Source organism: Halomonas sp. PA16-9, from assembly GCF_009728585.1.
Lineage (GTDB): Bacteria > Pseudomonadota > Gammaproteobacteria > Pseudomonadales > Halomonadaceae > Vreelandella > Vreelandella titanicae.
Window position 1 is genome coordinate 2,756,792 of record NZ_CP040451.1, and the last position, 461,373, is coordinate 3,218,164.

359 protein-coding genes, 4 tRNA genes, 3 rRNA genes, 105 pseudogenes and 2 riboswitches (2 of these 473 only partly in view) are annotated in these 461,373 nt (G+C 54.2%); of the genes and pseudogenes, 169 read left to right on the top strand and 302 right to left on the bottom strand.

Annotation, left to right across the window (positions count from 1 at the left end):
* Positions 1-571, top strand: a pseudogene (locus tag FDY98_RS12775) (ABC transporter ATP-binding protein) (it extends 1,013 nt beyond the left edge of the window).
* Positions 572-694: 123 nt separating this feature from the next.
* Here FDY98_RS12775 and FDY98_RS12780 read toward each other — a convergent pair.
* Together FDY98_RS12780 and FDY98_RS12785 are read right to left on the bottom strand one after the other, a co-directional pair.
* Entirely contained in the window at positions 695-1,399 is a 705-nt protein-coding gene (locus FDY98_RS12780) for a pseudouridine synthase (RefSeq protein ID WP_027959554.1), read from the bottom strand.
* Between the two features lie 2 nt (positions 1,400-1,401).
* On the bottom strand, positions 1,402-2,214 hold the full coding sequence (locus FDY98_RS12785; protein WP_027959555.1) for an amidohydrolase: 813 nt from the start codon (positions 2,212-2,214) through the stop codon (positions 1,402-1,404).
* Positions 2,215-2,286: 72 nt separating this feature from the next.
* Between FDY98_RS12785 and rarD the strand changes: the two genes are divergently transcribed.
* Positions 2,287-3,195 carry an EamA family transporter RarD gene (rarD, locus tag FDY98_RS12790; RefSeq protein WP_027959556.1) on the top strand — a complete coding sequence of 303 codons (909 nt, stop codon included), beginning with the start codon at positions 2,287-2,289 and terminating at the stop codon, positions 3,193-3,195.
* Here rarD and FDY98_RS12795 read toward each other — a convergent pair.
* A pseudogene (locus FDY98_RS12795) lies at positions 3,166-4,826 on the bottom strand (methyl-accepting chemotaxis protein). The gene rarD and the pseudogene FDY98_RS12795 overlap by 30 nt on opposite strands.
* Positions 4,827-5,188: 362 nt before the next feature.
* Here FDY98_RS12795 and FDY98_RS28065 point away from each other — a divergent pair.
* The 10 genes and pseudogenes from FDY98_RS28065 to FDY98_RS12830 form a co-directional block, all read left to right on the top strand.
* Positions 5,189-6,240: pseudogene (locus FDY98_RS28065) on the top strand (SulP family inorganic anion transporter); the annotation flags it as partial.
* A gap of 48 nt (positions 6,241-6,288) precedes the next feature.
* Positions 6,289-6,792, top strand: coding sequence for a sodium-independent anion transporter (locus tag FDY98_RS28070; RefSeq protein WP_340146891.1), 504 nt, complete (start codon positions 6,289-6,291; stop codon positions 6,790-6,792).
* Between the two features lie 238 nt (positions 6,793-7,030).
* Positions 7,031-8,191, top strand: a complete 1,161-nt coding sequence (locus tag FDY98_RS12805; protein WP_027959559.1) for a TAXI family TRAP transporter solute-binding subunit — start codon at positions 7,031-7,033, stop codon at positions 8,189-8,191.
* A 171-nt stretch (positions 8,192-8,362) separates the two neighbouring features.
* Positions 8,363-9,935: pseudogene (locus FDY98_RS12810) on the top strand (TRAP transporter permease).
* Between the two features lie 20 nt (positions 9,936-9,955).
* Complete coding sequence (locus FDY98_RS28075; protein WP_340146546.1) at positions 9,956-10,249, top strand: hypothetical protein; 294 nt, start codon at positions 9,956-9,958, stop codon at positions 10,247-10,249.
* 61 nt (positions 10,250-10,310) lie between these two features.
* Positions 10,311-11,723, top strand: a complete 1,413-nt coding sequence (locus FDY98_RS12815) for an enoyl-CoA hydratase/isomerase family protein (RefSeq protein WP_027959561.1) — start codon at positions 10,311-10,313, stop codon at positions 11,721-11,723.
* Positions 11,724-11,726: 3 nt separating this feature from the next.
* Positions 11,727-12,920, top strand: a complete 1,194-nt coding sequence (locus FDY98_RS12820; protein ID WP_027959562.1) for an acyl-CoA dehydrogenase family protein — start codon at positions 11,727-11,729, stop codon at positions 12,918-12,920.
* A 7-nt stretch (positions 12,921-12,927) separates the two neighbouring features.
* The gene (locus FDY98_RS28080; protein WP_340146547.1) at positions 12,928-13,386 is read left to right on the top strand and encodes an acyl-CoA dehydrogenase family protein; all 459 of its coding nucleotides are present in this window, start codon (positions 12,928-12,930) and stop codon (positions 13,384-13,386) included.
* Between the two features lie 95 nt (positions 13,387-13,481).
* Entirely contained in the window at positions 13,482-14,045 is a 564-nt protein-coding gene (locus FDY98_RS28085; RefSeq protein WP_340146548.1) for an acyl-CoA dehydrogenase, read from the top strand.
* Between the two features lie 35 nt (positions 14,046-14,080).
* On the top strand, positions 14,081-14,860 hold the full coding sequence (locus FDY98_RS12830; RefSeq protein ID WP_027959564.1) for an enoyl-CoA hydratase/isomerase family protein: 780 nt from the start codon (positions 14,081-14,083) through the stop codon (positions 14,858-14,860).
* Here FDY98_RS12830 and FDY98_RS12835 read toward each other — a convergent pair.
* The 7 genes and pseudogenes from FDY98_RS12835 to FDY98_RS12865 form a co-directional block, all read right to left on the bottom strand.
* Complete coding sequence (locus FDY98_RS12835; protein ID WP_027959565.1) at positions 14,842-15,801, bottom strand: NAD(P)H-dependent flavin oxidoreductase; 960 nt, start codon at positions 15,799-15,801, stop codon at positions 14,842-14,844. The two genes, FDY98_RS12830 and FDY98_RS12835, sit on opposite strands and share 19 nt — an antisense overlap.
* Before the next feature lie 204 nt (positions 15,802-16,005).
* Positions 16,006-16,930 (bottom strand): annotated as a pseudogene (locus FDY98_RS12840) (electron transfer flavoprotein subunit alpha/FixB family protein).
* A gap of 42 nt (positions 16,931-16,972) precedes the next feature.
* Positions 16,973-17,717 (bottom strand): annotated as a pseudogene (locus FDY98_RS12845) (electron transfer flavoprotein subunit beta/FixA family protein).
* A 340-nt stretch (positions 17,718-18,057) separates the two neighbouring features.
* A complete protein-coding gene (locus tag FDY98_RS12850; RefSeq protein WP_027959568.1) occupies positions 18,058-19,446 on the bottom strand; it encodes a hypothetical protein in 1,389 nt (462 codons plus the stop codon).
* A complete protein-coding gene (locus FDY98_RS12855; protein ID WP_027959569.1) occupies positions 19,443-19,892 on the bottom strand; it encodes a PaaI family thioesterase in 450 nt (149 codons plus the stop codon). The genes FDY98_RS12850 and FDY98_RS12855 overlap by 4 nt, the downstream gene beginning before the upstream one ends.
* Positions 19,889-21,490, bottom strand: a complete 1,602-nt coding sequence (locus FDY98_RS12860) for a class I adenylate-forming enzyme family protein (protein WP_027959570.1) — start codon at positions 21,488-21,490, stop codon at positions 19,889-19,891. Before FDY98_RS12860 ends, FDY98_RS12855 begins: the two co-directional genes overlap by 4 nt.
* The gene (locus FDY98_RS12865) at positions 21,490-22,641 is read right to left on the bottom strand and encodes an acyl-CoA dehydrogenase family protein (protein WP_022523327.1); all 1,152 of its coding nucleotides are present in this window, start codon (positions 22,639-22,641) and stop codon (positions 21,490-21,492) included. Before FDY98_RS12865 ends, FDY98_RS12860 begins: the two co-directional genes overlap by 1 nt.
* Before the next feature lie 218 nt (positions 22,642-22,859).
* On the opposite strand from FDY98_RS12865, the pseudogene FDY98_RS12870 reads away from it, so the two are divergent.
* The 7 genes and pseudogenes from FDY98_RS12870 to FDY98_RS12900 all read left to right on the top strand — a co-directional run bounded on the left by FDY98_RS12870 (position 22,860) and on the right by FDY98_RS12900 (position 30,148).
* Positions 22,860-24,382 (top strand): annotated as a pseudogene (locus FDY98_RS12870) (3-hydroxyacyl-CoA dehydrogenase).
* A gap of 25 nt (positions 24,383-24,407) precedes the next feature.
* Positions 24,408-25,615 (top strand): annotated as a pseudogene (locus FDY98_RS12875) (3-oxoadipyl-CoA thiolase).
* Between the two features lie 102 nt (positions 25,616-25,717).
* A pseudogene (locus FDY98_RS12880) lies at positions 25,718-26,535 on the top strand (IclR family transcriptional regulator).
* A 93-nt stretch (positions 26,536-26,628) separates the two neighbouring features.
* Positions 26,629-27,759: an MlaE family ABC transporter permease gene (locus tag FDY98_RS12885; RefSeq protein WP_022523323.1), complete on the top strand. Its 1,131-nt coding sequence runs from the start codon at positions 26,629-26,631 to the stop codon at positions 27,757-27,759.
* The gene (locus tag FDY98_RS12890) at positions 27,759-28,583 is read left to right on the top strand and encodes an ABC transporter ATP-binding protein (RefSeq protein WP_027959573.1); all 825 of its coding nucleotides are present in this window, start codon (positions 27,759-27,761) and stop codon (positions 28,581-28,583) included. The genes FDY98_RS12885 and FDY98_RS12890 overlap by 1 nt, the downstream gene beginning before the upstream one ends.
* Positions 28,584-28,589: 6 nt before the next feature.
* Positions 28,590-29,531, top strand: coding sequence for an MlaD family protein (locus FDY98_RS12895; protein WP_027959574.1), 942 nt, complete (start codon positions 28,590-28,592; stop codon positions 29,529-29,531).
* Entirely contained in the window at positions 29,528-30,148 is a 621-nt protein-coding gene (locus FDY98_RS12900) for an ABC-type transport auxiliary lipoprotein family protein (protein ID WP_027959575.1), read from the top strand. Before FDY98_RS12895 ends, FDY98_RS12900 begins: the two co-directional genes overlap by 4 nt.
* Before the next feature lie 25 nt (positions 30,149-30,173).
* Here FDY98_RS12900 and FDY98_RS12905 read toward each other — a convergent pair whose 3' ends face one another.
* The 10 genes and pseudogenes from FDY98_RS12905 to FDY98_RS12955 form a co-directional block, all read right to left on the bottom strand.
* Entirely contained in the window at positions 30,174-32,036 is a 1,863-nt protein-coding gene (locus tag FDY98_RS12905) for a protein kinase domain-containing protein (RefSeq protein ID WP_027959576.1), read from the bottom strand.
* Between the two features lie 15 nt (positions 32,037-32,051).
* A pseudogene (locus FDY98_RS12910) lies at positions 32,052-33,304 on the bottom strand (2-oxo acid dehydrogenase subunit E2).
* A gap of 38 nt (positions 33,305-33,342) precedes the next feature.
* On the bottom strand, positions 33,343-34,320 hold the full coding sequence (locus FDY98_RS12920) for an alpha-ketoacid dehydrogenase subunit beta (protein WP_009287805.1): 978 nt from the start codon (positions 34,318-34,320) through the stop codon (positions 33,343-33,345).
* 1 nt (position 34,321) lies between these two features.
* Positions 34,322-35,524: a thiamine pyrophosphate-dependent dehydrogenase E1 component subunit alpha gene (locus tag FDY98_RS12925; protein ID WP_027959577.1), complete on the bottom strand. Its 1,203-nt coding sequence runs from the start codon at positions 35,522-35,524 to the stop codon at positions 34,322-34,324.
* A gap of 182 nt (positions 35,525-35,706) precedes the next feature.
* Positions 35,707-36,492: an ABC transporter permease gene (locus FDY98_RS12930; protein WP_027959578.1), complete on the bottom strand. Its 786-nt coding sequence runs from the start codon at positions 36,490-36,492 to the stop codon at positions 35,707-35,709.
* Positions 36,473-37,435 (bottom strand): ABC transporter ATP-binding protein, encoded by a 963-nt coding sequence (locus tag FDY98_RS12935; protein WP_022523315.1) that lies wholly within the window; start codon positions 37,433-37,435, stop codon positions 36,473-36,475. The genes FDY98_RS12930 and FDY98_RS12935 overlap by 20 nt, the downstream gene beginning before the upstream one ends.
* Positions 37,432-38,631 (bottom strand): ABC transporter permease, encoded by a 1,200-nt coding sequence (locus FDY98_RS12940; protein WP_027959579.1) that lies wholly within the window; start codon positions 38,629-38,631, stop codon positions 37,432-37,434. The genes FDY98_RS12935 and FDY98_RS12940 overlap by 4 nt, the downstream gene beginning before the upstream one ends.
* 48 nt (positions 38,632-38,679) lie before the next feature.
* Complete coding sequence (osmF, locus tag FDY98_RS12945; protein ID WP_027959580.1) at positions 38,680-39,606, bottom strand: glycine betaine ABC transporter substrate-binding protein OsmF; 927 nt, start codon at positions 39,604-39,606, stop codon at positions 38,680-38,682.
* A 115-nt stretch (positions 39,607-39,721) separates the two neighbouring features.
* The gene (gene cysS / locus FDY98_RS12950; RefSeq protein WP_027959581.1) at positions 39,722-41,116 is read right to left on the bottom strand and encodes a cysteine--tRNA ligase; all 1,395 of its coding nucleotides are present in this window, start codon (positions 41,114-41,116) and stop codon (positions 39,722-39,724) included.
* A 19-nt stretch (positions 41,117-41,135) separates the two neighbouring features.
* Positions 41,136-42,814 (bottom strand): annotated as a pseudogene (locus FDY98_RS12955) (glutamine--tRNA ligase/YqeY domain fusion protein).
* A gap of 155 nt (positions 42,815-42,969) precedes the next feature.
* Between FDY98_RS12955 and FDY98_RS12960 the strand changes: the two are divergent.
* A complete protein-coding gene (locus FDY98_RS12960) occupies positions 42,970-43,470 on the top strand; it encodes a peptidylprolyl isomerase (protein WP_022523310.1) in 501 nt (166 codons plus the stop codon).
* 13 nt (positions 43,471-43,483) lie between these two features.
* Positions 43,484-44,257, top strand: a complete 774-nt coding sequence (locus FDY98_RS12965) for a UDP-2,3-diacylglucosamine diphosphatase (RefSeq protein WP_022523309.1) — start codon at positions 43,484-43,486, stop codon at positions 44,255-44,257.
* Between the two features lie 81 nt (positions 44,258-44,338).
* Here the strand turns inward: FDY98_RS12965 and FDY98_RS12970 are convergent, their stop codons facing one another.
* The 8 genes and pseudogenes from FDY98_RS12970 to FDY98_RS13005 form a co-directional block, all read right to left on the bottom strand.
* On the bottom strand, positions 44,339-46,159 hold the full coding sequence (locus FDY98_RS12970) for a SurA N-terminal domain-containing protein (RefSeq protein WP_027959582.1): 1,821 nt from the start codon (positions 46,157-46,159) through the stop codon (positions 44,339-44,341).
* 126 nt (positions 46,160-46,285) lie between these two features.
* On the bottom strand, positions 46,286-46,558 hold the full coding sequence (locus FDY98_RS12975; protein ID WP_007114333.1) for an HU family DNA-binding protein: 273 nt from the start codon (positions 46,556-46,558) through the stop codon (positions 46,286-46,288).
* 194 nt (positions 46,559-46,752) lie between these two features.
* Positions 46,753-49,163: pseudogene (lon, locus tag FDY98_RS12980) on the bottom strand (endopeptidase La).
* 289 nt (positions 49,164-49,452) lie between these two features.
* Positions 49,453-50,733, bottom strand: a complete 1,281-nt coding sequence (gene clpX, locus FDY98_RS12985; RefSeq protein WP_022523306.1) for an ATP-dependent Clp protease ATP-binding subunit ClpX — start codon at positions 50,731-50,733, stop codon at positions 49,453-49,455.
* A 74-nt stretch (positions 50,734-50,807) separates the two neighbouring features.
* On the bottom strand, positions 50,808-51,425 hold the full coding sequence (gene clpP, locus FDY98_RS12990; protein WP_009287800.1) for an ATP-dependent Clp endopeptidase proteolytic subunit ClpP: 618 nt from the start codon (positions 51,423-51,425) through the stop codon (positions 50,808-50,810).
* Positions 51,426-51,494: 69 nt separating this feature from the next.
* Positions 51,495-52,847, bottom strand: a complete 1,353-nt coding sequence (tig, locus tag FDY98_RS12995; RefSeq protein WP_022523305.1) for a trigger factor — start codon at positions 52,845-52,847, stop codon at positions 51,495-51,497.
* Positions 52,848-53,142: 295 nt separating this feature from the next.
* Positions 53,143-53,484: a hypothetical protein gene (locus FDY98_RS13000; RefSeq protein WP_442907924.1), complete on the bottom strand. Its 342-nt coding sequence runs from the start codon at positions 53,482-53,484 to the stop codon at positions 53,143-53,145.
* 3 nt (positions 53,485-53,487) lie between these two features.
* The gene (locus tag FDY98_RS13005) at positions 53,488-53,952 is read right to left on the bottom strand and encodes a flavodoxin (RefSeq protein WP_022523303.1); all 465 of its coding nucleotides are present in this window, start codon (positions 53,950-53,952) and stop codon (positions 53,488-53,490) included.
* 141 nt (positions 53,953-54,093) lie between these two features.
* Between FDY98_RS13005 and FDY98_RS13010 the strand changes: the two genes are divergently transcribed.
* Positions 54,094-54,306 carry a DUF2788 domain-containing protein gene (locus FDY98_RS13010; RefSeq protein WP_022523302.1) on the top strand — a complete coding sequence of 71 codons (213 nt, stop codon included), beginning with the start codon at positions 54,094-54,096 and terminating at the stop codon, positions 54,304-54,306.
* Between the two features lie 169 nt (positions 54,307-54,475).
* Here the strand turns inward: FDY98_RS13010 and FDY98_RS13015 are convergent, their stop codons facing one another.
* The 13 genes and pseudogenes from FDY98_RS13015 to FDY98_RS13075 form a co-directional block, all read right to left on the bottom strand.
* Complete coding sequence (locus tag FDY98_RS13015) at positions 54,476-54,775, bottom strand: integration host factor subunit alpha (RefSeq protein ID WP_022523301.1); 300 nt, start codon at positions 54,773-54,775, stop codon at positions 54,476-54,478.
* A 128-nt stretch (positions 54,776-54,903) separates the two neighbouring features.
* Positions 54,904-57,285: a phenylalanine--tRNA ligase subunit beta gene (gene pheT, locus FDY98_RS13020; protein ID WP_027959584.1), complete on the bottom strand. Its 2,382-nt coding sequence runs from the start codon at positions 57,283-57,285 to the stop codon at positions 54,904-54,906.
* Positions 57,286-57,311: 26 nt separating this feature from the next.
* Positions 57,312-58,331 carry a phenylalanine--tRNA ligase subunit alpha gene (gene pheS, locus FDY98_RS13025; RefSeq protein ID WP_027959585.1) on the bottom strand — a complete coding sequence of 340 codons (1,020 nt, stop codon included), beginning with the start codon at positions 58,329-58,331 and terminating at the stop codon, positions 57,312-57,314.
* Positions 58,332-58,490: 159 nt separating this feature from the next.
* Complete coding sequence (rplT, locus tag FDY98_RS13030) at positions 58,491-58,844, bottom strand: 50S ribosomal protein L20 (protein ID WP_007114344.1); 354 nt, start codon at positions 58,842-58,844, stop codon at positions 58,491-58,493.
* 64 nt (positions 58,845-58,908) lie between these two features.
* Positions 58,909-59,103 carry a 50S ribosomal protein L35 gene (gene rpmI, locus FDY98_RS13035; protein WP_027959586.1) on the bottom strand — a complete coding sequence of 65 codons (195 nt, stop codon included), beginning with the start codon at positions 59,101-59,103 and terminating at the stop codon, positions 58,909-58,911.
* A gap of 82 nt (positions 59,104-59,185) precedes the next feature.
* Positions 59,186-59,677, bottom strand: a complete 492-nt coding sequence (infC, locus tag FDY98_RS13040; protein WP_009287797.1) for a translation initiation factor IF-3 — start codon at positions 59,675-59,677, stop codon at positions 59,186-59,188.
* 60 nt (positions 59,678-59,737) lie between these two features.
* Positions 59,738-61,660 (bottom strand): threonine--tRNA ligase, encoded by a 1,923-nt coding sequence (gene thrS / locus FDY98_RS13045; RefSeq protein WP_009287796.1) that lies wholly within the window; start codon positions 61,658-61,660, stop codon positions 59,738-59,740.
* 221 nt (positions 61,661-61,881) lie between these two features.
* Positions 61,882-62,751 carry an OmpA family protein gene (locus FDY98_RS13050; RefSeq protein ID WP_022523297.1) on the bottom strand — a complete coding sequence of 290 codons (870 nt, stop codon included), beginning with the start codon at positions 62,749-62,751 and terminating at the stop codon, positions 61,882-61,884.
* Between the two features lie 334 nt (positions 62,752-63,085).
* The gene (locus FDY98_RS13055) at positions 63,086-63,553 is read right to left on the bottom strand and encodes a DUF2489 domain-containing protein (protein ID WP_022523296.1); all 468 of its coding nucleotides are present in this window, start codon (positions 63,551-63,553) and stop codon (positions 63,086-63,088) included.
* Positions 63,554-63,676: 123 nt separating this feature from the next.
* Positions 63,677-64,594 carry a heme o synthase gene (gene cyoE / locus FDY98_RS13060; protein ID WP_022523295.1) on the bottom strand — a complete coding sequence of 306 codons (918 nt, stop codon included), beginning with the start codon at positions 64,592-64,594 and terminating at the stop codon, positions 63,677-63,679.
* Between the two features lie 14 nt (positions 64,595-64,608).
* Positions 64,609-65,660: pseudogene (locus tag FDY98_RS13065) on the bottom strand (COX15/CtaA family protein).
* Between the two features lie 32 nt (positions 65,661-65,692).
* Complete coding sequence (locus FDY98_RS13070; protein ID WP_027959588.1) at positions 65,693-66,202, bottom strand: hypothetical protein; 510 nt, start codon at positions 66,200-66,202, stop codon at positions 65,693-65,695.
* A 5-nt stretch (positions 66,203-66,207) separates the two neighbouring features.
* The gene (locus FDY98_RS13075) at positions 66,208-66,867 is read right to left on the bottom strand and encodes an SURF1 family protein (RefSeq protein ID WP_340146549.1); all 660 of its coding nucleotides are present in this window, start codon (positions 66,865-66,867) and stop codon (positions 66,208-66,210) included.
* A gap of 58 nt (positions 66,868-66,925) precedes the next feature.
* Between FDY98_RS13075 and FDY98_RS13080 the strand changes: the two genes are divergently transcribed.
* Positions 66,926-67,060: a hypothetical protein gene (locus FDY98_RS13080; protein WP_340146550.1), complete on the top strand. Its 135-nt coding sequence runs from the start codon at positions 66,926-66,928 to the stop codon at positions 67,058-67,060.
* Positions 67,061-67,121: 61 nt separating this feature from the next.
* Here the strand turns inward: FDY98_RS13080 and FDY98_RS13085 are convergent.
* The 5 genes and pseudogenes from FDY98_RS13085 to FDY98_RS13105 all read right to left on the bottom strand — a co-directional run bounded on the left by FDY98_RS13085 (position 67,122) and on the right by FDY98_RS13105 (position 71,768).
* A pseudogene (locus tag FDY98_RS13085) lies at positions 67,122-67,980 on the bottom strand (cytochrome c oxidase subunit 3).
* Positions 67,977-68,636: a cytochrome c oxidase assembly protein gene (locus FDY98_RS13090; RefSeq protein WP_022523290.1), complete on the bottom strand. Its 660-nt coding sequence runs from the start codon at positions 68,634-68,636 to the stop codon at positions 67,977-67,979. The pseudogene FDY98_RS13085 and the gene FDY98_RS13090 overlap by 4 nt, the downstream one beginning before the upstream one ends.
* Positions 68,637-68,677: 41 nt before the next feature.
* Positions 68,678-70,309 carry a cytochrome c oxidase subunit I gene (ctaD, locus tag FDY98_RS13095; RefSeq protein ID WP_155705895.1) on the bottom strand — a complete coding sequence of 544 codons (1,632 nt, stop codon included), beginning with the start codon at positions 70,307-70,309 and terminating at the stop codon, positions 68,678-68,680.
* Between the two features lie 45 nt (positions 70,310-70,354).
* A complete protein-coding gene (coxB, locus tag FDY98_RS13100) occupies positions 70,355-71,467 on the bottom strand; it encodes a cytochrome c oxidase subunit II (RefSeq protein WP_009287787.1) in 1,113 nt (370 codons plus the stop codon).
* Positions 71,468-71,594: 127 nt separating this feature from the next.
* Positions 71,595-71,768 (bottom strand): DUF2970 domain-containing protein, encoded by a 174-nt coding sequence (locus tag FDY98_RS13105; RefSeq protein ID WP_081742603.1) that lies wholly within the window; start codon positions 71,766-71,768, stop codon positions 71,595-71,597.
* A 169-nt stretch (positions 71,769-71,937) separates the two neighbouring features.
* Here FDY98_RS13105 and FDY98_RS13110 point away from each other — a divergent pair, with 169 nt between their 5' ends.
* The gene (locus FDY98_RS13110) at positions 71,938-72,150 is read left to right on the top strand and encodes a hypothetical protein (protein ID WP_022523287.1); all 213 of its coding nucleotides are present in this window, start codon (positions 71,938-71,940) and stop codon (positions 72,148-72,150) included.
* Positions 72,151-72,177: 27 nt separating this feature from the next.
* Here the strand turns inward: FDY98_RS13110 and hrpB are convergent, their stop codons facing one another.
* Positions 72,178-74,508 (bottom strand): ATP-dependent helicase HrpB, encoded by a 2,331-nt coding sequence (gene hrpB, locus FDY98_RS13115; RefSeq protein ID WP_340146551.1) that lies wholly within the window; start codon positions 74,506-74,508, stop codon positions 72,178-72,180.
* Positions 74,509-74,622: 114 nt separating this feature from the next.
* Positions 74,623-75,312, bottom strand: a complete 690-nt coding sequence (locus tag FDY98_RS13120) for a TetR family transcriptional regulator C-terminal domain-containing protein (protein WP_022523285.1) — start codon at positions 75,310-75,312, stop codon at positions 74,623-74,625.
* A gap of 239 nt (positions 75,313-75,551) precedes the next feature.
* On the opposite strand from FDY98_RS13120, the pseudogene xdhA reads away from it, so the two are divergent.
* The 4 genes and pseudogenes from xdhA to guaD all read left to right on the top strand — a co-directional run bounded on the left by xdhA (position 75,552) and on the right by guaD (position 81,617).
* Positions 75,552-77,020: pseudogene (gene xdhA / locus FDY98_RS13125) on the top strand (xanthine dehydrogenase small subunit).
* A pseudogene (xdhB, locus tag FDY98_RS13130) lies at positions 77,004-79,426 on the top strand (xanthine dehydrogenase molybdopterin binding subunit). Before xdhA ends, xdhB begins: the two co-directional pseudogenes overlap by 17 nt.
* On the top strand, positions 79,423-80,301 hold the full coding sequence (xdhC, locus tag FDY98_RS13135) for a xanthine dehydrogenase accessory protein XdhC (protein WP_027959592.1): 879 nt from the start codon (positions 79,423-79,425) through the stop codon (positions 80,299-80,301). Before xdhB ends, xdhC begins: the two are co-directional and overlap by 4 nt.
* 1 nt (position 80,302) lies before the next feature.
* Positions 80,303-81,617 (top strand): annotated as a pseudogene (guaD, locus tag FDY98_RS13140) (guanine deaminase).
* Positions 81,618-81,874: 257 nt separating this feature from the next.
* On the opposite strand, the gene rrf reads toward guaD, so the two are convergent.
* The 11 genes and pseudogenes from rrf to FDY98_RS13195 form a co-directional block, all read right to left on the bottom strand.
* Positions 81,875-81,990 (bottom strand): 5S ribosomal RNA (gene rrf, locus FDY98_RS13145).
* A 152-nt stretch (positions 81,991-82,142) separates the two neighbouring features.
* Positions 82,143-85,032 (bottom strand): 23S ribosomal RNA (locus FDY98_RS13150).
* 265 nt (positions 85,033-85,297) lie between these two features.
* Positions 85,298-85,373 (bottom strand) — tRNA-Ala (locus FDY98_RS13155).
* Between the two features lie 116 nt (positions 85,374-85,489).
* A tRNA-Ile gene (locus FDY98_RS13160) sits at positions 85,490-85,566 on the bottom strand.
* An 84-nt stretch (positions 85,567-85,650) separates the two neighbouring features.
* A 16S ribosomal RNA gene (locus tag FDY98_RS13165) occupies positions 85,651-87,181 on the bottom strand.
* The 16S, 23S and 5S rRNA genes sit together here with 2 tRNA genes alongside, the layout of an rRNA operon.
* A 356-nt stretch (positions 87,182-87,537) precedes the next feature.
* A pseudogene (locus tag FDY98_RS13170) lies at positions 87,538-88,529 on the bottom strand (adenosine deaminase).
* Between the two features lie 27 nt (positions 88,530-88,556).
* Positions 88,557-90,287 (bottom strand): thiol reductant ABC exporter subunit CydC, encoded by a 1,731-nt coding sequence (cydC, locus tag FDY98_RS13175; protein ID WP_009286905.1) that lies wholly within the window; start codon positions 90,285-90,287, stop codon positions 88,557-88,559.
* Positions 90,284-91,955 (bottom strand): annotated as a pseudogene (cydD, locus tag FDY98_RS13180) (thiol reductant ABC exporter subunit CydD). Before cydD ends, cydC begins: the two are co-directional and overlap by 4 nt.
* A gap of 3 nt (positions 91,956-91,958) precedes the next feature.
* Positions 91,959-92,958 (bottom strand): annotated as a pseudogene (gene cydB, locus FDY98_RS13185) (cytochrome d ubiquinol oxidase subunit II).
* Between the two features lie 2 nt (positions 92,959-92,960).
* Positions 92,961-94,375, bottom strand: a pseudogene (locus tag FDY98_RS13190) (cytochrome ubiquinol oxidase subunit I).
* 276 nt (positions 94,376-94,651) lie between these two features.
* A pseudogene (locus FDY98_RS13195) lies at positions 94,652-95,628 on the bottom strand (calcium/sodium antiporter).
* Positions 95,629-95,988: 360 nt separating this feature from the next.
* On the opposite strand from FDY98_RS13195, the pseudogene FDY98_RS13200 reads away from it, so the two are divergent.
* From FDY98_RS13200 to FDY98_RS13240, 9 genes and pseudogenes are all read left to right on the top strand, one after another.
* Positions 95,989-97,345 (top strand): annotated as a pseudogene (locus tag FDY98_RS13200) (PqiA/YebS family transporter subunit).
* Positions 97,338-99,021, top strand: a pseudogene (pqiB, locus tag FDY98_RS13205) (intermembrane transport protein PqiB). The pseudogenes FDY98_RS13200 and pqiB overlap by 8 nt, the downstream one beginning before the upstream one ends.
* Positions 99,022-99,031: 10 nt before the next feature.
* Positions 99,032-99,616 (top strand): PqiC family protein, encoded by a 585-nt coding sequence (locus FDY98_RS13210; RefSeq protein WP_022523273.1) that lies wholly within the window; start codon positions 99,032-99,034, stop codon positions 99,614-99,616.
* A gap of 133 nt (positions 99,617-99,749) precedes the next feature.
* On the top strand, positions 99,750-100,187 hold the full coding sequence (locus tag FDY98_RS13215; RefSeq protein ID WP_340146552.1) for a helix-hairpin-helix domain-containing protein: 438 nt from the start codon (positions 99,750-99,752) through the stop codon (positions 100,185-100,187).
* A 272-nt stretch (positions 100,188-100,459) separates the two neighbouring features.
* Positions 100,460-101,716 carry a DEAD/DEAH box helicase gene (locus FDY98_RS13220; protein WP_009286911.1) on the top strand — a complete coding sequence of 419 codons (1,257 nt, stop codon included), beginning with the start codon at positions 100,460-100,462 and terminating at the stop codon, positions 101,714-101,716.
* Positions 101,717-101,811: 95 nt separating this feature from the next.
* Positions 101,812-102,315, top strand: a complete 504-nt coding sequence (locus FDY98_RS13225) for a hypothetical protein (protein WP_027957443.1) — start codon at positions 101,812-101,814, stop codon at positions 102,313-102,315.
* 8 nt (positions 102,316-102,323) lie between these two features.
* Complete coding sequence (locus FDY98_RS13230) at positions 102,324-103,532, top strand: MFS transporter (protein ID WP_155705899.1); 1,209 nt, start codon at positions 102,324-102,326, stop codon at positions 103,530-103,532.
* A gap of 25 nt (positions 103,533-103,557) precedes the next feature.
* On the top strand, positions 103,558-104,631 hold the full coding sequence (locus FDY98_RS13235) for an asparaginase (RefSeq protein ID WP_155705901.1): 1,074 nt from the start codon (positions 103,558-103,560) through the stop codon (positions 104,629-104,631).
* Between the two features lie 88 nt (positions 104,632-104,719).
* Positions 104,720-104,959: a DUF2789 domain-containing protein gene (locus FDY98_RS13240; RefSeq protein WP_027957446.1), complete on the top strand. Its 240-nt coding sequence runs from the start codon at positions 104,720-104,722 to the stop codon at positions 104,957-104,959.
* Positions 104,960-104,996: 37 nt separating this feature from the next.
* On the opposite strand, the gene FDY98_RS13245 is transcribed toward FDY98_RS13240, so the two are convergent.
* Positions 104,997-105,413 (bottom strand): SRPBCC family protein, encoded by a 417-nt coding sequence (locus FDY98_RS13245; protein ID WP_022523267.1) that lies wholly within the window; start codon positions 105,411-105,413, stop codon positions 104,997-104,999.
* Positions 105,414-105,634: 221 nt separating this feature from the next.
* On the opposite strand from FDY98_RS13245, the pseudogene queC reads away from it, so the two are divergent.
* The 4 genes and pseudogenes from queC to FDY98_RS13265 all read left to right on the top strand — a co-directional run bounded on the left by queC (position 105,635) and on the right by FDY98_RS13265 (position 108,108).
* Positions 105,635-106,347, top strand: a pseudogene (gene queC, locus FDY98_RS13250) (7-cyano-7-deazaguanine synthase QueC).
* Positions 106,347-107,003, top strand: a complete 657-nt coding sequence (queE, locus tag FDY98_RS13255) for a 7-carboxy-7-deazaguanine synthase (protein ID WP_027957448.1) — start codon at positions 106,347-106,349, stop codon at positions 107,001-107,003. The pseudogene queC and the gene queE overlap by 1 nt, the downstream one beginning before the upstream one ends.
* Entirely contained in the window at positions 107,003-107,854 is an 852-nt protein-coding gene (locus FDY98_RS13260) for a 6-carboxytetrahydropterin synthase (RefSeq protein ID WP_027957449.1), read from the top strand. Before queE ends, FDY98_RS13260 begins: the two co-directional genes overlap by 1 nt.
* The gene (locus FDY98_RS13265; RefSeq protein ID WP_022523263.1) at positions 107,851-108,108 is read left to right on the top strand and encodes a YkgJ family cysteine cluster protein; all 258 of its coding nucleotides are present in this window, start codon (positions 107,851-107,853) and stop codon (positions 108,106-108,108) included. The genes FDY98_RS13260 and FDY98_RS13265 overlap by 4 nt, the downstream gene beginning before the upstream one ends.
* A 21-nt stretch (positions 108,109-108,129) precedes the next feature.
* Here FDY98_RS13265 and FDY98_RS13270 read toward each other — a convergent pair.
* Together FDY98_RS13270 and FDY98_RS13275 are read right to left on the bottom strand one after the other, a co-directional pair.
* Positions 108,130-112,028, bottom strand: a pseudogene (locus FDY98_RS13270) (AAA family ATPase).
* Between the two features lie 27 nt (positions 112,029-112,055).
* Positions 112,056-112,739: a tRNA-(ms[2]io[6]A)-hydroxylase gene (locus FDY98_RS13275; protein WP_035537677.1), complete on the bottom strand. Its 684-nt coding sequence runs from the start codon at positions 112,737-112,739 to the stop codon at positions 112,056-112,058.
* 547 nt (positions 112,740-113,286) lie between these two features.
* On the opposite strand from FDY98_RS13275, the gene acnB reads away from it, so the two are divergent.
* The 3 genes from acnB to FDY98_RS13290 all read left to right on the top strand — a co-directional run bounded on the left by acnB (position 113,287) and on the right by FDY98_RS13290 (position 118,562).
* Positions 113,287-115,890, top strand: coding sequence for a bifunctional aconitate hydratase 2/2-methylisocitrate dehydratase (acnB, locus tag FDY98_RS13280; RefSeq protein ID WP_009286917.1), 2,604 nt, complete (start codon positions 113,287-113,289; stop codon positions 115,888-115,890).
* A gap of 191 nt (positions 115,891-116,081) precedes the next feature.
* A complete protein-coding gene (gene rraA / locus FDY98_RS13285; RefSeq protein WP_022523259.1) occupies positions 116,082-116,576 on the top strand; it encodes a ribonuclease E activity regulator RraA in 495 nt (164 codons plus the stop codon).
* Positions 116,577-116,618: 42 nt separating this feature from the next.
* Complete coding sequence (locus FDY98_RS13290; RefSeq protein WP_009286919.1) at positions 116,619-118,562, top strand: glycerophosphodiester phosphodiesterase family protein; 1,944 nt, start codon at positions 116,619-116,621, stop codon at positions 118,560-118,562.
* Positions 118,563-118,570: 8 nt separating this feature from the next.
* Here FDY98_RS13290 and ggt read toward each other — a convergent pair.
* Both ggt and ppsA read right to left on the bottom strand, forming a co-directional pair.
* Positions 118,571-120,360: pseudogene (ggt, locus tag FDY98_RS13295) on the bottom strand (gamma-glutamyltransferase).
* 110 nt (positions 120,361-120,470) lie between these two features.
* Positions 120,471-122,845, bottom strand: a pseudogene (gene ppsA, locus FDY98_RS13300) (phosphoenolpyruvate synthase).
* Between the two features lie 256 nt (positions 122,846-123,101).
* On the opposite strand from ppsA, the pseudogene ppsR reads away from it, so the two are divergent.
* A pseudogene (gene ppsR, locus FDY98_RS13305) lies at positions 123,102-123,940 on the top strand (posphoenolpyruvate synthetase regulatory kinase/phosphorylase PpsR).
* Positions 123,941-123,975: 35 nt separating this feature from the next.
* Here the strand turns inward: ppsR and FDY98_RS13310 are convergent.
* The 4 genes from FDY98_RS13310 to FDY98_RS13325 form a co-directional block, all read right to left on the bottom strand.
* Positions 123,976-124,554 carry a hypoxanthine-guanine phosphoribosyltransferase gene (locus FDY98_RS13310; RefSeq protein ID WP_009286922.1) on the bottom strand — a complete coding sequence of 193 codons (579 nt, stop codon included), beginning with the start codon at positions 124,552-124,554 and terminating at the stop codon, positions 123,976-123,978.
* A 64-nt stretch (positions 124,555-124,618) separates the two neighbouring features.
* Positions 124,619-125,656, bottom strand: a complete 1,038-nt coding sequence (gene nagZ / locus FDY98_RS13315) for a beta-N-acetylhexosaminidase (protein WP_027957456.1) — start codon at positions 125,654-125,656, stop codon at positions 124,619-124,621.
* Positions 125,657-125,719: 63 nt separating this feature from the next.
* Positions 125,720-126,256, bottom strand: coding sequence for a L,D-transpeptidase (locus FDY98_RS13320; protein ID WP_027957457.1), 537 nt, complete (start codon positions 126,254-126,256; stop codon positions 125,720-125,722).
* A complete protein-coding gene (locus FDY98_RS13325; protein WP_022523252.1) occupies positions 126,234-126,926 on the bottom strand; it encodes a TetR/AcrR family transcriptional regulator in 693 nt (230 codons plus the stop codon). The genes FDY98_RS13320 and FDY98_RS13325 overlap by 23 nt, the downstream gene beginning before the upstream one ends.
* Positions 126,927-127,193: 267 nt before the next feature.
* Between FDY98_RS13325 and lexA the strand changes: the two genes are divergently transcribed.
* Positions 127,194-127,874 carry a transcriptional repressor LexA gene (gene lexA, locus FDY98_RS13330; protein WP_027957458.1) on the top strand — a complete coding sequence of 227 codons (681 nt, stop codon included), beginning with the start codon at positions 127,194-127,196 and terminating at the stop codon, positions 127,872-127,874.
* A gap of 8 nt (positions 127,875-127,882) precedes the next feature.
* On the opposite strand, the gene FDY98_RS13335 is transcribed toward lexA, so the two are convergent.
* The gene (locus tag FDY98_RS13335) at positions 127,883-128,479 is read right to left on the bottom strand and encodes an energy-coupling factor ABC transporter permease (protein ID WP_340146553.1); all 597 of its coding nucleotides are present in this window, start codon (positions 128,477-128,479) and stop codon (positions 127,883-127,885) included.
* Positions 128,480-128,592: 113 nt separating this feature from the next.
* Positions 128,593-129,446, bottom strand: a pseudogene (purU, locus tag FDY98_RS13340) (formyltetrahydrofolate deformylase).
* A gap of 229 nt (positions 129,447-129,675) precedes the next feature.
* Here purU and FDY98_RS13345 point away from each other — a divergent pair.
* Positions 129,676-131,284, top strand: a pseudogene (locus tag FDY98_RS13345) (ribonuclease J).
* A 43-nt stretch (positions 131,285-131,327) separates the two neighbouring features.
* Here the strand turns inward: FDY98_RS13345 and moaE are convergent.
* From moaE to FDY98_RS13395, 10 genes and pseudogenes are all read right to left on the bottom strand, one after another.
* Positions 131,328-131,744 (bottom strand): molybdopterin synthase catalytic subunit MoaE, encoded by a 417-nt coding sequence (gene moaE, locus FDY98_RS13350; RefSeq protein WP_230804827.1) that lies wholly within the window; start codon positions 131,742-131,744, stop codon positions 131,328-131,330.
* Positions 131,745-131,797: 53 nt separating this feature from the next.
* A pseudogene (moaC, locus tag FDY98_RS13355) lies at positions 131,798-132,594 on the bottom strand (cyclic pyranopterin monophosphate synthase MoaC).
* 4 nt (positions 132,595-132,598) lie between these two features.
* The gene (mobB, locus tag FDY98_RS13360) at positions 132,599-133,177 is read right to left on the bottom strand and encodes a molybdopterin-guanine dinucleotide biosynthesis protein B (protein WP_035537673.1); all 579 of its coding nucleotides are present in this window, start codon (positions 133,175-133,177) and stop codon (positions 132,599-132,601) included.
* Between the two features lie 70 nt (positions 133,178-133,247).
* Complete coding sequence (locus tag FDY98_RS13365; protein WP_027957463.1) at positions 133,248-134,480, bottom strand: uracil-xanthine permease family protein; 1,233 nt, start codon at positions 134,478-134,480, stop codon at positions 133,248-133,250.
* Between the two features lie 90 nt (positions 134,481-134,570).
* Positions 134,571-135,200, bottom strand: a complete 630-nt coding sequence (gene upp, locus FDY98_RS13370) for a uracil phosphoribosyltransferase (RefSeq protein ID WP_009286930.1) — start codon at positions 135,198-135,200, stop codon at positions 134,571-134,573.
* A gap of 95 nt (positions 135,201-135,295) precedes the next feature.
* Entirely contained in the window at positions 135,296-135,979 is a 684-nt protein-coding gene (gene ung / locus FDY98_RS13375; protein WP_009286931.1) for a uracil-DNA glycosylase, read from the bottom strand.
* Between the two features lie 2 nt (positions 135,980-135,981).
* The gene (gpt, locus tag FDY98_RS13380) at positions 135,982-136,461 is read right to left on the bottom strand and encodes a xanthine phosphoribosyltransferase (protein ID WP_009286932.1); all 480 of its coding nucleotides are present in this window, start codon (positions 136,459-136,461) and stop codon (positions 135,982-135,984) included.
* Between the two features lie 6 nt (positions 136,462-136,467).
* Positions 136,468-137,013 (bottom strand): adenine phosphoribosyltransferase, encoded by a 546-nt coding sequence (locus FDY98_RS13385; protein WP_022523244.1) that lies wholly within the window; start codon positions 137,011-137,013, stop codon positions 136,468-136,470.
* A gap of 39 nt (positions 137,014-137,052) precedes the next feature.
* Positions 137,053-138,352, bottom strand: a pseudogene (locus FDY98_RS13390) (NCS2 family permease).
* A 228-nt stretch (positions 138,353-138,580) separates the two neighbouring features.
* A complete protein-coding gene (locus FDY98_RS13395) occupies positions 138,581-139,210 on the bottom strand; it encodes a riboflavin synthase (RefSeq protein WP_027957464.1) in 630 nt (209 codons plus the stop codon).
* Between the two features lie 562 nt (positions 139,211-139,772).
* On the opposite strand from FDY98_RS13395, the gene FDY98_RS13400 reads away from it, so the two are divergent.
* The 4 genes from FDY98_RS13400 to FDY98_RS13415 all read left to right on the top strand — a co-directional run bounded on the left by FDY98_RS13400 (position 139,773) and on the right by FDY98_RS13415 (position 142,939).
* Positions 139,773-140,831, top strand: coding sequence for a methionine ABC transporter ATP-binding protein (locus tag FDY98_RS13400; protein WP_027957465.1), 1,059 nt, complete (start codon positions 139,773-139,775; stop codon positions 140,829-140,831).
* Complete coding sequence (locus tag FDY98_RS13405; protein WP_022523240.1) at positions 140,812-141,465, top strand: methionine ABC transporter permease; 654 nt, start codon at positions 140,812-140,814, stop codon at positions 141,463-141,465. The genes FDY98_RS13400 and FDY98_RS13405 overlap by 20 nt, the downstream gene beginning before the upstream one ends.
* Positions 141,466-141,567: 102 nt before the next feature.
* Positions 141,568-142,359 (top strand): MetQ/NlpA family ABC transporter substrate-binding protein, encoded by a 792-nt coding sequence (locus FDY98_RS13410; protein ID WP_007114419.1) that lies wholly within the window; start codon positions 141,568-141,570, stop codon positions 142,357-142,359.
* Between the two features lie 97 nt (positions 142,360-142,456).
* Positions 142,457-142,939, top strand: a complete 483-nt coding sequence (locus tag FDY98_RS13415) for a GAF domain-containing protein (protein WP_027957467.1) — start codon at positions 142,457-142,459, stop codon at positions 142,937-142,939.
* Positions 142,940-143,032: 93 nt separating this feature from the next.
* Here FDY98_RS13415 and FDY98_RS13420 read toward each other — a convergent pair.
* Both FDY98_RS13420 and FDY98_RS13425 read right to left on the bottom strand, forming a co-directional pair.
* A tRNA-Val gene (locus FDY98_RS13420) sits at positions 143,033-143,109 on the bottom strand.
* A 22-nt stretch (positions 143,110-143,131) separates the two neighbouring features.
* Positions 143,132-143,208: transfer RNA gene (locus tag FDY98_RS13425), tRNA-Val, on the bottom strand.
* A gap of 233 nt (positions 143,209-143,441) precedes the next feature.
* Here FDY98_RS13425 and FDY98_RS13430 point away from each other — a divergent pair.
* Positions 143,442-144,512 (top strand): endonuclease/exonuclease/phosphatase family protein, encoded by a 1,071-nt coding sequence (locus FDY98_RS13430; protein ID WP_009286938.1) that lies wholly within the window; start codon positions 143,442-143,444, stop codon positions 144,510-144,512.
* Positions 144,513-144,548: 36 nt separating this feature from the next.
* On the opposite strand, the pseudogene FDY98_RS13435 reads toward FDY98_RS13430, so the two are convergent.
* A pseudogene (locus tag FDY98_RS13435) lies at positions 144,549-145,923 on the bottom strand (class II fumarate hydratase).
* A 297-nt stretch (positions 145,924-146,220) separates the two neighbouring features.
* On the opposite strand from FDY98_RS13435, the gene FDY98_RS13440 reads away from it, so the two are divergent.
* Positions 146,221-146,595 (top strand): phasin family protein, encoded by a 375-nt coding sequence (locus FDY98_RS13440; protein WP_027957469.1) that lies wholly within the window; start codon positions 146,221-146,223, stop codon positions 146,593-146,595.
* A gap of 111 nt (positions 146,596-146,706) precedes the next feature.
* Here the strand turns inward: FDY98_RS13440 and hda are convergent, their stop codons facing one another.
* The 3 genes from hda to FDY98_RS28090 all read right to left on the bottom strand — a co-directional run bounded on the left by hda (position 146,707) and on the right by FDY98_RS28090 (position 148,827).
* Positions 146,707-147,414 carry a DnaA regulatory inactivator Hda gene (gene hda, locus FDY98_RS13445; protein ID WP_027957470.1) on the bottom strand — a complete coding sequence of 236 codons (708 nt, stop codon included), beginning with the start codon at positions 147,412-147,414 and terminating at the stop codon, positions 146,707-146,709.
* On the bottom strand, positions 147,411-148,541 hold the full coding sequence (locus FDY98_RS13450) for an AI-2E family transporter (protein WP_009286941.1): 1,131 nt from the start codon (positions 148,539-148,541) through the stop codon (positions 147,411-147,413). The genes hda and FDY98_RS13450 overlap by 4 nt, the downstream gene beginning before the upstream one ends.
* A 163-nt stretch (positions 148,542-148,704) precedes the next feature.
* Positions 148,705-148,827: a hypothetical protein gene (locus FDY98_RS28090; protein WP_255200381.1), complete on the bottom strand. Its 123-nt coding sequence runs from the start codon at positions 148,825-148,827 to the stop codon at positions 148,705-148,707.
* Here FDY98_RS28090 and purM point away from each other — a divergent pair.
* Together purM and purN are read left to right on the top strand one after the other, a co-directional pair.
* Positions 148,826-149,891: pseudogene (gene purM / locus FDY98_RS13455) on the top strand (phosphoribosylformylglycinamidine cyclo-ligase). The gene FDY98_RS28090 and the pseudogene purM sit on opposite strands and share 2 nt — an antisense overlap.
* The gene (gene purN / locus FDY98_RS13460) at positions 149,888-150,643 is read left to right on the top strand and encodes a phosphoribosylglycinamide formyltransferase (RefSeq protein WP_009286943.1); all 756 of its coding nucleotides are present in this window, start codon (positions 149,888-149,890) and stop codon (positions 150,641-150,643) included. The pseudogene purM and the gene purN overlap by 4 nt, the downstream one beginning before the upstream one ends.
* An 83-nt stretch (positions 150,644-150,726) precedes the next feature.
* On the opposite strand, the gene dcd is transcribed toward purN, so the two are convergent.
* The 4 genes from dcd to cobA form a co-directional block, all read right to left on the bottom strand.
* Complete coding sequence (gene dcd / locus FDY98_RS13465) at positions 150,727-151,293, bottom strand: dCTP deaminase (protein ID WP_009286944.1); 567 nt, start codon at positions 151,291-151,293, stop codon at positions 150,727-150,729.
* Positions 151,294-151,304: 11 nt separating this feature from the next.
* Entirely contained in the window at positions 151,305-152,105 is an 801-nt protein-coding gene (apbC, locus tag FDY98_RS13470) for an iron-sulfur cluster carrier protein ApbC (protein WP_009286945.1), read from the bottom strand.
* A 174-nt stretch (positions 152,106-152,279) separates the two neighbouring features.
* The gene (locus tag FDY98_RS13475) at positions 152,280-153,449 is read right to left on the bottom strand and encodes a kinesin (RefSeq protein ID WP_155705905.1); all 1,170 of its coding nucleotides are present in this window, start codon (positions 153,447-153,449) and stop codon (positions 152,280-152,282) included.
* A gap of 204 nt (positions 153,450-153,653) precedes the next feature.
* Positions 153,654-154,475 (bottom strand): uroporphyrinogen-III C-methyltransferase, encoded by an 822-nt coding sequence (gene cobA / locus FDY98_RS13480; RefSeq protein ID WP_051430467.1) that lies wholly within the window; start codon positions 154,473-154,475, stop codon positions 153,654-153,656.
* 243 nt (positions 154,476-154,718) lie between these two features.
* Here cobA and FDY98_RS13485 point away from each other — a divergent pair, with 243 nt between their 5' ends.
* The 4 genes from FDY98_RS13485 (at position 154,719) to FDY98_RS13500 (ending at position 158,803) form a co-directional block, all read left to right on the top strand.
* Positions 154,719-155,621: a GGDEF domain-containing protein gene (locus FDY98_RS13485; RefSeq protein WP_155705906.1), complete on the top strand. Its 903-nt coding sequence runs from the start codon at positions 154,719-154,721 to the stop codon at positions 155,619-155,621.
* Between the two features lie 30 nt (positions 155,622-155,651).
* Complete coding sequence (locus FDY98_RS13490) at positions 155,652-155,990, top strand: 4a-hydroxytetrahydrobiopterin dehydratase (RefSeq protein ID WP_022523230.1); 339 nt, start codon at positions 155,652-155,654, stop codon at positions 155,988-155,990.
* A complete protein-coding gene (locus FDY98_RS13495) occupies positions 155,991-157,181 on the top strand; it encodes an amino acid aminotransferase (protein WP_155705907.1) in 1,191 nt (396 codons plus the stop codon).
* Positions 157,182-157,318: 137 nt separating this feature from the next.
* A complete protein-coding gene (locus FDY98_RS13500; RefSeq protein WP_027957474.1) occupies positions 157,319-158,803 on the top strand; it encodes a uracil permease in 1,485 nt (494 codons plus the stop codon).
* On the opposite strand, the gene FDY98_RS13505 is transcribed toward FDY98_RS13500, so the two are convergent.
* The 3 genes from FDY98_RS13505 to FDY98_RS13515 all read right to left on the bottom strand — a co-directional run bounded on the left by FDY98_RS13505 (position 158,800) and on the right by FDY98_RS13515 (position 161,478).
* Complete coding sequence (locus tag FDY98_RS13505) at positions 158,800-160,134, bottom strand: MATE family efflux transporter (RefSeq protein ID WP_039859217.1); 1,335 nt, start codon at positions 160,132-160,134, stop codon at positions 158,800-158,802. The genes FDY98_RS13500 and FDY98_RS13505 overlap by 4 nt on opposite strands.
* Before the next feature lie 93 nt (positions 160,135-160,227).
* Positions 160,228-160,812, bottom strand: coding sequence for a YceI family protein (locus FDY98_RS13510; protein WP_022523227.1), 585 nt, complete (start codon positions 160,810-160,812; stop codon positions 160,228-160,230).
* A 108-nt stretch (positions 160,813-160,920) separates the two neighbouring features.
* Complete coding sequence (locus FDY98_RS13515; protein ID WP_022523226.1) at positions 160,921-161,478, bottom strand: cytochrome b; 558 nt, start codon at positions 161,476-161,478, stop codon at positions 160,921-160,923.
* Between the two features lie 353 nt (positions 161,479-161,831).
* Here FDY98_RS13515 and FDY98_RS13520 point away from each other — a divergent pair, with 353 nt between their 5' ends.
* Positions 161,832-162,110 (top strand): hypothetical protein, encoded by a 279-nt coding sequence (locus FDY98_RS13520; RefSeq protein WP_022523225.1) that lies wholly within the window; start codon positions 161,832-161,834, stop codon positions 162,108-162,110.
* A 114-nt stretch (positions 162,111-162,224) separates the two neighbouring features.
* Here FDY98_RS13520 and FDY98_RS13525 read toward each other — a convergent pair whose 3' ends face one another.
* From FDY98_RS13525 to leuC, 15 genes and pseudogenes are all read right to left on the bottom strand, one after another.
* The gene (locus FDY98_RS13525) at positions 162,225-163,436 is read right to left on the bottom strand and encodes an O-succinylhomoserine sulfhydrylase (RefSeq protein WP_022523224.1); all 1,212 of its coding nucleotides are present in this window, start codon (positions 163,434-163,436) and stop codon (positions 162,225-162,227) included.
* A gap of 12 nt (positions 163,437-163,448) precedes the next feature.
* Entirely contained in the window at positions 163,449-164,969 is a 1,521-nt protein-coding gene (gene purF / locus FDY98_RS13530; RefSeq protein ID WP_009286952.1) for an amidophosphoribosyltransferase, read from the bottom strand.
* Between the two features lie 87 nt (positions 164,970-165,056).
* Positions 165,057-165,632, bottom strand: coding sequence for a CvpA family protein (locus FDY98_RS13535; protein ID WP_155705908.1), 576 nt, complete (start codon positions 165,630-165,632; stop codon positions 165,057-165,059).
* Between the two features lie 3 nt (positions 165,633-165,635).
* Positions 165,636-166,358, bottom strand: coding sequence for an SPOR domain-containing protein (locus FDY98_RS13540; protein WP_155705909.1), 723 nt, complete (start codon positions 166,356-166,358; stop codon positions 165,636-165,638).
* Positions 166,345-167,687: pseudogene (gene folC / locus FDY98_RS13545) on the bottom strand (bifunctional tetrahydrofolate synthase/dihydrofolate synthase). The gene FDY98_RS13540 and the pseudogene folC overlap by 14 nt, the downstream one beginning before the upstream one ends.
* A pseudogene (gene accD / locus FDY98_RS13550) lies at positions 167,680-168,698 on the bottom strand (acetyl-CoA carboxylase, carboxyltransferase subunit beta). The pseudogenes folC and accD overlap by 8 nt, the downstream one beginning before the upstream one ends.
* 94 nt (positions 168,699-168,792) lie before the next feature.
* Positions 168,793-169,596 (bottom strand): tryptophan synthase subunit alpha, encoded by an 804-nt coding sequence (gene trpA, locus FDY98_RS13555; RefSeq protein WP_155705910.1) that lies wholly within the window; start codon positions 169,594-169,596, stop codon positions 168,793-168,795.
* Positions 169,597-169,620: 24 nt separating this feature from the next.
* Positions 169,621-170,808 (bottom strand): tryptophan synthase subunit beta, encoded by a 1,188-nt coding sequence (trpB, locus tag FDY98_RS13560; RefSeq protein WP_196518257.1) that lies wholly within the window; start codon positions 170,806-170,808, stop codon positions 169,621-169,623.
* Positions 170,809-170,998: 190 nt separating this feature from the next.
* Positions 170,999-171,636 (bottom strand): annotated as a pseudogene (locus FDY98_RS13565) (phosphoribosylanthranilate isomerase).
* Positions 171,633-172,571, bottom strand: coding sequence for a tRNA pseudouridine(38-40) synthase TruA (truA, locus tag FDY98_RS13570; RefSeq protein ID WP_022523217.1), 939 nt, complete (start codon positions 172,569-172,571; stop codon positions 171,633-171,635). The pseudogene FDY98_RS13565 and the gene truA overlap by 4 nt, the downstream one beginning before the upstream one ends.
* Before the next feature lie 212 nt (positions 172,572-172,783).
* The gene (locus FDY98_RS13575; RefSeq protein WP_340146554.1) at positions 172,784-174,400 is read right to left on the bottom strand and encodes a type IV pilus assembly protein FimV; all 1,617 of its coding nucleotides are present in this window, start codon (positions 174,398-174,400) and stop codon (positions 172,784-172,786) included.
* A gap of 180 nt (positions 174,401-174,580) precedes the next feature.
* Positions 174,581-175,693: an aspartate-semialdehyde dehydrogenase gene (gene asd, locus FDY98_RS13580; RefSeq protein WP_022523215.1), complete on the bottom strand. Its 1,113-nt coding sequence runs from the start codon at positions 175,691-175,693 to the stop codon at positions 174,581-174,583.
* A 272-nt stretch (positions 175,694-175,965) separates the two neighbouring features.
* Complete coding sequence (gene leuB / locus FDY98_RS13585) at positions 175,966-177,045, bottom strand: 3-isopropylmalate dehydrogenase (protein WP_027957485.1); 1,080 nt, start codon at positions 177,043-177,045, stop codon at positions 175,966-175,968.
* Positions 177,046-177,146: 101 nt separating this feature from the next.
* On the bottom strand, positions 177,147-177,794 hold the full coding sequence (gene leuD / locus FDY98_RS13590; RefSeq protein WP_027957486.1) for a 3-isopropylmalate dehydratase small subunit: 648 nt from the start codon (positions 177,792-177,794) through the stop codon (positions 177,147-177,149).
* Positions 177,795-177,797: 3 nt separating this feature from the next.
* Positions 177,798-179,249, bottom strand: a complete 1,452-nt coding sequence (leuC, locus tag FDY98_RS13595; RefSeq protein WP_009286959.1) for a 3-isopropylmalate dehydratase large subunit — start codon at positions 179,247-179,249, stop codon at positions 177,798-177,800.
* A gap of 158 nt (positions 179,250-179,407) precedes the next feature.
* Between leuC and FDY98_RS13600 the strand changes: the two genes are divergently transcribed.
* Positions 179,408-180,310: a LysR family transcriptional regulator gene (locus FDY98_RS13600; protein ID WP_027957487.1), complete on the top strand. Its 903-nt coding sequence runs from the start codon at positions 179,408-179,410 to the stop codon at positions 180,308-180,310.
* Positions 180,311-180,423: 113 nt separating this feature from the next.
* Here FDY98_RS13600 and FDY98_RS13605 read toward each other — a convergent pair whose 3' ends face one another.
* From FDY98_RS13605 to FDY98_RS13710, 22 genes and pseudogenes are all read right to left on the bottom strand, one after another.
* Complete coding sequence (locus tag FDY98_RS13605; RefSeq protein ID WP_022523211.1) at positions 180,424-180,969, bottom strand: macro domain-containing protein; 546 nt, start codon at positions 180,967-180,969, stop codon at positions 180,424-180,426.
* A gap of 223 nt (positions 180,970-181,192) precedes the next feature.
* Complete coding sequence (locus tag FDY98_RS13610) at positions 181,193-181,555, bottom strand: GFA family protein (RefSeq protein WP_340146555.1); 363 nt, start codon at positions 181,553-181,555, stop codon at positions 181,193-181,195.
* A gap of 144 nt (positions 181,556-181,699) precedes the next feature.
* A complete protein-coding gene (locus FDY98_RS28095; RefSeq protein WP_269318443.1) occupies positions 181,700-181,831 on the bottom strand; it encodes a hypothetical protein in 132 nt (43 codons plus the stop codon).
* A 111-nt stretch (positions 181,832-181,942) separates the two neighbouring features.
* A pseudogene (locus tag FDY98_RS29520) lies at positions 181,943-182,529 on the bottom strand (peptidase E).
* Between the two features lie 149 nt (positions 182,530-182,678).
* Positions 182,679-183,056: a hypothetical protein gene (locus FDY98_RS13625; protein ID WP_027957489.1), complete on the bottom strand. Its 378-nt coding sequence runs from the start codon at positions 183,054-183,056 to the stop codon at positions 182,679-182,681.
* Positions 183,057-183,151: 95 nt separating this feature from the next.
* Positions 183,152-183,748, bottom strand: coding sequence for a GNAT family N-acetyltransferase (locus FDY98_RS13630; RefSeq protein WP_027957490.1), 597 nt, complete (start codon positions 183,746-183,748; stop codon positions 183,152-183,154).
* Between the two features lie 156 nt (positions 183,749-183,904).
* Entirely contained in the window at positions 183,905-184,378 is a 474-nt protein-coding gene (locus tag FDY98_RS13635) for a GNAT family N-acetyltransferase (RefSeq protein WP_027957491.1), read from the bottom strand.
* Positions 184,379-184,518: 140 nt separating this feature from the next.
* On the bottom strand, positions 184,519-184,920 hold the full coding sequence (locus tag FDY98_RS13640; RefSeq protein WP_027957492.1) for a PaaI family thioesterase: 402 nt from the start codon (positions 184,918-184,920) through the stop codon (positions 184,519-184,521).
* 72 nt (positions 184,921-184,992) lie between these two features.
* Entirely contained in the window at positions 184,993-185,478 is a 486-nt protein-coding gene (locus FDY98_RS13645) for a hypothetical protein (RefSeq protein WP_027957493.1), read from the bottom strand.
* 75 nt (positions 185,479-185,553) lie between these two features.
* On the bottom strand, positions 185,554-186,168 hold the full coding sequence (locus FDY98_RS13650) for a LysE family translocator (protein WP_027957494.1): 615 nt from the start codon (positions 186,166-186,168) through the stop codon (positions 185,554-185,556).
* 17 nt (positions 186,169-186,185) lie between these two features.
* Positions 186,186-186,806, bottom strand: coding sequence for a SagB/ThcOx family dehydrogenase (locus FDY98_RS13655; protein ID WP_051430463.1), 621 nt, complete (start codon positions 186,804-186,806; stop codon positions 186,186-186,188).
* Between the two features lie 37 nt (positions 186,807-186,843).
* Positions 186,844-187,173 (bottom strand): DHCW motif cupin fold protein, encoded by a 330-nt coding sequence (locus tag FDY98_RS13660; RefSeq protein WP_027957495.1) that lies wholly within the window; start codon positions 187,171-187,173, stop codon positions 186,844-186,846.
* Between the two features lie 72 nt (positions 187,174-187,245).
* On the bottom strand, positions 187,246-187,491 hold the full coding sequence (locus tag FDY98_RS13665) for a DUF1993 family protein (RefSeq protein ID WP_051430462.1): 246 nt from the start codon (positions 187,489-187,491) through the stop codon (positions 187,246-187,248).
* 163 nt (positions 187,492-187,654) lie between these two features.
* Positions 187,655-187,954 (bottom strand): CcdB family protein, encoded by a 300-nt coding sequence (locus tag FDY98_RS13670; RefSeq protein WP_027957496.1) that lies wholly within the window; start codon positions 187,952-187,954, stop codon positions 187,655-187,657.
* Positions 187,954-188,199, bottom strand: coding sequence for a type II toxin-antitoxin system CcdA family antitoxin (locus tag FDY98_RS13675; protein WP_027957497.1), 246 nt, complete (start codon positions 188,197-188,199; stop codon positions 187,954-187,956). The genes FDY98_RS13670 and FDY98_RS13675 overlap by 1 nt, the downstream gene beginning before the upstream one ends.
* 232 nt (positions 188,200-188,431) lie before the next feature.
* Positions 188,432-189,046 (bottom strand): DNA-3-methyladenine glycosylase I, encoded by a 615-nt coding sequence (locus FDY98_RS13680; protein WP_027957498.1) that lies wholly within the window; start codon positions 189,044-189,046, stop codon positions 188,432-188,434.
* Positions 189,047-189,057: 11 nt separating this feature from the next.
* A complete protein-coding gene (locus FDY98_RS13685; RefSeq protein WP_027957499.1) occupies positions 189,058-189,348 on the bottom strand; it encodes a YciI family protein in 291 nt (96 codons plus the stop codon).
* Positions 189,348-189,941: a TetR/AcrR family transcriptional regulator gene (locus tag FDY98_RS13690; protein WP_027957500.1), complete on the bottom strand. Its 594-nt coding sequence runs from the start codon at positions 189,939-189,941 to the stop codon at positions 189,348-189,350. The genes FDY98_RS13685 and FDY98_RS13690 overlap by 1 nt, the downstream gene beginning before the upstream one ends.
* Before the next feature lie 697 nt (positions 189,942-190,638).
* A complete protein-coding gene (locus tag FDY98_RS29525; protein ID WP_196518032.1) occupies positions 190,639-190,842 on the bottom strand; it encodes a GNAT family N-acetyltransferase in 204 nt (67 codons plus the stop codon).
* 16 nt (positions 190,843-190,858) lie between these two features.
* Positions 190,859-191,167 (bottom strand): hypothetical protein, encoded by a 309-nt coding sequence (locus FDY98_RS13700; protein ID WP_155705915.1) that lies wholly within the window; start codon positions 191,165-191,167, stop codon positions 190,859-190,861.
* A 47-nt stretch (positions 191,168-191,214) separates the two neighbouring features.
* Positions 191,215-191,823, bottom strand: coding sequence for a transglutaminase-like domain-containing protein (locus FDY98_RS13705; RefSeq protein WP_027957502.1), 609 nt, complete (start codon positions 191,821-191,823; stop codon positions 191,215-191,217).
* A 62-nt stretch (positions 191,824-191,885) separates the two neighbouring features.
* Positions 191,886-192,317, bottom strand: coding sequence for an acetyltransferase (locus FDY98_RS13710; protein ID WP_027957503.1), 432 nt, complete (start codon positions 192,315-192,317; stop codon positions 191,886-191,888).
* 455 nt (positions 192,318-192,772) lie between these two features.
* Between FDY98_RS13710 and rlmF the strand changes: the two genes are divergently transcribed.
* Complete coding sequence (rlmF, locus tag FDY98_RS13715; protein WP_027957504.1) at positions 192,773-193,717, top strand: 23S rRNA (adenine(1618)-N(6))-methyltransferase RlmF; 945 nt, start codon at positions 192,773-192,775, stop codon at positions 193,715-193,717.
* Positions 193,718-194,090: 373 nt separating this feature from the next.
* Here the strand turns inward: rlmF and FDY98_RS13720 are convergent.
* The 13 genes and pseudogenes from FDY98_RS13720 to FDY98_RS13770 all read right to left on the bottom strand — a co-directional run bounded on the left by FDY98_RS13720 (position 194,091) and on the right by FDY98_RS13770 (position 202,961).
* Positions 194,091-195,295 (bottom strand): IS3 family transposase gene (locus FDY98_RS13720; protein ID WP_155705990.1). Its coding sequence is split into 2 segments (ribosomal slippage): positions 194,091-194,947 and positions 194,947-195,295, totalling 1,206 coding nucleotides; the frame shifts between segments, so codons are not numbered across the junction.
* Between the two features lie 60 nt (positions 195,296-195,355).
* On the bottom strand, positions 195,356-195,955 hold the full coding sequence (locus tag FDY98_RS13725) for a pentapeptide repeat-containing protein (RefSeq protein WP_027957507.1): 600 nt from the start codon (positions 195,953-195,955) through the stop codon (positions 195,356-195,358).
* A 212-nt stretch (positions 195,956-196,167) separates the two neighbouring features.
* The gene (locus tag FDY98_RS13730) at positions 196,168-196,317 is read right to left on the bottom strand and encodes a hypothetical protein (protein WP_196518034.1); all 150 of its coding nucleotides are present in this window, start codon (positions 196,315-196,317) and stop codon (positions 196,168-196,170) included.
* 16 nt (positions 196,318-196,333) lie between these two features.
* Positions 196,334-196,516 (bottom strand): annotated as a pseudogene (locus FDY98_RS13735) (transposase); the annotation flags it as partial.
* Positions 196,517-196,654: 138 nt separating this feature from the next.
* A complete protein-coding gene (locus tag FDY98_RS13740) occupies positions 196,655-197,122 on the bottom strand; it encodes a hypothetical protein (RefSeq protein ID WP_155705917.1) in 468 nt (155 codons plus the stop codon).
* 31 nt (positions 197,123-197,153) lie between these two features.
* Complete coding sequence (locus FDY98_RS13745; RefSeq protein ID WP_157831341.1) at positions 197,154-197,882, bottom strand: GNAT family N-acetyltransferase; 729 nt, start codon at positions 197,880-197,882, stop codon at positions 197,154-197,156.
* Between the two features lie 152 nt (positions 197,883-198,034).
* Entirely contained in the window at positions 198,035-198,799 is a 765-nt protein-coding gene (locus FDY98_RS13750; protein WP_027957511.1) for a CPBP family intramembrane glutamic endopeptidase, read from the bottom strand.
* A gap of 359 nt (positions 198,800-199,158) precedes the next feature.
* Positions 199,159-199,775: pseudogene (locus FDY98_RS28105) on the bottom strand (transposase).
* 7 nt (positions 199,776-199,782) lie between these two features.
* Positions 199,783-200,034: a hypothetical protein gene (locus FDY98_RS28110; RefSeq protein WP_231500620.1), complete on the bottom strand. Its 252-nt coding sequence runs from the start codon at positions 200,032-200,034 to the stop codon at positions 199,783-199,785.
* Positions 200,012-200,719, bottom strand: a complete 708-nt coding sequence (locus tag FDY98_RS28115; protein WP_231500613.1) for a transposase — start codon at positions 200,717-200,719, stop codon at positions 200,012-200,014. Before FDY98_RS28115 ends, FDY98_RS28110 begins: the two co-directional genes overlap by 23 nt.
* A 144-nt stretch (positions 200,720-200,863) precedes the next feature.
* Positions 200,864-201,196, bottom strand: a complete 333-nt coding sequence (locus FDY98_RS13760) for a hypothetical protein (protein WP_027957512.1) — start codon at positions 201,194-201,196, stop codon at positions 200,864-200,866.
* 406 nt (positions 201,197-201,602) lie between these two features.
* Positions 201,603-201,983, bottom strand: a complete 381-nt coding sequence (locus tag FDY98_RS13765; protein WP_081742544.1) for a GFA family protein — start codon at positions 201,981-201,983, stop codon at positions 201,603-201,605.
* A 234-nt stretch (positions 201,984-202,217) separates the two neighbouring features.
* A complete protein-coding gene (locus FDY98_RS13770; RefSeq protein ID WP_155705919.1) occupies positions 202,218-202,961 on the bottom strand; it encodes a hypothetical protein in 744 nt (247 codons plus the stop codon).
* A gap of 145 nt (positions 202,962-203,106) precedes the next feature.
* On the opposite strand from FDY98_RS13770, the pseudogene FDY98_RS13775 reads away from it, so the two are divergent.
* Positions 203,107-204,148: pseudogene (locus FDY98_RS13775) on the top strand (IS110 family transposase).
* A 484-nt stretch (positions 204,149-204,632) separates the two neighbouring features.
* Here FDY98_RS13775 and FDY98_RS26255 read toward each other — a convergent pair.
* Both FDY98_RS26255 and FDY98_RS13785 read right to left on the bottom strand, forming a co-directional pair.
* On the bottom strand, positions 204,633-205,175 hold the full coding sequence (locus tag FDY98_RS26255) for a hypothetical protein (RefSeq protein WP_027957516.1): 543 nt from the start codon (positions 205,173-205,175) through the stop codon (positions 204,633-204,635).
* A gap of 119 nt (positions 205,176-205,294) precedes the next feature.
* Complete coding sequence (locus FDY98_RS13785; RefSeq protein ID WP_027957517.1) at positions 205,295-206,413, bottom strand: FAD-dependent monooxygenase; 1,119 nt, start codon at positions 206,411-206,413, stop codon at positions 205,295-205,297.
* 104 nt (positions 206,414-206,517) lie between these two features.
* On the opposite strand from FDY98_RS13785, the gene FDY98_RS13790 reads away from it, so the two are divergent.
* A complete protein-coding gene (locus FDY98_RS13790; protein WP_027957518.1) occupies positions 206,518-207,417 on the top strand; it encodes a LysR family transcriptional regulator in 900 nt (299 codons plus the stop codon).
* A gap of 180 nt (positions 207,418-207,597) precedes the next feature.
* On the opposite strand, the gene FDY98_RS13795 is transcribed toward FDY98_RS13790, so the two are convergent.
* From FDY98_RS13795 to FDY98_RS13805, 4 genes are all read right to left on the bottom strand, one after another.
* Positions 207,598-208,311: a deiodinase-like protein gene (locus FDY98_RS13795; RefSeq protein ID WP_081742543.1), complete on the bottom strand. Its 714-nt coding sequence runs from the start codon at positions 208,309-208,311 to the stop codon at positions 207,598-207,600.
* A gap of 220 nt (positions 208,312-208,531) precedes the next feature.
* Positions 208,532-209,173, bottom strand: a complete 642-nt coding sequence (locus FDY98_RS28120; protein WP_231500615.1) for a transposase — start codon at positions 209,171-209,173, stop codon at positions 208,532-208,534.
* On the bottom strand, positions 209,166-210,179 hold the full coding sequence (locus FDY98_RS28125) for a transposase (protein WP_231500616.1): 1,014 nt from the start codon (positions 210,177-210,179) through the stop codon (positions 209,166-209,168). Before FDY98_RS28125 ends, FDY98_RS28120 begins: the two co-directional genes overlap by 8 nt.
* Before the next feature lie 178 nt (positions 210,180-210,357).
* A complete protein-coding gene (locus FDY98_RS13805; RefSeq protein ID WP_027957519.1) occupies positions 210,358-211,401 on the bottom strand; it encodes a hypothetical protein in 1,044 nt (347 codons plus the stop codon).
* Positions 211,402-211,881: 480 nt separating this feature from the next.
* Here FDY98_RS13805 and FDY98_RS29530 point away from each other — a divergent pair, with 480 nt between their 5' ends.
* The 3 genes from FDY98_RS29530 to FDY98_RS13820 all read left to right on the top strand — a co-directional run bounded on the left by FDY98_RS29530 (position 211,882) and on the right by FDY98_RS13820 (position 214,291).
* A complete protein-coding gene (locus FDY98_RS29530) occupies positions 211,882-212,235 on the top strand; it encodes a tyrosine-type recombinase/integrase (protein WP_027957520.1) in 354 nt (117 codons plus the stop codon).
* Complete coding sequence (locus FDY98_RS29535) at positions 212,216-212,527, top strand: tyrosine-type recombinase/integrase (protein WP_155705920.1); 312 nt, start codon at positions 212,216-212,218, stop codon at positions 212,525-212,527. Before FDY98_RS29530 ends, FDY98_RS29535 begins: the two co-directional genes overlap by 20 nt.
* Before the next feature lie 450 nt (positions 212,528-212,977).
* A complete protein-coding gene (locus tag FDY98_RS13820) occupies positions 212,978-214,291 on the top strand; it encodes a hypothetical protein (protein WP_027957521.1) in 1,314 nt (437 codons plus the stop codon).
* 4 nt (positions 214,292-214,295) lie between these two features.
* Here FDY98_RS13820 and FDY98_RS13825 read toward each other — a convergent pair whose 3' ends face one another.
* Entirely contained in the window at positions 214,296-214,817 is a 522-nt protein-coding gene (locus FDY98_RS13825; RefSeq protein WP_009286975.1) for a zinc ribbon-containing protein, read from the bottom strand.
* A gap of 161 nt (positions 214,818-214,978) precedes the next feature.
* Here FDY98_RS13825 and leuS point away from each other — a divergent pair, with 161 nt between their 5' ends.
* From leuS to FDY98_RS28135, 6 genes and pseudogenes are all read left to right on the top strand, one after another.
* Positions 214,979-217,564 (top strand): leucine--tRNA ligase, encoded by a 2,586-nt coding sequence (leuS, locus tag FDY98_RS13830; protein ID WP_027957522.1) that lies wholly within the window; start codon positions 214,979-214,981, stop codon positions 217,562-217,564.
* The gene (locus FDY98_RS13835) at positions 217,561-218,055 is read left to right on the top strand and encodes an LPS-assembly lipoprotein LptE (RefSeq protein ID WP_027957523.1); all 495 of its coding nucleotides are present in this window, start codon (positions 217,561-217,563) and stop codon (positions 218,053-218,055) included. Before leuS ends, FDY98_RS13835 begins: the two co-directional genes overlap by 4 nt.
* The gene (gene holA / locus FDY98_RS13840; protein WP_027957524.1) at positions 218,052-219,119 is read left to right on the top strand and encodes a DNA polymerase III subunit delta; all 1,068 of its coding nucleotides are present in this window, start codon (positions 218,052-218,054) and stop codon (positions 219,117-219,119) included. Before FDY98_RS13835 ends, holA begins: the two co-directional genes overlap by 4 nt.
* Positions 219,120-219,205: 86 nt before the next feature.
* On the top strand, positions 219,206-219,604 hold the full coding sequence (locus FDY98_RS13845) for a PA2779 family protein (protein ID WP_009286979.1): 399 nt from the start codon (positions 219,206-219,208) through the stop codon (positions 219,602-219,604).
* A 13-nt stretch (positions 219,605-219,617) separates the two neighbouring features.
* A pseudogene (locus tag FDY98_RS13850) lies at positions 219,618-220,555 on the top strand (PA2778 family cysteine peptidase).
* A 927-nt stretch (positions 220,556-221,482) separates the two neighbouring features.
* A pseudogene (locus FDY98_RS28135) lies at positions 221,483-221,979 on the top strand (GGDEF domain-containing protein).
* Positions 221,980-222,109: 130 nt separating this feature from the next.
* Here FDY98_RS28135 and sthA read toward each other — a convergent pair.
* From sthA to FDY98_RS13900, 11 genes and pseudogenes are all read right to left on the bottom strand, one after another.
* A pseudogene (gene sthA, locus FDY98_RS13860) lies at positions 222,110-223,500 on the bottom strand (Si-specific NAD(P)(+) transhydrogenase).
* 60 nt (positions 223,501-223,560) lie between these two features.
* Positions 223,561-223,815 (bottom strand): (Na+)-NQR maturation NqrM, encoded by a 255-nt coding sequence (gene nqrM, locus FDY98_RS13865; RefSeq protein WP_022523176.1) that lies wholly within the window; start codon positions 223,813-223,815, stop codon positions 223,561-223,563.
* Between the two features lie 232 nt (positions 223,816-224,047).
* Positions 224,048-225,279: pseudogene (gene nqrF, locus FDY98_RS13870) on the bottom strand (NADH:ubiquinone reductase (Na(+)-transporting) subunit F).
* Positions 225,280-225,351: 72 nt separating this feature from the next.
* A pseudogene (gene nqrE, locus FDY98_RS13875) lies at positions 225,352-225,968 on the bottom strand (NADH:ubiquinone reductase (Na(+)-transporting) subunit E).
* A 1-nt stretch (position 225,969) separates the two neighbouring features.
* A pseudogene (locus tag FDY98_RS13880) lies at positions 225,970-226,636 on the bottom strand (NADH:ubiquinone reductase (Na(+)-transporting) subunit D).
* A gap of 7 nt (positions 226,637-226,643) precedes the next feature.
* Positions 226,644-227,457 (bottom strand): annotated as a pseudogene (locus FDY98_RS13885) (Na(+)-translocating NADH-quinone reductase subunit C); the annotation flags it as partial.
* Positions 227,457-228,680: pseudogene (locus tag FDY98_RS13890) on the bottom strand (NADH:ubiquinone reductase (Na(+)-transporting) subunit B). The pseudogenes FDY98_RS13890 and FDY98_RS13885, both read right to left, overlap by 1 nt.
* Before the next feature lie 19 nt (positions 228,681-228,699).
* The gene (locus tag FDY98_RS29540) at positions 228,700-228,903 is read right to left on the bottom strand and encodes a hypothetical protein (protein WP_442907926.1); all 204 of its coding nucleotides are present in this window, start codon (positions 228,901-228,903) and stop codon (positions 228,700-228,702) included.
* A gap of 148 nt (positions 228,904-229,051) precedes the next feature.
* Positions 229,052-229,165, bottom strand: a complete 114-nt coding sequence (locus FDY98_RS29545) for a hypothetical protein (RefSeq protein ID WP_442907963.1) — start codon at positions 229,163-229,165, stop codon at positions 229,052-229,054.
* Positions 229,166-229,276: 111 nt separating this feature from the next.
* A pseudogene (locus tag FDY98_RS29550) lies at positions 229,277-230,021 on the bottom strand (hypothetical protein).
* 306 nt (positions 230,022-230,327) lie between these two features.
* On the bottom strand, positions 230,328-231,782 hold the full coding sequence (locus FDY98_RS13900) for a glyceraldehyde-3-phosphate dehydrogenase (RefSeq protein WP_027957531.1): 1,455 nt from the start codon (positions 231,780-231,782) through the stop codon (positions 230,328-230,330).
* A gap of 231 nt (positions 231,783-232,013) precedes the next feature.
* Here FDY98_RS13900 and mfd point away from each other — a divergent pair.
* A pseudogene (gene mfd, locus FDY98_RS13905) lies at positions 232,014-235,446 on the top strand (transcription-repair coupling factor).
* A 122-nt stretch (positions 235,447-235,568) separates the two neighbouring features.
* Positions 235,569-236,738, top strand: coding sequence for a L,D-transpeptidase family protein (locus tag FDY98_RS13910; RefSeq protein ID WP_027957533.1), 1,170 nt, complete (start codon positions 235,569-235,571; stop codon positions 236,736-236,738).
* A 173-nt stretch (positions 236,739-236,911) separates the two neighbouring features.
* Here the strand turns inward: FDY98_RS13910 and FDY98_RS13915 are convergent, their stop codons facing one another.
* The 6 genes and pseudogenes from FDY98_RS13915 to FDY98_RS13940 form a co-directional block, all read right to left on the bottom strand.
* On the bottom strand, positions 236,912-237,175 hold the full coding sequence (locus FDY98_RS13915; protein ID WP_022523170.1) for an Lpp/OprI family alanine-zipper lipoprotein: 264 nt from the start codon (positions 237,173-237,175) through the stop codon (positions 236,912-236,914).
* A gap of 230 nt (positions 237,176-237,405) precedes the next feature.
* Positions 237,406-238,032: pseudogene (locus tag FDY98_RS13920) on the bottom strand (L,D-transpeptidase family protein).
* A gap of 205 nt (positions 238,033-238,237) precedes the next feature.
* Positions 238,238-238,651 carry a 2-hydroxyacyl-CoA dehydratase gene (locus tag FDY98_RS13925; protein WP_340146556.1) on the bottom strand — a complete coding sequence of 138 codons (414 nt, stop codon included), beginning with the start codon at positions 238,649-238,651 and terminating at the stop codon, positions 238,238-238,240.
* Positions 238,652-238,697: 46 nt separating this feature from the next.
* Positions 238,698-239,159, bottom strand: coding sequence for a DUF6586 family protein (locus tag FDY98_RS13930; protein ID WP_027957535.1), 462 nt, complete (start codon positions 239,157-239,159; stop codon positions 238,698-238,700).
* Positions 239,156-241,782: pseudogene (gene topA / locus FDY98_RS13935) on the bottom strand (type I DNA topoisomerase). The gene FDY98_RS13930 and the pseudogene topA overlap by 4 nt, the downstream one beginning before the upstream one ends.
* Positions 241,783-242,096: 314 nt before the next feature.
* Positions 242,097-244,640, bottom strand: coding sequence for a DUF3141 domain-containing protein (locus FDY98_RS13940; RefSeq protein WP_009286992.1), 2,544 nt, complete (start codon positions 244,638-244,640; stop codon positions 242,097-242,099).
* A gap of 235 nt (positions 244,641-244,875) precedes the next feature.
* Between FDY98_RS13940 and FDY98_RS13945 the strand changes: the two genes are divergently transcribed.
* Positions 244,876-245,862, top strand: a complete 987-nt coding sequence (locus FDY98_RS13945) for a LysR family transcriptional regulator (RefSeq protein WP_027957536.1) — start codon at positions 244,876-244,878, stop codon at positions 245,860-245,862.
* A 178-nt stretch (positions 245,863-246,040) separates the two neighbouring features.
* The gene (gene lipA, locus FDY98_RS13950) at positions 246,041-247,105 is read left to right on the top strand and encodes a lipoyl synthase (protein WP_022523163.1); all 1,065 of its coding nucleotides are present in this window, start codon (positions 246,041-246,043) and stop codon (positions 247,103-247,105) included.
* 112 nt (positions 247,106-247,217) lie between these two features.
* Here the strand turns inward: lipA and lipB are convergent.
* The 11 genes and pseudogenes from lipB to FDY98_RS14005 all read right to left on the bottom strand — a co-directional run bounded on the left by lipB (position 247,218) and on the right by FDY98_RS14005 (position 257,813).
* Positions 247,218-247,810 (bottom strand): annotated as a pseudogene (gene lipB, locus FDY98_RS13955) (lipoyl(octanoyl) transferase LipB).
* 71 nt (positions 247,811-247,881) lie between these two features.
* On the bottom strand, positions 247,882-248,190 hold the full coding sequence (locus tag FDY98_RS13960) for an HP0495 family protein (RefSeq protein WP_027957538.1): 309 nt from the start codon (positions 248,188-248,190) through the stop codon (positions 247,882-247,884).
* A 95-nt stretch (positions 248,191-248,285) separates the two neighbouring features.
* Positions 248,286-249,500 carry a D-alanyl-D-alanine carboxypeptidase family protein gene (locus FDY98_RS13965; protein WP_027957539.1) on the bottom strand — a complete coding sequence of 405 codons (1,215 nt, stop codon included), beginning with the start codon at positions 249,498-249,500 and terminating at the stop codon, positions 248,286-248,288.
* A gap of 96 nt (positions 249,501-249,596) precedes the next feature.
* Positions 249,597-250,612 (bottom strand): annotated as a pseudogene (locus FDY98_RS13970) (septal ring lytic transglycosylase RlpA family protein).
* Positions 250,609-251,670 (bottom strand): lytic murein transglycosylase B, encoded by a 1,062-nt coding sequence (gene mltB / locus FDY98_RS13975; RefSeq protein WP_027957541.1) that lies wholly within the window; start codon positions 251,668-251,670, stop codon positions 250,609-250,611. The pseudogene FDY98_RS13970 and the gene mltB overlap by 4 nt, the downstream one beginning before the upstream one ends.
* A 78-nt stretch (positions 251,671-251,748) precedes the next feature.
* Entirely contained in the window at positions 251,749-252,909 is a 1,161-nt protein-coding gene (rodA, locus tag FDY98_RS13980) for a rod shape-determining protein RodA (protein WP_027957542.1), read from the bottom strand.
* A 3-nt stretch (positions 252,910-252,912) separates the two neighbouring features.
* A complete protein-coding gene (mrdA, locus tag FDY98_RS13985; RefSeq protein ID WP_022523157.1) occupies positions 252,913-254,820 on the bottom strand; it encodes a penicillin-binding protein 2 in 1,908 nt (635 codons plus the stop codon).
* Between the two features lie 88 nt (positions 254,821-254,908).
* The gene (rlmH, locus tag FDY98_RS13990) at positions 254,909-255,376 is read right to left on the bottom strand and encodes a 23S rRNA (pseudouridine(1915)-N(3))-methyltransferase RlmH (protein ID WP_009286999.1); all 468 of its coding nucleotides are present in this window, start codon (positions 255,374-255,376) and stop codon (positions 254,909-254,911) included.
* A complete protein-coding gene (gene rsfS, locus FDY98_RS13995) occupies positions 255,373-255,759 on the bottom strand; it encodes a ribosome silencing factor (protein WP_022523156.1) in 387 nt (128 codons plus the stop codon). The genes rlmH and rsfS overlap by 4 nt, the downstream gene beginning before the upstream one ends.
* A gap of 78 nt (positions 255,760-255,837) precedes the next feature.
* Positions 255,838-256,497 (bottom strand): nicotinate-nucleotide adenylyltransferase, encoded by a 660-nt coding sequence (gene nadD, locus FDY98_RS14000; protein WP_022523155.1) that lies wholly within the window; start codon positions 256,495-256,497, stop codon positions 255,838-255,840.
* A gap of 9 nt (positions 256,498-256,506) precedes the next feature.
* Positions 256,507-257,813 (bottom strand): annotated as a pseudogene (locus FDY98_RS14005) (glutamate-5-semialdehyde dehydrogenase).
* A gap of 198 nt (positions 257,814-258,011) precedes the next feature.
* Here FDY98_RS14005 and FDY98_RS14010 point away from each other — a divergent pair.
* Genes FDY98_RS14010 through FDY98_RS14020 form a run of 3 tightly spaced genes read left to right on the top strand, consistent with a single transcriptional unit; the run spans position 258,012 to position 261,233 of the window.
* On the top strand, positions 258,012-258,866 hold the full coding sequence (locus FDY98_RS14010) for a hypothetical protein (RefSeq protein WP_027957544.1): 855 nt from the start codon (positions 258,012-258,014) through the stop codon (positions 258,864-258,866).
* The gene (locus FDY98_RS14015) at positions 258,863-259,792 is read left to right on the top strand and encodes a diguanylate cyclase domain-containing protein (RefSeq protein ID WP_027957545.1); all 930 of its coding nucleotides are present in this window, start codon (positions 258,863-258,865) and stop codon (positions 259,790-259,792) included. Before FDY98_RS14010 ends, FDY98_RS14015 begins: the two co-directional genes overlap by 4 nt.
* 43 nt (positions 259,793-259,835) lie before the next feature.
* Positions 259,836-261,233, top strand: a complete 1,398-nt coding sequence (locus FDY98_RS14020) for a bifunctional DedA family/phosphatase PAP2 family protein (protein WP_027957546.1) — start codon at positions 259,836-259,838, stop codon at positions 261,231-261,233.
* An 18-nt stretch (positions 261,234-261,251) separates the two neighbouring features.
* Here FDY98_RS14020 and FDY98_RS14025 read toward each other — a convergent pair whose 3' ends face one another.
* The 3 genes from FDY98_RS14025 to mpl are packed head-to-tail and all read right to left on the bottom strand — an operon-like array spanning position 261,252 to position 263,914.
* On the bottom strand, positions 261,252-261,875 hold the full coding sequence (locus tag FDY98_RS14025) for a LysE family translocator (protein WP_027957547.1): 624 nt from the start codon (positions 261,873-261,875) through the stop codon (positions 261,252-261,254).
* Positions 261,876-261,878: 3 nt separating this feature from the next.
* On the bottom strand, positions 261,879-262,523 hold the full coding sequence (locus tag FDY98_RS14030; RefSeq protein WP_027957548.1) for a flavin prenyltransferase UbiX: 645 nt from the start codon (positions 262,521-262,523) through the stop codon (positions 261,879-261,881).
* Positions 262,520-263,914, bottom strand: a complete 1,395-nt coding sequence (mpl, locus tag FDY98_RS14035) for a UDP-N-acetylmuramate:L-alanyl-gamma-D-glutamyl-meso-diaminopimelate ligase (RefSeq protein ID WP_027957549.1) — start codon at positions 263,912-263,914, stop codon at positions 262,520-262,522. The genes FDY98_RS14030 and mpl overlap by 4 nt, the downstream gene beginning before the upstream one ends.
* A gap of 254 nt (positions 263,915-264,168) precedes the next feature.
* Between mpl and FDY98_RS14040 the strand changes: the two genes are divergently transcribed.
* Positions 264,169-264,555, top strand: a complete 387-nt coding sequence (locus FDY98_RS14040) for a glutaredoxin family protein (protein WP_027957550.1) — start codon at positions 264,169-264,171, stop codon at positions 264,553-264,555.
* A 67-nt stretch (positions 264,556-264,622) separates the two neighbouring features.
* On the opposite strand, the gene FDY98_RS28140 is transcribed toward FDY98_RS14040, so the two are convergent.
* Positions 264,623-264,919 carry a hypothetical protein gene (locus tag FDY98_RS28140; RefSeq protein WP_340146557.1) on the bottom strand — a complete coding sequence of 99 codons (297 nt, stop codon included), beginning with the start codon at positions 264,917-264,919 and terminating at the stop codon, positions 264,623-264,625.
* A complete protein-coding gene (locus tag FDY98_RS28145; protein ID WP_340146558.1) occupies positions 264,886-265,038 on the bottom strand; it encodes a hypothetical protein in 153 nt (50 codons plus the stop codon). The genes FDY98_RS28140 and FDY98_RS28145 overlap by 34 nt, the downstream gene beginning before the upstream one ends.
* A 428-nt stretch (positions 265,039-265,466) precedes the next feature.
* Between FDY98_RS28145 and FDY98_RS14050 the strand changes: the two are divergent.
* From FDY98_RS14050 to pepQ, 7 genes and pseudogenes are all read left to right on the top strand, one after another.
* Positions 265,467-267,043: pseudogene (locus tag FDY98_RS14050) on the top strand (ABC transporter substrate-binding protein).
* Positions 267,044-267,241: 198 nt separating this feature from the next.
* A pseudogene (locus FDY98_RS14055) lies at positions 267,242-268,290 on the top strand (ABC transporter permease).
* Positions 268,287-269,238: pseudogene (locus FDY98_RS14060) on the top strand (ABC transporter permease). Before FDY98_RS14055 ends, FDY98_RS14060 begins: the two co-directional pseudogenes overlap by 4 nt.
* 6 nt (positions 269,239-269,244) lie before the next feature.
* Positions 269,245-270,269, top strand: a pseudogene (locus tag FDY98_RS14065) (ABC transporter ATP-binding protein).
* Positions 270,253-271,323 (top strand): annotated as a pseudogene (locus FDY98_RS14070) (ABC transporter ATP-binding protein). Before FDY98_RS14065 ends, FDY98_RS14070 begins: the two co-directional pseudogenes overlap by 17 nt.
* Positions 271,324-271,372: 49 nt before the next feature.
* The gene (locus FDY98_RS14075) at positions 271,373-272,284 is read left to right on the top strand and encodes a LysR family transcriptional regulator (protein ID WP_009287010.1); all 912 of its coding nucleotides are present in this window, start codon (positions 271,373-271,375) and stop codon (positions 272,282-272,284) included.
* 43 nt (positions 272,285-272,327) lie between these two features.
* A pseudogene (pepQ, locus tag FDY98_RS14080) lies at positions 272,328-273,625 on the top strand (Xaa-Pro dipeptidase).
* Between the two features lie 142 nt (positions 273,626-273,767).
* Here the strand turns inward: pepQ and FDY98_RS14085 are convergent.
* The 3 genes and pseudogenes from FDY98_RS14085 to FDY98_RS14095 form a co-directional block, all read right to left on the bottom strand.
* Entirely contained in the window at positions 273,768-274,364 is a 597-nt protein-coding gene (locus tag FDY98_RS14085; RefSeq protein WP_027957556.1) for an OmpW/AlkL family protein, read from the bottom strand.
* Positions 274,365-274,889: 525 nt separating this feature from the next.
* Positions 274,890-275,960, bottom strand: coding sequence for a 2,3-butanediol dehydrogenase (locus tag FDY98_RS14090; RefSeq protein WP_009287013.1), 1,071 nt, complete (start codon positions 275,958-275,960; stop codon positions 274,890-274,892).
* Between the two features lie 15 nt (positions 275,961-275,975).
* A pseudogene (locus FDY98_RS14095) lies at positions 275,976-277,789 on the bottom strand (NAD(P)-binding domain-containing protein).
* A gap of 287 nt (positions 277,790-278,076) precedes the next feature.
* On the opposite strand from FDY98_RS14095, the pseudogene FDY98_RS14100 reads away from it, so the two are divergent.
* The 3 genes and pseudogenes from FDY98_RS14100 (at position 278,077) to FDY98_RS14110 (ending at position 282,372) form a co-directional block, all read left to right on the top strand.
* Positions 278,077-280,058, top strand: a pseudogene (locus FDY98_RS14100) (sigma-54-dependent Fis family transcriptional regulator).
* 278 nt (positions 280,059-280,336) lie between these two features.
* Positions 280,337-281,188: an AAA family ATPase gene (locus FDY98_RS14105; protein WP_155705926.1), complete on the top strand. Its 852-nt coding sequence runs from the start codon at positions 280,337-280,339 to the stop codon at positions 281,186-281,188.
* 3 nt (positions 281,189-281,191) lie between these two features.
* Positions 281,192-282,372, top strand: a pseudogene (locus FDY98_RS14110) (vWA domain-containing protein).
* Positions 282,373-282,377: 5 nt separating this feature from the next.
* Here FDY98_RS14110 and FDY98_RS14115 read toward each other — a convergent pair.
* Together FDY98_RS14115 and FDY98_RS14120 are read right to left on the bottom strand one after the other, a co-directional pair.
* Complete coding sequence (locus FDY98_RS14115) at positions 282,378-282,911, bottom strand: cytochrome b (protein WP_027957561.1); 534 nt, start codon at positions 282,909-282,911, stop codon at positions 282,378-282,380.
* Positions 282,912-283,036: 125 nt separating this feature from the next.
* Complete coding sequence (locus FDY98_RS14120) at positions 283,037-283,600, bottom strand: hypothetical protein (RefSeq protein WP_027957562.1); 564 nt, start codon at positions 283,598-283,600, stop codon at positions 283,037-283,039.
* Between the two features lie 171 nt (positions 283,601-283,771).
* Here FDY98_RS14120 and FDY98_RS14125 point away from each other — a divergent pair, with 171 nt between their 5' ends.
* Complete coding sequence (locus FDY98_RS14125) at positions 283,772-284,170, top strand: RidA family protein (RefSeq protein WP_022523133.1); 399 nt, start codon at positions 283,772-283,774, stop codon at positions 284,168-284,170.
* On the opposite strand, the pseudogene FDY98_RS14130 reads toward FDY98_RS14125, so the two are convergent.
* A pseudogene (locus tag FDY98_RS14130) lies at positions 284,130-285,593 on the bottom strand (cobyric acid synthase). The gene FDY98_RS14125 and the pseudogene FDY98_RS14130 overlap by 41 nt on opposite strands.
* Before the next feature lie 205 nt (positions 285,594-285,798).
* On the opposite strand from FDY98_RS14130, the gene FDY98_RS14135 reads away from it, so the two are divergent.
* The 8 genes from FDY98_RS14135 to FDY98_RS14160 all read left to right on the top strand — a co-directional run bounded on the left by FDY98_RS14135 (position 285,799) and on the right by FDY98_RS14160 (position 291,509).
* On the top strand, positions 285,799-286,821 hold the full coding sequence (locus FDY98_RS14135) for a LacI family DNA-binding transcriptional regulator (RefSeq protein WP_027965457.1): 1,023 nt from the start codon (positions 285,799-285,801) through the stop codon (positions 286,819-286,821).
* An 11-nt stretch (positions 286,822-286,832) separates the two neighbouring features.
* Positions 286,833-287,864, top strand: coding sequence for an ABC transporter substrate-binding protein (locus FDY98_RS14140; RefSeq protein ID WP_027957564.1), 1,032 nt, complete (start codon positions 286,833-286,835; stop codon positions 287,862-287,864).
* 97 nt (positions 287,865-287,961) lie between these two features.
* Complete coding sequence (locus FDY98_RS28150; RefSeq protein ID WP_340146559.1) at positions 287,962-288,420, top strand: hypothetical protein; 459 nt, start codon at positions 287,962-287,964, stop codon at positions 288,418-288,420.
* Positions 288,345-288,761: an ABC transporter permease subunit gene (locus FDY98_RS28155; RefSeq protein ID WP_340146560.1), complete on the top strand. Its 417-nt coding sequence runs from the start codon at positions 288,345-288,347 to the stop codon at positions 288,759-288,761. Before FDY98_RS28150 ends, FDY98_RS28155 begins: the two co-directional genes overlap by 76 nt.
* Entirely contained in the window at positions 288,758-289,546 is a 789-nt protein-coding gene (locus FDY98_RS14150; RefSeq protein ID WP_022523128.1) for an ABC transporter permease, read from the top strand. Before FDY98_RS28155 ends, FDY98_RS14150 begins: the two co-directional genes overlap by 4 nt.
* 23 nt (positions 289,547-289,569) lie before the next feature.
* On the top strand, positions 289,570-290,055 hold the full coding sequence (locus FDY98_RS28160) for an ABC transporter ATP-binding protein (protein WP_340146561.1): 486 nt from the start codon (positions 289,570-289,572) through the stop codon (positions 290,053-290,055).
* Positions 290,030-290,650, top strand: a complete 621-nt coding sequence (locus FDY98_RS28165) for an ABC transporter ATP-binding protein (RefSeq protein WP_340146562.1) — start codon at positions 290,030-290,032, stop codon at positions 290,648-290,650. The genes FDY98_RS28160 and FDY98_RS28165 overlap by 26 nt, the downstream gene beginning before the upstream one ends.
* Positions 290,643-291,509 carry a phosphodiesterase gene (locus FDY98_RS14160; RefSeq protein WP_051430461.1) on the top strand — a complete coding sequence of 289 codons (867 nt, stop codon included), beginning with the start codon at positions 290,643-290,645 and terminating at the stop codon, positions 291,507-291,509. Before FDY98_RS28165 ends, FDY98_RS14160 begins: the two co-directional genes overlap by 8 nt.
* On the opposite strand, the gene FDY98_RS14165 is transcribed toward FDY98_RS14160, so the two are convergent.
* A complete protein-coding gene (locus FDY98_RS14165; protein WP_027957567.1) occupies positions 291,506-292,369 on the bottom strand; it encodes a bifunctional transcriptional activator/DNA repair enzyme AdaA in 864 nt (287 codons plus the stop codon). The genes FDY98_RS14160 and FDY98_RS14165 overlap by 4 nt on opposite strands.
* A 204-nt stretch (positions 292,370-292,573) precedes the next feature.
* Between FDY98_RS14165 and FDY98_RS14170 the strand changes: the two are divergent.
* A pseudogene (locus tag FDY98_RS14170) lies at positions 292,574-293,493 on the top strand (glutaminase).
* A 92-nt stretch (positions 293,494-293,585) separates the two neighbouring features.
* Entirely contained in the window at positions 293,586-294,191 is a 606-nt protein-coding gene (locus tag FDY98_RS14175) for a LysE family translocator (protein ID WP_027957569.1), read from the top strand.
* On the opposite strand, the gene FDY98_RS14180 is transcribed toward FDY98_RS14175, so the two are convergent.
* Positions 294,177-294,812 carry an AraC family transcriptional regulator gene (locus FDY98_RS14180; protein WP_340146563.1) on the bottom strand — a complete coding sequence of 212 codons (636 nt, stop codon included), beginning with the start codon at positions 294,810-294,812 and terminating at the stop codon, positions 294,177-294,179. The genes FDY98_RS14175 and FDY98_RS14180 overlap by 15 nt on opposite strands.
* 7 nt (positions 294,813-294,819) lie before the next feature.
* Entirely contained in the window at positions 294,820-295,008 is a 189-nt protein-coding gene (locus FDY98_RS28170) for a hypothetical protein (protein ID WP_340146564.1), read from the bottom strand.
* A gap of 142 nt (positions 295,009-295,150) precedes the next feature.
* Here FDY98_RS28170 and FDY98_RS14185 point away from each other — a divergent pair, with 142 nt between their 5' ends.
* Positions 295,151-295,969, top strand: a complete 819-nt coding sequence (locus FDY98_RS14185; RefSeq protein WP_027957570.1) for a DUF1206 domain-containing protein — start codon at positions 295,151-295,153, stop codon at positions 295,967-295,969.
* Between the two features lie 185 nt (positions 295,970-296,154).
* Here the strand turns inward: FDY98_RS14185 and FDY98_RS14190 are convergent, their stop codons facing one another.
* The 4 genes and pseudogenes from FDY98_RS14190 to FDY98_RS14205 all read right to left on the bottom strand — a co-directional run bounded on the left by FDY98_RS14190 (position 296,155) and on the right by FDY98_RS14205 (position 299,400).
* Positions 296,155-296,472: an antibiotic biosynthesis monooxygenase family protein gene (locus FDY98_RS14190; protein ID WP_027957571.1), complete on the bottom strand. Its 318-nt coding sequence runs from the start codon at positions 296,470-296,472 to the stop codon at positions 296,155-296,157.
* Positions 296,473-296,596: 124 nt separating this feature from the next.
* Positions 296,597-297,384: pseudogene (locus FDY98_RS14195) on the bottom strand (slipin family protein).
* A 46-nt stretch (positions 297,385-297,430) separates the two neighbouring features.
* A pseudogene (locus FDY98_RS14200) lies at positions 297,431-298,787 on the bottom strand (NfeD family protein).
* Positions 298,788-298,992: 205 nt separating this feature from the next.
* Positions 298,993-299,400, bottom strand: a complete 408-nt coding sequence (locus FDY98_RS14205) for a DUF4019 domain-containing protein (RefSeq protein ID WP_022523117.1) — start codon at positions 299,398-299,400, stop codon at positions 298,993-298,995.
* 201 nt (positions 299,401-299,601) lie between these two features.
* On the opposite strand from FDY98_RS14205, the pseudogene FDY98_RS14210 reads away from it, so the two are divergent.
* Positions 299,602-300,342: pseudogene (locus FDY98_RS14210) on the top strand (class I SAM-dependent DNA methyltransferase).
* A 10-nt stretch (positions 300,343-300,352) separates the two neighbouring features.
* Here FDY98_RS14210 and FDY98_RS14215 read toward each other — a convergent pair.
* A complete protein-coding gene (locus tag FDY98_RS14215; RefSeq protein WP_009287029.1) occupies positions 300,353-300,988 on the bottom strand; it encodes a LysE family translocator in 636 nt (211 codons plus the stop codon).
* Positions 300,985-301,332, bottom strand: a complete 348-nt coding sequence (locus tag FDY98_RS29555; protein ID WP_051430460.1) for a GNAT family N-acetyltransferase — start codon at positions 301,330-301,332, stop codon at positions 300,985-300,987. Before FDY98_RS29555 ends, FDY98_RS14215 begins: the two co-directional genes overlap by 4 nt.
* Positions 301,333-301,501: 169 nt before the next feature.
* Here FDY98_RS29555 and FDY98_RS14225 point away from each other — a divergent pair, with 169 nt between their 5' ends.
* The 6 genes from FDY98_RS14225 to FDY98_RS14250 all read left to right on the top strand — a co-directional run bounded on the left by FDY98_RS14225 (position 301,502) and on the right by FDY98_RS14250 (position 305,473).
* Positions 301,502-302,098, top strand: a complete 597-nt coding sequence (locus tag FDY98_RS14225) for a GNAT family N-acetyltransferase (RefSeq protein ID WP_027957574.1) — start codon at positions 301,502-301,504, stop codon at positions 302,096-302,098.
* 203 nt (positions 302,099-302,301) lie between these two features.
* Entirely contained in the window at positions 302,302-302,868 is a 567-nt protein-coding gene (locus FDY98_RS14230) for an isochorismatase family protein (protein WP_022523112.1), read from the top strand.
* Positions 302,861-303,865, top strand: a complete 1,005-nt coding sequence (locus tag FDY98_RS14235) for a GlxA family transcriptional regulator (RefSeq protein ID WP_155705927.1) — start codon at positions 302,861-302,863, stop codon at positions 303,863-303,865. Before FDY98_RS14230 ends, FDY98_RS14235 begins: the two co-directional genes overlap by 8 nt.
* A 44-nt stretch (positions 303,866-303,909) precedes the next feature.
* On the top strand, positions 303,910-304,713 hold the full coding sequence (locus FDY98_RS14240; RefSeq protein ID WP_022523109.1) for a helix-turn-helix transcriptional regulator: 804 nt from the start codon (positions 303,910-303,912) through the stop codon (positions 304,711-304,713).
* Between the two features lie 52 nt (positions 304,714-304,765).
* On the top strand, positions 304,766-305,221 hold the full coding sequence (locus FDY98_RS14245) for a carboxymuconolactone decarboxylase family protein (RefSeq protein ID WP_009287032.1): 456 nt from the start codon (positions 304,766-304,768) through the stop codon (positions 305,219-305,221).
* 45 nt (positions 305,222-305,266) lie between these two features.
* Positions 305,267-305,473 carry a YrhK family protein gene (locus FDY98_RS14250; RefSeq protein ID WP_022523108.1) on the top strand — a complete coding sequence of 69 codons (207 nt, stop codon included), beginning with the start codon at positions 305,267-305,269 and terminating at the stop codon, positions 305,471-305,473.
* A gap of 50 nt (positions 305,474-305,523) precedes the next feature.
* Here the strand turns inward: FDY98_RS14250 and FDY98_RS14255 are convergent, their stop codons facing one another.
* Positions 305,524-305,805: a putative quinol monooxygenase gene (locus FDY98_RS14255; protein ID WP_027957577.1), complete on the bottom strand. Its 282-nt coding sequence runs from the start codon at positions 305,803-305,805 to the stop codon at positions 305,524-305,526.
* 141 nt (positions 305,806-305,946) lie between these two features.
* Between FDY98_RS14255 and FDY98_RS14260 the strand changes: the two genes are divergently transcribed.
* Together FDY98_RS14260 and FDY98_RS14265 are read left to right on the top strand one after the other, a co-directional pair.
* Positions 305,947-306,183: an addiction module protein gene (locus FDY98_RS14260; RefSeq protein ID WP_027957578.1), complete on the top strand. Its 237-nt coding sequence runs from the start codon at positions 305,947-305,949 to the stop codon at positions 306,181-306,183.
* Positions 306,184-306,185: 2 nt separating this feature from the next.
* Positions 306,186-306,497, top strand: a complete 312-nt coding sequence (locus FDY98_RS14265) for a type II toxin-antitoxin system RelE/ParE family toxin (protein ID WP_051430459.1) — start codon at positions 306,186-306,188, stop codon at positions 306,495-306,497.
* Positions 306,498-306,577: 80 nt separating this feature from the next.
* Here the strand turns inward: FDY98_RS14265 and FDY98_RS14270 are convergent, their stop codons facing one another.
* From FDY98_RS14270 to FDY98_RS14345, 16 genes are all read right to left on the bottom strand, one after another.
* Positions 306,578-307,057 (bottom strand): GNAT family N-acetyltransferase, encoded by a 480-nt coding sequence (locus tag FDY98_RS14270; RefSeq protein WP_340146565.1) that lies wholly within the window; start codon positions 307,055-307,057, stop codon positions 306,578-306,580.
* Positions 307,058-307,197: 140 nt separating this feature from the next.
* Entirely contained in the window at positions 307,198-307,704 is a 507-nt protein-coding gene (locus tag FDY98_RS14275; protein ID WP_196518264.1) for an Atu1372/SO_1960 family protein, read from the bottom strand.
* A gap of 43 nt (positions 307,705-307,747) precedes the next feature.
* A complete protein-coding gene (locus FDY98_RS14280; RefSeq protein WP_027957582.1) occupies positions 307,748-308,194 on the bottom strand; it encodes a hypothetical protein in 447 nt (148 codons plus the stop codon).
* Between the two features lie 93 nt (positions 308,195-308,287).
* Entirely contained in the window at positions 308,288-308,710 is a 423-nt protein-coding gene (locus tag FDY98_RS14285) for a nucleotidyltransferase family protein (RefSeq protein WP_340146566.1), read from the bottom strand.
* A gap of 218 nt (positions 308,711-308,928) precedes the next feature.
* Positions 308,929-309,261: a GFA family protein gene (locus FDY98_RS14290; protein ID WP_196518036.1), complete on the bottom strand. Its 333-nt coding sequence runs from the start codon at positions 309,259-309,261 to the stop codon at positions 308,929-308,931.
* Positions 309,262-309,360: 99 nt separating this feature from the next.
* Positions 309,361-309,987 (bottom strand): LysE family translocator, encoded by a 627-nt coding sequence (locus FDY98_RS14295; protein ID WP_009287036.1) that lies wholly within the window; start codon positions 309,985-309,987, stop codon positions 309,361-309,363.
* A gap of 51 nt (positions 309,988-310,038) precedes the next feature.
* On the bottom strand, positions 310,039-310,416 hold the full coding sequence (locus FDY98_RS14300; protein ID WP_027957585.1) for a nuclear transport factor 2 family protein: 378 nt from the start codon (positions 310,414-310,416) through the stop codon (positions 310,039-310,041).
* A gap of 70 nt (positions 310,417-310,486) precedes the next feature.
* A complete protein-coding gene (locus FDY98_RS14305; protein ID WP_027957586.1) occupies positions 310,487-311,005 on the bottom strand; it encodes a class IV adenylate cyclase in 519 nt (172 codons plus the stop codon).
* Positions 311,006-311,095: 90 nt separating this feature from the next.
* Positions 311,096-311,515, bottom strand: a complete 420-nt coding sequence (locus FDY98_RS14310) for a MarR family winged helix-turn-helix transcriptional regulator (protein WP_231500618.1) — start codon at positions 311,513-311,515, stop codon at positions 311,096-311,098.
* A 476-nt stretch (positions 311,516-311,991) separates the two neighbouring features.
* Positions 311,992-312,204, bottom strand: coding sequence for a hypothetical protein (locus FDY98_RS14315; RefSeq protein ID WP_027957588.1), 213 nt, complete (start codon positions 312,202-312,204; stop codon positions 311,992-311,994).
* 412 nt (positions 312,205-312,616) lie between these two features.
* Positions 312,617-313,060 (bottom strand): hypothetical protein, encoded by a 444-nt coding sequence (locus tag FDY98_RS14320; RefSeq protein ID WP_027957589.1) that lies wholly within the window; start codon positions 313,058-313,060, stop codon positions 312,617-312,619.
* A 131-nt stretch (positions 313,061-313,191) separates the two neighbouring features.
* Entirely contained in the window at positions 313,192-313,677 is a 486-nt protein-coding gene (locus tag FDY98_RS14325) for a DUF1456 family protein (RefSeq protein ID WP_027957590.1), read from the bottom strand.
* 270 nt (positions 313,678-313,947) lie between these two features.
* Complete coding sequence (locus FDY98_RS14330; protein WP_027957591.1) at positions 313,948-314,370, bottom strand: hypothetical protein; 423 nt, start codon at positions 314,368-314,370, stop codon at positions 313,948-313,950.
* A 265-nt stretch (positions 314,371-314,635) separates the two neighbouring features.
* Positions 314,636-315,070, bottom strand: coding sequence for a GFA family protein (locus FDY98_RS14335; RefSeq protein WP_081742541.1), 435 nt, complete (start codon positions 315,068-315,070; stop codon positions 314,636-314,638).
* A gap of 60 nt (positions 315,071-315,130) precedes the next feature.
* Positions 315,131-315,556 carry an N-acetyltransferase gene (locus FDY98_RS14340; protein WP_027957592.1) on the bottom strand — a complete coding sequence of 142 codons (426 nt, stop codon included), beginning with the start codon at positions 315,554-315,556 and terminating at the stop codon, positions 315,131-315,133.
* Positions 315,557-315,865: 309 nt separating this feature from the next.
* Positions 315,866-316,291: a VOC family protein gene (locus FDY98_RS14345; protein ID WP_027957593.1), complete on the bottom strand. Its 426-nt coding sequence runs from the start codon at positions 316,289-316,291 to the stop codon at positions 315,866-315,868.
* 104 nt (positions 316,292-316,395) lie between these two features.
* Between FDY98_RS14345 and soxR the strand changes: the two genes are divergently transcribed.
* Positions 316,396-316,878, top strand: coding sequence for a redox-sensitive transcriptional activator SoxR (soxR, locus tag FDY98_RS14350; RefSeq protein WP_155705929.1), 483 nt, complete (start codon positions 316,396-316,398; stop codon positions 316,876-316,878).
* Between the two features lie 36 nt (positions 316,879-316,914).
* Here the strand turns inward: soxR and FDY98_RS14355 are convergent, their stop codons facing one another.
* Positions 316,915-317,322 (bottom strand): hypothetical protein, encoded by a 408-nt coding sequence (locus tag FDY98_RS14355; RefSeq protein ID WP_027957595.1) that lies wholly within the window; start codon positions 317,320-317,322, stop codon positions 316,915-316,917.
* A gap of 106 nt (positions 317,323-317,428) precedes the next feature.
* A complete protein-coding gene (locus FDY98_RS26260; protein WP_196518040.1) occupies positions 317,429-317,566 on the bottom strand; it encodes a hypothetical protein in 138 nt (45 codons plus the stop codon).
* Positions 317,567-317,785: 219 nt separating this feature from the next.
* Here FDY98_RS26260 and FDY98_RS14360 point away from each other — a divergent pair.
* Positions 317,786-318,971 (top strand): annotated as a pseudogene (locus FDY98_RS14360) (DEAD/DEAH box helicase).
* 62 nt (positions 318,972-319,033) lie between these two features.
* Here FDY98_RS14360 and rho read toward each other — a convergent pair.
* The 13 genes and pseudogenes from rho to FDY98_RS14420 all read right to left on the bottom strand — a co-directional run bounded on the left by rho (position 319,034) and on the right by FDY98_RS14420 (position 329,851).
* Positions 319,034-319,986, bottom strand: a pseudogene (gene rho / locus FDY98_RS14365) (transcription termination factor Rho).
* Positions 319,987-320,302: 316 nt separating this feature from the next.
* Complete coding sequence (locus tag FDY98_RS14370) at positions 320,303-320,806, bottom strand: hypothetical protein (RefSeq protein WP_155705931.1); 504 nt, start codon at positions 320,804-320,806, stop codon at positions 320,303-320,305.
* A 14-nt stretch (positions 320,807-320,820) separates the two neighbouring features.
* Positions 320,821-321,240 carry a hypothetical protein gene (locus FDY98_RS14375; RefSeq protein WP_155705933.1) on the bottom strand — a complete coding sequence of 140 codons (420 nt, stop codon included), beginning with the start codon at positions 321,238-321,240 and terminating at the stop codon, positions 320,821-320,823.
* A 117-nt stretch (positions 321,241-321,357) separates the two neighbouring features.
* A complete protein-coding gene (locus FDY98_RS14380) occupies positions 321,358-321,837 on the bottom strand; it encodes a hypothetical protein (protein WP_027957598.1) in 480 nt (159 codons plus the stop codon).
* 97 nt (positions 321,838-321,934) lie between these two features.
* Positions 321,935-322,972: a hypothetical protein gene (locus tag FDY98_RS14385; RefSeq protein WP_155705934.1), complete on the bottom strand. Its 1,038-nt coding sequence runs from the start codon at positions 322,970-322,972 to the stop codon at positions 321,935-321,937.
* 56 nt (positions 322,973-323,028) lie between these two features.
* Positions 323,029-324,150, bottom strand: coding sequence for a hypothetical protein (locus tag FDY98_RS14390; RefSeq protein ID WP_196518042.1), 1,122 nt, complete (start codon positions 324,148-324,150; stop codon positions 323,029-323,031).
* A 70-nt stretch (positions 324,151-324,220) separates the two neighbouring features.
* Entirely contained in the window at positions 324,221-324,634 is a 414-nt protein-coding gene (locus tag FDY98_RS26265) for a hypothetical protein (protein WP_196518044.1), read from the bottom strand.
* Positions 324,635-324,910: 276 nt separating this feature from the next.
* Positions 324,911-325,645, bottom strand: coding sequence for a hypothetical protein (locus FDY98_RS14395; protein ID WP_196518046.1), 735 nt, complete (start codon positions 325,643-325,645; stop codon positions 324,911-324,913).
* A gap of 533 nt (positions 325,646-326,178) precedes the next feature.
* A pseudogene (locus FDY98_RS14400) lies at positions 326,179-326,617 on the bottom strand (YtoQ family protein).
* A gap of 72 nt (positions 326,618-326,689) precedes the next feature.
* On the bottom strand, positions 326,690-327,454 hold the full coding sequence (cobF, locus tag FDY98_RS14405; protein WP_027957603.1) for a precorrin-6A synthase (deacetylating): 765 nt from the start codon (positions 327,452-327,454) through the stop codon (positions 326,690-326,692).
* On the bottom strand, positions 327,451-328,254 hold the full coding sequence (gene cobM, locus FDY98_RS14410; protein ID WP_027957604.1) for a precorrin-4 C(11)-methyltransferase: 804 nt from the start codon (positions 328,252-328,254) through the stop codon (positions 327,451-327,453). The genes cobF and cobM overlap by 4 nt, the downstream gene beginning before the upstream one ends.
* Entirely contained in the window at positions 328,251-328,631 is a 381-nt protein-coding gene (locus FDY98_RS14415; protein WP_027965455.1) for a cobalamin biosynthesis protein, read from the bottom strand. The genes cobM and FDY98_RS14415 overlap by 4 nt, the downstream gene beginning before the upstream one ends.
* On the bottom strand, positions 328,628-329,851 hold the full coding sequence (locus FDY98_RS14420) for a bifunctional cobalt-precorrin-7 (C(5))-methyltransferase/cobalt-precorrin-6B (C(15))-methyltransferase (protein WP_027957606.1): 1,224 nt from the start codon (positions 329,849-329,851) through the stop codon (positions 328,628-328,630). The genes FDY98_RS14415 and FDY98_RS14420 overlap by 4 nt, the downstream gene beginning before the upstream one ends.
* Here FDY98_RS14420 and FDY98_RS14425 point away from each other — a divergent pair.
* Positions 329,850-330,586, top strand: a pseudogene (locus FDY98_RS14425) (cobalt-precorrin-6A reductase). The gene FDY98_RS14420 and the pseudogene FDY98_RS14425 overlap by 2 nt on opposite strands.
* Here the strand turns inward: FDY98_RS14425 and cobJ are convergent.
* The 9 genes and pseudogenes from cobJ to FDY98_RS14470 all read right to left on the bottom strand — a co-directional run bounded on the left by cobJ (position 330,583) and on the right by FDY98_RS14470 (position 342,636).
* Positions 330,583-331,345, bottom strand: a pseudogene (cobJ, locus tag FDY98_RS14430) (precorrin-3B C(17)-methyltransferase). The pseudogenes FDY98_RS14425 and cobJ sit on opposite strands and share 4 nt — an antisense overlap.
* 7 nt (positions 331,346-331,352) lie before the next feature.
* Positions 331,353-332,065, bottom strand: a pseudogene (gene cobI / locus FDY98_RS14435) (precorrin-2 C(20)-methyltransferase); the annotation flags it as partial.
* Positions 332,062-332,774: pseudogene (locus tag FDY98_RS29560) on the bottom strand (precorrin-8X methylmutase). The pseudogenes cobI and FDY98_RS29560, both read right to left, overlap by 4 nt.
* 381 nt (positions 332,775-333,155) lie before the next feature.
* Positions 333,156-333,998: a hypothetical protein gene (locus FDY98_RS14445; protein WP_340146567.1), complete on the bottom strand. Its 843-nt coding sequence runs from the start codon at positions 333,996-333,998 to the stop codon at positions 333,156-333,158.
* Positions 333,976-337,811: pseudogene (gene cobN / locus FDY98_RS14450) on the bottom strand (cobaltochelatase subunit CobN). The gene FDY98_RS14445 and the pseudogene cobN overlap by 23 nt, the downstream one beginning before the upstream one ends.
* Positions 337,811-338,932: a cobalamin biosynthesis protein CobW gene (gene cobW / locus FDY98_RS14455; protein ID WP_027957613.1), complete on the bottom strand. Its 1,122-nt coding sequence runs from the start codon at positions 338,930-338,932 to the stop codon at positions 337,811-337,813. Before cobW ends, cobN begins: the two are co-directional and overlap by 1 nt.
* A complete protein-coding gene (locus tag FDY98_RS14460; RefSeq protein WP_027957614.1) occupies positions 338,919-340,289 on the bottom strand; it encodes a cobyrinate a,c-diamide synthase in 1,371 nt (456 codons plus the stop codon). Before FDY98_RS14460 ends, cobW begins: the two co-directional genes overlap by 14 nt.
* On the bottom strand, positions 340,289-340,882 hold the full coding sequence (cobO, locus tag FDY98_RS14465; RefSeq protein WP_027957615.1) for a cob(I)yrinic acid a,c-diamide adenosyltransferase: 594 nt from the start codon (positions 340,880-340,882) through the stop codon (positions 340,289-340,291). The genes FDY98_RS14460 and cobO overlap by 1 nt, the downstream gene beginning before the upstream one ends.
* Entirely contained in the window at positions 340,879-342,636 is a 1,758-nt protein-coding gene (locus FDY98_RS14470) for an AAA family ATPase (protein WP_027957616.1), read from the bottom strand. The genes cobO and FDY98_RS14470 overlap by 4 nt, the downstream gene beginning before the upstream one ends.
* Positions 342,637-342,970: 334 nt before the next feature.
* A riboswitch (cobalamin riboswitch) is annotated at positions 342,971-343,161 on the top strand.
* 64 nt (positions 343,162-343,225) lie between these two features.
* Here FDY98_RS14470 and FDY98_RS14475 point away from each other — a divergent pair.
* Genes FDY98_RS14475 through FDY98_RS14485 form a run of 3 tightly spaced genes read left to right on the top strand, consistent with a single transcriptional unit; the run spans position 343,226 to position 346,067 of the window.
* Entirely contained in the window at positions 343,226-344,242 is a 1,017-nt protein-coding gene (locus tag FDY98_RS14475) for an ABC transporter substrate-binding protein (RefSeq protein WP_027957617.1), read from the top strand.
* On the top strand, positions 344,239-345,303 hold the full coding sequence (locus tag FDY98_RS14480) for a FecCD family ABC transporter permease (protein ID WP_027957618.1): 1,065 nt from the start codon (positions 344,239-344,241) through the stop codon (positions 345,301-345,303). Before FDY98_RS14475 ends, FDY98_RS14480 begins: the two co-directional genes overlap by 4 nt.
* Entirely contained in the window at positions 345,303-346,067 is a 765-nt protein-coding gene (locus FDY98_RS14485) for an ABC transporter ATP-binding protein (protein WP_027957619.1), read from the top strand. Before FDY98_RS14480 ends, FDY98_RS14485 begins: the two co-directional genes overlap by 1 nt.
* A 78-nt stretch (positions 346,068-346,145) precedes the next feature.
* Here the strand turns inward: FDY98_RS14485 and FDY98_RS14490 are convergent, their stop codons facing one another.
* Positions 346,146-346,757: a Yip1 family protein gene (locus FDY98_RS14490; RefSeq protein WP_022523063.1), complete on the bottom strand. Its 612-nt coding sequence runs from the start codon at positions 346,755-346,757 to the stop codon at positions 346,146-346,148.
* 168 nt (positions 346,758-346,925) lie between these two features.
* Between FDY98_RS14490 and FDY98_RS14495 the strand changes: the two genes are divergently transcribed.
* Complete coding sequence (locus FDY98_RS14495; protein WP_027957620.1) at positions 346,926-347,816, top strand: NAD-dependent epimerase/dehydratase family protein; 891 nt, start codon at positions 346,926-346,928, stop codon at positions 347,814-347,816.
* A 158-nt stretch (positions 347,817-347,974) separates the two neighbouring features.
* On the top strand, positions 347,975-348,799 hold the full coding sequence (locus FDY98_RS14500; protein ID WP_081742539.1) for an AraC family transcriptional regulator: 825 nt from the start codon (positions 347,975-347,977) through the stop codon (positions 348,797-348,799).
* Between the two features lie 93 nt (positions 348,800-348,892).
* Here the strand turns inward: FDY98_RS14500 and hemB are convergent, their stop codons facing one another.
* The 6 genes and pseudogenes from hemB to FDY98_RS14530 form a co-directional block, all read right to left on the bottom strand.
* Positions 348,893-349,888, bottom strand: a complete 996-nt coding sequence (gene hemB / locus FDY98_RS14505; protein ID WP_196518047.1) for a porphobilinogen synthase — start codon at positions 349,886-349,888, stop codon at positions 348,893-348,895.
* Entirely contained in the window at positions 349,885-350,046 is a 162-nt protein-coding gene (locus FDY98_RS26270; protein ID WP_196518048.1) for a hypothetical protein, read from the bottom strand. Before FDY98_RS26270 ends, hemB begins: the two co-directional genes overlap by 4 nt.
* A gap of 319 nt (positions 350,047-350,365) precedes the next feature.
* A complete protein-coding gene (locus tag FDY98_RS14515; RefSeq protein ID WP_027957622.1) occupies positions 350,366-351,136 on the bottom strand; it encodes an ABC transporter ATP-binding protein in 771 nt (256 codons plus the stop codon).
* Positions 351,136-352,122, bottom strand: a complete 987-nt coding sequence (locus FDY98_RS14520; RefSeq protein ID WP_027957623.1) for a FecCD family ABC transporter permease — start codon at positions 352,120-352,122, stop codon at positions 351,136-351,138. The genes FDY98_RS14515 and FDY98_RS14520 overlap by 1 nt, the downstream gene beginning before the upstream one ends.
* Positions 352,122-353,046: pseudogene (locus FDY98_RS14525) on the bottom strand (cobalamin-binding protein). Before FDY98_RS14525 ends, FDY98_RS14520 begins: the two are co-directional and overlap by 1 nt.
* Positions 353,027-354,847 carry a TonB-dependent receptor domain-containing protein gene (locus FDY98_RS14530; protein ID WP_027957625.1) on the bottom strand — a complete coding sequence of 607 codons (1,821 nt, stop codon included), beginning with the start codon at positions 354,845-354,847 and terminating at the stop codon, positions 353,027-353,029. The pseudogene FDY98_RS14525 and the gene FDY98_RS14530 overlap by 20 nt, the downstream one beginning before the upstream one ends.
* A 156-nt stretch (positions 354,848-355,003) precedes the next feature.
* Positions 355,004-355,225: riboswitch (cobalamin riboswitch) on the bottom strand.
* 74 nt (positions 355,226-355,299) lie between these two features.
* Here FDY98_RS14530 and FDY98_RS14535 point away from each other — a divergent pair.
* On the top strand, positions 355,300-355,917 hold the full coding sequence (locus tag FDY98_RS14535; RefSeq protein WP_027957626.1) for a hypothetical protein: 618 nt from the start codon (positions 355,300-355,302) through the stop codon (positions 355,915-355,917).
* A gap of 4 nt (positions 355,918-355,921) precedes the next feature.
* Here the strand turns inward: FDY98_RS14535 and FDY98_RS14540 are convergent, their stop codons facing one another.
* From FDY98_RS14540 to cobT, 7 genes are read right to left on the bottom strand one after another with little or no spacing between them, the layout of a single operon-like run.
* The gene (locus tag FDY98_RS14540; RefSeq protein WP_027957627.1) at positions 355,922-356,347 is read right to left on the bottom strand and encodes a bifunctional adenosylcobinamide kinase/adenosylcobinamide-phosphate guanylyltransferase; all 426 of its coding nucleotides are present in this window, start codon (positions 356,345-356,347) and stop codon (positions 355,922-355,924) included.
* The gene (locus FDY98_RS14545) at positions 356,299-356,952 is read right to left on the bottom strand and encodes a histidine phosphatase family protein (RefSeq protein WP_027957628.1); all 654 of its coding nucleotides are present in this window, start codon (positions 356,950-356,952) and stop codon (positions 356,299-356,301) included. The genes FDY98_RS14540 and FDY98_RS14545 overlap by 49 nt, the downstream gene beginning before the upstream one ends.
* Positions 356,889-357,659, bottom strand: coding sequence for an adenosylcobinamide-GDP ribazoletransferase (gene cobS, locus FDY98_RS14550; RefSeq protein ID WP_027957629.1), 771 nt, complete (start codon positions 357,657-357,659; stop codon positions 356,889-356,891). The genes FDY98_RS14545 and cobS overlap by 64 nt, the downstream gene beginning before the upstream one ends.
* Positions 357,656-358,225, bottom strand: coding sequence for a bifunctional adenosylcobinamide kinase/adenosylcobinamide-phosphate guanylyltransferase (locus tag FDY98_RS14555; protein ID WP_027957630.1), 570 nt, complete (start codon positions 358,223-358,225; stop codon positions 357,656-357,658). Before FDY98_RS14555 ends, cobS begins: the two co-directional genes overlap by 4 nt.
* Positions 358,222-359,382: a threonine-phosphate decarboxylase CobD gene (gene cobD, locus FDY98_RS14560; RefSeq protein ID WP_027965453.1), complete on the bottom strand. Its 1,161-nt coding sequence runs from the start codon at positions 359,380-359,382 to the stop codon at positions 358,222-358,224. The genes FDY98_RS14555 and cobD overlap by 4 nt, the downstream gene beginning before the upstream one ends.
* Positions 359,379-360,383 (bottom strand): adenosylcobinamide-phosphate synthase CbiB, encoded by a 1,005-nt coding sequence (gene cbiB, locus FDY98_RS14565; RefSeq protein ID WP_035537639.1) that lies wholly within the window; start codon positions 360,381-360,383, stop codon positions 359,379-359,381. Before cbiB ends, cobD begins: the two co-directional genes overlap by 4 nt.
* Complete coding sequence (cobT, locus tag FDY98_RS14570) at positions 360,380-361,429, bottom strand: nicotinate-nucleotide--dimethylbenzimidazole phosphoribosyltransferase (RefSeq protein WP_027957633.1); 1,050 nt, start codon at positions 361,427-361,429, stop codon at positions 360,380-360,382. The genes cbiB and cobT overlap by 4 nt, the downstream gene beginning before the upstream one ends.
* Before the next feature lie 281 nt (positions 361,430-361,710).
* Between cobT and edd the strand changes: the two are divergent.
* The 9 genes and pseudogenes from edd (at position 361,711) to FDY98_RS14615 (ending at position 371,077) form a co-directional block, all read left to right on the top strand.
* Positions 361,711-363,599: pseudogene (gene edd, locus FDY98_RS14575) on the top strand (phosphogluconate dehydratase).
* The gene (gene glk / locus FDY98_RS14580; RefSeq protein ID WP_035537635.1) at positions 363,599-364,564 is read left to right on the top strand and encodes a glucokinase; all 966 of its coding nucleotides are present in this window, start codon (positions 363,599-363,601) and stop codon (positions 364,562-364,564) included. Before edd ends, glk begins: the two are co-directional and overlap by 1 nt.
* 35 nt (positions 364,565-364,599) lie before the next feature.
* A complete protein-coding gene (locus FDY98_RS14585; protein ID WP_027957636.1) occupies positions 364,600-365,469 on the top strand; it encodes an aldo/keto reductase in 870 nt (289 codons plus the stop codon).
* A gap of 37 nt (positions 365,470-365,506) precedes the next feature.
* On the top strand, positions 365,507-366,457 hold the full coding sequence (locus FDY98_RS14590; protein ID WP_027957637.1) for a carbohydrate kinase family protein: 951 nt from the start codon (positions 365,507-365,509) through the stop codon (positions 366,455-366,457).
* 172 nt (positions 366,458-366,629) lie between these two features.
* On the top strand, positions 366,630-367,349 hold the full coding sequence (locus FDY98_RS14595; protein WP_027957638.1) for a FadR/GntR family transcriptional regulator: 720 nt from the start codon (positions 366,630-366,632) through the stop codon (positions 367,347-367,349).
* Between the two features lie 43 nt (positions 367,350-367,392).
* Entirely contained in the window at positions 367,393-368,541 is a 1,149-nt protein-coding gene (gene dgoD, locus FDY98_RS14600; RefSeq protein WP_027957639.1) for a galactonate dehydratase, read from the top strand.
* Positions 368,542-368,544: 3 nt separating this feature from the next.
* Positions 368,545-369,540 carry a 2-dehydro-3-deoxygalactonokinase gene (locus tag FDY98_RS14605; protein WP_155705936.1) on the top strand — a complete coding sequence of 332 codons (996 nt, stop codon included), beginning with the start codon at positions 368,545-368,547 and terminating at the stop codon, positions 369,538-369,540.
* A gap of 22 nt (positions 369,541-369,562) precedes the next feature.
* Positions 369,563-370,165, top strand: a pseudogene (locus FDY98_RS14610) (2-dehydro-3-deoxy-6-phosphogalactonate aldolase).
* Between the two features lie 15 nt (positions 370,166-370,180).
* Entirely contained in the window at positions 370,181-371,077 is an 897-nt protein-coding gene (locus tag FDY98_RS14615) for an SMP-30/gluconolactonase/LRE family protein (protein WP_027957642.1), read from the top strand.
* A 95-nt stretch (positions 371,078-371,172) separates the two neighbouring features.
* On the opposite strand, the gene FDY98_RS14620 is transcribed toward FDY98_RS14615, so the two are convergent.
* From FDY98_RS14620 to FDY98_RS14640, 5 genes and pseudogenes are all read right to left on the bottom strand, one after another.
* On the bottom strand, positions 371,173-372,768 hold the full coding sequence (locus tag FDY98_RS14620; RefSeq protein WP_027957643.1) for a solute:sodium symporter family transporter: 1,596 nt from the start codon (positions 372,766-372,768) through the stop codon (positions 371,173-371,175).
* A gap of 247 nt (positions 372,769-373,015) precedes the next feature.
* Positions 373,016-373,677: pseudogene (locus FDY98_RS14625) on the bottom strand (bifunctional 4-hydroxy-2-oxoglutarate aldolase/2-dehydro-3-deoxy-phosphogluconate aldolase).
* A 45-nt stretch (positions 373,678-373,722) separates the two neighbouring features.
* Positions 373,723-374,387, bottom strand: a pseudogene (pgl, locus tag FDY98_RS14630) (6-phosphogluconolactonase).
* 1 nt (position 374,388) lies between these two features.
* Positions 374,389-375,893: pseudogene (zwf, locus tag FDY98_RS14635) on the bottom strand (glucose-6-phosphate dehydrogenase).
* A 304-nt stretch (positions 375,894-376,197) separates the two neighbouring features.
* Positions 376,198-376,539, bottom strand: a complete 342-nt coding sequence (locus FDY98_RS14640) for a hypothetical protein (RefSeq protein ID WP_155705938.1) — start codon at positions 376,537-376,539, stop codon at positions 376,198-376,200.
* A gap of 184 nt (positions 376,540-376,723) precedes the next feature.
* Between FDY98_RS14640 and FDY98_RS14645 the strand changes: the two genes are divergently transcribed.
* The 7 genes and pseudogenes from FDY98_RS14645 (at position 376,724) to FDY98_RS14670 (ending at position 384,378) form a co-directional block, all read left to right on the top strand.
* Entirely contained in the window at positions 376,724-377,377 is a 654-nt protein-coding gene (locus tag FDY98_RS14645; protein WP_027957646.1) for a potassium channel family protein, read from the top strand.
* The gene (locus FDY98_RS14650; RefSeq protein WP_340146568.1) at positions 377,374-378,525 is read left to right on the top strand and encodes a TrkH family potassium uptake protein; all 1,152 of its coding nucleotides are present in this window, start codon (positions 377,374-377,376) and stop codon (positions 378,523-378,525) included. The genes FDY98_RS14645 and FDY98_RS14650 overlap by 4 nt, the downstream gene beginning before the upstream one ends.
* 17 nt (positions 378,526-378,542) lie before the next feature.
* Entirely contained in the window at positions 378,543-378,743 is a 201-nt protein-coding gene (locus FDY98_RS28185; protein ID WP_340146893.1) for a potassium transporter TrkG, read from the top strand.
* A 246-nt stretch (positions 378,744-378,989) separates the two neighbouring features.
* Complete coding sequence (gene malE / locus FDY98_RS14655; protein WP_027957648.1) at positions 378,990-380,177, top strand: maltose/maltodextrin ABC transporter substrate-binding protein MalE; 1,188 nt, start codon at positions 378,990-378,992, stop codon at positions 380,175-380,177.
* A gap of 74 nt (positions 380,178-380,251) precedes the next feature.
* Positions 380,252-381,820 (top strand): annotated as a pseudogene (gene malF / locus FDY98_RS14660) (maltose ABC transporter permease MalF).
* A gap of 10 nt (positions 381,821-381,830) precedes the next feature.
* Positions 381,831-382,721 carry a maltose ABC transporter permease MalG gene (gene malG, locus FDY98_RS14665; RefSeq protein WP_027957650.1) on the top strand — a complete coding sequence of 297 codons (891 nt, stop codon included), beginning with the start codon at positions 381,831-381,833 and terminating at the stop codon, positions 382,719-382,721.
* 243 nt (positions 382,722-382,964) lie between these two features.
* Positions 382,965-384,378, top strand: a pseudogene (locus tag FDY98_RS14670) (TrkH family potassium uptake protein).
* 33 nt (positions 384,379-384,411) lie between these two features.
* Here FDY98_RS14670 and FDY98_RS29565 read toward each other — a convergent pair.
* The 6 genes and pseudogenes from FDY98_RS29565 to kdpA all read right to left on the bottom strand — a co-directional run bounded on the left by FDY98_RS29565 (position 384,412) and on the right by kdpA (position 392,223).
* Positions 384,412-384,747 (bottom strand): winged helix-turn-helix domain-containing protein, encoded by a 336-nt coding sequence (locus tag FDY98_RS29565; protein WP_442907928.1) that lies wholly within the window; start codon positions 384,745-384,747, stop codon positions 384,412-384,414.
* A complete protein-coding gene (locus FDY98_RS29570; protein WP_442907929.1) occupies positions 384,711-385,136 on the bottom strand; it encodes a response regulator in 426 nt (141 codons plus the stop codon). The genes FDY98_RS29565 and FDY98_RS29570 overlap by 37 nt, the downstream gene beginning before the upstream one ends.
* The gene (locus FDY98_RS14680; protein WP_027957653.1) at positions 385,126-387,810 is read right to left on the bottom strand and encodes a sensor histidine kinase; all 2,685 of its coding nucleotides are present in this window, start codon (positions 387,808-387,810) and stop codon (positions 385,126-385,128) included. The genes FDY98_RS29570 and FDY98_RS14680 overlap by 11 nt, the downstream gene beginning before the upstream one ends.
* A gap of 4 nt (positions 387,811-387,814) precedes the next feature.
* Complete coding sequence (gene kdpC, locus FDY98_RS14685) at positions 387,815-388,477, bottom strand: potassium-transporting ATPase subunit KdpC (RefSeq protein ID WP_081742538.1); 663 nt, start codon at positions 388,475-388,477, stop codon at positions 387,815-387,817.
* A gap of 10 nt (positions 388,478-388,487) precedes the next feature.
* Positions 388,488-390,524 (bottom strand): potassium-transporting ATPase subunit KdpB, encoded by a 2,037-nt coding sequence (gene kdpB, locus FDY98_RS14690; RefSeq protein ID WP_027957654.1) that lies wholly within the window; start codon positions 390,522-390,524, stop codon positions 388,488-388,490.
* A gap of 10 nt (positions 390,525-390,534) precedes the next feature.
* Positions 390,535-392,223, bottom strand: a pseudogene (gene kdpA, locus FDY98_RS29575) (potassium-transporting ATPase subunit KdpA).
* Positions 392,224-392,518: 295 nt separating this feature from the next.
* Between kdpA and trkA the strand changes: the two are divergent.
* Positions 392,519-393,884: pseudogene (trkA, locus tag FDY98_RS14700) on the top strand (Trk system potassium transporter TrkA).
* Between the two features lie 17 nt (positions 393,885-393,901).
* Here trkA and FDY98_RS14705 read toward each other — a convergent pair.
* The 9 genes and pseudogenes from FDY98_RS14705 to FDY98_RS14735 form a co-directional block, all read right to left on the bottom strand.
* Positions 393,902-394,639: an anti-sigma factor gene (locus FDY98_RS14705; protein ID WP_027958700.1), complete on the bottom strand. Its 738-nt coding sequence runs from the start codon at positions 394,637-394,639 to the stop codon at positions 393,902-393,904.
* Positions 394,636-395,190: a sigma-70 family RNA polymerase sigma factor gene (locus FDY98_RS14710; RefSeq protein WP_231500656.1), complete on the bottom strand. Its 555-nt coding sequence runs from the start codon at positions 395,188-395,190 to the stop codon at positions 394,636-394,638. The genes FDY98_RS14705 and FDY98_RS14710 overlap by 4 nt, the downstream gene beginning before the upstream one ends.
* 118 nt (positions 395,191-395,308) lie before the next feature.
* A complete protein-coding gene (locus tag FDY98_RS14715) occupies positions 395,309-395,833 on the bottom strand; it encodes a DUF3455 domain-containing protein (protein WP_009287082.1) in 525 nt (174 codons plus the stop codon).
* A 112-nt stretch (positions 395,834-395,945) separates the two neighbouring features.
* Positions 395,946-397,058 (bottom strand): annotated as a pseudogene (gene ugpC, locus FDY98_RS14720) (sn-glycerol-3-phosphate ABC transporter ATP-binding protein UgpC).
* Between the two features lie 227 nt (positions 397,059-397,285).
* Complete coding sequence (locus FDY98_RS29580; RefSeq protein WP_442907930.1) at positions 397,286-397,900, bottom strand: alpha-amylase family glycosyl hydrolase; 615 nt, start codon at positions 397,898-397,900, stop codon at positions 397,286-397,288.
* Complete coding sequence (locus FDY98_RS29585) at positions 397,864-398,733, bottom strand: alpha-amylase family glycosyl hydrolase (protein WP_442907931.1); 870 nt, start codon at positions 398,731-398,733, stop codon at positions 397,864-397,866. The genes FDY98_RS29580 and FDY98_RS29585 overlap by 37 nt, the downstream gene beginning before the upstream one ends.
* A gap of 145 nt (positions 398,734-398,878) precedes the next feature.
* Positions 398,879-399,061 carry a LuxR C-terminal-related transcriptional regulator gene (locus tag FDY98_RS28210; protein ID WP_340146572.1) on the bottom strand — a complete coding sequence of 61 codons (183 nt, stop codon included), beginning with the start codon at positions 399,059-399,061 and terminating at the stop codon, positions 398,879-398,881.
* Positions 399,043-401,582: pseudogene (gene malT / locus FDY98_RS14730) on the bottom strand (HTH-type transcriptional regulator MalT). Before malT ends, FDY98_RS28210 begins: the two are co-directional and overlap by 19 nt.
* 139 nt (positions 401,583-401,721) lie before the next feature.
* Positions 401,722-403,229: pseudogene (locus tag FDY98_RS14735) on the bottom strand (carbohydrate porin).
* 454 nt (positions 403,230-403,683) lie between these two features.
* Between FDY98_RS14735 and FDY98_RS14740 the strand changes: the two are divergent.
* The 7 genes and pseudogenes from FDY98_RS14740 (at position 403,684) to FDY98_RS28225 (ending at position 410,828) form a co-directional block, all read left to right on the top strand.
* Positions 403,684-404,954 (top strand): annotated as a pseudogene (locus tag FDY98_RS14740) (ABC transporter substrate-binding protein).
* 15 nt (positions 404,955-404,969) lie between these two features.
* Complete coding sequence (locus FDY98_RS14745; RefSeq protein WP_027958694.1) at positions 404,970-405,953, top strand: carbohydrate ABC transporter permease; 984 nt, start codon at positions 404,970-404,972, stop codon at positions 405,951-405,953.
* The gene (locus FDY98_RS14750; protein WP_009287086.1) at positions 405,953-406,795 is read left to right on the top strand and encodes a carbohydrate ABC transporter permease; all 843 of its coding nucleotides are present in this window, start codon (positions 405,953-405,955) and stop codon (positions 406,793-406,795) included. Before FDY98_RS14745 ends, FDY98_RS14750 begins: the two co-directional genes overlap by 1 nt.
* 30 nt (positions 406,796-406,825) lie before the next feature.
* Complete coding sequence (locus tag FDY98_RS14755) at positions 406,826-408,445, top strand: alpha-glucosidase family protein (RefSeq protein WP_027958693.1); 1,620 nt, start codon at positions 406,826-406,828, stop codon at positions 408,443-408,445.
* 62 nt (positions 408,446-408,507) lie between these two features.
* Positions 408,508-409,614 (top strand): ABC transporter ATP-binding protein, encoded by a 1,107-nt coding sequence (locus FDY98_RS14760; protein WP_027958692.1) that lies wholly within the window; start codon positions 408,508-408,510, stop codon positions 409,612-409,614.
* 165 nt (positions 409,615-409,779) lie between these two features.
* The gene (locus tag FDY98_RS28220) at positions 409,780-410,169 is read left to right on the top strand and encodes a LacI family DNA-binding transcriptional regulator (RefSeq protein WP_340146574.1); all 390 of its coding nucleotides are present in this window, start codon (positions 409,780-409,782) and stop codon (positions 410,167-410,169) included.
* Positions 410,169-410,828 carry a substrate-binding domain-containing protein gene (locus FDY98_RS28225; protein ID WP_340146575.1) on the top strand — a complete coding sequence of 220 codons (660 nt, stop codon included), beginning with the start codon at positions 410,169-410,171 and terminating at the stop codon, positions 410,826-410,828. The genes FDY98_RS28220 and FDY98_RS28225 overlap by 1 nt, the downstream gene beginning before the upstream one ends.
* Positions 410,829-410,842: 14 nt before the next feature.
* Here the strand turns inward: FDY98_RS28225 and gap are convergent, their stop codons facing one another.
* Positions 410,843-411,847 (bottom strand): type I glyceraldehyde-3-phosphate dehydrogenase, encoded by a 1,005-nt coding sequence (gene gap, locus FDY98_RS14770; RefSeq protein WP_009287089.1) that lies wholly within the window; start codon positions 411,845-411,847, stop codon positions 410,843-410,845.
* A gap of 211 nt (positions 411,848-412,058) precedes the next feature.
* Here gap and pyk point away from each other — a divergent pair.
* Together pyk and FDY98_RS14780 are read left to right on the top strand one after the other, a co-directional pair.
* A pseudogene (gene pyk, locus FDY98_RS14775) lies at positions 412,059-413,559 on the top strand (pyruvate kinase).
* Positions 413,560-413,661: 102 nt separating this feature from the next.
* Entirely contained in the window at positions 413,662-414,138 is a 477-nt protein-coding gene (locus FDY98_RS14780; RefSeq protein ID WP_022523012.1) for a methylglyoxal synthase, read from the top strand.
* On the opposite strand, the pseudogene cra reads toward FDY98_RS14780, so the two are convergent.
* A pseudogene (gene cra / locus FDY98_RS14785) lies at positions 414,135-415,111 on the bottom strand (catabolite repressor/activator). The gene FDY98_RS14780 and the pseudogene cra overlap by 4 nt on opposite strands.
* A 310-nt stretch (positions 415,112-415,421) precedes the next feature.
* On the opposite strand from cra, the gene ptsP reads away from it, so the two are divergent.
* The 4 genes and pseudogenes from ptsP (at position 415,422) to pgi (ending at position 422,844) form a co-directional block, all read left to right on the top strand.
* Positions 415,422-418,292, top strand: a complete 2,871-nt coding sequence (ptsP, locus tag FDY98_RS14790; protein WP_027958689.1) for a phosphoenolpyruvate--protein phosphotransferase — start codon at positions 415,422-415,424, stop codon at positions 418,290-418,292.
* Positions 418,292-419,263, top strand: coding sequence for a 1-phosphofructokinase (gene pfkB / locus FDY98_RS14795; protein WP_027958688.1), 972 nt, complete (start codon positions 418,292-418,294; stop codon positions 419,261-419,263). Before ptsP ends, pfkB begins: the two co-directional genes overlap by 1 nt.
* Positions 419,260-420,998 (top strand): annotated as a pseudogene (locus FDY98_RS14800) (PTS fructose-like transporter subunit IIB). Before pfkB ends, FDY98_RS14800 begins: the two are co-directional and overlap by 4 nt.
* A gap of 178 nt (positions 420,999-421,176) precedes the next feature.
* Positions 421,177-422,844 (top strand): glucose-6-phosphate isomerase, encoded by a 1,668-nt coding sequence (pgi, locus tag FDY98_RS14805; protein WP_027958687.1) that lies wholly within the window; start codon positions 421,177-421,179, stop codon positions 422,842-422,844.
* 148 nt (positions 422,845-422,992) lie between these two features.
* Here the strand turns inward: pgi and FDY98_RS14810 are convergent, their stop codons facing one another.
* The 4 genes from FDY98_RS14810 to FDY98_RS14825 all read right to left on the bottom strand — a co-directional run bounded on the left by FDY98_RS14810 (position 422,993) and on the right by FDY98_RS14825 (position 425,349).
* The gene (locus FDY98_RS14810; protein WP_027958686.1) at positions 422,993-423,463 is read right to left on the bottom strand and encodes a GNAT family N-acetyltransferase; all 471 of its coding nucleotides are present in this window, start codon (positions 423,461-423,463) and stop codon (positions 422,993-422,995) included.
* Entirely contained in the window at positions 423,460-423,780 is a 321-nt protein-coding gene (locus FDY98_RS28230) for a hypothetical protein (RefSeq protein WP_231500655.1), read from the bottom strand. The genes FDY98_RS14810 and FDY98_RS28230 overlap by 4 nt, the downstream gene beginning before the upstream one ends.
* Before the next feature lie 231 nt (positions 423,781-424,011).
* Positions 424,012-424,557 (bottom strand): DinB family protein, encoded by a 546-nt coding sequence (locus FDY98_RS14820; RefSeq protein WP_027958685.1) that lies wholly within the window; start codon positions 424,555-424,557, stop codon positions 424,012-424,014.
* A gap of 60 nt (positions 424,558-424,617) precedes the next feature.
* Complete coding sequence (locus tag FDY98_RS14825; RefSeq protein ID WP_027958684.1) at positions 424,618-425,349, bottom strand: SDR family oxidoreductase; 732 nt, start codon at positions 425,347-425,349, stop codon at positions 424,618-424,620.
* 169 nt (positions 425,350-425,518) lie between these two features.
* Here FDY98_RS14825 and FDY98_RS14830 point away from each other — a divergent pair.
* Both FDY98_RS14830 and FDY98_RS14835 read left to right on the top strand, forming a co-directional pair.
* Positions 425,519-426,591: pseudogene (locus FDY98_RS14830) on the top strand (PA0069 family radical SAM protein).
* A 41-nt stretch (positions 426,592-426,632) separates the two neighbouring features.
* Positions 426,633-426,931 (top strand): annotated as a pseudogene (locus FDY98_RS14835) (winged helix-turn-helix domain-containing protein).
* Here FDY98_RS14835 and FDY98_RS28235 read toward each other — a convergent pair.
* From FDY98_RS28235 to FDY98_RS28270, 10 genes and pseudogenes are all read right to left on the bottom strand, one after another.
* Complete coding sequence (locus FDY98_RS28235) at positions 426,928-427,242, bottom strand: hypothetical protein (protein WP_340146576.1); 315 nt, start codon at positions 427,240-427,242, stop codon at positions 426,928-426,930. The pseudogene FDY98_RS14835 and the gene FDY98_RS28235 overlap by 4 nt on opposite strands.
* A 121-nt stretch (positions 427,243-427,363) precedes the next feature.
* Positions 427,364-428,386, bottom strand: a pseudogene (locus FDY98_RS28240) (HAD-IC family P-type ATPase).
* 82 nt (positions 428,387-428,468) lie between these two features.
* Entirely contained in the window at positions 428,469-428,630 is a 162-nt protein-coding gene (locus FDY98_RS28245) for a hypothetical protein (protein ID WP_340146577.1), read from the bottom strand.
* A complete protein-coding gene (locus tag FDY98_RS28250; RefSeq protein ID WP_340146578.1) occupies positions 428,618-429,121 on the bottom strand; it encodes a cation transporter in 504 nt (167 codons plus the stop codon). The genes FDY98_RS28245 and FDY98_RS28250 overlap by 13 nt, the downstream gene beginning before the upstream one ends.
* Positions 429,122-429,228: 107 nt before the next feature.
* Positions 429,229-429,468, bottom strand: a complete 240-nt coding sequence (locus FDY98_RS28255; protein WP_340146579.1) for a hypothetical protein — start codon at positions 429,466-429,468, stop codon at positions 429,229-429,231.
* Positions 429,469-429,603: 135 nt separating this feature from the next.
* On the bottom strand, positions 429,604-430,287 hold the full coding sequence (locus FDY98_RS29590; protein WP_442907932.1) for a hypothetical protein: 684 nt from the start codon (positions 430,285-430,287) through the stop codon (positions 429,604-429,606).
* Positions 430,288-430,470: 183 nt separating this feature from the next.
* Positions 430,471-432,010, bottom strand: a pseudogene (locus FDY98_RS29595) (cbb3-type cytochrome c oxidase subunit I).
* Positions 432,007-432,144, bottom strand: coding sequence for a hypothetical protein (locus FDY98_RS28260; protein ID WP_340146580.1), 138 nt, complete (start codon positions 432,142-432,144; stop codon positions 432,007-432,009). The pseudogene FDY98_RS29595 and the gene FDY98_RS28260 overlap by 4 nt, the downstream one beginning before the upstream one ends.
* A gap of 80 nt (positions 432,145-432,224) precedes the next feature.
* Positions 432,225-432,590: a cytochrome c oxidase subunit II gene (locus FDY98_RS28265; protein ID WP_340146581.1), complete on the bottom strand. Its 366-nt coding sequence runs from the start codon at positions 432,588-432,590 to the stop codon at positions 432,225-432,227.
* The gene (locus FDY98_RS28270; protein WP_340146582.1) at positions 432,587-433,048 is read right to left on the bottom strand and encodes a hypothetical protein; all 462 of its coding nucleotides are present in this window, start codon (positions 433,046-433,048) and stop codon (positions 432,587-432,589) included. The genes FDY98_RS28265 and FDY98_RS28270 overlap by 4 nt, the downstream gene beginning before the upstream one ends.
* 36 nt (positions 433,049-433,084) lie before the next feature.
* On the opposite strand from FDY98_RS28270, the gene FDY98_RS14860 reads away from it, so the two are divergent.
* Positions 433,085-433,546, top strand: coding sequence for a DUF2231 domain-containing protein (locus FDY98_RS14860; RefSeq protein WP_022522999.1), 462 nt, complete (start codon positions 433,085-433,087; stop codon positions 433,544-433,546).
* Between the two features lie 25 nt (positions 433,547-433,571).
* Here FDY98_RS14860 and FDY98_RS14865 read toward each other — a convergent pair whose 3' ends face one another.
* The 8 genes and pseudogenes from FDY98_RS14865 to FDY98_RS14900 form a co-directional block, all read right to left on the bottom strand.
* Positions 433,572-433,997: a CopD family protein gene (locus FDY98_RS14865; protein ID WP_022522998.1), complete on the bottom strand. Its 426-nt coding sequence runs from the start codon at positions 433,995-433,997 to the stop codon at positions 433,572-433,574.
* A gap of 77 nt (positions 433,998-434,074) precedes the next feature.
* Positions 434,075-434,873 (bottom strand): annotated as a pseudogene (locus tag FDY98_RS14870) (DUF2797 domain-containing protein).
* Positions 434,874-434,916: 43 nt separating this feature from the next.
* Complete coding sequence (locus FDY98_RS14875; protein ID WP_022522996.1) at positions 434,917-435,201, bottom strand: YeaC family protein; 285 nt, start codon at positions 435,199-435,201, stop codon at positions 434,917-434,919.
* Positions 435,202-435,211: 10 nt separating this feature from the next.
* Positions 435,212-436,063: a rhomboid family intramembrane serine protease gene (locus FDY98_RS14880; RefSeq protein WP_009287098.1), complete on the bottom strand. Its 852-nt coding sequence runs from the start codon at positions 436,061-436,063 to the stop codon at positions 435,212-435,214.
* Positions 436,064-436,303: 240 nt separating this feature from the next.
* Complete coding sequence (locus tag FDY98_RS14885) at positions 436,304-437,290, bottom strand: metallophosphoesterase (protein ID WP_027958679.1); 987 nt, start codon at positions 437,288-437,290, stop codon at positions 436,304-436,306.
* A gap of 2 nt (positions 437,291-437,292) precedes the next feature.
* Positions 437,293-438,227: pseudogene (locus FDY98_RS14890) on the bottom strand (NAD(+) kinase).
* A 63-nt stretch (positions 438,228-438,290) separates the two neighbouring features.
* Positions 438,291-439,159 (bottom strand): annotated as a pseudogene (locus FDY98_RS14895) (carboxylate/amino acid/amine transporter).
* Between the two features lie 88 nt (positions 439,160-439,247).
* Positions 439,248-439,808, bottom strand: a complete 561-nt coding sequence (locus tag FDY98_RS14900; RefSeq protein WP_009287102.1) for a YqaE/Pmp3 family membrane protein — start codon at positions 439,806-439,808, stop codon at positions 439,248-439,250.
* A gap of 241 nt (positions 439,809-440,049) precedes the next feature.
* Between FDY98_RS14900 and FDY98_RS14905 the strand changes: the two genes are divergently transcribed.
* The 6 genes and pseudogenes from FDY98_RS14905 to FDY98_RS14930 all read left to right on the top strand — a co-directional run bounded on the left by FDY98_RS14905 (position 440,050) and on the right by FDY98_RS14930 (position 448,363).
* Positions 440,050-440,457: a CBS domain-containing protein gene (locus tag FDY98_RS14905; protein WP_022522993.1), complete on the top strand. Its 408-nt coding sequence runs from the start codon at positions 440,050-440,052 to the stop codon at positions 440,455-440,457.
* Positions 440,458-440,726: 269 nt separating this feature from the next.
* Complete coding sequence (locus FDY98_RS14910; RefSeq protein ID WP_022522992.1) at positions 440,727-441,086, top strand: hypothetical protein; 360 nt, start codon at positions 440,727-440,729, stop codon at positions 441,084-441,086.
* Positions 441,087-441,146: 60 nt separating this feature from the next.
* A complete protein-coding gene (locus FDY98_RS14915) occupies positions 441,147-441,968 on the top strand; it encodes an AraC family transcriptional regulator (protein WP_027958677.1) in 822 nt (273 codons plus the stop codon).
* Positions 441,969-442,130: 162 nt separating this feature from the next.
* Complete coding sequence (gene putA, locus FDY98_RS14920; RefSeq protein ID WP_035538310.1) at positions 442,131-445,322, top strand: bifunctional proline dehydrogenase/L-glutamate gamma-semialdehyde dehydrogenase PutA; 3,192 nt, start codon at positions 442,131-442,133, stop codon at positions 445,320-445,322.
* A 251-nt stretch (positions 445,323-445,573) separates the two neighbouring features.
* A pseudogene (locus tag FDY98_RS14925) lies at positions 445,574-446,512 on the top strand (sodium:solute symporter family transporter); the annotation flags it as partial.
* A gap of 81 nt (positions 446,513-446,593) precedes the next feature.
* A complete protein-coding gene (locus FDY98_RS14930; protein ID WP_027957951.1) occupies positions 446,594-448,363 on the top strand; it encodes a hypothetical protein in 1,770 nt (589 codons plus the stop codon).
* Between the two features lie 110 nt (positions 448,364-448,473).
* On the opposite strand, the gene FDY98_RS14935 is transcribed toward FDY98_RS14930, so the two are convergent.
* The gene (locus FDY98_RS14935; RefSeq protein ID WP_027957952.1) at positions 448,474-449,394 is read right to left on the bottom strand and encodes a bile acid:sodium symporter family protein; all 921 of its coding nucleotides are present in this window, start codon (positions 449,392-449,394) and stop codon (positions 448,474-448,476) included.
* Positions 449,395-449,598: 204 nt separating this feature from the next.
* On the opposite strand from FDY98_RS14935, the gene FDY98_RS14940 reads away from it, so the two are divergent.
* The 5 genes from FDY98_RS14940 (at position 449,599) to FDY98_RS14955 (ending at position 453,186) form a co-directional block, all read left to right on the top strand.
* Positions 449,599-450,366 (top strand): cation diffusion facilitator family transporter, encoded by a 768-nt coding sequence (locus FDY98_RS14940; protein WP_442907933.1) that lies wholly within the window; start codon positions 449,599-449,601, stop codon positions 450,364-450,366.
* The gene (locus tag FDY98_RS29600; protein WP_442907934.1) at positions 450,309-450,512 is read left to right on the top strand and encodes a hypothetical protein; all 204 of its coding nucleotides are present in this window, start codon (positions 450,309-450,311) and stop codon (positions 450,510-450,512) included. The genes FDY98_RS14940 and FDY98_RS29600 overlap by 58 nt, the downstream gene beginning before the upstream one ends.
* Before the next feature lie 112 nt (positions 450,513-450,624).
* Positions 450,625-451,302, top strand: a complete 678-nt coding sequence (locus FDY98_RS14945) for a DsbA family protein (RefSeq protein ID WP_027957953.1) — start codon at positions 450,625-450,627, stop codon at positions 451,300-451,302.
* Complete coding sequence (locus FDY98_RS14950) at positions 451,302-452,291, top strand: M23 family metallopeptidase (RefSeq protein WP_016916430.1); 990 nt, start codon at positions 451,302-451,304, stop codon at positions 452,289-452,291. Before FDY98_RS14945 ends, FDY98_RS14950 begins: the two co-directional genes overlap by 1 nt.
* 112 nt (positions 452,292-452,403) lie before the next feature.
* Positions 452,404-453,186 (top strand): ZIP family metal transporter, encoded by a 783-nt coding sequence (locus FDY98_RS14955; RefSeq protein WP_016916429.1) that lies wholly within the window; start codon positions 452,404-452,406, stop codon positions 453,184-453,186.
* 28 nt (positions 453,187-453,214) lie between these two features.
* On the opposite strand, the gene FDY98_RS14960 is transcribed toward FDY98_RS14955, so the two are convergent.
* Positions 453,215-453,673 (bottom strand): MerR family transcriptional regulator, encoded by a 459-nt coding sequence (locus tag FDY98_RS14960; protein WP_027957954.1) that lies wholly within the window; start codon positions 453,671-453,673, stop codon positions 453,215-453,217.
* A gap of 85 nt (positions 453,674-453,758) precedes the next feature.
* On the opposite strand from FDY98_RS14960, the gene FDY98_RS14965 reads away from it, so the two are divergent.
* The 4 genes and pseudogenes from FDY98_RS14965 (at position 453,759) to FDY98_RS14980 (ending at position 459,078) form a co-directional block, all read left to right on the top strand.
* Positions 453,759-455,945, top strand: a complete 2,187-nt coding sequence (locus FDY98_RS14965) for a heavy metal translocating P-type ATPase (protein WP_027957955.1) — start codon at positions 453,759-453,761, stop codon at positions 455,943-455,945.
* Positions 455,942-456,445 carry a signal peptidase II gene (gene lspA / locus FDY98_RS14970; protein WP_027957956.1) on the top strand — a complete coding sequence of 168 codons (504 nt, stop codon included), beginning with the start codon at positions 455,942-455,944 and terminating at the stop codon, positions 456,443-456,445. The genes FDY98_RS14965 and lspA overlap by 4 nt, the downstream gene beginning before the upstream one ends.
* 4 nt (positions 456,446-456,449) lie before the next feature.
* The gene (lnt, locus tag FDY98_RS14975; protein WP_027957957.1) at positions 456,450-457,982 is read left to right on the top strand and encodes an apolipoprotein N-acyltransferase; all 1,533 of its coding nucleotides are present in this window, start codon (positions 456,450-456,452) and stop codon (positions 457,980-457,982) included.
* 53 nt (positions 457,983-458,035) lie between these two features.
* A pseudogene (locus FDY98_RS14980) lies at positions 458,036-459,078 on the top strand (L,D-transpeptidase family protein).
* 126 nt (positions 459,079-459,204) lie between these two features.
* Here FDY98_RS14980 and FDY98_RS28275 read toward each other — a convergent pair.
* The 3 genes from FDY98_RS28275 to FDY98_RS29605 all read right to left on the bottom strand — a co-directional run.
* Positions 459,205-459,603: a hypothetical protein gene (locus FDY98_RS28275; RefSeq protein ID WP_340146583.1), complete on the bottom strand. Its 399-nt coding sequence runs from the start codon at positions 459,601-459,603 to the stop codon at positions 459,205-459,207.
* Between the two features lie 14 nt (positions 459,604-459,617).
* A complete protein-coding gene (locus FDY98_RS28280) occupies positions 459,618-460,109 on the bottom strand; it encodes a hypothetical protein (protein ID WP_340146584.1) in 492 nt (163 codons plus the stop codon).
* 518 nt (positions 460,110-460,627) lie between these two features.
* On the bottom strand, positions 460,628-461,373 hold the 3' portion of the coding sequence (locus FDY98_RS29605; RefSeq protein WP_081742677.1) for a TniQ family protein. 343 nt of this gene lie beyond the right edge of the window; 746 of the gene's 1,089 nt are visible here — the last part of the coding sequence; its start codon lies beyond the right edge, outside the window — the gene reads right to left on this strand; it ends in the stop codon at positions 460,628-460,630.

Below are 461,373 nucleotides of genomic sequence, written 5' to 3' on the forward strand. Positions count from 1 at the left end.
GGCAAGGATAAACTAAGCGCCCTAACCGGCGATGCGTTACGCCGCCACCGCCATCGCCTGCAAATGGTGTTTCAAGACCCCTATGGCGCGCTTTCACCGCGTATGCCAGTGTTTGATATCGTCAGCGAGGGGCTGCGCTTTCACTACCCCCATCTCACCACTGAAGAAGTCACCCAGCGGGTTAATCAAACGCTGCACGAGGTAGGTTTGCCCGAGAGCTGTGCCGCGCGCTACCCCCACGAGTTCTCCGGCGGTCAGCGCCAGCGCATTGCCGTGGCAAGAGCGATTATCTTAGAACCGGAACTATTGGTGCTGGATGAGCCAACCTCGGCGTTAGACCGTACCGTGCAGAAGCAGCTAGTCGCCCTGTTGCGCGATTTGCAGGCACGCCGTCAGCTAAGTTATTTATTCATAAGCCATGACTTAGCCGTTGTGCGTGCCATGGCACACCGTATTATGGTGCTCAAGGATGGCGAAGTGGTCGAACAAGGCCCCTGCCTAGAGGTGCTTTCAGCGCCACAGCACGCTTATACTCAAGCGTTTGATTGCCGCTGCGCATCTGACTAACTAACTTTAACCAGCCACGGTACTTGCTATTGTTGGTGTCAGAACAAGGATAACGGTATAAATATTCAGATAAAATAAAGCCGCTTACCCTTTTGGGAAGCGGCTAATAGAGACCTTAAGCAAGGACTCAGAAAAGCGCGATTTCGTCGGCGGTTAATTCTCGCCACTCGCCGGGCGCCAGGTTGGCATCCAAAGCCAAATCACCGATAGAGCTGCGGTGCAGTGAGTTCACGTGATTGCCCAAGGCGGCAAACATACGCTTCACCTGGTGATAGCGCCCTTCGGTAATGGTGAGTTCTGCCTGGGTGGGCGAAAGCAGCCTAAGTGTTGCGGGCTGCGTCGGGGTCTCCTCTCCATCCAGCATCAGGCCATCGGCGACTTGACCAATCGCCCACTCCGCCGTCGCGCCTTCCATCGGTTCCGCTAGCTCGGCGATATACACCTTGGCGCAGCGATGGCGCGGTGACGTGACACGGTGCGACCACTGGCCATCATCGGTTAATAGCAGCAGTCCCGTGGTATCCACATCCAACCGCCCTACCGGCTGTAATCGATCAGCTTTGGGTAGATCAATCAGGTCGATTGCTCTTTGATAGAGCCCGCGACGGGCGTTACACTCAACGTCAACGGGCTTATGCAGCATAATGTAGCGCAACCCTACCAGCGCCAACCGCTCGCCGTTGAGCACCACCACATCGTTATCGGTATCGATCTGGGTCGCCGACTGCTTGATCGGCTCGCCGTTGAGGGTTACCTCACCATTTTTGAGTGCCCGCTTAGCCAGGCTACGGGTTAATGGCGTGGTTTCACTCAAAAAGCGATCAAGGCGCATCATTAACCCACTCCTGGCAGCAGTTGAAAGTGGTCGGCATCTTGCCAGGCAGGAAATTTTTCACGAAAAGCATCAAGGGCAGTTTTATCCAGCGTGCCCGTTTCTATAAACGGGGTATGGGCAGGTTGATCAATGAGCGGTTCGCCTTTGAAGTCCACCAACAGGGAATCGCCACTATAGGCAAGCCCTTTGGCATCTTCTCCAACGCGGTTTACGCCAATGACATAGCTTAGGTTCTCGACCGCACGGGCCTGCAGCAGCGTGCGCCAAGGGTGACGACGGGGTGCTGGCCAGTTGGCGATACACAGCAGCGCATCATACTCGAAATGCTCCCCTTCTGCTGGCTGCTGGCGCATCCAGACCGGAAAACGCAGGTCGTAGCAAACGCTCAGCAGCAGCTTAAAGCCATTGAGCTCTACCACTTTACGCTCACTGCCCATACCGTAGCGCTCATGCTCACCGGCCATACGGAATAGGTGACGCTTATCGTAGTGGGTTAACACCCCCTCCGGCGTTGCCCAAATCAAGCGGTTATAAAACTCACCGTCCTCTTCGATCGCCACGCTGCCGGTCATCACACAGTTGCGTGCCTTCGCTTGGGCCTGTAGCCAGGCAACGCTTTGACTTTCCGCCATCGGCTGGGCCATTTCGCGGGAATTCATGGTAAAGCCAGTGGCAAACATCTCAGGCAATACAATAAGATCCGTGTCGCGGCTATCCAGCTCGCCCAGCAACTTCTCAAGATGAGCGTGGTTGGCCTGGGGATCTTCCCAGCGCAGATCACACTGCACTAGCGTGTTCCTAAGTTGACTCACTTAACACCTCCAATTCGTCAGTCTCAAGACAACGTTTATGCTAGATTAGCATCTTTAAATAATGAGGCTGCTATGCTTCCTACTCCAACACGCGATCCCGCTGCCGTCAAAGGCGTTATGTTTGGGCTAACCGCCTACACCATGTGGGGCTGCTTTCCGCTCTTTTTTGCCCTGTTTGACGGCGTTCCCGCCTTTGAAATATTGATTCACCGTATCATTTGGGCGTGTCTTTTCTTGGTCGGCTTGATTACCTTACTGCGCCGCTGGCCGCCGGTGGTCACTGCACTGGGTGAACCCAAGCGGCTTGGCCGCGTGTTGGCCTGCGCGCTATTGATTGCGTTTAACTGGGGTATCTATATTTATGCAGTGGAGTCTAAGCAGGTACTGCAGGCAAGTTTGGGCTACTTCTTAACGCCGCTAGTGAATGTCGCCCTGGGCATGCTGGTGCTGCGGGAAGTGATGGCAAAGTTGCAGTTGGTCGCCTTGGGGCTGGCCAGCGTGGCCATTGCCATCCAGTTTGTGATGCTGGGTGAACTGCCTTGGATTAGCCTGATGCTGGCGTTAAGCTTCGGCAGTTATGGCCTGTTTCGTAAGCAGGTGCCGCTGGACGGCTTATCAGGACTGTTTGTAGAAACCCTGTTGCTATTTCCCCTCGCCCTGATCGCCTTGACTTGGCTAAGCTGGAACGGCAGTTCGCATTTTCTTCAAGATACGTCATCGACTGGCCTGCTGATCGCCAGTGGGGCTTTGACCGCGCTGCCGTTAATGGCCTTTGCCGGCGCGGCACGCCGGTTGCGTTTGGCAACCCTGGGCTTTTTGATGTACATCAACCCCAGCATTCAGTTTCTGATTGCCTTAACCGTGTTCGGCGAGCCCCTGGGCATTATCCAGTTGGCCACTTTTGTGCTTATTTGGATCGGGCTCGCGCTTTACTCCTGGTCGGCGTGGCAGTCACGCCCGCGCTACGCTGCGGCTAGTTAGTGCAAGCGGTGGCGCTGGAGCGGTCTCTGACTGCAACGCAGGGGGAGCCGCTATATCACGCTCAGGCTGGTAGCCAACCCGGAAACCGCCCCAGTGCTTACCCTGGACATACACCGGTACCGAGAGGTCGTGCATGATCTCGCCGGTGTCGCGCTTGTAGGTTTGCAGCAGTAACGGCTTTTCATGAGCGCCACAGCGGCTGCCGGTTGGGTCATCGAAAATGCGTTTGTTGCGGCAGAATTTTAGATCGTGGGCGTAATCACCGGTTGGCGCGAGGCTAACTGCCTTGTTATGGGTAGGCACATAGCCTTTACGGTCACAGGCAATTGCGTAGCTCAAACCTAGCTGAGTGAGCAAAGGCTCCTGCAGATCAGGTAGATACCTATCGGTGAAACTATCAAAGCCGGTTGTATACTGTGGCGGCTGCGTACCCGGAATCTGTTCATACTGGGGCTGGAACAGGTGGGTATCTGAAAGCTCCCCGCTGGCTATCGCTTTTTCCAGCAACTTGCCCAATTTATTGGCCGTTGAGCGTGCCGCGCGGAAACCTGCTGGTGGCGCCCTTCTAAATGCTGTTGAGCCAGTTCCCCATCGACGCCTTCTGCGGCTTCCATCAGCGCCCGCGCCTGCTCGGCCAAATCATGCATATTGCGGTTGCCTTCATCCACATCATCTTCTAGCTGGCTAAGGCCATCCGCCACGGTTTGGCTATGCTGGCGTGTGTTTTCCATGGCATCGGCAACACGGGTAATTTCCCTCTGCACTTGGTCGAATTCTTGAGTCATCGTACCCAGACTGTTGCCGACCACTTGTAGCCCCTTGGAGCGCTTGCTGATACGGGTTATTAACTGGCCCATAGTGGCGACGACCGACTGGCCGCTCTGATGCATATCCTTAACCAGCTCATCGACACTTTGCGTTGCGGTAGAGGTCTTGAGTGCCAGGTTGCGCACTTCGCCGGCGACGACTGCAAACCCTCGCCCGTGTTCACCCGCTCGGGCCGCTTCAATTGACGCATTGAGCGACAGCAGATGGGTTTGTTCGGCGATATCCTCAATCATGGAAGTAACGTTACGTACACGCTCAATTTTATCGTTCAGCGCGGTCAGCATTTCCAGCGCTTGGTTTGAGCGGTCGGCAACATCGCTCATGTCCTGAATAATATCGTCCAGTTCAGCATGGTTGTGATGACTGGCCTCCCGGGCGCTCTCTGCCAGCGCTGCCACTTGGCTGGCGCTGGCACTCACCTGCATAATGGCTGCATTAATGGCCGTCATGCTCGATGAAGCTTCACGAGCCATGGTTTCTTGCTTTGAGAGGCGCTGATCCATCAGATCGGCATAGTGCGACACTTCTGCCGAGGCAATCGCTGTGCTGCTAGCGCGGTTCATTAACCTGTAGGCCATGGCGCGAAGCGAACGGTAATCACGCAGCGGCTTAAAGCCAAGCCGATGCTGTTCCAGGCGACGTTGGTCGGCTCGGTAGACGCCTTCCAGTACGCTGAGTAGCATAGCGCCACCGCCTAGCGCGGCGAATAGAAGTGCCAGATAACGCCAGAGCCCTCCTTGTATGGCAAGCCCTATCGACAGCACTACAAACAGCACCGGAACACACAATCGCAGTAAGCGCATGAGCTGTACTCTTTTATTGATGTTATTGAGTATCGAAAATACTACTTCTGAGGGGTTCACCCCCCTTTGCGACTAAGCTTAGCGTGTAACGCTTATGAAAGAAGTAGCACTTTGGGGGAAGGAAGTAGCACTTTTGGAGAAGACACAAATCCTATAAGCGCTTGGTCATCATTGGGTTACCGCAGTAAAAATGAATATAAGCACTGCAATGAAATGGAATATCCCTTACTCTCTTGGTTCTGCCACTTCTACAACACCAGGACCCCATGCTAAAGCGCTACTTGCCGATCCTGACATGGCTCCCCCACTACCATAAACGCCTATTGGGGGCAGACCTTTTGGCGGGCTTGATCGTCACCGTGATGGTCATTCCCCAATCGCTGGCCTATGCGCTGCTAGCCGGGCTACCCGCGTAGTGGGGCTCTACGCCAGCATCCTGCCTCAACTGATCTATACCCTGTTTGGCACCAGTAAAACCCTCGCGGTCGGGCCGGTGGCAATCATCGCGCTGATGACCGGTGCCGCACTCTCCTCAGTAGCAGCCGCGGGTACGGAGACCTACTTACAGGCAGCGCTGATCCTGTCACTGCTTTCCGGTGGCATGCTGGTCGTGATGGGGCTGCTGAAAATGGGCTTTTTCAGCAACTTTTTAAGCCATCCGGTTATCTCCGGCTTCTTAACGGCGTCGGGTATTTTGATTGCGGCCAGCCAGCTTGGCAGCCTACTGGGGGTTGAGAGCAGTGGCTTTACCCTGGTGGAACGTCTTATCACCCTGGTACCAAACTTAACCACCTTTAACTTACCCACCCTACTGATTGGCAGTGGAACCCTGCTGTTTTTGATTGCCATGCGGCGCCACGGTAAAGCCGCCCTGCTCACGCTGGGCCTGCCACGCACTCTGGCGGACTTGATCGCCAAAGCGGGGCCAGTCTTTGCGGTCGTGATTACCACCCTGGTGACCTGGCATTGGCAGTTGGCCGATAAAGGCGTCTCCGTAGTAGGGCAAATTCCCGGTGGTTTACCCTCGTTAAGCTTTCCTTGGGCGGACTACTCGCTATGGCGGGCACTGCTAATCCCAGCGCTGCTGATTAGCCTGGTCGGCTTTGTGGAGTCGGTCTCCATGGGCCAGATGTTGGCCGCTAAACGGCGCCAGCGCATCTCTCCCAATCAGGAACTAGTGGGCCTGGGCGCCAGCAATTTAGCCGCCGGGTTTTCCAGTGGTATGCCGGTAACCGGTGGTCTGTCCCGCACCGTTATTAACTACGATGCGGGTGCGCAAACACCTGCCGCCGGTGCCTTTGCGGCGCTAGGTATTGCGCTGGTCACCATGTCGTTTACCGGTTGGCTCTACTATCTGCCCATCGCGACCCTGGCCGCAACAATCACCGTCTCGATTTTGACACTGGTAGACATCCCCATGCTGCGCCAAACCTGGCGCTACTCCCGCAGCGACTTTGCCGCCATGGCGGTGACGATTCTACTCACGCTGTGCGAAGGCGTTGAAGCCGGCATCATTAGCGGTGTGACACTTTCTATTGCGCTATTTTTGTACCGCACCAGCCGCCCCCATAGCGCCTTGGTAGGTCGTGTGCCCGGTACCGAACATTTTAGAAACACTACCCGCCACGATGTCGAAACGGTCAATACCGTTGCCCTCTTGCGCATCGATGAGAGCCTCTACTTTGCCAATGCACGCTATTTGGAAGACACCGTTTATAACCTGGTGGCGAGCCAACCCGAGCTTGAGCACGTTGTGCTGATCTGTTCGGCGGTCAACCTGATCGATGCCTCGGCGCTAGAGAGCCTGGATGCGATCAACGCCCGTTTAAAAGACTCCGATGTAAAACTGCATTTATCCGAGGTCAAAGGCCCAGTAATGGATCAGCTTAAGAAGAGTGACTTTCTGGATGCACTGACCGGACGGGTATTTCTAAGCACCTACGCCGCTTGGCGTGAGTTTTCTTAACAGTATTGCTCTCGCTACCGCTCTGAAAAACCAGGCTTTTGCCTGGTTTTTTTATGCCTGTTGTTTACTAACGGACACCTCTGATGACAACGGCATTGACAGCCACCCAGCGGCTTCTCTACTATCACCCGACCATTAAGCAAAATACAATACCGCATAGCAAAACACATTCAATCAAATAACCAGCAACTAAACGTCACCATCAACGTCACTACAACCACAATAAAGGAGCATCCCAATGCGTCCCTTCGCTCAACGCCTACTTATTGCCGCCTTACCTCTATCGCTACTCGGCGCAGCCGTCAGCCACGCCAACGAAATTGAACTGCCCGGCACCATGGCCTGGACAGCCTATGGCACCAACTCAAGTGGCTATGCTCAGGCCGTCGCCATCGGCAATATGCTGCAGAACAAATACGATTCGTCTGTACGTATTCTGCCGGGTGATAACGATGTATCACGCATGACGCCGCTCAAGCAGGGCCGCGTTGACCTTTGTGCCTGCGGGATCGCCAGCTACTACGGCGCGGAAGGTGTAATGATGTTTGCCGACCGTGACTGGGGCCCTCAGCCGCTACGCGTGATTACCACTTCCACCGCCTCTTTTGGCCTCTCTCTTGCGGTCGCGGGCGACCTGGACGTTGAAACGCCCGCTGACTTGGCGGGCAAACGCATCGCCTATATCCGTGGCGACGATGCGCTCAATAAAGGCACAGAGGCGTACCTCGCCTTTGGCGGTTTAACCTGGGATGACGTAGAGCGGGTTGATTACCCCGGCTACGGCCGCTCGTTCGACGGCATTATCGCTGGCGATGTGGATGCCTCCTTTACCACAACGGTCACCCCGCCCGCCCAGCAGTTGGCCAGTAGCCCTCGCGGCATTAGCTGGCCAGTGCTAGACCCCAACGACGAAGCCGGCTGGGAGCGTATGGCTGCGGTGGCGCCCTACTTCCGCCCTCACGAAGTCACTTCCGGGGCAGGCGGCATCAGCGCCGAAAATCCGGTGCCTAGCGCTAGCTACCCTTACCCTATCGTGGTCGCCAACCAAGACCTGGATGACAACGTGGCTTATGGTCTGATCAAGGCCATGCAGGAAAATTTCGACGACTATAAAGATAACGCCCCAGGGGCTCTTGGCTACGCCTTGGAGCAGCAAGACCTTCAGTGGGTAGTGCCGTTCCACGATGCGGTCGTGGAGTACTACAAAGAAATCGATGTATGGACTGATGAAATGCAGGCTCATCAGGACAAGCTCGTTGAGCGTCAGAACGTGCTTTTAACCGCCTGGGAAAGCTTTATGCAGGACGCACCCAGTGAGGACGAGGCATTTACTACCGGCTGGATGGAAGCCCGTGCCACCGCGCTGAGCGATGCCGGTTTCGAACCGATCTTCGAGTGATACACCACGGGGCGGCACTTGCCGCCCCCTGCTGATTGACGGATGTCCCCCATGACCACAGATACCTCGCCTGCCAATAATCAGCAGGTTAAAGAAAAGATCAGCCAAATTCGTCAGCTTCCTCCTGCGCTACGCTGGATTCCCGCCACGGTCACCGTCATTTTGATGGCGATGACCCTGGATTATCTGTTTAACGTTGGCTTACTGACTTTCGTTACGGGTCTGGAGACGCAGTTCTACTACGCCGTTGTGGCGCTGCTGCTACCGCTGGTGTTTTTGCTTTGGCCCATGCGAAGTCGCCAACAAGAGCAGCCCATTCCCTGGTATGACTACACGCTGAGCGCCATCACGCTTATCGTTGGCGGCTATTTTGTTTACAACGCAGTGCCCATTTTGGAGCGCGGCTGGGCCTTTTCTGCACCCGAAATCGCCATTTATGCCAGCTACGCCTACTGGCTGCTGATTATCGAAGCAGCACGCCGGGCGGGTGGTTTACCCATTGCGATTATTGCCGGGGTATTCTCGCTCTATCCGCTGGTGGCCGATATCGTCCCCGGCCCTATCCAGGCGTTTCCTTCCACCCTTGAACAAACCGCCATGTACCACACCATGAGTACCGAAAGCATCATGGGGGTGCCGCTGCAGGCATTCGCGGGCCTGGTGATTGGCTTTTTGGTGTTTGGTGTCGTGCTGCAGAAAAGCGGCGGCGGTAAGTTTTTTATTAATCTGGCCTTTGCGCTGCTGGGCCATGTACGGGGCGGCCCTGCTAAGGTGTCGATTTTCTCCAGTGGCCTGATGGGCTCCATGAGCGGCAGCGTGATCAGTAACGTACTCACCACCGGCGTGCTGTCGATTCCCGCCATGCGTCGTATCGGTATGAGCCGCTCCTTTGCGGGCGGTGTAGAAGCCTGCGCCTCAACCGGCGGCGTATTGATGCCCCCTGTTATGGGCGCCACCGCCTTTGTCATGGCGATGTTTCTGGACATCCCCTACTCCGCTGTGGCGCTGGCCGCCGTGATTCCATCAATTCTGTATTTCCTGGGTCTGTTTATTCAGATTGATGCCTACGCTGCCCGCCACGACATTAAAGGCTTACCCGCCGTTGAACTGCCTTCGCTATGGCAAACCCTCAAAGAGGGTTGGTACTTTATTTTTGTCTTTGCTTTATTAGTTTGGATGCTGCTGATTATGCAGCGCGAAGCCGTGGCACCTTTCTACGCCACCGCGCTGCTGTTGGTGCTGAACCAGCTTTCCAAACATAACCGCTGGGGCTGGAAGGATGTAGCCGATACGCTGTCGTCTGCGGCCAAGCTGTTTGCCGAGTTAATCGCTATTTTGGCTGGCGTGGGCATGCTGGTGGGTGCACTTTCGATGACCGGCCTTTCCGGCACCATCGCTAACGACTTTATCAATATTGCCGGTGGCAGCGTGCCGCTGCTGCTGATTATGGGCGCAGTTACCAGTTTTGTGCTGGGTATTGGCATGACCGTGACGGCTGCCTATATCTTCCTCGCCGTTGCTCTAGCCCCTGCACTGATTCAAGGCGGCGGACTGGATCCCATGGCCGTACATATGTTCATTCTCTATTGGGGCATGCTGAGCTTTATTACCCCCCGTGGCACTGGGTGCCTTTGCCGCGGCTACCGTGGCCGGAGCCCGACCCATGGAAACGGGCCTGCAGGCGATGCGTCTGGGTAGCGTGATCTACTTTATTCCCTTCCTATTCGTACTCAACCCGCGCTGATTATGCAGGGCGCGCCGCTGATGATCGTGGCTGTCTTTATCCAGGCGGTCATCGGCATCATCCTGTTTGCCTCTGCCATGCAGGGTTACCTGATGGGGGTTGGTCGACTGGGCTATGGCGCACTGCAAGAGATCGTGATTCGTGCCTTGATACTGATCGCTGGCCTACTACTGGCGCTACCGGGTGGTGGGATGGTGCCGCTTAGCCAGTGGGAATTGATCGGTCTGGCCGCAGCCGCGCTGGTACCCGGTGTTTTGATGGCACGCTTAAGCCAGCGCCACCATCGGCGTTCGCAAAGCGCCTCTGTTGCGTAACAGATGGGCGCCAAGCGTACTCTTTTCAATTCACTATCATGCGAAATACGAGAGCCTAACTATGTCCGTTCATTATCAGCGTCACGGCGATGTAGGCGTTATTCAAATAGCCAATCCGCCGGTCAATGCCTTAAGTCACGCGGTACGCAGTGGCTTAGTCGATGCGCTTAAAGAGGGTGTTGCTGACACAGATGCTAAAGCGCTGGTCGTGCTCGCCGATGGCCGCACCTTTATTGCCGGGGCAGATATTCGTGAGTTTGGTAAGCCGCCTCAAGCCCCTCTGCTGCCCGATGTGATTAACCAACTGGAAGCCTGCCCAAAACCGCTGATTGCCGCCCTGCACGGCACAGCCCTGGGCGGTGGATTGGAAGTGGCTTTGGGCTGCCACTATCGAGTGGCACTAGCGGGAACCCGGGTGGGTCTTCCGGAGGTTAAGCTGGGTCTACTGCCCGGCGCTGGTGGCACCCAGCGTTTGCCGCGTTTAGTAGGCGTTGAGCGCGCCTTAGAGATGATCACCAGCGGGCGTTTTGTGGAAGCAGAAGAGGCGCTTGAGGCAGGTATTATCGATGCTATCAGCAACGCTCAAACGCCCCTTGAAGCGGGTTTAGCCGCCGCCCAGGAAGTGCTGGCAGACGCCCAAACGCCCCGCATCACCGGCCAGCTTCCTGCCCCGGCGGCGAATCCCCAGACCGTCACTGCGATGTTGGATTGGCTTAACCAACAATCTCCCGAGCTGTTCTCGCCGTTTCGCATTGTCGAAGCGATTCAGGCCTGCGTGGAAGCCGAATCACTTGAGGCTGGATTACGCCGCGAGCGAGAACTGTTTCTAGCCTGTATGGACTCCCCCCAGCGCGCCGGGCTTATTCATCTGTTTTTTGCCGCACGCAGCCCGCACCTAGTGCCCGACGTTGAGAAAGCCAGTGCTTTTAAACACGTTGCGCTGATTGGTGAGCATCCGCTCTTTGAACGCCTGCAAAAGGCCGCGCAAAAGGCAGGCATTAGCTTAACCAGCGCGTCCAACGAGGCCACCGAACTTTGCCTACTGGCGCCAAATGCTACTCAGGATTCCCTCGCGAATTACCCTGTTGTCGCACTGGAAGAAATTGGCAGCGACAGCGATACGGCACTAAGCCTGATCATTGCTGAAAATGGCCAAATAGGTGAGTTAGTCAATGTAAGCGCAGAGCCACTTACTCAGCAGCGAGCCGCACTGACCCTTAAAGCGTTGCGGCTAAACATCGTGGTCAGCCAACAAAAAAGCATACTTCGCGCGATGCATGCTGCCATTCAGCAAGCTTCAGCCAGTGAAAAGCAGTCAGCGCTTGAACAGGCAAGTATCAATATAGCGGAACAGAGCTTCTGCTACCGGGAAAGTGACATCGATTTACTCGCGGTGGAAGCGTTTGGCTACCCGCGTCACCTAGGAGGGCCACACCGCCAGGCCACGCTCTCAACTGCTGCTAAGGATGTATAGCCCATGAACCTCACCTTTAGCCCCGAAGAGCAGGCATTTCGCGAACAGGTACGCCGCTTTCTAGCCGATGCACTGCCCAGCGATATTAGCCAGCGCGTGCGCTTGGGCCGCCATCTGCGCGCTGATGACTACCTGCGCTGGCAGAATATTCTTAGCGAACAGGGTTGGTTGGCGTCTAACTGGCCAAAAGAGTTCGGTGGCCCAGGCTGGGGGCCGGTACAGCGGCATATTTTCGACGAAGAGTGTGCTGCTGCCCATGCGCCTACAGTCGTACCCTTCGGCGTTAACATGGTGGCTCCCGTCATCATGAAGTTCGGCAGTGTCGAGCAGCAACAGCACTATCTGCCGCGCATTTTGAGCAACCAGGATTGGTGGTGCCAAGGCTACTCAGAGCCCGGCGCCGGCTCCGATTTGGCGGGTTTAAATACCCGCGCGGTTCGCGATGGCGACCACTATGTCGTTAATGGCCAGAAGACCTGGACTACCCTGGGCCAGCACGCCAACATGCTGTTCTGCCTGGTACGTACTGACCCAGACGCCAAGAAGCAGGCGGGCATCAGCTTTCTGCTGATTGATATGCAAACCCCCGGTATCACCGTGCGGCCAATTATTACCCTTGATGGTGCCCACGAAGTTAACGAAATTTTTTTAGACAACGTACGCGTACCCGTAGACAACCGTGTCGGTGAAGAGGGCCAAGGCTGGACCTGCGCTAAGTTCCTGCTCACCCACGAACGTACCGGGATTGCAGGCCTTGGTCACGCCAAGCAGGCGCTGCGCCACTTGAAGTCCCTGGCGAGCCGGATTCAACATCGTGGCAAACCGCTGCTGGAGCTAGCCAGCTTCCGTCAGCGGGTGGTGAAAGCGGAACTCGAACTAATGGCGCTGGAAGTGACCAACCTGCGCGTGATTGCCGCTGCCCGAGATGGCGGTGTGCCCGGCGCAGAGAGCTCGCTGCTTAAAGTGCGCGGCTCGGAGCTTCGCCAGGAGCTAAGCGAGCTTACCCGGCGCGCCCTGGGCCCTGCTGCGCTGCCGTTCTTCCCCGACTTCCTGTATGGCGACGACAGCCTGGATGACGAACGCGCCCAAAACGCTTACGCCAGCGCTCAGTACTTCAATCGTCGCAAGCTGTCGATTTATGGCGGCGCCAACGAAATACAAAAAAGTATCGTCGCCAAAACCATTCTAAATATGTGAGGTCACCATGGATTTTGCTTTAACCGACGAGCAGCGCATGCTCGAAGAGACGCTCACCCGCTTGGTGGCCGACCAGGTTTCCCCCGAGCAGCGCCGCGCTATGCTTGCCGCTGCTCCAAACGGCGCTTCTGCACTATGGCGCACCTTTGCCGAGCTGGGTTTGCTGCATATGCCCTTCAGCGAAGACGTGGGCGGGCTAGGGGGCGATGGCACCGACCTGATGATTATTATGCAGGCATTGGGACGAGGCTTAGTGCCCGAGCCCTATCTGGCTGGCCTAGTGCTGCCCGGCCAACTGCTGGCCGTTACCGCCAACAGCGAACAGCAAACCCGATGGCTAGCACCACTACTTGAAGGTGAGCATCAGTTGGCGCTTGCCTGGCAGGAGGTTGGCGCCCGCTACGACGCGCTTTACGGTAGCTACCCAAGCTACCCAGCAAGACGGCCAATGGCAGTTAAATGGTAGAAAACACGTGGTACTGAACCTTGAAGCCGCTGCGGCTACGCTGGTCACCGCTCAATTAGCCAGCGGCAAGCTAGGGTTATTTATTGTGCCAGCGGATGCACCGGACATCTACGCACCTATATCGCACTATCGACGACCAGCCCGCCGGCGATCTGACCCTGGACAGCGTCACGCTGCCGTTAACCAACTGCCTGAGTAAAGATGTTAGCGATGTGCTAGCGGAGGTACTGGCTGTTGGTCGCGCAGCGCTCTGCGCCCAAGCCATCGGCGCAATGGAGGAGGCCTGCGACCAAACGCTCGCTTATTTAAAAGAGCGCAAGCAGTTTGGCGTACCGCTTTCGACCTTTCAGGCCCTGCAGTACCGCATGGTGGATATGCACTTGCACCTGGAGCAGTCCCGCTCCATGGCGATTTTAGCCGCCACTAGCCTCGCGCTCCCTGCAAGCGAACGGGATTACAAAATTGCCGCGGCCAAAGCCTACTGTGGTGAATCAGCTCGCTTTATTGCCGAACAGGCGATCCAGCTGCATGGGGCGATGGGTATGACCGAAGAGTGCTATGTCGCTAGCTACGCCAAGCATCTGGTGATGTTCGATCACTACCTGGGCGACAGCGACTACCATCTCGAAACGGTCAGCGAGCTGTTAAAGGTTGCCTGAGAACGTTGCCAGAAAAGTTAATTAGGGAGCGATACATGTCAGATTACGTCGGCAAGTTAGTGACTGTCAGCGCTATTGAAAACGGTATCGTCGAAGTCGCCATTGCACGTCCAGAAGTACGCAACGCTCTGAATGAAGCCACCGCTCTGGCACTCAATGAAGCGCTGGCGGCGGTGGCGGACAATGAGCAAGTTCGCTGTGTGATTCTACGCGGTGAAGGTAGTGCATTTTGCGCCGGCGCTGACCTGGCAGAGTTTGAGAAGGCAACGTCTCAGCCTGCGAGCGAACGGCTGGAAACGCTCTTTCTGCCTGCCCTGCGTAGCCTAATGGCAATGAATAAGCCGGTGATTGCAGCGGTTAGCGGTGCGGCTGCGGGCATCGGTGTTTCCTATGTGCTCGCCAGCGATATGGTGGTGATGGGCCACTCCGCCTACCTGAAGCTTGCCTTTATCAATATTGGGCTCATCCCTGACGGCGGTGCCTGCTGGCATCTGGTGCGCCAGCTTGGCCATGCTCAGGCGTTTGAAATGGCCGCCTTGGCAACCCCCATTTCGGGTGAGCGCTGCGTCGAACTCGGATTGGCTAACCGCGTCGTCGAAGATAACCAAGTGCTAGACGAAGCTTGGTCGTTGGCGCAAGCACTGGTGAGTCAATCGTCCCAGGCGTTAAGCGCTACCAAACGCGCCTTACGGGAAGCTGCCCAGCGCCAGCTAAATGACACGATGCAATTAGAGGGCGAGCTTCAAGATCAGTGCAAGGCGTCGGAAGATTTTCACACCCGGGTGGCGGCGTTTCGTCAAAGCCGCCGTAAATGATCTAACGCTTTCTGGTAATCCTGGCGCAGCGTGGCCACTTCTTCGGCCACGCTGTGCATAGAGGCAATAGCGCCTACGCCCTGCCCCGCGCCCCAGATATCCCGCCACGCTTTTGCCTTACTGCTCCCCCCTGAGCCATAACGCATAGCGGTTTTATCACCTTCAGGCAGCGCATCAGGATCCAATCCCGCCTGCTCGATACTTTGCCGCAGATAGTTACCGTGCACGCCGGTAAACAGGTTGGTATAGACAATGTCGCCTGCCGCTGCGTCCAGCACCATCAGTTTATAGGCCGCTTGAGCGTTTGCCTCTTGGGTGGCGATAAAGCGCGTGCCCATATACACCAAGTCCACGCCTAGCGCCTGGGCGGCAACGATCTGTTCACCTTTGCTAATCGCCCCCGCCAGCACTAACGGGCCATCGTAAAAGCGGCGCACCTCCGCCACAAACGCAAAGGGGTTTAACCGCCCGGCATGGCCGCCCGCGCCGTGGCAGACCAGTATCAGCCCATCAACTCCCGCATCGATCGCTTTCTTGGCGTGCCTCAACGTGGTCACATCGTGAAACACCAGCCCGCCATAGGCATGCACCTTTTCCACCACTTGATTAGGCGCGTGCAGACTAGTGATGACCAGCGGCACCTTGAACTCGGCGCATAACGCGACATCGTGCTCTAGACGATCATTGGTGGGGTGCACAATTTGGTTCACCGCAAAGGGCGCTGAGGGTTGTTCGGGGTGCTGCGCGTCATAGTCGGCCAGGGTTTGAGTGATCTGCTGTAACCACTCACGTAATACGTCAGCAGGTCGGGCGTTGAGCGCGGGGAAAGCACCCAGAATGCCCGCTTGGCACTGGGCAATCACCAGTTCTGGCCCGGAGACGATAAACATGGGTGAACCGATCACCGGCAGGTTTAATGAAGCGGTTAGACGCGTTAGCATGGGAAACTCGCTGGTTGTTATTGTGAGGCAATACTGCAAAAGGCTCCACTGAGCCTTTCAAGAAGATGTCACACTACAATGGCATGGTCGGAACAACCCTACGCGGGGGCGCTGTGAACCCATCCATGGGCGCTACTTTCGCCATCCCTGGCGAAAGACCCCCGCTACGGGTTGTTCCGACCAATACGTGGATGCCAGAAGCATTTACAGCTTGCTCTCAAGCTCGGGCAGGATCTCAAACAGATCCCCCACCAGGCCGTAATCCGCCACCTGGAAAATCGGTGCTTCGTCGTCTTTATTGATCGCGACGATCACCTTGGAGTCTTTCATGCCCGCCAGGTGCTGAATGGCACCGGAAATACCCACGGCGATATACAGATCTGGGGCAACGATCTTGCCGGTCTGGCCAACCTGCATATCGTTGGGCACAAAGCCTGCGTCTACCGCGGCCCGGGAAGCACCAATGGCAGCCCCCAGCTTGTCGGCAATGCCGTCGAGCAGCTTGAAGTTTTCGCCGTTGCCCATGCCGCGGCCACCGGAGATCACCACCTTGGCTCCGCCCAATTCGGGACGATCTGACTGCGCAAGTTCTTCTTTCACAAAGCTGGACTGGTTGTGTCCACCATTACGTCGACGGCTTCCACCGTTGCGCTGCCGCTGGTGCCGACCGCATCAAAGCCGGTGGAACGCACGGTGATGACCTTGAGCACATCGTCGCTTTTCACCGTCGCAATGGCGTTACCGGCGTAGATAGGACGCTTGAAGGTATCGGCACTGTCCACGGCGATAACGTCCGACAGCTGGCTGACGTCTTTTAGCGCGGCTAAACGCGGCAGGACGTTTTGCCGGTGGTGGAGGCGCTGGCCAGCACGTGGGTGTAGCCATCGGCCAGTTCGACCAGCAGCGCGCCATGGGCTCGGCGAGCTGGTGGGCGTAAACGGCGTTATCCGCGACGCGGACTTTGCTTACGCCGTCGAGCTTGGCGGCGGCCTCGGCGGCGGCTTGAACGCCTTCACCGGCCACCAGAACGTCAATATCGCCACCGATGGCTTGGGCGGGCCGCACGGACGTGGGCGGTGGCGCCGGCCAGCTGGCCTTCGTGTAGATCCGCAAGTACCAGAATGCTCATGGCATCAACTCCTTTCAAAGCGCTTGTAGCAAAGTACTTGTCTCAAAGAACTTTGGCTTCGTTTTTCAGTTTGTCGATCAGCTCGTCTACCGAGGCGACTTTGACGCCGCCTTTGCGCTCGGCGGGCGACTCGACTTTGAGCAGACTGACCTTGGAGGCAACCTCGACGCCGTAGTCGGCGGGGGTTTTCACTTCCAGCGGCTTCTTCTTGGCCTTCATGATATCGGGAGCTTGGCGTAGCGCGGCTCGTTGAGGCGCAGGTCGGTGGTGACGATCGCCGGTAGCGTCAGTGCGATGGTTTGCAGGCCGCCGTCGATTTCACGCGTCACGTTCACCTTGTCACCGTCCACTGCAACTTCCGAGCAAAAGTGCCTTGGGCAGCCGGTCAGCGCGGCGAGCATTTGGCCGGTCTGGTTGTTGTCGGTGTCGATGGCCTGCTTGCCCAGCACCACCAACCCCGGCTGCTCTCTTCGACCACTTTGGCCAGCAGCTTGGCCACGGCCAGGGATTCGGCGCGCTCGTCGGTTTCGATATGAATGGCGCGGTCAGCGCCCAGCGCCAGCGCGGTACGCAGCTGCTCTTGGGCGGCTTTGGGCCCTACCGTGACGGCGACGACTTCTGTCGCCACGCCCTTCTCTTTCAGGCGTACCGCCTCTTCCACGGCAATTTCGCAGAAGGGGTTCATGGCCATTTTGACGTTGGTAAGATCGACGTCCGAATGATCCGCCTTAACGCGGATTTTGACGTTATAGTCGATGACGCGTTTCACCGCGACGAGTACTTTCATAAGGCGTGCTCCTGGCGATTAAAAATATTTAACCTAGATAATTTCGCATAGCAGAATTATGTTTCACTTTATAAAAAGAACAATAAAAAAACACTGCACAAAGGTCAAGCACTTCCTCATTCTTGCCAGATCTAGAGCAGTTGGTCACTACCTTTACGAATATCCGATAACGCGTGGGAGGGTAGGTAGAAGCGAGGGTCTTTTGCCACGGCCGGAAAATAGTTCCAGACGTTTCCGGCATTTCCGCCATCCATGGCGGTCAGATGGCAAAAGTAGCTCCCAAGGACGGGTTTACAGCGCCCTCGCGTAGACCTAGCCTCACCACTAAGGCGTGCAATATTTAAAAGGGTGCCCATACAAACCACGCTGCCAATAGCGGAATCGAGGCGACCAGAAATTTGCCGTTCCAGCGGTAGCCGATACGCGTGGCGGGCACACCGGTAAATCGGGATAAAATCAGCATTGATGCCGTCATCGGCGACGACATTAGCGCCAGCGCCCAACCCACCATCAGCGATGCACCTATCAGTGCGGGTGTTAGTCCCTCGATAGCTAACTGCGGTAGCAGCCCCACCAGCAGCGTTACCGTCACGATAGGATTAACGCCGACCTGGGCCAGCCCTACCACCATCAGCATCGCCAGTACAGCATTGAAGGCGCCCCACTGGTTCAACACGGTTAGTAGCGGCGCCAACTGCTGAGTGTCAACCAGTCCAACGCATAAGTGCCCCAAATAGCCCGCCGCCCCTAGCACCACGATCTCATTGGCACTGGGCGAAAGTAGCCACGGTAACTGGCGATGCACCGCGCTAACCGCGGCAGGCAGCCCACAGAAACCAAGCCTGCGCCGCTGCCAGGCAAGCCAAATCAGCGCCCCCGTGGGCGCACCTAACAGCGCGGCAATGGGTAAGCGCAGCTCTAATAGCCAGGCAAGGCTAAACACTAGCGCCACAATTCCCAGCAGCAACACGCTGAACTGAGCCAGCGGGCGTAACGAAGGAGCAGCTACCGGGGCTTTATTGGCAGGTGGATGCGGGCCGGTGAGAAAATCTACCGCCCATCCGGCCAGAAAAATTAGCACAGCGGCACCCAAAATATACGGCGCAAGCTCAAGCCAAGTGACCTGGGGAAGGCTCGACAGTACGACGGCAACGCCGATACCCATGGGCGAAATAAGCGGCGCCAGTGAAAACCCGCGCAGCAGCGCCAACATCATGCGCCGCTGACGAGCCTCTCGCACCCAGGCACGCCCCTGGGCCGCGCCTAGGGTGTTACTCTTCTCAATCATGGCAGCAAACAAGTTAAGCACGCCGATATTGAGAATAATGCCAAACAGTGCTGAACCGAGCGATAAAATTGGGTAGCGGCGGCTAGGCGGTTGAAGCAGCATGCTTTGCCCACAGCGGCGCACCAGGCGTGAACGGTAGGCAGGCAAACGTAGCATGCTCAACGCCACCACAAAGGTAGCAAAAAACGCAAAACGCCCACTGGCTTCAAACAGCAGTTGGCCTGGGTTCGACGAGTGCCAGAGCGCTAGCAGCGACACTATCCCCGCGGCTAGCAGTAACCCTTTGGCCATCCGCGTTAGCTTGCCAACAAGCGTTAATAGATAGAGCGCCAGCGCGGCAATGCCGACGGCTTGCCAAAACAGGCTGCCAACCACCAGATGAAACAGCGTTGCCAAGGTGACCAGCAGTAACAGAGAAACCCGCAGGCGGGCTGGGCTCACTCAGTTGGCTCCCGGGGTTTGTTTTCTGGAAATCCCTCTGTGGATTCACTGCCACTGCGACGCCGAAAGGAGCCTTCTCCCATGGCCACTAAGCTGCCCTGCTCATCGACTATCTCACCGCTGCTCATATAGGTTTTCTGTCCGCCGCCGCGAACCGTGCCGATTGCCTTCAACACACCTTGCCGGGCAGGGCCCACAAAGGTCGTGGTTAATGAGAGTGTCATTCCTCGGCGAATATTGCCCGGTACATCGCAGTGCAGACCGGCAAGGCTTAAAGCGCTATCCAACATGGAAGCTAATACACCGCCATGTACATTGCCGCTGCGGTTAAGATGTTTTGGCTCAATGGTCAGTTCAACGACTACTCGACCCTCTTCCCACTCAACGACGTGCATGCCCAGCAGTTCGTGGTAGCCCATTAACGCTTGCTGAGGTGAATGACTCATGAGCCGCTCTCCTGCTGGGCTAAATCGCGCAATCGTCCTTTAAGAATTTTGCCGCTGGCGGTGGAAGGTAGCGTATCCATCAATACAATTTGAGTAGGCCGTTTGTAAGGCGCCAACCGCTCGGCAATAAACGCCTTGAGCTCCGCCATATCAACGTCAACACCCGGCTCGCACTGCACAAACGCCACGACTTCTTCATTACCGGCGATTTGACGCCCCACTACGGCGGTAAGCGTTACCGCAGGGTGCTCGTTAATCACCGCTTCCACATCCGGCGGGTAGATATTGAAGCCAGAGCGGATAATCAGCTCTTTGCTACGCCCTACAATATAGAGTTGGTCATGGTGATCGAGTTTGGCGATATCACCGGTATTGAGCCAACCATCTTCGGTTAGGGTGGCGCGGGTAGCTTCCGGCTGGCGGAAGTAACCCTTCATAATATTAGGCCCGCGCACCCATAGTTCACCCACTTCATCTCCAGGCTGCTCGGCAGTTCCGCTGTCGCTAAGCGGTTCCAGGCGGTACTCAAGTAAAGGCAATACCCGGCCAACGGTGCTAGTTGCATGGTGGTCATCGATGCGGGTCTGGCTGATGGTAGGGCTGGCCTCGGTTAAACCGTAGCCGTTATGCAGCGTCAGCCCAAAGGCTGCCTCTACCCGCACTTTGGTGTCGCTATCTAACGGTGAACCTCCTGCTGACATATAAATTAGATCAGGCGCTTCTAACGGGCGCTGTTCACGTTTTAAAAACTCTAACGCCCGGGCATACATCGCCGGCACTCCCTGGAGAACGGTAATGTGCTCCTGCTTTAGCGTCGCCAACATATGGGCGGCATCGAAGCGCGGCACGGTATACAGGCAGGCGCCGTTATAGAGCGACCCCATACATACCGAAGAGAGGCCAAACACATGAGACATGGGCAGCACGCCGTAGACCCGCTGCCCTTCGCTTAAATGACGCATGCCCCCAGAGATTGAGGCAATATACAGAATGCCACGATGGGTTAGCATGACGCCTTTAGGTGTGCCAGTGGTGCCTGAGGTGTAGATCATCGCCGCCACCTGCTCGGCCCCGCTCGCGCAGACCGGTTCGGGCTCACTGTCATACAGCGGCGAAATGGCCAGCCCACCCAACTGAGGGTGTTGGTAGCGGTCAGCCGCGTGGCGCTCGGCGTGCTGGCACGCCTCTGGGGATGCTTCACAGGTATAGAAGACTCGCCGGGGCAGGCAGTTGCCCTGAATCAGGTCAACTTCCTGTGCTGACAGGCGCGAGTTCACAATCGCTACCCAGACATCCAATTCACTGGCGGCCAGCAGCAGCACGACCAGAGCGCGACAGTTTTCACTCACCGTCATAATCCGGTCGCCAGGGCGAATGCCCAATGCGCTTAACCAGCCATAAGCGGCGTGTATTTCTTGACCAAGCTCCGCATAACTCCAGCGCACAGTGCCATCCACTATAGCCGGGTGCTCGCCAAGCAGCTTGGCATTTTCAAGCACGCGGGTACTGAGGCGCTCGGGAAGCTCGGCCACCAGCTCGCTGGCAAGGCGCCCAAAAATAGCCTCGTCCGGCGCTTGGTAGGAAACCGATAAAGCCATTAGGACGCCTCCCGCACCATGTTGCGAGCAATGACGATTTGTTGAATCTGGGTGGTGCCTTCGTAAATACGGAATAGCCGCACATCGCGGTAGAAACGCTCAACCGCGTATTCCGACATGTAACCCGCCCCACCGTGAACCTGCACCGCGCGGTCTGCGACACGGCCCACCATTTCGGCGCAGAACAGTTTGCAGCAGGAGGCCAGTGTCGAAACATTTTCGCCATTGTCTTTACGCCGTGCAGCGTCCATCACCATGGTTTTGCCTGCATAGGCTTCGGTTTTGCTATCCGCCAACATGGCTTGGATCAGCTGATGCTCGGCAAGCGCCGCGCCAAACTGCTTACGCTCCATGGTGTAGCGCAGCGACTCTTCCACTAAGCGCTCGGCCACGCCTACACAGACCGCCGAAATATGCAGCCGCCCACGATCCAGCACCTTCATCGCCGTTTTAAACCCTTGTCCCTCTTTCCCGCCAATAATATTTTCAGCGGGCACCCGGCAGTTGTCGAAAATAATATCGCAGGTATGGGCGCCCTTCTGGCCCATCTTGTTATCCGCAGGGCCGCGTACCAGCCCTGGCGTGTTACCTTCGACGATAAAGGCTGAGATCCCACCCGCACCTTTATTCTCTGGGTCAGTACGCGCCATCACGGTAAACAGATCGGCTTCTGGGCCGTTGGTGATATAGCGCTTGGTGCCGTTCAAGATATAGTCATCGCCATCCCGCACCGCCGTCGTGCGCAGGCTGGCGGCGTCGGAGCCGGAATCGGGCTCGGTGAGACAAAACGAGCTAAGAATCTCGCCCGTGGCCAAGCGTGGCACATACTTGGCTTTCTGCTCATCAGTACCATCAATCAAAATACCCTGGGCGCCAATGCCATTATTAGTGCCAAACACCGAGCGAAAGGCAGGCGAGGTTTTACCAATCTCCATCGCCACCAGCGCTTCTTCCTCCATGGTCAGGCCTAGGCCGCCGTACTCTTCTGGAATCGATAGCCCGAAAAGCCCCATCTCTTTCATTTCCGCAAGAATTTCCGGGGGCACCGCATCCTCTTCGGCTAGGCGTGCCTCATTAGGAATTAAGCGCTCACGGACAAAGCGGGCGATGGTATCGACAAGCTGGTTAATCAATTCGGGATCGCGAATCATGACGGCTCCTGGTGGCAACGGGTTTTATGGTTAGAGTTATCATTCGAAGTAGCGCTGGGCGTGGACAGTACATGCATTTTGCATAGCAAAACTATTGTCCACTATTCTTGTCAGGCACTTTTGCATAGCCTAGGATGGCAGTCAATAATTGAAACACCATTTTGCAATGCAGAATCACAATGCTAAATATACACCCATTTGCAGAGAGGACTTAGCGTATGGCTAGCGAATCAACACCTTCCCCCTTTACCACGCTTGGCATCGTCGGCACCGGCGCCATGGGGCGTGGCATCGCACAGTTGGCTGCCCAGGCCGGTCTAGACGTCATGCTTTTTGACGTTAAAGAGGGTGCCGCACAAGAAGCGAAAGCCTTTATTAATGGCTTATGGCAGAGAAGTGTCGAAAAGCAGCGCATTAACGCAGAACAGGCGCAGCACTATAGTGAACGGTTGATTGAAGCCAGCGAGCTTGCCGCGCTCGCTCCCTGCGATATTGTGGTGGAAGCCATTGTCGAGAAGCTGGAGGCCAAGCAGGGGCTGTTTAGCGATTTAGAAGCAATCCTCAGCCAGCAGGCTGTGTTGGCGACCAATACCTCTTCACTCTCCGTCACGGCCATTGCCGCCGCCTGCCAGCACCCTGAGCGGGTTATTGGCTTTCACTTCTTTAATCCCGTGCCGCTGATGAAGATTGCCGAGGTCATCCCTGGCTTGCGTACCACCGATGAGGTGACTCAGCGGGTCAATGCTCTAGGACAAGCCATGGGCCACTTTACGGCCCAAACCACCGATACACCTGGGTTTCTGGTTAACCATGCGGTCGTGCCTTCGGCACTGAAGCGCTGCGACTGCTAGGCGAAAGCGTCGCTGACCCGGCCACTATTGACCGTATTATGGTTGATCAGGGCGGATTCCGGATGGGGCCCTTTACCCTGCTTGATCTTACCGGGCTGGACGTTTCCCACGCCGTGATGGAGTCGGTGTATCACCAGTATTATGAAGAAGCGCGTTTTCGCCCTTCACCGTTAACCCGACAGCGCTTGGCCGCGGGCTTGCTGGGGCGTAAAACCGGCGAAGGCTTTTACCGCTATGTGGAAGGCAAACAGCAGATGCCGGATGAGCCGGTCATCAAGCCTGCCTCACCTTGCCCGGTATGGATTAGCCAGGAAGACCCCGAGAGTGCCAAGGCACTCACCGCGCTGGTGCATGCGGCGGGCTGGCCATTAGAAACTGACCCACTACCCACTGCCCAAGCGCTATGCCTGCTGACTCCCTTTGGAGAAGATGCCACTAGCTGCGCCCTGCGCCAGGGGCTAGACGCTGAGCAGTGTGTAGCGGTGGATATGCTCGCAGGGCTCGATAAACGCCGCAGCCTCATGGCCACGCCAATCACCCACTCCGCTTTCATTCAAGCAGCGCAAAGCCTGCTCAATCATGACGGCACGCCGGTAAGTACTCTGCAGGACAGCAACGGCTTCGTTCTTCAGCGCATTATTGCCTGCATCGTCAACGTCGGTGCCGACATTGCCCAGCAAGGCGTGGCAGAACCCACGACTATCGACCGAGCGGTTGAGCTGGGTTTGGGCTACCCTTTCGGCCCGCTACGCATGGGCGACCATTACGGCGCCACGCGCATCATGACGATATTGACCAACCTGCTTGAGGCCACCGGCGACCCACGCTATCGGCCTAGCCCCTGGCTGCGCCGCCGCGCCGCGCTGCAAATGTCGTTAACCGCCGCTTAACCTACCAATAACAAGGAGCATCACCATGCAAGACGCCTATATTTACGACGGTTTACGTACCCCTTTTGGTCGCCACGGTGGCAGCTTAGCGGCTATTCGCCCAGATGAGCTGTTGGGGCTGACGCTTAAAACACTGGTAGCCCGCAACCCATTCGCGCCAGCAAGCTATGAAGAGGTGCTGGCAGGCTGCACCAACCAAGCGGGGGAAGACTCCCGAAACGTAGCCCGTCACGGCGCACTGTTGGCAGGTCTGCCCATCGAAGTGGCAGGGCAAACCGTTAACCGGCTTTGCGGCAGTGGCTTGGCAGCGATGATGGATGCGGCCCGGGCGGCACGGCTAGGTGAAGGCGAGCTGTTTTTAGCAGGCGGCGTTGAGTCCATGTCCCGTGCACCTTATGTGTGGGTAAAGCGGACTCTCCCTATGCCCGCAACCAGCCGCTGTACGACACGGTGATTGGCTCACGCTTTCCCAACCCCTGGATTGCTAAGGAGTACGGCAGCCATAGCATGCCGGAAACTGCTGATAACATTGCCCACGACCTGAATATTAGCCGCGATGAAAGCGACACCTTTGCCGCCCGCTCTCAGGCCCGCTACGCCCAAGCGCTGGCCTCAGGTTTCTACGACGGCGAGATGTTTGGCGTAGAGGTGCCCCAAGGGCGTAAACAGCCGCCACTGTTGGTGGAAAAAGACGAACACCCCCGCCCACAAAGCACCGAAGACAAACTGGCCCGACTGGGCTCGCTATTCGAGGGTGGCGTGGTCACCGCCGGAAATGCCTCGGGCCTGAATGACGGCGCCGCTGCCATGATTGTCGGCACCAAGGCCGCCGGTGAACGTGTGGGCCTAGCGCGCGCGCGCGCGCATTGTCGCCAGCGCCGTTGCCGGTGTGGCTCCGCGGGTTATGGGGTTAGGGCCAGTACCCGCTTCACAAAAGGCGTTGGCGCGTGCAGGGCTTACCCTTGAGCAGATGGATGTGATTGAAATCAACGAAGCGTTTGCCGTTCAGGTGCTTGGCTGCGTGCAGCAGTTGGGTCTCTCCGTTGATGATCCACGCTTGAACGCCAACGGCGGCGCTATCGCCATTGGTCATCCTCTGGGGCATCAGGAGCACGCTTGGCGCTTACGGCTCTCCGACAGCTTGAAGCGACCGGTGGGCGCTATGCGTTGGTTACCATGTGCATCGGCGTCGGTCAGGGCATTGCCACGATTATCGAGCGTCTGGACAGCTGATTTAGTGTCAAACAGCCGCTATTTCGTTGAGAGGCATGAACGCTGCGTCTAAGTAGATATGCGATACTGGGCGCCATAAGCCACCTATTGTTGGGATATTGAATGCACCCCACCGACACTGATGCTGACGACCCGCAGTTGCCAGGAAAAGATCGTAACTTTGTGACTGCCCTCGCGCGCGGTTTAGAGTTACTGCGCGCCTTTGGCGCAGGTGAAGAGTATTTAGGCAATGCTGAGCTCTCCAACCGTACGAGTATCCCTCGACGGTGTCACGTTTAACCTATACCCTGACGCAGTTGGGCTATCTCCAACACAATACCCACCTGGAAAAGTACCGCCTTGGGCCAGGTGTCTTAGCCTTGGGATATCGCTTTCTCGCCAATATGGGCATTCGCGAAATTGCTCGCCCGCATCTGCAGAAATTTGCTGATGCCACCGACTGTAACGTTAGCCTGGGCGGGGCCGACCGCAGTGACATGGTTTATTTGGAAACCTGCCACGGCCATGGCCCGCTAATCATTCGCCTGGACACGGGCTCCCGCCTGCCCATTGCCACTTCCGCCATTGGTCGTGCCTGGCTATGCGGTTTGTCTGACGAACGGCGCCAGCAGGTGCTCCAAGAGTTGGCCAGCGAGTATGGTAGCGACTGGCCGCGTTATGAAGCGGGTATACAACAGAGTTTCAAAGACTATGCACAGTACGGTTTTTGTCTCTCTGAGCAGGATTGGCAGCGCGATATTAGCGCGGTGGCGATGCCGCTAATTTTAGAAGATGGCGCCGAGGTCATGGCGATTAACTGCGGCGGCTCCAGCCTGCGCTTGGATCACGACCGCTTGGTTAATAACTTAGGCCCACGTCTCAAAGAAGTCGCTAATCAGATTAAGCAGGAACTAGCGCCAAGAAACCGCTCGGCAAGGTAGATTCAAGCTAGGGAGACTTTAACTAACGCCCGTTTGAATGCATCATAGACTTCTAAACAAGCGCAGCGATACCAAGAGCGCCGAGGAGTGGGGATGCCAAGCGAGTGGATAGCGCGTCATGATCAAACAGTCACCCTTAAAGGCGAGTGGACACTTGCCAATTACCGCTATATCAAAGCGGCGCTTAATCACAGTGAAACTCGAACCGAACTTGGCAAGCCAACGGGTGCGACGGTTTCGTTAGACGCAATAACTCGCCTTGATACCGCCGGTGCCATACTCATTGTAGAGCTGATTGGCGTTGAGAAAGCACAGGCGGTAGCGGATTGGGCAGCAGAACTGCCGAAAGAGCAGCAGGCGCTGCTGGTGCGTATTGCCGAAGCCATGGAAGCGCCGCTTGACGTTGATCCCCCCTCCTATTCGCGTATTAGCCAAGCGCTTGCCAGCGTGGGCCAACACATGGCGGGGCTTTGGTCTCAGCAGCGCCAGCTGCTGGCCTTTATTGGTCTCGTCGTGGCTACCCTATTCCATCTGGCATTGCGGCCACGCCACTGGCGCCTAACGGCCACCGTTGCCCATATTCAGCAGAGCGGTCTTAATGCCGTACCCATCGTCGCGCTACTCACCTTTATGGTGGGTGCCGTTGTGGCTTTCCTTGGCGCTACCGTTTTGCAGGATTTTGGCGCCACGATTTATACCATCGATCTTGTTGCGTTCTCATTCTTACGAGAGTTCGGCGTTCTGCTTGCTGCAATTTTATTAGCGGGACGAACCGCCAGCGCCTTTACTGCCCAGATCGGCGCCATGAAATCCAATGAAGAGATTGATGCCCTGCAGGCCCAAGGGCTAGATCCTATCGAGCTTTTGGTGCTGCCACGGGTAATGGCGATGTTAATTAGCCTGCCCATGCTAGCGTTTGTGGGCATGCTCAGCGGCTTAGCGGGTGGTGCCATGGTCACCTCTTTGTCACTGGATATTTCACTTACCCAGTTCATGGCCACGCTGCAAAAAGACGTATCGGTGACACACTTTTTGGTAGGGCTTAGCAAAGCACCGGTGTTTGCCTTTGTGATCGCCGTTATCGGCTGCCTTGAAGGCTTTAAGGTCAGCGGCAGTGCGCAGTCGGTGGGAGAACACACTACGTCAAGCGTCGTTCAGTCGATTTTTATGGTGATTCTGATTGATGCCGTCGCCGCGCTATTCTTTATGGAGATGGGCTGGTGATCAATTCAGATAAACCGACAGAGCAAAACGACCTACCGGTCATTAAGGTTCGAGGCTTGGTGAACCGCTTTGGCGCTCATGTGGTTCACGAAAATTTAGATCTGACCCTTGAACGCGGGGAAATCCTCGGCGTTGTAGGCGGTTCTGGTACCGGCAAATCAGTGCTGTTACGCAGCATCGTTGGTTTGAAGCGCCCCAATGACGGCACGGTTGAAGTCCTAGGCACAACCCTTAACGAGCTTAGCGAGGCACAGCGCAGTCAAATAGAGCGGCGCTTTGGTGTACTGTTTCAACGCGGTGCGCTGTTCAGCTCGTTGAACCTGCAAGAAAATATTGCCCTACCGCTAATTGAACACGCCAGGCTACCCCGTGAAGACGCCGAGCATCTTGCCAGGGTAAAGCTAGCGTTGGTCGGGCTGCCGCCACAGGCCGCGCTGCAGTTTCCTGAGTCGCTGTCTGGCGGCATGGTCAAGCGCGCCGCCCTTGCCCGTGCCTTAGCGCTTGATCCTGACATCCTGTTTCTTGATGAGCCCACGGCGGGGCTTGACCCTATTGGCGCTGCGGCCTTCGATCAGTTGCTGGTCACCCTTCGCGATGCGCTGGGTTTCAGCGTTTTCCTGGTCACCCATGACCTGGATACGCTCTACGCTGCCTGCGATCGGGTCGCGGTACTTTCACAGAAACGTGTGCTGGTGGTGGATACCATCGATAAAGTGGCGGATACCGACGATGAATGGGTTCAAGACTACTTTCACGGCCCGCGAGGTCGAGCCGCTCAGCGTGCTCATACCGGCTCTTCAAATAACGCTAACGTCCAGGAGTGACTGCACATGGAAACACGGGCGCATCACGTTTTAATCGGTCTCTTCACGCTGGCCACTGCCGCTGGCGCGCTGCTGTTTGCACTTTGGATGAGCCATGCAGCGGGCGAACGTAGCTACCAGCCTTATCGTATTCTATTTGAGCGCAGCGTTAGCGGCTTATCGGTCGGCAGCCGAGTGCAGTATAACGGTATTGAGGTGGGGGACGTCACCGAGCTTAACCTTAATCCTGATGACCCTCGGCAAGTGATTGCCAATATCCGCGTCTACGATGACGCACCGATCAAGACAGACACCCGGGCAAAACTTGCCTTTGCTAGCATCACCGGCAGCATGTCTGTGCAACTCCACGGCGGCACCCCTGAAGCCCCACTGCTGATTGACCAAACCGATATCGAAGCACCATTTATAACCGCAGACCCTTCGCCCATCGCTACGCTGTTTGATGAGGGCGAAGATATGATCGAAAACATCAATTCAATCCTGCAAAACGTCAACGAACTGTTTGACGATAATAACCGTGAGCAGGCAGGCAGTATTTTAACCAACATTGCTCAGATTACCGAAATGATTGCCGCCCAGCAGGACGCCCTAGATCAAAATATGGCGCTTTTCGGCGAAGCCACTCGCCAGGCAACTAACACGCTTAGCAGCATCGACGAACTTAGCCAGGAAGCGACACAGCTACTGCGTCAAGATGGCCAGCTGGTAATGGAGAGTGCCGCTGATGCGAGCCACGATGTGGCCCGGGCGGCTCAACGCATTGAGCAATTAGTGGAGACTAACGCTGGTGCCATCGAAGGCAGCCTGCAGGGGGCGCAAGATATTGCTCCGGCGCTCTCTTCGCTACGCTCCACGCTTGATACACTGGATCGTATTACCCGCCAGCTAGAGGAGAGCCCAACGGACTTTTTCCTGGGCCGTGATCAGGTAGAGGAGTTCCGCCCATGACATTACGCTCCACCGCCATCGCTTTAGTTAGCGCTGCGCTGCTACCCAGCAGTGGCTGCTCAATATTGCCCGAAAGTGAGCCAGCGACCCTGTATCGTCTGCCCAGTAGCGATATACAGCCCGTCACATCAGATTCTATGACCACCCGACAACGCCTTGCTGTGGCTGCTCCACAGGCGGGGCATTTACTGAGTAGCAACCGCATTGTGGTTTACCCAGAAGGTAATGTGGTTAATGTGTACGAAGCTGCCCGCTGGCAAGAGAATGCCCCTGCTTTACTCCAATCGCGCTTGATCACTGGGTTACAGCAGAGCCGCCTATTCGCCAGCGTGGGTAGCGATAGCCTGCCTTCCGAGCGATTGCTGCTGAGTGAGCTACGTCACTTTCAGAGCGACTACGCCACCCATCCGCCCACGGTAAAAGTACAGCTCGATGTACAGCTCGTCAGCACTCAAAACCGTGCTTCAATCGCCACTCAGAGTTTTACCACCAGCGCGCAAGCTATCAGCACTGATATTCCAGAGGTGGTTAATGCGTTTGGCGCTGCTAGTGACGACCTTACTGAACAGCTGGTCAACTGGCTGGCCAATCAGCAGGAAGCTAATACCCTTGATTAAGCTAGCATTGACTAAGCCAGCGTGATTAGGACGTTGTTGCCCGGCGGGCATACTCCCGCGGGTCGCGGGGGTAGTAGCGTTCCGGCTGGCTTTCAAGATGAGTGAAGTAGCGCGTGTCCTTGTAGGGCATTTTCATGTAGCCCGAAACGCCTAGGCCCTCGATTTGGTCTACCGAGGCGAGAATGCGCGCCAGCAGCGTGCGGAACTCGCCCTCTCGAGCCGGATCCAGCAGACGATAGTAGCTATGTATTTTGAGGTGTTGTGGCAGCGCTTCAAAAATGATCATGCCGGTATGGTGAATGTCATTGAGCTGCTGCAGCACATGCATAATCGCCTCGGGCAGCACCAATAGTTCTTCTGGGTCGGGGCCATCTTCGAAGTAGCTGTGCTGACGGGTGCGATCTTCAAGCTCCGGTACTGCGCTCAACTCGTAGCCTATCGCCATGCTGGGTTCGCTTACGAAGGCTTCATCCACGGAAGTACGTTCTAAGTGCAGTGTTTGCCGGGCATTAAACAAGCAGCTTTTAAACACGCCCTGACGATGAATCGCCCGCGCCAAGTGCACCATATTATTGACCGCTTCAATAAAGGCGGGCTTCAGCGTCGGGTCGTGTAAATTTAACGACGAGTCGATATACACACCCTCACGCTCCCAGCGAACCGCCAAGCCCCCCACTACCGGATATTTGCCCAGGCGGCTCACCGACGCCAAAAAGGCCTTTTCGGTTTCACCCATACCCTGCATAAACTGCTTGTAGTAGCGGTCTAACTGCACATCATTGACATCATTCAGGGTTTCTTGGGCATGCTCTTCCTGTGAAAAGACTTCGCGTAGAAAGGCTTTGCGCGAGCTATATACCACGGTATCGATCTCCTGATGCGCAGGACGCGCCCATACCGGTACCAGCGGTACACTGAGCGATGTAGGCAGATCGATCATTACTACCTTGGCCATTCGCGGCATGTTTTTTAAAAAGTAGTCGCCCGCTTTGCGCCGCACCTGAGGGTCGGGGTCGAGCATGCCATCCAGGGTGCGGGCAAACTCCATCGGCAACCCCAGCGAACTGGCGGGAATCGCCCGATGGCCAAATCGACACGACTGCGCCGACGCCAGCGCATACAGGGTTCCCGCCGCTCCCTGCTCATCGAATCGCGGCGATGACAGTGCGCCGTTCAACTGCTCTTCGCCGATAAAGTAAACATCGCCCAGGCGGGCATTGGTTTGCTGCAGATTATCCGACATCAGCTCCATGACGTTGGCGCCCACAAACTGCAGTTGCGCGTCTAGTTGGGCAAATACCGATGAGCCCCAGTCGATTAGCGCAATAGACTCCTGCTCGGCGTCATACACCAAGTTAGAAGGCTTAATATCGCCATGCACCACCGGACGTGCCTGGGACCCTGACTCCCGCCGCAGGGCAAGCAGGATGTCGGCCAACTGCGCCGCAATGCGCACAATCAAGCGTGGAGAGAGGCGCCCCTGCTTAAGCGATACCTGCTCTAAATTCCAGCCGGGGGCACGCTCCATTACCAGAATGGACTGCCCCCGGGAGCGCTGGTAAGCAATAAGACCTGGAATGCGTGGATGGGACACCTGTTCCAGCATAAACGCCTCTTCTTCGAGGCGCTCCTGCAAGTGCACAGGTAGGGTAATGCGGGAGAATTTAAAGACATAATGCGCTTTAGCGCCTTGGTGGACGGTGCTGCCGGCAAATACAAAACCGTAGGCACCCTTGCCAATGAGCTCGATGCCCTGATAGCCCAACTGGGAGAGCTGCGCCTGGCATAGCGCTACCCAGTCTTTAAGCTTACGGGCATCGTGATGGCTCAGCAGATAGACCGACTGCTCTTCAGGTATATAAAACTGCTGAAGCGGTGCCTGGGACATAAGTCACCTTGCTTGCTAGCCTAAGTGAAGCAGCATGGTCTCTGGGGCTTCGAGAAAGCCCTTCCAGGCATTACAGAAACGCGCAATGGTACCGCCGTCGATAAAACGGTGATCGCCCGCCCAGGTGATGGTCATGATCGCCCGGCGCTGTACCGCACCCTGCTCATCAAAGCGTGGTAGCCACTGGGTTTTACCAATCGCCACAATAGCGGCCTCGGGGGCGTTAATGATCGGCGCGGCGTAGGTACCTCCCAACGCCCCAATATTGGAAATACTAATGGTGCCGCCTTTTAGATCCGCCTGATCAACCCGCCCCTCCCGCGCCGAGGTGGTTAGCCGGCCGACTTCCCGGGCAATTTCCAACAGGGTTAAGCGCTCAACGTTTTTGACATTGGGCACCATCAAACCCGCTTTGCTATCCACCGCCATACCGATATTACAATGGGGGTAGTAGTGCAGCTCATCCCCAGCCGCATTTAACTGGGCATTAACGATAGGCTCTTCGGCGACGGCTAGCGCCATGGCTTTCATAAAAAACGGCATTAGCGTCAGCCGTTCGCCCTGAGCCTCGGCTAGCGGCTTTAAGCGCTCCCGCAGCGCCAACAGTGCAGTAACGTCGATCTCTTCACCGTAGTGAAAATGGGGAATGGTGCTGGCTGCCTCGACCATGCGCTTGGCCATGACCGCCCGCACACCGCGGAGGGGCTCCACTCTGGGTGCCTGAGTTTCAGCTTGGTTGTTAACAACGGTTTGGCTAGATGAAGCTGAAGCTTGGAGTGCTTGATCCAGATGCGCCAACACGTCCTCTTTTAGCACCCGACCGTCTTTGCCGCTGCCAGCGATCTCCGTGAGCTGTAGAGAGTGTTCACGCACTAGGCGTCTAACGGCGGGGCTGGCTGGCACCTTGTCATATAAGCGGCCAGCAGCCGGAATACCTGTAGGGTTGGACGATTCTGTCGTCTGTGCCATTGGCTTTTCACTGGCGGCCGATTGCGCACCGTCTGGTTCGGCCTCACTATTATTGTTACTAGCCCCATCACTTGATAGGCATACAGCGGCGCATGCACTTTGGCAATTTGGCCCTGGGCCACATACAGTTTGGTCACCACACCGGCTTCGGGGGCGGTAATCTCCACCAGCGCCTTGTCGGTCATGACTTCAACGATAGGCTGATCTTCTTCAATTTGATCGCCTTCAGCGACGCGCCATTCGACGACTTCACACTCGACGATGCCTTCGCCAATATCAGGCAATAAAAAATCGCTCATTGTTTTTCTCCCCATGCGTACTTAGGCATTAATAGCCACTAAAAGTTGACGCTTTCGCGAATCGCTTCAAAAATCTTCAGGTGATCAGGCAGATACTCTTTTTCCAGCACCAGTGGAAAAGGCGTATCCAGACCCGTCACCCGGGCAATGGGCGATTCCAGGTAGAGAAAACAACGCTCTTGAATAGTGGCAGCGATTTCACCGGCAAAGCCACCGGTTAACGGGGCTTCATGGCTCACCACCAGTCGGCCGGTTTTTAACACCGATTCAGCCACCGTATCCGCATCCCAGGGCAGCAGTGAGCGCAGGTCGATCACTTCACAGGCGATGCCCTGCTCTTCGGCTAGCTCGACCGCTTTGCCGATCACCTCCATCTGCGCGCCCCAGCCTACCACGGTAATATCCGTGCCCTCCTTGGTGATTTCGGCTTCGCCAATGGGAAGCTGGTAATCCTCTTCGGGCACTTCACCGACTGAAGCACGATAAAGACGCTTAGGCTCCAGAAAAAGCACCGGATCCGGGTCGCGAATAGCGGCAAGCAGTAGCCCTTTAGCCTGGTATGGGTTGCGCGGCACCACCACCTTTAATCCAGGTGTATGGGTGAAATAAGCTTCCGGTGATTGAGAGTGATAAAGGCCACCAGCGATACCGCCACCGTAAGGAGTGCGAATCGTCAAACCACCAACGTTAAACAGATCGCCTGAGCGGTACCGGAACTTGGCGGTTTCGTTAACGATCTGGTCAAACGCCGGAAAGATATAGTCGGCAAACTGTATTTCTGCCACAGGCACCGAGCCCTGGGCCGCCAAGCCATTGGCAAAGCCGATAATGCCCTGTTCGACAAGTGGCGTATTGAAACAGCGCGCTTTGCCGTACTTCTCCTGCAGGTGACTGGTGGCCCGAAATACGCCGCCAAAAATACCCACATCTTCACCAAAGCAGATGACTTTTTCATCCTCTGCCATGGCGATATCCAGTGCATTATTAATTGCCTGGAGCATGTTCATGGTAGCCATGTTACGCCTCTCCCTGAGTATCAGTCTCGGTGCCCACGTCTAAATCCAACGACTGCGCCCCGCGGGGATAAGCCTCTGGGTAGCGACGGATATGGCGTTTTAACTGATCGAATTGGCGCTGCAGCGATGGGGTTATATCGGCATACACATCGCTGATCAGGCTCTCTAGCGGCGGCGATGAGCGCTTCTCAGCCCGCTTCATGGTTTCCAGTACTTCACGGCGCAGGGTTTCCTGCTGGGTAGCCTCCTCCTCTTCGCTCCACCACTGTTTCTTCAAGAGCCATTTTTGCAGCCGCAGCAGTGGGTCTTTGGCGCGCCACACCTCCTCCTCATCTTTCGAGCGATAGCCAGAGGGGTCGTCGGAAGAGGAGTGCGCGGCAAGGCGATAGCTCATGGCCTCGATCAATACCGGCTGATTTTTCTCAACGGCGATCTTGCGTGCCTGCCGCGTCGCTTCGTAGACCGCCAGCACATCGTTACCATCTACCCGGATCACGTGCATGTGGTAGCCAAAGGCTCGGGGGGCGATACCGTCGGCGGCAAACTGCTCGACGGCAGGCGTGGAAATGGCATAGCCATTGTTACGGCAGAAGAATATCACCGGCACCTGATGCACTGAGGCCATATTCAGCGCGGCGTGGAAGTCTCCCTCGGAGGCGGCGCCTTCACCAAAAAACGTTAACGTGCAGTGACCGTTACCAGCCAATTTTTGGCCGTAGGCGTAGCCCGTGGCCTGAGGAATCTGAGTCGCTAAGGGGGACGAGATGGTCATGTAGTGCAGCTTGCGCGACCCATAGTGAATCGGCATTTGGCGGCCTTTGCCGTAGTCCAGCTCGTTGCCGAACAGCTGATTCATGAATTCGTCGATCGAGAAGCCGCGATACATTAAAGCGCCCTGCTCGCGGTACTGCGCCATAATCATATCGGCGTCATTTAGCGCAGCAGTGGCGCCCACTACAGCGGCCTCTTCCCCGGTACACTGCATATAAAAGCTCAACCGCCCCTGGCGCTGAGCAGCCATCATACGTTCATCGAGAATACGCGTGGCCAGCATCGCCTGATAGATACGCCGGGCGTGATCACGCTCAAGCGCGGGCTCATCAGCGTCGCTATGCAGCTCACCTTCTGGGTTAAGCAGGCTGAAAGTAGGAATTGAAAATTCGTCGCCGGTCATGAAGTCCGGCTGGTGTACGTACTGTGTCATCATTATTGTCCTTGTTTTGCCCCTTTTGAGGGCAGTGTTGTTGGTATTGACCGTTTATGCCAGTGGATTTATCTGTCATAGGTCAACGCAACATCTATCTACCACAACATTTAGGACAATAACGCAGCGCAAGGACTTTAGGGATGCTACTTAAGATGCAGAGAGGTTAAAACGCAGAAAAATCAGTCATCAGAGATACGCGCACGTAGTTGACGCTGCAACACTTCGAACAAGCTATCAATCGTCAGGGCCAACAATGCAATGGTCAGCGCCCCTTGAACCACATAGGCCATATTGCCGTTCACGATGCCGGAGATAATCGGGTCACCAAGGTTACTTGCTCCCACGGTAGCCCCTAACGCGGCAGTGGCAATATTGATGGTCACCGAGGTTCGGATGCCCGCCAGAATGACCGGTGCTGCCAGAGGGAGCTCAACTTGACACAGGATTTGCGTTGGCTTCATGCCCATAGCGTGAGCAGCCGTTTTAATATCGCCTTCGACGCCCTGCAAACCAGCAAGAGTATTGCGCACGATAGGCAATAGCCCGTAGAGCATTAAAGCGACAATAATGGGCAAGGTGCCAAACCCCAGAACGGGTACCGCCAGCGCCAGAACCGCCACTGGAGGAAACGTTTGCCCTAGTGATGCCAACTGGGCCACCAGTGGTAGAAAATCACTCCCCCACCTGCGGGTAACGGCGATACCCGCCGCGACTCCCACGATAATGGTCACCACCGCTGCAATGCCGACGACAAAGAGGTGGCGGCCTAGCAAAGTGACAAAACCGGCGCGATCGTAGATGACTTGCCGGGCATCGGGCTCAATCCAGCGAAATAGGGGCTCGGCAGCCGACATGGCAAAGACGCTCATCATTAGCAGCGCCCCCCAAAGCAGTGGCCATAGCCATTGCAGGGCTTTTTTGTGGGGCTGGGCGACGCTTAGCGAGTTACTCACGCGGGTTTCCATTGTCCAGTTGAGCCTCCTTGATAATTCTCCGCAACGATAGCTCACCGACCGGCACATCATGTTGGTCAACAACGGTCAACCGGTCGCTATGATCGCGCAGCATCATGGAAAGCGCCTGACGTAGCGAGAAAGTCCCAGGGATGCGCGACTGCGCGGGCAAGGTAGGCCCCATAGAGGTCATATGATCTTTCACACGGGTTAACGCGGCTTGTTTCAGGCCTCTTTCCAGCCCACCTAAAAGCGACTCGACAAAAGGGTCGGCAGGGCTTTGTAATAGCGCCAGCGGTGAACCTTGTTGCACGATTCGACCTTCGCGCATCACCACTAAGTGATCCGCCAGCTTAAGCGCTTCATCCATATCATGGGTCACAAACACTACGGTTTTATGCAGCCGTGCTTGTAGCTTGGCCAGCTCATCCTGTAGCTTTTCACGGGTAATAGGATCAAGCGCGCCGAAGGGTTCATCCATCAACAAAATATCCGGGTCTGCCGCCAGGGCACGCGCAACACCCACTCGCTGCGCCTGCCCCCCTGAAAGCTGATGCGGATATTTATGCCCAAACTCATCCACTGGCAAACCGAGCAAATGCATTAGCTCGGCCACCCGTGACTGGACGTCCGTTGCTGACCACTTCAATAACCGTGGCACCAGACCGATGTTGCGCGCAACGTTCCAGTGGGGAAACAGCCCGGTGTGCTGTATCACATAGCCAATCCGGCGACGTAGTTTTACAGGGTCATACGCGTCTATCGCCTGCCCATCGAGGATGATGTCGCCTTCGCTGTGCTCAATTAAGCGATTGATCATGCGCAAGGTGGTCGATTTACCACAGCCCGAGGTACCCACTAACGCACAGAATTTACCCTTCGCCACCCGTAGAGAAATATCGTCCACCGCGGTTTCATCCCCAAACCGCTTGGATACGTGGGATAGTTCGATCATCTTGTTCCTCCGGGGCGCAGCGCTTCTGCCAAGGCACCTAAGCCCGCATCCACCACCAGAGCCAGCATTAAAATAGGCAGTGCGCCAAGCAGCACCATATCCATGGCGGCCTGACCTAAGCCTTGAAAAATAAAAGTACCTAACCCGCCCGCACCAATCAGAGCGGCAACGGCGGTAAGCCCAATGGCCTGAACAGTGGTAATTCTCACCCCTTCCAACAGCACCGGCAGCGCCAGCGGTAACCGTACCTGCCAAAAACGCTGCCCGGCACGCATGCCCATACCTTTGGCGGCTTCTAATGTATCGGGACTGACTTGTTCAAGCGCGGTATAGGTGTTGCGCACAATGGGCAGCAGGCTGTAGCCAATCAGTGCAATTAAGGCGGGCGTAGTGCCAATACCGCTAACGCCAAGCTGGGCTAAAAAAGGCACGTTGGTGGCAAGCCAGGCTAGCGGCGCCAGCAGTAGACCGAATAGCGCCAAACTGGGAATGGTTTGAAGAAAATTGAGCACAGCAAACGCGCCCTTCTGCAGCCGGGCATAGCGGCGCATCAGCATGGCAAGTGCCAGCCCAAGCACAATGCTGACACTGACGGCGATACTGACCAGCTTAATGTGCTGCGCGACGGCGCTGAGAAACTGTTGATCACGGGCTTTAAATTCTTGAACGAGGGCAAGCGTCTCCAGCCCAAAAGCTGCACAGAGCCACCACATCAGCGCGACACCACATAGCAATAGCGTGGGCCATGCCCGCGTGAGGTTTAAGCGCAAGCGTAGTTCTACTAAACACAGCAGCAGTACAAATAGAACAACCCAATACGCCGCTCCCATGCCTAAACGCGCTTGAGGCATCTCAGGGTCAATCAGTAAATAGCTGCTCGCCATCAACCCCACTGGCATTAGCGCCATGATCACTATCACCGCCGCTAACAGCGCTCGGTAGTGACGATGGGTTGGCTGGCACGCGAGAATACCGATAAAGGAGAGCAATAGCGTTGCCAATAGCGCACCTGGCCAGCCAAAAGCCTCCAGTGCGCCATGCCCCGTCCCTAACACAATCCGGTTGGGGGCCATGCTGACCACATCAAGTAACCAGAATGCAGCCAACATAATAAGGCTCAGGCTAACGAGCACAACGTTAGGGTGCCACCCTTCCCAACGAAGCCGCGGGGTGGGCAGTGCATCCATCAACGACATTAATTAGTTATCCCGAGCGTTAGCATTAAATTATAAGATTACCAGGCATTAATTATTAAGCGTATCGAGGTAGTCGCTGGCCACTTGGGATGGAGACAGCCCGTTAACGGCGACATCGGCATTGAGCGTTTGCAGAGTGACCAGATCAAGGCTAGTGAAAACCTCATTGAGCAGCGCTTCTATTTCTGGATAGGCTTCAAGTACGCTTTCACGCACCACGGGGGCAGGCTGATACACCGGTTGCACGCCCTTGGTATCTTCCAGCACGACCAGCCCCAGCGCACTTAAGCCACCGTCCGTGCCATAGGTCATGGCGCCATTAACGCCGCTGGTCTGTTGGGCGGCAGCACGCATGGTAGCAGCGGTATTACCACCAGAGAGCACCAACAGTTGATCATCACTCAACTCAAAACCGTAGGCTTCCTGAAATGCGGGCAGTGCTTGTGAAGACTCAACAAACTCAGCGCTTGCAGCAAATTTGAACTCGCCGCCGTCAGCCAAATAGGCGGCTAGATCTTCTAGACTCACCAGCTCATTTTCCTCGGCAACATCCTCGCGGACGCTCATTGCCCAAGTGTTATTAGCGCTGGCAGGCTGCAGCCATATCAAGCCTTGCTGCGCATCACGCTCGCGCACTGTTTCATAAGCCTGATCTGCATTATTCCATACTGAACTGTCGGTCATATCGAAAAAGAACGCGCCATTACCCGTGTATTCTGGATAAAGGTCAATCTCGCCCGCTTCAAGCGCAGTGCGGACAACGCTAGTGCCGCCCAGCTGTAAGCGGTTTTCGGTCGCAATGTCATTGCGCTCCAGGGTCTGAATAATCAGCTCGCCCAGAACAGATCCTTCTGTATCGATTTTGGATGACACCACCACAGGCTCGTTAGCGCTGACTTGGGAGAATGCCGCGAGGGATACGGCACAAGCAGCGATTAAGGGCTTAGCAATGAAAGAATTGGCTGAAAAGCGCATCTTTGAATTCCTTTTGAAGTGGGCTTTAAACGACCGAGGCTCTTATAGTCATTATAAGAGCCATCAGCGTTTAAGTTAGCGCATAAGCCACCAACGAGAGATGAAGGTTTTTGGGTTAAGGTGCTTCTAATACCCAAGACGTGCCTTCTCGGGAGTCCTTGAGAATAATCCCTAAAGCGGCAAGCTCATCGCGGATCGCATCCGCTTGGGCGAAGTCTTTATTCGCCTTAGCCTCAATGCGCTGAGCAATTTTCGCTTCGATCTCGCTCTCGCTGAGCGGCATACCCTGCTGCTGCGTGCCTTTTAAGAACGTTTGTGGCTCTTGCTGAAGAAGCCCCAAAACTGACCCAAGCTGCTTTAACTCGCCCGCCAGCTTGGCAGCTTCATTAGGCTGTTCTTGCTTGGCGCGATTGACCTCGCGAGCCAGCTCAAACATCACCGCCAAAGCTTCGGGGGTATTGAAGTCATCATCCATTACCTGAGTAAAGCGCTCACGGTAAGCCGAAGCGTCATCACTATTTGCCGCGCCTAGCTCAAGACCTTCCAGCGCGGTGTACAAGCGCGTTAGCGATTTACGCGCCTCGGTCAGTGAATCAACCGAGTAGTTGATCGGGCTACGGTAGTGACTCGCCACCAGCAGAAAACGCACCACTTCTGGGTCGTGCTCGGCCAGCACGTCGCGAATGGTGAAAAAGTTGCCCAGGGATTTGGACATCTTTTCCTGATTCACCCGCACAGCGCCTGCGTGCATCCAGGTATTGACGTAGGTTTTGCCAGTGGCCGCCTCGGATTGAGCGATCTCATTTTCATGGTGTGGAAAGGTTAAATCCGGCCCGCCGCCATGAATATCGAAAGTGTCACCCAGGCAGCAGGTCGACATCGCCGAGCACTCGATGTGCCAGCCAGGCCGGCCGTTACCCCAGGGCGACGCCCAGTGCGCCTCCCCCGGTTTGGCTGCCTTCCAGAGCACGAAATCGAGCGGGTCTTCTTTATGAACATCCACATCAACCCGGCTGCCTGCACGCATATCGTCTAACTGGCGGTTATTGAGCTTGCCGTAATCAGCGAATTTGCGCACCCGATAGTAGACATCACCGTTATCGGCCGCGTAGGCAAAGTCTTTTTCAATCAGCGTTTCAATCATTGCCACGATATCGTCGATATGGCCGGTGGCGCGGGGCTCATGGCTGGGCGGCAATACAAATAGGCGCGCCTCGTCTTCGTGCATGGCATCAATCATGCGCTCTGTCAGCGCAGTGATACTTTCGCCATTTTCGTCGGCGCGCTTGAGGATCTTGTCGTCGATATCGGTAATGTTGCGCACGTAGTTAACGTCATAGCCGCGTTCTCGAAGATAGCGGGTGATGACATCAAAGGCGACCATGACGCGAGCGTGCCCTAGGTGGCAGTAGTCATACACCGTCATGCCGCAGACATACATGCTCACTTTACCCGCTTCCAGTGGGGTGAAAGGTTCTTTGCGGCGCGTCAGCGTATTGTAAATATGCATATGGCTATCCATGTTTGTTTTAGCCCTTCTGCTTGATTTTAGCCCAGCTATCTTTCAACCCCACGGTCCGGTTAAACACCAAATGCTCTGGCGTAGAGTCGTGACGGTCAGCGCAGAAGTAGCCGACGCGCTCGAACTGGAAGCGTGACTCGGGCGTTGCGAAGGCTAAGCTTGGCTCTCCGATGGCTTGGCAAACGACCAGCGACTCCGGATTAAGATGCTCTAGAAAATCGACATCTTTATCGCGATCCGGCTGTTCAACGGTGAACAGATTGTCGTAAAGACGCACTTCCATCGGCACGCCGTGTGCAGCGCTAACCCAGTGAATAACACCTTTGACCTTACGTCCTTCGGGATTTTTACCCAGCGTATCGAAATCCACCGAACAGTGCAGTTCGCTGATCTCACCGGCGGCGTCTTTGATCACTTCGTCACAACGAATCACGTAGCTATTGCGCAGGCGTACTTCTTTACCTGGTGCCAAGCGGAAGAACTTTTTAGGCGCGTCTTCCATAAAGTCGTCTTGGTCGATATACAGCTCGCGGCTGAACGGCACCTGACGCACCGTCATATCTTCACGGCGGGGTGACCAGGGACTTCGTACACCTCCTGGTGATCTTCCGGCACGTTGGTGAGCACGACTTTCAGCGGCTTTAACACACACATGGCGCGCGGGGCATTGTCTTCAAGATCCGAGCGAATGGCGTGGGTCAACATGGCGATATCCACCAAGCCACCGTCGGCACGAGTAACGCCAATCATCTCGCAGAATTTACGAATTGACGCTGGCGTATAGCCACGGCGACGCATGCCGGAGATCGTCGGCATACGCGGATCGTCCCAGCCATCGACAATTTTTTCGTCAACCAGCAGTTTCAGTTTGCGCTTGGAGGTCAGGGTGTAGTCGAGATTCAGCCGTGCAAACTCGATCTGGCGCGGTTTCGCGGGAACCGGCAGATTATTTAAAAACCACTCGTACAGCGGGCGGTGATCTTCGAATTCCAGGGTGCAGATCGAGTGGGTAATACCTTCAATAGCATCCGACTGACCATGGGTGAAGTCGTAAGAGGGATAGATTTTCCACTTGTCGCCAGTCTGGTGATGGCTGGCATGACGAATACGGTAAATAATCGGGTCGCGTAGATTGATATTGGGTGAGGCCATGTCAATCTTGGCGCGCACGACCTTTTCACTTTCGCCAAACTCACCTTCACGCATACGCGCGAGTAGATCCAGGTTCTCTTCGGCGCTGCGTTCGCGGTAAGGGCTAGGCTTACCCGGCGCTGTCAGGGTGCCGCGATACTCGCGGATTTCATCCGGCGACAGGTCGTCAACGTAGGCTTTGCCTTCTCGCATTAAGTGCTGCGCCCAGGCATAGAGCTGATCGAAGTAGTCAGACGCAAAACGCACCGGGCCTGCCCATTCAAAGCCTAGCCAGCTGACGTCCTCTTTGATCGCATCGATGTAAGCCTGCTCTTCTTTGGCAGGGTTGGTGTCGTCAAAACGTAGATGACACTCGCCACCCAGTTGCTCCGCCAACCCGAAATTTAGACAGATCGACTTCGCATGGCCGATATGCAGGAAGCCATTGGGCTCCGGGGGGAAGCGCGTCACGATTTTAGTGACCTGGCCGCCCTCGATTTCGTCGCGTACTTGGTTGCGAATGAAGTTCGGCGCTGGGGTGGTCTCGTTGGTCATGATGGTGTTGATAACCTCGTGGTGGATGGCGTGCTGCGCCGTGAGGACATAGGATACTCCTATGGCCCTTCGCGGTGCAGGGCAAAACCGCTATTATAACGTGACGCCGATGCACAGCGCCAAGGCGAACGCCTTTATTGAACAGGAATTTATCTATGATCGTATTACAAACGAACCACGGTGACATCACCATCGCTCTTAACCACGAAAAAGCGCCAATTAGTGCGGCGAATTTTGAACAGTATGTGCGCGACGGGTTTTATGATGGCACCCTGTTCCATCGCGTCATTGACGGCTTCATGGTGCAAGGGGGTGGTTTCGATAAGGAGTTCAACCAAAAGCCGACCCGCGACCCTATCGACAACGAAGCCGACAACGGCTTGAAAAATACCGTTGGCACCCTGGCCATGGCACGCACCCAGGATCCCCACTCTGCCACTGCGCAGTTTTTTATCAATGTGGGCGATAATAGTTTTCTTGATCACAGCGGTAAAAGCCTTCAAGGCTGGGGCTATGCGGTATTTGGCGAAGTCGTTGACGGGATGGATGTGGTCAATGAGATTAAAAACGTAGCCACGTCTCGCCGCGGCATGCACGCCGACGTCCCCTCCGAAGATGTCATTATCGAGCGCGCGTACGTCAAAGACGCGGAATAACGCCGGGAGCCTTATGCGCACACTGCTTGTTGCCGACCTTCATCTAAGTAGCGATACCCCCGAGATCAATCAGGGGTTTTACCGCTACCTAGAGCACACTGCTCCAGGAGCCGACGCGCTTTATATTCTTGGGGATCTTTTCGATGCCTGGATTGGCGATGATCTACTGGACGCCAATACACATCCGCTTAGCGTTGTTGCACATGAAGTAATTCGCCATTTGCGCAGACTTAGCAGCGACGGTACTGCGGTGTACCTAATGCACGGCAACCGAGACTTTCTGCTGGGCGAACGCTTTATAAATGCGTGCCAGGCATTTCTGCTACCGGATATTGAGGAAGTGGAAATCCAAGGCATTCCCGTTTTACTGCTACATGGCGATAGTTTGTGTACTCAGGATGAAGCGTATATGGCTTTCCGCAAGCAGTCGCGCAATCCAGAGTGGCAGGCGCAGATGCTTGCGCTACCTTTGGAACAACGTGTAGCACTTGCGCAAAGCTTGCGTACTCAATCTGGCGAAGCCAATGCTAATAAAGCTGAAGCGATTATGGATGTGACGCCACAAGAAGTCATTGCGCTGATGGAGCACCATGGCTTGACTACCATGATCCACGGTCACACCCACCGCCCCAGAGTACATGACTTGACGGTTGAAGACGTGCCTGCCAAGCGCTATGTACTAGGCGACTGGGATGCCCAGCACGGCTGGGATATTATCATTGAGCGCGCCGACCATACTGCGCCCCGACTACGTCAGTTCTCTTTAACGGAATTACCTGATTCCTGACCGCAATTTACGAGTATAAAAAAGCCGATCATGTGATCGGCTTTTTTGCTCTTGCTGTTTTTAACTTGGGCTTAAGCGACTCTAGCGCTCTATATCGGCATCGCTGCGCAGGTCATCAATCAATCCCTGCAATACCGATTGGGCACGCAACTGCTCGGCCATTTGCGCAACAAATGTCTCCATCTGCTCATCGACCTCACCTACACTGACGCTATCAAGCGCTACCACAGCCACTCCTTGCGGCAGTTCAACCGTGCGATAGACGCTCTCACCCTCTTCAGGGCGCTCCATGCGGAAGGCTTCCTGAACAATCAGCTGAGGCACAGTGCTATCGGCTTGGCGGCTTACGCTGTTGGCTTCTAGCCAATCAACATCTGCCGACTGACTGTCTCGCAAACTTGCAACCAGTGTCTGTGCCTCTTCACGCAGCGCCGCTTGCTGCTGTTCTGCGGCCACTGACATTTCAACGTCCTCGCGCACTTCATCAAGCGGCAGCAGAGTCGCATCACGCTGCTCAGCAACCCGCAGTACCAGGCGACGATCCTGATCCAGCTCAATCACTTCGCTGTTGTAGCCCTCTTCAAATACGTCGTTGCTAAAGGCCGCCGACATTACCCCAGGCTCAGATAGCACTCCGTCAGCCTCATCATCACGAGCAAGCCAATCGCTCTCCTGCAGCGTTAGACCGAGCTCATCGGCAACGCTCTGCAAGTCGTCGGCAGCGAAGCTCTCATCGATCAGTTGTTGAACCCGCTGGTTAAACTCATCATCAATGTCACGTAGTGCCACTTCCCGCGCTAGCTCATCGCGCTGCTCTTCAAAAGTAGGGCCCTGAATATCCGTCACCTGGATAATGTGGAAAGCGTTATCCAACTCAACAGGCTGGGATACATCACCCTCTTCGAGACCAAAGGCCGCTTCATCAAAGGCCTCACCAAAGAAGCCACGGCTGATCACACCAAGATCACCGCCCTCTTCTGCGCTGGCCGTGTCGTCAGAATAGCGCAAGGCGGTATCTGTAAACGAATCACCGCTGTCCAGTGCTTCCCGAGCGGTCTCGGCTAATTGCTGCGCTTCATCGCGGGTGCGCTCATTACCAAAGGTGATCATGATATGCGACACACGGCGGTCAGCATTGCGATTTTTCTCACGCCAGGCGTCACGCAGGGCCTCTTCATCCACGTCACGGCCCTCTGCCATGGCCTGACGGTCAATCAGCACATACTCAAGACGCACCTGTTCCGGGCGTTCATAGCGCTCCTGGTGGGCATCGTAATATGCTTGGAGATCGTCATCGCTAACGCTGATATCAGCGTCCACATCGTCGCCATCCAAAACTATATAGCGGAAACTACGCTGCTGGCGCTGTAATTCGGCCAGGCGCTCTTGCTCGTTCGGCAGGCTAAAATCACTGAAGGCTAAGCCTTGCTGTAAATGCTGGCGCTGGATATCGACGCGCAACTCTTCACGAAAGGAGATCGGCGTATAGCCAGCACCGGCGAGACGATTTCGGAACACCTCTGCAGAGAAACGGCCATCCTGATCATGAAATTCCGGCAGGCTGACAATTAACTGATCCAACTGCTGTTCAGAAACGGCAAAACCACCCTCTTCTGCATACTGGGACAGCAGTTGCTGCGTGATAAGCTGGTCAAGTATATCGTTGCGCAAGGCACGCTCTTGCTCAGGCGGCACTTGTCCTGAACGCAGCGCGCGCTGAACCTCTAGCTCAACTTGCTGACGCATAATCGGCTGTCCGTTGACGCTCGCCACTTCGTCCGGATCGCTGCCAAAAAGCCCAAACAGTGACTCAATCCCGAAAAGTGCCATGGCCGCGACCATGACACCGATAATAATTTTGGCACCCCAGCTCCTGGAGCCATCTCGAATACTTTGCAGCATGCTAGCCTCAGATAGTCACAGCCAAACAGATCGGCCCGCTCAACCCAAATAAAAAGTGGGCCAGAAAATAACATGGGCGCATCGCCAATGCGATGCGCCCATTAGGTTACAGCAAACGCGGTCAAATTAGTTGACGGCGTCTTTCAGCGCTTTACCTGCTTTGAAGCTGGGTACTTTGGCGGCACTGATCTGGATTGGCTGACCCGTTTGTGGGTTACGGCCAGTACGAGCAGCACGCTCTTTGATCGCGAAGGTACCAAAACCTACCAGAGATACGCTTTCGCCTTTCTTAAGGCTATCGGTGACAGACTCCACCATGGCATCCAATGCGCGGGTTGCCGCTGCTTTCGGAATATCTGCAGACGCGGCAATGGCTTCAATCAGCTCGGACTTATTCACTCTTCACCCCTTGACTGTTTCAAAAAATGGCTCTGAACGGCATGGTCACCGATGGATACGACGATCAAAGCATAGCTGCGTTTTATAGCAATGCCTTGAAACATCTGTCAAGCAACCATGCCGCGAGATACCCGCTACCCAAAGCAGCGGGCACATATTAAGTAAAATTAAAGACCAGCGAGGACTTTAACAGCTTAATGGGTACTAGCAACAACGGTATTACTAAACGATGCTTCGGTACTTTTCAATGGCGCACCGTCTTCTACCTTATCAGCTAGCGCTACGGCTAAGACATCATCTATCCAACGTACCGGACGAATATCCAATGCACCTTTGATATTGTCAGGTACTTCCTTGAGATCACGGCGGTTTTCCTCAGGAATTAGCACTGTCTTTATACCACCGCGGCGGGCTGCCAGCAATTTCTCCTTCAATCCGCCTATCGGTAATACCTCACCGCGCAGATTGACTTCACCGGTCATTGCCACGTCGCAGCGTACCGCACGCTGGGTGTATGCGGAAACAATCGCCGTCACCATGGCAATACCTGCACTGGGCCCATCTTTAGGTGTTGCCCCTTCAGGAACGTGGATATGCAGGTCCTCTTTTTCGAACCGTTCGGGGTCAATGCCATACGCTTCTGCCCTGGCGCGCACTACCGTATGAGCGGCACTCACCGACTCTTTCATTACATCGCCAAGTGAACCGGTCTTGTTAATTCGCCCTTTACCCGGCGTCACGACAGACTCGATGTTGAGTAACTCGCCGCCCACCGATGTCCAGGCAAGGCCTGTCACTCGGCCGATCTGGTCGTCTTGCTCTGCCAAACCGTAACTATAGCGACGTACGCCCGCGTAGTGCTCAATTTGCTCAGCCGTTAAGCTCTGCCCTGTTTGGGCGGCTTGCGGGTCACGCTCTTTCTCAAGCCGCTCACGCAGTACCTTCCGCGACACTTTGGCAATCTGCCGCTCCAGCTCACGCACACCCGCTTCGCGGGTATAGTAGCGAATAAGCTCTAAAAGCGCGCTGTCTTCGAGCGTTAACTCATCGCCTTTTAAACCGTTCGCGGCTAGTTGCTTAGGCAATAAGTAGCGCTTAGCGATCGCCAGCTTCTCATCCTCGGTGTAACCCGGCAGACGAATAATCTCCATACGGTCAAGCAAGGCGCTAGGGATATTCATCGAGTTAGCGGTACAGATGAACAGCGTCTCGGAGAGATCGTAGTCAAGCTCCAGATAGTGATCGCTAAAGCTGTTGTTCTGCTCAGGATCAAGCACTTCGAGCAGCGCAGAGGCAGGGTCACCGCGATGATCCATGCCCAGTTTGTCGACCTCATCCAAAAGAAATAACGGGTTTTTAACCCCTGCTCTGCTCATCCGCTGCATCAACTTGCCTGGCAATGAACCAATATAGGTGCGCCGATGGCCGCGAATTTCCGACTCATCGCGTACCCCACCCAGGGCCAAACGCACATATTTGCGATTGGTGGCACGGGCAATGGACTGGCCAAGCGAGGTCTTGCCCACCCGGGCGGCCCAACGAGACATAGCACTGGGCCTTTCATCTTGCGCACGCGCTTCTGTACGGCAAGATATTCCAGGATGCGCGCCTTAACCTCCTCCAGGCCGTAATGATCTTCATCGAGCACCTGCTGCGCTTTGACGAGATCATGCTTTACCCGGGTACGCTTTTTCCATGGAACAGCGACTAACCAATCCAGGTAGGAGCGCACTACGGTCGCTTCAGCGGAGTTTGAGGCCATCATTTTAAGCTTATTGAGCTCTTGAGTCGCTTTCTCGGACGCCTCTTTCGGCATACCGGACTCTTTAATCGCCAGCTCATACTTCTCAGCCTCGTTGGGCACATTATCCAGCTCACCCATCTCTTTCTGGATAGCTTTCATCTGCTCATTGAGGTAGTACTCGCGCTGAGTCTTCTCCATCTGCTCTTTGACCCGCGAGCGGATGCGCTTCTCTACTTGCAGTAGGTCGATTTCAGATTCGATCAGCGCCATCAGGTGCTCAATACGATCGCGCACCCGATCCATCTCAAGCAGCTCTTGCTTGTCGCCAATTTTAAGCGACAGGTGGGCACAAATGGTGTCCACCAAGCGGCTTGGATCTTCAATCCCCGACAGCGAATTAAGCACTTCGTTGGGGACTTTTTTGGAGAGTTTGACGTACTGCTCGAACTGATTGAGCAACACGCGTACCAGTGCTTCCTGCTCACGACTGGTCAGCGGTTCACTCTCTCGGGGCGTTAAATACGCCTGGGTGTAGCCTGCGGCATTCTCTTCGACATTGAGAACATCCGCTCGGAAATTCCCCTCAATGAGTACCTTGACCGTGCCATCAGGCAACTTAAGCAGTTGCATGATATCGGCCACGGTGCCCATAGCGTAAAGATCCGCATTGTCAGGCTCATCTTGAGACGCTTCACGCTGAGCCACCAGTAGCACACGTTTATCAGCCTCCATCGCCGCTTCGAGCGCCTGGATAGACTTTTCACGACCTACAAAAAGGGGGATGACCATTTGCGGATAAACAACCACATCGCGCAATGGCAAAAGGGGTAGACATTGTGTCTGTTCGGCGTTCTGCTGCATCGCAGACGTTCCTCGACAAATCGGATGAGTACTTAAAAGAGTACTTAGAAAAGTACTGCACACTTTTCAAAATGCTGGCGTTTAGACGTTAGCATTGAATAGGCTAGGCAGTAACACTTCACGAATTAGGCTTTATAACTCTCTCGCTAGATAACCAGGCTTCACAACACGCTTTATAAGGGCTCTCTACAGCAGAGCCCTAGAACATCTACAACAACAAGGGGTCGCCTTGGCGACCCCTTGATTTAGCGCAAGCGGTTGAAGCTGGGCCGCGATACTCGACTAGCCACTAACCATCAGTGCCGTCGACACGTGCATCTTCCTGCTGAGAGTAGATCAACAGAGGTTCGCTTTCTCCGGCTATCACAGATCCGTCGATGACGACCTTGCTAACACCTTCAAGCGAAGGAATTTCGTACATGGTATCCAACAGTACCGACTCTAGAATAGAGCGCAGTCCGCGAGCACCTGTCTTACGCTCCATGGCTTTTTCAGCCACTGCACGTAACGCTTCATCTCTGAACTCTAGCGTTACATCTTCCATTTCAAACAGCTTGGCGTACTGCTTAACTAGCGAATTCTTCGGTTCTGTAAGAATCTGCACCAGGGCGTCTTCAGTGAGCTCCATCAGTGTTGCGATGATGGGCAAACGACCCACAAACTCTGGAATCAAGCCAAATTTAACCAGATCATCAGGCTCTACGTCGGCCAGCAGTTCACCCACCCCACGGGAAGACTCTTTGCTTTTCACCGCCGCATTGAAGCCGATGCCGCCTTTCTCAGCACGGTCACGGATAACTTTATCCAGCCCTGCAAAAGCACCGCCTACGATAAACAGAATGTTGCCCGTATTGACTTGGACAAACTCCTGCTGGGGGTGTTTGCGTCCGCCTTGAGGCGGCACGGAAGCCGTCGTACCTTCAATAAGCTTCAGCAGTGCTTGCTGAACGCCTTCACCCGAGACATCACGGGTAATAGAAGGGTTATCCGACTTGCGTGAAATCTTGTCGATTTCATCGATGTAAACAATGCCACGCTCGGCTTTCTCGACGTCGTAGTCGCACTTCTGCAACAGCTTCTGGATGATGTTTTCGACATCTTCACCGACATAGCCGGCTTCCGTCAGCGTGGTTGCATCCGCAATGGTAAAAGGTACATTCAGTAACCGTGCCATGGTTTCCGCAAGCAGCGTTTTACCGCTACCGGTGGGGCCAATCAGCAGAATGTTTGATTTACCTAGCTCTACATCGCCGTCGCGTACATCTGTTTTCAAACGCTTGTAGTGGTTATATACCGCTACGGAAAGCACCATCTTGGCGCGATCCTGTCCGATAACGTAGTCATCAAGCGTATGACGTATTTCGCGTGGCGTAGGTAAACGCTCCTCATCGCTCTCGGCATCGGCTTCGAGAACTTCCTCGCGAATGATGTCATTACACAAGTCGACACACTCATCGCAGATATAGACGGATGGGCCCGCAATCAGCTTACGTACTTCGTTTTGGTTTTTGCCGCAAAACGAGCAGTAGAGCAGTTTGCCACCTTCGTCTTTGCCTTTGCCGTCGGCCATTCGCATACCTCTATCACTGCGGCGGCTTTCGCCGCCGGAAAAGCTCGTTAGAAAAGCAGAATCCTATCACGCTATCAGGATGTAGGCCGCTTATCCAGCACTGCATCAATCAGGCCATACTCTTTGGCTTGATTGGCGCTCATGAAATTATCCCGATCAGTATCACGTGAGACAGCTTCAATTTCCTGACCCGTGTGGTGGGCAAGAATTTGGTTCAGTTTCTCGCGAATACCCAGAATCTCACGGGTATGAATTTCAATGTCAGACGCTTGGCCTTGGTAACCACCCAGCGGCTGGTGAATCATGACGCGTGAGTTGGGAAGGCAATAACGCTTGCCAGCAGCACCCGCTGTCAATAACAGCGCACCCATGCTGGCCGCCTGACCAATACACACCGTAGAGACATCTGGTTTCACAAACTGCATAGTGTCATAAATCGACATACCCGCAGTGACCGATCCACCTGGCGAGTTAATATACAGGTGAATATCTTTATCGGGGTTTTCCGATTCCAGGAACAGCAGTTGGGCAACAACCAAATTAGCCATGTAGTCTTCTACAGGGCCTACCAAAAAGATCACACGCTCTTTTAACAGGCGTGAGTAAATGTCGTAGGCTCTTTCCCCTTTGGCGCTCTGCTCAACCACCATGGGCACTAAACCGCCGGCGTTTTGAATATCAAACTCACTCATTCAGGTGATTCCTTGCGTCCGGGAAGGGAAAGGCGCACCGACATATTAGGTGCGCCGCGTTCCAGGGTGTTAGGCGCTCGCTTGCTCGCCCTCTTCAGCACCCTCATCTTGCTCTGCCTGCTGTTGCGCAGCGGCAAGGGCTTGCTGATAAGACATTTCAACGTCTTTAATGTTCGTTTGTTCGAGCAGCTTAGCTACCGCTTTCTCTTCGAGAATGGCAGATTTTACTTGGGTTTTCATCTGCTCGTTACCCATGTAGTAGCTAACCACCTCATCAGGATCTTGGTACTGCTCAGCAAGCTCGGTCACTTTTGCTTTGATAGCATCATCGTCAGCATCGAGTTCGTTAGCTTTGATTACTTCAGCCAGCAACAAGCCGACCTGAACGCGGCCTTTGGCCTGCTCTTCAAAGAGTTCGTTGGGCAACTGGCTGACATCAAAATCTTCGCCTAGACCAAACTGCTGCGCCGCTTGGCGCTTCATGCCGTCAGTCTCTTGCTGAACGAGCGCGCTAGGCACAGGAATTTCGTTAACCTTTTTCAGCGCATCGAGCACTTGCTGCTTAACCCGGTTATCAACGGCTTGCGACGCTTCACGGGTCATGTTCTTCTTGATTTCAGCGCGGAATTTTTCCTGATCGCCGCCTTCAACGCCAAAACGCTCGATAAACTCAGCGTCTACTTCGGGCAACTTCTGGCTGCTGACCTTATGTACGGTTACCTTGAAGGTGGCTTCTTTACCGGCTAAATGTTCGGCCTGGTAATCCTCAGGGAAGGTGACGTTAAGGGTCTTCTCTTCGCCCGCTTTAGCGCCAATTAACTGCTCTTCAAAACCAGGAATAAAGCTATTGGAACCAATGACCAGCGTGTGGCCTTCGGCACTACCGCCTTCAAAAGGCTCGTCACCGATGTAACCCTGGAAATCGATAGTGACTTGATCGCCGTCAGCTGCAGCAGCGTCCACTTCTTCCCAGGCTGCATTTTGCTTACGCAGCGTATCGATCATCTCATCGACATCCGCATCACTCACCGAAACCACCGGGCGCTCAATCTCTGTACCTTCGATAGAGTTAAGCTCAACCTGCGGGTAGATCTCCATAACCGCAACGAACTCTAGGTCTTTACCAGACTCATTGACCGATGGCTCAATTTGCGGGAAGCCAGCAGGGTTCAACCCTTCTTCGGTAATAGCGCGCACATAACGCTCACGCATTACTTCGCTGACAACCTCGTTACGTACGTCTTGGCCGTAGCGCTGCTGGACTACTGCCATTGGCACCCGGCCCTGGCGAAAACCATTCAAGCGAACGTTCTTCGCAGTGTCTTTCAAGCGAGCGCTAACGGCCCCGTCAATTTCGGCCGCCGGCACTTGAATGGTAATGCGGCGTTCGATCTGGGAGGTCGTCTCGACAGAAACTTGCATGAATTGTCCTCTAACGGCTGGGCGTTGTGTTGATTGCATATAATAAGTTCAAGGGGGCAATTTTAAGAACCCCAACGCATAGTGGCAAGCGCCATGCTCGCAACATGGGGGCAGTGATTTTAAAAACAAGGCAATAAGCGAGCAATTAACCACTTTAAGGCGTGTTTAGCTTCATTATTCGCCCCACGTTGCGTAATTTTTACCATTCTACTGCTTTGTGCGTCTTGCAGCGACTTTTTCAATCACTACCGCAAAAAAAGCTAACCTGCATGACGCTCACCCGACCACCATAAGCTCAGCGCATGAAGAAGCACCCAAGCGTAGCACCATGAGAAATGAATACCTGCCAACTGATCCAGTCCGTAAACAGCGCATGCCAGCCACCCATCACCACCATTCCCAGCAGCAGCATAACGACTAACCGTTTACATAGTTGTGGCAGACGACGACGCGCCTCCACGGCCAGTAAGCGCCACTGAACAATAGCCGCAAAAGCCACCAGCGCTAAGGCGAAGATAATCAGCGTCTGGCGGGTTTCATGCCCTCCCGCCATGTAGCGCGGCAAAGTTGCCAGCATAACGACACATAAGCCCAGCGCAACGCTGATGCGCTCAGGCGAGGTGGGGGCTCGCTGCATCGCTCAAGCCACCTCTAATTGCTGGGCAACGATCCACTCTTCCACCCAGGGCACAGCAGCATCGTCGGCCATAAAGGTCTCCATGGCATCGATCTCTAGGCGCTCCCCTAAACGCGTCGCGCCATGATCCGCCAGCAGCTCATCAAGCGCGCGGCCAGCGCCACAAAATGTATCACCATACGAGCTATCACCGAGTGCAATGAGTCCGTAGCGAAGTGTGGTAAGCGCAGGACTTTGGTCACGCAACTGCCGGACAAAGGGCACAAAGCTGCCGGGAAAATCACCACTACCAGTGGTCGATACACAAAAAAGCGCCAAATCGGCGTCACCGCTGACAATATCATCAACAGATGGCTGTTCAATAATCTCCACAGCGTAACCGGCCTGTTCAAATAGGGGTTTCACCTGCTCTGCCACATCAAGGGCACCGCCATACATGGTACCCACCAAAATATTTAGCTTCGGCATCGTCACTCCCTGTCAAAGTGTCACAGTGCCAACCGTCAAGTCGACAAATACCTGATGAATTTGCTCAAATATTAACATGGCTGGTTAGAATGAGACACATCGCCCAAACGGGTGACCCACACGCAGCGCACAGGAGTGGCTATGCAGCAAACCTTCGAGGCTTGGATCACCCCGCTAATGATTAGCGGCCTGATCATATTTATGTGTTTTATTATCTGGGATTTGGCCAAAAAATCGAACGCAGGCAAATTTGGTACCATCATGCTGTTTGTGGTGCTCGGCGCAGGCATGCTGGGTTACGTCATTAAGGTGGTGATTACCTGGCTAATCGAAGGTGGCGGCATGCAGGGGTAGCAAAAGCCATCACTCCACAGGCGCGCTTATCACTATACTCATCACAACAACGCCCATCATAAAAGAGAAAAGGAGCGCCCGAAGGCACTCCTTTTTTATGAAGGGGAGTCTTGCATGACACGAGAGCAGCTACTGAACTGAGAGTACCAGCATTTCTCAAACCAAAAGACTATTCACCGCCTTCATAGTGTTCAACCTGCTGCTTAAGCTTTTGCCCTGGGCGAAACGTCACGACTCTTCGAGCAGAAATGGGAATTTCTTCACCGGTTTTGGGGTTACGCCCTGGTCGCTCGCGCTTATCTCGCAGATCAAAGTTACCAAAACCCGATAGTTTTACCTGTTCGTTCTCACGAAGGCAGGCTCTAATCTCTTCAAAAAAAGCTTCGACCATAGCCTTCGCTTCTCGTTTGGACAGGGCTAGCTCTGCATGCAAATGTTCGGCTAGCTCTGCTTTGGTCAACGCACCCATAAGGCTTCTCCTTATCCTTGAAGCAAACACAGCAACAAACGCTCTGTACCAAACGTACAGTAGCAAACGCATTGCCAAGAACGTGATAAGCATCGTGGCGTAGCCCAGGCACTCACATAGCTACTTAATTAGCCGCGCAGCTCAGCATCTAACTTGACACGCACTTGTGTCACAATTGAATCAACCAACTGATTGATTTCCTCGTCGTTTAGCGTGCGCGATGGATGCTGCCAGGTCAAGCCCAAAGCAATACTCTTGTGCTCTTCGGCCACACCTTTACCTGAATAGACGTCAAATAGCTTGATATCTTGCAGATACTCACCTGCTTGCTGCTTGGCGCAATCCAACAGCGCCTGCACAGGAGTCGCCTCTTTGAGTATAAACGCCAAATCACGGCGCACCTCAGGAAAGCGTGATAACGGTTCAAAGGCAGGAATACGGCCTTGGCTAAGCGCATCCAGACGCACTTCGAAGAGCACCGCATCCATCTTCAAGCCAAGCGTTGCGCGCACCTGAGGGTGCAGGGTACCGATCCAACCCGCAGGCTCTCCACGATGCAGCAGCTGCGCACACTGCCCCGGATGAAGGGCCGGGTGCTCTGCAGGCTCAAAGCGCCATGCGTCAGCGTCACCGCCCAAGGCCAGGACACTCTCCAAATCGCCCTTTAGATCGTAGAAATCCACCCGCCCTTTCGCATCACTCCAGCCCTCTGCTTCCCGCGCACCACAGACCAGAGCACCAAGCATCGGGACTTGTGACAACTCATCCAGTTCGCCGTTGAAAACCAGCCCGGTTTCAAACAGCCGCACGCGGGTTTGCTGACGGTTAAGATTATACTCCATGGCGCGCACCAAGCCGGGAAACAAACTAGCACGCATCACAGACAAATCAGCCGAGATAGGGTTAGCTAGCGCGGGGCTTACAGCATCGGGCAGCATGGTCGCTTGCAGCTCAGGAGCCACAAAGCTGTAGGTAATCGCCTCTTGGAAGCCGCGGGCAACCATCTGGCGGCGCAGCTGTGCCTGGGTAAGCGTTGCCTCGTCTGCTGAACGGAGCGCCAAGCGTGCCGCCGGCCGGCGCACCGGCAAATTATTGTAGCCATGGATACGCGCTACTTCTTCGATGAGATCCTCTTCGATGGCCAGATCAAAACGCCAACTCGGCGCAGTGACTGCCCAGCCGGCATCCTGCACGCTGACTTCAAGCCCTAGGCGTTGCAAGATATCAGTTACATCATCACTATCGAGAGCCTTGGAAAGCGCTTTTTCTAACCGTTCACTGCGCAAGAAAATAGCGCGCTCAGCAGGCATACGCTCAGCACTTTGCGCTTCAACAAGAGGCCCTGCTTGGCCGCCGCAGATATCAATCAAAAGCTGTGTGGCGCGCTCAACGGCAACTGGTGTCAATTGCGGATCGACGCCGCGCTCAAAACGGTGCGATGCATCTGTGTGTAGCCCGTAGGAGCGCGCCTGCCCCGCAATGGCAAGCGGAGTGAAGAACGCTGATTCAAGGAAAATAGTCTGGGTATTTTCATTAACGCCGGAGTTTTCCCCACCCATCACACCTGCCATGGCTAGCGGGCCTGAGCTGTCGGCAATGATCAACGTTTCGGGGCGCAGCGCCATATCACTACCATCAAGCAGTGTTAGCCGTTCGCCCGGCTTGGCCATGCGAACCACTATGCCCTCTTGCAGGTTGTGGCGGTCAAAGGCGTGCATCGGCTGGCCCAATTCCAGCATGACGTAGTTGGTAATATCCACCACTGGGTCAATCGAGCGCACGCCACTGCGGCGAAGACGTTCTACCATCCACAGCGGTGTTTCAGCCTTAACATTAACGCCCTTGATTACGCGACCAATATAGCGCGGGCACTGCTCTGGTGCCTCTACGCTCACCGCGAAGCTATCCTCAACCTCCGCGGCCACCGGTGCGATTACGGGCCCGTTAACCGGCAAACGGTTAAGCACGCCGACCTCTCGCGCCATCCCCTTAATACTCAGGCAGTCTCCCCGGTTGGGCGTCAGATCGACCTCAATCGTCATGTCATTAAGATGCATGAACTCTCTGAAATCGCCCCCCACCGGCGCAGATGACGACAGCACCAGGATGCCGGGCGAGGTCTCTTCTTCAAGCCCCAGCTCCGATGCAGAACAAATCATCCCGCGCGATTCAACGCCGCGTAGCTTGGCTTTTTTGATTTTAAAATCACCTGGCAGCACGCCACCCACCTGGGCAAAGGGGATCTTCTGACCAACATCAACATTGGGTGCACCGCAGACAACCTGCACAGGCTCGCCACTACCGTCATCAACGGTGCACACATTGAGCTTATCCGCGTCAGGGTGCTTCTCTTTACTCAGCACCTCAGCCACCACTACACCGCTGAATGCGGCGGCTACCGGCTCAATAGCGTCGACTTCCAAGCCCGCCATGGTGATTTGGTCGGCCATTGCCTGCGTTTCAAGCTGCGGCGAAACCCACTCACGCAGCCACTGTTCTGAAAATTTCATCGTTGATCCTGTATTCGGCGGCGGTCTTAAGCGAATTGACGTAAAAAACGCAGATCGTTTTCAAAGAACAGGCGTAAATCATTCACGCCGTAGCGCAGCATTGCCAAACGCTCAGCCCCCATTCCGAAGGCAAAACCGGTATAGCGCTCGGTATCAATACCCGAGTGACGAAAGACTTCAGGATGCACCATGCCGCATCCCATCACTTCCAGCCAGCCGCTGTGGGAACAGACACGACAACCTGATCCACTACACATCACACACTGAATATCCACTTCGGCGGAGGGCTCAGTGAATGGAAAGTAGGATGGACGGAAACGCACCGAAAGGTCGTCGCGCTCAAAAAATGCCTGCAGAAAGTCTTCGACCGTTCCTTTAAGGTCGGCAAAGCTAACCCCCTCATCGACCAGCAAGCCCTCCACTTGGTGGAACATGGGGGTGTGAGTCAAATCTGAATCGCTGCGATAGACCCGCCCCGGGCAAACGATACGGATAGGTGGCTCACTACTTTTCATAGTACGCACTTGCACCGGCGAGGTGTGAGTACGCAGCAAGCGCGTGGCGTCAAAATAGAAGGTATCAGCCATACCGCGAGCGGGATGGTGCGCGGGAATGTTGAGGGCTTCGAAGTTGTGATAATCGTCTTCAATTTCAGGCCCTACCGCCACGTCATAACCAATACGTGTGAACAGCCCCTCTATGCGCTCAAGCGTACGCGTGACGGGATGCAACCCACCGCTGGCCTGACCACGCCCTGGCAATGTGACATCGATACTTTCAGCGGCCAAACGGGCATTCAGCGCCTCACTTTCAAGCTGTTCGCGCTTAGCATCAATTTCGTCGGCCAGCGTTTGCTTGGCTTGATTAATACGCTCGCCTGCTGCCGGGCGTTCTTCGGCTGACAGCTTCCCCAGGCCCTTCAGCAAGGCAGTTACCTCACCTTTCTTACCTAAGTAGCGTACTCGTAACTCGTCTAGTGCGGCGACACTCTGCGCAGCCTGAATGGCGTCGCGAGCCTCAGATACCAGAGTAGGAAGGTGATCCATCCGTTTCACTCCGAATTAAGCGGTGTCCATCCGTGAAGATGGCGTGGCACGTTGAAGGTGACAAAAAAACAGGGGAAGAGCGGCTGCTCTTCCCCTGGATGGGTCACTCTGAAATGACCTCAGGCACGTAACACGGGCACAAGCCCTATGCATATTACCTTATTGGGCAGCCTTGGCTTTTTCCACGATGGCAGCAAATGCAGCCTTCTCGTGTACTGCCAAATCGGCCAATACTTTACGGTCGATTTCGATACCGGCTTTCTTAAGACCGCCAACAAAGCGGCTGTAAGACATACCGTTAACACGCGCACCAGCGTTAATACGCTGGATCCATAGCGCGCGGAACTGGCGCTTACGATTGCGACGGTCACGGTAAGCGTACTGACCAGCTTTGATAACAGCTTGCTTGGCAACACGGAAAACGCGTGAACGGGCACCGTAGTAACCTTTGGCAAGCTTCAATACTTTTTTATGGCGACGACGCGCTACTACGCCACGTTTAACTCGAGTCATAACACACTCCTGACTTTAAGGCTGAGGCAAAAAAATTGTGCACTCAGAAAAACGAAAACCCGACTTATAGATTCGGCAGCATACGCTGGATGAGCGCTTTATCAGACGCGTGGATCTGCTTCATTCCACGCAATTGACGCTTACGCTTGGTCGATTTCTTGGTCAAGATGTGGCTACGGTGAGACTGCTTGTGCTTAAAGCCATTAGCAGTCTTCTTGAAGCGCTTGGCAGCGCCGCTGTTGCTTTTGATTTTCGGCATGAGGAAAACTCCGCTCGATATTTTTTAGAAAACCCAGGGCCGACCACCGGTTTAACGGTGGCCCGTTGACATCGCCGTTGGATCACTTCTTTTTCGGGGCAATAATCATGATCATCTGGCGGCCTTCCATTTTAGGAAAGGCCTCTACCACTCCGATCTCTTCCAGGTCTGCCGCGATCCTTTCCATCAGCTTACGGCCGATATCCTGGTGCGCCATTTCACGACCACGGAAGCGCAGTGTGACTTTGCCCTTGTCACCACCTTCCAAAAAGCGCGTCAGGTTTTTAAGCTTGACCTGATAATCGCCTTCATCGGTGCCAGGACGGAATTTGACTTCCTTAACCTGGATTTGCTTCTGCTTCTTCTTTTGAGCCGCTTTCTGCTTCTTGGTCTCAAAAACGAATTTGCCGTAATCCATAATCTTACAGACGATGGGATCGGCATTCGAAATTTGCACGAGATCTAAGCTTTCAGATTCAGCACGCTCTAGCGCTTCGGTGGTGGGCACAACGCCCAACTGCTCACCGTCGCTACCAATAAGGCGTACTTCTTCTTCGACAATTCGCTCGTTCATTGGTGGGCGTTTGTCTGCTGGACGCCCGCGCTGGTTGCTTCTCTTGATCGTTCCGTCTCCTTAGGCCATTGACGATGTCGCCAGGGCTGCTCTCTCGGCAGTATGGCGTTCAATAAATTCATCGACCGTCATTGTACCGAGGTTTTCGCCGCTGCGTGTTCGCACGGCCACTGAGTCAGCTTCGACTTCCTTATCTCCCACCACAAGGAGATAGGGAACTTTCTGTAATGTATGCTCACGGATTTTAAAGCCGATCTTCTCGTTCCTCAAGTCCGCTTTAACACGCAAGCCACTTTTTTGCAGACGTTTCTCCAATTCGAGCGCATATTCACGCTGCGAATCGGTGATAGTCATGACAACCGCCTGCTGAGGCGCAAGCCATAATGGCATAGCGCCCGCATAATGTTCAATCAAGATGCCAATGAAGCGCTCCATGGAGCCTACAATAGCACGATGCAGCATTACCGGCGACTTACGCTGACCTTCTTCAGTCACATACTGAGCCCCAAGCCGCTCTGGCATCATAAAATCGACCTGCATAGTGCCGACCTGCCATTCACGCCCCAGACAGTCTTTCATATGATATTCAATCTTGGGGCCGTAGAACGCGCCTTCGCCAGGAAGTTCCTGCCACTCGACGCCACAAGTTTTCAATGCGCTACGCAGCGCATCTTCTGCCCGATCCCAAACCTCATCACTTCCAATGCGCTTTTCCGGGCGAAGAGCAATTTTAATAGCTATATCTTCAAAGCCGAAATCACTATACACCTTTAGCGCTTGGCGATGGAAATCAGTCACTTCAGGCTCAACCTGAGCTTCAGTACAGAAAACATGGCCATCATCTTGCGTAAATGCCCGCACACGCATAATGCCGTGTAAAGCACCTGAAGGCTCGTTACGGTGGCATCCACCAAACTCACCAAAACGAACGGGCAATTCGCGATAGCTACGCAAACCAGAATTAAACACCTGAACATGTCCAGGGCAGTTCATCGGCTTAAGAGCATACTCACGCTTTTCGGATTCAGTAAAGAACATGCCGTCCGCGTAGTTATCCCAGTGCCCTGATTTTTTCCAAAGCGATACGTCCATAATCTGAGGACAGCGTATTTCTTGATAACCACCCTCTTTATAGACGCCCCGCATATATTGTTCGATCTGCTGCCATAGCGCCCAGCCGTTTGGATGCCAGAATATCATCCCCGGCGCCTCTTCCTGCATGTGGAAGAGATCCAACCGACGCGCCAACTTACGGTGATCGCGTTTCTCCGCCTCTTCGAGACGTTTGACGTAAGCCTTCAGCTGTTTTTTATCACCCCACGCGGTGCCGTAGATACGCGTCAACATAGTATTTGCAGCGTCACCGCGCCAATAAGCACCGGCCAACTTGGTCAACTTAAAGGCTTTTAAGTGGCGGGTATTTGGCACATGAGGCCCGCGGCACATATCGGTGTATTCTTCGTGATGATAAAGCCGGATGGTCGCGTCATCGGGAATATCGCGAACAATTTCCTGCTTATAAGGTTCATCGCGGTGTAAAAAAGTCAGCATTGCCTGGTCACGATCAACATACTCGCGTACCACATCGTACTCACGCTCTATCAGTGACTGCATACGCGCTTCGATGGCTTCCAGGTCTTCCGGTGTGACAGATTGACCAAACTCAATATCGTAGTAGAAACCATCTTCAATAACTGGCCCGATGGCCATTTTGGCCTCGGGGTACATCTGCTTAACCGCATGACCAATGAGGTGAGCGCAGGAGTGGCGAATAATTTCCAGCCCTTCAGCGTCACGGGCAGTAATTATCGCCACCGTTGCGTCTTGCTCGATCAGGTCAGCGGCATCTACCAGCACACCATCGATCTTTCCAGCGATACAGGCCTTAGCCAAACCAGGGCCAATGGATTCTGCGAGCTGCATAATGGTTAGCGGTGCTTCAAACGTCTTTTGACTGCCGTCAGGCAGAGTAACAATAGGCATTCAGATTCCTTGAGCGCAGTGGTGATCCATACCAAGGATCACATATCGCTATCAATGGTCTTGGGAGAGGTGTAAATGTACCAACATAAAACAGCAGCAAGACTAGCAGACTTGCCGACCGCTTAAAATAAAAACGGGAGGCATAAGCCTCCCGTTTCTTTACCTGTGGATTGCCGCTAGCACTTTATAACCAAACCGCAAACCTCAGATGATAAGTGAACTTAGTTCCACTCATCCAGTTCAACGCGACGGTTCTGGAAGCGACCTTCTTCAGTCTCGTTAGAGGCGACCGGACGCTCTTCACCGTAACCTACCGCACGCATGCGGTTAGCTTCTACGCCACGGCTCGCCAAGTAGTTAGCAACAGATTGAGCACGCTCTTGTGACAAGTTTTTGTTGTACTCGTCAGAACCGCGTGAATCAGTGTGGCCTTCGATGCTTACGCGAACATCAGGGTTGCTGACCAAGCGCTCTGCAACACCGTTAAGCACGCTCTGAGCGTTAGAGGTTAACTGAGCAGAATCAAACTCGAAGTTAACATCTTCCAGAACTACGCTATCCGGGCAACCCAGGGCGTTCACTTCTACACCAGCAGGAGTGTTCGGGCACTGATCACGGTAATCGGGCACACCGTCGTTATCGGAGTCAAGCGGGCAACCGTTGGCATTAACTTCAACGCCAGCGGGAGTGCCTGGGCACTGATCGCGGTAGTCCGGCACGCCATCACCGTCAGAATCTAACGGGCATCCCTCGGCGTCAACTGCGACACCAGCAGGCACTTCGCCATAGCTCGGGCACTGAGGTGCAACCGGCTCAGGCGTACGATCAGCACATAGCAGACCGCCGATAGCAGCACCAGCTGCGGCACCAGTAGCAGCACCGCTCTCTTCATCAGAACTACTGCTGGTGGCGTAGCCAATGCTGCCACCGATAACGCCGCCTGCCAGACCACATACCGCAGGGTGCTGGTACCAGCTGCGGTCGCTGCTAGCGCTTGCTTGGCCGGAAGACTGTGAGGCCGAGCTGGCACAGCCAGATAGACCTACTACCAGTGCGGAACCGATGAGCAAGCCAGTCGTTGATTTTTTCATGCAAGACTCCTTCTTGATCCAATGCTGAAATGGCCATAAGTGACCAAATCTATCCAATGCTTCTTATTGCGAGAGCATCCATTTTTCGCCTGCTCCATATCGCTGTTGATAGTATCAAGCTCCCAGTACCAATAATCACGTACTAATTACTCAACACCCAGTCGATATAGAGCGATGTGCCTATCATTCACGCTTAAGCGCAGGAAGGCAACAATGCCAAGATATCAACTTCTTGCCAATACCGACATCCTTCAGCATAGCAAAATTGCCGCAATGGGCACTAAAAATTAGCTTGCTATGCTTTTGGGCGGTTTAAACCGCTCAAAACCTGTCATTAATGCAGCGCTTTTCTGCCTTGGGCACGCCATTTCAGCACTGCCCGAGCTGCCTCCAATACGGCATCGCGCATATCATTTTCTACCATCAGCCGCTCTTTGTCTTCCTGCATACGCTCTCGGGGGGACAACTGTTGACGAGCGGTATGGGTATTCAGGTGTTGAGTGCGGCTGTAGTGCTCGGCAAATGCCTTAAATTCAGTTCGTTCCGTTAAACTAGGATCAATGATTTCCAGTAACACCTTGCACCGCCAGGCGCCTTCGGTAATATCGACCTGCTCCTGAACCAGTGCGCTTGCTACATAATCGAGGTTTTCTAAGCTATTTTGTTGGGCGCGAGCGTCTTCATCGCGACGATAAGCTTCTCGACGACTCACCTCTTTGCGTAACGACCATGCGTAGAAACACAACCCTACAATGACTGCAATCGCCACGGCGAGTAATACCAGCGCTACCGTTGAGCTCATGAAACTCCTCATTCAGCGGATAAATTGCTTGACGAAAATTGTACACCCTTATACCACTATTCTGCCAATAGCATCTAGGCTTGCTTCTCTTCTGACTGCATAGCGGTCCAACTCTTGTTTGGATCACCAAGCAAGCGCCGCAGCGTAGTGATCAAGTAATAGCGCCCCAAAAACACCTAATAAATAGCGAATTGAGAACCAGAATGCGCCGATAGGAGCAGCAGGATCCTGACCACGCCACACTCGCCAATTCCACACCATGAAGCGCGCATTCAGGCACAGCACGACCACTAGGTAGAGCGCGCCGCTCATGCCTATCATCACCGGCAGTAAGGTGGCTAACACCGTTAACCACCCATACAGCCAAATTTGCAGCCGCGTAAAAGGAATGCCGTGGGTAACGGGCAGCATAGGGATACCAGCCCGGGCATAATCATCGCGCTTGTGAATGGCCAGCGCCCAAAAATGGGGCGGCGTCCAGGCAAAAATAATCAGCATTAAAAGCAAAGGCTCGGGGGTAATTTGCCCAGTAATAGCGACCCACCCCAGCAGTGGCGGCGCAGCGCCAGCAACGCCTCCAATGACGATATTTTGCGGTGTCGCCCGCTTTAAAAAAGCGGTATAAATCAGCGCATAACCAATTAGGGAGGCAAAGGTTAGCGCAGCCGTTAAATGGTTAACCTGCCACACCAATAGCGCAACACCTGCGACTGAAAGCAAGCACGCCCAACCTAGAGCGATTGCCACGGGTAGACGTTTACTTGCCAAAGGACGACGAGACGTTCGTGTCATTACCGCGTCCAAGTGGCGGTCGATGACATGGTTAAAAGCCGCCGCACCGCAAGAGGCCAAGCCGATACCGGCTAGCCCAAGGACTACGTTCGTCAATGGTGGTAGGCCCGGGGTGGCTAATGCCATTCCTACGGCAGCACACACCAACATAACGGCAACAACTTTCATCTTGCACAGACCAAGGAGCTCTTTCCAGCCCCACACCATAGAAGGCACTGCCGTGGGTAGCGTCATTGTTATATTTCGCATGGCATGCTTCCCTTTTATTGAACGATAACGTTGTTATAAGGTGAATGAGTCGTCGTTGAGTAAACGCCAGCCTCATGATAGCGCCAACGCCACCAGGCCCAAACGAGCCCAACGGCCAACGCAATGGCGCCCGCTGTGTGCAGTAGCGCCAGCCAAAGCGGCAACCAAAGCACCACATTGGCCACCCCAATGCAGCCTGCAGCACATACAAACCGACGACAATCGCTAGCGGCCTTACCACATTCTGCCACTGTCGATAACGCCACCAGAGCACTATTAGCCCGACACCAAGCAACAATGCCCCCAGGCGATGTACCACTTGAATCGCGGTACGTGCATCGGCATGTAAATGCCCATGTAGGTAATTGGGCCCCACGGTCTGGGTAAGATGGAAGCCCTCGCTGATATCCATCGCGGGCATCCACTGGCCATTACAAGTAGGAAAACCTTGGCAGGCAATACCGGCATAATTGCTGGACACCCACCCACCTAGAGCCAATTGCACTACCAGCAAACATGCCGCAATACCCCACCACGCATTCACTCGCCGCGGCTCACTTGTTGGCTTTGGCGCCACAGCGAGGCGTAAGCGAAGATGCAGCCAAAAGAGCAGCAGCAGCACACTCAACCCGCCCAGGAGGTGAAGGGTAACGACTTGAGGCCATAACTTGAGCGTAACGGTGAAGGCACCAAAGGCGCCCTGGAGCAAAATAACCACCAGCAGCATCAAGCTTAGGTGCCATGGGTAATCGCGACGATGACGCAACGGCCAGCCCAAGGCTACAACGCTAACGATCACCAATCCCAGCAGCGTCGCGATATAGCGATGTACCATTTCTACCCACGCTTTAAAGGGCTCCAACGGGACATCGGGATGATGAAGCGTGGCAAGATCATTATCAGGAACTAATAGCTTGCCGTAGCAACCCGGCCAGTCAGGGCAGCCTAAACCAGCATCGACTAAACGCGTCCAGGCGCCTACCAGCATCACTACGGCAGTAAATAGAGTACCTACCAGCGTTAATCGCACTAACCAGCGCAAGCGGCGCTCAAATGAATCGTGCATGGCGTTTCCTTAACAGCAGAGGCTAGCGCGCTTTATTGAGGATTCACTTTAAGTAGATGCTGGATATCCTCGAGCACATCCTCAGTGGCTACGTTGGCCTCAAAGGCCAGTGCTGGTCGCCCCATTGGATCAAGCAGCCAAGCCGAGTTGGCTTGACGCCACGGAGGTAAGTGCTGCCATTCGCTGGTCATTTCTCCTGGCAGCGATTCGGGATCCCCACCAATCCGTAAGCGAGTTAACCTCGGCGCTTCGCGCCCTAAAGCACGGTGTAAACGCCAAAACTCATCTTTACGCTGCTCACACTGCTGAGAGCAGTCAAAGGCCAAGACCCACTCCTCTTGGCTATTGACCGCAGCTATTGTTAAAGGCCACTCGTCAAGCATGGGCAATTCCAGCTCCACATTTCCGTGAGCAGTATGGCGATCGGGAATACCGATGCGTAACTCGACCATTCCCCAAGCAGCGACCATGGGCGCCGCAAAAACGACAAAAATAAGGATTAACTTGAGCCGCTGACGGCGAATATGTCTGGCGTCCTGCATACTTTTCACCTCTGTTTATTTTTATTAACTAAAGCTTTTTTATCAGCGCCATCGCGACGCAGTTTATATCCGCCAATAAACATCACCATCAAGGCCGCCAGTGCCAGCCCCCACCATTGAAAGGCATAGCCCATATGCCGACTGGGCGGCATCACATTGGCTTCCCACCATGGGATTAAGACCCCATCGCCTTCGCTGGCGTGCAACCAGCCTGGGTAACTAAACGTGCCTAGCGAAGCGTGCCAGGGTTCAAGGCTAAGCTGCTGCAGCCTTGCCCCTTCTCTATTTTCCCCATATAGCGGCCCGCCAGACTGTACCTCCTGCCACTCGCCAATCACTTCGACCGTACCGCTGGGTGTGGTTGTCTGCGGCGTTTCGCGACGCGGCCCGGTGGCTAAAAAGCCACGCTGTACCAGCCAAAGCTGCCCGAAACTATCACGCAGCGGGGTTAGTACGGCCACCCCCACTCTTCCGTCTACAACGCGATTATCCAAATAGAGCGTTTGCTCCGCCAAATACTGCCCACGCAACGTTACCTGGGCGCCTTGCGCTGGCTGCTCGGTAGGCTGCACTAAGGTAGGGGCTGCATCGCGAACGGCGATGGCCAACCGCTTGTCATCTGCCCGTTCCCACTGCCATAGTCCTAAACTAATACCTAACGCCACCAGCAAACTCCAAAACAGATACCAACTATAAAAACGCCATTGCCGAGAGGGATTCATCATGTGGTTACAACTACTCATTGCCGCCGTGTTTATTGCGATGGTTATCAGCTTGGCCGTAGGCGCCATTTTCCTGATTAGAGATAACGTCTCTTCCGCCGCCTACTACTCTCTCTCAAATGGAGAATTGGATTAGCCTGTCTGCTCATGGCCCTCATTATTTTCGGCTATTGGTCGGGCCAGTTAGGCTAATGCGGTTATAAGACGTAGACAAAAATAAACAGCCCAACCCACACCACATCAACAAAGTGCCAGTACCAGCAAGAGGCTTCAAAACCAAAATGGTTTTCGTCGCCAAAGTGGCCCTTGATAATGCGTACCAACATGGTGGCTAAAATCAGCGTGCCGATAATCACGTGCACACCATGAAAGCCGGTCAAAATAAAGAATGTTGCCCCGAAAATTCCGGCTTCCAAGGTAATGCCATAATGGGCGTAGGCCTCGTAGTATTCGACACCCTGGATCATGATAAAGCAGCAACCCAATAGCACCGTTCCCGTTAGCCAGTTGCGGCAAGTCTTCCGGTCACCCACTTTTAAAGCTTCGTGTGCAACGGTGAGCGTGATGCTGGAAGTTATCAAAATCAGCGTGTTGACGAGAGGCAGTTGCCACGGGCTAAAGACTTGTTCAGGGCCGGCAATGGATGAGTCCGGTGGATTCAACAACGGCCAAGTGGCGACAAAGTCAGGCCATAGTAATGCGGAAACACCTTTTGCCCCCTCTCCCCCTAACCATGGAATAGCAAACATGCGTACGTAAAACAGCGCGCCAAAAAAGGCGGCAAAAAAATTACTTCCGAAAAAATGAACCAGCCCATCCCCAACGAAATGAGCGATCCATCTGCTCATCATAAAGCCCTCCCCGAGACTCACTAATGACGTCACGGAACCAGAGCCCCATCACCGCAAGAATGCCTACCACACCGATTAACACCAGCGGTAACCCGGTGTCATAAACGAGTTTAATGCCCGTGCCGACCATCATGGCGCCTAGGGCAACCGAGCCGAGAACAGGCCATCGGCTACTCGCCGGAACATAATAGCTACCACTGCTCATATCGCTTCTCCCGCCGCTTTATTGTTTTTAGGCGTGTTACTGAGATTGTTTATAGGGTCGTTTACAAGCTCGTTGTTAGCGCTGCTCTTAAGCGTATTATCCAATGCAGCATTTTGAATCACATGCTCTATCGGGTAGAGGGTATACACCAGTGTAATAGTATTAATATCGTCGGGCAGATCACGCGCTAGCTGGAATACCAACGGTATGGTTAACCGCTCATTACCCTGCAACTGCTGCTCCTGAAAGCAGAAACAGCTGATTTTACGTAGATGCGTCGTGGCAGTAGAGGGAGACACACTGGGCACTGCTCTCCCCCAGCTTTCGCTACTGCTATTATTGGTGAAGGTAAAATCGACTTCCGCCATTTGCCCGGGGTGCACACTCATCTGGCGCATTTCAACGCTCATTTGCCACGGCAGGCCCGGGCTACCACGCGTGATAAATTGCACATTTATATAGCGCGACTCATCGACTTCTTCGTGCACGACGCTCTTCGCAGTGGCGTCCACCTTGCCGTTAATACCAGTAATGCTACAAAAAACGTCATAAAGCGGCACTAGTGCAAAGGCAAAGCCAAACATGCCTATCAATACGGCGATTGTTCTAATAACCGTGCGGCGCACACCTACCTTTGCCTGCTCTTGGCTATCCATAACACCTCTTAGGCCAGTGACCCATGTGCTTTATGTCATTGCTAGTGGGACGTACGATGAAACACTGGCGGCGTTTCAAACGTATGCAGTGGTGCTGGACTAGGCACCGTCCATTCTAAATCCTCGGCCCCCTCCCAGGCTTTTGCTGGCGCTTTTTTGCCACCGCGCACGCACAGTATGACGCCCAATACAAAGAGCAGTTGAGATGCGCCAAAGAAGAAGGCACCGATGCTTGAGAGTAAATTAAAGTCCGCAAACTGAAGGGCGTAGTCAGGGATCCGCCGCGGCATTCCCGCCAAGCCTGCGAAGTGCATGGGGAAGAAGGTTAGATTGACACCAATAATCGAGAACCAGAAGTGCCACTGGGCCAGCTTCTCATTGGGGTAATGCCCGGTCCATTTAGGCAGCCAGTAATAGACCCCCGCCATAATCGCAAAGATTGCCCCCGGGACTAGCACATAGTGAAAGTGGGCAACGACGAAGTAGGTATCGTGATACTGAAAATCCGCCGGTGCAATCGCCAACATAAGCCCTGAAAAACCACCAATGGTAAACAGCACCACGAAAGCCAGAGCAAACAGCATCGGCGATTCAAAACTAATCGAGCCGCGAAACAGTGTGGTTACCCAGTTAAATACCTTCACGCCGGTTGGCACGGCGATCAGCATGGTGGAATACATAAAGAACAACTCTGCCACCAAAGGTAGACCCACTATAAACATATGGTGGGCCCAGACTAAAAATGACAGCAGTGCAATGGCCGCAGTGGCGTACACCATGGAAGCGTAACCAAACAAAGGCTTACGCGCGAAGGTGGGGATAATCGCTGAGACAATACCAAAAGCTGGCAGAATCATAATGTATACTTCGGGATGCCCAAAGAACCAGAATAGATGCTGGAACAACACCGGATCCCCACCACCTGCCGCATCAAAGAAGCTGGTGCCAAAGTTGATATCCATCAACATCATCGTGATGACACCCGCTAGCACCGGCATTACCGCAATTAATAGGAAAGCGGTAATCAGCCATGTCCATACGAATAGCGGCATATCCATTAAACGCATACCCGGCGCACGCATATTTAAAATGGTCGCGATGATGTTGATGGCACCGAGAATAGAACTAATACCGGCAATATGTAGCGCAAGAATAAAGAAAGTTGTCGAAGGTGGAGCAAAATTCGTCGACAGCGGTGCATAAAACGTCCAACCAAAATTAGGGCCGCCGGGCATGAGTAGCGTTGAAAGTAGCAGTGTGAATGACACAGGAAGAAGCCAAAAACTGAAGTTATTCAACCGAGGTAACGCCATATCTGGCGCGCCAATCTGTAGCGGTATCATCCAGTTGGCTAAGCCGGTAAAAGCAGGCATTACCGCACCAAACACCATGATCAAGCCATGCATGGTGGTCATCTGATTGAAAAATTCAGGCTCGACCAGCTGCAGGCCGGGCTGGAAAAGCTCGGCCCTGACCACCAGGGCAAATATCCCTCCGATGAAAAACATCGTCAGCGAAAAAATCAAATAAAGGGAGCCAATCTCTTTATGATTGGTGGTCAGTAGCCAGCGAAAAATGCCTTTCGGCGGCGCAGCATGACCATGGGACTGCCCATCGGCGACGGCCGTGGTGCTATGTTGCAGCGGTGGCTGAGGAGGTAGTTTGGGCGCCATGTGTCTCTCCGAAATATTGTTGTCTAATTGAGTGGCAAACCAACATCACTGGGCAATTAACTCAGCTACTGCAGAGGGCTGCACGACATCACCCGTATCATTACCCCAGGCGTTACGCGTATAGGTGACCACAGCCGCTATCTCAACAGGGTTTAAGGTGCTACGGAAAGCAGGCATAGCAGCACCCGATACACCGTTGACGACCCTATCTAGATGCCAATCCACATCATTGATGAGCTGTTCGTTATTTGCCAACGCGGGAAAGGCGGGTGGAGAACCTTGGCCTTCGGCCTGATGACAAGAGGAGCAGATCGATTGATACACTGATTCGCCGCGCTCAACTAGCTCATCCATTGCCCATTCACGGTCAACCCCCATGGCTTCCTGCTCAGCAGCCTCTTTGCGCTCAGCTAGCCAGCCATCAAACTCCTCCTCCTCCACAGCGTGCACCACCACAGGCATAAAGCCGTGGTCGATACCGCACAGCTCAGCGCACTGCCCGCGGTAAATCCCCGGCTCGTTGATCTTCACCCAATTCTCATTGATAAAGCCGGGAATCGTATCCTGCTTAACCGCTAAATCCGGCACCCACCAAGAGTGAATAACGTCATCTGAGGTCATTAGAAAGCGCACTTTACGATTTATCGGCAGCACCAGCGGCTCATCAACCTCTAATAGGTAGTGCTCTCCGCGAGTTTCTTCTCCGCTGATTTGCGTTCTCGGCGTACTCATATTAGAGGTGAATGCCACATCTTCCCCCAGGTATTCATAGCGCCAACGCCACTGCTGGCCGGTAATCATTACATCCAACTCGGCGTCTGATGAGTCATACATGTTTTTTAAAGTTGCGGTGGCGGGCACCGCCATACCTACCAGGATCAAGATAGGGATAGCTGTCCATAACACTTCCACACTAGTGTGCTCATGAAAGTGGGCGGCCTTTGCACCTTTGGAATGGCGATAGCGAAACAGGGAGTAGAACATTGCCCCAAATACCACCAATCCAATCACGACACATATCCAGAATATGGTCATGTGCAGGCCGTAAATATCGCTACTCACATCGGTAACGCCGACAGGCATGTTCCAACCGTTCGTTTGAGCCTGCGATCCACTTGCAGCAAGGGATACGGCCATTAGCCACCACCGTGAACGCATAGAGACCTCCAGTTTTATTGTTGTTATTTCTTATCGTTAGATTAGGGTAGGATGAAATTAGATATTAGCAGTATAGAAAATATGTGCGATTCGTCACGCTTTGCTTATTTAACGCTATCAACGCTTTTCAGCGGGCCGCAAACATGGCCAAAAAAACAAGCATCAAAACGAACAGTAGCGTGATCACCACCCCCGTAACGAGGTAGGCTGCGGGCCTGCCACTGCTAAAGTCCTCTTCCCGCTTTTGATTACTTTGAACGCCTAGTAGGGCTGCTAACACTGACTTGACTACAGACCACATACCACCTCCGGTTTTCTTTGGCTCTCGTATCAGTCTAAGGCTGAAGGGTTAGCCACTATTATCATAGACCTACATAAGCATTTACAGCCACGTAAATGACCACCTATAGTTTCTCAATGTGAGATACTCAGCCAATTCTCAGGATCAGCGCCACCCAATGGAGTGCCTTATGCTCAAGCGCCACCTCGCCTTACCCATCACACTGTTTTTGATCATTCCACTGCTGCTGGCAGGCTGCACGACTTACACTTGGCCGGATGGGTCTAAGGAAACCGTCATCGGCGTAGTGCCTGAAGAAGAGAATCAACGCTATGAGGAAGAACGCGTAGATGGCGTGCGCTATCGCATTCCCGATGAAATCCCGGAAAAGCGCAGCGAGTAATTATCGGAGTCGAAGCAGCGAAACCGGTCACGCCTTTCGCTTGGTATGCGCAGTGGCGGGTGCTGTCAGTGGGTCTTCAGGCCAGGGATGCTTTGGATAGCGACCGCGCATCTCTTTGCGTACTTCAGGATAACCCTTCTGCCAAAAGCTAACCAAGTCCTGGGTGACTTGCAACGGCCGACGCGCGGGAGAAAGCAGGTGAATCATTACGGCAACGGCACCATCGACAACGGTGGGCGTTACCCGCCAGCCAAAGGCCTCTTGCAGTTTCAACGCTAACACAGGTGGCCGCTGGGAAAGGCACGGCAGGTAGTCTAAGCCAACCTGTTTGCCGCTAGGAACCTCAAGCGCTAATGGGGTTAACTGCTCGAATTCACGTTGTGCTTCCCAGCTCAGTGAATTGAGCAAATAGCGCTCTAGCGGCAATTTCTCAATTTGACTCAACCGTTTAATACCGATTAGGTAAGGGGTTAGCCAGTTCTCTAATGAGGCTAATAGCGCTGGCTCGGACCAGTCGGGCCACTCGTCCCCCTGGTACTCGCGAAGTAGCGCCATTCGCCCGCGCAACTGCTGTAAATTATCGCCAAATAACTGCTCGGGCCGCTGGCGTAGTGCATTCAATAGCGCCTCTTTCACCGCCTCCTCGGGTAAGTGTGCTAGAGGTCGTTTGGCAATGACGAGGCTGCCGTGAGCTTGCACCTCTTCACCAATTAAACGGCCCTGTTCTTGCGACCACGCCACTCGTGGCTGCCATTGGCGAATACCAGGATATAGCGAAAGCAGCGACTCAAGTGATAGCGGTTCGCCTGAGATGATCCGCGCCTGGTCGCCAGCCGCACTATTTAATGCGACAGCGACAACGTAGTCTTGATGCGCCAACGTATCGTTTAACGGCAGCGTAGCGGTTTTGCCATTGGCAAGCCGAAACTTACCCGGCTCAATTGACTGGCCAAGGCGCTCAGGGTACGCCAGCGCTAAGAGCGGCCCAAGCGGTACTAGCACGGCGTCATTAAGTGCCACTCCTGCTCGCTTAGCCAGCCTAAGCGCTTCGCGATGCCAACTGGGGAAGCGTTTAGGCTGACGAAGACGCAGTGCTAACGCATCATGCAGGGATCGCTCGTTGCTGTCGCGCTCTTCAAGGAGTGCCGCTATTCCACAGGCTAGTGGTACAGTATTAAACTCTGAAGCCCGCTCCAGCATCACGGCAACTCTCGGTTCAACTGGCCATTTGGCACAGCGGCTACCTAGAGGAGTAAGCTTATGCTCATGATCTAACACGCCTAGTTGCTGGAGCAGCGATTGGCCACTGCGCCAGGCTCCCTCCGGCGGCGGCGTTACCCAGCTTAGCGATTGGGGTGATGCGATGCCCCAGCACGCCAGTTCGAGCACTAGCGATGAGAGATCCGCTTGCTGAATTTCAGGCTCACCATAAGGCGCCAACGTCTGCTCCTGGGCCCAGAGCCGAAAACAACTGCCTTCCCGCTGACGCCCTGCACGCCCCCGACGCTGATCGGCACTGGCGCGATTGATCCGCCGGGTCGTTAAACGGGTTAGCCCGGTACGCGGCTGAAAAAGTGGCACCCGCTCCAGGCCACCGTCAATCACCACATTCACACCATCCACGGTAATGCTCGATTCGGTGATGGCGGTGGAGACGATAATGCGCTGTTTCGATGTATTCGCCGCCAAGGCTGCCTGCTGTTCAGCAATACTCATTCTGCCGTGCAGCGGCCGAATCGCCAGATGGGGCAGCTTTTTTTCCAGCGCCTGAACCAAGCGATTAATTTCGGCGACACCGGGCAAGATTACCAGTATGCCTTGAGTACCAGGCAGTGATAGCGCTTCCTCAACCACCCGAAGTGCGTGGCTAATGCTCTCCTCACCACTCAGGGAAGGACGATAAGCCGTCGCCACAGGATACTGACGCCCATGGCACTCAATAACAGGTACTTGCTCGCCCAACACCCGCTTGAGCGCTTCGACATCCAAGGTTGCAGACATCACCAGTAGGCGCAAATCATCGCGAATACTGGTCTGCACATCCAGCGTTAGCGCCAATCCCACATCAGCTTCTAAACTGCGTTCATGGAACTCATCAAAAATGATCCCGGCAACGCCTTCTAACAGCGGGTCATCTTGCAGCATGCGAGTGAGTACGCCCTGGGTGACTACTTCCAAGCGGGTTTGCGCGCTCACACAGCTATCACCGCGCATGCGATACCCCACCGTTTGGCCAACGTCTTCACCCAATTGCCGGGCCATAAAGCTGGCTGCCAAACGCGCAGCTACACGACGAGGCTCAAGTAACAGTAGTTTTTGCCCTTTGACCCACTCTTCTTCAAGTAAACAGAGCGGCACGCGGGTGGTTTTACCCGCCCCGGCTGGGCAATCAGCATCAGCCGATTATGGGTAGTCAAGATGGTTTTAAGCGGATCAAGATACTGATCAATAGGCAAAGCGCTCATGTGAAGGTCACTTTTCCACACTGTGAGCGTCTGCACTGCTTTTAGGTGCAGAATTATTGGGCGCGGGTGAAGTAACGCCGCAGCCTTTTAGAATAACGTGCTCAAGAAAGCTGGAGATGGATTCAAGGTCATCCTCGGTTAACGCATCGCGGCCTAGAATACCGCTGACCTGGGCACTATATTCAGTGTAGTGCTGGGTGGCAGACCAAATCAGGAAAATAAGCCAGCGCGGATCGACAGCATCCATTTTTCCCTGGGCTGACCACTGGCGAATGATCGCGGCACGAGAGGAGACCCAATCGCGTAACTCGCCGCCCAGATAATCACTTAAGAAGGGAGCACCGGCTAAAATTTCCGCCGCAAAAAGTTTTGAGCCTTCGGGATAGCGCTGCCCCAGCACCATTTTAGTGCGAATAAAGTCACTGAGTACCGTCGCGGGATCACTATCAGGAGTAATGTCTTCAAGCACTTCGTTCCAGCGGCGCATCATGCGGTTAAGCAGTCGCACATAAAGCGCTTGCTTACTGCCCATGTAGTACAAAATATTGGCTTTGGGGAGACCGACTCGATCAGCGATCATTTGCAAGCTCGCCCCGCGGTAGCCGTGCTGAGAGAACACCTCCTCAGCGGCCACCAGAATACTTGTTTCTATTCTTTCCCGGCTAGGGCTTTCATGAGTGGCAGAGACGGCGGTCATTAACAGTATTCCCCAATAGCGTGAGTGATTGTTAGCTTGAATGTTTAATTACACATGAATGCTTAGCTGGGTGAGAAGATAGACTGGACTGCCCCAAAAGTTAGCATTTCACACCAGCTTGCCCCACTCCTGTGCAGTGAGCAAATACTTGCAAGGTAGGGCGTTTTGTCCCAAGCTCAACCTATATTGACCGATCGGTCAAAAAAATTCCGGTCTATACAATAACAGTGGAGTTCGGCATGGCAACGATGACGTTCCTGCTCAATGGTACCCCTCAGCGGTGTAACGTTTCACCCGACGCCAGTATTTTAACGCTACTGCGCGAGCATTTGGCCCTAACGGGCACCAAAGAGGGCTGCGCTTCCGGTGACTGTGGCGCCTGCACCGTGGCGATTGGCGAGTCAACGGCTGGTAGCCAAAAGTTTACCAGCGCTAACGCCTGTATTACGCCCGCTCACCAGCTACAGGGCAGGCACTTGGTCACCGTTGAAGGGTTATCGGAAAAAGGTCGCCTACACCCAGCCCAGGAAGCGATGATCGAATGCCATGGCAGTCAGTGTGGTTTTTGTACGCCAGGTATAGTTATGTCACTTTTCACCTTGCATAGCGATCTTACTCAACGCCCTACTCCCCTTTTACAAGAACTATCACCTGAACGCCTAGAAGCCGCTCTGGGCGGTAATTTGTGCCGCTGCACCGGCTATCGTCCTATCCGCGATGCGGCGCTGCGTATGAATGATACGCCCTATGAGCGCCCTCAGTGGTTCGACGCGACGTTGCCAGCGTCAGAAAGCGACACTCAGACCGCTGATTCGGCAGGAACTGCGCCATTTTTTGCTCAGCCAGCGTCTTTGGAAGAGCTAACGCAATTGCGTCGCGCAACTCCCCAGGCGCGCTTGGTGGCAGGCGGTACTGATCTTTGGTTGGAGATCACTCAGCGCTTGGCGCCGCTTGATCAGTTGATTGACGTTTCCCGGGTTGCCGAGCTATTGACGGTTGAAGAGGCTACCCATGGACATCAAACCGGCTGGTGGATAGGCGCCGGGTTACCTATACCCAGCTCGAACCGCTATTTGAAAAGCACTTTCCTGCGTTTGCTCACCTGCTGCACCGGCTTGGCTCCCAGCAAATTCGTAATCGGGGAACGCTGGGTGGCAATATCGCCAATGCCTCACCTATTGGTGATACGCCACCCGTGCTACTTGCCTTGGGAGCTCAGGTGGAACTTGCCAGCACAAACGGCAAGCGTTGCTTAGCGCTGGAGGATTTCTTCCTCGATTACAAAAAGACCGCTTTAGCGGCTGATGAAGTCGTTTCGCGGATTTTCATTCCGCAGCCGGTTGAGGACAGTCAATTACGCGTTTGGAAGTTATCCAAGCGTCGCGAAGATGATATCTCCGCGCTACTCGGTGCCTTTAGCTACCGCATTGAACAAGGCACCTTGCACGATGTACGCATCGCTTTTGGGGGAATGGCCGCTATTCCCAAGCGCGCACAAGCTGCCGAAGCTGCGCTGGAAGGGTGCACCATCAGCGTGGAAGCTTTTCGCGCCGCTCAGCAGGCACTTGATGACGACTTCCAGCCCATGAGTGATGTGCGGGGCAGTCAGCATTATCGCCGGCAAGCTGCCAAGAACCTGCTTGAACGTCTCTATCTTTCTCTCTTAGCGCCCGACCACGAGGTGATGCTCCATGCGTACGCTCACTAAACTGGACGGCGATAGCAGCCGTGCTCGCCGTGAACTACACGACCACATCCAAGGCTCAGGGCCCCTGGCACGTCATACGGTGGACAGTAATGACCAGCGACAGGCGGGAAGCGCAAGTTTTCACGAAAGTGCTGAAAAGCACGTCACCGGCAAGGCCGCTTATATTGACGACTTGGTACTCCCCGCAGATGCCCTGCATGTGGCGCTTGGCCTATCGCCCGTCGCCCACGGCACCTTAACGCAGCTTGATCTCAGCAAGGTGAAAGAGGCACCAGGGGTAGTCGATGTGATTACCTTTCATGAAGTGCCAGGGCATACCGATATCGGGCCGGTCTTTCCGGGCGATCCCATTTTTGTCGATCAAGCGATCAGCTACGCAGGCCAATGCCTCTTCGCCGTTGCCGCAACGTCGCTGCAGGCCGCACGTCGTGCCGTCAAGCTAGCCGCCATTAGCATAGACGAGCAACCTGCCAGTTTAGATCCGGTGGCCGCAACGGAGCGTGAGGAGTTTGTGCGCCCGACTCATGTGCAGACCCGTGGTGATTGGCAGCAGGCGCTTGATCAAGCGGAACAACTGATTGAGGGTGAGCTATTCGTCGGTGGCCAAGAGCACTTCTATCTGGAAGGCCAGGCCTGCGTGGTTCACCCCACCGAGGATGAGGGCGTTGTCGTCCATACCTCCAACCAGCACCCCAGCGAAACCCAGAAGCTGGTGGCGGAGGTGCTCGATATTCCTTTTCATGCCGTGACCGTAGAAGTGCGCCGTATGGGTGGTGGCTTTGGTGGCAAAGAGACTCAGGCCTCCCCCTGGGCGTGTATAGCCGCGATTATTGCCCACCGCACAGGCAAGACGGTGCGACTCCGCTTACCGCGCAGTGAAGATATGCGCGCCACGGGTAAACGCCACCCTTTCCATAACCGCTATCGACTCGCCATTGATGCTGAGGGCGTTATTCAGGGTGGTGAGATTACGGTGATCGGTGACTGCGGCTACTCGCCGGATCTTTCCGACGCTATCGTTGATCGCGCTATGTTCCACGCCGACAACACCTACTCGCTGGGGGACGCTCAGGTAGTCGGTCATCGAGCAAAAACCCATACCGCCTCTAATACCGCATTCCGGGCTTCGGTGGCCCCCAAGGGATGATGATTATCGAAGCGGCCATGGATGATATTGCCCGCCAGATTGGCGAAGATCCACTGACCGTACGTAAGCGCAACTTCTACCGCGATGGCCGCGAGGTGACCCATTACGGCCAGCAGGTCGACCAGCGACAACTCCTACATACGCTCGTTGAAACCCTCGAAAGCGACAGCGATTACTGGACACGGCGCAAAGCGGTCAGTGACTTCAACGCCACCAGCCCTATCATTAAAAAAGGACTGGCACTTACCCCGGTTAAATTTGGCATTTCGTTTACCGCCCAGCACCTTAATCAGGCGGGTGCTCTTCTGCATGTTTACACTGACGGCAGCGTGATGATCAATCACGGCGGTACCGAGATGGGCCAAGGGCTACATACTAAAATTTGTCAGGTAGTGGCTCGGGAGCTGGGCCTGGATCTGGAGAAGGTACGCATTACCGCTACGCGAACCGATAAAGTCCCCAATACCTCCCCTACCGCTGCCTCTAGCGGTGCTGACTTAAACGGTATGGCCGCGCGGGATGCCGCCAGCAAACTGCGAGAACGTCTGTTTGATTTTGCCGCCGAGCACTATTCAGAGGGCTTGGATCGCGAAGGGATGCGCCTGGAAGATGGCATGCTAGTGGCCGGGTTCAGCGAAAGCGAGCGCCGCATACCTTGGGGTGAGTTGGTGCAAACAGCCTACCTCAATCGCATATCGCTATCTGAAAAAGGCTTCTACGCCACACCGCTTATTCACTATGATCGTTCAGTTGGTCAAGGTCGGCCCTTCTACTACTACGCATTTGGCGCGGCAGTGGCAGAAGTAAGCGTGGATACCTTGAGTGGGGAGTATCAGGTCGATCGTGTCGATATCTTGCACGACGTGGGAGACTCACTAAACCCAGCCATTGATATTGGTCAGGTGGAGGGCGGTTTTATTCAAGGAATGGGCTGGTTGACCAGTGAAGAGCTTAAGTGGAACGACAAAGGCGTGCTTGTCAGCGATGGCCCGGCGACCTATAAAATCCCTACCTTTGGCGACCTACCGCCCGTCTTCAATGTCGCGCTAATGGAAGGCCATCCCAATTCGATGGCCAGTCTCTACCGTTCAAAAGCAGTCGGTGAGCCCCCTTTAATGCTCGGCATCAGTGTGTGGTCAGCGCTGCGTGATGCGCTATCCAGCCTTACTGGTTACGCCATCTCTCCTCACTTAGATACACCGGCCACACCAGAGCGGGTCATGCTGGCAGCCAACGCTATCAGGAAGAAAGTGCTGTGAGTTCTAGTCAAAACCCAGAAAGCTGGCATGCGGCGTTACACCGCCTACAGCGCGACGGCATACCGCATGTATTAGCCACTCAGGTAACCAGCGCAGGCTCCACTCCCCGGGAGCCTGGCGCACGCATGGTGATCACCAACGATGCGATCTTCGATACACTAGGTGGCGGTACCTTTGAGTGGCAAACCATTACCGCTGCACGTGCTTGTTTGACAGAAAAACGCTATGGCCTCAGTTTGGAAGCCTTCTCTTTGGGCGGACGAAGCGGCCAGTGCTGTGGTGGGTTCGTTAATATCCTATTGGAAGCCTTTCCAGGCACTACAACGCACATAGCGATCTTTGGTGCAGGGCACGTAGGGCAGCAACTGGTAAAGCTAAGTGCGCCGCTTCCCTGGCAATTACACTGGTACGATAGCCGAAGCGATGCGTTTGCCGAGCAGTACCATCAGCAGCAGCCGCGACTTAGCTGTTATTCACTCCAAGATGCACAGCAAAGTGTTGCCGCCTTACCTGCTGATAGCCACGCACTGGTATTGACGCACAACCATGACGAAGACTATGCGCTGATCAAAGCGCTGATCGCGCGCGATGACATCGCGTCGATTGGGCTAATTGGTTCTGACAGCAAATGGGCAAGCTTTGAAGGACGCCTTAAGCGCGATGGTTACTCCGCCGATCAAATTGCGCAGGTGCGATGCCCTATCGGCCACATCCACGCCACTAAGCTGAGTAATAAAACGCCCTATGCGATTGCTTTAACGGTGGTGGCTGAACTGCTTTGGCTAACGGACACGCCCTCTTCGCAAGAAAACCGTGGCCTTGACCCCCAGGCAGTGCGAACGCTAATGACCGATTCTCCGACGACCCCGAGTTGATATGACTTCTTCTACCGATACGTTCATTCGTGCTGAATTGATTAGTTTTGCCCGTGACCCTGGCGATGGCAATACACCTGAACCGGGCAGCTTAGAGCATTACGGCGACGGACTGCTCTGGTTGAAAGGCCAGCATATTCATGCCGTCGGCCATTTCACCGAACTCTCACCTTTGCTACCCAAAGGGGCTGACGTTCTTGATTATCGTGACAAGCTGATTATGCCGGGGTTTATCGATACCCATGTGCACTATGTGCAGCTGGATATCATGGCTTCTTATGGCCGCCAACTGCTTGACTGGCTAAACGACTACACCTTTCCTGAAGAGTGTCGCTTTGCTAATCATGTCCATGCTGAAGCGCTGTCTAATGCTTTTTTGGATGAAATGCTACGTGCGGGCACTACCACTGCCCAGGTATTCGGCTCTAGCCACCCCGGCTCCGTAGATGCATTTTTCACCGCCTGCCAAAAACGCCAGCTGCGCATGCTGGTGGGTAAGGTATTGATGGATCGTAATGCGCCAGAGGCGCTGATGGACGGTGCATCTGGCATTGCTGACAGCGAGCGACTGATTGAAGACTGGCACGGCAATGACCGCCTGGGCTATAGCGTCACCGCGTTTTGCGCCGACTTCAACTAAGACGCAAATGGACGCTGCCGGCGCTCTCTTACGTAATGATCCTAGCCTTTGGTTACAGACCCACTTAGCTGAAAACAGTGGCGAGTTAGACTGGGTAGCCGAACTTTTTCCTGGTAGCCGCGACTACTTGGCTGTGTATGAGGAGGCAGGCTTAGTCGGGCCCCGCAGCACCTTCGCTCATGGTATTCACCTCGATAACGGCATGCGCAAACGCTTGGCGGATCGAGGAGCCAATATTGCCTTTTGCCCCAGCTCCAATCTTTTTCTGGGTAGCGGGTTATTCGACCGCGAAGCAGCCAAACAGACGGGCATGGCATATACGTTTGCCAGCGATATCGGCGCAGGCACTGATTTATCAGGATTTGGAACGCTTAAAGCGGCCTATCAAGTGGGTCAACTAGGCGGACAGCCCCTTACCGCATGGCAGGGCTTTTATGGCTTAACCATGGGTAATGCAAAAGCTCTCTCGTTGGATAGCCACATCGGTCAGTTGGCGCCTACCCTTGAGGCTGACTTTGTGGTGATTGACACCCAGGCAACATCGCTACTCTCTCGACGAATCAATCACTGCACCACGCTTGGTGAGCGGCTGTTTGCACTCATGATGCTGGCGGACGACCGCGCTATTTATGAAACCTGGGCAGGCGGGCAGTGCCAGCATCGAAGGGATGTATAAAAGTGAGGCGTGAGGCGTGAGGCGTGAGGCGTGAGGCGTGAGGCGTGAGGCGTGAGGCGTGAGGCGTGAGGCGTGAGGCGGAACAGGATATTCTGGGCGATAGCCATTCACCAACGTTTCCTGCTCACGATTCACGACTTACCCTTTACTGCTCACCATATACTCCTCACACCTCACCGTTTACCCCTCACAACCTCCCCCTCACGCAAAAAAAAATCCCCCAAGGCATCAGCCCTGGGGGATTTTTCATAATAAGTGCCTGACGATGACCTACTCTCGCATGGGGAGACCCCACACTACCATCGGCGCTAAGCGGTTTCACTTCTGAGTTCGGCAAGGGATCAGGTGGTTCACGCGTGCTATGGTCGTCAGGCGTAACTGTTAATGTACATCATGCTGACTAGCGTTTTGCTATCTTGTGATCGTCTCATCGCCTGCGCCCTGGCGTTATGTCGCTTGGGCCACACGCTGCGTATCCGGCGTTTAATGTTCGTCATCATTACGACCAGACCCCTTGGGTGTTATAGGGTCAAGCCTCACGGGCCATTAGTACACGTTAGCTCAACGCCTTGCAGCGCTTCCACACCGTGCCTATCAACCAGCTGGTCTCGCTGGGCCCTTCAGGAGGCTCTAGGCCTCAGGGATGTCTCATCTTGAAGGGGGCTTCCCGCTTAGATGCTTTCAGCGGTTATCCCGTCCGACCATAGCTACCCGGCAATGCCACTGGCGTGACAACCGGAACACCAGAGGGTCGTCCACTCCGGTCCTCTCGTACTAGGAGCAGCCCTTCTCAAACATCCAACGCCCACGGCAGATAGGGACCGAACTGTCTCACGACGTTCTAAACCCAGCTCGCGTACCACTTTAAATGGCGAACAGCCATACCCTTGGGACCGACTTCAGCCCCAGGATGTGATGAGCCGACATCGAGGTGCCAAACACCGCCGTCGATGTGAACTCTTGGGCGGTATCAGCCTGTTATCCCCGGAGTACCTTTTATCCGTTGAGCGATGGCCCTTCCATACAGAACCACCGGATCACTAGAACCTGCTTTCGCACCTGCTCGACGTGTCTGTCTCGCAGTCAAGCACCCTTATGCTCTTGCACTCAATGCACGATGTCCGACCGTGCTGAGGGTACCTTCGTGCTCCTCCGTTACTCTTTAGGAGGAGACCGCCCCAGTCAAACTACCCACCACACACTGTCCTCGATCCGGATAACGGACCTGAGTGAGAACGCCAATGATGCCAGGCTGGTATTTCAAGGTTGGCTCCCTCCGAACTGGCGTCCAGAGTTCAAAGCCTCCCAGCTATCCTACACAGGCAACATCAGCGTCCAGTGTGAAGCTATAGTAAAGGTTCACGGGGTCTTTCCGTCTAGCCGCGGGTACACCGCATCTTCACGGCGATTTCAATTTCACTGAGTCTCGGGTGGAGACAGCGTGGCCATCATTACGCCATTCGTGCAGGTCGGAACTTACCCGACAAGGAATTTCGCTACCTTAGGACCGTTATAGTTACGGCCGCCGTTTACCGGGGCTTCAATCAAGAGCTTCGCCTTGCGGCTAACACCATCATTTAACCTTCCGGCACCGGGCAGGCGTCACACCCTATACGTCCGCTTGCGCGTTAGCAGAGTGCTGTGTTTTTAATAAACAGTTGCAGCCACCTGGTATCTTCGACCGGTTCGGGCTAGGAGAGCAAGTCTCTTCACCCTATGCCGGCGTGCCTTCTCCCGAAGTTACGGCACCATTTTGCCTAGTTCCTTCACCCGAGTTCTCTCAAGCGCCTTGGGATTCTCACCCTGACCACCTGTGTCGGTTTGGGGTACGGTCGCACATGATCTGAAGCTTAGAGGCTTTTCCTGGAAGCGTGGCATCAGTGACTTCCTGACCGTGGTCAGTTCGTCTCGTGTCTCGGCTTTAAGACCCCGGATTTACCTAAGGTCTCGGCCTACTCACTTTCACCAGGACTACCAACGCCTGGCTCACCTAGCCTTCTTCGTCCCCCCATCGCAACCATGTCCGGTACGGGAATATTGACCCGTTTCCCATCGACTACGCCTTTCGGCCTCGCCTTAGGGGCCGACTCACTCTGCTCCGATTAGCGTCGAACAGAAACCCTTGGTCTTCCGGCGAGGGAGTTTTTCACTCCCTTTATCGTTACTCATGTCAGCATTCGCACTCGTGATACCTCCAGCGAACTTCTCAATTCACCTTCATTGGCTTACACGACGCTCCTCTACCGCTCATTCCTAAGAATGAACCCGTAGCTTCGGTACCTGGTTTAGCCCCGTTACATCTTCCGCGCAGGCCGACTCGACTAGTGAGCTATTACGCTTTCTTTAAAGGATGGCTGCTTCTAAGCCAACCTCCTAGCTGTCTGAGCCTTCCCACATCGTTTCCCACTTAACCAGGATTTCGGGACCTTAGCTGACGGTCTGGGTTGTTTCCCTTTTCACGACGGACGTTAGCACCCGCCGTGTGTCTCCCACGCTCTACTCACCGGTATTCGGAGTTTGCCTCGGGTTGGTAAGTCGGGATGACCCCCTAGCCGAAACAGTGCTCTACCCCCGGCGGTACTACGTGAGGCGCTACCTAAATAGCTTTCGAGGAGAACCAGCTATCTCCGAGCTTGATTAGCCTTTCACTCCGATCCACAAGTCATCCAAATCTTTTTCAACAGATCCTGGTTCGGGCCTCCAATTGATGTTACTCAATCTTCACCCTGCTCATGGATAGATCGCTCGGTTTCGGGTCTATATCCAGCGACTGTGTCGCCCAGTTAAGACTCGGTTTCCCTACGGCTCCCCTATACGGTTAACCTCGCCACTGAATATAAGTCGCTGACCCATTATACAAAAGGTACGCAGTCACAGAACAAGTCTGCTCCTACTGCTTGTACGCACACGGTTTCAGGATCTATTTCACTCCCCTCTCCGGGGTTCTTTTCGCCTTTCCCTCACGGTACTGGTTCACTATCGGTCAGCCAGGAGTATTTAGCCTTGGAGGATGGTCCCCCCGTCTTCAGTCAAGGTTTCTCGTGCCCCGACCTACTCGATTTCACATGATCAGATTTTCGACTACGGGGCTATCACCCGCTACGGCCACGCTTCCCAGCGTGTTCGCCTAATCAGTCTCATGCTTAAGGGCTGGTCCCCGTTCGCTCGCCGCTACTAGGGGAATCTCGGTTGATTTCTTTTCCTCAGGGTACTTAGATGTTTCAGTTCCCCTGGTTCGCCTCGTACACCTATGTATTCAGTGCACGATACTCATCTTATGATGAGTGGGTTTCCCCATTCAGAAATGCCCGGGTCACAGGTTGTTGCCACCTCACCGAGCCTTATCGCAGGCTACCACGTCTTTCATCGCCTCTGGCTGCCTAGGCATCCACCGTGTGCGCTTCATTGCTTGACCCTATAACCCGAAGGAGTCTGGATCTCGCAATGATCACGTTTCATTTTGCCGGATACGCTTGAGACGTATCACAATTTAAGACCACTTCTTGCGAAGTGTTCTTGTCAGCATGATATACATTGTTAAAGAGCAGCTGTTCAATGAACAGTGATAAGCGGCATTCTGTAGCTATAACAACACTTATAGCGACTACAGCGCAGCGACTTATCAATGGTCACGAAACATTCACAAACGGTATTGAAGATTAAACAGGGTAGTAACGTAATGGTGGAGCCAAGCGGGATCGAACCGCTGACCTCCTGCGTGCAAGGCAGGCGCTCTCCCAGCTGAGCTATGGCCCCATCTAGTCACTCTTAGTCACACTCACCTCTGGCCAACTTTATTTAGCGCAAGGCATTTTATGACGACGCATAGCCTGCTATGCGAGTTATAAAATAACGCAGCGATAGATAAAATTTGGTGGGTCTGGGCAGACTTGAACTGCCGACCTCACCCTTATCAGGGGTGCGCTCTAACCAACTGAGCTACAGACCCAAGAGGGGATCGTGCTTTTACCGTTTGCTCTATATCTGATCAGGTAATTCATTGTGGACGCTTACTAACGCGTGACGCATCGTTTAAGGAGGTGATCCAGCCGCAGGTTCCCCTACGGCTACCTTGTTACGACTTCACCCCAGTCATGAACCACACCGTGGTGATCGCCCTCTTGCGTTAGGCTAACCACTTCTGGTGCAGTCCACTCCCATGGTGTGACGGGCGGTGTGTACAAGGCCCGGGAACGTATTCACCGTGACATTCTGATTCACGATTACTAGCGATTCCGACTTCACGGAGTCGAGTTGCAGACTCCGATCCGGACTGAGACCGGCTTTAAGGGATTCGCTGACTCTCGCGAGCTCGCAGCCCTTTGTACCGGCCATTGTAGCACGTGTGTAGCCCTACCCGTAAGGGCCATGATGACTTGACGTCGTCCCCACCTTCCTCCGGTTTGTCACCGGCAGTCTCCTTAGAGTTCCCCATTACGTGCTGGCAAATAAGGACAAGGGTTGCGCTCGTTACGGGACTTAACCCAACATTTCACAACACGAGCTGACGACAGCCATGCAGCACCTGTCTTACAGTTCCCGAAGGCACACCAGAATCTCTTCCGGCTTCTGTAGATGTCAAGGGTAGGTAAGGTTCTTCGCGTTGCATCGAATTAAACCACATGCTCCACCGCTTGTGCGGGCCCCCGTCAATTCATTTGAGTTTTAACCTTGCGGCCGTACTCCCCAGGCGGTCGACTTATCGCGTTAACTTCGCCACAAAGTGCTCTAGGCACCCAACGGCTGGTCGACATCGTTTACGGCGTGGACTACCAGGGTATCTAATCCTGTTTGCTACCCACGCTTTCGCACCTCAGTGTCAGTGTCAGTCCAGAAGGCCGCCTTCGCCACTGGTATTCCTCCCGATCTCTACGCATTTCACCGCTACACCGGGAATTCTACCTTCCTCTCCTGCACTCTAGCCTGACAGTTCCGGATGCCGTTCCCAGGTTGAGCCCGGGGCTTTCACAACCGGCTTATCAAGCCACCTACGCGCGCTTTACGCCCAGTAATTCCGATTAACGCTTGCACCCTCCGTATTACCGCGGCTGCTGGCACGGAGTTAGCCGGTGCTTCTTCTGCGAGTGATGTCTTTCCTACCGGGTATTAACCGATAGGCGTTCTTCCTCGCTGAAAGTGCTTTACAACCCGAGGGCCTTCTTCACACACGCGGCATGGCTGGATCAGGGTTGCCCCCATTGTCCAATATTCCCCACTGCTGCCTCCCGTAGGAGTTCGGGCCGTGTCTCAGTCCCGATGTGGCTGATCATCCTCTCAGACCAGCTACGGATCGTTGCCTTGGTAAGCCATTACCTTACCAACTAGCTAATCCGACATAGGCTCATCCAATAGCGGGAGCCGGAGCCCCCTTTCTCCCGTAGGACGTATGCGGTATTAGCCTGGGTTTCCCCAGGTTATCCCCCACTATCGGGCAGATTCCTATGCATTACTCACCCGTCCGCCGCTCGTCAGCGGGTAGCAAGCTACCCCTGTTACCGCTCGACTTGCATGTGTTAGGCCTGCCGCCAGCGTTCAATCTGAGCCATGATCAAACTCTTCAGTTTAAGATCTATGCGGTTCTTACCTGCCACCCGAAAGCGACAGAAGCGAACCAAACTTGGCTCAAGGTTCAAACGAATTCATTCAAAACAGATCCCAAAGGACGAATCCTTTAAAACCTTATTGCTTGAGTCGCTTGCCTTGATATTTGGTGATTTGTCACCAACATCAGCAAGCGCCCACATGAATTACCTGATCAAATTGTTAAAGAGCTAGTCGATGAGGCCGTGCCCCGTTGACGTGTGCGTATACTACCCGATTCACCGCCAGGGTCAACAGCGATTTGAATATTTATGAGTAAAAACCTAGCACTGCATCTGATTAAAACAGCGCCTAGTCTGTGTGACTAGGCGCTGTAATGCTATACCCCAGCTAAACGAGCGAGAAGTTCTTCGCGTCGGCCTGGGCTAGTAAAGGCTTCCTCAATGGCGTTGCGGGTTATCTGACGAAAACCGCCTCATCCCAGTCAAACGCATCGGCGCAAGCAATGTGATTGGTCAACATACCGCCACCAAAATAGGCGGGGTCATCCGAACTAATGGTTACTTTGAGCCCTTCAGCCAAAAGCTTGGGCAGCGGATGATCACGCAAATCCTCTACTACCTTTAAGCTGACGTTTGAAAGTGGGCAAACCGTTAGAACAATCTGTTCACTGCGCAAACGCTCAACTAGCACATCACTTTCTAAACAGCGCACCCCGTGATCAATGCGCTGAACATCAAGGATATCCAGGGCTTCTTTAATATAGTCTGCGGGGCCTTCCTCCCCGGCATGGGCCACGCGCACAAGCCCAAGCTGCTTAGCGCGCTTAAACACCTCAACAAATTTTACCGGTGGGTTGTTTTGTTCAGCGCTATCCAGACCGATGGCATCTAGCATTTTCCAATAGGGAGCGGCTTGCTCAAGTACATGCAACGCCTCCTCTGCGGGACGGTCGCGGAGAAAAGCCATAATCATGCCGATAGAGAGGTCGAGGTTATCCTCTGCCTCCTGCTTAGCTTTTAATAGCCCAGCCATTACCACTTCAAGCGGCACACCACGCTGTAGGTGCGCCTGGGGGTCAAAGTGCATGTCGATATGCACAACACCCTCCTCCCGCGCGCGCTTGAAATAATCCATCGCCAGGTCGTAAAAATCTTCCTCGTTACGCAGCACGCTCATGCCCTGAAAATAGAGATTCAGGAACCCCTGCAGATCATTGAAGTGGTAAGCATCTTTGGCTTCTTGAACTGTCGTATAGGGCAGCTCAATCCCATTACGCTGTGCTAGTGCAAACATTAGCTCTGGTTCCAGCGAGCCTTCGATATGCAAATGGAGCTCTACTTTAGGAAGATTGCGTAAAAATTCGTGCATGGAGGGCTCCTGGCTATCTCTTATCAATTAATCAATATCGCTCATTACCGATTCTTTAAGTGCGAACTGGCTAAGTCTACCGGCATCTAAATGCCAGTGGTACTCGACCCCAGGCAATGGGTTCAGTGAACCAACTTGATGGACAAAGAATATAACCGTTCGATTAAGCAGCCATTGATCCAGGGAAGCCGCAAGGTGGTTTGCCGTCACCGCATCAACGCCTGCAAATGGCTCGTCAAGAATCACCACTTGAGGACTGCAAAGCATTAGCCGTGCTAATGCCAAACGCCGACCTTGACCACCCGATAGCTGCTGGCCTTTTTCGCCCACCGACGTGGCTAAGCCTTTCGGCAGTTGCTCAACCCAACCATCCAAGGCAACGGCCTTCAATACCTCCCAGAGGTTTTCATCGCTTGCGGTGGGGTTGGCAATACGCAGGTTCTCAGCAATAGAGGCATCAAACAGATCCACCTGCTGAGTGAGCATAGCAAAGTGATTAGCACGGCTTTCGACCGAGAGCTGCCACACTGGCACGCCACCCACCATCGCCTCACCCTGAGTTGCTTGTAAGCGTCCCATCAACACACTGGCTAAAGACGATTTTCCGGCACCAGAATTGCCGGTAATCACCGCTCGCTTTCCAGCGGGTAGTTGAAAATTAATACACCTTAGCGCGGGCTCTAATGTTTGCGCATAGCGCAGAGAGAGCTGATTAACCTGAACGCTGAGATCAACATCTTCAGGTAGCGTAACAACAGGGGCAGCCGACGATGAATCGCTGGTTAGCGCATTTAACCGACGCACCGCTGCATAGCTAGCGCCCAGCTTGATAAAGCTAGCAGGTAGTGCGATAAACGCCTCATTCACCCCCAGCACTATCAATGCAACCATCACCAAAACAGGGCCCGTGACCAGCTGCTGGCTAAATACCAGGCTAGCGAACCACATAACTGCCACTACCATTAATCCGCTTATGACACTCACCAGGCAGTTTATTAGCGCCGCTTTACGCCCCAAGCGGCGCTGATTGCCGAACGCTTGCTGCTCTTGAGTCGCGATCATCGTCCGGTGCCACTGGGTCGTTTGATAGCTCATCAACTCGGCCGAGGCCTGTACTTGGTCGACCACTAGGCGGCGCAACGACTGCTGGTCAACCACCTGCTGATAGCTTTGCGAAAATCCCCAGGCAGCCGCTAACAAGGTCGCTACCAGCCAGAGCAAGCCCAGCGTCACCGCCATCAGCACGGCAATGCTGGGTAACCAAATAGCCACAAAAAGCGACACAGCCAATACACCAAGCAGCGCCACCAATGGTGGCACCAAGAGTCGCAGATAAAAATTATCCAGGGTGTCGATATCAGCCGTTAAACGGCTCAGCCAGTCGCTGGCACGCTCACCCTGCAAGCGAGCGTCGTCGAAGCGTGTTAAATGGCCGAATACCCGATAACGCAAGTCGGCAAGCAGCGTTAACACCGTATTATGGTTATACAGACGCTCAACATAGCGCGCGATAGTGCGCGCCAAGGCGAAGAAACGAATGCCACCACCGGGAACATAAACATCGAGCCGCGCAGGAATACCCAGCGCTAAAGCGATACCGGTCAAAGCACTAGCGGTAATAAACCAACCCGACAACCCCAGCAGCGCAAGCCCGGCCATCAGGGTGACCCAAACCAGCAAGGCGCCCACCAAAAAGCGCCTGCGGCGGCGCACTAAGAGCAGCAGCCAAGGGCGGAAGTCACGGTAAATAGCCATCATGAGTCCACCTCTACCAGTTCACCCTGTTCAAAAGCCAGATGGCGTTGAGCGGCGGCGATCACGGCCGGATGGTGGGTCGCTATGACCAGGGTGCGCCCCTCTTGGGCAAGCTCAAGCAAAGCAGCCATCACGAACTGCTCTGTCTCTTGATCTAAACTCGCCGTCGGCTCATCTAACAGCACCAACGGCGCATTGCTAAGATACACTCGCGCGAGGGCAAGGCGTTGAGCTTGGCCACCCGATAACCCTACCCCACGCTCGCCGATTAACGTATCCAGACCCTCGGGTAGCTGAGTTAACAGAGGCCCAAAACCAGCGCGATGGAGTGCGGCAAGCATTTCTCCACGGGAAGCTTCGGGCGCCGCCAACCGTAGGTTATCGATCAAACTGCCGTGCAAGAGACAGGGCTGCTGATCCAGCCAGGCATAGCGGCTACTTTCTTGTCGAAGGTACTTGCCAGCGCTTGGGGCGATAAAGCCCGCGAGCAGCGCTAACAGCGTTGACTTGCCGCTACCGGAGACACCGCTAAGCACCACTACCTCACCCTGCTGAATGGTGAGATCGATAGGGCCTATCACTTGCCCACGGCTAGGATAAGCAACGCAAGCAGCCTTTAACTCAATGGCCGACCTATCTGACCGCGGAGCCATATAGTGATGCCCACTCACCAAACTTGGCTGATTGAGGATATTCACCACGCTCTCGGCGGCACCGAGTGCCGCCGCGCGATCATGGTAATGCTGAGAAAGCGTACGCAGCGGTTGGAAAAATTCAGGCGCGAGCAGTAACACCGCTAAGCCCGAAAAAAGCGTCAACGATGCTGCCGGCCCGTACTCGATGTAGCCCAGCAGGCCGAAACCGACATACATAGCCACAACCGCAATCGCGACCGAGGAAAAAACTCCAGCACCGCTGATGAGAGAAAAGCTAACCGAAGGGTACGCATGCTAAGACGCCGATAACCATCCGTGGCATACCAAACATCCTGCTGTGCGGCTGACGTACGGCCAAAAAGCTGCAGTGTGGTCATACCGCGCACACGGTCAATAAAATGCGCTGACAATCGCGATACCGCAACGAACTGGTCGCGATTAAGGCGCTCAGCTCCCATGCCAACCAATGCCATAAAAAGTGGAATAAGCGGTGCAGAAAGCAGCAGGAACAGCGCCACCAGATAATCCAGCCAACCCGCCACCGCCAGAATCAATAGCGGCAAACAGAACGTAATGCGCAGTTGAGGGTAAAAACGCGCAAAATAACCTTCCAGCGCATCTATATGCTCAACCGCCTGATTTGCCAGCGAGCCGCTATGCTGATTGGTAAGCCACACCGGGCCCAAGGCAGACAGTTTATCCAACAGCTGAGCTCTGGCACGCTGTCGAATTCGCAGGCTCGCCTCCAGGCTTAATGTTTCATGCCCCACTGAAAGGCAGCGCGTAACAGCACACTGCCCACCAGAAGGGAAAATATCGGTAATAGAGAAATGGGTGATCGATGATGCACCACTAGCTGATCAATAAGCCACGCAAGCCCAACCACCACGACTATCGTTTGACTACCTGCCAACACGCCACAAAGCGCTGAACCAAGCAGGCGTTTACGCTCTCCCTTAGCCAACGCTTGCAGCCAACTGCGCGGCGTAAGAGAAAGCGTGTCTTCAGTTACCATGAATCAGTGGTATCCCTCGCCTACACGTACCTTGCCGCGGAACACCCAATAGGTCCAGGCGGTATAGGTCAATATAATCGGGATAACGAATACCATACCTACCAGCAGGAACAGCTGTGACTCCGGCGAAGAAGCCGCATCCCACAGCGTATAATCCGGCGGCACGATCACCGGCCATTTACTGACGATCAGGCCTAAATAGGTGAAGACATAAATGCCGATAGTGGCCAGGAAAGGCACCCCTTCACGCCGTTTTTGCACCGAACGGAAAACCACAAAAGCGCAAGCCAAGGCAGCAAATGGGAAAACCCAAATCAGTTGAATATTGCCGAACCAGCGCTCCCAGACCAAAGGATTCACAAACGGCGTCCAGAGGCTAATCACCGCAAAAACAAACAGCACCAGTGCCAGCAGCAGTGGAGTGATTTTATAGGCCCAATCCTGCACATGCCCCTCTGATTTCAGTATTAGCCAAGTTGCTCCTAACAGCGCGTAGCCTGCCATCAAGCCAAGCCCCGTTAGTACCGAGAAAGGCGTTAGCCAGTCAAAGGCACCGCCCACATAGGCAAAATCTTCAACCGGAAAGCCCTGGATATAGGCTCCTACCACGGCACCTTGCGCAAAGGCGGCAACCGCCGACCCCCAGCAAAAAGCGCGGTTCCACCAGCGGCGGTTACGGCGAGATTTAAAGCGAAACTCAAAGGCCACGCCACGGAAGATCAAGCCTGCTAACATTAAGAAAACGCCGATGTAAAGCGCAGGCAAGAACACCGAGTAGACCAGTGGGAAAGCGCCTAATAGCCCAGCCCGCCGAGCACTAGCCATGTTTCATTGCCGTCCCAAATTGGCGCCACCGAATTCATCATCACATCCCGGGCATCTTCATCGGGAGCAAAGGGGTAGAGAATACCCAACCCCAAATCAAACCCATCCATAAGCACATACATCATGATGCCGAAACGATGATGAAGGCCCAAACTAACGTTAGATCAAACATTTCCATGTCTAGCTCCTCACCGGGTCAACGTCATCGTCAAAAGGTGTATGCGCCGCCGACATAGGCCGCATGGGGCGCTTGAAGTTCTCGTCGGTGGTTTCGCGTTCCTCTTCCGGCAGCATGCCGTTACGCACCACACGGGTGAGGTAATAAATGCCCGCGTAAAACACCACGCCGTAGACCAAGGCATAGCCAATCAGCGTAAACAGCGCCATAGGGCCGGTGAGCGACGGGGTTAAGCCCTCGGCATGGGTCATCATGCCGTACACCAACCAAGGAGAACGGCCTGACTCTGTGACGATCCAGCCCGCCAAAACAGCCACAAACGGCATGGGAATCATTGCCGTCAGGCCTTTTAAGAATAGACGTTTGTCATAGATACGCCCTTTGCGGCGCAACACCAGCCCCGTCAGCGCCACCGCAATCATTAGCAGACCAATCCCTACCATAACTCGGAAGCCCCAGAAGACGATCAGCACTGGCGGCTGCTCTTCAGGCGCCGCTTCATTAATCCCCGGCACCTCCCCATCAACAGAGTGAGTCAAGATAATGCTGGCCAAGTTCGGAATAGCCAGCTCAAAGTGGTTGGTTTGTGCTTCCTGGTCAGGAATGGCAAACAGCAGCAGCGGCACATTGCCAGAGGTTTCCCAGTGCCCTTCCATGGCAGCCACTTTAGTCGGCTGGTGCTCCAGGGTGTTTATGCCATGAAAATCGCCGATGACGGCCTGAGTCGGTGCCAAAAAAAGCAGCAGCCAGAGGCACATAGAGAGAGCTCGGCGATTCGCTTCCGGGTCTCGATCGCGCAACAGAAACCAAGCACTCACCCCAGCGACAACGAAGCCACCGGTCAAGAATGAGGCAACGGCCATATGCATAAAGCGGTAAGGAAACGACGGATTAAAGATCGCCTCGCTCCAGGAGGTCACGTGGAAGCGGAAGTCAACTAACTCTACGCCCGCAGGGGTATGCAACCAGCTGTTAGCGGATAGAATCCAGAAAGAAGAAATAAAGGTGCCCACCGCCACCATAATGGCAGCAAATAAATGAACCCCTTGAGGCACCTTACGCGGCCGAATAGCAGGACGCCCAGGAAGGCTGCCTCTAAGAAGAACGCGGTGACAACTTCATAGCTGAGCATGGGGCCGAGGAAATTCGAAGAGGCCTGGGAAAAGTTGCTCCAGTTAGTGCCAAACTGGAATGACATAACGATGCCTGACACCACCCCCATCCCAAAGACAACGGCAAACACCTTTGTCCAGAATAGCGAGAGACGATCCCATGCAGGGTTCTTCGTTGTGAAGAACAGACCATGGAGCAGCGCAATATAAGACGCTAGACCAATCGTAAATACGGGGAAGATAGCGTGAAACGACACAACGAATGCAAATTGCAATCGCGATAAAACCAGCGGATCAAGTTCCATTTCACTCTCCTAAGACCTGAATCGATATCCCATCAATGGGCTAACACAAGCTTAGTTGAGCCTTTATGGCAGTGCACTTTTAGTTATAAGCACTAAGCTTATTTCTTTACGCTAGTTTTTTACACTACTTATTCCTGCGTTACTTTGCTTCACGCAACTTAGCTTCCGTCACTAGCGCCCCTCTTGGACAGCCATTGTATTACAGTAGCCGGATGTCTAAGATGGGTCGCATTGACGCACCAATTACCCTTGCGGTGCGGTATGGCAAAGTAGGCACTATCGCGACATAATAACGACGCTGACCATATAGCTGGTGTACGCGACAAACAGCGCCAGCAGAATCCCCCCCTCCAAGCGATTAATGCGCCGCGGACGACCACGCCAAGAAACGCAAACAGGATCATCAGCAGCGTCATACCGGTCATCACGCTCCAGTCGCGCACGAGCACCTCTCGCCCCGCCTCAATCGGCGCAATGACACCGGCGAGGCCGACCACCGCCAAGCTATTAAACAGGTTAGACCCAACCACGTTGCCTAGCACCATATCGTGCTCTTTTCGACGCAGGGCAGTAATCGAGGAAGCAAGCTCAGGGAGCGACGTCCCGATGGCGACTACGGTCAAACCAATAATCAAATCGCTCACACCAAAGCGCAGTGCAATTTCAACGGCTCCCCACACCAGAAGCCGCGAACTAGCGATAAGCAGCACCAACCCCACCAGCGTCCACATGATGGCTTTACCGCGAGACATCGGCTTGCTATCCAGGGTTTCAGCGACCTCAGACACCAGCGCATCGTCGGACTGATTGCGAGAACGCAGAATGCTCACAACGATAAAGACAACCAATGCCAGCAACAGGCCAACGGCCTCCCAACGCGCGACGAATCCATCCAGCAGCATTAGGCCCGTTGCTAACATGACCAGCATCAATATCGGCATCTCTTTACGGATAACGCTAGAGTGCACCGACAGTGGTGCAACAAGGGCTACCAAGCCGAGAATTAAACCGATATTGGCAATATTTGAGCCATAAGCATTCCCCACCGCCAAACCTGGGTTTCCATCCAGCGCCGCCAGCACGGATACCATCATTTCCGGCGCCGAAGTACCAAACCCAATCACCAGCATACCGATCAATAGGGGTGACAAACCAAGCCAACGAGAGGTTGCCGCCGCGCCGTCGATAAATTTCTCAGCGCTCCAAACCAGTAAGATCAATCCAACTACAACTGCTAATGTGGGAAGCAACATTTCATTTCCTTCATGACATAATGATCGGTACTGTTTTATAGGTTGTGCTTCTGAGCAACACTTCATTGCAACGGCAGTAAGATGCTATTACTAGCAATGCCTGCCACTATATGGCGACACTAGCACGTAAACCTGACGCGGAAGTACGCGGCCAATCAGGTCGAATCTAACTGTTCGCCATTGCGCCGCAGCATCGTTGTCTAAACTAACCCATTGGTCAAGCGGCCAGACTATGTTTTTAAACATTATTTCAGTGACATAGACTTGCTAAAATGCGTGTTTGACATGCTTAATCCGCCACATCCTAGTAGTTTTGCTAGGGGTTCGCACTGAGAGTTTTGGTTTTTGCGCCCACAAAAATTGATTAAGCGCCGTCCACTGCCCGTCAACGCCCCCCTTGTTGACAGCTTGCCGCCTGAGGTTAGAACTCAGCGACGGCGTTTGCGTGCCTGCCACGAATGCGACTGGGTATCCGCGCTACCGCCGTTAAATTCTGGCGAGAAAGCAAGCTGCCCACGCTGCTCACACGTGTTGGTTAAGCGCCATCGCTACCCCGCTCAGCGCAGTATGGCCCTGGCCATCGCCTCGCTTGTCGCACTAATGCTGGCAGTGTCGTTTCCGTTTATTAGCTTTACGGTCAGCGGAGTAAGCAACCGCATCGAGCTGACCCAGACCGCCACCACACTGATTGGCTTTCACCAACCCGTGGTGGCTATCGCCGTTATTATGACCATAGTGGTGCTGCCAGCCGTGTATTTGCTTGGCGTTCTTTGGCTTCAATTTGGACTACTTCGCGATCGCCCCCTGCCCTTTAGTCGCGATATTGCACGCTCACTGGCGCATTTAACGCCGTGGATGATGGCCGATGTCTTTATTATTGGCGCCTTGGTGAGCCTGATAAAAATAGCGGGCCTGGCCGATGTGGAAATAGGTATCTCCTTCTGGGCGTTTTGTGCATTTGCGCTGCTGTTGCTGATGACAAGCCAGTCCCTGGATGCCGATTGGATGTGGTTCTCGCTTGAGGGAGAACCACTGGCTCCCGAAGGTACCCGGACAGGCCTACCCGCTGGTGAACAAGGGCTGACCGGCTGCCCAACCTGCGGACTGATTAACCGCCTATCGCCCAGGGCCGTGGGCATTGCATTCGCTGCCATGAAAAGCTTCATCAGCGTCTTCCTAACAGCTTGCAACGTACTTGGGCACTGCTGGGCGCCTCTGCCATTATGTATATTCCAGCCATATCTACCCCATTATGACCACTACTAGCCTAGGCAACTCCTCGCCTTCTACGATTATTGGTGGCGTTGTTCAACTGATCCAGATGGGCTCCTGGCCGATCGCAGCGGTTATCTTTATCGCCAGTGTTATCGTACCTGTAGGTAAACTCGTTGCGCTAACTTGGCTTTGTTTGGTGGTTAAACGTAGCAGTGCGCTCAATGCTCAAAGTCGCACGCGGCTGTATCGTCTAACAGAGTTTATTGGTCGCTGGTCAATGGTCGATGTCTTCGTGGTGGCTATCTTAGTGGCACTGATTCGCGCAGGCTCCCTGATGTCGATTACGCCAGGCCCTGCGTCGCTCGCCTTCGGCGCCGTGGTTGTGTTAACCATGCTTGCAGCAATGACCTTTGACCCGCGCTTAATTTGGGATACCCCTCTTCCACATCGTCACCCTCTTCTTCGCCGTAAAGCGGCCACCAAGGAACCTGTTGATGGCTAACGAAACAGAATCGTCAAACACTGACCCGATTAACGATCAGGAGCTAAATAAGGCTAAAACATCGCGCCAGACCAGGTTATCGCCCATTTGGGTGGTACCGATCGTCGCGATTGCTATTGGGTTATGGCTGGTTTACGACAATTACGCTAGTCGTGGAACTCAGGTGACGCTGACCATGGAGAGTGCTGAAGGCATTGAGGCGGGCAATACGCTGATTCGCAGCCGTAATGTTGAAGTAGGCCGCGTACAAAGCGTGCGCCTGTCTGACGACCTTTCCCATGCAGTGCTGACCGCTCGTATTCAGCCGGAAGTGGAGGATCTTCTGCGCGAAGATACCCGCTTTTGGGTGGTTAAACCGCGCATTGGCCGTGAAGGTATTAGTGGGTTGGGTACCGTGCTCTCTGGCGCTTATATACAGCTTGAGCCAGGCACAGAGGAAGCACCACGGCGAGAATTCCCCGTTAGCGATATCCCCCTGTTGCACCCGCTGGCCAAGCGGGACTGCGTCTTAGCTTGACGAGCCAGTTAGGTAACTCACTACGCGTCGGTGACCCGGTCTCCTATCAGGGCTACACAGTGGGACGCATCGAAGAAAATAGTTTCGAGCCTGAGTCACGCACCATGCAACATCAGCTATTTATTGAGGAGCCATATACAGACTTAGTCACCGACAGCACTCGCTTCTGGACCTCTAGTGGTGTCGATTTCCGCTTAGACGCCGACGGCGTTCGGGTTAACGTTGAGTCATTGGAAGCGCTGCTGGGTGGCGGCGTTACTTTCGGCGTGCCCGAAGATCTGCCCATGGGTCAGCCGGTTGAAGCCAACACACGGTTCACTCTCTACGCTGATGAGGATGCCGCTCGGGAAGGAACCTTTAATCGTTATTTGGAGTATGTACTGCTGGTCGATGAAACGGTACGCGGACTCTCCAAAGGCGCACCGGTAGAGTTTCGCGGGGTACGCATGGGCACCGTTGCCGCCGTACCCTGGAACTTTACCGCTCCGCAGCCCGACTCACGGGCACGCTTTGCCATCCCCGTACTGATCAGAGTCGAACCTCAGCGCCTAGGGATCGAAAATAGCGATATTAACCTGGAAGAGTGGAAGGCGAGATTCCAACGCATGTTCGGCCTCGGACTACGCGCCTCGCTAAAAAGTGGCAGCCTGTTAACGGGCGCTCTGTTTGTAGACTTGAACTTCCACCGCGACCTTGCCGATGAGTATGTCGCCGAGCGCTTCTCAGATCGAGATGTCTTCCCCACCGTAGCAGGCGGCTTTGCTCAGATACAGGCCCAGGTAACCGATCTACTTGAGAAACTAAACGCCCTTGAGGTTGAACCGCTGTTAACCGGTTTGGATAGTAACCTTCAAGCTTCTGAGAGCATGCTGAATGAGGTTCGCGACGTGAGCGCCTCTCTTAATCAATTGCTCAATGATCCTGAAACCCAGGCTGTGGGCGGCAACCTCAACGCAACCCTGGAGGAATTGCGCAGCACGCTACAGGGCTATCGCCGTCATCGCCGGCCTATCAAGAGCTGACAACCGCCATTGAGCGACTGGATCGCTTGATGCGTGACCTGCAGCCTTTGACTCGCACGCTCAACGACAATCCCAGAGCACTGTTGTTTGATAATCTGGATGCTCAAGACCCCATACCGCGTGCGCCACGTGATTAAGGAGCGAACGATGTTTACATGGATGAGATATTCACTGCTGCTGATCTGCTTGTTGCTATCCGCCTGCGCCAGCAGTGTCACGCCCCCCGCTCGCTATATGCTGCCAAGCGACCCATTGGCTAGCACACCCCGCCAGCCCGAGGGTACGCTTATAGTGAGCGCACCACGGCTAGCCCACTACCTGGATGTCGACGGCATTGTGATGCAGCTAGACGACATTACACTGAATGCCGCTCGGGAACACCAGTGGGCAGAAGGCTTAGGCAGGCAATTAGAGCGGAGAGTGCGCGCCAATCTATCCAAAGCGTTGCCAACACTTAGGGTTATGCGTGGTGAAGGTGATCAATCCAACGCCCTCACCCTGCGCCTGAACGTAGATCAATTCCAGGGCCGCTTTGATGGTATCGCCGTGGCTAGCGGCCAATGGCAATTGCTAAACGATGCCGGCGAGCTGTTAGAGATGGAAACTTTCTATGCCGAAACGCCTCTTGCAGAAGATGGCTATCCCGCCCTGGTGCGTGCATTAAGTGATAGCTGGGATCAAGCTGCCGAACTTATCGCCACTAAAATACGTCAGGGCGATTATTTTGATTAATCAGTGCTTTTCTAAACTGAGTTTGCTGCACTACGCTTAATGCTAACCCTCTCAGGGATGTCAATATGCCAGCTGAACCAAGCCAGACACGGGTCTGCCCGCTGAACAACTACGCGATGCCATTAACGCCCTAATGCATACCGTAACGGCACTGCTTGAGGGCGAACCGACTCAAGGAGTCCTCGAAACGGCTTTAAATAGCCACGATGCTCTGCGCGATCAGTTAGCAGCCCAGGCTCACGATGCCACAACGCTAGCTGCGCTTCAGCGCATTGAGCAGTTTATTACTATTCAAGCTGGGCACTATTATCAAATGGCTAGCGTCGATTTTGATGAACAGCAAAACAGTCGTTTTCTCACCCTCTTTGCGCGACAACTACTGGGGCTCGACGGCATAGGACCAGCCACGGCCCGCCAACTGTTTCAACTTGGTGTTTTCACCCCTGAGCACTTTTTTACATTAGCCCCCAAGGAAGTGGCCCAGCTTGATTTGCCTGCGGCTACTTTAGCGCGGTTAATCCCACTGCATGCCCAGGCCCCATCGCTGGAACGATTCAGCGAAACAAGCTGAGGCCCTATAACCGTGTTACACTACTCGGCTTATTACTGACACGTAGTTTTCTGGTGTGTCCGTGCACACCAGAATGATAGTGCTGCTTGGCGCTATAACCTTCACGTCTCCTGTCACGGTCATCCACGGCTACCCAACGACCATCGCGGCACACTGAATTATCTGGCACACTTCGCTGCCGCGAAGGTGAATCAACCTCGCTTTTTGAACATTACATCTAGTGATAACAGCCACTTACCGGTATTAACTCACTAGGTGACTGCGGAGAACGCATGAGCTTTTCTGAACTTGGCCTGCACGCCGATTTATTACGCGCTGTTACAGCGCAAGGTTACACCGAGCCTACCCCGATACAACGACAGGCTATCCCCGTCGTACTAGAAGGTCGTGACATGCTGGCCAGCGCCCAAACCGGCACGGGTAAAACCGCTGGTTTTACGCTGCCAATGCTGCAACGTCTAAATACCGGCAAACGACCTACAAAGCGTCAGGTACGTGCACTGGTGCTAACCCCTACCCGTGAGCTTGCCGCTCAAGTAGGCGAAAGCGTGTCGACCTACGGTCAACATCTGGCACTGCGCTCCCACATTATTTTTGGTGGCGTTGGCCAGCAGCCTCAAATCGATGCCCTAAAAGCCGGTTTGGATGTACTTGTAGCTACCCCTGGCCGCCTGCTGGATCTTCACCAGCAGGGGCATGTGGATCTCTCCTGCGTTGAGATTTTAGTGCTTGATGAAGCTGACCGTATGCTGGATATGGGCTTCATTCACGACATTAAGCGCCTGCTGCGCCTGGTGCCTAAAAAGCGCCAAAACCTGCTGTTCTCGGCGACATTCTCTAACGAGATCCAAACCCTGGCACAACAGTTGCTGGATAACCCGGCGATGATTGAGGTAGCGCCACGGAATGCCACAGCCGACAAAATTGAGCAGGCCATTTACCGTGTCGACCGCGAGAAGAAGCGCGAACTGCTGGCTCACTTAATTCAACAGAACGGCTGGTTCCAGGTTCTGGTATTTACGCGCACCAAACATGGCGCTAACCGCCTTGCAGAGCAGCTCTCCAAGCAGGACATTCCTTCCATGGCGATCCATGGAAATAAAAGCCAGGGAGCTCGCACTCGCGCGCTAACGGCATTCAAGAGCGGCGACCTGCAGGTACTCGTGGCCACCGATATCGCTGCTCGCGGCCTGGATATCAATGAGTTGCCCCACGTCGTCAATTTTGACCTGCCCAACGTAGCGGAAGATTATGTCCACCGCATTGGCCGCACCGGCCGTGCGGGCAGCAATGGCGAAGCCGTTTCGTTGGTGTGTGTCGATGAAGATGCCCTGCTGGGCAATATTGAGCGGCTAATCAAGCAGAAGCTAACAAAGCACATTGAACCTGGCTTTGAGCCCGACCCCAGTATCAAACCTGAGCCCATCGAGAATGGTCGACGCAACCAACGTCAGCCTCGCGCCAAACGCAAGCCCGAAGGCCAGAGTGCCAATACCGGCGGCGAGCGTAAACGCCGCGCGCGGCGCTAGCTCAGAGCGCAGGAATATGCGAAGGTGTCGCCTTTGCATATTCCAAGCCGCTGTTTCCAGCAGCTATTTTAGCCAATACTTTTCACGGAGTGATTATGGCGTCTTCTCAACTGATGGCCGAGTATCGCCAATGGCTGACGTTCCAACGTCAAGAGCAGCTCAGCCGCGAACATCAAGGGATCGTGCAGCGTTTAGAGGACGCCCGTGCGTCAGCTAATCAGGTGCTTCAAGCCTACCGCAGTATGGCTGAAAAGGCCTCGATCGAAGGGGCCTGCTACCGCACGATTTTCTTGCGCCAACGGGATGACAACCACGCCCTCCCCTGCGAAGGCTGGCTTTTTGTACGCCGAGTACTGAGCGAAGGCAATAGCACCCGCGTACGTGTCACCCTGCTTGAAACTTTTACCCTTGAAGATGGCATCATGGCGCCAGGCGATAAACCTGCTCGCAAGCTTACTTTAGAAATATTTGACCAGTTGAATATGGATAAAGGCATGCGCACAAACGTCAGGGTCGACTGTCTGGACACTCCCCAGGATTACCACTTTATTACGCTACTCGATGCCGTTCGCGGAGACTTGCGTCCCCACCTTAAGTAAGTACTCGTATGGCAACGCGTCGCTCGATTACGTTTATTTTGCTGATGGTCGTGGTGGGGCTTAATTTACGCCCCGCCATGTCTTCGGTTGCCCCACTGCTTACTCGCCTGCAAGAAAGCGCGGGGCTTTCCGCTACCGCTGCGGGGTTACTCACCACGCTACCCGTGCTGTTTTTAGGCCTCTCCGCCCCGCTTGCCCCTGCCCTGGCTAGACGTATAGGCAGTGAACGGGCGCTAAGTTCGGCATTGGCACTACTGGCTGCGGGGTTGGTTTTACGTGGTTTACCTTTCCCCGGTGGGCTCTTTATTGGCTCGGCGATGGCAGGCTGTGCGATCGGCATTGGCGGCACCCTGCTACCGGCCCTGGTTAAGCGTGAACTTCCCGATAGTGCCGACCTGCTTACCGGTTTATACACCATGGCGCTCTGCTTAGGTGGCGCCTTAGGGGCTGGGTTTAGCGTCCCATTAACGCAACTGCTCGGCAGTTGGCAGGCGAGTTTGATGAGCTGGTCACTGCTGGCGCTGTTCGCACTGGTGCTTTGGCACTTCCAAATGCCCCGAACCACAATGACCAACACGCCGACAGCGCCCAAAAGCGGTATTTTACGGCTTCTTAAGCAACCGCTTACCTGGCACGTCATGCTGTTCATGGGCATTCAATCGTCCATGGCGTACATCGTATTTGGCTGGCTGCCTACTCTGCTGGTTGATCGCGGTTATAACGAGGCCGATGCGGGCTGGACAATGGCGGTGTCGATTATGTGCCAGCTAGCCTCCGCGCTAGGCGCGCCCTGGCTTGCACGAATGGGGCGTGACCAGCGTCCCGCGCTATTGGCTGTGCTGCTTAGCACCGCCATTGGCCTATGGATGCTACTTATTGCGCCATTAGTGTGGCAATGGCCAGGCGCCGCTTTACTGAGTATCGGTCAAGGCGGCAGCTTTAGCCTGGCGCTGAGCCTACTCGTCTTACGCACGGCCAACTCCCGCCTTGCCGGTCAGCTTTCTGGGCTGGTTCAGGGCGGTGGTTATACACTGGCAGCACTTGGGCCTTTTGGTGTGGGAGTTATGCTGCAAACAGGCGCCAACACATCACAAATCGCTTGGTTATTGATTATTCTGATCACGGTTTGTTGTGGCTTTGCGCTACTGGCGGGCCGTAATCAGCGTCTAGATGACCAGAGCGGCGAACTTTTGATACAGCGCGTAAGACCCACTTAGCAGGTTTCGCACAAAGCCCCAGGAGATGGCGATGATCCCTCACTCCCCTCTTGCCAGCAGCGTTCCCGCCCAAGAGCGAATATTAGTCATTTACACCGGCGGCACTATCGGTATGCAACAGCATGCTGAAGGGCTTGCGCCTAGCGGTGACTTTGCCACTCGCATGGCAAAGGCCCTGAGCCAGCTACCGCTTGCCCAACAGCAATCCCTTCCACCTTATAAGGTCGTCAGCTACACCACGTTGATTGACTCAAGTGCGGCCACCCCGCTCACTTGGCAACAGCTCGCCCAGGATATCGACGACCGGCTAACGGCCTTCGCCGGTTTCGTGATTATTCACGGCACTGACACACTCAGCTGGACCGCTTCCAGCCTCGCCTATCAACTCCAGGGGCTAGATCGGCCAGTGGTCGTCACGGGCTCGATGTTGCCACTAGAATCGCCCGACAGCGATTCCTTGCACAATTTGCACGGCGCGCTGCAGTTCGCTGACAAGCCTGAGCTCCAAGAAGTGGCGATTTACTTTGCAGGACAATTGCTGCGGGGCCCGCGCATTAAGCAGCACAGCGAAGCAGCCAACGCCTTCGCAAGCCCCAACTACCCACTGCTCGGTGAGCGGGTAGGCGATGATTTCGTTTATTACCCCAGCCGTGGGCTTGGCCTGCAGCAGCGTGGCGCGCCACGTTTCGAGCTCCCCGACTACCGCCAGGTCAATCAGGGAGAGATCGTGCGCATCGCTCTTTGGCCGGGCGTAGCAGCCTGGCAGCTGGATGCTTGGTTGAGTGATTCACGGGTAAAAGGGGCGTTACTTCAGCTCTGGGGCGCGGGTAACCTCCCCGACGATCCCCACTTGCTTAACGTACTTGCCAGAGCCACCGGCGAAGGCAAACTGCTTGCCGCCATTAGCCAGTGCCCGCAGGGCAGTGTCCACCTGGGTGCTTATGCGGCAGGTCACGGCCTGAGCGATGCAGGCGTTGTGGCAGGCGATGATATGACGCCGGAGGCGGCGTTCACCAAGCTAGCCCATTTACTGGCCCAGCCACTCGCGTTAGAAGATCAACGACAGCGCTTTTTAACACCACTGGTTGGCGAACGTTGATCAAACAAAGGCTTTTGTGTGCTGGCGCAGACTGAGAATCAAGCTATGTTATAGGGAGCATTCTAACCGTTTGAAGGAGCAACAGATTATGGAAAAGCCGGTACACCATTTCAGTGAACTATTCGAGCAGTTGGGATTGGCATCTGATGCAGCTTCAATCGAGCGCTTTATCCAGCGCAACGCCCCACTTCCGGAAACGATGCCATTGTCTGAAGCTCCCTGCTGGAACGAGGGCCAGGCAGAATTTCTGAAAGAAGCCGTAGATGACGATGCCGACTGGGCAGAGGTCGTTGACCACCTTGACGCCTCAATGCATAAACCACAATAAGTCGGTGGCCTGATCACCAATGCGCTGCTAAGCGGCGCTACTGATTTAAACGTGCCTCAACGCGCTCAAGAATTTGTCGGCTGACTTTGCCGACTAGTGGCTTGGCCGCTTTGTTGACGGCTTTCTCCATTAAGCGGTTGCGAATTTCATAGCTCAACGTTAATGCCACTTCGGTACCTTCTGGCACCTCGCGAAGGCGATAACGTCCCTGGTTCTTCACACCATCCAAGGACTCCCAGGCAAGCACATAAGGCGGCTGAACCTCGGTAACCATGACATCAAACGCCCAGTCCATGCCCACGGCACGTACGTGCCAGCGGTAACGGTTTTCGCCCAGCGTTTCTATTGAGCGAATCAGATCCGAGTAATCGGCAAAATCCTCGACACGACGCAATAGTTCAAACACTCGTTCGGGCGGAGCGTTAATGATTTCACTATGTTCAATAGTTGCCATTGGTTCGCCTCTAACGACATGGATGGATAGCGTAGCATGTTGATATTCATGCTGCCCGCCTACGCACTTTTTTACTTCAATCAGGTACATGGTCAGCGCTAGAACTGGTCAGACTAACGGCTATTGCGTAAACTGCCGCCCTTCCGGACCGGACCCCGGAACGCCGCGTCAGCTAAACGCTGCTCGCGATTAATAAATTCTCCGACAAAGAGTGTTTTCTCATGTCATCAATACCCCCAGTGGCGGCTGATACAGCCACCACAACCGTCGTTATCTATTCCGGTGGAATGGACTCTTTTACCGTGCTTCATCGCGCGCTGCGAGAAGGGCTTAGCGTACACGCGCTTTCGTTTGACTATGGTCAGCGGCATGCCCGCGAACTCGACACTGCACGCCAAGTGTGCGCCTCGCTGGGGCTACCCATCAAGTAGTCGATATTCGCGCCATACACGGCCTGATTGATAATTCGGCGCTCACCAATCCAGACCAAGCAATGCCCCAGGGCGACTATGATGCGGACAACCTGCGCGCTACCGTCGTACCCAATCGCAATATGATTTTGCTCTCCCTGGCGATTGCCAAGGCTGTGAACATTGGCGCAGAACGAGTCGACTACGGTGCCCATGGCGGCGACCACATTCTCTACCCCGACTGCCGCCCCGAGTTCGTCGAGGCAATGAACCATGTCGCGGGCATCGCCAACTTCGAGCCAGTGAAGCTACACGCCCCTTATCTCAAAGTAAGCAAGGCCGACATACTGCGTGAAGGCCTGGCAATGGGATTGGATTACCGCCATACCTGGACCTGCTACGAAGGCCGTGAACTTGCCTGCGGCGTATGCGGCAGCTGCCGCGAGCGGCTGGACGCCTTTGCCGCCAACGGTGTTACCGATCCATTGGCTTACAGCGTAGACAGCGCAGTAGGTCAGCGCTGATGTATCAGGTCAAAGAAGCCTTTTACACCCTCCAGGGGGAAGGTGCCCAAGCGGGCAGAGCGAGCGTTTTCTGTCGTTTCAGTGGCTGCAATCTGTGGTCGGGCCGTGAAATTGATCGGGCGACGGCTAAATGCACCTTTTGCGATACTGACTTTATTGGCACTAACGGCATCAATGGCGGCAAGTTTGCCACTGCCACCGCCCTCGCTGAACACATTGCCGGACTCTGGCCCAGCCAACTCGGTGACGCCAAGTCGCATGCGACGCCCTATGTGGTGTTTACCGGCGGCGAGCCACTGCTGCAGCTTGACGCAGCGCTGATTGCCACACTGCATAGCCATGGGTTTGAGGTGGCCGTCGAGACCAACGGTACGCTGGCTCCGCCACCAGGTATTGACTGGCTATGTGTCAGCCCTAAGGGTAGCAATCCGCTAGCCATTACCCAAGGCGACGAGTTAAAGCTTGTCTACCCTCAGGTGGACGCTCCCCCGGAGCAGTTTTCAGGCCTAGGGTTTCGCCACTTCTTTCTACAGCCGATGGATCTTACCCCTCTCAATCAGGATAAGACCACCGTGGCTGAAGCGACCGCCTACTGCATGGCTAACCCCCAGTGGCGCCTATCGCTACAAATGCACAAATTAGCAGGTTTTGATTAATGTCCCTATTCGTAAACCAACTGACCCATATTGACGTTTCCCTTTGGTGTTCCGAGCGCGGCTTAGTGGGCTGTAGCTGGCAGGTGGACGCAGTGCTGGATGGCGAGCTGGGCGAAGATGGCATGCTGTTCGATTTTGGGGAAGTCAAGCCGTGGATCAAGCGCACGCTAGACAGCGGCCTCGATCATACTCTGCTGGTACCTACTCAGGCGCCTGGGGTCACGGTGACGGGATGCCCCGAAGGTGTGTGCGTGCGAACCACCACGCCCTATCCGATGGAAGTGCGCGGCCCCAAGGAGGCGTTTAGCCTGCTGCCGTGGCAAACCATTGAGCTTGACACGGTCGCGGAGCACTTAAGTCAGCAGCTGACTGAAGAACGGCCTGAGAATGTCCATCAGGTTACCCTTACGCTTAGCGACGAGGCCATAGATGGCGCTGCCTATGGCTACTCGCACGGCCTGAAGCGCCATTTAGGCAACTGCCAGCGTATCGCTCACGGCCACCGTTCACGGCTACACATCTTTCAGCAAGAGCTGCGTCAACCTACGCTCGAACAACAGTGGGCCGCATGGCTGGAAAATCGCTACCTGCTTGAAGAGGCGGATATCACCTCACGGGATAACGATTTCCTTACCTGCGGCTATCGCGCCGCCCAAGGTGATTTCTCCATTACGCTGCCACAGTCGCTATGCGCAGTCCTCCCCGGCCCCACTACGGTAGAAAATATCGCCGCCTGGCTGGCAAAAGAGGTTGCCACGCAAAGCGGCGTAACCACGCGTATCCAGGCCTTTGAGGGCATCAACAAGGGCGCGATTGCCGTATGTTCACCTAGTCCAAGTGCTAGGCTATGAGTGAAGGGTGTCGTGCGGGGTGTGGCGCCTGCTGCATCGCGCCTTCAATTAGCTCAGCTATCCCCGGCATGCCTGAGGGCAAGCCGGCGGGCGTTCGCTGCGTGCAGTTAGACGAGGATAACCTGTGCCGTTTGTTCGGGGATCCGAGCCGCCCCAGGGTCTGCGAGCGGTTTAACTTTGACGCTAGTGTGTGCGGCGAGAACCGGGAAGAGGCGCTCGCCACGTTGACGTGGCTGGAGCAGGACACCCGTTAAAGAGCACTCTGCTTTAGCTTATCAACCTTCAGCGCCTACCGGCCGAGGCAAACGGCGATCCAACAAGCTGATCCAACGGGTTAGCACCGGCGCATCGCTGTGGCTAACTTCGCTCAATAGCTGCCTAAAACTCTCTTTCGCCTGCTGGTCGTTGGGCTCAATACGCGTCAGCCATAGTTCAAGGGCCGCTAGCTCCTGGTGGCGATTGCCGTGCTCGCGGGACTGGTTTATCGCCATCTCAGCCAATGCCTTGACTTCATTGGCGGGGTGTCCAAGCAGATCACGCACTTTAGCCAGTTGGGTGGCTAATTCGGGCAAAAATAGCGTGGTACGCTCACGGGCAATCACCAAGCACTGATCGAGGTACTCCTCTGCGGCATTTAACTCGCCTAGTTCAATGCAGGCATCCGAGTACCACAGCACCGGCCTCTGGTAGCGGTCACGGCCGTTCAGCTCCGCCATCTGATCCAGGCTCTCGCGTAACTGAGTCAACCCGGTAGTATCACCTGCCAAAGCTCGTTGCCAACCAAGAATACACTGGCTGGATATTTGCCACAGCTGTAAATCGGGCGTTCCGGTCATTGCCGCCGCCCGCTCCGCATGCCGCGCGGCCAAATGGACGTGGCCTAGCTGACGATAGAGCGCAGCGGCAAATAGCAGCGCCAGCGCCAAGGTACCGGGGTGAGCAATCTTCTCCGCCAGCCGAATCGCCGCCGAAACTTGCCGCTCGGCACGCTGATAATCACCACGCAGGCAGAGCGCCCAGCCCTGAAAGCAGGCGGCTGAAACTTGTGGATGATCAGAGAACGGTAGCCACTCGATCATCATTTGCGCATTGAGCGGATCGATTTCATCTAAATGGTCGTGAGCCTGCTGAATGCGACCCGCCCAGTACTCACAGTTGGCCCGGGCATAATCGGCCAACCGACGATAGCGAGGGTCTTCAAGGCGTGAAGCAAGATCAGCGAGCGTCGACGCCAGTGCAAAGGCATCGGCATGAGCATAGCGCTGGCTACGCCCCACCCAAAGCCCCCATTTGACTAGGAATATCTGCTCAAGATCTTCTGGATCCTCCAATCTATCGGTACCCGATTCGCGCAGCAGTTCCCTCGCACGCACAAAGCTTTCGTGAGCGGTAGGCGAGCCGTGGCCCTCAAGTGAGAACGCCGCCTGACCACGCACGGTGAGCAGACTTACTTCACGCTCAATCTCATGCTCAACGTGGCGCAAGCTCGCCAAACCGAAATCGGCCATGCGTAGCGCGGTTCGGTTGGCGCTCACCTTGAGCGCTTCACGGGCGGCCAATTCGAAATAGCGTGCACCACGGGCATAATGACCGCTCCGGCGCAGGTGAGTGGCAAAATCGCCGGGGTGGCGACTAATCCAGACAGGGAAGCGCTCCTCTATTAGGGTCACTACCTGTTGGTGCAGCTTGACCCGCACATCCCGCGGGCAAGAAAGGTAGGCAGCTTCTTGCAGCAACTGGTGGCTAAACTGATATTCGTGCTCGCCGCTCTCTTTATCGACCGGCTCGACAATCTCCAGCGCCCGCATATGTTCGAGCGCCTGGTTAAGTCGCCCTTTTTCCCAGCCGCTACACTCCAGTAGGAAATCCAACCGGAAACGCTTACCCAGCACTGCCGCTACGTGGGCAATTTCGCGGTCACCCTCAAGCTGATCAATACGGCTTGCCAGCAACCCTAACAATCCTTTGGGCAGTTCATCGAACTGGACACTACGCCCTTCGCGACGATCCATATCCAGACGCCGACAAATTTCCTGCATATAGAGCGGCACGCCATCGCAGCGCTCAATAATCTGGTTACGTAACCGTGGGCTCAAATGAATGCGGTAGCGCCGTGACAGCTGTGACAATAGCCGTGAAGACTGCTGCGGATCCAGATTCCCCAAACTAATCTGCTGATCCCAATGCAGCTTCACCGGCAGCAGTTCTCGGCCGTGGTGGCTAGCCACCAACATAAAGGCGGTATTGATAGGTAAACGTGCCTGCAGCCCCGCGAGCACTTTAAACGACGGCTCATCAAGCCACTGTAAATCATCGACCATCAGCACCAGGGTATGAGTGGTCGCCTGGCGCTCGATTAAGCGGTGCAGCAACATCACCACCAATTCAACGGCTTCACCGCTTTGGGCAAGCTGGGTGATCTCCTGAACTTCGTGCACCCCAAGCGCCTCTTCCAACAGGTGCTGACGCTCGGGCGTAAGCTGGTCAAACTCAAGCGTTGCCTGTAGCTCGTGAATCGCCTCGATAGTCAGCGGTTGCTTGAGATACCAGCCCACCAGAGTCCGGGCAACGCCGTAGGGATCTAGCACCGACAGCCTCGTGGTGGGCTGCCAGCAAATTGCCGCATCGCGACTAAGTTCTAACTGGCGGAAACCGACCATCAGCGCCGATTTTCCCATGCCAGATGCCCCGCGAACTAACACGCTTTGACGCAAACCTATACCTGCCCGCGCCAACGCGTCGCGCAGCGTACGCAGCGAGGTTTCACGCCCGACCAGGCTAGGCGGCAGTGCATCGCGACCGCCTTCGTTTAGGCCCAGCACTAAAGCGCGCAGTCGAACGCGACCGTCGCTAGCCACCAAACGCGATACCAAGCGTGGCTGTAGATCAAGCGCGGGCGGCATGTGCTGACTGGCTTCTTGTGAGATAACCAGCTCACTGCCTTCAGCTGCGCTCATTAGCTCCAGCGAGGTTTGGGTGACTTGCCCCAGCGGATCCGCCAATTGCCGCTCGGGCAAGTAGACGACTTGCCCACTGTGCAAACCAGCAGCTAACTCAAATTGCGGCACTTCGCCTTCGCCAGACCAATGGCGAGCACTCTCCTGGGGAAGCGCCTGACGGCAGTGCTCATAGAGCGCCACTAACTCAGCCAGTTGGTGAGCAGGCCCATGGGTACCGAAACACGCCAGCCCCAAGCCGCCAGTGGCGCCAGGCAGCCAGAAGCCGCCCAAGTGATGGCACTGCTGCTCTAGCCATCGCAACAGCTCTAACTGCAGAGTGAGGCAATGTCGGGTCGCGGCTCGGTCTTGCCACTCCCCTTTCAGGCGCAGCCGGATAGCCATCACGGAAAGTTGGCGCAGCTCAATCTCATCTTCACGCAGCGGTTTACTGTCTGCCGCCAGCGCGCGGGAAAACGCGCCCTGGGGACTCATCATGCGCGGGTCATGGTGGCCGTCAGACCAGTAGCTTGCCAACTGTAAGAAGCTAGGTTCAGGCTGCTGGCCTGACAACGCCAATAGCTGCAAGTAGCTATTATACTGCTCGTGCGCGGCGGCCATTTGATTCTGTTCAGCCAGTTGGCGAACCAAGCGCTCATGAAACGGGCCATAGCCGGAAAAGCGACTCACCAGTGTTTCCAGGATCAGATCAGGCACATCGGTATGTGCTTCGAGTACTTGTTCAGCAAAACGAATGACGCGCTGGCGCCACTCATTGCGCACCTGGACTAACCAGCGCTGAAACTCACTACAGGTGGCCAATTGAAGTTCTTCGATCAGGTCACCTTGGTAACAGGTCATCAGTGCTTCCAGGGTATCCAAGTCGCGCGGCCCTTCAAGCAGCTGTTGCAGTGTATGCAGGTCGACTTTCCAATTGGCCGGAAGCTGGAAGGCAATCGTTTGCCGGGAGACGCTTAATACTTGGTCGGCGCTCTCCCCAACGACTGGCGTAAACAGTGCAGCGCGTGACGCAGGTTAGTTCTGCCTGAGGATAACCCTTGGTCAGGCCACAGCAGTTCCGCCAGCGCGGCGCGATTAACCGGCTGACGATGCAGCAGCAGATAAACGAGCAGCGCCTTCACTTTGTCGTAGCTAAAGTGGGTTAATACGTCTTCGCCCTGGGTAAGCGAAAAGTGACCAAAGAGAGTTAACTGGTCTGTCTCACGAGCATCGCGCATGATAAACATCCTGCCGGGCTAAGCGGGTTAAGCTGGCACACCGCTATGGAAACGAAAAGCCGTATCGGGCGTAGTAATCAGCTCCGCTTCACGCGCTACAAAAAAAGCGATCCGCTCATCAATAGAGCCCGATGTCTGCTGGCGAGCCAGTAATAGGTAGTCCTCAAAGTGACGGCCTTCTGACTTCACCAGGGTGCGATAAAACTTGGCGAGCTCTTCATCTAAATACGGAATCAAGCAAGCGAATCGTTCGCAGCTACGCGCTTCGATAAGGGCGCCAATGATGAGCACATCGATTAACCGTTCGGGATCATTGCTGCGCAGGTGTCGCCTAAGGCCTTCCGCGTAGCGTGAAGCGGTCAAGTGTTGGTAGGTCACCCCACGCGTCTCCATGAGCGCAACCACTTGCTCGAAATGGAGCAACTCTTCGCGCGCCAATTGCGACATTTTGCTTATCAGAAGTGGCTGATCAACGTAGCGATAGAGCAAACTCATGGCGGTGGAAGCGGCTTTTTTTTCACACTGAGCGTGGTCGACCAGCAGCGTTTCAGGATTCTCTAACGCCCATTGCAGCCACGCCTCAGGTGTTGCACAGGCCAAAAACTGGTGCAAACTTTCCGGCAGCAGATCATCCGCTTTCACCGCATGATCTGCCGTTTGTAAGGCATTCTTTTGTTTAGAGGGCGGAAGTGTACCGGGTTGTATCAACATAACACCATTACCGAGCTTATATCTCACTATTGTACAACATATAAGCGCGCAAGGCGCTTACAGTTCCCTGTTGAATTGCGTTCTTCATACCCTGAATCGCTTATTACTAATGTAGTTGCGCGCTTAAAAATGCTCCACACACTTTTAATCAGCTCGCTTACGTAAGTACCACAGCAGTTAGATAGCACTAAGGTCATAAAGTGAGGACTATGGTAACGCGCTGTAAAGACAATCACACCTGCACAACCTGTGGTTAGCCCGTAAATGGGGAAAAAACTTTCCTGTTTTTACGCCAATAGGCTAATAAAAAGCGTTTTTTGATCCGTTTAAATCAAGGTATCAACATAAAGTACAAGAGTCGTCTTTGCTTGCCAGCTTAACATTGTCGACAGTTTGCCGTAGAATCGCAGCCATCCAACCACACGCTGTTTGTCAAGCGTATGTCATATGTGATCGGCTCCACTCTACACCCACTGCGCGGCCACCACCGTGCACCGTGCAGGCCATCACCATAAAGTAAATGAAACGTGAATGAGAGGGCCCCAACGTGCTTGAAGCTTACCGCCAACATGTCGAGGAACGTGCAGCTGAGGGCGTCCCGCCCAAACCCCTAAACGCCGAACAAGTAGCCTTACTGGTTGAGCTGCTGAAGACGCCACCGGCCGGTGAAGAGGAGTTTATCCTCGACTTAATCACCAACCGCGTTCCGCCGGGCGTTGACGAGGCAGCTTATGTAAAAGCAGGCTTTCTTACCGCCATTGCGAAAGGTGAAGCGAGCTCTCCGCTGATCGACAAGATTCACGCCGTCAAGCTACTGGGTACCATGCAGGGTGGCTACAACATCGTTTCAATGGTAGAGCTACTCGATAACGAGGAGCTTGCCCGAGAAGCAGGCGAGCAGCTCAAGCACACACTGCTGATGTTTGACGCCTTCCATGATGTGGAAAGCCGCGCCAAGAACGGCAACAGCGTCGCTAAAGAGGTTATTCAGTCCTGGGCAGACGCCGAGTGGTTCCTGTCTAAGCCGGCACTGGCTGAAAAAATCACCTTGAGCGTGTTTAAAGTCCCGGGCGAAACCAATACCGATGACCTGTCTCCCGCGCCGGATGCCTGGTCACGTCCGGATATTCCGCTCCATGCCAACGCCATGCTCAAAAACGAGCGCGACGGCATTGAGCCAGTGGTTCCAGGTACCACTGGCCCGCTCAAGCAGATCGAAGACGTTAAAGCCAAAGGCTTTCCCGTCGTTTATGTAGGCGACGTGGTCGGCACCGGCTCATCGCGTAAGTCAGCCACTAACTCGGTACTGTGGTTCTTCGGCGACGATATCCCCTACGCTCCTAACAAGCGCGCTGGCGGTTTCTGCTTTGGTAGTAAAATTGCGCCTATTTTCTTTAACACCATGGAAGATTCGGGCGCCTTGCCGATTGAGATGGACGTCACCAACCTGAATATGGGCGATGTCATCGATGTTTACCCCTACGCAGGTAAAGTGTGCAAGCACGATAGCGACGAGGTAATCACCACCTTCGAGCTTAAAACGCAGCTGATTCTGGATGAAGTACGCGCTGGCGGCCGTATTCCCCTGATCATTGGCCGTGGTTTGACTGGCAAGGCGCGTGAGTCACTGGGCCTGCCCACCTCTGACGTTTTCCGCCTACCTGACCAGCCTAAAGATACCAGCAAAGGCTTCACCTTAGCGCAGAAAATGGTCGGTAAAGCGTGCGGTTTAGAGGGCGTTCGTCCCGGCATGTACTGCGAGCCCAAGATGACTACCGTTGGCTCGCAAGACACCACCGGCCCGATGACCCGTGATGAGCTGAAAGACCTTGCCTGCCTGGGCTTCCAAGCCGACCTAGTCATGCAGTCGTTCTGCCACACCGCGGCTTATCCGAAGCCCGTAGATGTGGATACTCACCACACCCTGCCCGACTTCATCATGAACCGTGGCGGCGTTTCGCTGCGCCCCGGTGACGGTATCATCCACAGCTGGCTCAACCGCATGCTGCTGCCTGATACGGTGGGCACCGGCGGTGACTCGCACACCCGTTTCCCGCTCGGCATCTCATTCCCGGCGGGTTCAGGCCTGGTAGCGTTTGCCGCGGCCACCGGCGTTATGCCGCTGGATATGCCGGAGTCGGTACTGGTTCGCTTCAAGGGCAAGCGCCAGCCTGGTGTTACGCTACGCGATTTGGTTCACGCTATTCCGCTCTACGCCATCAAGCAAGGCTTGCTGACCGTTGATAAATCCAACAAGAAAAATGCCTTCTCCGGGCGTGTGTTGGAAATCGAAGGACTTGAAGATTTAACCGTTGAGCAAGCCTTCGAGCTTTCTGATGCATCCGCCGAGCGCTCCGCCGCTGGCTGTACCATTACGCTGTCTGAAGAGAGCGTTGCCGAGTACTTGAAGTCCAACATCACCCTGTTGAAGTGGATGATGGGCAACGGTTATGGCGATGAACGCACCATTAGCCGTCGTATTGAAGGCATGGAAGCGTGGCTGGCCAACCCCAGCTTGATGCGTGCCGACCAGGATGCCGAGTACACCGAAGTTATCGAAATTGATCTGGCTGAAATTAAAGAGCCGGTTCTTTGTGCACCGAATGACCCGGACGATGCGCGCCTGCTGTCTGAAGTCGCTGGCCAGAAAATCGACGAAGTCTTTATCGGTTCATGCATGACCAACATCGGCCACTTCCGGGCTGCTGGCAAACTGCTTGAGAAGCAGCCTGCCGGTAGCTTAAAAACCCGGCTGTGGCTGGCACCACCGACGAAAATGGATCAGCATCAGCTGACCGAAGAGGGCTACTACGGTATTTATGGCCGTGCCGGTGCCCGTATGGAGATGCCGGGTTGTTCATTGTGTATGGGTAACCAGGCCCGCGTTGCCGCTAAGAGCACCGTGGTGTCTACGTCTACACGTAACTTCCCGAACCGTTTGGGTGACGGTGCCAATGTGTACCTCGCCTCTGCGGAACTGGCGGCCGTTGCCGCAGTAGAAGGACGCCTACCCAGCGTTGAAGAGTATCAACGCTATATGGGTGAGTTTGACGCTATGGCGGGCGAGATTTATCGTTATATGAACTTTCACGAGATTGAGGAGTATCAAAAGATAGCCTCAAACGTGATTCCGGTCGCTCAAGAAGCCTAACGCTTGTTAAGCACTTGAGATAGACCGCCCCATCGCCGATGCTCGCACCATCGCAGAAGATGTGACACGTTGCATTTTCTGAGTCGATGACCGAACGCCCCGCCACTGTTTTACAGGGCGGGGCGTTTTTTTATGCTCTACCTTTCTAAACTGTCCGGTAATCCAACAGTGTTTACCCTTAGGAGCTTGTGATGACGAAGTCGATTGATATAGTGACGCCCGATCTCTGCGATGCGCATCCAGAGGTTGCGGTGCTTGACCCGTTATTTGCCAATTTTGGCGGGCTTGAAGCTTTCTATGGCCCTATTCGTACAATCAAATGCTTTGAAGATAACTCCATGGTGAAACAGGCCGTTGCCGAGCCGGGTAACGGCGCGGTGCTGGTGGTGGATGCGGGTGGTTCGCACCGCTGCGCCATGCTGGGGGATATGCTCGCCGAGCAGGCCGTCGCCAACGGCTGGGCAGGGATCGTTATGTACGGCTGCGTGCGCGATGTGGATATACTCGCCGCCCTGCCGATTGGCGTTCAGGCGCTAGGCAGCCATCCGCGCAAAAGCGAAAAACGCGGCGAAGGACAACGCGATATTGACGTCACCTTTGCTGGTGTTACTCTTCAGCCTGGACAGTGGCTGTATGCAGATAACAACGGCATTATTGTTGCCGAGCAAGAGCTGCCACTTTCCTAACAAAGACCTCCGTAGTCATTAAATTTGTCTTAAAAGAGCCTCTTGCCAGGTGTGGCGGTTACTGCCACCCTGGTGGCTCATTCTTACCGTTTAATGACGATGCAGCCTTTGACCTACCTTGGCTCTGCCTTACTACGCACGCTGCGCGATCATCTTCGCCCACTGATCGCCTACCACCTGTTTTTTACCCTGCTTGCCTCAGCCTTGCTGCTGCCAGCGATCACCTGGATGACACGCTGGCTGCTTGCCCAACTCAACCGTACAGTGGTCACCAACGATGAATTGATCGCACTACTGTTTAGCCCGCTGGGTTTGGTAGGCATGCTGGTAGGGCTTGGGTTCGCTTTTTTGATTATTTACTGGCAGCAGGCAGGCATGCTGCAGGTCGCCGTCAGGCCCCGTGACAATCACTATCGGCTGGCCCTTGAAGCACTCTGGCTAAGCACCCGTCGGCTACCTGCCCTCGCGGGTCTTGTCATACTCCAGGTAGGCACCCACTTACTACTGCTCGTGCCCTTTATGGCTGGGCTCGCGTGGCTTTACGATTTCTGGCTGAGTGGTATAGACCCCTACTATCTTCAGCGCGTGCGTCCCCCTGCACTGTGGTATTTCATGGCGTGCGCGCTGCCACTGATTATTGCCTGGGTATGGGTAGCGTCATGGCTCTACCTGCGCTGGCTATTGGCGCTCCCCCTCGTTGCGTTGGAAAGCTGTAACCCCTGGCAGGCACTTAAACGAAGCGTTAGCTTAACCCGCGGCTGGCGCCGCTCCATTGGCGCTGCGGTACTTCTGCTATTGGTCGTGATCGTTAGCCTGCCGCTACTGGTGACACTGCTCTTTGACCGCCTATTCACGCCACTTCTGTGGTGGCTGCCTGAGCATAATGCCGTGCTCATCCCAGCCATGCTGGCCTACTTACTCGGCTATGTGCTGATCACCCTGGCCATTACCTTCATCGGTATTGCCACCAATGCGCTGCTTTCCGCCTGCCTCTATATGCAGCTGGCCCACAGAGAAGCTCGACCCGCACCGCCACCTGAGGATTTTAATGCAGGCAAACTGGCCTGGGCGGTAGAGCTTAGCGTACTCATTTTTGCCGGCCTTCAAGCATGGTGGATACTCAATAGCTTTGAGATACATGACAACGTCGCGGTGATTGCCCACCGTGGAAGCTCCATGGTGGCCCCCGAAAATACCCTTGCCGCGCTGGAGCAGTCACTACTTGATGGCGCCGACTATATCGAAATAGACGTACGCTTGAGCCGTGACCAACAGGTTATGCTTTACCACGATCGCAGCATGGCGCGGCTAACCGGCGATCCTCGTGAGTTTGGCGAGCTAACCAGAGAAGAACTCAGCCAATTCGATGTAGGAAGCTGGTTTGGTGATGCTTATCAAGGTGAGAACATTCCAGGCTTGGATGAAGCGCTGCAAAGAGTGCGCGGAAAAGCCGGACTAATGATCGACATCAAGCCTCTGCCGGGGCAAGAACAGGCGCTAGCCGATGCCGTTATCGAGACTTTGAATGCAGAGAGTGACGTGCGCTATCGCTGCTGGGCAACCCAACAAAGCGCTTTTGACGGCTATACAGCGTGCGGTTTTCCCAATGCGCTAATGGATATGCGCATGGCTACCATGTCCCCATCATTACTTAAACATATCAAAGCCCAAGCACCTGAATTGCGCGTTACCTTACTGGCCCAGCTTATACTGCCCGGCACGCTAAACCGGCGTGACTTTGATGCCCTTGGGCTACGCCATAACCGCATCACGGAAGGGGAAGTTCGCTTAGCGCGACTATATGGTTACGAAATACACGCCTGGACCGTCAATGACCGAGCTCGTATGTCAACGCTGATTGATCTGGGGGTCGATGCGATTATCACCGACTACCCAGATCGTTTAAACGAACTTATTCAAGTCCGCCGCGAATTAAGCGACGGTGCACTAATGCTAGTGAAGCTGCGCAACTGGCTTCGCCAATAGAGGTTGGACTAATCGCCCATTACCACCCCTTCGCGCCGAGGGTCAGCACCACCAAACAGAGTGCCATCTTCAAGGCGCATAATGGCCTGAAGGCCGCTGGTTAGCTCCCGCTCGCTGACCGTATGACCACGCTCACGCAGTGATTCTATGGTTGCCTCAGGAAAACGCCCCTCTTCCACATAGACATCCCCACCCAAAGTAATAGCATGGGGAAGGTTGAGCGCCTCTTGAGCGCTTAACCCCAGTCGCGCAGTGCGACTAATGTACGGGCGGTGTAATGAATAATGGCGGCGCCACCTGGGGAGCCCAAGCTGGCTACCAGCTCGCCGGTTTCTTGATCAAATACCAGGGTCGGGCTCATGCTGGAGCGGGGACGCTTGCCGGGCTCTACCCGGTTCGCTACGGGCTCGCCATCCACTTCAGGGGTAAATGAAAAATCGGTGAGCTCGTTATTGAGCAGGAAACCACCCGCTAGCCCCGTGCCACCGTCGGACATAATTCGCGAGCCAAACGCCTGCTCGATGGTGGTGGTCATAGCCACCGCGGTGCCCTCCTCATCGACAATACTGATATGGCTAGTACCGTACTCGGGCTGTTCGGGCTGGCTAGCCCAGCTCACGTCAAGCTCCCCAGGGTTACCCGGTTCAGCGCTGTCGCCCATGCTCATCTCTTCGATAAGTGCACTGCGCTGCTCCAAGTATTCCGGGGCTAGCATCAATGACCAATCGCCTCCCGGCGCCTCGACAAAGTCAGGATCGGCGATGTAACGGCCACGATCCGCAAAGGCCAGGCGTGAGGCTTCCAAGAATTGATGCAGCCACCCACTGCTTGCAGCACCACTGTCTAACGGGGCTTCAAGCAGTGGCTGCTGATCAAGCATGCCTAAAATCTGCATCACGGTCAGATGACCCGATGAGGGTGGCGGGAAACCACATACTTCCCACTGTTGCCAAGGCGTACACAGCGGTTCTCGGTTAAGCGCCTGGTAGCCACTCATATCCTCAAGCGTCAAACTGCCTGGACGCTCAGGGTGGTTCTGAACGCGCTCAACGATGTCTTGTGCCACGGCTCCTTCGTACAAGGCGACGCTGCCTTGCTCAGCGACGCGGCGAAGAACGGCTGCCAACGCTGGGTTTTTGAGCGTTTCACCAACGGCGATAGGCTCACCGTCTGAATCATAATAAAACTGGCTCGCTACTGGGTCTTGGCGCAGAAACTCATCACCAGCCAAGCTGGTATGCAACCGATTGCTAACCTCAAAGCCCTCCTCGGCCAGGGTGATTGCCGGGATAAACAGCTCTTCCCAGGCCAGCTCACCGTGCTCAGCGTGGGCTTTCTCAAGCATACGCAGCGTGCCTGGCACTCCCACTGAGAGGCCGCTAACCACTGCTTCATTAAACGCCAGCGGCTCGCCATCCTGCATAAACAGCTCACCGTTAACGCCTTGGGGCGCGGTTTCACGACCATCGTAGGCACGCACTTCATCGCCATCGAAGTACATCAAAAAAGCACCACCACCAATACCACTGGACTGAGGCTCAACCAGGTTCAACACCATCTGCACCGCAATGGCCGCATCAATGGCGTTACCACCGGCTTTAAGTACTTGGTAACCGGCATCGGTGGCGAGCGGGTTAGCTGCTGCCACCGCAAATGACTCGGCTTCCCAGCCGGGCTTCTCTTCATAGCCCGATTCGCTTTCAGGGGAAATGGAGGGTGTCTCATAGCTAAACCCCCAACTATACAATGGCGCTACCAGCAGAACAGGTAGCGCATACTTAACCGATTTTGGTGACATCTCAGCGCTCTCCATGACAAGTTAAAAAACCACTCCAAAAGAGTAGCCTATTAAAACATCAACGCCCGGCACAATGGCCGGGCGTAAAGTAAAAACTAGGGTAGGCTCGATTAGTCGATTTTTTGCCCTGCCAGCATAAACCAGGTTTCCAGCACCGCATCGGGGTTGAGTGATACAGAATCGATACCCTGCTCCATCAACCATTTAGCCAAGTCAGGATGGTCTGACGGCCCCTGTCCGCAGATACCAACATATTTGCCCTTCGCCTTACAGGCTTGAATGGCCATGGCCAGGAGCTTTTTAACCGCCCCATTACGCTCGTCAAACAGATGCGCCACGATGCCGGAATCACGATCCAAACCTAACGTTAGCTGGGTCAGGTCGTTTGAACCAATGGAGAAACCATCAAAATACTCAAGGAACTCATCGGCCAGCAGTGCGTTGGCGGGCAGCTCGCACATCATAATCACTTTAAGCCCTGTGGGGCCGCCACGTTCGAGGCCATTAGCCGCCAACAGCTCTACCACCTCACGTGCTTCGTCGGTGGTACGCACAAAGGGCACCATGATTTCGATATTCTCGAAGCCCATCTCTTCACGCACCCGCTTGAGCGCTCGGCACTCGAGTTCAAAGCAGGGCCTGAACGCCTCTGAAATGTAGCGCGATGCCCCCCGGAAACCGAGCATGGGGTTCTCTTCCCCCGGCTCATAGAGTTTGCCGCCAATCAGGTTTTCGTATTCGTTGGATTTAAAGTCGGACAGCCGCACGATGACGCGCTGGGGATGAAACGCTGCCGCTAGCGTGGAGATACCTTCAACCAGTTTATCGACATAGAAGCTGACCGGGTCGGTGTAACCCGCAGTACGTAAATCGATCACCTGCTGTAAATCAACCGGCAGCGTGTCGTACTCCAACAGCGCTTTAGGGTGGACGCCGATCATGCGGTTAATGATAAATTCCAAACGCGCTAAACCCACGCCTGCGTGAGGCAGACTGGCAAACCCAAAGGCGCGGTCAGGGTTGCCCACATTCATCATAATTTTAAAGGGGATTTCCGGCATCGCATCGACGCTGGAGACTTTGCAATCAAACTCCAACAGCCCTTCATACACATTGCCGGTGTCGCCTTCCGCACAAGAAACCGTGACATCGATACCCTCTTTTAACTGGGTAGTCGCATCACCACAGCCAACGACAGCGGGAATACCCAACTCACGGGCGATAATCGCCGCATGACAGGTACGCCCACCGCGATTGGTGACGATCGCGGAAGCACGTTTCATGATCGGCTCCCAATCCGGGTCGGTCATATCGGTGACCAGGATATCGCCATCATGGATCTTATCCATGTCATCAGGGCTGAGCACGACTTTGACGGTACCCCGGCCAATACGTTGACCAATCGCTCGGCCGGTTATTAACGTACGACCCTTTTCACGCAGCTGGAAGCGCTCGAGTTTACCGCCCTCCTGCTGAGAGACCACCGTTTCAGGACGCGCCTGGACGATGTAAAGCCGACCATCATCGCCATCTAACGCCCACTCAATATCCATGGGCCGCTGGTAGTGCTGCTCGATAGTCATCGCCTGACGGGCCAGATCCATCACTTGCTGATCGTTGATACAGAAGCGGCCGCGGTCGGCATGGGGCACATCGACGGTCTCAACCGATTTACCGGCGCTGGCATCCTGCCCATAAACCATCTTGATCAGCTTGGAACCTAAATTACGGCGCAGCACCGCCGGGCGGCCCGCCGCCAGGGTCGGCTTGTGCACGTAGAACTCGTCGGGATTGACTGCACCCTGCACCACGGTTTCGCCCAAGCCCCAGGAGCCAGTGACAAAAACGGCGTCTTTAAAGCCGGATTCGGTGTCCAGGGTAAACATAACGCCTGCCGCACCGGTCTCTGAACGCACCATTTTCTGAACGCCCGCCGACAAGGCGACATTTCGTGGGCGTAGCCACGGTGCACTCGGTAGGAGATCGCACGATCGTTAAACAGCGAGGCAAAAACCTCGTGCACTGCACGCTTGATATTGTCGAAGCCTTCGATATTCAGGAAGGTTTCCTGTTGGCCTGCAAAGGAAGCGTCGGGTAGATCTTCCGCGGTGGCTGAGCTGCGCACGGCTACTTTCAGTTGCGGGTGCTGTTGCTGCAGCTGGCCGTAGGCATCGCGCAGGGCCGATTCAAAGGTAGGAGGTAGCGGCGTATCGATGATCCATTGGCGTATATTGCGGCCCGCCTCAGCCAGCGCTTTAACGTCATCGACGTCCAGACGGGCCAGGGTGGCATTAATGCGCTCGTTTAATCCTTCGTGGGAGAGAAATTCACGATAAGCGTGGGCGGTGGTGGCAAAACCGCCAGGAACCGTCACGCCAGCACCGGACAGGTTAGAAATCATTTCACCCAGCGAGGCGTTTTTACCACCTACGCGTTCGACGTCCGCCATGCCCAGCTGATCGAACCACAGAATGTACTCTTCCACGTAACCCCCTCGCTCATAGATATCTGCATGACCTTGACGATCATGGATAATTGATTGAGACACCCTAGCACCACGCCAATATATTCGCCATTGGTCTAATAGCGAAGAGAGTGGAGGATTTTTACAACAGCAGGGCTTTTTGGGCTATTTATGTAGTCAGATACATTTGAGCCCGCCAAAACGCCCAATGATGACACGTTGTGCTGACAAACAGCTCGGCTCACAATAGCCGTATCACTCACCCGTGGACTTAGTTATGAAACGTACGGCTTTTTTTATTTCAGATGGTACCGGCATCACGGCGGAAAGTTTAGGACGTAGCTTGCTGGCCCAGTTCAGCGATGTTGAGATCGATATGCAGACCAAGCCCTATATCGATACGTTGGAAAAAGCGCAGGCGTTAGCAGCGATTATTGAGTCGACAGCCAACCGGGATGGTCATCGCCCCATTATCATTGACACCATTGTGGATCAACAAATACGCGACGTTATTCGTAAGGCGTCCGGCTTTAAGGTCGATATTTTTTCCACCTTTCTGGAGCCCTTAGAGCAAGAACTAGAGACCCACTCCTCCTACAGCGTTGGGCGCACTCACTCGATAGGCAGCGATGATGTCTACATGGATCGTATCCACTCCGTCCACTTCGCGCTGGATAATGATGACGGTGCACGCACCCACCAATACGATAAAGCGGATATCATCCTGGTTGGCGTCTCGCGCTGCGGCAAAACACCTACCTCGCTTTATCTGGCGCTGCAGTTTGGCATTCGGGCGGCTAACTACCCGCTGACGGAAGACGATTTAGACGAAGATGGCATGCTGAAGCTACCCAAGGCGCTCGTGCCCCATCGCAAAAGCTGTTTGGGTTAACCATCGATGCGCGACGCTTGTCGGCAATTCGCAACGAGAGACGCCCCAATAGCCGCTATAGCTCGATGGATCAGTGCCTACAAGAAGTGGAACAGGCCGAGTCGCTCTACCGCACCATGCACATTCCCTTCATCGATGCGACACGCTTCTCGGTGGAGGAGATTTCAACGCGGATGATTGCTGAAACCGGCTTAGCGAGGCGTTTCTCGCCCCCGCTAATGTAAAAACTACTACAAAAACTACGCAAGCCCCCAGTGGATTACATGCCTTTGGGGGCAAAAATTCCCGGCGCGTTGCGCCAGTAGCCTTTGTAATCCATACCAAAGCCAAACACATAACGGTCGGCAACTTCCAGGCTGCAGTAGTCGGCTTTCAACCCAGGCACTGCTTTGCGGTTGTGCTGTTTATCGACCAACACCGCTGTGGTAACGCTGGCGGCCTGGGCCTCTTCGCAGTAAGCCAAAATGGCCGCCAGGGTCGCCCCCTCATCCAGGATATCGTCAACAATCACTACGTGACGGCCCGCCATGGGCACTTCAGGGGAAACGCGCCAAAAAAGCTCGCCGCCGCGCAGCTCGTTGCGGTAGCGAGTGGCATGCAAATAATCTACTTCCAACGGAAAGCCCAAGCGGGTAAGCAGATGACCGGTGGTAATCAAGCCACCATTCATTACGCAGTAAAAAACCGGCAGTTTATCGCCTAAATCCCGAGTAATCTCTTCCGCCATACGATCCAGCGCCCGCTCTACCTCTTGCTGAGAAATTAGGCAGTCGGCGTTATCCATCAGCTCACGCATCGAGTCCAGCGACTCTAATGCTTCTTTATCCAACTTTGACATCTACCAACTCCACGGCGGGTTAAAACTTCATTTATTTAAGTAAGAGATTTATTCAGCGCTGGGCTTACTCTGCTTCCGCACTGGACTTGGGCTTATCCGCTAGCGCTTCCAGCTTAGCGTGAGTACGACGCCAACGGCCCAATGCACTCAGCGCATCTAGGTCTGGGCGCGCACGGCTATAGCGCAACTTAGCGGGGCGCTTAGAATTGATTCCGTGGCATGCCTCCATCACTTCAAGCGCGGAGGCTCGGTCATTACATACCAGCAGCATATCGCAGCCTGCTGCCAGCGCTGCCTGGGCACGCGCTTTGGGGTCTCCCGCTTCGTGGGCGCCTGCCATACTCAGATCATCAGAAAAAACGCAGCCTTTGAAGCCGAGCGATTCCCGCAACATGCCCAACCAACTGGGTGAAAATCCTGCTGGGCGTGTATCGAAAGCACTATAAATAACGTGCGCCGGCATGACCCCATCTAACTGCGAGGCTAATTGGGTAAAGGGCACAAGATCGTGCTGTTTAATCACGTCCAGCGGGCGATCGTCTACTGGCAAGGCAACGTGGGAGTCCGCCGCAACCCCGCCGTGGCCGGGAAAGTGCTTGCCCACAGCAGCCATACCGGCATCATGAAGCCCTTGAATAAACGCGCTACCTAGTTGAGCCACGTGCTGGGGGTCATTACTAAAACTACGATCGCCGATAACGCTGGACAGACCGCTCTCAACATCTAATACCGGGGCGAAGCTCAGATCCAGACCGCAGGCAGCCATCTCCATCCCTAACAACCAGCCGGCATCTTTGGCTAACGCCAGCCCCTCTTCCGGGGTGGTGCGGTAGCTCTCACCGATACGCGCCATGGCAGGCAGGCGTGTTAACCCCTCTTTTATGCGTTGAACGCGACCGCCCTCTTGATCCACGGCGAGCAGTAAATCAGCACGCACGCGGCGAATATCGCTGCAGAGCTGGCGAACCTGATAGCCATTTTCGACATTGCGGGCAAACAGAATAACGCCTCCGACCGTCGGTTCTAGCAGCAAGCGCTTTTCTGCAGCCGTCAATTTGGTGCCTTCAAGGTCAAGCATGACCGGGCCTAACGGTTGAGTCATCGTGATAGGTCCATGAAAAGGGGCGATGATTCTAGACGATCGTCTAGCGGTGTCAAAATCTGATCAATCAAAGGACTGGCGGCCACCGTGCAACCAAACAGGGGTACCCGGCAACGCTAACGAAAAGATATAGAGCAGATCAGGATTGCGTAAACGAATACAGCCGTGGGACGCAGCAACGCCCATGGGCTCGTCAGGCGGCGTCCCGTGCAGGTAAATATAGCGCCGTTGCGAGTCCACCTGACCACCGCGGTTCACGCCCTTTTCCAAGCCACACAGCCACAGTATGCGGGTCAGAATCCAGTCACGCTCTGGATGCTCTTCGGCGAGTTCGGGCGAAAATGTCTCGCCCGTCCAGCGGCGACCTCGAAACACCGCATTTTCGGGCATATCTCCGCCAATGGCCGCGCGCACATAGTGCCACCCGCGGGGGGTTTTACCACTGCCATTGCGCTCCCCGCTTCCGGCAGCACCGGATGAAATAGAACACTCATGGAGCACTTTTGGCCCTCGCCAACAGCGCAGCAACTGTTCGGTAGTATCAATCTCCAGCCAGATATGTTCCGTTGGAGGTAGCTCAGCTAGCGTAGGAGTTCGCATGTTTTCCTTCTTCTGGCTTGGCACCGTCAAGGGCTATGGGTAACGGCGCATTCATAGCAGCCACCACTACCGGGAGCAATCGCCTGACCAAATCACGCACAGAGACCTGCTCGTGGTAATCCTTCTCCGCGATATCGCGTAGCGCATCAAGGCCAGACAGGGTAAAGATTACCGTGCCGAGCACAAAGTGTAGCCGCCAAAAACGCTCGGCGTCAGGCAGATCCGGCGTTGCTTTGCGCACAAGCTCGGTGAAGCGTGTAAACACATCGCCATACTCTTCCTGGATATAACGTCTTAGATGTCCCTGTGCTTGACTGTAGGCAAGACCCAGCAGGCGCATAAACACTTTCAAACTATTGCGCTCGGCGGGCACCGCGAGAACGGTAGTTGCCATGGTCTCGAGCAGTGTTTCCAGCGGGATAACGCGCCCGGCGTGTTGGCCCTCGAGCTCATCTAGCGCAGTATGAAAGCGCTGACTAAACGGATCCAGGTAGCGGGCAAAAACGGCCTGAATCAAGGCTTTTTTGGAACCAAAATGGTAATTAACAGCGGCTAAGTTAACCCGCGCTTTGCTAGTGATGTTGCGCAGCGAAGTTTCAGCAAAACCCCGCTCTGCAAACAGCACCTCGGCGGTGTCGAGTATACGGGTCACCGTATCAGATTGAGCCATGTCGCTCTCCAGGGAAACAGGTGTTTAAAACATAGCAAAATACTATGCCATAACGTAGGCGGGCTCAACGCTTGATTTATTGACAAAATGTGACGTATTAAATAAGCAGAAACTTAGTTTCAAACGATTAGAAAAATTGCATAGACATCGGCAATAGGCACTGACAAGCCATATACTGGACAGAGGAACATACTGTATACTTAAACACTTATTGATTAAGTCGACATTTAACTTGTTACTGTCTATTCACTATTTATGGAGTCTGGTATGTCGCGTCCGCTAACCGCTCGCCAACAGCACGTGTTTGATTTTATCGTTAAGACCATGGGCGAATTTGGCTACCCTCCTACCCGCGCCGAGATTGCCAAAGCACTTGGCTTCCGCTCACCCAATGCGGCTGAAGAGCACCTGCGCGCGCTGGAACGCAAAGGCGTTATTCGCATTATCCGCAACACCTCTCGCGGCATCCGCCTGCCCAACCAGGAACCTCAAGAAGTCCTGGATAGCGCAGTCCCCGCCTTACCCACAACCAACGTGGAAGCCCCACCCACTGGCCTGCCTGTGATCGGGGAAGTAGCTGCCGGCAGCCCCATTTTGGCCGCCGAACATATTGATCGCTACTGCCCGCTACCGGCCGAGTACTTCACTCCCAAAGCTGACTATCTGCTGCGCGTACGCGGCCTTTCCATGAAGGATATTGGCATTTTGGAAGGTGATTTACTGGCGGTTCATCGCACTGACCGGGTTCGCGATGGCCAGATCGTGGTTGCCCGCCTGGACGATGAAGTAACGGTTAAACGCTTCAAACGCCAGGGGCATCAAGTGACGCTGTTTGCAGAGAACCCTGATTTTGCGCCCATTGAAATCGACCTGCGCTCTCAAGCGCTCGATATTGAAGGCGTTGGAGTCGGCGTAATTCGTGGTGGCAACGGCCAGGCACTCGGCTAATAAATCCGCTACTGCAGGTCGATATAGCGGTGGTCATTGAAGGTGGCCACCCAGTTTGGGTGATAGACCAGCAGGATGCTCAGCAGCATGCCAGTAATAAATGCCTCTGAAGGCATTAGCAGTGGTAAAAAACGCGCATACTCCTGGGCGAGATAGATCGCCTCAGGGTCTGTACCCGCGACGATAATCAGCACTACCGCCGCCAAGCCTCCTCCCAGCGTTGCCAGCGCCGCGCCAAAAAAGCCGCAGGCAAACAGAAATACCATCAAGTTATCCGGCAGGCGGCGATCTACCAGCCGCCATACCGTGCCAATAACGGCCGCCGGGACGATCCCGGTAACCAGCACATTTGCCCCCAGCAACATCCACTCATTGCGGCCAATCACCACCATGGCAATGTTGATCAGCACGTTGCTAATCAGCGCTAATGGCGCTTTAAAAACGAGTGTCATCAATACTGTAAAAACAAGGTGTAGCGTTAGCCAATCAACAGCCTGGGCACGAAGCTGCCACATCAGCATCACCGCCAGCGTAGCACCCAGCCAGCGGTGCTGAAGCGCTGAATCCGCTATCAACACCTGCCAGGGCCGCCCCAAAGCGCCCATGCGATCACTGCTAACGAGAGTAGCCAGGTGAGCAGCAGCGCCCAGGGCGCTAATACACTTTGCGCAAATGACATGGCGGCCTCTCAGGTTGATGGGCGGGCATTATAGAGTACTTAGCTAAATACCACTGTCTTGTTGCCATGCACCAACACACGATCCTCTAAGTGCCAACGCAAACCGCGAGCGAGCACGGCTTTCTCCACATCACGACCAAAGCGGACTAGATCAGTAGGCGTATGACAGTGGCTAACGCGATGGATATCCTGTTCGATGATGGGGCCTGCGTCGAGTTCCTCGGTCACATAGTGGCAGGTAGCGCCAATCAGCTTAACCCCCCGCTGGTAGGCCTGGTGGTAGGGCTTAGCCCCGGCAAAAGAGGGCAAAAAGCTGTGGTGAATATTGATCACTCGCCCCGCATAGCGCGCGCACAGCTCAGGGGGCAGTATTTGCATATAGCGCGCCAGCACCACGCAGTCGGCGCGGGCACTGTCGATTTCGGCCTGAACCTTGGCAAACGATGCTTGCTTATCGTCGGGGTCGACCGGTACATGGTGATAAGGAATACCGTACCACTCCGTCAGCGAACGCATATCATCATGGTTGGAGATAACCCCGACAATGTCGCAATCCAGTTCCCCCGCCTGCCAGCGGTAAAGTAGATCTACCAAGCAATGTGACTCCCGCGACACCATCAGCACGACGCGCCTACGCTGCTGGGTATCCACCAGCGACCACTGCATATTGAATTCGCTGGCTATCGGTTCAAATGCCGCGCTCAGCGCTTCCGCCGACATACCTACCGAATCCGCCAGAATTTCGTAGCGCATAAAAAGCAGCCGGTTTCTAAATCGGAGTGCTGGCTAGCTTCGGTAATGGAGCCGCCCTGCTGGGCAATAAAGCTCGATACCCGTGCAACAATACCCACCCGGTCAGGACAGGAAACTACTAAACGATAATAATGAGACATGTGAGCTACTCTTGACCTATTGCTAAGTTAATTATGACAAACCAGCGGCTTAGGTCGCATAGTGTATCGGAAGGCCGTGGATGATTGTTAGCTGCCCCTGCCTTCCCGTATAGTTAAGACACTACTTTTTAGGTTTTTCATAACAGATGCATTCACCACGCGTTCAAATTCGCCCCCGTCGTCGTCCACCGCTGCGCATTTTGCCGCTGGGGGATGCGGTGAGATTGGAATGAATCTAACGCTATACGGCTATGACGATCACTGGATAGCCGTGGACTGCGGCATGATGATCCGCCAGGATCTTCCCAACTCGCCGCTGCAGGTACCCAATCTTGATACGCCGAAAGCACTAGGGATCGTGCCCAAAGCGCTATTTATCACCCATGGTCACGAAGACCACATTGGTGCCGCAGCCTGGCTATGGCCGATGTGGAACTGCCCCATTTACGCCACCCGCTGGCGGCAGGCCTGTTGCGGCTAAAATTTGCCGAGCATCAGCTTAGCGGTGCGGCTATCCATGTCATTGAACCTGGCGAGGCCCTAGAGAGCGGGCCATTCACGCTGCGCTATTTACTTTTAACCCACTCCATTCCCGAAAGCTGTGCGCTAATAATGATGGCCGGTGGCTATCGCGTTTTACATACCGGCGACTGGAAACTCGACCCTGAACCGATTATCGGCACGCCGATCAGTGCAGCCCTCTTCAAGGCGCTTGCCCCGGTTGACTTGGTAGTGGGCGATTCCACTAACGCCCCCATGCCCGGGCACTCCGGCAGCGAGGGGGACGTCGCCCGCGCCCTGACAAAAACCCTCAGCAACTGCCAGGGCCGGGTGGTGGTCTCCTGCTTTGCCAGTAACCTTGCCCGGGTGTTAGCGATAGGGCGCGCCGCTCAGAAGTGTGGCCGACGCATTAGCTTGATGGGCCGTTCAATGGAGCGCATGGTCAGCGTTGCCCGGGGGCTCGGCTATATGGATGATTTACCGCCTTTGGTGCCCAATCATGACTTAGGCTATCTTCCCCGGATGAAGTGGTGATTATCGCCACCGGTAGCCAGGGTGAGCCCCGAGCTGCGCTACAGCGCCTCGCCCAGGGTCGCCACCCTTTTGTGGATCTTCAGCCGGGCGATAACGTTATTTTTTCGGCTAAAGCCATTCCTGGCAATGAACGCCCCATTGAACAGCTTAAAAAGCGTTTGGCGCACTTAGGTGTCAACCTCTACGACGAGTTCAACCACCCTGAACTGCACGCTACCGGGCACCCCGCTCAGGATGAACTGATCAAGCTGTATCAGTGGGTCAGGCCAAAACATCTCATACCGGTGCATGGCGAAGCCCGCCACCAACAGGCTCATCAGACTATTGCCAAACAGCTAGGCATTAGCGCTCCATTGACGCCGGTGAACGGCGATCTAATTTGCTTTGACAGTCACGGGCTGCGCTGTGAGTCGCGCTATCCGCAGCCGCCCTGCATAGTCAGTCAAAACAGCGTGGTGCCCCACCCTGGCCTTGAGGTGCACGACGCCAACAAGGCCCGTCGCGGCAGCTTATACTTAGCGCTGCCGGTGACGGCTACTGACACTGGATGGGCGCGTATTGGCCGTTTGATGCTGGATGCCTCGGGGGCCAGCCCGCTGGATGAAGATAGCTTTAATGATTGGCTGGATGATCAGCTTGAGGAGATTGCAGCAGAGACGCTTGCCGACTTGCGCCAAGCATTACAGCCTCGCATGGTGCAGTGGCTGGCGGAGCATATGCAGCACCTGCCCGATGTACATCTACAGATTATGGCCGCCGAAATGCCAGAGACTATCCCCCTGGACAACGCCGCCAATCGTTAGAGCTGCGCATTATTGTGAAAAAAAGCGCAGCAACGCGGCCGTCTCACTCCCAGCGCGCTGCATCTTGTTGATCAGAGTGACGCTCTTTGACCCAATACTCGCCCTGGGCAGAGTGCTCTTTCTTCCAGAAAGGCGCCTGGGTTTTCAGATAATCCATAATAAAATCGCAGGCTTCGAACGCCTCACGCCGGTGTGCGCTGGCCACGAGTACGCGCACAATCGGATCGCCTGGCCCCAGGTAACCGACACGATGAATAATCCGCACCGCTTGGAGCGACCAGCGCTGCCAAGCCTGTTCACCAATCTCCGTCAGCGTACGCTCGGTCATTCCCGGATAGTGTTCCAGCGTTAACCCTGTGACGTCCGGCGTTTCATTAAAATCACGCACTAAGCCGGTAAAACACACCACCGCGCCAATATCACTACGCCCCGCCAAGGCATCGTCATAGCCGTAGTCCATTGGAAACGGGGCTGCTTGAATCGTTACTTTAATATCCAGCTTATTATCCACCCTCACCCCCCTGTTACTGCGGGAAAAACGCCACTTCGTCATCATCGGTCACTAACGCCTCGTCATTGGCCATGACCTGATTAATCGCACACAGCGTACGCTGGTCGGTGAGTTGTTTAAAGCGACTATCCTGCTCGGCCAGCGCGGCTTTTAATCCACTAATGTCGCGGCTAGCCAGTTGATCGAGACTCACGACGGTCTCACTTTCGCCTACCCGCTCGCGCAGTTCGGCTAAAAACTTAACCCGCACGCAGGGTGAAGGGCAGCGCTCGCCCAAGCTGACTTCTCCGGCTACGCCGTCACCGGTAACAATCGGCGCCTGGGTGCTCATACGCTGGTAGTCGCCACGCTGACCACCTTGCTTGCTGTCGAGTTGTATAGCCTCGATACGCATACCTTTATCGACCGCTTTGCACATATCGTAAAGCGTCAAACAGGCTACCGAAACAGCGGTAAGAGCTTCCATTTCGACCCCAGTGCGTCCATTCAAGCGACACAGCGAGGTCACATGAACGCAGGATTCGGCCACATCAATATCGAACTCAACAGAAACCTTGGAGAGCGCCAGTGAGTGACAGAGAGGAATCAGCTCATGAGTACGTTTGGCCGCCTGAATACCAGCGATACGCGCGGTGGCCAGCACATCACCCTTGGGCAGTTCACCATCGCTAAGCAATTTCAGCGTTTCAGGCTGCATTATAATGCGCCCGGAGGCGACTGCTTCGCGGCGGGTTTCCAGCTTATCGCCGACGTCCACCATATTGGCTTCGCCACGGGTGTTAAGGTGGGTCAGATGCATGTTGTCACCATTGCTGTTTTGAAGACATATTTTTTGAAGACATCGTATCGTTTTTAGCGCTTAACCAGGTCACTACCCATTGTGCAACCGCTTCGCTATCGTCTAGATCTAACTGAGCCACCGAAGCCGCCAGGTCGATAGGCGGTGGCGCACTGAGCGCGACTGCCTCAACCCATCGGCCGGTTAAAATAGCCGCATCGCCAATCCCATCGCGGTATAGCACCAGCTTGGGAATCGGCCAAGCCTTGAAGCCTTCGACAATCACCAAATCGGGATCGTGCGGCGCCATCATGGCAATTAGCTGGGCTAAATCAGGCTCTTCCTGGTCAGGGGTTTCCTGCATCAGCGCAAAGCGCTGACGGGAAGCCACCAGTATCGGTGCGGCACCTGCGCTACGCAGCTTATAGCTATCCTTGCCGGGCTGGTCGACATCAAACGAGTGGTGCGCATGCTTGATGACAGCGACGCTCAAGCCATACTCCCCTAATCGTGGCAACAGCTTCTCTAGCAGCGTCGTTTTTCCGGTACCGCTCCAGGCAGCAATCCCCAGTATGGGAAAAGGTGCGGTTAGTTCGTTTTCCATGCTGCCGAAACTCCTGATGATCACTCACGCTACCATTCTAACGATTCACACAGCGTTATAGAGGATGACTCTACTCGCCCTCTTGCTCACGGGGTAATAGCCAGTTCAACGCAATACCCACCAAAGCGGCCAGGCTAACGCCCTGCAGCGTAAACTGGCCTCCACCAAACTGCATGCCGCCAATCCCGAACACCAGTATCAGCGAAACCACGACCAAGTTGCGCGGCGCCGTCAGCGACTGTCCTGCACGTACCAGTGTGTTCATACCGACCACCGCAATGGAGCCAAACAACAGCGTCATTATACCGCCCATTACCGGGCCAGGAATGGTCTGCAGCAACGCGCCAAGCTTGGACACAAACGCCAGCACAATGGCAATAATCGCGGCAACAATCATGTACTTGGGATTAAATGCCCGAGTAAGCGTTACCGCCCCGGTGACTTCCGAGTAAGTAGTATTCGGCGGCCCGCCGACCAGCGCTGCTACGCTGGTCGCCAGCCCATCGCCTAACAGAGTTCGATGCAGGCCAGGCTTTTCCAGGTAGTTTTTGCGGGTCACCGAACCAATGGCCACCATATCACCAATGTGTTCTACCGCTGGGGCAATCGCGACCGGAATCATAAACAGAATGGCAGCCCAGTGAAAACTGGGTGCGGTAAAGCTGGGTATCGATAACCACGCCGCCTCATGCACTGGCGTAAAGTCGACTACCCCCATCAGCAACGCTAAAAAATAGCCGGTGATAATGCCCCCCATAATCGGCACTAGGCGAAGTAGCCCGCGACCAAAAACGGCCAGCACAAGCGTGACTAGCAAGCTGGTCATTGATAAGAAAATCGCCGCGCCATAGCCGATATTGTCGCTGGTTTCACCGGTCGCCATACTTACGGCCACCGGCGCCAGCGCCAGGCCAATCACCATAATCACCGGCCCCACCACCACAGCGGGCAGCAAGCGATGCAGCCAAGCGGTGCCTTTTAAGCGCACAACCTGAGAGATCGCCACATAGACCAGCCCCGCTGCCATTAGCCCGCCCATGGTTGCCGAAACGCCAAAGCTCGCCACAGAGCCTTGAATAGGCGCTATAAAGGCAAACGATGAGGCTAAAAACACCGGCACGCTCTGCTTGGTGACCCCATGAAATACCAAGGTTCCCACCCCAGCCGTGAACAGCGCAACGCTTGGGTCGAGTCCTGTCAAAAGCGGCACTAACACCAAGGCGCCAAACGCCACAAATAGCATTTGTGCGCCGGTTAAAATGACTTTTGGCCACGACTCAGCCTGACTGGCAGCTTCACGCATAAGTGAATTCCTAGTGATTATTGATTTGATAGCAGGTATACAAAAAAATGCCCCTGACGCTGGGCGTAAGGGCAATGTCAATAACGATGCTTAGCGCGTTCCGAAAATCTTATCGCCAGCGTCACCTAGTCCGGGGACGATGTAGCCATTTTCGTCGAGGCGGTCATCGATCGAGGCGGTGTAAATTTCGATATCGGGGTAAGCGTCCTGCACCCGTTTGATACCCTCAGGGGCGGCGACGAGAACGATCACCTTCATATGCTCACAGCCACGCTCACGGAGCATATCCAGTGTTGCGACCATCGAACCACCGGTGGCCAGCATGGGATCTATCACGATCGCCATGCGCTCTTCGATATCGTTGGCAAACTTGGCAAAGTAAGGCACCGGTTGCAGCGTCTCTTCATCACGATACAGACCTACGACGCTCACCCGTGCACTCGGGATTAGATCCGTTACGCCTTCCAGCATGCCGAGCCCGGCACGCAGAATCGGTACGACGGTGACTTTTTTACCTTTTAATCGGCGCGTTGCAATTGGCTCACCGTTCCATCCCTGGATTTCATGATCTTCCAGTTCAAGACCTTTGGTTGCTTCATAGGTCAGCAGCTTGGCGACTTCACCTGCCAGTTCACGAAAGCTCTTAGTGCTCAGGTCAACTTCGCGCATCAGACCCAGCTTATGTTGTACAAGCGGATGGTTAATGGCGTAAACACTCATGGGACTTCCTCACTGCAGGGGATTCAGAATGGCAACCAAGGTTGCATCAGCTAGGCACAAAATTGCGCGTATTCTACCCGCAACCACTTACGAGGTTAAGGGGTTTCAGGCAATTGCCATTCGATAGGTGCTCGCCCTTGCGCCTGAAGAAATTGATTGGCTTGGGAAAAATGCCGGGTACCAAAAAAGCCCCGATGCGCAGAGAGCGGTGATGGGTGCGGGGCTTCCAGTATTAAATGGCGCCTTTGGTCGATTAACGCCTTCTTCTGGCGCGCATGACTGCCCCACAGCAGAAACACACACGGCGGCGCGTGCTGGCTGACGGTTTCAATCGCGCGGTCAGTGAAGGGCTCCCATCCCTTACCGCGATGAGATGCCGCATTGCCCTGCTCCACAGTCAGCGAAGTGTTTAACAACAACACGCCCTGCTTGGCCCATGCTTCCAGATGGCCGTGGCGCACGGGGGTAAAACCAACATCAGTGGCCAACTCCTTGTAGATATTGACCAGCGACGGTGGCACGGGTACGCCGGGCTGCACGGAAAAGCATAAACCGTGAGCCTGATTGGGCCCGTGATAGGGATCCTGGCCTAAAATAACCACCTTCACTTCGTTCAATGGGGTCAGTTCAAAGGCACGAAACCACTGCGTTGAGTGGGGATATATGATCTTCTTCGCAGCTTTTTGCTGCGCCAAAAAATCTTTTAGCGCCAGCATATAGTCAGCCTGAAACTCATTACCCAGCCACTGACTCCAATCGTCGGGAAGTGGATTGGCCATTATTACCTCTTCATTTGATCAACAAGCGGCTCAACGTATGCAACACCCATATCCCAGGGGAACTGAATCCAGCACTGCTGGGCAACTTCGGTCAGGTATTGATCCACCAAGGGACGACCATCCGGCTTGGCATAGATAGTCACAAAGTGAGCTTTAGGCAGCATTTTACGTACTGCCCGCGCTGTTTTGCCAGTATCCACCAAGTCATCGACCAGCAACCAACCTTCACCGTCATGATCGACGCCCTTCATGATATCCAGACCGCCCTGATCCATATGGTCGTAGCTTTTAATACACACGGTATCGATCAGCCGGATATTAAGCTCCCGAGCAATCAGCGCGGCGGGAATTAAACCGCCGCGGGTAATCGCTACGATGCCTTTAAAATCACGCTCGATCATTTGATGGCATAGGGTGCGCACATCACGGTGCAACTGATCCCAGGAGACAGTGAAGTGTTGGTGGTAGCGATCGCTGCTCATGGGGCATTACTCGTCTTCGTTGAAAGAACAAACTGCGAATACACTGAAACCAGCATCGCGAATTTTCTGCGATCCGCCCAGCTCAGGCAGATCAATAATGGTGGCGGTCTCAACCACCTGACCACCGCTGCGCTGAATGAGGTTGGCCGCGGCCAGCATGGTGCCGCCGGTGGCGATGAGGTCATCCATCAGCAGGATACGGTCATCTTTCTGGAACGCATCGGAGTGCAGCTCCACTTCTGAATGTCCGTACTCCAGCTTATAAGTCTCGCTGATGGTCTTGAAAGGCAGCTTGCCCTTCTTACGCACCGGTACAAAGCTGCAACCCAACTCATAAGCGAGCGGCGCACCAATAATAAAGCCACGCGCATCAATGGCCGCGATGGCATCCAGGTTCATTTCCTGATAGCGGTGAACGAAGCTATCGATCAGCTTGCGAAAGGCCGCGCTATTTTGCAGCAACGGGGTGATGTCGCGAAAGTTCACGCCCTGTTCAGGCCAATCGGGAACCGTGCGAATGACGGACTTAATGTAGTCGCCGTAGATGCTCATCGCGTCTCTCATTGAGTAATAAAAAGTGGTAATGATCAATCAAACCAAGAAAAGGTATCTTGTCGCAAACAGCAACGCCAAAATAATCATCCGCCGGATTCAGGTCGGCAAAACGGCCCGACAACGCCTTGATCGCTACATAGCTAATAAAGCCAAGCGCAATACCTTCGGCAATCGAGAACGTCAGCGGCATCGCCAGGGCGGCAATCAGTACCGGCGCGGCGTCGGTGGGGTCTTCCCAGTTCGCGTGAGCCAAACTTCCTGCCATCAATACCGCCACATACAGCAGCGCACCTGCGGTAGCGTAGGCCGGAATAGAACCCGCCAGCGGAGCGAAGAACAGGCTGATCAGGAACAGAACACCAACCACTACCGCCGTTAACCCAGTACGGCCACCCGAAGCGATACCCGCCGTCGATTCAATGTAGCTTGTGGTGGTGGAAGTACCCAAGGCGGCACCCGCCATTGACGCGGTGCTGTCGGCCATCATGGCGCGACCAATGCGCGGTAACTTGCCATCCTTGTCCAACAGCTTGCCGCGGTGAGCAACGCCTACCAGGGTGCCGGAGGTATCAAATAGATCCACAAACAGGAAGGCAAAGATCACGCTAAGCATCGCCACATCCAGCGCGCCCATCAAATCCATCGCCATAAAGGTAGGTGCAATAGAGGGTGGCATCGACATCAGGCCCCCATACTCATTATGGCCGAGCACCATTGCAACAATAGTAATCCCCAAAATCCCGATCATGACGGCACCAGTCACTCGCAAGTAAGAGAGCGCGGTAATCACAAAGAAGCCCAGCAGCGCATAAATAGCCGCGGGTTGGGAAAGATCACCTAAGGAAACAAAGGTCGCGGGGTTGGCAACCACGATACCGGCGTTCTTAAGCGCTATCATTGCCAGGAAAAGGCCAATACCAGCGGCGATCCCCAACCGTAACGTCATAGGAATGGAGTTAATGATCCACTCGCGAATTTTAAAAATACTCAACAAGAAGAACGTTAGACCTGAGAAGAACACCGCCCCCAGCGCAGCTTCCCAGGTATAGCCCATCCCCAGCACCACGCCGTAGGTGAAAAAGGCATTCAAACCCATGCCTGGCGCCTGAGCTATCGGGTAGTTAGCCCACATCCCCATGACGAAACAGCCAATCGCTGCCGCTAGGCAAGTGGCGACGAACACTGCGCCGTAGTCCATCCCCGCTTCAGACAAAATGCTCGGGTTGACAAAGATGATATAGGCCATCGTCAGGAAGGTGGTGATCCCGGCGATAACTTCTGTCTTCACGTTGGTTTTGTGCTCGGAGAGCTTGAAATAGTTATCCAGAAGTTTCATGAATCTTTTTATCCTTAGCGCTAACGCCGCATGAGTATGCGTTCTGGTGCTGAGAAAAGCCGCACATACTACCGAAACGCTCGCTGTGATGCGAGCGCCTCAGCGTAGCGACCAATGTTGGCGGAAATCGCCCGCCGCCTAATGTCTAGCAATCTTTAGGCCATGAACTAACCGATCGGTCAACCCATTAACCAAAAAAGCTGATTATTGCCATTGCCGCGTCACTTACTAAACGCCGCTTTTTTGAGAAAGCACTCGCTCAACGGTTTCAACGATCACCTGGGTTTGCGGGTCAATTTCAATATTGACCTGATCCCCGGGGGCTCGATCTTGAAGCGTGGTACGCGAAAGTGTCTCAGGAATTAAATTGACGCTGAACTCCACATCCCCACTTTCAGTGGAGCGTACATCCCCAATGGTCAAGCTGATACCGTCTACCCCGATGTAGCCCTTTTCAAACACAAATCGGCCCAGCCTTTCCGGCAGCGAGAACCACAACCGACGGTTGTTGGGTGCCTCTTCGATGGCCACCACTTCTGCCATGGATATAATATGGCCCGACATGGAGTGCCCACCAATTTCATCACCAAAACGCGCAGCGCGCTCTATATTGACGCATTGCCCAGGGGTAATTGCACCAAGATTAGTCAATCGCAACGTTTCACGCATCAAATCAAAACTAACGTTGCTGCCCTCAATCGCCGTTACTGTTAAGCAAACGCCGTTATGAGCAACGGACGCTCCGATCTCAAGCCCCTCACGCATCGAGGGCGGCAACTCCACCACATGCACACGAAAATCATCCAGCTCGCGTACTGCCACAACCCTGGCTACCCCTTGCACAATGCCAGTAAACATAAGGCGCTTTCTCCTCATCTAAAAAAAAGCCGTGTAATTCAAATAAGTCGTAAAGAGCAAGTAGCAAAAGCGCTCAATGAATGGCGCAAGCTTCCTATGCTCCCTCACCGCCGTGCATTCTGCCTTGAGGGTTTCTTGATCCCGCCATTCTACGCCATTGACTTTTCTATGGCTGCTTTCAACTCAAGGTAACTTCATCCAGCTGCACATCTTTAAAAACGCACGCACAGAACTAAAAACTTAAATATTTATAAAAATCAGAAAATAATGCTGACTCGGCGACTTACAACATAAAATCAGATGGATAAAATTGACAAGGCAGCGACCTATCTCTAAAATTTTGCCGCAAATGTAATGACGCCGATTTGTACCCAGATTGCGGGCGTCCACCTAGTCTATGGCTTAGTATTTAGCCTACTGATTGAGTGAAGTGCAGCTAAACGGGTGTGTCCAGCGTTGATGGCCACCCATTGGGGTGGCTTTTTTATTTTCTATTCGATACTGGCCCTCCCCCAGCTCGCATCCCGCACTCCGTCTTCGGCCTACCGTTAAGGCAGACGCTATGATTGAACTTAGCAACGTCAGTAAAACCTATTTCAGTAACAACAAGGGCAGCGGCGCAAATGCCGTCCATGCACTCAAAAATGCCACTCTCAGTGTGCCCAAAGGCACTATTCACGGCGTCATCGGCCTCTCCGGCGCAGGTAAATCAACGCTAATTCGCTGCGTTAATCTCTTAGAGCGCCCCACGAGCGGCAGCGTCACGGTCGATGGTCAGGAAATGACCCAGCTGAGTAACGCCGCGCTTAATCATGCGCGTCACCGTATTGGCATGATTTTTCAACACTTTAATCTATTGACCACACGCACGGTGTTCGACAACGTTGCCCTGCCTCTAGAACTAATGGGGCAAAAACGCCACACCGTCCGCGATCGCGTTATTCCACTCCTGGAGATGGTAGGCCTGGCAGATAAGGCCAACCAGTACCCTGCTCAGCTTTCCGGCGGTCAAAAACAGCGTGTGGCGATCGCCCGGGCGCTAGCCAGCAAGCCGCAGGTGTTGCTCTGTGATGAGGCAACCTCTGCGCTAGACCCACAAACCACCAGTTCAATACTGGAACTGCTGCGCGATATTAACCACCAACTGGGCATTACCATCCTGCTGATCACCCACGAGATGGAAGTGGTCAAATCGATTTGCCACCGGGTGAGTTTGATCTCGGACGGCGAACTGGTGGAAGACGCGGAAGTCGGCGACTTCTTTACCGCTCCGCGTACCCAGCTTGGTCGTGAGTTTCTTAACGACTTCCTCCAGCTAACACCGCCCAAAGAGCTGATTGAGAGGCTCCTTGATGCCCCAGGCGAAAACACCCACCCTGTGGTACGCCTAACCTTCTCTGGCGATGCAGTCTCGACGCCGCTGATTTCCCGCCTTGCTCGAGAATGCGGGGTCGATGTCAGCATTTTACAAGCAAAAGTAGAGTCGATTCAGGAGCGCACCCTGGGCCTGATGATTGCGGAACTACTCGGTTCTCCGACGCAAACCCAGCAAGCCATGCACTATCTCGAATCTCATCAACTGCAAGTGGAGGTACTCGGCCATGTCCAGCGCAATGATTGATCTCATTTTACAGGCCACGCTGGATACCCTTTATATGGTGGCCGTTTCAGGACTTATTTCTACCCTCGTCGGCTTGCCCCTTGGGGTAATGCTGTACGTTACACGCCCACGGCAAATATTGGCGAAGCCCGTACTTAATCAAGTACTGAGCATTATTACCAACGTTGGTCGCTCCATCCCGTTTATTATTTTGATGGTAGCGATCATTCCTTTTACGCGCATGTTGGTGGGCACCTCGATTGGCATTAATGCCGCGTCGGTACCGCTCACAATTGCCGCTATTCCGTTTGTCGCTCGGCTTGTCGAGGCTGCACTTAATGAAATCTCGCCAGGGTTAATTGAAGCCGCCCAAGCCATGGGCGCAACGCCTTGGCAAATTATTCGCAAGGTGCTGATTCCGGAAGCTCGCGGCGGGATCATGACGGGTTTAACCATTACCGTTGTCACGCTGGTAAGTTACTCCGCCATGGCCGGCGCAGTGGGCGGCGGTGGTCTCGGCGACTTAGGTATCCGCTACGGCTACAACCGCTTCAACCCAACCATCATGCTGATTACCGTGGTTATTTTGGTCGTCATGGTGCAGGGTTTTCAGAGCTTGGGCGACTACTTGGTACGCAAAAGCGATCGCAAGTAGCCACTCGTTTATTTGTCATCCATTATAACTAAAATGCATTAGACAACAGTTTTTTATTGCCGCATCATTGCACCATCTATCAAAATGCCACTGGAGAGATTCATGCAAAAACTGATTATTGGCAGCCTTACCGCCCTGGCGCTTGCCGTTAACGTCGCCAATGCTGAAACGCGCAGCATCAAAATGGGCACCGTTGCGGGCCCTGAAACAGAAGTGATGGAAGTTGCAGCGCGCATTGCCAAAGAAGAGTACGACCTTGATGTAGAAATCATCGAGTTCACTGACTACGTTACCCCGAACGCAGCCCTTGCAGACGGCAGCCTAGATGCCAATGCCTACCAGCATGAGCCCTATTTGCAGTCGATGGTCGACGATCGTGGCTATGACCTGGCAATCGCTGGTTACACCTTCGTGTACCCGATTGGTGCTTACTCAGAAAAATACGACAGTATCGACGACCTGCCTGACGGCGCACAAATCGCACTGCCCAATGACCCTTCAAATGAAGGTCGCGCGCTGATCCTGATGCACAACGAAGGCCTGATCACCCTTAACGATCCAGAATTTCTCGAATCAACACCGATCGATATCGCTGAAAACCCCCGCGACTTCCGTTTCCGCGAAATAGAAGCCGCCCAACTCCCCCGCGTGCTGCCCGATGTCGACATGGCGTTCATCAACAACACCTTCGCTCAGCCTGCTGGCCTAAGCCTGGATGACGCCTTGATCAAAGAGGGCCCCGAGTCTCCTTACGTCAACCTGATCGCGGTTCGCGGCGGTGACGAAGAGCGTGAAGAGATTCGTCAACTGGTCGACGCCTATCAGCGTGATGAAGTGATCGAGAAAGCCGAAGAACTATTCAAAGGCGCAGCAGTTCCTGGCTGGATCGAGTAATACCGCAAGCCATCAATAGATGACATCAGGCCGACACGCATAGGTAACCCCAAATGCAAAAGTGTCGGCCTGTTGCGTTTGTAGCAAAGGATCCCTCATGCAAAACAGTGTTGACTACCCTCTTCTCAATCGACAGCTTGAAGCGCTGCTCGATACACGTGATTGGCTCACCAACAGCGCGCAAACCTGTGCGTTTATTCACCAACAGCTTAGCGACTTAAACTGGGTAGGCTTTTACCTTCAACGCCAGCCTGATGTGTTAGGTCTAGGCCCTTTTCAGGGGCAGCCCGCCTGCCACCCGATTCCCTTTAGCAAAGGCGTATGCGGCGCGGCTGCTCGCCAACAAACTACCCAGCGAGTGGACGACGTACACGCGGTTGCCGACCATATTGCCTGCGACGCCAACTCTCGCTCTGAACTGGTGATTCCCATCGTAGTCGATGGCAACCTATGGGGCGTACTGGATTTGGATAGCCCGCTGGAGGCGCGCTTCACACAACAAGACCAAGCAGGCATTGAGGCCCTGGTAGCAACGTTTATGCGCCAAACTGACCTACCCGACCTAATTCAAAAGAGCTAGTTAAAAGCTATAGTCTACAAAATAAAAAACGCCATATAACACCCACACAAAAACGCCCCAAGCATCACTGCCTGGGGCGTTTCTGATAAAAGCTGGTAGGACCAGGCGGATTTGAACCGCCGACCTCCACGATGTCAACGTGGCGCTCTAACCAACTGAGCTATGGTCCTGAAAAGAGGTGTGGCATAAGGCTGGTAGAACCAGGCGGATTTGAACCGCCGACCTCCACGATGTCAACGTGGCGCTCTAACCAACTGAGCTATGGTTCTATTGCGCTATCTGTTCTATTGCACTTTCTGAGATGGGCTATTGGATAGCCGCGCGCCTTGCAACGGATGCATATCTTACGCTCTTATCACTGAATTGCAAGTTCTTTTCCATTGCGCGCCCTCTCCCGCCAGCCTTAAACCCATTACGAATAGAGGCTCAATTCGACACCTGTGACCTTCTAGCGCTAGGCTTAGCGCTTCAAGGTGCTGGGTGTTCTATAGGGAGATAAACCATGCTGGGTATTTTGCTAGGAAGCATAGCGATCGTACTGTTATTGGCGACGCTGATTGCAAGAATACATTTACACTGGTGGTGGATCCGCAGTTTTGAATTTCCACGCCTGCAGATCGCTTGCCTAGCTTTAATCACTTGGCTATTAGCCGCTATCTTCGTTGAGCCTGGCCCTTGGCTATGGGTAGCCCTGCTCGCCTCAGGCATCACTTTACTGTTTCAAGTCTACTATATTCTGCCCTGGACACCGCTGTGGCCGGTGCAGGTCAAGGCGGCGAAGAGTAACGATTCAGATAAAACGATCACGCTACTGATCGCTAACGTACTGACCCCTAACCGGCAGGCCCAAGCGCTGATCGATATGATTAAACAGCATCAGCCCGACATAGTACTGACCCTGGAGTCAGACCAGTGGTGGCAAGATCAGTTAGATCCGGCTCTCGCAGAGCAGTGGCCGCACAGCGTTAAAATCCCGCTCGACAACCTTTACGGCATGCACCTTTACTCGCACCTGGAGCTCTCTAACACCTCGGTGGAGTGGCTAATTCAGGACGACATCCCGTCTATTCACACCCGAGTGACGCTTGCTAACGGCGATAGCATTCGCTTTTACGCGTTACATCCCCGTCCACCGGCCCCCAGTGAGAGTGAAAAATCCCTTTGGCGGGATGCTGAACTGCTATTGGTCGGCAAGAAAATTCATGAAGATCCCCAAGCAACGTTGGTCGCCGGGGATCTGAACGATGTAGCGTGGTCGCGCACTACGCGACTTTTCTGCCGCGTTGGCGGCATGCTCGACCCACGCCGGGGACGTGGTTTATTCAGCACCTTCCACGCCAAATATCCCGTGTTGCGCTGGCCCCTTGACCACATTTTTGTGACCGAACACTTCACCTTAGTCGGCATGCAGCGCCTGAGTTACTTCGGCTCCGACCACTTCCCGATACTGGCCACCTTTTGCTACCGCCCTTCGCGTCAAGACGAGCATGAAACGCCCGAAGCCGATGCTGAGGAGCGCAGTGAGGCCAGCGAAACGATTCAGGAAGGTAAAACCGAAAAGCAGGAAACCTGAACGCGGTTGGCCTAAAGATAGCTGACCTTAAACGTGTTACTCAGGAATGCCTCCGTGCGTTAACGCGACCGGATCCAGCAGCCGCTCTAGCGTCTCCCGGTCAAGGTCAGTTTTCTCCTCCGCCACATCAATAATTGGCCTCCCCGCCTGGTAAGCCTCTTTGGCGACAGCGGCGGCGGCGTTATAGCCAATCACGCCATTTAGCGCCGTTACCAAAATGGGATTTCTGGCCAGCGGGCCTTCCAGGTTATCTTCACGAACCTTAAAGGTGGCAATCGCACGATCAGCCAGCAATCGAGCGGTATTACTCATCAAGCTTATAGACGTTAATAAGTTGGAAGCCACCAACGGCAACATCACGTTCAGTTGAAAGTTACCACTCTGCCCGGCCACGGTAATCGCGGTATCCAGGCCAATAACCTGTGCAGCGGCCTGGGCGGCTGACTCAGGAATAACAGGATTAACCTTCCCAGGCATAATTGAGCTAGGGCTGTAACGCCTCGAGCTCAATCTCGCCCAGCCCCGCCAGCGGCCCCGAATTCATCCAGCGCAGGTCGTTGGCTATTTTCATAATCACGCAGGCTAAGCCTTTCAACTGCCCCGAGAGCTCTACCGCCGCATCCTGAGACGAGAGGCTGGCAAAGAAGCTGTCATTAGGGGTAAACATCAACCCGGTCTGTTCGCTCAGCTCTTGGGCGACCTGCTCAGCAAAACCGATAGGAGCGTTAATGCCGGTCCCCACGGCCGTGCCACCTTGAGCTAATCGGCACAGCCGTTTCATGGCACTATCAAAGCGCTCAATGGCCTGACCTAGTTGGCTAGACCAAGCACCCAGCTCTTGATCCATACGCAGCGGCATGGCGTCCATGAGGTGAGTACGACCGGTTTTTACCACATGGCTCAGCTCACTGGCCCGCTTGTCGATAGTGTCACGCAGGTGGACAAGGGCTGGGCGCAACGATTCGTGCACCGCGATGGCAGCCGACAGGTGAATGGCCGTGGGAATCACATCATTGCTGGACTGCCCCATATTGACGTGATCGTTCGGGGTTACCTCAACGCCTTCACGGCTTGCTAATGTAGCCAACACCTCGTTGACATTCATATTGGTGGAGGTACCTGAGCCAGTTTGAAACACATCGATAGGAAAGTGCTGGTCATGCTTGCCCGTTAACACTTCCCGCGCCGCTTTTTGAATCGCTTCCCCCCGCGCACTATCAAGCCCTCCTAGCGATTGATTAGCCCGGGCTGCCGCTAGCTTGATACGCGTGACTGCGTGAATAAAGGCCGGGGGCATGGGCGAATGAGAGACAGGGAAGTTATTGATTGCTCGCTGGGTTTGTGCCCCATAAAGAGCCTCAGAAGGCACTTCCAACTCGCCCATGCTATCGCGTTCCATCCGTGTTGCCATTGCTCTTTCTCCCATCAGTAAGATTAATGGTGATGCTTATCTGAGCGCATAGCCAACCTATCGTTCACTCGCTAAAGCCACATCCACTGCCTTCAAGCTAGCTGGTTAGACCATAGGGGTAAACAGGCTCTTGCCCCGTGCACTTTAAAATGCCAAAAACCAAATGTTGCACTGCACAAAAAACAGTTGCTATGCTGCACTGCAAGATAGCTTATAAATAAAGCTACCCAATTAAATAAGCAGCGCCAACCTCTGGATAGCTGCTTTTGGTAAGACTAACCCCAGGAGGGTATGACGATGCGTACATTAAATACTAACGAAATGACTCAGCAGTTTGACAACATGTTCATGGCGCCAGTACGCGCTTACATGGCGCTGAGCATCGATTACAGCGAAAAAATGATTAACGCTCAGATGGACGCCAGCAAAGCTTATGCCGACACCGGCATTGCGCAAATGCGCCAAATGATGGAAGTAAAAGACGCAGAGGGCCTGCGTAGCTACATGGAAGGCCAGCAAAAGGTAGCTAAAGAGTTGGCTGAGCGTGTTAAAGGCGATGCCGATAAAGTCGTATCTCTGCAGCAGGACTTTATCCAGAAAAGCCAGAAAATTACCGAAGACAACGTTAAGCAGGCGCAAACCGCTGCTAGCAAGTTGAACAAAACCGCTTAATCGCTTATTGAAACAGTAAGCTAGCAAGCATGTTTTATAAAACGCCCCTGTCGGCTCTTCGCTGACAGGGGCGTTTTAGTCGTTGCCTTTAGCATTTCTGTACCAGCCGTTTCACCAACCGAGGGCGGATTTCACAAAGGGAATAGTAAGCTTGCGCTTGGCTGAGAGCGATGCTTTATCCAGAGTCTCCACCGCGCGACACAGCTCACCTAACTCGCGGGGGCCACGATGCAAGATATAGCGCCCAACATCATCGGGGAGCTGCATCCCTCTCACACTGGCGCGCAGCTTTAGCGCTGCCAAACGCTCTTCGTCATCCTCCAAAGGGTGAACATGAAACGTTACCCCCCAGGTCAGGCGCGAAGCCAAGTCCGGTAGCACCACGTTTAATTGACGCGGTGAAGCACTGGCGGCAATCACTAATTTCTTGCCAGCATCTCTTAGCCGGTTAAAAGCATGGAACAGCGCTTCCTCCCAGCGCTTGCGACCAATCACACACTCCAGGTCATCAATGGCGACCAGATCCAGGCGCTCGATGTCTTCCAGCATTAATGGCGGAAAGTGGCCCAAGTCATCCAGGGGGAGATACAGTGCTCGTTTATCTGCATCGGACGCCGCATGACACGCCGCCTGTAAAAGATGGCTACGCCCTACCCCTGGCGCGCCCCACAGATAGAGGAACTGCTCCCCCTCCGGGTTAAGCTGCTGGGTAAGGTGTTCTACCAGCGGCGTATTTGCACGCGCCACATAATAATTATCAAAGGTCGCGTCATCACGCAGACCAATTCCCAAGGGAAGCTGTGCCGGTGCTCGGCTCATGGTGACTCCCGTCCATCATGATGGCCCAGCTCATCGTTATGTGAAGAGCTGACCTCAATGATTGGCGTATGTTTATCAGTATTTTGTTCGTCGTATAACTCGCTATGCTGATAGCGAACTTTTACTTCTTTTAGCAGCACTAGAATCACCGCGGCAACAGGCAGAGCCAACAACACCCCTGTTAGGCCAAACAGATTCCCCCCCGCCAGCACGGCGAATATAACCGCGACCGGATGCAGGCCAATCTTATCGCCCAACAATTTAGGCTGGAGAATCACACTCTCGGCCATTTGGCCAATACTAAACACCAGGATAACGCCTAACACCGCCCACCAGGTGGCGTACTGGAACAGCGCCACAACAAGGGCAATCACCAAGCCGACAATAAAACCCAGGAACGGGACAATGCTCACCAGTCCGGACACAAAGCCGATCAATAGGCCAAAGTTGAGCCCCATCAACGTTAAGCCCACCGCATAAATAATCCCTAAACAGAGCATTACCAGCAGCTGGCCGCGTAGAAACGATGACAACACTTCATCACAGCGACGCGCCAACCGGAAGGTATCATCCGCCCACTGGCGTGGCACGAGATTGGCAATATTGGTCAGCAGGCGGTTCCAGTCCAAAAGCAAATAGAAGGTCACCACAGGAATAAGTGCCACATAGGTGATCCAAGAGGCAAACGCCATACCGGAGCGGCCAATTTGGCCTAGCGCCTGGGCTAGGTAGCCACCAGCATCGCGCCAGTTTTCGACCAGCGTCTCGCGCGCGTTGGTTAACTCCGCGGTCAAGTCATAACCTGTCCACTCTTGTACCTGAGGAGCAAGCGTATTTTCTACCCAATTGAAGATACCCGGAATAGCTTCGCCCAGCTGTTTAAGCTGCTGAACAAGCAGCGGGATCAATATCAACAGGCTCGCCACGAGGACGACCAACAGTACTAAAAACACACTGCTCACCGCGAACGGCCGATTCATGCCCCAGCGCTGGAAACGGTTAGCCAGCGGGTCAGCTAAGTAAGCGAGAATCATCCCAGCAATAAAAGGCATCAGCGCCGCGTCTAACAAATAAATTAAACCGCCTATTACCACCAAAAATAGGACGCCCCACCAAGAATTCCGCATAGTTCCCTCTCAAACGTGGATTTAATCCGCTAAATATCACTTATCGTTACTATGGCACTGATCACGACACACTTTACTTATCACTACTAACTTTCACTCGCCACTACTAACTTTCATCCGCCACTACTATGCCGCAAATGAACGAAAGTCGCGCGTCTGCTTTTCATCCTGCGCGACGGCGGTGCGGCCAGCGTCGCTGAGTGTTACAATCCGCCAAAGTTAAGCCCAGCACTGGCCAATTCGCCAGCACTACCAGCACCGCTATTTGCTTCACAGGATCTGTCATGACCGAGACCTCTTCTTCTTCGGCTACTCCTTCCCTCAGCTATAAGGATGCAGGCGTCGATATCGATGCCGGTAACGCCCTTGTTGACCGCATTAAACACGTTGCCAAACGCACGACTCGCCCCGAAGTCATGGGCGGGCTTGGCGGCTTTGGCGCGCTATGCGAGATCCCCGCGGGCTATCGGCAGCCCGTGCTCGTCTCAGGTACCGATGGCGTCGGCACCAAGCTGCGCCTGGCAATGGATCTTGGCAAGCACGACACCATTGGTATTGATTTGGTCGCCATGTGTGTCAACGACCTTATCGTGGCTGGCGCCGAACCGCTGCTATTTCTTGACTACTATGCCACGGGTAAGCTCGATGTGGATATTGCTGCTGACGTTGTCACCGGCATTGGCGCTGGTTGCGAATTGGCTGGCTGCGCCCTGGTAGGCGGCGAAACCGCCGAAATGCCGGGTATGTACGAAGGCAGCGACTACGATTTAGCGGGCTTTTGCGTGGGCGTGGTTGAAAAAGCAGATATTTTAGATGGCAGCAAAGTGGCCGAAGGCGACGTCATATTGGGGCTTGCCTCATCCGGGCCACACTCCAACGGCTACTCATTGATTCGTAAAATCCTTGAGGTCAGCGACGCTTCGCTAGAGACCGACATCGCCGGTAAAACCCTTGGCGATGCGCTGATGGCCCCACCCGCATCTATGTCAAATCACTGCTCTCCTTGATGCGCGGTAGCGAGATTGCCGTGCATGCGTTATCACACATCACCGGTGGCGGTTTGCTTGAAAACATTCCTCGCGTACTGCCGGACAACCTCGCTGCGCATATTGATATTGCCAGTTGGCAGCGACCAGCCGTGTTTGATTGGCTACAGGCCAATGGAAACGTGAATGAAACTGAAATGCACCGCGTGCTCAATTGCGGTATTGGGATGGTCGTTGTGGTGCCGCAGCATCAAGCAAAACAGGCAATGGCTCACCTGGAAGCCGAAGGCGAATCCGTTTATCGTCTAGGGCAGATCGTTGAACGCCAAGGGACGCCGTTATTTTGGAGAACCTCTCGGCATGACCAATACGGACTACCAGAGCGATACCATTAAAGACGTAACACCAGAGCCTCTCGGTGCACGCCGCATTGTCGTGCTTATCTCTGGCAGCGGTAGCAATCTTCAGGCGCTGATTGATGCTCAGTCCCACGACCGCTTAGGCGGCGGTGAGATTGTCGCAGTGATTTCCAATATTGCTGACGCCTATGGTTTGAAACGCGCACACGAAGCGGGCATTGAAGCGGTTGCCCTCCCCCACAGGGAGTATGATAGTCGCGAAGCCTACGACGGCGCCTTGATCAAAGTCATTGAGCGTCACGAGCCGGATCTGATTGTACTGGCGGGCTTTATGCGCATTTTGACGCCTCGCTTTGTGCAGCGCTTCCTGGGCCGTATGCTGAATATCCATCCTTCATTGCTGCCAGACTACCAAGGGCTCAACACTCACGCCCGCGCCCTGGCAGACGGTGTTGCCAGCCACGGCTGTAGCGTTCACTTCGTCACCGAAGAGCTAGACGGTGGCCCAGTGGTACTGCAAGCGGAGCTGCTGGTCAACGCGGACGACACGGCTGAAACACTGCAAGAGAAGGTTCGCTCCCGGGAACACCTAATCTACCCGATTGCAGTGCAGTGGTTTTTGGAAGGCAGGCTGCAGTTCAGTGCCGAAGGCGCCAAAATGGACGGTCATCTGCTACCGGAACACGGTATGCGGCTTTCCCACGCTGATGCTGCAGAAGAGCTTGATGAGGAGCTCGACGAAGAGTCGCAGGATTAGCATGAAAACGTCATCATAAGCATTGAAAAGCGCCTTACGTTTTTGCCGTAAGGCGCTTTTTTGTAGCAATGTACTTCGTATAACTAGGTACGCGGCAAGGTTACCCCACGCTGCCCCATATACTTTCCGCCCCGGTCTTTATACGAGGTTTCGCATACTTCGTCGGACTCTAAGAACAACATCTGGGCGACGCCCTCATGAGCGTAGATTTTTGCCGGCAGGTTGGTGGTGTTAGAGAATTCCAGCGTAACGTGGCCCTCCCACTCGGGCTCCAGCGGCGTCACGTTGACAATAATGCCGCAGCGCGCGTAGGTGGATTTCCCCAGGCAAATAGTCAGCACGTTACGGGGAATACGGAAATACTCCACCGTGCGCGCCAGCGCAAAAGAGTTCGGCGGAATAATACAAACATCGCCTTTAATATCGACGAAGCTGTTCGCGTCAAACGCTTTGGGATCAACAATCGCTGAGTGAATATTGGTGAAGACTTTGAATTCGTCTGAGCAGCGCACATCGTAACCGTAGCTTGAGGTGCCGTAGGAAATCACGCGCTGTTCGTTCACGTAGCGCACTTGCTCGGCTTCAAACGGCTCAATCATCGCGTCGCTTTTGGCCATGCGACGAATCCAATTATCAGATTTGATACTCATTTATGTCGTTATCACTCACTAAAGGAAATAGTTGGGCCGTCGCCTTGATTCGCGCTAACCGCTTCAGCGACTTTTTGGGCAATAGTCGCAAAGGTTTGACTCACCGCCCCGTCAGGTTCGGATACCACACTCGGGCGTCCCGAATCTGTCAGCTCTCGGATGGAGAGCGTCAGCGGCAGGCGTCCAAGTACTTGGGTATCGTACTCCTGGGCGATATTATCGCCACCACCTGTGCCGAAAATAGCCGCTTCATGGCCGCACTTTTCGCAGTGGTAGAGGCTCATATTTTCCACCACGCCAAGCACCGGCACGTTGACCTTGCGGAACATTTCGATCCCTTTACGGGCATCTAACAGCGCAATATCCTGTGGGGTGGTCACAATCACCGCCCCTGCCACCGGCACTTTCTGGGCCAGGGTCAGTTGGATATCGCCAGTACCTGGGGGCATGTCGATCAATAGAAAATCGAGATTATCCCATTGGGTTTGCGTCAGCATCTGCTGAAACGCGCCCACTACCATCGGCCCGCGCCACACCATTGGCTCACGGGTATTGACCATAAATGCCATCGACATGGCCTGAATGCCATGGGCCTGGAGCGGAAGGAATTTGTCATTACTTGCCGCCTGGGGGCGCGTACCCTCTTTAACACCGAGCATTTGTGCCTGGCTGGGTCCATAGATATCCGCATCCAGGACACCCACGCGATAGCCCTGTGCTGCCAGCGCTAATGCCAAATTCACGGTGACGGTGGATTTTCCCACGCCTCCCTTGCCCGATGCCACTGCAATAATATGTTTAACCCCATCCATTCAATGGCACTCCTCGTTTTAAGCTCTTAATAACTGAATTAACGTTGAGTGAATGATACGCCTCACAGCCAAAATCATAAACCAACAACAAGTGGGCGGATGCCGGTTCCCCGACATCCGCCCTTACTTTTCTAACGCGAAAGGTGCGTTACAGCATTACTATCCCGCCACTTATTAGCCAGCGTTTTGCTGCGACTCTTCACTGCCACCATCACTGTCATTGGCACTCTCACTTGAAGAGTTCCCATCTGACGAGCCCCCATTCGACGAGCTATCAGAAGAGCTGCTCTGGGAAGATGATGCAGCCTCACCCGCTGACTCTTCTGCATCGGCCAAACGGCTGTCTAACGTCGACAGCTCATCGCGCCATTCACTTAACTGGCTCTCTAAACGCTCTAGCTGGCTTTCACGCTTTTCGATATCACTCTCAACGCTGGCCACTTCTTCACGCCCAATATCCAGGGCAACCATGACGTCATCCAGCTCACTGCGCACCTGACTCAAGCTCTGCTCTTCTTCTTCGCGCAGCGCCGTTAGCGAATCAACATCACTTTGCAGCTCATCGCGTTCGCTGGTGAGTGAGTCACGCTCATTTTTTAGCTCACCAAGCTCGCTCTGGACACTCGAAATTTCCTCTTCTAAGCCACTTAGCTGTTCATTTGACTGGCTAATCTGATCTTCCAGCGAGGACAACTCATCTTCGGTATTGCCCAGCTCTTCGATCGCTTGCTGACGCTGCTGCTCCGCTTCCTGACGGGCAGCCTCAGCCTCCTGTCGGGCTTCTTCAGCACTAGAACGCGCTTCTTCTACTTGCTGGAGGGCACTTTCCGCCTCATCCCGAGTGCTGGTGATTTGATCACGCTCTTCGCGCAACGCAGTCATCTCGCTTTCAGCGCTCTCTACCTGCTCATTAAGAGAGGCAATTTCTTCTTCCAGCGCATCGCGCTCGGACTCAAGCTCTTCTAAACGCGACTGCACATCGCTGACATTGCCTTGGGCACTCTCAAGCGACGAGCTGGCCTCTTGCTGTTGAGCCTCAAGGGACGCCATCTCCTCTTGCAGCGCGGCTAAATTGGTTTCAGCTTCCTCAATTTCGCTAATGCGCTGGCTCATTTGGCTATTTTCCTGCTCAGCGCTGGCGAGCTGCTCTTCTAAGCTATTGACACGATCCTGGCGAGAACCTGCATTAGACTGCGCCATAATGGCCCAGATAACGGCAATGGCGGCGATACCAGCAATCGCTTTTACCCGGTTATCTTGAAAGAGGGTTTTCATGTCCGACTTTTTAGCCGGTTCTGGCTTGTTGGCAGGCGACTGGTGATCCGAGTGGTTTGCTTCCGACATTATGCGTTCCTCTATGGTCTTAGCTAACGTTTGTCCAAGCTAACAACAATCAGTTGCGCGATGATCAAGTACATAGGTAATGCGCTAACCGTGAATGCTCTCCCCCTTCAGCATACACAGCTCACTGTATCTAGCCAGTCTGTTTGCAAAATCGTGTACAAATGTTGCTACTGCGTTACAAGACAAGCAGGAACGATTATTATTTTAGCCAGAAGGAGGATGCTTTCCCTCATGAAAACCAGAGGCCTCTCCGCTCAGCGCATCAAACCAATCCAGTGTGGTATGCAGTGACACTACGCTGCCCACTATTAGCAGCGTAGGCGGTTTAATGTGGCCCGCCAAGAAAGTATCTGGTAATCCAGATAACGTCCCCACGTGGGTACGCTGTCGGCGGGTCGTGCCCTGTTCAATCAGCGCCAGCGGTGTGTCTGGCGCTAAACCATGCTTAACCAGCGCCTGGCTGATCACCTTTACGGTGCCCAGCCCCATATAAAACACCAAGGTTTGCCCAGGCCGCGCTAACGCATCCCAATCAAGCTCACACTCCCCCTGCTGTAAATGCCCGGTGATGAAACGCACCGACTGGGCATGGTCGCGATGGGTCAAAGGAATGCCCGCATACGCCGCGCAGCCTGATGCCGCCGTCACCCCTGGGATGACTTCCACGCTCACTTGTGCTGCCACCAGCGCCTCAAGCTCCTCTCCGCCCCGGCCAAAAATAAACGGATCACCACCTTTAAGGCGCACGACACGCTTACCCTGCTGAGCCCACTTTACAAGCGCTTGATTAATCCCCTCTTGAGGGACGCTGTGCAGAGAGCGTGCTTTACCCACATAAAATCGCTGCGCCTGTGGCGGTATAAAGGCGACTATTTCACCGCTAACCAAGCGGTCGTACAGCACCACTTCAGCGGACTGCAGTCGCTTATACGCTTTTAGCGTCAATAACTCCGGGTCGCCAGGGCCCGCGCCCACTAGACTTACCAGGCCGTATGGCTGAGCCGTTTGCTCTCGTCCTGCTTCCAAGAATCCACCCCAGGAATAAAAAAGTTTTTTAATATGCAAAAAAGTAATTAATTTTACCACTAAATGCCAATAACACCTTGTCTATTGCTTATAATGCAATCGAATATATATAAATAGAACATATATATTCTAAAAAAATATAGATAATAGCCATTTTGTCTGCAATGGCTTACATCCTGATTACGTATTTAGGGCTAATCTTCACGATCGAATTTAAATTGGCATATGTTTGGAGATTCACGCATGCCCGTGAATGATATAGACGCACCAGAGCGAGTCAGTGCAGACCACCTCGTACCCCACATACCCGGCGTTATCTTTCAGTTTCATCGCGCGCGCAATGGCCATATGCGGTTCCCCTACTTGGAGGGCGGCGGCGTGGCTCTCAAACATATTGACCGGGAACTGCTCGCCGAAAATGCAGGGCAGCTAGTTGAGCAACTGACCGGCAACGACCACCCCAAGATAATGTCCGCTATCGAACGCTCAGCCCGCTGGATGTTGCCTCTCACCACACGCTTTAGGCTACCGTTTCCACAAGACAAACCACACTGGATTGCGGTTAGCGCCAAACCCAAGCCCGTCGTCGATGGCGTGCAGTGGAACGGCATAATGATGGATATTAGCGATCAAGTCAGCGAAGAGCAGCGGCTGCGCAAACTATGCGATACAGACCCCCTGACTCAACTCCCCAATCGACGCAAGCTCATGATGCACTTAACCCATGTTGCATCGCTTAGCGCCCGCCACGGCACACCGCTCTCCATCATGATGATCGATATTGATCACTTTAAGCGGCTTAATGATCGTTGGGGACATCTGCACGGGGATGATGTGCTTAAACAGTTGGCAACCTACGCCCAGTCGCTGCTGCGTTGCGAAGACATGGTGGCTCGGTTGGGAGGAGAAGAGTTTATGGTCGTGCTGCCGCTTACTCCGCTGCAGCAATGCCATGCACTTGCCGACCGCTTACGCCAGGCTATCAGTGTACGCGACTTCGGCATGGGGCCAGGCCAAGTGACGCTGAGTATTGGGGTTGCCGAATATCGCTGTGGCGAACCCCTCACGAGTCTGATCGAGCGGGCCGACCAGGCGCTGTATGGCGCCAAAGACGTTGGTCGTGACTGCGTTTGCCATCTACGCTGATAAAGCATACTCAATTGCAGGAGCCAAACAATGACAAGGCTAGCCGACGCCATTTGTGAACCGTGCAGCAAAGATGCTCAACCTTTAAGTAAAGATGAAGCCCAAGAGCGGCTAAAAAGCCTCAGCCAGTGGCAGATTGTCGAGCACGATGGCATCATGAAGCTGTCGCGAAGTTTTAAATTCCGTGACTTTGCCAGCGCATTGGCATTTACCCAAGGCGTTGGCGATATTGCAGAGCAGGCTGGCCATCACCCCGTTATCGTGACCGAGTGGGGCAAAGCCACCGTCACGTGGTGGTCTCACGCTATTAAAGGCCTGCATCTTAATGACTTCATTCTTGCCGCCAGAACCGACGAGGTAGCCGAATAAATGTTTGAGCATATTGAGCGAGTCCCAGGAGATGCCATTCTCGGGCTGATCGAAGCTTTCAAGAAAGATACCAATCCGCAAAAGGTGGATTTAGGTGTTGGTGTTTACCGCGATACCCAAGGCAATACGCCGGTAATGCGCGCCGTTAAGGAAGCAGAAGCTCGCCTGCTCAAGAATGAAACGACGAAAACCTATATCGGTTCTCACGGCGCGCCCAGCTATGGTGAAGTAGTACTTCCCATGGTTTTCGGTGCTGAGTCACCGGTACTCAAAGCCAACCGTGCCAGCGCTACCCAGTCGCCTGGCGGCACCGGCGCCCTGCGCCTGGCAGCCGACTTCATTTCCACTCAGTTGCCGGGCAAAGGTATCTGGGTAAGCGACCCAACATGGCCCAACCACCACGGTATTTTTACCGCCGCGGGTATTGAGCTGCACAAGTACCCCTACGTTGACCCCGACAACCGTCTCGACTTCGACGGTATGCGTGCAGCGCTAAAAAGCATTCCAGAAGGCGATGTAGTCGTACTCCACGCCTGCTGCCATAACCCGACCGGGTTTGACCTTTCCCACGACCAGTGGCAGGAAGTATTAGAGATCGTCCGTGAGCGCAAGCTGCTGCCGCTGATCGACTTTGCCTATCAGGGCTTTGGCGAAGGGCTGGACGAGGATGCTTACGGCGTTCGCTTACTGGCGGAAAACCTCGACGAAGCGATCATCACCAGCTCCTGCTCCAAGAACTTCGGTATTTATTGTGAGCGTACCGGCTGCTTGATCATGGTGGCAAAAGACAGCGAGCAGATGGGCAACATTCGCTCACAGGTCGCGATCGTGGCACGGGAAAACTACTCAAACCCGCCTGCACACGGCGGCGCTATCGTCAGTGAGATCCTCCACGATCCAGAGCTGACTGCGCTATGGCGTGAAGAGCTCACCGAAATGCGTGACCGTATCAATACTCTGCGTCGCGATTTCGTTGAAGCACTGAAACCCTATGGCCTGGACGAGAAGTACGCCTGCGTAGCTGAACAGCGCGGTATGTTCTCCTACACAGGCTTAACGCCGGAACAGGTAGATCGGTTGCGCGATGAGTTTGGCATCTACATGGTACGCTCGGGTCGCGCTAACGTAGCGGGCTTCTCCCATGAGAACCTGCCCTACCTGGCCAAAGCGATTGCCGCTGTCAACGACTAGCTAGCAAGCATTGCCGCACTACAAACGCCCAGGCCTACCTGGGCGTTTTTGTGTGCTGAACACTTGACCGATTAGTCAACACTTCGGCACACTCAGCGTTGCCTTGTATACAACACACCATAATCAAGAGGCCTAACATGGCGGCTGCCAGCACCCACTACCCCTGGTACAAAAAAGAAGACACCGACGCGTTCTTCGCCCTGTTCCAAAACAATATTGCCAACTTTGTCATTATTGCCATCACCATGCTGGGCATGGGATTCCCCTCTTCCATTGTCTATGGGCAGGTGCTGCCAGGCGCGGCAGTAGCGGTAATGGTCGGTAATTTCTACTATGCCTGGAGCGCGGCAAGACTGGCCCGCAAGGAGAACCGTGCCGATGTAACGGCGCTCTCTTACGGTATCTCAACGCCGGTTATGTTTGTGTTTCTATTCGGCGTACTGCTACCCGCCAAACAGCTCACCGGTGATGCAGAAATGGCCTGGAAAGTAGCCGTCGCCGCCTGCTTTATCAGCGGCGCCATCGAAGCCGCAATCAGCATAATTGGCCGCTGGGTGCAGTACCACCTACCGCGCGCTGCCATGCTGGGCGCCGTTGCGGGTGTCGCACTGACGTTTATCGCCGGTGAAATGCTGTTCAAAACGCTGGAAATGCCGATTATTGGTCTACTGGTGCTAGCGATCATTATTGTTGGGCTGGTCGCACGAGTGAGTATGCCGTTTAAACTCCCCACCTCACTATTCGCCATTATCGTCGGCACCACCATGGCCTATTTGATTGGCGACGCCGGCACCGAGCGCTTTAGCGATGCGTTCACGCACTTGGGCTTTTATCCATTACTTCCCAACCTAGCCTGGTTTGAAGGGCTGGGATTACTGCTGACCAGTATGCTGGCGGTACTCACCGTGGTGCTGCCGATTACGCTCTATAACGCCATTGAGACGATGAACAACGTCGAGGCGATGGAGGCCGCAGGCGATAAGTACGATGTGCGGGAGTGTCAGGCGGTCGATGGCGCAGGCACCATGATTGGCGCGCTGTTTGGCGGCGTCTTTCCTACCACGGTCTATATTGCCACCGTAGGGGCCAAGTGGATGGGCGCAGGCCGGGGCTACAGCCTTCTCAACGGCGCGGTATATGCGCTGGCTACCATGTTCGGCTTAATCGCTGCCCTAGCCGCAATCATTCCCGTTTCAGTGGTCGCACCGATTTTGGTCTTTGTCGGTATGTCGATGATTGCCACCGCGTTTCAGTCCAACGACACACGCTACTATCCTGCCGTGGCGTTGGCCATGCTACCCTACTTCGCCAACTACGTGATGACGCGCTTTAACCGCGGGGCTGGTGAGGTCGTCACCGATATATCCAGTGCCATTGTGGTGATGGGCCAAGGGGCTATGTTTATGGCCATTCTGTTGGGCGCTATGACGGTATCGGTGATTGATCACCAGTTCCGACGCGCGGCCGCCTTCGCTGCCATTGCCGCGGGCTTTTCCTTCGTTGGGCTGATGCACGCCCCCGAACTGTCATTCAATGCTGCCCCAGAGTTCGTGATGGGCTACTTAGGGATGGCGCTGCTGTTTATCTACTTCTCCTTTCAGGAAGCTGGGCGCCTGCGTTAATTAACGAATCCCGCCTGCCGATGCGGGCGGGAAAGAATGCGCCGCATGACTTGCCACGCCATCAATCCTGCCAGCAGGTTGCCTACGGCGGCGCCCGCCGCCAGCCCCCACCAACCGAAGAACTGTGAACCTAACCACAGGCAGGGTAAATAGCAGATAAACAGCCGTGCGCTGGATAGCAGCATCGCTCGCAGCGGCCAACCTAGAGCATTGCCCGCCGAAACCACTAACATACAAACGCCCAGCGCTGCGTAGCTTGGCAGCAGAAAGCGAATCAGCAGGGTCAGCTCGTTTTGTACCTCTGGATTGCCTGCTAAGGCCATGGCTAGCCAGGGAGCCCCCAGGGCCAGTAGCACGCCCAGACTAAGCTGCCAAACCAGCGCGACCTTTACCGCCAAACGCATAAGCTGCTGAATTTGCCCCCAATCTCCGGCACCATAGCAGCGTCCTAACCACGGCGGTAGCGACATGGTCATAGCCAGAATAACCATCAGGGAAAGCGTTTCCAAACGGCTCGCCAACCCCCAGGCCGCTACTTCACTTTCACCCAGACCCGCCACCACTGAGATTGCCAGCATCGCAGCCAAGGGCGGCATCAGTTGGCTGACCATCGCGGGGGCGGCAATGCCAGTAAACGGCCGCCACGACTGCCTCGCCTCTAGCCATAGGCCTTGCTGCGATGCCCACTGGCGTTTGAGCAGTTTACGTGTAGTGACCAACAGACCCACTGAGAAGGCAATTGCAGTTGCCCAGGCAGCACCGGGCAATCCCCAACCCTCCCAATCGCCGACACCAAAAATCAGTAGTGGATCGAGCACCAGGTTCACAACACTACTGAGAACCATCATTTTACCTGGTAAACGGGTATCGCCATGGGCACGGAAAATGCTGTAGCTGAAATAGAGCAGTGCTCCCAGCCAGGCGGACAACAGTTGCGGCCCCCAGTAAATATGGATATAGGAAAGCGTCGTTTCATCGGCGCCAAGGAGCTGAAAAACGGGCACATGGAACACCCACAAGGCAAACGCCAACAGACCAATCACTCCGCCACCTGCCATTAATACCAGGCTGCTCAAGCGCCTCGCTCGCTCCCCTTCCCCTGCGCCGAGCGCCCGGGAAATAAGTGCCGCAATGGCGATACCCATACCCACTTGAATGCCGATAATCAGAAATGACAGCGGAAAGGTGAACGACTGCGCCGCTAGCTGTGCGGTACCCAAACGGGCAATAAAGGCGCTATCAACAAGTTGAAAACCCAATAGCGCCAACACCCCGATGGCCATTGGCCAGGTTTGCCGCCATAGGGTTATCGCCAACTCGCGTTGCTGCATCACAATTGCCAAGCCAACTCTCCTTTTATTCGCCTTAAACGCAAAAACGCCACCACCCCTAGCGGAGTGATGGCGCTTAACTAAAAGTACTCTTTACTGACGAATACCTTCAAACGTGACGTACAGCTCAAGCTCATGCATGGATTCTGGAAAATCGCTCATGTCGATTCCGTAATCACTCAACGTCAGCGTAGTGCTGCCTTCGAAACCAGCGCGGTAGTTACCCCAAGGGTCATCACCCTCACCCATCAGTGTAACCGGCATTTCAATCTCTTGGGTTTCGCCATGCAGGGTCAGATCACCAGTCAAGACGCCTTCATTTTCACCCGTTGATTCAAAGCCTGTGGAGCTAAATGTGGCGGTAGGGAACTCACCGGCATTAAGGAAATCTTCGCTCAAGATATGGCGATCACGCTCGGCGTGATTGCTGGTCAGGCTATCAACCTGCACTTCGATTTCAGCAGAAGACGCGTCGAGATCTTCAGGATCATAGGCAAACTGACCATCGAACTCTTCAAAGCTGCCGAGAATGTAGGAGAAGCCCAGATGTGAAATTTTAAACTGGACAAAAGCGTGCTGACCTTCGGTATCAATCTGATAATCAGCTGCCTGCGCTTGGCTCAAAGGTACCAGCGCTACAGCGGCGATCGCGGATGCAAATGCTGTCTTCTTGAACATATTGAATTGCTCCTTGCTTTACTTAATAGGCACCGCGGGCAGTCAATTATCTTACCCGCAGTGTTTAGAAAAACGTGTATACAGACAACGTCATTAACTTGGTGCGTTTTAATTGCCAGCTTGGCTATGCGCTGGGTTTAACATGCGTACCAAGGTTTTATGCCGACCTAACCAATGGTGCTTAACAGCAGCAAGGGCGTGGCCCGCTGCCAGGATCATCAACGCCAGGGCGCTGTACCAGTGTACGGTGCCCGCCTGGCTTGCCTGATTGGGCAAGTCATATAGCAACGCCGGCACCTCAAACCAACCAAACACACTAATACCACGTCCATCAGCAGTAGAAATTAAATAACCGCTCACCATAACGACTATTAGAAGCACATAGAGCGCAATATGACCGAGATGGGCAGCAATAGTTTCTAATCGACTCCCCTCGGCGTAGGGCGTCGGCTGTACGAAGCGCCATACCAAACGCGCAAAGGTAGCAAACAATAGCAAGATGCCAATCGAGCGGTGTACCCACGGCCCCTGATTATACCAAGGGTCATAATAGCCCAGGTCAGTCATCCACCAGCCCAGTGCAAACAGACCAATAATGGCCAGCGCGCTTAGCCAATGAAACAGAATACTAATCAATCCCCAACCGTTGCGACTGTTACGCCACATTGTGCTATTCCTCATTTTATCTATGGCTGCTTCAACTTAGCCAACGCGCTTATCAGATCTTGGATTACGCTATTCGTCCACGCCCAGAACCTTACCGCTAGAAGCTAATAAAAACCGCTGAAAAAAGCAGGATATTTCATTCGTAAAAACCATTGAATAACCAGGTAACAATTTTTACGCAGTTCGTCTTTCTAAAAAGACAAAGCCAATCCATTCTATAAAATCGAACAAAAAAAGCAAATATAACCAATTTTATAATTTTGTTTGCACGCTTAATATTAATGCATGTCCTAAAGGACATCCAGCAATGACCGAAAAACGGTACATAAACTTTCTATTAGAGAGCGCCAATCATGAAAAAAATGACCCTTATCACCGCTATTGCCATGACATTGACTTCTACTGCCGTTCTAGCTGAACAGGGATCTGGCGAGCTTAACCAGATTATTCAGCCTAGCTCTTCAGCGAATTACAGCACTGACAGCGTGCACCTGACACCAGCTGATTTGCCTTTGGTCAACGGCGATGCAAAGAACAACACCGTTGTTGCTCCGAGCTCTCACATCAATCACTCTTCCAGCAATGAAGACCAGGTTGCGCTGTCAGACCTGCCTCACCGCAACGCTTCTTGAAACAAATAAGGGTGCTTTGTTTGCACAGCATATGACCCATTAGGTTTCAAAAGTACGAAAAACCCACCTTTCAAAGGTGGGTTTTCGTGACTGTACAGGATTGCTTAACATCAATTAGCCAGCCAGAACATCCAAGCCACGAGCAAGATCGCGCTGGATATCCTGCTGACTCTCAAGCCCTACCGCCACGCGGATCAGCCCTGGCGCAATACCCGCCGCTTCTTTCTGAGCATCAGACAAACGCCCATGGGTAGTGGTGGCCGGATGAGTAATAGTGGATTTAACGTCACCCAAATTCCCTGTTATCGAAAGCATTCGGGTTGCATCGATCACCTGCCACGCACCCTCTTGTCCTCCTTTCACTTCAAAACCCAGCACCGCGCCAAACCCTTTCTGCTGCTGTTTAGCCAAAGCGTGCTGAGGATGATTCTCCAGGCCGCTATAAAACACATGCTTAACCGCCGGGTGGGCATCCAGCCAACGCGCCAGGGTCAAGGCGTTTTCACAGTGAGCTTTCATACGCAGCGACAGGGTTTCCAGGCCCTTGGTAAAAATCCACGCGTTGAAGGGGCTCAAGCAAGGCCCGCAGGTGCGCACCACGCCGAACACTTCCTCAAGCAGCGCATGACTACCTACCACGGCACCACCAACTGCACGGCCTTGGCCGTCCAAATACTTGGTCGCTGAGTGAATAACCAAGTCAGCACCTAACGCCAAGGGCTGCTGAAGTGCCGGGGTAAGGAAGCAGTTATCTATCGCCAGTAGCGCATCGTGACGTTTTGCCAACGCAGACAGGGCCGAAATATCGGCAATTTCTGACAGTGGATTTGAGGGCGTTTCGGCAAACAGTAGCCGCGTTTTGGGAGTAATCGCCGCTTCCCAGGCAGCAACGCTGGAAAGTTCCACATAGCGCGTGGTAATACCCAACTTACCTAGATACTTATCGAACAGACTAACCGTCGAGCCAAATAGCGACCGGGAGGCCACAATCTCGTCCCCTGCGGAAAGCAATGCCAGCGCAGTGGAGAGAATAGCGGACATACCCGAGCTGGTGGCCACACAACGCTCGCCACCTTCAAGGGCCGCCAGGCGGCGCTCAAAGGTATGCACTGTCGGGTTGGTAAAGCGCGAGTAGACGTTGCCCGGCTCCTGCCCACCAAATTTACGCGCCGCTTCTGCAGCGCTTTCGTAGACAAAGCTTGAGGTCGGAAAAATAGGCTCCGAGTGTTCTTGCTCGAAGGTGCGCTGATGGCCCGCACGGATAGCCAGCGTCTCTAATGACCACTCATCCTGGTGACCGTCTTCCTGATGATTATCATCATGCATAAGACTTCTCTCCTAATCGTCCAGGTCATCGTCCTGATTGTGCATATCGACCAGGGCATGATCACCGGCACTTTGATCCTTGGCGGAATCATTACGGCTAGCTTCCAAGGCGGCCAGGTAGGCGTCGTCGATATCACCAGTCACGTAATTGCCGTCAAACACCGAGCAATCAAACTCTTCCATTTCCGGGTTCACTTCGCGGCAGGCCGCTTTTAGATCCTCTAGGTTTTGATAGAAGATACGGTCAGCGCCAATCAAATCCCCTACTTCCTCTTCGCTGCGGCCATGAGCAATCAGCTCAGACGCTGCTGGCATATCGATGCCATACACGTTGGGGAAACGTACCGGGGGCGCCGCTGAGGCAAAATAGACCTTGCGTGCCCCGGCATCGCGGGCCATTTGAATGATCTGCTTACAGGTCGTGCCGCGCACAATGGAGTCGTCCACCAGCAAAACGTTTTTGCCTTTAAACTCAACGTCAATAGCATTGAGCTTTTGGCGTACCGATTTTTTACGCTGAGTTTGCCCCGGCATAATAAAGGTACGGCCAATATAGCGGTTCTTCATGAACCCTTCGCGGTAGGTCACCCCGAGGTGCTGCGCCATTTCAAGGGCGGAGGTACGCGATGTATCAGGGATCGGGATGACCACGTCGATATCGTGATCCGGCCACTCGTTGAGAATGCGATCCCCCAGCTTACGTCCCATCTGCATCCGGGTGCCGTAAACATAGGCGCCGTCCAACAGTGAATCGGGACGCGCTAGATAAACGTGCTCAAAGATACACGAACGTAGCTCGGGGCGGTCAGCACATACCTGGGTGTGAATATTGCCTTCGATATCGACAAAGATGGCTTCGCCGGGCGATAGGTCACGCTCCAGTTCAAAACCACCCACATCCAAGGCAACGGATTCGGAGGCAATCATCACCGCCTGCCCGTTCTCCTCTTCGCGGGTACCAAACACCACAGGGCGAATACCGAAGGGGTCACGAAATGCCACCATGCCAAAGCCGTTAATAATCGCGACAGCGGCATAACCACCCTTGCAGCGACGGTGAACGCGACGCACGGCGTCGAAGATATCTTCCGCTTCCAGGTGCAAACCCTGCTTGCCCAGCTCGTGAGCGAAGACGTTGAGCAGCACTTCAGAATCGGAGCTGGTGTTGATGTGACGCAGATCGGTAGAGAACAGCTCCTGCTTCAACTGCTCAGAGTTGGTCAGGTTGCCGTTATGCGCCAGCGCAATGCCGTAAGGAGAGTTAACATAGAACGGCTGTGACTCAGCTTCACTTGAAGAGCCTGCCGTCGGGTAACGCACGTGACCAATGCCTAGGTTACCTTTTAGACGGGCCATATGACGGGTGTGAAATACATCACGTACCAAGCCGTTACTCTTGCGCAGTAGGAAGCGTCCCTCGCTCCATGTCATCATGCCGGCAGCGTCCTGGCCACGATGCTGAAGTACGGTCAGGGCATCGTAGATTCCCTGATTTACCGCCTGCTTGCCCAGAAGGCCCACTATACCGCACATTCACGTTACCTCGCTTAATGCCATGGCTTACCTAAGTCACATACCTAAGAAAGCCCGAACGTTCGTAGAATCGACTTCAGTAGCAGGTCAATCACCTGCCGGGATAACCTCACGCTCCGTCGCACTAGGCAGACGCAGTTCAGGTAGAGAGATGTCGCGCAGCGACGATGGCGCCTCAGGCAGCTCACGATCCCACTGATCTAACTGGCTCACCGCCCAATCGCGCAGTTGAATAAAGGTCGGTCGCAGCTCGGCTTGTTGCCACGCCTGCAGTTCCGCCAGCGGTGTGAGGGTAATCAGCACGGTAGCAATAAGCAAAATAACCGCCCCACGAGCAACACCAAAAGCCGCCCCTGCCACGCGGTTCAAAAGCCCCATACCTACCCACTCAATCGCCGCATGCACCAAGCGAATGACTATGCCGCAAAGCAAAATAACGGCAAAGATCACCAGTATAAAAGCGAGCACTAGGCGGGCATCAAAGCTATCGATAAACCCCCTCATCAGTTCGGCCACCGGTTCGGCGAGGACTCGGGCAACCATTAAGGCAACGACCCAGGCGGCCAAACCCAATGCCTCGCGAACAAATCCCCGGACGAATCCGGCTAGCATTGATAGCGCCAGCACGGCCAAGAACACCGCATCAATCCAGGTTAATGCCATCGTTTAGTCTCTTACCCGAACAAGCAGGCCCTGCACATTGGCCCGCTCTTTAATCGAGGACATGGCAGACTCCCCCTCCTCAGAAGTGGCATAAGGGCCCACAAAGACAGTGGTCATATTGTTATCGCGCTCACGCTGATAAACAGTAAACCCTTCACCCGAAAGCTGCTCGCTAAGGCGCTGCGCATTACCGGGCTCTCCAAAGCTGCCGACTTGCACCGCCCACTCTCCCTGAGCACTTGCTGAGGGGGTGGATGAGCTAGATGAGGAGCTTTGCGATGAACGTTGTGAAGAGCCCTGTGAAGAGCCTTCACTGCTGTTTTGACCGCTGCCACTATTGCTGGCAATCAGGTCAGCAATAGGGTCGCTATCGGAGGTCGCCGGCTCTTCATCCGGTTCACTGGATCCCGCCGCCTCGGGACTCGAGGGCGACTGATTAGCAGCAGTAATTTGATCGGTTTCCGGCAACCTCGGATCGACGTCAATAGGCATATCGCCCTCTTCATTACGGGGCGCTGACGATAGAGACGGCTCGCCGATGGTTGAAGGCCTTTCCGGTGCAGGAACGTCACGGCGCTCCACTTCAACGGGCTGCTCGATCACAAAGTTCGGCTGGGGACGTTCTTCCCTTGGTGCGGGGTCGCTCATTAGCCACGGCACAAAGATCGCCAGTAGCGCGAGCAGAATCACAATACCGCTAATGCGTTCCGTTTTACCGTATTTCATTTCCGTCTCCATCAAGCGACGCAGCGCCTGTTGGCAGTGGCCGAGCTAACAGTGCCGCTACTGTAAAGAACGACCCGGTGGCCAAGACACGATCATTGGGCGTTAACATGTTAGCGAGCCAATCGACGCCTGCTTGCGGCGAATCAGCACTAAAATGCACCCGCCCTCCCTGAGCTATAATACGTTGCGACAACTCGCTTGCCTGGCAACCTCGCTCTCCGCTCAACGACACGCACACCCAATCACTAATGCGAGACGCTAACGTCTGTATGACACCGTCAATATCCTTATCATTCAACATGCCAATAAGGCCCCACTGCCGACCACCTTCCGGAGGTTGCGGCAAATGGCGAACGACATACTCGGCAGCATGAGGATTATGACCTACATCCAGGCACCAAGGCCCAATCCATTGCAGCCGCCCCGGCAACTGAACAGAACTCAACGCAGCTTGCACGCGCACCGCTTCCAACCCAAGCCCTGCAAGCACAAGCGCCTGCAAAGCAGTGGCGGCGTTATCGATAGGCAGCCCCGGCTCGGGAAGCTCGTCAATAACAATGCGTTGACCATCCGGATGCTGCCCCTGCCAGCGCCATTGCGAAGGCTCAGAGGCCATCGCCTGATGGGCAAATTGCTGGCCCAAACAAAATATAGGCGCCGCCAGCACCTGAGCACATTCAGCGACACTGGAGGGTAACGTTTGGCTACCTAGCACGGCGGGACGATTGGCGCGAAAAATGCCGGCTTTTTCACGCCCAATCTGGGCTAAATCGGTGCCTAAAAAGTTAGCGTGATCCTGAGCAATAGTGGTAACAATGGCCACGTCCGCATCAATAATATTGACCGCATCAAGGCGACCACCCAGCCCCACCTCTAGTACCGCAAGATCAAGCTTTGCATTGGACAAGCACCACAGCCCGCACAGTGTCCCCGCTTCAAAATAGGTCAGGCTGATTTCACTGCCCTGCAATCGCGCCTGCTCAACCTGCTCAAAGCCTTGCACCAGCAGTTGGTCGTCGGTTTCCTGACCATCGATTTTAACGCGTTCGTTGTAGCGCAATAAATGGGGGAAGTGTAGGTACCCACTCGCCAACCATGGGCACGGGCAACGCTATCAATCATGGCAAGGGTTGAGCCCTTGCCGTTGGTGCCTGCTACCGTAATAATGCGAGGGGCGATGGGGCTTGAAAGCAGCCCCATCCGTTTAGCCACCTGCGAGACCCGCTCCAGGCCCATATCAATCCCTACCGGATGCAGCGTTTCCAAATGCTGGAGCCACTGTTGCAAAGAGTAGAGCGGCAAAGAAGGTGTCTGTAGAGAGTCAGGCATTGCGCGAATGGTCATCACTCTTAACGAAAGCGGTGTCCTTCTTAGGCGCCTCAACTTTCTCGAACGTGACGTCAGTGGTTTCCGCCAAGCTATCTTCCTCAACGATAGGCTCAACGACCTCAGCATCATCAGGATTGGTCGAACTCACCGGCGTTGCGTCGTGGTGGGTTAACTTACGCAGTACACTACCCACGCGGGCACGCTTTCATGACGATGAACGATCATGTCGACGGTACCGTGCTCAAGCAGGAACTCGCTGCGCTGGAACCCTTCTGGCAAGGTTTCACGTACCGTTTGCTCGATGACCCGCGGGCCGGCGAAACCAATCAAGGCATTGGGTTCGGCAATATTCAAGTCACCCAACATGGCTAGTGAGGCTGAAACACCGCCAAAGACGGGATCCGTAAGCACAGAAATATACGGCACACCCGCTTGTTTGAGCTTTTCAAGCGCAGCGGATGTTTTAGCCATCTGCATCAACGAGAAGAGCGCTTCCTGCATACGTGCCCCACCGGAGGCGGCAAAGCACACTAACGGGATGTTCTCTTCCAGCGCCACGGTAGCGGCGCGAACAAATTTCTCGCCGACCACTGCCCCCATTGAGCCGCCCATAAAGGTGAACTCAAAGGCAACGGCAACGACCGGAAGACCATCCAACTCACCGCGCATTGCGACCAGCGCATCTTTCTCGCCAGTATCTTTTTGCGCCGCGGTCAGGCGGTCTTTGTATTTTTTAGAGTCGCGAAACTTCAACCGATCATTGGGTTCGATTTCCGCCGCGATCTCTTGGCGTTCTGCTTTATCCAAGAACCAGTCCAAGCGTTTGCGTGCCGTCAAGCGCAGATGGTGATCGCACTTGGGACAGACGCTGTTATGTTTCTCTAGCTCAGGGAGGTAGAGAACCGCTTCGCACTTGGGACATTTACGCCAGAGGCCGTCGGGCACGCTAGCGCGACGGTCTTTACGCTGGATGCGACCCATGGAGGGTACGATCTTGTCTAACCAGCTCATATCAAAAAGGCTTCCGTTATACGTCAACGCCTGGCAGAACCAGGCTCGATGAGTGTCATGAATCTATTCAGTATAGGCGATAAAGCAATTCGCTTTAGGCATCCATCGCCGTACGCATCTCTGCTAATACACTTTTCAACTGGCCCGCAATGGTTTCCGGCGCATCGACACTTTCAGCGATGCGGTTAACCAAAGCGCTACCTACAATCACACCATCGGCGACTTTAGCTACTTCAGCGGCCGTCACGCCATCGCGGATACCGAAACCAACACATAGCGGTAAATCGGTCATCCCCCGCAGCGGCGCCAAGTGCTCGGCCACATCGTCTGCGTTCAGGGTGGCGGCACCGGTCACGCCTTTCAGCGAAACGTAGTAGAGGTAGCCCTCGCCATGGGCGCATATTGTAGCGGCACGCTGGTTAGAAGTGGTAGGCGCAACCAAAAAAATCGCCGCTAAATCCCGCGATTTTAGCAGTGGCCCAATCTCTTCGGCCTCTTCAGGCGGCATATCTACAATCAGCACACCATCAACGCCCACGCTGGCAGCTTGATCGGCAAAGTTTTCGTAGCCAATTCGTTCAATCGGATTCAAGTAGCCCATCAACACAACCGGTGTGGTGGTATCGGTTTGGCGGAACTCTTTGACCATCTGCATAAGGTCGACCAGCCGTGTGCCCTGCTTTAACGCACGCTCACAGGCTTTTTGAATCACCGGGCCATCCGCCATGGGGTCGGAAAAAGGCACGCCTAGCTCAATCACATCGGCGCCTGCTTCCACCAAAGCATGCATAAAACCAACGGTGTACTGAGGTGCTGGATCACCTGCGGTGATGTAAGGAATCAGGGCCTTGCGGCTCTGCTGCTTAAGTTCACTGAAACGCTGATCAATACGGTTCATGCTCGCCCTTAAAAAAAGCTGACCTTAAAATTCGATGCCATCAATCTTAGCTACGGTCATGATGTCTTTGTCGCCACGCCCGGAGAGGTTGACCACGATATGCTGGTCAGGACGCATGGTAGGCGCCAATACCTTGGCATGGGCCAGCGCATGGGCCGACTCAAGGGCCGGCATAATGCCTTCCATGTGGGTCAGTTCGCGAAACGCTTCGAGCACTTCTTTATCGTTAGCGGCCACATAGGAGACCCGACCCACGTCTTTCCAAAGCGCGTGTTCGGGGCCTACGCCAGGATAATCCAGGCCAGCTGAAATGGAGTGCGTATCCGACACCTGCCCGGCTTCATCTGACATTAAGTAGGTGCGATTACCGTGGAGTACGCCGCGCGGCGCATTGGATGACAGCGGCGCCGCGTGGCGGCCGGTTTCGACGCCATCGCCACCGGCCTCCACGCCATACATAGCCACGTCGTCATCTTCCACGAAGGGGTAGAACAGCCCCAAAGCGTTAGAGCCACCGCCCACGCAGGCAATCAATGCGTCAGGTAGACGGCCGATTTGCTCCAGTGACTGGCGGCGCGCTTCACGCCCCACCACCGCGTTGAAATCGCGCACCAGCAGCGGATAAGGGTGCGGGCCCGCCACGGTACCGATGATATAGAAGGTGTTGTCAACGTTGGTGACCCAGTCACGCAGCGCCTCGTTCATGGCGTCTTTGAGAGTGCGGGTACCGGACTCTACCGGAATGACCCGAGCGCCCAATAGGCGCATACGGTAAACGTTTAGCTTTTGGCGCTGGACGTCTTCAGCCCCCATATACACGTCGCACTCAAGCCCTAAGCGAGCAGCAACGGTCGCCGAGGCGACGCCATGCTGGCCCGCCCCGGTTTCAGCGATAATACGTGGCTTGCCCGCTTTTTTGGCCAGCAGGGCCTGACCAATGGTGTTGTTTACCTTGTGAGCGCCGGTGTGATTCAGATCTTCCCGCTTCAACCAAATCTGAGCACCCCCAAGGCTCGCCGACCAGCGCTTGGCGTGGTAGAGCGGTGATGGACGCCCCACATAGTGGGCAAGATCGTAGTCAAACTCGGCCTGAAAGTCGGGATCATCACGCAGGCTTAAGTACGTTTTCTCCAACTCTTCCAACGCAAAGCTCAGGGTTTCTGACACAAACCGACCGCCGTAAGGGCCAAAATGACCACGGGCATCCGGCATTCGGGTCAGATCGCTGAACTTGGTTTTTGGTGTAGGCGTCGCAGAAACAGTCACAGGGATACCTCACAAGATCGCCAGAGCAGGCAAACAATAAATGAATCGACGTAAACACGTAGCTCGATAAAATACCCATAAGCAATACGCATAAATTACACAAAAACTAGGCTCACATAAACTTATGCGGCGAGCGCTAGCGGGTGTCGGCTAACGCCACATGACGCACGAAGACGCCATCTTGTCAGCATCTTTACAGCCGTGGGAAGCTTCAATACCGCCGGACACATCCACTGCATAAGGCGCTACCTGACGCACAGCGTCAGCAATGTTATCAGCACTCAACCCACCGGCGAGGATAACAGGTTTTGCAAGATTTGCGGGGATTCTAGACCAATCAAAGGTCTCTCCCGTGCCCCCCGGCGTCCCCGGTCGATACGCGTCTAGCAGCAGCGCCTGAGCATGATGATAGCGCTCTGCCTCATGGGTAAGATCTATCTCATCGCGCATGCGCAGCGCTTTCATCCAGGGTAGCGAAAAGCGCTGGCACTCATCGGGTGTTTCATTGCCATGAAACTGAAGCATATCGAGATAGGGCAAGCACTGCTCAATGAGCTCAGCAGGCTGGTCGACAAACAGCCCCACGCGGGTCACAAAGGCAGGCACGCGGGCAGAGAGCGCCGCCAGTTGTTCGACATTCACGCTGCGCGCACTTTTTGGCCACATCACGAAACCCAAAGCATCCACGCCCAGCGCCACGGCGAGGTCAATATCCTCACCACGCGTAAAACCACAGAACTTTATTCGGGTGCGGGTTTGCGGAGCAGCACTCATGACGACGCCTCCTGTTTAGGGGTGGCTGCCGGGTTACACAACGAGCGATTGCGTCGATAGGCCACACGTGGCGTATCAGGAAGTTCGCGCTCTCCCGTCCACTCGCCAGTAAATGAGAGCAGATGCGGCCCCAACGGCTCTTTAGGCAGATCAAAGCGCTCATCGTAGACCGAATCGACAAAATGCAGCCCACAGGCGGGTGCCGTCACATCCCCTTTGCGACGGTTTTTAAGCGCTAAAAGTTCACCGATATAAGCTTCATCCTGGGCACCACGTCCGACGCTCACCAGCGCCCCGGCAATGTTGCGAATCATGTGGTGTAAGAACGCGTTGCCTTGAATATCGATCATCACCAACTGGCCGTAGCGCTTTACGTCCACAAAGTGCATATGTCGCCAGGGGGTTTTGGACTGACACCCAGCGGCACGGAAGCTGGAAAAATCGTGCTCGCCTACCAGCGCCTGGGCGGCCCGGTGCATGGCATCGGCGTCTAACGGGTCACGGCACCAGGTCACATTGGCCCGTTCCAATACCGGGCGACTGATCTGGTTCAGCAGCACGTAGCGGTAGCGGCGACCCAGGGCGCATAGACGTGAATGAAAGTCATCGCCCACTGGCTTCACCCAGCGTACAGCAACGTCACGGGGCAAATGGGTATTAGCGCCAAAGATCCAGGCTTTTTCGGAGCGCCCTACCGGCGGGTCAAAATGGACGATCTGACGGGTCGCATGCACCCCCGAATCGGTGCGCCCGCTGGCATTCACCCGGATAGGCTCATTGGCCACCTTGGACAGCGCATCCTCTAACGATGCCTGAACCGATGCGGCGTGGTTTAAGCGCTGAAAACCGCAGTAGCGGGTACCGTCGTACTCGATACCCATTGCCAAGCGGCCGGTAAGCGGAATTTTCTCATCGAAGTGATAGAACAGCGTCATCAAGCCACATCATTTTGAAGATTTTGAAGGATCGCTATTATCCAGGCCTCGAGGCTTGAATGCTACCTCTTCAATTTCCCATTCCTCTTCAACTGGCCTACGTGGCTGTTTCGCGGGAGGCACCGGTTCGGCATGCGACTCACTGAAGAACTCCACCGTGGGCTGCATTGGGGTCTCGGTGCGCTGACCATCATGGGTGGGTGAGGCGCTGTTTAAGATCGGCGGGTGGTAATCGATAAAGCGATGGCCTGGATCCTCAGCTGTTTCAGAAGGCTTGTCGGTTTGCTGCACATGAGCATTAGCAGCCGCAGGCTCAGAGGCAGGCATACCGGCACGGATAGAAGCCAGCATTGGCTCATGGGCATAGAACTCGGCGGCGGTACTAAAGAGACATTTTGAGAACTGTCAGCGGCAACAGCATGTAGCCCTAACCGTCGCTGGCGCCCCTGCTCAGCGAGTCCCGATGCCTGACTTTTTTCATAGCGTAGTGTGTCGTCTTGCGACGGCGTCTGCCCTTGATCGTCGACCAGCCACTGATCGGTATCTAATGTCGGTGCGGCGTTAGTGGCAAGAGCATCGTTCTCAGCCTTGGGTTCTACGCGAGGCGAAGCCGCTGGCTTAACCACGGGTTCAGCCAGCGAAATGTCTTCCCAGGTCTCCTCTCGGCGCTTACGTAACCATGCCAACAGCACTAGCAGCAGTGTGATGGCGGCCAAAGCCAACGTCCACTGGTAGCGCTCAATTAAGCCAGCCACACCCGGGCTCTTCGTCTCATCCATGCTAGCAATGAGTGGCGCTGGAGGTGGCTCTTGAGCAGCCAACGTATCGCTTAGCGCCTGCGTTAAGGAGGCAACCCCACCACGCAGCTCGTCAAGCTCAGCGCGCATCAGCTCACGTTCTTCGAGAACCTGCTGTAATGTCGTTTGGCTTAGGTGCAGTTGCTCGGTCAGTTCCGAACGAGATAATGCTTCAGGCTCGTCGACTTCCTCTTCAACCCCAGCTTGGTCGGCGGCTATGGAAGTAGCAGAAACAGGCGTGGCGGCTTCAACCTTCGGTAGCGCCACTGCTTGCAATGAGCCATTGCGGCGTTGCTGCCAGGCTTCATTCATCGCTTTGATAGCAGCATCGGCATCACCGTGAGAGCGCGCCAGAATGCGTTCAGTATTAGGTACCCGAAGCGTTTGCTCTGCACGCATGTCATTTATATTGCCCGATGGAAAGACCTCTGAGTTGGCCTCCAGCAGCGCCACCATCATCTGCTGTACGCTCACCTCGTCAGGTTTAATACGCTCGGCAACGCTCCATAGGGTATCGCCGCTCCCCACATAGGCACTCGATGGCGGCGTCGAACTGGGCTGAGCAAGCGGAGACGTGACGGCACTGCTTACTGCTGACGAGCTGGGGGCAGCATTTTGAGCAAGCGCTTGATTCTGAGCATAGCCTTGGGGATCAAACAGTAGCGTTATGTCGCAAAACTGCTGCCCGTCTGGCAACTCCACCGTTAACAGCAAATCAAGCCAGGGCTCCTGGATCGTTTTATCAGAGCTTAAGCGTACCTGTCGGCGCCCCTGCTGCTCTTGAATCTGGACGCGCACGCTGTCCGCTAATGGCGTCCACTCAAGGCCTGCTGAGGCAAAGGCTGGTGGCTCGGCAACGCTGATATGAATCTCGTCGAGGGCGTAATCACTGCTTTCGAGTAGAGGGATCGAAGCATCCAAAGGCGCATCCAGATATGAGCTGACACTCGCCTGCCCAAAACCAACGGCCAGCGCAATCGGACTTACTGCACTCAACGAGAGCCATGTAATCCATGTCAGTGATTTTTTCATGAATGTTCCCTGATCACCTACTTACTTTTAACGACTGATACCAAATAATTTTACTAAGTCTTTTTTGTCATAACTTAACGAAATAACGGCGTTATTCCCACTATCAAGATGACTAGCCGCAAAAAAAACGGGAAGCTGCGAACAGCTTCCCGTTTTCGACTGGCGTACAACAATAAACAATTACTGTTCGCGAAGAATCTTCAACATACGCTTCAGCGGCTCTGCGGCGCCCCACAACAACTGGTCACCCACGCTAAATGCTGAGAGGTATTCGCCGCCCATTTGCAGTTTACGCAGGCGCCCAACCGGCACTTGCAGCGTGCCAGTAGCAGCCGCAGGCGTTAGGCCGGCAATGGTGGCGTCTTTATCGTTAGGAATCAGCTTGACCCACTCGTTGTGCTTGGCGATGCGATCTTCGATCTCATCAAGCGGCACATCGTGCTTCAGCTTGATAGTGAACGCCTGGCTGTGCGAACGCATCGCACCGATACGCACACACAGGCCATCGATGGGAATCGGGTTGTTGTCGAGCCCGAGAATTTTATTGGTCTCAACACTGCCCTTCCACTCTTCGCGGCTCTGGCCGTTATCCAGCTTGGTATCGATCCACGGCAGCAGGCTACCTGCCAGCGGCGCGGCAAAGTTATCGGTCGGGAAGTCACCGCTGCGCATGGCAGCCGTTACTTTGCGGTCGATATCCAGAATCGCGCTTGACGGATCTTTTAGCTCTTCGCCGACGCTGTCGCGCAGTTGGCCCATTTGGTTGAGCAGCTCACGCATGTGCTTAGCGCCCGAACCAGAAGCCGCCTGATAGGTCATGGAGGTCATCCACTCGACCATATCGGCTTCAAACAGACCGCCCAAGCCCATCAGCATTAGGCTCACGGTACAGTTGCCGCCCACAAAGGTTTTAGCGCCCTTGGCTAGCTGGTCATCGATAACCTTGCGGTTGACCGGATCCAGCACGATAGTCGCTTCATCTTCCATGCGCAGGGTACTGGCGGCGTCAATCCAGTAGCCCTTCCAACCTGCACTGCGAAGATCTTTATAAACTGGCTTGGTGTAGTCACCGCCCTGGCAGGTGACAACAACATCCAACGCTTTGAGCGCTTCAATATCAAAGGCATCTTTCAGCGGAGGTACGTCGACACCGATGTCGGGGCCGGGCTGGCCTACCTGGGAGGTGGTGAAGAACACCGGCTCGATGCCGTTGAAATCACCATCTTCCTGCATGCGCTGCATCAGCACTGAGCCCACCATGCCACGCCATCCCACGAAACCGACTTTCAACATATGAAGTCCTCCTGCAAAGAATGAGTACTCACATTATACACACTTCTTTACGGTGATTTTGAAGCCGCACTGAACGGCTAATGTTAATGGCTGAGCAAACAAAGGCGCCGGGGATAGGTCATAGAGGGGGTCATTTGCCATGGCCATGAAATGCGTCCATGCAATCACGGCATTTCCGCCATCCATGGCGGTCAGTGGCAAATGTAGCGCCCAGGGAGGGGTTTACAGCGCCCCCTCGTAGACCTATCGCCGGCGTAGCCCGACGATTTTACTCACTGCTTAGCAAACGCAGCCAACACCGCATCGCCCATGGCATCAGTGCCGATAGTCTGCATACCTTCAGAGGCAATATCCGCAGTGCGCAGACCGTCATCCAGCACGCTGCCGACGGCGGCTTCAATACGCTCCGCCATGGTATTTTCACCCAACGAATAACGCAGCATCATGGCTACCGAAAGCATCATGGCCAGTGGGTTAGCTACATTCTGACCGGCGATATCCGGCGCGCTACCGTGGCATGGCTCGTACATGCCCTGCCCGCTTTCGTTTAGCGAAGCAGAAGGCAGCATACCAATGGAACCGGTCAGCATAGCGGCAGCGTCAGAGAGAATGTCGCCAAACATATTGCCAGTCACCACCACGTCAAACTGCTTGGGTGCGCGCACCAGCTGCATGGCAGCGTTATCAACGTACATATGGGAAAGCTCAACGTCCGGGTATTCCGGCGCTAAACGCTCCATCACTTCACGCCACAAGATGGTCACTTCCAGCACGTTAGCTTTATCTACTGAGCAAAGTTTCTTGCCACGCTTCTGGGCCATTTCAAAGGCGACGCGGCCAATACGCTCAATTTCGCTTTCAGAATAGATATAGGTGTTAAAACCGACCCGCTCGCCATTTCGTACTTCAATGCCACGGGGCTGGCCGAAGTAGATACCGCCGGTGAGTTCGCGGACGATCATAATATCTAGCCCAGCCACCAGTTCCGGCTTCAGACTAGAGGCGCTGGCCAACTGCGGGTAGAGCATTGCCGGGCGCAGATTGCCGAACAATCCAAGGTTTTTACGCAGCCCCAGCAGGCCTTTTTCAGGACGCTTGGCGAGGTCTTCAATTTTGTCCCACTTTGGGCCACCCACGGCACCCAGCAAAATAGCGCTAGCGGCTTTGGCTTTCTCCAAAGTTTCCGCGGGCAGCGGCTCGCCGTGTACATCATAGGCAGAGCCGCCCACCAAACCTTCGTCCACTTCAATATCCAAGCCCGCTTCTTGGCACGCCTTCAACAAACGTGCCGCCTGGGCGGCAATCTCGGGGCCAATACCGTCACCCGGCAGCAGTAATACCTTATGAGTCATGCTGAATCCTTAGCACTTACAACTAAATAACTTAGGGTCAACGGCAGGCCTGTGTGACGTCGACCTGCCCTTGCCCACGCATTGGGAGATCTCAAAAATACTTACGCAGACTGCCGGAACAACCAGGGACGCGCGGCTTTATGTTTCTGCTCAAAAGCACGAATGGCGTCTTCGTCTTTTAGCGTCAGGCCAATATCGTCCAGCCCTTCCAGCAGGCAGTGTTTGCGGAACTCATCCACTTCAAACTCTAAAATCTCACCGCTGGGAGTAATGACCCGCTGGTTCTCCAAGTCCACATCCAACTGGTAGCCTTCGTTGGCTTCTACCTCAGCAAACAGGCGGTCGACCACGTCTTCTGGGAAGGTAATCAGCAAAATGCCGTTCTTGAACGAGTTGTTGTAGAAGATATCGGCAAAGCTAGGCGCAATCACTACCTTGAAACCGAAATCTTCCAGCGCCCAAGGCGCGTGCTCACGAGAGCTGCCGCAGCCAAAGTTGCGCCGCGCAAGTAACACTTCCGCGCCTTTGAAGCGCGGCTGGTTCAAGACAAAATCAGGGTTCAGCGGGCGCTGTGAGCAGTCCTGCCCCGGCTGGCCTTCATCCAAATAGCGCAGTTCGTCAAACAGATTAACGCCAAAGCCGGTGCGCTTGATTGATTTCAAAAACTGCTTCGGGATAATCAGATCGGTATCGACGTTGGCGCGATCAAGGGGCGCAACCACACCTTCAAAACGTTCAAATTTTTTCATGGCTTAGGCCTCCTGAGCGTGAGTGGCGTCGTTAGCGGGCAAGCTGCGGACATCAACAAAGTGACCGGCGATTGCCGCTGCCGCTGCCATAGCGGGGCTGACCAAGTGGGTGCGGCCACCGTAGCCCTGCCGCCCTTCAAAGTTGCGGTTAGAGGTCGAAGCGCAGTGTTCACCGGCACCCAACTTATCCGCGTTCATGGCCAAACACATGGAGCAGCCCGGCTCTCGCCACTCAAAACCTGCTTCAATAAAGATCTTATCCAAACCTTCCGCCTCGGCTTGACGCTTCACCAAGCCAGAACCCGGCACCACCATGGCCAGCTTGATGGAATCAGCCACTTTCTTACCTTTGGCGACTTTGGCGGCTTCGCGTAAATCTTCAATGCGCGAGTTGGTGCAGGAGCCGATAAAGATTTTATCCAGCTTGATATCAGTGATTTTCTGATTGGCGTGAAGGCCCATGTACTCTAAGGCACGAGTGTGGCTGCGCTGCACGGTTTCATCCAGCGCAGCGCTGGGATCAGGCACTTGGCCGGAAATACCGGTGACCATTTCCGGGCTGGTGCCCCAGCTCACCTGTGGCTCGATCTCTTCAGCCTGCAAAGTAACAACTTTATCGAACTGCGCATCGTCGTCAGACACCAGATTGCGCCAATCTGCCACGGCGGCTTCCCACTGCTCTGCCGTGGGCGCGAAAGGACGCTTGGCGAGGTAATCAATCGTGGTGTCGTCAACGGCGATCAAACCAACCCGTGCGCCCGCTTCAATGGCCATGTTGCACACGGTCATGCGCCCTTCCATAGAGAGCGAAGCAATCGCGCTACCGGCAAATTCAATGGCATAACCGGTACCGCCAGCGGTGCCAATCTTGCCGATAATCGCCAGCACCACATCTTTTGCTGTTACGCCCAGGCCAAGCTCACCTTCCACGCGCACCTGCATATTCTTCATTTTTTGCGCCAGCAAGCACTGGGTCGCCATTACATGCTCGACTTCCGAGGTACCAATACCGTGGGCCAAAGCGCCAAAGGCACCGTGGGTCGCGGTGTGGGAGTCGCCACACACCACGGTCATTCCTGGCAGCGTTGCGCCCTGTTCGGGGCCCACTACGTGCACGATGCCCTGGCGCGGGTCGTTGATTTTGAACTCTTCGATGCCGTACTCAAGGCAGTTGTCGTCCAGGGTTTGCACCTGAATCAGCGACACCGGGTCTTTAATACCGCTGTTGCCCTCGGCGCGCTCTTTAATGGTCGTCGGCACGTTATGGTCGGGCGTGGCCAAGTTGGCATCTAAACGCCACGGCTTGCGATTAGCTAAACGCAGGCCTTCAAACGCTTGAGGCGAAGTCACCTCGTGAAGCAGTTGGCGGTCGATGTAGATCAAGGCAGTACCGTCGTCGCGCTGCTTGACCAAGTGCTGGTTCCAGAGTTTGTCGTAAAGGGTTTGACCTGACATGTGGCTCTCCTGGGCAGTGCCCTGCTAGTTCGGTATGGCAGCCTCTTCGTGCTGCTTATATGGCGATAGCACGAGTGTTACGCGACTCGCGCATAAAAGCAATTCATGTTATTCATAGATTAGATTCCAAACAGGAATACTTAATCAAGGATTCGTAAGTGGATACCCAAAGCCTACAAGCCTTTCTGGCTGTCGCCGATACGCAAAGTTTCTCCCGCGCGGCGGAGCAGCTTTATCTTACCCAGCCCGCCGTTAGCAAACGCATCGCTACCTTGGAGTCTCAGGTAGGTGCACGGCTGTTTGACCGCATTGGTCGGCGTATTGCGCTAACCGAAGCCGGTAATGTCTTACTGCCCCAAGCGAGGCGCATCCTGTTTACCGTTGAGGACAGCCGCCGGGCACTAGCCAACCTTTCTGGCCAAGTGGGCGGCAAGCTTACCCTGGCCACCAGCCACCATATTGGCCTGCACCGCTTACCACCACTATTAAAGCAGTACACTCAGCGCCATCCGGAAGTCGAACTCGACCTGCACTTTCTGGATTCTGAGCAGGCTTACCAGGGGGTGCTGGATGGCACTCTGGAAATGGCGGTGGTGACTCTCGCCCCCCACCCTCATGAACAACTGCAGGTCGTAGAGCTTTGGCGTGATCGGCTCTGTTTTACCTGTGCGATTGACCACCCACTTGCCAACCAAGACCCGGCACCTCAAAGCCTCCGGTCATTGGCCGACCTGTGTGAATTCAACTGTGTAATGCCGGGGGCGAAGACCTTTACAGGGTCACTTATTGCGAAACGTTTTAACGAAGCTGGACTTCAATTGCCTGTAAGCATGGCGACCAACTATTTAGAAACGCTAAAAATGATGTGCAGCGTAGGATTAGGCTGGAGCCTGCTGCCGGAAAAGATGATCGACAGCGAACTGGTAGAGCTAAAGGTAGACACCCCGCCTATTTACCGACCGCTGGGCTATTTGGTGCATACCAATCGAACGCTTTCTAATGCAGCGCGCCGAATGATTGAGGAACTGGAGAATACGCGGCGTGATAGTGCTATAAAATAAGCTCAAGTGCACCCGCGGCAGCGCAGCGGTGCTAAAGCTGCCCCCTACTAAGCAGAAGCAGCAGCCTCCACTCAGCTCTCATGCATGCGTCAGCTAAACAATTGGCGCTACAGCTAGTCTACTGGATCAATGGTTAAGCGTTGAGCCAGAGCTTGGTGGAGGGTATGCCGGGCTGCTTCGTCGAACAGCACAAAGCGGATCAGGCGCACTTTATGCAAGCTGGGCAGTATGGCTTCGAGGGTAGCCGCACACACCTGAGCGGCTTCTTCCGCCGGGTAGCCGAAAGCACCGGTAGACAGTGCCGGGAAAGCAAGCCGTTCAATACCGTGCTCGTCGGCCAGTTTCAGCGCATTGCGGTAACAGTCCGCCAGCAGTTGATCCTCCGGCTTGTCGACGCCGTATACCGGGCCCAGGCAGTGAATCACCCAGCGGTTGGGCAGATTATGACCGCCGGTGAGTACCGCTTGGCCCGGGTTGATGGGCGCCATTGACTGCCCCTCTTCGGCCAAGCCGGACCCAGCAGCGCGATGAAGTGCCCCGGCAACGCCCCCACCGGTTCTCAATTGTGCATTGGCGGCATTAACCACGGCATCTACATCGGACTGTCGAGCGATATCGCCCACCACGCACTGCAAGCTGATTCTGCTCTTGTCGCTCATAAGCTCCCCCGTCGATTACCACACATTACGTAGCGCCCGCTGATGAAGGCTCTCTCCTTGCCAAGTCAAGTGATGCCGGTTATAACCCTCATTTTGGCAAACCCAAGCTCCGGTTCAAGCCAGCATTAGTAAGAGAGTGGAATTGGTGCACCATGAACTGAGCCTCTACTGCTCCCCAAATTGAGCAAACACTTCTTCCCCGTCAGTTGCTTGGTTTTTTCTGCTAGTGAATAGTAAGGGGCTTTTGGTCGATAAATATCTGTTCGGTTATTTTCCAATCATCCGCGCTATCAAGAAGGCCAACGGGAAGCGCGTAATGTCCACCCTGCTTTAAGCGATAGAAAAGGTGGGTGCCACACTGTTGGCAGAAACCACGCTCAGCCCATTCTGAGGAACTGAAGGTAGTTATATGCTCCGAGCCGTTAAAATCCACATCACCGGCAAACTCCACCGCAAACAGCGGCCCCCCACCCCACTTTCTGCACATCGAGCAGTGACAAACGCCGACATGGTTACTTTTGGTGGTAACGGTGACGCTGACAATCCCGCAAAGACAAGCCCCATGAAGCTCTGTGTTGGTTACCATGTGTCTCTCCTTCAGTTCTGATCGTGTTTAACCGTCAAAAGCCAAAATAGCTACGAGGTTTCTCAGCAACATCCACCAAGATAGCTCAAAATTAGACTCTCCATTTAAGGTATGGGCGCGGCAGATAGTTTGTTGGATCGATGGTTAAATGTTGAGCCAGGGCTTGGTAGAGGGGATATCGGCCCGCTGCGTCGAACGTTTGTCGAGCAAGTAACTCTCGGTCTTCTCAAGATCGTTAACCGCCAGCACATGTTGGGTTGCTTTTACCTCAAACACTTACGACTCCTTTTACCCATATGGATACTTATAATGCCAAGCACTGCGTCGCGCAGTTTAGAAGCGTTCGGAGGCCGTAAGCCACGTGCTGTTTCGCTTTATTAAGATTTGTTAAGCCTCGTCAGGCCATACTTCAAACTTATTATCATTTACGATAATTGCTTGTGCATTACTAATTGGACAAAGGCCTATTTTCTCTTTATAACTGGAGATGATGCTCTCAACGGATTCTTTGAATGGAAAGTTGGTATGGTGTGGGACTGGATAAAAATCAACGAGACCTAGCGAGGAAAAAGAGCCTACGTTAGGTGCTGCCGTAAAATCATCCATGTCCTTCACATACTCAATATCGCGCGACACAACAATAGAACCGGCTGACTCACCTACATACATCTTCCCTGAATTTATTTGTTCTATTATGGCTTTATCTGCACCTGTTCTTTTTAGCTCTTGAAGTAAAAAGAAAGTATTTCCACCAGTGATATAGATATAATCATTTTTTGAAGCTTGCTCTCTATTTCATCTTTAGACGCCGTTGAAATTTCAAGCTCATCAACGATAACACCCAGCTTTTCGAGGGCTTCCTTGCCAGCGGACACATAAAACCTCACCTCTTCCACGAGGCTCGCAGTAGGAATGAAGGTAGCCGTTTTGCCAGCGCATTTCCCCCCGGTAAATTTTAAAAATAGATCCGCCATCCGCAAACGATGAAGTTAGAAACATTTTCTTCATTAACGATCCTTATTACCTGAAAACTGTGACTCTAGAAACTTAATTTGAAGCAAAGCGATGCTCTGTCAAAGACGCACATTGGATGCAAGCCGCGCACTGCTGCGCATTGTTATGATCAAAAGGTAGTATCCGCAACGGCATACATTTTCCATCCATCGGCCGTCTTGGTGAAAGCATAGAACCCATGAACACTCTCAATTTTTGAACCATCTTTTCTGCATCTGACAGCAGAGGCAACTGCATGAGCCTCACTATCATTGACAGCTGTCACCTCAAACTTCCAGTCGACAGAATGATCCCAACCCTTTTCTTTTTTAAGGCTTTTGGGATCTATCGGATAGGAATCACACATTGTCACCGAGCCATTTTTAATATATGCGATTGGATATTTGACCATTTTATCGATCAGCGTTACGTCGTTGCTCTTAAACCCAGCAACATAGTATTCCATGTAAGTTTTATGCACTTCAGACCGTAACTCTTCGAACGACATACCACCTCCTCAACACGTGCCATAACACCAGAATAAACGGATCCAATCATGCTTGTATGGCGTTTAAGCATGACTAAGCCACGACGCTTTCCTCACTACGTGCGGGGTCGGCTCAACAGATAGTCGAGATGCGCACGCACCTCTGGCCATTCGCCCTTATGCAGGCTATACATCACCGTATCGCGAATAGTACCGTCTCGGCGCAACACGTTGCCACGGATCACGCCGTCCTTTTTCGCGCCTAGTCGCTCAATTGCACGCTGACTGGCAAAATTGAAGTTGTCAGTACGCCAGCCGACTACATTACATCCCAGCGTCTCGAAAGCGTGTGTCAATAGCAGCAGCTTGCAAGTGGTGTTGACATGCGTGTGCTGCACTCGCTTGGCGTACCACGTGTAGCCAATTTCCACTCTTTTTACGTCAGGCAAAATATCATGGTAACTAGTAGAGCCAAGCACCGTACCACTGGCCTCTTCAATGACGGTAAAGGCAAAGCGGTGGCCTTCCTCTCGGGCTTTCAAAGCAGTATCAATATAGCGGTGCGTCTCGTCAGGCGCTGGTACCGATGTAATGCGCAGGTTCCATAGCTCCCCGTCCGCTGCGGCAGCGCGCAGACCGGCTTCGTGGTTGAGTGTAAGTGGCACGATTTTTACGCCGCGCGCAGATAGGGTGACGGGTTCAATAAAGGCCATATGTGTACTCAAATATCTTCTGTAGGCGGTCAAGGGAGAAGCTGAACGATGAGCGTAAACAGCTGGATTTAAAGCAGCCAGGTCGCATTGACGTTTTTATTAACCAAAGAGGCCAAGCATTGGGAGGCCTTAAAGAATCCTCGTCTGCTTGTAGGATTACAGCTTGAGTTTCATTCCTTCGTGAGACGCTACAAAGCCAAAGCCCTCATAAAAGCGTAATGCATCCGGCCTCAACTTGTCAGTTGTGAGCTGAACCAGAACACACCCTCTTTCTTTAGCGCGATTTATGGCCCACTCAAACATAGCGCGACCAATTCCAGATGACCGGATTTCCTTGGATACGCGAACGCCCTCTATCAGTGCTCGCCATCCCCCCTGGTAGGTTAGATATGGAATGAAGGTAATTTGAAGCACGCCCACAATATGATGATCTGTAACTGCAACTACCAACTCATTGTTAGGATCAGCATCGATAGCTTCGAAGGCCATATGATAGGAACGAGACAGAGGACTTGAAGGATCTTCACGCTTTAGACCAAGGCTATCATCGGCTAGCATCTGAACGATAGCTTGCAGATCTTGGCGAGTGGCCACGCGAAACGAAACGCTTTTCTCTAGAGTCTCACACATCTCAATTCCTCCTTCCAATGGCTAAAGCTGAGTGTAAGGGCAGCCTGCAATGTGCAGTTTTTTTTGTGCACAGCTAGGAGCACAGCGACCACACAAAAAATGTGCATGTTGTAAGCTGGCCTTCGGAATGAATGGTTAGATTACAACGCACCGGTCTTGCTTATGGTTCCAAGAGAAACCGCAACCAGCTTCTCCTCGCCATTTCCTTGCGAGTATACTTTACACTCACAAGTAGACTGGTGCTCACCTGAGTATAAAACTGTAGATCTAGCAACCAACCGATCTCCGACAGCAGGCCGGACATAGTTTACTTTGTATTCTGAGGTAACGCAGCTTCCTAGTACTGACGCGCCAGCAAAGGTGATGCAGTTATCAGCCAAATAGCTAACGATACCACCATGCGCAAAACCGTTGTTTTGCTTAAACTCTTCTCTCATTTTAAGGCTTATTTCAGCAAAGCCAGTTTCAAATACTTCCAAGTTTGCACCCAACAGCAAGCTGAAGGGCTGCTGGGATAGAATTTCTTTTCCTTTCTCTAACATGCTGGCCAATTTGGTGCTCCTTAATTTCGCACACTGAACATTTTATACCCATGACCACAGCGTATTATTCATTCATAGCAATGAAGAGCAATTTTTCCGCGCCAGTATTTTTAATAATTCATCTGCACCTTTATTTGTTCTAATCATATAGATGTCAATATCTCTTCCTACTGAGTTCAAGGTTAGATCATCTTTAAACCCAAACACCTCATCATACATAAAAGACCAATAAAGCGATGAAAAATTAAGCTTATCTCGAATAGCTACTCGATAGACTCTTAGCCAACGTGGCGGCTTCATACATACAAGAACGGTAGCTCTAGATGCTCTATCCGAATAGGTTCTGGAGTTTCCTCCTTCAATGATCCATTGATGTTTTGATGCCCAGGACCTTACTGTGCAATCAATTTCAGAGTTTGGCCGAAGCTTCCCCTTCTCGTCATGAACGGCCTCATCAACACAATAAACAGCTATGTCAAGAACTCTCGACAGTCTAAGAGCCAACCTGGATTTACCTGCGCCAAGGCCTCCGAAGATCATTATTCGTATCGCGCTCATCCCTTCTCTCTTTGTACCTAGCGCTGAATTAAACCGAACTGCTTTGCGGCATCGGTTTAAATGAATTATTAAACCTTACCGCTCAGTCAGAGCGAGCTGTAAGCCTAATCCCGCGAACGCCGCTGAGAAGCTTCTGCGCAACCAATTCTGAATCTTCGGTGACTCAATAACGGCTGCTCTAAACGCATGGGCAAGCTGCCCGTAGATGACGAAGACAACAAATGTCATCGCCATGAAAATAGCGCTCAGCCCGAACAATTGTCCTAATGATGACTGGGCGTCAGTTGCAACGAACTGCGGCAAGAAGGCCAAGAAGAAAATGGTCAGCTTGGGGTTGAGGATATTCAGCAGAAACGCCTTGCTCATAAGCGAAACGGCATCGCCCTTTCGCTTCACCTCATGAACAGAGAAAGCGCTTCGATCACGCCAAGTAACAACGGCAAGGTAAAGAAGATACGCGACACCCGCATACTTGAGTACCTGAAATGCTATCGCGCTCGTATGCATGATGGCCGCCAGGCCCAGAACAGTAGCCAGCAGGTGCGGCACAATACCAAGTGTACAGCCGAGAGAAGCATAGAGACTTGCCAGACGCCCATACATTAAGCCAATGGAAACGGTAAAGATAACACCTGTGCCTGGAATAAGTACGACAACCAACGAGGTAAGCAAGAATTCAGCAGAGAACATGAATGACGGCTCCTCTATCAGGCACGCCGCTGCCCAATGCAAAGCAACGCAGTAGGGTCCAAGTCCGCAGGCAATCTCAATACTTCTTTCACCCTTGGATCGTCGAAACCTGCCACTAGAACACAACCAACTCCGAGAGCAGTGCTCTGAAGGTGGACATTTTGTGCTAGAGCACCAGTTTCCATATATACATAGCGAGCGCCGCGCGCTCCCTGGGGTGGCTGAGCTTCAAAGTGCTGAATTGCCTCTCCCAGTTTCGCGGCAACTCCGATGATGAGAGCCGCTTCTTTCAACCATGGTTGATCGCCAATCCCTAGCGCTTGCACTGCCCCTTCCGGAACACGGTTCCCAATTAACTTTAACGAATGGTTATCAGCCTGATACTCATAGATACCGGGCTCAAGTTCCGATACCCGTTGCACCAAAATTTTTAGGTGCAGCGGGTATAATCCACCTGCCGATGGCGTTGCTCTTTTTTTATCCAGCCCTGTTACGCCCTGGGCCGACCAAAGCAATTGAGACAAAACACCGATAGGGAGCGGTGCATTCGTGTACTCCCTCACGCTGCGCCGAGCCGCAATACTGCCAACCAATGACTTGGAGCCTTGCTGTTCTGGTGCAGGTAAGTCGAAGACCATACGTTTACTCCCTATCCATAACAGTGATTATGCGATGCTAATCGACGACGAACAACGTAGCCCCCTGCTCCGTCGAAGAACGATGAAGTTCAGCATTGTCGGCAACTTGATAGCTCGAACCAGGCGTGAGAACAAAACAACGACCATCGTCTAGCTCAGTATGAAGCTCACCTTCGAGGCAGAGCAATATGTGCCCTTTAGCACACCAATGATCCGCCAGATAGCCAGGACTGTACTCAACCATACGAACCCGGATATCCCCGAAATTTCGAGTCTTCCAATAAGCAACACCGTATTCTCCGGAGTGCTCAGTCCTCTCAACTTCAGACCAATCCGTGACCCCGAAAGATAAATCTGTAATGTTCAAGTTACTTCTCCATCAGCACATACCGGAGCTTGAGCTGCGCAGAAGCGCGCAGTAATCAGTTCGAAGCGCTGGTTAGATTGTACTTTGTTTCACTTTTGGCATCAGGTGAAGCATATAATCTTTTTTACCGATCGGCACTCCGACACTGCGCAATATCGAGTAAGTCGTGACCAGGTGAAAGTAGAAGTTGGGCAGCAAGAAATCCGCGACATACTCCTCGCCTGTTAGGTCTACGTATATTCCGCCACCCAATTCCAGGTGCTTGTGTTCGGGCACGTTCTCGTGGTCGATTGCCTGATTAGCGACCAGTGCCAGCATTCAGAAGATGTTCAAGAGTGGCGAGTCGGGAGTCGAAGGCATGCGCTAGGGAGGTAATTGCTGAGGCCGTCATTTGAGGCTCCACAAGATCAGACTGGAAGGGTTCGTGTGCAATCTAACGCCAGCCAGCATCCGCGGCTACGGAAAAGTATCCCTCTTTGCTTCAGAAGCCCAAAAACAGCATGTCCAACGCTGTGGAAATTTCGTCTTGCTGCTCAACAAGGCTACCGGCACCAAAACACAATTCGCTTTCAGGCACAGCAGCCATGTACTGAGGAGCCATTACCACCTCTTGACCCTCAATGTTAAATATAGGATTCAGCCTCTGGGCAGGGGACGGCGCCGAGGGTTTGGGCAACAGTGGCACGACAACTCGGGTGTTCAAACCACTGAGCAGGTCTGATTGCACATCCAGCAGATAGCCCGCCCCATCCTGATTTTCAAAAATATCGAAACGGGCCATCAGAACTGACGGTGCCGTGCAAGAGGCAAACCATTAGCTTCAACGTATTCATTCGAGCTTGCGAGGGCACTGGCATTATCTTCCAGCCACTTCTTCTGCTTGTGAAGCTTCACAGCCTCCGCGATCCCCGCTTCTGCTGATCGTGAAATATTGATGCCCAGAGTTTTTGCCTCTTTGAGAAGAGCACTATCAAGCGATAGGTTCGTGGGCTTTCGTATGGATTTGGTAGCTTCAACAGCTTGCATGGTTCATTTCTCACGCAGGATCATGCACTAATTATATGCGCATATTTACTGCACATCAAAACTCTGCGGCGTCAGAACTTGCCTAATGCCTCCTCAATCTCGTCAGCATGGCAGTTGACGAAGCTTCTCAGCATGATGAAGTGGGGCACGGTATCTCAGCACCACCTCATCTCGCGACTGGAGGCGAAACTGCAACGGAAAGGCTGTCGCTGTGCTTGGCTTTTTTAAGCCATTATACTCGCCCAGGACGCCTAAAGCGCTTGCGTGCTTGTTCCACTTTTGCTCTGAAGACGCATCCATCAGAGTGGTCATTTACAAGCCCCATTGCCTGCATAAAAGCATAGATGGTCGTGGGGCCAACGAACTTCCAGCCTTGCTTTTTCAAAGCCTTCGATAGCGCAACGGATTCCTCCGAAGTTGATGCTGTCTGTGGCTCAGGCAAACTATTTTCGTCTGGCTCGAATTGCCAGAAGTAAGCAGCCAGTGAACCTTCCTGCTCCACGAGCTCTCTGGCCCTTCTTGCATTGTTGATCACAGCTTCGATCTTTCCTCGATGCCTGACAATCCTTTCATCCTTCAATAGCCGCTCGATATCAGAATTATTGTATTTTGCCACTATATTGAAATCGAAATTGGAAAAAGCAGCACGGAAATTCTCTCGTTTAGCTAGAATTGTTCGCCAACTCAGACCGGATTGAAAGCTTTCGAGGCACAGCTTTTCAAACAACCTGATATCGTCATCAACTGGATAGCCCCACTCATTATCGTGGTATTCAAAGAACTCAGGAGCAGCCGAACACCAGCTGCAACGCAATTCTCCGTCAGGGCCTTGAACAGTAGAGTTCATCGCCCCCCCCCTCACTTGGCCAGAAGAAAGCCCAGACGCTCATCTGCTTTTTTTGGTTCAATTTCAAGTATTTCTGCCGTAACGACATTCTCGGCCACAAATGGGTCTTGATTAACTCGGCTCTCAAGAGCTTCCCTTGACTCACCATGAGCAAGAACAGAACCTCCAAGACCGGGTTGAAGACTGCCAACCACTAAGAAAACCTTATCCTCAAACCCCCGCCTGATCCATTGATTATGACCTTCCATAAAATCACTGGCTTGATCCTTGTTTTCTGAGAACCGCAAAAGAACGACAAACATTAAAGCACCTCCGATTGATTGTTGGTTGCAGTTGTAATGGAGGCCAACCAGTCATCCAGGCGGCTTACCTCCATGTGAATGAATTTCTCATCCTGGAATGCACTAGAAAGTGTCGCTATTCCTTGACTGAAAGCGAGTAGGTGCATTGCCAACTCATCGGCGTCATCAGAACGGCCAAGTTGTTCGAATTGTCGGCGCAACCAAGTTCTAAATAACGTAAACAACTCGTTTGCGTGGCTTCTTGCGGGGTGATCCAGCTTGGCAAGTTCCGTGCAGAGCGTCCCTACCGGACAGCCATAACGCTTAATTTTGGCGCGATTCATTACCAGAATATTGATGAAACAGCGGATACGATCCGTTGGCGTGTCGCCTTCTAGCTCCCAATTATCGAGCATTGAGTTCGTGCGAATAAGACGATGATTGATTACGGCATCCAGGATTTCGTCCTTGGTCTTGAAGTGGTAGTAGAAATTTCCTCGTGAAATGCCTAGAGCTTCCGCAATTTGCGCGAAAGATGTGTGCTCAAACCCCTGCTCATAGAACAGGTGATCTGCCTGATCGACAATTCGATCTTTTGTTAGCTTATTGACCACCGAAGCGCCTCCCGGCAACTATTCAGAGCTATAGGACAGTCGACCTATTTTTTAAACCTAGGACAACTGACCTAATGAGTCAAGAGGTAACTACGGGAAGTTTGATGGAACGGAGTGAGTGTTCTGACGCCCTAAAGCAGCCAACACGCGTGGCATTGTAGTGAAGGCGAAGCCGCAACGGAAAAGACGTCGCCGTGCCTGGCCTTGTTAGCGAAAGATGGCCTAACGCTATACCGAGACATCATTTTCGGTCTGAAGCTCGCTGCCGAAGTCTCCGGTATTGACCACGCCTCGGAGCTCAATAAGGAGAACATGGCATTCACCTTCAGCGAAGGGCCCTACGCTCCACACCTTTGGGAACAACATTCATCTCTCTTTCGGGTAGATGAGCGGCACCATCCCAGAGTGTGCTTCTCTGTGTTCCTTTAACAATCAGGAAAACCTCGTCAGTATCTTTAATGATCATGCCAAAAAAAATCGCCCTGAAGTTTTGCCAGTATGAGCTGATAGTCGCTCATCTCCGCGACGACGCGTGGCGACCAGTGTTCCGAAAACTTACTGAACTTTTCGGCCAAATTAACTACGTCTGATTGCATTGATGTATATCTCTACCTTTTTGAGCAAAGCGAAAATGGCACTCGTTTGGAGGCACCCTTTCATGCTTTGTGATATAAAACCTCCACTTCCGTATACTTATTCAGTAAATAACATCCTTTCTCATGATTAAGTCATTTTGCACTTCATCACCCATTCTAAAGTCATGAACTCCAATTTCGGAAAAACCATTTTTCATGTAAAAGCCTATCGCGGCCGAATTTTTCTCCCAGACACCTAACCATACAAAGCCTTTCCTTAATTGTTCTGCCCTTTTGAGCCCATACCTTATCAGAAGCTTACCCAACCCTATCGATTTATATTTATACTTTATATATCCTTTCTATCTCTAGACCATTTTCACTCTTTAAATCAGACTGGGCACTATTGATGTTTAGCTTAAGGTAACCAGAGACTTCATTATCTACATATATGAAAAAGAACTCGCTATCTTTATTCATAATTTCTTCACGTATTTTATTTCGTTCAAATGTCTCCTCCAAATATTTTTTCATCACATCATCTGAACAAGACCCCTGAAACGTATCAAGATATGTCACCTTTCCAATTTCAACTAGCTCATCAAGATTTTTAAGGTCACATTTTTCTATTTTTACTTTTTCATCGAACAAAACACTCCTCCTTGAACCCGAATCATTTTTTGCATATAACACCACAATCACGCACTTGTTGCGTGCATTGCTTTGTTAGCCAACGCCAGCTGAATATCCGGCAGATTATCTGCCACCTCTTTATACGTCTTTTTTGTTTGAAGCACTTCAAGAACAGGCCATATGGGCTTTGCCCATATCTCCGGAAGGTCGGCTTCCCCATCTGAGACCAACGGAAATGCCAAATGCTCAGTCGGGGGACAAAACTCAGCAGCAACACCGGTCTTGTTCCCCCTGGGATCAACTCGATACCAGCCATGCCTTTCAAGGTATACGGCATTTAGGCCATGCAGACAAAACGGCGGTTTATCATTGCTAATAGTCAACCGCTGATAGCATAAGCCCGCAGGAATGCCGTTCGCACGCAGCAATGCCGCAAGTAAGTGGCTCTTCGCATAGCAGTAGCCCGTACCGTATCTCAGAACATCGGAAGCCTTACACGTCACAGGATCACACTCGTAATCCCAGCTATGCTTAATCTGATCTCGAACGAATACAAAACACTTCTCTGCGATTAGTTCAAGGCTCTCCGTTCCGTCAGCCAGCGAGTGCGCCTTGGCCAACACCTCTGGTGTTCTCCAATCTATGTATTCCGTTGACTCTAGATATTGCTGCATGTTTCGACTTCCTACTAAGGTTACTTCGATATTGATTCGCCGTGCCTAGCCTTGATAAATCTTTATAGCACCATATGCAGCAGCGGATAGGCTTTACCCTGCCCATCAACCGGAGAGCGCCCCGTCACTTTAAAGCCAATATGCTGGTAAAAACCTAGCGCTTGCTCATTCTGTTCATTAACATCAACCTTTGAGGCTCCCTGCTCTTTGAGAGCATGGGCAGCTAACAGTGAACCAATACCTTTTCCGCGCGCATCAGGAGAGATGAACAACATTTCAATATTACCGTCATGTACACCGCAGAAACCCAGTATTTCACCATTGCCATTTTTGGCACACCTTAAATCAACAGCGTCAAAGTACTGTTCCAGAATTAAAGGCTTTAGCTCCTGTAGATCATCTTCAGCCAAAAAATCGTGGGTTGCTCTAACCGATGCTTCCCAAATTTCTATTAGCTTAAGGTGATCTGCTTTTTCTACGATCTCAATATACATCACTAAACCCGATTGAAAATTTAATGCCGCGCATACCGGTGCGAGCTTTTGGCCGCAAAGTGGGCAGAAAGCCACGCTGATTCTTACAGACTCGATCGTCTGTCCCTCGTACTCTAGATAATGGATCGACTCAGAGTCTTCCTCTCCTCTGTCACCACCCCATTCAGGTTTAGGTAAACATCGGAATCACCTTCTTCAAACCATACCTCAGCGAGTGAGCAAGAAGAGCAATCATGAATCAAAATCCGAACCTCTTTGAGCTCTCATAACGTTAAAACAAAGCAGCGCATCTCACGCGTCCGCCTTCCGTGATTTTGTTAGGCAAAACACGGATAGCTGGAGCTCTCACACCACCCTCGAACTGCCGAGTATGCTCAACACAGCTATTAAGATTATAATCACGGACTAAGACAAGCCCATTCGACTATTGAGCGCCAAGCCTCAGGCCTAATACTGTGAACACCGTCCATCGAAGTAAAAATAGCCGAGCCAAGCCTGTTCGCAAAGGCCTGCACCCGAAGAATCTACACAACCAAGGCTATGACTTCCCAGCTCTCGTAAAAAGCCACCCAGCACTAGCCCCCCATGTGAAAGCGAACGCTTATGGCGACCTTTCCATCGATTTCGCAGACCCATTGGCCGTAAAAACGCTCAACGCCGCGTTATTAAGCCGATACTACAACATTGTCGACTGGGATATTCCAGAGGGCGCGCTTTGCCCTCCCATTCCAGGCAGAGCCGACTATATCCATTACATGGCGGATTTATTGGAGCTTGGGGTTGGACATGAACAGTCCAGCATCAAGCTGCTTGATATAGGGACTGGAGCAAATGGCATCTACCCACTACTGGCCTGCCAAATTTACGGCTGGCAGTGTGTTGGTAGTGACATTAACCCTCAATCGCTTGAGAACGTGGCCACGATTATCACCAACAACCCCACACTCAAAGATCGCTTCACGCTGCGCACGCAGCACGATAAAAACCACATATTTGAAGGAATCATTCAAGCTGGGGAGTTCTTTGACGTCAGCGTATGCAACCCACCCTTCCACGCCTCGCTTGATGAAGCACTTAAAGGTAGCCAGCTTAAACTCAATAACCTTGCTCGTAGCCGCGGTGAACAAAAAGCAAAAGCTAAATCTCCCACCCTAAATTTTGGTGGGCTGGAGGCAGAGCTTTGGTGTAAGGGAGGCGAACAGCTGTTTCTTAAAAAGCTAATAAGAGAAAGCCAAGTGTATTCAACTCAATGCCGCTGGTTTAGCAGCCTGGTTTCGAAAGCCGACAATGTTAAGCCTGCAAAGAAGTTGATTCGTAAGCTCGGTGCCGTTGATAGTCGGGAAATAGAGATGAAACAGGGAAATAAGGTTACGCGGATATTGGCCTGGACATTCGTCTGAGCTGTTCCCAAAGTGGCGCATGATTATGGTGACATTATCCAGCTATAAGCGAATGGAAAACCGTCAGGTCTAGCTTGTGTCCGGCTCAACGGTGCCTGACTAAAGCTGATCTTGGTAGTTGATCACCACTATGGCGTTTTGATCGTGATTATAGAGCTTGAAGCGGAGCATGTGACCACTTCTTGTCTATTTTTTCGATCCGGCCAACACTTAGGCGTCAGAGGCGGTTTTCTACAAACTCAACGCCCGCTTGAGGGGCAGACAAAGCAAAACACTGAACTCGAACATAACAGCCGTAACCACAAACGCTTATTTGAACTGAGGATACCACGCATTGGCTGCTGGACTTCCCCAATAAAATGGACACGCCCCATCAGTTGATTCCTTCGAACTCTAGCGGAGTCCGGTAACCAAGGCCACTGTGCAGCCGTTGGGTATTATAAAAACCCTCAATATAGGCTTTTATATGTTTCCGTAATTGGCGCATCGTCACGAAGCTGGTGGCGTGCAGCAATTCTCCCTTGAGGGTCTTGAAGAACGATTCAACCTCGGCATTGTCGGTACACTGACCAGGTCGGTTCATGCTGTGTTTTACTTGGTACTGCTTCAGCAGCGCTTGTGTCTTATGAGCTCGGTATTCGATGCCGCGATCCGTATGGAACAACAGGCCAGAATCCGGCTTACGGCTTGTGAAGGCCTCCCGCAACGTTGCTCTGGTAAAGTTTGCGCTCAGACTCGCCCCCAAGCGCCAACTGATGATGCGGCGTGAGTACAGGTCCAACACTACCGCCAGGAACACGCACTTCTTGCCAAGCTTGATATACGTGACGTCACTGCTCCACTGCTGGTTTTCCGCAGTCGGCCTCGCTGCCTCAAGTCGATAATTTGGCAGGGCTTTCAGATCATTCCTGAGCTTCCTCAATCGGCGGTGCACACGAGCAGAGCGGGCCTTCATGCCCCACTCCCGCATAATTTTCGCGACCCGATTCTCTCCGACCACCAGGCCTTCTCGGCGCAGCGTCTGGTAAACGCGAGGACTACCATAACGGCCTTTACTGTTGTCGTAGATCTTCCTGATCTTCAACAACAAGTCTGCCTTGTCAGTGGCTCTCTTTCTGGGCTCCCGGTTGGCCCAGGCATAGTATCCAGACCGCGACACCTTCAGATGTCTGCACAGCGCTTTTACACTGTAGTCTCGTCGGTGTTTCCAGATGAACCGGAACGCTTCCGTCGTTCCTCGGCCTGAAAACGTTGAAACTTTTTTAGAATGTCGTTTTCCTCCTGAAGCTCCGATATCCGGCGTTTCAGGCGGGCAACCTCATCCTGTTCCTGGATCTTCTTCTTGGCGTCTGCTGGCGCTTTCTTTACCCGTTTCATGGCGAACTTTCCCTCTCGGTATTCCTTACGCCAGCGTGACAGCATGAAAGGGTGAATATCCAGCGCTTCGGCGACGCTTTTCACACTCCGGTGGGCCTGGTGACTCCACTCCACCGCTTTGACCTTGAACTCAGTGCTGTACTGCTGAGTTTTCTTCCCGTGATCATCTCCGGCATCGTATTTCTCCTCCTGCGAAGTTATCGATGCGTGTCCACTGAACTGGGGGAAGTCCATGCCCCTCTTGAAGGGTTTGTTAGGATATTAGTCAACCAACTCAACACCTAAGCTTTCTAACAAGTTCAATGCCTCATATCTTGAAAACTTAGCCTTTTTGACATTATTTTCTAGTACATCAATTGCGTATGCCGTTGATTCGCTAAAATCGACACCTTGCAAATTTGTTCTCATGAACAAACTATTCCTAAAGTCACTATAAGTCATTGTCGAACCTAAAAAATCACCTCCACGAAAATCAACATCATGCAACTTACATTCTTCAAAAACCAATTCATTTAAGGTCAAACCAAAGAAAGAAGAGTCATTCAAAATACAACGTTTAAAAACTAACTCAAAGTCTGAGTGATAAACTGCCCAAATCGCTTTCGTCCAATCAACCCCAACTAGCTTACTATCTTGAAACTTAAGCCCAAATAGCTTTGAATTTGAAAAATCGACCAAGCTTAAATTACAGTTTTCAAATATGCAGTTGGTAAACTTACATTTCTGAAATTTAGATGCTGAGAAATCACAATCGGAGAATTGGCAATCTTCAAACTCGATACCGTTGTAGTGTTCATCAGGTGAAGAAAGCCTCGCAAAAGAAACGTCGAAATAGTGCGCATTATTCTTTAAATCTGTCATCGTATCCTCTGGATAGCCTAACGAGGCTGTAGAAAAACCCGATTTTGAGCCATCTCCACCGCCTGTGATCCTAATTTATTTACCCAGCCAGTCATCTGGCTGGATAATATTAATATCGGCATTCAGCCACTAAAGTGCATCGGTATTTCTTTGGGCGCGGCTGGGCAAATTTATTCCCGATAAATTGTCGTTAGCTAAGCCAGTATCGGCGGTCACGACGAGCCTTTCCGGTAGATGTTCTCAGCGATGCCCAACTGCTTAAAACGCGCTTCAACCTTCTCCAGAACTGGCTTCAGGGTGTGATGTTCCTGGCCTTCATCAAAGGCCTTAGCATCAATGATGATCTGATGTTTCTTATCCACCGTAGCCACACCATTCCGGATCGTATGCCAGCCGACCTGTCGCGTCGTTGCGATACTTAGGATGGAAAACCGACAAGTCGAGTTTATGCTCGATCAGGTAATGCACTGCGTGCTCAAAGGTGCCGGGTTGGAGCTGATCTTGGTAGTTGATCACCACCATGGCATTTTGATCGTAGTTATAAGCCTTGAAGCGCGGCATGCTGACCACTCCTCGTCTATTTTCTCGATCCTACCAAAACTTAGCCGTCAGCGGGGGGTTCTACAGGCTCAACGCCCGGCTCACGCGCCGGTTTGGAGCCGCGAAGCGGCGGAGAATCGGTCGCTGTGCATCCGATTGTCATGTTCTGGACAGCTTAGAGGCTCTAATCGCATCCGAAAGCCCTCTCTCAAAGGCTGGCCAATCCTCAAGCCCTTTTCTCCCATGAAACATATAAACACTTCCACTGAGGTCTTCGTAATCCAATATGGTTGCACTCACTGGAAACAGAAAGCCAACTTCATTGAAGAACAAAAGACTAGATACGATGAAGGCAATTGCCGCAACCAGCACCGCCAAAGGGGAAGAAGACAGAATGAACACCACGACCGCCACTACAAACCAGAATATAGACTTCTTTATATTAGACACGGTGGAGTGAGGCCGTCCACGCCAGTGATCTAACTCAGCAGACATCTCATTCAACGGATATCTATCGTGAACTAACGTTCGCAAGCCCTTCTTCCAAAACAAGTAAAAATACTCATCATCAAATGAATATCTATACCTAGCTCTGAACTTGGCTACTTCAATGACTCGAGTGGTCAACCAAGCCTCCTCCCGGAACATAACGCCGCATTCACCGGCTTGTCCGGTGCAATGCTTGGTTATGCACCTTGTCTATATAGAAAGCACCTGAACCATAGGTCACCCCTATTGCCCTTGCTTTAGAGTACCTGGCTTTATCAAAATAGACAGCCTCACCATCTAAGCTGATTTTAATCATCGCATCGCCGTGATAATTTTCGCTACCGACGTAAGCGGCCACACGATGTCGAAGATGTATGACACCCTGATTGTCTAGCACAGCAGGCAGAGAATAGGACTTTATCGGTGGTGTCTGGGGGGTCCATTTTGCATGTTCTGGGTAAAACATTATCTCTACGTTTATCGGCGAGCTATCGACAGGAATATCAAAGGATTTTTCAAAAACATATGACGCCTCTTTTTCATTGTGGAATTCGAATCCCATTTTTTCCCAAAAAGGAATAGACGATTCGGGTTTGCATTCAATGGAAACAGCAATTCTGCCATTGCTGATGGCACGTTTCATTGCATATTCTACTAGCTGTTTGCCGACCCCCTTCTTTCTTAAGTCTTCACGAACCTCCAGTATGCCAAAATCTTCCCATATGTAGGCAATTGGCTCACCCTCGAGTATGGCCACGAAAAGCTGGCGGTCTTCATGGACTTGATGCGTTAAATTCCAGTTGCATAAAAATGAGCCATGCACTTCCCGATGATCGTGCTCTAAAAGCCATGAATATATTCTTTCAACATCATGATCAGTAGCCAATCTAAATGACAAACTTGACTCTCTCATTCTAAGGCCTCGAGGCATAGGACATACCCTGCATAACGCAGAGTGTAGCTGCATTTTGGTTGGTGTGGAGTTTTGTGTAAAATGGCAAAGCCATACACAAACGGAGCGCCGACCAAAATGTCAGCTGGCACGTATTGTTAGGCAAAACCTGCACCAACAATCATTGTTATATGAGCAATCATATGTGCACCGATGGCACACTCTAAACCATACTTCCAATACAAGTAACCCGCTATAAAACCAAAAGCGGAATTACCTAAAATAATATAAGCAACAAGCGGAGTAGTAATCTCTGACGAGAGCGCAAAAGCTACAGGCAAATGAGCAAGGCCAAAAATTAAAGCTGATATGATAATTGAAAAAATGTAGTTATGCGCACGAATATTCGAACCATTTTTTTGAGTCAAGCGATATGCCCCCCAAACGAAAAATGACATTAAGCCCCAACGAATGAGCAACTCTTCTGTGATACCACCGTATAACATTTTGGTATACCAAGGTGGTGCCAGCTTCTCACCAGCACTGAGAAACTCTTTTGGAAGATAACTAGACAATGCACCTAGAAATACAAGTATAAATATTCCACCGATGATCCCGCCGATCAGTGCGGGTATTATTTGTTGCTTTAATTCCTTTAAAGCACTTTCCGAGCGAGCTAAAGCAAAAATAACTGGCGCTGTTAAACCTACCTTTTTGGAAAAAACGGAACCAATCCAAACCATAAGCAGCAGCAAAACTGATGACTGTGCCACTGATATTATTTGAATCATCTCTACTGATAAAGGTAATGCCTCTGATTGGAACGATAATAATTGAGGTATTAAAGGAACAATAGAAATTATGCCCAAAAATCCGATAAAGAATAACAAAATGCTAGGTTTCAAATTCATTTTGATATTCATATACTCCGAAATTCCTTGGTTTTCCTAACGAGGCTGTAGAATAACTCTGACAGCCAAATTTAACTAAAAATCAAGCTCCTGAAATCTATCCTAAGAACTTTTAAGGCACTAGGTAATGCATTTGGACCCCATAAAACAAGCTGTTTTTATTAAAAAAGAGTAATTCAACAGCCTCAACGAGGCTGTAGAAAAAACCGATTTCGAGCCGTCTCCACCGCCTGTTGTCCTTATTCATTTACCCAGCCAGTCATCTGGCTGAGTAATCTTAATATCGGCATTTAGCCACTTGAGCGCCCAGCTAAAGCTTGTTGAAGACGGCCTTTTGCTCTTAAAAAGCAACTTACCCCACTCTAAGCCCTTCATGACGCGGCCATGTGGCCATAATTCGCTAACTTCTCAATATTGTGCACCGGGCAGTAAAGCTGCCACTGGCCCTGTACTTTCTTCTTGCCCCGCAGACTAAAGCGGCTCAGCCTTTTCGTCGTGCAGAATTCCCGAATACCGGTTCTACAACTGACATGCGATGGCTGTAAATTTCTTTGCCCTGGGGGCTATCGACTCGGTGCTTCATCCAGTCAGTATAATTGGGTAAACGTTTGTTCTCGATGATAAAAGACACCTGTCGCCCAGCACCGTTGCGATGGTCAGCCGAGCTTGGGTTCTGCATGCATCGGTATTTCTTTGGGCAGTGCCGACATTGCAGCAAACGCCCTTCAAAGTGTACCCGGATCTTGCCATTGTCTGTTTCTCGTTGCCCACGATAGGACAGCTTTTCACCGGTGGGGCAGATACACGTTAGGCTTACAGGATCAAACTGGAACGCGCTGGCGGGCGTCGTCTCTCGCCAGCCTTTATCCGGTAGGTTCTGGTGGCGCTTGCCGTATTTGTCTTTCTGGTCGGCGAACTTCGGATCTCGGCTGCGGAACTGGTTATCGGGGATGTAGCCGTTGATCTGCTGTTCGTACAGATACTTCATGTTAGCTTCATTGGCAAAGCCAGTGTCGGCGGTCACGACGGTGCCTTTCTGGTAGGGCGATGCCCAGCTTCTTAAAACGCGTTTCTACCTGCTCCAGAACTGGCTTCAGGGTATGATGCTCCTGGCCTTCGCCGAAGGCCTGAGCGTCAATGACGATCTGGTGCTTTTTATCCACCGTGGCTACGCCGTTATAGCCCTGGATCGTGCCCTTGCTGGTGGTCATTTTGGCACTTTCGTTATCGGTCAGATTGCTCTTCACTTCCTTGATTCGCTTCCCCCGGCCCATCCTTGGGCTGTGTTAGGAAACGATCTACTTTATTCATGGCGGCATCTAGCGAGAGAATCGTCTTGGCTCGGCGAATGTCCCGATCCAGGTCAGCTTCCGTTTCGGCTTCATCACGCGCGTAGTGCTCCAATAAATGATGCCGAATCAGTCCTCTTAGTTTCTCCCGCTTCTCGCCCAATTCTTTGAACGTACCCGAACACTCCTTAGAGGCATCGGAGGACATCTTGCAGCCATCAATCGCAAAGAGTTCGTTACCCAGCAAGCCTTGTTCGTGGCATACCAGCAGCACTTGTTCGAACAGCGCTTCAATCTCATCGGCATGCCGACTGACAAAGCTGGCCAGTGTGGTGAAGTGAGGAACGGTATCGCAGGAAAGAGCTTTAAAAATAATATTGGTCTCGCAGCACCACTGCATTTCACGACTGGAGGTGATGCCTTTTGAGTAAGCAGACAGGATAATCTTAAGCAGGATAGCCGGATCATAGGCCAGCCGACCGGTCGCATCGTTGCGGTACTTGGGATGGAAAACGGATAAGTCGAGCTTGTGCTCAATCAGGTAGTGCACAGCGTGTTCAAAGGTGCCTGGCTGGGGCTGATCTCTGTAGTTGATCACCACCATGGCGTTCTGATCGTAGTTATAAGCCTTGAAGCGCGGCATGCTGACCACTCTTCAGCTGTTTTTCCCGATCCTACCAAACTTAGGCTTCAAAGGGTTTTTCTACAGCCTCACGCCAGCCATCACCGGTGCCAGAACCGCAGCGAAGTGGAAGTTTTGGCATCCGGTGCATGGCATTGTTAAAAATTATTTGAGCCCAAAAATCTGGAGACAAATAGCAAGTAGTAACCCACCAACGACTATAACAAAAAGCTTCCCCCACCACTTGTCATGCCAAGGCTTATGGGGCTGAAGGCTGATTACAAACTCCTCTTTTGGATCGCTCGGCTTCTTAACGTAGCCATTTTTTGTTCGCACACCCTCACGAAGCTTTTCTTGCTCTATTTCGTGCTCATATCGCCTAACTGTAGCCCGAGCCTTGGGATATTCACCTGATAAAGCCGCGAATAAACCGCTGGCTAAAGCGGTGCCAATTAATATGGCATGGTTTAATACTAATCCCTCACTACCACTGGGCATTTCTATTGCGTACCTCCAGGCTAAATTCACAATAGGGTAGTTAGTATACTGATACACAAGGGATGGCAAACTTGCGAGACCAGATAAAAGTGGAATCGAAGAATTGTGGGGCAGTTGATTGTGCATTGTGAGCAGAAAGCAGGCCACGATGTACCAAGCAGTAGCTAGGAAACCTGCAATTCCCACGCAGGTTATTACAAGATTCCGTCGTAAGTATGTGTCTGGATTCATAAGCTTAGATTCTCTTCATGAGTGAATCTCTGTATATAAGTACAGCTCACGATATTTTCAAGAGCCTAAGCTGAAACTTTTTAATACCCAGCTCAGCTGGGCAATTGAAGCGCAGCGTAAACTGCTCCGCTGCAACTGATTGTTATGTGCTGCAACATACTCTCCGATGCTGTGTTTATTCTTGTTTCTGCGCATATTCTTGGAGAAGCTCCGGAAACTTTTGCTCCGGTGGAAACTTACAGAAACTATGCACTGCACCGGTAAAAGCCCACTCCAGCTTTTCATCCGTGTAAGTTTCAATGAATGGCTTGTAGGTTCGAGAGTCCTCTAGCATCGTTGAGCGTACATTTACAAAATCATCCATACCTTCGGGGCGTGTGAATAGCCAGCTCATACAATGCCCGCAGAAAAAGTGGCATGTGCTCCCATGCAGTCCACCGATAACAGGCTCCCCGGATGTAATTGAGAATGCAGCGCTCGGAAATAGCGAGCTCAAGCTAAATGCGCTAGACGTCATTTGCTGACACCCTGTGCAGTGACAAGCCATTGTGATCATTGGCTTTGCGCTAACCTCAAATTCTACCTGCCCGCAACGGCAATGACCTTTAACCTTATGTGATGTACTGTTCACTATACTCTACCTTCAAGTTCAATATGGTTAGCGCCTTCACTCATCCCGAGCCCAGGACTTGACAGCAGGCCACTGTAGAGCACATAGCGCCGCCAACACGCGCGGCTTTGAAGTGGAGGCGAAGCCGCAACGAAAAAGGCGTCGCCGTGCTTGACTTGGTTATGTTTTCTCTTCGTCTATACGGTGAAGAATCTTAATATATGTATCAACCGATTCTTGTACAAGATTTTGTACTTTGTATGGCTCGATGAGAAGATAAATAATTAAGTTAAGAAGTGCAGCCTCAGAATGACGTTTCAGAGTATGATCAATATCTAGTATCTTTGGTATTCCTGAATCAGACGCATACAGCATCGTGTTCCGTTCATTTGCAAGGTCTTGCACATACTTGAATGTTGAGCCAATACCTTGATTAGATGCGATGCTACGCACTTGCTTTAAATAGTCAGTTTGGTTACCGCCACGATCGACAGAAACAAGATTTAATGGCGGGTCGGGTACAATACATATTTGTCTGTCGCCTTGGATTCCAATTGGCATCCGAACGCGCAAAGCGTCATCTTTTTCGTCAAAGAATAGGTTCAACGACAGACCATGCTTCAGTGGGCCTAAGACTTCACCAAGTAATTTCAGAAAGGGATAGACCCCTGCCTTGTGTTTATGATCCCGCACTTTGAAACTTGATGCATGGTTATACTTTCTTTTGAGTAAAGCAGCAAATATAGCCGTCGCAGCCTCCTCCTCGGCCGTGATTGCTAAAAATGCAGCCACTTCAGGCATACTCGACTTAAGTTCAAAAGCTCGATTCAGATGCCTTACGCAAGATTTTGAGGCAAAGCCTCCATGCCCAGTCGTTTTCGATGATTTTTCAAGTACTTTTATCTGAAACTCATTGAAAGCCATGGAGTCTACCCAAAACATAACGACAAAACTCAGCCGCCGCTTCAGTGGTCGGCTGGAGTGCCTTGATACTCATTGAGCCTTCTCCCCCAGCTCAGCCCGTTTGGCTAAGCTGAAAAGGCGACCAAACCTAACAGGAGAAGACTCAATGAACTTTTACAATAGCACTCATCGTCACTACTGTGGAATTGATCTGCATGCCCGTAGCCTGTATGTCTGCATACTGGATCAGCAGGGCGATACCCTTCTGCATAAAGAGATTCCAGCCAAACCAGAACCTCTGCTTCATCTGATCGAACCTTACCTGGACGATCTGGTCATCGGCGCCGAATGCATGCACTGCTGGTACTGGATCGCTGATTTCTGTGAAGACCAGGGCATTGCTTTCATTCTCGGTCATGCTCTTTATATGAAGGCCATTCATGGCGGTAAAAAAAAATGACCGCGTGGATTCTTACAAAATCGCGGCGCTTATTCGAGGCGGTAATTTCCCCCTCGCTTATGTCTACCCACGCAGCATGCGAGCTACCCGTGACTTGCTTCGCCGCCGAACTGGGCTCGTTCGCCACGGCGCTGATCTTAAAGCTCATGTTGTCAACACAACGAGTCAGTACAACCTGCCACCCAACAAGGTCAATTTAAAAAATGTCAGTGCCAGAGAACAATTGGGCAGAACCTTTGATGACCCGCTTGCTCAGCGCAATATCGATCTAGATATGGCCGTTTTAGAGTGCTACCACCGAGAACTAAGCCAGGTGGAATGGCTATTGGAAAAACAGGCCAAAAAGCATCAGCCAACCTACTACCACTTATTAACCACCATTCCCGGCGTTGGCCGTATTCTGGCTCTCACTATTCTGTATGAAGTGGGGGATATTCGACGCTTTGAATCTGTCCAGAAGTTTGCCTCCTACTCCCGACTAATCAAGTACAAAGCCGAATCGGCTGGTAAGACCTATGGCACCCAGGGCAACAAGATTGGTAATGCCCATCTGAAGTGGGCTTTTTCTGAGGCTGCTGTGCTTTATCTGCGCGGCAATCCAGGTGCACAAAAGCTGCTGCAACACTTCCAGAAACGCATGAGTAAAGCCAAAGCTTTATCGGCTTTGGCCCACAAGCTGGGGCGTGCGGTCTATTTCATGTTAAAGAACGAAAAGGTATTTGATGAACAACGCTTTTTAACGAGTTAGTCACGCAGCAGGATGATGATCATCGTCTAACTGGATCATCATGGAGTGTGCTGAAACCGGGTGTCTGCTGACTAATCTTCAGATCTGAAACCCGACTTCTACACCCAACTCGAAGCCCGTCGCTTTGATTATCCATCCTGCTGGCGTGCATCAACACCCTGAGCGAGTGGGCTTACACCGGCGCTGAACCTGAAACTAACTGGGACTATAAAGTAACCCGCTGTTTGAATAGGATAGATGCTGGTGAACCGATGAATGTCTAGTGCCCCAGACCCACCTGCAAGGAGCAACCCGGTTTGGCAGTGGTGAATCACCACGTTAGAGAGCCTCAATAGGTGTTTGCTGTAAGCCACCAACAGCCAACGATGACAGGTGAAGTAGGATCACTGGCTCAGGGACTTGATATTGACCGCTTACGCGGCCAATAAAAAATGCTGCGGCCTATTGACAGGCAGAAGGCTCATAGGTGTTAACCTTCAAACCTTCAACGTGCGCACTGTGCCACATAGTCCTTCTTCTTGTCGCTCCAATGAAACCTCAGTTCAGTGACTGCCGAAGCATCGTTGGCAAAGATGCTGAAGAGGCTTATAAGGTCCTCGATAAGGAACTGGTAAGCCCACTTATGGCGCATGAAGTCGGAGAAGACAAGCATTTCCTTGAAAGCGGTTCCTTCTGACCATGTTTGCATCCAGTAATAGTGAATGAGCTGGTTGCAGACATCGAGGACGCCAAGTTCTGACTGCTCAGGACTCTCCATGTCAAATCGGTCCTCCGGGAATCCCGCACCAACATACGTGAAGGGCTTGCTCCCGATCTTTTTATATCGAACTACAGGAATTCTAGCGCTACGAGCGCAATCATTTACTTTCGGACGCTCAAGTAGAGAGCGTACCTGGAATGCCACCAACATCAGGCGGCGTTCATACAGCACAAGCTGTTTATCCGACCACCTACGGTATTTGCGATTCTTTTTGAGCCACGCCAACTCTGCGCGCAACTCTTGGCGCCAATATGTCGATTCGATCATCTGATCCGCTCTTGCATAACGTGCAACGAAACCTCAACAGACGGTTAACGTCCAAAGCAGCCGTTTATCCTCTGCCTTTGCTTGTTAACTTCTAGTATACAGAATCGATAAATTTCCACTTATTTCATTTCCAACCCCTGCATCCAGAGCTGGCTTAATTGCTCAGCGGAAATACCTGAAGCAAACGACTGAGGTTCAGATTGCCCCCCAAAAATACTCTGGGCTAACTGCCTTCCAACGATTTGCGCTGCAGAAGTCTTGGCGATGCGCTGTTGATAAAAATCTGTCAGGACGTTTTCCAGCTCATCTTGTTCTTCCAAAAGCCGGGCAAGATACCATGCATCTTCCAGCGCCTGGCACGCCCCCTGCCCTGAAGTCGGCAAAGATGCATGTGCAGCATCTCCAATAATTAAAACATTGTCCTGATGCCAATAGGGCAGAGGATCAAGATCATGAACAAAAATGCGATTGAGCGGTGCTTTATCATAGGATTTCAGTACACTTTGTACCGGGTCAGGCCAGCTCCGAAAACGCTGATGCATTTCATCATACCAAGTGGATAGGGGCCGTTCTTTATCAATGTTTGCATTCCATGCTCCAGCCCAAAAACATAAGCCAGCTTTAACAGGGACAATTCCAAAGCGCTCACCAGAGCCGCGAAAATCATGAATGGCGTTATCTAGAACGTCCTCCTTTAGCTGACTAACACCAATAATATTAACGAAGCCTTGATAGCAGGGATTCACCTTTTCTGCGTATAACGTATGGCGCACCACCGAATTCATTCGCCCATCGGCTCCCACCACCAGATCAAAATCTTGCTTTAACCTGTCAATATCTTGCACTGACATTGAGCAACCAAAGTATATTTCTACGTCTAAATCGTCTAAAGCCTTGGCCAGTATGCTCATGAGATCACGGCGCAATATCGTCACACTGGGGAAACCACTCAGCATGTTCACGGCCTCAATATCAAACTCACCCTGCTGGACACCATATTGATCAAACTGGCGCATATAACGGGGCGCACCACCAGTGCGTTTTATCTCTTTTTCCAAGCCCATCTGTTGCAAAACAAAAATGGCATTTGGCCATAATGTCACACCGGCACCAATGGACGAGACCTTACTATCACGCTCATACAGTGTCACCTGAAAACCTTGTTTTTTGGCGAGAATCGCCAGCGCCATTCCGGCAACGCCTGCACCGACAATGGCAATACGATTGATGCTGTTCATATACTCTACCTCGATAACTACATTCGGTAGAGATTGTCACAAATCCATTATTCGGGATAAATATGCTATTATTATTTTGTTAATCCCATTTTTTGAGACAATTAATGATAGAGAAAACCGAGCTTCAGTGGTTGCTTAGCTTCCAGGCCGTATATGAACAACTGAGCTTTAAGCGGGCAGCAGAGCTTCTTCAATTACCAACATCCAATGTCAGTCGCCATGTCGCTTTATTGGAGCAACAACTTAGTTTGCGATTATTGGAACGCACAACCCGTAAGATGATTCCAACCGCTGCAGGCAAGCAACTCTATCAGTCCATCATGCCACTCACACGAGCAATGAATGATGCGCTGGAAGAAGTTTCTCTGTTTGGGGATTCCCTTGCCGGCCACCTTAAGATCATCACGCCTGACCTCCCCTTCCTGGCTGAAATCATCGCTGACTTTTGTATTCGGCATCCGAAGATTCAACTAAGCTGTGATACCCAGTTGGACCCAACGAAAGGCTTGTTAGAAGGGTTTGATCTGGTGTTACGTTTTGGTCGAGGGTCATTGGACGATTCTGGCTGGGTCGCCAGGGAAGTCCTGCGCTGGTCAAGTTGCGTGGTGGCCTCACCACAACTTCTTGAACATCAGCCATTGCCACGCTCGCTGGATGAACTGAGTAAAGCCCCCTGCATAACAACCTTATCGGTACTACAAGGCATGCCCTGGAGATTTAAAGGGGATCAAACCATTCAGGTGCAATCCAGCTATAAGGTCAACAGCGGTCATATGGCTATATCCGCTGCCCTGAAAGGACTTGGCTTTGCCATATTACCCATTCATGCATGTCAGGCAGATATAGACAGCGGCTCTCTTATCAAAATTGACCTTAACTGCGAACCAGAGGATCTTGTGTTATACGCGCTGTACTCGGGGAGAAAATATCCACTGGCGAAAGTAAAAGCATTCATGGAGCACCTGCGATTGAGCCTCATTGAGCTGCATTCAGATAGCAATTAGTTCGCGTGACCGCCTCCTGTGCATAGTGCAGGCACTTTTTCCTAGCCATCTGACACCTCCTCGTTAAGGGCAACCCAACTATAGAAGGCGTCTACTGTTCGTGGCATTAACGCCTTGCTCAGCGGAAAAATGCGAGCGCGAGCGAGTAGTTTTTCCGATGCAGCAACTTGTTAGCTTTGTTTAGCACTTAGCATCAGGCGAAATGACTTTTTCTACATTGAGAAAAAGCAATACATTTCTTTTAATGACATTTTTCCATATTAAAGTAGGTAATCCCATAAAAAAATCCTTAATTGCACCTTTGCCGCTTCGCTTCAATGTTTTGATCGCAATAGTTGGCTTAACCGGCAAGAAATAACTTTTATTATTAGCCGGCTTTCCACTTAAAAGTCTAGTCAATGCTGCTTTGGTAGCAGGCACACTATTCCAGTCGCTTCTAAATACAACACATCCATTTCTATTAATGATAAAAACAGCATTAGGATAACTACCATAACCATTATGAGCGCTGCCATTTATGTCATCAATAAGGATGCTTCTTTCCTCCCCATCTTTACTTAAGTTTTTCGCACAACTAATTTTTCCTTCAAGTGATTTGTGTGATGGAATATTACTTCCAGGATGTGCCTCTCTTACATATAGTACGGAGAAGCTAACATTAGGAAATAAACCAACTAAATCACTCATACCTTCTCGCCTCCCTTGAAATAATGGACAAGTGATACTTCCAAGCTCAAGTACAAGAAACTCTCCTGTAAAATCTAGTAAATTTACGACTTCACTAGCTATATTGGATAATGAAAAATCTGGGGCTTTATTACCAACCTCCGGTCCATAAAAATTATCTAAATCATAAGTATTGCTAGAAAATTCATCGTAATTATAGTTTTTCATTATTGCTCCTCGACAGTTGGTTTAAGTTGAAAGCTAACGAGGCTGTAGAAAAACCCGATTTAGAGCCGTCTCCACCGCCTGTTGCTCTCATTTTCTTCACCCTACCAGTCATCTGGCTGGGGAGTATTAATATCGGTATTCAGCCACTAAGGTGCGCGCCTAATGCCAGTTAAGAGGGCTATTTGGCTCTTATGTAGCGACTTATCCCGCTCATAGCTCTTCATGACGCGACCAAATGGCCATAATTCGCTAACTTCTCAATATTGTGTACCAAGCAGTAGAGCTGCCACTGGCCCTGTACTTTCTTCTTGCCCCGCAGACTAAAGCAGCTCAGCCTTTTCGTCGTGCCAATGTTACCGAATACAGGCTCTACGACTGACATGCGATGGCTGTAAATCTCTTTGCCCTTCGGGCTATCAACCCGATGCTTCATCCAGTCCGTGTAATTGGGTAAGCGTTTGTTCTCGATAATAAAAGACACTTGTCGCCCTGCGCCGTTGCGATGGTCGGCCGAGCTCGGGTTCTGCATGCAGCGGTATTTCTTTGGGCAGTGCCGACATTGCAGCAAACGCCCTTCAAAGTGTACCCGAATCTTGCCAGTGTCCGTTTCTTGTTGCCCGCGATAGGACAGTTTTTCACCGGTTGGGCAGATACACGTTAGCGCTACTGGATCAAACTGGAACGCGCTAGCTGGCGTCGTCTCTCGCCAGCCTTTGTCCAGCAGGTTCTGATGGCGCTTGCCGTATTTGTCTTTCTGGTTAGCGAACTTCGGATCTCGGCTGCGGAACTGGTTATCGGGGATGTAGCCGTTGATCTGCTGTTCGTGCAGATGCTTCATATTGAGTTTACTCGTCTCATCCATGAGACTCGCCCTTCGGGCCAACCTGCGGCTGTTCAAATTTATTCCCGATAAATTTGTCATTGGCAAAGCCTGTATCCGCGGTGACGACGGTGCCTTTCTGGTAGATGTTTTCCGCAATGCCCAGTTTCTTAAAACGGGCTTCGACCGTTTCCAGTACGGGCTGCAAGGTGTGATGTTCCTGGCCTTCGCCGAAGGCCTGAGCGTCAATGACGATCTGGTGCTTTTTATCCACCGTGGCTACGCCGTTATAGCCCTGGATCGTGCCCTTGCTTGTGGTCATTTTGGCACTTTCGTTATCGGTCAGATTGCTCTTCACTTCCTTGATTCGCTTCCCCCGGCCCATCCTTGGGCTGTGCGTCTTTAGGAAACGATCCACTTTGTTCATGGCAGCATCTAGGGAGAGAATCATCTTGGCTCGGCGAATGTCCCGATCCAGGTCGGCTTCCGTTTCGGCTTCATCACGCGCGTAGTGCTCTAGTAGGTGATGCCGAATCAGGCCTCTCAGTTTCTCCCGCTTCTCGCCCAATTCTTTGAACGTACCCGACCATTCCTTAGAGGCATCGGAGGACATCTTGCAGCCGTCAATGGCAAAGAGTTCGTTACCCAGCAAGCTCTGTTCATGGCACACCAGCAGCACTTGTTCGAACAGCGCTTCAATCTCATCGGCATGGCAACTGACGAAGCTTGCCAGTGTGGTGAAGTGAGGAACGGTATCGCAGGAAAGAGCTTTAAAAATAATATTGGTCTCGCAGCACCACTGCATTTCACGACTGGAGGTGATGCCTTTTGAGTAAGCAAACAGGATAATCTTAAGCAGGATGGCCGGATCGTAGGCCAGCCGACCAGTCGCATCGTTGCGGTACTTGGGATGGAAAACGGATAAGTCGAGCTTGTGCTCGATCAGGTAGTGCACCGCGTGTTCAAAGGTGCCTGGCTGGAGCTGATCCTGGTAGTTGATCACCACCATGGCGTTCTGATCGTAGTTATAAGCCTTGAAGCGCGGCATGCTGACCACTCCTCGTCTGTTTTCCCGATCCTACCAAAACTTAGCCGTCAGCGGAGTTTTTCTACAGGCTCAACGCCCGGCTCAGGCGCAAACAACCAGAGCGGGATTTGTGCCAAACTTGGCGCTCGCGCCATTGGCACAAATGACGCGGCGGTTGGTTGTCGCTTGGAGCCGTTTGTTAAATCTCTTCATCCTCGACCGCAATTGTACCATCAGGAAATATCTCTAATCCACTCAATGACTTAGTTGGAAAATCTAGCGAGTACAACGCTTCATAGTCTTCTTGATACAATAGCTCAATAACCTTTACGGAAATACCATAGCGAACGGGAACCCTCAGATATCGGTCACTATACGATGACATTTGAATGTAGAATTCAATACCTTCGTAAGTAACAATATCAAGAGTATCAATTATTTCTTTTATATCAAGAGTATAATCCAGTGATGCCTCATTAATAAAGAGAAGCCATCTAATATAATAATTGCTAATAGCTCCTGAATAAGTTTCATATTCAAACTCATCGTACTCAGGATCAGCAAAGTGAATGGCGCTGACTCGACTTTCTGAAGACTCAGCCAACTCAACAACAGATGCATAAGAATTAGAAACTCGTTGCTTGCCTACACTCTGCAAGTGCAGAACTCCCAGGTTACATTGATTCTCCATAGCACCTTGAAGTTTCGCACGAAGTTGGGGCTTTGTAAGTTCCTCTTTGGTAGAACTTCCTTTTGATTCCAGCACAGCTAAGTTGGAGTTTTTTTTACCAAATAAAACGTAATCTGGTGTTCCACCTATTGTTTTACGAGGTATCGAGTACGCCGTTAAAAATTCGTCATAGTCAAATACAAACTTAAATCCCAATTTCTCTTGCGCAAATATGTAGTTTACCGCTTGAGCAAGCTCACCGGTTCTTCCACTTTTTGAAAAATCGCGATACTTTTCTCTAAAACCATCTTTTAAGCATATTCCTGACTGGTTACAATCGAGTAAACCGCGTAGCGTCAAGGCACTGAGAAAGATATCATACGCCTGAGACAACATGCTTTGGCCAATTGTTGTATTAGCCTTCACCATTGCTGTTGAGAGCTTTAAGAAATTTATTTTTAGATCTGAGTGATCGTTTGAACCTCTATTAATTGACTTAGGACTTTCACGAGTAGACTTCCCAGTGATACTCGCAGATGTATATTCATTTACTTTAATTTTCTGTGAAGTCATTTACTACCACTTAAGATTTAACAGTTTATTAGTGCGCATGCGCGTTTTTCTGGAAGACCCAATCCTGCCAAAAGCTACCAACCAGTTGGTTGCATTGGGAAACCATCAATGCCCATACAAAAACTCGCTGGAAAAATGCGCATGCGCGTAATTACTTTAAGTCATCTTTACAAATTGCACATAAACATACAATTTAATTTAACAAATTATTGTTATTTAAAGGTTTTATTAAGACACAGCTGCAAATTTGAGCACTTACTCCGCTAGCGATATGGAAAAACGCGCATTGCAGATTAAGAATACCTGATTATACTGACTTTATATACAGTAATTGAGAGAGTTTCCCCAAATGGCCAGTAGCCCTTTCCTAAATGACGTTCGCACGTCTATTCGCGTCCGTGGGATGAGCATTCGGACTTAGAAAACATACATTTACTGGATTCGCTTTTTTATTCGATACAACCATTGCCTGAAGTGCTCATGGCGGCTGAAGTCGCTAGTATCCTCAAGGAGATGACCAGTAGAGATAAACTAATTTTTTCGCTTCTGTACGGCTCTGGCTTTCGAATTACTGAGTGTCTGCGCTTAAGGGTAAAAGACATCGATTACTCCCGTGGATCAATAACGGTGAGAGATGGTAAGGGGGCAAAAGACAGAGTGACCATCTTTAGTCCGTCCCTTTACGAAAGCACGCGCGATATCATCAGCAATGCGTTAGCACTTCAAGAACGAGACAACCAGGAAAGCATTGGCCCTTCTATTCCGGGTGTTTTGGCAAAAAAAATACCCTTCTGCTTACCGGCAGCCTGCGTGGATGTATTTGTTTCCATCTAGCAGCATTTCTCGCCATCCCATTACTGGCGTGATGTGTCGCCACCATTTGCATGATTCTGTACCTAGGAAGGCGTTAAAAAAAGCCGTGGCGGCTGCAAAATTGACTAATAAGCGGATCTCTTGCCATACATTTCGTCATAGCTTTGCTACCGAGCTGCTGAGAAACGGTAGGGATATTCGAACGGTTCAAGAGTTACTTGGGCATTCTGATGTATCTACCACACAGATTTATACCCATGTGCTCGGCCAACATTTTGCGGGCTTAACAAGCCCTCTGGATGCTATAACTTAGTTACTAGGCATTTACTCTAACCACGCTACCGCCACGGCGCACTTGGGTTACGTTAAAACGCTCCAGTTGCAACCATCTCTGTTTGTTTTTCTACCCAGCACACTGATCTAAGCAGTCAAACCAATCTCTTAAATTGCTCACGCGAATTTATTAACCTTACTTTATTTAAAAGTCCGCCCTAGGTCACGTAGCTATGCAAAAAATGTTTTTTACCTTGGGCTCAACGGCCAGTTTGGTTGCCTTGGTCTGGCATCGCTGCGCGATGCTCCCGCGGGTGCCTCATTTGCTCGTTCCTCGCAGATTCGTTACCACGCGCTACAAAATGTGGCTACGCAAGTAGTGTTGCCAATTCTTCTCACGTGTACAAAATGCTCTTGCTTCATAACTCGTTGCCACTGGCCTTCCTTTGCAAATCCTATTAGCCTGCTAATTCACTATTAAGGGTTTGGCATGCAAGAGACGACTTCTCGGCAGCGCTTGGCGGGCGTGCTGATTTTGCTTGGTTTGATCGCACAAATTATTGGTTTTACCGGCTGGTTGAGCACTGCGCATACGGTGAGCTATTTGCTGTGGGCGGCGGTTGTGTTGCTGTGGCGGGATATTCCCCGCCGTTCGCGTATCCAGGCGGCCGTACTAATCGCACTCGGTGCGGGCATGCTGCTGGTGGCGCGGTTTGTGTATGGCGCCGAAGTGGATTGGCCTGCTATGTTGCAGGGCAATTCGTTTGTGGCGGCGATGCTGGTGGGCGTTAGTTTTATTTCGCTGATTGGTAAGCAAGGTAATAAGGGCGCGACGGGAAGCCGAGTGACTGGGGCGGGCGGTATTTTACGTACCTGGCTGGGGGTGCACTTTCTGGGCACGATTTTAAATCTGTCTACCGTATTTATGGTGGGCGATAAGCTGGCCCGGCGTGGCCCCCTCACTACGCCGCAGCTGTTGGCGCTTAACCGTGGGCTGAGCAGCGCGGCGCTGTGGTCGCCGTTTTTTGCCTCCATGGGCGTGGTGATTGCGCTGGTGCCCGACGTTGAGTACGCGCAAATTGCCGTGGTGGGTTTTCCCATGGCGATGCTGTCGGGGCTGTTAACTACGCTGGAGCTGCGGCGCCGGTTTGATCTCAGCGAGGTGGATGGCTACTCACTGGCACCACGTAGCCTATTGATGCCGGTAGGTATGGCAGCGTTGGTGATGCTTTTTCACTTTGTGCTCACCCCTACCCTTACCATTGTCAGCATTATTACCTTTCTGCTGCCCAGCGTGGCGGTATTGAGCAACCTACCCCATGGGCCCCGTTTTACCCTGCGACGCATTCGCCAGCACACCACCACGCGGCTACCCGCCATGCGCGGGGAAATTTCGCTGTTTTTAGCCGCAGGGCTATTAACGATTGGGCTTTCAACACTGGTAACAGCCGCGGCAGGCAGCGACTGGACGCTGTTCATCCGCTTTGGCACACCTCAGGCGATGCTTAGCTTTGCAGCGATTACCCTGAGCGCACTGGCAGGGCTTCATCCCATTATTGGAGTGTCGGTGCTGGCCTCGATACTGAACTTACAGAACGGTGAGCAAACCGTATTTGCATTTGTGGCATTAACGTCGTGGGCAGTGGGCACCAGCGTGGGCCCGCTTTCAGGGATCAACCTGTCACTGCAGGGGCGCTACGGGGTGAGCGGCTACCGCATGATGAAAAATAACCTGCTCTACGCAGCAGTCATGAGCCTGCTCTCGCTAGGGGCGATCGCAGGCGTCAGCTTACTGGTTACCTAATCGATCAGGTCTCAATGATTTTATTGGGAAAACGGTAGAAGTAGCGATGGCCACACTGATGGCAAGGCTCCAGGCGCGCAACGGTAGGCAGCATCACCTGGGCATCGCAGTGTGTGCAGGCCATTAGGCCAGGCGCCGCCATCTCACCTTCGCAGTAGTCAGCGCGGGCAGCTTCTAAATCTTCTTCGAAGCGCTCGCGTTCGACCACGCTGCGGTCAGCAATCGAAAGCAGCGACTCCGCCACGCGGCGCGAAAGGCCGTCAATGTCGATGCCCAGCCAGCTGGCTACCTGCTTACCGGTATCTGCCATGTAGTAGCGCATATCTTTCAGGTCACGCTCTACCCAGGCGCGCAGCAGGGCTAGCTCATCTTTGGTGTACTCCTCTAGCTCCGCTTCAAACTCGACCGCGTCGTCCAAATCCTTCTGCAAGTTTTCCCAGGTTAGCTCATTGGCGCCCCCCTGCATCCGCTCTAGCAAGCGCTCATAGCCTTCGCGTAGGCGATTGTCATTCTGCTGTTCACTCATGGTGCCTCTCCTTTTGTCGACGCGTGCAGTTACCTATCATCGGCTTACCGTTCAAGGATACACCCGCATAGGATACAATCGACCTCACTTATCTGACAGATGTCATCTAACATTCACTTTGCGCCCCTTTTGGGCGAATACGCCAAGGCATTAATAAACCGATGGACGCACACTACAGCCCTCGTGATATCGAACGCGACGCCCAGCAGTACTGGGACAAACATCAGTGCTTCAAAGCCGTAGAGGACGCGAACCGCGAGAAGTTCTACTGCCTCTCCATGTTCCCCTACCCCAGCGGCAAGCTGCACATGGGCCACGTGCGTAACTACACTATCGGCGACGTTGTGTCCCGTTTCCAGCGCATGCAGGGTAAAAATGTCATGCAGCCCATGGGCTGGGATGCGTTTGGCATGCCCGCGGAAAACGCCGCCATTCAGAATCAGGTGCCGCCTGCCAAGTGGACCTACCAAAATATCGATTACATGCGCAATCAGTTGAAGGCATTGGGCTTTGCCTATGACTGGAGCCGCGAGTTCGCCACCTGCGATACCAGCTACTACCGCTGGGAGCAGTGGTTCTTCACCAAGCTGGTAGAAAAAGGCTTGGTGTATAAGAAGATGTCGACGGTTAACTGGGATCCCGTGGATCAAACCGTGCTCGCCAATGAGCAAGTTATCGAAGGCCGCGGCTGGCGCTCTGGTGCCTTGGTTGAGCGTAAAGAGATCCCGTTGTGGTTCTTGAAGATTACCGATTACGCCGATGAGCTGCTGGCTGACCTGGATAAAGTGGAGTGGCCAGAACAGGTCAAAACCATGCAGCGCAACTGGATTGGCAAATCCCGCGGTGTCGAGCTGACCTTTGATGTCAAAGGCGCTGATGGCCAAGCCAATGAGCCGCTGGCGGTTTATACCACTCGCCCGGATACGCTGCTGGGCGTTACTTATGTGGCGGTTGCAGCTGGCCACCCGCTGGCCAAGCAAGCGGCCGAGCAGAACAGCGAGCTAGCTGCATTTTGCGATGAGTGCGCCAGGGGGGGCACCTCTGAAGCAGAAATGGCCACCAAAGAGAAAAAAGGCATGCTCACCGGCCATAGGGCGGTTCACCCGCTAACGGGCGATGAAGTGCCCGTTTACGTGGCTAATTTCGTGCTCATGGAGTTTGGTACCGGTGCCGTCATGGCGGTACCTGGCCACGACCAGCGCGACTGGGAGTTTGCCACCAAGTACGGCATTGCCATCAAACCGGTCATCGCCGATGAAAGCGGCCAGCCTGCCGACGTTTCTGAGGCGGCCTACGCCGAATACGGCAAGCTGGTTAATTCAGGTCAGTTTGATGGCCTTGATTTTGAACAAGCCTTTGATGCCATTGCCGCCAAACTGGCGGAGCTTGGTCGTGGCGAAGTCAAAACCAACTACCGCCTGCGCGATTGGGGCGTTGCCCGCCAACGCTACTGGGGCGCGCCAATTCCGGTGAAATACGGCCCGGAAGGTCAAACCGTTCCGCTCACCGATGATGAACTGCCGGTATCGCTACCCATGGAAGTCACCGTAGACGCCTCCGGCTCGCCGCTGAAAAAGATGCCGGCGTTTTCTGACCTGGGCGATGGCTGGACGCGCGAAACCGACACCTTCGACACCTTTATGGAGTCGTCTTGGTACTACGCGCGCTTCTGCTGTGCGGATAACACCGAAGCAATGCTGGATGAGCGCGCCAACTACTGGCTGCCGGTTGACCTCTACATTGGCGGTATCGAGCACGCCATTCTGCACCTGCTGTATGCGCGTTTCTTCCACAAACTGATGCGTGACTTTGGCTTGGTGGATTCCGACGAGCCGTTCCAGCAGCTTCTGACCCAGGGCATGGTCATTGCGGAAACCTTCTACCGCTCTACTGATAACGGTGGCAAGCAGTGGTTTAACCCCGCTGACGTGGAAGTGAAGCGTGATGAGAAAGGCCGCCCGCTGAGCGCTATCCTCATGAGCGACGGCGAGCCGGTGGAAATGGGTGGCATCGAAAAGATGTCCAAATCGAAAAACAACGGCGTTGATCCGCAGTCGATGATCGACAAGTTTGGTGCCGATACCGTACGCCTGTTTATGATGTTTGCCGCCCCCCCCGAGCAGTCCCTGGAGTGGTCGGATTCAGGCGTTGAGGGCGCACACCGCTTCTTGAAGCGCCTATGGCGTCAAGTGAATGAGCACTTGGCAGCGGGCACGCCCGGCACTCTGGACGTCAATGCACTTAACGACGATCAAAAGACGCTGCGCCGGAAAACCCACGAGACTATCAAGAAAGCCAGCGACGACATTGGCCGCCGCACCACTTTCAATACCGCCATTGCTGCGGTGATGGAGCTCTCTAATGCCATCGGTAAGTTCGACGATAGCTCTGAACTTGGCCTGGCGGTTAGCCGTGAAGCGCTGGAAGCCTGCGTACTCTTGCTCTCGCCGATTACGCCGCACCTGTGCCATAGTCTCTGGGAAGCGCTTGGCCATTCAGGCCCGGCCATCGAAGCGACCTGGCCAGTGGTGGATGAATCCGCCCTTACCCGCGACAGCATTGAGCTGGTGGTACAGGTCAACGGTAAACTGCGTGCTCGCCTTGAAGTACCGGCAAGCGCAGATAAGGCGTCTATTGAAAAGCTGGCGATGGAGCATGAAAACGTTCAGCGCTTCCTCGAGGGCAACACCGTACGTAAAGTGATCGTAGTGCCCGGCAAACTGGTTAATATCGTGGTGAGTGGATGAATCGACGCACATTGTTAACCGCTAGCATCGCCGCCTCGGCGGCGGTGCTGCTCAGCGGCTGTGGGTTTCGGCTACGCGGCTCTGAATCGCTGCCTACGCTGCCCCCCCTTGCTTTAGAAGGCGACACCAACAGTGCCGTCGCTCAGCAGATCGCCTCACGTCTTCAGCAGTTAGGCACCCAAGTAGCTGCTGATGCGCCCTGGAGGGTCACGTTGGGCACGCCTGTTTTAACCGAGCGTCGACTCGGCGGTGATGGCAGAGCAAGCCGCGAGCACGAGCTAACGCTTAGCGCCAGACTCTCAGTTCAGGAGCGAGCATCGAATGCCTACCACATCAATAATGAAACGCTGTCGACGGATACCCGCATTCGCGTTAGCGATGACGATCTGCTTAACCGCGAAACGCTAATGATGGAAGCGGAACAGACGCTTGCACGCCAGTTGTCTCAGCAAATCATTGAGCGCCTTACTTACGTTGAGGGCATGCAGTGAAGGTATTTGCTGATCAGCTACCCGCTGCGTTAGCAAAAAAGCTACCCCGCGTAGTGATCGTAGCGGGGGATGAGCCCTTACAGCATCGCGACGCCTGCGATGCTGTAAGGGCCGCAGCTCGCCAGGGTGGTGTCGAGGAGCGTGAAGTACTCGATGTCGAGCCCAATTTTGCCTGGGGTCGCTTGATGGAAATGTCGAGCAACCTCTCGCTGTTTGCAACCAGCAAGCTGCTGGAGTTGCGCTTAGGCAACCACAAGCTGGGTCAAGATGGCAGTAAAGCGTTAGCGCAGTACGCCGAAACCCTGGATAACAGCGATGATGTTCTACTGATTGGTATGGGCAAGCTAGATGCCAAGCAGCAAAAAAGCGCCTGGTTCAAAGCGCTGGATAAGCACGGTTTGTTTGTTCCCGTGTGGCCCGTGGACGCTTCACGCTTGGGCTACTGGCTACGGGATCGTGCTTCACTGCACGGTCTACAAATTGATCTGGAAGCCGCCCGCCTGCTGGGAGAGCGCACCGAAGGCAATCTTTTGGCCGCTGACCAAGAGTTGCAAAAGCTGGCGTTGATTCACCCCCAAGGTACGCGCTTGAACGTGGAAAGTATTGCCCAGGGGGTAGAGGACAGTACCCGCTTTGATGTCTTCAATTTGGCCGATGCCTGCCTGAAAGGCGAACCCAGCCGCGCTTCGCGCATTGTGAATGGCTTACGCAGTGAAGGCGTTGAGGCGCCTATCGTGCTGTGGGCACTTAGCCGAGAGCTACGCACGCTACTCTCGCTGCATCAGCACCTGGATCAAGGGCAGAGTTTTGAGCACGCCTGCAAAACCCAAAAGCCGATGATTTTTGATAAGCGCCGCCCCGCTTACCAGAAAGCCATTGGCCGCCTGCCCATGAAGCGCTTACATAAATTGCTATTAATGGCCCAGCGGCTCGACTTAGCCGTCAAGGGGGCAGCAGCGGTGCCACTATGGCCCGGCTTACACGATTTAGCCATGACCATGGCCGGAGGCCGTGGACTGCTGTCAGAATCCGCCTGGACCTATCGCATTAGTGCAAATAATTAGCACTTTGCATATTACGCTTAAAAATCAAACCATTTGTTTCTATACTCATTCCTTACCACCCCGACTAGTCTATAAGGAAGAAGACGATGAAAACATTGCGTGCTTACCTCTCTACCCTACTGATTGCAGCGCTGGTTATTACCAGCTTACCCGTTGCCGCTGCACCCACTGCGCCCCAATCAATGGATTTAGTCTCCACCCAATCTGTTTTGGCAGCTGACCGTGCTGGCGCTGATCGCGAACGGATTAACGAGATCCTGGCCCGCGCCGATGTGCAAGATCAGCTGGTAAAACAGGGTGTTGATCTGGACGAAGTCGAGGCTCGCGTTGCATCACTCAGTGATGCTGAAGCACAGCAAATGGCCGATCAGCTTGAGCAACTGCCAGCCGGTGCCGGCGTTGTAGGCGCTTTATTTGCCGTTTTCATTATTTTGCTGGTAACCGACATTCTCGGCCTAACCGACGTTTACCCGTTTACTCGCTAATACAAGGCCGCTCATGACCTACCTGTTTTCCAACGCCCGCTTTGCGGGCGTTTTTATTATGCTGCTACTGCTCAGCGGCTGTGCGCGTAATCCGGTATTACTGCAAAGCACCTATCAAGCCCTACCGCCCCATACAGAAATCACCAGCGTACCGTTTTACGCCCAAACAGAATTTCAGTGCGGCCCTGCCACGCTGGCAATGGTACTCAATCACCAGGGTGTCGACACCGACGTTGAGGAGCTGATTCCTCAAGTATTTCTGCCCGGACGCGATGGCAGTGTGCAGCCAGAAATGCTGGCAACGGTGAGACGGCATGAGCAGCTCGCGTTTCCTATTCGCGGCACCATGGACGCCCTATTAAACCATTTGGCAGCGGGCGACCCGGTGGTCGTTATGCAGAATTTGTCGCTGCCGATTTATCCAATGTGGCACTACGCTGTGGCCATTGGTTACGATTTGCCCAGTGAAACGCTTATTCTGCGCAGCGGCGAGATTGAGCGCCATACCATGTCGTTCAGCCGTTTCGATGCCACTTGGGCACGCACAGAGCGCTGGGATTTGTGGTGGCCGAACCAGGTACTTTGCCTACAGGTATTACTGCCCGCAACGCCTTAGAAGCGCTTAGCGCCTACGAAGAGGCCCATGGGCCACGCGCTACGCTTTCAAGCTGGCAAGCGTTTGTAAAACGCCACCCCACTAACGCTATGGGGCAGTTTGCGTTAGGCAATGCACTTTACGCAGATCAACAACCCGGCAACGCACGCAAGGCGTTTGAACGGGCAACCGAGCTGGATGAGTCAATGGGCGCTGCATGGCTAAATCTAGGCCTTTTACTACTGCAAAGCGATGCGCCTGAAGACGCGCGCGAAGCATTAACCCACGCTGCCTCCCTTGATGGTAGCTGGCGAGAAAAAGCAAGCTTAGCCTTAGACTCTCTAAATAACGATTAAATATCAATCACTAACAGCGTTATTAATAATAACGAGCACAAGTATGATCCTGCAATTAGTAAAGTTGTGGGATGGCAGACTCGGCGGGTGAGTGCTTAAGTTGCATAAGGATGAAGTCTTTAAGCTGTTCATTGGATTACCTACCCATTAACGGAGAGGTGCCATGCAGAACTGCCCTTTGCAACGGAAGCACTCTTTTGATGATTACGTGTTTTTACCAAACGTACTCTCGCCTGCTCGGCAGTATACAGAGAGGGGCGGCATCACTGCCTGCTTGCTGATTATCTCATGATGATGCGCCACTTTCTTCGTCAGCCCGGTGGGCGCTTAGCATCCATTTTTGCCGTCCTTCTTTGCGCTATGTCCGCAGTAATGGGCAGCTATGTTTACAGTGCGTGCCAAAAAGCTAGCGCCGATTACACCACGCTAGTGAGTGATATTGTTCTAGCCCAACAGGCCACGCCTCAGTTACGGGCCGCATTAGAGGAAGGCAGCCGCCAGCCTAGCAGCGAACACATTAAATACATCGATTATTTTATTTCACTTTCCAAACAGCATTTAAATAACATACAGAGCAGTATTGAACGCCACCGATATCTCATCTCGGACGTTGAATACCTGCATAATCACTTCAGCGAGCTTAACAATCGCCTTTCAGACTTAACCCAGCAGTCACAGCAAGCCCAACAGCGCCCAGAGCTGATTGATCCGTTACAACGGGTTGCCATGGAGGTAGGCGGCGCTCAGGCTTGGCTATACAACCAGCTGCTAGAAGAAGTGCGCGACACCTCTGTTCAGCAACGTTTGGTGATGCAGCGACTCTCGATTGCGGTGAGTGCGCTATTGGTGTTAATGGTCAGCGCTGCAATTACACTCTGCCTAGCGGTTATTCATCTCCACCGTCAGCGCAACGTCATGCATCAGCTAATGCTAACCGATGAACTGACCGGGCTATATAACCGGCGCCATTTGGTCAATATAGCATCCGCTGCGCTTACCCAAGCCCAGCGCGATCGAGCACCGCTTAGCCTGCTGCTGTTAGATCTTGATCACTTCAAGCAAATTAATGATACCTACGGGCACCCAACCGGCGATGAGGTACTTCGCCAGATCAGTAAGCAGCTTCGCGAGCTTAGCCGTCCATCGGATACATTAGCGAGGATTGGTGGAGAGGAGTTTTGTTATTGATGCCCAACACCGCTACCCATGATGCACTTCAGGTAGCAGATCGGTTGCGCCGAGAGGTCGAAGTTAATACGCTGAGCGGTATAGAGCAGCAAACCAACCCGACTATTAGCATTGGCGTGACGACGTGCCAAGTCGGCTCGCTGACGTTTGAGCAGCTTTATTCGTTTGCCGATAAAGCGCTCTATCAAGCTAAAGCACTGGGCGCAACCGCGTTGAAAACTGTTGCCCCCCACTGAGCCGTCACCTGATAACAAACCACAAGCTTACGGCCATACGCTTATTCGCGAATCCAGTGACTCTTAAACGTCTACGACAAAGGCAACTTCTCGGATTAGACGCCTGACAAAGCCCTCGCTAAAGCTGTGGCTAGAAAACCCGGTTTAAACCATTCTGCGCAGCCACCCGGTACGCTTCTGCCATGGTCGGGTAATTAAACGTGGTATTTACAAAGTACTTGAGCGTGTTGGCATCGCCCTCTTGCTGCATGATCGCTTGGCCGATATGCAAAATCTCAGACGCCTGGTCGCCAAAACAATGAATACCGAGTATTTCCAGGGTGTCTTGGTGGAACAGAATTTTAAGCATACCCACAGTATCACCGGTAATTTGTGCCCTGGCGGTATCTTTGAAGAAAGCTTTGCCTACTTCATAGGGCACTTTGGCTTCGGTAAGTTCACGCTCATTGGGGCCGAACGAGCTAATCTCAGGATGGTGTAGATTCCGGTAGGTACATCACTCACAAAGCGATACTCTTTATCGAGCAACTCATTGCACGAGTTCAAGCCTTGGTCGTAAGCCGCGCTCGCCAAACTCGGCCAGCCAATTACATCGCCCGCTGCGTAGATATGGGAAACCGCAGTGCGGTAGTGCTCATCAACGCTTAGCTGGCCACGCCCATTGGCGGTTAAGCCAATGTTCTCAAGGCCTAAGCTGTCGGTATTACCGGTTCGCCCATTGGCCCACAAAAATGCATCAGCGCGAATTTTCTTGCCTGACTTGAGACGCACGACGACGCCTGACTCATCGCCCTCAACGCTCTCGTATTCTTCATTATGGCGAACCAGCACACCGTGCTTACGCAAATGGTAGGAGAGTGCATCGCTAATCTCATCGTCCAGGAACGACAGCAGGCTGTCACGGTTATTAATGAGATCAACTTTGACGCTCAAGCCCGAAAAGATCGATGCATATTCACAGCCAATCACCCCGGCGCCAAAAATTACCAGCGTGCGCGGGGTATGCGAGAGGCTTAATATGGTGTCAGAGCAGTAAATACGCGGATGGCGGAAGTTAATATCCGCCGGGCGGTAAGGGCGAGAACCAGTGGCAATCACGATTTTCTTCGCCACCAGTTCTTCCATGCCTTCCTGGCGGTCACGCACCAACAAGGTGTGCTCATCTTTAAATCGGGCGACGCCATGAAACAGATCAATGCGGTTGCGCGCATAGAAGGTGGTACGCATCTCTACCTGTTTATCGATGGTACCCCTTGAGCGTTCCATCACTTTGGGGAAGGAGAACCAGCGCGGCTCACCAATATCGCGGAACATAGGGTTGGTGTTGAACGCCATGATCTGTTTCACCTGATGGCGCAGCGCTTTGGAAGGAATGGTACCCCAGTGAGTACAATTGCCACCTACCTGAACCTGCTTCTCAATAATCGCTACACGCTTGCCATGCTTTGCAGCGTTGATAGCAGCGCTTTCTCCTGCAGGCCCCGTACCGATCACCACAACATCGTAATTGTGAACCGCCATGCTCTCTGCGTCCCCTTGCTATTTTTGGTCAATCATCCCGTTGCATACAACGCAGTCTTGTTAGCGACGTGTAGCATCATAGCCCAAATCGGCACCACGGCTTTCATCGCTACGGCGGCGCACACCTCCGCGCTTGCGGTTCTCTTCTTCACAAACCTCATCTTTGCCACCGCAAATATCACAGCCATCTTTCATGCCGATTTGATTCAAACCGCCGCAAGAACCGGCAATTGGTTTGCGGCCCATGATGACGCCCACAGCCATCGCACCCATAATCAGTGCCATGAAACCGAATACCAGTAGCCAAATAGTCATATCAACCTCCCCGCTTCACATTGCTTCGCTTTAAATTATTGGTCTTACCTGACGACAACAGTCGTCGTGATAAGTGCCTCACGGTCATTCATCATTAAAGTGATTATACCTTAGCCAAGCCCCTCTTATCAGCGCGGTGATAAGTCATTCCCTTCACAAGGTTATATAAACAAACGGGGCCAGCCCAAAAGGCCAGCCCCGCTTAACGCTACTATCGACTTACGCCGACCGTTTAGCCACCGAAATCATCCAACAGGATATTTTCCGGCTCAACGCCCATATCAAGCAACAACTTGATAACCGATGCGTTCATCATCGGCGGCCCACACATGTAGTACTCGCAATCTTCAGGTGCTGGGTGATCCTTCAGATAGTTTTCGTACAGCACATTATGGATAAAGCCTGTCGGCCCTTCCCAATTATCTTCCGGCTGAGGATCAGATAGCGCCAGGTGCCACTCAAAGTTAGGGAACTCTTCGGCTAACTGGTCGTACTCTTCGTTGTAGAAGGTTTCACGCCAGGAGCGAGCACCGTACCAGAAGGTAATCTTGCGATCAGACTTCAAGCGCTTCAACTGATCGAAGATGTGACTACGCATCGGTGCCATACCCGCACCACCACCGATAAAGATCATCTCGGCGTCAGTATCACGGGCAAAGAACTCACCGAACGGTCCATTACGGTGACCTTATCGCCCTCTTTAAGGCTGAAGACATAAGTCGACATCAAGCCAGGCGGATGGTCAGTGCCGGGAGGCGGCGTGGCAATACGGATGTTAAACTTGAGGATACCCTTCTCGTCTGGGTAGTTCGCCATGGAGTATGCGCGAATCACTTCCTCGTTGTTCTTGTGGGAAATTTTGAACATATCAAATTTTTCCCAATCACCCCGATACTCCTCGTCGATATCAAAATCAGAGAACTTGATATCGTAAGGCGGTGCAACGAGCTGTACATAGCCACCGGCGCGGAAGGCGACTTCTTCGCCCTCTGGCAGTTTCAGGTTTAACTCTTTGATAAAGGTGGCAACGTTGGGGTTGGCAATAACCTCACATTCCCACTTCTTCACCCCAAAGACTTCTTCAGGCACTTCGACTTTCATGTCCTGCTTCACAGGTACCTGACAAGAGAGGCGCCAGCCCTCTTTCTTCTCACGCATCGTGAAGTGCGACTCTTCAGTCGGCAGAATAGAGCCGCCGCCCTCTTCAACCCGACACTTACACTGGGCACAAGAACCACCGCCACCGCAGGCGGACGAGAGGAAAATGCCGTTAGCGGCAAGCGTGTTTAGCAGCTTACCACCGGCCTGGGTCTTCAAAGTGTGCTCAGGGTCGCCGTTGACCTCAATGGTCACGTCCCCGCTACTCACAAGCTTGCTGCGCGCTGCCAGAATGATCGCCGTCAAGCTAATAACGATGACCGTGAACATGACAACACCGAGCAAGATGACTGTTGTATCAACCATGTCGGTTTCCTATTGCTGGAGGTTTTCTATTACCCGGCGATGTTTGCCACCGCCGGGAAAAACCGGCTCCGATTAAAGCTGAATGCCCGAGAAGGACATAAAGCCCAACGACATCAGCCCCACGGTGATGAAAGTAATGCCCAGCCCTTGAAGGCCACCCGGCACATCGCTGTACTTCAGCTTTTCACGAATACCCGCCAGGGCGGCAATGGCCAATGCCCAACCGGTGCCCGCGCCAAAGCCATAGACCACGGCTTCGCCAAAGTTATAGCTACGCTCCACCATGAACAGTACGCCACCCAGGATGGCGCAGTTAACGGTAATCAGCGGCAGGAAGACCCTAGCGCGTTGTAGAGCGACGGTACGTACTTATCAAGGAACATTTCCATGATCTGTACCAGCGCCGCAATGACACCGATGTAGGAGAGCAACCCAAGGAAGGAGAGGTCGATGTTTTCAGCACCGCTAATACCGGTCCAGGTCAGCGCACCTTCCTGTAGCAAGAAGGTATAGACAAGGTTGTTAACCGGCACGGTGACGGTCAATACCACAATCACCGCAATGCCCAAGCCAATCGCTGAGGAGACCTTTTTGGACACCGCCAAGAAAGTACACATCCCCAGGAAGAAGGCCAGTGCCATGTTTTCAACAAACACCGAGGCAACAAAAAGACTCAGATAATGTTCCATGTTACACGGCCTCCTTGGGCTTGGTGTTTTCCTTCATTTTGAACTCATTATCTTCTACTTGCTCAGGGTTAACGGAACGCATTACCCAGATCAGTAGACCGATAATAAAGAACGCTGAAGGCGGTAGTAATAGCAAGCCGTTAGGCACGTACCAGCCACCATTTTGCACGGTCTGGAGGATGGTAATGCCAAATACGCTGCCCGAACCAGCAGCTCACGGAAGAAACCCACCACCATGAGTACAAAGCCATAGCCGAGGCCGTACCAATACCGTCTAAAAACGACATGCCCGGCGTATTGGACATCGCAAAGCCTTCAGCGCGCCCCATGACGATACAGTTAGTAATGATCAAACCCACAAATACCGAGAGCTGCTTAGACATCTCATAGGCATACGCCTGAGAATCTGATCAACCACGATAACCAGCGAGGCAATAATGGTCATCTGCACGATGATACGGATCGAAGAGGGAATATGATTCCTGATCAACGATACGAACAGATTTGAGAATGCCGTTACGAAAATAACCGCCAGCGCCATAACGAGCGATACGCTCATACTGGTGGTTACCGCAAGTGCCGAACAGATCCCCAGAATTTGCAGCGCAATAGGGTTGTTCTGGAAAATCGGCGCTGTTTAAAACGCCTTTTGCATTTACGTCCGCCATGATCAGGCCCCTCAACGTCTTCGAAGTTGGTATCGGTCTCTTCGGCGTCTTCCGGCTCAGTGCCTCTGCGGAATTTAGCCAAATAGGGACCGAAAGCTTCTTCGCTCAACCAGAACTGCAGCATGTTAGTCACGCCGTTACTGGTCAGCGTAGCGCCAGATAGCGCATCGACTTCGTATTCGTCACTGGCGCCGCCTTTGGTCAGGTGAATCTCCGGTGAGAGGTCGCCCTCTTCATCGTAAATTTTCTTGCCTTCCCACTGGGCTTGCCAGCGCGGGTTGTTAACTTCTGCGCCCAAACCTGGCGTTTCACTGTGCTCGTAGTAGGTGATACTGACAATAGTATTGCCATCACCCTCTACGGCCAGGAAGCCACGCATCAAGCCCCAAAGCCCCTGACCACGAATCGGCAACACGATCTGTTCCGGATCGTCTTCACTGCCGACCAGATAAACAGTCGCGTAGTTTTCAACCCGTGAAAGGCCCGCGATGTCTTGATCGCCAGAAAGCGTGCGACCCGAGGCCGGGTCACGGGCAGCCTCAAAACTATCGTAGGTATCGGGATCGAACTCATCGGAGTACTCCCGTATCCAGGTCAACGACCCGTGCGATGATCTCATCGCTAAACACCTCTTCAACGTCCATACCCGGCTCATAAAGCTTGGCAACGTTCAAGATGTTGGTTTTACGGTCGAGTTCCTGGTTAAGCTGTTGCATGGGTCGCAAGGCGACCGCCGCGGTCGAGACAATGACGGAGCACACGATACACAGTGCAAACGCCACAATCAGGACTTTCTTGATGGAGTTGTTACCTTGTGCCATTAGGCAGTCTCCTCGGCCGGTACGGCGGTTCGCTTCACGCGACGCTTGATGTTGGCCTGGACGAAGAAATGGTCAATCAGCGGTGCAAACAGGTTAGCGAACAGAATCGCCAGCATGATGCCTTCCGGGAAAGCCGGGTTCACAACGCGAATCAAACAGTCATCACACCAATCAGCGCACCAAACAGCAGACGGCCTTGATTGGTCATCGACGCCGACACCGGATCGGTTGCCATGAAGACCATACCGAAAGCGAAACCGCCGATCACCAGATGCCAGTACCACGGCATGGCAAACATTGGGTTGGTATCAGAGCCGATTAGATTAAACAGCGTACTGGTCACCACCATGCCCAGGAGTACCCCCAGCATGATTCGCCAAGAGGCAATTCCCGTCCACAGCAACACAGCGCCGCCGATAAAGATGGCTAGTGTCGAGACCTCCCCGATCGAGCCAGGGATAAAACCGATGAAGGCATCCCACCAGCTAAAGGTGTCGGTCAACGCAGACATACCGTCCTGGAACGCTAGAGAGAGTGCCGTCGCACCAGTATAGCCATCAGCGGCAACCCATACAGAGTCACCAGAGATTTGCGCGGGATAGGCAAAGTAAAGGAATGCACGACCGGTCAGCGCGGGGTTCAAGAAGTTTTTCCCCGTGCCGCCGAAGATCTCTTTACCAATCACCACACCAAAGGTGATACCCAAGGCAACCTGCCAAAGGGGAATGGTGGCGGGCAGTACCAGCGCGAAGAGTACGGAAGTGACGAAGAAGCCTTCGTTGACTTCGTGACCGCGCTTGATAGCGAACAGCACCTCCCAGAAACCACCGACCACAAAGGTGACCAGGTAGATAGGTAGGAAGTAGGTAGCGCCAAGGACAAAGTTAGCCCACAGGCTATTCGCATCATGACCGGACGACAGCGTCATCATAATCGCTTCGCGCCAGCCTCCCATAGAGGCATAGCCCGCATCAATTGCCGTGTTGGCCTGCCAACCAGCGCTCCACATGCCGAAAAACATCGCCGGAAAAGTACACATCCACACGGTAATCATGATGCGTTTAAGATCGATACCGTCACGCACATGCGCGGTGGTTTTTAGCCACGCTCGGTGGCGTGTAAAAAATAGTATCTACCGCTTCAAACAGCGGATAGAACTTTTCGTACTTTCCGCCTTTGTGGAAATGCGGCTCGATATTTTGGAGTGTCTGTTGAATACCCATTATCAGGCCTCTTTCTCGATCATGGTGAGATTATCACGCAGGATGGGCCATATTCGTATTTGCCAGGGCAAACATACGTGCACAGCGCCAGATCCTCTTCGTCCAGCTCCAAACACCCAAGCTGCATGGCAACCTCAATGTCGCCCACGATCAACGAACGCAATAGCTGAGTCGGCATGATATCTAGCGGCATCACCTGCTCGTAGGCACCTACCGGCACCATAGCACGCTCGGAACCATTGGTAGAGGTCGTCGGCGCATAGTTGCTGAGCCCTTAATCTTGGAGATATAAATACCCAAGACCGAGTGACGATTAGCACCAGGAGACAGCCAACCCATAAACGTGCGCTTGTTGCCCTCTTCCAGCAAACTCACTTGATTGCTGAAGCGGCCAAGTAGGTCAACTTACCTTCAGCGGCAAAGCCAGAGAATACCGAACCAGAAATTACGCGAGTGTCCTCGGGTTTGATGACTTCGTTGGTCAGGAGTTCATCTGTACTAGCGCCGACACGGTACGAATCAGACGCGGATTTTCAGCACGCGGGCCACCAATGGCAACCACACGGTTCATATCCAGCTTCCCTTCTACAAACAACTTACCGAACGCAATAACGTCCTGGTAGCCGATTATGCCACACTTTTTTGTGCAGTGCGACTGTAGAAAGTAGTGAATGCGTGCCGACAAGTCCCGCAGGATGAGGGCCGGCAAAGCTTTCGGTTTTTACGCCGTCAACATCGCCACCCGGACTGAGGCATTTTCGCCCGTACATAAGAAGACGTTGCCTCGGTCAGGCCGCTAACACCTTGAGGCCATCCTCGAATGCCTGCGACTGCTCGTTAATGATCAACGCAGGGTCAGGGCTAAGTGGATGGGTATCCACGGCGGTTACAAAAATATCGCCGGGTGCTATCAATGGCCGGGGTGCGCGAGAAAGGACGAGTGCGCAATGCAGTCCAGAGTCCCGATTCTACCAGTTGGTCGACAACGACCTGACGTTCAAGCTGCGCTAAGGCATTACGATCATGAGCAGCGAATTCGACCGCTTCCTCAGTTTCGTCTACTTTAATTACGACAGACAGCAAACGACGTTTTTCGCCACGGTTTATTGCAAGCACTTCACCGGCAGCGGGCGCTGTATAACGCACACCAGCAATTTTCTTATCGGTGAAGAGCAATTGGCCCAGTTTGACCTTATCCCCTTCCTGGACTTCCATCGTCGGCTTCATGCCAACGTAGTCGGTACCCAGGATTGCCACGTGGCGCACAGGCCGCGCATCTTCAATACGCTGCTCGGGCGCTCCCGTGATGGGGAGATCCAGGCCTTTTTTGACTTCGATCATAGTCTCGCCCAGTTGTTGGATCGGATATACGAAGGTATGGGGTTCGAATGCTTATTTTCTGCTCAGCGAATTGTTATTTTCTGCTCAGATTGTTACCAGTCCGGCCCAAGCAGCACTTGAACCACCCCGAAAAATCCATCGTATTATAAAGATAAGCGCGTCCAATGACCACATCCCTGATGACCACCAAAAGTGCTATATACATTGGCAAAAGATGAGATTGAGACCAAAAAAACGCCACCCGAAGGTGGCGTCAACGCATTCTCTTAGCTCTAACACCCGGCATGCGGGCTTTGCTAAGTTTAACTAGCGAGGAAGTTTTAAAAACCGTACGTTAGACATTTGCTGCAAAATACGTACGACTTGGCAGCTATAACCAAACTCATTGTCATACCACACATAAATGACCGCATGATGGCCGTTGGCGATGGTAGCTTTAGCATCCACGATACCGGCATGACGATTGCCCACAAAGTCCGACGACACCACTTCTGCTGAATCGACAAAGTCAATTTGCTTCTGGTAGGCAGACTCGATCGACATACGGCGCAAGTAGTCATTTAGCGCTACGGCATCTGTCGCTTTATCCAGGGTCAGATTGAGAATGGCCATAGAGACATTAGGGATTGGCACACGAATGGCGTTGCCGGTCAGCTTTCCCTCTAGCTCAGGTAGCGCTTTCGATACGGCCTTGGCTGCTCCTGTCTCGGTCAATACCATATTCAGCGCCGCACTACGGCCACGACGGTCACCTTTATGGTAGTTGTCGATCAAGTTCTGGTCGTTGGTATAGGCATGCACGGTTTCCACATGCCCATTCACCACACCGTACTCGTCGTTGAGTACCTTCAATACCGGAACGATCGCATTGGTAGTGCAAGAGGCAGCAGAGACGATGAGATCGCTGTCGCCAATGGATTCGTGGTTAATACCGTAAACGATGTTTTTAATATCGCCTTTACCCGGTGCCGTTAGCAGCGCTTTGGCAACACCTTTACACTGCAGATGCTGGCCCAAGCCCTCTTCATCGCGCCAGATACCGGTATTATCAACAATCACCGCGTTATCGATATCATACTCGGTGTAGTCAATCTCGCTGGGCGAATCGGCGTAAATAACCTGAATAACATTGCCGTTGACCGTCAGCGTGCGGGCCTCTGCATCGACCATGATGGTGCCGTCAAAAGGCCCATGTACTGAGTCACGACGCAGCAGGCTGGCGCGCTTCTCAAGATCTTTAGCCACATCGCCACGGCCACGCACCACAATAGCGCGCAAACGCAGCAGATTACCGCCCCCGGCCTTCTCTATCATCACTCGTGCCAGTAAACGACCAATGCGGCCAAAACCGTAGAGCACCACGTCTTGCGGCTCCCCGGTGCTAGCACCCGGCTGGTAGCCATCAATAATCTCTTGCAGCTCTTTACGCAGGAAGGCTTCGACATCGCCACCGCCCCGGTTCTTGAACATCACCGCCAGCTTCCCTACATCCACATGGGCGGGGCCAAGGTTCAAAGCGACCATCCCCTTCACGATAGAGTAGGTATCCTCAACGGAGAGCTCAGTCCCTTCTATTTTACGCACGAAGCGGTGGTCTTTAAGAATGCGGATGACCGACCGTTTAATAAGTGAACGCCCGAACATGGTGGCAACGACGTTATTCTGACGATAGAGCTGCCCTACTAACGGGATCATCTGCTCCGCCAAGGCTTCGTTGCCTTGCCATTCTTGAAAAACGTTTTCGAGCGCTTGCTGACTCACGTGCGGCCTCATCAGGTAGTGGGAACGGAGAGTGTATTATCCGGGGCAAGCGCAGCGGTCGCAATGACTGGATAGTCGCACAACATGTAGGGGTATTACAGAAATGCCAATCTCACTACAAAACCTCTTTCAGTACAGATTAACCCGCTACCTTAAGCCGCGGCACTCTAACTGAAACGGGTGATCGTGTATGATCTCCCTTCCGTTTCAGCGCAAAACGATATCTTGCTTATGCCGACATTCTCTCTGCTCGAACCGCCCCAGCCCCAAGGGACTCGCGATACGCTCTACTGGACATCGCCGCCGGGTAGCGCGACTGCGCTGGCACTCTCCCGCGTTGCTGCGAAAGCTCCGCTATTGGTGATCACTCCCAATACGGCCAGCGCGCAGCGTCTTGAACAAGATCTCTATTTTTATAGCGACGTACCGGTACTGCCCTTCCCCGACTGGGAAACGCTGCCCTACGACAGCTTTTCACCCCATCAGGACATTGTTTCTGCGAGGCTGCGCACCCTGCGCCAACTGCAAGATGGCGTGCGCGGCATTGTGCTGGTGCCGATCAACACGCTGATGCAGCGCTTGCCCCCGGTTGAGTACATTGCCGGGCGGGTCATGACACTCAAAACTGGCGAGCGCTTGAATCGCGAAGCGTTTCGGGAATCGCTCTCCCGAGCGGGCTATCGTACTGTCGAAACGGTCTATGAGCCCGGCGAATACGCCATGCGCGGCGCGCTGATTGACCTGTTTGCGATGGGTATGGATGAGCCGATCCGTATTGATCTGTTCGACGACGAGATCGATTCGCTGCGCCACTTCGACCCTGGCAGCCAGCGCTCGACTGATAAGCTGGAATCGCTAGAATTGCTACCCGCCCACGAGTACTCGCTAAGCCGCAGCGCAATTGCCTGTTTTCGTGAGCAGTTTGAAACCCTGTTCGACGTTGATCCGCGGCAATGCCCTCTTTATAACGATGCGTTGAAAGGCATTCCTTCACCGGGGCTTGAGCACTATCTACCACTGTTTTTTGAACACACCGCATCGCTGTTTGACCACCTGACCGACGATACACGAGTCGCACTGCTGCCGGGAGTTTTTGCTGCCGCCGAGCAGCACTGGCAGTCGATCGACGCTCGCTACGTAAATTTGGGCGTTGACCCAACCCGCCCGCTGCTGCCACCACACCGAGCGTTTTTCCCGGTCAACGATGTATTCTCGGCAATCAAAGCCTGCCCGCGAATAGAGTTAACCGAGGATAGCGAGCAGCGCCATGCGCAACAGCCTGAAGCCGCACCGCTTCCCACACTCTCTATTAATGCCCGCGCCAAGCAGCCATTGGCGGAGCTGTCAGCATTTTTGCACTCCCATGCCCAAACCCGGGTGCTGTTTGTGGCGGAGTCGCGGGGTCGCCGGGAAGCCCTGGAAGAGATCCTGTCGCCACTTCAGCTCTCGCTTCCGCATACCGATAGCTTCCACGACTTTCTCGCTAGCGATCATACCTATGCAATTACGGAAGGTTTGGTCGACAGCGGCTTATGGCTAAATAATCCAAATATTGCGGTAATTAGTGAAACCGAGCTGTTTGGTGACGTGGTACGTCAGAGCCGTCGGCGCGAAAAAGCCACGGATGACAATGAGCTTGCAGTACGCCACTTGTCGGAGCTGCGCGAAGGTGCGCCAGTGGTTCACCAGGCCCACGGCGTGGGCCGCTATTTAGGGCTGGAAACCTTAGAGGCCGGTGGCCAGGCAAATGAGTTCCTGGCGCTCTCCTACGCCGATGGTGCCAAGCTTTATGTGCCTGTCGACAGCCTGCATATGATCTCCCGTTACAGCGGGGCCGGTGACGAACTGGCCCCGCTGCATAAGCTCGGTTCGGACCAGTGGGAAAAAGCCCCCGCAAAGCCGCCGAAAAAATTCGCGATACCGCTGCAGAACTGCTGGATGTCTACGCCCGCCGGGAAGCCCAGCAAGGGGTGGTCTATGAGGCGCCAGGCGAGGAGTATCTGCGTTTTGCGGGTAACTTCCCATTTGAAGAGACCGCTGACCAGCACGCGGCAATTGAAGCGGTCATCAGCGATATGACCTCCCCGCAGCCCATGGATCGCGTGGTGTGCGGCGATGTCGGCTTCGGCAAAAACCGAAGTGGCCATGCGCGCGGCATTTTTGGCCGTACAGTCTGGCCGCCAAGTGGTGGTATTGGTGCCCACTACGTTGTTGGCGCGCCAGCACTTCGAGAACTTCCGCGACCGCTTTCTGACACCGCCGTCAATATTGGCCTGATCTCGCGCTTTACCAGCGGCAAAGAGGTCACCCAGACACTAGAGAGCATTAAAGCGGCCAAACGGATATCGTCATCGGCACCCATAAACTGCTCGCCAAAAGCGTTGAGCTGCCCAAATGGGCCTGCTGATCATCGATGAGGAGCACCGCTTCGGGGTGGCGCAAAAAGAGAAGCTCAAAACGCTGCGTGCCGAAGTCGATATTTTGACGCTGACCGCGACCCCTATTCCGCGCACGCTCAATATGGCCATGAGCGGCATCCGTGATCTGTCGATTATCGCTACGCCGCCCGCCCGCCGTCTGTCGGTTAAAACCTTTGTTCAGCAGCACGACACCAGTATCATCAAGGAAGCCCTGCTACGTGAAATACTGCGTGGTGGGCAGGTCTATGTACTGCATAACGAAGTCAAAACCATTGAAAACAGTGCCGAACAGATTCGTGAACTAATCCCCGAAGCGCGGGTAGCGGTTGCCCACGGCCAGCTTCCCGAGCGCAGCCTGGAACGCATTATGTCGGACTTCTACCACCGACGCTTTAACGTGCTGGTGTGTTCGACCATCATTGAAACCGGCATTGATGTACCCAGCGCCAACACCATTATTATCGAACGTGCTGATAAATTTGGCTTGGCACAGCTACACCAACTGCGGGGCCGGGTCGGCCGTAGTCACCATCAGGCGTACGCCTACCTATTAACGCCACCGCCCAAAGCGATGACCCGTGATGCTATCAAGCGTCTGGAAGCAATTAGCGCTTCGGATGATCTAGGCGCTGGCTTTACCCTGGCCAGCCACGATATGGAAATCCGTGGCGGGGTGAACTGCTGGGGGATGAACAGAGCGGCCAGATGGAAACCATCGGCTACACCCTCTATATGGAGATGCTGGATCGAGCGGTGAAGGCCATTCGCGCGGGTAAAACGCCCAATATCGATGCGCCCTTCAATACCGGCGTGGAAATCAACCTCAACCTGCCTGCGCTGATTCCAAGTGATTATATTCACGATGTTCAGCAGCGCCTGGTGATGTACAAGCGGATTGCCAACACCCAGAGCGATAGCGAACTTAAAGAGTTACAGGTTGAGCTGATCGACCGCTTTGGCTTGCTGCCCAACCCGGTGAAAAACCTGATTCGCCAGACCAAGCTGCGCCACCGTGCCGAGCAACTGGGAATCAGCAAAATCGAGGCTGGCGAGAGCCGCGGTAGAGTATTGTTTGATAGCACACCCAGGTGGATCCCTTAACCCTGGTGACCCTCATTCAGACGTCACCAAAGCACTATCGTTTAGATGGCTCTGACACCTTACGGTTTGAATTACCAATGGAAAGTGTCGACAAGCGCTTCCAGCAACTTGAAAACCTACTTAGCACCCTTAACCAAAAGTAGCGGCGGCGTGAAGCTTGGGGCAAACTTGCCAGTAGCCATGGCCCAGTTGATCAACAGCCGTTTATTGATCCCAGTGGCCCAGCAACGCGCATCAGCAGTGAATTAACACATTAGGAACGATCATGAACATTCGCGATACCTTTACCCTTTGGGGCCCTACCAGCTTGGCCGTGCTACTCGCCGCTAGCCTGGTGAGCCCCGCTTTTGCGCAACCAGCTAACGAGCAAGCCGACAGCCCAACACAGGCGCAAGAGCAACAGACTCAAGAAAGCTCAGAAGAATCGCCACAGGCGCAAGCACAGGAAATCAGCATAGACGCCGTCGATAGCGCCGCTCAGGTTGCTGATCAGGATGAGCTACCCCGTGGTCACTTCCGCCTACCCGAAGAAGGCGATGTCATTGGTGAGCGCTACACCATCGTTGTCGAAGACCCCAAGCAGACGCTGATCGATATCGCCCGACGCCACAACATTGGCTATGAAGAGATTCGCATGGCCAACCCGGGTGTCAGCCTCTGGGTACCTGGCGTAGGTACCGAAGTGGTGATCCCCGCCCAATACATTCTTCCGCCTGCGCCGCGGGAAGGCGTTGTCATTAACCTTTCTGAGCTACGTCTCTACTACTACCCTGCCGACAAACCCGGCATCGTCGAAACCTACCCGGTTAGCGTGGGGCGTGAAGAGTTCGCTACCCCCGTAGGCATCACCCGCACCACGGTTAAGGTTAAAGACCCCGCCTGGGCTCCACCGGCATCTATGCGTCGCGAAGCAGCCGAACGCGGCGAACCAGCGCCTTCCGTGGTACCGCCCGGCCCTAACAACCCCTTGGGCGAGCACGCAATTCTGCTGGCCATGCCGAGCTATCTCATTCACGGTACCAACCGCCCTGATGGCGTCGGTATGCGCGTTAGCCGTGGCTGTATCCGCATGTACCCGGAAGATATCAAATCGCTCTACGAGCGTTTGCCTAGCGGTACTCAGGTCAACCTGATGGATGCACCGTTCAAAGCGGGCTTTGCAGCCGATGGCACGCTGTTTGTGCAATCTTTCCCACAGCTGGAAGAGAACGCGGAAGGCTTTGAGCCACTGCTTAATGCCCTTGAACGCGTCACTGAGCTAACTGGCAGTGACGTTGAAATAGACGCGGATCAGATTCAGCGCGCCGTAGAAGCTCCTGACGGCCAATTTATCGCACTATATGGCCCTCAGGCTCCCGAGCCAGAACCAGAGCCTGTTGAGCTGATTGACGAGCTTAAGCTCAGCACCGCCACCGACGACGATAAAGACGCTTAACCGAACACCTAGCAACAAAAAACCCCGCCAAGGCGGGTTTTTGCGTAGCTAGTATCAAAACCTACTGGTCTGACGCTTTAACGTACAGCGCCTTACTACGGCATATTAACTAACTACAGCTTTCTTCCAGCTGCTGAGAGAGTCAGACGACTCCCTCAGCAGCCCAAGCAGAATTACTTCTGCATGGAACGCTGGAACATACGGTTCATTTCTTCACGGTTCTGCTCAGACATCTGCAGAGCAGCCTGCGCGTCGCGCTGGGCTTGGTTTGCAGTGTTCATAGCTTGTGAAGCCATGCTGCGTGCTTCTGCAGCGTCAGCCTGTGCAGATTCTGCAGTCATGCGAACTTCTTCCAGCGCGCTGGTAGAAGCACAACCAGCAAGAATTGCCAGAGAAGCGGCAGCAGCAGTCATCTTCAGAGTAGTTTTCAGAGTCATAATGTTCTCCTTGAGTCGTCCTTGGGTACTACGTTAAGGGTATGACAAAGGTAAGGCTAGTCACTTAAATTAGAATAAGTTCTTAGCTTAAATTTGTCTACCTGCGGTGCAGGTTCTTTTCAGTGACTTGTGCTGCAAAGCACGCAAGTCAAACGCTGTTTTATAATAGACCACAGCGGTTGTCTATAGCCACTTGTTTAAAACCTCGAACTTCCATCAACGGCGTTAGCTTAACGGATCACTACCCGAGTGCCAACACCCACTAGCGCTGCCAGGCGATCGATTTGATCGTTGGTAACGGCAACACACCCTGAGTCCAGTGATAGCGCCCATGAATATCGGGGTCTGCGCTACCCAGGCCATGAATTCCAATCGCCCCACCCAGTGCGGTATCTTGCGGGGGCGACGTAACGTCGATAGTAGTCGAAGTAGTCATCATAATCAGCTTGGGAATAAATCCCTTTTTCCAGCGCCATTCTAGCGTGCGCTGGGGTTGGGTAATCAATGCCTATGAAGGTACGCCACTGGCTTTCGTAATTAAAACGGTTGACATGAAACTCCCCCATGGGAGTCACATTATCGCCGCGAACCCGTTGGGTTTTAGCCCCAGCACGGCCAAGTGATATGGGCGCAAACCGCTCCAGCAGCGCGTTACCCCGAAACACGCTAAGGGTGGCCTCTTTGTCGTCCACCAGCACCCACAGTTCGTTGCTATGACGCGGCACATGAGCGCGACTCAGTATCGTTTCTACGAGATCGGTGGCGGTATCCTGACTGGGCGCAGTAACAGCAGCACTGGCCACGGCTGGCAAGCTCAACACCATGGCTAAAAATCGACGGCGATTAACTAAAAACATGACAGCTCTCGAAACAAGTTAGCCCGCGATTGACCGACTCGGCGCATCTGGTGGCTGTTATACCCTATTCCCACATTCGCCGTTAGCAATTTCGTCATGTACACGACTGACGCCCCGAAGAGCAGTAACGATAATCCACTAGTAGAGACCCCATCAAACGCCCTGAAACTCTTCCATACTCGCCATTATATTGCGTATCTCGGAATTATGTCCTTGAGCCAGGGCATTGAAAAAACTCCTCTTCAGGCTCAATTTTCGCTCGTGCCGCGCGATGCTCGTAGAGCGCTTGAAGGCGCTGATGCGACGATGTGGCAGTTCTCATCGCATCCTCTATCGAGCCGGTGATGGTTTGTTCCGACAAGCGATCCAACTCAGGCGGCTGGGGGAAATCGCTGGAATCATCGAACCATAACTCCAGCACTTCTGAATGGTCAGAGCCATCGTGGAAGAGATCTTCAAGCCCCGTTTTCATTTTTAGCTCACGGCTGGCCAAGTAATTAAACGCCATCTCTAAGCGCTGATTCTCAGCATCCTCAGCGGCTTCGCTATACTGTCGCGCCATCCGGGCATGAAAACCCGCCGCCCATTCGATTAAATCTTTCACCTGGTTATAGCGCATCATGATCTCCTTTCTTAACGACTTGAGCGATGCATAACAATAAACACTACCACTCCAGGCTGGTTTCGCGCAGCGCGCCTATTTCACGCTTGGCCGCCTGAAGATTATCCAGTAACTGCTGGCGCAAACCGGCCTGATTACCCACGGCAATCATAGCGGGGTTGTGAGTTTCGCGCCGCACAGCACCTTCGTCACTATGTAGGCGCTCAAGTTGCCCCTCCAACCAGTTCAGCCAGCTTTCCGGCTGGGCTTTCAAGTCGCGCAGACGTTGCAGCTCGGCCAAGGCAGGGCCATCCTGGGCCAGCAATACAGTCCAGCGATGCTCCGACAGCCGAGCGTGTTCAGTAACTTCGCGCAGTAACGACTCAAGCGCCAGCTCAAAAAGCGCCAGCGCACTCTCTTCCAACGCCATCTGCCGCGCAGAAGCATGCTCATCACTTCCCGCGGGCAAGGTGACTAATAGCTCCGCCTGATAGAGCAGCTGGTTGGTTCGTGACCGTGCATTCACTTGCGTTTGTCCTCCACGTGCCATTTACCGGCATCAAACATGGCTTTCCAGCCTGTGGCCTTGCCCTCCTCGTCGGTCATCACGTACTGCTCTTTGCTCTTCCGCGAGTAGCGGATTTGCGCCGGGCGACCATCCGGATCTTCACTCGGCGCTTTAAGAATGAAGTGATACTTTTCGGGCAGCTCATCGGCGTGCGCTTTCAGCTCTTTCACCAGCGGCGGCCGTGTTTCACGATTTTTAGGGAACTTGCTGGCAGCCAAAAACAGCCCGCTTGCGCCATCACGCAGCACGTAATGGTCGTCAACTTTTTGGCAAGCCAGTTCCGGCATCGGGATCGGGTCCATTTTTGGCGGCGCCACTTCGCCGCTTTTCAATAGCTTACGGGGTTTTTACATTCGCTATTGGTACAGCCAAAATACTTGCCAAAGCGGCCTGACTTCAACTGCATCTCAGAGCCGCACTTATCGCACTCGATGATCGGGCCGTCGTAGCCTTTGATCTTGAATTTGCCGCCTTCAACTTCGTAGCCGTCACAATCGGGGCTGTTACCACAGATGTGCAGCTTACGCGTTTCATCGATTAGGTAGTTGTCCATCGCCGTGCCACACTTGGGGCAGCGACGCTTGGCACGCAGCGCATTGGTTTCGGCCTCTTCTCCCGCGTCTTCGGCCACCGCCTCTTCACCAGGAATCAGGTCAATGGTGGTTTTACAACGCTCTTTGGGCGGCAAATTGTAGCCACTACAACCCAGGAAAACCCCGGTGGAAGCGGTACGAATTTGCATATGACGACCACAGCTTGGGCAGTCGATATCCGTTGGCACCGGCTGATTGGGGCGCATGCCATCTTCGCTCTCAGCCTTGGCCAGCTCTTCACGGAATTCTTCGTAGAAGGCATCCAGCAGCGCCTGCCAGTTGCGTTCGCCTTCGGCGACCTCATCCAGACTATCTTCCATGCGGGCAGTGAACGAGAAGTCCATCAAATCAGGGAAGGACTCTTTCAACCGCTCGGTGACGATATCGCCCAGCTTTTCGGCATAGAAACGACGGTTTTCCAGCTTCACATAGCCGCGATCCTGGATCGTTGAGATGATTGAAGCGTAGGTTGACGGTCGGCCAATGCCCTGCTTTTCAAGCTCTTTGACCAGGCTTGCTTCGGTGTAGCGTGGTGCTGGCTTGGTAAAGTGCTGCTGAGGATCGAGCGCTTCCAGTGCCATAGGCGTACCTTTTGGCAAGTCCGGTAAGCTCTGATCTTCATTTTTACCACTAGGCTTCATCACCCGGGTATAACCATCAAACTTCAGTACACGTCCTTTGGCACGTAGCTCGTAGCCATCGACTTCAACACTCAGCGTGCTTGAAAGGTACTCTGCAGGGGTCATTTGGCAGGCCACAAATTGACGCCAGATCAGCTCGTAGAGACGCTCGGCATCCCGCTCCATTCCGGCCAGATCGGAAGCCTTACGCTCGACACTGGAAGGGCGAATCGCCTCATGGGCCTCTTGAGCACTCTCTTTGCTGCTATAACGATTAGGTGCTTCGGGCAGGTAGCGTTCGCCGAACTCTTCACCGATATAGCTACGCACACCCTCAACCGCATCTTTCGATAAGTTGGTGGAGTCGGTACGCATATAGGTGATGTAACCCGCCTCATAGAGGCGCTGAGCCATGGTCATGGTTTTCTTCACAGAAAAACCTAACCGGCCACTCGCCGCTTGCTGCAGCGTAGAGGTAATAAAGGGTGCCGTGGGCTTTGAGCTGGTGGGCTTGTCTTCCCGTGAGGTAATCGCCAGCTTGGCTTTTCTAAGCTGCTCAATACGCGCAAGGGTGTCTTTTTCGGAGGTAGGCTTAAAGGCCTTGCCATCCTGACGAACCAGGGCAAAACGCACCAGCTCACCCTCAGGAGAGGCCAAATCCGCGTGCACATCCCAAAACTCTTCAGGAATAAAGGCACGGATTTCGCGCTCGCGCTCAACAATTAGACGTACCGCGACTGACTGTACGCGGCCAGCCGACAGCCCGCGCGCTACTTTCGCCCACAGTAGAGGCGAAAGCATAAAGCCCACAACGCGATCCAGGAAACGCCTTGCCTGCTGCGCCTCTACCCGGGGGATATTGAGCGCGCCAGGCGCCTTGAAAGCGTCTTGAATCGCGTTTTTGGTGATTTCGTTGAACACCACGCGCTTGTAGCGGCTGTCATCGCCACCGATGGTCTCGCGCAGGTGCCAAGCAATGGCTTCCCCTTCGCGATCCAAATCCGTTGCGAGGTAGACAGCGTCAGCCTTCTCAGCCAGCTTCTTTAGCTCGGCAACGACTTTCTCTTTTCCGGGCAGCACCTCATAGCGGGCTTCCCAGCCGTTGTTGGGGTCAATCCCCATCCGCCGAATCAGCTGATCTTGGCTTTTACGTTTTTTATATTCTACTTTCTCTTCCGCCGACATCTTGCGTGTCGCTGCGGCCTGGCGCGCGCGCTCCTTGGGGTCGGAGGCTGCCTTACCTGAGCCGCTGGTCGGCAGGTCACGAATGTGGCCCACGCTCGACTTCACGATGAAATCGTTGCCGAGATATTTGTTAATCGTCTTCGCTTTCGCTGGCGACTCGACGATGACCAGTGACTTGCCCATAGTGCTCCACTTTCCTAATGCACGGACTGTCTAGCGCGTGCTCTGAATTCGGTGCCGTATCGACGGGCTGAAACTGCCCGTTAAAAAAGATACGGATGAAAAAATGCGCCTACCCTACCCCAGCCCTTAGCTAAGCGCCAGTGGCAACCAAGCCGTAGGGAGAATCCATAGACTTTAGACAACCAGGGTTATATTTCAGACAAATAGTAGCTAGACACTAGACTGCCACCGACATTACAGCAACCCAAAAGGTAATCAGGCAAACAAAGCGCCCCCACCAAATAGGCGGGGGCGCAATGAGCTAATGTACTGATTTAGCGTTTAGGCGGCGTCTTTTTACGTCTGGTAGTGCTGGTGGGTTTAGCCACCGGCTCACTGGCCGACTCGCTAGTCGCAGCAGATTTAGGCGATGACTCCTTAACCACGGACTCCTCATTCACCACGGGCTGCTCCTTGGCCACTGGCGCAGACGAAGTCGTTTGCGTTTCGGCCAGCTTAGCAGTAGCAGCTTTGGGCTTAGCGGCAGGCTTAGTTGTCGAAGCCGCTTTGCTGGCCGTCGGCTTGCTCGCAGCCGGCTTATTCGCTACCGATTTGCGGGGTCTTGCCTTATCAAACAACACTTTAATTTGAGCAAAGCGCTCAGCAGCATGCTCTGAAAGATCGCCGCTGGCGGCAAACACATGCTCAAGGTGGCTAATATAGCCATCGACATCATCGTTGCTGCTACCTGCTAGCAAAGTAGGCAGCGAATTCAACGCCTGCTCACGATCCAGCTTCAAGATAAAGAACTGCTCGCGCACCAAGTTTTTAAAATCACTCAGTTCGATACCAGGCTCAAGCTCCGCACGGGAGGCGCGTAGCCGCTTAAAGTTACGCTCATCTGTAGCTGGGGCGCCACCGAGCACATAGATAAGCGAGCGCATAACCGCTTCATGGGCACTGCCCTTAGCAATTTTCTCTCGCAGCTCTTCCTGACGCTGCTCAATAAAGCGACGGTGCTCGGGCTCTGCCCCTGGACGGCGGCGGTGTACATGGGCATCGCCATACAGACCGACAGCAGCCTGCAATAGCGGCTGGCCGTAGATATCCATAAACATTTTTTCGGTGCTGCTATCCCGCAAATCGCGCATCGCATTGAGGCTGGCGACCAGTTGATCAGACCCCATGGTTTCAAGCGTTTTGAACAGATTATCTTTTGATACTGGGTGACGATTTTTGCGCACTGCTTCCGCCATTACCGGTAGCGGCACCGAAAGTGGATTACGATCAGAAAGCAGTTTGTAGCCCAAACGGATAGGGTGCATACGACGGATCAAGCGGGCAGCCTCCGGTGTCATGATGGCTTTTAGCCACGGCTGCAAAAAGAGCCGATACATCCCCAAATTGATTTCTGAGATCCGCGCCACGGTGGCAAAACGACGATCATCCTCCGGCTTGTGCATTACTGCCTGGTCTAACTCTTCAAAGTTACGCGGCATAAATTCGAGCAGATAATCCCGCTCGAACAGCTCAGCGTCTTCACCCTTCTCTGCCGGAGATATGGAGGTTTCGTACAGCCCAGGCGGCAGTACGTCGATGTAATCCATATTGGCGGTGAATTCGGTATGCTCTTTGCGCGATACGCTGCCCGAAACAAATATACCTAGATGGCCGGTCGTATCATGCTGGCAATAGACGATGGTTTGCTCATTGGCAATGATGTCATCGGTGTTTGCATATAAATCACGAATCCACCCCAATGCTTGAGGCGGCGGAGTAATGTCATCCCCACGCGAACAGAACACAACCACCGGCGAACGCACATTACGCAGGTCGATTCGGCGGCCATCATGGGTGACCAGCTGCGCGGTAGAGAGCCGATTACCGACAAACAGATTATCGACGATATACTGAATCTCTTCACCGCCTAATACGACGTGACCACCCCACCAACGCTCAAAATCGAGGTATCGGCCCGCTTCGGTATCGATATTGTCGTAAAGGTGATACTGCTTTTTCCAGTAGGTATTAGCCGGGTTGAGGCGCTCGAAGTTCTGCACCAGCCACGCCCCGTCAAACAGGCCGTCGCCAATATCACTGGTGAGTGCCGTAATCCAGCTACCTCCCGCCATCCCGCCGGTATAGCGCATGGGGGCTTTGCCGTGCTCACCCGCCCAGTAGGAGAGTGGCGCGCCAGCAATCAGGATAGGGCCAAAAACGTCAGGCTCCAAGGCAGCCGCCATCATGATCTGCCAGCCCGCCTGGCAATTGCCCACCACCATCGGTTTTTCAGTCGTTTCGGGATGCAGCTCAATCACATGGCGCAAAAAAGCGATCTCCGACTCGACCACATCCTCAACGGTTTGGCCTGGCTCAGGAAACGGCAAAAAACCAATAAAGTAGCAGGGGTGCCCCGCTTTAAGCGCCACGCCCAACTCACTGTCCGGCTTAAACCCTCCAATCCCTGGCCCATGCCCCGCACGTGGGTCAACCACTACAAACGGGCGCTTTTGCAGATCAATTTCTGTCCCTTCGTGGGGCAACACACGCAACAGTTCGTAGTTGGTTGGCCGCGGCAGCGTCCGACCATCCATCAGCACTTCGGTATCGAACCCCAACACATTGGGCTTGGTTTGCTCCATATGCTCGAGGTACTGATTACCGCGTTCGCGCATAACGTCCAGATAGAGAACGCTGCGCTCCATGCTATCGCGCCAGTAACCAAAGGCTGCACGCCCAAACCCGAAAGGATCGAATAATGAAGCGATCGCCTCACTTCCAGGTATGGCTGTGGAATCATTTTGTTGCTTCAACCATGCGCTAGTGAAAGCGTTAGCAGGAAACATAGTCTTGGCGAGTGGGTTAGCAAGAAAGTTCATAGGGTCTCCCGTTGGGTTGATGCACAGGCATCAGACCCGAAAGCAATGATGCTGCAATGCAATATAGTCTAGGCCACTATGCGCACGGCGTCGATCTTTAACCCTGGCAATTACGCCTTATGTGACTAATGAAGTCCTGTTTAGGCAGTCTAAAAGATTCAGTGTTAGCATGCTTTGCCCTGGCGATGAAGCCTGATTTTGATATTAGTTAAAGGGTGCTCACTACGAGGTTTTTATGTCATCCCCCAATCTGCTCAATCGCCTAACATTTCGGCAACTCCAGGTCTTCCAGGCGGTGCATCGGCAGCGCTCCTACTCTCGTGCAGCTGAGCAACTGGGACTGACCCAGCCAGCAGTCAGCGCGCAAATACGGCAGCTTGAGTTGGCACTGGGTCAGCCTCTGTTTAATTATGCGGGTAAAACGCTTCACACGCTTCCCGCCGCCGATACCCTCGCCCACTCAGCGCGCGAAATTTTTGGCCAACTGTCACGGCTGGAAATGAACCTATCGGATATTAACGGCAAAATAAGCGGCGAACTCAACATCGCAGCGGTTTCCTCAGCCCAATATGTGGTGCCTTATTTACTTGCCCGCTTCCGTGCTCACTATCCCGAAGTACATGTCCGCTTAAAGGTATGCAATCGCTGCCAGGCACTCGATCGATTGGCTGAGCAGCAGGACGACTTGGTTATCATGGCCATGGTGCCTGAAGACGATCGCTTGGTAGTGATGCCGATTATTGATAACGAACTGATCGCCGTCGTCTGGCCCGAGCATCCGCTACTTTCGATGCCGCAACCCTCCTTAGCAGACTTTGCGCGCCATTACGTGCTAATGCGCGAACCCGGTTCCGGCGTACGCAACGCTTTTGAGCAGATGGCGGCCAGTCAGCAGGTCGCCCTTCCCCACTGTATAGAGTTAGGTACCAATGAAGCGATTAAAGGGGGCGTCATGGCTCACTTAGGTGTTGCCGTGCTGCCGCGTTTGGCGGTGCAGCTGGAGCTTGAGCAGGGGTTACTGTTTGAGCTGGGGTTGCCCGACTTTCCCATCCACCGCTCTTGGTGCACGGTCTATACGCGGGAGCGCTTACCCACTCCGGTCGCCGAGCTATTTTTGAGTTTCATCCGTGAACACTTACCCGACTATCGCCGTCACTTTCAGGCGCCCGCCAGCCCCTTACCCAGCCATGGGGTAGCCTGTTTGCCGATACTTCCCTCCTGAAGGCGAGTGATGGCTTACGGTGTCTTGTTGGCAGCGAGATATGTTACATTAGCCATCATTAGCGCGATAAAATATTGAGCAAACTTCGTATTAACCAGGTATCAATAGGCAGGCTTGGAACAGGGTTAAACCTTTTTTACGCCTTCGGCCTACCGCACAGAAGAGAGGCTCTGTCACTATGAGCAATAACCCCTCGCAGCGCGTGTCCAGCGGTGAAAAATACCGTAATGAACATGGCATGTCGGTGATCAAGGATGGCATGAAGCAGCGCAAAGCGCAGCCAGAGGCCCCTTCTGTTGAGCTTGAGCGCAAACCCAAGTGGCTGCGAGCACAGATTCCAGGTGGCGAGCGTTTTGAAGCGGTCAAGAAAAACGTCGCGACCCATCGATTAAGCACTGTTTGCGCTGAATCCCACTGCCCCAATATGGGCGAGTGCTGGAGCAACGGCACGGCCACTATCATGCTGATGGGCTCGGTATGTACCCGCGCCTGTCGGTTCTGCGCAGTAGACACCGGCAACCCCCAGGGCTGGCTTGACCACGAAGAGCCTGAAAACACGGCCAAATCTGTAGAGCTCATGGGGCTGCGTTATATCGTACTGACTTCAGTTGACCGTGACGACCTCGACGATGGCGGCGCAACCCACTACGCCAACTGCATTCGCGCGATCAAAGCGCGCACACCCGAGGTGGTAGTCGAAGCCTTGACGCCCGACTTTGATGGTGACCTTGCCGCTATCGAACGCGTCGTCGATTCAGGCCTACAGGTATTTGCCCAAAATGTGGAGACCGTGGAACGCCTGACAGGCCGAGTGCGTGACCGGCGGGCAGGTTACCGCAAAACCCTCGATGTCCTTGCTCATGCCAAGCGCTACCGCCCAGATATCATCACCAAAACCAGCCTGATGCTGGGCTTGGGTGAAACCGACGAAGAGATTTTGCAAACGTTTGATGATTTACGTGAGATCGGCGTCGATATTGTCACGCTTGGCCAGTACCTTCGCCCGACCAAAAATCACCTGTCGGTGGAGCGCTGGGTAACGCCTGAAGAGTTTGATCGCTACCGCGTGATTGGCCTGGAAAAAGGCTTTATGGAAGTGCCCTCTGGCCCGCTGGTACGTTCAAGCTACCGCGCTGATCGCGTGTTTGAGAAAAACAACCTGGGGCTCGCCTCACCTGCCGCGATTCCCGGTCAGGAGCAAGAAGCAAACCCCAATATTATTCCAGCGCTCAACGTAGGATAGGCTTAAATTAAGCGTTCTACGGGGCTTGCTACTATGTATGGAGCGGGTTTTAAGACCCGCTTTATAAGCCTCGTTTTTTTGAACCGTTTTTTTAATAACGGTGACCCAATTTTTACAGTGGCGTGTTCTCGACACTGACCAATTCGCGGTTTAGCCGTTTAGCCAGCGCCTCGGCCAGCTGCTCACCCACCCGATGATCCCCTGGCAACGAGACGAGGTCAGCCAACTTCGCCATGGGCATACCTGCATAGCCGCAGGGGTTAATGCGCAAAAAAGGCGTCAGGTCACCGTTTACATTCAGCGCCACGCCGTGAAAGCTCGCCCCCCGCCGAATACGCAGACCCAGTGAGGCAATCTTCGCCTCACCCGCTTCTGTCATCACATAAACCCCTGGAGCATCGGGCCGAGCTCGGGCGCTCACGCCATAGTGGCTCAAGACGTCAATCACGGCATTCTCCAATGCAGTGACTAAATCGCGCACGCCAATTTTTCCCCGCCGTACATCCAGTAGCGGGTACAGCACCACCTGCCCTGGCCCGTGATAAGTGACTTGCCCCCCCGATCAACGTGCACCACCGGAATATCGCCGGGCAGCAGCAGGTGTTCGGGCTTGCCAGCCTGGCCTTGGGTAAACACCGGGTCATGCTCGACCAACCAGAACTGATCAGGGGTTTGCGCATCCCGTGTATCGGTTAGCGTGCGCATAGCTTCCCACACTGGCAGGTAGGCCTGGTGACCCAAATCGTGCAACTCAATCGGCACGGCGTTTTCCACGGTTACACCACCATATGCACACGGCCAGTAGCCTTGAGGTCGTCGAACAACTCTTTAATATGCTGCTCTCCGGTCGCTCTAATCACCACACGTACCGATTGAAAACGGCCATTGCGACTATCGACCACCTGCATTGCCGTTGCATCGAAGTCAGGGTCATGGCGCACAATCACCTGGCACACACAGGCAGGAAAGTCTTCGGCCGCATCGCCGACGACTTTTAACGAGTAATCACATGGGAAAGTGATTTTAGGCGACTCCTGAGCCGCCGGTTGGCGCAAATCACGAAGTCCCGGAGCACCTTTTTTCATAACAAACCTATTTCGTAAAGACTGATTTTCACAAAGACTGGGTTCATCACAGATATACGCTAGAACCCATCAACCTATCGGCTGTAAGTCTATAATCAATCCGTAAAATTACTAATCAGATTACTAAAGAAGCGCTGCACCTGATCGAACAAGCGCTTAAAGAGACCACCCTCTTCGATGTTTTCCAGCGCCACTAAGCGGCGCTCACCGACCACTTCATCACCTAAATGCACTTCCAGCGTACCAACCTCGTCGCCAATGGCAATCGGTGCCTGTAGGTCTGGATTGAGGTTTAGGCGCGCACGCAGCTCTTCGTTGCGGTTGCGTGGCAGGGTCATAAAGACTTCTTCATCGACGCCAACACGCAGCTCATTGATATCGCCGCCCCAAACCCGCGGCGTTGCCAATACGGCACCGCGCTCATAGAGCTTCATGGTTTCGAAAAAGCGGAAACCGTAGCTGAGTAGCTTTTGGGTTTCTTGAGCGCGCGCTTCATCAGAGTTGGTGCCCATCACTACGGAAATCAAGCGCATATCGTCACGCTTAGCTGAAGACACCAGACAGAACCCCGCCTCCGTTGTCCAGCCGGTTTTCAGGCCATCCACCGAAGGGTCACGCCACAGCAAACGGTTGCGGTTGGGCTGATCAATACCGCCATAGGAGAACGTACGATGGGAGTAGATTTCGTAGTGGTCAGGGTAATCATTAATAATGTGCCGGGATAAACGCGCCAAGTCATGGGCCGTTGAGTAGTGATTGTCGGCGGGCAAGCCAGTAGCGTTCTGGAAGTTGGTGTTATTCATGCCCAACCGCGTGGCATGCTGATTCATCAGATCGGCAAAGGGCACCTCACCACCCGCCAAATGCTCTGCCATGGCGACACTGGCATCGTTGCCCGACACAATGATGATACCGTGGAGTAAATCATCCACCGAAACCTGATCACCCACCTCAATAAACATTTTCGAGCCGCCGGTGCGCCAGGCATTCTCGCTAATATTAACCATATCAGTGAGCTTAATGGTGCCACGATTGAGCTCACGCTCTACCAAATAGGCGGTCATCAGCTTGGTTAAACTTGCCGGTGGCAGACGCTCATCGGAGTTATGCTCGGCCAAGATACGGCCACTGTTAGCATCCATCAGAATCCACGAACTTGCCGCTAACTGAGGGGCTGAAGGGATAATGGTTTGCGGCTGCGGAATTACCGGCTGAGGCGTTGGCTGGGCACTGGCAGGCACAGCAACCGTCGCCATGGCAGCGAAGAGGCACAGGCGTGCAGAGCGACCAATGGATGTAAACACGTTCATAACGTCAGTCTCACTTACTTGAAAGCTTACTTGAAAAGCTTATTTTAAAAAACGGCGGCGCGTAAGGCGCGCCACCGGAAATAAACAGGGGGTGAATTATCGCACAACAAAGACCTGGGGAACCCTGCTTGGCGCAGTGTTTCTCGCGCTTGAGGTTCTTGGCTCGGAGCGATGGGCCCCACTTGAACACGATAAACGTCAGCGTCGTTCATAATACGCACCGCATGGGGCTGCTCACCTTGTAAACGCTGCTGCAACTGCTGAGCGCCTTCCGGATTACCCAGTGCCGCGATCTGCAGATACACTGCGTCGCCAGCTTCCCCTTCGTTTGGCGGCTGCGCTGTTTGTGTCTGTGGTGAAGGATCAGCCGCAGATGCAGCAGACGCCGCCGGCGGAACGGGCATAGAAGAAGCATTTGCAGCAACCCGCTGTGCCTCGGCTACGCGAGGCTGGGGGGAAGCGCCGCCACCGCCCTTGCCGTGCTCGGCTAGCCACTGCTCAGGGTTGATCGCTTCCACTTTCACGGAACCGGTACCATTGTCGAGGAAGCCTAGCCGGGCGGCTGCCGCGTAGGAGAGATCGATCTCACGGTCACTGTGGAAGGGGCCACGGTCGTTCACTCGCACAATGACCGATCGCCCATTATCCAGGTTTGTGACTCGCGCAAAGGTGGGTAGAGGCAGCGAACGGTGTGCCGCCGACATTTTATACATGTCGTAGATTTCACCGTTTGAGGTCGCGTAGCCATGGAATTTTTCGCCATACCAGGAGGCCGTACCACGTTTCTCATAACCCGTTGCATCAGGCAGCACTTGATAGGTTTTCCCCCACACTTCATAGCTAGAGCGATTGCCCGCTCTGGAAGGCTGCTCGATGCGGGGCTCTGCATCAGGCACCTTGGTAACATCCGGCGGCTCGAGCGGATAGGCATCACCACTCATGGCATAGCGGCCACCATTAGTGTTGGCCGCCGTTGAAGCCGGAGCCGCCGTTTGATTCGCGGAACCGGAGGCATCTACCCGCTGAGTGTCATTGCTGGCACAGCCGCTGACCAGCGCCAGTAAGGCAATCGCGCCAACCGCCCGCTGGCTAATCCTCAATTTGCTCTTCATCCCTCATCCTCGTGCAGCTCAGCAATCGCTTCTGCCAACTCGGCTACGGCCATGGCATAGAGGTGACTATGGTTGTAGCGGGTAATCACGTAAAAATTATACTCGCCAAACCGGTAACGGGTCTCTCCATTGGCGAACTCAAGCGCCAACGGCACCACTGGCAAATTATCATCAAGTGGCTCGCTGGGCCCAATCCCATGAGTGGCCAACTGAGCAATGCTCACCGCAGGAGGTGAGGTTTGGTTAAATGAGAGTTCCTGGAGTAACTCTACGGGCATTACGTCTGGCCCAGTGGCCTGGTGGTAGATATCGGCTCCCGGCTTCCAGTTATGCTCGGCAAAGTAATTCGCGACGCTGCCAATCGCATCAACCGGGTTCTCCCAAAGATCACGTCGTCCATCGCCATCAAAATCCACGGCATAGGCTTGATAACTGGTGGGAATAAACTGCGGGTAACCCATCGCACCGGCATAGGAACCGCGCAACTCGGTAGGGTCGACCTGCTGTTCGTAGGCAATACGTAAAAAGGCCGCTAGCTCACCGCGAAAAAAAGGCCCCCTTGCCGGATGATGAAACGCCAGTGTGGCTAGCGAATCCAGCACGCGATGCTGGCCTTTATGGCGACCATAGTAAGTTTCAACGCCAATAATAGCGGTAATGATTTCAGCGGGCACACCATAGGTGCTTTCCGCGCGCGCCAAGGCGTCGGCATGAGCATCGATGAACTCCACGCCCTCTTCAATGCGCTGCTGGGTCAGAAAAATAGCACGATATTCGTACCACTTCAGACGCCGCTCAGCAGCTCCTTCCATGGCATCTAATACGCTTTGGGTATAGCTCGCCTGACCCAGCGCTTCTGCCAACCAGTCTTGCGGCAACCCTTGCTCGACCAGCTCTTCCACCAGCGCTTGGCTGTCAGCATTTTGCTGGGGAGCAAAGTGGTGAGGAGTCTCAAACTGAGCCTGCGGTGAAGGCTGATCAGCAAACGCCATGGGGGTCACCCAGCACATCAGCGCGGCCAACACATAGCTGCTCGTCTTCCCTTGAACCTTGTTCATTGGCTCTCCACTCCTGAGCTATTCAATCCTGAATTATCCATTACCGAGCAACATTAGCGTCTGAAGCAGACAGCGTCGCTAGCGCGACAGTAACCGACGATGCGCATGTATCGACATGAGAATACCGAAACCCGCTAACAAGGTCACGCTAGAGGTGCCGCCATAACTAACCAATGGCAGCGGCACCCCCACCACGGGCAAAATGCCACTCACCATGCCCATATTGACGAACACGTAGATAAAAAAAGTTAAAATGATGCTGCCTGCCACCAAACGCCCAAAGGTATCCTGCGCGGAGCTAGCCATCCACAAACCTCGGCTGACAATCAATAGATATAGGAACAGCAGCACAAGCATACCCACCAAACCAAACTCCTCGCCCAGGACGGCAATGATGAAATCGGTGTGTCGCTCAGGTAAAAACTCTAGTTGGGACTGGGTACCCTGCAGCCACCCCTTGCCCCATAGCCCTCCACTACCTATGGCCGTGGTCGACTGAATAATATTCCAGCCTGCCCCCAACGGATCGCTTTCAGGGTTGAGAAACGTCAATACCCGCTGACGCTGGTAGTTATGCATATTCATCCAGAGCAGCGGCACTGCGGCAGCCCCCAGCGCGGTAATAAATCCAATCAAACGCCACGACAAGCCCGCCAGTAGCACGACAATCAGGGCCGCGCTAGATACCAGCAGCGAAGTACCCAAATCAGGTTGGATCGCGGTTAGCACCACAGGCACGCCAATAATGACCCCGCACACGATAATATCGCGCAGGCGGGGCGGTAGTTCGCAGCGATTTAGATAGGCTGCAACCATTAACGGGGCTGCTAACTTCATCATTTCCGATGGCTGAAAACGTATCACACCAGGAATCACTAGCCAGCGCTTCGCCCCCATGCCCACATCACCCACTACATCAACGGCAATCAGCATGGCTACGCCAATGCAATAGGCCAATGGTGCAAAGCGCAAAAAGGTTGAGGGCGAGAACTGGGCAATAATTACCATGCCTACCAGCGCGATAAGAAAACGCACGCCTTGGCCAATCACTGCATCAATAGATTGTCCGGAAGCGCTGTAAAGAACGATTAAACCGCTCCCCATCAGCAGCAATAGCAAACCTAGCAGCCAAGGGTCGAGATGGATTCGCTCCCAGATACTTTTCCGCCGGGCGATACCACTCTCAGGCGGGCGAACAGGATGGCCACGCATCGAACGGGCTATATAATGCCAAGGCATGGCTTAGTTTCCCTCCACATTGGCATCATCTTCTTCCAACACTTCACGCACTTCCTCTACGTCGGGGGCCTCATCCTCAAGTAACCAGGCATCGGTCATTGCACGGGCCAGATGCGCTGCGTGGGTACTGCCACCACCGGCATTCTCAACAATAACCGAGACGGCAATCTGGGGGTCATCCAACGGCGCAAAGGCCACAAACAGAGCGTGGTCGCGCAGTCGTTCGGCCAGCTCATCGGCGTTGTAGCGCTGATCCTGCCCCAGCGAAAATACTTGTGCGGTGCCTGATTTGCCGCCCATGCGGTACTCAAGGCCCACACCGGTTCGCCGGGCAGTGCCTTCCGTGCCACTAACCACCTTTTCCATGCCGCTGAATACACGATCCCACCAGCTATCATTGGCGAGCACAATATCATCTAACGTATCCGGCAGATCACGCGGCACAGGGGTATCACCAATCTGTCGGGCCAGCCTTGGTTTCACCCAATGGCCCCGATTGGCCAGCGTTGCCGTAGCACTGGCTAGCTGGAGAGGTGTTACCTGCCAATAGCCTTGTCCAATCCCCACCGAGAGGGTTTCCCCGGGATACCAGGGCTGGTTAAAGCGACCACGCTTCCAATCTCGCGAAGGCATCAAAGCACCACTCTCTCCCTGAACGTCATGGGCTACACGCCGGCCAAAGCCAAAATTACTCATTTGATCATGTAAGTCATCAATGCCTAAATCGTGCGCAAGGGTATAAAAATAGGTGTTATTAGATACCGCTAAAGCTCGTTCTAAATCGACCCGCCCGTGCCCCCAACGCAGCCAGTTGCGATAGCGTCGGGAATCATTAGGCAATTGGTAGTAACCAGGGTCGTTTATGGTGCTGTCTGGAGTGATTACCCCTTCCACCAAACCCGCGAGCGCTAGAAAGGGCTTAATCGTAGAGCCGGGAGGATAGTGACCGCGAGTCGCGCGGTTAAACAGAGGGAGATCAAGGTCTTGCTGCAAAGCGCGATAAGACGCAACATCAATACCGGTGACAAACTGGTTACTGTCAAAACCCGGTGTCGATACCATGGCGAGGATCTCACCAGTGCCCGGCACGATAGCCACAATGGAGCCACGACGACCATCCAGCAATTCGTAAGCCAGTGTTTGCAGCGACTTATCCAGGGTTAGGGTTAGGTTCTTACCAGGCACCGGATCGGTTCGCCCAAGCTCCCGCAAGACTCGCCCGCGAGCGTTTGTCTCAACTTTGCGCAAGCCTGCCTGACCGTGCAGCTCCTCTTCGTAAAAACGCTCAACCCCCGTCTTACCGATAAAATGAGTCCCTGCGTAGCGACCCGCGTCCAGGGTTTCCATCTCTTCGGCGTTAATCCGCCCAACGTAGCCCAGTGTGTGTGCCATGATTTCGGCATCGGGATAGTAGCGCAGCGGCTGAGCCTCTATTTCGACTCCAGGCAGACGATGACGATTAACCGCCAAACGGGCAATTTGTGCTTCGCTTAAGTCACTGGTAAGGAGGGCTGGCTGGAAAGGACGCTGGCGTTGGCGTGAACGCACATTGAACGCCTCGATCTCCTCTTCAGGCAGTTCAAGCAGGTCGACCAATAGTGCTAGGGTTTCATCTAGGTTATCGACACGCTCGCGAACCAGCGTGAGGTTGTAGGTGGGACGGTTTTCAGCCAGCAGCACCCCGTTACGGTCATAGATCAAACCGCGGTTCGGCGGCAGCGGCTCGACGCGAACCCGGTTGTTTTCGGAGCGCGTGCTGTACATATCATGCTGGACGATCTGCAAATAAACCAAGCGACTCGTTAGCAAGCCTGCAAGCGTAAAAACTACTAACACCGCGAGTAGCGCTCTAACACGAAAAATACGCAGTTCTTGCTCGGAGTTTTTTAGCGTGTTGGGGCGCTTGAGCATGGTAACGATGACTCTCAAATCAAACAATCAAATCAAACAAAAGGCGCAGCAGGCCATAACAGTGATCGCTCACCATCTCAGTTAGCCGTCAGCGGTGATAAGGGTGACCTACCAGTAGTGTCCAGGCACGGTAGAGCTGCTCGGCCAGCATAATCCGCACCAGCGGGTGAGGCAGCGTCAGCGGGGAGATCGACCAGGTTTTGTCAGCCGTCGCAGAGAGTGAGGGCTCGAGACCGTCTGGCCCCCCCACAAGCAGGACAATATCTCGCCCGGCCATGCGCCAGGCATCGGCTTCTTGCGCTAACTGTTCGGTGGTCCAAGGCTTACCTTTGACTTCCAGCGCGACTAGATACTCGTCGCCACGCAACTTATCGCGAATTCGCTGCGCCTCTTGGGCACGCGCCTTCGCGATATCTGCATTTTTGCCACGCTGACCGAGGGCAATTTCTTCTATCTCGAGATTAAAATCTCTCGGTAGCCGCTTGCGGTAAGTATTGACGCCCTCTTCTACCCAGCCAGGCATTTTGCTTCCTACCGCTAACAGCCGGATCTTCATGACATGCCGGCTCGCTCTTGGAAGCGCTCAAGAGAGTCGCCAATGGCACCCGAGTCGCTGGGCAGATCGGCCCACAGCCGCTCTAAGTCATACAGGGTGCGTGCCTCGGGCATCATCACGTGGACAACGACATCCCCCAGGTCGACCAGTACCCAATCGGCGTTATCGCCACCTTCAACGCCCAGCGGGCCAAGCCCTGCAGCCTTGGCTTTTTCCACGACGTTTTGCGCCAGGGCAGCCACATGGCGGGTCGAAGTGCCACTGGCAATCAGCATGAGGTCGGTAACCTCGGTTAATTTGGCAACATCCAACTGTGTAATGTCACGTGCTTTCAGTTCTTCTAGCGCGTCAACCGCTAGATTTTTCAATGTATCGATGTGCATGACTCCTAAAGACAACCTTATTGGTTAATCGGTCAATAAAGCCGGCCATTGTAACGGCTTCTTTGATGACTGCCAGCGCTATTCGCGTTGTCGATAAAGTCCGTCCTGCGTAATGGCCAATTCAACGGCTTCTGGCAGTAAATAGCGCACGCTTTTCCCGGCCTCCAAACGCTCGCGGATATACGTCGCCGAGATCGCCATCAGTGATGGCAGTTCCAATGGCAGATAGCCGCCGCAAGGCCGCTGCATCAATGCGTCTACGCTATCGACTCTGCGATGCGCTACCAGTTCCATTAATGATGCCGGTAACGGATCGTCATAGCCCGGTCTGGCAATCACCACTAGATGAGCAAACTCAAACAAGCGCTCCGGCTGGTGCCACTGGGCGAGCCGCAAAAAGGCATCAAAACCAATCGCCATCACCAGACGGGCCTGTTCGCCAACTTCCCCACGCAGCTCAGCCAGTGTATCGACGCTATAAGAGGGGCCGTCACGGCGCAGCTCGCGGTCATCGGCGATCAGCCCAGGCGTCGCACCGATACCCGCTTCTAATAACGCCAATCTCTGTTTCGCCGAGACTTGGGGTCGCCCACGTAGCGGTGGCTGTTGAGCCGGTATCATATGTAGCCGATCAAGCGACAGCGCCTCATGCAACTCTACCGCGCTGCGCAAATGCCCCAGATGAACAGGGTCAAAGGTGCCGCCCAACATGCCGATACGCTGCTCCGTTTGACTCATGCCACCACCCTATTCACGCACCTGGCCATCGCCAAATACGACGTATTTCTGAGTGGTTAGCCCTTCCAAACCGACAGGCCCACGGGCGTGAAGCTTATCGGTTGAAATTCCGATCTCAGCGCCAAGCCCGTACTCAAAACCATCGGCAAACCGGGTAGAGGCATTCACAATCACCGAACTGGAGTCGACTTCCGCCATAAAGCGGCGTGCGAGTGAATAATCCTGGGTGACAATCGCATCAGTGTGGTGAGAGCCGTACTGTTCAATATGGGCAATCGCTTCATCGATACCATCGACCACTTTGATTGCCAGCACGGGGGCCAAATACTCGGCATACCAATCGGCTTCTTCAGCAGCTGCCGCCTGTGGCAACAATGCCTGCGTACGCTGGCAGCCACGCAGTTCAACTTCATGTTCGGCATAAGCGCGGGCCAGTTCCGGCAGCAGCAGGTCAGCAATCGGCGCATCAACCAGCAACGTTTCCATGGTGTTACAGGTGCCGTAGCGATGAGTTTTCGCATTGACGGCGATGGCTAGCGCTTTGGCGGGATCAGCGGTGGTATCGATATACACATGACAAACACCGTCGAGATGTTTGATAACCGGTACGCGGGCATCACGGCTGATACGCTCAATCAACGACTTTCCACCGCGGGGGATAATCACGTCGACATATTCCGGCATGCTAATCATTTCACCCACCGCCGCGCGATCAGTGGTGGCGACTACCTGCACACTACCCGCTGGCAGGCCTACATCAGCTAACCCCGTTTGGATACAGGCGCTAATGGCGGCATTTGACTGGCTGGCTTCCGACCCGCCGCGCAAAATACAGGCGTTGCCCGACTTCAAACATAGGCTGGCGGCTTCCAGGGTTACATTTGGGCGCGACTCGTAAATAATCCCGATGACGCCCAGCGGGACGCGCATTTTGCCCACTTGGATGCCGCTAGGCCGATAACGCATATCGCCAATTTCGCCCACCGGGTCAGGCAAGCCCGCTACCTGCTGTAGCCCTTCAATCATGGCGTCGATACGCGCGTCGTTCAGAGCTAAGCGATCCAGCAGCGCGCTTTCCAAACCGTTCTCGCGGCCACGCTGTAAATCCTCGGTGTTGGCATCCAGTATTTTGGCTCGCGCCTCGGTCAAGCGCTGCGCCATAGCCATTAGCGCACGGTTTTTCAACCCGGTATCCGCCCGCCGCAGTTCACTGGAGGCACGGCGCGCCGCTTGCCCAAGGCCTGCATGTAGGCGGGCACATTCCCGGCAATTAAGTGCTGATGGGCCTCGTCTTGGAACGGTGTTGAAGCGCTCATAGTGTCTCCGTACGGAAGGATACTTTAATTTTTTAATTAACCATGTATCGCGTTTTACATGTTTTGCTTATGTTACGTCATTTCATCGTTATACTGGGGACGATTAAGGCACTAATATGTCTCGCGTACATTTATTATCCTACAATTACTTTACTTGATGAGATACATCTGGTCATTCAGGACGAATAGTAAGTCACCATGCAAAGCAAGTACAAAATCCGCCTGCTACGTGCCAATCTTTTAGCGGCTGCCATCGCTTTGGCACTATGGACACCCGCTACACCCCCTGCTGCTGCCCTAGTGCTGTGGCTATCAGTCGGCTGGTTACTCATCACCGCGCTGATGCTTGATTTTAGCCACCGTCGTTCGCGAGGATTGCCATGGCAAATTGTACCGGGTGCACTGCTATTGGGTTTAATTGCCACTGCTCCAGAACGACACGGCATTTTAATCTGGGCGTGGGCCGCAATGCTGATGCTGCCCCAAAACAATGGGGTCGCCGCTTTTAACCTCAGCGCTGCACTGATTAGCGCTGTAATAGTAGCACCTCAATTGGAGGCGTCAGCGCTTGTGCTGCTGATTTGTTCACTGCTGGTGCTTGGCCTGCTGGCCTTATCCAGAGCACAGCAGCTTATTGATATGAACGGTTCCATTCGCCAACGCCTGCGATTGATTCCCGGCCTTAACCTTTGGGCCGGTGAGCAGTTGCTGCGCGATATCGCCCGGGAACAAACGCGCTGCGAGCGTGAAGGCGTTCATGCGGAACTGCTTATTCTGCACGTAAAACGCCACCAACTGTGGCCAATGGCGCAAAAGCTGTGCGAATTAACCTATGATTTTGAAAACGTTTACCGCTTAAGCAGCACAACGCTGGTGACACTCATTCTTGCCCGCTCACCTAGAGAAGCCGCTCAACGACGCAGCCTACTACTCGCCGACTTACCCGACAATATTACCAGTGAACACCTTGAATTAATCGATATCGAACCGGCAACGCTTTCGGTGTTTGAGATCAGCAAACTTCCGGCTGAGCGGGTGCGGGAGACGGTATGATCGAGTACCTCCCCAAACGATTAATGACCCTGGCTTATACTTCCAGTATCGCGTTGATGGTGGGTTACGCGCTATGGCTGTATGCCATGGGTGACTACCGCGACCTGCTGATTCCCACCTTTATGACCCTGCTGCTAATGGCCGCCCTGCTGATGCATATAGGGCAGGGCGTAAAAAGCTACCTGCCGCGCATTATTCTACTCTGCAGTACCTACTCGGTAGTGCTCGGCGCTTTCTATTTTCAGCCGCAGGTATCACCTCTATGGTTAGGCCTGCCGATTACCGCCGCGTTTTTACTGCTACCGCTATGGATCGCAATGCTGATTAATATTGCCATTGGGCCATTGTGGTGGCTGCTTCCTTCGGTCGCCTCCGCACCACCGGCGATTATCGTGGGCTATGCTGCTTTAACACTGTTACTTGCCCTCCCCCGCTGGGAGCATGCTCGTCGCCGCGCACTCTTAAGAGCTACCGACCCCAACGACAGCGACTGCGAAGCTTTCCATATGGACACGCTAAAAGAGCGTTTACACAGCGAGTTCCAGCGCGCTGCCATGCTCAATCAGCAACTGGCAGTACTGGTACTGCATTTACCGCAGTTGGATATGGCAGCAGAGCAGTTTGGCCATCGTGCGCAAACGGCGCTGCTGGGAGCGCTATGCGGTGAAGTGAATAGCCGTTGTCGCGATCATGACGTGCTGGGGCGCGCGGACAGCGCCACTTTTTGGCTGGTTCTACCTGATACTAGTGAAAGCGGCGCTCTGTTGGTACGCGAGCGTTTACAAAGAGCTCTTTCACAGCGCGTACTGGTAGAAACCGGTCAACTGGAAGCGCGCATTGCCGCCTGCTTACCCAGTCGCATCGAGCACTTTGCGCACTATGTAAAGCGCCTGGAAACCCGCGGCGCCGCCCTCGCCAACCTCTAGTCTGCCTTTTCAATGTCTCTTATCTGATGCTGGAGTACTCTCCTTGCCGCTAGCCGATCTGCTCCACTCATTAACGCCATCGCCTGCGTTGATCGTCTGTCTGGTGCTGGTGATTTCATTAGTCGAATCACTTGCCTTGATCGGGCTGCTGGTGCCGGGCGTGGTGTTAATCACTACCGCAGCCTCCCTGGCGGGACACCAGGATCTTGGCTTGGCATGGTTAATCGGTGCTGCCTTCATAGGCGCTATTTTAGGCGACGGCGTCAGTTTTTCGCTGGGCTTTAAACATCACGAGCAGGTCACTCAGAGATGGCCCCTTTCCCTGCATCCCGAATGGTTGGGCCGCGGGGCACGGTTCTTTGAGCGCTATGGCATCTGGTCGGTGTTTATCGGCCGCTTTGTCGGTCCGGTGCGACCGATTATTCCCTTGGTAGCAGGCATGATGCGTATGCCACCACGCACCTTTATTTGGGCTAATGTCACTTCTGCAGCGCTGTGGGCGCCTGCCTATATACTGCCCGGCTATTTGTTGGGGCGTACCTGGCAGCACCATTTGAATCTACCGCCAGGCATAGAGGCTGCGCTGCTTATCCTCGCAGCGATCATTGTCGTGCTCGCGGTGATTTTCTCCTGGGGTCGGCATCAGGCGACACGGCATGGGCGACTTTACCGGGCTATTGCTGGCAGCGTTCGCCGTATGCCGCTACTACGCAGGCCATGGCTGGCCATGAGCCAAACCGGCGATGTTCCCTTGGCTTCACTACTGTTACTGGTCATAGCGCTAGGCAGTCTGTCTGGCTGGACACTGCTGGTCATCGCCCACCATGAACCGCTTGAGATTGATCTGTTCATTCAGCAACTGTTCTCCTGGCTGCAGAGCGATGTTTTGTACCGAGCGGGGAATGTTTTTGCACGCATTGGCGACACCCTAGGCATTATCGCTTTAACACTGCCCTGGGCAGCATGGATGCTGGTGAGCAAGAGATGGGAGGCTTTACTGCACTGGAGTGGCGCCTTTGCCAGCGTCGCCCTGCTAAACACAGTAGGCAAAGGGCTGTTTGGTCGTGCTCGCCCAGAGACACCGGACTACTTAATGGGCTCGTTCTCCTACCCCAGCGCCCACACTTCCACCGCCGTGGTGCTCGTTGGCCTTACAGCGGCGTTCGTTGCGGCCGAGATACCCCGTCAAAAACGCTTTTGGGTGTACTGGATAGCACTAGCGCTTGCACTGCCCATGGCGCTATCAAGACTGGTGGTGGGCGTGCACTGGTTCAGTGATCTGGTGGGAGGCGCGCTACTCGGCTTGGTCGTTTGCGCACTCACGCTACTTCATTGGCAGCAGCAGTCGCGCCCGTCGATGCGCCCCTGCCCGTGGCTTCTGCTCAGCCTGGCATCGCTAGTGCTTATCAGCGCTCGCGTCGGCTTCTTCCCACCGGTTTAGCTTTAAATCGACACCGCTTTACCCCAAGGCAAGCCACAGGCCTACCCCAATCATCAGTGTTCCGGCGATGCGATTCAGGAGCCGGACATTGCCGCTTTTACCGAGCACATTGCGTAGCGTTTTGCCGCCGGTGGCATAGACCAGCATGCTGACAAACTCAATGGTCAAAATGACAGCTATCAGCAGGCTGAGCTGCCCCGGCAATGGGCGACTACTATCCAAAAAAGGCGGCAGCAGCACCATAAAAAATGCCCACCCTTTAGGGTTTGCCACCGCGGTAACAAACCCTTGCATGGCTAACTGCAGGGGGCTAGCGGGTGGGCCCGCATCAAGCTCGCTAGGAATCGCCATGCGCCCACGGGAACGCCACATCATAATACCCAAATAACCCAGGTAAGCGCCGCCCACCCACTTAAACAGCACAAACAGCTCTGGCTGACGCAGCATTAACGCCGCCACGCCTGCGCCAGCGGCCGCCGCCACCAAGCCCACGCCGAGCAACTCGCCAATCATCATCCACAGCGTGCGTTTGACGCCTTGGGTCATGCCCAGCACCATGGCGAGGGTCATGCACATACCTGGGGTTAGCGAGACAAACAGAAACGTTGGCACAAAAACCGACAGCGTGGCCCACGACATCATAGATCAGTCATCCTTCTCTCCGACTTCTCCCCAGCGAGGCACTAGTGAATGTTCGATTCCTAGCTGGTTGAGGATACGCGCGACAATAAAATCAATCAGATCATCAATGGTTTGTGGACAGTGATAAAATCCTGGGGCTGCCGGTAAGATGACCACTCCCAAGCGACTCAATGTCAGCATGTGCTCCAAGTGAATCGGCGAAAACGGGCTTTCTCGTGGCACCAGAACCAGCGTTCGGCGCTCTTTAATCGCCACGTCCGCCGCCCGCTCAATCAGGTTATTGCTAGCCCCCGTTGCGACGGCAGAAAGCGTGCCGGTAGAGCACGGGCACACCACCATGGCGGAGGGCGCGCCAGAGCCTGATGCCACCGGCGCCATCCAGTCTTCGCGGCCAAAGCAGCGGATCTGACCAGGCTGTGCCCCACTGCGCTCACTCAGCGCCTCGGCTAAACGCTGGGGCTGGGCGGGTAGCTCAATATCTGTTTCTGTGGCGATGACCATGTGGGCGGCTTTCGAAATCATGACCCACACTTCATGACCTGCGGCGACTAGTACATCGATCAAGCGCAAACCGTATTGAGCCCCGGATGCGCCGGTGAGTGCCACGGTAATCGGCTTTTTGAACGATGCGTCGGCTCTATCTGTCACGCATTCCCCTCCTTGGCTGTGGCTAATGCGGCGAGCAAGCGTTCATGCACCCCTTCAAAGCCACCGTTGGACATCACCACAATGCGATCCAACGGTGACGCTTGGGTGACCACTGCCGCCACCAGCGTATCAATATCGCTAAACAGCTGGGCATGCGCACCTTGCGTGGCAACCAGCTCGTCCATCGACCAGTCGAGCCCGGCGGGCTGAAACCAAAAAACGCCATCAGCGTCAGCCACGCTCTCGAGTAACCGCTCGCGCAGAGCACCTAAACGCATGGTATTGGAGCGCGGCTCGATGACCGCCAGCAGGCGTCCTTTCGTGGTGGCCGCACGTAGACCTTTGAGCGTCGCGGCAATCGCCGTGGGGTGGTGGGCGAAATCATCGATCACCTGAATGCCATTGATTTCGCCGCGCACCTCCTGGCGCCTTCTGGGTGTTTCAAAACGCGCCAGCGCCGCACAGCCACGGGCTAGATCAACCCCACACAAATGCGCCGCTGCCAGCGCTGCCAGCGCATTGCGTGCGTTATGCTCGCCGGTAAGCGCCCACTCAACGACTCCGTCTTCATCCAGGCCGGGCTCGCCACCGCTATAAATCACCTGGAAGCGACTGGCATCGGCGCGCTCTAGTTTAAGCTGCCATTCGCTCGCGGCCTGATCGCCAAAATGCGCTACCGGCGTCCAGGTGCCCTGGCTCAGCACACGTTCAAGGGCAGGCTGCTCATCAGCAACTAATAAGTGGCCACGACTAGGCACGGTGCGCACCAGGTGATGGAACTGGCGCTCGATGGCTGCCAAGTCGGGGAAGATATCGGCGTGGTCAAACTCAAGATTGTTGAGGATGGCGATATGCGGACGATAATGAACAAACTTGGAACGCTTATCGAAGAAAGCCGTGTCGTACTCATCAGCTTCCACCACGAACGGCGCCTGAGGATCACCCAAACGCGCCGATACGCCAAAATTACGTGGCACGCCACCGATTAAAAACCCCGGCGCTAAGCCGGCACTCTCTAAAAGCCAGGCTAATACGCTGGCGGTGGTGGTTTTACCATGGGTACCTGCCACGGCAATGACGCGTCGGCCGGGCAGCACGTGCTCCGCCAACCACTGCGCCCCCGAGGTATACGGCAGGCCGCTATTGAGTAACGCTTCAACCTCTTCATTGCCCCGTGACAAGGCATTGCCCACCACGACAAGATCCGGCGCTGGCGACAGATGCTCGGCGTGGTAGCCCTCCATTAAGGTGATGCCCGCATCAACCAACTGGGTGCTCATGGGTGGGTAAACATTCTGATCGGAGCCACTCACCTGGTGCCCCATTTCACGCGCCAGCAGTGCCAGGCTACCCATAAAGGTGCCGCAGATACCCATAATATGCAGATGCATGGCTCTCGCCCCGTTAATCGCCCATAAACTAATTTACTAAAAGCCAAAAAATGGCGTAAAAATAGCTGACTAGCCTAGCATGTTGACGCTATTTGCTCATCACCTCATCGCTATAAACGCTGGCAAAACGCCGCTCAAGTGACAAATCCTTCCAGTTGTTGCAGGATGCGGCCACTGTTTATGAATAGTGGCTATCACTTCCTTCCCACTCGTCACGCTGGTGTAAGCCGACACATCAGCAAAGGAGTCTTTCGATGCGCGTTTTAATTCGCTATTTTTTCCGTGGTCTTCGTCTGGTGCTTACCCCGGTCATGCTGGTCTCCGAGAAGCTCTCCACACCCAAGTCCGTAGAGCGTACGCCTGAAGAGCAAGCTAGCGTGGATCAAGCCTGCCAGAAGCTGGCGCTATACCAATTTCGCACCTGCCCTTTTTGCATCAAGGTGCGCAAAGAAATGGCACGCTTAGGCCTGAACATTGAACGACGCGATGCCCAGCTTGACCCTGCGCATAAACAGGCGCTGCAGGAAGGGGGCGGGAAAGTCAAAGTGCCCTGCTTGAGAATCACCCACGACGATGGGCGTGAAGAGTGGATGTACGAATCTGACACTATTAATGCCTGGCTGCACCAGCAGTTCGGTTAAGCGCTTTTGATGGACATGGATAGCCACTGAGGTCTTGTCACCAGGTCGGCAAACGTCGACCTGGGCATTAGAACTCTACTTTTTGCGCCTCTACATCGAACGCCACGTCGATCTCAATGCCCTCTTCCTGGCTTGGCGGTTCACCTAGCTCGACTTGCAGTCCCAGCGCCCCCTCAATTTTCCCAGCTACGCGAACCGTTTGGCTGGTACGGTCATAGTGAGTCAGTGTTACTACTACTTCCCCCCCTTCAGAGGTGAACAGCGGCGGGGCAATAGAAGCCCCAATGGAATAAATAACCACTGCATTGATCAACTGCCCTTCGTTCACGGTCAGGCTAATAGAGAGCGCTCCTCGCCGTCCCACTTCTCATCGTCAACAGAGCCAGCGATATCAATATTGATATCGTCGCCTAGCTCTACGAATGAGGCATTTGAGTCATTACCATGGCGTAAAATAAACCACTCCCGCAGCTCATCATCCAACGACCCTGCTATTTCAGGCGCCGCGCGCTCAGAGCCACCTTGATCAGGGGACTTTGCCCCACAGGCTCAGTGGCAAAACCAGTGATAGGTAGCCAAGACCCCATCAACGCTATCCCAATTTTTTTCCACATAAGATTTTCCGTCCTATTTATACGTCGCTTTTCGCTTACTACTTTAGTCTTAAATAGAGCCTTCAGCGTGCGCTATTAGCCTCATCATTCAGTAGACGAATGATGCCTGTCATTATTTCGATTGTATGACGCGATAGGCACTCTCTATGTTGTAAGCCTAGGTTGTGCGCTTGTGTTGTAAATAGGCTTAACAACTGACCGTGTCTGTTTTGCCGACGCTTTCCTGGCGGGAAGGGTGCTTCTAGCCAAGAAAACGGCGGTAAAACGAAAAATAAACAATGATTTAAGGGAACGATGATGACGCTCAAGAAAACCTTACTGGCTTCCGTTATGGTGCAGTGGTTGCGGGTACGACGTTACTACCGATGACCGCAAGTGCTGAAACGCTGCGTATTGGCTACTCCGCCGACCCTGAAACACTCGACCTCCATGAGCAGCTTTCTGGCGGCGTGCTGCGCTTTCTCATATGGCATTTGATCCGCTGTTCGCTGGACAAAAGATTTTGAGTTTGAGCCGCGCTTAGCCACCGAGTGGGAACAGGTCGACGAAACCACCATGCGCATGACCTTGCGTGAAGGCGTTACTTTCCACTCAGGTAACGAATTCACCGCCAAAGACGTGGTATGGACCATTGAGCGTCTAAAAGAGAGCCCTGACTATCGCGCTATTTTTGAGCCGGTTGCCAGCGCCGAAGCCGTTGACGACTACACCGTTGAGATCGTCACCACCGAACCTTACCCGCTGCTGCTCAACCTGGCTACCTACATCTTCCCGATGGATAGCGAGTTCTATAGCGGTGAAACCGACGACGGCAACGACAAAGCTGAAATTGTTAAAGCAGGCAACTCATTTGCCTCGCGCAATGTTTCCGGTACTGGCCCGTTCATGGTGACTGACCGCCGTCAGGGTGTGCGGGTAGATTTTGAGCGCTTTGAAGACTACTGGGACACCGAAAGCGAAGGCAACGTCTCTAATATCGTGCTGACGCCCATCGCTGAGAACGCCTCACGGGTTGCCGCCCTGCTCTCTGGCGGTGTCGACTTTATTGATGCCGTGCCTCCCAACGATTTGGATCGCGTACGCGAGGCCGACGGCGTTAATCTGGTTGAGGTTGACGGTACGCGTATCATTGGCTTCCAAATGAACGAAGACCGCGTTGAAGCCTTTCAGGATGCCCGCGTTCGCCAAGCGGTTGATCTGGCTATTAACCAGGAAGCCATTGCCGACCGCTTAATGCGCGGCTTCGCGACGCCCGCCGGACAGATATCACCCAAAGGTTACTCCGGTCACAACCCAGACTTAACGCCACGCTACGATATTGAACGCGCCAAAGAGCTAATGGCTGAAGCAGGCTACGCAGACGGCTTCAGCGTTGAAATGATTGCCCCCAACAACCGCTACGTAAACGATGCCCAGATTGCCCAGGCGGTATCGAACATGTTGGCACAAATCAATATTGACGTTGACCTGCGTACCATGCCCCTGGCGCAGTACTGGCCTGAGTACGATACCCGCCAATCGGATATGGCGATGATCGGCTGGCACGCGGATACCGAAGATACCGCTAACTTCTTCCAGTATCTAACCTTCTGCTTCGATGAAGAGACCGGTGCTGGCCAGTACAACTACGGTGGCTACTGCAACGAAGAGATCGACGCACTCATCACTGAAGCCGACAGCGAAACGATCTGGAAAAACGCAACGAAATGCTGCGTGAAGCCGAAGCCATGCTTTATGAAGACGTCGGTTATATCACGCTGCACTGGCAGAACCTCGCCTACGCTGCCGCTGACGGTATCGATATTGAGCCGGTGGTCAATGCTCTTGATCAACCCTACCTGGGTGACTTGGTCATTAATCGCAGCGACGATTAAGCGCTCACAGCGCTGATTGATTAAATGCCTAGAAAAGAGTCACTACAGCGTTAACAGCCAACAAGTAAACCGCAAGGATGCTTCGCTCCCTAAGCGTTTAGGGGGCGAAGCCTTTTAGCTGGCAGTTCGCGTCTGTGAGAACTCTGCATAACATGCCCTACTCCCTTTGATGAACCCCTCATATAGGTGGCGTACGCCATGATTGCCTTTTTAATCAAGCGGCTGATGCACGCGATTTTGGTGATGTTTGTCATCAGCGTGCTGGCCTTCGCCATTCAGGATAACCTGGGTGACCCCATACAGCAGATGGTTGGCCAGTCAGTGCGGAGAGCGAGCGTGAAGAGATTCGCGAGCGCTTTGGCCTCAATGACCCCTTCCTGGTGCAGTACGCTCGTTTTGCTAAAAACGCCGTTCAAGGCGATTTCGGCTACTCGTACTTTTATCGCGAACCGGCGTTAGAAGTAATTGCTCGCCACTTACCAGCCACCCTGGAGCTGGTATTTGCCGCGACGCTGATTATTGTGCTGCTTTCGGTACCCATTGGGGTATATAGCGCCATCAAACCGCGCTCACCGATTTCACGCCTGTTTATGGGTATATCGATTATCGGTATCTCGATTCCAGTGTTCTTGACCGCGATCGTACTGATTCAAATCTTCGCCATCGGCGTCACTGTCACACTGTTCCCCGAAAGTACCGTCTGGGGCGCATGGCTGAATGACTTCTTCTCCACCGAAGGCAATATGCCCTCCTTCGGCCGTGGTTATGATCTCGTTAACGTGGTGGGCAACTGGGACACCAACCTGGCAACTTGGAACGGTTTACAGCATCTAGTGCTGCCGGCGGTCTCACTGGCCTCCATTATGCTACCGCTGTTTATCCGTCTGATTCGCGCCGAAATGATGGAAGTCCTGCAGTCGGAGTACGTCAAGTATGCCCGCGCTAAAGGCATCTCTATGCGCCGGGTCTATTTCGTTCACGCCCTTAAAAACACCATGCTACCGGTGATTACCGTGGGCGGCGTACAGATCGGCACCATGGTGGCCTACACCATTTTGACTGAGACCGTTTTCCAATGGCCCGGCATGGGTTTGATGTTTTTGGATGCGATCAACCGCGCCGATATACCGCTGATTGTGACCTACCTGATGATCGTCGGCGTGATCTTTGTCGTCACTAACACCATCGTGGATCTCATCTACGGCATGGTGAACCCCACCGTTAAACTGACTGGGAAGCCCGCATGAGCACCACCAACAATTCCTCCCCAGCGAGCGCCTCACCCAGCCGCTGGGAACGCCTGCGCGACTCCTATATATGGTACAGCTTCAAGCGTGACCGCACCGCCCAGCTCTGCCTGGCTGTGTTTATCTGCATGGTTATCGCCGCCTTTGCCTCACCGCTGCTGGCGCCCACGAACCCTTACGACCTATCCAGATAGACATTATGTCATCTGAACTGCCGCCCTTCTGGATTGACGGTGCCGATGAGCGTTACGCGCTAGGTACCGATGCCCAGGGGCGCGACTTATGGTCGATTGTGCTATATGGCACCCGCGTATCGCTGCTGATTGGTTTCGGTGCGGTTATTTTGCAGGCGCTGCTAGGGGTCACCTTCGGCCTAATGGCGGGCTACCTGGGCGGCCGTGTCGATACGATTTTGATGCGCCTGGCAGACATTCAGCTGTCATTCTCGACACTTATGGTCGCTATCGTGGTGGGCGCTTTGGTCAAAGCGACCATGGGTAGCGCCTTCTATAGCCAGTACGCGGTGATGATGCTGATTCTGATTATCGGCCTGGCCGAATGGCCTCAGTATGCCCGTACCGTGCGCGCCTCAGTGCTGGCAGAGAAAAACAAAGAGTACGTTGATGCCCCCGCGTGATGGGCCTACGCAGCAAACGGATTATGTTCCGCCACGTGCTGCCCAACACCATGTCACGATATTCGTTATCTCTACCGTGCAGATTGCCAACGCGATTATCTCTGAAGCGGCGCTTTCGTTTCTGGGACTGGGATGCCAGAGACCACCCCTCGCTTGGCTCACTGATCAAATCGGGCTTTGACTACATTCAGTCCGGCTCCTGGTGGATCACCTTGATCCCGGGTGCAGTTCTGGTGGTACTGGTGCTGTCGATCAATCTACTCGGCGATTGGCTGCGTGATGTCATGAACCCACGACTCTACAAAGGCTGAGGACACATGGCACTACTTGAAGTCAACAACCTCGATGTACGCTTTGCGCTGCGCCAGGGTGAAGTGCACGCCCTGCGCGATATCTGTTTCAGCCTTGAGCGCGGTGAGCGCCTGGGTATTGTCGGTGAGTCCGGCGCAGGCAAATCGGTTGCCGCGTTTTCGCTGCTCAACTTGATCGCCAAACGGGCTTTATCGCCGGCGGTACGGTGACGTTTGACGGTCAGGTGCTTAACCGCATGTCTGAGCGTGGCCTGCGTAAAGTACGCGGCAACCGCGTTTCGATGATCTTCCAAGACCCAATGATGACGCTTAATCCGGTGCTCTCCATTGGCGAGCAGATGGTCGAGTGCTTAAAAGCCACCGGCGCATCTCTTCCAAAGAAGCCCGTGCGATCGCCCTGGACAAACTCCAACAGGTGCAAATCCCTTCGCCGGAAACGCGCCTGGATCAGTACCCTCACGAGCTTTCAGGCGGTATGCGTCAGCGGATTATTATTGCCATTGCGCTGCTCCTCGACCGGACATTATCATTGCCGACGAGCCCACCACGGCACTTGATGTGACCATTCAAGCCGAGATCATGGCGCTGCTGCTTGATCTCTGCGAGCAGCACAATGTGGGGCTTATTCTGATCACCCACGACCTGGGCGTGGTCAGCCAGGTCACCCAGCGCATGCTGGTCATGTACGCTGGCCGAGTCATTGAGCAAGGGCCAACACGGGAGATTATCAACGACCCGCAGCACCCTTACACCCAGGGGTTAATCAACGCCCTGCCTCAGATGGCAACGCCGGGTGAAAAGCTCAATCAGATTCGCGGCAGCATGCCGTCACTCTCTAACCTGCCCAGCGGCTGCGCGTTTCATCCGCGCTGCGATTTTATCAATCGTGCCGATGGCCAGCCCGCCCCGCCTGCACCCAGCAGGTGCCTGAATTTGTCGAATCCGGCAATTGCCGTGTGGCGTGTCATATGGTCGCTGAAATGCTCGAAGATCGCCGTTTGAAGAGGAAACCTCATGAGTGCGCACGCTGAGGCTATAACGGACAGCCATAATCCTACTCCACGTCAGAACGAACAGAGCGCTGATTCGCTACTCCAGATTCGCGATCTAAAAAAGCGCTTCTCGCTCTCTGGGGATTTTCTCGATCAGCTGCGCTTTAAGGGCGGTAAGCTGGTCGCCACCAAGAGCACGTTCACGCCATTAATGGTGTGAATCTGGATATCAAACGGTGAAGCGCTGTGCGTGGTCGGTGAGTCGGGCTGCGGTAAGTCCACCGTGGCGCGAACTGTCATGGGGCTGCTGACCCCAACAGAGGGTGAGATTCGCTACGACGGCAACCGCATCGATAACTTAAGCTCGCGCCAACTGCTGCCGTATCGCAAGCGGATGCAGATGATCTTCCAGAACCCTTATGCGTCGCTCAACCCGCGCATGACTATTCAGCAAACCCTGGAAGAACCGCTACGCCTGCACCACCCTGATTGGAAGCGGCCGCAAATTCTCGACAAGGTAGAGGAAGTGATGCGCTCAGTGGGCATCGACCCGGACTGGGGCAAACGCTTTGGCCACGAGTTCTCCGGCGGCCAGCGGCAGCGTATTGCCATTGCCCGCGCCCTGGCCGTTGACCCTGAGTTCATCGTTGCCGACGAGCCTATCTCCGCACTGGACGTCTCGATTCAAGCCCAGGTGCTCAACCTGCTGATGGAAGCCCAGCAAGAGCGCAATCTGACCTACCTGTTCATTACTCACGACCTAGCCGTCGTGGAGCACTTTGGCACCCGCGTGGCGGTGATGTACTTAGGCACGGTGTGTGAAGTTGCCACCACCGCGACACTGTTCGATAAGCCGCGCCACCCCTATACCCAGGCGCTGCTCTCGGCCATTCCACGCTTGAAGGATGACCGGCCCCAGCATATTCGTCTCACCGGCGAAGTGCCGACCCCGGTTAACCTGCCTAGCGGCTGCGTGTTTCATGGCCGCTGCCCCCATGCCAATGCGCGCTGTAAGCAAGAGATCCCCTTGCTGCAAACACAGGATGACGGAACCCGAGTGGCGTGCCACGCTGTTGAGGAGGGACGCCTATGAAGCGGGCGTCGTATTCGATACAGCGACCCCAGGCGCTGAGAGGTAGAGCATGGAAATTCGCTGGCTAGAAGATTTTATCGCCCTGGCCAGAACGCGGCACTTCTCACGCGCAGCAGATGATCAAAACGTTACGCAACCCACCTTCTCCCGGCGGATTAAACTGCTTGAGGAGGAGATGGGCGTAACGCTGATTAATCGTCAAACGCTGCCGCTCTCACTCACCCCGGCCGGGGAGGAGTTTTTGACCCTGTGCGAACAGGTGACCGACCGGGTGCGGCTGACCCGTGACCGGGTGCGCGAAATTAACGCTGGCCAGCAGCGGCGCATTATGGTCGCAGCACCGCAGAGCCTATTGCCGCATTTTTTACCGGAATGGTTGGCGTCTACAGGGTGGCAAGATCGCGTACAGCCGTATTTGCGGGCGACCGGCTGGGTGGCCAATGACTACTTTCAAGCCTTAGCGCGTGCCGAGTGCGACCTGGCTATCTGTTACTGGCCAATTGGGCGCTGCGACCTGGAGATCGACACCAGCGCCTGCAATTATCGTGTGATTGGGCATGAACGGCTGATTCCAGTGACTGGGTTAAACCCAGAGGGAGAACCTCACGCACTGCTGCCTGGCTCGCGCCATCAACCGCTGCCTTGGCTTGCCTACCCCAAGCGTGGGTTGTTGGGGTCTGCGGTTAAAGCACACCTAGCCAGGCTCCCCCAAACCACCTATTTAACTGCACAGAGTGAAAATCTCTACGCGGCCGGTATTAAAGAGCTGGTGCTACTTGGCTACGGCATGAGTTGGCTGCCTGAACGCAACGTCGCGGCAGAGCTTGCTCAAGGCACGCTGGTAAGAGCGGGCGATAGTCGCTGGGATGTGCCCATGGAGCTACGGCTATACCGTCATCAAAATCATCGCCACGCTGAGCTGGATAGCCTATGGAGCGAACTTGCGCCACCCCGTGTATGACCCCCATTTGAGAAACCTTACTTAAGAGAGGGCACAGCTTTGTATGTCAACCACCCTATTTAACCTGCAACGTGAGCATATAGCGCACCTACAGCGTGCTTATTCGGATATTTTGACCGACCACGGGCTCGATAGCCTGGCAATTTACAGTGGCCATGCCAGCACCATTTTGCAGATGACCACGCTCCTCCTTTTCAGGCTTACGGGCATTTCATGCACTGGGTGGGTTTAGCCGATGTGCAGCATAGCTGGCTGATTATTCAGCCGGGAGAGCGCCCCCAGCTCTACTTGTATGCGCCCGCCGACTTTTGGCACTTGCCCACTCAGCTACCCGATGAGCCCTGGGTAGAGGCGTTTGATATCCACTTATGCAGCGAGAAAATCTCCCCACCGCTTTTGGGAAATGCCGCCGTTATTGGCGATATCGAGCGCCTTCCCATCAGCACCCAGCAGGCGCTAAAAGCTGAACATCACCCTGAACGCATAGTGCATGCCCTTGATGAATTACGGCTGTTTAAGACGCCCTATGAGATCGCCTGTATCCGTGAAGCCAACCGTTTAGCGATAGCGGGCCATCAGGCATCCCAGGCCGCCTTTATCGGCGCCGCCGGTGAGCTGGATATTCAGCTGGCGTACTTAGCAGCGAGTCGCCAGCGCGAGTCAAACGTTCCCTACCAAAATATTATTGGTTTAAATGAGCATGCTGGCGTACTGCATTATCAACACTACGACCTTAATGCACCTAAACAGCGCTATAGCTTGCTAGTGGATGCGGGTCGCCGCTTTCGGGGTTACTGCGCCGATATTACCCGCACATACGCTGGCCCCGATGCCCCCGTCGCGTTTGGCGAACTGGTCACCGCCATGCATGGGCTGAAAGATGAGTTAGTCAAAGGCGTAGCCCCAGGCATTAACTTTTTAGCACTGCACGAGCAGATGCATCACCACCTGGGTGAAATATTGGTGGCTAATGATCTGTTTAAAGGCACCGCAGAACAAGCGGTTGCCGAGGGCGTTACGCGGGTATTCTGCCCTCATGGACTGGGCCACTCGCTGGGCCTTCAAGTGCATGATGTGGCCGGGTTACGCCACCCGGATGGCACTCCCGCCCCTGCGCCAGAGCAGCACCCAGCGCTACGGCTGACGCGCACGCTGCGCCCTGGCATGGTCGTTACCATTGAACCTGGGCTCTATTTTATCACCATGCTGCTCGACCCGCTGCGCAACACCTCACTGCCCATTAACTGGCCGTTGGTCGACCAACTCTCATCCTGTGGCGGTATTCGTATCGAAGATAACGTAGCAGTGACAGAGAGCGGCTTTGATAACTTAACACCATAAGCCCTCTGTAACGTCGTGCTAATCGACACTCTACAACGCACTACGCCCGGCTCAAGGCCGGGCGTAGTGATATTTCAGAAGACTTAACAAAGCTAAAACCTAGGCAAAGCTAAAATCCAGTAAAGCTAATGTCTAGTAAAACTTAGAAGCGGTAAGTAACACCACCGCCAATGGTGACGGGTTCGATGTCAACTTCACCACCGACGTTGATGTCTGCGTTCACGTCAGCGTAGCTTGCGTAACCATTGAGCATAATATTATCAGTCACAGCCAGATCAACCCCTACTTGGCCGATCGCGCCGTAGCTTTCATCAACATTCACACCACTCGGCTCACCAGAGAAGCGTGTGTAGTTAAGGCCAGCACCAACGTAAGGCTGTACACGTGAATCCAGGCCACCCATCGGGTAGTAATTCACGAGTAGATTAACAGGTAGACGATCAACACTACCCACATCGCCTAAGGCAGAGGTGTTCAGATCGTGCTCGAACTTCTCAGAGCTGTTGAGTTCAACGCCAACCTTATCAGTAAACAGGTAACCAGCACCAAAAGTGAAGCCGCGAGCGCTCTGCACGTTCAGTGAATCACCATTCAGATTGCCATTACCTGACCCCGTATCCGTTTGGGCAACACCACCACGAACGAATACATCGCCAGCGTTATAAGCGAGAGCCGCTTGGCTTGCCAGTGCGAAACCGGCAGTGATTACAGCAGCAGAAATCAGTTTCATATTACTCATAAGGGTCATCCTCTATGCAGCGCGCAGTTCCTTGCGCTTGGGGATTGCGGTACTTGCTATCCAACTTACCTGTACAGGGTATAGTATACGAACACTGTTTCCAAATTGCTTGTAAAATATTGTTATAAGAAACTGCACCCTGATAGTTTTTCCTATGCGTAAAGTTCTGGCATAAAACTCAGGCATAAAATCCGGGCACAAAAAAAGTCCCCCGAAGGGGACCAGGTGGAGCACGCCAGCTCACTCGGTTTGTTGCTACCAGCCGGTAGCAACGTGGATGAAGAAGGAAAAGAAGCCAGATAGTTAATTACGCCTCTCTATTCACTCATCCTTTGCCATATACACTGCGATCTGCGTGCCAATTTTTTAAATATCATTAAAAATCATATGGTTAATAAAAACCTCTTCACTGACATCAACCTCCGACGCACTGCAGCAAACAAAATGCACCAGCATTGCGCACTTTGAGGCCTTTTTGCATCACAAAGCATCATATGCGTTTGTTTACGCTTCGGAATCCTCAGATTAGTGGTTGGGTGTCACGATGATTTTCACTTGGGCTTTGTCGTTTAGAAGCGCCTCAAAGCCCTCCTCCACGATATCCGCCAGTGGAATGCGCTGGGTCACCATGTCCTCGGCGCGGAAGTAGCCCCGCTGCATCAGTGCCATTACCGCTGGGTAAACATGGCGATAGGCAATAATGCCCTTCATGGTGCGCTCTTTGATGACTAGGTCGTTAGGCTGGAAGCTGGCCTCTCCTTCCCAGATACTCACCACCACCACTTCGCCCCCTTCGTGGGTGCTGTGCAACGCCTGATTCAGCACGTCAGGAATGCCGGTGACTTCAAACGCCACGTCTACCCCGCCACCACTCAAGGCTTGTAGCTTCGTAACCGCATCCTCCTGCTGTGGGTCAACCACAATGGCCCCTAACGCTTCGGCTTTGGCTTTCCGTGAAGGCGCGACCTCAACGGCATATATTTGAGCAGCGCCTGCGGCTTTTAGCGCTTCAATGGTCATCAAGCCAATTGGCCCCGCGCCAAAAACTACCGCGCTATCCCCGGCTTTCAGGCAGCTTTGGCGCACCGCATGCAGCGCTACCGCCGCGGGCTCTACCAGTGCACCCTGCTCGAAGCTGAGGTCATCCGGCAGCTTGTGCACCATATGTTCCCCCATCACGGTGAACTCGGAAAAGCCGCCGCCACCGCCCGAAAGGCCGTGAAAGCCCAGCAAGGGCGTGAGGTTGTAGCGCTCCATCTGATAAGCGCCATCCTTGTTGGGGGAAAGGATCGGCTCAATCGCCACGCGGTCGCCTACCTTCACCCGCGTGACTTTCTCGCCGACCTCTACCACTTCCCCAGCGAACTCATGGCCCATAATGATCGGCGCCTGTTCGCCGCTAATGGGGTGCGGCTTGCCCACCGGAATAAAAATCGGCCCGGCAGCATACTCGTGTAAGTCACTGCCGCAAATACCACAGGCAGCCACTTTCACTTTCACTTCATGGGGGTCGCTCATAGAGGGAACCGAAACTTGCTCAACGCGTAAATCTTTTGCTGCGTACCAAACCGCTGCCTGCATGCTTGACTGACTCATGGGTTACCCTTCCTGTTAAGACGTATGATGAACCGGCTGCAGCCCATAGACAGGCGTTTCCAGCCCCTCCATGCGTGCCTTTAACTGCAGCGCTAAATAGTGTGAGTAGTGCCGCGACTGGTGCAGGTTGCCGCCGTGGAACCACAGCGCCTCTTGCTGGGTGGGTTTCCACATATTACGCAGTTCGCCCTCCCAAGGGCCGGGGTCTTTGGTGGTGTCAGAGCCCAGGCCCCAGCACTTGCCGACTTTATCCGCCACTTCCTGAGAGATAAGCCGCGCCGCCCAGCCATTCATGGAGCCATAGCCGGTGGCGTAGACGATCAAATCTGCCTCTAGCTCACTGCCATCGGTAAGTGTGATGGAGTGGGGGTTAATGCGCTCAATGCCCACACCGCTTCGCAACTTGATATCACCGTTAGCCACCAAGTCGCAGGCGCCTACGTCGATGTAATAACCTGAGCCCCGGCGTAGATACTTCAAAAACAGCCCCGAGTCATCGTCACCGAAATCGAGCAGAAAGCCCGCGTCTTCCAGCTTCTGATAAAACTCGGCGTCGCGCTGTTTGATTGCCTCAAACGCCGGGCGCTGAAAGTCCGGAAGCACCTTGTAGGGGATCGAGGCAAAAATCAGATCAGCCTTGTCGTGGGTTAAGCCATTGGCCACCGCCTCTTCGGAGTAGAGCGGCCCCAGCACTTCCTCCATCAAAGAGTCCGACTTCACAATATGGGTGGATGAACGCTGCAGCATGGTCACATCGGCGTCGTGCTCCCAGAGTGCCGCGGCAATATCGTGAGCAGAGTTATTCGAACCCACAATCACACACTTTTTACCCGCATAAGCATCCGGCCCTGGGTGCTGGCTAGAGTGCTGCTGTTCGCCTGCGAAGCTCTCTGCGCCCGGAAATGTCGGCACATTGGGCATGCCCGACATCCCGGTGGCCATTACCAGCTGTTTCGGGCGTAGCGTGATCTCTTCGCCGTTGCGCTTAACGTTAACCACCCACTCGCCTGCGGCGTCGTCATAACGTGCATTCTGACACTCAGTGGAACTCCAATAATTGAGCTCCATCACTTTTGTGTACATCTCCAGCCAATCGCCCACCTTGTCTTTGGGGGCAAACACCGGCCAGTTTTCAGGGAAAGGAATATAGGGAAGGTGGTCGTACCAGACTGGATCATGCAGGCAGAGCGACTTATAGCGCTTGCGCCAGGAGTCCCCGGCTCGCTCGTTGCGCTCGATAATAATGGTCGGCACGCCCATCTGCTTCAGCCGGGCCCCAAGGCCAATCCCACCTTGGCCTCCACCGATGATCACGCAGTAAGGTTGTTGGGTATAGCCAAGCTCTGCCTCTTCGCGCTCCCGTGACTCTAACCAGGTTTCACGCTGTTTATTGGCCCCGTGCTCAGCTCCTTTGGGCGGTTGTGGTTACGCGGTTCGGGGTAGTCATGAAGCGACTGCATAGTGGTTAGTAGCGTCCAGCATTTGCCGTCTTTTAGACGCAAGTAGCCTTTGCCGCTGGCGACCGCTGTTTCAAAGGTAAACCACGCCTCACTGGTATCGCCGTTCTGGGTAGCTTCGCCTTCTAGCTGCCAGTTCGAAGGACGCACGTTCTCCAGGGTCGCATTGAGCATGGCCTGAATAGCATCTTTTCCCTCACAGGTTTTTAAATTCCAGGTAAAGGTTACAAAGTCGCGCCAGTAGCATTCCTCATTAAATAGCGACAAAACACGCTGAATATCCTGGGCTTGCAGCGCTTTATCAAAATCACTTAGCCACCCTTGGACAATAGCCGTGGCGGTTTGCTGGGTTTGTGCCGGTATCTCGGACATAGTGAGTACTCCATCGTTTGTTATTGTTGAATTGCTGGTGAGACACCCAACTCTAAGCACCCGCCGTGCCAATCATTTCAGATAAACCACAAGCATATGAAAAATATAAATAAATTTAAAAAACAGTTGTCGATTAGGCGTTGCCCAAGGCGTACACCTGTCACATCTAGTTGTAAACAACGTTACAGGTGTAACGCACGACTAACGGCGTAATAGCGCTGCGTTGACACCCACGCCAGAGCGCATAGGCTGGAAGGACAATAACAAGCCCCACGGTGAACCACGCCATGCCCACTCAATCGTCCCTGCCTGCACGGCTGCAATCCGTCCAGCGCCAGCATATCGAGCATATTTTCCAGCTCGGCGAAGGCTTGGAAATGCCCCAGCTACCCGCCCAGCCGACTATTCGACGCTCCTGGCTGCGCTGCCTAAACGAGTACCAACTCGATCCCACCCAGCCACGCCCAGCCCGGGTGGTGCCTCAACAAATCCTGATCGAGCACCGGGAATCCGTGGATGAACTACTGCACGTGGCAAGAGCCGGGTTGACCAGCTTTATCAGCAAATTGCTCAACTAGGCTACGTGCTACTGCTCACCGACCACCGTGGGATAACCGTTGAGTTTCGTGGCGATCCCAACCAAGACCAGCAACTGCGCAAAGCAGGCCTATACCTCGGTGCCGACTGGGACGAACGCTTTGCGGGTACCTGTGCCGTAGGCACCTGCCTGCATGACCGCCAAGCGATTATTTGCCACCGCCAGGAGCACTTCGACGCCTCGCATATTTCGCTTACCTGCACTGCCGCGCCCATCGCCGACCCGCAAGGCAACGTCATGGCCGTACTGGACATCTCCGCGCTGCAATCGCCTACCCAGCATGAGAGTCAAAATTTTAGTCTCTCTCTGGTAACGCTCTACGCGCGCATGATCGAGGACGCCTATTTTCTTCAGCGCTACCGTGACTGCCTGATGGTGCGGCTGGATACCTCACGAGAGTTTGTGCATGTAAACGGGCGCGGACTCATCGCCATTGAAGAGAACGGGCAAGTGATTGCTGCCAACGCAGTGGGTCGTGATCTGATAAGTGAACACCAGCGCCGTTGGCCACCCTGGTCAGCCCATCACACCCCAATGCTGGGGGAGCTATTCGAGTGCGAGATCGCCGATGTACTCAGCATTAATAGCGCCACCGACGATCAACTGCGTGCTTTTCGCGCCAGGGTCGATAACACGATCTACTTTATTAGCCTGCTGGAGCCACGCCGCCCGCGCCCTGCTCAGCAAGCACAACCTCTCGCCTCCAGCCTGCCGGAACCACTAGTACGCCTCGGCGCCGACGACCCCGCCATGCGCAAAGTGCAGAAACTGGCTGAACGGTTGCGCAACGAAGCCAGCGTCAATGTGCTGATTAGCGGAGAAACCGGCACCGGCAAAGAGGTCGTTGCCCGTGCTCTGCATGACAGCGGCAACCGATCTAAAGGCCCCTTTATCGCAGTAAACTGTGCCGCCATTCCCGAAGCGCTGATCGAAAGCGAGCTGTTTGGTTACGAGCCCGGCGCCTTTACCGGCGGGCGCGCCAAAGGCATGCGCGGGCTGATTCCCCAAGCCCACGGCGGCACACTGTTTTTAGATGAAATCGGCGATATGCCGCTGGCCCTGCAAACCCGCCTACTGCGCGTACTGGCCGAGCGAGAAGTGATGCCTCTTGGGGCCAATAAGCCTGAAAAGGTTGATATTCGGGTGATTACCGCCACTCATCGCAATATCGATTCGATGATCCAGCAGGGTGAGTTCCGCGAAGACCTCTATTACCGCCTTAACGGGGCTCAACTGCGCCTGCCCGCGCTACGCGACCGCGCCGATAAGCTCTACGTTATCCGCCGCGTATTTGATGACATCATCCAGGAGCGAGCCTCCAGCCAATCACCGCGCCTGCGGGCCGATGCCATTAGCGCCCTACTAGCTTACGCCTGGCCCGGTAATATCCGTCAGCTAAAGAATGCGCTGGCCTTTGCACTGGCCACCTCAGAAAACGAAGAAATCACCGTTCATGACTTACCTGAGCAGTGCCTAAGCCAACGCATCACTCGGCAAGCAACTCCCCTGCCTGCAGACGCTGGTAGCGACAGCGATCACACATTGCTGGAAATGCTCAAGGAGCAGCACTGGAACATTAGCGCCGTGGCTCGCGCTCTCGGGGTTTCAAGGCCCACGATATACCGGCAAATGCAGCGCCAGGGCATCGTGCCGCCGAATTGGCAGGGGTGATAAAAAGCTACTTCAAAGCTTTTGATTGGGAAATAACTGCAACATATCTTGAGAACACGGTGCGAGGGCAGGTTGAAGCGAGGGTCTTTCGCCATGGATGGCGAAAGTAGCGCCCACGGATGGGTTAACAGCGCCCTCGCGGAAACCTGCACTCGGCACAGTGTTGTGCAGAATGCCAGCTACCACTACCTCTTGGCCTTGAGGGTGACCCTCACGTACACTTGTTTGAATCCGTTTATCCTTTTATAAACCCGCTTTCGACAAGCCGAGGCCCTCCCATGGCGTTTGACTCCACTTCTTCCTATATCGCAACCGATGCGCTTAAGCAGGCGGTGAATGCTGCCGTGGTGCTCGAGCGGCCGCTGTTAATCAAAGGCGAGCCGGGTACCGGCAAAACCCTATTGGCCGAAGAGTTGGCTGAATCTCTCGATACCCAGTTAATTACCTGGCATATCAAATCCAGCACCAAGGCGGCCCAGGGTCTGTACGAGTACGATGCGGTCAGCCGCCTGCGCGATTCACAGCTGGGTGTAGAAGGGGTCGAGAACGTCGCCAACTACATCAAGCCCGGCAAGCTGTGGGAAGCCTTTACCGCCAACGAGCGCGTAGTGTTATTGATCGACGAGATCGACAAGGCCGATATCGAATTCCCCAACGACCTGCTTCAAGAGCTGGATCGTATGGAGTTTCACGTTTACGAAACCGGCGAAACCATACGCGCCGAACAGCGCCCGATTATCATCATCACCTCAAACAACGAAAAAGAGCTGCCAGATGCGTTCCTGCGCCGCTGCTTTTTCCACTACATTGAGTTCCCCGACCGCGAGACCATGCAGGCGATTGTCGATGTGCACTTCCCGGATATCGCCCCCAAGCTGGTCAGCGAGGCCTTAGAGGTATTTTTCGAGCTACGTAAAGCGCCAGGCCTCAAGAAAAAGCCTTCCACATCTGAACTAGTCGACTGGCTCAAGCTACTGATGGCTGACAATATTGCTCAAGAGGCGCTCTACAACCGCGATCCGTCCAAACTTCCACCCATGGCCGGCGCCTTGGTCAAAAACGAGCAGGACACCCAACTGCTGGAACGCCTGGCGTTTATGATCCGTCGCCAAAAAGGCACAGGCCGCTAAGCCATGTTTATTGGCCTATTCGAAACACTAAAGCGTGCGGGCGTTCCGGTATCGCTACGTGAGCTGCTGGATCTTCACGCCGTGGTGGAACGCGGTGTGGTGTTCGCCGATATGGAAGCCTTCTATCAGGTGGCCCGCACGGTGATGGTCAAAGACGAACGCCACTTTGACCGCTTTGATCGTGCCTTTGCCGCCTGGTTTAAAGGCCTGGAGGACATGGACGCCGCCATTGAAGCGCTGATCCCCGATGACTGGCTACGCCGGGAATTTGAGAAGCAGCTAACGGATGAAGAGAAAGCCAAGATCGAATCCCTGGGCGGCCTCGAAGAACTCATTGAGACGTTCAAAAAACGCCTGGAGGAGCAAAAAGAGCGCCACGCGGGCGGCAATAAATGGATCGGCACCGGCGGCACCAGCCCCTTTGGCGCCTACGGCTACAACCCGGAAGGCATTCGCATTGGTCAGGATGGCTCCCGCCACCGCCGCGCCACCAAGGTCTGGGACGAGCGACGCTTCCGCGATTACGATGATTCTCTGGAATTAGGCACGCGCAATATCAAAATGGCGCTGCGTCGCCTGCGCAAGTTTGCCCGCCAAGGGGCGCTAGATGAGTTTGACGTGGATAGCACTATTCGCGAAACTGCCAAGGACGCCGGGCTACTCAACGTTCAGATGCGCCCGGAGCGCCATAACGCCGTTAAAGTGCTGCTATTTTTGGATGTGGGCGGCTCGATGGATGATCATATTCGCGTCTGCGAAGAACTGTTCTCTGCCGCCCGTTCAGAGTTCAAGCATCTTGAGCACTACTACTTTCATAACTGCCTTTACGAAGGGGTTTGGCGAAACAATATGCGTCGGGGTAACGAGCGGATCCCGACCATGGATGTTTTGCACACCTACGGTGCGGATTACCAGGTCGTGATTGTCGGTGACGCGGCCATGTCGCCCTATGAGGTCACCCACCCCGGCGGTAGCGTAGAGCACTTTAACGACGAAGCGGGCGGCGTGTGGCTGAAGCGTTTATGCGAAACGTTTCCCCGCCTGGCGTGGCTTAACCCGATGCCACCCCGGGCATGGGAGTACACTACTCTACTCAACTAATCCGCGAGATCATTGATGACCGCATGTACCCCATGACCATGGAGGGTTTGGAAACCGCCATGCGCGAGCTAGCAAAGAAGTAGTCTGATTATCTGGCCATGCGCGTCAGCACGTCGTGGTGAGTCAGCTTGCGATGCAAAATGGCCATCACGATGTGCCCTACGATCAACGCTAACAATGTCCAGCCTAGCTCACCGTGGAGCAAACCGCCCAGATCTGTCATCCAGGTGATTTCCTCGCCTTCAAAACCTGACATCAGCGTAAAGCCAAACACCTCAAGCGAGCGGCCCGAACCGTACTGGCGAATAAGCGCAATCGTCGGAATCACCATCATCAAGCCGTAGAGGGCAAGATGGCCCAACTTTGCCATAACGCTCACCGATGGCGGGCGGCGCGATGCATTGGCCAACGCCCATATCGCTCTCAGTACGACTAAGGTCAGTAGCAATACACCCACTGGGTAATGGGTTCCCCAGAAGAACTCTTCAAAGGGTGTGTCCGGAAAAAGCCAGTGCGCCGTGGCACTCGTAAACTGCCAAGCAAACAGTAGCGCCATCCCCCAATGCAACAAGCGGCTAATCGCACCGTAACGTTGACTGTTATCCATTATCGGTAATGCCATGCAGCTTCTCCCTTCTTTTAATAAGCTAGTCGTGATGCTTATTTTATAGGGGCAACACGTAAATAACATGGCAACAACGTGCAACTTAGTTGCACAAACTGGAACGCAGCGTTTCCTAAGGGCTATTAAAGCGACTGCGGGAAATCGTTTAAGCCCTTCAAAAATGCCTGTTTGGCCGTTTCAAACGCCTTAGGGTCATGTTTAAAGCGACGCAGGATAAGCGCTTCATCCAACACTAGGGTAGGCGCTAATTCGCGAATACTCTTGGCAGGGTGGCGAGCGCCCAAGCCAATACGCTTTCCATCCACCCCGCCGAACCAGCGCTTAATGCCACTTTTTTGATAGAACGCTTCTCGTTCGGCGTTATCCACTTCGACACGTAGCGGCGCTTTCAGAGTAAGTTCGCTGATTAACCGCTGCTGGGCATCTGCCTGGTCAAGCGCGCAGGCGTGAGTCACCGTCATGCCCTCGCCCTCCTCGTCCAGCACTAGTAGTGCCAGCGCTTGAGGTTTACCCTGTCTATCAACAGCAGCAAACAGCCGCGCTGCTTCTTGCGGAAAAAACACACTGCAGGTGCCGGTGAACACGACCAGCGGCGTAAGACCCGCCTCTTGTCCGTAAACCTCAGCGCATAATCGCGCCAGACAGGCGTTGCGCTGGGCCTCTGCGTTAACGTGTACGACCTTCATTTGAATCATCCTCACCGACTAAAAACCCGCAAGCCTAGAGCAAACATCACCGTTTTGACAGCGCGACGTGCCTCACCACGACGTCCATTCATTTTTACTGATACTGAACACTACTGTTAACAATCTGTCGAAAAGAACTGTAAGTGTGAACATCACCTAGAAGGAGCTAGTATGCCCACCTTTATGAATGACCCTACCATGCCCACACCAAGCTTCCCCGGTAGCCACATGGTAGTCGATGATCACTATGTGTTTATTTCAGGACTGACCGTTGGCGATCTCTCTAACGGCCACGCAGTCAAAGGCGACGTTAAAGAAGAGACTCGCCTTGTGATGCGCGCACTATCGCGCATGCTTGAAATGGAAGGCGGCAGCTTAGCGGATATAGTGCGGGTGGATATCCACCTCACGGATCTACACGCTATCCAAGACATGGACACTGTTTACGCGGAGTACTTTGAACCTGGCCGCTACCCTGCCCGCACCTGCACCGAATCCCCTAACCTCTACGGCGGAAGCAGTATTGAAATCACTGTGATGGCGAAGCGCCCGCATCAATCAGCGCAATAACCGCCTCAATGTCGATATGGGCTTCCAGCATATCGGCTAAACGGTCAAGCTCACGTTCTCGGTGAGCTTGATAATCGCTCTGCTCTCCATTAACGAGTCCCAACTGCTTCAGTAGGGCTTGGCAGGCCTCCGGTGGTCAAATAACCCGTGCAGGTAAGTACCGATTATTTGGCCATCCTCACTGACGGCGCCTTCTGGTCGGCCTTCTATGTCAAATAATGGCGCGTTAAGCGCCTGCCCTTCACTTACGCCGTTATGAATTTCATATCCGGTGACGGTTACCCCTTCAGCAACGGTCACGCCGCGAACATTGCGTAGCTTTTTGCCTGCCACCATTCGGGTGGTCAGCGGCAACAAGCCCAAGCCCGCCACTTTTACTGGCTTACCCTCCAGGCCATCAGGGTCATCCACCCATTCGCCCAGCATTTGAAAGCCACCGCAAATACCTAACACCTTGCCGCCGTAGCGCAGGTGGCGCTGAATGGCATTATCCCAGCCCTGTTGCTTTAACCACGCCAGTCGCTTGCGGTACTTTTACTGCCGGGCAGCATAATCACATCGGCGGCAGGAATCGGCTGGTCGGCCCGGATAAACGACAACGAGACCTGGGGATGTAACCGCAGGGGGTCAAAGTCAGTGTGATTACTGATGCGCGGTAGCGCGGGAACGATCACCTTAAGCGTCTGGCTGGCTTTTTCGCCTTGGGTTAAGCCAATGCTGTCTTCTGCATCGAGTACCAGCCCCTGCAGATAAGGCAATGTTCCAAACACGGGTTTTCCAGTGCGCTCCTCCAACCATTCGAGCCCAGGATTGAGCAGTGCAATATCACCCCGAAAGCGGTTGATAATAAAACCCTTGGTGCGCGCCTGTTCGCTCTCGCTCAACAGCGCCAGCGTACCTACCAGTTGGGCAAATACCCCACCGCGGTCAATATCGCCCACCAGTATCACTGAACAGTCAGCCGCTTCGGCAAAGCCCATATTGGCGATATCGCCTTTACGCAAATTGATTTCAGCCGGGCTGCCCGCGCCTTCGGCAATAATCACATCAAAGCGGCTTTCTAACGCATGCCACGCGGCCATTACACTCTCTTTGGCGGTGCGTTTAAAAGCGTGGTAATCCAGGGCATCCATATGACCATGTACCTTGCCGCGCAAAATCACCTGGGCGCCACGATCGGTTTCCGGCTTTAACAGTACCGGGTTCATACACTGTGGGGCGCTAAATAGCAGGCTTGCGCCTGTAACGCCGTGGAACGGCCAATCTCGCCGCCGTCCTCAGTCACGGCGCTATTCAATGCCATATTCTGGGGTTTAAATGGCGCCACCGATACTCCACGCCTTGCCAGCGCGCGGCAAAGGGCAGCCACCACAGTGCTTTTACCCGCATCCGAGGTGGTGCCTTGAATCATCAGTGTAGCCATAAAGAAGTCTCGTCCAGGTGAACAAGAGCGAGACTTTAGCGGGAGGGGCTAAGCGGTGCAATGTGTTCAATCTCCGCTTAAGCACGCTGCTGCCCTTAATAATCAAAATACTTTTTATTGCCATCAATTCGTCATACGCCATCTTTAGGCTGATACCTAATAAATGAGATCGATCTCATTCATTGCATTAATGACAGGTATTCACATGGCAGATTTACTCAGTGTAGCCAAACTCGCAGGAGTCTCTCGGGCAACCGCGGCGCGGGCTTTTTCAAGCCCCGACTTGGTACGACCCGCTACCCGAGAACGCGTTTTTAACGCTGCACAGCAGCTGGCGTTTAGGCCGAATAAAGTCGCACAGCAGCTGCGCTCGCAAGCCACCCAGATGATTGGCGTGATGGTGCCCAGCCTTGATAACCCGGTGTTTGCCGAGCAGCTACAAGCCATGGAAGTGGCTGCCCGTGCGTCTGGTTACTCACTGATCGTGACCACCAGCGAATACTCGCCCAGCCGCGAGGGTGACATTGTTGAGGAGATGCTGCGCCAGCGCGTGGACGGCTTAGTGCTTACCGTGGCTGAAGCGGATAGCAGCGCCGTGCTGGAGAAGCTGCGTTTGGAAAAGACGCCCTGCTTACTGGTCTACAACCCACCCGGTAATAGTGGTTTCCCCTCAATCGGCGTCGATAACCGTGCCGCCAGCGCTGATGCCACCCGCCACTTAATCACCCTGGGTCATGAGCGAATTGGCATGGTTGCTGGCCCGTTGCTCCAGTCAGACCGAGCCCAACAGCGCTTTGAGGGTTACTGCCTCGCTATGCGCAAGGCCGGCCTGATCGCCCGCCCACTGGTTGAGATGGCGCGCCATACCCAAGCTGACCTGGCAAGCCTAACACCAGCACTGCAAGGGCCAGACTCTCTAAGTGCGGTGATTTGTACCAATGACCTGCTCGCCATCAGCCTGATGGGCGAACTGCAACGCGCAGGCTTTAGCGTGCCTGGCGACCTTTCCGTGATGGGCTTTGATGGTATTGCCTTAGGCAAGCATCTATATCCATCGCTCTGCACCATTGAGCAGCCTCGCGCCGAGATCGGGCGCGCGGCGGTTCACACCTTGCTAACCATGATTCGGGGAGAAGAATGCACACCTGCTCCCCTGCCCCACGCACTGCGTAAGGGCGAAAGTGTCGGAATCCCGACATCCCGTAAGTCCACGTTAAGCACTTCCTAGAGGAACACGGTATGAGTCTTAAACGCATGAACCTTAAGCGTCTTTATCAAGCGTTGTTGGCCACGGCTGTTATCAGTGCGTCAGGGGTCGCCACTGCCCAGTCAGGCGACAACGCTATCTGCTACAACTGCCCGCCTGAGTGGGCGGACTGGGGCACTCAGTTGCGTTTGATCGAACAGGAGACCGGCATTCGCGTGCCGCAGGACAATAAAAATTCCGGCCAGTCATTAGCTCAGTTAGTTGCCGAAGCCAGTAGCCCGGTGGCCGATGTCGTTTACTACGGGGTGACCTTCGGCATTCAAGCCATGGAAGAGGACGTAGTGACGCCCTACCAGCCCGAACACTGGGATGAGATTCCTGAAGGTCTAAAAGACCCCGAAGGCAACTGGTTTGCCATTCACTCTGGCACCCTCGGTTTTATGGTCAACGTTGATGCCTTGGATGGCGCGCCGGTGCCCACTTCCTGGGAAGATCTGCTCAAGCCCGAGTATCGCGGCATGGTGGGTTACCTTGACCCGGCCAGCGCCTTTGTTGGCTACGTCGGTGCTGTGGCGGTCAACCTAGCCATGGGTGGCGATCTTAATGACTTCACTCCGGCGATCGACTACTTCAATCAGCTCGCCGACAACGACCCGATTGTGCCCAAGCAAACCAGCTACGCTCGAGTACTTTCTGGTGAGATCCCGATTCTTCTCGATTACGACTTCAACGCTTACCGCGCACGCCATAGCGATGGTGCCAACGTAGAGTTTGTGATTCCCGAGGAGGGCAGCGTGGTAGTGCCCTATGTTATGAGCCTGGTAAAAGATGGCCCTAACCCCGAAAACGGTCAGCAAGTGCTTGATTTCGTGCTCTCTGACCAAGGCCAAGCGGTATGGGCAGATGCTTATCTACGTCCCGTGCGTGCCAGCGCCATTTCCCCTGAAGCACGCGAAGTCTTTCTGCCCGATAGCGAGTATGCCCGCGCCGAAGCACTTGACTACCCCGCTATGGCGGCTGCTCAACGTAGCTTCTCTGAGCGGTATCTGTCGGAGGTTCGTTAATCATGACAGCGGCATCCAAGCAGCCCTCCGGGCTGCTTCTTACGTTAATAGTCGTCAGATCATGGTGGGGCCCGCGCGTCGAAAAAGCCTTATCGCAATGCTTGCCTTACTGCCTGCCCTGGTGATTTTCTGCGCCTTTTGGCTACTGCCTTTTTCGCGTCTGATCATGATGGGCGCCGAGCCTGATCCGAGCAGTGGTATTAGCGCCTACCTGACCATTCTTACCCATCGTCAGTACTTAATTAGTCTAGCGACCACCGTGGGTCTCTCGCTGGTAGTGTCACTGGTAGCGGTTGCCATTGCGGGCGTTGCCGGTTTTTTTCTCGCCCGTCAGCGCTTTTTTGGCAAATCCATACTAGTGGCTATCCTCACCTTTCCGCTGGCTTTTCCAGGCGTGGTGGTGGGCTTTTTGGTCATCATGCTGGGGGACGCCAAGGCGCCTTGGCGCAGACCAGCCTGTGGCTGTTTGGCGAGCGTTGGATGTTCGCTTACTCACTGGCCGGACTCTTTATTGGCTACCTCTACTTCTCCATTCCTCGTGTTATTACCACGGTGATGGCAGCCTGCGACAACCTGGATCAAAGCCTTGAAGAGGCAGCTCGCTCGTTAGGCGCTAACACCTGGCAGGTCACCAAAGACGTTATCGTGCCCGGCATTGCACCCGCGCTGCTCTCAACCGGTGCCATCTGCTTTGCCACCAGTATGGGCGCCTTTGGTACGGCGTTTACCCTGGGCACGCAGTTGAGCATTCTACCGCTCAATATCTACGGCGAATTCACCAACTACGCTAACTTCGCCATGGCAGCCGCGCTTTCAGTGGTATTGGGCGTGATCACCTGGATGGCATTGAGTCTTGCCCGCAGGCTGGCTGGCGGCAACTTGGGAGCCTCGGTATGAAATCTCGCCTACGCTTCACGCTGCAATTGGGCTTCACCCTGCTGGTGTGCCTGTTCATGATCGTGCCCGTCGCCATGTCGGTCATGGCGGGGCTGACCGAAAACTACTTTGTCGGCCTTGAGAGTGGCCTGACCCTGCGCTGGGTGGATGAGGTGTGGCAGCTCTACGCCGATACCATCTGGCTCTCAATTAAACTGGCGCTGGCCTGCTTATTGATCACTATCCTGATTGGCGTACCCGCCGCCTATGGCCTGCTGCGCAGCCGTCGCCGCTGGGCCAATGCGCTTGAAGAACTCCTACTGCTACCAGTTGCCGTGCCTGGGCTGGCCACCGCGCTTGCCCTACTGCTTGCCTATGGCAGCTACCGTGAATTTCGTGGCAGCTGGCTATTTATTCTTGTTGGCCATGTGCTGTTTACCTTGCCCTTTATGGTGCGCGCAGTGCTCTCCGTGATGCAAACCGCCAAGCTTCCCCAACTGGAAGAAGCCGCCGCCAGCTTAGGCGCCAGTTTTCGGCAACGCTTTTTCGGGGTGGTCATCCCCAACTGTATGAGCGGTATTTTGGCGGGGGCGCTGATGGTGGTCACCCTATCGATCGGTGAATTCAACATTACCTGGATGCTGCATACCCCATTAACCAAAACGCTACCGGTCGGCTTAGCCGACAGCTATGCCTCGATGCGCCTTGAAATCGGCTCAGCCTACACGCTGATATTTCTGGTGATGGTGGTGCCCTTGCTAGTGGCGATTCAGTGGGCAGGCCGACTCACCGAGCAGCGCCGCTAAGTTTTATTATTTGAGAATCCGTTATGAGTTCATCTGTCAGCATTACGCTACACCAATGCAGCCGCACCTTCGCTGGCGGCAACACAGCGCTCCAGCCGCTTGATTTACAGGTCGATGCGGGCGAAACCCTGGTACTGCTGGGCCCTTCCGGCTGCGGTAAAACCACCACCCTGCGCATTATTAGCGGCCTGGAAAGCCCCGACAAAGGCGGGCAAGTGCTGTTTGGCGAGCGCGATGTCACTGCCCTGCCAATCGAGAAGCGCGACGTAGGGATGGTGTTTCAAAACTATGCGTTATTTCCCAACATGAGCGTTGCCGACAACATTGCCTACGGCTTGAAAATACAGCGTTTGCCACGGGCAGAAATTGCCCAAAGGCTTGACGAAATCATGCGCATGGTCGACTTACAAGGCTTTGGCGATCGGCGCATCGACGCCCTCTCCGGCGGGCAGAAGCAGCGCGTCGCCCTCGCCCGCCATCGCCGTGCGCCCCAAGGTACTGCTGTTTGACGAGCCATTGGCGGCCCTCGACGCTAAACTGCGCGACCGCCTACGCATCGAGATTGGCCAACTGCTGCGTGAATTGGGCACTACTGCGGTCTACGTCACCCACGATCAAGACGAGGCGATGGCCTTGGGTGACCGCATCGCGGTAATGCAAGCCGGACGCATTGCGCAGTTGGGCACGCCCCAAGAGATTTACCACCAGCCAGCCAATGCCTTTGTGGCCGATTTTATTGGCGCGGTTAACTGCCTGGACGTGATCGGCAGCCGAGAAGAGGGAAGGTTGTTGGTACATGGTGGGGAACTCTCTGCCTCTCACTTGCTGGGCGCACCTACGGTCTACTGCCGACCAGAAGATATTCAGGTAGTGCCGCTTGACCAAGCCGATGTAAGAGGTACTGTAGTGCAAAGCATTTTCCTAGGGCAGAGCCAACGCCTAATGGTCGATACTGGCGACGCCTCACCACTCCAGATTGAGGCTCCTTCTCGCCAGCAGTGGCCAAACGGTACCGCGATTGGCCTGGCACTCCCCTCCCGCGTGCTTTTTCACCCAGATAAGCCCACTGCCCCGGTTGATGCCAAGGAGGCGGCCAATGGCTGATCAAGGTTTGAACATTCAAAAAGCCCCTCATGCCCAGCAATGCCTTATCGCCCAGATTAGCGATCCGCACATCAAGGCGGGCGGTAAACTCTCTTACCGCCAGGTGGACACCGCCAGTGCGCTGCGCCAGGCAATCAGCACGCTCAATCACCTAGCACCGCGGCCCGACCTGGTGCTGATTAGCGGTGACTTGGTGGATTTTGGCCACCCCGACGAGTACGCCACCTTTAAGCAAATCCTGGCCGACCTGACGCTTCCGGTGTACTTGATACCTGGCAATCATGATGACCGCGAGCCTCTGCGCGCCGCCTTTCCCGAGCACCGTTATCTGTTTCAGCACCGCGACTATTTACACTGGGTCGTGGATGACTACCCGGTACGCCTAGTGGGGCTCGACTCATCGGTGCCGGACAAACCTCATGGGGAGCTAAGCGATGAGAGCCTGGCGTGGTTGGATACGACGCTGGCGGAGCAGCCCGATAAACCGACGCTGGTCATGGTGCATCACCACCCGTTCGTGAGTGGCATCGACCATATGGATCGCCAGCCGCTGAAGCGACCAGAGGCGCTCGCCGACGTCATTGGCAAGCACCCCCAGGTCGATCGCGTGCTCTGCGGGCACCTACACCGTTCGATCCAAGCGCGCTTTGCTAATACTCTGGCGATGAGCTGCCCTGGGGTTTCCCATCAGGTTAGCCTGGATCTCACTCCAGACGGCCCCGCGCACTTCCAGCTAGAGCCTCCCGGTTACCTGTTGCATCAGTGGTCGGCGGCTAACGGCATGGTGACTCACCAAGGGTTTATTGAGCGCTACCCTGGCCCTTTCCCGTTTTATGATGCTAATGGGCTGATTGATTAGGTCGTTAAACTGGGGGCGAGCGCTGCGCTGTCTGTGTTAGCCAGCGCCAGCTCCCAGGCTTGTACCATCTGCTTTTTCTCTAATCCCCAACGGTAGCCGCCAAGCGCGCCGCTTTGTTGAATCACCCGATGGCAGGGGATCCATAGCGCGATGGGATTAGCCCCCACCGCATTGCCCACTGCTCGGGACGATTTAGGTGATCCCAGCGCCTGAGCAATATGGGAATAGCTGGCAAATTGCCCCTCGGGGATCGTTAACAGCGCTCGCCAAACCGCTATTTGGAAGTTGGTGCCAGTGACGTGTAGCGAGACAGCGGTAGCCCCCTCTTCAGGCTCAGTAAACAGCCTTTCCACCGCATAGCGAGTGGACGCAGTGTTATGTTGAAAGGTGCTGCGCGGCCACTCCTTGGCCAACCTTGCCAGTAACTCCTCCGAATTAGTCATATCGACAAACCCCATTCGGCAGATACCCCGGGGCGTTACCGCGACGAATAGGCGACCTAAAGGTGTTTCGTGAACGCCATAAGCGATCTCCACTCCTTCACCCTGGCGCTTATACTCGCCGGGCGTGACCGCCTCTAACTGAACAAAGTGGTCGTAAAGCCGCGAGCCACCGCTCAGCCCAAGGGTATGGGCGATATCCAGCAAAGAAGTGGACGAATGCATCAACTGCTTACCGCGCTCTAAGGTGAGTGCCTGCAAAAAGCGTTTGGGACTAATCCCCGCATAGCGACAAAACAGCCGCTGGAAGTGGAAGGCACTCAAATGAACATGAGCAGCTACCGTTTCCAGGTTGGGCTGTTCCGCCGCATGAGCCACCATATAGGCCATGGCTTTTTCGATACGCTCATAGTCATTCATTGGGTTATCTCTCTGGCCGTCGGGGTCGGGGCTGCTTAGTTCCTTTCAGCCTAAGCCTTCACGGGCGAGCTGCCGACCCGAATCTTGCGCACTGGCGGGTGTTCAGACAGTTTATGTTTAAAAGAGACGCTATGTTTAACAGACATTTCCACTCGTTTTCGCTAGGGTAATGCCCCGCCTCCATTGACGGTACACGATACGCCCATGCAAGACTTGATCAATGACATTGCCGCAGCCATGGTAAACGCCGAAGAACGCGGTAAGGTCGCAGACTATATTCCCGAGCTTGGCCATGTTGACCCACAGCAGTTTGCCATTTCGCTCGCCACGGTGGATGGCAAAGTGTACTCGGCGGGTTGTGCTACCACGCCCTTCTCGATTCAGAGTATCTCGAAAGTATTTACGCTGACCATTGCACTAGGGCAAGTGGGTGATTCGCTGTGGTCAAAAGTAGGCCGCGAGCCCTCAGGGATCCCTTCAACTCCATCGTGCAACTAGAGCATGAAAGCGGCAAACCGCGTAACCCGTTTATCAATGCCGGGGCCATTGCGGTAGTCGATGCGATCATGATGGGCCACGAGCCCAAAGAGACACTTGGCGAGATTCTTAGCTTTGTGCGCTATATCGCCGATGACGACAGCATTTACTTCGACCACGCGGTGGCCGCTTCAGAAATGGCCCACCGCGACCGCAACGCCTCACTGGCGCACTTTATGAAAGCCTTTGGCCGCCTACGCCATGATGTCGATAAGGTGCTAGGCACCTATTTTCACCAGTGCGCTATCGCCATGAGCTGTGAGCAGTTGGCCCATGCCGGGCTATTTTTGGCCTCGGATGGTATCAACAAACCCAGTGGCATTCGCGTGGTAGCCCCCCAGCGCGCACGGCGTATCAATTCACTAATGATGATGTGCGGGCACTACGACGCCTCGGGAGAGTTCGCATTTCGCGTCGGCCTGCCTGGCAAAAGTGGCGTGGGCGGTGGCATTCTGGCGATTGCACCCGGCCATGGCTCCATCGCAGTTTGGTCGCCGGGGCTGGATGCCTACGGCAACAGTTTTCTGGGCACCCAGGCGCTCGAAATGTTTGTGCAGCGCACCGGCTGGTCGGTTTTTGGGCATTAGCAGGGCAACGCTTTAAGCAACGATCTCAATTTTGTTCAATACCGCCCACAAGCGCTACTGCATTCTCCTTGCATTATCTGAGGAGAATGACAATGAGCGCTTCACCCCTGCTATCTTTGCTGCTACCCATGTCCGCCTTTGCCCTCGCAGCGTCTATTTCGCCGGGGCCGGTCAACATCGTTTGTTTGAGTAGCGGTACGCACTACCCTATTGCTAAAGGGCTTGTTTTTGTAACCGGCGCCACGCTCGGGTTTATCGCGCTATTTTTAGCCATCGGCGCGGGGCTTTACTCCCTGCTGAATGTGCTGCCGCTGCTGGAAGAGTTTTTGCGCTGGGCAGGCATTCTGTTTTTACTCTATCTCAGCTATCAACTTTTACAGCACGATGGGCGCTTGCAGGAGCGAGGCGGCGTCAAAGCGCCAGGGTTTATGACAGGTGCCATGATGCAGTGGCTCAACCCCAAGGCGTGGCTGGCGTCTGCCGCTGGCATTGGCGCCTACACCACTGCTAATGAGCCCCATCTGCTATGGCTGTTCGCCGGCCTCTATCTGCCTATTTGCTGGCTATCGCTGGCCAGTTGGGTATATGCAGGCGCTTTTCTGAAACGCTATGTTCATCGTCCGATTGTCTTACTGACGATTAACCGCGCACTCGCTATCTGCCTGGCGGCTAGCGCTATTGTCTTACTGGTTGAGTAGCGGGTAGCGGTACTGGTTGGGTGTCGCTGCTACCAGCCGCTTGAACGTCCTTTGAAAGTGGGGCTGGTCATTAAAGCCAGCGTTCAAAGCCGCCTCAACGATAGGTTGCCCTTGTTTTAACGCTTGCTGCCCCAGCTGAATGCGCTGATTAATCAGGTAAGCATGGGGTGTTAGTCCGAAGTGCTGTTTAAAGGCGCGAATCAGGTGCCCAGCACTATAGCCGGACTGCTCACATAGGCGTTCTAGCGATATATCAGCGCTACAATTGGCACGCAAATAGGCCGCGACCTGTTCTAGCGCACTGGGCGCTTGGGGCAATACCGCGGGGGATTCCTGAGCAAGCACTTGCATCATGATGGACAAGTATTCGACTAGCGCCGTTTGCTTATCGCTAATCTCGCGATGTTCATCCAGCAAACAAGCAGCCATATCGCAGTACCCGGCATAAAGCGCTGGCTGGGTAATGACGGCGGTGGCGATATCTTGCCAATACGGCGTATTCAACAGGCCCAATTGGTAACGCAATTCACTCAGCCACTCGGTATCGACGTAGAGCATCATGTACGCCCAGGGCTGGTTCTCGATGGGGTTGCAGGCATGCACCCAGTAGGGGTTCATCATAACGATGTCACCCGCTAATCTGATGCGTCGCATCGCGATAGCAAAAAGTGCTTTTACCTGCGGTAATGGCCCCCAGCGACCAATGCGTATGGCTGTGCGGCGCATAGCAAACTTGTCGCGCGTCGCTAATCTTGCGCAGCTCCACATAGGGCATACGCGCATCGCGCCAGAAGATAGGTGACGAAATGGTACTCATGCTCTGCTCGCAATAGTTAAAAATAGCGATTCATTACCTACGCTGAACAATAGCACAGCACAAGCACAGTATGGGCCGCTATACTGCTCTATACGCTAGATTGCATAGGAATGCGCAACGCCATATTAGTCAGGAGGACGCCATGGCCAACAGTATGAAAAACCGCAACCACTGGGATGCGATTACCCTTTATGCCCGCATGGGTTATGCCTCCCGCGGCATTGTGTATGTATTAGTGGGTAGCCTAGCAGCGCTGGCAGCATTTGGACAAGGCGGCCAAACAGAAGGCAGTCGTGGCGCCTTAGAACGTTTGCTCACCGCTCCCTTCGGTAAAGTCTTGTTAGCCATTATGGCCATCGGCTTGGTGGGCTACGCTATGTGGCGAATCATCCAGGCGGTTAAAGACACTGACCATCACGGCAACGGCGCCAAGGGGCTGGCAATTCGTGCGGGCTTATTGGCGAGCGCCATTACCCACACGTTGTTGTCTTTTTTTGCCGCCACGCTCATCTTTCAATTTGCGGGCTCTTCAGGTGATTCTGGTGGCGGTTCGCAAGGTGTCGCGGGCTGGCTGATGCAGCAGCCTTTCGGGCGCTGGCTGGTCGCTGGGGTTGGCCTAATCATGATAGGGGTAGGTATGGCCCACGCGCTTAAAGGCTACAAGGCCAAATTCGACAAACACTTCGCTATGCCACCACAAACGCAACAATGGGCCTACCCTATTTGCCGTTTCGGCTTAGTGATTCGTGGTGCTGTGTTTGTGATCGTGGGTAGCTTTTTTATCATCGCCGCTTATCAAATCAATCCCAATCAAGCAGGCGGTATGAGCGAGGTGTTTAGCACCCTGCGAAGCCAGCCCTTCGGTCAGTGGTTGCTTGGTTTTGTCGCGCTGGGACTTTTTGCGTTTGGCCTTTACAGCCTATTAGCGGCTGTCTATCGCCGCATTAATCCCGAAGTGTAAGACCTGCATGGCCATAACATCCAAATGCACTAAGTAGTGGTTTGAGCGCATTAACCGCTCGAAGAATATGCTGTGTCTACTCGCCACCCTCTCCTTTCTGGAGACTATTCTTCTGTCCATTCCTATTGAACTGGTATTGACACTCCTGTTGCTGGTGGTGTAAGCCGTGAATCGGTGGCAACCAGCTAAATACCGTAATCTCGCTCGACTTTGGCGATACGGGTTTTGAAGTGCTGGTACCACTGCTGATGGCCTAGCCGCTGAGCTTCTTGATGCTCAGCATGGGCTTTCCACGCTTTAATAGATGCCAAATCGGCCCAGTAAGAAACTGTTACACCCACCTCATTACGGGCAGACTCCACCCCTAAAAACCCCGGCTGCTGTGCTGCAAGCTCAACCATTCTTGCGGCCATTGCGTCATAGCCGTTATCGACCTCGGTGCGTAGTGAAGTGAAAATAACGGCGTAGTAAGGCGGTTCAAGGGTAGTGGCAATCAGGGACATGGCATCACCGGGATCCTTGGATCAGAGGCTTCGAAGCATATCCCATGAAACAAAAAATGTATTCAGGGAGCCCACTGCCAGTTGCTGCCAAACCGTACCACAGGCAGTGGGAAGAGCTGTGAGCCTAGGCGTCATCCTGCGCCTTACCAGGCGTCGCTGCCGTATGCTTGGCTTTCATATCCTTGAACGCTTCCATAATGTCCATTGGTAATGGGAAGACAATGGTTGACGCGTTTTTATTGCTCATGTCGCTCATGGTTTGCAGGTAGCGCAGTTGCAGCGCGGCAGAGTTTTCCTGCATGACATTGGCCGCCTCGACCAGTTTCTTGGATGCTTGCAGTTCCCCTTCGGCGTGAATCACCTTAGCGCGACGCTCACGCTCCGCCTCTGCCTGGCGCGCAATGGCGCGAATCATGCTCTCATCCAAATCTACATGCTTAATTTCAACATTGGCGACCTTGATACCCCACGCTTCGGTTTGGGTATCGATGATTTCCTGGATATCGTCGTTGAGCTTATCGCGCTCGGAAAGCATCTCATCCAGATCATGCTTACCCAGCACGGAGCGCAAAGTGGTCTGCGCCAGTTGACTGGTCGCCTGGGTAAAATTCTCGACTTGAATGATTGCCTTTTCTGGATCGACGACGCGGAAAAAAGCACCGCATTAACTTTAACGGTGACGTTATCCTGAGAGATTACGTCCTGTTCCGGCACATCCATGGTAATGACGCGCAGATCCACCACCTCCATCTTCTGAATGGCGGGGATCACAATGACTAGCCCAGGCCCTTTCACTATCTGATAACGCCCCAGAAAGAACACTACGCCGCGTTTATATTCTGGCAGTATGCGAATAGAGGCGGCGATCAACATCACCACCAGCACGACAGGAACTAAATACGAAATAATCATTGGACACCTCGTTTAGCTGTGGGTCGGTTATGTCAGAAAGTGGGCACTAGCGGGGCGTCACATATACCGTTAAGCCATCAAGGCGCACCACCACAAGCTTTTCACCTCGTTTGACTGGCACATCGCTCACTGCGTTCCAGCGCTCGCCATGCAGCCTTACATGGCCGCTGGTCTCAAAATCATCCAGTGCAACCGCATCTGCGCCGATTAACTGCTCCGCGCCAGTGTGTGCCGGACGACGGCGCAGCGTTGCAAAGCGTGTTAACGTCCATAGCATTAGCCCCCCGGACACCAATGCCACACCACCGATTAGTGGTAGCGAAATGGCAAGATGCTCCGCGTCCATCAGCATTACCGAACCAAGTACAAAGGCAATGATGCCGCCAACCCCCAGCACGCCGAAGCTAGGCTAAATGCCTCACCCACCATCAACGCCAGCCCGACCACCATCAGCGCAAGCCCGGCGTAGTTAATCGGCAGCACCTGAAACGCAAACAGGGCGAGCAGCAAGCAAATCAAGCCAATGGTGCCGGGAACAGGCTGCCGGGATTGGCCAGCTCGAAAACCAGCCCGTAAAAGCCGATGACCATCAAGAAGAAGGCTATGTTGGGATTAGTGATCAGCGATAGCACCTGGGTGCGCCAATCAGGGTCGAAGCGTTCAATGGTGAGGCCTGCGGTCTCAAGCGTAGCATCGCCACTTTCCATGACCACGCTCATGCCGTCAATCTGCTCAAGGAGATCGTCAAGATCGCGCGCCACCACATTGATGACGTTCTGCTCCAGCGCCTCGCTGGCAGTGAAATTGACCGCATTGCGCACGGCCTCTTCAGCCCAATCGGCATTGCGATCATGGCGTTCCGCTAGGCTGCGGATAAAGCTCACCGCATCTTCCATCACCTTGCGTTCCATGGCGCTGCCCTCGCCATCCGACTCCTCAGCCGAATTATCTTCTTCGTCTTCATCGCTGCCGAGCAGCCCACCGCCCATCTGTACCGGCGTGGCCGAGCCGAGATGCGTCGAGGGGGCCATGGCAGCCACGTGGCTACCGTAAAGTAGATAGGTGCCCGCGCTTGCCGCTCGCGCACCACTGGGGAAAACGTACATCACCACGGGAATGTCAGCGTTGAGCATCTCGCGAATCATGTCGCGGGTGGTGTCGACCAACCCGCCGGGGGTATCGAGCTCGACGATCACCACCTCACTGCCCTGCTCGCGGGCTTTATCCAGCCCACGCTCAAAGTAGTCCTTGGTAGCCGGGCCGATGGCGCCTTCAATATTAAGCACCAGAACGCTTGGTGAAGCGCTTTGTGCCATGGCCTGCCATGTAAACGACATAGTAGCCATTAGCAAACCGGCAACCATCAACCAGAGCCAGTGCGGTTTGAGAGAAAGGGTTTGCATACCCACTCCTCGCATTCAACGCCTTGAACATTCCCGTCTGAATCTGCAGCCTATCCATAGCAACATACACAAGGCTATCTACTCAACGTAGCAGCCAAATTGAGCTTCGTCATGAACAACGTGATGGCAGGATTCGAGGGGAAAAGGAGCCTGAACCAAGGCGATGCTGCAAACCAGAGGTGGTTGCAATATTTTGAGGAGTCGGTTAGTTCAAGTAATAACCACTAACTTTCCACGTGCCCTCTTCCAAGTGAGGAGTGATGGTTTCCGTAATCTGCGATGATCTGTTTTCAAAACGTGTTTGGAACGTCAAAACCGCGTAGTCATCTCTTGGAGCCCCAGGCATAGAGGTTTCGCGGACAACGCTTACTCGCCGACGCGACTGAACCGCACCAAAGTCACGACGCGCTGCACCAATCGTCCGTTCTAACATGTGCGGTGAAAGCGGCTTTTTTAGTAGTGAAGATGACGATTCCCATGCCTGCTCATACTGACCACTATCGATGGCTTCTAGCCACGCCAACGCCGCCGCCTCTGCCGCACTCGAGTTTGCCTGCGCTTGGTTAGACAGAATGAGAAGCAAGGTGATGATAAAGATCAGCATTTTCGGCATAACGGGCACTCTCGGCATTTAGCAACGACCAGAGAAATCTCGATGGTCTTAGGTATATATCGGTCATCGTCAGAGTTTCTTTAGGGCTGCAAGATGTATTTGCGTAATCGTTAAACTCCAAGCTGTGCCTGCTTCTCAAACCCTACTCGCTCGTTTACTATGCGCCACCCACCCTATTTCAGTAGCCACTATTAGGTCACTATGTCCGTCAATGCCCTCTATACCGACCTTTCTGGCTACTACGATTTGATGTGCGTGGATATCGACTATCAAGCGCAAAGCCACGCCATTCGCAGCTGCATCAGATTTTCGGTAACGGCGGAACGACACACCTAGATTTAGCCTGTGGCACCGGCCCACACGTGCGCCATTTTATTGATTTTGGATACGCCAGTAGCGGGCTTGATATTAATCAACCCATGCTGGATATTGCCACCACGCGTTGCTCAGAAGCACACTTCACGTTGCAAGACATGAGTGACTTCAAGGCCAACGAGCCTCAAGACTTAATCACCTGCTTTTTATACTCAATCCACTACAACGATGGGATTGAAAAGCTAAAAGCGTGTATATCCAGTGCTCATTGTGCCCTCAAGTCTGGTGGTATTTCTGTTTTAACGCAGTCGATAAAGACAAAATCGATAACGCTTTATCTGTTAAACACAGCGCCCAACAAGAAAGCGATTTATTCACGTTCCGCTCGGGATGGCACTACAGTGGCCAAGGTGAAAAGCAGTCGCGTAGGCTCAGCATTGAAAAAGCCAACGCTGAAGGAACACAGCTATGGAACGACGAACACCCCATGGTAGCCGTCAGCTTTGCGGAGTTAAGCGCACTCTTAGCGCCTCACTTTGAGGTTCATGTGTTTGAGCACAACTATGAAAAAATCATCCCTGGGATAACGCCTCTGGAAACGCTATTTTTGTCTGTGTGAAGGTTTAGTCGTCTTCGACTAGCGGTTCTCCACTTTCTCAAGAAATATCACTGATAACCCCGCTGCAATGAACATTGCTCCAGCGCCCATATTCAGGCCTTGAATTACGCGCGGACGACTCTCCAACCAGCGCGCAAACATAGATGAAAAGAGACCCAGCACGGCGAATATAGCGAATGCCATAAAAGCAAACCAAGCACCTAGCAATAGCGTTTGCAACGCAATCGATCCCTGCGCCGGCGATACAAATTGAGGAATAAATGCCAAGATAAATAGCGCGGGCTTCGGATTAAGCACGTTGGTTAGAAACCCAGTGGTTAAAACCACGCGGTAAGACAAACGACGATGCGATGAAAATGCAATCAAGTCTCTGGAACGTAATGCTTTAATACCTAACCAAATCAAATACCCGGCCCCAATCAATTTAACGGCGCTAAAGGCAACGGCAGAGGTCTGGATAAGAGCCGCCAAACCAAGAAAAGCGACAACCACATGCACCATCAGCCCCATTCCAGCTCCTACGCTGGAGACACAAGCCGCTAGACGCCCCTGGCTAAGTCCACGACTAACGGCGAGTATATTATCAGGCCCCGGCACTAGAATTATTAAAACGCATGCGGCAGTGAAAGCCATCCATGTTTCGATTGGTATCATGTCTCTCTCCTATCCCAAAACTTACGCTTACCCGTATTAATGGCAAAACCGTGCGTGCGCATCGGATGGGGCGTTATGCATTGAACCCTACCTGATACCTCTGCTTGCTTGGGCTGAATCCTGAAGACTCGTAGAACCTGTGTCGCGGGGTCTTTAGACCTCGTCATAAGCGCCGCTTTATAACAGCCAGCTTGCTGGGCAAAGTCTATAGCACACCTAAGATTGGCCTTACCGATACGTTGCTTGCGGTGATCCTTGGAAACAATCACATTTTCAATGATTGCATGCGGTCGACCAGACCAATTCAAATTAGCACACATATTTACGGTACAGGTACCCATCATGCCATTATCAGTGAAGGTACTAACGATGCATCCCCCCTTTATGATATTGAACCAAAGACCCGCGGCAATTCCTCATCCACTACTGAAGTTGCCTCATCCCTGCAAATAAAAATTAATTCACTGCGTCTGTGACCAATAGTCATTTCTCTTTGAATCTAGGAGCCAGTATATGAACGTTCTGATTCAGAAAGGCTTTAACCTTGAGAAGGCTGGGCCTGTCGCTAAGCTATATGAAGAAGCTTTCGGCGCTAAATTCGCGAGCGCAATACCTGACAAGGCTAAGCGCATTCAATTACTCTCCGACTGTTTTGTCCCTGAATTTTCCTTTACTGCCATCTTTGAAGATGAGGTCATTGGGCTAGCAGGGTTTCAGCAGCCCAATGGTTCGCTAACGAGCGGAATCGGGATGAAACAGCTGATAGGCAAGCTTGGAACATTGAAAGGGCTCTGGGCATGTCTGGTGTTCAGCTTATTCGAGCGCAAGCCAAAATCTCAAGAATTGGTGATGGATGGGATTTCTGTCGATAGCCGATTCCGAGGGCGAGGCATAGGTTCCAGACTCTTGGATAGCATTATTGCACATGCCGTGGATAATGGTTTCGAGACGATCCGCTTAGACGTTATCGATAGCAACCCGAGAGCAAGGAGGCTGTACGAGTCCAAGGGATTTATCGCCGTAAACGAAGAGCATTTTCCCTACTTGAAATGGTTAATCGGCTTTTCTGGGTCAACAACCATGGTGTTGAAGGTAGCAAGTTTAACTTAGCAGACAATGCTCGCCCTCTCGAAAGCATATCCCTTCAGAGGTGAGAGCCTGGCGCCTAGATGTTCATTCATAATCGCCATTGTCAGATATTACCCTTCGGCCACACATGGCCGAAATTGCCCCCTTTGTGACCGCTTAACGCATCGTTGGCAGAATGCGTAACAGCTAATCTGTAACCTCACTTCAACACGATGAGATTAGCCATGACCCAGCCTAAAACCGCATTACTATTAATTGATGTTCAAGCCTCGTTCCCTGCCCGCGATTACTGGGTAGAATCACTGGCTCAGGCGTGGCGTCCCAAGCAGCGTGCGGTGCTGAACGCAGCCCAGACCAACGATATACCGGTTGTGCGCATTCTGCATGAGGCACCTGGCAGCCAAGGGGCTTTCGACCCTGACGGTGGCCTTATTCGTCCGCTTGATGACTTTAACGATGAAGTGGCGGTAACCTTTCATAAACGTGCGCATAACGCGTTCAGCGATACCTCACTAGAAAGCTGGTTACGGGAGCGAGGCATTGAACGGCTGGCGATTAGCGGTATTCGTACCGAGCAATGCTGCGAAACCACCGCACGGGTGGCGTCGGATTTAGGGTTTAGCGTCGACTTTATCAGCGATGCTACCCTAACGTTCCCCATGACACGCCACGGCATCACCTGGTCAGCAGATGATATTAAGGCGCGCACCGAACTGGTACTTGAAGACCGCTTTGCGCGTATTATCAGCACACAAGACATGATCAACGAATGGCAAAACCCCCGTGAGTGAAGAGCAACACAATAGCCAACCGCCATCCACAAGAGCCACCACCTTGCGGGTGGCGGTACTGATGATGCCCGGCCAAGTGCCACTTGATTTGGTTGGCCCACTTCAGGTCTTACAGTGTGCTGACCGGCTTTCGATAGACATTCAGGTGCGCTATCTCGGCCCCAAAGCGGCCATGCAGTGGCTAGGGCCGCTGACCCTTAGCGGCATCGATCCCTTGCCTGAACAGCTTCCTACTCAAGATTTACTGCTTATTCCTGGGCAGTACCGCAATAGCCTTGAGCCAGCGCAGCAAGAGTGTGTTGCTTGGCTCAAAGCGAATGCCCACTATGCAGATACGCTGATGACCGTTTGCTCAGGCACGCTATTACTGGCAGACGCGGGCCTGTTAAAGGGAAGACGCTGTACCACCCACCACGCGCTAATCGAGCAGTTACAAGCCAAAGCCCCACAAGCAAAGGTACAAAGTGATTGTATCTTTACCGAGGACGGGCGCTATTTAACCAGCGCGGGGATTTCGACCGGCATTGATACCATGCTGTACTGGCTTACCCGTGCTTGTGGCCATTCACTGGCCTTGGCGGTAGCGCGAGAGATGGTGCTGTATCTTCGTCGCAGTGGTCAGGAGCCTCAATTGGGTGCATGGCTTGAGGGCCGCAATCATGTGGATGAACGGCTGCATCGCGTTCAAGATGCAATATGTGCCGCCCCTTCGCAAACCTGGCGTATCGAGACATTGGCGGCTCAGGCAGCCATGAGCGAGCGTCATTTCCGGCGCCAATTCAAAAGCCTCACCGGCATGCTGGTGGGCGACTACATTATGGGGTTGCGCCTGCAGCGAGCCAAAGCGTTAATGACCGAAACGACATGGACGCTAGCGCGTATCGCCGAAGCATCCGGATTCGGGGATGAGCGGCAGCTAAGGCGCAACTGGGCTCGCCAGGAAAAAGCGCCGCCTAGTGTATGGCGCCGGGCCAGCTCCCAGATGCTGCGTGATTGAGTTAATGTGAGCCATCATTAAAAAACATACCATTGGTTAACGCCATGACCGAGTTCATCTTGCCAAGCAACGCTAACGATCTAAATTTTCGGCATCGCCTGCCTGATAAACGCTTAGCCCCGTGGGTTCAGTGCCTTTGGTCAATGGGGCGCCCAGGGCATCTCACTGAATCAAGAACCGAAAAGTTCTACCCTGATGCCGGTGCTAGCCTCAGCATCAAGCTCACCAGCCCCCACCCCATTATCACGCTCTGTTTCAACAAAACCACGTTGATAGAGACACTCGACACCACCGCACCCTGTCTGGGCATTCGTTTTAAGGCAGCCGGCACCCACTGCTTGCTGGGTTTGCTACCCGAAGCATTCACAGATACACACTACCGCTTGGATAACGAGCTTGAACCATTAGGATTGCAAGGATTAATACCTGTGGTAGAGCGCCTCTACCAGTCGGACTCGCAACAGGGTTTACGGCTGCTGGAAACATGGTTGTTACATCGACTAGAAAGCCAGCCACCCGCCAATAGCCGTATCACTAAGATTGTTCAAGCCATTGGAGCACTTCAGCTTCCGCCCCAACAGTTAGGCGCCACGCTAGGGTTTACTCGACGTACCCTGGAGCGCAAATTAAAACGCGAGGTGGGCGTTACCCCAGGCCAATTAGTGGCCTATGCCCGGCTGAACCGAGCCCGCCATGGACTGCTTGCAACCACGCTGCCCCTAACGGAAATAGCCCTGCAATGCGGCTACTATGACCAAGCTCACTTCACCCATGCCTTCCAATCACTCGCCTATGAAACGCCCGCCGCCTATCGCAAGCGCAAACTGTCGCAAATTTACAAGGCGTAAAAAAACCTCGACGTTAAGCTGAGCTCTCAACTTACTCACCGAGGTCACCCACATGTCTACTCGTATCTCTCAACAGTCTGTGTATCGCCTTTGCCCCCGCCTAGCTAAGCACCTGACGGCACTAGGCGACGTTGCCCCAGACTCAACGGTTGATCGCTCGATAATCCACTTGGTCAACCTACGTGTTTCGCAAATTAATCACTGCTGCTTTTGTCAGCACATGCATTCGCAAGAGGCCAGAGACGATGGCGAACACCAGGTTCGCTTAGACGTATTGCCTGCTTGGCGTGAAGCCCCCTGCTTCAGCACACAAGAGCGCGCCGCACTCGCCTGGGCCGAAGCACTAACACTGGTCAGCCAGCAAGCGGTGAGTGACAACGACTATCAAAACGCCCTAGCTGCGTTTGGTGAGCAGGGGCTAATTGACCTCACCGCCATTATTGTCCAAATCAACAGTTGGAATCGGGTATCGGTGGGCTTTCAGTTTGCACCGGACATCAGTATTTAAGCACTGTGAGGCTCTTGAAAGTAATAGTTCAGATAAGGAAATAAAATGAACAGTGAGATAGCGCAGCATCAACAGCTACCCAACCTACTCGGTCTCTTATCAAGCTTATTTTTCTTCTTTGGCAGTCTTTTGTTTCTTCCCGCTTTTGCGAGCTACGCAACCGTAGGCGTATGGTGTTTTGTAATGGGCTCACTGATCATGTTCATTATTTACGTGATGAGTATGAGAGATACTGGTAAGAAGCGCGGCTAATAGAGCACACATACGAAAGTAAGAAACGTCGGTTATAGCCGCTGGGTTAGCTACCCAGCGGATTGCTGACTGTAATGCCTTTCAATATTGGCTGAAACCTTACCCCAGGCGGAGGATTTCACTCTAGCTTGATGTCGCTCAAAAGAGTCTCGGTCAATGAACTCTTCATACACATCAAATCGATAGGGGTTAATAGTGCCTTGAACAACCTCAAAAACGAGGCAGCCGGGCTCAGACAGGGTTAACCGCTTATGGTTGATGAGCTCTGCTTTAACAGCGTTCAGATCCGGCTCGGGGACGATGATAAATCCTTTCAGTATGACCTTTGGCATTGATTTCCTCGGCGCAGAATCTGCCAACTGCGCTAATGATATGGTTCCGCAACAGTCCATAGGCAGGCATGATGGCCTTGTTATCAAGTGTAATTTACTGCATGATTTTGACATTGCCGTTTCCATGAGCTGGGTAAATAGATGAATACAGCGCAACTTGAAACCATCACGAACGAAGCAATGACCCTATCGGAGAAAGAGCGAGCTAAACTCGCTCATGATTTGGTAGCAAGCCTGGATGGTATGGCTGAAATCAGTGTATCGGAAGCTTGGGACGCGGAGATATGTCGCAGAATCAATGAGATTGAATCTGGCAAAATCAAATCTTTAGATGTCAGTGAAGTCCTTGAGCGTGCCAGAGCTCGGTTAAGGAACTGATTTTGATAGTAAAGGTTAGTCCAGAGGCTTCAGAAGAACTGATGGAAGCCGCAGCTTGGTATGAACTCGAATCACCGGGGCTTGGTGAACAGCTTATTGATACCTTTGAACAAGCTACCACAAAGCTAAGCGCACCAAATCCACCACTGGTTCCTGTAATAGGCGAAGCACGCAAACGTGGCGCAAAGCGCTTCATCCTTCAACAATTCCCGTTTTCCCTTGTGACTGTTTCCAATAACCAAACAATTACCATTGTTGCTTTCGCCCATCACTCGAGAAAGCCGGGCTACTGGCATAATCGGGTTAGCCCATAATGCCACTCATCGCGCACCTATCGCTTTCATTTCATTAGTATGAAGTACGCCCCTCTACTGCTGAGTTAACCGATACTGCCTCACCGGACGGCCATGAAATTCAAGATTATCGAACGCAGAAAAACCGGCTTTCTCTGCAACCTTAAGCGACGCAACATTCTCAGGCTCAATAATAACCACCACGACGATAGCTGCTTTTGATTAAGTGCATTATGGAGTACCGCTTGCACTGACTCAGACGCCAGCCCCTGCCCCCAGTACCGTTTGGCTAGCCGATAGCCTAGCCCCATCTCCTCAACACCATTGACCTCTTCGGGGCTGATACCACAAAAGCCAACAAGATTTCCAGAATCCTTCTCTACTAAGGCCCACGGCCCGATGCTGTGAGCTGCATATCTCTCCAAACACCACTCGATAAACCGCCGAGTCGCCGTTTCATCGCAAACGCCTCGAATCGAATATTTCATCACCTCAGGGTCGCTGAGGATATTGGTCAACTCGGGAACATCGTCTAAGGACAACGTTCTTATAACCAGCCTCTCCGTTTCACAAATTTGCACCCTTTCCTCCTTGTTGATGATGCTCTCGGCAAGCGCTAGCTCCGAACCCGATTGATTTCCGGCAGGAGTGTGCCTTTACTGAGCCTAAGCCTCGGCGTTTGGCAAAAGCTACCAAAAGTGGGGACAGCTCAAGGAAGAGGTTAAGCGTCGCGATGGTGTGGCGAAGAGTCTGAAAACTCAACGATGGCTTCAATTTCCACAGCAAACCCCTTCGGCAATGAGCCAACCCCAATGGCAGAGCGTGCATGCTCACCGCGCTCACCAAGAACGGCCACAAACAGGTCGGAACAACCGTTGATGACTTCAGTGTGAGAAGTAAAATTAGGATCAGCATTGACCATACCAAACACCTTCACGACACGCTGAACCCGATCAAAGTCACCCAGCGCTTCTTTAATGAGCGCAAGGAGATACAGGCCAACCTCTTGAGCGTACATCCGAGCCTGCTCAACAGTGACTTCCTGCCCAACTTTTGGGACAACAACTCCCTCTTCTCGCAACGGAGCACCCTTACCTGACAGATAGAGCATGTTGTCCGAAATGGCATAGGAACGAAAGCTGCCCTTGGCGTGGTAACGACGGGCAGTTCCAAGCCCAGCGAACGGATACGCTCTTCCACGGTTGATTTCATTACAGGCTCCACGTATATGCTGTTAAGGTTTTAATGACAACGCGCACTGGTGCTGTTTATTAAAGATCTAGACGATAAACATTCCACTTCTTGATCTCACTGAAACCAAAGCTACTTATAAGATCATACCCAATATTGAACTCTTTAAGAACACGCATCTCAGCTCTACAACAATTCTCAGACTGTGACTCATTTACAGCATGCTGTAGTAAAATACTTTTATTTTCATCGCCATCAAAACCATCGATCAAGTACAGATCCTCAATATAAAGAACGCGGGATCCAACGTAACTCGCAAACTTAAAATTATATATATAGAAGCCAATGGGCTGGTTGTCTTGATAAGCCAACAATCCAAAACAAGCAGGCGTAGAGGCCAAAAAAGCGTCGGCGTAACTTGTTCTATCAGCAGTAAACAGGTGCTTTTGATTTTCAGACTCAGCAAGCTTGACATTCAAGTCATAAAGATCGTTGATATTTTCATCATTTACTCTAGCAAGTTCCATAGCTTCATTTCCTATTAATTTTCAACCAATTTTCACGGTAAAGAAAATAGTTGATCTCGGTGCAGTGCTAAGCCCTGCCGATACAACAATCATCTATAAGACCTTTACCACCAACCTTGGCCAGGTTTGTAGCCATCGCTTAGCGCATATTCGGGCATCAAAATCTGTTCGCTTTGGTCGTTTGGGATTTAAGGTAATGGTATAGTCAAACAGAGGCTTAACACCAAAGGGAGCTACAAGAATAACGTCTCCATCATCATCCAAAGCAGCGCCTACAGCAGTTTCTACTTCTACCCAGAAACTCATGGCATCTTCAGTGGACGTATACGGACAGTCATTATTTCTCTCGTGCATTCTTGCCTGGTTCTTTACCGACCAGGGAAACGTTGAGACTTCCCTTAATCCTTGCTCGATCTCATGATCGCGGGAATCGCTTATGTCGTCAGGATCGAAGTAAATTAAATCGATGTCGTTAAGGGCCGTATTCTTCGAAAAATTATGCAGCTTGTCCCACACCAAGTTTCTAACGAATCCAGCAGCGAGACACCACCCCGGCAGCTTCCGCGCAGCCTATTGTCAGCGCCTCCATACGGGCCTGATCACTCATCAGCCATTTTTTGACCAGCGCTTCATGCTCCATCTCAATACCTTACTACCAATGCGCCTATTTTGAATTGCTGGGTGGTGCTGAACCATCCAACGCTGGACACGTTATAGTCTCCCTATCCCTGCTGCTACAGATCAGATTCATGGTTGATACCGTCGCTAACCGGTACATCATCCAAATCACAGGGGTTAACGCCTTCCAGACACCCGATATTGAATCCATACACATTGGGGTTCGAGCGTGTTTGGTGGTGGGTGTAGATGCCGCAGTTTGAGCAGAAGTAATGCTTTGCGACACCTGAATTGAACCGATAAAGCTTTAGATGCTCAGCGCCACGGAGAATGCGAAGACCGTTCAATGGTACATAGGCCATAACAGCGCCTTTGCGCCTGCAAATAGAGCAGTTACACCTTGTCGGGTCAACAAGACCCCCAGGTAGATCGAGTTCGAGCTCCACCATGCCGCAGTGGCATGTAGCCCTGTGCCTAGGTTGAATGTTAACTCCGCCCACTTGCTTGACCACAGCCTTCTCCCTCGTATCTATCGCTGGCGAGGCATTTTATAAGTTAGCATCAACTTCCTTCAGACCTAGAAGCACCGCTGCGCCAATCAAAAACGATCCAGATACCTTACCTAAGTACTGGCGCGCTGATGACTTTAGTTTCGTACTAACCCATTCAGCTGATTTACCGTAGGAAAACAAGAAAACCGCATCCATGATGAGATACGTGGCACTCAGTATCGCAAACTGATGCAGAAGGGGCTCAGATGGGTTAATGAACTGTGGAAAAAGAGCAGCGAAAAAAATAACGGCTTTAGGGTTTGCGGCTGAAGTGATAAAACCTTGCCAAAACAAGCTTTGTTTCGACCGCCCCTGATTCGCCACACCTACATGGCCCCCACTCTTTGAGAAGATCAACCTTAGGCCTAAGTACGATAAATATGCCACCCCCGCCCACTTCACAACGATAAAAAAATCACTGGATTGCTGAACAATGCTCACCAAACCTATCGAGGCGACAATCATTTGTAAAAAATTGGCTGACAAATCGCCAGCAGCGGTAAATAGCGACCGTTGGAAGCCATTGCTGACGCTATTGGAAAGCATCAAAAGCTGGCTAGGGCCCGGTGTACTCATCAAAATGAATACGGTGCTGACATACAGAAGCCAAATTTCCGTTCCCATAGCTCCTCACTTTGCAAAATTGAAGTGTGCTACGCCCACAGGCTCGACGAATTAAGGCTGCACCTCAAAAGGAGAAATAGCCGTACCTTGGTTGTAAACCATTTTCCATTCGCTCCCCTCTTTCCGCCATATTGACGTTCGCCGAGAATAGCTTGTACCTAAGCCGTTTTGACGACTGATAGCAACCCTATAAAAGAGCTGAATAAGATCAGAGCTCAATCTCCGGTGCTCAAAGTCCTGAGATATAGCCGACCATGCGGATTCCTGCGGCAAACAATCAAGGACACTATCTAACCCGACAAAATCGCCTGATGCGCCGATCTCCAGGAAATCCGAGGATAGTAAAGACCACAGCTTCGCCGGTGACCTGCGCACCTCGAAGCTAAGCAAGGCTCTCTCCTTTTCTATCAGATCCGCTTCGATTTCCATAGCTGATTACCCTAACGTATGAACTCGACAACCTTCGTGGCTCCTTGGTTAGAGCCTATAGAATCAATGGTTAGCTCCCCTGTTCCTCGAGCAAGTCGACATAAGCGCCTTCAATGAGCTGGGATGACTCGATACCGAGCTGATCCAATAGGCGGTGCGCGACTTCCACACCGGGCTGTGATGACTCACTGGAGGAAAGTACCACTTCAAGTTCAAGAAAGTGCCCAAGGACCTCCACTCTATCGAGATGTACACGTGTCCTGTCAACAAGATACAGCGTGCGATGTTTCCGAACACGACCAACTTCACCATAAGCCAGCGAAAGCGTCTCTCGCAACGCCTCAGGCTCATCAGTTTGCGAGCGAACGTAAAACGATTCTTTCGGGCCTGCCTGATTGGCGCGCCGGTAAAAAATGAGTTCGCCGTGCTTTTCTGAAAACACCCGAAGCTTCAGCCGACCAGCCTCACAATGGAAGAAGGTATCGTCTTGCACTATCTCAGTAGGCCCATTGTCCGCGATCTTAGCCACCCTGGACTCGAGCGCTTCGATGTTGTCGATACGTGCTTTGATCTCAATATTTCTGGCCATGGTAAGTGCCTCCGCCGCTTTCGTTCGGTGCAAACCCTTGAAATCTGCTGGCTGGTCTATCAAGAGTCAATGCCCAGTGGGCAAGCAAAACTACAACACTTCCTTTAACAGCTTATAAAACTCATCCAACTCTTTTTTATCAAGTGGTTCGAGCAATGCGGCAGAAGCGTGTTTAAACGAAACTTGCGCATCTTCATAAATTTTTGTCCCAGCTGTGGTAAGTGCCACCAGGCTGACTCTGGCATCACGAGGGTTTTCCTGCTTCTTAACCAGCCCTATTTTCTCCATAGGATTTAAAAGGCGAGTAACCCCTGATGGGCTCAACCCAACCTGTTCAGCAAGATCGCTACGGCGTACTTTTTGATTGGGTGCGGTGTATAGCTGATTGAGAACCAGATAATCGGACAGGCCAATACCATGCGCGGAAAGCGCACTGCCAATCCGTTTTTGGATTTTACTTTGCAGGTTGATGACACTTAACACCAATCTTGCCTCTATATTTTCCGACATAGTCATTACTCTTGCGCGATGGTTGATCTCACAAATATATACTCAAATGATTGCGCAGTCAAACATATTGCAAGCAAATGGTCGTTAGCGGTTATTGATGACCGAGTGAAATGCCAGGTTAGCTGCTCTCATGCATGTATGCACGAGGCTGACTCTCCTAATTCATGACAAAGAGAATTAGAATCCGTCCTTCATCTTCAGGATAAAATGCGACACGAAGGCACCACTGCTTCCCATTTCGAGAAAGGCACTAGACTTTGTACGAAAAGTCGGCGAGCGAAGGTCAGGCAAGGCAAAAAACGGCGAAAAAGCGGAGTTTACGGAGTGTAAATGAGCATTTTGAGCCGTTTTTTAACGCAGCATGGCCGAGCACAGGCAGTTTTCGTACAAAGCCTAACGCTAAAGCCTACCTTCACCGATGCTTATATAGCGCAATTTTGCTGCCTTCATTCCCAAAAAATTGAATTAATTGTTTTCTAGGCTTTGAAGTTGGGTGGAGTGTCCCAAAGCTGCACCTCGATATAGAGCTCAAAATCTGTTTCCCAATAGCGCTCGTAAGGAATCTCGTAATCATTGACAGGGATTCCGAAGCGTGTAACGAGCCTACTCACCTCATTAAGCAGAAACACTTGATTGTAGTAAGGCTTGTCGTCTCGGGTTAGCGCAATAAAGCTATCCGGGTAAGTCAAAGACGTTACTTCGGGACGAGCTCAGAGAGAGGGATTCTAAGCTCACCTTGGTTTGCGTTCAGGTCACGAAACCAAGGGGATTCTCCAAGCACTAGATAGAAGGGATGATCGCGGCGCGGTTTACCTCCACGCGCAACGAAGAGTTCACGCAGCCGAGCCTCAACCTCACGTCGGACTCCTATGTAATTCCTACCGTAGCGCCGCCGGTAACCGGGATCACGCTGATGACGAGTTAGGATATCTTGAAATACAGGATCTTCCGAGCCAGCAGGAAGCTCTGAGAGACTCCGAAACGGGCCTGTCTCTCGCAAATAATAGTGGGTAGCGAAATCGGGTAGCCTGATCACTGTTTCATGCCTTCGGCCAAGCTAATAGCCATCAAACGCCCCGTTGAGCGACATATCAAAGCAACTTATTGACACGCCCTAGCTTGGCTAATGAAATCCTCTAAAAGAGCATTCGCTCGCTCGATATCCCGCTCGTAAATAAACAAGTGATCGAATACGGCACCACACTGCGGGCCAGCTTTAATGCCGTGTTCATTTAACACTCGCAAAACAGGGCCGAGAAAACCAATTACATCGAAGGGAAGCTCGCCATCCGTTGATATAACTTGAAACGGGCCGAAGCTATCTCTTATCGAGACCTCAGTTTTTAAGCGTTCAACGGCTGCCTCGTCGACTATCGCGGATACACCTGCCTGATCGCGAATTAAACAGCTGTACCGAGCATCGCTTGCCACGAACACGTTAGCCACATCTTGAGCGGACGTGTCGCTAAGATCGAGCATCCAGTAGCGTTCAGACCAGATTTTCAATGTCATATTCGCCCATACCGCCATTGGATCTATAGACATTACACTCTCCTGTTAGACCGCCAATGACCGCTCGATTCGACAGCTGTTAAAACGTCACATCGAAGCTGCAGCTGGCTTATACCGTATGATACAAAGTGCTGCAGCTATTATATGAATTCAGGCCATGAAGCTCAGGACTCAGAGCTTGAAGCGTCCTGGTTTGGCCGCAACTGAAGCTGGATGCCGAGTAAGAAATTTCGCAGTACCTGATCTTTACACTCTCGATAATTCTTATGGCTGGGCTTGCGGAAAAAAGCACTTAACTCATGGTTACTTAGGTTGAAGCCAGCCAGTTCAAAAGCAGCCAAAATATCTTCAGCCTTTAAATTCAGCGCAATGCGCAGCTTCTGGAACACCATATTGTTGTTCAACTGCGACTCTGGCACGGGCTGTGGCCCTTCGCGCTTACCACGCTTAAAGCTAATGAAGCCGTTCAAAAACGCCGCTAGCTCTTTGTTCTTCATGGTGACAAAGGCGTCGTCGTCATCCTTTTTCAGCCAGGCCGTTACCTGCTCTTGAGCCACGCTGACCTCTGCCAAGGCGAAGATATCCACGATGGTGCTGTCTTTTAAATCAAAGGTGTAACGTATACGGCGAAAAATATCGTTATTGGTCAAAATAGTGTCCCTAGTCTTAGGCAAACCCAGCACAATCAGGCTTTATGTGCATCTACGTTTATCGTGATATATGATTAAAATCAGCAGCTTAAATAAACTAGGCTTTGTACGAAAACTGCCTGCGCTCGCCAATACGGCGTTAAAAATCACCTCGTGCGCGAGTCCGATCAAAATGCTCATTTACAACCTGTAAATTCGCACGCGAATCGATCCTTTTTTCGTTGATTTTTGCCTTGTCTAGCCTTCGCTCGCCGACTTTTCGTACAAACCCTAACCTGTGGTCAGTTTCCCAAGCAGCTCGTCAATTTCGTCTTTAAGCTCGCCATCTTCAATTTTATTGGCAGTGACTTGGGCATTTTCAAGATTACTGATAGCCGCATCGGTTTGGCCCAGTTCAACCTGCAACTTCGCCATGGAGAACGCAATGGATGACATGTGATCTTTTGAGTTAACGGCGACGGCCTTTTCAAAGGCTTTTTCGTAGACTGCCAGCGCCTCATCCAGCTCTTCCGTGAAGTCAGCCAAGGTTTCCCACTGCTCTGGATGATCTTTATCGGTGCTCTCATTCTCGGTGCAAATAGCTTCCAACTGCGCATAGAGCGCATCAAAAGCCTCTCTATCCTCTTTATCGGCAGCCTTCATGAGCTTTTCAGCGAGTTCGTAAACCGCCTTGTATATTTTGGTGTTAATCATGAACGACTGCCTTTTCTCTATTTAAAATATAGTAACAAGTAAACAAACCTGCTGAAAATCAACGTATGTAACGAAGCCACCCCACCGTCACCGGTGGCATTATACCCTTTGGGGATGGCTCTACGGGCGATCATTTTACGGTTTTTGTGCTGGGGTGTTGGTATGTTTTGCTTGAGTGGTCGTCCTAGCTGCTCGCGCCATCAGACCACTCCTTAGAGGCATTGGAGGACATTTCAGCTACCAATGGCAAAGATTCGACCTGCATTCAACGACTTGGCTTCTGCAATGCCTGGTTAAGTGACTCCAAACTATCAGGGCCACCATCCAAACGAACACAACCATCTGATTCTGACGCCCAAGAAGCCGATGAAGAAAGGTGAAGATGAATAGATATTTGCGACGCAGTCTCATCATTCAGCAAACCAGCGGGAACCCATACCAACTCCGTGTCTCTCAGTTGGTTGGGTACCAGACTACCGCAGACCGAACAAAAATCATTCCGATAGCCGGTTGGCTTCTGAAAGGTACTGATTTTGGATTGGCCGGAAAGCCAACGGAAGCTATCCGCTTTTACAAAAGTGGCCGTATTTGACGCAGACCCTGTCGCTTTGCGACACAGAGAGCAGTGACATTGATAGAAGTTCGGCAGTTCCCCTTCGATTTTGAACTTAATCTCCCCACACAGACATTCACCTTTCATTGAATATTCCTTAATGCTATACACCCTCGATCACAAACCGCTGCTAATCGCTACACGTTGTTAACAGTAGTGCTCCATGATGAATTCAGGATAGCCAGTTTGTTCGTCAATCTGCTCACTTAATGCAATGAAGCCATGTTTTTGATAAAAACTGATGCTGGAAGCGTTCTGCCTATAGACACTTAGCTGTAAACACGCCCTTCTGCTCTTAGCATCTTCAATCAACGCTGACCCTATACCATTTCCCTGCAGGCTTGGTAGCACAAAAACTGCTGCTAACGTATTTCCATAGAGGCAATAAAACCCTGTAATCTGCTCATCAGCCTCAAATACAAAGGTCTCTGATGCAGGGATGTATATATCCCGCATATCGCTAACTTTTGACTGCCAAAATTCAGAACCAATAAAGGAGTGGGCTTTAATCGAAGCTGAAAGCCAGATATCCAAAATTTGTTCAATATCCGCCTCACGGTATTTACGAATCATCTAAATGTTCCTAACGATGGTCAATGGCGCCAAAGGCGGTACTGAAAAGCTGCCTAGCCCTGGATAAGGTTGCACCTGAACCAGCGCTAGGCAGCTTCATAAATTTAGGCCGGTATGCTTTGTCTTCCTTAGGGTCAATCCGTTCCTTCCATAGGAGTAATTAGCTCTCATCACTTCCTGAAAGCCTTTTTGCTTCCAAGTCCCACTGAAAGATCCAGGAATTTTAACAGGTTATTCTAAAGATATTTCATGGTGCATCAAAGCTAAATCTATTACGGTTCAGCACCCTGGAAGGTGCTGAACTGCTTATTAAGTGGCATCTTGATTTAAATTCCGCTCGGCCGGGATATCGCTTAGATACTCGACAAACTCCACCTCAAACCCAGCCGGATCGACAAAATAGACATTCTTGCGAAACGGCTCTACAGCTCCTGGTTTCGCAATGGCATAACCCGCGTTATTCAACCTGGCCACAACGGCATCCAGGTTATCAGTCACGTAGGCAAAATGGGCCAAGCCAACGCTGTGGCCTTTCAGATCGCGGTTCTCCCCTTCGCCGTGATCGCTTAACGCCAGGTAATGCTCATCGTCACCAAAGTGCACCCATTTACGCGGTTTGCCATACCACTCGCCACGGCCTTCATCGCGTACCCGCCAATGCGGGAATACCGCGCGGTAAAAATCCAGCATGGCATCCATATCATCAACGACCAGATTAACGTGTTCCAAGTACATAAGAGTCTCCTTGCGTTAAGTGAAATGGCAGGATAAAACCTCAACTTCACTTGAGGTAAAGTGTTTTTTGGGAAAAAATGGCAAAAAAGATTCAGGAGTGCGTGATGGCAGAGGCAATTTGGAGTGTGGGCAAGGTGGCAAAGCGCTGCGGCATTAAAGTCAGTACCTTGCACTTTTACGAACAGCAAGGCCTGATCCAAAGTGGCCCCCCAGCCGGCAACCAGCGCCGTTACAAACCGGAAGTGCTAAGACGGATTTCGGTGATTAAAGCCGCGCAGAAAGTCGGCGTCAGCCTGGAAGAGATCAAGCGAGCTTTTGAATCACTGCCCAATAACCGCACACCGACGGTTGAAGACTGGCAACAGCTTTCAAAAAACTGGCAACAGATGCTCGATGGCCGGATTGCTTATCTGCAAAAGCTGCGTAATAACCTGGCAGGCTGTATCGGCTGCGGCTGTCTAAGCATGACCAGTTGCCCGCTCTATAACCCGGACGACAAGCTAGCGGAATCAGGTAGCGGCCCAGTCCTGCTGGATCAGGCAGAACAGAAAGCGAGAGCCCAGCAAGAACCAAGCGCTAGCTCATAGCCCTTAATAGTAGGCCTTAAGAATAGCTATCGAGCCTTAATCTACACGAATTAACCACTTAGGCTTGATGCGCCCAAAGTCGCGACGGGCATTGGTTTTCAAGGCTTTCTTGGAATCCAGCACCAATGCATCCTGCTCACTTCTAACAAACACCACCCAATGCCAGAAAGGTTTGCCCTGCTCCATGCGCCATTTGAACGCCAACAGCGCCTTGTCTGGAAGGCGCTCCCAGGTATCGAATGGCGTCTCCGTGGGTGCAGCCGTGATTCCCAAGGCACGCAAGAGTTTACGGACGTACTCGGTGTCTGACCAAAGCGCTGTGTCTTCGGCATAGATACCCAAAGCGTTTGCTTTTTCTTTGGCCTGCGCATAGCTAATGCCCGCAAGAGCAGCGCATGCTGCGATGCCACAGCCGGATATTTCTTCTTGAATGACGGGGTTCATTTGCATATTGATTAACGTTTGCTATAAATGGTGCGAGGAAAAAGCGTGCACGACCTAAATAATTGAATTAAATTGCATTTTTATTTCGCTCACTCACGATCTAACTTCAATTACCCTGAGACTCCACTTTCGCCAATTTCTTCTCTAGCTTAACAACTTTAAAAAATGAAATAATGCCAAAAACAAACCCCAAGATGCCCATCGACATTCCCATAATTCCAAAAACGAATCCTATATCGCCCATGTTATCTCTCCAATTTTAAAGCTAATTCTGACCAATATTAGCGTACTATAAAGCATCACTTACCATTCATTTAATAAATGCCTTTAATTTCATCACAAAAGTCGCCGTTCAGCACTATGAAGCTAATTGCCCTGCTCGAGCAACGAGCGGCTGCTTTTACGCTATAATGTGTCATCTTTTCTTTTCGACGCACCTTACGACCATCTGTCAGAGCGCCTTATGCCCTTTTCAAAACTAGGATTATCCAGTCCTCTTGTTCAAGCGATTACCGAACTAGGTTACCAAACGCCAACGCCCATCCAGGAACAAGCGATTCCTGCCATTCTTTCGGGTAAGGACTTAATCGCCACCGCCCAAACAGGCACGGGCAAAACCGCTGCCTTTGTTCTGCCTCTGCTAGAACGGTTCAGCAACGCGGGAAAGTTACGCGGCAAGCGCATACGGGCGCTGATTCTCGTGCCGACCCGTGAGCTAGCGGTTCAGGTCGAAGCCAATGTGGCTCAATACGCTAAACACACGCACCTAACCTCTATGGCGATGTATGGCGGTGTGGATACCGAAGCGCAAAAAGAGCGCCTAATCAAAGGAGTGGATATTCTAGTCGCCACGCCGGGCAGATTGCTTGATTTGGCGCATCAGCGTGCGCTGCATTTTGACGAACTTAAAGTCATGGTACTGGACGAAGCGGACAGAATGGTCGACATGGGGTTTGCCGACGATATCCATAAAATCATAGATCGCCTGCCTGAAGACCGTCAGAACCTACTGTTTTCGGCCACCATCACAGACGACGTTCGCGCCCTCGCCTACGATTTTTCGGATCGCCAGATGACCGATCTGGCGGCTGAAATATCCATTTCTCCCAACGTCCGCGCCGCCGCTAATGTCAAACAATGGCTCATCACCGTCGACAAAGACACTAAGTCCGCCTTGTTGAGCCACTTGATCAACGAGCAACAATGGGATCAGGCGCTCATTTTTACCGAGAAAAACACAATGCGGCCAAGCTTGTTGCTCAACTGGAAAAACGCGGCATCACAGCGGACTCTATCCATGGCGATAGAAGCCAAGCAATGCGCGAAAAGATTCTGGCTCAGTTCAAATCTGGCGAGCTAAAGTACTTGGTCGCCACGGGAGTTGCCGCGCGAGGTTTGGATATTGGCGAACTGAGCCGTGTGGTGAATTATGATTTACCCTTTAAGCCAGAAGAGTACATCCACCGCATTGGCCGAACCGGCCGCGCGGGCGCCTCAGGGGAAGCCATCTCTTTAGTCGACATGAGTGACTTTAAAAACCTTTGTGCCATTGAAAGACGGTTAAAAAGCATTATTGAGCGCAAAGAGATTGCAGGTTTCCGGTTCGAAAAGCAGTGCCTGAATCAAACTTGAATTTCAGTAAAAAGTAATCGTTAAAACTTACCCAAGAAGCTCACCTTTTAAAAGGGTGGGCTTCTTTATTATCTATATTTCACGAATCTGGCAAAAACGCATCTAATAGCTCGGCATTAGTGGGATATTTATCCAATAACTCAAGTAACTTCTGCGCGCCTTCTACTGGCTTAAGCGTTGTCAAACCTCTACGCAATGTTCTTACTTTTTCAATATCTTTTGCATCAATCAAAAGCTCTTCGCGACGGGTACTGCTTTTGGCAATATCGATTGCAGGGAAAATCCGTTGATTGGCCACATCCCGGGATAACACCAGTTCCATATTGCCCGCCCTTGAACTCCTCGAAAATCACCTGATCCATGCGGCTTCCCGTATCCACCAGCACCGTGGCCATAATAGTGAGCGATCCGCCATTTTCGATCTTTTCGCGACGCCAAACAGTTTTCGCGGTATTTCCATCGCTCGGGAATCCAGCCCACCGACATAGTGCGACCATTGCCCCGCTGCTCGGCATTATGAACGCGCGAGAGTCTCGTCAAAGAATCGATCACAATCATCACGTTATGACCGTCGCCTGCTTGCTTACGCGCCGTCTCAAGAAGCTTGTCTGCCATTTTTACATGGTGTGTATAGCTTTCGTCTGAAGACGATGCATGCACTTCTGCCGAAACACTGCGCTTAAAATCTGTCACTTCTTCAGGGCGCTCATCAATCAGCAAGGCATACAGCTTTATTTCCGGATGAGCCTCAGCCACGGCCTGACAGATATGTTTTAACATCGTCGTTTTGCCAGAGCCTGGCGGCGCAACAATCAACCCACGTTGACCCATCCCAATGGGCGTAATCAAATCCATCGCCCGCACAGTACGCTCTTGAGAGCCAGGCTCTAAGTAAATACGTGGGGAAGGATGAATAGCGACGCCATTTAAAAACCGTTGTTCGGGATCATTAGGGAATTGATCGTCAACTTCGTCGGCGGGCTTGGCATCTATCTCTCTTTTCGCCTTCAAACCTAGTGTTTTTCTCGTCATAATATGGATGGATCGCCTTGAATAAATTGAATTTATTAAAATAGCTGAATCATAGGTCAGCCGACTGATCGCATCGTTGCGGTACTTGGCATGGAAAACGGATAAGTCTAACTTGTGCGCAAAGGTATCGGGTTGGAGCTGGTCTTAGTAGTTGACCACCACCATAATGTTCTGATTGTGGTGATAGGGCTGGAAGTGTGGAATGCTGGTTGCTTCCCGTCTGTTTTCTCGATCCTCTACAGCCTCAATATTTAGCTCACAGGTTGCGGGCCGACCCCGCAACCCTTGTGTAGCGGCTGGTTAGGTAAATCTTTATTTAGTTATTTGTAAGATTTATTGTTCTGTTCATGATATCAAAAAACTCTGAAGGTATCTCATTTTCAACCCAAAATTGAGCAATTTTAATAGCAACTAATGGTTTTGTTGGATTTTGGTTTTGTATAGATTCTTGATGATAATATTTTGCAATTATTTTAGACGTACCTAATCTTCTACTCCGATTTTCTTCTATGTAATCAGGTTTCATATCAATATCAGGAGTAATATTTTTCAGTATACTAATAAGTGCCTCAGGATTTATGTAGTCCTCAAGCTCTCCCCTTTTAAGTATATGAAAATTCTCACTTAACAAACCTTCTCTTTTAAGATCCATCATTTCATTTTCTTTATCTTGATCACAAACCAGAAAAAAAGGTTCTTTTTTTAACTTTAATACTGCAAGCATAGTTTTTAAATTGTGTTTCGAATAGGGGAGCAGCTTGATTTTATACTGCTCTATTTCAACATTTATAGACCTAAAAAGTATGGGGAATGCTTCCATTTCTGATTCACCTTCTACAAGAAGGTAACTATCTGCAGGTATGTCAGATGCTCATTGACTATTGAGTTTTTAAGCCAGTAAATTGCATTCCCCTCTGCTATTGCTTTTGCAGAGTCGATTGGGGAAAGAATATAGAGATCACCATTATCTGGAAAATTCGACTTGACTCCTATATTATGTATTCTTTGCTCTTTAAACTCATCTAATAAAAATGAGTAGATAAAGCCAATTATCAAAGCAAAGTCGTTGTAAATAAAAAACCTATTACTAACTTTTGATTCATATGAAACAAGAATAGTATTATTGGCTATTGCTACCTTATTAACATTAAAAGACCTTTCTAAACCATGATCTTTTCCATTTCTCAAGGCTTGTTTAATAATTTCTAAAGCTTTCTTTCTCCCAAATTTTTTAAACAAACTAAAATAATTCATTTAGATGAACCTTCACATTTATAAAAACCGAGCACTTTTCTCACCGAAAAATCGGGAGCGAAGCAAGTAATTTTTCCGAGTATAGCAATTTGTTATATGACCGCTATGTAAGACGCATTACCTTGTGACCTTATACTGCCATACTCTAGTAGGCATGCCAGACATTTCATCAACGCCGTCATGACTAGGCTCACCAAACAGTTTCGCCGCAATGGCCAAAGAAGCTTCGATGTCAGTTTCAACCAATGCTTCTATGTAGTATTCTCGCCCATAACGCTTGGGCAAATCTTTCTTAAATTGCTCAAGGATTTTCTCGACGAAAGCTAATGTCAATCCTTTCCCTCTTAACTCTTTAAGCGTTCCGTAAAATAGACAAAAGCATGGAAAGCCATTCAAGGGCTGATTTCCATTCAAGACAGCTAATTGTTGTACTTTCATTTTTTTTAGACGTGCGTACGTGTAACGCTCAGCTCCTAATGCCATATCTACTTCTCTAAATATGTTATCAGCCAATGGAACGCGCTTCATCCTGAAGCCTTGCGAGAATGCTATTTCAAGTGTTTTGAACCCCGTCATGGGGTTTTGATCTTCATTCATTTGTATTCCTTTGCGAATAGAGCTCGGATGTTGGCAATGCCATATAAAAGCCCGCGTAATAGGCGCGAACTCGCGAGCGTCCTCATAAACGCGTTTATTATACCACGCTCTCGAATATTTCTGATCCACTAGTTATTTCGACATCCTCTCCGGTCTTCCTAATTGTAAAAATATGTCCTATCTTTGGCGAAACTTTCGAAGACGAAAAAATGCCATACTCATTTGTTTTTTCAAACTCGTAAGATATGTGAATTGAGTTAATATTATTTTCAACCGAGATTTTATGCAATGCCTTCTTCAACTCAATCAGCTCTTTCTCCTTATTCCTACTTTGGCTTACTGAGTCAAAGTAAAATATGAAGCACTTTTCTAAAAGACTGCCTTCAAATTCAACATCCACTTCATCAGTCATTGCATTAGCAATCATGAAGTTAATCATAGAATTTTGACTGATAGCACGAGTCGAAACCTTAAACACATTAAAATATATTAAAGCATCATGATTCTCATCAGCAATCTTGTACAAGACATCACTTAAGCCTGTATGAGAGCCATTAGTTGGTCGCGTATGTGGATTTTTTGTATACCCGACATACTCAACCTTACTATCGATACCTAAAAAAACATTTGCATCTTCAAGAAAATCATGGATAGAAGTTGTAGTTAAGTCTCCACTAGAATCAGTAATAGTTATATACTTCTCAGACATATCAACTTTAGGGCGGCAAAACTTATTTTCGTGAATGTCGTAGAATTTACAAGTTATGGATTTTCTAATTTTTTCTTTGCCAATCAATACATGTATTTTGACCTTTTTTGTTATAGGGTTATAAGTAGTCTTCTTGCCTGTATTGAAACGTATTTTCGTTCTTGAGCAAATAAAGTACACGAAGCGCTTTTCTAAATTCTCTTCTACTTGCTTTTTTACCCCTCTGAGATAGTCAACTATGAGTTTTCTTGTATCAAAATAGTCGGCCACCTCATTAGGGTTAACCACTAGATCGTACCAATATTTATGATACCGTTGGAGTTCAACTACCCACACTTTTTCAGCTTGCTTGTAGGTGTCGATATCAGCAACCGATGAAAATATCCTCTGGTCAAGTTCGTCTCCTAGGAGGTATAAAGCCCGCATTTGCGGCTGGTTTGGAGCGCAGCGAAAAAACAGTCCACCAACTGCGCTTATTATAGCTATAGAACAATACCATCAAAATTTGAAATTAATTCCAAAAATTCAGCTTTTTGATATTGGCTCAATATCTTACAATCTTGATGTTTGCTGTAATCCAGCGCATTCGCACCTTCTATTCTGGAATATTTATCACTACTATATTCTTCTGCTTTCAATGTCGAAGTTAATATTATCTGACTATCTATCCCTTTATAAATATTAAGCATTTTCTCCTCTTTTTTTGTAGACAACTCCCCATCCCGAAATGAGTCGATTATTAGCGGAAAATCATGCTTGAGCATTTTTTTCAGAGCAACAACCTTGCAAAAATAAAATTCCTGCCCTTCACTACCAGAAAAAGTTGATCCCTTCTTAGTAAATATATCTTCGAAAACTAAGTTTCCGCCTGGATCAATTGACTTATACAACCCGTTCATTGCAAACAATATTTTATCATCGAAACGCTTTCTTTCTTCCTTTAAGGACTCATCGACTTTCTCGTGTGACCTGAGTTGCTCTTCAAGAACCTTTATTTGGTTGATAAGCGCAAATGAATCTTCATCGTAATTCCTTTCTGACAATACCTGTTCTTGGTAAAGAATGACTTGTTGAAAATTAGGAGGTGTATCTTTCATTTCATCATTTAGACTCCCCTGCAAAGAATTAATATCCTTAGAGTAATCCATTATTATTTCGATCTTCTGTTTTATGTTTTGGTCGATGGAGTTCAAAATGCCATTTCTTACATCAATATTGCTGATCTCGAATGTCAAATCGACATTTGAATAAATTATCTTATCACTTCCACACTCGCCACACTTAACATTGCCTTCATTTAACTCTCTATTGAGTGAAACGAGTTCAGAAACAAGCTGCTCTAATTTTGACTTCCTGTTTATCTCTCTTTGTCGGGATCTTTTCAGTTTTGATATATTTTCATTTAGATACGATATTTTTTTAATTTTCTCTTGCACAGCTTCAGAGTCATACGTTTTTGACGCAATTTCAGCAATATTGGGATTTTGCCGGATAATAGATATTTTTTTAACAAGCTCTTTTAATTTAAGCTTTAGGTTACTAATTTTGTCTTTTACAGCTTTTATATCTTCATTATTTAAATTCACTCCTGACAATCCAGCCAAATAATAAATCATAGATTTGTAGTCTGATTTATTAAATTGCCCCTTGCTAATAAGGCCAGATGGATTCCTGTCATCCTGCCCGATAAAAAAATTCGTATAGCAAACTTAAATCTACAAGTGTATTCCTGCCATCTTTTAAAACCTTAGGCACTGAAAAAACAAATTTATCCAAAAAGTATCTAGCCTCTCCGACTGAATTAAAAATCTGCATCGCATCTTCAGATTTTATGGCAATGGAGTTCCTTTTACGTAAGAACTCGTAGGTAACCCCACCCACTTCTATTTCTGAATAGAAATATTTGTCTTTGTAATTAAATGAGCTAGGAAAAATAGACTCATATCCTAATGAAAACATTAGCCCTTGCATAACAAGTGTTTTACCCCTGTTATTGTCATCACTAAAAATGACATTCAGTCCGCTCTGCAACCTGTTTTCGACAAACGCCTCTTCTGTATCACCAAATGCAATTTTATTAATTTTCATTTGTCAGCCCCGTCTTTACTAGAGAAATCATATAAAGTACCGTCTCCCTCGTTAAATACTGAGTTTTAATATTAATTAATAAAATTAAATTTCCATACACAACTGAAATGTGATTATCAGTTTTTTCTTTCACTAGCTTGATAATTATTTCGGTTATTCTCCAAAATTCCTTGCAGCCATTTTTGTCAAAAAAAGCACGACTTAGGTTCTCATTGCATTCTTGAAGTAAGTCTTTCCTTTCTTCCTCATCCAATCCATTTAAAACATCAAAAAAACTCAGGGGTATGCCTGGAAAGGAAAAAATCGATCCACAACAAATCTGCTTATTAGAAGAGTTTTTATTTCAGACTTTTTAATATGTCGATTAAACTTAAGAACTTCAACTGGATTTTTTATCATTTCTTTTTCTATGTATGAATTCTTTAGAGCCGACTGGGCATTTCTAATTTCAACAAATATACGTTCATATATGTCTTCAGAAATAGATTTCTTATTCTTAAACTTCGACATATTTTTTATGTAATTACTAATTTTGTAGTTATCCTCAACAAAGCATATCTTCGAGAGAAAATCTGAGAATAGAGTAGGAGTATTTCCTGATTTATCTCCATTTATTTTCTCTTTTAGCTTTTTTTCTATTCCTTTTTTCTGCTTTTCATTAATATTTTCATAACTGTAGATATTTAGCGATGGGTCTTTCAAATACTCTCTATTTAGCTTAGGAATAAATAATACATAATCATAAAAGTTAATAGTGGAAATGTAGTTGTCGTACAGCGTAAACAGGCTCTCGCCAATTTTAGAGGGTGGAAGGTTACTATGGTTTTTACTTTGGACATCCCAAAGTTTGCTAAAGTCCGTATTAGATCCTGTAACGTCATTGAAGCAATCCACAGTGACTATTTCAATCTCCTCACTATCACCTCTCATTCCCAACAAATAGAGCAACGATTTAGTCTCAAAATCTGAAGCCTTCTTATTGTTGATTTCCGTGTTTTTGAAGGTATACAAAAAAATCGCTCCTATTTTTCTTTTAGACTTCAATATCGAGAACTAACTTGATGCGGCTATAACAGTGATTAGACTGCGCGTTCTGATATTGAATAAACGCGCCTACTTCAGCACTCTATCGCGCGTGGCCGAAACATCCCTAACCATCTGATATTTAATAAAATTAAAACAATTTGACAGTATTTTTAAAATCAATACGCGTTTTTTTAAGTTCTAATTACACTCTCTATAAAATTGCTTAGGTCACGAGACTTGCAGAAAAATTGAGCGAGCAGGCTTTTGAGCAGCTAGAGCTGCCTTCGCGGATGCCTTTGGCTCGTTCTCGCCAAGCGTTACGCCGTGCTAAAATGTGCAATCGTTTGATTTTAGGGTTTTTGTAGTGCGTGGTAAGCGAAGCGCACTCGCAATAGTGGCCTGGCTCTATTGGGCTGGATTGTTTATGTGGCAGGGTATTCGCGCGCTGAAGCGCCCTACCACAACACCAGTGTAACAGCACTAATGCAGTGACAGGGTTTGTGGGAGGCGCCTTTGGTTTAAGCTTTCAGGACGTAACGTAGAGTTTCGACGACTTGGTCGGGGTGGTGCACCAAGCTTGAGCACCGGCATCCACTTCTTTCAGCGGGTGGACGATATCTTCACTGTGCAGGGTGAGTAGGGCTTGGCGAGAGCGGCGCAGTAGCCCGCATCGAAGGCGGCGTTCCACTGTTTGTACTGGTCGCCGAAGCGTACAACGACCAGATCCGCCTGCTCGATCATCGTGCGGGTGCGGATAGCGTTGACCTTGGATGACTGGTGGTCGCGCCAGAAGCTATTTTCCGGCTTGCCCAGGTGGTCGCCGGCGGCGTCAGAGGCGGCGTGGTCGGTGACTGGGGCGGTAAATACGATATCCAGGCCCGCGGCCTCGGCACCGCGCTGGATTTCTTCGCGCCAATCGGTGTGGATCTCGCCAGAAAGATAAACGTAGAAGCTCATGATTTTTCCTTACTGTTTGCTAGGGGTATGTCGCGTTATTTTATGGAAAAATATTCCATATTCATACCGGCGTTATAGCAAGGGCTGCCTGGCCAGCAGATAAATATCCATTATCCAGCCGTGGGTGTCGCGTAGCGCTGCCCGGCGCTGGAGGATCTGGTCGCCGACGTCGCTTAGCCAGCCTTTGATTAGGCACTGTTTCTCCATGCCCAGGTACGCGCCCCACCAGATGTAGGTGTCATCTTGTGGCAGAGTGATAAACGCCCCGCCGCTATCCAGCATCACGGCTACCGTGGCAGCATCGCTTGGCCAGCCGCGCTCGCGTAGGCGGCGGCCGGTGGTGATTTGAACTGGTTCTGCGAGCGCGTTGAGGGGGATTTTATGCTCGGCGGTGAGCACTTGCAGGCTGGTGATGCCGGGCACTACCTCTACATCAACCTGCTTGCCCGCAGCACCCAGGCGCTGGGTAATGCGCAGGCTGCTGTCGTAAAGCGAGGGGTCGCCCCACACCAGCATACCTACCCGCCCACCTTTAGGGAGATGTTCATCGATTAACTGCGCCCAGACGCCAGCGATGGCAGCGTGCCAGTCGTCCACCGCGCCCAGGTAGTCATCACGGCCATCTCGACTGGGGAGATCGAACTCGACGATCTTGGTGGTCACCGGCGCTTCCAGCAGCCGTTCGCAGAGCAAGCGGCGTAGATCGATAAGATCCGACTTGGCCTCGCCCTTTCGGGGCAGCAGAATCAAATCAGCGTTATTGAGGGCGCGCACGGCGGCCAGGGTGACGTGGTCAAGGTTGCCGGTACCGATGCCTATGAGCGACAGCGTGATCATGACTCGCTCTCTTGGTCTTGGCTTGCCGTGGCAAAAGGCGAATCCGCCGACTGGGGGCGAAAGCGTCGGTCGTAGCCCACGGCGTAGAGGCTACTCTCTTGGAAGTCGTCGCTCTCCAGCACCGGCCCTACCAGAATTAGCGCGGTGCGCTGCATGGCGTCATCAATCAACGCTTCTATGGTGGCTAGCCGCCCACGCACTACCCGCTCATCGGGCCAGCTTGCCCGCCACACAATCGCCACCGGGCACTGCCCCCCGTAGTAAGGCGTCAGGCTTTCGACCACCTGGGTAAGGTTATGAATAGAGAGATGGATGGCCAGCGTGGCGCCGGTGCGGGCGAAATTGGCTAGCGTCTCGTCGCTGGGCATGGCGCTGGCACGCCCCGGCGTGCGGGTGAGTACTACCGACTGGGCCACACCGGGTAGCGTCAGCTCCTGACCCAAGGTTGCCGACGCTGCCGCGAAGGCTGGCACACCGGGGGTAATGCTGTAGGGGATATCCAGTTCGCGCAGACGGCGCAACTGCTCGCCCATGGCCGACCACACGGATAGATCCCCCGAATGCAGCCGGGCGACATCCTGGCCTTCGGCGTGGGCGCGACTGATCTCCTGCATGATGTCATCCAGAGAGAGCGGCGCGGTGTTAATCACCCTTGCCCCTGCCGGGCAGTGTTCAAGGATTTGCTCCGGCACTAATGAGCCCGCATACAGGCACACCGGGCAGGCGGCGATCAGGTCGCGCCCGCGCAGGGTAAGCAGATCCGGCGCGCCGGGGCCTGCGCCAATGAAGTGTACAGTCATTCTATGGCTCCTTCTGCCAACGCGGCAGTGGCCTTGCGATCCGCTGAAATTATCCGAGGCCCTAACAGCGTTGCCCCTGGGCCCGCCGCTAATAGCGCCACGGCCTCGGCCACGCTGCCCGTGCCGCGGGCCTGCAAACTTTGCGCTGAATGAGTCAGCGTTGTCACCGTCGGTAGCTTGGCGTCCGCCACGGCGATAACCTCGATGCCTCGCAGTTGTCCCAGCTCTTCAACTAACGGCAGCATCGAGCGAGCCGCCGCGAGCTTATCGATAGCCCCGTACTGCTCGACAAGCTGATCAAGCGCCTGAGCGAGCGAAGCAGGCGTTGCCTCACGGCGAAAACCAAATCCCGCTATTCTCAACGCCGATTGCTTCATCGAACGCCCCGCCACTGAACGATGGGGTAGCTGGCCTTCCAGCCCCGCCGGGCGCCGATGGGGGCGGCGTTGGCAAGTTCCAGGCGCATCAGTTCGCCACCTACCTTGTGCTGCCAGTGGGCCAGCAGCGCTTCGGATTCCAGGGTGACGGCATTGGCGACGACGCGCACGCCTTCGGGCAAGCGCTGCCATAAATCATCTAACTGCGCTTGGGATAACCCGCCGCCGATAAATACCGCATCCGGCAGCGGTGTATCGTTCAGCACTTCCGGCGCGCTGCCCTCTTTTACCTCAAGCCAATCGACACCCAGGTTCTCTGCATTGCTGCGCGCCCGCGCTGCCCGTTCCGCGTTTTGCTCGAAGCCTACCGCCTGATTATCCGGGTGAGCGAGCAGCCACTCAATGGCAACAGAACCTGAACCGGTGCCGATATCCCACAGCCGCTCGCCGGGTATGGGAGCTAACGCCGATAGAGTAATGGCGCGAATGGTCTGTTTGGTGATCTGGCCGTCGTGGTCAAAAAAATGATCCGGCAGGCCGGGCGTCAGGGGCAAGGCGGGGCTGGTGCCTGCTACTTCCAGCGCTACCGCCACCGGGTGGGCGATATCCTTTGGCAAGCTGGCGTCGACACGACAATGGCGAATGCGCTCGTTATTGCCGCCCAGGGCTTCCAGCACCGTTAGCTGGGAATCCACAAAGCCGAATCGGCTGACCAGAGAGGCGAGTTCTGCCACCGCCGCGCCGTCTCTTACCAGCACCAGCAAATGCCTGCCGGCATGCAGGTAAGGCCGAATGCGCGTCAGCGGTTTGGCGTGCAGGCCCAGGCAGCTGCAGCACTCCAACGGCCAGCCCAGGCGGGAAGCCGCCAGGCTGAAGGTGGAAGGTGCTGGCAATGCCAGCCACTCGTCAGCGCTGAGATGCTGCGCCAGGGTGCTACCCGCCCCAAACCAGAACGGGTCGTTCGAGACCAACATGACCACCCGGCGTCCGCGCTGATTGAGCAGTTCAGGAATGCCATCGGCAAAGGGCACCGGCCACTCAATCACCTCGGCGTTTAGGGGCGGCAAAAGGCGCAGGTGGCGGCGCGCGCCGAATACCACCTCGGCACTTTCCAGTGCTGCGCAGCTTGCCGCCGTTAGCCCCTGTGTGCCACCCTCCCCCCAGCCTAAAAGGGTCAGCCAGGGAGCCTGACCCACTGGAGCGTGAGAAATTTCAACCATGATCAAGATCCTAATTCTCGGGGGAACCAGCGAGGCCAGCGCTCTGGCCAGTGCTGTTGCCAAGCACGGGCTTCCCGCCATTTTCAGCTATGCGGGACGTGTTGCCACGCCTAAACCCCAGCCGCTGCCAACCCGCATTGGCGGTTTTGGCGGCGTTAGAGGCCTTGCCGCCTTTGTGGCCCACGAGCGCATCACCCATATAGTCGATGCCACTCACCCCTTTGCCGCGCAGATGAGTACGAACGTGTTAGCCGCCGCGACCCAGTGCGGCGTAAAAGCCATTGCCCTTACTCGGCCAGCCTGGCAACCCGTTGAGGGTGACCAGTGGCACAGCGTGGCAAGTATTGATGCAGCGGTTAGCGCTTTGGCTGGCCCGCCCCAGCGCGTGCTGCTTGCTATCGGCCGGATGCACCTTAGCGCCTTTACCACACAGCCCAGCACCATTACGTGCTGCGTTTGGTAGACCGGCCTGCCAGCCCGCCGCCGCTGCCGGATGCCAGCACCGTGATCGATAGAGGCCCCTTTACGCTGGAAGGCGATCTCGCCCTGCTGGAAACGCAGCGCATCCAGCGCATCGTGTGTAAAAATTCCGGCGGCGAAGGGGCGGCATCCAAACTCACCGCGGCAAGAACCCTCGGCCTGCCCATTGTGATGATCGAACGGCCAGCACTGCCGCCACGCCATGAGGTTCATCGGATCGATGACGTTCTTAGCTGGCTCGATAGCCACTCTTAATCTTCAATACGCTTAATCAGCGAGCGCGGCGTATAAACCAGCGGTACCCCAGCTCGCTCGATCAATCGCGTCTGCTGGAGCCGACAATCACCAGAGTGCGCATATCGGCCATGTCCGGCGTCGCCTCACCTAGCGTGGTAACGCGAACCGACTCTTCAGGCGTGGAAACCGCCCGGGCGAAAATAATCAATCGATCAAGCCCGCAGACTTCCCGCAGCACCTCTAGCGTGCGCTCGAAACCCACCGGGCGCGCAATGGAGCGCGGGTTGTAGAAACGCCATGGCGAAGTCGGCCTCGGCAGCCAGGCGCAGGCGCTTTTCAATCAGCGCCCAGGGCTTCAAATTGTCGGATAAATTAATGCAGCAGAAGTCATGCCCCAGCGGTGCGCCGACGCTTGCGCTGGCGGCCAGCATCGCAGAAATGCCCGGCAGCACCTGAATATCAAGCGCGCGCCACTGGGCATCGCCCGCTTCCAGGGCCTCGAACACCGCGGCGGCCATGGCAAAGACGCCGGGTCGCCGGAAGACACCACCACGACCCTATGGCCTTCAAGCGCCAACTGTAGCGCCTGCTCCGCCCGGCGGGTCTCTTCGCGGTTATCCGAGCCGTGGCGGACTAACCATCACGTGGCGCAACCCGGTTAACGTAGGGCACATAGCCCACCACGTCGGTGGCTTCCTGAAGCGCAGCGGTTACCTCGGGGGTAATCATGGCCTCTGAGCCCGGCCCCAGGCCGACGATTTTCAGCCAGCCGCTCATGGCCGCCTCCGTGGCCATGGATCAGCACAATCGAGAAGTACGGCACGCTCTCGCCCACGTCCGCCAGCGGCAATACCCGTTGTTGCGACATGGCGGCGTACTCGATCAGCCAGGCTTCGCCTTCGCGGCCAGCGGAACCAGGGCCCGGCGTAGCTTGGCCAGGTTGCGGCCAATCTTCATCACCACCAGCGCATCGGTCTGGGCGATGCGCTCGGCCAATGCCTCTTCGGGTAGCGTGGCCATCAGCACGGTCATGATGTCATCGCCCAGGTAATGGGCTGCCCAGTGGCCGTCCACGCCGCTGACATGCCGGTAATCCCCGGCACCACCGAGACAGGCACGCGGTTTAGCAGTCGCGTGTAGAGATGCATGAAGGAGCCGTAGAAGAACGGGTCACCTTCACAAAGCACCACCACATCACACCCGGCCTCCGCCATCTCGATCAGCTGAGCCACGCTGCGTTCGTAAAAGGCCGCCAGCAGCTCATTGTAGCGCGGGTCGTCGAAGGGAATTTCCGTGGTAACCGGGTATTCCATAGGCAGCTCGATTGCGCCGTGCGGGATCATGCCCTCCACGATAGTGCGCGCATGGCCGCAGCGGCCCTTTTTACGAAAATACGACCACGTGGGTCGCCCCGCGTATCAGCGCGTCGGCGCGCACGCTCATCAAGTCTTGGCTGCCGGGGCCCAGCCCAACGCCGTATACCGTTCCCTGGGTCATTCGATGCGATCCGCCATGGCGTTGATGGCCGCAACCGTCACGGCGCTGCCGCCCAGGCGACCGCGGACGATACAGCTGGGCAGCGCCGGGTTAGCCAACAGCGCTTCTTTGGATTCCGCCGCGCCGACAAAGCCTACCGGGCAGCCGATAATCGCCGCTGGGCGCGGGCACGCCGGGTCTTCGAACATATTGAGCAGATGAAACAGCGCGGTGGGTGCATTGCCAATGGCGACCACGGCGCCTTCCAGGTGTGGCCGCCACAGTTTCCAGCGCCGCCGCCGAGCGGGTATTGGCCATTTCCTGGCGAGGCCGGGCGTGCGCTCATCGTTGAGGGTGCAGATGACTTCGTTGTCAGCGGCAGCCGCTTGCGGGTGATGCCTTCCGAGACCATGCGGGCATCACAGAGAATCGGTGCGCCCTGCTCTAGCGCGGCACGGGCCTTATTGACCACGTCGTTTTGAAAATGAATATAGGCGGCCAATTCCACCAGCCCGGCGGCGTGAATCATGCGCACCGCCACGGTCTCTTCTTCCACTGAAAAGCGGCCAAGCTCGGCTTCACTGCGAATAATCGCAAACGACTCCGGTAAATCGCCGGGCCACTGGTTCATACTTATAGGGCACCCAAACTCTCCAAATAAACTAATTCGCTGCTGGTCTGCAAGCATCCGTGCCAGGGCAGGTTTTCCGCGAGAGCGCTGTGAAACCATCCTTGGGCGCTACTTTTTCCATCCGTGGAAAAAGACCCTCGCTACAACCTGCCCTGACACTCAGCTACCGAGGAACAACCTAACTGTTTTCGCTGAGCTTTCTCAAAAACCAACCACCTCACTCTCAGTGAGGCCTGACTTAACCGGCGTGCTATCAGCGCGGCCGTTAACAACAACATTAAATCGCCCTGCTTGCCCGACCAAGCACACATCGGCTGGGGCGCCGGCGCAGCCTTTAGCGCAGCCAGATATATGCACCGTTCCTTCCACCCAGCCGCTTAGCTTCTCGGCAAGCGGCTGGGTGGCGACACTCGCCTGTTTCGCAATAGGGCGCGCCGGGGCAGGCGTCCATCGCTAGCCGCGGGTCGCTATTATGGCGGATCAAGCCATCCACCGCGGGTAGTGTATCGCAATCCTGCAACAACAGACGCCGCCAGGGGGTGACCTGCACGCTGCTGACTGTTTGCGAGACAGCATTACGTAGCGTGTAGCGGCCACCCGGCCAAAAGGCAGGCCAACCACCATGCCCTCGCGATGTTCGCCCAGCGCCAGCTTCTCGCCTGGGGATGCGGGGGCGGTATCAGCGGGCGCCCAATCGGGCAGCGGTGCTGTATGCCGCCGCATGCGGCCTGACTCCCAGCCGCCGGTATCTACGAACCAGTGGGTCAGGCGTATCAGCTGCTCGATGACAGCCTCGGTATCGCTCACCGTTGTGCCTAGCGCGTAGCCATCGGTGCGTACCAGCAGGCTGCCTTTCGTTGAGCGCTCGATACGAAAGTCGGCGGCGCTGTCGCCAAGCACCGGAGCGTTTCCCGCATCGATGGCGATGCCGACCTTGCCGGGCATGGCGGCTAATTCGCTACCCCGCGCCTGCAACAGGCGGGCAATGGTATGGGTAGCATCGCCTTTTTGCCAGGCGGGCGCCAGCAGCATCTGTGGCTGGCGTTCTGCTTCCGGGTCGTCGCTTACCAGTTGATGCTCGACCAGAAACGCCATCAGCGGCGGCCAGCTTTCGTCGGTCACCCCACGCAGCTGCAGGTTGGCCCGGCTGGTCAGTTCGATCAAACCGCTGCCGAAGGTCTCGGCGGCGTCGCACAGTGCCAGCGTCTGCTCGCGGGAAAGCTGACCCAGCGGCGGGCGTACACGCACCAGTAGGCCATCGCCGGTGGCCATGGGTCGCCACGCGCCGGGGCACCAGCCTTTAATGCGCGGGCTGGGCGGCATGACCATTGGTCTCTTTGGCCTCGTCCATTTCCAGCAGCAGATCCTGAAGCGCCTGGCCGTGCTCGCCGGGGGCTTGCCACATGCCCCGCTGGGCGGCTTCGAGTAATCGCTCGGCCATCTCTTCCAGGGCGGCCGGATTGTGCTCGCGCAGGAACAGCTGATTGGCGGCGTCGAGTACCAGGGCGTCGCTCACCTGGGCGTACTGGTAGTCGGCAATCAGGTCGGTGGTGGCATCGTAGGCGAACAGGTAGTCCACCGTGGCGGCCATCTCAAAGGCGCCTTTGTAGCCGTGCTCGCGCATGGCGTTGATCCACTTGGGGTTCAGCACGCGCGAGCGAATCACCTTCGCCAGTTCTTCTTTCAGGGTGCGAATCTTGGGCATCGCGGGGTTGGCGTGGTCGGCGTGGTAAATCTCCGGCGCCTTTCCACTCAGCGAGCGGGTGGCATTGGCCATGCCGCCCTGAAAAGCGTAATAGCTGTTGGAATCAAGAATGTCGTGCTCGCGGTTATCCTGGTTTTGCATCACCGCATCCAGCCCCTGGAGCTGCTGCTCGAACGCCGCCCGCGCGGCGGTGCCGGAGGCCTTGAACTGGCCGTAGGCGTAGGCGCCTGTCTCCATGTAGGCCTCGGCCAGATCGTCGGAGCTATCCCAGGCGCGGTTTTCAATCAGCCGGTTGAGGCCCGCGCCGTATTCGCCGGGCTTGCTGCCAAAGATGCGGTAGCTCGCCTCCTGGGCGGCCATCTCCGGGCTTAGCCCCTGGTCTTCCAGTGCTTGCTGGCGGGAAAGCACCGCCTCGCGGATGGTGTTGCTGTTGCCCGGCTCTTCATAGCGCGCCACCGCCTGCACGGCAGCGTCAAACAGGCGAATCACGTTGGGGAAGGCGTCGCGGAAGAACCCGGAGACTCGCAGCGTGACATCGACCCGTGGGCGATTAAGCAGCATCGAGGGAATGACTTCAAAGTCACTTACCCGCTGGGAGCCCAGCGACCAGATGGGACGCACGCCCATCAGCGCGAAGGCCTGGGCGATGTCATCACCGCCGGTGCGCATGGTGGCGGTGCCCCAGATGGATAGCCCCAGCCGCCGCGGATAGTCGCCGTGATCCTGCAGATAGCGTTCGACAAACGCCTGGGCGGATTTTTCGCCCAGCGTCCAGGCGGCGGGCGATGGGATCGAGCGGTTATCGACGCTGAAAAAGTTGCGCCCGGTGGGCAGCGTATCCAGCCGCCCTCGGCTGGGGGCGCCGCTGGGCCCGGCGGGCACGAAGATGCCTTCAAGGCCGTCGAGCAGCGATTGAATCTCCATCTTCACGCCGCGCTGCATGGTGACCCATAGCTGGTCGCGGGCGTAGCGCAGCTGCGCTGCCGTATCGGGATAATCCTGGGTCAGGTCATCCAGGCTGCCGTTGGCCAAGACGTAGTCGGCTACCCAGCGCTCGGCCAGCAATTCCAGGCGCTCACGGGCATCGGCGCCGGTGCGCCAAGGGGTATCGAGCTGCTGGCTTAAAATAGCCGGTTCGGGCCCATACCAGGGCTCGTTGCCCGCGGCTAACGGGTCAAAATCCAAGCCTAAATCGCTGGCCAGGTTGTGCAGCAGGCCGCGGCTTGCCACCGCTTCGCCACGGGGTAGTCGCAATAGCGCCACCAAGGTGCCCGCCCGCTTCTCTTCCGGCGGCAGTGTGCCGAGTATGTGCAGGCCGTGACGAATCTGCGATTCCTTGATGTCGCACAGAAAGGTATCTAGCTCGTTGAGAAGCTCTGCATCGTCACTGCTGTGAGCAAGCTCCTGGTCGATGCCGGTATCACGCAGGTGAGCGAGAATTTGGCTGCGAATTAGCGCTTCCCGGCGGGGATCCATATCCAGCGCTTGATAATATTCGTCGGTGAGCGCTTCAAGCTCGGCCATGGGGCCATAGAGCTCGGCCCGCGCCAGCGGCGGCATCAGGTGATCGATAATCACCGCCTGACTGCGCCGCTTGGCCTGGGCACCCTCACCGGGTCGTTGACGATAAACGGATAAAAGTGCGGCAGCGGCCCCAGGGCAATATCCGGCCAGCAGTCGACGCTCAAGGCGATGCTTTTGCCCGGCAGCCACTCCAGGTTGCCGTGCTTACCCACATGGATGACCGCATCGACCTGGTAGTGCGCGCGCAGCCAAAAATAAAACGCCAGGTAGCTGTGCGGCGGCGCCAACTCCATATCGTGGTAGGACTGGGTGAGATCGTCGATAAAGTCGCGTTCCGGCTGGATACCCACAAAGGTCTCACCCAGACGAATACCCGCGATCATCAGCCTACCCTGGCGGCACTTGGGGTCTTCGTGAGGCGCCCCCCAGCGCGTCCATACGGTTTCCTGCAGCTCGGTAGGCAAAGTTTGAAACCAGGCCAGATAGTCGTCAACGCTGATGCTCTGCCAGCAGGCGCGCTGGTCGAGGCTGCCGTGATCGTTGGTTACCGCGCCCTGAAGCTGGCGGATCAAGTCATTGCCGTTTTCCGGCAGCTCGCTGAGCGGGTAACCCGCCTCTTTCAGGGCGCTGAGAATCTGCAGCGTCGACGCGGGGGTATCCAACCCGACCCCGTTACCAATGCGGCCATCGCGATTGGGGTAGTTGGCCATGATCAGCGCGACACGCTTCTGCCCGTTGGGGGTCAGCCGCAGCGAACAAATCCGCCGCGCCAGCTCGGCCACAAAGGCGGCCCGCTCCGGGTGGATGACGTGGTGGGTCACCGCCAGCTGGCAGCGCGGGTTGTAGTGGGCTTCGGCTTTAAAACCCACCGCCCGGGTGATGATGCGCCCGTCCATCTCGGGGAGCACCACCTGCATGGCCACATCGCGGCTATGCAGTCCGGCGGCCATGCCCTGCCAGTCTTCACTAGTGCTGCTGGCAAGAATCGCCTGGAGTACGACCGGACGCCCCACGAAAAGGTTGTCCGGCAATTCTTCCCCCAGAGCATCCAGCCCGTCGGCATTGCGATTGACCGCAAAGCTGGTGGTATTGATCACCAGCATCGCGCCGGTCTGCTCAATCAGGTGATTGATAAAATCAATGCACGGCCCTTCTTTCAGGGACGCCACGGCCACCGCCAACGGCTCAAGCCCCTGGTCTTTGAGCGCCGAGATCATACCGTCGGGTACGGCGGTATTCGCCCCCTGCAAATGGCTACGATAAAACAGCAGCAAGCACACCGGGCGCCCAGGCACCTGGCGATTGCGCCACTCGCTGAGGCTGGACGCCTGTTGCTCCTGCGACGCATAAATCACCGCGGGCGGAATGACCTTGGGCTCCTGCCAGTCGCCCAGCTGGCTATCTATACACTGGCTGCCCATATACTCATTGGCGACAAAGCGCAGCAGCTGCTCGGCGTTATCGGTGCCGCCCTCTCGCAGGTAGCGCCATACGCGGTACGCATCATCGAAAGCGATGGTGGAGTCTTCCAGCAGGGCGTCATCCGGGGCATCGCAGCCCGGCACCAGTATCAACTGGCGCTCGGGTTTCGCCGCCGCCCAGGCCAGCAGGCGTTCGTGACCATACTGCCAGTAGGCCTTGCCGCCCAGCAGCGAGACGATGACCAGCTGAGCCTTTTCCAGCACCCTGTCTTCGTAGAGATCGTAGGCGGCCGGTTTTACCAGGTTCATCCAGTTGGCCAGCCGCACCGAGGGGTACGCCTCACCCAGACGGTCAACCGCCTGGGCCAGCGCCGACAGATTGCTATCGGCGGCGGAGAGTATCACGACCTCGGCGGGGCTCTGTTGCAGGTCGATGATGCCTTCATCATCGACAAAGCCTCCGGGCTTGGCGGCAAATAAGTGCATTAGGTAGCCGTTTGAACCTCTGCTTCAGCCAGCGCGTCACGCAGCGCTGCGCTATCCAGGTGTTTGCCAATAATCACTAATTGGGTTTGGCGGATTTCGTCCTGAGCCCACAGCCGGTCGAAGTAGCCTTCCAGGCGCTCGCCCACCGCCTGAATGACCCGGCGCATGGGCTTGCCGGGAATCGCCGCGAAGCCCTTGGCGCGGTAGATCTCGTGGCTTTTCAGCAGCTGCTGGAGCTTGTCGGCCAGGATGTCGCCATCGACTTCGCCCAGGGTGATCACGCAGGAATCAAAGTTATCGTGGGCATGGTCGTGGTGCGCGCCTTCGGCGTGGTGCTTGTCGTGGTGATTGGTGATGCTATCGATATTTTTTTCGCTGGCCGCACCGATGCCCATCAGCGCTTCTAACTGAGTGGTGTCGGTGGTCAGGGTCTGATCGATAAACAGCGTTTTCACCGAGGCCGTCACCCGCGCCTGAATCACTGCTTCCACCTTTGTGCGCTCTTCCGGGCTGAGCAGGTCGGCCTTGCTGACCAGCACCAGATCCGCCGCGCTGAGCTGGTCATCGAGCAGCTCGCGCAGGCTGGGGTCGTGATCCAGGCTCTCGTCGGCGAGGCGCTGGGCGGCCACCTTATCCACGTCGCTGGCATAGCGGCCGGCGGCCACGGCGGGGCCGTCGATCACGGTAATAATCGCATCCACGGTGCAGTGCTGGCGCACGTCGGGCCAGTTGAACGCCTGCACCAGCGGCTTGGGCAGCGCCAGGCCGCTGGTTTCGATCAGGATGTGGTCGATATCGTCGCGGCGGGCGACCAGCTTTTTCATGACCGGCAGAAACTCTTCTTCCACGGTGCAGCAGATACAGCCGTTGGCCAGCTCATAGATGCTGCCGTCTTCCCCGTCTAGCTGCCCGCCTTCGCTACCCTCTTCACACCCCAGCGCGCAGCTGCGCAGCAGGCTCGAGTCGATATCCTGCTCGCCGAACTCATTGACGATCACGGCAATCCGCTTGCCGGTGACTTGGCGCAGAATATTGGCCAGCAGCGTGGTTTTGCCGCTGCCGAGAAAACCGGTCACGACCGTGGCAGGAATCTTATTCAGCTGTACGTTATTGGGCTGCATGGGTAAATGCCTCGCTGTTTTGCGGTTCGCAGTACGCCGGGCTGGCAGAAAAGAGCCTTGCCACAGCGTCAGGATTATTAGGGAAAAACAGATGTAAATAGGTCGCCGTCAAGCGCTTTTGACGGTAAATCGCCTCCCCCGGCGCGGGGTGCCGCTGGCGGCGGCCGTGGCCAATCGGCTCGGGGGTGCCTTCCGCCATGGAGCGGTGGTGCGCGTGACCGCGAACCGGGCCTTCCGGCAGCTCGGCGGTTTGCATCCCCTGGCAGCCGCGGCGCCCGCGCATGGCCCCCTGCCCGGGCAGCAGGCCCAGCATGGTATGAGTAATATCGTCGTAGTCGGTCAGGGTTTCCAGGCAGTACAGCAGCCCGCCACACTCGGCCAGAATGGGCTTGTCGGCGCGGTAGAAAGCCTCAATAGCCGAACGCATGGCGCCGTTATCCGCCAGCGTTTGAGCGTGAAGCTCCGGGTAGCCCCCCGGCAGCCAGAGGGCGTCGCATTCGGGCAGGCGGCTATCCGTCAGCGGCGAAAAGAAGCGCAGCGTGGCGCCCATCTGCTCCAGCAGATCAAGGTTGGCCTGATAGACGAAGCTGAAGGCGGCATCCCGGGCCACGCCAATGGTGTGGCCTTTGAGCAACGGCTTAACGGCCGCAAGCTGTTCCTGGGGGGGGGTAAAGATCACGGGTGAAAGCTCGGCGAGCGCGTCCAGCAGCCCGGCGGCTTCCAGCGCTTTGGCACCCGCCTCGAAGCGGGCTTCCAGATCCTCACGAATTTCCGCCGCCTGGACGAGGCCCAGGTGGCGCTCGGGGAGCGACAGCGCGGGGTCGCGGGGCATGGCGGCCAGCAAAGGAATCGTCGCTGGCAGCGCGCCTTCGATCAGTTCGCGGTGGCGCTGCGAGCCGCAGGCATTGGCAATTAGCCCGGCGATATGGATGTCGTCGCGAAAGCCGACCAACCCCGAGACCAATGCGGCGGCGGTCTGGGCCATGCCTTTTACATCCATGACGATCGCCATGGGAATATCGAACAAGGCTGCCAGATCGGCGCTGGAGGGTTCGCCGTCGAACAGCCCCATGGCGCCTTCCACCAGGATCAAGTCCGCTTCACAGGCGGCGTCATAAAAGCGCTGGCGACAGTAGGCCTCACCTGCCATCCATAGATCCAACTGATCCACCGGCTGGCCGGAGGCCTGGGCGAGTATCTGCGGATCCAGGTAGTCCGGGCCGGTCTTGAACACCCGCACCACTTTGCCCTGGTTGCGCAGCAGGCGCGCCAGGCCCGCCGTGACGGTGGTTTTGCCCTGGCCTGAGGCTGGGGCGGCGATAAACAGCGCGGGGCAGCGAGCGGTTGGCGTCGTCATCAGTATTCGATCCCCGCCTGGGCTTTGACGCCGCCGCGAAAAGCGTGGCGCTCGTCCTGGACAACGCTGATGGTATCGGCGATTTCCTGCAGCGGCGTGGCCATGGTGCGCCCGGTAATGATGACGTTCTGGTGCGCCGGGCGGCGCTGCAACGCCTCCACCACCGGCGCGGGGTCGAGATAGCCGTACTTGAACATATAGCTCATCTCGTCCAGCACGATCATATGATAGGCGGGGTTCTCCAGCAGCCCTTTGGCGACTGCCCAGGCGGCCTCGGCGGCTTCGATATCCCGCTCGCGGTTCTGGGTTTCCCAGGTAAAACCGTGGCCCATGATGTGCCAGTCAAGCTTGGGATGATCGCGAAAGAACAGGTACTCGCCGGTTTCGCGACGGCCTTTGATGAACTGGATCACAGCGCACTGCTGGCCGTGCCCCAGTGAGCGCGCCATGGTGCCGAAGGCGGAGCTGCTTTTGCCCTTGCCGTTGCCTTTCAGCAGGATCAGCACGCCGCGTTCTTCGGTGGCCCGGCTGATACGCTCGTCGACCACGTCTTTTTTACGCTGCATGCGATCTAAATGGCTTGCGTCGCTCATGAGAGGTTCCCAGGTTGATGTGCAGAGACTGTAGGCGCCATAGAGGGTTTGCCAAACGAGGCTGGCCAGTAACGCGCGCCCAGCTGCTGGGCGATCCGTGCGCCCTGCCCGCGTTTGACTTTGGACTGTTCGGTGTCTATCAGCAGACAGTCCTCCAGCGGGGCGAGATCGTCAACGGTTTCCCGGGTGCGGCCATCGGTGATCAGATAGGTACGCACCTTCAGACCGGGCTCGCGGCGCTGCCACTGGCGGATCAGCCGCTTGGCTTCAATAATCGCCTCTCGCAGCGGGGTGCCGCCACCGCCTTTGGCCGCCTCAAGCGTACCCCGCGCATTTTTCGGCGCCCGGCGACGGGAGAGTATCGGCACCACGCCGCCATTGCCAAACCCCAGCACCGCGACCTGCTCCCGCGCGGCGTAGGCTTGGTTGATCAGCGATTCGACCAGCCCCTTTGCCTGGCCCAGCAGGCGCTTCCCCAGGGTGGAACCCGACGTATCCAGAAGTACCAGGTGTGCCGTCGCCTGCCCGGCGCGGGACTTGCGCATCTTTAGCTGCTGCCAGGGCCACTGGCCGCGATTGGCGATCAGCGTTGCGAACCCGTCCAGCCGTGAAGTTGCCACTTGAGAACGCCCCCAGCCCAACGCCCCCCCTTTTCCCGCGCTAGCGGTGGTATCGGTGCGGTTGGCCAGCTTAAAAAGATCTTCGCTATCGGGCAATTTCACCGCTGGCTGGATAATCGCTTCCTGGGCTATGGGAGGCATCGCGCCCCACTGGCCCTGTTCAGCGCTCTGTTGGGATGAACCAGCGGTCGATGCGTTATTGCCCGACGACGAACCGCTCTCGTCTTTCGAAGGTGTCCCATTAGGTGGAGATGATGGCGGACTCTGCTCAGGCGGTTGGGTACGCCGATGAGCCAACACCCAGGGTTCAACGGTGTCGATATCCTGCTGCTCCACGCTAGCCACACCACGCCAGGCAGCATGGGCCTGGGCGGCGCGGTGCCAGGTAACGTCTGCCCGCAGGCCTTCAACGCCCGCGGCTTCACAGCAGTTGGCAATCGTTCGATACACCCAGGTGTCGGTGGTGATCTCTTTGAGCAAGCACTGCGCTTTAGCAATGCGCCCGGCCAGAGCGGCCTGGGCATCCTCAACGCGTTCGAGCGTGCCAGTGGGGTCGCGGTCAAAGGCTTCCCGTTGCTGCACAATGGCAATGCGCTCGTCGATGCTTATGGTTCCAGCCTGTTCAAGGCAGAGGCCAAAGCGGTCAAGCAACTGAGGGCGCAGCTCGCCTTCGTCCGGATTCATGGTGCCGATCAGGCTAAAGCGCGCCGAGTGGGAGTGGCTAATGCCATCGCGCTCAACAATATTGGTACCGCTGGCGGCCACGTCCAGCAGCAAATCAACCAGGGTATCCGGTAGCAGATTGACTTCATCCACATAGAGCACCCCGCCGTCGGCTTTAGCAAGCAGCCCGGCATGAAAGGTAGCTTCGCCATTGGCCAGTACCTTTTGCAGATCCAGACTGCCAACCAGCCGGTCTTCGCTGGCACCCAGCGGCAGAGTGACAAAAGGGGCATGTTTTCCTTCGCTATCGCTGGGCAGAATGGCGGCCAGCGCCCGAGCTAAGGTGGATTTAGCGCTGCCCCTTGGCCCACTAATCAATACCCCGCCGATGCGCGGGTTAATGGCGTTAAGGAGCAGCGCGGTCTTCAGCGACTCCTGGCCGACCACCGCCGCAAAGGGGAACTCACTCACCGGCACCTCCCGTGCTGGCCAAGCCCGCTAACCGATCACTACTAGCCAACTGATCTGGGGAGCATGGAACTTGAATATGATTCATGGCAACTAGCTAAATGTTAATAAAATCATTCATAAAGAAGCGGGAACAGAAAAGGCGTTCAGTATAGAGGAAGGGGTGGCGGCGAGGCCAATTTGTTGCAAGCTATTAACTTTGCGAGGGCATATATCACTTACACTAAGGATACAGTTGGATTTTTACGCCCCTACATAATACAATGTTATAACATTTCATTTTAAACAAGAACTCATAAGATCCTTAGGCTTTCTGTTGTTCGCTATCCGCCTGCAACCTAGAATGGCCAGTGTCGGTGTTCCCACGGAACTTAATAGAGAATCCGCCGCGGCTTGCCGCGAACCGGAACTGCCCCCGCAACTGTAGGCGGCGAGCGATGCTCTTTAATGCCACTGGACACAGAGTCTGGGAAGGCGAGCTAGCCATGACCCGTCAGTCAGGAGAACTGCCGATATATTACTTACATCGAGCGAAGTGGCTCGGTCAGTATTTTCTGCCCGAATGCGGAGCTCATCATGCACGGGAGTGTACATGATGTTGAGATTGACCACGGCCATCGCCGCGAGCGCTGTTGGCCTTGCACAGGCGGCTTACGCCTCCACCGACTACCCCCTTACGCTAACCAATTGCGGCGTTGACTTCAGTGTGACGTCCCCCCCGGAGCGGACGGTGACGGTTGGCCAGTCAGCCACGGAGATTCTCTATTCGCTGGGGCTCGCTGATCGAGTGAATGGCACCTCGGTTTGGTTTAATCCGGTTCTTCCCCAGTTTGCTGATGCCAATGAAGCGATCGAGCGGATCGCCAACGACGACCCGAGCTTCGAGGCCGTGGTCAATAAACGGCCTGATCTGGTGGCGGTGCAGTATGAGTGGCACGTGGGCCCCACCGGCAGTGTCGCCACCCGTGAGCAGTTTCATGAGCTGGGTATTAATACCTATATTATGCCCGCCGATTGCGACACCAAGGATAACTCTACCGGCGGCGATGGCACCCGCACCGACGCCTTCTCGACTGACTCCATCTATAAAGGGATCACCGAGTTAGCCGAGATCTACGATGTTCAAGACGCTGGCGAGGCGCTGATAACCGACCTTACCGCCCGCGAACAGCGCGCTATCGACTTGGCGAGCAGCCTTGATTTACCGGAAGACTTGTCGGCGGCATTCTGGTTTTCATCGACAGATCTGGGGGTTAGCCCTTTCGTGGCGGGGCAACTGGGTGCACCAGGGTATATGATGGAAAAAATCGGCATTCGTAATGTCATCGAGTCTGACGAAGAGTGGCCCACGGTGGGCTGGGAAAGCATCGCCAGAGCCGACCCCGATGTGCTTGTCATCGCCAGTATGGATCGCCGCCGTTTTCCTGCCGATGACATTGAAGCAAAACGTGAGTTTTTACATAGTGACCCGGTCACCCGGGAGATGAACGCGGTTAAAAATAACCGTATCGTCGAGATGGACGCCCACGCCATGAGCGCCACTATGCGCACTATTTACGGCCTTGAATCACTTGCCGAGGCACTATCCAATATGTCGTTTAACGAATGAGCATAGCGCTAACGAGGGCTTCCTCCGCACACTTCGGGTTGCGCTGGCTATGGATAACGCCGCTCGTGCTTGTGACGGCACTGATCGCGGGCACCGCCATCGGCGAGACGCCGATTCCCGTGGATACCATTGTCAAAGTGCTCGCCAACCAGCTGATAGGAATGGATTACCCGGTTGACCGAATCGACGCGGGCATTATTTGGAACTATCGTCTCAGTCGCGCCGTGGTTGCCGCCTGTTGCGGCACCAGCTTGGCCCTGGCCGGGGTCGTGCTACAGGCGCTGCTGCGTAACCCCTTGGCTGACCCCTACTTGATGGGTATTTCCGCTGGGGCTTCTACCGGGGCAGTCGCGGTGGCCGTCGCCGGACTGGGCGCTGGAGCGCTTTCACTCTCCCTAGGCGCCTTTATCGGCGCCCTGCTCTCCTTTGGTATCGTGGTGATGCTCGCCCATGCGGCCAATAGCGGTGTGGGTGGCGGCCGCGGTGTTCAGGCCGCGGGGGCGATTATTTTGGCGGGCATCGCAGGCTCGCAGCTGTTCAATGCGCTGACCGCTTTTATCATCACCAAGTCAGCAAGCGCCGAGCAGGCCCGGGGCATCATGTTTTGGCTGATGGGCAATCTATCCGGGGTACGCTGGGCCGATGTATCCTTGGCGGTGCCTGCTGCGCTATTCGGGCTGCTGGTTTGCCTGTGGCACCGGCGCTCCCTGGATGCATTTACCTTCGGCGCCGACAGCGCCGCCTCCATGGGCATCGCGGTGCGCCCGGTGCGTGGAATGCTGATTATCGCCATGGCACTGGTCACGGCCGTGATGGTGTCTATCGTGGGAGCGATTGGGTTTGTGGGTCTGGTGATCCCTCACGCGATGCGTTTTATCGTGGGGAGCCGCCATACCCGACTGGTACCAGCAACCGCTCTGGCAGGCGCCGTGTTCTTGATCGGCTCGGATATTCTTTCCCGGGTGCTGATCTCCGGCCAAGTACTCCCCATCGGGGTGATTACCTCACTGATCGGCGCGCCCGCTTTTGCGCTGATTCTGGTTCGCGGCAAGAGGTCTTAATGCGATTAACGGCTGAACAGCTTGCGTGGTCAGTACACGGCACGCCACTGCTTGCTGACGTCAATCTTACCGTCGAGCCCGGCCAGACCTTTGGACTGGTGGGGCCGAACGGCTCGGGGAAAACCTCCCTGCTGCGCCTGCTGGCGGGGTTGAACAAACCCAAGGCAGGCCGGGTGCTGATCGACCACCAGCCGATGCACACGCTCAAGCAACGGGCGATCGCCCAGTCCATCGCCCTGGTGGAACAGCAAGCGGACACTACCGACCGTATTACCGTGTACCAAGTGGTATCACTGGGTCGTACACCTTTCCTTTCCGCGTTGCGTCCCTGGTCAACGGAAGATGATGCCATCGTGGCGCAGGCGCTGGCAGATGTGGATATGGCGCACATGGCCGATCGCCTTTGGCATACCCTCTCTGGCGGTGAGCGCCAGCGAGTGCATATTGCTCGGGCGCTGGCACAACAGCCTAAAATTCTGCTGTTGGATGAACCCACCAATCATCTGGATATTCGCCACCAGCTGTCGATTCTTGAATTGGTCAGGCAACTACCGATCACGGTGGTTATCTCGCTGCATGATCTTAACCAAGCCATGGAGTGTGACCGCATCGGCGTCATGGATGGCGGCCGCCTGATCGATAGCGGCCTCCCCCAAGACATACTCACTCCTAACAGGCTACAACAGACCTTTGGGGTATATGCCCATGTGATCGATGATCCTGTCGATGGCAAGCAAGTCATGCGTTTTCACAGTGCGATTTAGCTAGCTCCTAGTCTGCTAGGAAAAATGCCCGGTTACCGACAGCGCAAACTTTCGTGTCCCCGGCGCTACAGTGCCCATTCACCGGAAAAAATGCCAAACCACGCTGTGGTCCGTGCCCATACTCCACAGAAGTACAACGACGACAAGCAGCGCCTCCAGCACCAAAACACCGATACCCAGCGTCGTGGTCGACAGAATAAACCCCTGCTTATGACTGATTCCCAGAAAGCTGGGCGTTCCCTTGTAGAGCAGATAGGTGCTATAGAGCAGACCGATCACCATCCCTAGCACACACAACCAGAAAACCGGATATAGCGCAAAAACACCGCTGAGGAACATCGGGGTCGCAATATAACCTGCGAAGATAATACAGTCGCGGCGGCTAGGTCGATTCTCAATACGGCGGGCCATCCAATGGATCACACTCCCCACCACCCCCACAGCCATTAGCATCAGCGCATAAAAAGCCACGCCTAAGGCAATACCGTTGGCAAGGGAGACTTTATAGGTTGCCGAACCACCATAAGTCCAGCCTACCTGGGTGGTACCTATCAGGGCACAGACAACAGGAACGGCAGCGAGTAACAGGACATGGTGAGCATAGAGATGACTGACAGACTCATGCTCCTCACTGATCTTATACCACTCCCGTTCAGGATGATGGAGAAGCCCCCAAACATGATTGACCATAACGACCTCCCGTTTTTGTGGACACGCTTTTGTTAGGATCAGACGATGATCGATCGGATCAACAAGGTTCCGAATCATTTTTAGTGTAGAACACAAAATCATTTTCGGAGGTGAGGATTTTTCTTTGCTAAGGTGGAGGAGCTCATTCTATTCATTGGTGGAGTTCATATGCGTATTCTGTTCACCGGCGGCAGTGGCAAAGCGGGCCGTCATGCAACTGCCTACCTGCGCGATCAAGGCCATCGAGTCACTAATCTGGATTGGGTGGCGTCTGATGCGCCCGGTATTACTACCCTGAAAACCGATCTGACCGATGCTGGGCAAGTGTTTAATGCTTGCCAGGCCTACGCTGGGTTCGATGAGCTGGAAGCCGGCACCGGCGTGCCGCGTTATGATGCGATTGTCCACTTTGCGGCCATACCAGCCATCCTGCATCGGCCGGACAACGAGACCTACCGCATCAATACCCTAAGTACCTACAACGTTCTTGATGCTGCCACTAAGTTAGGTATTCCCAAGATCATCTTCGCCTCTAGCGAGACCACCTACGGTGTCTGCTTCGCTGATGGCGAGCAAAAGCCCGACTACTTGCCCGTCGATGAAGAGCACCCCACCGTGCCTCAAGATAGCTACGCCATGAGCAAGGTGGTAAACGAAGTAACGGCACGCTCCTTCCAGGCGCGCTCGGGCATCGACATCTACGGCCTGCGCATCAACAACGTTATCGAGCCCCACGAATACCGCCAGAATTTCCCAGCCTACATGGACGACCCTGCCCTGCGCCGCCGCAATATATTCGCCTACATCGACGCCCGCGACCTGGGCCAGATGGTCGATTGCTGCCTGAAAACGGATGGCCTTGGCTACCAGGTATTTAACGTCGCCAATAACGAACTGTCAGTGGGCCTGACCAACGCACAAGTGATAGAGCGCTTCTACTCCGGCGTACCCATCAAGCGCGAAATGGGCGAATTCGAAACCTTCTACTGCATCGAAAAGGCCCGTCGTCTGGTCGGCTTTGAACCACGCCACTCCTGGCGGGAAGAGCTGGAGCAGTGAAGCCAACCTGAGAAATAAGTGGTCATGTCAGGTTCTGTGAACACTTCATCGTGGCTCACGCGGAAGCATCAACAGACTCTATATAAAAACTAATTGAAGTTGGTGCGATCACAGAGGTATTACCATCTATTTCTTTTCAAATGTTGAGCCCCGAATGAATGAATACTGACCACTCACCAAATGCGCACCTTGGTCAATGGGAAAATGCAAAAAACCCAGTGGTATCAATGTCCAAAGAATACCCTGCGGGCCATCATATTCTTCCGCACCAACATCAGCGTGGACAATTGATATATGCCAGCGCAGGTACTATGAGACTGAGAACTTGCGATGAGTATTGGTTGTTACCTCCCTTTCGTGGCGTATGGATGCCCCCTTACGTAGAGCATGAAATGACTGCCAGCACATCGGTTTCTTTACGGACATTATATGTAAATGTCGAATCATTCACCTTAAGCTTACCTAATCACCCTGTAGGTATTGGTATCACTCCCCTTTTGCGGGAACTGCTGATCAGAGCCTCTTATTTCCCGATAACTTACCATCCTGACAGTTTTGAAGAACGTTTACTGAGACTAGCATTGGAAGAAACGAAGCATGCATTCGAGTGTGGATTAAAGCTTCCTATGGGTAGAGATAAGCGTTTAAAAAAAATATGCGATACGTTAATGGAAAATCCTGGGGATGTACGTTCATTGGCAGATTGGGCCAATGAAGTCGGAGCAACCACTCGGACGTTAACCCGGCTATTTCGCAGCGAAACAGGTATTTCTTTCATTCAATGGAGGGAGCAGGTACGCATCGTCAGTGCAATTTCGGGTTTAAGCACTGGAGAACGTGTTAGTCAAGTTGCTGAAGAGCTAGGATATGCTTCTCAAGGTGCTTTTACTGTTATGTTCAAGCGTGTAACGGGAAAATCCCCACGAGAGTATTTGAACGACCTGTCCCGTTCTCAAATAAAATTGTCGTGTATGGAAGAATAAAGTTCGAATGAGATTGATATTGTTCCTCTACTTATTGAAATAACAGGTAGAGGAATATATGAAGCTTTCGTTAAAACCGCTGACTGAACACTATTACTTTCTGATAATCGCGTCCACGTTTCTTTCACTTAGCCACTGAGCTATTTGGTGTGCATAATAACTAACTATGATGTCAGCACCTGCACGTTTGAAACCTGTCATGACCTCCATGACGGTTTCTTTTTCATCTAAAGCACCAGCTAGCGAACCAAATTTGATAGCGGCATATTCACCTGCTACTTGGTAAATAGCTAAAGGAAGGTCAGTGCGATTTCGAAGTTGGCTAACAACGTCTAAATATGGCATACCAGGTTTCACCATCAGAATGTCAGCCCCTTGTTCCTCATCTAGACGGGCTTCAATCATAGCCTGACGGCCATTTGCATTATCCGCTTGATAACCTAGACGATCACCTTCAAGCTTACAGTCAACTGCGGAGCGAAAAGGGCCATAAAAAGCGGATGAAAACTTTACTGCATGGGACAGTATGGCAACCTCAGAATAACCAGATTTATCCAGTGCATGCCGTATTGCCCCCACCTGTCCATCCATCATAGATGATGGCGCTAACATGTCAGCACCTGCTTGAGCAGCAACAAGGGACTGCTTAACTAAATTTTCAACAGTTTTGTCGTTGTCAACTTTTCCTTCTACAACTACTCCACAATGACCATGTGTGGTGTATTCACAGAAACAAATATCTGGAATAACCAGCATATCGGATCTACATTCTTTAATGATACGGATCATGCGTGCCAGCAATCCATTATCGGAAAGGGTATCACTGCCAAGACTATCTTTATTATGAGATATACCAAATGGCATGACGCAACGAATACCTAGGCCATAGAGTGACTCTACCTCTTCACAAAGTAATGCTTCAGGTATTCGATAAATACCTGGTAGCTCCTTTATAGGAGCACGCTCAATTGTACCCTCTTCGATAAATATAGGTTGTACCAAATCACTCAAAGTTAAAACGTTTTCTTTAACAAGTTGACGAAATTCATTATTTTGACGCAATCGGCGGGGACGATGAACCATACTCATGCAACTGCCCTTACAAAATTAAGACCCATGGCCTTTCTGGCTTCATCGGGGTTTGAAACGTCAAGCACAACTTCTTCAGGTGTATAAGAAACGTTTGGATTTTTTCGACGTGAAGTTGTTCCACTATTTACTGCAGCGGTGATGATGATTTTTTCCATTCGTGACGCCTTCTTTATACAGGTTGATAACATAGTTCACATTATCCTCCGCAGGTTCGACGAATGACTTTTCCATTTGAGACATAAATTGTTTAGAAAAGGAAAAATATGTGTAAATAAATTAGCTAATAATTAATGATTCTTTTCAACTTTTTCACTCCACGCAATAAGTAAAAAGCCTTACAGTGATGCAGTATGACTGAGAAAGTGATGAAATCATTACCATTACTCCGGCCAATATGACGCTTGGTTTCTATGTATCTAAGAATAAACTTGAATGACGGGTCCTAATCGAGATTACGGCTAGATTAAGCTTGTATCACCCCTTTATCGGCACGAACACCGGTGCGCCATCCACCTCTACTACCGCTAGCTTTTGGCGGTAGAGGTCTTCCAGCGCGCTGGGCACCAGCATGCTATCCCGTGGGCCCCAGCACGCCTCACCATTGGGATAAAGCAACAGCACATGGTCGCACCAGCGGGCAGCAAGGTTTAGGTCGTGTAAACACATGATGACCGCCTGCCCCTGAATGGCCTGTTCTGCCATTAGCGCCATCACGGCACTCTGGTGATGAAGATCCAGATGGTTGGTGGGTTCATCCGCTAGCCACACATTGGGCGCTTGCGTCATCACCGTGGCAATCGCCACCCGCTGGCGCTCGCCACCGGAAAGTGTACTTACCAAGCGGTCACGGAGGTGCGCAACATCCAGGCGCTCAAGGGCGGCTTCCGCGCGGGCGTAGTCTTCAGCCCCTTCCATCTGCCACGGCGATAGATAAGGGTGACGGCCAATCAGCGCGGTTTCCAACACCGTTGCTGGAAACCCATCTTGGCGATCTTGAAACACTAACCCCAAGCACTGAGCAACATGGCGGCGGCGCAGCTGGCCAAGCGCTGAATCGTTGAGCTGAACACTGCCTGAACGTGGCGCATGCAGGCCAGCTAAGGTGTGTAATAGCGTCGTTTTACCCGCACCATTAGGCCCTAACACACCCCACACTTGCCCAGGTTCGATGGTTATATTAAGCGGCGTACCGACTTCGCGACCAGGCACATCGATGATGAGATCACGGGTAGCCAGTACGCTCATCAGCGGCTCCGGTAGAGCAGAAACAGGAAGGTAGGCACACCCAATAGCGCGGTGATTACCCCTACGGGCAACTGCTCCGGAGCGATCATCGTGCGTGCTAGGGTATCGGCCAGCACCAACAGCGTGCCACCCGCCAGTGCGCAGGCGGGCAGTATCAGCCGCTGATCATTGCCTAGCAGCAAACGCAGCATGTGAGGTACTACTAGACCAACAAAGCCAATGCTGCCTGCGGTAGTAACGGCAGCAGCAGTCAGCAAGCTGGCGGCAATATAGATACACCACTCAAGCGGCCTGACCGCAACGCCCAGCGCGGCAGCTTGCTGCGGTCCACGGGCCAGCACATTCAGGCTACGCCCGAGCGGAATCAGCACCACGCAAGTGGCCAGTAACAGCAGTAGCGGCGGCCAAGGCGTGCGCGCATAGGAGAGATCGCCCATGAGCCAGTAAAGCATACCCGGCAGACGTTCGGCGGGGCTCAACGCCAGCATCAAGGTAATCACCGCGCCCCACCCCGCCGCGACCACCACACCGGTGAGCAGCAGTCGCGAAGGCGTCCAGCCGCCGCTGCCGTGGGCCAAACCAAAGACTAAAAACGTCGAGAACAGTGCGCCGCCAAATGCCGAGCCTGAAATCGCCAGCCCGCCAAGCCCTCCTAGCATGGCCGCCAGTGCGCCAATCGAGGCGCCACCGGAAAGCCCAAGCACGTAAGGGTCTGCCAGGGGGTTACGCAGCAACACCTGCATCAACGCACCGGCTACCGCCAGCAAGCCACCCACCGCAAAGGCACTGAGCGCTCTGGGCAAGCGCAGGTCGATCACCATGGTGTGCGCTAGCGCATCGCCTTCGCCCTGGATACTGTTACCCACCACCACCTGCCAGATTTGAGCCGGTGAAATCTGCGCGCTACCGACACCAATGGCGATGACCAGCGAAGCCAAGGCCGCTAGTAATAGCAGGCTAAGCGGCAGTCCCAGGCGTGCGAGCATTAACTGCGCTCACGTTTTTGGCGGGCGATGTCGAGCTTCTCACAGAGGATCTGGGTGCCCTCCATCAGTCGCGGCGTGGGCGCGCTGAATCAATGAGGGCGGCACAAAAAGGAGGTTATCTTCCGCAACCGCCGTCAAGTTGGGATACTGTTCCCAGTGCGTCAGCCAGTGGCGATTCTCTTCCCCCATGCCACCGGCAACAATCGCTTCAGGATTGGCTGCCAACACGGCTTCATCATCGATACGCGGCACAAGGCGTGCCTGATCGCCAAACACATTCTCACCGCCACAAATCTCAACCACTTGGCCGATCAGGTGCTGGTCGTTAACGCTCATTAGCGGCTCATCCCACACTTGGTAAAACGTGGGTACCGGCTCCCGGTCTCGATAGCGCTCTTCAAGGGCGTTCATGGTATTGCGGAAATTGTCGGCCACTGCTTGTCCCGCTGTTTCTGTACCTGCCAACCTTGCCAAGCGCTCAATGGCGCTGGCCACGCCTTCTACATCGCGGGGCTCGATATAGAACACTGGCATGCCCAGGGCTTCAAGGGTTTCAAGCTGTTCGGCGGGGTTACCCGTCACCCAACCAATCACTATATCGGGTGCCAGCCCCACCAGCTTTTCTAAATCAATTCGGGTATGGCTGCCCACTGACGCCACTTGTTTGGCTTCCGGGGGATAGTCGCTATACGAGACGACGGCGACCACTTGATCTCCTGCGCCAGCCGCATAAGTCAGCTCGGTTGCGCCAGGCGAGAGCGTAGCAATGCGCTGAGCAGCATTATACAGACAAACCTCACGGTCACGATCATCCACTGCGCAGCGCGAGTGCTCGTGTGCCAGGGCAGCGGACGCCATCAGCAGTAGTGCGAGGCCCAGGGCTCCGCGCGCAAAACCACTTTTTCTATTGACCAAAGTGAACACTCAAGAACCCTGCCCGGCCAGCGTTGATGTAATCACGGGTGGTTGAATACTCTTTATCAAAGGCATTTTCTAGCGTAACACGAGCGCTCCAGAGTGGCGCAAACTGCCAGCCAGCGCGCAGGTTAACCAGCCCATAGCCTCCTAAACGCTGGGTATTGGTGGTGTTATCGTAACGGTAACTCTGCGCTACAAGTGAGCCGCCCAACGACCAATCGCCAAGTTCCCGATCTGCATCCAATCGCACACTTTGAGTGGCCCGGCGGGCTAATCGATTGCCGGTTGCCCGGTCTTCCGGATCCAGGTAGGTGAAGGCAGCTTGGAGTGTCCAGTCGTTGACCTCTACGCCGCTTGACAGCTCAGCCCCGCGTATACGCGCGCTGTTAACGTTTTGCGGCGCCCATAAGCCACTCGACGTTGGCGCCCAGGCAATCATGTCGTCGTAGTCGTTTTGAAAGGCGGCCAAGTCCCAGAACCACTGGCTGTATTGGCCGCGAACGCCCACCTCGACGGTTTCAGAGGTTTCCGGATTGAGATCAGGGTTACCCGAATCCGGCCAATAAAGGTCATTGAAGCTCGGTGCTTTAAACGCAGTACCTACACTGGCACGCAGCGTGTGGTAGTTATCCAGATCGTAGCCCAGCGCCAAGCTGCCGGTGACTTCATCACCATAGGCTTCGTTATCGTCATAACGCAGGCTTGCTTGAATGGCGAACGGCGAAAAGTCGAGTAACCCTTGGGTAAACACTGCTTTGTTATCACGGCTGGTAACGTCAAAATCGTTGGTGCTTGAAACGCGGTCTTCGCTGATTTCAGCGCCAGCGATCAACTCATGGGCACCAAACTGAATGTTGTTCTGCCAACGGGCGGTTTGCGTGCGGGTATCAATGACTGAGTCGCCGAAATTATCCAACGTGTCCAGCTCATCGCGGGCTTCGCTAAGGGTCAGTCGGCTCTGCCACGTATCAGTTACCGGCAACTCAGCGTAGACGCCTGCTACCTGCTGGACGAAGTCATTCTCCCCACCGTCATACTCGTTGTTACCGCGAGCGCGCAGTGCCAGCACGCCAACTTCAGCGCCACTCTCAAAGGTATGCGCAACGCGGGCTAGCGCTGAGGTATTGTCGTAGCCTTTGTCCTCACCACCCCAACGAATGGGCTGGCCATCGGTATTGAAATGGCTAGCGGCAAAGCTGTAACGCGTGCCCCCCTCGCGCCCTGAAACGCCTGCGCTTAACCGCTGGGTATTGAATGAACCACCGCCGACTGAAATTCTCGGTTGCGGCCCCTCTTCGTCACCATCAGGGGTAAAAAGCTGTATCACGCCGCCGACGGCATCCGCTCCGTAAAGACTACCGCGGGGGCCGCGCACGATTTCCGCACGATCAAACATACGCGGATCCAAGTACTGAAATGCAGCACCGCCCGCCGTGGCGGATCGTAGCCGGATACCATCAATCATGAGCACGGAGGCATCGCTGGGCGCACCGCGTAGATAAACGCTGCTACTTTTGCCAAAGCTGCCGTTACTCGTGACATCAACGCCCGGCTGGCCGCGCAGAAGATCCGTCAGGCTGGTGGGGTCTTGGCGGCGGAAAGTGGCTTCATCCAGCACGCTAACGGAAGAGAGGCTTTCATTAGCAGTGCGGGGCGCTAACGCAGCGGTAACGACGACAGGATCAAGCGTGGCCAAATCGGTCGTTGTTTCGGCGTATTGGGCTTCGGCTTGGATGTGAAAGGCTAGCGGTAAAGCAGCCATACTAAACGCCGCCCGTTTGGCGGTGGTGTGGAAACGGTGGTTCATGTGAGACCCCTTGCTCGTGTGCTCACCCGCACAGCGCATTTTTTTGACCGAACGGAGGATCAAACAAGGGAGTCTCGGTCGCGCTGTATGATCGCATCGCGCCACCGTTAATCGCCCTGAGAGCACCCACCGCGCCTCGGCATATATCGGTTCAGGTTGAACCATTACTCTCGGGCCGGTCTCCGGGCTGACGAGCGAAAGACGTCTTCATTCTTTCCGAACGGCCACCTTCCCGTGCGTTAGCACAGTGGCGTCTTAGCCGTTCTTATCTCGATCACCGTTGCGGGGGCAGCGTTGGAATCACGCAAGGCGTTCACCAACTTCCCGTTTCACTAGCGGCTTTAATCCACCGCCAGCACCTGAGAGTGGGCGTAAGCTAGCAACTTGCCCAAGAGAGGTCAATTCATGATGAGCTGCTAGAGTAAAGGCAGTGCACGGAACAGGAGACGGCCATGATCGATTTCTCGGCAGCCGGTGTGCCACGCTGGTTAAAGCTGGCTTTTACACTGTGGGTCCTGGTCTGGGCACCAAGCTACGTAGTGCTGCTGGGAGCGCAGAACTTCTTTTGGCTGTGTAACGTGGCGAGTTTTCTGCTATTGGTGGCACTGTGGAGCGAGCATCGCACTCTGATGTCGATGCAATGGCTAGCGGTGGCACTGGTCGGCAGTTTATGGAGCCTGGACGTCGCCACGGCTGCGCTCACTGGCGTGCATCCTATCGGCGGCACCGAGTATATGTTTGACCCGGAGCATCCCCCCATGGCGCGAGCCATGTCGCTCTACCACGTGGTACTGCCGCTGGTGGCTGGCATTGGCGTCGCCAAGCTGGGCTATGCGCGCCGCGCCCTACTGTGGCAGACCCTGCTGACCTGGATAGTGGTGCCGTTGAGCTACCTGCTCACCGAGGCCGAGCGCAATATCAATTGGGTGCATGGGCCCTTCGGCCAACCCCAGGACAGCCTCAACCCGTTGCTCTATCTGTTTCTACTCTCGCTACTCTGGCCCGTAATAGTCTACCTGCCAGTGCATTTGCTGATGATTGGCTGGCAGCGCTGGCGGAGCCAAGCTTAGCTAACTACTTAACCGCCATCACCAACCCATGCCGGACATACCACACATGCTCAGCTTGAGTAGTGGAATCCTGAACAAACCAGCCATTAAGATCGCGCAGGCGGCGCTGTTCGGGCTGCATAGGCACAATCCCACGGCCAACTTCGTTGGCGATGATGATTAACGGCGCATTTAGCTCTTCGGCGCGCTGGCAGAGCCCTGCCATACCGTTCTGCCACTGCTGGCGCAGGGTATCGTTATCGTCACGCTCAAGCGCAACGCTAAGCCATTCAAGCACACCTGTGATAACAAGCGGCATGTCGGCTACGAGCGCTTGCTGGCTATCGCTGAAGGGCTTAGCAGCATCAAGCCGCCACCCGTTTGCGGTGGGAAAGCGTGCGGTTACAGCGTCACGTTTGCCAGCGCAGGCACCGCCGATGAAGAGCTGCATTGCCATTCCCCTTTTCCATGGTCGTCTTGCTGATAAATAAGCTGCCAGCGCCTGCCTTGGGCTTGGAGCACGGTACCGTCCCAGAAATGAATCGTTTCAAAGCGGCGGCGCAGCTCACGAATCACGCCACCATGGGTGACGGCCAGAATCTTTTTATGGCCGTCGACGCGGCCATTCGTAGCCAGATCATGCAACCAAGCGTCTAAACGCTCACGCAGTTGGGCCGCCGATTCTCCGCCGGGAATTTGCAGTTCGCCCACGCTATCAATCCAGGCACGGTAATGGGGTAAGTCTTTCAGCTCATCGTAAACTTTGCCTTCGTACTCGCCAAAATCAAGTTCACGCAGGCGTTGCTCAAGGACAAGCGGCACGCCAGCCTTGGCGACGTCAGCCCACTCCAGGGTTTGCTGGCAGCGGCTAAGATCGCTTGAATAGATAGCATCAAACCGCTCATTCGCCAGTGCGTCACGCAGTGCCAGCAACCCTGCTTCAGCATCAGGAAACAACAGCGGAATGTCCTGCTGGCCTTGGTAACGGCGCTCTAAATTCCAAGCGGTGATACCGTGGCGAACTGCCACCAGCTCCACAGTAAGATCAGTAGCCAAAGCTCTCCTCCTTCAATGGTGGCACCGACCATATCGCCGTTAATGCCGTTAAATAGTCGTAACATTAGCCAGCGGATTAGTAATACGAAAACAATAACCGTTAGCATCATCAACACTATCGCGGGCGCTAACAGGGCTATCAGCATGATCGGCACCAACGCTAGTGCCACATCCTGACCGCTAAGCGATTGCTGCCAGCTCCACGCCAAGCCCTTCTGCTGGGCGCATGGCGTTAGCACCAGTAATGCAACGCCAGCCCAGCGCCCTAGTGCAGGTAACATCAACAGCCACCACAAGGGAGCCTGATAGGCCAGCAACGCCCATAGCAGAACGCCCTTCCAGGCGAGCAAAAACACTAGCGCCAGCATTCCAAAGCTGCCGATTTGCGGATCTTTCATGATCTTCCAGCGGCGCGCCATGGGCTGATTACTGCCCAGGGCATCGGCGATGTCCATGACGCCGTCTAGATGCAAGCCGCCCGAAAGCGCCACCCAGAGGCTTAGCACCGTCAACGCGGTGACCGGCGCAGGAACGTTCTGCATCCCCAGCGCTACTAGCGCCAGCAAGCCCCCTATCATCACCCCCACTAATGGATAAGCCCGCACTGCCCAGCGACGGGTGTCGGGCGTCCAGGGAACGGCTATTGGAATCGGGAATCGGGTCAGAAACTGCAGCGCCAGCAACACACCGAACAAGGCATTTTTCAAACGTTTACCTCCTTCTCATGCTTACACTCCTGATGCTTCCACTTAATGGCGCAGCCTGCGACTACTTCGAGCACGGAATCGGCCTCTTGCGCTACCCAGCAGTGAGCCCGCTGTAGAAACGCCAGATAGCGCCAGGTTTCAGCATCCGTAGGCGGCAGAGCTTCGTTGATATCATTGGAGACAATCACTAGATAAAGGCTGCGCGCGCGGGCATCAGCCAGTGCGTTTGCTAGCAACGCTAAGCCTTCTTCTTCGCTTAGTTGACTGGCGTATAGGACTTGGCTGGCCCAGAGGGTTACGCAGTCCAGCAGCACGGCGCCACCATCAGGCACCTTGGCAATCGATTGATCAATATGCAGCGGTGCCTCTAGCGTTTTCCATTGAACGGTGTGCCACTGCCCTTGCCTGGATTGACGATGACGCGCCACCCGCTCAGCCATCTCGTCGTCGTATATGTCTGCGGTGGCTAAGTAGTAACAGGGCGAACTGCCTGCTGCACTAACTGCTAGCTGCTCGGCGATATCACTTTTGCCAGAACGCGCCCCGCCGCTAACGAAGACAATCATGCAGTTCCTTTTTCCAAAACATTTTCTAAAACATGTTTCAACACGCTTATCAGCCGTCGATTAGCAGGGGCATCGCGCAGCGCTACCCGCAGCCATTCACCATTGAGCCCGGCAAAATTATGGGTATGACGCACTAAAATCCCCCGGCGCAGCAGCTGCTCAAATAACGCATCGCTGGTGATTGCCTGCGCGGCACTGGGCCGGATAAGAAAAAAACACGCCTGGCTGGGTACGACTTCCAGCCCTAGTTGAGCAAGCGCCTCCGCCATGCGCGAGCGCTCGCTGGCCAACCACCGCTGGGTGCGCCGGGCAAAGGCATCATCTGCCAATAGTGGCGCCACCAGTTCAGCCGCGAGGTGGTTGACACTCCAAGGTGGCTGGTGATCCTGTGCCGCTTGAACCGTGTTCGTATCCGCCAGCAGGTAGCCCAACCGAAGCCCCGGCAGGGTATAAAACTTGGTCATTGAGTGGAGTAGTATCAGATGCGGGTAGCGCGCCAGTAGCGGTGCCAACGACGCCTCTTGTGACGTCTCGCCCAGCGTCTCACCCACCATATCGATAAAGGCTTCGTCGACCACAACGCGGCAACCCATCGCAGCGGTGTAATTCAACAGGTCTTCCATTGCTGACATATCGATAAGCGTAGCGGTCGGATTATTGGGGCGGCATAGAAACAGCACATCAATGTCGTTAAGCCCAGCCGTTAGCGCGTCTATGTCCAGCATGAAGTGCGGCGCGGGCAGCGCGATCTCACTGATTGAAAGCCGATGGGCGCGACAAGCGCGGGCATACTCGCCAAAGCTCGGGGTAATAACCGCCGCTCGCTTACCCGCATGCAGCGCGGCGGCGAGGAAAATGGCCTCAGCGCCACCGTTGGTGAGCAATACCTGTTCGGGCTGAAGCTGGTGATGGGTGGCGATGGCCTGACGTGCAGCGGCATAATCCGGCGCGGGGTAGCGTTCAAGACCTGCCAGTTGCTTAGCCAGCCAATCGCTAACCCACGCCGGAGGCCCCAAGGGGTTAAGGTTGGCGCTAAAGTCGTCCAGGCGGTGATCGGCGGGCAAGCCGAAATGGGCCAGCAGTGTCTCCGCCTGGCCGCCATGGCTGGGCCATGGGGAGCTGGGCCATGGAGCGTTGGGCAATAGAGGAGTACTCATAGCGATCCTCGCAGCATAAACATCAATCCAGCTATTACCCCAGCAAGCAGCAACATAAACAGTATCCAGGCGCCGTGCATTAAACGAAGTGTGGCGCTGATATGGGCAACACGCAGTTGCTCAAGCGGCTCGCCCAAGGTCGCACGGTGTGAGGCCTCGCCTGCATAGAAATTGGTGCCGCCCAGCTGCACGCCGAGCAAACGGGCCACTATGGCTTCTGGCCAACCGGCGTTGGGGCTGGGGTGGCGCGGTGCATCGCGGAAGGTGCCCCACAGTGCGCCTTGCCAGCGCAATCGTACAACACCTGAAAGGCTTAATAGCAAGCCTGCGAGCCATAGACACAGCGCGGTTAAGCGTGCCGGTACCCAATTAGCTAGATCGTCCAGCTTGGCAGAGGCAAAGCCAAAATTGGCATAGCGCTGGTTTTTGTAGCCTACCATCGAATCAAGAGTATTGACTGCCTTGTACGCCAGCGCTAGCGGCGCCCCGCCGATAAGCGCAAAAAATAGCGGCGCGGTGATGCCGTCAACGGTATTTTCCGCCACGGTTTCCACCGTGCCCCGAGTAATCTCAGCTTCGTCTAAATTGTGCGTATCGCGGCCGACAATCATCCCCAGCGCCTTGCGGGCAGCAGGCAAATCGCCTTGAGTAAGCGGTTGGATCACGGCGCGGGCCGCATCGCCCAGACCTTTGATCGCAAGCGTAGTAGAGAGCAGCCAAAGCTCGGCGATCAGCGCTAGCCCTGGGTGCAAGCGTTCCAGCAGCGCCAGCGTTAGCCAGCTAATACCCCATACGCCACCGACGACAATAATGGTTAGCAGAAAGCCACTAATTCTTCGCTGCTGCGCCGTGCCACGATTCCACAGCCGCTCAAAAGCGCTGATAAAGCGCCCGATCAACACCACCGGGTGTGGCAGTGAGCGCGGATCGCCAACCACTAAATCAATAACGATCGCTAAAATGATCAGAACAATACCGCCAAAAGTGGCGCCTGGGATCATGGTGATGCCTTATCGCTAACACCGGCATCGGCAAAGGTAGCCATTTCCGCCACCATCGCTGTCGCCGCTTGCAGCAATGGATACGCCAGCGCAGCACCACTGCCTTCGCCTAGCCGCATGCCCATATCGAGCAGCGGCTTGGCCTCCAACGCTTTTAATGCCACATCATGGCCTGGCTCCTGGGAGCGATGACCAAAAATCAGATAGCCACGAACGGCGGGGCATAGACGGCAGGCGGTTAGCGCTGCGACGGTGGCAATAAAGCCATCCACAATAGCGGGCAAGCGCTGGGCTGCTGCTTCCAGATAAGCACCGGTCATAGCGGCTATTTCCAGGCCACCCAGCTTGGCCAGTGCCTCTAAAGGCGCCTGAGGGTCAGCGCTGCGCGCAGCGATAGCGCGTTCAATCACCGCCACTTTGTGCGCCTGTTGCTGAGGGTCAATTCCGGTTCCGGCGCCCACCACGCTTGCCACGGTCTGACCCGTCAGTACCGCCAGCATTGCGCTGCTGGCAGTGGTATTGGCGATGCCCATTTCACCCACCATAATGCACTTTGCACCTGCCCTTTTTGCTCGCTTAACGGCCGCAATACCCACATCAATCGCGGCTATGGCTTGATCACATTGCATCGCGTCTTCTAACACCATATTGGCGGTGCCATGGCGCACCTTGGCGGAGGTCACCCCAGGCATTGTTAAAGGCGAAGCGACGCCCACATCCACAATCTCGACCAGCGCGCCTATCTGACGGGCGAAGACATTAATCGCCGCCCCTCCGTTGGCAAAGTTGACCACCATCTGGGCGGTCACTGCTTGGGGGAAAGCTGACACCCCCTCATCAGCAACCCCGTGATCGGCGGCAAACACAACCACCGCAGGCGGCGCCACGCTGGGCTTGAGTTCACCGGTGATAGCGCTCAGTTGAATAGCCAGTTCTTCCAAGGCACCCAAACTACCTGGCGGCTTGGTCAACGTATCCAAGTAACGACGCGTTTCTTCACCGGCATTGAGATCAACTGACTGAATGTGGTCAACAATGGCGTGCATGCAGGCTCCAGCCCACTAGGGGTCATCAAACATTCAAAGGCAAAGCGCAAAATGGTAGCAAAAGCCTGAGTGCTATACTTGCTATTTCATTAGCGGGTCTTCCACCCTGTCAGTATGTTAAGGCTTTATTTAGATATTTGGCGTGGCATATTTGCCACCTCACATTCGAGTAATAAAACTACAAATGTGGTTTTTATTGCCGTAAAGTCTCTTATTTCGACGCCAAAAAATGTAAAATAACTACAAGCTTCACTCACCGTCTCTATCATGCAGAGGTCCCTATGCCGAGCTCAACACCTGCTACGTTAAACCCCACCGTTGCTGAGGTTACCCAGCGCATTCGTGAGCGTTCTGCTGAGCGTCGCGCCCTCTACGAGCGGCGCATGGCTGACCAGCACAAACGTGGCGTGCACCGTGCTGAGCTAAGCTGCGGCAACCTGGCTCACGGTTTCGCGGCCTGTAACCCGCGTGATAAAAACGAACTCAAGCTAATGAATAGCGCCAACCTGGGCATTATCTCGTCCTACAACGATATGCTCTCGGCGCACCAGCCGTTTGAGACGTTTCCTGAAACGATTAAAGCAGCCGCCAGTGCCATGGGTTCTACCGCCCAGTTTGCCGGTGGCGTTCCGGCCATGTGTGACGGTGTCACCCAGGGCCAGCCGGGCATGGAGCTATCGCTGTTTTCCCGGGATGTGATTGCCATGGCCACCGCCGTAGGTCTCTCGCATAATATGTTTGATGCCGCGCTGTATCTGGGCGTGTGCGACAAGATCGTACCGGGCCTGTTTATTGGCGCGGCGCGCTTTGGTCACCTGCCCGCCATGTTTGTACCCGCGGGCCCCATGCCCAGCGGCTTACCCAATAAAGAGAAGGCGCGCATTCGCCAGCTCTATGCCGAGGGCAAGGTCGGCCGCGCTGAGCTACTCGAAGCCGAGTCTGACTCTTACCACAGCCCCGGCACCTGTACGTTCTACGGCACCGCCAACTCCAACCAGCTAATGATGGAGATGATGGGGCTACACCTGCCCGGCACTTCTTTTGTAAACCCTGGCACCGAAATGCGTGAAGCATTGACGCGCTATGCCACCGAGCAGGCGATCCGCAACACCGAACCCGGTGGCGACTACCGTCCGTTCTACAAGCAGATTGATGAGCGTGCGATTGTTAACGCCGTGGTGGGCTTGCTGGCTTCCGGTGGTTCAACCAACCACACGATGCACCTGATCGCCATGGCCGCCGCTGCGGGCATTACCCTGAACTGGGACGACTTCACCGACCTTTCAGCGGTCACCCCCAGCCTGATGAGGGTGTATCCCAACGGCCAAGCCGATATCAATCACTTCCAAGCGGCAGGTGGCATGAGCTATCTGTTCCGCGAACTGCTGGGCGCGGGCTTGATTCACGGCGATATTCCCACCGTATTCGGCACCGACCTAACCGCCTACACCCAAGAGCCGTTCCTTGAAGATGGCAAAATCGTTTGGCACGAAGGCCCCGAAAAAGCCTTGATGAAGACGTGCTCAGCCCGGTAGCGACACCGTTCGCGCCGACGGGTGGCTTGACGGTCATGAAAGGCAATCTGGGTCGCGGTGTGATCAAAGTCTCCGCAGTGACGGAAGAGCATCGCGTGGTAGAAGCGCCGGTGAAGATCTTCGAAGATCAAAACGAAATGAAAGCCTCCTTCGAATCCGGCGACTTGGATCGCGACGTGATTGTGGTGGTTCGCTTCCAGGGACCCAAAGCCAACGGCATGCCCGAGCTGCATAAGCTAACCCCCTTCCTGGGCGTGCTGCAGGATCGTGGCTTTAAAGTGGCACTGGTCACCGATGGCCGCATGTCGGGTGCATCAGGCAAAGTACCCGCCTCCATTCACATGAGCCCCGAAGCCCTGGACGGCGGCCCGCTGGCCAAACTGCGTGATGGCGATATTGTACGTTTGGATGCCAACGCCGGTACGCTCGAAGCCAAAGTCGACCCCGCCACCTGGGCTAAACGGGAACTGGCCATTGGCAACCTGGATCACTACCACGTGGGCTTGGGTCGCGAGCTGTTTGGGGGCTTCCGCCATCTGGCCATGCGTGGCGAAGAAGGCGCTGGCGTGTTTGGCGGGTTTGAAGCCGACGATATCGCCCGTCAACAGGGGCAAATCTCAGAAGAGGATGCCTGATGCGACCGGCACTCATCGGCGATATCGGGGGAACCAACGCACGCTTGGCGCTGGTCTCTCCCGGTGAAGTAACCCCGCACGACATCTTGAACCTACCCTGCGCCGACTACCCTGGCGTCGTGGAAGCGGTGCAGGATTATCTGGGACGCGTAGGCGCCACCGGTGAAAACTCGCCTCAAGAGGCGTGTTTAGCCTTCGCCTGCCCCGTTCACGCTGAACGGGTCAAAATGACCAATAACCACTGGGATTTTTTGAAAAGCGACGTTCAGCAACAGTTGAATCTATCGCTATTCAAGGTCATCAACGATTTTACCGCCCAGGCGCTGGGCGTTCCCCATGTGGCAGCCAGTGATTTGGTCGAAGTTCAGCCGGGGCAAACCCAGGCGCACTCCACACGCTTAATCATCGGCCCAGGCACCGGACTGGGCGTTGCCGGGGTCTTTCCTGGGCAACACGCCTGGATTCCGCTGCCCACCGAAGGCGGTCACGTCACCTTTGCCCCCACGGACAGTACCGAGCGGGCACTGCTGGATGTATTTCTGCAGCGCCACAAACGGGTGAGCGTAGAACGCATCTTATGCGGCCAGGGTTTATTGGAGCTTTATCAAGCCTACTGCACCCTTGAGGGAGTTGAGCCGCACTTAACTAGCCCAGCTGAGGTGACCACAGCGGCCAATGAAGGCGATAGCCTCGCCACTACTGCCCTGCTACGCTTTCTAAAAATTCTTGGCGATGTGTGCGGCGACGCCACCTTAACCATGGGCGCAAGGGGTGGGGTTTATCTATGCGGCGGTATTCTCCCGCGCTTGCTTGAGTGGCTGCCAAAAAGCGAGCTGCGCGCCGCCTTTGTCAATAAAGGCCGTATGGGCGCTTATAACGCTGACATCCCCGTGTGGGTAGTAACTGCGCCCTGGACGGGCCTGTTAGGTGCCGCCGAAGCACTGCATAACGAAGAGGTTTTCTGATCACAACTTCTAACAACATCAATATGGAACCTGCTATGCCCGCCGCCACCTTTGATGTGCCGTTCTTACTCGGCATGATGCGTCTGCACGAAACACCCGCCATGCACGAACCCGAGCGATTAGCAGAATGGATCGAAGCGCGCCTGGAACAGGGCCTGAACTGGTTTGACCATGCGGACATTTACGGCAGCGGCCAAGGGGAGACGCTTTTTGGCGCCGCACTACGGGCGCGCCCTGCCCTGGCTCAGCGGGTTAATGTCGTCACTAAAGCGAGCATCGCTAACGACAACCCCGCCCCCGGTTCGGGTAAGGTAAAGCACTACAACGCCAGCCCTGCTTATCTTAATAGCGCCATTGATGCCTCACTTGTGCGTTTGAATGTCGAACGCCTTGATCACTTCCTAATTCATCGCCCCGATCTGCTGATGAACGCAGAAGCGACCGGCCGCGCGCTGGACGACGCCATTGAAGCCGGCAAAATTGGCGCTGCAGGAGTTTCCAACCATCTGCCCAGCCAGTGGCGGCGCTTGCAGGGTGCCATGCATCACCGCTTATCCGCCAACCAGATCGAGCTCTCGATTGCCCACACAACGCCGCTGTTTGACGGCAGCTTTGATGAACTATGTGCCGATGACCACGCCCCCATGGCGTGGTCGCCGCTGGCAGGCGGGCAGCTGATGCAAGGCGCCGTTGGCGAATGTTTGGCTAAGTGGGCGACAGAGCTTGATAGCTCCCCCAGCGCTTTAGCGCTGGCATGGCTGCGTCGTCTTCCTAACTCGCCAGTACCGGTGATTGGCAGCGTTAAACCTGACCGAATCAGCGACATGCTAAAGGGCCCTGCCACGCTACCCCGAGAAGTATGGTATGAATTGTTGGAAGCCACCCGCGGCCACTGCGTGGCATAAACCCGTCTTTGCAAACAATTACACTAAGGAGCCAATAATGACGCCAGTTATCGCGTTTGGGGAAGCGCTGGTTGATATGCTCTCCAGCCGTTTAGGGGCGGCTACAGATGCCCAAGAGACTTTTACACCCTACGCCGGTGGTGCTCCCGCTAACGTGGCGGTCGCCTGCGCCCGCTTGGGCGTTCCTAGCCAATTTTTAGGCATGGTGGGCGACGATACATTCGGGCATTTTTTGGTGCGTGAACTCAAAAGCCACGGTGTAGACACCAGCGGCGTGGTATTTACCCAAGAAGCCCGCACGGCGCTGGCGTTCGTTTCCCGGGATGACGTGGGCGAACGCACTTTTGATTTCTATCGCCCGCCCGCTGCTGACCTGCTTTATCGCCTTGAGCATTTACCCCATGGCGTATTCGAGAACCCTGCCATTCTGCACTTGTGCAGTAACAGCCTAACCGACCCAGAGATCGCCGACGTTACCCTGGCGATGGCCACCATGGCCAAGCGCGCAGGCTGCCTGGTTAGTGTAGATGCCAACCTACGCCACAACCTGTGGCCCGGCGGCGAAGCGGATGCCAGCTTAGTCACGCAACTGCTAGACGGCGCTGAGCTGCTCAAGCTCTCCCAGGAAGAGCTCGACTACTTGCGCGCCGATCATCCTGCAGAATCGTGGCTTTCAGAGCGGCTTGCGGCAGGGGTAAAAGTTATTTTGATTACTGACGGCCCCAATGATGTCGTAATCAAAGGCGTCGGCATCGACCAGCGCATTGCGCCACCCAGAGTGGAAGCGGTCGACACCACCGCCGGAGGGGACGCCTTTATTGGCGGGCTGTTGGCGGAGCTCTCGGCCCATGGCATCAATGAACACTGGCAGAGCGATACGGATTTTCTACTCAGTGCTGTAAATACCGCCTGCCGCTGTGGCGCCCATGCGGTCACCCGGCCAGGCGCTTACGCAGCGCTGCCAACGCGAGCGGATATTATTGGCTAACTAAGTAGAGCTATAACCCATTAACAAATGGCGCGCCCCACACAGGCGCGCTTTTTTTATGCTTCTTAGGGTCGCCAATCTAATTCGTACTTATGTCTAAAGCGGCTCGCTTGTGGAAATGTCAGACATTTACTAGACTAGGGGTCATCCAATAAAGAACAAGAGATGACCGATGACGCTGGACGCTCTACCGCCCCACCAGGGTGGCGCTGAACAGTTAGCGCGTTTACTCGCCCAGGCCCTGCTGGCAGGCCACTGGCAGCCAGGTGATGTTTTCCCCCGTGAGCTGGATATCGGCAAACACTTTGCCATTAGCCGAAACCAAGTGCGTAACGCACTCACCAGCCTCACCGCTGCGGGTTTATTAGAGCGCACCGCGGGCCGTGGCACGCTGGTTCGCGAGATGGGCGATTGGCATCTACTCGACCCACTAATGAGCGAATGGATGACCGGGCTGGTCAACCTTGACCCACAGTTGGTAAGGGCCATTTACGCCTTTCGTTTTTCTGCTGAACCGGTGGTCGCAGGACTCGCTGCCCAGGCAGCCCAGGCTGAAGACATAGAGCGCCTGGAGAGCGCCTATGCAGGCATGGAGAGCAGCGCAGGCAGTGTTGAAGCGCGTGCTGAGCATGCCGAGTACGATGTCGCCTTTCACGACGCCACCTACCGGGCCAGCCACAATTTAGTCTGGCGGCAAATGGGCCATTTATTGCGCCCTTCGATCATGGCGCTGATACATCGCTCGCAACACCGCACGGACACCCTGGACGACAGTCTCGCGCGCCACCGCCAGGTACTTGACGCTATCCGCAGCCACGATGCCAGCGCCGCAGAAACCGCCGCGAGAGAAGTGCTGCGCCGCACGGCCATCGACCTTGGCATCGTCAGCTAACAATTACTCAATGAATACTATCTATTCAGAAGGATGACTGAACATGAAAATTACCAAACTCAAGACCTGGCAAGTCCCCCCGCGCTGGCTGTTTCTCAAGATCGAAACCGATGAAGGCTGCTACGGCTGGGGTGAACCGGTAATTGAAGGCCGCGCGGCAACCGTTGAAGCCGCCGTACACGAGCTTTCCGACTACTTGATCGGCCAAGACCCGCACCGCATCGAGCATCTTTGGAACATCATGTATCGCGCCGGTTTTTATCGCGGTGGCCCTATTCTGATGAGTGCAATTGCCGGTATTGACCAGGCGCTGTGGGATCTTAAAGGCCGCGACCTGGGTGTGCCCGTTCATCAGTTGTTAGGCGGTGCCGTGCGCGACAAAATGCGCATGTATGCCTGGACGGGTGGCGACCGCCCAAGCGACGTAGGCGCTGGTGCCAAAGCGCTGGTCGAAAAAGGCTTCACGGCTTTTAAAATGAACGGCACCCCCGAAATGCAAATCGTCGACTCACACCGCAAGGTCGATGAAGCCGTTGCCCGGGTGGCAGAAGCCCGCAACGCCGTTGGGCCAGATGTAGGCATCGGCATCGACTTTCATGGCCGCGTGCACCGCCCCATGGCCAAAGCTCTGCTGCGCGAGCTGGAGCCCTTTCACCCGATGTTTGTGGAAGAGCCGGTCGCCCCCGAACATCTGCCCTGCTTGAAAGATATCGCCGGTGGTTTGGGCTACCCATTGGCAACTGGCGAGCGGCTGCATACCCGCTTCCAGTTCCGCGATTTGCTGGCCGACGGCATGATCGACATTATTCAGCCGGATATTTCCCACTGCGGCGGCATCAGTGAAGGCCTCAAAATCGCCGCCCTGGCCTCCGCTTATGACGTCGCCTTAGCGCCCCACTGCCCGCTCGGCCCATTAACCCTGGCCGCGTCGCTACAGCTGGATGCAGTCAGCCACAACGCCTTTATCCAAGAACAGAGCATGGGCATTCACTACAACCAGGGCAACGACGTCCTCGATTACCTGGTCGATAAATCCGCCCTCGCCATTGAAGATGGATTCTGCGCCATTCCCCAAGGCCCAGGCCTTGGTGTCGAGATCAACGAGGAGTTCGTTGAGGAGCGCGCGAAAGTGGGCCACCGCTGGCGCAACCCGGTCTGGACTCATGAAGATGGCTCTATTGCGGAGTGGTAAGCCATGGGATCAACCGAGATGAGTGAAACACCTGACATTGCAGATCAATTAACCTGGATTGCGGTTGACTGGGGCTCCAGCAACCTGCGTGCCTGGGGGCTGGATCAACACGATCAAGTGATTGCCCAAGCCAGTAGTGACAAGGGCATGCTGTCGCTAAAGGCCGACGAGTACGAAGCCGAGCTGCTGCGACTGGTGGGCGACTGGCTACCCGCCACCGGCACGACTAAGGTGATGGTGTGCGGCATGGCAGGCGCTCGCCAGGGCTGGATGGAAGCCGCCTATTTGCCGGTACCCACGCGGCTTGACCAGCTTAGCCAAGGCGCAGTAACGCCAACGCTTACGGGTGACCGGCTAGGTGTGTACCTGCTGCCTGGTCTAAGCCAAACCCGCGGTACCGCGACTCACTTTGATGTGATGCGCGGTGAAGAGACACAGTTGGCAGGACTCGTCGCTGATTCGCCAGATTTTACTGGCCTCGCCTGCCTGCCCGGCACTCACGCCAAATGGGCAACCCTGGAAGCGGGCGCGGTGAGCGGGTTTTCGACCTACCTGACCGGCGAGCTTTACCAACTGCTAGCCAACCAGTCGGTGCTGAAGCATTCCGTTTTATCACCTTCAGCGGCTAAGGATGATCTTAACGATGCAGCTTGCCGTGAGACTTTTATTTCGGCCGTCAGCGAGATTCATCAAGCCCCCGAAACCTTTAGTAGCCGCCTGTTCGGCCTGCGCGCGCAAGATTTACTCGATGGCCGGCTACCTGCTGGCGACACGCGCGGGGCCGTTCTTGCGGCCAGGCTCTCTGGACTCGCCATTGGCCTTGAGCTTGCTGGCGCCTGTCGTGAGTGCCCCCTCGATAAGCCCATCATGCTGATTGGCAACCAAGCGCTTAGTCAGCGCTATACGTTGGCACTCAATGCGATCGGCTATCAGACACATGTGAATGGCGACACCGCCGTCTTAGCGGGCCTGCGCCTTGCCCATCACGCGTTAAAATAAATTAAGCTTGGAGAAATTGGCTATGTCACTGCCACTGATTGGAATTTTACGCGGTGTAACGCCTGATGAGGCCGTGGATATCGCGGAAGCGGTGCTGGCCGCGGGTATCACCCAGATTGAGGTGCCGCTTAACTCACCCAACCCGCTGGAGCATTCGCCGCTTGGTCGACGCATTTGGCGAGCGCGCGGTCATTGGAGCAGGCACGGTGCTCACCCCAGCTCAGGTGCGTGAAGTTCACGCTGCTGGTGGGCGCTTAATCGTTTCTCCCAACTGTCGGCCAGCGGTGATTGAAGAAACGCATAAGCTCGGCATGGCCAGCTGGCCGGGCATTGTGACGCCTTCAGAAGCATTCGATGCGCTGGATGCAGGTGCTACCGGGCTTAAACTCTTCCCCGCGTGCAGGTAGGCTTAGAAGGAATGAAAGCAGTACGCGCCGTGCTACCGGCAGGCACGCTTTTGTATGCCGTCGGCGGCGCTGGAGTCGATAACTTCGCCGAATGGCGCGCAGCGGGTGTCGATGGTGCAGGTCTGGGCAGCGCATTATACAAACCTGGCCAAAGCGCCTCTCAGGTGGGGAAACAGGCTCAAGCCCTTGTCGATGCCTGGTTAGCAGGAGAACAATAAGGAGAACCAACAATAATGAATACCGATATGAGTGTTTCAACGTGGCAGGCCGAGTTAGCGGTCGATTGCCGCTGCACCCTGGGTGAAGGCCCGCAGTGGGACGCCAAAAATCAGCGCCTTTATTGGTGCGACATTCTTGAAAAACAGCTGCACTGGCTATCCCCCGCCACCGGGGAAAGCGGCCACTATCAGCTTGACCATCGGGTGTCACTGGCAGCTCCCCTTGAAGAAGGTGGCCTGCTGTTAGTCGGCGAAGACCGCTTAAGCCGCTTTGAACCAAGCAGTGGCAGTATCGAAAAACTGTGTGATTTCGAGGCCGATAATCCTATCACCCGCAGCAATGACGCACGCATTGATCGCCACGGCAGCCTGTGGCTCTCCAGCATGGGGAAAAGCGCTGAAAGAAACGCTGGAAGCCTTTACCGCCTGCATCGCGGCGAGCTCTCGCGGCTGCGTTCAGGCCTAACGATTCCCAATGCCATTTGCTTCTCCGCAGATGGTGAGTTTGCGTGGTTTACCGATACCGTGACGGGTGTGGTGATGCGCTGGGCGCTGGATAGCGACGGCTGGCCGCAAGGCGAGCCACAGCCTTGGGCGGACTTTTTCTCCAGCCAAGGTAATCCGGATGGGGCGGTGATGGATAGCGAAGGCTGCCTATGGCTAGCGCTGTGGGGGGCTGGGCAGGTCGTTCGTCTGGATCCTAACGGTGAAATAATAGGCCGCGTCGAGCTGCCGGTCAGCCAACCCTCCTGCCCGGCGTTTGCAGGCCCTGATATGAAAACGCTGTATATCACCACGGCGCAAGAGGGATTCAGTGCTGAGCAGCTGGCCCAAGAGCCCACCGCAGGCTCGCTCTATGTGGTCGAAACCGGCATTAAAGGCCTAGCCGAACCGCCGCTACGCTTGGTATAACTCACCCACAAACCTCTCCCAGCAAAAGGCCCCACTAGCGGATACTAGCGGGGCCTTTCTGTTACGGCTTCACCTATTACCTACAAGGTGAGCGATCAGCCAGCAAAGCTGATATACATAACGATCACTAACACGACCAAAACGATACCGGCGGGTACCGCGCCTTTCCAGGGTGTTAGATCCACATCGCCGCTGTGCTCCTGAATCCAGTCGGTTTCCCTTGGGCGCACCTTGCCGATAATCAGCATCACCGCCACCAGTAATACAAAGACCAGCGCCACGAAGTGGAACTCGTGCATGATCTGCGGCAGCAATGTAAACGGTGGCACAAAGTAACCGGCGGCGATCAATAAGCAGCCGCCGATCAGGGCGATTTTGGCCGCCATTGGCGGAACACGTTTGGTTAGCAGCCCGACCAGCACCACGGCAAGAATCGGAATAAAGTAAATCGCGTTCATCTTCTGCAGGTAGCCAAACAGGCTCTCCTGACCTGCCAGCAGTGGCGCAATGATCATGGTGAGAATGGCCATGATCCAGCCAAACACTTTACCCGACTTAACCACCTGCTCTTCCGTGGCCTCTTTATTCAGCACACCTTTATAGATGCCCAGGCTGAAAATCGTGGTAGTGCTGTTAAGCGCTGAGTTAAACGACGACAGGATCGCACCGACCATCACCGCAGCGAAAAACCCGGTGAGGTACGGCGGCAGTACGTTAAAAACCAAATGACCGTAGGCTTCATCGGCACGCACGCCCTGATCGGCATAAAGGTGATAAGCAATGATGCCGGGCAGTACTAGGTAGAGCGGTCCCAGCAGCTTGAAGAGACCGGTCAGCAGCACGCCCTTCTGACCTTCGGCAAGGTTTTTGGCTGCAAAGGTACGCTGAATAATCTGCTGGTTGGTGCTCCAGTAGAACAGGTTAATCAGGAAAACGCCGGTAAACAGGGTAAAGAACGGCACCTGCTGTTCAGCACCGCCAATCGAATTAAGCTTATCCGGGTCAGCCTCTTTAAGGATGCTCCAACCCTCCATGATGCCGCTGCCGTCACTCACGGCCTGCAGGCCGAAATAGACGATCACGAAACCGCCGATCAACAGCCCGACGCCGTTGAGCGTGTCGGAAACTGCAACCGTGCGCAGGCCACCAAACAGGGCATACACGGAACCGATAATGCCGACGATCCACACCGTTAGCCAAAGCAGCGTCGTAGACGACTCAATGCCAGTTAATCCCTGTAGGTCGAGCATTCCCTGCAGACCGATGGCACCTGAATAGAGAATGATCGGTAGCAGAATCACCGCGTAAGCAATCAAGAAGATGATATTGGTGATTAGCTGAGTCGTTTTATCGAAACGAATTTCGAGAAGCTGCGGCAGCGTGGCAATACCACTTTTCAAAAACCGCGGAAGGAAGAATAGCGCCAACGCCACTAGGGCGATAACCGCGACCACTTCCCAGGCCATTACGCTTAAACCATCAGAAAAGGCTGCCCCATTGAGCCCCACCATTTGCTCGGTGGAGAGGTTGGTCATCAATAGAGAGCCGGCAATCAGCGGGAAGGTTAGCGTACGTCCGGCAAGAAAGTAGCCGCTGGTGCTTGAGTGATCATCTCGGCGGGTGATCCGCCAAGTGATAAAGGCGACAAGCCCTGTAAAAAACAGGAAGGACGCCAAGGTCAACGCGTGCATTTTGACTCACCTCATCATCATTGTAAGTGGCACGCACGTTTATGTATGCGCGAATAGCGAAATGTCAGACAAATCTTGCCGTCATTTTAATTGAGCTGAATATAGCCCGTTATATCTTTTGGTCGTACGCAGGCGGTTACGATACGCGAATGACAAAACTTCACTATAAAAAAACCTAGCAATGGTTAAAACCATAACTAGGGTATGCATTTATACGGCCCGCGACGGATTGCTAGTGGATGCCTATTTAGTGATGAAAGCGCTCCGCGGACTGGCGGGCCAGCTCACGGATGCCATCCCAATCTTCCGCCTCCACCATTGCTTTGGGTGTTAGCCAGGAGCCACCTACGCACATCACATTGGGCAGCGATAGATAATCATCGGCGTTGTCGACGGTGATACCGCCGGTGGGACAGAAGCGCGCTTCAGGAATCGGCGCGCCAAACGCTTTGATGGCTTTGGCTCCACCGCTGGATTCCGCCGGGAAGAACTTGAACCGACGGTAGCCGTACTGCCAGCCGGTCATTAGTTCAGAAACTGTCGAGACCCCCGGCAGCATGGGCACGGGCTTTCAACGCCGTAACGATAGAGGGCTTCCGTTGCGCCTGGTGTTACTACAAAGTCAGCGCCAACCTGCTCGGCCTGGCGGTACTGGGCGGGCGTCAGTACCGTGCCCACGCCAATGCTGGCACCGGGCAACGCTTCACGCATACGCTTCACTGCTTCAAGCGCGCAGTCAGTGCGCAGGGTAATTTCCAATACGGTTAAGCCACCCTCTACCAGGGCGCGGCCTAGCGGTACCGCATCTTCCAAACGCTCGATAGTGATGACCGGAATCACCTCGGCTTTCAAGCAGATGCTATCCAGCTCTGCAGTGCGTGTAGAAGGTAACTGTTTGTCGATAGTCATTAGTGAGTCTCCAAGCAACTTATTATTGGCTAAGGCAGTTAGCGCTCAAGGCGCCCAATAAATGGCCAGTGGGCAGGTTAAAAAGGCACGAATAGGCAGTTGACGAACATCGTCGCCACTTAGTGCCTTGGCCAATACGGCGCGTTTATCATCGCCGGTAATATGCAGGATATGCCGCCGCGCCTGATGCAGGCGATCGGCCGAAAAAGTAATCCGGGGTTGCGGCTGACTAGGCGTTCTGACCGCCACTAACAGCTCCTCCGTGGCAAGTGCCAGGGTCAATTCAGGGCTGTCGGGAAACAGTGACGCCGTATGACCATCACCACCCATGCCTAGAATCACCACGCTGGCAGGCCACGCTAGCGTTTCTGCTTGCTTGGCAACTTCATCGACGCCCTCTTCAGGTGTAGCCGCGCTGCAAGTTAACGGTATAAAAGTGGCCGCCGATGCCTCGCCCTGGAGCAGATGCTCACGCACCAGCTTGGCGTTGCTATCGCTGCTCTGCTCGTCTACCCAACGCTCATCGGCCAGCGTTACATCTACCCGCTCCCAGGGCAGGGATTTGGCCGCCAGCGCCTTAAAAAAGGCACTGGCGTAGAGCCACCAGAAACCACCAGCAAGACACGCTCCTGGTGGTTTAAATCGTCTTGCAGACCCTGAAACACGGCTTCGGCAAGCTGCTCGGCCAACTGTTGGCGTGCTTGACTCATATTAATAATCCTCGTACCAGCTGCGGCCATCCTGGGTAATCATGGCGATGGAGGCGACTGGCCCCCAAGAGCCTGCGGGATAACGACGCGGGGGCATGTCGCGTTTTTTCCAGCCACCGATGAGCTGGTCGCACCAACGCCAGGCGTGTTCAATTTCATCGCGACGCACGAACAGGTACTGCTGGCCTTTCATGACTTCGAGCAGCAGGCGTTCGTAAGCATCGGGTATCCGCGATTTGGGAAATGCGCTGTTGAAGTCCAAATGCAGCGGACCCGGGCGCAGGCGCATGCCTTTATCCAAACCGCTATCTTTGGTCAATACTTGCAGGGCAATACCCTCCTCCGGCTGCAGGCGAATAATCAACTTATTAGAGGCGATGCCGCGCTGATCCGGGTCGAAGATATAGTGGGGCTGCTGACGGAAGTGAATGACGATCTGCGAGAGCTTCTCCGGCATCCGTTTACCGGTGCGCAGGTAGAACGGCACGCCTGCCCAGCGCCAGTTAGCCACTTCGGTTTTCATGGCCACAAAGGTTTCGGTCTGGCTCTGGGTGTTGGCGCCCTCTTCTTCTAGGTAACCCGGCACCGACTGGCCATCGCTGGTGCCCGCGATATATTGACCTCGTACTACATCGCGACCAAGCGCCTCGCCCACAAACGGTTTAAGTGCTTTAAGCACCTTGACCTTTTCATCGCGAATGGCATCGGCATCCAGGTTAGAGGGCGGATCCATGGCGATTAAGCACAGCAGCTGCAGCAGGTGGTTTTGCACCATATCGCGTAGCTGACCCGCCTCATCGAAATAGCCCCAGCGCCCTTCGATACCGACCTTTTCGGCAACGGTAATTTCCACATGTGAGATATTGTTCTGGTTCCACTGGGTGCCAAACAGCGGGTTGGCAAAACGCAGGGCAATCAGGTTCTGTACGGTCTCTTTGCCCAAATAGTGGTCGATGCGGTAAATCCGCGACTCGGGGAACACTTCACCGATAGCGTCGTTAATTTCAACCGAGGAGTGCAGGTCGTAACCGATGGGTTTCTCAACCACCACGCGGGACTCATCGTCCAGGCTTTTACTAGCCTGCAGATGACGACAGATATCGCCATAAATAGGTGCTCCAACGGAAAGATAGACCACCATTGGGCGCGGTGAGCCCTTTCGCCACTGGCGAATGGCGTCGTAACCTTCAACGCTGGAAAAATCGAGTTTCAAATAATCTAGGCGGGCGAGAAAACGCTCGAGGCTCTGCTTATCCTGCTCGCTGCTTTTCAGCCGTTTCTGCAACGCATCGTTAACCATTTTCCGGAACGATGCAGCGTCGTGCTCATGGCGAGCCAGCCCCATAATGCGCGTGCTTTCAGGCATCAAGCCTTCGCGATCAAGATGGTATAAGGCAGGAAATAGCTTGCGCATGGCAAGATCACCCAGCGCCCAAACAGCGCTAAATCAATAGCGTGATTCGGATCGCCCAGCGGTGCACCTTGGGAAGCAGTGGACTGGCTCATCGTCACTCCTGTTTATAATTAGGCATCTAATGTAGTTAGATTACCTAAAATTTACCGTAATACGGGTATTGTACGCAATAATTCGTGTAATTTTACTACAAAATAGCATCTACCGCTTCTCTTTCGATGCGTTTACGGCTGTGATTGGTGAATGAATTTCCTCTCTCACTCTACGCCCTTGATATACGCCACTGCTACGCCCACTAAGGAGGAGGCGAGCTAGATGAGCCAATAATGAAGTATGCTTTAATTCATCAGGCAGTGCATAAAGCATCAGCTTGGGCTGATGCCAAAGGTAGAGGCATCACATTGGGTTTATGTTTTTATGAATTATTTTTGCCAAAGAGAAACCAATAGCGGCGCCTGTTAATTTCGCATAGGTGGCAATACCAGAATAGATCAGCTCGGTTTGAGTGTAAATTTCCGCATAATCTGCACACATAGCAGACAATGTTGCCAAAGCTGCAACTACGAATCCCCACTTAACACCATGCCCCCATGCAATCAAAATGACTGGTATAAGATACGGAAATATGGATATAACAGGATTTTCCGCCTGATAATTATATACTGCCAGACCCCATAGCCAAGTGAGTAACACGAAAATACGAAAATACGAATTGGGATTTGTTTGAAATAACCCCACAGTCTTATTGCCCCATTAAAAGAGTATTTATTTATAATTTAACCATATGCAGGGACATGCGACTCAATTGAAGCAATTTTTACGCAATTTTTACGTCTGCTAACGTAGGATTAAATAGCTATTGTGCAATAGAGCTACAGCATATAAATTTACGTAATTCAAAGCTGTGGAGCCACGCTTTATCATGATTGAAAAACAGCAATTTATCGTCATTGGTCTGGGCATATTCGGCGCGACTATTGCCCGTGAGCTAACTCAGCTTGGTCATGAGGTTTTGGGGATCGACGCTGATGAGCTGCGTGTCAATCGATTAGCAGATGAGATCACTCACGCAGTCATTGCTGACGTAACAGATGAAAACGCGCTTATAGAGCTAAATGCGGGCAATTATGACGCAGCGGTGGTAGCGATAGGCAGAAACGTAGAGGCAGCGATGTTGGCAACCCTTCAGCTGCAAGAATTAGGTGTGACAAAGGTATGGACGAAAGCACTGACAAATCAACACCACAGAGTCCTTGAACGGCTTGGTGCAACACGTATTATTGCACCTGAATATGAAATGGGTGTACGAATCTCTCAGGAATTGAATTACCCAATGGTTCATGATTACTTAAACCTGGGGAAGGATTATGTTGTCGTAGAATTCCATACAACAGAGGACTTAATTGGAAAAACCATTGGAAAAATCATCGAAGATGTTGATGTAGCGGCTTTAGTGGTCAAAAGAAATACAGAAGTGCATGCACACCCTGGCCTCGATTGGGAAATACGCAGAGGTGATCGCTTAGTACTTGGCGGCTGGCTTGATGAATTAAGAAAACTCGTTAAAAACTTATGAAAGCAAGCTTACAAGACCAGACGCCTCACCAAACGATCGTCAAAGGGCCAAAGCGTAAACGTAGCATTAAGCCCCCTTGGCTATTGCTTGAGTCTTTTCTCATATTAATTTTCATTGGAACATGCTTACTAAAACTGCCATTTGCCACCGTCACTCCGGTTTCTTGGATGGAGGCCGCATTTACTGCCACCTCCGCCGTGACGGTAACGGGCCTTGTGGTTGTCGATACAGGCAGTCAGTACACGACCTTCGGTCAGCTCGTCATCCTATGCCTGATTCAATTAGGCGGACTAGGGTTGATGACTTTTGCAGTACTGACTGCTCTAGCGCTTGGCTTTAAGTTACGCCTAAAGCAGCAGCTGGTGGCACAAGAAGCCTTTAATGAAGTATCCCTTCAAACGGCCAGAAAAGCGGGAAGTTCTATTGCGCTATTTGCCATTGCCAGCGAAGCCATTGGAATTATTGTACTTAGCTACTTTTTTATTCCCGAACTCGGCTGGGGTGACGGGCTATATAATGCGCTTTTTTATACCATTTCCGCATTTAATAATGCGGGCTTTGCGCTATCTCCAGATAGCTTATCAAATTACGTTTCTCATCCCGGCATCACGCTATCTGTCACAGCACTTTTTGTTACTGGAGGACTTGGCTATATCGTCATTATGGAATTATTGGAAAAGCGTTCATGGCCTCGGCTTTCGGTATACGTAAAAATTATCTTAACCACCACTTTATTTCTCAACTTGTTCGCTACCGCGGCGGTTTTGATTTTGGAATTTAACAACCCCAACACGCTAGGCATGCTAGAAGGCTTTTGGAGCAAGCTACTGGCCGCATGGTTTCAAGGTGTCACTCCTAGAACGGCTGGATTCAACACGCTCGAGATTGGTGCTCTAACAGCAGGCACTAGTGTTCTAATGCTTCTACTTATGTTTATTGGCGGCGCACCGAACTCAACCGCTAGCGGCATTAAGATTTCTACTTTTTTCATTTTAATCACGGCGACAAAATCTTTTCTCCAAGGAAATTTAAACGTAAGCTTCTTTGGTCGCTCACTAAGTCGAGAAACATTACTAAAAGCTTTAGCTACCGCGACTATCGGTATGGCAACCATTTTCATAGCTGTTTTTATGCTGACGATTTTGTAAAAGACGACTTCTTAGATATAGCGTTCGAGGTTGTCTCTGCTTTTGGCACCGTAGGATTATCGCGTGGCACTACAAGTGAGCTGGGTACCGCGGGCCAGCTAATTATCATGGCCGTAATGCTTATTGGCCGCCTTGGCCCCCTAACGCTAGGTTATACGCTGACTGTACGTCACAAATCGCATGTCAAATATGCGACAACTGAATTTCCAGTTGGCTAATTATGCATGGCGTATGTTTTGCATTTAGCTTGAGCGAGGGAACGCTCAAGCCCTCAAAAGCGCATTTGGTAGAGCCTGTAACAGGTTTTTAGCCCCCTACTTCTATTTAATGTTTCTACGCCCCTGATATACGCCATCACTACGCCCCTTAAGGATGAGGTGGCTGCCGACTGAATTGGCGAGGCTAAGCCTGTTCAGGTGGCAACGCCACCATCCTTTATAACAAAAATTGAGGCTTTTTAAATGATGGCAAGACATCGGCCCAGATTTACGCCTTTAATCACCGCCACCCTGCTTGCAGGAGCAACTTTGCCAGCCTTCGCGTTCGAAGATGACCGCTTAACCATCTGGATGGGCGACAACAAGGGCCAGCAAGGCATTCAGCTGCTGGCCGATCAGTTTCTTGAAGAGACGGGGATAGCGGTTGAGGTAGTCTTCCCGGACAACCTGACCGATCGTTTTCAACAGGCGGCAGGCAGTGGCCAAGGGCCGGATATCGTGATTTGGGCCCACGACCGGATTGGCGAGTGGGCACAAAGCGGCCTATTAAAACAGATAGCGCCTAGTGACAGCTTCCGTGAGTCTTTTTATGACTTCTCTTGGGAAGCTGCCCTGTGGAATGGCGAAACCTATGGCTACCCCATTTCAGTGGAATCACTCGGTCTCATTTATAACAAAGCCCTGGTGGACACCCCGCCGGATAGCTTTGCCGAGTTAATGCAGCTGGACGAGACGCTTTCCCAAGAGGGTAAAAAAGCCATCCTGTTCGACTACAGCGAACCCTACTACGGTTGGACGCTGCTAGCCGCTAACGGGGGCTACCCGTTTAAACGAACTGACGCAGGCTACGACGTTACCGATATTGGCGTTAACAACGAAGGCGCCGTGCAAGGTGCAGAGCTGCTAGTCGAGCTGATCGAAAGCGACGTGATACCGCGGGGAACCGACTATAGCATCATGGATAACCGCTTTAACAAGGGCGAAGTAGCAACCATGATCAGCGGCCCCTGGGCCTGGCCAAACCTTGAGCGCAGCGGCATTGATTACGGCGTCGCCTTGCTGCCCAAGGTGGGCGATGAACGTGCCAAGCCCATGTTTGGCGTTATGACGGCAATGATCAACTCGGCCTCACCCAATGACTTTCTGGCCGTCGAGTTCCTGGAAAACTACCTGCTTAGCGAAGAGGGTATGCGCACCTTCAACAGCGATGGGTCGCTGGGGGCCGTGGCCCACATCGACTATCAGGCGGAACTGGCCAATAACCCCAACATCGCGGCCACCCTCAAGAACGCCGAAGTCGGTATGCCGATGCCGAACATTCCCGAAATGGGCGCCTTCTGGGCAGCCATGGAGCCCGCGCTGCAAAACATCGGCAGCGGGCGTCAATCACCCCAAGAAGCGTTGGATGCCGCCGCGCGGCGTATGCGTCAGTAGCCACTCGCCTTTCCTTCACTGCCCGGCCATGGCACACCGCTGGCAAGGCCGGGCAGTTTCGCAGGACATCTTTCATGTTTACCACGAATGCTTCGCGGGGCTTGCCCCGCCACCGCTCCCGCCATGTGGCCGAACGCTATTCCCGCTGGGCAATGCGCAGCTTGATCGGGCTGATGGTACTGGCCCTGCTTTGGCTGGTGATGGCCTTTTACATGCACGGCCAGTGGGTATTTGCGCTGCTTTTTTTGGTGCTTGGCACGTCGCTGGGCGTGGTGTTCAGCCGACGTTCGCTGATGAGCCACCGGTATATTTTCCCTGCCGTGGCCGGGCTTGGCGTGTTTGTCATTTTCCCGCTGGTGTATACCGTCGGCATCAGCTTCAGCAACTACAGCTCGGACAATCTGCTTAGCCAGGAGCGCGTACGCGCACAACTGACCAATCAAACCTACCAGGCAGAAGGCGCTGCTTTTCCTATTCGCTTTACCAGGAAGGCGAGCTGGTGCGCCTTTACCTGGAAAGCGACGCCCCTGCGGGCGACAACGACCGGCTACTATCCGCCGCGCTCAACCTAACTAACAGCGAAGTTCGTCACGTTCCAACCCAAGCCGTAGACACCCCGCCCGAAGGTGAGCCGCTTCCCATGCGCGCAGCCATCCAGGCCCGCGACGCCCTCCAGGCGCTGCGCCTGCAAACGCCCGGGGCACCGAGCTGCGCATGGCGGGCCTGCGCCAGTTCGCGCCAATGATCGACCGCTATGAGATTCGTGACAACGGCAGCCTCTACGATCGGCAGGAGGATCAGGTGCTGACGCCGGACAACGATATCGGCTTTTTCGTCACCGAAAACGGAGAACGCATCACCCCCGGGTGGCCGGTGAACGTGGGCTTCACCAACTACACCAAGATTTTCACCGACCCGGATATTCGCGGGCCGTTTATGCAGATTTTTGTCTGGACCTTCGTATTTGCCGGGCTCACCGTACTGTTCACCCTGGCCGTGGGGTTTGTCCTCGCCTCGCTGCTGCAGTGGGATCAGCTAAAGGGCAAGGCGGTATACCGCACGCTGCTGATACTGCCCTACGCGGTTCCAGCGTTCATTTCGATCCTGATTTTCAAAGGCATGTTCAATCAGCATTTTGGCGAAGTGAACATGATTCTGGAGGCGCTGTTCGGCATCAGCCCGGCATGGTTTACCGACCCCTGGCTCGCGCGAACCATGCTGCTGATCGTCAACACCTGGCTGGGCTACCCTATATGCTTCTGCTGTGCATGGGGCTGATTCAGTCGATCCCCGGCGATCTTTACGAGGCCTCGGCGGTAGACGGCGGCGGGCCGATCACCAACCTGATGAAGATCACCCTGCCGCTGATCATCAAACCGCTCACGCCGCTGTTAATCGCCGCCTTTGCTTTTAACTTCAATAATTTCGTGTTGATTGCGCTGCTCACCGGGGGCAGCCCGGACATTCTGGGTGCCAGCACGCCCGCGGGCACCACCGACCTGCTGGTGAGCTATACCTACCGCATCGCCTTCCAGGATGCCGGCCAGAACTTCGGCCTGGCAGCGGCGATTGCCACGCTGATTTTCCTGCTGGTGGTAGGCATGTCGCTGCTTAATTTACGCCTTTCCAAGGTTAAGGTTTAGGAGGTTTACGATGGCGATGGTTCAACCCCGCTCCATTCGCGCAAGGCGATGGGGCGCCCATATGGCGCTGATCGGCTTTGTGTCACTGATCGTGTTTCCGCTGCTGTTGGTGATTTCGATCTCGTTTCGTGAGGGCAACTTTGCCTCGGGGAGCTTGATCCCCGAGCGCTTCTCGTTGGAGCACTGGTCACTGGCGCTGGGCATTCCCTGGGAGCGCCCGGACGGTAGCATCGTCCAGCCCCCCTTTCCGGTACTGCTGTGGCTGTGGAACTCCATCAAAGTAGCAGTCGTGTCATCGGTATTAATTCTTATGTTAGCAACCACCAGCGCCTACGCTTTTGCCCGTATGCGCTTTAAGGGCAAGGAGCCGCTGTTGAAAGGCATGCTGATTTTCCAGATGTTCCCCGCCGTGCTCTCGCTGGTGGCGCTCTACGCGCTGTTCGACCGGCTGGGTCAGTTCGTCGGCTGGCTGGGGATCAACACCCATGGCGCGCTGATTGTCGCCTCGCTCGGCGCGGTAGCGCTGCATATATGGACGATTAAGGGCTACTTCGAATCCATCGACGGGTCGCTCGAAGAAGCCGCCATGGTGGACGGGGCAAGCACCTGGCAGGCGTTTCGCTACATCCTGCTGCCGCTGTCGGTGCCGATTCTGATGGTGGTGTTCATCCTGGCCTTTGTGATGAGCATCATGGAGTACCCCATGGCGTCGGTGCTGCTAGTGGATGAGCATAAGCTCACCCTGGCGGTGGGCGCCCAGCAGTACCTGGCCGACCATAATCAGCGCTGGGGCGACTTCGCCGCTGCTGCCGTGCTCTCGGGGCTGCCAATCACTGTGGCCTTCCTGATCTGCCAGCGTTGGATTATTGGCGGGTTAACCGCCGGGGGCGTTAAAGGTTAATTTAGTACCCGGTGACAACAAAGCTACTCTCGCTTGGACGATATGCTGACGACCGGCTCCTTTGGGGCCGGTTTTTTAGCCTAACATCATTTTTTTAGGAGAATTTTACAGACTTTTCGTAATTGCCATGGTGAGATACCCCCCTGAACATTAGGGCAATTTAAGAGCGGAAATATGACCATTTTTCCCAGCAAGCTTTACTACCGAGACGCTTACCGTAACTGGTCGCAAATATTTAAAATCATGGCGGTATTGTGGTTAGTGCTTGCCATGTTTATGGCGATCCCCTGGGTCGTATTGCTGGTAGAAAATGACCCAGATGCACCTGCCTTTGGTGTGTCTATTTTGATTGTCCTCAGCGCCACTCTCACCACCTGGTTTCTCACGCGCAAGGTGTCGCTAGAGCTCAAGCCCTGGCAAATGTTTGTACTCACTGCGGCTAGTTGGGTAAGTATTACTGGCTTTGCGAGCCTACCGCTGATTTTAGGCGCGCCTCAGCTAAGCATCAATAACGCCGTCTTTGAATCCGTCTCCGCCATTACCACCACCGGTTCGACGGTAATGGTGGGGATTGAGCATTTATCCGACGGATTAAAACTGTGGCGTGGCTTAATGCAGTGGATGGGCGGCATCGGCATCATCGTCATGGGCATTGCCATTCTGCCGTTTCTGAAAGTGGGCGGTATGCGGCTATTTCATACCGAGTCTTCCGACTGGTCGGACAAAGTCATGCCCCGCACAGGCGGCATTGCCAAAGCGACGCTCAGTATTTATGTAGCCCTAACGCTTGCGGCCATGGTGAGTTATTGGGCGGGAGGCATGCTACCGCTTGATGCCGTTGTGCACGGCATGACGTCCCTGGCTACCGGTGGTTTTGCTAACTCGGATGCTTTGGGGCTTACGCCGAGCAGCCATGGCTACTGTGGATGGGCAGCTTTTTTATGCTAAGCGGGGCGCTGCCGTTTGTTTTATATATCCGCTTTATTCGTACATCCCGCACCGCTCTGTGGAAAGACCAGCAGGTACGCGGACTTTTAAAGCTGTTACTGGCCGCGATTGTAGTGCTTAGCGGGTGGCGGGTGCTGCAAGGCGATGATTGGTTTGTTTCCCTTACCCACGTCACGTTTAACGTGATTTCAGTGGTGACCACCACCGGATACGCCTCTGACGACTACACGCTATGGGGCGCGTTACCGGTGACTGCTTTTTTCTACCTCACTTTTGTGGGCGGCTGTAGTGGCTCTACCAGTGGAGGTATGAAGATCTTCCGCTTTCAAATTGCCATGCTGATGCTGCTCAACCAATTGCGTTATCTCATTCATGCCAACGGCGTGTTTACTACTCGCTACAACCACCAGCCGGTCACCAGCGACATTTCCAGAAGCGTGGTGGCCTTCTCGTTCTTCTTCTTTATTACCATTGCGGCACTGGCCCTTAGCCTTTCGGCACTTGGGCTGGATTTAGTTACCGCTATTTCTGGTGCAGCCACTGCGGTGGCCAACGTTGGCCCCGGCCTGGGCGATATCATTGGCCCAGCGGGTAACTTTTCGTCGCTACCCGAGGCGGCAAAATGGCTGCTGTGTATCGGTATGTTGATGGCCGCCTGGAAATCTTGACGGTGGTCGTGCTGATGACGCCGATGTTCTGGCGCCGCTAGTTTTTTCAGGCACCTATTGTTTTTTTCAGGCACCTAGGACGTTGCGGGTCGCTGCGCTGGCTCTACCAACAGCCGATAGCCGACCCCGGCTTCTGTTTGTAGCAGTACGGGTGTTTGGGGGTCATCGCCGAGCTTTTGGCGCAGGCGGCTGACCACAATACGCAGGTAATGGGTGTCGTCTACATGGGTCGGCCCCCATACTTCTTTAAGCAACTGGGTCTGAGTAACAACACGCCCGGCATAGCGGCAAAGACGGGTAAGCACGGCGAACTCTTTGCGGGTCAAATGGACACCTTCCTGGTGTAGAGAAACCTGCCTTAACTCAAGATCGATCACCAGCCCCTGGCTAACATAGTAGCTAGCGGCCACCTCTCCCCTCGCTTGTTGCGCCTGTCGCTGTACGGCCCTGACGCGGGCAAGCAGTTCTTGGATGCCAAAAGGTTTGGTAACGTAATCATTGGCGCCGTTATCCAGCGATAAAACTTTCTCCTCCTCCTATCCCGCACGGATACGACAATTACCGGTACAGCGCTGTGCTCCCGGATACCCTGTAGCACCTCATGGCCATCCATATCGGGTAGGCCAAGGTCGAGTAGCACGACGTCGGGCGCTTGGGTATAGACCGCCGCCAAGGCCTGCTCACCGTTCTCTGCCTCCAGTACAGCGTAACCTTGGGAAGCTAGGCTGATACGCAGAAAACGGCGTATTTGCTGTTCGTCGTCAACAATCAGAATGCGCCCACTGCCTTCACTCTTCATCTACACTCCTAATATCTGCGCCCAACAGTGGCAGGGTAATAATAATCGCTGTGCCCCGTCCGCTTTCGCCGGTGTCAGCGTTAATCGTGCCGCCATGGGCGCCAATCATGCCACGACAAATGGCCAAACCGAGGCCACTGCCATGGGCACTGCGGTCGCCGTCGCCGCCGCTGTAAAACATATCAAATACCTGCTCACGCAGCTCGGGGGAAATTCCTGGGCCTTGGTCTTCAATGGTGATCACCAATGTGGCTGGCTCACTTTCATTAAGGTGGGCCTTGATCAGCAGCTCGCCCCCGGGGGGCGAGAAGCGCTGGGCGTTATCCAGCACGTTAACCAGCGCCTGTTCCACCAGCGCGGGATGAACGTACAACAGTGGCAGCGTGGTGGGCCACTGTTTGCGCACCACGACGTGTTTTAGCGATTGCCCCAGTCGCTTCAGCGCTGAGTTGATGACGTCGTCAAACGACACCCAGTCACGCTCTATTTTCAACGTGCCATGCCCCAGCCGCGTCATATCGAGCAGGTTTTGAATATAGCGGTTGAGCCGCTCGCTCTCGGATAAGATACCGTCCAGCAGTTCCCGCTGATCGTCTTCACTGAGCTGGGGTTTTAGCTCAATCAATGAGCTGGTGGCGCCAATAATAGATGACAGCGGCGTGCGCAAGTCATGAGAAACCGACGAGAGTAACGCGGAGCGTAAGCGCTCGTTCTCCTCGGACACGCGCGTTGTATTCAATTCGGCCACCAAACGTGTGCGCTCAAGCGCCATGCTGAGTTGGCGCACCAGGGTGTCAATCAGCGACTCACGCTCATGGTTGAGCGCCTTTGGGCTTGCCGACAGTTTGAGTGCCAGCATCCCCACTTTTTCTCCCTGCACCGCCAGCGGAAGTAAGCGCCACGCCTGCTGGCTCAACGTTTGAGTGCCCTGACCGCTGGTTTTTTGGTGCTGCCAACTCCATACCGCTGCCTGCTTGGCAGTCATGTCCAAACGCTCGGCATCCGGCAGTGCGTAGACCACGCGCACCTCGCTAGCGCTTTCCGCCGTTTCAATAAAGATAACGGGGACTTCAAAACACTGCACCAGCGTATCGACACCCACTTTAGCGGCGCTGGCACTGTCGGTGGCGGTGGAAAGCTGCTCGGCGTAGCGCAACAGAAGCTGGGTCTGGTCGCGGCTGGCCCGCAGTGCGACTAAGCGCTGGCGACCACGACCCGCCAGTTGCCCCACCACTAGCGCTACCAAAAAGAAGAACACCACCGTCAATAGTTGCCCCCGCTCCACCATGGCAAAGGTCAAACGCGGCTCTGTAAAGAAGAAGTTAAACACCAAAAAGCCCACCACGGCACTCAACATGGCCATAGCGGTGCCCGCCCAGATAGCGCTGAACAGCACGGCGGCTAAAAACACCAGCGACAGATTGGCAAGCTCCAGCCAAGGTTCTAGCAGGTGGGCGATTCCCAATGAGGCCATCACCGCCAAGCTGGTGGCGAGTAGTTGAGGTGGACGCACTCTCCAGCCAGGCTGCCGCTTACGCCTACCTTGCTTCACGCTCCCCTGCGCTACTACCACGATATCAAAGACATCGGTATGCCCGATCAAGCGTTGGGCAAGCGGCCGCGACCAGGGCCACCAGCGGCGCTTGCCGTCGCGGCCCACCATAATTGTGGTGGCATTAATCGAGCGGGCGTAGTTGATCACTTCACCTAGCTGGCTATGCCCCTGCAAGCGAAGTGAATCGCCTCCCAGGCGGGTCACTAGGCTAAATATTTTCTCAACCGTTAGCTGCTGCTCGGGCGAGGCGACACCTTTATCTACATAGACCGCCCGCCATACGGCCAGTCGCCTCTCGGCCATTCGGTGGGCTGCGCGCACGAGGGACACATCGTCTTCACTCCCGTTAACGACCACCAGCAGGTGTGGCCTTACCGGCCAAGGGCCTGCCCTACCGCTGGCATCCATGGCCACTTTTACATCGGCATCCACCCGCTCAGCCATGGTTTGAATCGCCAGTTCGCGCAGCGCATTAAGGTTCGACTCGTTAAAGTAGCCCTCCATGGCGGCGCGTGCCTGTTCCGGGATATATACCTTGCCGCGTCTTAAGCGTTCGAGCAGCTCCTCGGGGGTTAAATCCACCAGCGATACATCCCGGGCGCGCTCGAGCAGAGCATCGGGAACGGTTTCGCGCATGCGTATGCCGGTAATCCGGGCCACATCGTCGTTGAGGCTTTCCAAATGTTGGACGTTCACCGTTGTCCAGACATCGATCCCCGCATCCAGCAACTCCTCGATATCCTGATAACGCCGTGGATGTCGGCTGCCGGGGATATTGCGATGGGCCAACTCGTCTACCAGCAGAATAGCGGGCTTCCGCTCTAGAGCCGCATCGATATCGAATTCATAAAACGTTCGGCCATGGTGCTGTAAAGGGGCCAGTGGAATACGTGACAGCCCATCACAGAGAGCTTCGGTGTCGGCGCGCCCGTGGGACTCCACCACGCCAATGACGATATCGTCCCCCTCTTCTGCCCGCTCCCGGGCCGTGCGTAGCATGGTGTAAGTTTTGCCTACGCCGGGGGCGGCTCCCAAAAATACACGCAAACAGCCGCGCGCCTCTCGGCGCGCGGCTTTTAGCAATGCATTGGGATCGGGTCGCTGATCCGCTGAATACATTTAGCTACTCCACAGGGGTAACGGACGACGTGGTGGCGACGGGAAAACGCTCATCCAAACTCACATTCAATCGCAAAACGTTGACCACTGGCGACCCCAGCCAGCCCGTGTTTTCAAGCGCTTGGTCGATCAGCTCAGTGACGCTAGCTTCGTCGATTTCACGCGCCTGCGCTACCCTTGCGACCTGTAATTCGGCGGCTGGTAACGAGATATGCGGGTCAACCCCGGAGCCCGACGCGGTGATCAGATCAACCGGGATTTGATCGACGCTGACGCCTTCCCGCTGAGCAATTGCCTGGGCATCGGCCTGGGCACGCTCACGAAGCGCTTCGTTGCTAGGTGCCAGATTAGAGCCCGAAACCCCGCCCGCATCATTACCCGCCGCTGACGGGCGACCGATAAAGTATTCATCGCTGACAAAGGTTTGCGACACCAGGCTTGAACCCACTACCCGACCACCGGCGTCGCGAACCAAGCTGCCTTGCGCCTGCTCAGGAAACAACCAGCCACCGACCGTTGTCGTCACTAAGGGGTACACCAGCCCAAGCAGAACGGCCATCACCATCATAAAGCGCAGCGCATTGCCCCAAGTGGCTTTTGCCTCAAACGTTGGTGCCTGCTGCGCTTCGTCATTAATCGCCGTGGGATCTTTAATACCTATATTCATGACGCTTCTCCTAGATAAACAGCGCAATCAGCATGTCGAACAGCTTGATGGCAGGAAACGGTAGTAGCAGACCACCAAGACCGTAGATCAGCAGATTGCGGCGCAATAGTACCGTCGCCGAAGCGGCCTTTACGGACACGCCACGCAGCGCAAAGGGAATCAATGCAGGGATAATCAGCGCATTGAACAGCACGGCTGCCAGCACCGCCGTAGTGGGTGAATGCAGGTTCATTACATCCAGCACGCCCAGCGCCGGGAAACTTGCCGCAAAGAGTGCCGGTAGAATCACGAAGTACTTAGCAACATCGTTCGCCAACGAGAACGTGGTCAGTGCGCCTCGTGTCACCAGCAGTTGCTTACCAATTTCCACCGCGCTGATTAGCTTGCCGGGATCGGAGTCCAGGTCGACCATATTGGCCGCTTCGCGGGCGGCTTGGGTGCCGGAATTCATGGCCAGACCAAGGTCAGCCTGGGCCAGCGCCGGTGCGTCATTGGTGCCGTCACCGACCATGGCCACCAGTCGGCCACTGGCTTGCTCTTCGCGAATCAGCGCCAGCTTACGCTCAGGCGTGGCCTCAGCAATGTAGTCATCGACTCCTGCCGTGGCGGCTATGGCCGAGGCGGTAATCGGGTTGTCACCGGTGATCATCACGGTTTTGATGCCCATGGCACGCAGCTCGGCAAACTTCTCCGCGATACCGCTTTTGATCACGTCAGACAGCGCTACCACGCCCAGGATCTGCTGGTTTTCCGCTACCGCAATGGGGGTGGCACCATCCCGGGATATGCGCTCAATGACCTGGTTATAATCGCTGGGGATATCGCCGCCCTGCGCCCTTACCCACTCGGCGATGGCATTAGGGGCACCTTTACGTATTTTTTTACCGCTGGTTAGGTCAACCCCTGAAAGCCGGGTTTCAGCGCTGAAGGCTTCAAAGGTAGCGCCATCGGCTTCTTCACTGAGCTGCATATCCACACCCTGCTCGGTGGCGAGCGCCACAATCGAGCGGCCTTCCGGCGTGGGGTCTTCCAGGGAGGTCAGGAACGCCGCGTCGCGTACCTTGTCCCGCGGCACCTGCTGACAGGGTGCGAACTCCGTCGCGCGGCGGTCACCCAGGGTAATCGTGCCGGTTTTATCCAGCAACAGCGTGTCGATGCTGCCGGCAATCTCCACCGCCTTACCTGACTTGGCGACCAGGTTGGCCCGCATGGCGCGCTCCATACCGGCAATACCAATGGCGGGCAAAAGACCGCCAATGGTGGTAGGAATCAAACACACTAATAGTGCTACCAGCATGACCGTCGAGGTTTCTACTCCTACGAAAGCGGCCATGGGCACCAGCGTGACCACCACGATCAGGAACACCAGGGTCAGCATCGCCAGCAGCACCGAAAGCGCCAGCTCGGAAGGCGTTTTCTGACGGCTAGCGCCCTCTACCAAGGCAATCATACGATCCAGCAGGGATTCACCGGGATTGGCACTGACTTCAATAATCAGCTGATCCGAGAGCACTTTGGTGCCCGCACTGACGCCGCTGTTATCGGTGCCCGCTTCACGCAGCACCGGCGCGGACTCACCGGTTACCGCCGACTCGTTGATAGACGCCGCACCCTCGACGATATCGCCATCTGCCGGAATCAGCTCACCCGCCACCACTTTCACTCGGTCGCCTTTACGCAGTGAGTCGGCGGTCACGGCGCTGGTGGTGCCGTCAGCGTTTAGCTTAGCCGCCTTGAGCTCCCCTTTGGTTTTGCGCAGCGCGCCAGCATGAGCCTTACCCCGGGACTCGGCCAGTGACTCCGCACCGGTGGCAAACAGCACGGTGGCGAGCAGCAGTAGCGCAATGGTGAGCGCAAAGCCGCCGTTTTCGCCCTGGGCGAAAGCAATCGGCGTTAGCCCGAAACACACCACCGTACCAATGGCGACCACCGCCATAACCGGGTTGCGCGCCAGTAGATGGGGCGCAAGCCCTTTCACCGCGCCGGTGACAACCTGGCCAATGGGCAGCGAACGACGCGGCTGTTTAGCAAGCTCTGTATGTGACATCTCTTTTCTCCTAGAAGCCTTGCACGACGGATTCTGCAATTGGGCCAAGCACTAACGCCGGTAAGAAGCCAAGCAGGTTGACGATCACAATCACCCCTGCGGTTAAGCCCATAAAGGCGGGGCTATCCATGGGCAGGGTTCCACGCCCCGCCGGTGCCGTGCGCTTAGCGGCCAACCAACCGGCTACCGCTAATGGCACTAGCATGGGTAAGAAGCGGCCAATCAACAGGGCGACCACGCAGGCAATATTCCACCAGGTTGTGTCATCGCCCAGCCCTTCAAAACCAGAGCCGTTATTGGCAAACGCGGAGGTAAATTCGTAAAGCACTTGGGATAAACCGTGAAACCCCGGGTTTGAATTGGCTGCCGCGCTTGGCATCGCCACGGTCAGCGCACTCAACCCTAGGATGACCAGCGGCTGAGCCAGAATCGCCAGTGAAATCCAGCGCATCTCGCGGGTTTCTAACGGTTTGCCAAAAAGCTCGGGCGACCTACCTACCATCAGTGAGCCAACAAAGGCCGCCAACATCAGGTAGAGGAAGAAACCAATTAACCCGACGCCCACGCCACCGAAGGTCACGTTCACGAACATATCCATCAGCAGCATCATGCCGCCCATGGGATTGAAGCTATCGTGCATGGCATTGACTGAGCCGTTGGAGGTTTGCGTTGTCCAACTGCCCCACAGGGCGGAAAGGTCAGTGCCAAAACGCAGCTCCTTGCCTTCTAAATTGGCCCCGGCTGAGAGAGCTCGGTCAAAGCAGCATTGGGCATGCGTTCTGAATAGACCACCACAGACGTGGAGATCAGTGAGAACGCGATCATTACGGCGCCAATGCCCGTCATTAGTCGGCGTCGGCCACTAATCAGAGCAATCGCAATGAGCAGCGCCACGGGGATAATCGTCAGTGAAGCGGTTTCGATAACGTTCGCCAGCGGCGTGGGGTTCTCAAGCGGCACGCTTGAGTTGGGCCCGTACCAGCCACCCCGTTGGTACCCAACTGCTTGATCGCCACCATGGATGCCACCGGGCCTAAGGGAATCGACTGCACTTCTTCCACCTGGGGATCCAGCATCTCTACCTGGTGGGCGGCCTGATAGCTGGCCGGTACGCCCTGCCATGTGAGCAACAGTGCGACTACCGCTGCCAGTGGCAACATAACGCGCACCAGGGTACGGGTAAGGTCGTGGTAGTAGTTGCCAACGCCTTTTAACACCTTGGCAGGTTTAGCGACTAATAAAGTGCGGGCAATGGCGACCAACACTGCGAGCCCCGTGGCGGGGTTAAGAACTGCAGCGTGACAATGGCGAAGGTTTGGCTTAAATGCGAAAGCTGCGCTTGGCCAGAATAATGCTGCTGGTTGGTGTTGGTAGCAAAGGACACCGCTGTATGCAGCGCCGTGTCCCAAGGCATGCCAGGTATGCCGTCCGGGTTGAGTGGCAGTAGGCCCTGACACATAAACACTAGCCATGCCAGCAGTATCAAGCCCACATGCAGCTTCAGGATGGCTAACGCGTACACTTGCCACGTCATGGCATGTTGACTGTTAACGCCCGCCAACCGATAGATTGGCTTTTCGATCACGCCAAATAGCGTGTCGAGACGGTTCGACTGGGCACCTAGCGAATGGGCAATGTAGATACCCAGTGGTACGCTAAGCAGAGCCACGAGGGCGTAAATAGCGATCATATCGTTCATGGTGATCTCCTAAAAACGCTCGGGCAGATAAGTGCGTAAAATAGATACGCCGCTGTGCCGGTCGCGATAATTAGCAATGCAATATTCATGAAAGTGCCTCCTTTGATTGGCACCTTGAGCTTAGAGATTGCAGGCGTAAAAATTCGATGGCGTTTAAGGCGTTAGCCGTCAAAAAGACGTAAAAAAAGCCTTTTTCGTCGGCCAAAAGTAGATCTGAAGCTCACTACCCTCGACAGCTTCCCCTTGGATAGGTGAGTATCTGCATTAACATGTCGCCGGAGTGACCTAACGACTAATGAAAATTATTATTCTCGGCGCCGGCCAGGTCGGCGGCACACTGGCTGAACACCTCGCCCGCGAGGAGAACGACATCACCGTCGTTGACACCGACGCCAAAAAACTGCGCGAGCTGCACACCAAAATCGATATCCGCACCGTCACGGGGCAGGTTCCTACCCGATGTGTTGCGTCAGGCTGGCTGCGAAGACGCCGATATGTTGATCGCGTACCAACAGCGACGAGATCAATATGATCGCCTGCCAGGTCGCCCATACGCTGTTTCGCACCCCGACCAAAATTGCCCGGGTGCGCGCCACCGCGTATTTGACCCGTAAAGGCCTTTTTGCCCATGAAGCGATCCCCATTGATGTACTGATCAGCCCCGAGCAGGTGGTCACCGATCATGTACGTCGCCTGATTGAGCATCCCGGTGCCCTGCAGGTGCTGGAGTTTGCCGGTGGCCTGGTACAGCTGGTGGCGGTGAAGGCGTTCTACGGTGGCCCGCTGGTGGGTCAGGACTTGGCCTTTTTGCGCCGCCATATGCCCAACGTGGATACCCGCGTAGCCGCCATTTACCGTCGTAACCGACCAATTATCCCCCGTGGCGATACGGTCATCGAGGCTGACGACGAGGTGTTCTTCCTTGCCGCCCGCCGGGATATTCGCGCGGTAATGAGCGAGCTACGCCGGGTCGAGCGGGACTTCCGCCGGGTAGTGATCGCCGGGGGTGGCAATATCGGCGAGCGGCTGGGACACCTGGAGCATAGCCACCAGGTCAAGATCATCGAGCACAGCCTGGAGCGCTGCACTACCCTCTCTGAGCGGCTGGATCGCACCGTGGTGCTCCATGGCAGTGCCACCAGCAAGCGTCTGCTGGAAGAGGAGAATATCGAAGAGTGCGATATCTTCTGCGCGCTGACCAACGACGACGAAGTCAATATCATGTCGTCGCTGCTCGCCAAGCGTTTGGGGGCGAAGAAGGTGCTGACGCTGATTAACAACGCCGCTTACGTGGATTTGGTGCAGGGGGGCGAGATCGATATCGCTATTTCTCCCCAGCAGGCGACCATCGGCAGCTTGCTCACCCACGTGCGTCGGGGTGATATCGTCAACGTTCACTCGCTGCGCCGGGCGCCGCCGAGGCCATTGAAGCCATCGCCCACGGCGATAAGCAGTCCTCCAAGGTGGTCGGGCGTACCATCCGCGAGATCGACCTGCCCGAGGGCACCACCATCGGTGCGATTGTGCGCGGCAAGGAAGTCATTATCGCCCACGGCGACGTGATGGTTGAGAGCGGTGACCACGTGATTCTATTTGTGATCGACAAGCGCCGCATTCGCGATGTGGAGCGCCTGTTCCAGGTCGGCTTGACGTTCTTTTAACTGGCGCTTTTGAGTGGCTAAATCTCGACCGCGCGGCCAATAAACTCAATCGGCCCGGTGGGCAGGCCGGTTGGTGAGCCGGTTTCGTCTTCCAGCGTTAGCTCAAATAGCTGGTTATCCTCAAGAGGCGGCAGTTCATCCAAGCGCAAACGGATCGGCTGCCCTGGCTCCACTAAACCCAGCGATACCGGGGCCTGCCACTCATCTGCTTTGGTCCAAAACTCAAGCGCTTTACCTTCAGGTACTTCGAAAGTACCCAATGGGATCAGCTCGATTTCCTGGCGTGATGAGGCCTGCACTACCCAACCCGCTGACTGCGTTTGCGGAGCAAGCAGAACCACCATGTACTCGGGGGTCGTCGGTTCAGTTACTTCATTGGCCAGCATCACGCCCAATACTAACGCCGCCGCTAAGCCAAACCCGGCAGCGCCGCGCCAAAGCGGCAGGCTGTGCAGCATGCGGCGAGGTCTTGGCGGCACGACAGAGGCAGGTCGAGCACGCTTAGCAAGCGCTTCCCGTGACGCTAAGCTGCGCTCAATACGCGGCCATAAATTGTCAGAAGGCGTTACCGGGTCGGTGATAGCGGTATAGGGCAAGAAACGCTCTTCCCAAGCCATCACGGCTTGTTGCAATTCAGGCTCGTTAGGTAGCCGGGCCTCTAGCGCCTTACGCTGCTCTAACGAAAGCGTACCCAGCACGTATTCACCCGCTAAAGTATGGTCGTCTTGGTGTTCGTGCTGACTGGGGCGGCTCATGCCATACACTCCCGTAGGCGCAGCAAACTGCGTTTGATCCAGGCTTTTACGGTTCCCAGCGGCGCGCCGGTATGCGCCGCAATTTCCGCATGACTCAGGCCGTCAACATAGGCATGGAGTACGCAGTTACGCCGCTCCGGCTCAAGCGCTTCCAAACAGCTATCCATCCGCTGGCCGGTTTGCCAATCGAAAGCTTCATCGGCAACGGAGGCGTGCTGAAAATGTTCATCGAGATCTAATTCGGTGGGATCGTGATTATCAAAAGTGACTTCACGGTCGCGATAACGGATAGCGTTCAGTGCCAGGTGACGCGCCACGCTAAATATCCACGTCCGCGCGGATCCTTTGGCGGGATCAAAACTATCGGCATGCTGCCAAATATTAAGACAGGCATCGTGGACAATATCCTCGGCCATACCACGATCCTTGACGATTCTTATGACGACGCCTAATAGTCGGGCACCTTCATGAACATAGAGTTGCTGCAAGGCGTCATGCTCGCCACGGGCACAGTTGGCTAATGCCGCAGCATGATCAAATTCTGAATACACGTCAGTCAAACCCTAGCTCCCTGGTGACGGCACCGACGCCAGTCGTCGTTCTCAGAGACAGCATAGCCGCTGGGGACTCGACAGACGAGCCCCCAGCGGAATTAACATTCCAGTCGACTTATTCAGCAACCCAGAAGATATAGTCCGCCTGGTAGGTCACTACCGCGGTGGCTCCGTCGTGATCCATATCGCAGGTGACGTCCGGGGCAACGCCACCCTGGGTGTTCAGGCGCTGAATATAACTAACACCGCTCATAGCGCCTTCGCCTTCAGCCGGATTGGCTTCCACCAGTTGAAGCGGGATGTTGCCATCACCATTGGCAGCCGTGGCTAGCTGAGTGCCGGTAATTTTTGAGCCATCCAACGCTTCCCAGGTGGCTGGCGGGCCGTAGTAGCTTCCTACTTGTGTGCCTTCGCTGTCGTTAAGCGCCGCGTGGGGGCCTTTGAATACCCAGCCCATGTTGCCGTCGTCTTTGGCTTCGCACATGTAGGTAATAGCGCCAACGCCAACGGTTTCGAGGGCGACAGCATTACCGTCCGGCACCTGAACTTCCGCGGGCGTCATGTCTGCCAGCGCGACGTGACTGAAGGATGCAATCAAGGTAGCGGCAAGTGCTGCACGCGTAAGAGGTTGGATGGTCATTTTCAGTCTCCTAAAAGGTTTTTTATCAGCCGCCTTAAATAGCGCCTGTATAGGGATTACCCGCGAGGAGACGTATTGGATGCACTTTTATTGAAAAAAATAAGATGGGCGATTATTGGCTTACCCCATCTACCACCACCTGCCGCGGGCAGGCACCCCTGTAGATCAAAAAGATGGCAATGCTGGCCCGCTAAACCCAAGTCGATCGTTTGGCCTTCGGTTAGTTGCGTTAAGCCATCCAAACGCTGGGTTAAGGTAGCGTCTATACCGTCTACCTGCAGATGCGCCAGGGTTTCGTAACCCAGCTTTTCCGCCACCATTAATCTCGCTGTCAGCCGAGCCTCTGCCTGTTCAGGCGATACAAAATCTTCCGCCCGCAATCCCAAAGTGGCGCCATCTCCTGAATGGAGGTGCTTGCCATTGACCGCCACCGTCAGTGTCTCCCCGTTAGGCAGACGCACCACCGTTTGGCGCTCACCTGAGTCGACTACCGTGACCGGGAAGGTATTGATGCGCGGCGAGCCGATAAACTCCGCTACCTCTAAGGTTTTGGGAAAGTGATAAAGCGAGAGCGGCGCGCCTACCTGGGCGATTCTTCCCCGGGAAAGCAGCACAATGCGGTCAGCCAGCGTCATCGCCTCCACTTGGTCGTGAGTCACGTAGATCATGGTGGCGTTCAAGCGCTTATGCAGCGCGGCAATCTGCACCCGCATATCCACCCGCAGCGCGGCGTCCAGGTTGGAGAGCGGTTCATCAAATAGAAACACCGCCGGTTCTTTTACCAGGGTGCGGCCAATGGCTACCGCTGGCGCTGGCCACCGGAGAGGTCTTTGGGCTTTCGCTCCAGGAGCTCGGTGAGGTGCAGCATCTCAGCGGCATGCTGGACGCGGCGGCGAATCTCCGCCTTGTCAGTCCGCGCCAGCTTCAGGCCAAACGCCATGTTCTCTGCCACGCTCATATGTGGGTAGAGCGCGTAAGATTGGAACACCATGCCGATGTCCCGCTCCTGGGGCGGAATCTCGTTGATCCGCTGATCATCCAGCTGCATATCCCCTTCGGTAATATCCTCCAGGCCCGCAATCATGCGCAACAGGGTGGATTTACCGCAGCCGGAAGGCCCGACAAACACCACAAACTCGCCATCTTCGATGGTGAGATCGATATCCCGGGAGATTTCCACTCCGTCAAAGGATTTACCGATGCCGCTTAGGGTTAAACGTCCCATGGCGTGTCCTCCTGGGATTGCGGGCAACGGGCAATCGCCACGCCATAGGGCGGAAGGGACAGTTGAGGTAGCGTCAGCGCACCCTCCTGCCACTCACCGTTAAGCCACGTGGGAGCACCGGCGATAGCTTCAGCGCCCTCAGGTGCTGCACGGGTACCGTTTGACCGCTAAAATTGAGTGCAATCAGTAAGCGCGTTTGCTGGTAAGTGCGCTCCAGGCAAAGCACCTCATCTCGCACCGGGTGGTAGAGCACATCGCCTTTTACCAGCGCAGACTGGGTGCGGCGGAAGGCTAAAAACCACGGTAAGCATTGAGCAGCGAGTCAACATCATCATCCTGCTGATCAACCGCAAGACTTGCATGGCTTCAGGCACCGGCAGCCATGGCGCGGCGCTGCTGAAGCCTGCATGGCGAGCGTCCGCCCCATGGATGCGGGGTGCGGCAGCCATCACGACCTTTATAGGCCGGCCAGAAGTAATACCGGCAGGATCAACCAACTGCTCAAAGGTTAGCTGAGCTTCGGGCAGGCCCAACTCTTCACCTTGATAAAGGCATACGCTACCCCGTTGGGTGAGTAGAAACACCATATACAGGCGCAGCTTATCCAGCTGCCCTTCCGCCTGCCAGCGGGTCGCCAACCGTGTGACATCGTGATTACCCAGCGCCCAGCAGGGCCAGCCATCGCCAATACGCGCTTCCATTTCGGTCAGCGTTTCATGCAGATAACTGGGGTCGGCTTTATCGGTCAGCAGGTTAAACGAGTAACACATGTGCAGCCGCTTGCCGCCCTGGGAGTACTCTGCCATCACGCCCAGCGCGTCGTCATCACCGACTTCGCCCACGCTGGTGGTGCCGGGTATTCATCCAACAGAGCGCGCAGCCGCTCCAGAAACACAAGATTCTCCGGCTGGGTTTTGTCGTACTGGTGGAGCTGGTAGCCGTAGGGGTTGTCGGGGCGAACGCCTAGAAAACTTTCGGTAATCTCCTGGCGCGGCGGGTTATCCTTTAGCTCGCCATGGGTGCAGAAATTAACCGCATCCAACCGAAAGCCATCCACTCCCCGCTCTAGCCAAAAGCGCACTTCCTCCAGCATGGCATCTACCACGGCTGGCGTGCGGAAGTTAAGATCCGGCTGGCTGGCCAGGAAGTTATGCAGGTAATACTGGCAGCGACGAGTGTCCCACTGCCAGGCACTGCCGCCAAATACCGACTGCCAGTTGGTCGGCGGTGCGCCGTCGGCTTGGGGGTCGGCCCATACGTACCAGTCAGCCTTGGGGTTATCGCGGCTCTGGCGGCTCTCTTCAAACCAGGCGTGCTGGTCGGAGGTGTGGGACATCACCTGATCGATCGTCACCTTCAGCCCCCTGGCATGGGCGGCCTCCACCAAACGGTCGAAATCATCCAGGGTGCCAAACATCGGATCAACATCGCGATAGTTGCTGATGTCGTAGCCGAAGTCTTTCATCGGTGAGGTAAAGAATGGCGACAGCCAAATCGCATCGACGTTAAGCGAGGCGATGTAATCGAGCTTGTCGATCACGCCTTTTAAGTCGCCAATGCCATCGCCGTTGCTGTCCATAAAGCTGCGCGGGTAGATTTGATAAATCACGGCGCCGCGCCACCAGTCGGCCCCTTGGCTGCCAACGTAGTGGGAAGTAGAGGTTGTCTGCATCATTGTTTTGTCCTTGCCATAGTTCTTGTCACAGTTCTTGACATAGTTCTTGCTGGTTACTTGGCATGATGCAGGGTTGCTCACAAGATAAAATCCTCCCCCCAGGGTGACTCTGGGCGTAGGCGTTAGGAGTAGCCCGTCTGTCGACTTATTCCCCCTGAATATGCGCCAGCAACTGTCCCGCCAGGGCAATCGCTTCGTCGCGGCGTCGAATATTCTGCTTTTGATAGAGGCTGCGGATATGGGTTTTGATGGTGGTAGGCGCCACCGACAGCTGCTCGGCGATCTGCTCATTGGAAAGCCCGGCATGAATCAGCCCAGGATTTGCCACTCCCGGCGAGTGAGCGGCGAAGTGCGGATCAGCTCGGGGACATCTGGCCGGGCGACAATATCAGCGATCACCGTTTCATCCAGCATTAAGCGTCGGGCGCTGCCAAAATCCTTCTGGCGCCCCGCAAGCGACAGCAACCGCTCTGCCCTCGCCTGCTCTAAGGCATCCAAGGTGCCGCTGTCGAGCAACCGATTGAGCAACTCCCCAAGGGGTTTGCCCAGTCGCAGAAAGCTGCCCACCAGGGCGGTGCGGGAAGCCAAGCTCAGCGCTTGATGCATATGCTGGCAGGCATGCTCTTCTCTTCCTGCATACCACGCCGCTGCCGCGAGACAGATCTGGTTGCGGTTGGCATCCGTGACCAGCCCCAAGCGCTGAGTGTGCACTTCAAGGGCCTCTAATAGCATGCAGGCTTCATCAAAGCGTCCCAGTAGCGTGAGCGCCCGGGCGTGGTTGCGCACATTGCACTGGGAAAAGTGGTTGGTGGCCCCTTCAGTAATGGGGGACGGCGCTTCCTGGCGCCAGCGCTCTACCGCATCAAGATCCTGGGTGGAGTGCCACCAGGCCAACAGGGTAGCGTGAGCATTCGCCACCCAGTCAATATGGTAATCCCCTTCTGCGAGAATTTTGCGCAGCCGCCGAATATGGTCAGCGCACTGGGCTTGGTCGCCACGGCTTTGGGCGATTTTGGCCAGTTGGATATGACACTGAAGTGTCCAGCGCTCCCCCTGGTTATCCAGCACGGCGATGCCTTTCAGCGCGGCCTGCTCGGCTTCATCCAGCCGGTGCCACTCCCAGAGTACCTGACTGCGAATGCGGTAGAGAAACTCCGCCACGGGCAGGTGCTCAAGCTCCGCGCGCTCCAGGTGGGCAAAGGCGCGCTCCTGAATATCGTAGGCGGCCTGTAGGCGCCCTGAGCCACCAGCGTCTCCGACTGATGGCAAAACGACCAGAGCAGCAGTTGATGATCGCCACGCTGGCGGGCCTGACGCTCTACCTCGCGCACCCGCTGCAGCGACTCTTCCAAATAGCCCAGCACAAAGCGCGCCTCGCTTAAGATGGCAGTGGCAGTCAGCGGCGTGGAAGCTAAATAGCGGGCGGGCACGGCTAGCGCTTGCTCGGCCAGCGGTGCGGCTCGCTCGGCATCGCCCTGGTTAATCGCTAACTGGGCGCGCAGCGTAGCGAATTCAGCGCTGAGCAACTGCCACTCTGACGCGTGCAACTGTGCTTCAATCCAGCCAATTACGCGTGCGGTAATATCAAACTGAAACTGAGCATGGGAGACCCAGCCATAGAGCAGCGTGTGTTCCGGACAGGTAGAGAGCCGCGGCTCACCGAGCAGGGCGAAGCCCTTGGCCAACAGTGAATAGGCGCCGCTTGCCAGCAAGGCGGGTCCATGGGCGGTCAGTAGGCTTGCCACATCATCGGGGGCCTCGGCGAGTATCGCCTGGCGCAGAGCCATCACCGGATCGTTCAAGGCTAACCACGCCTGGCTTGCGCGCTGGTGCAGCACGCGCTGGGTGGCCAAACTAAGCTCATGACGGCGATGACGGAGGTACTCGCCAAACAGTCGTTGAAAGCGGTACCACTGAGCATGCGGGTCTGGGCGTTCAATAAATAGCCCCGCTTGTTCAAAGGCCTCCAGGCGCTGGGTCAAGCGCTCCCCTTCCAGTAGTCGGGCCATAAGCTCGGGGGAAAAGCGCTCCAGTACCCCCAGTTGCAGCATTAGCTCTCGCTCTTCCAATGGCAGTGCAGCGGAGAGCAGTTCGTCAAACCAAGCGGCAAAGTCTGGGTGGGCACCACTTAACCGGTCAACCAGGGCGTCAAACCCTGCCCGCGTGGTGGTGCGCTCTACCAGCCAGCTCAACGCCATTACCCAGCCACCGCTTCTGCGCAGTGCACGTTCCAGGCTGACTCGCGTGGGGGGAAAGCTCAACTGTTCGGCACACAGGGTTTGCGCCTCCTCGCTGTCAAAGGCCAACGCGTGAAGGTCGATCTCTTCGAGTTCACCTCTTAGCCGCAGGCTTGCCAAACCCAATGCTGGCCTTGAGCGGCTGGCCAGCGTTAACGTTAGCCAAGGCGGCTGATGACGCAGCCAGTGGGCGATCCCAGCTAAGATATCCGGGTGGCTAAGGTGCTCAAAATTATCCACTACCAAACGACACGGCGAGCGCTGCTCAGGCAATTCGCCAAGCCAGCGCTCTAACTGCTCCACGCAGTCTCCATCGTCTGCCACGGGTGAAAGCCGTATGTGCTCGATTAACAGTCCATCGAGCGCTGCCTGCCAGTAGGCTAAAAACCGCGCGGGTTGGTTGTCGCGCTGATCCAAGCCTAGCCAAGTGGCCTCTTGCTCCAGCGCGGTCAGCCGCTCAGCCAGCAGCGTGGTTTTGCCATAGCCTGGAGGCGCCTGCACCATCAGTAAGCGGACACGTTCATCTAACCCGAAACGGTCATTAAGGCGCGGCCGGGCCACTACACCAAGCGGTAGCGGCGGCGCTTTTAATTTCTCTTGCAGTAGTGACATAAACGCTCCTGAGCAACCCTGCTAGCCCTCCATAAATACTATTCACAAATTCTTTTAAAGCTATAAAAAAGCCCGCGACATGTCGCGGGCAAAGTGCATTGGAGAAGAAACAGTTAAACGCTAACCAACTTACATCGGTTTAGAACCATACCTCGGTCTGAACGCCGAAAGTCCACTGACCACCGGTAAAGCCTTCGTTGCCCAGTGAGCTGGCACCGTAGTTGTTAAGGTCGTCATCCCAATCGCTGAAGGTGGTGAACAGACGAATCTCAGGACGCTGCCAGAAGCCGCCGACTTCAGGCTTGAAGGTGGGCGCAATCGTGAATTTGCTGAAGCCACCATCCACGGCGTTACGACCGCTATAACCCTGGGGATCGAGATCCATCCACTGATAGCCCGCTTCGTACTGCATTTCGAAGTTCTGCGTTAACTCGTTGGCTAGGCGCACGTTGAGCCCTGCCCAGTTGTACTTATCGCCCTGGGCATAACGGTCTTCGCTGGTTTCAGCCAGAATGGAGGGGGCAACGCGCCACTGCGGGGCAATATAAGTGGTGCCATAGAGCGCTAGGCGCGTGGCGGTAGCGTCATCAGTTAGATCACCCCGTGAACCAATACTTTTGGTCTCGGCGCCTAACCCCTGACCATGCAGCACGGCCGCTTTGAAACTACCCTCGCCCATGCCGAAGAAGCTGTCGCCATGATAAGCAATCATGGTGTGGAAACCAGTATCGGCAGCAGTTTGGCCGACATCAATGTCGCGCTCGTCGTTGTCTGCAGCGGACATACCGTTGACCATCCACTGCCAGTTGCCGAAGTAGTTGTTGGAGGTCAGGATCAGGTTGTCGGTGTCGCCTTCAAGACCGGGGTTCTCGCGGTCAACAATCGGATAGTCAGAAAAACTACGGCCATAAATCGAGAGGTTAGATTTCCAGTTGTCTGCCAACTGCATGTCGTAGATACCGCCACCGGTACCGGCCAGGAAAATCACATCACTGTCGAGCCAATGGATATCGAAGTTATCGCGGTCAAAGCGCTTACCGGCCCAGATAGAGGCGTTTTCAAATGCGCCGGTAAAGCTGGGAAGATCGCTGAATTCAGCAAACACTTGGCGCACGTTGAGATCGGACTCGCCACCAGTCCAGTCATTGCTGGAGGTCGTGCCGTCAGCAATCATGGTGCGATAAAGCGCTTTGGCGCCGTTATCGAACTGCATGCGGTAGTTGAAAATAGCTTCAGCGTAGGTGTCCGGCTCATTGCCTAAACGGCCAACGGCGCCGCCCTCTCCACCCGCGGGTGTCAGGTAAGGGCCAGCATTCTCGCTTTTACCATCTTCGCCAATCAACAAGCCTGAACGCGCATAAACGTTGAACGAGAAACCCTCTTCGCCATCGGCGTAACGCTCCACCCGAGCCAGACGCTCTTCGATCTCCGCGTCGCTCTCTGTCGCCACGGCAGTCGACTGTGATTGCTCGGCAATCTCGGCACGGCGCTCGGCGGCATCAGCGCGCTGTTCCGCGGCTTCAATGCGGGCTTCAAGCTCGGCAAAGCGTTGTTCCATGGTCATTTGTGCCGAAGCAACACCGCTCATTCCAAGCTGGCGGTGGCAATAGCAATTGCTAACGGCGTTTTAAATGTCATTTTATGCATTGTTTTGAGTACCCTATTGTTATTGGCAAGCGGTTGTTTATTAGCGCCTGTTTTTAAGCGTCTGCCTGTAAGCGCTTTTGCCTAAATCGATTAAGATCGAATCGATAACACTTCCCTTGCACGGTTCACCCAGGGGTAGTGGCTTTGCTGCTAAACGCCACGGCGCTTAAGGAAAGGTAGCCAAAACTTAATCGATTAAGTCTCTTTTTACCAACGGCTAGTTGCTAATTAGCGACTAATGTCTAAGGAACGATTTTATTTAGTGAAAACTGAACAATGCCGTTAGACAAAAGTCGCTATTGAACTTCCTCGATCAAAGCGGCTAACTGAGCAGCACAATCTTAATCGATTAAGATAAAGATTAAGAGAGCCATTGAACAAACGTTGAGTTTGTGAATTAACGCTAATTTAGAAGCCACACCATCCACAACAATAAACGTCGAGGTACGCCGTTATGAAAAAGACTTTAATCACTACCGCCATCGCAGTAGCCAGCACGCTGAGTGCAACAAGCCAAGCTCAGGCTGAAGAACTCACCATTTCCTGTGGCGCAGTCGGCGCAGAGCTGACGCTGTGCCAGGAAGGCGTACGCGCCTGGGAAGAGAAAACCGGCCATAGCGTCGATGTGGTTTCAACGCCTAACTCCTCCACCGAGCGCCTTTCGCTCTACCAGCAGATCCTTTCGGCTAACTCCAGCGATATCGATGTGATGCAGATTGACGTGGTGTGGCCCGGCCTACTCGCCAATCACCTACTCGACCTCAAAGAAGTGCTTGGCGATGACGCCGCTGCCGGGCACTTTGACACCATTGTCACCAACACACCATCGATGACCGTTTAGTCGCCATGCCGTGGTTCACCGATGCGGGCGTGCTCTACTACCGCGAAGACTTGCTGGAAAAGTATGGCCATGACGTGCCAAAAACCTGGCAAGAACTCACCGAAATTGCCCGCGAGATCAAAGACGCCGAGCGCGCTGAGGGCCAAGACGGTATGCAGGGCTATGTCTTCCAGGGGCGCTCTTATGAAGGTTTGACCGTTAACGCCCTTGAGTGGGTAGCCAGCTTTGGCGGCGGCACAGTGGTGGAAGCCGATGGCGAAATTAGCATTAACAACGAACACGCCGCAGAAGCACTCGACCTAGCCGCATCGTGGATTGGTGATATTTCGCCTAACGGTGTGCTCAATTACACCGAAGAGGAAGCGCGCGGCGTCTTCCAAAGCGGCGGTGCCGTGTTTATGCGCAATTGGCCCTACGCCTGGGCACTGGCCCAAAGCGAAGACAGTGACGTTCGCGGCAAAGTAGGTGTTACCCAACTGCCCGCAGGTGGCGAAAACGGCCAAAGTGCCGCTGGCCTGGGCGGCTGGAACCTGGCGGTATCGCGCTACAGCGAACACCCCGAGCTGGCCGCCGACCTGGTCGCCTTCCTGACCGGTGAAGAGGAACAGAAGCGTCGCGCCATACAGGCCTCTTACAACCCCACTATCGACGCCCTCTACCAGGATGACGAAGTGCTTGAAGCCGTGCCCTTCTTTGGCACCCTTTACGACACCTTCGTCAATGCGGTCGCTCGCCCCTCTGCCCCCACCGGTGATGCTTATGGCCGGGTGAGTAACGCCTTCTTCAGCACCTCCCATGACGTGCTTTCCGGCACTAAAGATGGCACTCAAGCGGTCGCTGATCTTGAAGACGAATTGGCTCGCCTGAAGCGTCGCAACTGGTAACCCTGGAGCCTTTCCATGTCGACCTCCATCAAGCATGATGACGCGCCCGCCGGGGCGCGTTCTTTCACTACCAAGCCGCGCCGGGGCACTAAGGTTCGCCGACAGCGGGTTAAAGCCGCCTGGCTTTTTTTAGCCCCCATGCTGATTGCGTTAACCCTGGTCGCTGGCTGGCCACTGGTGCGCACCTTTTTTCTCAGCTTCACCGATGCATCACTGTCAGATTTAGGCGCTGCCAATCTGATTGGCTTTGAGAATTATCTCGTCTATGACGATGGCCGCTGGTATGGGGTACTGGCCGACTCGGTGTGGTGGCAGTCGGTATGGAACACCGTCTACTTCTCGGTGGTGTCGGTATCGCTGGAAGTGGTTTTCGGGGTCATTGTGGCGCTGATTTTGAACGCCGAGTTCAAGGGGCGTGTAATTGTGCGCGCTGCGGTGCTGATTCCCTGGGCAATCCCAACCATTGTTTCCGCGCAAATGTGGGCATGGATGCTCAACGACCAGTTCGGCATCATCAACCATATGCTGATGGGCCTGGGTGTGATTGACGCTCCCATCGCCTGGACGGCTAACGCCACCTACTCCATGTGGGCGGTAATTATGGTCGATGTATGGAAAACCATTCCCTTCGTGGCGCTGCTGGTGCTTGCGGCTCTGCAGATGCTGCCCAAGGATTGCTATGAGGCCGCCGAGGTAGACGGCATTCACCCGCTGCGGGTGTTCTTCAAAGTTACCCTACCGTTGATTACCCCGGCGTTAATGGTCGCGGTGATCTTCCGCCTGCTGGATGCGCTGCGTGTCTTCGATGTTATCTACGTACTCACCTCCAACTCCACCAGCACCATGTCGATGTCGGTCTATGCCCGCCAACAGCTGGTCGAGTTCCAGGATGTCGGTTACGGCAGCGCCGCTTCTACCCTGCTGTTCTTGATCATTGCCCTGGCTACCGTGGCTTACCTCTACCTTGGGCGTAAACAAATCCAATTGGGAGGCGACTAATGAATACGCGTCAGTTGGCCAAAATAGCCAAGCGCATCGGGTTTTGGGCGTTGATTGTGCTGATTATGGTGTACGCCGTTTTTCCCTTCTACTACGCGGTGGTCACCTCGTTAAAACCGTCGAGCGACCTGTTCCGGGTTGAGCTATGGCCTTCGAACTGGAACTTCGATAACTACATCAGCATTTTTAGCCAGACCAGCTTTCTGCGCGCTATTTTCAACTCCATCGTGGTGGCGTTTAGCGTGGTGTTTATTGCCCTGCTACTCGGCATTACCGCCTCTTACGCCCTGGGCCGGGTGCGCTTTCGGGGCCGCTCCACGGTGCTGCTGGTAATTCTCGGGGTGTCGATGTTCCCCCAGGTAGCGGTGCTTTCCGGGCTGTTTGAAGTGATTCGTGCGCTCAACCTTTACAACAACCCCGCCGGGCTGATTTTAAGCTACACCATCTTCACCCTGCCCTTCACCGTATGGGTATTGACCACCTTTATGAAGCAGTTGCCCATGGAGCTGGAAGAGGCCGCCATCATGGACGGCGCCACGCCCTGGATAACCATCACGAAAGTATTTCTGCCGCTGATGTGGCCCGCCATGGCAACCACCGGCCTGTTGGCATTTATCGCCGCGTGGAACGAGTTTCTGTTTGCCCTCACCTTCACGCTGACCGACGCCCAGCGCACGGTGCCCGTCGCTATTGCGCTGCTGTCAGGCGGCAGTGCCTACGAACTGCCCTGGGGGCCGATTATGGCCGCTTCTGTGGTGGTCACGGTGCCACTGGTCGTATTAGTGATTATCTTCCAGCGCCGCATTGTGTCAGGCCTTACCGCAGGCGCCGTTAAAGGATAAGGAATTTTTATGTCAACGTTGGACTCTACGATGCAAGACAACACACTCTGGTGGCGCGGCGGGGTTATCTACCAGATCTACCCGCGCAGCTTTATGGATAGCCGCGGTGACGGTATTGGCGATCTTAACGGTATTACCGAAAAACTCGATTACGTTGCCTCCCTCAATGTGGACGGCATTTGGTTATCGCCATTTTTCACCTCGCCGATGCTCGATTTTGGCTACGATATTAGCGATTATTGCGACGTCGACCCCATGTTCGGCACCCTGGAAGACTTTAAAGCGCTGCTGGCAAAAGCCCACTCGCTGGGCCTGAAGGTGATGATCGACCAGGTGATTAGCCACACCTCGGATCAACACGCCTGGTTTCAGGAGAGTCGCCAAAACCGCAACAATCCTAAAGCCGACTGGTTTGTATGGGCCGACCCCAAACCGGACGGCACGCCACCCAACAACTGGCTATCGATTTTCGGCGGCCCGGCGTGGACGTTTGATTCCCGCCGCCAGCAGTACTATATGCATAACTTCCTGACCAGCCAGCCGGACGTTAACTTCCATAACCCGGAAGCACGTCAGGCGCAGTTGGACAATATGCGTTTCTGGCTGGATCTGGGCGTAGACGGTTTCCGCTTGGATACCGTCAATTTCTACTTCCACGACGCCGAGCTGCGCGACAATCCGCCGGTTCCCAAAGGCGAAGCTAAAACCCTGGGCGCACCGGATAGCAATCCCTACACTTGGCAGCGCCACGTCTACGACCTGAGCCGCCCCGAAAACCTCGAATTCTTGAAAGATCTGCGGGCGCTGATGAACGAATACCCCGGCACCACGACCGTGGGCGAAATTGGCGACGATAACCCGCTGGAGCGCATGGCCGAGTACACCGCCGGTGGCGACAAGCTGCATATGGCCTACACCTTCGACTTGCTCAACACGCCCCACTCTGCGCGCTATATTCATGAAGTGCTGGAGCGCTTTCAGCGCCTAGCGGGCGACGCCTGGCCCTGCTGGGCAACCTCCAATCATGACGTCGTACGCAGTGCCACCCGCTGGGGCGCAGGCAAAGACCCTAGCGCCTACCCTAAAGTGGCGCTGGCCATGCTCTGCTCGCTGCGCGGTAGCGTCTGCCTGTACCAAGGCGAAGAGCTCGGCCTGCCGGAAGCCGACGTGCCCTTTGAGCGCGTCCAAGACCCCTACGGCAAAGTGCTCTGGCCGGAATTCAAAGGTCGCGACGGTTGCCGCACGCCAATGCCCTGGAACGGTAGCGAACATGGCGGTTTTTCCAGCGTTGAACCCTGGCTCCCCATAGAGACCCATCATCGCGATCTAGCGGTAAGCCGCCAACAGGATGATGCCAACTCCACCTTGAACGCGCTGCGCAACATGCTGGCTTTCCGTCGCCAGCACCCGGCGCTGTTCGATGGCGACTTAACGCTGGTCGATGTGGGTGAAACGCTGCTCGGTTTTACCCGCCAAAAAGCGGATGAGAAGCTGTTGTGCGTTTTCAACCTCACCGCTGAGAAGCAGACGGTTAACCTGCCGCTAGCGATAGACAGCGATTTGCAGGGCCACGGCTTTATCACCCAGCGCGATGGTGACAGCCTGACGCTACCGGGGTATCAAGCGGCCTTTATGCGCGTCGTCTCATAAGCTCTAAACAACAACAGGCCGACCCAGAAGACATAAGCATTGAGGTCGGCAAGGAGTTACCTATGGCAAGTGTTACGCTTAGCAAGATCAACAAAGTGTTTGGCAGCGATCACATTATTAACGATGTGGACCTACATATTGGCGACGGCGAATTTGTGGTTTTCGTTGGCCCCTCCGGCTGCGGCAAGTCGACCCTTTTGCGCCTGATCGCCGGTTTGGAATCGATTAGCGATGGCGACCTGAGCATGGATGACACCGTGGTCAATGACTTGCCACCGCGGGAACGCGGTGTGGGCATGGTGTTTCAATCCTATGCGCTCTACCCGCATATGACCGTTTACGACAATATGGCGTTTGGCCTGAAACTGGCCAAGACCGCCAAAGAGACCGTGCACGAGCGGGTCATGAGCACGGCAAAGATTTTGCAGCTTGAAGAGCTGCTGCACCGTAAGCCAAAAGCCCTTTCCGGGGGCCAACGCCAGCGGGTGGCTATGGGCCGTGCCATGGCGCGTGAACCGCGTATTCTGCTGTTTGACGAGCCACTCTCCAACCTGGATGCCTCGCTGCGGGTACAAATGCGTAACGAGATCGCACGGCTGCATAACCGCCTTGGTTCCACCATGATTTACGTGACCCACGACCAGGTGGAGGCCATGACCCTGGCCGACAAAATTGTGGTGCTCAATGGCGGACACGTTGAGCAGGTAGGCAGCCCCCACGAGTTGTACCAGCGCCCGGCGACGAAATTCGTTGCCGGGTTTATCGGCTCGCCCACCATGAACTTCATGCCCGCAGAGTTACTTGCTGGTGACGCCAACGGCTGTCGTGTGCGAGCCGTAGGAGTTGGCGAGCTCGCCCTGCCCCAGAATGCCCAGCAGCGGCAAAGCGGCGAAGCATTGACCCTCGGCATTCGCCCAGAGCACCTATGCTTAGCGGCACCCACTGATAACAACTGCTTCGATATCGTCAATGTCGAGTATTTAGGTAACGAAGTTTACGTCTACCTTGAGCCCAAACAGGGCGACACGCTGTTGATCCATCGCAGCGAAGCACCCAGTCAGTGGCAGGAGGGTCAGCAGGTATCACTGGCAGCGGACTGGGAAAAAGTACACCTGTTTGATGAGAGCGGTGCAGCACTGATGTTATCCACTCAACAAGCAGCGGCTTAAGCACAAGAGTCAACCAAGATACCCGCTTTAACGACCCTCTGTGTGTGCCTAACCTTCCCTTCGCTTATCATGGGGAGTGGCAGCACACAGCGGGTCGATTTTATTATGCACATCCTTTGAATAGCTAATCTTCAATTATTAAAAAAGCCTGTATAAGGAAGTACCGTGACTGATCAGCGCCGTATGACACTCAAGGATCTTGCGCAGGAACTCAACGTCTCCACTGCCACGATTTCCAATGCCTTTAACCGGCCGGATCAGCTTTCTCCAGCCCTGCGCGAACGCATACTCAAAGAGGCGAAAAGGCTGGGGTACAGCGGCCCTGACGCCAAAGCGCGCAGCCTGCGCACCGGCCGCTCGCGGATTATTGCGGTGATTCTTGCGGAAAGCCTGACCTACAGTTTGAACGATGCCGTGGCCAGCGAGTTTTTATCAGGGTTGCCGAAGTTCTTGATGCCCACGGCCACACGCTGCTGTTATTGCCGGGTCGCGGCCATGCCTCACAGCCGCCGGGCTCCGCCAATATCGCCGATGGCTTTATCGTTTATGGATTAATGCCCAACAATAAGCTGCTCGATGAACTGCCCGCCCAACGCACCCTGGTGGCCGTCGATTTTGATATTGAAGGCTGCCCGACGGTGCATATCGATGATACAGCTGCTAGCTATAAAATCGCCCAGCATGCGCTTAACCAGTTGCCCAAACGCCCGGCGATTATCAACCTGCGCTTAACCAAAGAGGTCTGCAACGGCCGCGTGACGGCCGAGCACACGCTGCTGCCCAACACCAGCACCATTAGCCGTGCCCGCCTTGAGGGCTTTCATAACGCGCTGAGTGAGCAAGGTGTGGATGTGGCGCAAGTGCCGCTCTGGAATATCGAGGAGAATACCTTTGAGGTGTGCTCGCCGGTGATTGCCGAGATTCTCGACCAGCCACTAGAACAACGGCCAGACCTGCTGCTGTGCATGTCTGACCGTATTGCACTCACGGCGCTAACGCTGGCCGAGCAGCGCGGTATACGGGTGCCGGAAGAGTTACGCATTACCGGGTTCGATGGCATTGCTGAAGGACAGTACCGCGCACCGCGTTTAACCACGGTGCGCCAGGATAGCGTGGGCAAAGGGCGAGTCGCAGCGCAGATGATTCTTGGCCGCATCCCCCTCGCCCAGCAGTTGCTGCAAACTGAGCTGCTGCTGGGCGACACCTGCCCTTAGCCCTTAGGAGGGTATTACTTAGCAGTCGCCTGCATGGCAAGCGCAGTATCCAGCATACGGTTGGAGAAGCCCCACTCGTTGTCGTACCACGCCATGATTTTAACCAGACGGCCATTCACGCGGGTGTGATTAGCATCGAAGGTCGATGAGTTGGCATCATGATTGAAATCAATAGAGACCAGCGGTTCAGCGTTAACAGCCAATACCGGAGAGTTAGCCGCGGCCTTCTCAACGATGGCATTAATCTCTTCTTTAGTGGTATCGCGACTGGCAGTAAAGGTCAGATCCACCAGCGAGACGTTGATCACCGGCACGCGGACGGCCAAGCCGTCAAATTTACCCGCCAGCTCTGGAAGCACCAAGCCTACCGCTGCGGCAGCGCCGGTTTTGGTCGGGATCATGGAGTGCGTTGCACTGCGCGCCCGGTAGGGGTCAGAGTGGTAAACATCCGAGAGGTTCTGATCGTTAGTGTAAGCGTGCACCGTGGTCATCAAGCCGTTTTCGATACCGACTGCATCGTTCAACGCTTTGGCCACCGGCGCTAGGCAGTTGGTGGTGCAAGAAGCGTTAGAGACCACCGTGTGCTCAGCGGTCAACACTTGGTCATTAACGCCATACACAATCGTCGCATCAGCGTCGGGGCTAGGTGCGGAAATCAGCACGCGCTTGGCACCCGCTTCGATATGCTTGGCCGCCGCCTCGCGCTTGGTAAACAACCCGGTGCACTCCATCACCAGATCGATATTCATCGATGCCCACGGCAACTCCGCTGGATCGCGCTCTGAGGAGATGGCGATACGATCACCATCCACCGTGATGCTCTCGGCGTCGTGTTCTACCTTAAAGGGGAAGTGGCCATGCACGGTATCGTGACGCAGCAGGTGGGAATTTAGCGAGGGGTCGCCGAGATCGTTAATGGCGACGACCTGTACGCGGTCACGGTAGCTGTTTTCGTAAAGGGCGCGCAGTACATTGCGGCCAATACGGCCAAATCCGTTAATCGCAACTCTTATTGTCATGATAGCTCCTCAATTGACCAATAGTAACAATCTGCACCTTTAGTAAAAAAATTACTAAAAATACGTATTTAAGCGTCATGAGGCCGATAAACAGCGTTTCAACCGCCCCAAAAGGCTAGTAAATATCCAATATGTAGTAAAATTACTATATAAACGCTATCGTAGTCCAATACTAAATTGCCCACAATCCCCTTACTCAAGGAGAGCGCCCATGACGAATGCAACCTCGAATACAGCAGCACCGGCGTCTACCAACCCTCATTCCCATACGCCTTTAAGGCGCACCAAAATTGTTGCCACACTCGGCCCGCCAGTGATCGCCCCGGCGTGCTGGAAGCGATGCTAAAAGCCGGTGTGGATGTGGTGCGGCTTAACTTCTCCCACGGCTCGGCAGATGACCACCGCCGTCGCTTAAACGAAGTCCGCGAGATCGCCGAGCGCCTTGGCCGCAGCGTTGCTGCGCTGGGCGACCTGCAAGGGCCGAAAATTCGTATTGCGCGTTTTGTCGAAGGCGCCGTCAACCTCAATGTCGGCCAGGCATTTGTCTTGGACATGGCGCTGGACGCCAATAGCGGCACTGCAGAACGCGTCGGCTGCGACTATCAAACACTGGCCGATGATGTCGTTGAGGGCGACCGCCTACTGCTCGACGATGGCCGTTTGGTACTCGATGTCACCCGTGTAATTGGACAAGAAGTGCATACCCGCGTTCACGTAGGTGGCAAGCTCTCCAACAATAAGGGCATTAACAAGCAGGGAGGAGGACTCTCAGCGCCCGCCCTTACTGAGAAAGATAAGGCCGATCTAAAAACCGCTATTGAGATTGGCGTTGACTACTTAGCCGTCTCCTTCCCGCGCAGCGCCGCAGATATGCAAGAAGCCCGCGAGCTGCTTGGCGAAGCCGGGAAAGAGATCGGCCTGGTGGCTAAGCTTGAACGCGCCGAAGCGGTTGCCGACGATGCTACGCTGGATGGCATCATTGAAGCCTCTGAGGCGGTCATGGTGGCCAGGGGCGACCTGGGCGTTGAGATTGGCGACGCCGCGCTGATCGGTACTCAGAAGCGCATTATCAAGCACGCACGCACACTCAACCGTGCCGTCATTACCGCCACCCAAATGATGGAATCGATGATCGAGTCGCCGCTACCCACCCGCGCCGAGGTCTTCGACGTGGCTAATGCGGTGCTCGACGCCACCGATGCAGTGATGCTCTCTGCGGAAACCGCCGCAGGTGACTACCCGGTGGAAACCATCGAAGCGATGAACCGTGTGTGTCTGGTGCCGAGCGTGAGCGTCTCGCTCAGGAGTCAGGCCACCGTATTCATGAGGGCTTTGAGCGCATCGATGAAACCATCGCGCTATCGGCGATGTATGCAGCGAATCACTTATCCGGCGTCAGCGCCATCGCTTGCATGACCTCCACCGGTTATACACCGCTGATTGCATCGCGCATTCGTTCCGGCCTGCCTATCGTAGGGTTGGCTCACAGCCCTATCGCCCAGCGGCGTATGGCGCTCTATCGTGGCGTGGTTTCCATTCCTTTCAACACCACCGATATGGATCCGGCCAACCTTAACCAAGAAGCATTGAAATGCTTGCAGGCACAGGGATTTATCCACCCTGGCGAGCATGTCATTCTCACTCGCGGCGACCATATGAATGCCCATGGGGGCACCAATACGATGAAAATCCTTGCCTTTGATAGCGAGTAACGGTCTAACCTTTGTAGCGAGCTTTTAGCTTTTACGACCTTTAAAAAAAAACCATTCGGCCATAAGACCGAAAGGCAATAGAACCATGAGGGAAGTGACGAAATGAGTGACGCGCAACCGCCCCGCCAAGCCATCCGTACGCTGCAAGCGCGCAAGCGTATTGCGCTAATTGCCCACGATGGCAAGAAGAGCGAAATGCTTGAGTGGGCAACTCGCTGGAAGGATACGCTGAGCCAGCACGAATTGATTGGCACGGGAACAACGTCTAAGCGGCTTAAAACCGCGTTAGGGTTAGAAGTCGAGGGTCTAATGAGCGGCCCCCTGGGCGGTGACCAGCAGATTGGCGCTCGGATTGCGGAGCAGCGGCTGGATGTGCTGATCTTCTTCTGGGATCCCTTCTCGCCCCAGCCCCACGACCCGGATGTCAAAGCGTTGCTGCGTTTAGCGGCGCTGTGGAATGTCCCCGTTGCCTGCAATGCGGCGAGCGCCGACTTCGTGCTCTCCTCGCCCTACTTGAGCGAGAGTTACGATATGTCGATACCAGATGCAGCAGCTTGGGCCCAGGCGCGCACGGTTTAACGCCGGTGCAGATGACGCGCCACCACCTGCAGCCCGCTCTCATAGTGGCCGTTCATAGCAGCTAGGGCACAGCGCAATGTTAACTCGGCAATACGGTCATAATCCTGTAGCGCCGAGTTCACTGGCTGAGGAAGGAAATCCAGCAGCCGGTGATCACCAAAGGTGGCCAGACGAATATTTTCCGGCAGACCGCCACGCTCCAAGAATACATCAAACACCCCTTCCATCAGCGTATAGGACGCTGTCACCAGTGCGTCGGCACCGCCCTGTTCATCCAGCAATTGAATCGCTAAACGCGCCCCTTCGCTACGTTCATAGTGCGACCCGGTAAGATAAAGCGGTTCAATCATGCTGCCTTCAAGGGCCGCCTGAAAACCCACCCGCCGCTCACAGCTAACCGACAGCTCCGGCATCGCTTCCAACCAGGCAATACGCTTGGTCGCCGCTCCGATCACCGAACGGGTCAACGTCTTAGCCGCCTCCTGATCGTTACTCACGACACTGGCAAAGCGCGTCGGGTTGAGGCCACGGTCCATCCCACCACGCACCATCCCTCGTCTACCAGGTCGGCATAAAAAGTATCGTCGCTAGGCAAGCAACTGGCGGTTATCAACACCTCACAGCGTTGCGCACGCAGCGCCAACGCGAGTGTCCGTTCACTCTCTGCACAGTCATCTGAGCTTACGATCAACAGCTGATAACCCTGCTCCCGTGCACCCCGCTCCAGGCGTTTGGCTAGGCGAGCATAACTAATGTTCTCCAAATCCGGCACGATAAGCCCCAGCAAGCGGCTTGCGCCCCGGCGCAGCGCAGCCGCCTGAGGGTCAATGTGATAGCGGTGTTGCCGCACCACCGCCATCACTTTTTCAATTGTCGCTGAGCTAATGCGGCGCTGCTCGGCCTGACCATTAATGACGTAGCTAGCAGTGGTGCGCGAGACGCCGGCTAGCCGGGCAATATCGGCAAGTGTCATGCGGTTTCCCCCTGGTGTGACCGGGCAGTTTATCAGCAAGTTAGCGCCTACCAGACCAAAGTCTAAAAGCTCAAACCTTGTGTCATTCAGTGAATCGATTCAGCATGATTCAGCATAGCACTATGTGCAGATTTAATAGCACCATACCCAGATTTAATGGCAAGGATAAACCGACTGAAACGACACGGTTCATCTCATTGGCATCAACGCCATTACCATGATCATTTAACGACGATCACTTTATGTACACGACGCTGTGTCGACGCTACCCCATTAAAATGCCGACAGTGCGCGTTTACAGGAGAATACTATGTTGACACTCGGCCCCGATGACATCTTGCTAGGCCGCCACGCCGACAGCTGGCAAACCGCTTTGGACAGTGCCGCTGAGGCGCTGGTTGAGGCCGGATTGGTTGAGGCCGAGTACCGCGACGGCCTACACGCCCGCGAGGCACAATCATCAACGTTTCTAGGCAACGCCATCGCAATACCCCACGGTACACCGGAAAGCCGTCAGTATGTGAAGCAGACGGGCGTGCGCGTGTTGCAGTTTCCACAAGGGATCGAGTGGCACGACGGCCAGCAGGTGCACGTACTGGTAACGATTGCCGCCCAGAATGATGAGCACCTGGATATTCTGCGCCAGCTCACCCATGTACTGGATCGCGAAGGCGTTTCCGAGCAACTGGCAAACGCCACCTCCGCGGCAGATGTAGCGCGGCTGCTTTCGAAACCAGCATTAGAACCGCGCCTGGATGCCGACACCCTATGCGTCAACTTTCCGGCACGCGACCCACAAGAACTCGCTCTGGCTGCAGCCGCCCGCTTACGCCAAAGCGGCTGTGTCGATAACAGTTTTATTTCCGCCGTCGCCGCGGCACAGCCGACCTGGTTAGGTAAAGGGCTGTGGCTGGCTAGCAGCGCCCAGGGCGTTAACCAGCCCGCGCTTGGGGTGGCCACACCTGCTGAACAAACCCTGGAAAGTGCTGGTCATCCGGTGCATGCGTTGTTCTGCCTGGCCGCCCATGGCGATGCCCACCGCCCCCTGCTAGAGCAACTGATGGCGGTGTTGGAAAACAGCGAAAGCCAAAGCCTGGTGGGCAAAACCAGCGATCAGCTGTTAGCCACCCTGGCGGGCGAAACCGCAAATACCCAAACCCGTCGGGTACGGGTGCTCAACCCCCATGGGCTGCACGCTCGCCCCGCCAAACAGTTGGTACAGATAGCGCGCGCTCAGGCCATGCCGATTCAGGCACGCTTGGAAGAAGGCAGCGCCACCCCGGTTTCCGCCGCCAGTCTAACCAAAGTGATTGGCCTGGGCGCACGCCGCGGCCAGTGGCTGGTGCTGTCAGCCGAGGGTGAGCAGGCAAACGCGGCGCTAGAGGCCGTCGCCGAGGCTGTTGAATCGGGCCTGGGAGAAAAAGTAACGCCCTTTGACGGCGGCTTTGATAGCACGCAGGAAGCGAGCACCGCTACACCGGCCGTTGAGCCTCTCGCTGCCGATACGCCCCACGCCGGCGTGGCCGCCTCGCCGGGCTTGGCCATTGCGCCAGTATTTGTCATTCGCCCGATGCAGTTCGAGTACGCCGAACACGCCAGCGACGCTGAACACGAAATCAGCCGTTTAAATAGCGCGCTGAAAGAGGGTGCCGCCCAGCTGCAGACATTGGTGCATAACGCCCCCGGTGGCGAAGTCGCCGATATTCTTTCAATGCACGAAGAGATGCTCGACGACCCGGAGCTCCATCACGCGGCGACGGATGCCATTCGTGAAGGGCGCTCGGCGGAAGCGGGCTGGTGGGAAGCGATTGAAACCGCGGCCCACGCCCAGGAGATGCTCGCTGACCGCCTGCTGGCCGAACGCGCTGCCGACCTGCGCGACGTAGGTCGCCGGGTGTTGGGCGTACTCTGCGATGTGACGCTCCCCGAACCGCCGGATCACCCTTATATTCTGGTGATGGACGATATCGGCCCTTCCGATGTGGCCCGGCTGGATACTTCCCGTGTCCGCGGCCTGCTTACCGTGCGCGGTGGCGCCACGGCACACAGCGCTATTCTGGCCCGTGCACTGGGCATTCCCGCCGTGGTGGGCGCGGGTCAAGCGGTGATGGCGCTTAACAACGCCAGCATGATGATTCTGGATGGCGAGCGTGGCCGAGTGACGTCGCAACCTTCCGAAGAGCGCCTACAGCGTGCCGAGCAGCAGTTACTAGACCTCCAGCAGCGCGAAGCCGATGCCTGGGAAAGCCGCTTCGAGGTCGCCCAAACTCGCGATGGGCACCGTGTCGAAGTTGCCGCCAACCTGGGCAACACTGCCCACGCCGCTGATGCAGTAGAGCGTGGCGCTGAGGCCGTTGGCCTGCTGCGTACTGAATTCCTGTTCATGGCCCACGCCAGCGCACCAGACTTAGCCACTCAGATTAGCGAGTACCGTCAGGCAATTGACGCCCTGGATGGCCGCCCGCTGGTAGCGCGCACATTAGATGTCGGCGGCGACAAGCCACTCCCCTACTGGCCGGTACCCCAAGAAGACAACCCCTTCCTGGGCCTACGCGGTATTCGCTTAGCGCTGACACAACCCGAAGTGCTCGAGACCCAATTGCGTGCGTTATTGATGGCAGGTAAGGATAGTCCCCTGCGGATTATGCTGCCGATGGTCAAAGATATCGCTGAGTTCCGCGCTGTAAAAGCCATCTACGATCGCCTACTCAAAGAGGTCCCTACTTCCCAGCGCGCCACCGATGTGCAGTTGGGGGTGATGATTGAAATACCCTCTAGCGCGCTGCTGGCACCCAGCCTCGCCGCCGAGGTGGATTTTTTCTCAGTAGGCACTAATGACTTAACCCAGTACACCCTGGCTATCGACCGCGGCCACCCAGAGCTCTCTGCTCAAGCCGATGGCTTACACCCTGCTGTGCTGCGTTTGATTCAGATGACCGTGGCGGCTGCCCATACCCAAGGCAAATGGGTCGGTGTGTGCGGCGAATTGGCTTCAGACGCCGTGGCCATTCCGGTACTGGTAGGCCTTGGCGTGGACGAGCTCTCCGTCAGCGCGCGGCAGATCCCGCTGGTCAAAGCCCGCCTGCGCGAGTTTGACTTCGCTGATGCCCAAGCCAGCGCTCAGTTAGCGCTGAATCAGGCGACTAGCGATGAAGTGCGCGATGCACTGGAGGCGCGCTAATGGCCCGCGTGCTATGCATTACCCTGAATCCGGCGCTGGATTTGGCATTTAATCTTGACGCCTTGGTGCTGGGCAGCGTCAACCGTCCCACCAGCGCGCAGCTAGAAGCGGCAGGCAAAGGCGTTAACGTTGCCCGCGTATTGGCAGGCCTTGGCCACGACGTCACCGTCAGCGGCTTTTTAGGTGCCGATAACGACGCTCCCTTTCAATTGGCATTTACCCAGTACTCCCTGACCGACGCTTTTGTGCGTGTGCCGGGGGAAACTCGTATCAATGCCAAAATTGCTGAACAGAGCGGTCGCGTTACCGATATTAACGGCCCCGGCATGCCCATTGACGCCACGCATCTGCAAGTGCTGATCGACACGCTAAATACCGAGCTTTCCAGCGCGACGCCACCCCAGGCGGTCGTTGTGGCAGGCAGCCTCCCCCCGGGGCTGTCACTGGACGATTTCAGCGCGCTGTTAAACCACTTAAACGCCAGCGGCGTACCGCTCTGGGTAGATACCAGTGGCCCGGCACTCAATGCGGCCATAGCGACTCACCCCGCCGGTGTTAAGCCTAATGAAAATGAACTGGCAGAGTGGGCGGGCGAAGATATGACCTCCTCCGATATGCGCTTGAATGCGGCCAAGCGGCTGCATAAAAGCGGCATCGCCAATGCGCTGATTTCAGCGGGTGCCGAAGGGGTCTTGTGGGTTAACGCTCAAGGTGCCTGGCACGCCACACCTCCTAAGGTTACCGCGACGAATACCGTTTGCGCTGGCGATACCTTTGTTGCGGGTATGCTCCACGGCTTGCTTAACCAGCAAGACGCTGAACAGACGCTGCGCTTTGCCACCGCGCTCTCGGCCGAGGCCGTTCGCCACGTTGGCGTGGGCACCCCCCACGCTGCCGATTTCGATTCACTCCAACAACACACCCGGATACGGCGTCTTGATGACACCATCACCGAGGGAGCCACGCTATGAATATTATTCTGATTACCGCCTGCCCCAGCGGCATGGCGACCACCTTCCTCGCGGCTAAGCGCCTGGAACAAGCCGCCCAGCGCCAAGGCTGGTCGGCGCATGTGGAAATGCACGGCGAAGTCGCGCCTCTCCAGGCCGCTACTGCCGAGCAGATCGCCAATGCCGATTTGATCGTGGTCGCCGCCGATCACGTGCCTGCCCCAGAGCGCTTTGAAGGCAAGCGGCTATTCCAAGCGCCGATTGCCAGCGCACTCCCCGACCCCAGCGCTTTTCTAGCCCAGGCTAAGCGTGAAGCGCCGATTTATAGCGCACCTGCCGCCTCTACTACTAGCACATCTACCGCTGCAAACAGCGCGGGTGGCAAGAAAATCGTTGCTGTCACTGCCTGCCCCACCGGCGTGGCGCATACCTTTATGGCCGCCGAAGCACTCGCAGAGGCGGGCAAAGCCATGGGCCACGCCATTCGCGTGGAAACCCAAGGCTCGGTGGGCGCACAAGATAAATTGACCGAAGAAGAGATCGCCGACGCCGACATAGTCGTATTGGCCTGCGATATCGACGTTGATCCGTCGCGGTTCGCTGGTAAGCGCATCTACCGCACTTCTACTGGCAACGCGCTAAAAAACCACGCCCCACGCTTGAAGCTGCGCTCAGCGAGGCCGCCATAGAGAACGGCAGCAGCAATGCGGGCACAGCAAATAAGAGCGTCAAAGAGAAAGGCGTTTATAAGCACCTGCTCACCGGCGTTTCCTTTATGTTGCCGATGGTCGTAGCGGGCGGCCTGCTAATTGCGCTCTCCTTTGTGTTCGGTATTGAGGCCTTTGAGCAGGAAGGCACCCTGGCCGCCGCGCTGATGCAGATCGGTGGCGGCACCGCCTTTGCACTGATGATTCCAGTGCTGGCAGGTTATATTGCCTACTCCATCGCCGACCGCCCCGGCATCGCACCGGGTATGATTGGTGGCATGCTGGCGGCCAATATCGGCTCAGGCTTTATCGGCGGTATTTTGGCGGGTTTCCTGGCGGGCTACGTGGCGCTGGCGGTTACTCGCTACGTCAAACTGCCCTCTAGCGTTGAATCCCTGAAGCCGATTCTGATCATTCCGCTAGTCGCCAGTTTGGTCACCGGCCTGACCATGATCTATGTGATTGGCGAACCGGTCGCGGCGCTGCTTAATGCTCTGACCAGTTTCCTGGAGTCCATGGGCTCCACTAATGCGGTGCTGCTGGGTATTCTGCTCGGCGCGATGATGTGTTTCGATCTGGGTGGCCCGGTCAACAAAGCGGCTTACACCTTTGGCGTAGGCCTGCTAGCCTCTGAAACTTACGGCCCCATGGCGGCGATCATGGCGGCTGGGATGGTACCTGCCATTGGTATGGGGATTGCCAGCTTTGTAGCGCGCAACAAGTTCTCGGCACCGGAGCGGGAAGCGGGCAAAGCCTCTTTTGTACTGGGTCTCTGTTTTATCAGCGAAGGCGCGATTCCCTTTGCGGCGAAAGATCCCCTACGCGTTATCCCCGCTTGCATGGTGGGCGGCGCACTCACAGGCGCACTCTCGATGCTGGTAGGCGCGCAACTCATGGCTCCTCACGGTGGTATCTTCGTACTGCTGATTCCCAACGCCATTACCCCGGTACTGCTCTACCTTGGCGCTATTGTGGCTGGCTCGTTGGTGACGGGTTTAAGCTATGCGTTTATCAAACGTGATGCGGCCCAGGTAGCACTCGCCACCTAACCGCTGTTACCCAAAAAATGAGGGCAGGCGAACATGCCTGCCCTTTTAAATACGTCGCTTTACGCATTTAATACCTCTTTACGCCACTTATACCCTCTACTCTTTGTCATTTTTTATGTAGTATTTTTACATAACCTACTTTTGATCACCAATTCACCTATAACAAACGGATCATCCTATGTTTCAGCTCACTCGCAGTGTTACCTGGCAGGCACTTGAACGCTTGCGCGACAAAACCGCAAACGACCGCATTCGTGACTACTTCACCAATGACCCGCAGCGCTTTGAGAAAATGAGTTTACGGGTGGGCGGTCTGTTTCTCGACTACTCCAAGCACCATGTCTCCGATGAAGTGCTTACCAAGCTGATTGAGCTAGCCGACCACTCCGCACTGGTACAGCGCCGGGCACAGATGTTCTCCGGGGATATTATCAACGTTACGGAAAACCGCCCGGTACTGCATACGGCTCTGCGTCACTTAGGCGATGAGCCGGTCTATGTGGACGGCGAAGACGTTATGCCGGAGATAACCCGCACCCGCGAGCAGATCAAGCTGTTCTCGGAAGCGGTGCGCAGCGGTGAATGGAAAGGCTACAACGGCAAACGCATTAAAGATGTGGTCAATATCGGCATTGGTGGCTCGGATCTTGGGCCCAATATGGCGGTTCGCGCGCTGCTCAAATACCGCCACCCGGAGCTCCACTTCCACTTCGTCTCCAATGTGGACGGTACCCATATTCAAAAAGTGCTCTCGCGCCTTGATCCGGCGACTACGCTGTTTATCGTCTCTACCAAGACCTTCTCTACCCAGGAGACACTGCTAAACGCCAAAACCGCGCGGCGCTGGTTCCTGGAGAACGCTGGCGAAGACGCCGACGTAGGCGCGCACTTTATTGCCGCCTCCACCAACCGCAAAGCGGCCATGGAGTTCGGCATTCGCGAAGAGAACGTGTTCGAATTCTGGGCTTGGGTGGGCGGCCGTTACTCCATGTGGTCGTCCATCGGGCTGCCGATTGCGCTGTCGATCGGTTTCGAAGGCTTTATCGAACTGCTGGAAGGTGCTCATGAGATGGATAACCATTTCATCAACGCGCCCTTCTCGCAAAACATGCCCGTGCTAATGGCGCTGATTGGTATTTGGTACATCAACTTTATTGGCGCTGAGACCCAAGCCATCGTGCCTTACGACCAGGCGCTGAACCAACTGCCTTCGTTTCTGCAGCAGCTGGATATGGAGTCAAACGGTAAGTCGGTGGATATTTTCGGCCACCCGGTGAACTATAAAACCGGCCCGATTGTATGGGGCCAAACCGGTTCCAACGGCCAGCACGCCTTCTTTCAGCTACTGCACCAGGGCACCCGCTACGTGCCGATTGATTTTATTGCCTCGCTCAAGCCCGAGCCCGGCGTGGAAGACCACCACTTCGCCCTACTGACCAATATGCTCGCCCAGGCCAACGCCTTTATGGAAGGCAGCCAAGGGGACAGCAAAGAGCTCAGTCAACACGACCCCTACAGTTGCCCCGGCAACCGCCCTTCCAGCACCCTACTGCTGGATGAGCTAACGCCAAAAAACCTGGGCGCGCTAATCGCGCTCTACGAGCACAAGGTGTTTGTGCAAGGGGTGATCTGGAACATCAACTCCTTTGACCAGTGGGGCGTGCAGCTTGGCAAGCGCATCGCCGGTGAAATCAGCGAGCGCATCGACACCAACGCAGCTGACTTCGACACCTCCACTCAAGGTCTGCTGGAACTGGTTCGCGCTCACTTCCCCAATGGCGGCAGCGGCGAAAAGGAAAACGCACCGGACAGTGCCGAGAAGAAGCCATCACGGAAGAAGCGTTGAACGGGTAGGTTAGTAAATCGATAGAAAAGCAATGCCTTGGTTTTAGAGAGCCAAGGCGTTTGTTTTTGCATATTTAGGGCAAGCTACATAACTACAATAAACTAGAGAGTCAGAACGAACTTTTTACCGCTTGTGGTAGACGTACTGATCATTGGATGTCCCAGTACATAATATGCTGAGGCCCCGCAGCCCCTCCCAGGTAGTGCTCACCTGTCTCATGAAAGCCCGCCTTTTGGTAACAGGTGTATGCCGCTGGGTTCTTACAGTTTACGGTTAGATAGATGCGGGGGTAGTTCGCATAGTTTTCTTTTAGATAGGGAAACAGCGCTTTTACCGCCGATGTTCCGAGTCCTCTGCCCTGCTGCTTGGCATCAATGAGAAACGCGCGTAAGCCTATGCTGCCTTCCGTGCAAAAATCATAGTCATCAGCGTAGGCTATATCGATTTTGAAGCACCCTATCACCTGATCATTGTGTTTAATCACATGCAGATGCGTAGATTCATTTTTATCAGCGAGAAAGTCTTTAGCAGTTCCCACAAACTTCACTTGGTCATCGTGCACTGTGATACTGCGCACCATGGCGATATCCGATGCATTAAGTTTTTCTAGCTTGATCATCTAATTATTACAGCCTTACAGGGGGCTTCAGAACGCTCATTTGCATTTTCTTTCGCTAGCTCAATAACCGCATGCCCTAACTGAACCGAGGTGGCGAAATTGGGTGTCGTTTGTGGCTTTAGGGAACGATAGGCGCTGGTACGGCTTTTGATACCTGCTTTGGCAATGACTTGGCTATGCCCAAACTGCCCCACATAAGAGCGAATGGCAGCCTGCAAAATGTCGGGGCGCCCTTCCTGTATAGAGTCCCAAGAAGCTTGCTTAATGACGTCCTCCATTTCCTGCACGTTGAAGCTAAGAGCTGCTGTTTTTTGCACACCTTTTGTCACTGCACGTAGGGTGCTCGCAGAAAGTTCATTACCGCTCCAGTTGAGAGCCCCATCCGCGGTCAGTGAGGAGTTTTGCTAAAATATGCTGACAAATCAGCAATCCCCTGGAAACCATCGCTAAAAATTAGCTCTAGTTTATATGGCCCAATCAAATCGACATCAATGATCTTTAGCATACGTCACCTAACTTACCTGGGTTTTCACCAGACAAAATAATACTCATCCTTCCACTTCATCCGGAATCAACGCCAGCAGATCGGTGACACCAATATCTACACCGGCTTGGGAGAATAAAGTAGATGCCTGCCCGCGGTGGTGGGTTTGGTGATTGAAGAAGTGAACGATCAGGCTTGAGTAGCGCCGTTTTGAGGCCACTCCTTTTATGTTGTGATAACTCAACGTGGTATTCAAATCGTCGTCTGTCAGCGCCGCTACCCAGTTAATAATCACGGTATCGAGCCATTGGCGATGCGCTTTCAATCCCTTCAAGTCATCAAAGAGAATCTGATCAAGACGCTCTGGCGTAGGTAGTGCCACCATTACTTCAAGCGTCTTTGCGGAAGAAGAGGCGTGTGTTGCAAACCGTTTGAGCCAAATCGTGTCGGCTACCGCGATGTGGTTCAGTGTGCCAAAAATCGAGCCGAAGAACGCGCCACGCTCTTCAGCTAGTTCAGAGGCGCTCAGCTTACCGGCGGCATCATAGAGGTTAGTGTTCATCCACTGGTTATAAGTGGCTAACTGTTCGAAGTGTTGTTGAAGTGTCATGAGTTAAGACCCAAAAGCAGCATCTATTTAGAACGTTTGAAATATGGGGGAAGAACAGCATCACCGCCCGCCTGCTACATCAATGAATGACCCCGTTACATAAGAGGCTTCGTCCGAGAGCAACCAAGCGATGGTATTAGCCACTTCTTCAGCGCTACCGCCACGCTGCATAGGAATCTGGGGAGCTAAACGATCAACCCGCCCTGGTTCTCCACCATCGGCATGCATATCAGTGTAGATAAAACCGGGGCGAACGGCGTTAACACGAATCCCCGAGCCAGCAACTTCGCGAGACAACCCCTTGGTTAGGGTATCCATGGCACCTTTCGATGCAGCGTAGTCAACATATTCAAAGGGCGAGCCTGTTTGCGAGGCAAGCGATGAGACATTGACGATTGCACTACCTGCTGGGAAGCGCCTGACGGCTTCTCTGGAGCACAGAAAACAGCTGACCACATTGCTATTAAGCACTTGGTTGAAGCGCTCAAGGTCGATATCGACCAGCTTGGATTGAGTAAAAAGAATGCCTGCATTGTTAACCAAATGCGTCACCTTGCCAAAGCGCTCTTCTGCTGCATCAAACAGGTGGATAACGTCAGCTTCACTGCTAACATCCGCTTGATAGGCAAACGCTCGACCACCCGCTCGAATAATGCAATCAGCCACATCATCTGCCAGCTCCCTATTAGCAAGATAGTTCACGCACACTGCATAGCCTTTTGCGCCCAGCAATTTTGCGGTGGCCGCTCCGATACCTCGGCTTCCCCCTGTCACGATGACCACTTTCGACATAACGTTTCCTCGCTGGCTCTTTAGTCACAAACCCACCTTGCACATTAAACCCACGATAGTTCATTGGGTAGCGCCCTTTTCGCTACTGCAAGTTAATTAATTGGCTGGCTATTGATTTCTTGCCACCTTACAACTACTGTATATAAAACCATATCAAAAGAGGTGAACCATGACATCTCTTGGAACACCAAGCTCCTATAAGGGTCGCGGGGCAACGTACGATCCGCACAATCGTTTTGCGCCTACCCGCAGCGAGGAGGAAGATGACGGCTGGTGGCGTGAAGAGGCCTCTACGACTATCGCCACCGAAGTGCGTGAGGAGGTGAGCAAAAGTGCTTTGTCGTGGAATCGCTCGCCAGATTTACCTTTTGATCGCTCGCTGAACCCGTATCGCGGCTGTGAGCACGGCTGCGTTTACTGCTATGCCCGTCCTTCTCACGCCTACTGGGACTTATCCCCAGGGCTGGATTTTGAAACCAAGTTGATTGCCCGCAGCGGATTGGTAGAGCGGTTATCCGAAGAACTGTGCCACCCTAATTACGTGTGCCGCCCGATCAACCTTTCCGGCAACACCGACTGTTATCAACCGTTAGAAGCTACCTACAAAACCACTCGCCGCCTGCTGGAGCTGCTACTGGAGTGTCGCCATCCGGTAACGCTGGTGACTAAAAGCACCTTAGTGCTGCGCGATTTGGAACTCCTGGCGGAGATGGCCGAACACCGGCTGGTGCGCGTGTTTGTCAGTTTGACCAGCCTGGATGCCAACTTGAAACGCACATTAGAACCACGGGCGGCATCGCCTCAGGCGCGCTTGCGGGCCATTCGTGAACTGAATACCGCAGGTGTTCCAGTTGGTGCGCTGATTTCACCGGTTATTCCGGGGCTAACCGATCATGAAATCGAAAAGCTCTTGGAAGCCGCCAGCCGTGCAGGGGCGAGAACCGCCGCCTGGATGCTGCTACGTTTACCCTATGAAGTGGCACCGCTGTTTGAAGCGTGGTTAGAAGCGCACTACCCTGAGCGCGCCGCAAAAGTGATGAGCCTAATGCGTCAGTGCCGTGGCGGTAAAGCGTACGATGCCAAGTTTGGTAAGCGCTTTCGCGGTGAAGGGGTATTTGCCGATTTAATTGCACAACGCTTTGCCCGCGCCAGCCGTCAGTGGAACATGCAGGATCGCACCGAGCAGGGCTTGAACACCGGGATTTTCGCCCACCACGAGCGCAGCAGGATTTATTCATTTAAGCTAAGCAGCACGCGCATAAATCAGCTGCAAAGGAAGCCGAATGCCTGCTCTAAGCAAAACCAAATCGAGTTTTTACCGCCGCTTATACGTCGCCCATTTGATCGAACAAGGTGTCGCCAGTGTGCCGACGTTGATCGAGGCCACCGGTATGCCCCGGCGCACCGCACAGGATACGATTGCATCTCTTGCCGAGCTGGATATCGAGTGCGTATTTACGAAAGATGAGGGCGAGCGTCACAACATCGGCCGCTACCAGATACGTGATTGGGGGCGATAGATCCACGTTGGGTGGCCACACACGCCGAGCGGCTTAAACAGGCGCTTGGCTATGCTATTTAGCCATTATCATTAGACTCTGCCCAGGCCAGCCGTGCAGCGTTGAGGGTAACCGTCAGCGAACTTGCCGCCATGGCGAGTACCGCTACTAGCGGGGGGATCGCCATCAGCACCACCAGCCCGAGTGCCAAGGTATTGTAGAGCGCTGAAAAGAACAGATTCTGAATCATGATGCGTCGCGTACGTTTAGCAATACTGAGCAGTTTGACTACCCCACCCATCCCCGGCGTCATTAGCTGTGCGGAAGCCCCTTCGCGGGCGGCTTCGCTGGCATTTAATGGAGCGATGCCAACATCTGCCGCGGCTAGGCTCAAGGTATCGTTTAAGCCATCACCCCGTAGAGCGTTGGCGATGGCACCCCCTGCAAAAGCCGCGCTTTGGCTTCAGGCGAGCGCTGGGCATAGCAAGCTTCTCTTCCAAGCCCCACCCGTTCACCTAACCAACTAACCGCCCCTGCCGATCGCCGCTGATCATTGCCACCACATACCCTGCATCTAGCAGGTGTTTCACGCTTTTTTCAGCATCTTCCACTGGCTGATCAGTAAGATAGAGCGTGGCTAGCCAGCCTGCACCATCAGCTACCATCACTTGAGTAGCAAAGGCCAGCGCTGTGTCCTCCTCGTGGTCTGGCAGCGCTATCTGATGGCGAGAAAGCCAACCGGCGCTGCCTACCATCAGCCATTCACCGTTGCTCAAGCGCACATGGCGCCCTTCCCCAGGCGCTTCGTTTACGTCCACGCATTGCTCGTGATGTTGATCATGTTGGCTGCCCGACCAGCACGCTAACGCTTGTGCCAAGGGGTGTTCGCTGCCAGCAACAGCGGCTCTGAGCTTGCGCTGCAAAGTGTGCTTATCAATGCCCTCCCGGGCCTGCCAGTGCAGCACCGAGTGGCTGCCAGTGGTTAAGGTGCCGGTTTTATCCAGCGCTACCGAGCGAATGTGAGCCAAGGTTTCGAGCGCTGCCGGGTCGCGTAGCGCAACACCCTGCTGCATGGCCTGGCCACTACCGGCAAGACTTGCCAGCGGCACTGCAAGCCCCACGGCACAGGGGCAAGCAACCACTAACACCGACAGTGCGCGCACAAAGGCATCCTCCCAGCCCAACCCAAGTAGCAGCGCAGTGGGCAGCGTTAGCATCGCTAGCACTAGCGCTAGTGGGCTTAGCCATGCGGCAAAACGGTCAGCGAGTTTCTGCAATTCGCCTTTTTTGGCCTGATAGCGGCGCATTTCGTCACACAGCCGATCCTCGCCGCTTGCCTACCCAGCACTCACCTGCATTACCAGCGGCGTTGTCCCCAGGTAGCGGCAGCCCGCGTAGACCTTCTGTCCTGCATTAAAGTAGCGAGGCTGGCTTTCGCCAGTAAGCGAGGCAGTATCGATCCAACCTGGGGCTTCCAGGATCCCATCAAGGGCTATCAACTCACCGGGCGCTAGCTCGACACGCGTTCCCTTTGTCACTTCATCTACAGGAACCGATCCCAGCGCTCGTTCTGCCAAACCGTTATGTCATCATTAGGAAGCGCCAGGGCATCGAGCGCTTTTAGCCCACGGTGACGGCACAGCGTTTCCACCACCGACCAACCAGTAAAAGCACAATAAGCATCACCGCCGTGTCGAAATAGACCTCGTTAGAGCCGCGCCCTAGTAGCCAAGCCGAGACCACCACCGCGCCGATAACACCCAGGCTAACTAAAACATCCATGCCGGGGCGCTTGGCGAGCAGCGTTCGCCACCCGGCCCGGTAAAACGGCACGCCTGCGAACAGCACGACAGGTAAGGAGAATGCCCCGATACCCACGCCACCACCAGTTCAATCCGCTCCGAAGGCAATGCACCCGCATATATCAATAGTGAAGCGAGCATCGTCCACATGCCGAACAGCGAACCGACCATTAACCTCAGCGTCAGGTAGCGGCTCTCCTCTTCTAAACGTCCATGGGCATCTGCCACCGGCTCAAGTTCCGTAAGCCGATAGCCCAAACGTTTAACCTTTGGGGCGAGCGTTGGGAGCTGGACAGCGGCGGGTGTACCGCTGATGCAGAGGGCTGCACTTGGGTAGTGGACGCTAACCTCATGCACGCCTTCGAGCCTCTTAAGCGAGCCCTCCACGGCCAGGGCACAGCTGGTGCACCACATACCGTGGAGGGTATAGAGCTGCTCTTCCTCTTTGTTAAGCGCATCGCTTACAGGCAAGGCGGATACCAATAATCGGCATTGCAGCAAACACAACGCTTAAGGTAGAGAAAAGATACAGCCCGGCGGAAACAGTGGCATTAAAGCGCAGCCGCCCTTCATGGCGCCTAGCCATGCGGCAACAACCCACTGTTAGCACCCGCCAGTAACGCAATCGCCGCGATACTAACCACCAGCAACATAGCGTTTACCAGGGTGAATACGCCCTGCTCGGGAGCAGGCGGCGCAACTGAGCAGACTATTGCGTGCCCGCCGTAAACGGCTACGAACCAGATACACCATAGCGTTAAGCCAATGACGAAATGTAAGGGATGGGTAAGATGTAACCGCTGCATCGTGATGGACATTAACTTAGCTCCCTATCACACGCGGCAACACGGCAAGCGCGCCCACGAGTATCCAGAACGTCACCAGGTTATAGCGCCACCACTGGGCAACCACGGCAGGCTCGAAAGGCGCATGGGCACCCACATAGCCATAACCTACCCGCAGGCCTGAAGCAGGGTCAGCACCGCGCCTAAACCGCCGTGTAGCAGCGCATAGGCCAGCCCGACCATAATGATCGCATCATGGGAGGTTTCGGTCACCGCCAAGTCTGCACTCAACAGCACCCAAAGCGTTATCGCAACCTGAACAAAGCCTAGGGCACTGATGCAATACATGCCCACAGCCAGCCCCGCATCCTTACCCTGGCGCAAACCGTGCACCAGTTTTTCGAGAATTCCCACGCCAGCAGTTAGCGCCACCCCGGCAAGGATCAGCCCCACCAAGGAGAGCGGTGAGGTCTCAGGCATCCGCCACTCAGGGGACACCGTCCATAGATAGAACCAGCCAAACAGGTAAGAGAGAAAGAACGAACCATTGGCCAGCAGCGTGATCGACATGGCCCATAAGCCTGGACCATCCATGGTGCGCGAGTGCAGCGGTGGATCACCGGGGGCTACCTCTGCATCTGGCGCCGCTTTTGGATGCGCACCATTCTCCCAAGACCAGCGCAGTAGAAATAGTCCGGCCACGACAACGGCTATACCCGCCAGCGGATATAGCCGCGTCAGCAGGCTTAAACACACCACGGCCAATGCCATTGCGGCGAACAGCGGCCACCAGGAGTTACCCGGCAGGTGAATGATTTCCGCACTTTGCCCGTTAATGGGTCGGTGCCCCACATCTCCCGCCGGCCATGGGTAGCCACCGCCAAGCTATGTTGCCCTTCTGCCATGGTGCGCGGTAGATCCGGGTCATCCCATAGTGGGTGGCGCGTATCGATCTTTGGCAGGCTGACAAAGTTATAGGCGCTGGGTGGCATACTGTTGGCCCACTCCAGGGTATCCGCGTTCCAGGGATTATGCTTAGCGGGTTTGCCCAAAACGGAAGTGCAGCGCAAAATCCAGCAGCACCATGGCAATCCCCGCCGACATAATAAAGCTACTCATGGATGACAGCAGGTTGAAAATATCCCAGCCCATGCCCGTTTCATAAGAGTAGACCCGCCGCGGCATCCCCAAAAGGCCAGTCCAGTGCATGATCAAGAAAGTGCCATTAAAGCCCAAAAAGGTGAGCCAAAAGCCCCATTTGCCAGGGTTTCAGAAGGCATTCGCCCTGAAAACAGCGGCAGCCAGTAGTAGAGTCCGGCAATCAGCGGGAAGAACATGCCCCCCACCAACACATAGTGCATATGCGCCACCACAAAGTGGGTATCGTGCACCTGCCAGTTAAAGGGCACCAGCGCCAGCATTACTCCAGTCAAACCTCCACACACGAAGATAATCAGGAAGCCCATGATCCATAGCATTGGAAGCTTCATTTTGGGCTTACCCAGCCATAGCGTAGCCAGCCAGACAAACACCTGAATCGCGGTAGGTACCGCCACCAGCATACTGGCCGCGGAGAAGAATGCTTGAGCCAGTTGCGGAATCCCCACGGTAAACATGTGGTGAACCCATAGTCCGAAACTGATAAAGCCTGTCACGGTAATCGCGAAGACCACCCAGCCGTAACCAACGATCGGACGGCCAGCAAACACTGGTATCAGCGTGGAGACAATGCCCGCCGCAGGCAGGAAAATGATGTAAACCTCGGGATGGCCGAACAGCCAAAATAGGTGCTGCCATAGAATCGGATCACCGCCACCGGTCACTTCAAAAAAGGGCATCCCCACTGCGCGCTCAAGCTCCAGTAGAATACTGCCCAGAATCAGCGGCGGGAAACCGACCACGATCATCAGCGCCATGGCAAGGATATACCAGGCAAACAGCGGCATTTTGTGCAGCGCCATGCCCTGAGTGCGTGTACGCAGTATCGAGACCACCAATTCGACCCCGGCAGAGAGCGCGGAGATCTCAACGAAGGTGATCCCTAACAGCCAGAAATCTGAGCCCAAACCCGGTGAATACTCGCTGCCACTAAGCGGGGTATACATAAACCAGCCGCTATTAGGCGCCATCTCCAGAATCAAACTAAACGATAGGATGATACCGCCAAACAGATAGCACCAGTAACCCAGGGATGTTAGCCGTGGGCAGACCAGATCTCGGGCGCCGATCATCTTGGGAATCATATAAATCGCCAACCCTTCCAGCATGGGGATGGCGAACAGAAACATCATCCCGTGCCATGCATGGTGGTGACTTGGCTATAGATATCCGGCGACATAAAGTCTTGATCAGGGAGCGCCAGCTGGGTTCGCACCAGCATGGCTAACAGCCCGCCGAGCAAGAAGAACGCCATCCCGGTCACCATAAAGCGCAGGCCGAGAGTGGTGTGATTCACAATGGTGAGGGCTTTTAAGCCACGCGGATTGCCCCAGATATCGTGCAAGTCACTGTGCAACTGGTTGGGGCCTGCGATGTTATCGCCTTCTGGGGTCGCTTCACGGTTAATGGTGGTCATGGGGTTAGCGTCTCCAGCCAAGCCCCCAGGGACGCCAAGGTGGCCGTCTCAATATCATCGTGGGGCGGCATTTTGTTGCCCGGTTTTAAGCGTTGGTGGTGCTTAAGCCAGTGGGTAACTGCGCCCTCCTTCATGGCTATTATCCCTGCCCCTAGGCTAGTCCGACTGCCAAGATCAGAAAGATCCGGCCCCTCCTCCCCAGAGGATAGTCCCGCTACCGGTGGCAGCTCGCGCAATGGGTCATAAATGCCTCCCTGGCAGGCTCATGCTGCTGATCGTTTGCAGCTAGCGACGATAATGCTTCCGTTTGACGGGCGGCCAGCCAAGCGTCGTACTCGTCACGCCCGACGGCTTCCACATAGAGTTGCATCTGGGCATGTTGGGCGCCGCAGAACTCTGCGCACTGAGCACCAAATACCGCCGGTTCGTCCGCTTCCAAGCGTATTTTGTTCACTCGCCCTGGGATCATATCGATCTTGCCGCCCAGGCGAGGCACCCAGAAAGCGTGAATAACGTCCGCACCAGTAACGTGAAAATCGACTGGCTCACCAGCGGGCATGATGAGCTGATTTGAAGTCACCACCTCTCCCCTTCTGCGCCGGGGTAGCGCACTTCCCACCACCACTGGTGGCCAATCACTTCAATTACCTCCGGCGGTTCTGCCAGGGGCAACGGTAAAAGCCGCTGGCCGGTGGGCACACCAAAGGCCAGTAGTGCGGTAATGCTGGCCACCGGCAGCACAATGCCACCGCCAATAATCCAGCGACGCGCTATTTTTCGCTCCTCGGCAGGCGTACGTACAACCTCCTTGCGCTTGAAGGTATACAGCCAAAAAGCAGTCACCAGCACCAATACCACAGTGCCAAAACTCAGCATTACCCACCAAATCATCGCCACGTCTCGCGCGGCTTGGCCTGCCGGGTCTAGAATAGACTTATCCCCCGCGCAACCGGCTAATAGCAAGCCGACTAACAGCGCTAGCGGTGTGTCAAGTGAGTTGACCCGCTGCTTGGTTAAGCGTTGAATTATCAGCCTCATCCCTTGAATTCCTTTTTCTGCCCACAGGAAGTGATCATGGCAAAGCCTCGCCAGCGCTCGATTAAAAGCCACGCATCTCTCGCCGGCCATCCGCTTCATCCCGTGATGATTCACTTTCCCGTCGCGGCCCTGATGGCGCTGGTGGCAAGCGATATCGGTTTCCTGCTTAGCGGCGACCCATTCTGGTTGCGCGCCAGCTTGTGGCTGGCCGGTGTCGGCGCATTTGGCGGTTGGATTGCCAGCACGGCAGGCATTATTGACCTGGTCACTGTGCCGCGCATTCGCCGCCTGATTACCGGCTGGAGCCACGCTATCGTCGCGGTGGTGATGCTCTCGTTGGCGTCGCTGAACTGGCTGCTGCGCTTCAACGACCCGAGTGCGATTTTGCCTTGGGGGCTGGCCGTATCGCTGCTCACCGCCGCGTTGATCGCTTTGGCAGGCTGGCTGGGTGGGCAGTTGGTGTATGAGCACGCCGTGGGGGTCGACGTTGAGGATTAAAACTAAGCTGTTAAAAGACACGGCGTTAGCTCCAATCCAGTGGCTTAGCTAACACAAGCCCCAACACACCTATAATGCCCGCTAACGCAACACATAGCGCCGTCCAGTTGGCGGGTTTTACCCAGCGGTAGTGGCCCATCTCAAGGCGCAAGATTAACCAGCCAAAGCTGCCATGAGCGGCGACCATGGCCACCACGGCACCCAGCTTTAAGATCAGCCAGCCGCCCAACACACCATGGATGAGAAATAGCAGCGTGCCCGAGGCAATAGCGACTAAAGCGGCCGGGGTAGCGACTGAGTTATAAAAAAACCGCGGCATGGGCGGTGTGCCCTGAGCGAAGCCCGCGTCTTTGCGAAGCTGCAGTGCCTGGCTAAGCAAGGCGGGCAGATAAAGCAGTGAGCCGCACCAGATCACTAGCGCGGCAATGTGAAGCAGTTTAAGCCAAGGCATCGGGGCTTCCTTGCGTTGCGTAAGGCGGGGGCAGATCACCCTAACCTTAGTCAAAGCACCCCTTTATGGCTAGCCGTTCAACTTACCTGGATCTCATAACCAGTGAATTTGCGGAGATTAATGACCCCACTATCAAGGATCAAATACTGCCCTTTGACGCCTTGCAGCACGCCTTCTACCAGGCTGTTTATCAAAGTTATGCGACACCACTTTTTTGGGAAAAACGCTGACGGGGTAGTGAAAATGTTGCGCTGGCTGTTCCAACAAGCGAATGGCGTCCGCACCATGGGTTTCGCGCAGTTGGTGCAACCCATCGGCTAGCAGGGTTAGCAAACGGTCACGCTCGGCACTTAAATCCATGGTTTCGACGTCGCCCTTGAGCATCGCACGCCAATTGGTGCGGTCGGCCACCTGCTCTTTAAACAGCATTTCGACAAAACCGGACTGCTGACGAGTATCCACTTCAAGAATCGGCAGCGCCTGGATCGCGCCTTGATCCAGCCAGCGGGTAGGCATTTGGGTTTTGCGAGTGATGCCGACTTTAAGCCCCGACGAGTTAGCCAAATAGACGATATGGGGCTGGAAGCAGTGCCGCTCGCCCCACTCCGGCTCACGGCAAGTGCCTTGGAAAAAGTGGCAGGTTTCCGGCTTCATAATGCAGGTATCGCACTGGGCTAGCCGCTTGAAGCAGGGGTAACAGTGGCCTTGGGCAAAGCTCTTCTTGGTTGCTCGCCCGCAGTGGGTACAGGCAATTGCTCCCGTCCACCGCAAACTAAGCGGCTCACCGATACGCTCGTTAAGCGCAACACGGTGCTCACCCGCGCGTAAGTGGTAAACCACCGGCTGATCTTGGCGGCCAGGTAGCGCTGCCGCCATTTTGCTTAAACAGCCCTGTACTGAAAAGCCCGGTACTGCCGCTTCAATCACGCGTGGCATCCCGTGCCAAACCCGCCATTTCAGGCGTTACGCCAGCACCGCTAGCCGCTGCACCGCAGGTACGCTGCTCTAAATACCCTACGCGACTCTCTTCCGGCACGTTGTTCTCCACCTCAAAGCGCATGACGGCTTCCAAGCAGAGTTCGGTCTGTTCCGGCGTTAAGCGGCGACCGTCGGGCCATTTGCGCAGCGATACCGCCTGTTTAAGGCTTTCATAAATCGCTGGGGTCATCTGGTTGATCATTTTTTCGAACGTCATTTCGCTCATTGCAGGCCTCTTAACGGTTTTTCAAACGGCGGGATGAATAATACCAGCCTGTGACAAGCCCCACGAGTAGACCGCCCAAATGTGCTTCATTAGCGACATTGCCAAAACCAACGCTGCCCGCCATATCAGTCATGGTGAACACCATCCAGCCGAGCATAAAGACCACCAGCATTTGCGGTACAAAGAAGCCGCTTTGGGGCACCCTGCGTGACATCAACCAAACGTGAGCCAGTAAGGCATATACCACCCCGGACATGCCACCGAATAGCACGGTGCCGGTCGCGTACTGCGCCACATTCGCGCCAACGCCCGCCACAATCAACAGCAGTAACATGGTACGGCTGCCTTGGAGTGCTTCAATCTGACGTCCGAAGTACCACACCCACATCAGGTTAAATATTAAATGCATCCAGCCAAAGTGCAGAAAAGCAGGCGATAAAAAGCGCCATACTTGTCCTGACGTAAGCGTTTGAGACAGATTACCGAAGACCAGCTCACCCCCTGAAATACCTATCGGCACGATGGTTAGAGTGACAATCAACTGGTCACCAAAAACACCAATCAGGGCAAATACCACCAGACTAATGACAATCATCAGCGCCGTTACCGGCACTTGCTTTAGCGATGCCAAGAAGTTGGTCATGGTGCGCGGGCGCTGAGCAGCCTGATGAAGCACCAGGGGTTCGCCCCGCTGCCAGCGCTCTAGCAGTGCTTTAAGTTCGCCAAGCTGGCGTGGGTCGGCTATCCATAGCAGTTGGCCGTCCGCTTCATCGGTAATGCGGTGACCAATGCGGTGGCGCCAGAGTGCCTGGCGAAGTTCACTGGTATCCGCGTGATCGGGCAGAAGCATCACTGGATGCATGACATCCCTCTAATCAAAGCGCTTGCGGCATGCTGACCGCAGCGGGTAGCTATTGAAGACAACTACTGAATGAACCACACGGTTGCCAACAAACAGGCAAAAAAAACCGGCGGTGGGAACCGCCGGAGAATAAAAGCAAGGGATCATTCAAGGGAACACTTACTCAGATGGCCGGCGGCAGGGTTAGTTCAGCCGTTTTGAAAAAAATATGTAATTTTATGTAATAAAAAGAAACAACTGTTAATCAAAGTCGATTTCCCAGGGTTTGGGCAGCGCCCTTTCCTCTTTTGGTACCTTAATCCACACAAAATGGTCGGCATTTAATACTCTCTCACCACTCCAGCGATAAGCCACTAAACGCCCATATTTCACGGCACTGTAATCTAGGCAGGCAATATTATGTGTCGGCAGTGCCGGTATGCCTTCACACCAGTAGTGGCCGATAAACAACGGCGGCTGCTCTGGCCCGTAGTAGCTAAGTTTCTGGCGCTCTTCGTGGGTCAATGCGCGCGTTTCAAGGTCGCCGGGCAAGTTATCCGGTTGAAAGACGACATCACCCCACTGCTGAGGTGCCTGGGCCCAAAAGTGGGCGCGAAAGCTTTGTCTTGTAAAGCCATCGCCAGAGTGTATCGCAATACCTTTGGGTAGTGAGACATGAGGGCCCCGGGTGAGGCGGTCTAAAATTCGAAACGCCTGGGTTTTGGAGTTGGTGGACTCAATCAGAAACTGTGTGTCCATGCAGTAATCAGGGCGGCGCTGTTTCAGCTCTTCAATCAGCGCCTCATCCCAGCAGGCATGCACCACGCGGATACCATCGATTTCCAAGCACAAAGGGATGGTTTTAAACCACGCCAGGGTGTCTTCCCACTCGTTGGTGTAGTCGCGATACTGCTCTAGGGTGTCCTGAATAATACGATTATGCCGCGGCGTATGTTCGCGCAACCAGCGTTTGTGGCTACCTGCAGGCCCAGGATGGGTATACGCCAGGGCGTTATACTCGTGATTACCCATGACGATATACGCTTCGCCCTGCTCGACCATTCGCCGGGCAATGGTCACTGCCAGGCGAATTCTCGGGCCACGATCAATCAAATCACCGAGGAAAATCACTTTGCGACGCGGGTGGCGATAGACGCCGTTGCGCTGGTGGTAACCCAATTTTTCCAGTAGTGAGGCCAGCGTAGCACCGCAGCCGTGGACATCGCCAATGAGGTCGTATCCCTCCATACTCAATCCCCCAACCGATGGCTCCAGCCTAATTTGCTGCGCAGCACTTCGTAAAAATTATGCCCGATGGGGTGCACCAGCTGGATACGCTCAGGCTTGCGGGTAATCACCAGCACATCGTTGGGCTTGGCTACCGCGCGAGTTTGTCCATCGCAGCTGATATGCGGGTAGGACTGGTTGGTTTCGCCAATGTGAATACGTATTTCACTAGCGGCATCGATCACAATGGGGCGACTCGACAGCGTATGCGGGAACATCGGCACCAGCGTCACAACATCCAGTTTGGGGTGCATGATCGGCCCGCCGCCAGAGAGCGCATAGGCCGTAGAACCGGTGGGAGTGGCAACGATCAAGCCATCGCTGCGCTGGCTATACACAAACTGACCATCGATAAACAGCTCAAACTCTATCATGCGCACCGCTTTACCGGGGTGCAGCACGACTTCGTTCAAGGCATCGCCATTACCTACGGCAACGCCATTACGGTAGAGCACAGTATCGAGCAAAAAACGCTGTTCAACCTCAAACTCCCCCGCCAGCACTTCACTGACGCGGGTTTCCAACTCATCTGGGGAGATATCGGTAAGAAACCCCAAGCGGCCCCGATTAACGCCTAAAATCAGCGTACCGCTGCGGCATAGCGCACGCGCCGCGCCAATAGACTGCCATCGCCCCCTACCACAATCACCAAGTCACACAGCTCGCCCAGCATGCGGCGGCTGGCTTCCGGCTGACCATGGTGCGGTATGACAGTAGCGGTGCGATCTTCCACTAATACCGAGTAGTCATGGGCGACTAGGTAGGTTACCAACCGCTGAAGGGAGTCGACCACTTTGTCACTCCCCAGCCGACCAATCAGCCCAATAGTTTTAAAGGTTCTGCTTGATGGATCGCTGGAGGGCGCTGACTTAGCGTCTGCTGATAAGGTGTTGCTCATGGGCCGACTCTCGCTAACATAAGTCGCCATTATGGGGACACCTCAGCTATCGGGCAAATAGGCTTAGCTAACGGCTACCTGACGACGCTGGCACCACCAGTGATTGAGCCATAGGGAGGCGGCCATGATAAGTGCCCCCAACAGCAAACGCGGAATATCCGCATCGCGGTTCCAAATCACTAGATTGACGATTAGCCCCGCCGGCACCAGCGCATTATTCATAATCGCTAAAGTGCCTGCATCTACTTTGGTGGCGCCCTGGTTCCAGGCAAAATAGCCCACGCCAGAAGCCACTAGCCCCAACCATGCGAGCACGCCCCACTGTAGTGACGTGGTAGGCAGTGCTGCGCTGTTACCAAAGAGTAAATAAGCAGGCAGGGCCACGACCATCGCGCCAATAAAGAACCAACCAAACACGTTGTGCCACGCCAGGGTAGGTGGCAAATCAGCGGCTAAACGGCGATAGCCTACCTGACCAAGCGCGAAACAGAGGTTGGCCCCCTGCACAACTAAAAAGCCTGCCCAGAAACCGCTATCAACGCCGTCATAGCGAATCACCCCGCCCCAACGACGGCGAGCAGTGCAGTCACGATATAAATCGGCGTAAAACGCCCAAACAGCAGATCATCCAGTAGCGCGATATAAATAGGCGTGAAGATAGTAAACAGCAGCACTTCAGGTACCGACAGCAGCAGAAAGGATTGATAGAAGAAGGTGTACATTACTCCCAGCTGTATAGCACCTAAGCCCATAAGCGCCAGCCGGTGCTTACCCCGCAGAAGGCTGGGTCTTAAAAAAGGCAGGAAGACCAGGGTAGCAAGCGTTACCCGCAAAAGCACTGCAAAGTAGCTGTCGACCTGGCCCGCCAAGTAGACGCCTATCAGCGAAAATGAGAACGCCCATAGCGCCGTGACGCCTATCAAATAACCCATCGTAAACCCCGACTTGTAAATTAGTTTACCGGGATTATACGCACCTGGATCAGGCTGCCAAGTAGTTAACGTCTGCAAGGGTCTTTAGTTAACGCTGCTGCAACCACCAAAAAGCATACACGACACCGGGCAGCCAGCCCGCTAGGGTTAGCAACACAGCTACCCCTACTCGCTTACGACCACCATCAGTTAGCCCTACCGCCAGCGGCGGCAATAGTAACGCAAGAGCATAGTAGGCGAATTTTAACGCTCCAGGCTCCGGGACAGTTTGTTCCGCTTGCTCTAAGGGCGTCGCTTTAGGCGGCGTGGCTTTGGCAGACGCGGCTTCGGCAGGCGCTGGATCAACGTTAGGCGTCGGAGTGAAGTGCTCCACTGAGCTGGAGGCTGGTTCAGCCGCGGCCTTAGCTGCCCGCTCCTGGGCAAGTCGGTGGGCTTCTTTATCAATTTTTTGCTCTAGGGTTTCAGCCCCTTCTGCCAGGTCATCGTGATAACGCTCCCAATCCTCCCAGTCGTGAGGCGTCCCCGATTTTGGCCGCTGGTGACCGGAACCCCGCGCACGCTCCCAGGCCTTCTCTTCCAAGGTATTTGGCCGGTCAGGGTCGCGGTCGAGCCCTACCCCTTTGCGGTTTAAGTACTCACGTGCATCCATGAGTAGCTCCTTATTTCGTTAACTTGCAGGTCATTTGAGCAGTTAGAAAATTAACAGCTTAGAAAATTCAGTACTTATAGCGTTGAAAAAACACGGCTTGCAGTTAGAACACAGCGGCTTAAATCGCCTACAGTGAAAGTGTTGAAGCTACTTTAGCACTTAGCGACGACTTATCAGTTCGCATAATTTGCGATACCCGATTTGCCATAGCGCTGAATACGATGAGCGAGGAGCGCCCACCATGAATAGAGCAACCCCTAGCATCGTCCGCGATATCATGTCCCGTGATTGCTACCGCGTTTCACCCAACGCCTCGATAACAACCTTGGCCAAGGGGCTGGCACTGCATCGCCTGCCTGGCGCACCGGTTGTGGATGAGAGTGATCGTTTAATCGGCTTTATTTCGGAGCAGGATGTCATGGGACGTGTGCTGGACAGCATTTATCATGACGATGAAGCGCCCCTGGTGAAAGAGATGATGCGCCACGAAGTGCTCAGCGTCTCTCCCAATAAAAGCATTACCGACCTAGCCCAGGAGATGCTAGGCCCTAAACCCAAAGTCTACCCAGTAGTGGAACAGCAGCGTCTAATAGGAATTGTGACACGACGTGATATCCTGGTAGCGCTGCTGGCTATACGTCGCCACTAGCAGAGTGCTTAACGGTTTCAAATCAGGTGTCGAAGAACAGTTGAGCTTTAGACAAAAAAAAGCCGCTACTCAAGAAGTAGCGGAAGCAAGGGATCAAAACAAAGAGCCAGGACAACAACTTTAGCGACTGCTATCGCGATGCTGCCTGTACATACTCAGACACGCTATGAAGTAAAAGTTCGCAAAAAAGTAAAATTTTCGACCCTAGCGGCGCCAAGCGTATAATAACGTAGCTATTTATTAACGGACGACGCCCAGGAGCAGAGCGAATGGCGCTGTATTTATTAGTGTTTGGAGTCTGCTTACTCGTGATTGGTGCGGTAATGCTGGTGCTGATGACGTCAAGCACCCCACGTTACCGTACTGAGCCTAAAGATTTACTGGCGCTGTTTGATAAAGCGCTCAGCAGCCAAGTGAGCGAAACCGAGTGGAACGCGATAATCGGTTACCCTATTCGGCACAACGAGTACTTGGACGGCATCAGACGCCGTGCCGCACACCTGATGGAACAGCACGGCCGCCGTTGGATGGTTGCCCAGGGCAAGCCGTTGCTCAATCAAGAGGGACAGGCAGAGCTTCAGGCCCTTCGCGACCATTTATCCGCCCACACTGCCCTTCGCCAGCAGTAGCTGTTGTGTTTTGAAGGCGTATTGCGGTTCAGGAGACCTAATGCAATTCAGGAGAACTGCATGCCCAGTACCATTCGACAAATACCACTAGCTAGCGCTACACATCACCACACACATGATTTTCATCAGATTGTGATTACGCTATGCGGCTCTTCAGAATTTGAAATTGAAGGCTTGGGTGGGCGAGTAAATGCATTCTCGGGCTGTATCGTGCCCGCTAACCACGAGCACTACTACTCAGGTTACGGCCATAACCGGCAGTTAATTTTCGATCTTCCCGAAGACGCCCCTGCGCTAACCGGTGAGAACCGCGAACTGGTAGCACTATTCGATGCCCCACGCTTTTTTGGCCTGGATAACGCACTGCGCCACTACCTGGAGTTTATGCAGAGCGAACTTGCTCAAGGGTTTGATGCGTCGACTAACTCCTTTCAGCAAGACCGTTTAGCCGCCACGTTACTGGGCTCACTAAAGGCCCGACTAGGCACTGCCGCCAGCAGTACTCAGCAGCGCCTGGATTTGACGCGGATTAACCGTTTTATTCGTCAACATCTCGCTGAAGAGCTCCGCGTCGCTGATCTAGCGCGGCTCGCCTGTCTAAGCGAAGCGCATTTTTCCGACTGCTTCCGCGCTCAAACGGGGCTTTCGCCCTGGCAGTACGTCAAGCGCCAACGTCTACATGCGGCCCGTCAACTGATCCTGCAAAGCCGCTTGCCCCTCACCGATATTGCGATTCAAACCGGCTTTGCCAACCAAAGCGCGCTCTCTCATGCATTTCGCCGCAGTTACGGATTATCGCCGCGGAAATTACGCCAGGCAGATGTACCACCGATCTCGATTAACCCATCAAACGCTGCTTTAGGGTCAGTAGCAGGCCAGTAAAAACTCTACTAAAGTCGTATAAAGGCTACTCTTGCCGCGGAATTGACACGTTTTGCCCTGAAATCAACATACACCAAAGGTAGCTGCACTCTACATTCGCTTATTTGCTTGGGCGAAATGCCCTGTTACCCATTTGTTCTGTTCAGACTTTCGGGGGCTTCAATGCTCAATGCCAACCACATGCGTGACCCTGCCATCTGGCAAACCGATCTCGACACCCTCATGGCGCGCGTTAGCGACCACTACCTAGTGGACGAAAATAGTTACGTCAGTGAACTGATCGAGGTGCTGAATGCCAACCGCGAAGATTTCGCCCGCATTGAAGCCAATACCGCTGCGCTGGTTGAGGACGTCCGTAAGATGGACACGGCTGTCGATACCATCGACGAACTGTTACAGCAGTACAGCCTGGATACCCATGAAGGCCTGATGCTGATGTGCCTTGCGGAAGCTATGCTGCGCATCCCCGATAAAGCCACCGCCGACGCCTTGATCGAGGACAAACTCGGCCCCGCCGATTGGCAGTCTCACCTAGGTAAGAGCGAATCCTGGATGGTCAATGCCTCTACCTGGGGCTTATTGATGACTGGACGTGTGCTGAAAATGGATCACCCTAAGGAGGGTCAGCCCGCCAGCTTTATTAATCGCATGGTCAATCGCATGGGCGAGCCGGTTATTCGCCGTGCCATGTACGAAGCGATGAAGATCATGGGCAAACAGTTTGTACTGGGCCGCGATATCAATGAAGCCCTCAAGCGCTCCAAACCACTGTTCAATAAAGGCTACACCTACTCTTACGATATGCTGGGTGAAGCTGCGCGCACCCGGGACGACGCACAGCGCTATTTTGACGACTACGCACGCGCGATCGAGCAAGTGGGAAAAACCTGCAAAACCTTAAGCGATAAGACCCCGGCGCCGTCGGTCTCCATCAAGCTCTCTGCGCTCCACCCCCGTTATGAGTTTGGCCGCCGCGAGCAGGTGCTAGCTGAGCTGGTCGACACCGTTATCAAGCTAGTGAGCAAGGCGCGCGAGCTGGATGTGGCCGTTACGATTGACGCTGAAGAAGTTGATCGCCTGGAAATTTCCCTGGAAGTCTTCCGCGCGGTTTACGAAAGCGCAGCCGCCAAAGGCTGGGGACACTTTGGCTTGGTTGTCCAAGCTTACTCCAAGCGCGCCCTGCCGGTGCTGCACTACATCAATCGTTTGGCCGACCAGCAGGGGGATGAGATTCCGCTACGCTTGGTCAAAGGCGCCTATTGGGATACTGAAATCAAAGAGTCCCAGCAGCTCGGGGTTGACGGCTACCCGGTGTTTACCCGCAAAGCGGGCACCGATGTTGCCTACCTCGCCTGTGCACAGTTCCTGCTTTCTAACGATACCCGTGGGCGTATTTTCCCTCAGTTCGCGACCCACAACGCTCACACGGTGACGACGATCCTGGAGTTCGCCAACCGCGACAGCCGTCCGTTCGAATTTCAACGCCTACACGGCATGGGTGAAGCCCTTTATGACGCCGCGCTTGAGCGCGCACCGAAAGGCACCTACTGCCGCATTTATGCCCCGGTGGGAGCACATAAAGACCTACTGCCCTACCTGGTTCGTCGCCTGCTTGAGAACGGTGCCAACTCATCGTTTGTTCACCAGTTGGTCGACCCGGATGTACCGGTCAAGTCGCTGTGTCAGCACCCGGTTGAGACCCTGCATCAGCAGAAAAACCTGGCCAATGCGAACATTCCATTGCCCAAAGATATTTACGGCCCTAAACGACGCAACTCTCGCGGGGTCAACCTGAACATTCGCAGCCACTACTACCCGCTGATGGAGAAGATGGCCGCGTTTATGGACAGGCAGTACCCGGCCAAGCCGCTGCTGGCCTTTGATGTTGCCGACGACACGGCTAATACCCATAGCGTCACCAGCCCTTATGACCGCCGCAAAACCGTGGGCAGCGTGCAGTGGACTAGCAAAGAGCAGGCAACCAAGGCCCTGGATGCTGCCTGGGCCGCCTTCCCCCGCTGGGATGCTACGCCCGTGGCTGAACGTGCCGCTATCGTGCGTCGCCTGGGCGATTTGATGGAAGAGCATATGGCGGAACTAATGGCACTCTGCTCCCGGGAAGGTGGCAAGCTACTTACCGATGGCGTCGATGAGATCAGAGAAGCCGTCGACTTCTGCCGCTTCTATGCCATGCGCGCAGAAGAGGACTTTGGCGAAGCGATTGTGCTGCCCGGCCCCACCGGCGAATCCAACCGCTTGATGATGGGCGGCAAAGGCGTATTCGCGGCGATTAGCCCCTGGAACTTTCCAGTGGCAATTTTCTGTGGCCAGATAGTGGCCGCGGCAGTGGCTGGTAACACCGTACTGGCCAAACCGGCGGAGCAGACCTCCATTATTGCCCACCGGGTCATAGAGCTGCTCTACGAAGCCGGTATGCCCCGGGATGTGGTTCAGCTACTGCCCGGCGATGGCCCGACGGTAGGCAGCGTGTTGACCTCCGACTCGCGGATTACCGGCGTGGTCTTTACGGGTGGCACTGACACCGCACAAATTATCAACCGCGCCCTGGCGGCAAGGGAGAACGCCCCGCTGCCCACGTTAATCGCCGAAACCGGCGGCATGAACGCCATGATTGTCGACTCCACTGCCCTGCCCGAGCAGGTCGTGGTGGATGTGGTTCAATCAGCCTTCCAGAGCGCCGGGCAGCGCTGTTCGGCACTGCGCGTATTGTATCTGCAAGACGATGTTGCCGACCGAGTGATCGAAATTCTCAAAGGCGCCATGAACGAGCTACACATTGGCGACCCCCGCGAACTGGGAACCGATGTTGGTCCTGTCATCGACGAAGACGCCCGCAAAGGCCTGCTGGAGCATATCGAAAAACTCAAGGCTGAAAATCGCCTTGTCGCTGAAACGCCAATGGCCGCTGAGCATACCCAGGAGGGTACTTTTGTAGCCCCCGTCGCTTTCACTATCGACAGCATCGATGCGCTGACCCGCGAGCAGTTCGGGCCAATCCTGCATATCGTGCGCTACAAATCTAGCCAGCTTGATAAGGTCATCAACGACATCAACGGTCGCAACTACGGCCTGACGTTTGGCGTGCACAGCCGCAACGAATCGTTTGCCGCTGAAGTCGCCCAGAAAATGCGCGTGGGTAACGTGTACATCAACCGTAATATCATCGGTGCCGTGGTGGGCGTGCAGCCGTTTGGTGGTCAAGGCCTTTCAGGCACTGGCCCAAAAGCCGGCGGCCCTCACTATCTGCAGCGCTTTGTCACCGAGAAAACGATTACTAATAACACCGCCGCCTTAGGCGGGAATGCGTCGCTGTTGGCGCTAGGCGATGAGTGAACTACTCATCAACATCACTAACCTGAACTCCTGAACAGGAAACTATCTCATGGTCGAAAATAATATAGGGATCGTTACATACAAAGGCACCACAGACCTTTCTGTCTTCATCTATAGCGGGCTCACCAGGGCCAATAACATGGATATGAAAAGGGGCTAACAACAACAAGACTGCGCCACTACCGTACTCTTCTCGGTATGCGCACTAACCTGTCGGAGCTAGCTCCGTCCTGAATAATTGGAGAAGTTACATGGCTATAGGTGTTTGGATCAGTCTCATTGCGTACTTTGCGCTAATGGTTGCCATCGGTATTTATGCGATGCGCAAATCCACCTCTTCCTCTGAAGATTACATGCTGGGTGGTCGTACCCTCAGCCCAAAAGTAGCGGCCCTGTCGGCCGGTGCGTCAGATATGAGCGGCTGGTTGCTGCTGGGCTTGCCCGGTGCAATGTTCGTCTCGGGTTTAGGCTCGGCGTGGATCGGTATTGGTTTGCTCGTGGGGGCGTTATTCAACTGGATTCTAGTCGCCCCTCGTCTACGTGAACAGACGGTTCACTACGGCAACGCGATCACCATTCCGGCTTTCCTGGCAAACCGCTTCCCAACGCGGTCAATGTCACTGCGGACAGTCTCCGCTGTCGTCATCGTGATCTTTTTCGCAGTCTATACCGCGTCAGGCCTAGTGGCAGGCGGCAAGCTGTTTGAAAGCGCGTTTACTGGCATTTACAACTTCGGCGATATGAGCAACTACGCCATGGGGGTCATGATCACCCTGGGCGTGGTGCTTATTTATACGGTTGTCGGCGGCTTCCTGGCAGTGAGCATGACGGACTTCGTGCAAGGCTGCATCATGATGCTAGCGTTGGTGATCATGCCAGCGGTGGTGCTGTTTGGCGAAGGTGGCGGCGGCTTATCGCAGGCAACACAGACCCTGAATGAAGTCGATCCCACCCTGCTTTCCTGGACGTCGGGGCTGACCTTTATCGGCTGGCTTTCTGCGGTGACCTGGGGGCTGGGTTATTTCGGACAACCACACATCATCGTGCGCTTCATGGCGATCCGCACACTCAAGGATGTGCCCATTGCCCGCAACATTGGCATGGGCTGGATGCTCATCTCGCTGATTGGTGCCGTTTCTTTGGGCATCTTCGGCCGGGCCTATGCGATCCGCAACGGTATTGATGTCCAAGTGTCATTTTCAACAATTGTTGCGACTAAACAATAATTGCTGCGACAATCTCTATGTTGAGTTTACATAGAGCACGCCCTTGTGACCGTTTCTCTCAAACAATCCAGAACCTTTAGCTTTCAAGATGGCACCCTTAAAGACGAAACTGAGCGCTTGGTCGTTTGGTGGTACGGGCCTATCTTCAAAAATATCCGCTCACAAAGCGTCCCTAAAATTTATGTATTTTTAAGACCTATTGATCAGGAGAACAAATTAGGAGACGTGATTAAGCGAACGACGGTCTTAACGCATGTCGGACTATTGAGAATCGGCTCCGTCTGGGAAAAGGGCGTGAGCAACTCCCGCATCGCATTTGAGGAGAAAACATTCCCTGTTTCGTTCTCTCCGGGCGGCTGGCGGATTGTCTCCTTAGACGACTTGCACAAAGCAGGGCGCAGCCTCTATACCTCCTTTCATGAGGCAAGCTATTTACCGCTGGACAGAAAACACAAATCGTACCTGATTGAATTTGACCTCCCAGATGGCAAACATCTGCTCATCCCTTGCACCGAATTTTTTGCACGCGTTTACGGTCGATCATCTGAAATCAAGCGTGTGCTCGCCACTTACTGTTGGGAGGAGGTCAAAGAACGGCTTTATCGACCGCTTAATGCGCCCCCATCGCCAGGTACCTGGCCTGTCAGATTTACATATCGTGTTCATAGGCACGATGCGATTTTGCTCGCGCACATGCTGTACGACCCCTATGCCGAACAAGCTGCCAGAGATATTTATGCGCAGACTGAAGCCAGCTTCCCCCAAGATAAGATGCTTTTAAAAGTCACTCCATGGTTTCAAGGCAGCGGGGAAATCTCTGTTTCTGGCGTTCCAATTGATGGTGGCAACACATTCCTAGGCTTGCAGATATTAGGCTGTACGCAGCCCGATGGTGCCACGATCCACCGTGAAAGAGAGAAATCAACGACAGTACCAGCCACCGATGGCGACGATGCCCCCTCTCAGTTCCCCTATCATCAGCTTCAAGACATCCCCGATGTCATTGACCTGACGGATGATGACGAGCCCGACCATGGTTCTTCCTGGCTAGACCTTACTGAGGACGAATTCGTTATTTTAGGTAAGCCTCGCGCCGTCTTGGATAAACGATATACCCGAAAAAACGTGCCCGATACACGAGGCGTCCCCGTTCCGGGTGACGAAACCATTTTCTCCACTGGGGAGCCACATGGGTCAGGGAAGGGAGTGGGACAAGCGTCTATTCATGCTCCTATTACACTGGAATCACAGGGCTTTCTACGTGATATGTGGAATGCGCTTCTCTATTTACAATCGGCCTATCCCGCAACGATTCGTGGCGTTAGCTGGTTTACCTTTGAAGACGGATTCAGCACTTCTCCTGACCCTCGGTTAATCAGCCTCGAACCTTTCGAAATAGACGAGGAGGTGGAAACGTCAGTCGCTAATTGGGTTTACATTGATACTCAGACCAAGGTACCTCGCGGGGTGCTCGTCGTTCGGGTGCATGTGTTAGATCAAACGCTCTATCTCATGGAGATCCAACGACGCCCTCCAAAACCCAGAGCTGGCGGTAGCGAGGAGGCATCCAAGCCTCCTTCCTATAAAGGTTTAGTCTTCACGCTGAGCCACCAAGGCAGCTTCGAGCAGTGGTTACGCCAAGTGCTGTCTAACGTGCGGCACGTAGAAGGTGTTGTCCAAAAACTAGTTGGTCACTGCCCAGGATTCGCCGATACGTTCAAGCACCCTAAATCCAAAAAGGAACAGATACCCTGCGAAGCCTCTGTGTTAAATGCTTTTAGCAAGGTCAGTATTGGTCGCAGTGACTTAGCATAGGTACTATTTGCCACCTTTATGAGTAGCGGTGTCTGTTTTGTCGGTAAGAGCAACCTGTACACCCCGTGTGCAGGTTGCTCTTCTGACGAAGAGCCGATACGGCCATCCCTTCAGTGGCGGGCGAGGATCTTCGCTGCGATGGGCGAAGTGATCATTTGAATCACGGCAAAAAAAGCGGCTGGAATTGCGATCTCTGATGGCAAGCCAGAAGCAGCGACAAACGCTGCAGCGATGCTGAATTCCTTTTTACTGACCGTGAAAAGATAGGTAATCACCTCTTTGCGATCAGAGGTGAGTAACCGTGAGGACATACCTACCAGGTACCCAATCAAATTGAGGCACAGGGCCGCGCCCGCAATCACAAACGCATACCAGCCATAGCCAATGATCGTGGTGGCATTCGGCCCGACCACGGCGAGTAGGATCAGCAGATACAGAATCGACCCTATCCCTGCATACGCTGAATCATGCCGTGCAAAGAAAGCCGAGAACCTTGTACGCAAGCTGACCCCAATCACGGTAGGAAGAAGCACGATTAGTGTTAATTCAAGAATAATTGATCCAAGCGGCACGTCTAACTGAAGGCCGGTGAGCCATAAAAACAGGAAGGGAACAATAAACGGACATAACGCGGTGTTGACTGCGTTGAAAACAGCGGCAAGCGCCACATTGCCTTTCGCCATCAGTACCAAAAGAGGAGAAGACACATCTGTCGGCAGCGTGCCGAGCAAGGTTTGGCCAGCAGCCAGCGGGCCGCTTCCAAAAAATAGACGGCCCGTTAGCCACCCGGCAATCGACATAGGCCCATAGACCAGCCCCAATGCCAACAACTGCCGTGACGGCTTTCGGAACACGATGCGCACTGCATGCGCATCGAATGTGAGGCTGATAATCAACATCAGTAATGCCAGTAATGGCCCAATCGCGAACTTAAGCATTATTCCGGTGGCCGGAAAGAGTAAGCCTCCCCCCGCGACGACGATTACAAACCAGACAAGGTGCGCCTCGACAAAATAAATGAATCTACCCATGGTGGATTGGACGTTACCGGTTGAAGTGGATTGAGCCCCGCACCTAAAACATGATCACCTTCGGCCCAGCACACAAAGGCTCCTTGGTAGCTAGGGACGTGCTTCCCAATCCAGCGATGCAAATAGATAATGCTCAAGGGTTGAAGCTTTAGTTGCTAGAGGTTTTATAGTACCAAGAACAGATAATTCGAGAGAAGGTAACAGATGGGACATCATCATGATCATCCCCACATTGATCCTGCCTCTGGCGACCGGCGCGTCAGCATCTCCATTTGGGCCAATGGGCTCTTAACCATCGCTCAAATCGTCGGTGGCATTATGGCGGGGAGCCTATCGCTGATCGCTGATGCGTTACATAACTTTTCTGACATGGCAGCATTAGTCATTGCCTTTGCTGCTCGTAAAATCGCCAGACGGCCTGCCGATGCGCATATGACCTTTGGCTATGGCCGCATCGAGATAGTGGCAGCACTCATCAATTACACCACCCTCATTATTGTCGGTGTCTACCTGATTTACGAAGGCGCTATGCGGATGGTCGATCCCCCTGAGATAGAGGGATGGACGATCGTGATTATTGGTGGCGTCGCGCTCGTCGTCGATGCCCTTACCGCCATGCTCACGTGGTCAATGCAAAAAGAGAGTGTCAATATCCGCGCCCTTTTTCTGCATAACTTATCGGATGCGTTTGCCTCCATCGCCGTGATTATCGGTGGTTCGCTTATTTTACTGTACGACATGCGCTGGGTGGACCCCGCGATCACGATAGGGATTGCGCTATATATTCTTTACCTAGCCTTCTCTGAAATTGGCGGCCCTATCCGTACGCTAATGCTGGGATCTCCCCCGGACATTGACGGCAGGCAGTCGTTGAGACCGTACGAGATATCGAGGGAGTCCAGGATATTCACCATGTGCATCTATGGCAGATGCAGGAAAACATGGCAGCCCTTGACTGCCACGTGGTTCTGACAGAAACCGGCTGGCAGCAGCTTGAATCCGTCAAAGCAGAGATCAAGGAGCAGCTTAAAATGCGCTTCAGTATTGCTCATTCCAGCCTAGAGTTTGAGCATAGTGACCACGCGCATCAAAATGCCAATCTATATGGGCACGAGTGATAGACCGAGGCCGACTCCCGGCTCAGGTAGGTAGCGAGCGGCTTACTCCCATAGCGATTGGCTTATTTTTCAACCCTACTTTTCCACCCCATCGTTGAGAAAGAGAGAGAACATGTTCAAAAAAGCGTCTTTTATATTGGCCGGTACGTTAATGCTGACCGCTGCGATCGTCGCCGTATCGAAACCTGCCCTCTTAGATATGCAAGCTCAGGCAGCAAAGGAGAGCAGTGTCCAGACAGAGGACTCCTTGGTGCGCTCACACTCCCCCATCTTGGGACGAGAAGACGCGCCGGTGACGATTGTGGAATTCTTCGATCCGGCTTGCGAAGCCTGCCGTGCTTTCTATCCCCTGACAAAAAGTATTCTGGAAACCTACCCAGAAAAAGTGCGGCTCATCGTGCGCTACACTCCTTTCCACGGCGACGTATCTGATAAGGCCATTCGGGTATTAGAAGTTGCTCGTCGTCAGGGCGTCTTTGAACCGGTACTGGAGAGGCTGCTGGCTCGCCAGGATCAATGGGCTTCACATGGCAGTTTTGATGAATCCGCTATCCTCGATATCGCGAGCCAAGGAGGCCTTGATTTAGCGGCTGCCGAAGAGCAACTGACTTCTGCTGAGGTGCAGGCGGTGATTGACCAAGACATGGCGGATGTCAGAGCCAATCAGATTCGCCAAACACCTACCTTTTTTGTCAATGGCGAGCCTTTAGACCCCTTTGGTATGCAAGAGCTGATTGATGCCGTTGAGAGTGAAGTAGCGGAGATCTCTGGGGAAGAGGATGGCCAGTGATGCAGCGCTGGTGGTTACTAGGCTTTGTGGGCTTTTACCCCTTGCTAGCCGAAGCCAATTGGCAAACGCATCTGTCATTGCCTCCGTCTGAACTTAGCCCTGTCAAGTTACAGGCGGCTAGCGAGCAAGAAGGCACATTACCGCTCGATAGCGTTGATACCCTAACCTTTGGGCGTGATGTCGTCATTGATACCACCCTCTACGAGGCCTTGGCAGCAGAAGGTGTCCCAACGCGTTTCGCCACTAAACTGGAAACACTGCTCAGCGAGTTTATCGCAGCGCCGCTGGAGTTTTCTGGCAGTGAACGTATTCAATTAGTGTGGGAGGAAGATCGACGCCAGGACGGCGCCCGTGTTGGGCCACCACGCCTCAGTTATGCCGCTCTGCCTGATCAGGCAGAGCCCTTGGAGGTCATATGGCCGGTCACCCAAAAGGGGGACGTAGCTCTTTTCAAAAGCGACACCCTGCTAGGCACGTTGCGGTTGCCCGTGCTTAGTGCCCGCTTAACGTCTCGCTTTGGGAATCGGCGACATCCTGTGTATGGAGGGATGCGTCCTCATAATGGAATTGACTTGGCTGCGCCGACAGGAACGCCGGTCATTGCCACCGCACCTGGGCGCGTATTCTTTATGGGTCGCCAAGGGGGATATGGGCAGGTGATCGAGGTGGAGCACGACACAGGGGCCATTAGTCGCTACACACACCTTAGCCGATTCTCCCCACAGCTAGTGGTTGGGGATTTAGTCAATGCGGGAGAGTCGCTCGGAGAGGTAGGTTCCTCCGGGGTCGCCACGGGCCCCAACCTGCATTACGAAGTGAGAGTCAATAACCAGCCTGTTGATCCCCTTGGTCAAGGTCAACGCATCATGTTGGGTGAGCAGCCGACTCAAGGTGAATATCAAGCGTCACTTTACGAGGCAAGAGATCGCTTGGAACAAGCTATCGGCACGGCGTCCATTTATGACTTGATCTCGTTTAACGAGCCGTAACCACCCGTGCTTAGCAACGTTGCATGGATTGTTAGTAACGTGAACGTGTGCTTGCCTCGTTATGGAACCCTAGCGCTGTGATCACTCATCTACCACAAGACAGGTAATCGGTATGGAAGAGGTTTCTCTCGTCACAATGGGGGTATTGGGAAGCCTTGCCGCGGGCTTGATGACGGCTGTCGGGGCGCTTCCTATCTTGTTTACCAAAAGACCGAATCGTGGTGTTCGCGATTTAGCGTTGGGGTTCGCCGCTGGCGTCATGCTAGCGGCCTCTTTCTTCTCACTGATCATACCCTCCTTAGAAGCCTCGGAGCTGCGTTACGGAGGTAGCGTGGTACCTGCTGCCATTGCCTGTGCGGCCATCTTGCTAGGGATTGGAATGGTCGCACTACTGAACGAACTCTTACCTCATGAGCACTTCGAACAGGGGCGAGAAGGGCCAGAGGCTGCCTCACTACGTCGTATCTGGTTGTTTATTATTGCCATTACGATACACAACCTGCCAGAAGGGCTAGCCGTTGGCGTGGCCTTCGGCGCAGGGGGAAGCGAAGGAGGCATTCCACTAGCGATTGGCATTGGACTTCAGAATGCCCCAGAAGGACTGGCCGTAGCAGTATCACTGCTAGGCGTGGGCTATTCACGTTGGCGGTCATGGACGATTGCCGCCCTTACGGGGCTTGTTGAGCCGTTGGGTGGCTTATTAGGCGCTGGAGTCATCAGCATGTCACAAGCGCTACTGCCCTGGGGGTTGGCCTTTGCAGCGGGGGCGATGTTGTATGTGATCAGTCATGAGATTATTCCCGAAACTCATCGAAGCGGGCACCAAAAAAAGGCCACGCTGGGCCTCTCCATCGGATTGGTACTCATGCTGTTTTTGGATGTTTCGCTGGGCTGACCATTGGGCGTGGGGCGTAGCGTTAGTGCTAACCCAAGTCGAGAGCCCCTCCGTGCGATTTTTCAGTGATACAGAGTTGATGATCACTGATGACCTCAATGATTCGGCAGCTTTCCACTTTACCACCGGCACACTGCGTGACCATCCGTTGAAGCTCCTCACGCAGTATGGACAGTCGTTGAAGGCGGGACTCCACTTTCTTTAGGTGATGCGTGGCGATGGCATCGACTTCTTGGCAAGGCATATCAGGTTGATCTGACATGGCCAAAAGCTCTCGCACTGACTCCACCGAAAAGCCAAAGTCACGGGCATGACGAATAAAGGTCAAGCGCCGCACAGCGTCGTCTCCATAGCGGCGCTGCCCCCCACCGGTTCGTGTCGCATCGCGCAACAGCCCAATACGCTCGTAATAGCGAACCGTTTCAGGTTTGCAATCGGCTCGTCGTGCTAACTCACCAATGCTGATACTTTGGCCGATCATCGACATGGTAAAACTCCTTAGGCAGGGCTTGAAGCTGTAGTTGCACAAGGTTTACACTTAAAAACCATAGCCCATTGGCAGGAGAGGCACCATGAAAACATCAACGCCGACAACAGCGCCTACCACCTTGACGCTGCGTGTTGAAGGCATGGACTGCGGCGGTTGTGAGCGCAAGGTTGTATCGGCGCTAGAGCGACTGGAAGGCATTGAGGAAGTCACGGCAAGCTCGGTCACGGGATCAGTGAAGATTCACCACCACGATCACGGGGCCCCCTCGCGAAAGACCATTGAGGGCATCCTGAACGAACTAGGCTATCAAGTGGCTTCCCATGATGGCCAAACACGCGCACCTGGTGCTTCATCCTCTTGGTGGCAAACCGCTAAAGGGCGCTTGGTCATTATCACAGGCAATTTGCTGATCGTAGCCTTCGCGCTTCGTTTAGCATGGCCTGCGCTGGGTAATATGCCTTTCATTTTGGCCACGCTAGTCGGCTTAATACCCATTGCGCAGAGTGCCTGGGGCGCCCTCAAAATGCGCAATCCCTTTACCATAGAGATGCTGATGTGCATCGCTGCGCTTGGCGCATTGGCCATCAATGCTGCCGCTGAAGCTGCGATGGTCGTGTTCTTGTTCGCCGTAGGTGAGCTACTCGAAGGGGTAGCTGCTTCACGAGCGCGCCGCAGTATCTCAGCCTTGGCAAATTTAACACCCTCAACGGCGAGGCTGATGGACAATGGCCATCTGCGTGACGTCTCGGCGGAGTCACTTAAACCCGGGCAGCGTGTGCTGGTGCGGCCCGGTGATCGCGTACCCTGCGATGGACGCATCCTGGTGGGCACCTCCGACATTGACGAGTCGCCGGTAAACGGCGAGTCCATACCCCGTTCGCGAGCGCCTGGTGATGACATTTTTGCTGGCACAGTGAATCTTGATGCCGCCCTGGAGGTGGAGGTAACACGAGGCGCTGATGACAATACGATCGCACGCGTTATTCGTCTGGTTGAAGAAGCACAGGCCGCCAAGGCACCGATAGCACGCTTTATTGATCGTTTTGCGTATTACTATATGCCCGCCGTCGTCTTACTCGCCCTACTGATGGCGATAGTGCCACCGCTGGTATCGACCATGGCATGGTCGGAGTCGATTTACCGTGCGTTAGCATTGCTGTTAATCGCATGCCCCTGCGCGTTAGTCATTTCCACCCCAGCCGCCATCGCCGCCGGTCTCTCGGCGGGAGCTCGGCGCGGACTACTGATCAAAGGGGGAGCCGTTCTTGAACAGTTAGGTAAGCTTCGCTTGGTGGCATTAGATAAAACGGGCACCCTCACTGCGGGTACCCCAAGAGTCACAGATGTGGAGTCTTGGATTGCTGAGGAAGACGATAACAGCGTATTGCGGCTCGCCGCCGCAATAGAGCGGGATTCCAGTCACCCTATCGCCACGGCTATCGTTGAGCATGCCCGACAGTCGGGCATCAACCTCCCCACCGTCACCGGCGGCCGCGCTCTGGCGGGGCGCGGTGTTTCCGGCCAGGTGGAGGGTCGCGAGCTGAGCTTAATGACGCCTCGTCACCTTCACGAGAAAGTCATCCTTGAGGAAAGTCTCAGTGCTCGGATTGTCGCGTTAGAAGAAGCCGGTAAGAGCCTCGCTCTCCTCGTCGAAGGCGAGCGTTTACTGGGCTTGATCGCGGTTCGCGATGAGCCACGCGAAGATGCCATTGAAGGCCTAGCGGCGCTATCCCGTTTGGGCGTACAGGCGGTCATGCTCAGCGGTGATAATGCCCGCACCGTCGCTGCCACGGGGGGTCGCTTAGGCATTGAAGCGTACGGCGAACTAATGCCTGAAGACAAGGCAGCGTATGTTCGAGACTGGCAAGCGGCTGGCCGTGGCCCCATCGGTAAAGTAGGCGATGGCATCAACGATGCACCGGCACTCGCGGCAGCCGATGTGGGTATCGCGATGGGGGGCGGCACGGATGTGGCGTTGGAAACCGCCGATGCAGCCTTGCTCAAGAACCGCGTTACCGGCATCGCTGAGCTGATAGACCTCTCTCGTGCCACACTGCGCAATGTGAAAACCAACGTTGTTCTCGCCCTTGGCTTAAAAGCCATTTTCCTAGTTACAACGGCGCTGGGTATTACCGGCATGTGGATTGCGGTGATGGCCGATACCGGTGCTACCGTCCTGGTGACGTTGAACGCCATGCGACTGCTGGGTTACCGCTTTTCGCCCAGTACCGCAATGACAGGCCTGTCACAAGGAAAAACAACGTCATGAGAACAGCGCCAAACGATAGCCCTTCACGACGTTGGCCATGGTTCACATTTGCTTGCGTATTGGCTCTAGCCGATCAACTGGTCAAAGAAATCGTGCACGCCCAGATGTCGTTTGGCCAAGTCATTCCGCTAACGCCGTTTTTTAACTGGGTTTATACCGGGAACACAGGAGCCGCTTTCAGCTTTCTCGCAGAAGCAGGGGGTTGGCAGCGCTACCTCTTTCTTGGTTTAGCGTTGGTGGTGGTCGTCGTATTGGTTGTGCAGCTATGCAAACCCCTGTCGCGCTTGGAGGCCTGTGCGTACAGCCTGATTCTTGGCGGCGCGCTCGGTAATACTGTTGATCGCTTAGCGCGAGGGTACGTCGTCGACTATCTGGACATTTACTGGGGCGAATGGCATTGGCCCGCCTTTAACATGGCCGATATCGCTCTGTTTGCAGGTGTATTGATGTTCGCAGTGGCGTTATGGCGTGAAAGTCCTGCTTTTAAGCGCTCTGAGTAACGCTATGGATGTGGTCGATAAAGATAAAGAATATACGCTTTTTGCTGGGCGCTCCTCACCAATAGTCGATTGCGTTGTAGCGCTCGCCGCTGGGGTAATGACCACCTTGAGTGCCGCCCCCTTTTCCCTATGGTGGCTTGGCCCAGTGGCCGTGGCACTGGTCTATTGGAAGATACAGTCGCTAACGCCCGCCATGGCCACCCTGCGTGGGTGGTGCTATGGGGTAGGCCTGTTCGGTTCTGGCACATCATGGGTCTTCGTTGCTATTCACGATTTCAGTGGCACCGGGGCCTTGGTGGCGATGCTCCTCACCACTCTTTTTGTCAGCGCCCTGGCGCTCTTCTTTGCAATCCCCTTTGGGCTCTATCGGCGCATCACGGGGCCACGGTTAGCCTGTCTTAGCTTTGCCGGTATGTGGGTGGTGAGCGAATGGCTACGCACCTGGTTGCTCACCGGCTTTCCCTGGTTATTGCTGGGCACCTCTCAGGTAGATTCTCCACTAGCCCCATGGGCGCCCGTTGGTGGTGTGTACTTGCTGTCACTCATGACCGCGCTGACAGGTACGTTAGGGGTAGAGGTACTGCGTCGCCGCTGGGGTTTCCTTGTCCCAATGGCCGCCTTGTGGATCGTTCCATTCCTATTGCCCGCCCAATGGACAACCCCGGCTGGCAAGCCCATCCGGGTGGCATTGCTGCAAGGGAATCTTGACCAGCGCATTAAGTGGACTGCCCAAGGGCAGCGCGAGGCGATCAGTATCTACACGGCGATGACACGGGAGCAAGCAAGGGATATCGATCTCATCGTTTGGCCCGAGGCAGCCCTTCCCATGCTTGAGCAGGAAGCACAGCAAATACTTGAGCAAGTAGCGTCCGACCTGGGGCCTGACACCGCCTTGTTGACCGGCATTTTGCAACGCGACAGTGAAGGGCGCTCTTATAACAGCGTCATAGGGCTAAATGATGTGCAGGGCGAATACCAGAAGGCGCACTTGGTGCCCTTTGGCGAGTATTTGCCATTCCAAAGTCTCCTCGCTGGCACCCTTGCTTTTTTCGACTTGCCAGTACCTCGCCTGACCCCAGGGACAGGCGAACAGGCTCCGTTACACGTGGCTGGAGCCACCATTGGCAATGCCATTTGTTACGAAATCATTTTTGCCGACCATGTCGCCCAACAGGCGCGTAATGCCGAGCTGCTATTAACGGTTTCCAACGATACGTGGTTTGGGCGCTCCATTGGCCCACACCAACATCTTCAAATGGCGCGTCTACGTGCCTTAGAAAATGGTCGTCACCTACTTCGAGCTACCAGTAATGGCGTGACGGCCATCATCGATTCACAAGGCCACGTCACAGCCCGTGCCCCACAGTTTGAACCGGCCAGTTTAACTGGCGAGGTGACCCCGATGCAGGGCCTAACTCCTTTCACACGCACCGGTAGTGGCCCCGCTTGGATACTCGCTGCGGTGCTGACACTGCTCGGGTTACAACTGAACTTATCTCGATCAAAAAACGACGCATTAGATGAAAAAGGAACCTAGCGATGCTCTTGGCAAAGAACGCAGCAATACTTAAGAGATTCCTCCCATGGCCAATGCAGATCGGCTTCATCGTGAGTGTGATGGTTTCGTTTCTGGCATGGCTCCCTGTCGCCATGGCGGCACAACCTTCCACTGCCCAGGAGACGGAATGGCCCAAAGGGCATTACCCGCTACCAGAGGAAGGTAATATTATCGGAGAGGCTGACACCTTTATCGTAAAGGATTACGACGATACCTTGATAGATATTGCCAGGCGTCACAACCTTGGCTATTTGGAGATGATCCGTGCAAACCCAGAGGTTAGCATCTGGGTTCCAGGGGTGGGCACGGAAGTGACTATTCCGGGACGTTTTATTCTGCCGAATGTGGAGCGTACTGGGATCGTCATCAATATCGCCGAGCTGCGGCTTTACTACTACCCAGATGTCAAAAACGGTGAGACACCGCGTGTTGAGACCTATCCTATTGGCATTGGTCGCGAAGGGTTTGATACTCCTCTAGGCGTGACCGAGACCACCATGAACATTAAAAACCCCGCGTGGTACCCGCCTGAGTCGGTAAAACGCGAAGCGGAAGCACGCGGTGAAACCGCGCCCAGCGTTGTGCCACCCGGCCCCGATAACCCGCTAGGAGACCATGCCATCATCCTAGGCTTCGATGGCTATTTGATTCACGGCACCAACCAGCCCGATGGCATTGGCATGCGCGCAAGCCGAGGTTGTATCCGCATGTTACCCAAAGACATCGAATCTATATTTGACCGCATTCCACCCGGCACCAAGTCAACATCATCAATCAGCCGATCAAGATAGGTTGGGAAGGCGGTCAGCCGCTGATTCAAGCCTTTCCGCCGCTTGGAGAAGAAGAGCACAGTATGACCGCACTCACAGAGACCATGACACGCCTTAACCAATACAATGTCGATAACGTAAACCTCGATTACGAGCAGCTCAGCGATGTCCTGTCACTCTCTAACGGGCTTATAACCCCACTACATCCAAAGCAGGAACAGGAGCCACAGCGCCACAGCCCAGAAGAGAAGGCTATCAAGGGCATTTATGAAGACCTGGTTTTGACGTCATCTCAACGGTCATGACACGCCTTTTGGCACCCCGTTGAGCCCTGGCATATAGGTAGAGAGCCATAGCCCCGTCCAAACGGCGGGGCGACATTCGCCTACAGAGTCGCGGGGCCCTCCAAGTGACTGCGCGCTATCAGTGTCTTAGCACTCAATATCCAGAGGCAGCCAGTAGGTAACGCCACCCACTACCACCTGTATCCCGTCTGTCGTCCGCTCTACGGTCTGTTGTCGAAGCATTTTCTGCGTTAATTTTGTGTCATGGAAATACTCCATGGCAGCAACGATCCATGCCTCCCTCCAGGCCTCTCCTTGATCAGCACACCGGGCCATCGTCATCAGGGTGCGGGCTAGTGTTTCTTTTCGCCGCTTTCTTGCCCGTTTTACATCCACCCGAGGAGCCAACGTGGTGGCATGTTGGCGATTTAAGAAATTAGTAAACCCCGTGACCGAGGCTGCTTGTCCGGGCACCGCCTGCAAATAGTTGTCCACATCGCCCTGTTGAGGCAGTCGCTGCCCCTCCCGGTCAGTAGCGAGTAGCAATGCGGCTGCCGCTCTTAGTGCAAGTCGTGCGGAGGTGTGGGACGTTTGCCCGCCTCTATACGGGTTTCCAATTGCTGCCAATAAGCATGCAGCGCTTTTTCTGATAAAGAAGCGGACGGCATAGACCTGAGACACGCTTTGATACGTCGTTTCTCTGAGTCGATCTTCTTTGCTTGGTGATCCGGCTCTACCCCTTGCTCTTCATGCAGCCATCGCATAGGAAGTCTTACACGCCGCAACCCCTCCGCACCGAAGTGATGAAGCAGCTCCGAATAGCTCGGTATCCGTGACCATGCCTGGTCGATCTCAAGGAAGAACGAGAAGAAATGATTGATCTTGAGGGCAGCCTTATGCGGCCCTGTGGTACGAATCAGCCATTCACCAAATTCCCCAAAGGCCTCACGTAACGCTTTGGTGGTGATACCGGCTTGGCCAATGATGATCCGCTTACGACATGTGCGCGTCCAATAGCAGGGCTCACAGGCATCGCCTCGACCCGCTGGCATGGGATTACCACACAATGGACAGGCAATTTCCCCTTGCTCATTACAGGCTTTGCACAATGCGTCACCGCTGGATGTCATGACCAATAAGCGATGTCGACGACATGCAGAACAGGTACCGTGGTCTGCTGTCGAACAGCGTGGACATAAGCGATGATCATGCCCCATACGCGCCACTCGGGTAAGACGTTGAGATGCTTTCCCACACGCCTCGCAGGGCTCTGGTTCTTTGAAATAGGGAGCGCAGGCGATACAGACAGGGCCGTAGGGAGTGACCTTGCCGATGTTGTAGTCTGAACGGGCTTTTCCACATCGTGCACACGGTTTGTCGACGTTGCACTGACGACAGACGGCGTCTGGGTCATTCTTAGGCAGACGGGCTAACTCACCACATCGTGGGCACATTCGCCGCTTAAACACACGAGCATAGCAAGTTGAACAGTAACCATGCCCTTTATGGCGTCGCCACAATTTGGAGACTTCTCGACCACACTCATCGCAGTCGACCGTTTTGTGTTGCTTCAAGAGGTTGGCTCCGCTTTCATTCTCCGTTTTAAGCGCGCCCATGAGGCTCTCACTGCGCGTTCCGACATGGGGCGATGAGCCGGTAGAGCACGGCGGCGATGCGGCCCATGGGGGTGATGAGATAACCGCGATAACAACGGCAACAACATAACGGGGGGTGACTTTCGGGGATCATGAAGCGCGCTCGTTTTGACATTACAAGCGACCAGAGCGCTAAACGTTTCTTCAAGGCCAATACTGAGCAAGCGTTCCAACGCTACCAATAAGGCACTACGCTCGCTGACAGCCAGCAGCTCAAACGCCAGGCCAGACACAGGCATTCGGCAATCCGTAACCGAAATGCCCAATGAAAGAAGCGCATCGGCCAGGGGTGACACAGGCCGCCGACTTGCACGCCGTATAACGCCAATAAAAAAGGCCACCATAGAAAACCAATCGGCGGGTGCGATAGAGGCCTGCCTAAACGTCACCTTATCCTGTTCTAACACACGATCAGCCATCACTTGAACACTGAACGCTTCAGGTAAAGGCGACGTGCATACCGCCTTTCTAAAATCGTTATGACACCGGCTGCACTGAGCTAAATGTTGACCTTCCGCTGACAAGCGATGGGGCTCTATAGGGGCCTTGCATACCGGGCACTCGTCTACCAACTGCACCCCATGAGAGCGACACCCAGTGTGCCAAGCGAATCGCCAGTGTCGGCGTAAGTACGGGGTCGAGTCCTCTCCCAAGCACAACG

Excerpts from the sequence above, each read along its gene's own strand:
- FDY98_RS12780 (WP_027959554.1), bottom strand. The coding sequence starts at position 1,399 with ATGCGCCTTGATCGCTTTTTGAGTGAAACCACGCCATTAACCCGTAGC.
- rarD (WP_027959556.1), top strand. The coding sequence starts at position 2,287 with ATGCTTCCTACTCCAACACGCGATCCCGCTGCCGTCAAAGGCGTTATG.
- FDY98_RS28070 (WP_340146891.1), top strand. The coding sequence starts at position 6,289 with ATGGCGGTGACGATTCTACTCACGCTGTGCGAAGGCGTTGAAGCCGGC.
- FDY98_RS12805 (WP_027959559.1), top strand. The coding sequence starts at position 7,031 with ATGCGTCCCTTCGCTCAACGCCTACTTATTGCCGCCTTACCTCTATCG.
- FDY98_RS28075 (WP_340146546.1), top strand. The coding sequence starts at position 9,956 with ATGATCGTGGCTGTCTTTATCCAGGCGGTCATCGGCATCATCCTGTTT.
- FDY98_RS12815 (WP_027959561.1), top strand. The coding sequence starts at position 10,311 with ATGTCCGTTCATTATCAGCGTCACGGCGATGTAGGCGTTATTCAAATA.
- FDY98_RS12820 (WP_027959562.1), top strand. The coding sequence starts at position 11,727 with ATGAACCTCACCTTTAGCCCCGAAGAGCAGGCATTTCGCGAACAGGTA.
- FDY98_RS28080 (WP_340146547.1), top strand. The coding sequence starts at position 12,928 with ATGGATTTTGCTTTAACCGACGAGCAGCGCATGCTCGAAGAGACGCTC.
- FDY98_RS28085 (WP_340146548.1), top strand. The coding sequence starts at position 13,482 with ATGCACCGGACATCTACGCACCTATATCGCACTATCGACGACCAGCCC.
- FDY98_RS12830 (WP_027959564.1), top strand. The coding sequence starts at position 14,081 with ATGTCAGATTACGTCGGCAAGTTAGTGACTGTCAGCGCTATTGAAAAC.
- FDY98_RS12835 (WP_027959565.1), bottom strand. The coding sequence starts at position 15,801 with ATGCTAACGCGTCTAACCGCTTCATTAAACCTGCCGGTGATCGGTTCA.
- FDY98_RS12855 (WP_027959569.1), bottom strand. The coding sequence starts at position 19,892 with ATGAGTCATTCACCTCAGCAAGCGTTAATGGGCTACCACGAACTGCTG.
- FDY98_RS12860 (WP_027959570.1), bottom strand. The coding sequence starts at position 21,490 with ATGGCTTTATCGGTTTCCTACCAAGCGCCGGACGAGGCTATTTTTGGG.
- FDY98_RS12865 (WP_022523327.1), bottom strand. The coding sequence starts at position 22,641 with ATGATTCGCGATCCCGAATTGATTAACCAGCTTGTCGATACCATCGCC.
- FDY98_RS12885 (WP_022523323.1), top strand. The coding sequence starts at position 26,629 with ATGCCAAGCGAGTGGATAGCGCGTCATGATCAAACAGTCACCCTTAAA.
- FDY98_RS12895 (WP_027959574.1), top strand. The coding sequence starts at position 28,590 with ATGGAAACACGGGCGCATCACGTTTTAATCGGTCTCTTCACGCTGGCC.
- FDY98_RS12900 (WP_027959575.1), top strand. The coding sequence starts at position 29,528 with ATGACATTACGCTCCACCGCCATCGCTTTAGTTAGCGCTGCGCTGCTA.
- FDY98_RS12905 (WP_027959576.1), bottom strand. The coding sequence starts at position 32,036 with ATGTCCCAGGCACCGCTTCAGCAGTTTTATATACCTGAAGAGCAGTCG.
- FDY98_RS12920 (WP_009287805.1), bottom strand. The coding sequence starts at position 34,320 with ATGGCTACCATGAACATGCTCCAGGCAATTAATAATGCACTGGATATC.
- FDY98_RS12925 (WP_027959577.1), bottom strand. The coding sequence starts at position 35,524 with ATGACACAGTACGTACACCAGCCGGACTTCATGACCGGCGACGAATTT.
- FDY98_RS12930 (WP_027959578.1), bottom strand. The coding sequence starts at position 36,492 with ATGGAAACCCGCGTGAGTAACTCGCTAAGCGTCGCCCAGCCCCACAAA.
- FDY98_RS12935 (WP_022523315.1), bottom strand. The coding sequence starts at position 37,435 with ATGATCGAACTATCCCACGTATCCAAGCGGTTTGGGGATGAAACCGCG.
- FDY98_RS12940 (WP_027959579.1), bottom strand. The coding sequence starts at position 38,631 with ATGTCGTTGATGGATGCACTGCCCACCCCGCGGCTTCGTTGGGAAGGG.
- osmF (WP_027959580.1), bottom strand. The coding sequence starts at position 39,606 with ATGCGCTTTTCAGCCAATTCTTTCATTGCTAAGCCCTTAATCGCTGCT.
- cysS (WP_027959581.1), bottom strand. The coding sequence starts at position 41,116 with ATGCATATTTACAATACGCTGACGCGCCGCAAAGAACCTTTCACCCCA.
- FDY98_RS12960 (WP_022523310.1), top strand. The coding sequence starts at position 42,970 with ATGATCGTATTACAAACGAACCACGGTGACATCACCATCGCTCTTAAC.
- FDY98_RS12965 (WP_022523309.1), top strand. The coding sequence starts at position 43,484 with ATGCGCACACTGCTTGTTGCCGACCTTCATCTAAGTAGCGATACCCCC.
- FDY98_RS12970 (WP_027959582.1), bottom strand. The coding sequence starts at position 46,159 with ATGCTGCAAAGTATTCGAGATGGCTCCAGGAGCTGGGGTGCCAAAATT.
- clpX (WP_022523306.1), bottom strand. The coding sequence starts at position 50,733 with ATGGCCGACGGCAAAGGCAAAGACGAAGGTGGCAAACTGCTCTACTGC.
- clpP (WP_009287800.1), bottom strand. The coding sequence starts at position 51,425 with ATGAGTGAGTTTGATATTCAAAACGCCGGCGGTTTAGTGCCCATGGTG.
- tig (WP_022523305.1), bottom strand. The coding sequence starts at position 52,847 with ATGCAAGTTTCTGTCGAGACGACCTCCCAGATCGAACGCCGCATTACC.
- FDY98_RS13000 (WP_442907924.1), bottom strand. The coding sequence starts at position 53,484 with ATGCAGCGAGCCCCCACCTCGCCTGAGCGCATCAGCGTTGCGCTGGGC.
- FDY98_RS13005 (WP_022523303.1), bottom strand. The coding sequence starts at position 53,952 with ATGCCGAAGCTAAATATTTTGGTGGGTACCATGTATGGCGGTGCCCTT.
- FDY98_RS13010 (WP_022523302.1), top strand. The coding sequence starts at position 54,094 with ATGCAGCAAACCTTCGAGGCTTGGATCACCCCGCTAATGATTAGCGGC.
- FDY98_RS13015 (WP_022523301.1), bottom strand. The coding sequence starts at position 54,775 with ATGGGTGCGTTGACCAAAGCAGAGCTAGCCGAACATTTGCATGCAGAG.
- pheT (WP_027959584.1), bottom strand. The coding sequence starts at position 57,285 with ATGAAATTTTCAGAACAGTGGCTGCGTGAGTGGGTTTCGCCGCAGCTT.
- pheS (WP_027959585.1), bottom strand. The coding sequence starts at position 58,331 with ATGGATCACCTTCCTACTCTGGTATCTGAGGCTCGCGACGCCATTCAG.
- rplT (WP_007114344.1), bottom strand. The coding sequence starts at position 58,844 with ATGACTCGAGTTAAACGTGGCGTAGTAGCGCGTCGTCGCCATAAAAAA.
- rpmI (WP_027959586.1), bottom strand. The coding sequence starts at position 59,103 with ATGCCGAAAATCAAAAGCAACAGCGGCGCTGCCAAGCGCTTCAAGAAG.
- infC (WP_009287797.1), bottom strand. The coding sequence starts at position 59,677 with ATGAACGAGCGAATTGTCGAAGAAGAAGTACGCCTTATTGGTAGCGAC.
- thrS (WP_009287796.1), bottom strand. The coding sequence starts at position 61,660 with ATGCCTATTGTTACTCTGCCTGACGGCAGTCAAAAGACGTTTGAAGCA.
- FDY98_RS13050 (WP_022523297.1), bottom strand. The coding sequence starts at position 62,751 with ATGAAAAAATCAACGACTGGCTTGCTCATCGGTTCCGCACTGGTAGTA.
- FDY98_RS13055 (WP_022523296.1), bottom strand. The coding sequence starts at position 63,553 with ATGAGCTCAACGGTAGCGCTGGTATTACTCGCCGTGGCGATTGCAGTC.
- cyoE (WP_022523295.1), bottom strand. The coding sequence starts at position 64,594 with ATGCGAAATATAACAATGACGCTACCCACGGCAGTGCCTTCTATGGTG.
- FDY98_RS13070 (WP_027959588.1), bottom strand. The coding sequence starts at position 66,202 with ATGCAGGACGCCAGACATATTCGCCGTCAGCGGCTCAAGTTAATCCTT.
- FDY98_RS13080 (WP_340146550.1), top strand. The coding sequence starts at position 66,926 with ATGTGGTTACAACTACTCATTGCCGCCGTGTTTATTGCGATGGTTATC.
- FDY98_RS13090 (WP_022523290.1), bottom strand. The coding sequence starts at position 68,636 with ATGGATAGCCAAGAGCAGGCAAAGGTAGGTGTGCGCCGCACGGTTATT.
- ctaD (WP_155705895.1), bottom strand. The coding sequence starts at position 70,309 with ATGGCGCCCAAACTACCTCCTCAGCCACCGCTGCAACATAGCACCACG.
- coxB (WP_009287787.1), bottom strand. The coding sequence starts at position 71,467 with ATGCGTTCACGGTGGTGGCTAATGGCCGTATCCCTTGCTGCAAGTGGA.
- FDY98_RS13105 (WP_081742603.1), bottom strand. The coding sequence starts at position 71,768 with ATGTGGTCTGTAGTCAAGTCAGTGTTAGCAGCCCTACTAGGCGTTCAA.
- FDY98_RS13110 (WP_022523287.1), top strand. The coding sequence starts at position 71,938 with ATGCTCAAGCGCCACCTCGCCTTACCCATCACACTGTTTTTGATCATT.
- FDY98_RS13120 (WP_022523285.1), bottom strand. The coding sequence starts at position 75,312 with ATGACCGCCGTCTCTGCCACTCATGAAAGCCCTAGCCGGGAAAGAATA.
- cydC (WP_009286905.1), bottom strand. The coding sequence starts at position 90,287 with ATGATGGCTATTTACCGTGACTTCCGCCCTTGGCTGCTGCTCTTAGTG.
- FDY98_RS13210 (WP_022523273.1), top strand. The coding sequence starts at position 99,032 with ATGTTTACATGGATGAGATATTCACTGCTGCTGATCTGCTTGTTGCTA.
- FDY98_RS13215 (WP_340146552.1), top strand. The coding sequence starts at position 99,750 with ATGCATACCGTAACGGCACTGCTTGAGGGCGAACCGACTCAAGGAGTC.
- FDY98_RS13220 (WP_009286911.1), top strand. The coding sequence starts at position 100,460 with ATGAGCTTTTCTGAACTTGGCCTGCACGCCGATTTATTACGCGCTGTT.
- FDY98_RS13225 (WP_027957443.1), top strand. The coding sequence starts at position 101,812 with ATGGCGTCTTCTCAACTGATGGCCGAGTATCGCCAATGGCTGACGTTC.
- FDY98_RS13230 (WP_155705899.1), top strand. The coding sequence starts at position 102,324 with ATGGCAACGCGTCGCTCGATTACGTTTATTTTGCTGATGGTCGTGGTG.
- FDY98_RS13235 (WP_155705901.1), top strand. The coding sequence starts at position 103,558 with ATGGCGATGATCCCTCACTCCCCTCTTGCCAGCAGCGTTCCCGCCCAA.
- FDY98_RS13240 (WP_027957446.1), top strand. The coding sequence starts at position 104,720 with ATGGAAAAGCCGGTACACCATTTCAGTGAACTATTCGAGCAGTTGGGA.
- FDY98_RS13245 (WP_022523267.1), bottom strand. The coding sequence starts at position 105,413 with ATGGCAACTATTGAACATAGTGAAATCATTAACGCTCCGCCCGAACGA.
- queE (WP_027957448.1), top strand. The coding sequence starts at position 106,347 with ATGTATCAGGTCAAAGAAGCCTTTTACACCCTCCAGGGGGAAGGTGCC.
- FDY98_RS13260 (WP_027957449.1), top strand. The coding sequence starts at position 107,003 with ATGTCCCTATTCGTAAACCAACTGACCCATATTGACGTTTCCCTTTGG.
- FDY98_RS13265 (WP_022523263.1), top strand. The coding sequence starts at position 107,851 with ATGAGTGAAGGGTGTCGTGCGGGGTGTGGCGCCTGCTGCATCGCGCCT.
- FDY98_RS13275 (WP_035537677.1), bottom strand. The coding sequence starts at position 112,739 with ATGTTGATACAACCCGGTACACTTCCGCCCTCTAAACAAAAGAATGCC.
- rraA (WP_022523259.1), top strand. The coding sequence starts at position 116,082 with ATGACGAAGTCGATTGATATAGTGACGCCCGATCTCTGCGATGCGCAT.
- FDY98_RS13310 (WP_009286922.1), bottom strand. The coding sequence starts at position 124,554 with ATGTCAAAGTTGGATAAAGAAGCATTAGAGTCGCTGGACTCGATGCGT.
- nagZ (WP_027957456.1), bottom strand. The coding sequence starts at position 125,656 with ATGACTCAACCGTTAGGCCCGGTCATGCTTGACCTTGAAGGCACCAAA.
- FDY98_RS13320 (WP_027957457.1), bottom strand. The coding sequence starts at position 126,256 with ATGCGAACTCCTACGCTAGCTGAGCTACCTCCAACGGAACATATCTGG.
- FDY98_RS13325 (WP_022523252.1), bottom strand. The coding sequence starts at position 126,926 with ATGGCTCAATCTGATACGGTGACCCGTATACTCGACACCGCCGAGGTG.
- lexA (WP_027957458.1), top strand. The coding sequence starts at position 127,194 with ATGTCGCGTCCGCTAACCGCTCGCCAACAGCACGTGTTTGATTTTATC.
- FDY98_RS13335 (WP_340146553.1), bottom strand. The coding sequence starts at position 128,479 with ATGGGCGCTTTGGGGCGGCCCTGGCAGGTGTTGATAGCGGATTCAGCG.
- moaE (WP_230804827.1), bottom strand. The coding sequence starts at position 131,744 with ATGGACTACGGCTATGACGATGCCTTGGCGGGGCGTAGTGATATTGGC.
- mobB (WP_035537673.1), bottom strand. The coding sequence starts at position 133,177 with ATGGAAAACGAACTAACCGCACCTTTTCCCATACTGGGGATTGCTGCC.
- FDY98_RS13365 (WP_027957463.1), bottom strand. The coding sequence starts at position 134,480 with ATGCGTGAAGCTGCCAGTCAGGCTGAGTCGTGGCCAAAAGTCATTTTA.
- upp (WP_009286930.1), bottom strand. The coding sequence starts at position 135,200 with ATGAGTGTTTACGCCATTAACCATCCGCTTGTACAACATAAGCTGGGT.
- ung (WP_009286931.1), bottom strand. The coding sequence starts at position 135,979 with ATGGCCAATCCACTTCCCGACGATTGGAGTCAGTGGCTGGGTAATGAG.
- gpt (WP_009286932.1), bottom strand. The coding sequence starts at position 136,461 with ATGAGCAGCGATCGCTACCACCAACACTTCACTGTCTCCTGGGATCAG.
- FDY98_RS13385 (WP_022523244.1), bottom strand. The coding sequence starts at position 137,013 with ATGAGCATCTACGGCGACTACATTAAGTCCGTCATTCGCACGGTTCCC.
- FDY98_RS13395 (WP_027957464.1), bottom strand. The coding sequence starts at position 139,210 with ATGTTTACTGGCATTGTGCAAGGGGTAGCCAGGGTTGTGGCAGTACGC.
- FDY98_RS13400 (WP_027957465.1), top strand. The coding sequence starts at position 139,773 with ATGATTGAACTTAGCAACGTCAGTAAAACCTATTTCAGTAACAACAAG.
- FDY98_RS13405 (WP_022523240.1), top strand. The coding sequence starts at position 140,812 with ATGTCCAGCGCAATGATTGATCTCATTTTACAGGCCACGCTGGATACC.
- FDY98_RS13410 (WP_007114419.1), top strand. The coding sequence starts at position 141,568 with ATGCAAAAACTGATTATTGGCAGCCTTACCGCCCTGGCGCTTGCCGTT.
- FDY98_RS13415 (WP_027957467.1), top strand. The coding sequence starts at position 142,457 with ATGCAAAACAGTGTTGACTACCCTCTTCTCAATCGACAGCTTGAAGCG.
- FDY98_RS13430 (WP_009286938.1), top strand. The coding sequence starts at position 143,442 with ATGCTGGGTATTTTGCTAGGAAGCATAGCGATCGTACTGTTATTGGCG.
- FDY98_RS13440 (WP_027957469.1), top strand. The coding sequence starts at position 146,221 with ATGCGTACATTAAATACTAACGAAATGACTCAGCAGTTTGACAACATG.
- hda (WP_027957470.1), bottom strand. The coding sequence starts at position 147,414 with ATGAGCCGAGCACCGGCACAGCTTCCCTTGGGAATTGGTCTGCGTGAT.
- FDY98_RS13450 (WP_009286941.1), bottom strand. The coding sequence starts at position 148,541 with ATGCGGAATTCTTGGTGGGGCGTCCTATTTTTGGTGGTAATAGGCGGT.
- FDY98_RS28090 (WP_255200381.1), bottom strand. The coding sequence starts at position 148,827 with ATGACAGATCCTGTGAAGCAAATAGCGGTGCTGGTAGTGCTGGCGAAT.
- purN (WP_009286943.1), top strand. The coding sequence starts at position 149,888 with ATGACCAATACGGACTACCAGAGCGATACCATTAAAGACGTAACACCA.
- dcd (WP_009286944.1), bottom strand. The coding sequence starts at position 151,293 with ATGAGTATCAAATCTGATAATTGGATTCGTCGCATGGCCAAAAGCGAC.
- apbC (WP_009286945.1), bottom strand. The coding sequence starts at position 152,105 with ATGGATGGGGTTAAACATATTATTGCAGTGGCATCGGGCAAGGGAGGC.
- FDY98_RS13475 (WP_155705905.1), bottom strand. The coding sequence starts at position 153,449 with ATGTCGGAAGCAAACCACTCGGATCACCAGTCGCCTGCCAACAAGCCA.
- FDY98_RS13485 (WP_155705906.1), top strand. The coding sequence starts at position 154,719 with ATGCCCGTGAATGATATAGACGCACCAGAGCGAGTCAGTGCAGACCAC.
- FDY98_RS13490 (WP_022523230.1), top strand. The coding sequence starts at position 155,652 with ATGACAAGGCTAGCCGACGCCATTTGTGAACCGTGCAGCAAAGATGCT.
- FDY98_RS13495 (WP_155705907.1), top strand. The coding sequence starts at position 155,991 with ATGTTTGAGCATATTGAGCGAGTCCCAGGAGATGCCATTCTCGGGCTG.
- FDY98_RS13500 (WP_027957474.1), top strand. The coding sequence starts at position 157,319 with ATGGCGGCTGCCAGCACCCACTACCCCTGGTACAAAAAAGAAGACACC.
- FDY98_RS13505 (WP_039859217.1), bottom strand. The coding sequence starts at position 160,134 with ATGCAGCAACGCGAGTTGGCGATAACCCTATGGCGGCAAACCTGGCCA.
- FDY98_RS13510 (WP_022523227.1), bottom strand. The coding sequence starts at position 160,812 with ATGTTCAAGAAGACAGCATTTGCATCCGCGATCGCCGCTGTAGCGCTG.
- FDY98_RS13515 (WP_022523226.1), bottom strand. The coding sequence starts at position 161,478 with ATGTGGCGTAACAGTCGCAACGGTTGGGGATTGATTAGTATTCTGTTT.
- FDY98_RS13520 (WP_022523225.1), top strand. The coding sequence starts at position 161,832 with ATGAAAAAAATGACCCTTATCACCGCTATTGCCATGACATTGACTTCT.
- FDY98_RS13525 (WP_022523224.1), bottom strand. The coding sequence starts at position 163,436 with ATGCATGATGATAATCATCAGGAAGACGGTCACCAGGATGAGTGGTCA.
- purF (WP_009286952.1), bottom strand. The coding sequence starts at position 164,969 with ATGTGCGGTATAGTGGGCCTTCTGGGCAAGCAGGCGGTAAATCAGGGA.
- FDY98_RS13535 (WP_155705908.1), bottom strand. The coding sequence starts at position 165,632 with ATGGCATTAACCTGGATTGATGCGGTGTTCTTGGCCGTGCTGGCGCTA.
- FDY98_RS13540 (WP_155705909.1), bottom strand. The coding sequence starts at position 166,358 with ATGAAATACGGTAAAACGGAACGCATTAGCGGTATTGTGATTCTGCTC.
- trpA (WP_155705910.1), bottom strand. The coding sequence starts at position 169,596 with ATGAACCGTATTGATCAGCGTTTCAGTGAACTTAAGCAGCAGAGCCGC.
- trpB (WP_196518257.1), bottom strand. The coding sequence starts at position 170,808 with ATGCCGGATGCCCGTGGTCATTTTGGCCCTTACGGCGGTCGGTTTGTG.
- truA (WP_022523217.1), bottom strand. The coding sequence starts at position 172,571 with ATGACGCTGTTCTATCACTTCGATGAGAAAATTCCGCTTACCGGCCGC.
- FDY98_RS13575 (WP_340146554.1), bottom strand. The coding sequence starts at position 174,400 with ATGAAAAAATCACTGACATGGATTACATGGCTCTCGTTGAGTGCAGTA.
- asd (WP_022523215.1), bottom strand. The coding sequence starts at position 175,693 with ATGTTGAAAGTCGGTTTCGTGGGATGGCGTGGCATGGTGGGCTCAGTG.
- leuB (WP_027957485.1), bottom strand. The coding sequence starts at position 177,045 with ATGACTCATAAGGTATTACTGCTGCCGGGTGACGGTATTGGCCCCGAG.
- leuD (WP_027957486.1), bottom strand. The coding sequence starts at position 177,794 with ATGAAAAAATTTGAACGTTTTGAAGGTGTGGTTGCGCCCCTTGATCGC.
- leuC (WP_009286959.1), bottom strand. The coding sequence starts at position 179,249 with ATGTCAGGTCAAACCCTTTACGACAAACTCTGGAACCAGCACTTGGTC.
- FDY98_RS13605 (WP_022523211.1), bottom strand. The coding sequence starts at position 180,969 with ATGAGCGACAAGAGCAGAATCAGCTTGCAGTGCGTGGTGGGCGATATC.
- FDY98_RS13610 (WP_340146555.1), bottom strand. The coding sequence starts at position 181,555 with ATGGTAACCAACACAGAGCTTCATGGGGCTTGTCTTTGCGGGATTGTC.
- FDY98_RS13625 (WP_027957489.1), bottom strand. The coding sequence starts at position 183,056 with ATGTCGTTCGAAGAGTTACGGTCTGAAGTGCATAAAACTTACATGGAA.
- FDY98_RS13630 (WP_027957490.1), bottom strand. The coding sequence starts at position 183,748 with ATGGCCTTTATTGAACCCGTCACCCTATCTGCGCGCGGCGTAAAAATC.
- FDY98_RS13635 (WP_027957491.1), bottom strand. The coding sequence starts at position 184,378 with ATGTGTGAGACTCTAGAGAAAAGCGTTTCGTTTCGCGTGGCCACTCGC.
- FDY98_RS13640 (WP_027957492.1), bottom strand. The coding sequence starts at position 184,920 with ATGTTAGAGAAAGGAAAAGAAATTCTATCCCAGCAGCCCTTCAGCTTG.
- FDY98_RS13645 (WP_027957493.1), bottom strand. The coding sequence starts at position 185,478 with ATGAGCGCGATACGAATAATGATCTTCGGAGGCCTTGGCGCAGGTAAA.
- FDY98_RS13650 (WP_027957494.1), bottom strand. The coding sequence starts at position 186,168 with ATGTTCTCTGCTGAATTCTTGCTTACCTCGTTGGTTGTCGTACTTATT.
- FDY98_RS13655 (WP_051430463.1), bottom strand. The coding sequence starts at position 186,806 with ATGGTCTTCGACTTACCTGCACCAGAACAGCAAGGCTCCAAGTCATTG.
- FDY98_RS13665 (WP_051430462.1), bottom strand. The coding sequence starts at position 187,491 with ATGCTGGCACTGGTCGCTAATCAGGCAATCGACCACGAGAACGTGCCC.
- FDY98_RS13670 (WP_027957496.1), bottom strand. The coding sequence starts at position 187,954 with ATGGCCCGTTTCGATATTTTTGAAAATCAGGATGGGGCGGGCTATCTG.
- FDY98_RS13675 (WP_027957497.1), bottom strand. The coding sequence starts at position 188,199 with ATGCAAGCTGTTGAAGCTACCAAATCCATACGAAAGCCCACGAACCTA.
- FDY98_RS13680 (WP_027957498.1), bottom strand. The coding sequence starts at position 189,046 with ATGAACTCTACTGTTCAAGGCCCTGACGGAGAATTGCGTTGCAGCTGG.
- FDY98_RS13685 (WP_027957499.1), bottom strand. The coding sequence starts at position 189,348 with ATGTTTGTCGTTCTTTTGCGGTTCTCAGAAAACAAGGATCAAGCCAGT.
- FDY98_RS13705 (WP_027957502.1), bottom strand. The coding sequence starts at position 191,823 with ATGCAGCAATATCTAGAGTCAACGGAATACATAGATTGGAGAACACCA.
- FDY98_RS13710 (WP_027957503.1), bottom strand. The coding sequence starts at position 192,317 with ATGTATATTGAGATCGTAGAAAAAGCAGATCACCTTAAGCTAATAGAA.
- FDY98_RS13725 (WP_027957507.1), bottom strand. The coding sequence starts at position 195,955 with ATGACAGATTTAAAGAATAATGCGCACTATTTCGACGTTTCTTTTGCG.
- FDY98_RS13750 (WP_027957511.1), bottom strand. The coding sequence starts at position 198,799 with ATGAATATCAAAATGAATTTGAAACCTAGCATTTTGTTATTCTTTATC.
- FDY98_RS28115 (WP_231500613.1), bottom strand. The coding sequence starts at position 200,719 with ATGCCGCGCTTCAAGGCTTATAACTACGATCAGAACGCCATGGTGGTG.
- FDY98_RS13760 (WP_027957512.1), bottom strand. The coding sequence starts at position 201,196 with ATGCCCAGTGGTAGTGAGGGATTAGTATTAAACCATGCCATATTAATT.
- FDY98_RS13765 (WP_081742544.1), bottom strand. The coding sequence starts at position 201,983 with ATGATCACAATGGCTTGTCACTGCACAGGGTGTCAGCAAATGACGTCT.
- FDY98_RS13770 (WP_155705919.1), bottom strand. The coding sequence starts at position 202,961 with ATGGCTTTCAATGAGTTTCAGATAAAAGTACTTGAAAAATCATCGAAA.
- FDY98_RS26255 (WP_027957516.1), bottom strand. The coding sequence starts at position 205,175 with ATGATCGAATCGACATATTGGCGCCAAGAGTTGCGCGCAGAGTTGGCG.
- FDY98_RS13785 (WP_027957517.1), bottom strand. The coding sequence starts at position 206,413 with ATGAACAGCATCAATCGTATTGCCATTGTCGGTGCAGGCGTTGCCGGA.
- FDY98_RS13790 (WP_027957518.1), top strand. The coding sequence starts at position 206,518 with ATGATAGAGAAAACCGAGCTTCAGTGGTTGCTTAGCTTCCAGGCCGTA.
- FDY98_RS13795 (WP_081742543.1), bottom strand. The coding sequence starts at position 208,311 with ATGAAAAACTATAATTACGATGAATTTTCTAGCAATACTTATGATTTA.
- FDY98_RS28120 (WP_231500615.1), bottom strand. The coding sequence starts at position 209,173 with ATGGATGAGACGAGTAAACTCAATATGAAGCATCTGCACGAACAGCAG.
- FDY98_RS28125 (WP_231500616.1), bottom strand. The coding sequence starts at position 210,179 with ATGCCGCGCTTCAAGGCTTATAACTACGATCAGAACGCCATGGTGGTG.
- FDY98_RS13805 (WP_027957519.1), bottom strand. The coding sequence starts at position 211,401 with ATGACTTCACAGAAAATTAAAGTAAATGAATATACATCTGCGAGTATC.
- FDY98_RS29530 (WP_027957520.1), top strand. The coding sequence starts at position 211,882 with ATGGCGGCTGAAGTCGCTAGTATCCTCAAGGAGATGACCAGTAGAGAT.
- FDY98_RS29535 (WP_155705920.1), top strand. The coding sequence starts at position 212,216 with ATGTATTTGTTTCCATCTAGCAGCATTTCTCGCCATCCCATTACTGGC.
- FDY98_RS13820 (WP_027957521.1), top strand. The coding sequence starts at position 212,978 with ATGCAAGAGACGACTTCTCGGCAGCGCTTGGCGGGCGTGCTGATTTTG.
- FDY98_RS13825 (WP_009286975.1), bottom strand. The coding sequence starts at position 214,817 with ATGAGTGAACAGCAGAATGACAATCGCCTACGCGAAGGCTATGAGCGC.
- leuS (WP_027957522.1), top strand. The coding sequence starts at position 214,979 with ATGGACGCACACTACAGCCCTCGTGATATCGAACGCGACGCCCAGCAG.
- FDY98_RS13835 (WP_027957523.1), top strand. The coding sequence starts at position 217,561 with ATGAATCGACGCACATTGTTAACCGCTAGCATCGCCGCCTCGGCGGCG.
- FDY98_RS13845 (WP_009286979.1), top strand. The coding sequence starts at position 219,206 with ATGAAAACATTGCGTGCTTACCTCTCTACCCTACTGATTGCAGCGCTG.
- nqrM (WP_022523176.1), bottom strand. The coding sequence starts at position 223,815 with ATGACTATTTGGCTACTGGTATTCGGTTTCATGGCACTGATTATGGGT.
- FDY98_RS29540 (WP_442907926.1), bottom strand. The coding sequence starts at position 228,903 with ATGGTGCCGGTAGGTGCCTACGAGCAGGTGATGCCGCTAGATATCATG.
- FDY98_RS13910 (WP_027957533.1), top strand. The coding sequence starts at position 235,569 with ATGAACATTCGCGATACCTTTACCCTTTGGGGCCCTACCAGCTTGGCC.
- FDY98_RS13915 (WP_022523170.1), bottom strand. The coding sequence starts at position 237,175 with ATGACTCTGAAAACTACTCTGAAGATGACTGCTGCTGCCGCTTCTCTG.
- FDY98_RS13925 (WP_340146556.1), bottom strand. The coding sequence starts at position 238,651 with ATGCGCTATAACCAGGTGAAAGATTTAATCGAATGGGCGGCGGGTTTT.
- FDY98_RS13940 (WP_009286992.1), bottom strand. The coding sequence starts at position 244,640 with ATGAACTTTCTTGCTAACCCACTCGCCAAGACTATGTTTCCTGCTAAC.
- FDY98_RS13945 (WP_027957536.1), top strand. The coding sequence starts at position 244,876 with ATGTCATCCCCCAATCTGCTCAATCGCCTAACATTTCGGCAACTCCAG.
- lipA (WP_022523163.1), top strand. The coding sequence starts at position 246,041 with ATGAGCAATAACCCCTCGCAGCGCGTGTCCAGCGGTGAAAAATACCGT.
- FDY98_RS13960 (WP_027957538.1), bottom strand. The coding sequence starts at position 248,190 with ATGAAAAAAGGTGCTCCGGGACTTCGTGATTTGCGCCAACCGGCGGCT.
- FDY98_RS13965 (WP_027957539.1), bottom strand. The coding sequence starts at position 249,500 with ATGAACGTGTTTACATCCATTGGTCGCTCTGCACGCCTGTGCCTCTTC.
- mltB (WP_027957541.1), bottom strand. The coding sequence starts at position 251,670 with ATGAACAAGGTTCAAGGGAAGACGAGCAGCTATGTGTTGGCCGCGCTG.
- rodA (WP_027957542.1), bottom strand. The coding sequence starts at position 252,909 with ATGCCTTGGCATTATATAGCCCGTTCGATGCGTGGCCATCCTGTTCGC.
- mrdA (WP_022523157.1), bottom strand. The coding sequence starts at position 254,820 with ATGCTCAAGCGCCCCAACACGCTAAAAAACTCCGAGCAAGAACTGCGT.
- rlmH (WP_009286999.1), bottom strand. The coding sequence starts at position 255,376 with ATGAAGATCCGGCTGTTAGCGGTAGGAAGCAAAATGCCTGGCTGGGTA.
- rsfS (WP_022523156.1), bottom strand. The coding sequence starts at position 255,759 with ATGCACATCGATACATTGAAAAATCTAGCGGTTGACGCGCTAGAAGAA.
- nadD (WP_022523155.1), bottom strand. The coding sequence starts at position 256,497 with ATGAGTCAAACGGAGCAGCGTATCGGCATGTTGGGCGGCACCTTTGAC.
- FDY98_RS14010 (WP_027957544.1), top strand. The coding sequence starts at position 258,012 with ATGCAAAGCAAGTACAAAATCCGCCTGCTACGTGCCAATCTTTTAGCG.
- FDY98_RS14015 (WP_027957545.1), top strand. The coding sequence starts at position 258,863 with ATGATCGAGTACCTCCCCAAACGATTAATGACCCTGGCTTATACTTCC.
- FDY98_RS14025 (WP_027957547.1), bottom strand. The coding sequence starts at position 261,875 with ATGATGTCGTGGGCCACGCTGTCGGTTTTTGTGCCAACGTTTCTGTTT.
- mpl (WP_027957549.1), bottom strand. The coding sequence starts at position 263,914 with ATGCATCTGCATATTATGGGTATCTGCGGCACCTTTATGGGTAGCCTG.
- FDY98_RS14040 (WP_027957550.1), top strand. The coding sequence starts at position 264,169 with ATGCGCGTTTTAATTCGCTATTTTTTCCGTGGTCTTCGTCTGGTGCTT.
- FDY98_RS14075 (WP_009287010.1), top strand. The coding sequence starts at position 271,373 with ATGGAAATTCGCTGGCTAGAAGATTTTATCGCCCTGGCCAGAACGCGG.
- FDY98_RS14085 (WP_027957556.1), bottom strand. The coding sequence starts at position 274,364 with ATGAGTAATATGAAACTGATTTCTGCTGCTGTAATCACTGCCGGTTTC.
- FDY98_RS14090 (WP_009287013.1), bottom strand. The coding sequence starts at position 275,960 with ATGAGTCAGTCAAGCATGCAGGCAGCGGTTTGGTACGCAGCAAAAGAT.
- FDY98_RS14105 (WP_155705926.1), top strand. The coding sequence starts at position 280,337 with ATGGCGTTTGACTCCACTTCTTCCTATATCGCAACCGATGCGCTTAAG.
- FDY98_RS14115 (WP_027957561.1), bottom strand. The coding sequence starts at position 282,911 with ATGGCATTACCGATAATGGATAACAGTCAACGTTACGGTGCGATTAGC.
- FDY98_RS14120 (WP_027957562.1), bottom strand. The coding sequence starts at position 283,600 with ATGAAGGTCGTACACGTTAACGCAGAGGCCCAGCGCAACGCCTGTCTG.
- FDY98_RS14125 (WP_022523133.1), top strand. The coding sequence starts at position 283,772 with ATGCCCACCTTTATGAATGACCCTACCATGCCCACACCAAGCTTCCCC.
- FDY98_RS14135 (WP_027965457.1), top strand. The coding sequence starts at position 285,799 with ATGGCAGATTTACTCAGTGTAGCCAAACTCGCAGGAGTCTCTCGGGCA.
- FDY98_RS14140 (WP_027957564.1), top strand. The coding sequence starts at position 286,833 with ATGAGTCTTAAACGCATGAACCTTAAGCGTCTTTATCAAGCGTTGTTG.
- FDY98_RS28150 (WP_340146559.1), top strand. The coding sequence starts at position 287,962 with ATGCTTGCCTTACTGCCTGCCCTGGTGATTTTCTGCGCCTTTTGGCTA.
- FDY98_RS28155 (WP_340146560.1), top strand. The coding sequence starts at position 288,345 with ATGTTCGCTTACTCACTGGCCGGACTCTTTATTGGCTACCTCTACTTC.
- FDY98_RS14150 (WP_022523128.1), top strand. The coding sequence starts at position 288,758 with ATGAAATCTCGCCTACGCTTCACGCTGCAATTGGGCTTCACCCTGCTG.
- FDY98_RS28160 (WP_340146561.1), top strand. The coding sequence starts at position 289,570 with ATGAGTTCATCTGTCAGCATTACGCTACACCAATGCAGCCGCACCTTC.
- FDY98_RS14160 (WP_051430461.1), top strand. The coding sequence starts at position 290,643 with ATGGCTGATCAAGGTTTGAACATTCAAAAAGCCCCTCATGCCCAGCAA.
- FDY98_RS14165 (WP_027957567.1), bottom strand. The coding sequence starts at position 292,369 with ATGAATGACTATGAGCGTATCGAAAAAGCCATGGCCTATATGGTGGCT.
- FDY98_RS14175 (WP_027957569.1), top strand. The coding sequence starts at position 293,586 with ATGAGCGCTTCACCCCTGCTATCTTTGCTGCTACCCATGTCCGCCTTT.
- FDY98_RS14180 (WP_340146563.1), bottom strand. The coding sequence starts at position 294,812 with ATGATGAACCCCTACTGGGTGCATGCCTGCAACCCCATCGAGAACCAG.
- FDY98_RS28170 (WP_340146564.1), bottom strand. The coding sequence starts at position 295,008 with ATGAGTACCATTTCGTCACCTATCTTCTGGCGCGATGCGCGTATGCCC.
- FDY98_RS14185 (WP_027957570.1), top strand. The coding sequence starts at position 295,151 with ATGGCCAACAGTATGAAAAACCGCAACCACTGGGATGCGATTACCCTT.
- FDY98_RS14190 (WP_027957571.1), bottom strand. The coding sequence starts at position 296,472 with ATGTCCCTGATTGCCACTACCCTTGAACCGCCTTACTACGCCGTTATT.
- FDY98_RS14205 (WP_022523117.1), bottom strand. The coding sequence starts at position 299,400 with ATGCCGAAAATGCTGATCTTTATCATCACCTTGCTTCTCATTCTGTCT.
- FDY98_RS14215 (WP_009287029.1), bottom strand. The coding sequence starts at position 300,988 with ATGATACCAATCGAAACATGGATGGCTTTCACTGCCGCATGCGTTTTA.
- FDY98_RS29555 (WP_051430460.1), bottom strand. The coding sequence starts at position 301,332 with ATGATGGGTACCTGTACCGTAAATATGTGTGCTAATTTGAATTGGTCT.
- FDY98_RS14225 (WP_027957574.1), top strand. The coding sequence starts at position 301,502 with ATGAACGTTCTGATTCAGAAAGGCTTTAACCTTGAGAAGGCTGGGCCT.
- FDY98_RS14230 (WP_022523112.1), top strand. The coding sequence starts at position 302,302 with ATGACCCAGCCTAAAACCGCATTACTATTAATTGATGTTCAAGCCTCG.
- FDY98_RS14240 (WP_022523109.1), top strand. The coding sequence starts at position 303,910 with ATGACCGAGTTCATCTTGCCAAGCAACGCTAACGATCTAAATTTTCGG.
- FDY98_RS14245 (WP_009287032.1), top strand. The coding sequence starts at position 304,766 with ATGTCTACTCGTATCTCTCAACAGTCTGTGTATCGCCTTTGCCCCCGC.
- FDY98_RS14250 (WP_022523108.1), top strand. The coding sequence starts at position 305,267 with ATGAACAGTGAGATAGCGCAGCATCAACAGCTACCCAACCTACTCGGT.
- FDY98_RS14255 (WP_027957577.1), bottom strand. The coding sequence starts at position 305,805 with ATGCCAAAGGTCATACTGAAAGGATTTATCATCGTCCCCGAGCCGGAT.
- FDY98_RS14260 (WP_027957578.1), top strand. The coding sequence starts at position 305,947 with ATGAATACAGCGCAACTTGAAACCATCACGAACGAAGCAATGACCCTA.
- FDY98_RS14280 (WP_027957582.1), bottom strand. The coding sequence starts at position 308,194 with ATGGAACTTGCTAGAGTAAATGATGAAAATATCAACGATCTTTATGAC.
- FDY98_RS14290 (WP_196518036.1), bottom strand. The coding sequence starts at position 309,261 with ATGGTGGAGCTCGAACTCGATCTACCTGGGGGTCTTGTTGACCCGACA.
- FDY98_RS14295 (WP_009287036.1), bottom strand. The coding sequence starts at position 309,987 with ATGGGAACGGAAATTTGGCTTCTGTATGTCAGCACCGTATTCATTTTG.
- FDY98_RS14300 (WP_027957585.1), bottom strand. The coding sequence starts at position 310,416 with ATGGAAATCGAAGCGGATCTGATAGAAAAGGAGAGAGCCTTGCTTAGC.
- FDY98_RS14305 (WP_027957586.1), bottom strand. The coding sequence starts at position 311,005 with ATGGCCAGAAATATTGAGATCAAAGCACGTATCGACAACATCGAAGCG.
- FDY98_RS14310 (WP_231500618.1), bottom strand. The coding sequence starts at position 311,515 with ATGTCGGAAAATATAGAGGCAAGATTGGTGTTAAGTGTCATCAACCTG.
- FDY98_RS14320 (WP_027957589.1), bottom strand. The coding sequence starts at position 313,060 with ATGTCTATAGATCCAATGGCGGTATGGGCGAATATGACATTGAAAATC.
- FDY98_RS14330 (WP_027957591.1), bottom strand. The coding sequence starts at position 314,370 with ATGATTAACACCAAAATATACAAGGCGGTTTACGAACTCGCTGAAAAG.
- FDY98_RS14335 (WP_081742541.1), bottom strand. The coding sequence starts at position 315,070 with ATGAAAGGTGAATGTCTGTGTGGGGAGATTAAGTTCAAAATCGAAGGG.
- FDY98_RS14340 (WP_027957592.1), bottom strand. The coding sequence starts at position 315,556 with ATGATTCGTAAATACCGTGAGGCGGATATTGAACAAATTTTGGATATC.
- FDY98_RS14345 (WP_027957593.1), bottom strand. The coding sequence starts at position 316,291 with ATGTACTTGGAACACGTTAATCTGGTCGTTGATGATATGGATGCCATG.
- soxR (WP_155705929.1), top strand. The coding sequence starts at position 316,396 with ATGGCAGAGGCAATTTGGAGTGTGGGCAAGGTGGCAAAGCGCTGCGGC.
- FDY98_RS14355 (WP_027957595.1), bottom strand. The coding sequence starts at position 317,322 with ATGAACCCCGTCATTCAAGAAGAAATATCCGGCTGTGGCATCGCAGCA.
- FDY98_RS26260 (WP_196518040.1), bottom strand. The coding sequence starts at position 317,566 with ATGGGCGATATAGGATTCGTTTTTGGAATTATGGGAATGTCGATGGGC.
- FDY98_RS14370 (WP_155705931.1), bottom strand. The coding sequence starts at position 320,806 with ATGGAAGCATTCCCCATACTTTTTAGGTCTATAAATGTTGAAATAGAG.
- FDY98_RS14375 (WP_155705933.1), bottom strand. The coding sequence starts at position 321,240 with ATGAATTATTTTAGTTTGTTTAAAAAATTTGGGAGAAAGAAAGCTTTA.
- FDY98_RS14380 (WP_027957598.1), bottom strand. The coding sequence starts at position 321,837 with ATGAATGAAGATCAAAACCCCATGACGGGGTTCAAAACACTTGAAATA.
- FDY98_RS14385 (WP_155705934.1), bottom strand. The coding sequence starts at position 322,972 with ATGCGGGCTTTATACCTCCTAGGAGACGAACTTGACCAGAGGATATTT.
- FDY98_RS26265 (WP_196518044.1), bottom strand. The coding sequence starts at position 324,634 with ATGAAAATTAATAAAATTGCATTTGGTGATACAGAAGAGGCGTTTGTC.
- cobF (WP_027957603.1), bottom strand. The coding sequence starts at position 327,454 with ATGATCACGCTGTCGCTCATAGGCATCGGTACCGGCAACCTTGACCAC.
- cobM (WP_027957604.1), bottom strand. The coding sequence starts at position 328,254 with ATGACTGTACACTTCATTGGCGCAGGCCCCGGCGCGCCGGATCTGCTT.
- FDY98_RS14415 (WP_027965455.1), bottom strand. The coding sequence starts at position 328,631 with ATGAAGCAATCGGCGTTGAGAATAGCGGGATTTGGTTTTCGCCGTGAG.
- FDY98_RS14420 (WP_027957606.1), bottom strand. The coding sequence starts at position 329,851 with ATGGTTGAAATTTCTCACGCTCCAGTGGGTCAGGCTCCCTGGCTGACC.
- FDY98_RS14445 (WP_340146567.1), bottom strand. The coding sequence starts at position 333,998 with ATGCCGCCCAGCCCGCGCATTAAAGGCTGGTGCCCCGGCGCGTGGCGA.
- cobW (WP_027957613.1), bottom strand. The coding sequence starts at position 338,932 with ATGCAGCCCAATAACGTACAGCTGAATAAGATTCCTGCCACGGTCGTG.
- FDY98_RS14460 (WP_027957614.1), bottom strand. The coding sequence starts at position 340,289 with ATGACGACGCCAACCGCTCGCTGCCCCGCGCTGTTTATCGCCGCCCCA.
- cobO (WP_027957615.1), bottom strand. The coding sequence starts at position 340,882 with ATGAGCGACGCAAGCCATTTAGATCGCATGCAGCGTAAAAAAGACGTG.
- FDY98_RS14475 (WP_027957617.1), top strand. The coding sequence starts at position 343,226 with ATGATGTTGAGATTGACCACGGCCATCGCCGCGAGCGCTGTTGGCCTT.
- FDY98_RS14480 (WP_027957618.1), top strand. The coding sequence starts at position 344,239 with ATGAGCATAGCGCTAACGAGGGCTTCCTCCGCACACTTCGGGTTGCGC.
- FDY98_RS14485 (WP_027957619.1), top strand. The coding sequence starts at position 345,303 with ATGCGATTAACGGCTGAACAGCTTGCGTGGTCAGTACACGGCACGCCA.
- FDY98_RS14490 (WP_022523063.1), bottom strand. The coding sequence starts at position 346,757 with ATGGTCAATCATGTTTGGGGGCTTCTCCATCATCCTGAACGGGAGTGG.
- FDY98_RS14495 (WP_027957620.1), top strand. The coding sequence starts at position 346,926 with ATGCGTATTCTGTTCACCGGCGGCAGTGGCAAAGCGGGCCGTCATGCA.
- FDY98_RS14500 (WP_081742539.1), top strand. The coding sequence starts at position 347,975 with ATGAATACTGACCACTCACCAAATGCGCACCTTGGTCAATGGGAAAAT.
- hemB (WP_196518047.1), bottom strand. The coding sequence starts at position 349,888 with ATGAGTATGGTTCATCGTCCCCGCCGATTGCGTCAAAATAATGAATTT.
- FDY98_RS26270 (WP_196518048.1), bottom strand. The coding sequence starts at position 350,046 with ATGGAAAAAATCATCATCACCGCTGCAGTAAATAGTGGAACAACTTCA.
- FDY98_RS14515 (WP_027957622.1), bottom strand. The coding sequence starts at position 351,136 with ATGAGCGTACTGGCTACCCGTGATCTCATCATCGATGTGCCTGGTCGC.
- FDY98_RS14520 (WP_027957623.1), bottom strand. The coding sequence starts at position 352,122 with ATGCTCGCACGCCTGGGACTGCCGCTTAGCCTGCTATTACTAGCGGCC.
- FDY98_RS14530 (WP_027957625.1), bottom strand. The coding sequence starts at position 354,847 with ATGAACCACCGTTTCCACACCACCGCCAAACGGGCGGCGTTTAGTATG.
- FDY98_RS14535 (WP_027957626.1), top strand. The coding sequence starts at position 355,300 with ATGATCGATTTCTCGGCAGCCGGTGTGCCACGCTGGTTAAAGCTGGCT.
- FDY98_RS14540 (WP_027957627.1), bottom strand. The coding sequence starts at position 356,347 with ATGCAGCTCTTCATCGGCGGTGCCTGCGCTGGCAAACGTGACGCTGTA.
- FDY98_RS14555 (WP_027957630.1), bottom strand. The coding sequence starts at position 358,225 with ATGATTGTCTTCGTTAGCGGCGGGGCGCGTTCTGGCAAAAGTGATATC.
- cobD (WP_027965453.1), bottom strand. The coding sequence starts at position 359,382 with ATGAGTACTCCTCTATTGCCCAACGCTCCATGGCCCAGCTCCCCATGG.
- cbiB (WP_035537639.1), bottom strand. The coding sequence starts at position 360,383 with ATGATCCCAGGCGCCACTTTTGGCGGTATTGTTCTGATCATTTTAGCG.
- cobT (WP_027957633.1), bottom strand. The coding sequence starts at position 361,429 with ATGCACGCCATTGTTGACCACATTCAGTCAGTTGATCTCAATGCCGGT.
- glk (WP_035537635.1), top strand. The coding sequence starts at position 363,599 with ATGCGACCGGCACTCATCGGCGATATCGGGGGAACCAACGCACGCTTG.
- FDY98_RS14585 (WP_027957636.1), top strand. The coding sequence starts at position 364,600 with ATGCCCGCCGCCACCTTTGATGTGCCGTTCTTACTCGGCATGATGCGT.
- FDY98_RS14590 (WP_027957637.1), top strand. The coding sequence starts at position 365,507 with ATGACGCCAGTTATCGCGTTTGGGGAAGCGCTGGTTGATATGCTCTCC.
- FDY98_RS14595 (WP_027957638.1), top strand. The coding sequence starts at position 366,630 with ATGACGCTGGACGCTCTACCGCCCCACCAGGGTGGCGCTGAACAGTTA.
- dgoD (WP_027957639.1), top strand. The coding sequence starts at position 367,393 with ATGAAAATTACCAAACTCAAGACCTGGCAAGTCCCCCCGCGCTGGCTG.
- FDY98_RS14605 (WP_155705936.1), top strand. The coding sequence starts at position 368,545 with ATGGGATCAACCGAGATGAGTGAAACACCTGACATTGCAGATCAATTA.
- FDY98_RS14615 (WP_027957642.1), top strand. The coding sequence starts at position 370,181 with ATGAATACCGATATGAGTGTTTCAACGTGGCAGGCCGAGTTAGCGGTC.
- FDY98_RS14620 (WP_027957643.1), bottom strand. The coding sequence starts at position 372,768 with ATGCACGCGTTGACCTTGGCGTCCTTCCTGTTTTTTACAGGGCTTGTC.
- FDY98_RS14645 (WP_027957646.1), top strand. The coding sequence starts at position 376,724 with ATGATTGAAAAACAGCAATTTATCGTCATTGGTCTGGGCATATTCGGC.
- FDY98_RS14650 (WP_340146568.1), top strand. The coding sequence starts at position 377,374 with ATGAAAGCAAGCTTACAAGACCAGACGCCTCACCAAACGATCGTCAAA.
- malE (WP_027957648.1), top strand. The coding sequence starts at position 378,990 with ATGGCAAGACATCGGCCCAGATTTACGCCTTTAATCACCGCCACCCTG.
- malG (WP_027957650.1), top strand. The coding sequence starts at position 381,831 with ATGGCGATGGTTCAACCCCGCTCCATTCGCGCAAGGCGATGGGGCGCC.
- FDY98_RS29570 (WP_442907929.1), bottom strand. The coding sequence starts at position 385,136 with ATGAAGAGTGAAGGCAGTGGGCGCATTCTGATTGTTGACGACGAACAG.
- FDY98_RS14680 (WP_027957653.1), bottom strand. The coding sequence starts at position 387,810 with ATGTATTCAGCGGATCAGCGACCCGATCCCAATGCATTGCTAAAAGCC.
- kdpC (WP_081742538.1), bottom strand. The coding sequence starts at position 388,477 with ATGAATATAGGTATTAAAGATCCCACGGCGATTAATGACGAAGCGCAG.
- kdpB (WP_027957654.1), bottom strand. The coding sequence starts at position 390,524 with ATGTCACATACAGAGCTTGCTAAACAGCCGCGTCGTTCGCTGCCCATT.
- FDY98_RS14705 (WP_027958700.1), bottom strand. The coding sequence starts at position 394,639 with ATGAGCCGCCCCAGTCAGCACGAACACCAAGACGACCATACTTTAGCG.
- FDY98_RS14715 (WP_009287082.1), bottom strand. The coding sequence starts at position 395,833 with ATGACCATCCAACCTCTTACGCGTGCAGCACTTGCCGCTACCTTGATT.
- FDY98_RS29585 (WP_442907931.1), bottom strand. The coding sequence starts at position 398,733 with ATGATGCAGACAACCTCTACTTCCCACTACGTTGGCAGCCAAGGGGCC.
- FDY98_RS14745 (WP_027958694.1), top strand. The coding sequence starts at position 404,970 with ATGTCGACCTCCATCAAGCATGATGACGCGCCCGCCGGGGCGCGTTCT.
- FDY98_RS14750 (WP_009287086.1), top strand. The coding sequence starts at position 405,953 with ATGAATACGCGTCAGTTGGCCAAAATAGCCAAGCGCATCGGGTTTTGG.
- FDY98_RS14755 (WP_027958693.1), top strand. The coding sequence starts at position 406,826 with ATGCAAGACAACACACTCTGGTGGCGCGGCGGGGTTATCTACCAGATC.
- FDY98_RS14760 (WP_027958692.1), top strand. The coding sequence starts at position 408,508 with ATGGCAAGTGTTACGCTTAGCAAGATCAACAAAGTGTTTGGCAGCGAT.
- FDY98_RS28225 (WP_340146575.1), top strand. The coding sequence starts at position 410,169 with ATGCCCAACAATAAGCTGCTCGATGAACTGCCCGCCCAACGCACCCTG.
- gap (WP_009287089.1), bottom strand. The coding sequence starts at position 411,847 with ATGACAATAAGAGTTGCGATTAACGGATTTGGCCGTATTGGCCGCAAT.
- FDY98_RS14780 (WP_022523012.1), top strand. The coding sequence starts at position 413,662 with ATGAGTGACGCGCAACCGCCCCGCCAAGCCATCCGTACGCTGCAAGCG.
- ptsP (WP_027958689.1), top strand. The coding sequence starts at position 415,422 with ATGTTGACACTCGGCCCCGATGACATCTTGCTAGGCCGCCACGCCGAC.
- pfkB (WP_027958688.1), top strand. The coding sequence starts at position 418,292 with ATGGCCCGCGTGCTATGCATTACCCTGAATCCGGCGCTGGATTTGGCA.
- pgi (WP_027958687.1), top strand. The coding sequence starts at position 421,177 with ATGTTTCAGCTCACTCGCAGTGTTACCTGGCAGGCACTTGAACGCTTG.
- FDY98_RS14810 (WP_027958686.1), bottom strand. The coding sequence starts at position 423,463 with ATGATCAAGCTAGAAAAACTTAATGCATCGGATATCGCCATGGTGCGC.
- FDY98_RS14820 (WP_027958685.1), bottom strand. The coding sequence starts at position 424,557 with ATGACACTTCAACAACACTTCGAACAGTTAGCCACTTATAACCAGTGG.
- FDY98_RS14825 (WP_027958684.1), bottom strand. The coding sequence starts at position 425,349 with ATGTCGAAAGTGGTCATCGTGACAGGGGGAAGCCGAGGTATCGGAGCG.
- FDY98_RS28245 (WP_340146577.1), bottom strand. The coding sequence starts at position 428,630 with ATGGATGTTTTAGTTAGCCTGGGTGTTATCGGCGCGGTGGTGGTCTCG.
- FDY98_RS28255 (WP_340146579.1), bottom strand. The coding sequence starts at position 429,468 with ATGTCCATCACGATGCAGCGGTTACATCTTACCCATCCCTTACATTTC.
- FDY98_RS28260 (WP_340146580.1), bottom strand. The coding sequence starts at position 432,144 with ATGAAGGAGGGCGCAGTTACCCACTGGCTTAAGCACCACCAACGCTTA.
- FDY98_RS28270 (WP_340146582.1), bottom strand. The coding sequence starts at position 433,048 with ATGAGGCTGATAATTCAACGCTTAACCAAGCAGCGGGTCAACTCACTT.
- FDY98_RS14860 (WP_022522999.1), top strand. The coding sequence starts at position 433,085 with ATGGCAAAGCCTCGCCAGCGCTCGATTAAAAGCCACGCATCTCTCGCC.
- FDY98_RS14865 (WP_022522998.1), bottom strand. The coding sequence starts at position 433,997 with ATGCCTTGGCTTAAACTGCTTCACATTGCCGCGCTAGTGATCTGGTGC.
- FDY98_RS14875 (WP_022522996.1), bottom strand. The coding sequence starts at position 435,201 with ATGAGCGAAATGACGTTCGAAAAAATGATCAACCAGATGACCCCAGCG.
- FDY98_RS14880 (WP_009287098.1), bottom strand. The coding sequence starts at position 436,063 with ATGCATCCAGTGATGCTTCTGCCCGATCACGCGGATACCAGTGAACTT.
- FDY98_RS14885 (WP_027958679.1), bottom strand. The coding sequence starts at position 437,290 with ATGGAGGGATACGACCTCATTGGCGATGTCCACGGCTGCGGTGCTACG.
- FDY98_RS14900 (WP_009287102.1), bottom strand. The coding sequence starts at position 439,808 with ATGGATGCACGTGAGTACTTAAACCGCAAAGGGGTAGGGCTCGACCGC.
- FDY98_RS14905 (WP_022522993.1), top strand. The coding sequence starts at position 440,050 with ATGAATAGAGCAACCCCTAGCATCGTCCGCGATATCATGTCCCGTGAT.
- FDY98_RS14910 (WP_022522992.1), top strand. The coding sequence starts at position 440,727 with ATGGCGCTGTATTTATTAGTGTTTGGAGTCTGCTTACTCGTGATTGGT.
- FDY98_RS14915 (WP_027958677.1), top strand. The coding sequence starts at position 441,147 with ATGCCCAGTACCATTCGACAAATACCACTAGCTAGCGCTACACATCAC.
- putA (WP_035538310.1), top strand. The coding sequence starts at position 442,131 with ATGCTCAATGCCAACCACATGCGTGACCCTGCCATCTGGCAAACCGAT.
- FDY98_RS14935 (WP_027957952.1), bottom strand. The coding sequence starts at position 449,394 with ATGGGTAGATTCATTTATTTTGTCGAGGCGCACCTTGTCTGGTTTGTA.
- FDY98_RS14940 (WP_442907933.1), top strand. The coding sequence starts at position 449,599 with ATGGGACATCATCATGATCATCCCCACATTGATCCTGCCTCTGGCGAC.
- FDY98_RS14945 (WP_027957953.1), top strand. The coding sequence starts at position 450,625 with ATGTTCAAAAAAGCGTCTTTTATATTGGCCGGTACGTTAATGCTGACC.
- FDY98_RS14950 (WP_016916430.1), top strand. The coding sequence starts at position 451,302 with ATGCAGCGCTGGTGGTTACTAGGCTTTGTGGGCTTTTACCCCTTGCTA.
- FDY98_RS14955 (WP_016916429.1), top strand. The coding sequence starts at position 452,404 with ATGGAAGAGGTTTCTCTCGTCACAATGGGGGTATTGGGAAGCCTTGCC.
- FDY98_RS14960 (WP_027957954.1), bottom strand. The coding sequence starts at position 453,673 with ATGTCGATGATCGGCCAAAGTATCAGCATTGGTGAGTTAGCACGACGA.
- FDY98_RS14965 (WP_027957955.1), top strand. The coding sequence starts at position 453,759 with ATGAAAACATCAACGCCGACAACAGCGCCTACCACCTTGACGCTGCGT.
- lspA (WP_027957956.1), top strand. The coding sequence starts at position 455,942 with ATGAGAACAGCGCCAAACGATAGCCCTTCACGACGTTGGCCATGGTTC.
- lnt (WP_027957957.1), top strand. The coding sequence starts at position 456,450 with ATGGATGTGGTCGATAAAGATAAAGAATATACGCTTTTTGCTGGGCGC.
- FDY98_RS28280 (WP_340146584.1), bottom strand. The coding sequence starts at position 460,109 with ATGCCAGCGGGTCGAGGCGATGCCTGTGAGCCCTGCTATTGGACGCGC.